This window comes from Mesorhizobium sp. M00.F.Ca.ET.216.01.1.1 (genome assembly GCF_004010325.2).
In the GTDB taxonomy this organism is placed as follows: domain Bacteria; phylum Pseudomonadota; class Alphaproteobacteria; order Rhizobiales; family Rhizobiaceae; genus Mesorhizobium.
In genome coordinates, this window is record NZ_SADR02000001.1 from 20,239 (window position 1) to 475,445 (window position 455,207).

436 protein-coding genes, 6 tRNA genes and 11 pseudogenes are annotated in these 455,207 nt (G+C 62.3%); 247 read left to right on the forward strand and 206 right to left on the reverse strand.

What is annotated here, in order from left to right; genetic code table 11:
* From tuf (EN859_RS00155) to EN859_RS00215, 13 genes and pseudogenes are all read left to right on the forward strand, one after another.
* Positions 1-1,176, forward strand: a 1,176-nt coding sequence (tuf, locus tag EN859_RS00155) for an elongation factor Tu (protein ID WP_127851844.1), incomplete at its 5' end; no start/stop codon positions are given.
* Between the two features lie 180 nt (positions 1,177-1,356).
* Positions 1,357-2,265 (forward strand): annotated as a pseudogene (locus tag EN859_RS00160) (hypothetical protein); the annotation flags it as partial.
* 333 nt (positions 2,266-2,598) lie between these two features.
* Entirely contained in the window at positions 2,599-3,081 is a 483-nt protein-coding gene (locus EN859_RS00165; protein WP_127851845.1) for a group II truncated hemoglobin, read from the forward strand.
* Positions 3,082-3,212: 131 nt separating this feature from the next.
* Positions 3,213-3,288: transfer RNA gene (locus EN859_RS00170), tRNA-Trp, on the forward strand.
* Between the two features lie 408 nt (positions 3,289-3,696).
* Complete coding sequence (gene secE, locus EN859_RS00175) at positions 3,697-3,900, forward strand: preprotein translocase subunit SecE (RefSeq protein WP_127852287.1); 204 nt, start codon at positions 3,697-3,699, stop codon at positions 3,898-3,900.
* A 27-nt stretch (positions 3,901-3,927) separates the two neighbouring features.
* Entirely contained in the window at positions 3,928-4,455 is a 528-nt protein-coding gene (nusG, locus tag EN859_RS00180) for a transcription termination/antitermination protein NusG (protein ID WP_126054423.1), read from the forward strand.
* A gap of 160 nt (positions 4,456-4,615) precedes the next feature.
* The gene (gene rplK, locus EN859_RS00185) at positions 4,616-5,044 is read left to right on the forward strand and encodes a 50S ribosomal protein L11 (protein ID WP_127851846.1); all 429 of its coding nucleotides are present in this window, start codon (positions 4,616-4,618) and stop codon (positions 5,042-5,044) included.
* A 4-nt stretch (positions 5,045-5,048) separates the two neighbouring features.
* Entirely contained in the window at positions 5,049-5,747 is a 699-nt protein-coding gene (gene rplA, locus EN859_RS00190) for a 50S ribosomal protein L1 (RefSeq protein ID WP_127851847.1), read from the forward strand.
* Positions 5,748-6,139: 392 nt separating this feature from the next.
* Positions 6,140-6,658, forward strand: coding sequence for a 50S ribosomal protein L10 (gene rplJ / locus EN859_RS00195; RefSeq protein ID WP_127851848.1), 519 nt, complete (start codon positions 6,140-6,142; stop codon positions 6,656-6,658).
* A 54-nt stretch (positions 6,659-6,712) separates the two neighbouring features.
* Complete coding sequence (rplL, locus tag EN859_RS00200) at positions 6,713-7,090, forward strand: 50S ribosomal protein L7/L12 (RefSeq protein ID WP_015317993.1); 378 nt, start codon at positions 6,713-6,715, stop codon at positions 7,088-7,090.
* A gap of 256 nt (positions 7,091-7,346) precedes the next feature.
* Positions 7,347-11,483, forward strand: coding sequence for a DNA-directed RNA polymerase subunit beta (gene rpoB, locus EN859_RS00205; protein WP_127851849.1), 4,137 nt, complete (start codon positions 7,347-7,349; stop codon positions 11,481-11,483).
* Positions 11,484-11,669: 186 nt separating this feature from the next.
* On the forward strand, positions 11,670-15,866 hold the full coding sequence (rpoC, locus tag EN859_RS00210; protein ID WP_127851850.1) for a DNA-directed RNA polymerase subunit beta': 4,197 nt from the start codon (positions 11,670-11,672) through the stop codon (positions 15,864-15,866).
* An 89-nt stretch (positions 15,867-15,955) separates the two neighbouring features.
* Positions 15,956-16,621, forward strand: a complete 666-nt coding sequence (locus tag EN859_RS00215) for an O-methyltransferase (protein WP_127851851.1) — start codon at positions 15,956-15,958, stop codon at positions 16,619-16,621.
* A 49-nt stretch (positions 16,622-16,670) separates the two neighbouring features.
* Here EN859_RS00215 and EN859_RS00220 read toward each other — a convergent pair whose 3' ends face one another.
* Complete coding sequence (locus EN859_RS00220) at positions 16,671-17,606, reverse strand: Gfo/Idh/MocA family oxidoreductase (RefSeq protein ID WP_127851852.1); 936 nt, start codon at positions 17,604-17,606, stop codon at positions 16,671-16,673.
* Between the two features lie 130 nt (positions 17,607-17,736).
* A complete protein-coding gene (locus tag EN859_RS00225) occupies positions 17,737-18,018 on the reverse strand; it encodes a transcriptional regulator (protein WP_127851853.1) in 282 nt (93 codons plus the stop codon).
* Positions 18,019-18,480: 462 nt separating this feature from the next.
* On the opposite strand from EN859_RS00225, the gene rpsL reads away from it, so the two are divergent.
* The 38 genes from rpsL to EN859_RS00415 all read left to right on the forward strand — a co-directional run bounded on the left by rpsL (position 18,481) and on the right by EN859_RS00415 (position 46,432).
* A complete protein-coding gene (gene rpsL / locus EN859_RS00230) occupies positions 18,481-18,852 on the forward strand; it encodes a 30S ribosomal protein S12 (protein WP_006333356.1) in 372 nt (123 codons plus the stop codon).
* An 85-nt stretch (positions 18,853-18,937) separates the two neighbouring features.
* Positions 18,938-19,408 (forward strand): 30S ribosomal protein S7, encoded by a 471-nt coding sequence (rpsG, locus tag EN859_RS00235; protein ID WP_008875664.1) that lies wholly within the window; start codon positions 18,938-18,940, stop codon positions 19,406-19,408.
* 29 nt (positions 19,409-19,437) lie between these two features.
* Complete coding sequence (gene fusA / locus EN859_RS00240; RefSeq protein WP_127851854.1) at positions 19,438-21,528, forward strand: elongation factor G; 2,091 nt, start codon at positions 19,438-19,440, stop codon at positions 21,526-21,528.
* A 66-nt stretch (positions 21,529-21,594) separates the two neighbouring features.
* Positions 21,595-22,770, forward strand: coding sequence for an elongation factor Tu (gene tuf, locus EN859_RS00245; protein ID WP_127851844.1), 1,176 nt, complete (start codon positions 21,595-21,597; stop codon positions 22,768-22,770).
* A 69-nt stretch (positions 22,771-22,839) separates the two neighbouring features.
* Positions 22,840-23,148, forward strand: coding sequence for a 30S ribosomal protein S10 (gene rpsJ / locus EN859_RS00250; protein WP_006205468.1), 309 nt, complete (start codon positions 22,840-22,842; stop codon positions 23,146-23,148).
* A 95-nt stretch (positions 23,149-23,243) separates the two neighbouring features.
* On the forward strand, positions 23,244-23,972 hold the full coding sequence (gene rplC, locus EN859_RS00255; protein WP_127851855.1) for a 50S ribosomal protein L3: 729 nt from the start codon (positions 23,244-23,246) through the stop codon (positions 23,970-23,972).
* Complete coding sequence (rplD, locus tag EN859_RS00260) at positions 23,972-24,592, forward strand: 50S ribosomal protein L4 (protein WP_127851856.1); 621 nt, start codon at positions 23,972-23,974, stop codon at positions 24,590-24,592. The genes rplC and rplD overlap by 1 nt, the downstream gene beginning before the upstream one ends.
* Entirely contained in the window at positions 24,589-24,882 is a 294-nt protein-coding gene (locus tag EN859_RS00265; RefSeq protein WP_023675139.1) for a 50S ribosomal protein L23, read from the forward strand. The genes rplD and EN859_RS00265 overlap by 4 nt, the downstream gene beginning before the upstream one ends.
* Before the next feature lie 22 nt (positions 24,883-24,904).
* Positions 24,905-25,738, forward strand: a complete 834-nt coding sequence (rplB, locus tag EN859_RS00270; protein WP_127851857.1) for a 50S ribosomal protein L2 — start codon at positions 24,905-24,907, stop codon at positions 25,736-25,738.
* A gap of 16 nt (positions 25,739-25,754) precedes the next feature.
* Complete coding sequence (gene rpsS / locus EN859_RS00275; protein WP_006205463.1) at positions 25,755-26,033, forward strand: 30S ribosomal protein S19; 279 nt, start codon at positions 25,755-25,757, stop codon at positions 26,031-26,033.
* Between the two features lie 2 nt (positions 26,034-26,035).
* Entirely contained in the window at positions 26,036-26,425 is a 390-nt protein-coding gene (gene rplV / locus EN859_RS00280) for a 50S ribosomal protein L22 (protein WP_006205462.1), read from the forward strand.
* Positions 26,425-27,147 carry a 30S ribosomal protein S3 gene (gene rpsC / locus EN859_RS00285; RefSeq protein ID WP_127851858.1) on the forward strand — a complete coding sequence of 241 codons (723 nt, stop codon included), beginning with the start codon at positions 26,425-26,427 and terminating at the stop codon, positions 27,145-27,147. Before rplV ends, rpsC begins: the two co-directional genes overlap by 1 nt.
* A 27-nt stretch (positions 27,148-27,174) precedes the next feature.
* The gene (rplP, locus tag EN859_RS00290) at positions 27,175-27,588 is read left to right on the forward strand and encodes a 50S ribosomal protein L16 (RefSeq protein ID WP_023799290.1); all 414 of its coding nucleotides are present in this window, start codon (positions 27,175-27,177) and stop codon (positions 27,586-27,588) included.
* A 13-nt stretch (positions 27,589-27,601) separates the two neighbouring features.
* Entirely contained in the window at positions 27,602-27,802 is a 201-nt protein-coding gene (gene rpmC, locus EN859_RS00295; RefSeq protein WP_006205459.1) for a 50S ribosomal protein L29, read from the forward strand.
* Between the two features lie 11 nt (positions 27,803-27,813).
* Positions 27,814-28,053 carry a 30S ribosomal protein S17 gene (gene rpsQ, locus EN859_RS00300; protein WP_010909280.1) on the forward strand — a complete coding sequence of 80 codons (240 nt, stop codon included), beginning with the start codon at positions 27,814-27,816 and terminating at the stop codon, positions 28,051-28,053.
* Positions 28,054-28,135: 82 nt separating this feature from the next.
* Complete coding sequence (rplN, locus tag EN859_RS00305; protein ID WP_006205457.1) at positions 28,136-28,504, forward strand: 50S ribosomal protein L14; 369 nt, start codon at positions 28,136-28,138, stop codon at positions 28,502-28,504.
* A 12-nt stretch (positions 28,505-28,516) separates the two neighbouring features.
* Complete coding sequence (gene rplX / locus EN859_RS00310; RefSeq protein WP_127851859.1) at positions 28,517-28,831, forward strand: 50S ribosomal protein L24; 315 nt, start codon at positions 28,517-28,519, stop codon at positions 28,829-28,831.
* The gene (gene rplE, locus EN859_RS00315) at positions 28,824-29,402 is read left to right on the forward strand and encodes a 50S ribosomal protein L5 (protein WP_127851860.1); all 579 of its coding nucleotides are present in this window, start codon (positions 28,824-28,826) and stop codon (positions 29,400-29,402) included. Before rplX ends, rplE begins: the two co-directional genes overlap by 8 nt.
* A gap of 27 nt (positions 29,403-29,429) precedes the next feature.
* Positions 29,430-29,735: a 30S ribosomal protein S14 gene (gene rpsN / locus EN859_RS00320; protein WP_127851861.1), complete on the forward strand. Its 306-nt coding sequence runs from the start codon at positions 29,430-29,432 to the stop codon at positions 29,733-29,735.
* A 12-nt stretch (positions 29,736-29,747) separates the two neighbouring features.
* A complete protein-coding gene (rpsH, locus tag EN859_RS00325) occupies positions 29,748-30,146 on the forward strand; it encodes a 30S ribosomal protein S8 (protein WP_006205453.1) in 399 nt (132 codons plus the stop codon).
* A gap of 96 nt (positions 30,147-30,242) precedes the next feature.
* The gene (gene rplF / locus EN859_RS00330) at positions 30,243-30,776 is read left to right on the forward strand and encodes a 50S ribosomal protein L6 (RefSeq protein ID WP_127851862.1); all 534 of its coding nucleotides are present in this window, start codon (positions 30,243-30,245) and stop codon (positions 30,774-30,776) included.
* Positions 30,777-30,868: 92 nt separating this feature from the next.
* A complete protein-coding gene (rplR, locus tag EN859_RS00335) occupies positions 30,869-31,228 on the forward strand; it encodes a 50S ribosomal protein L18 (protein ID WP_127851863.1) in 360 nt (119 codons plus the stop codon).
* A 76-nt stretch (positions 31,229-31,304) separates the two neighbouring features.
* Positions 31,305-31,868 (forward strand): 30S ribosomal protein S5, encoded by a 564-nt coding sequence (gene rpsE, locus EN859_RS00340; RefSeq protein ID WP_006333394.1) that lies wholly within the window; start codon positions 31,305-31,307, stop codon positions 31,866-31,868.
* A 25-nt stretch (positions 31,869-31,893) separates the two neighbouring features.
* Complete coding sequence (gene rpmD / locus EN859_RS00345) at positions 31,894-32,091, forward strand: 50S ribosomal protein L30 (protein WP_006205449.1); 198 nt, start codon at positions 31,894-31,896, stop codon at positions 32,089-32,091.
* A gap of 22 nt (positions 32,092-32,113) precedes the next feature.
* Complete coding sequence (gene rplO / locus EN859_RS00350; RefSeq protein ID WP_127851864.1) at positions 32,114-32,587, forward strand: 50S ribosomal protein L15; 474 nt, start codon at positions 32,114-32,116, stop codon at positions 32,585-32,587.
* 194 nt (positions 32,588-32,781) lie between these two features.
* Positions 32,782-34,122, forward strand: a complete 1,341-nt coding sequence (gene secY / locus EN859_RS00355) for a preprotein translocase subunit SecY (RefSeq protein ID WP_127851865.1) — start codon at positions 32,782-32,784, stop codon at positions 34,120-34,122.
* A complete protein-coding gene (locus EN859_RS00360; RefSeq protein WP_127851866.1) occupies positions 34,119-34,739 on the forward strand; it encodes an adenylate kinase in 621 nt (206 codons plus the stop codon). The genes secY and EN859_RS00360 overlap by 4 nt, the downstream gene beginning before the upstream one ends.
* Positions 34,740-34,915: 176 nt before the next feature.
* Positions 34,916-35,284, forward strand: a complete 369-nt coding sequence (gene rpsM, locus EN859_RS00365) for a 30S ribosomal protein S13 (protein WP_006205445.1) — start codon at positions 34,916-34,918, stop codon at positions 35,282-35,284.
* Positions 35,285-35,398: 114 nt separating this feature from the next.
* Entirely contained in the window at positions 35,399-35,788 is a 390-nt protein-coding gene (rpsK, locus tag EN859_RS00370; RefSeq protein WP_006205444.1) for a 30S ribosomal protein S11, read from the forward strand.
* Between the two features lie 101 nt (positions 35,789-35,889).
* Positions 35,890-36,900: a DNA-directed RNA polymerase subunit alpha gene (locus EN859_RS00375; protein WP_008875677.1), complete on the forward strand. Its 1,011-nt coding sequence runs from the start codon at positions 35,890-35,892 to the stop codon at positions 36,898-36,900.
* Positions 36,901-36,996: 96 nt separating this feature from the next.
* A complete protein-coding gene (rplQ, locus tag EN859_RS00380; protein ID WP_127851867.1) occupies positions 36,997-37,428 on the forward strand; it encodes a 50S ribosomal protein L17 in 432 nt (143 codons plus the stop codon).
* A gap of 186 nt (positions 37,429-37,614) precedes the next feature.
* On the forward strand, positions 37,615-39,102 hold the full coding sequence (locus EN859_RS00385; protein ID WP_127851868.1) for a DegQ family serine endoprotease: 1,488 nt from the start codon (positions 37,615-37,617) through the stop codon (positions 39,100-39,102).
* 45 nt (positions 39,103-39,147) lie between these two features.
* Positions 39,148-40,458 carry a replication-associated recombination protein A gene (locus tag EN859_RS00390; protein ID WP_127851869.1) on the forward strand — a complete coding sequence of 437 codons (1,311 nt, stop codon included), beginning with the start codon at positions 39,148-39,150 and terminating at the stop codon, positions 40,456-40,458.
* A gap of 258 nt (positions 40,459-40,716) precedes the next feature.
* On the forward strand, positions 40,717-41,547 hold the full coding sequence (locus tag EN859_RS00395; RefSeq protein WP_127851870.1) for an aspartyl/asparaginyl beta-hydroxylase domain-containing protein: 831 nt from the start codon (positions 40,717-40,719) through the stop codon (positions 41,545-41,547).
* A 102-nt stretch (positions 41,548-41,649) separates the two neighbouring features.
* Positions 41,650-42,630 carry an RluA family pseudouridine synthase gene (locus EN859_RS00400; RefSeq protein WP_127851871.1) on the forward strand — a complete coding sequence of 327 codons (981 nt, stop codon included), beginning with the start codon at positions 41,650-41,652 and terminating at the stop codon, positions 42,628-42,630.
* Positions 42,631-42,677: 47 nt separating this feature from the next.
* Entirely contained in the window at positions 42,678-43,553 is an 876-nt protein-coding gene (locus tag EN859_RS00405) for a DMT family transporter (protein WP_189501635.1), read from the forward strand.
* Positions 43,554-43,565: 12 nt separating this feature from the next.
* Positions 43,566-44,357, forward strand: coding sequence for an ATP12 family chaperone protein (locus EN859_RS00410; RefSeq protein WP_127851873.1), 792 nt, complete (start codon positions 43,566-43,568; stop codon positions 44,355-44,357).
* Positions 44,358-44,542: 185 nt separating this feature from the next.
* On the forward strand, positions 44,543-46,432 hold the full coding sequence (locus EN859_RS00415) for an MFS transporter (RefSeq protein WP_127851874.1): 1,890 nt from the start codon (positions 44,543-44,545) through the stop codon (positions 46,430-46,432).
* Positions 46,433-46,516: 84 nt separating this feature from the next.
* Here EN859_RS00415 and EN859_RS00420 read toward each other — a convergent pair whose 3' ends face one another.
* The gene (locus EN859_RS00420; protein WP_127851875.1) at positions 46,517-46,711 is read right to left on the reverse strand and encodes a DUF2735 domain-containing protein; all 195 of its coding nucleotides are present in this window, start codon (positions 46,709-46,711) and stop codon (positions 46,517-46,519) included.
* A 320-nt stretch (positions 46,712-47,031) separates the two neighbouring features.
* On the opposite strand from EN859_RS00420, the gene EN859_RS00425 reads away from it, so the two are divergent.
* A complete protein-coding gene (locus tag EN859_RS00425; protein ID WP_127851876.1) occupies positions 47,032-48,072 on the forward strand; it encodes a glutamine synthetase beta-grasp domain-containing protein in 1,041 nt (346 codons plus the stop codon).
* Positions 48,073-48,212: 140 nt separating this feature from the next.
* On the opposite strand, the gene glnA is transcribed toward EN859_RS00425, so the two are convergent.
* Together glnA and EN859_RS00435 are read right to left on the reverse strand one after the other, a co-directional pair.
* A complete protein-coding gene (glnA, locus tag EN859_RS00430) occupies positions 48,213-49,622 on the reverse strand; it encodes a type I glutamate--ammonia ligase (protein WP_127851877.1) in 1,410 nt (469 codons plus the stop codon).
* A gap of 55 nt (positions 49,623-49,677) precedes the next feature.
* Entirely contained in the window at positions 49,678-50,016 is a 339-nt protein-coding gene (locus EN859_RS00435) for a P-II family nitrogen regulator (protein ID WP_019857988.1), read from the reverse strand.
* Between the two features lie 425 nt (positions 50,017-50,441).
* Between EN859_RS00435 and EN859_RS00440 the strand changes: the two genes are divergently transcribed.
* Both EN859_RS00440 and EN859_RS00445 read left to right on the forward strand, forming a co-directional pair.
* Positions 50,442-51,968: an NAD(P)H-hydrate dehydratase gene (locus tag EN859_RS00440; protein WP_127852288.1), complete on the forward strand. Its 1,527-nt coding sequence runs from the start codon at positions 50,442-50,444 to the stop codon at positions 51,966-51,968.
* Complete coding sequence (locus EN859_RS00445; RefSeq protein ID WP_127851878.1) at positions 51,965-53,965, forward strand: hypothetical protein; 2,001 nt, start codon at positions 51,965-51,967, stop codon at positions 53,963-53,965. Before EN859_RS00440 ends, EN859_RS00445 begins: the two co-directional genes overlap by 4 nt.
* A 30-nt stretch (positions 53,966-53,995) precedes the next feature.
* On the opposite strand, the gene EN859_RS00450 is transcribed toward EN859_RS00445, so the two are convergent.
* From EN859_RS00450 to EN859_RS00460, 3 genes are all read right to left on the reverse strand, one after another.
* Positions 53,996-54,262, reverse strand: coding sequence for a protealysin inhibitor emfourin (locus EN859_RS00450; protein WP_127851879.1), 267 nt, complete (start codon positions 54,260-54,262; stop codon positions 53,996-53,998).
* A gap of 66 nt (positions 54,263-54,328) precedes the next feature.
* Positions 54,329-55,369 carry a M4 family metallopeptidase gene (locus EN859_RS00455; protein WP_127851880.1) on the reverse strand — a complete coding sequence of 347 codons (1,041 nt, stop codon included), beginning with the start codon at positions 55,367-55,369 and terminating at the stop codon, positions 54,329-54,331.
* An 81-nt stretch (positions 55,370-55,450) separates the two neighbouring features.
* Positions 55,451-56,983 carry an acyl-CoA carboxylase subunit beta gene (locus EN859_RS00460; protein WP_127852289.1) on the reverse strand — a complete coding sequence of 511 codons (1,533 nt, stop codon included), beginning with the start codon at positions 56,981-56,983 and terminating at the stop codon, positions 55,451-55,453.
* Between the two features lie 389 nt (positions 56,984-57,372).
* Between EN859_RS00460 and EN859_RS00465 the strand changes: the two genes are divergently transcribed.
* Positions 57,373-58,764 carry a DEAD/DEAH box helicase gene (locus EN859_RS00465; protein ID WP_127851881.1) on the forward strand — a complete coding sequence of 464 codons (1,392 nt, stop codon included), beginning with the start codon at positions 57,373-57,375 and terminating at the stop codon, positions 58,762-58,764.
* A 112-nt stretch (positions 58,765-58,876) separates the two neighbouring features.
* Here EN859_RS00465 and EN859_RS00470 read toward each other — a convergent pair whose 3' ends face one another.
* Together EN859_RS00470 and EN859_RS00475 are read right to left on the reverse strand one after the other, a co-directional pair.
* Complete coding sequence (locus tag EN859_RS00470) at positions 58,877-59,851, reverse strand: alpha/beta fold hydrolase (RefSeq protein WP_127851882.1); 975 nt, start codon at positions 59,849-59,851, stop codon at positions 58,877-58,879.
* An 89-nt stretch (positions 59,852-59,940) separates the two neighbouring features.
* Entirely contained in the window at positions 59,941-60,762 is an 822-nt protein-coding gene (locus EN859_RS00475) for an SDR family oxidoreductase (RefSeq protein ID WP_127851883.1), read from the reverse strand.
* A gap of 214 nt (positions 60,763-60,976) precedes the next feature.
* Between EN859_RS00475 and EN859_RS00480 the strand changes: the two genes are divergently transcribed.
* The 6 genes from EN859_RS00480 (at position 60,977) to EN859_RS00505 (ending at position 65,828) form a co-directional block, all read left to right on the forward strand.
* Positions 60,977-62,011, forward strand: coding sequence for a cysteine synthase A (locus EN859_RS00480; protein ID WP_127851884.1), 1,035 nt, complete (start codon positions 60,977-60,979; stop codon positions 62,009-62,011).
* A complete protein-coding gene (locus tag EN859_RS00485; protein WP_127851885.1) occupies positions 62,011-62,754 on the forward strand; it encodes an alanyl-tRNA editing protein in 744 nt (247 codons plus the stop codon). Before EN859_RS00480 ends, EN859_RS00485 begins: the two co-directional genes overlap by 1 nt.
* Positions 62,755-62,789: 35 nt before the next feature.
* The gene (gene sseA / locus EN859_RS00490; RefSeq protein WP_127851886.1) at positions 62,790-63,641 is read left to right on the forward strand and encodes a 3-mercaptopyruvate sulfurtransferase; all 852 of its coding nucleotides are present in this window, start codon (positions 62,790-62,792) and stop codon (positions 63,639-63,641) included.
* A gap of 5 nt (positions 63,642-63,646) precedes the next feature.
* Positions 63,647-64,210, forward strand: a complete 564-nt coding sequence (locus EN859_RS00495; RefSeq protein WP_127851887.1) for a GNAT family N-acetyltransferase — start codon at positions 63,647-63,649, stop codon at positions 64,208-64,210.
* Positions 64,211-64,334: 124 nt separating this feature from the next.
* Positions 64,335-65,141 (forward strand): 4-hydroxy-tetrahydrodipicolinate reductase, encoded by an 807-nt coding sequence (gene dapB, locus EN859_RS00500; protein WP_127851888.1) that lies wholly within the window; start codon positions 64,335-64,337, stop codon positions 65,139-65,141.
* Between the two features lie 219 nt (positions 65,142-65,360).
* Positions 65,361-65,828, forward strand: coding sequence for a DUF1203 domain-containing protein (locus tag EN859_RS00505; protein ID WP_127851889.1), 468 nt, complete (start codon positions 65,361-65,363; stop codon positions 65,826-65,828).
* A 235-nt stretch (positions 65,829-66,063) separates the two neighbouring features.
* On the opposite strand, the gene ald is transcribed toward EN859_RS00505, so the two are convergent.
* Positions 66,064-67,179, reverse strand: a complete 1,116-nt coding sequence (gene ald / locus EN859_RS00510) for an alanine dehydrogenase (RefSeq protein ID WP_127851890.1) — start codon at positions 67,177-67,179, stop codon at positions 66,064-66,066.
* A 157-nt stretch (positions 67,180-67,336) separates the two neighbouring features.
* Here ald and EN859_RS00515 point away from each other — a divergent pair, with 157 nt between their 5' ends.
* The gene (locus tag EN859_RS00515) at positions 67,337-67,810 is read left to right on the forward strand and encodes an Lrp/AsnC family transcriptional regulator (RefSeq protein ID WP_127851891.1); all 474 of its coding nucleotides are present in this window, start codon (positions 67,337-67,339) and stop codon (positions 67,808-67,810) included.
* Positions 67,811-67,878: 68 nt separating this feature from the next.
* Here the strand turns inward: EN859_RS00515 and EN859_RS00525 are convergent, their stop codons facing one another.
* Entirely contained in the window at positions 67,879-68,613 is a 735-nt protein-coding gene (locus tag EN859_RS00525) for a 5-formyltetrahydrofolate cyclo-ligase (RefSeq protein WP_127851893.1), read from the reverse strand.
* Between the two features lie 166 nt (positions 68,614-68,779).
* Between EN859_RS00525 and EN859_RS00530 the strand changes: the two genes are divergently transcribed.
* From EN859_RS00530 to EN859_RS00610, 18 genes are all read left to right on the forward strand, one after another.
* Positions 68,780-70,045: an NAD(P)/FAD-dependent oxidoreductase gene (locus tag EN859_RS00530; protein WP_127851894.1), complete on the forward strand. Its 1,266-nt coding sequence runs from the start codon at positions 68,780-68,782 to the stop codon at positions 70,043-70,045.
* Positions 70,046-70,186: 141 nt separating this feature from the next.
* Positions 70,187-72,166: a bifunctional 2',3'-cyclic-nucleotide 2'-phosphodiesterase/3'-nucleotidase gene (locus EN859_RS00535; RefSeq protein ID WP_127851895.1), complete on the forward strand. Its 1,980-nt coding sequence runs from the start codon at positions 70,187-70,189 to the stop codon at positions 72,164-72,166.
* A 261-nt stretch (positions 72,167-72,427) separates the two neighbouring features.
* On the forward strand, positions 72,428-72,562 hold the full coding sequence (locus EN859_RS40190; protein WP_281015592.1) for a hypothetical protein: 135 nt from the start codon (positions 72,428-72,430) through the stop codon (positions 72,560-72,562).
* A 100-nt stretch (positions 72,563-72,662) separates the two neighbouring features.
* On the forward strand, positions 72,663-72,950 hold the full coding sequence (locus EN859_RS00540; RefSeq protein WP_127851896.1) for a Dabb family protein: 288 nt from the start codon (positions 72,663-72,665) through the stop codon (positions 72,948-72,950).
* A gap of 432 nt (positions 72,951-73,382) precedes the next feature.
* On the forward strand, positions 73,383-74,264 hold the full coding sequence (locus tag EN859_RS00545) for a VOC family protein (RefSeq protein WP_127851897.1): 882 nt from the start codon (positions 73,383-73,385) through the stop codon (positions 74,262-74,264).
* Positions 74,261-75,112, forward strand: a complete 852-nt coding sequence (gene kdsA, locus EN859_RS00550; protein ID WP_127851898.1) for a 3-deoxy-8-phosphooctulonate synthase — start codon at positions 74,261-74,263, stop codon at positions 75,110-75,112. The genes EN859_RS00545 and kdsA overlap by 4 nt, the downstream gene beginning before the upstream one ends.
* A gap of 91 nt (positions 75,113-75,203) precedes the next feature.
* Positions 75,204-75,407, forward strand: a complete 204-nt coding sequence (locus EN859_RS00555) for a dodecin family protein (protein WP_127851899.1) — start codon at positions 75,204-75,206, stop codon at positions 75,405-75,407.
* An 85-nt stretch (positions 75,408-75,492) separates the two neighbouring features.
* Positions 75,493-75,858: a PRC-barrel domain-containing protein gene (locus tag EN859_RS00560; protein WP_127851900.1), complete on the forward strand. Its 366-nt coding sequence runs from the start codon at positions 75,493-75,495 to the stop codon at positions 75,856-75,858.
* 390 nt (positions 75,859-76,248) lie between these two features.
* The gene (gene eno, locus EN859_RS00565) at positions 76,249-77,523 is read left to right on the forward strand and encodes a phosphopyruvate hydratase (protein WP_127851901.1); all 1,275 of its coding nucleotides are present in this window, start codon (positions 76,249-76,251) and stop codon (positions 77,521-77,523) included.
* A gap of 130 nt (positions 77,524-77,653) precedes the next feature.
* A complete protein-coding gene (locus EN859_RS00570) occupies positions 77,654-77,977 on the forward strand; it encodes a septum formation initiator family protein (RefSeq protein ID WP_127851902.1) in 324 nt (107 codons plus the stop codon).
* A 173-nt stretch (positions 77,978-78,150) separates the two neighbouring features.
* Positions 78,151-79,191 (forward strand): pyruvate dehydrogenase (acetyl-transferring) E1 component subunit alpha, encoded by a 1,041-nt coding sequence (gene pdhA / locus EN859_RS00575; protein WP_127851903.1) that lies wholly within the window; start codon positions 78,151-78,153, stop codon positions 79,189-79,191.
* 15 nt (positions 79,192-79,206) lie between these two features.
* Positions 79,207-80,610, forward strand: coding sequence for a pyruvate dehydrogenase complex E1 component subunit beta (locus tag EN859_RS00580; RefSeq protein ID WP_127851904.1), 1,404 nt, complete (start codon positions 79,207-79,209; stop codon positions 80,608-80,610).
* An 18-nt stretch (positions 80,611-80,628) separates the two neighbouring features.
* Complete coding sequence (locus EN859_RS00585; protein WP_127851905.1) at positions 80,629-82,062, forward strand: pyruvate dehydrogenase complex dihydrolipoamide acetyltransferase; 1,434 nt, start codon at positions 80,629-80,631, stop codon at positions 82,060-82,062.
* 137 nt (positions 82,063-82,199) lie between these two features.
* Positions 82,200-82,838 carry an SGNH/GDSL hydrolase family protein gene (locus tag EN859_RS00590; protein WP_127851906.1) on the forward strand — a complete coding sequence of 213 codons (639 nt, stop codon included), beginning with the start codon at positions 82,200-82,202 and terminating at the stop codon, positions 82,836-82,838.
* Between the two features lie 19 nt (positions 82,839-82,857).
* Positions 82,858-84,321 (forward strand): dihydrolipoyl dehydrogenase, encoded by a 1,464-nt coding sequence (gene lpdA, locus EN859_RS00595; RefSeq protein ID WP_127851907.1) that lies wholly within the window; start codon positions 82,858-82,860, stop codon positions 84,319-84,321.
* Between the two features lie 120 nt (positions 84,322-84,441).
* Positions 84,442-84,699 (forward strand): GlsB/YeaQ/YmgE family stress response membrane protein, encoded by a 258-nt coding sequence (locus tag EN859_RS00600; protein ID WP_127851908.1) that lies wholly within the window; start codon positions 84,442-84,444, stop codon positions 84,697-84,699.
* Positions 84,700-84,838: 139 nt separating this feature from the next.
* Positions 84,839-85,804 (forward strand): lipoyl synthase, encoded by a 966-nt coding sequence (gene lipA / locus EN859_RS00605; protein WP_127851909.1) that lies wholly within the window; start codon positions 84,839-84,841, stop codon positions 85,802-85,804.
* A 12-nt stretch (positions 85,805-85,816) separates the two neighbouring features.
* Positions 85,817-86,275, forward strand: coding sequence for a type II toxin-antitoxin system RatA family toxin (locus EN859_RS00610; RefSeq protein ID WP_127851910.1), 459 nt, complete (start codon positions 85,817-85,819; stop codon positions 86,273-86,275).
* Here the strand turns inward: EN859_RS00610 and EN859_RS00615 are convergent.
* Positions 86,251-86,760 (reverse strand): CinA family protein, encoded by a 510-nt coding sequence (locus EN859_RS00615; protein ID WP_127851911.1) that lies wholly within the window; start codon positions 86,758-86,760, stop codon positions 86,251-86,253. The two genes, EN859_RS00610 and EN859_RS00615, sit on opposite strands and share 25 nt — an antisense overlap.
* A complete protein-coding gene (locus tag EN859_RS00620; protein ID WP_127852290.1) occupies positions 86,760-87,989 on the reverse strand; it encodes a bifunctional 2-C-methyl-D-erythritol 4-phosphate cytidylyltransferase/2-C-methyl-D-erythritol 2,4-cyclodiphosphate synthase in 1,230 nt (409 codons plus the stop codon). The genes EN859_RS00615 and EN859_RS00620 overlap by 1 nt, the downstream gene beginning before the upstream one ends.
* 217 nt (positions 87,990-88,206) lie before the next feature.
* Between EN859_RS00620 and dusB the strand changes: the two genes are divergently transcribed.
* The 8 genes from dusB (at position 88,207) to hflX (ending at position 98,338) form a co-directional block, all read left to right on the forward strand.
* Complete coding sequence (gene dusB / locus EN859_RS00625; protein WP_127851912.1) at positions 88,207-89,235, forward strand: tRNA dihydrouridine synthase DusB; 1,029 nt, start codon at positions 88,207-88,209, stop codon at positions 89,233-89,235.
* A complete protein-coding gene (locus tag EN859_RS00630) occupies positions 89,232-90,374 on the forward strand; it encodes a nitrogen regulation protein NR(II) (protein ID WP_127851913.1) in 1,143 nt (380 codons plus the stop codon). The genes dusB and EN859_RS00630 overlap by 4 nt, the downstream gene beginning before the upstream one ends.
* Positions 90,371-91,831, forward strand: coding sequence for a nitrogen regulation protein NR(I) (ntrC, locus tag EN859_RS00635; protein ID WP_127851914.1), 1,461 nt, complete (start codon positions 90,371-90,373; stop codon positions 91,829-91,831). Before EN859_RS00630 ends, ntrC begins: the two co-directional genes overlap by 4 nt.
* Positions 91,832-91,948: 117 nt before the next feature.
* A complete protein-coding gene (locus tag EN859_RS00640) occupies positions 91,949-94,237 on the forward strand; it encodes a PAS domain-containing sensor histidine kinase (protein WP_189501594.1) in 2,289 nt (762 codons plus the stop codon).
* The gene (locus EN859_RS00645; protein WP_127851916.1) at positions 94,227-95,588 is read left to right on the forward strand and encodes a sigma-54 dependent transcriptional regulator; all 1,362 of its coding nucleotides are present in this window, start codon (positions 94,227-94,229) and stop codon (positions 95,586-95,588) included. Before EN859_RS00640 ends, EN859_RS00645 begins: the two co-directional genes overlap by 11 nt.
* Before the next feature lie 103 nt (positions 95,589-95,691).
* A complete protein-coding gene (locus EN859_RS00650) occupies positions 95,692-96,555 on the forward strand; it encodes a D-amino-acid transaminase (RefSeq protein WP_127851917.1) in 864 nt (287 codons plus the stop codon).
* 145 nt (positions 96,556-96,700) lie between these two features.
* On the forward strand, positions 96,701-96,946 hold the full coding sequence (gene hfq / locus EN859_RS00655) for an RNA chaperone Hfq (protein WP_006202172.1): 246 nt from the start codon (positions 96,701-96,703) through the stop codon (positions 96,944-96,946).
* On the forward strand, positions 96,947-98,338 hold the full coding sequence (gene hflX / locus EN859_RS00660; protein ID WP_127851918.1) for a GTPase HflX: 1,392 nt from the start codon (positions 96,947-96,949) through the stop codon (positions 98,336-98,338). It abuts the gene before it with no gap.
* Positions 98,339-98,344: 6 nt separating this feature from the next.
* On the opposite strand, the gene mazG is transcribed toward hflX, so the two are convergent.
* Complete coding sequence (gene mazG, locus EN859_RS00665; protein ID WP_127851919.1) at positions 98,345-99,169, reverse strand: nucleoside triphosphate pyrophosphohydrolase; 825 nt, start codon at positions 99,167-99,169, stop codon at positions 98,345-98,347.
* An 83-nt stretch (positions 99,170-99,252) separates the two neighbouring features.
* Complete coding sequence (locus tag EN859_RS00670; RefSeq protein ID WP_127851920.1) at positions 99,253-100,437, reverse strand: amino acid aminotransferase; 1,185 nt, start codon at positions 100,435-100,437, stop codon at positions 99,253-99,255.
* 1,033 nt (positions 100,438-101,470) lie between these two features.
* Here EN859_RS00670 and EN859_RS00675 point away from each other — a divergent pair.
* The 3 genes from EN859_RS00675 to EN859_RS00685 all read left to right on the forward strand — a co-directional run bounded on the left by EN859_RS00675 (position 101,471) and on the right by EN859_RS00685 (position 104,298).
* Positions 101,471-102,211, forward strand: coding sequence for a metallophosphoesterase family protein (locus EN859_RS00675; RefSeq protein ID WP_127851921.1), 741 nt, complete (start codon positions 101,471-101,473; stop codon positions 102,209-102,211).
* A gap of 13 nt (positions 102,212-102,224) precedes the next feature.
* Positions 102,225-103,628 carry a bifunctional serine/threonine-protein kinase/universal stress protein gene (locus EN859_RS00680; protein ID WP_127851922.1) on the forward strand — a complete coding sequence of 468 codons (1,404 nt, stop codon included), beginning with the start codon at positions 102,225-102,227 and terminating at the stop codon, positions 103,626-103,628.
* Between the two features lie 481 nt (positions 103,629-104,109).
* Entirely contained in the window at positions 104,110-104,298 is a 189-nt protein-coding gene (locus EN859_RS00685) for a hypothetical protein (RefSeq protein ID WP_127851923.1), read from the forward strand.
* A 43-nt stretch (positions 104,299-104,341) separates the two neighbouring features.
* Here EN859_RS00685 and EN859_RS00690 read toward each other — a convergent pair whose 3' ends face one another.
* The 7 genes from EN859_RS00690 to EN859_RS00720 all read right to left on the reverse strand — a co-directional run bounded on the left by EN859_RS00690 (position 104,342) and on the right by EN859_RS00720 (position 112,007).
* On the reverse strand, positions 104,342-105,160 hold the full coding sequence (locus EN859_RS00690; protein ID WP_127851924.1) for an MBL fold metallo-hydrolase: 819 nt from the start codon (positions 105,158-105,160) through the stop codon (positions 104,342-104,344).
* A gap of 3 nt (positions 105,161-105,163) precedes the next feature.
* Positions 105,164-105,958: a TatD family hydrolase gene (locus EN859_RS00695; RefSeq protein ID WP_127851925.1), complete on the reverse strand. Its 795-nt coding sequence runs from the start codon at positions 105,956-105,958 to the stop codon at positions 105,164-105,166.
* Positions 105,958-107,511 (reverse strand): methionine--tRNA ligase, encoded by a 1,554-nt coding sequence (metG, locus tag EN859_RS00700; RefSeq protein WP_127851926.1) that lies wholly within the window; start codon positions 107,509-107,511, stop codon positions 105,958-105,960. Before metG ends, EN859_RS00695 begins: the two co-directional genes overlap by 1 nt.
* A 96-nt stretch (positions 107,512-107,607) precedes the next feature.
* On the reverse strand, positions 107,608-108,663 hold the full coding sequence (locus tag EN859_RS00705) for a DNA polymerase III subunit delta' (RefSeq protein WP_127851927.1): 1,056 nt from the start codon (positions 108,661-108,663) through the stop codon (positions 107,608-107,610).
* Entirely contained in the window at positions 108,660-109,334 is a 675-nt protein-coding gene (tmk, locus tag EN859_RS00710; protein WP_127851928.1) for a dTMP kinase, read from the reverse strand. The genes EN859_RS00705 and tmk overlap by 4 nt, the downstream gene beginning before the upstream one ends.
* 166 nt (positions 109,335-109,500) lie before the next feature.
* Positions 109,501-110,661, reverse strand: coding sequence for a D-alanyl-D-alanine carboxypeptidase family protein (locus tag EN859_RS00715; protein ID WP_127851929.1), 1,161 nt, complete (start codon positions 110,659-110,661; stop codon positions 109,501-109,503).
* A gap of 110 nt (positions 110,662-110,771) precedes the next feature.
* Positions 110,772-112,007, reverse strand: a complete 1,236-nt coding sequence (locus EN859_RS00720; RefSeq protein ID WP_127851930.1) for a septal ring lytic transglycosylase RlpA family protein — start codon at positions 112,005-112,007, stop codon at positions 110,772-110,774.
* 435 nt (positions 112,008-112,442) lie between these two features.
* On the opposite strand from EN859_RS00720, the gene EN859_RS00725 reads away from it, so the two are divergent.
* The 8 genes from EN859_RS00725 (at position 112,443) to EN859_RS00765 (ending at position 122,267) form a co-directional block, all read left to right on the forward strand.
* Positions 112,443-113,579 (forward strand): caspase domain-containing protein, encoded by a 1,137-nt coding sequence (locus tag EN859_RS00725; RefSeq protein ID WP_189501596.1) that lies wholly within the window; start codon positions 112,443-112,445, stop codon positions 113,577-113,579.
* A gap of 160 nt (positions 113,580-113,739) precedes the next feature.
* Positions 113,740-113,829: transfer RNA gene (locus EN859_RS00730), tRNA-Ser, on the forward strand.
* Positions 113,830-114,029: 200 nt separating this feature from the next.
* On the forward strand, positions 114,030-115,295 hold the full coding sequence (locus tag EN859_RS00735) for a glycosyltransferase family A protein (RefSeq protein ID WP_189501598.1): 1,266 nt from the start codon (positions 114,030-114,032) through the stop codon (positions 115,293-115,295).
* 96 nt (positions 115,296-115,391) lie between these two features.
* The gene (locus tag EN859_RS00740; protein ID WP_127851933.1) at positions 115,392-116,387 is read left to right on the forward strand and encodes a glycosyltransferase family A protein; all 996 of its coding nucleotides are present in this window, start codon (positions 115,392-115,394) and stop codon (positions 116,385-116,387) included.
* The gene (locus tag EN859_RS00745; RefSeq protein ID WP_245525433.1) at positions 116,384-118,186 is read left to right on the forward strand and encodes an ABC transporter ATP-binding protein; all 1,803 of its coding nucleotides are present in this window, start codon (positions 116,384-116,386) and stop codon (positions 118,184-118,186) included. The genes EN859_RS00740 and EN859_RS00745 overlap by 4 nt, the downstream gene beginning before the upstream one ends.
* A gap of 3 nt (positions 118,187-118,189) precedes the next feature.
* Complete coding sequence (locus tag EN859_RS00750; protein ID WP_127851934.1) at positions 118,190-119,416, forward strand: glycosyltransferase; 1,227 nt, start codon at positions 118,190-118,192, stop codon at positions 119,414-119,416.
* A complete protein-coding gene (locus EN859_RS00755; RefSeq protein WP_127851935.1) occupies positions 119,413-120,723 on the forward strand; it encodes a glycosyltransferase in 1,311 nt (436 codons plus the stop codon). Before EN859_RS00750 ends, EN859_RS00755 begins: the two co-directional genes overlap by 4 nt.
* Positions 120,724-121,034: 311 nt before the next feature.
* The gene (locus EN859_RS00765; protein WP_245525434.1) at positions 121,035-122,267 is read left to right on the forward strand and encodes a glycosyltransferase family 4 protein; all 1,233 of its coding nucleotides are present in this window, start codon (positions 121,035-121,037) and stop codon (positions 122,265-122,267) included.
* A gap of 21 nt (positions 122,268-122,288) precedes the next feature.
* Here the strand turns inward: EN859_RS00765 and galE are convergent, their stop codons facing one another.
* Positions 122,289-123,263: a UDP-glucose 4-epimerase GalE gene (gene galE, locus EN859_RS00770; RefSeq protein ID WP_127851936.1), complete on the reverse strand. Its 975-nt coding sequence runs from the start codon at positions 123,261-123,263 to the stop codon at positions 122,289-122,291.
* Entirely contained in the window at positions 123,260-124,231 is a 972-nt protein-coding gene (locus tag EN859_RS00775; RefSeq protein ID WP_135913517.1) for a UDP-glucuronic acid decarboxylase family protein, read from the reverse strand. The genes galE and EN859_RS00775 overlap by 4 nt, the downstream gene beginning before the upstream one ends.
* 265 nt (positions 124,232-124,496) lie before the next feature.
* Between EN859_RS00775 and EN859_RS00780 the strand changes: the two genes are divergently transcribed.
* From EN859_RS00780 to rimO, 3 genes are all read left to right on the forward strand, one after another.
* Positions 124,497-124,904 carry a DUF930 domain-containing protein gene (locus EN859_RS00780; RefSeq protein ID WP_127851938.1) on the forward strand — a complete coding sequence of 136 codons (408 nt, stop codon included), beginning with the start codon at positions 124,497-124,499 and terminating at the stop codon, positions 124,902-124,904.
* A gap of 147 nt (positions 124,905-125,051) precedes the next feature.
* The gene (locus EN859_RS00785) at positions 125,052-125,711 is read left to right on the forward strand and encodes a TerC family protein (protein ID WP_127851939.1); all 660 of its coding nucleotides are present in this window, start codon (positions 125,052-125,054) and stop codon (positions 125,709-125,711) included.
* A 146-nt stretch (positions 125,712-125,857) separates the two neighbouring features.
* The gene (gene rimO, locus EN859_RS00790) at positions 125,858-127,171 is read left to right on the forward strand and encodes a 30S ribosomal protein S12 methylthiotransferase RimO (protein WP_127851940.1); all 1,314 of its coding nucleotides are present in this window, start codon (positions 125,858-125,860) and stop codon (positions 127,169-127,171) included.
* A gap of 63 nt (positions 127,172-127,234) precedes the next feature.
* Here the strand turns inward: rimO and EN859_RS00795 are convergent, their stop codons facing one another.
* From EN859_RS00795 to EN859_RS00830, 8 genes are all read right to left on the reverse strand, one after another.
* Entirely contained in the window at positions 127,235-128,302 is a 1,068-nt protein-coding gene (locus EN859_RS00795; RefSeq protein ID WP_127851941.1) for a BMP family ABC transporter substrate-binding protein, read from the reverse strand.
* Positions 128,303-128,349: 47 nt separating this feature from the next.
* Positions 128,350-129,270, reverse strand: coding sequence for an ABC transporter permease (locus EN859_RS00800; RefSeq protein WP_127851942.1), 921 nt, complete (start codon positions 129,268-129,270; stop codon positions 128,350-128,352).
* The gene (locus EN859_RS00805) at positions 129,270-130,382 is read right to left on the reverse strand and encodes an ABC transporter permease (protein ID WP_127851943.1); all 1,113 of its coding nucleotides are present in this window, start codon (positions 130,380-130,382) and stop codon (positions 129,270-129,272) included. Before EN859_RS00805 ends, EN859_RS00800 begins: the two co-directional genes overlap by 1 nt.
* Complete coding sequence (locus EN859_RS00810; protein ID WP_189501601.1) at positions 130,379-131,956, reverse strand: ABC transporter ATP-binding protein; 1,578 nt, start codon at positions 131,954-131,956, stop codon at positions 130,379-130,381. The genes EN859_RS00805 and EN859_RS00810 overlap by 4 nt, the downstream gene beginning before the upstream one ends.
* Before the next feature lie 245 nt (positions 131,957-132,201).
* Complete coding sequence (locus tag EN859_RS00815) at positions 132,202-133,179, reverse strand: quinone oxidoreductase (protein WP_127851945.1); 978 nt, start codon at positions 133,177-133,179, stop codon at positions 132,202-132,204.
* A 3-nt stretch (positions 133,180-133,182) separates the two neighbouring features.
* Positions 133,183-134,019: a phosphatidylcholine synthase gene (pcsA, locus tag EN859_RS00820; RefSeq protein WP_189501603.1), complete on the reverse strand. Its 837-nt coding sequence runs from the start codon at positions 134,017-134,019 to the stop codon at positions 133,183-133,185.
* Positions 134,016-134,630 carry a DUF1326 domain-containing protein gene (locus EN859_RS00825; protein ID WP_127851947.1) on the reverse strand — a complete coding sequence of 205 codons (615 nt, stop codon included), beginning with the start codon at positions 134,628-134,630 and terminating at the stop codon, positions 134,016-134,018. The genes pcsA and EN859_RS00825 overlap by 4 nt, the downstream gene beginning before the upstream one ends.
* A 15-nt stretch (positions 134,631-134,645) precedes the next feature.
* The gene (locus tag EN859_RS00830; protein WP_127851948.1) at positions 134,646-135,542 is read right to left on the reverse strand and encodes a DUF2182 domain-containing protein; all 897 of its coding nucleotides are present in this window, start codon (positions 135,540-135,542) and stop codon (positions 134,646-134,648) included.
* Positions 135,543-135,655: 113 nt separating this feature from the next.
* On the opposite strand from EN859_RS00830, the gene EN859_RS00835 reads away from it, so the two are divergent.
* Together EN859_RS00835 and hspQ are read left to right on the forward strand one after the other, a co-directional pair.
* Entirely contained in the window at positions 135,656-136,867 is a 1,212-nt protein-coding gene (locus tag EN859_RS00835; protein WP_127851949.1) for a UbiH/UbiF family hydroxylase, read from the forward strand.
* A gap of 206 nt (positions 136,868-137,073) precedes the next feature.
* Positions 137,074-137,397: a heat shock protein HspQ gene (hspQ, locus tag EN859_RS00840; RefSeq protein WP_189501604.1), complete on the forward strand. Its 324-nt coding sequence runs from the start codon at positions 137,074-137,076 to the stop codon at positions 137,395-137,397.
* A gap of 157 nt (positions 137,398-137,554) precedes the next feature.
* On the opposite strand, the gene EN859_RS00845 is transcribed toward hspQ, so the two are convergent.
* On the reverse strand, positions 137,555-138,184 hold the full coding sequence (locus EN859_RS00845; protein ID WP_127851951.1) for an invasion associated locus B family protein: 630 nt from the start codon (positions 138,182-138,184) through the stop codon (positions 137,555-137,557).
* A gap of 234 nt (positions 138,185-138,418) precedes the next feature.
* Here EN859_RS00845 and EN859_RS00850 point away from each other — a divergent pair, with 234 nt between their 5' ends.
* The 4 genes from EN859_RS00850 (at position 138,419) to mgtE (ending at position 144,968) form a co-directional block, all read left to right on the forward strand.
* A complete protein-coding gene (locus tag EN859_RS00850) occupies positions 138,419-140,239 on the forward strand; it encodes an extracellular solute-binding protein (RefSeq protein ID WP_127851952.1) in 1,821 nt (606 codons plus the stop codon).
* Between the two features lie 24 nt (positions 140,240-140,263).
* On the forward strand, positions 140,264-140,944 hold the full coding sequence (locus tag EN859_RS00855) for a DsbA family protein (protein WP_127851953.1): 681 nt from the start codon (positions 140,264-140,266) through the stop codon (positions 140,942-140,944).
* A gap of 474 nt (positions 140,945-141,418) precedes the next feature.
* Complete coding sequence (locus EN859_RS00860; protein WP_189501607.1) at positions 141,419-143,308, forward strand: ABC transporter ATP-binding protein/permease; 1,890 nt, start codon at positions 141,419-141,421, stop codon at positions 143,306-143,308.
* 295 nt (positions 143,309-143,603) lie between these two features.
* Positions 143,604-144,968 (forward strand): magnesium transporter, encoded by a 1,365-nt coding sequence (gene mgtE / locus EN859_RS00865; protein ID WP_127851955.1) that lies wholly within the window; start codon positions 143,604-143,606, stop codon positions 144,966-144,968.
* A 26-nt stretch (positions 144,969-144,994) separates the two neighbouring features.
* On the opposite strand, the gene EN859_RS00870 is transcribed toward mgtE, so the two are convergent.
* From EN859_RS00870 to rpiA, 4 genes are all read right to left on the reverse strand, one after another.
* Complete coding sequence (locus tag EN859_RS00870) at positions 144,995-146,158, reverse strand: serine hydrolase domain-containing protein (RefSeq protein ID WP_127851956.1); 1,164 nt, start codon at positions 146,156-146,158, stop codon at positions 144,995-144,997.
* 36 nt (positions 146,159-146,194) lie between these two features.
* Complete coding sequence (gene gor / locus EN859_RS00875; RefSeq protein ID WP_127851957.1) at positions 146,195-147,583, reverse strand: glutathione-disulfide reductase; 1,389 nt, start codon at positions 147,581-147,583, stop codon at positions 146,195-146,197.
* A 151-nt stretch (positions 147,584-147,734) separates the two neighbouring features.
* Complete coding sequence (locus EN859_RS00880) at positions 147,735-148,313, reverse strand: DUF2059 domain-containing protein (RefSeq protein WP_127851958.1); 579 nt, start codon at positions 148,311-148,313, stop codon at positions 147,735-147,737.
* Positions 148,300-149,031 carry a ribose-5-phosphate isomerase RpiA gene (gene rpiA / locus EN859_RS00885; protein ID WP_127851959.1) on the reverse strand — a complete coding sequence of 244 codons (732 nt, stop codon included), beginning with the start codon at positions 149,029-149,031 and terminating at the stop codon, positions 148,300-148,302. The genes EN859_RS00880 and rpiA overlap by 14 nt, the downstream gene beginning before the upstream one ends.
* 150 nt (positions 149,032-149,181) lie before the next feature.
* Between rpiA and gph the strand changes: the two genes are divergently transcribed.
* Positions 149,182-149,865 (forward strand): phosphoglycolate phosphatase, encoded by a 684-nt coding sequence (gene gph / locus EN859_RS00890; RefSeq protein ID WP_127851960.1) that lies wholly within the window; start codon positions 149,182-149,184, stop codon positions 149,863-149,865.
* A 130-nt stretch (positions 149,866-149,995) separates the two neighbouring features.
* Positions 149,996-150,070 (forward strand) — tRNA-Val (locus tag EN859_RS00895).
* A 15-nt stretch (positions 150,071-150,085) separates the two neighbouring features.
* On the opposite strand, the gene EN859_RS00900 is transcribed toward EN859_RS00895, so the two are convergent.
* The 3 genes from EN859_RS00900 to EN859_RS00910 form a co-directional block, all read right to left on the reverse strand.
* Positions 150,086-151,540 carry an MBL fold metallo-hydrolase gene (locus tag EN859_RS00900; RefSeq protein WP_189501609.1) on the reverse strand — a complete coding sequence of 485 codons (1,455 nt, stop codon included), beginning with the start codon at positions 151,538-151,540 and terminating at the stop codon, positions 150,086-150,088.
* A 61-nt stretch (positions 151,541-151,601) separates the two neighbouring features.
* The gene (locus EN859_RS00905) at positions 151,602-155,279 is read right to left on the reverse strand and encodes a S8 family serine peptidase (protein ID WP_127851962.1); all 3,678 of its coding nucleotides are present in this window, start codon (positions 155,277-155,279) and stop codon (positions 151,602-151,604) included.
* A gap of 36 nt (positions 155,280-155,315) precedes the next feature.
* Positions 155,316-155,534, reverse strand: coding sequence for a hypothetical protein (locus tag EN859_RS00910; protein WP_127851963.1), 219 nt, complete (start codon positions 155,532-155,534; stop codon positions 155,316-155,318).
* A 235-nt stretch (positions 155,535-155,769) separates the two neighbouring features.
* Here EN859_RS00910 and EN859_RS00915 point away from each other — a divergent pair, with 235 nt between their 5' ends.
* Positions 155,770-156,456 carry a Crp/Fnr family transcriptional regulator gene (locus EN859_RS00915; protein ID WP_127851964.1) on the forward strand — a complete coding sequence of 229 codons (687 nt, stop codon included), beginning with the start codon at positions 155,770-155,772 and terminating at the stop codon, positions 156,454-156,456.
* Between the two features lie 32 nt (positions 156,457-156,488).
* On the opposite strand, the gene EN859_RS00920 is transcribed toward EN859_RS00915, so the two are convergent.
* Together EN859_RS00920 and EN859_RS00925 are read right to left on the reverse strand one after the other, a co-directional pair.
* Positions 156,489-160,718: a cytochrome P450 gene (locus EN859_RS00920; protein WP_127851965.1), complete on the reverse strand. Its 4,230-nt coding sequence runs from the start codon at positions 160,716-160,718 to the stop codon at positions 156,489-156,491.
* A 133-nt stretch (positions 160,719-160,851) separates the two neighbouring features.
* Positions 160,852-162,627, reverse strand: a complete 1,776-nt coding sequence (locus EN859_RS00925; protein WP_127851966.1) for a tetratricopeptide repeat protein — start codon at positions 162,625-162,627, stop codon at positions 160,852-160,854.
* 376 nt (positions 162,628-163,003) lie between these two features.
* Between EN859_RS00925 and EN859_RS00930 the strand changes: the two genes are divergently transcribed.
* Positions 163,004-163,261 (forward strand): PepSY domain-containing protein, encoded by a 258-nt coding sequence (locus EN859_RS00930; protein ID WP_127851967.1) that lies wholly within the window; start codon positions 163,004-163,006, stop codon positions 163,259-163,261.
* Between the two features lie 216 nt (positions 163,262-163,477).
* Entirely contained in the window at positions 163,478-163,948 is a 471-nt protein-coding gene (locus EN859_RS00935; RefSeq protein WP_127851968.1) for a hypothetical protein, read from the forward strand.
* On the opposite strand, the gene EN859_RS00940 is transcribed toward EN859_RS00935, so the two are convergent.
* Together EN859_RS00940 and EN859_RS00945 are read right to left on the reverse strand one after the other, a co-directional pair.
* Entirely contained in the window at positions 163,945-165,831 is a 1,887-nt protein-coding gene (locus EN859_RS00940) for a murein L,D-transpeptidase (RefSeq protein WP_127851969.1), read from the reverse strand. The genes EN859_RS00935 and EN859_RS00940 overlap by 4 nt on opposite strands.
* A 213-nt stretch (positions 165,832-166,044) precedes the next feature.
* Complete coding sequence (locus EN859_RS00945) at positions 166,045-166,773, reverse strand: SDR family oxidoreductase (protein WP_127851970.1); 729 nt, start codon at positions 166,771-166,773, stop codon at positions 166,045-166,047.
* 100 nt (positions 166,774-166,873) lie between these two features.
* On the opposite strand from EN859_RS00945, the gene EN859_RS00950 reads away from it, so the two are divergent.
* Complete coding sequence (locus EN859_RS00950; RefSeq protein ID WP_127851971.1) at positions 166,874-167,488, forward strand: TetR/AcrR family transcriptional regulator; 615 nt, start codon at positions 166,874-166,876, stop codon at positions 167,486-167,488.
* Between the two features lie 16 nt (positions 167,489-167,504).
* Here EN859_RS00950 and EN859_RS00955 read toward each other — a convergent pair whose 3' ends face one another.
* The gene (locus EN859_RS00955; RefSeq protein WP_127851972.1) at positions 167,505-168,416 is read right to left on the reverse strand and encodes an alpha/beta hydrolase; all 912 of its coding nucleotides are present in this window, start codon (positions 168,414-168,416) and stop codon (positions 167,505-167,507) included.
* A gap of 47 nt (positions 168,417-168,463) precedes the next feature.
* Here EN859_RS00955 and EN859_RS00960 point away from each other — a divergent pair, with 47 nt between their 5' ends.
* Complete coding sequence (locus EN859_RS00960) at positions 168,464-168,916, forward strand: MarR family transcriptional regulator (protein ID WP_127851973.1); 453 nt, start codon at positions 168,464-168,466, stop codon at positions 168,914-168,916.
* A gap of 9 nt (positions 168,917-168,925) precedes the next feature.
* Here EN859_RS00960 and EN859_RS00965 read toward each other — a convergent pair whose 3' ends face one another.
* Positions 168,926-169,537, reverse strand: a complete 612-nt coding sequence (locus EN859_RS00965; protein ID WP_127851974.1) for a pyridoxamine 5'-phosphate oxidase family protein — start codon at positions 169,535-169,537, stop codon at positions 168,926-168,928.
* 70 nt (positions 169,538-169,607) lie between these two features.
* On the reverse strand, positions 169,608-169,961 hold the full coding sequence (locus EN859_RS00970; protein ID WP_127851975.1) for a DUF971 domain-containing protein: 354 nt from the start codon (positions 169,959-169,961) through the stop codon (positions 169,608-169,610).
* A gap of 199 nt (positions 169,962-170,160) precedes the next feature.
* On the opposite strand from EN859_RS00970, the gene moaA reads away from it, so the two are divergent.
* Together moaA and EN859_RS00980 are read left to right on the forward strand one after the other, a co-directional pair.
* Positions 170,161-171,156, forward strand: a complete 996-nt coding sequence (moaA, locus tag EN859_RS00975) for a GTP 3',8-cyclase MoaA (protein WP_127851976.1) — start codon at positions 170,161-170,163, stop codon at positions 171,154-171,156.
* Positions 171,157-171,211: 55 nt separating this feature from the next.
* Positions 171,212-171,685, forward strand: coding sequence for a hypothetical protein (locus EN859_RS00980; RefSeq protein WP_127851977.1), 474 nt, complete (start codon positions 171,212-171,214; stop codon positions 171,683-171,685).
* A 52-nt stretch (positions 171,686-171,737) separates the two neighbouring features.
* Here EN859_RS00980 and EN859_RS00985 read toward each other — a convergent pair whose 3' ends face one another.
* Complete coding sequence (locus EN859_RS00985; protein WP_189501611.1) at positions 171,738-172,301, reverse strand: DUF1579 family protein; 564 nt, start codon at positions 172,299-172,301, stop codon at positions 171,738-171,740.
* A gap of 307 nt (positions 172,302-172,608) precedes the next feature.
* Here EN859_RS00985 and EN859_RS00990 point away from each other — a divergent pair, with 307 nt between their 5' ends.
* The 10 genes and pseudogenes from EN859_RS00990 (at position 172,609) to EN859_RS01035 (ending at position 180,283) form a co-directional block, all read left to right on the forward strand.
* The gene (locus tag EN859_RS00990) at positions 172,609-173,529 is read left to right on the forward strand and encodes a DMT family transporter (protein ID WP_127851979.1); all 921 of its coding nucleotides are present in this window, start codon (positions 172,609-172,611) and stop codon (positions 173,527-173,529) included.
* Positions 173,530-173,596: 67 nt separating this feature from the next.
* Positions 173,597-174,223 (forward strand): molybdenum cofactor guanylyltransferase MobA, encoded by a 627-nt coding sequence (mobA, locus tag EN859_RS00995; protein WP_127851980.1) that lies wholly within the window; start codon positions 173,597-173,599, stop codon positions 174,221-174,223.
* Positions 174,220-174,729, forward strand: a complete 510-nt coding sequence (gene mobB / locus EN859_RS01000; RefSeq protein ID WP_127851981.1) for a molybdopterin-guanine dinucleotide biosynthesis protein B — start codon at positions 174,220-174,222, stop codon at positions 174,727-174,729. The genes mobA and mobB overlap by 4 nt, the downstream gene beginning before the upstream one ends.
* A gap of 202 nt (positions 174,730-174,931) precedes the next feature.
* Positions 174,932-175,714, forward strand: a complete 783-nt coding sequence (locus tag EN859_RS01005; RefSeq protein ID WP_127851982.1) for an ABC transporter substrate-binding protein — start codon at positions 174,932-174,934, stop codon at positions 175,712-175,714.
* Between the two features lie 120 nt (positions 175,715-175,834).
* A complete protein-coding gene (locus EN859_RS01010) occupies positions 175,835-176,548 on the forward strand; it encodes an ABC transporter permease (protein WP_127851983.1) in 714 nt (237 codons plus the stop codon).
* Positions 176,545-177,474: an ABC transporter permease gene (locus EN859_RS01015; protein WP_127851984.1), complete on the forward strand. Its 930-nt coding sequence runs from the start codon at positions 176,545-176,547 to the stop codon at positions 177,472-177,474. Before EN859_RS01010 ends, EN859_RS01015 begins: the two co-directional genes overlap by 4 nt.
* 58 nt (positions 177,475-177,532) lie before the next feature.
* Positions 177,533-178,408: pseudogene (locus EN859_RS01020) on the forward strand (NAD(P)-dependent oxidoreductase); the annotation flags it as partial.
* A gap of 13 nt (positions 178,409-178,421) precedes the next feature.
* Positions 178,422-179,123 (forward strand): DNA alkylation repair protein, encoded by a 702-nt coding sequence (locus tag EN859_RS01025; RefSeq protein WP_127851986.1) that lies wholly within the window; start codon positions 178,422-178,424, stop codon positions 179,121-179,123.
* Positions 179,086-179,664, forward strand: coding sequence for a GNAT family N-acetyltransferase (locus tag EN859_RS01030; protein WP_127851987.1), 579 nt, complete (start codon positions 179,086-179,088; stop codon positions 179,662-179,664). The genes EN859_RS01025 and EN859_RS01030 overlap by 38 nt, the downstream gene beginning before the upstream one ends.
* Before the next feature lie 46 nt (positions 179,665-179,710).
* Positions 179,711-180,283, forward strand: coding sequence for a DUF3299 domain-containing protein (locus tag EN859_RS01035; protein ID WP_127851988.1), 573 nt, complete (start codon positions 179,711-179,713; stop codon positions 180,281-180,283).
* 11 nt (positions 180,284-180,294) lie between these two features.
* Here EN859_RS01035 and EN859_RS01040 read toward each other — a convergent pair whose 3' ends face one another.
* The 4 genes and pseudogenes from EN859_RS01040 to EN859_RS40400 all read right to left on the reverse strand — a co-directional run bounded on the left by EN859_RS01040 (position 180,295) and on the right by EN859_RS40400 (position 182,938).
* The gene (locus EN859_RS01040) at positions 180,295-180,786 is read right to left on the reverse strand and encodes an Lrp/AsnC family transcriptional regulator (protein ID WP_127851989.1); all 492 of its coding nucleotides are present in this window, start codon (positions 180,784-180,786) and stop codon (positions 180,295-180,297) included.
* 212 nt (positions 180,787-180,998) lie between these two features.
* Positions 180,999-181,616: a uracil-DNA glycosylase family protein gene (locus tag EN859_RS01045; RefSeq protein WP_127851990.1), complete on the reverse strand. Its 618-nt coding sequence runs from the start codon at positions 181,614-181,616 to the stop codon at positions 180,999-181,001.
* 29 nt (positions 181,617-181,645) lie between these two features.
* On the reverse strand, positions 181,646-182,257 hold the full coding sequence (locus EN859_RS01050) for a glutathione S-transferase (RefSeq protein ID WP_127851991.1): 612 nt from the start codon (positions 182,255-182,257) through the stop codon (positions 181,646-181,648).
* A gap of 40 nt (positions 182,258-182,297) precedes the next feature.
* Positions 182,298-182,938, reverse strand: a pseudogene (locus EN859_RS40400) (thermonuclease family protein).
* 74 nt (positions 182,939-183,012) lie between these two features.
* Here EN859_RS40400 and EN859_RS01060 point away from each other — a divergent pair.
* Positions 183,013-184,533: a HAMP domain-containing sensor histidine kinase gene (locus tag EN859_RS01060; RefSeq protein ID WP_127851992.1), complete on the forward strand. Its 1,521-nt coding sequence runs from the start codon at positions 183,013-183,015 to the stop codon at positions 184,531-184,533.
* Positions 184,534-184,545: 12 nt separating this feature from the next.
* On the opposite strand, the gene EN859_RS01065 is transcribed toward EN859_RS01060, so the two are convergent.
* Positions 184,546-185,544, reverse strand: a complete 999-nt coding sequence (locus tag EN859_RS01065; protein ID WP_127851993.1) for a nicotinate-nucleotide--dimethylbenzimidazole phosphoribosyltransferase — start codon at positions 185,542-185,544, stop codon at positions 184,546-184,548.
* A 205-nt stretch (positions 185,545-185,749) separates the two neighbouring features.
* On the opposite strand from EN859_RS01065, the gene EN859_RS01070 reads away from it, so the two are divergent.
* Both EN859_RS01070 and EN859_RS01075 read left to right on the forward strand, forming a co-directional pair.
* Positions 185,750-185,983, forward strand: a complete 234-nt coding sequence (locus EN859_RS01070; protein ID WP_127851994.1) for a DUF1289 domain-containing protein — start codon at positions 185,750-185,752, stop codon at positions 185,981-185,983.
* Between the two features lie 13 nt (positions 185,984-185,996).
* Positions 185,997-186,701: a TIGR02281 family clan AA aspartic protease gene (locus EN859_RS01075; protein ID WP_127851995.1), complete on the forward strand. Its 705-nt coding sequence runs from the start codon at positions 185,997-185,999 to the stop codon at positions 186,699-186,701.
* 7 nt (positions 186,702-186,708) lie between these two features.
* Here the strand turns inward: EN859_RS01075 and dusA are convergent, their stop codons facing one another.
* A complete protein-coding gene (gene dusA / locus EN859_RS01080; protein ID WP_127851996.1) occupies positions 186,709-187,746 on the reverse strand; it encodes a tRNA dihydrouridine(20/20a) synthase DusA in 1,038 nt (345 codons plus the stop codon).
* 137 nt (positions 187,747-187,883) lie between these two features.
* Complete coding sequence (locus EN859_RS38995; RefSeq protein WP_245525446.1) at positions 187,884-188,345, reverse strand: hypothetical protein; 462 nt, start codon at positions 188,343-188,345, stop codon at positions 187,884-187,886.
* Positions 188,346-188,354: 9 nt separating this feature from the next.
* Between EN859_RS38995 and EN859_RS39000 the strand changes: the two genes are divergently transcribed.
* Positions 188,355-188,801, forward strand: coding sequence for a hypothetical protein (locus EN859_RS39000; protein ID WP_245525448.1), 447 nt, complete (start codon positions 188,355-188,357; stop codon positions 188,799-188,801).
* Positions 188,802-188,926: 125 nt separating this feature from the next.
* A complete protein-coding gene (locus tag EN859_RS01090) occupies positions 188,927-189,739 on the forward strand; it encodes a helix-turn-helix transcriptional regulator (protein WP_127851997.1) in 813 nt (270 codons plus the stop codon).
* A gap of 434 nt (positions 189,740-190,173) precedes the next feature.
* On the opposite strand, the gene EN859_RS01095 is transcribed toward EN859_RS01090, so the two are convergent.
* From EN859_RS01095 to EN859_RS01105, 3 genes are read right to left on the reverse strand one after another with little or no spacing between them, the layout of a single operon-like run.
* Positions 190,174-190,845 (reverse strand): ABC transporter ATP-binding protein, encoded by a 672-nt coding sequence (locus EN859_RS01095; RefSeq protein WP_127851998.1) that lies wholly within the window; start codon positions 190,843-190,845, stop codon positions 190,174-190,176.
* Positions 190,842-192,083 carry an ABC transporter permease gene (locus EN859_RS01100; RefSeq protein ID WP_127851999.1) on the reverse strand — a complete coding sequence of 414 codons (1,242 nt, stop codon included), beginning with the start codon at positions 192,081-192,083 and terminating at the stop codon, positions 190,842-190,844. The genes EN859_RS01095 and EN859_RS01100 overlap by 4 nt, the downstream gene beginning before the upstream one ends.
* 7 nt (positions 192,084-192,090) lie before the next feature.
* Complete coding sequence (locus EN859_RS01105; RefSeq protein ID WP_127852000.1) at positions 192,091-193,098, reverse strand: efflux RND transporter periplasmic adaptor subunit; 1,008 nt, start codon at positions 193,096-193,098, stop codon at positions 192,091-192,093.
* A gap of 142 nt (positions 193,099-193,240) precedes the next feature.
* Between EN859_RS01105 and EN859_RS01110 the strand changes: the two genes are divergently transcribed.
* The gene (locus tag EN859_RS01110) at positions 193,241-193,933 is read left to right on the forward strand and encodes a TetR/AcrR family transcriptional regulator (RefSeq protein ID WP_127852001.1); all 693 of its coding nucleotides are present in this window, start codon (positions 193,241-193,243) and stop codon (positions 193,931-193,933) included.
* A gap of 75 nt (positions 193,934-194,008) precedes the next feature.
* On the opposite strand, the gene EN859_RS01115 is transcribed toward EN859_RS01110, so the two are convergent.
* Positions 194,009-194,311 carry a DUF982 domain-containing protein gene (locus tag EN859_RS01115; protein WP_127852002.1) on the reverse strand — a complete coding sequence of 101 codons (303 nt, stop codon included), beginning with the start codon at positions 194,309-194,311 and terminating at the stop codon, positions 194,009-194,011.
* 336 nt (positions 194,312-194,647) lie between these two features.
* On the opposite strand from EN859_RS01115, the gene EN859_RS01120 reads away from it, so the two are divergent.
* Positions 194,648-196,105 (forward strand): NCS1 family nucleobase:cation symporter-1, encoded by a 1,458-nt coding sequence (locus EN859_RS01120; RefSeq protein WP_127852003.1) that lies wholly within the window; start codon positions 194,648-194,650, stop codon positions 196,103-196,105.
* A gap of 34 nt (positions 196,106-196,139) precedes the next feature.
* Here EN859_RS01120 and EN859_RS01125 read toward each other — a convergent pair whose 3' ends face one another.
* From EN859_RS01125 to tpiA, 5 genes are all read right to left on the reverse strand, one after another.
* Positions 196,140-196,679, reverse strand: coding sequence for a DUF1697 domain-containing protein (locus EN859_RS01125; RefSeq protein WP_127852004.1), 540 nt, complete (start codon positions 196,677-196,679; stop codon positions 196,140-196,142).
* A gap of 18 nt (positions 196,680-196,697) precedes the next feature.
* Complete coding sequence (locus EN859_RS01130; protein ID WP_189501613.1) at positions 196,698-198,326, reverse strand: CTP synthase; 1,629 nt, start codon at positions 198,324-198,326, stop codon at positions 196,698-196,700.
* A 145-nt stretch (positions 198,327-198,471) separates the two neighbouring features.
* Positions 198,472-199,578, reverse strand: a complete 1,107-nt coding sequence (locus EN859_RS01135) for a L,D-transpeptidase family protein (protein ID WP_127852293.1) — start codon at positions 199,576-199,578, stop codon at positions 198,472-198,474.
* A 212-nt stretch (positions 199,579-199,790) separates the two neighbouring features.
* Positions 199,791-200,240: a preprotein translocase subunit SecG gene (secG, locus tag EN859_RS01140; RefSeq protein WP_127852006.1), complete on the reverse strand. Its 450-nt coding sequence runs from the start codon at positions 200,238-200,240 to the stop codon at positions 199,791-199,793.
* A 170-nt stretch (positions 200,241-200,410) separates the two neighbouring features.
* Positions 200,411-201,178 carry a triose-phosphate isomerase gene (gene tpiA, locus EN859_RS01145; protein WP_127852007.1) on the reverse strand — a complete coding sequence of 256 codons (768 nt, stop codon included), beginning with the start codon at positions 201,176-201,178 and terminating at the stop codon, positions 200,411-200,413.
* A gap of 157 nt (positions 201,179-201,335) precedes the next feature.
* Here tpiA and EN859_RS01150 point away from each other — a divergent pair, with 157 nt between their 5' ends.
* The 6 genes from EN859_RS01150 to lexA all read left to right on the forward strand — a co-directional run bounded on the left by EN859_RS01150 (position 201,336) and on the right by lexA (position 207,714).
* Entirely contained in the window at positions 201,336-203,228 is a 1,893-nt protein-coding gene (locus EN859_RS01150; protein WP_127852008.1) for a peptidyl-prolyl cis-trans isomerase, read from the forward strand.
* A complete protein-coding gene (gene trpD / locus EN859_RS01155) occupies positions 203,225-204,235 on the forward strand; it encodes an anthranilate phosphoribosyltransferase (RefSeq protein WP_127852009.1) in 1,011 nt (336 codons plus the stop codon). Before EN859_RS01150 ends, trpD begins: the two co-directional genes overlap by 4 nt.
* 4 nt (positions 204,236-204,239) lie before the next feature.
* Positions 204,240-205,091 (forward strand): indole-3-glycerol phosphate synthase TrpC, encoded by an 852-nt coding sequence (gene trpC, locus EN859_RS01160; protein ID WP_127852010.1) that lies wholly within the window; start codon positions 204,240-204,242, stop codon positions 205,089-205,091.
* Between the two features lie 66 nt (positions 205,092-205,157).
* Positions 205,158-205,655 carry a cyclic pyranopterin monophosphate synthase MoaC gene (moaC, locus tag EN859_RS01165; protein ID WP_127852011.1) on the forward strand — a complete coding sequence of 166 codons (498 nt, stop codon included), beginning with the start codon at positions 205,158-205,160 and terminating at the stop codon, positions 205,653-205,655.
* Positions 205,655-206,860 carry a gephyrin-like molybdotransferase Glp gene (gene glp, locus EN859_RS01170; RefSeq protein WP_127852012.1) on the forward strand — a complete coding sequence of 402 codons (1,206 nt, stop codon included), beginning with the start codon at positions 205,655-205,657 and terminating at the stop codon, positions 206,858-206,860. Before moaC ends, glp begins: the two co-directional genes overlap by 1 nt.
* Before the next feature lie 104 nt (positions 206,861-206,964).
* Positions 206,965-207,714: a transcriptional repressor LexA gene (gene lexA / locus EN859_RS01175; RefSeq protein WP_127852013.1), complete on the forward strand. Its 750-nt coding sequence runs from the start codon at positions 206,965-206,967 to the stop codon at positions 207,712-207,714.
* Here lexA and EN859_RS01180 read toward each other — a convergent pair.
* A pseudogene (locus tag EN859_RS01180) lies at positions 207,708-209,862 on the reverse strand (ComEC/Rec2 family competence protein). The gene lexA and the pseudogene EN859_RS01180 sit on opposite strands and share 7 nt — an antisense overlap.
* 102 nt (positions 209,863-209,964) lie before the next feature.
* Between EN859_RS01180 and gltX (EN859_RS01185) the strand changes: the two are divergent.
* On the forward strand, positions 209,965-211,389 hold the full coding sequence (gene gltX, locus EN859_RS01185) for a glutamate--tRNA ligase (protein WP_127852014.1): 1,425 nt from the start codon (positions 209,965-209,967) through the stop codon (positions 211,387-211,389).
* Between the two features lie 178 nt (positions 211,390-211,567).
* Positions 211,568-212,896, forward strand: a complete 1,329-nt coding sequence (gene gltA, locus EN859_RS01190; protein ID WP_127852015.1) for a citrate synthase — start codon at positions 211,568-211,570, stop codon at positions 212,894-212,896.
* A gap of 69 nt (positions 212,897-212,965) precedes the next feature.
* Here gltA and lpxB read toward each other — a convergent pair whose 3' ends face one another.
* The 13 genes and pseudogenes from lpxB to EN859_RS01255 form a co-directional block, all read right to left on the reverse strand.
* Positions 212,966-214,144, reverse strand: coding sequence for a lipid-A-disaccharide synthase (gene lpxB, locus EN859_RS01195; protein ID WP_127852016.1), 1,179 nt, complete (start codon positions 214,142-214,144; stop codon positions 212,966-212,968).
* On the reverse strand, positions 214,134-215,036 hold the full coding sequence (lpxI, locus tag EN859_RS01200) for a UDP-2,3-diacylglucosamine diphosphatase LpxI (RefSeq protein WP_127852017.1): 903 nt from the start codon (positions 215,034-215,036) through the stop codon (positions 214,134-214,136). Before lpxI ends, lpxB begins: the two co-directional genes overlap by 11 nt.
* On the reverse strand, positions 215,023-215,856 hold the full coding sequence (lpxA, locus tag EN859_RS01205; RefSeq protein WP_127852018.1) for an acyl-ACP--UDP-N-acetylglucosamine O-acyltransferase: 834 nt from the start codon (positions 215,854-215,856) through the stop codon (positions 215,023-215,025). The genes lpxI and lpxA overlap by 14 nt, the downstream gene beginning before the upstream one ends.
* 13 nt (positions 215,857-215,869) lie before the next feature.
* A complete protein-coding gene (gene fabZ / locus EN859_RS01210) occupies positions 215,870-216,334 on the reverse strand; it encodes a 3-hydroxyacyl-ACP dehydratase FabZ (protein ID WP_127852019.1) in 465 nt (154 codons plus the stop codon).
* Complete coding sequence (lpxD, locus tag EN859_RS01215) at positions 216,327-217,382, reverse strand: UDP-3-O-(3-hydroxymyristoyl)glucosamine N-acyltransferase (protein WP_127852020.1); 1,056 nt, start codon at positions 217,380-217,382, stop codon at positions 216,327-216,329. Before lpxD ends, fabZ begins: the two co-directional genes overlap by 8 nt.
* A gap of 75 nt (positions 217,383-217,457) precedes the next feature.
* Positions 217,458-219,815: an outer membrane protein assembly factor BamA gene (gene bamA / locus EN859_RS01220; RefSeq protein WP_127852021.1), complete on the reverse strand. Its 2,358-nt coding sequence runs from the start codon at positions 219,813-219,815 to the stop codon at positions 217,458-217,460.
* A gap of 217 nt (positions 219,816-220,032) precedes the next feature.
* Positions 220,033-221,175 carry an RIP metalloprotease RseP gene (gene rseP / locus EN859_RS01225; protein ID WP_127852022.1) on the reverse strand — a complete coding sequence of 381 codons (1,143 nt, stop codon included), beginning with the start codon at positions 221,173-221,175 and terminating at the stop codon, positions 220,033-220,035.
* A gap of 162 nt (positions 221,176-221,337) precedes the next feature.
* Complete coding sequence (locus tag EN859_RS01230) at positions 221,338-222,153, reverse strand: phosphatidate cytidylyltransferase (RefSeq protein WP_127852023.1); 816 nt, start codon at positions 222,151-222,153, stop codon at positions 221,338-221,340.
* Positions 222,154-222,164: 11 nt separating this feature from the next.
* Positions 222,165-222,896, reverse strand: a pseudogene (locus EN859_RS01235) (isoprenyl transferase); the annotation flags it as partial.
* 23 nt (positions 222,897-222,919) lie between these two features.
* Entirely contained in the window at positions 222,920-223,474 is a 555-nt protein-coding gene (gene frr / locus EN859_RS01240) for a ribosome recycling factor (RefSeq protein ID WP_127852025.1), read from the reverse strand.
* An 88-nt stretch (positions 223,475-223,562) separates the two neighbouring features.
* Positions 223,563-224,285: a UMP kinase gene (pyrH, locus tag EN859_RS01245; RefSeq protein WP_127852026.1), complete on the reverse strand. Its 723-nt coding sequence runs from the start codon at positions 224,283-224,285 to the stop codon at positions 223,563-223,565.
* A 157-nt stretch (positions 224,286-224,442) separates the two neighbouring features.
* Positions 224,443-225,552 carry an aldo/keto reductase gene (locus EN859_RS01250; RefSeq protein WP_127852027.1) on the reverse strand — a complete coding sequence of 370 codons (1,110 nt, stop codon included), beginning with the start codon at positions 225,550-225,552 and terminating at the stop codon, positions 224,443-224,445.
* A gap of 38 nt (positions 225,553-225,590) precedes the next feature.
* Positions 225,591-226,124 carry a nuclear transport factor 2 family protein gene (locus EN859_RS01255; RefSeq protein WP_127852028.1) on the reverse strand — a complete coding sequence of 178 codons (534 nt, stop codon included), beginning with the start codon at positions 226,122-226,124 and terminating at the stop codon, positions 225,591-225,593.
* A 113-nt stretch (positions 226,125-226,237) separates the two neighbouring features.
* Here EN859_RS01255 and EN859_RS01260 point away from each other — a divergent pair, with 113 nt between their 5' ends.
* Positions 226,238-227,164: a LysR family transcriptional regulator gene (locus EN859_RS01260; protein WP_127852029.1), complete on the forward strand. Its 927-nt coding sequence runs from the start codon at positions 226,238-226,240 to the stop codon at positions 227,162-227,164.
* 21 nt (positions 227,165-227,185) lie between these two features.
* Here EN859_RS01260 and EN859_RS01265 read toward each other — a convergent pair.
* Positions 227,186-227,353: pseudogene (locus EN859_RS01265) on the reverse strand (elongation factor Ts); the annotation flags it as partial.
* A 541-nt stretch (positions 227,354-227,894) separates the two neighbouring features.
* On the opposite strand from EN859_RS01265, the gene EN859_RS01270 reads away from it, so the two are divergent.
* From EN859_RS01270 to EN859_RS01285, 4 genes are read left to right on the forward strand one after another with little or no spacing between them, the layout of a single operon-like run.
* On the forward strand, positions 227,895-228,803 hold the full coding sequence (locus EN859_RS01270) for a hypothetical protein (RefSeq protein ID WP_127852030.1): 909 nt from the start codon (positions 227,895-227,897) through the stop codon (positions 228,801-228,803).
* A gap of 16 nt (positions 228,804-228,819) precedes the next feature.
* Positions 228,820-230,382, forward strand: coding sequence for an MBOAT family O-acyltransferase (locus EN859_RS01275; RefSeq protein ID WP_127852031.1), 1,563 nt, complete (start codon positions 228,820-228,822; stop codon positions 230,380-230,382).
* Between the two features lie 15 nt (positions 230,383-230,397).
* A complete protein-coding gene (locus tag EN859_RS01280; RefSeq protein ID WP_189501617.1) occupies positions 230,398-230,652 on the forward strand; it encodes a phosphopantetheine-binding protein in 255 nt (84 codons plus the stop codon).
* 2 nt (positions 230,653-230,654) lie between these two features.
* Complete coding sequence (locus tag EN859_RS01285) at positions 230,655-232,559, forward strand: HAD-IIIC family phosphatase (RefSeq protein WP_245525437.1); 1,905 nt, start codon at positions 230,655-230,657, stop codon at positions 232,557-232,559.
* A 232-nt stretch (positions 232,560-232,791) separates the two neighbouring features.
* Here EN859_RS01285 and tsf read toward each other — a convergent pair whose 3' ends face one another.
* From tsf to EN859_RS01315, 6 genes are all read right to left on the reverse strand, one after another.
* Entirely contained in the window at positions 232,792-233,715 is a 924-nt protein-coding gene (gene tsf, locus EN859_RS01290; RefSeq protein ID WP_127852033.1) for a translation elongation factor Ts, read from the reverse strand.
* A gap of 120 nt (positions 233,716-233,835) precedes the next feature.
* Entirely contained in the window at positions 233,836-234,618 is a 783-nt protein-coding gene (gene rpsB / locus EN859_RS01295) for a 30S ribosomal protein S2 (protein WP_127852034.1), read from the reverse strand.
* A 177-nt stretch (positions 234,619-234,795) separates the two neighbouring features.
* Positions 234,796-235,407, reverse strand: a complete 612-nt coding sequence (locus tag EN859_RS01300; protein ID WP_127852035.1) for a LysE family translocator — start codon at positions 235,405-235,407, stop codon at positions 234,796-234,798.
* A complete protein-coding gene (locus EN859_RS01305; RefSeq protein WP_127852036.1) occupies positions 235,404-235,682 on the reverse strand; it encodes a DUF4031 domain-containing protein in 279 nt (92 codons plus the stop codon). The genes EN859_RS01300 and EN859_RS01305 overlap by 4 nt, the downstream gene beginning before the upstream one ends.
* 84 nt (positions 235,683-235,766) lie before the next feature.
* Complete coding sequence (locus tag EN859_RS01310) at positions 235,767-237,065, reverse strand: hypothetical protein (RefSeq protein ID WP_127852037.1); 1,299 nt, start codon at positions 237,063-237,065, stop codon at positions 235,767-235,769.
* A 120-nt stretch (positions 237,066-237,185) separates the two neighbouring features.
* Positions 237,186-238,013 carry a cell envelope integrity EipB family protein gene (locus tag EN859_RS01315; RefSeq protein ID WP_127852038.1) on the reverse strand — a complete coding sequence of 276 codons (828 nt, stop codon included), beginning with the start codon at positions 238,011-238,013 and terminating at the stop codon, positions 237,186-237,188.
* 138 nt (positions 238,014-238,151) lie between these two features.
* Here EN859_RS01315 and EN859_RS01320 point away from each other — a divergent pair, with 138 nt between their 5' ends.
* The 5 genes from EN859_RS01320 (at position 238,152) to EN859_RS01340 (ending at position 242,610) form a co-directional block, all read left to right on the forward strand.
* A complete protein-coding gene (locus EN859_RS01320) occupies positions 238,152-238,616 on the forward strand; it encodes a RidA family protein (RefSeq protein ID WP_127852039.1) in 465 nt (154 codons plus the stop codon).
* A 7-nt stretch (positions 238,617-238,623) separates the two neighbouring features.
* The gene (locus EN859_RS01325) at positions 238,624-239,352 is read left to right on the forward strand and encodes a glycerophosphodiester phosphodiesterase (RefSeq protein ID WP_127852040.1); all 729 of its coding nucleotides are present in this window, start codon (positions 238,624-238,626) and stop codon (positions 239,350-239,352) included.
* A 43-nt stretch (positions 239,353-239,395) separates the two neighbouring features.
* Positions 239,396-240,610: a GNAT family N-acetyltransferase gene (locus tag EN859_RS01330; protein ID WP_127852041.1), complete on the forward strand. Its 1,215-nt coding sequence runs from the start codon at positions 239,396-239,398 to the stop codon at positions 240,608-240,610.
* Positions 240,611-240,843: 233 nt separating this feature from the next.
* Complete coding sequence (locus tag EN859_RS01335; RefSeq protein ID WP_127852042.1) at positions 240,844-241,269, forward strand: HIT family protein; 426 nt, start codon at positions 240,844-240,846, stop codon at positions 241,267-241,269.
* Between the two features lie 351 nt (positions 241,270-241,620).
* Complete coding sequence (locus EN859_RS01340; RefSeq protein WP_245525438.1) at positions 241,621-242,610, forward strand: phosphatase PAP2 family protein; 990 nt, start codon at positions 241,621-241,623, stop codon at positions 242,608-242,610.
* A gap of 86 nt (positions 242,611-242,696) precedes the next feature.
* On the opposite strand, the gene clpA is transcribed toward EN859_RS01340, so the two are convergent.
* The 3 genes from clpA to EN859_RS01355 all read right to left on the reverse strand — a co-directional run bounded on the left by clpA (position 242,697) and on the right by EN859_RS01355 (position 246,099).
* Positions 242,697-245,162: an ATP-dependent Clp protease ATP-binding subunit ClpA gene (clpA, locus tag EN859_RS01345; protein ID WP_127852043.1), complete on the reverse strand. Its 2,466-nt coding sequence runs from the start codon at positions 245,160-245,162 to the stop codon at positions 242,697-242,699.
* 6 nt (positions 245,163-245,168) lie between these two features.
* Positions 245,169-245,495: an ATP-dependent Clp protease adapter ClpS gene (gene clpS, locus EN859_RS01350; RefSeq protein WP_189501641.1), complete on the reverse strand. Its 327-nt coding sequence runs from the start codon at positions 245,493-245,495 to the stop codon at positions 245,169-245,171.
* Between the two features lie 274 nt (positions 245,496-245,769).
* Complete coding sequence (locus EN859_RS01355) at positions 245,770-246,099, reverse strand: phasin family protein (RefSeq protein WP_127852296.1); 330 nt, start codon at positions 246,097-246,099, stop codon at positions 245,770-245,772.
* Between the two features lie 287 nt (positions 246,100-246,386).
* Here EN859_RS01355 and EN859_RS01360 point away from each other — a divergent pair, with 287 nt between their 5' ends.
* Complete coding sequence (locus EN859_RS01360; protein WP_127852045.1) at positions 246,387-247,784, forward strand: D-alanyl-D-alanine carboxypeptidase; 1,398 nt, start codon at positions 246,387-246,389, stop codon at positions 247,782-247,784.
* A gap of 36 nt (positions 247,785-247,820) precedes the next feature.
* On the opposite strand, the gene EN859_RS01365 is transcribed toward EN859_RS01360, so the two are convergent.
* The 4 genes and pseudogenes from EN859_RS01365 to EN859_RS01380 form a co-directional block, all read right to left on the reverse strand.
* Positions 247,821-248,528, reverse strand: coding sequence for a DnaJ domain-containing protein (locus tag EN859_RS01365; RefSeq protein WP_127852046.1), 708 nt, complete (start codon positions 248,526-248,528; stop codon positions 247,821-247,823).
* Positions 248,528-249,243: pseudogene (locus EN859_RS01370) on the reverse strand (VWA domain-containing protein). The gene EN859_RS01365 and the pseudogene EN859_RS01370 overlap by 1 nt, the downstream one beginning before the upstream one ends.
* A 101-nt stretch (positions 249,244-249,344) precedes the next feature.
* Positions 249,345-249,782, reverse strand: coding sequence for a DUF1489 family protein (locus tag EN859_RS01375; RefSeq protein ID WP_127852047.1), 438 nt, complete (start codon positions 249,780-249,782; stop codon positions 249,345-249,347).
* Positions 249,783-249,866: 84 nt separating this feature from the next.
* Positions 249,867-251,270: an L-serine ammonia-lyase gene (locus EN859_RS01380; protein WP_127852048.1), complete on the reverse strand. Its 1,404-nt coding sequence runs from the start codon at positions 251,268-251,270 to the stop codon at positions 249,867-249,869.
* A gap of 169 nt (positions 251,271-251,439) precedes the next feature.
* Between EN859_RS01380 and EN859_RS01385 the strand changes: the two genes are divergently transcribed.
* Positions 251,440-252,183: a DUF599 domain-containing protein gene (locus tag EN859_RS01385; RefSeq protein WP_127852297.1), complete on the forward strand. Its 744-nt coding sequence runs from the start codon at positions 251,440-251,442 to the stop codon at positions 252,181-252,183.
* Here the strand turns inward: EN859_RS01385 and EN859_RS01390 are convergent.
* The 5 genes from EN859_RS01390 to EN859_RS01410 all read right to left on the reverse strand — a co-directional run bounded on the left by EN859_RS01390 (position 252,132) and on the right by EN859_RS01410 (position 256,103).
* Positions 252,132-252,929 carry a YdcF family protein gene (locus EN859_RS01390; protein ID WP_127852049.1) on the reverse strand — a complete coding sequence of 266 codons (798 nt, stop codon included), beginning with the start codon at positions 252,927-252,929 and terminating at the stop codon, positions 252,132-252,134. The two genes, EN859_RS01385 and EN859_RS01390, sit on opposite strands and share 52 nt — an antisense overlap.
* A gap of 31 nt (positions 252,930-252,960) precedes the next feature.
* Positions 252,961-254,526 carry an amidase family protein gene (locus EN859_RS01395; protein WP_127852050.1) on the reverse strand — a complete coding sequence of 522 codons (1,566 nt, stop codon included), beginning with the start codon at positions 254,524-254,526 and terminating at the stop codon, positions 252,961-252,963.
* The gene (locus EN859_RS01400) at positions 254,526-254,984 is read right to left on the reverse strand and encodes a GNAT family N-acetyltransferase (protein ID WP_127852051.1); all 459 of its coding nucleotides are present in this window, start codon (positions 254,982-254,984) and stop codon (positions 254,526-254,528) included. Before EN859_RS01400 ends, EN859_RS01395 begins: the two co-directional genes overlap by 1 nt.
* 6 nt (positions 254,985-254,990) lie before the next feature.
* A complete protein-coding gene (gene gatC / locus EN859_RS01405; RefSeq protein ID WP_127852052.1) occupies positions 254,991-255,278 on the reverse strand; it encodes an Asp-tRNA(Asn)/Glu-tRNA(Gln) amidotransferase subunit GatC in 288 nt (95 codons plus the stop codon).
* 117 nt (positions 255,279-255,395) lie between these two features.
* Complete coding sequence (locus EN859_RS01410) at positions 255,396-256,103, reverse strand: metal-dependent hydrolase (RefSeq protein ID WP_127852053.1); 708 nt, start codon at positions 256,101-256,103, stop codon at positions 255,396-255,398.
* Positions 256,104-256,225: 122 nt separating this feature from the next.
* Here EN859_RS01410 and ruvX point away from each other — a divergent pair, with 122 nt between their 5' ends.
* Positions 256,226-256,732, forward strand: coding sequence for a Holliday junction resolvase RuvX (ruvX, locus tag EN859_RS01415; protein ID WP_127852054.1), 507 nt, complete (start codon positions 256,226-256,228; stop codon positions 256,730-256,732).
* Here ruvX and EN859_RS01420 read toward each other — a convergent pair.
* The 3 genes from EN859_RS01420 to EN859_RS01430 all read right to left on the reverse strand — a co-directional run bounded on the left by EN859_RS01420 (position 256,650) and on the right by EN859_RS01430 (position 259,313).
* Complete coding sequence (locus EN859_RS01420; RefSeq protein ID WP_127852055.1) at positions 256,650-256,991, reverse strand: DUF6105 family protein; 342 nt, start codon at positions 256,989-256,991, stop codon at positions 256,650-256,652. The two genes, ruvX and EN859_RS01420, sit on opposite strands and share 83 nt — an antisense overlap.
* Entirely contained in the window at positions 256,991-257,551 is a 561-nt protein-coding gene (locus tag EN859_RS01425) for a hypothetical protein (RefSeq protein WP_127852056.1), read from the reverse strand. The genes EN859_RS01420 and EN859_RS01425 overlap by 1 nt, the downstream gene beginning before the upstream one ends.
* A 133-nt stretch (positions 257,552-257,684) precedes the next feature.
* Complete coding sequence (locus tag EN859_RS01430) at positions 257,685-259,313, reverse strand: DNA alkylation response protein (RefSeq protein WP_127852057.1); 1,629 nt, start codon at positions 259,311-259,313, stop codon at positions 257,685-257,687.
* 164 nt (positions 259,314-259,477) lie between these two features.
* Here EN859_RS01430 and EN859_RS01435 point away from each other — a divergent pair, with 164 nt between their 5' ends.
* The 4 genes and pseudogenes from EN859_RS01435 (at position 259,478) to dprA (ending at position 263,516) form a co-directional block, all read left to right on the forward strand.
* The gene (locus tag EN859_RS01435; RefSeq protein WP_127852058.1) at positions 259,478-260,443 is read left to right on the forward strand and encodes an aspartate carbamoyltransferase catalytic subunit; all 966 of its coding nucleotides are present in this window, start codon (positions 259,478-259,480) and stop codon (positions 260,441-260,443) included.
* On the forward strand, positions 260,440-261,726 hold the full coding sequence (locus EN859_RS01440; protein ID WP_127852059.1) for a dihydroorotase: 1,287 nt from the start codon (positions 260,440-260,442) through the stop codon (positions 261,724-261,726). Before EN859_RS01435 ends, EN859_RS01440 begins: the two co-directional genes overlap by 4 nt.
* A gap of 68 nt (positions 261,727-261,794) precedes the next feature.
* Positions 261,795-262,382, forward strand: coding sequence for a glycerol-3-phosphate 1-O-acyltransferase PlsY (gene plsY / locus EN859_RS01445; RefSeq protein ID WP_127852060.1), 588 nt, complete (start codon positions 261,795-261,797; stop codon positions 262,380-262,382).
* Positions 262,379-263,516, forward strand: a pseudogene (gene dprA, locus EN859_RS01450) (DNA-processing protein DprA). The gene plsY and the pseudogene dprA overlap by 4 nt, the downstream one beginning before the upstream one ends.
* 241 nt (positions 263,517-263,757) lie before the next feature.
* Here dprA and EN859_RS01455 read toward each other — a convergent pair.
* On the reverse strand, positions 263,758-264,261 hold the full coding sequence (locus EN859_RS01455) for a hypothetical protein (protein WP_127852061.1): 504 nt from the start codon (positions 264,259-264,261) through the stop codon (positions 263,758-263,760).
* 302 nt (positions 264,262-264,563) lie between these two features.
* Here EN859_RS01455 and EN859_RS01460 point away from each other — a divergent pair.
* Positions 264,564-264,728: pseudogene (locus EN859_RS01460) on the forward strand (helix-turn-helix domain-containing protein); the annotation flags it as partial.
* Positions 264,729-264,874: 146 nt separating this feature from the next.
* Positions 264,875-265,069: a DUF1059 domain-containing protein gene (locus tag EN859_RS01465; protein WP_127852062.1), complete on the forward strand. Its 195-nt coding sequence runs from the start codon at positions 264,875-264,877 to the stop codon at positions 265,067-265,069.
* Between the two features lie 286 nt (positions 265,070-265,355).
* Here the strand turns inward: EN859_RS01465 and EN859_RS01470 are convergent.
* Positions 265,356-265,431 (reverse strand) — tRNA-Lys (locus tag EN859_RS01470).
* A 323-nt stretch (positions 265,432-265,754) separates the two neighbouring features.
* Here EN859_RS01470 and EN859_RS01475 point away from each other — a divergent pair.
* On the forward strand, positions 265,755-266,192 hold the full coding sequence (locus EN859_RS01475) for a BA14K family protein (RefSeq protein WP_127852298.1): 438 nt from the start codon (positions 265,755-265,757) through the stop codon (positions 266,190-266,192).
* A gap of 69 nt (positions 266,193-266,261) precedes the next feature.
* On the opposite strand, the gene glpK is transcribed toward EN859_RS01475, so the two are convergent.
* The 15 genes from glpK to EN859_RS01550 form a co-directional block, all read right to left on the reverse strand.
* A complete protein-coding gene (glpK, locus tag EN859_RS01480) occupies positions 266,262-267,755 on the reverse strand; it encodes a glycerol kinase GlpK (protein WP_127852063.1) in 1,494 nt (497 codons plus the stop codon).
* Positions 267,756-267,852: 97 nt separating this feature from the next.
* Positions 267,853-269,580, reverse strand: a complete 1,728-nt coding sequence (locus EN859_RS01485; protein ID WP_127852064.1) for an ABC transporter substrate-binding protein — start codon at positions 269,578-269,580, stop codon at positions 267,853-267,855.
* Positions 269,581-269,658: 78 nt separating this feature from the next.
* Positions 269,659-269,952 (reverse strand): DUF2160 domain-containing protein, encoded by a 294-nt coding sequence (locus tag EN859_RS01490; protein ID WP_189501619.1) that lies wholly within the window; start codon positions 269,950-269,952, stop codon positions 269,659-269,661.
* Complete coding sequence (locus EN859_RS01495) at positions 269,949-270,863, reverse strand: carbohydrate ABC transporter permease (RefSeq protein ID WP_127852066.1); 915 nt, start codon at positions 270,861-270,863, stop codon at positions 269,949-269,951. Before EN859_RS01495 ends, EN859_RS01490 begins: the two co-directional genes overlap by 4 nt.
* A gap of 1 nt (position 270,864) precedes the next feature.
* A complete protein-coding gene (locus EN859_RS01500) occupies positions 270,865-271,731 on the reverse strand; it encodes a sugar ABC transporter permease (RefSeq protein ID WP_127852067.1) in 867 nt (288 codons plus the stop codon).
* Positions 271,732-272,799 (reverse strand): ABC transporter ATP-binding protein, encoded by a 1,068-nt coding sequence (locus tag EN859_RS01505; RefSeq protein WP_127852068.1) that lies wholly within the window; start codon positions 272,797-272,799, stop codon positions 271,732-271,734.
* A 9-nt stretch (positions 272,800-272,808) separates the two neighbouring features.
* Positions 272,809-273,888, reverse strand: coding sequence for an ABC transporter ATP-binding protein (locus EN859_RS01510; protein WP_127852069.1), 1,080 nt, complete (start codon positions 273,886-273,888; stop codon positions 272,809-272,811).
* Positions 273,889-273,921: 33 nt separating this feature from the next.
* Positions 273,922-275,448, reverse strand: a complete 1,527-nt coding sequence (gene glpD / locus EN859_RS01515; protein ID WP_127852070.1) for a glycerol-3-phosphate dehydrogenase — start codon at positions 275,446-275,448, stop codon at positions 273,922-273,924.
* Between the two features lie 128 nt (positions 275,449-275,576).
* Positions 275,577-276,344 (reverse strand): DeoR/GlpR family DNA-binding transcription regulator, encoded by a 768-nt coding sequence (locus EN859_RS01520; RefSeq protein ID WP_127852071.1) that lies wholly within the window; start codon positions 276,342-276,344, stop codon positions 275,577-275,579.
* 126 nt (positions 276,345-276,470) lie between these two features.
* Entirely contained in the window at positions 276,471-277,886 is a 1,416-nt protein-coding gene (locus EN859_RS01525) for an aspartate aminotransferase family protein (RefSeq protein ID WP_127852072.1), read from the reverse strand.
* 82 nt (positions 277,887-277,968) lie between these two features.
* Positions 277,969-278,700, reverse strand: a complete 732-nt coding sequence (locus tag EN859_RS01530; protein WP_127852073.1) for a peptidase — start codon at positions 278,698-278,700, stop codon at positions 277,969-277,971.
* A gap of 32 nt (positions 278,701-278,732) precedes the next feature.
* Positions 278,733-279,527, reverse strand: a complete 795-nt coding sequence (locus tag EN859_RS01535) for a transglutaminase family protein (RefSeq protein ID WP_127852074.1) — start codon at positions 279,525-279,527, stop codon at positions 278,733-278,735.
* Positions 279,528-279,534: 7 nt separating this feature from the next.
* Positions 279,535-280,476, reverse strand: coding sequence for an alpha-E domain-containing protein (locus EN859_RS01540; protein WP_127852075.1), 942 nt, complete (start codon positions 280,474-280,476; stop codon positions 279,535-279,537).
* A gap of 154 nt (positions 280,477-280,630) precedes the next feature.
* The gene (locus tag EN859_RS01545; RefSeq protein ID WP_189501621.1) at positions 280,631-282,043 is read right to left on the reverse strand and encodes a circularly permuted type 2 ATP-grasp protein; all 1,413 of its coding nucleotides are present in this window, start codon (positions 282,041-282,043) and stop codon (positions 280,631-280,633) included.
* A gap of 261 nt (positions 282,044-282,304) precedes the next feature.
* The gene (locus EN859_RS01550; RefSeq protein WP_127852077.1) at positions 282,305-282,541 is read right to left on the reverse strand and encodes an Lrp/AsnC family transcriptional regulator; all 237 of its coding nucleotides are present in this window, start codon (positions 282,539-282,541) and stop codon (positions 282,305-282,307) included.
* 353 nt (positions 282,542-282,894) lie between these two features.
* Here EN859_RS01550 and EN859_RS01555 point away from each other — a divergent pair, with 353 nt between their 5' ends.
* Entirely contained in the window at positions 282,895-283,314 is a 420-nt protein-coding gene (locus EN859_RS01555) for a DUF4864 domain-containing protein (protein WP_127852078.1), read from the forward strand.
* A 6-nt stretch (positions 283,315-283,320) separates the two neighbouring features.
* On the opposite strand, the gene tgt is transcribed toward EN859_RS01555, so the two are convergent.
* From tgt to coaD, 7 genes are read right to left on the reverse strand one after another with little or no spacing between them, the layout of a single operon-like run.
* Entirely contained in the window at positions 283,321-284,451 is a 1,131-nt protein-coding gene (tgt, locus tag EN859_RS01560) for a tRNA guanosine(34) transglycosylase Tgt (protein WP_127852079.1), read from the reverse strand.
* Positions 284,444-284,713 (reverse strand): hypothetical protein, encoded by a 270-nt coding sequence (locus EN859_RS01565; RefSeq protein WP_127852080.1) that lies wholly within the window; start codon positions 284,711-284,713, stop codon positions 284,444-284,446. The genes tgt and EN859_RS01565 overlap by 8 nt, the downstream gene beginning before the upstream one ends.
* Positions 284,703-285,788, reverse strand: coding sequence for a tRNA preQ1(34) S-adenosylmethionine ribosyltransferase-isomerase QueA (gene queA / locus EN859_RS01570; protein WP_127852081.1), 1,086 nt, complete (start codon positions 285,786-285,788; stop codon positions 284,703-284,705). Before queA ends, EN859_RS01565 begins: the two co-directional genes overlap by 11 nt.
* Before the next feature lie 6 nt (positions 285,789-285,794).
* Positions 285,795-286,244: a DMT family transporter gene (locus tag EN859_RS01575; protein ID WP_127852082.1), complete on the reverse strand. Its 450-nt coding sequence runs from the start codon at positions 286,242-286,244 to the stop codon at positions 285,795-285,797.
* Between the two features lie 14 nt (positions 286,245-286,258).
* On the reverse strand, positions 286,259-286,771 hold the full coding sequence (locus tag EN859_RS01580) for a peptidylprolyl isomerase (RefSeq protein WP_127852083.1): 513 nt from the start codon (positions 286,769-286,771) through the stop codon (positions 286,259-286,261).
* 29 nt (positions 286,772-286,800) lie between these two features.
* Positions 286,801-287,391 (reverse strand): peptidylprolyl isomerase, encoded by a 591-nt coding sequence (locus EN859_RS01585; protein WP_127852084.1) that lies wholly within the window; start codon positions 287,389-287,391, stop codon positions 286,801-286,803.
* Between the two features lie 19 nt (positions 287,392-287,410).
* Positions 287,411-287,911, reverse strand: coding sequence for a pantetheine-phosphate adenylyltransferase (gene coaD / locus EN859_RS01590; protein ID WP_127852085.1), 501 nt, complete (start codon positions 287,909-287,911; stop codon positions 287,411-287,413).
* A gap of 181 nt (positions 287,912-288,092) precedes the next feature.
* Here coaD and EN859_RS01595 point away from each other — a divergent pair, with 181 nt between their 5' ends.
* Entirely contained in the window at positions 288,093-288,245 is a 153-nt protein-coding gene (locus tag EN859_RS01595) for a hypothetical protein (RefSeq protein ID WP_127852086.1), read from the forward strand.
* Between the two features lie 90 nt (positions 288,246-288,335).
* On the opposite strand, the gene gyrA is transcribed toward EN859_RS01595, so the two are convergent.
* On the reverse strand, positions 288,336-291,143 hold the full coding sequence (gene gyrA / locus EN859_RS01600) for a DNA gyrase subunit A (RefSeq protein ID WP_127852087.1): 2,808 nt from the start codon (positions 291,141-291,143) through the stop codon (positions 288,336-288,338).
* A gap of 253 nt (positions 291,144-291,396) precedes the next feature.
* Positions 291,397-292,218, reverse strand: coding sequence for an AraC family transcriptional regulator (locus EN859_RS01605; protein WP_127852088.1), 822 nt, complete (start codon positions 292,216-292,218; stop codon positions 291,397-291,399).
* Positions 292,219-292,303: 85 nt separating this feature from the next.
* On the opposite strand from EN859_RS01605, the gene EN859_RS01610 reads away from it, so the two are divergent.
* The 3 genes from EN859_RS01610 to EN859_RS01620 all read left to right on the forward strand — a co-directional run bounded on the left by EN859_RS01610 (position 292,304) and on the right by EN859_RS01620 (position 293,997).
* On the forward strand, positions 292,304-292,843 hold the full coding sequence (locus EN859_RS01610; RefSeq protein WP_127852089.1) for a hypothetical protein: 540 nt from the start codon (positions 292,304-292,306) through the stop codon (positions 292,841-292,843).
* 31 nt (positions 292,844-292,874) lie between these two features.
* On the forward strand, positions 292,875-293,252 hold the full coding sequence (locus EN859_RS01615) for a VOC family protein (protein ID WP_127852090.1): 378 nt from the start codon (positions 292,875-292,877) through the stop codon (positions 293,250-293,252).
* Positions 293,253-293,367: 115 nt separating this feature from the next.
* Positions 293,368-293,997 carry a MarC family protein gene (locus EN859_RS01620; protein WP_127852091.1) on the forward strand — a complete coding sequence of 210 codons (630 nt, stop codon included), beginning with the start codon at positions 293,368-293,370 and terminating at the stop codon, positions 293,995-293,997.
* A 21-nt stretch (positions 293,998-294,018) separates the two neighbouring features.
* Here the strand turns inward: EN859_RS01620 and EN859_RS01625 are convergent, their stop codons facing one another.
* Both EN859_RS01625 and ssb read right to left on the reverse strand, forming a co-directional pair.
* Entirely contained in the window at positions 294,019-294,444 is a 426-nt protein-coding gene (locus EN859_RS01625) for an OsmC family protein (RefSeq protein WP_127852092.1), read from the reverse strand.
* A gap of 136 nt (positions 294,445-294,580) precedes the next feature.
* Entirely contained in the window at positions 294,581-295,090 is a 510-nt protein-coding gene (gene ssb / locus EN859_RS01630; protein ID WP_127852093.1) for a single-stranded DNA-binding protein, read from the reverse strand.
* Between the two features lie 236 nt (positions 295,091-295,326).
* Here ssb and EN859_RS01635 point away from each other — a divergent pair, with 236 nt between their 5' ends.
* The 9 genes and pseudogenes from EN859_RS01635 to EN859_RS01675 all read left to right on the forward strand — a co-directional run bounded on the left by EN859_RS01635 (position 295,327) and on the right by EN859_RS01675 (position 303,798).
* Positions 295,327-295,641 carry a metalloregulator ArsR/SmtB family transcription factor gene (locus tag EN859_RS01635; RefSeq protein ID WP_127852094.1) on the forward strand — a complete coding sequence of 105 codons (315 nt, stop codon included), beginning with the start codon at positions 295,327-295,329 and terminating at the stop codon, positions 295,639-295,641.
* A complete protein-coding gene (locus tag EN859_RS01640; RefSeq protein WP_127852095.1) occupies positions 295,638-296,123 on the forward strand; it encodes an SRPBCC domain-containing protein in 486 nt (161 codons plus the stop codon). Before EN859_RS01635 ends, EN859_RS01640 begins: the two co-directional genes overlap by 4 nt.
* An 18-nt stretch (positions 296,124-296,141) precedes the next feature.
* Positions 296,142-296,747, forward strand: coding sequence for an ATP-dependent Clp protease proteolytic subunit (locus EN859_RS01645; RefSeq protein ID WP_127852096.1), 606 nt, complete (start codon positions 296,142-296,144; stop codon positions 296,745-296,747).
* A 169-nt stretch (positions 296,748-296,916) separates the two neighbouring features.
* Entirely contained in the window at positions 296,917-297,156 is a 240-nt protein-coding gene (locus EN859_RS01650) for a hypothetical protein (protein WP_189501643.1), read from the forward strand.
* A 712-nt stretch (positions 297,157-297,868) separates the two neighbouring features.
* The gene (uvrA, locus tag EN859_RS01655; RefSeq protein ID WP_127852098.1) at positions 297,869-300,790 is read left to right on the forward strand and encodes an excinuclease ABC subunit UvrA; all 2,922 of its coding nucleotides are present in this window, start codon (positions 297,869-297,871) and stop codon (positions 300,788-300,790) included.
* The gene (locus EN859_RS01660; RefSeq protein ID WP_189501623.1) at positions 300,790-301,200 is read left to right on the forward strand and encodes a DUF302 domain-containing protein; all 411 of its coding nucleotides are present in this window, start codon (positions 300,790-300,792) and stop codon (positions 301,198-301,200) included. The genes uvrA and EN859_RS01660 overlap by 1 nt, the downstream gene beginning before the upstream one ends.
* The gene (locus EN859_RS01665) at positions 301,197-301,676 is read left to right on the forward strand and encodes a GNAT family N-acetyltransferase (protein ID WP_127852100.1); all 480 of its coding nucleotides are present in this window, start codon (positions 301,197-301,199) and stop codon (positions 301,674-301,676) included. Before EN859_RS01660 ends, EN859_RS01665 begins: the two co-directional genes overlap by 4 nt.
* Before the next feature lie 18 nt (positions 301,677-301,694).
* Positions 301,695-302,498, forward strand: a complete 804-nt coding sequence (locus EN859_RS01670) for a DUF72 domain-containing protein (protein ID WP_127852101.1) — start codon at positions 301,695-301,697, stop codon at positions 302,496-302,498.
* 143 nt (positions 302,499-302,641) lie between these two features.
* Positions 302,642-303,798, forward strand: a pseudogene (locus EN859_RS01675) (GGDEF domain-containing protein).
* Positions 303,799-303,821: 23 nt separating this feature from the next.
* Here the strand turns inward: EN859_RS01675 and EN859_RS01680 are convergent.
* From EN859_RS01680 to urtA, 6 genes are all read right to left on the reverse strand, one after another.
* Positions 303,822-303,998 carry a hypothetical protein gene (locus EN859_RS01680; protein ID WP_127852102.1) on the reverse strand — a complete coding sequence of 59 codons (177 nt, stop codon included), beginning with the start codon at positions 303,996-303,998 and terminating at the stop codon, positions 303,822-303,824.
* 455 nt (positions 303,999-304,453) lie between these two features.
* A complete protein-coding gene (gene urtE / locus EN859_RS01685) occupies positions 304,454-305,149 on the reverse strand; it encodes an urea ABC transporter ATP-binding subunit UrtE (RefSeq protein ID WP_127852103.1) in 696 nt (231 codons plus the stop codon).
* Between the two features lie 70 nt (positions 305,150-305,219).
* Complete coding sequence (gene urtD, locus EN859_RS01690) at positions 305,220-305,966, reverse strand: urea ABC transporter ATP-binding protein UrtD (RefSeq protein ID WP_127852104.1); 747 nt, start codon at positions 305,964-305,966, stop codon at positions 305,220-305,222.
* Positions 305,967-305,972: 6 nt separating this feature from the next.
* A complete protein-coding gene (urtC, locus tag EN859_RS01695) occupies positions 305,973-307,205 on the reverse strand; it encodes an urea ABC transporter permease subunit UrtC (RefSeq protein WP_127852105.1) in 1,233 nt (410 codons plus the stop codon).
* Complete coding sequence (urtB, locus tag EN859_RS01700; protein WP_127852106.1) at positions 307,202-308,818, reverse strand: urea ABC transporter permease subunit UrtB; 1,617 nt, start codon at positions 308,816-308,818, stop codon at positions 307,202-307,204. Before urtB ends, urtC begins: the two co-directional genes overlap by 4 nt.
* 99 nt (positions 308,819-308,917) lie before the next feature.
* Complete coding sequence (gene urtA, locus EN859_RS01705; protein WP_127852107.1) at positions 308,918-310,228, reverse strand: urea ABC transporter substrate-binding protein; 1,311 nt, start codon at positions 310,226-310,228, stop codon at positions 308,918-308,920.
* Between the two features lie 295 nt (positions 310,229-310,523).
* On the opposite strand from urtA, the gene EN859_RS01710 reads away from it, so the two are divergent.
* The gene (locus tag EN859_RS01710) at positions 310,524-310,916 is read left to right on the forward strand and encodes a hypothetical protein (RefSeq protein ID WP_127852108.1); all 393 of its coding nucleotides are present in this window, start codon (positions 310,524-310,526) and stop codon (positions 310,914-310,916) included.
* Between the two features lie 81 nt (positions 310,917-310,997).
* On the opposite strand, the gene EN859_RS01715 is transcribed toward EN859_RS01710, so the two are convergent.
* Entirely contained in the window at positions 310,998-311,708 is a 711-nt protein-coding gene (locus EN859_RS01715; protein ID WP_127852109.1) for a DeoD-type purine-nucleoside phosphorylase, read from the reverse strand.
* Positions 311,709-312,247: 539 nt separating this feature from the next.
* Positions 312,248-314,821: an ATP-binding protein gene (locus tag EN859_RS01720; protein WP_127852110.1), complete on the reverse strand. Its 2,574-nt coding sequence runs from the start codon at positions 314,819-314,821 to the stop codon at positions 312,248-312,250.
* Positions 314,822-315,139: 318 nt separating this feature from the next.
* Here EN859_RS01720 and EN859_RS01725 point away from each other — a divergent pair, with 318 nt between their 5' ends.
* A complete protein-coding gene (locus EN859_RS01725) occupies positions 315,140-315,844 on the forward strand; it encodes a flagellar biosynthetic protein FliO (RefSeq protein WP_189501625.1) in 705 nt (234 codons plus the stop codon).
* 110 nt (positions 315,845-315,954) lie between these two features.
* On the opposite strand, the gene dksA is transcribed toward EN859_RS01725, so the two are convergent.
* Positions 315,955-316,371: an RNA polymerase-binding protein DksA gene (dksA, locus tag EN859_RS01730; RefSeq protein WP_127852111.1), complete on the reverse strand. Its 417-nt coding sequence runs from the start codon at positions 316,369-316,371 to the stop codon at positions 315,955-315,957.
* Positions 316,372-316,616: 245 nt separating this feature from the next.
* On the opposite strand from dksA, the gene EN859_RS01735 reads away from it, so the two are divergent.
* The 4 genes from EN859_RS01735 to EN859_RS01750 all read left to right on the forward strand — a co-directional run bounded on the left by EN859_RS01735 (position 316,617) and on the right by EN859_RS01750 (position 320,399).
* Positions 316,617-317,120 (forward strand): histidine phosphatase family protein, encoded by a 504-nt coding sequence (locus tag EN859_RS01735; RefSeq protein ID WP_127852112.1) that lies wholly within the window; start codon positions 316,617-316,619, stop codon positions 317,118-317,120.
* Positions 317,121-317,184: 64 nt separating this feature from the next.
* A complete protein-coding gene (locus EN859_RS01740) occupies positions 317,185-318,663 on the forward strand; it encodes a YcjX family protein (protein WP_127852113.1) in 1,479 nt (492 codons plus the stop codon).
* On the forward strand, positions 318,660-319,754 hold the full coding sequence (locus tag EN859_RS01745; protein WP_127852114.1) for a YcjF family protein: 1,095 nt from the start codon (positions 318,660-318,662) through the stop codon (positions 319,752-319,754). The genes EN859_RS01740 and EN859_RS01745 overlap by 4 nt, the downstream gene beginning before the upstream one ends.
* Before the next feature lie 90 nt (positions 319,755-319,844).
* The gene (locus EN859_RS01750) at positions 319,845-320,399 is read left to right on the forward strand and encodes a hypothetical protein (RefSeq protein WP_127852115.1); all 555 of its coding nucleotides are present in this window, start codon (positions 319,845-319,847) and stop codon (positions 320,397-320,399) included.
* Between the two features lie 73 nt (positions 320,400-320,472).
* Here EN859_RS01750 and EN859_RS01755 read toward each other — a convergent pair whose 3' ends face one another.
* A complete protein-coding gene (locus EN859_RS01755) occupies positions 320,473-320,739 on the reverse strand; it encodes a hypothetical protein (protein WP_127852116.1) in 267 nt (88 codons plus the stop codon).
* Positions 320,740-320,989: 250 nt separating this feature from the next.
* Here EN859_RS01755 and EN859_RS01760 point away from each other — a divergent pair, with 250 nt between their 5' ends.
* On the forward strand, positions 320,990-322,828 hold the full coding sequence (locus tag EN859_RS01760) for a monovalent cation:proton antiporter-2 (CPA2) family protein (protein ID WP_127852117.1): 1,839 nt from the start codon (positions 320,990-320,992) through the stop codon (positions 322,826-322,828).
* A gap of 3 nt (positions 322,829-322,831) precedes the next feature.
* Positions 322,832-323,380 carry a DUF924 family protein gene (locus EN859_RS01765; RefSeq protein WP_127852118.1) on the forward strand — a complete coding sequence of 183 codons (549 nt, stop codon included), beginning with the start codon at positions 322,832-322,834 and terminating at the stop codon, positions 323,378-323,380.
* 12 nt (positions 323,381-323,392) lie between these two features.
* Here EN859_RS01765 and folK read toward each other — a convergent pair whose 3' ends face one another.
* The 3 genes from folK to folP form a co-directional block, all read right to left on the reverse strand.
* Complete coding sequence (gene folK / locus EN859_RS01770; RefSeq protein ID WP_127852119.1) at positions 323,393-323,905, reverse strand: 2-amino-4-hydroxy-6-hydroxymethyldihydropteridine diphosphokinase; 513 nt, start codon at positions 323,903-323,905, stop codon at positions 323,393-323,395.
* Complete coding sequence (folB, locus tag EN859_RS01775; protein WP_127852120.1) at positions 323,889-324,248, reverse strand: dihydroneopterin aldolase; 360 nt, start codon at positions 324,246-324,248, stop codon at positions 323,889-323,891. Before folB ends, folK begins: the two co-directional genes overlap by 17 nt.
* Before the next feature lie 73 nt (positions 324,249-324,321).
* On the reverse strand, positions 324,322-325,185 hold the full coding sequence (gene folP, locus EN859_RS01780; protein ID WP_127852121.1) for a dihydropteroate synthase: 864 nt from the start codon (positions 325,183-325,185) through the stop codon (positions 324,322-324,324).
* An 87-nt stretch (positions 325,186-325,272) separates the two neighbouring features.
* On the opposite strand from folP, the gene EN859_RS01785 reads away from it, so the two are divergent.
* Together EN859_RS01785 and EN859_RS01790 are read left to right on the forward strand one after the other, a co-directional pair.
* Complete coding sequence (locus EN859_RS01785) at positions 325,273-325,887, forward strand: DUF922 domain-containing protein (RefSeq protein WP_127852122.1); 615 nt, start codon at positions 325,273-325,275, stop codon at positions 325,885-325,887.
* Positions 325,888-326,168: 281 nt separating this feature from the next.
* Positions 326,169-327,653: an MDR family MFS transporter gene (locus tag EN859_RS01790; protein WP_127852123.1), complete on the forward strand. Its 1,485-nt coding sequence runs from the start codon at positions 326,169-326,171 to the stop codon at positions 327,651-327,653.
* Between the two features lie 15 nt (positions 327,654-327,668).
* Here the strand turns inward: EN859_RS01790 and EN859_RS01795 are convergent, their stop codons facing one another.
* The 3 genes from EN859_RS01795 to EN859_RS01805 form a co-directional block, all read right to left on the reverse strand.
* Positions 327,669-328,697 carry an NAD(P)/FAD-dependent oxidoreductase gene (locus EN859_RS01795; protein ID WP_127852124.1) on the reverse strand — a complete coding sequence of 343 codons (1,029 nt, stop codon included), beginning with the start codon at positions 328,695-328,697 and terminating at the stop codon, positions 327,669-327,671.
* Positions 328,698-328,841: 144 nt separating this feature from the next.
* Positions 328,842-329,162 carry a 2Fe-2S iron-sulfur cluster-binding protein gene (locus EN859_RS01800; RefSeq protein ID WP_127852125.1) on the reverse strand — a complete coding sequence of 107 codons (321 nt, stop codon included), beginning with the start codon at positions 329,160-329,162 and terminating at the stop codon, positions 328,842-328,844.
* A 98-nt stretch (positions 329,163-329,260) separates the two neighbouring features.
* On the reverse strand, positions 329,261-329,629 hold the full coding sequence (locus tag EN859_RS01805; protein WP_127852300.1) for an Hpt domain-containing protein: 369 nt from the start codon (positions 329,627-329,629) through the stop codon (positions 329,261-329,263).
* A gap of 303 nt (positions 329,630-329,932) precedes the next feature.
* Here EN859_RS01805 and EN859_RS01810 point away from each other — a divergent pair, with 303 nt between their 5' ends.
* Positions 329,933-335,893: a kinesin gene (locus EN859_RS01810; protein ID WP_127852126.1), complete on the forward strand. Its 5,961-nt coding sequence runs from the start codon at positions 329,933-329,935 to the stop codon at positions 335,891-335,893.
* A 132-nt stretch (positions 335,894-336,025) separates the two neighbouring features.
* Here the strand turns inward: EN859_RS01810 and EN859_RS01815 are convergent, their stop codons facing one another.
* The 4 genes from EN859_RS01815 to EN859_RS01830 are packed head-to-tail and all read right to left on the reverse strand — an operon-like array spanning position 336,026 to position 340,100.
* Positions 336,026-336,733 carry an ABC-type transport auxiliary lipoprotein family protein gene (locus tag EN859_RS01815; protein WP_127852301.1) on the reverse strand — a complete coding sequence of 236 codons (708 nt, stop codon included), beginning with the start codon at positions 336,731-336,733 and terminating at the stop codon, positions 336,026-336,028.
* Complete coding sequence (locus EN859_RS01820) at positions 336,714-338,087, reverse strand: MlaD family protein (RefSeq protein WP_127852127.1); 1,374 nt, start codon at positions 338,085-338,087, stop codon at positions 336,714-336,716. Before EN859_RS01820 ends, EN859_RS01815 begins: the two co-directional genes overlap by 20 nt.
* 14 nt (positions 338,088-338,101) lie before the next feature.
* A complete protein-coding gene (locus EN859_RS01825) occupies positions 338,102-338,911 on the reverse strand; it encodes an ABC transporter ATP-binding protein (protein WP_127852128.1) in 810 nt (269 codons plus the stop codon).
* Position 338,912: 1 nt separating this feature from the next.
* The gene (locus EN859_RS01830) at positions 338,913-340,100 is read right to left on the reverse strand and encodes an ABC transporter permease (protein WP_127852129.1); all 1,188 of its coding nucleotides are present in this window, start codon (positions 340,098-340,100) and stop codon (positions 338,913-338,915) included.
* Between the two features lie 78 nt (positions 340,101-340,178).
* On the opposite strand from EN859_RS01830, the gene dgcA reads away from it, so the two are divergent.
* Positions 340,179-341,162, forward strand: a complete 984-nt coding sequence (gene dgcA / locus EN859_RS01835) for an N-acetyl-D-Glu racemase DgcA (RefSeq protein ID WP_127852130.1) — start codon at positions 340,179-340,181, stop codon at positions 341,160-341,162.
* Here the strand turns inward: dgcA and EN859_RS01840 are convergent.
* Complete coding sequence (locus EN859_RS01840) at positions 341,133-342,350, reverse strand: MFS transporter (RefSeq protein WP_127852131.1); 1,218 nt, start codon at positions 342,348-342,350, stop codon at positions 341,133-341,135. The genes dgcA and EN859_RS01840 overlap by 30 nt on opposite strands.
* Positions 342,351-342,467: 117 nt before the next feature.
* A complete protein-coding gene (locus EN859_RS01845) occupies positions 342,468-343,289 on the reverse strand; it encodes a UDP-2,3-diacylglucosamine diphosphatase (protein ID WP_127852132.1) in 822 nt (273 codons plus the stop codon).
* A 121-nt stretch (positions 343,290-343,410) separates the two neighbouring features.
* On the opposite strand from EN859_RS01845, the gene EN859_RS01850 reads away from it, so the two are divergent.
* From EN859_RS01850 to EN859_RS01860, 3 genes are all read left to right on the forward strand, one after another.
* Positions 343,411-344,190: an SDR family oxidoreductase gene (locus EN859_RS01850; protein ID WP_127852133.1), complete on the forward strand. Its 780-nt coding sequence runs from the start codon at positions 343,411-343,413 to the stop codon at positions 344,188-344,190.
* 172 nt (positions 344,191-344,362) lie between these two features.
* Positions 344,363-346,687, forward strand: a complete 2,325-nt coding sequence (locus EN859_RS01855; protein ID WP_127852134.1) for an NADP-dependent malic enzyme — start codon at positions 344,363-344,365, stop codon at positions 346,685-346,687.
* Positions 346,688-346,795: 108 nt separating this feature from the next.
* Positions 346,796-347,998 (forward strand): DUF2865 domain-containing protein, encoded by a 1,203-nt coding sequence (locus EN859_RS01860; RefSeq protein ID WP_127852135.1) that lies wholly within the window; start codon positions 346,796-346,798, stop codon positions 347,996-347,998.
* Here EN859_RS01860 and gltX (EN859_RS01865) read toward each other — a convergent pair.
* Positions 347,916-349,289, reverse strand: a complete 1,374-nt coding sequence (gene gltX, locus EN859_RS01865; RefSeq protein ID WP_127852136.1) for a glutamate--tRNA ligase — start codon at positions 349,287-349,289, stop codon at positions 347,916-347,918. The two genes, EN859_RS01860 and gltX (EN859_RS01865), sit on opposite strands and share 83 nt — an antisense overlap.
* Before the next feature lie 721 nt (positions 349,290-350,010).
* Here gltX (EN859_RS01865) and EN859_RS01870 point away from each other — a divergent pair.
* Positions 350,011-353,778, forward strand: coding sequence for a vitamin B12-dependent ribonucleotide reductase (locus tag EN859_RS01870; RefSeq protein WP_127852137.1), 3,768 nt, complete (start codon positions 350,011-350,013; stop codon positions 353,776-353,778).
* Positions 353,779-354,135: 357 nt separating this feature from the next.
* Here EN859_RS01870 and EN859_RS01875 read toward each other — a convergent pair whose 3' ends face one another.
* The 6 genes from EN859_RS01875 to EN859_RS01905 all read right to left on the reverse strand — a co-directional run bounded on the left by EN859_RS01875 (position 354,136) and on the right by EN859_RS01905 (position 358,555).
* The gene (locus EN859_RS01875) at positions 354,136-355,203 is read right to left on the reverse strand and encodes a GH25 family lysozyme (RefSeq protein ID WP_127852138.1); all 1,068 of its coding nucleotides are present in this window, start codon (positions 355,201-355,203) and stop codon (positions 354,136-354,138) included.
* A gap of 594 nt (positions 355,204-355,797) precedes the next feature.
* On the reverse strand, positions 355,798-355,998 hold the full coding sequence (locus tag EN859_RS01885) for a hypothetical protein (RefSeq protein WP_127852139.1): 201 nt from the start codon (positions 355,996-355,998) through the stop codon (positions 355,798-355,800).
* A gap of 116 nt (positions 355,999-356,114) precedes the next feature.
* On the reverse strand, positions 356,115-356,513 hold the full coding sequence (locus EN859_RS01890; RefSeq protein ID WP_127852140.1) for a GFA family protein: 399 nt from the start codon (positions 356,511-356,513) through the stop codon (positions 356,115-356,117).
* Positions 356,514-356,711: 198 nt separating this feature from the next.
* Positions 356,712-357,668: an alpha/beta hydrolase gene (locus EN859_RS01895; protein ID WP_127852141.1), complete on the reverse strand. Its 957-nt coding sequence runs from the start codon at positions 357,666-357,668 to the stop codon at positions 356,712-356,714.
* A 26-nt stretch (positions 357,669-357,694) separates the two neighbouring features.
* Positions 357,695-358,180, reverse strand: a complete 486-nt coding sequence (locus EN859_RS01900; protein ID WP_127852142.1) for an SRPBCC family protein — start codon at positions 358,178-358,180, stop codon at positions 357,695-357,697.
* A 126-nt stretch (positions 358,181-358,306) separates the two neighbouring features.
* Positions 358,307-358,555 (reverse strand): ParB N-terminal domain-containing protein, encoded by a 249-nt coding sequence (locus EN859_RS01905; RefSeq protein ID WP_095490758.1) that lies wholly within the window; start codon positions 358,553-358,555, stop codon positions 358,307-358,309.
* Between the two features lie 154 nt (positions 358,556-358,709).
* Here EN859_RS01905 and EN859_RS01910 point away from each other — a divergent pair, with 154 nt between their 5' ends.
* From EN859_RS01910 to EN859_RS01930, 5 genes are all read left to right on the forward strand, one after another.
* Entirely contained in the window at positions 358,710-360,350 is a 1,641-nt protein-coding gene (locus EN859_RS01910; RefSeq protein WP_127852302.1) for a N,N-dimethylformamidase beta subunit family domain-containing protein, read from the forward strand.
* A gap of 10 nt (positions 360,351-360,360) precedes the next feature.
* A complete protein-coding gene (locus EN859_RS01915) occupies positions 360,361-361,728 on the forward strand; it encodes an aspartate aminotransferase family protein (RefSeq protein WP_127852143.1) in 1,368 nt (455 codons plus the stop codon).
* Between the two features lie 9 nt (positions 361,729-361,737).
* Complete coding sequence (locus tag EN859_RS01920; RefSeq protein WP_127852144.1) at positions 361,738-362,667, forward strand: 3-keto-5-aminohexanoate cleavage protein; 930 nt, start codon at positions 361,738-361,740, stop codon at positions 362,665-362,667.
* 211 nt (positions 362,668-362,878) lie between these two features.
* On the forward strand, positions 362,879-363,394 hold the full coding sequence (locus tag EN859_RS01925; RefSeq protein WP_127852145.1) for a GNAT family N-acetyltransferase: 516 nt from the start codon (positions 362,879-362,881) through the stop codon (positions 363,392-363,394).
* The gene (locus EN859_RS01930; protein ID WP_127852146.1) at positions 363,391-364,422 is read left to right on the forward strand and encodes a histone deacetylase family protein; all 1,032 of its coding nucleotides are present in this window, start codon (positions 363,391-363,393) and stop codon (positions 364,420-364,422) included. The genes EN859_RS01925 and EN859_RS01930 overlap by 4 nt, the downstream gene beginning before the upstream one ends.
* A gap of 18 nt (positions 364,423-364,440) precedes the next feature.
* Here EN859_RS01930 and EN859_RS01935 read toward each other — a convergent pair whose 3' ends face one another.
* The 3 genes from EN859_RS01935 to EN859_RS01945 all read right to left on the reverse strand — a co-directional run bounded on the left by EN859_RS01935 (position 364,441) and on the right by EN859_RS01945 (position 367,417).
* Positions 364,441-365,706: a cysteine desulfurase-like protein gene (locus EN859_RS01935; RefSeq protein WP_127852147.1), complete on the reverse strand. Its 1,266-nt coding sequence runs from the start codon at positions 365,704-365,706 to the stop codon at positions 364,441-364,443.
* 60 nt (positions 365,707-365,766) lie between these two features.
* Positions 365,767-366,834 carry an aldo/keto reductase gene (locus EN859_RS01940; RefSeq protein WP_127852148.1) on the reverse strand — a complete coding sequence of 356 codons (1,068 nt, stop codon included), beginning with the start codon at positions 366,832-366,834 and terminating at the stop codon, positions 365,767-365,769.
* 124 nt (positions 366,835-366,958) lie between these two features.
* Positions 366,959-367,417 (reverse strand): hypothetical protein, encoded by a 459-nt coding sequence (locus EN859_RS01945; protein ID WP_127852303.1) that lies wholly within the window; start codon positions 367,415-367,417, stop codon positions 366,959-366,961.
* Between the two features lie 402 nt (positions 367,418-367,819).
* On the opposite strand from EN859_RS01945, the gene EN859_RS01950 reads away from it, so the two are divergent.
* On the forward strand, positions 367,820-367,984 hold the full coding sequence (locus tag EN859_RS01950; protein ID WP_127852149.1) for a hypothetical protein: 165 nt from the start codon (positions 367,820-367,822) through the stop codon (positions 367,982-367,984).
* 62 nt (positions 367,985-368,046) lie between these two features.
* Here the strand turns inward: EN859_RS01950 and EN859_RS01955 are convergent, their stop codons facing one another.
* Positions 368,047-368,526 carry a DUF1993 family protein gene (locus EN859_RS01955; RefSeq protein ID WP_245525439.1) on the reverse strand — a complete coding sequence of 160 codons (480 nt, stop codon included), beginning with the start codon at positions 368,524-368,526 and terminating at the stop codon, positions 368,047-368,049.
* Between the two features lie 123 nt (positions 368,527-368,649).
* On the opposite strand from EN859_RS01955, the gene EN859_RS01960 reads away from it, so the two are divergent.
* The gene (locus EN859_RS01960) at positions 368,650-369,696 is read left to right on the forward strand and encodes a DUF1176 domain-containing protein (RefSeq protein ID WP_127852150.1); all 1,047 of its coding nucleotides are present in this window, start codon (positions 368,650-368,652) and stop codon (positions 369,694-369,696) included.
* A gap of 6 nt (positions 369,697-369,702) precedes the next feature.
* On the opposite strand, the gene EN859_RS01965 is transcribed toward EN859_RS01960, so the two are convergent.
* From EN859_RS01965 to EN859_RS01995, 7 genes are all read right to left on the reverse strand, one after another.
* Complete coding sequence (locus EN859_RS01965) at positions 369,703-370,551, reverse strand: alpha/beta hydrolase (RefSeq protein WP_127852304.1); 849 nt, start codon at positions 370,549-370,551, stop codon at positions 369,703-369,705.
* A gap of 121 nt (positions 370,552-370,672) precedes the next feature.
* Positions 370,673-372,283: a molybdopterin-binding/glycosyltransferase family 2 protein gene (locus EN859_RS01970; RefSeq protein WP_127852151.1), complete on the reverse strand. Its 1,611-nt coding sequence runs from the start codon at positions 372,281-372,283 to the stop codon at positions 370,673-370,675.
* A complete protein-coding gene (locus EN859_RS01975; RefSeq protein WP_127852152.1) occupies positions 372,280-372,984 on the reverse strand; it encodes an XdhC family protein in 705 nt (234 codons plus the stop codon). Before EN859_RS01975 ends, EN859_RS01970 begins: the two co-directional genes overlap by 4 nt.
* A 65-nt stretch (positions 372,985-373,049) precedes the next feature.
* On the reverse strand, positions 373,050-373,388 hold the full coding sequence (locus EN859_RS01980) for an XdhC family protein (protein WP_127852153.1): 339 nt from the start codon (positions 373,386-373,388) through the stop codon (positions 373,050-373,052).
* Between the two features lie 26 nt (positions 373,389-373,414).
* Entirely contained in the window at positions 373,415-374,665 is a 1,251-nt protein-coding gene (locus EN859_RS01985) for a VWA domain-containing protein (RefSeq protein ID WP_127852154.1), read from the reverse strand.
* Positions 374,666-374,669: 4 nt separating this feature from the next.
* Complete coding sequence (locus tag EN859_RS01990; protein ID WP_127852155.1) at positions 374,670-375,599, reverse strand: MoxR family ATPase; 930 nt, start codon at positions 375,597-375,599, stop codon at positions 374,670-374,672.
* 26 nt (positions 375,600-375,625) lie between these two features.
* Positions 375,626-376,120 (reverse strand): flavin reductase, encoded by a 495-nt coding sequence (locus EN859_RS01995; RefSeq protein WP_127852156.1) that lies wholly within the window; start codon positions 376,118-376,120, stop codon positions 375,626-375,628.
* 188 nt (positions 376,121-376,308) lie between these two features.
* On the opposite strand from EN859_RS01995, the gene EN859_RS02000 reads away from it, so the two are divergent.
* Both EN859_RS02000 and EN859_RS02005 read left to right on the forward strand, forming a co-directional pair.
* Positions 376,309-377,382: a branched-chain amino acid ABC transporter substrate-binding protein gene (locus tag EN859_RS02000; protein WP_127852157.1), complete on the forward strand. Its 1,074-nt coding sequence runs from the start codon at positions 376,309-376,311 to the stop codon at positions 377,380-377,382.
* Positions 377,382-378,383: a P1 family peptidase gene (locus EN859_RS02005; RefSeq protein WP_127852158.1), complete on the forward strand. Its 1,002-nt coding sequence runs from the start codon at positions 377,382-377,384 to the stop codon at positions 378,381-378,383. Before EN859_RS02000 ends, EN859_RS02005 begins: the two co-directional genes overlap by 1 nt.
* Positions 378,384-378,394: 11 nt before the next feature.
* On the opposite strand, the gene EN859_RS02010 is transcribed toward EN859_RS02005, so the two are convergent.
* Positions 378,395-378,649 (reverse strand): DUF2171 domain-containing protein, encoded by a 255-nt coding sequence (locus EN859_RS02010; protein ID WP_127852159.1) that lies wholly within the window; start codon positions 378,647-378,649, stop codon positions 378,395-378,397.
* 141 nt (positions 378,650-378,790) lie between these two features.
* Between EN859_RS02010 and EN859_RS02015 the strand changes: the two genes are divergently transcribed.
* Genes EN859_RS02015 through EN859_RS02030 form a run of 4 tightly spaced genes read left to right on the forward strand, consistent with a single transcriptional unit; the run spans position 378,791 to position 381,976 of the window.
* Positions 378,791-379,516, forward strand: a complete 726-nt coding sequence (locus tag EN859_RS02015) for a DUF2259 domain-containing protein (protein WP_127852160.1) — start codon at positions 378,791-378,793, stop codon at positions 379,514-379,516.
* Positions 379,513-380,037: a hypothetical protein gene (locus tag EN859_RS02020; protein ID WP_245525440.1), complete on the forward strand. Its 525-nt coding sequence runs from the start codon at positions 379,513-379,515 to the stop codon at positions 380,035-380,037. Before EN859_RS02015 ends, EN859_RS02020 begins: the two co-directional genes overlap by 4 nt.
* A 59-nt stretch (positions 380,038-380,096) precedes the next feature.
* Positions 380,097-381,407 (forward strand): adenylosuccinate lyase, encoded by a 1,311-nt coding sequence (gene purB / locus EN859_RS02025; protein ID WP_127852161.1) that lies wholly within the window; start codon positions 380,097-380,099, stop codon positions 381,405-381,407.
* The gene (locus tag EN859_RS02030) at positions 381,404-381,976 is read left to right on the forward strand and encodes an alpha/beta hydrolase (protein ID WP_127852162.1); all 573 of its coding nucleotides are present in this window, start codon (positions 381,404-381,406) and stop codon (positions 381,974-381,976) included. The genes purB and EN859_RS02030 overlap by 4 nt, the downstream gene beginning before the upstream one ends.
* A 6-nt stretch (positions 381,977-381,982) precedes the next feature.
* On the opposite strand, the gene EN859_RS02035 is transcribed toward EN859_RS02030, so the two are convergent.
* Positions 381,983-382,795 (reverse strand): VOC family protein, encoded by an 813-nt coding sequence (locus EN859_RS02035; protein ID WP_127852163.1) that lies wholly within the window; start codon positions 382,793-382,795, stop codon positions 381,983-381,985.
* Between the two features lie 296 nt (positions 382,796-383,091).
* Between EN859_RS02035 and EN859_RS02040 the strand changes: the two genes are divergently transcribed.
* The gene (locus EN859_RS02040; protein ID WP_127852306.1) at positions 383,092-383,640 is read left to right on the forward strand and encodes an alpha/beta hydrolase; all 549 of its coding nucleotides are present in this window, start codon (positions 383,092-383,094) and stop codon (positions 383,638-383,640) included.
* A 34-nt stretch (positions 383,641-383,674) separates the two neighbouring features.
* Here EN859_RS02040 and EN859_RS02045 read toward each other — a convergent pair whose 3' ends face one another.
* Both EN859_RS02045 and EN859_RS02050 read right to left on the reverse strand, forming a co-directional pair.
* The gene (locus EN859_RS02045; protein WP_127852164.1) at positions 383,675-384,448 is read right to left on the reverse strand and encodes an HpcH/HpaI aldolase/citrate lyase family protein; all 774 of its coding nucleotides are present in this window, start codon (positions 384,446-384,448) and stop codon (positions 383,675-383,677) included.
* A 223-nt stretch (positions 384,449-384,671) separates the two neighbouring features.
* On the reverse strand, positions 384,672-384,992 hold the full coding sequence (locus EN859_RS02050) for a DUF1476 domain-containing protein (protein WP_127852165.1): 321 nt from the start codon (positions 384,990-384,992) through the stop codon (positions 384,672-384,674).
* Between the two features lie 271 nt (positions 384,993-385,263).
* On the opposite strand from EN859_RS02050, the gene purC reads away from it, so the two are divergent.
* From purC to EN859_RS02080, 6 genes are read left to right on the forward strand one after another with little or no spacing between them, the layout of a single operon-like run.
* Positions 385,264-386,058 carry a phosphoribosylaminoimidazolesuccinocarboxamide synthase gene (gene purC / locus EN859_RS02055; protein WP_127852166.1) on the forward strand — a complete coding sequence of 265 codons (795 nt, stop codon included), beginning with the start codon at positions 385,264-385,266 and terminating at the stop codon, positions 386,056-386,058.
* Between the two features lie 42 nt (positions 386,059-386,100).
* Positions 386,101-386,343 carry a phosphoribosylformylglycinamidine synthase subunit PurS gene (purS, locus tag EN859_RS02060; protein WP_127852307.1) on the forward strand — a complete coding sequence of 81 codons (243 nt, stop codon included), beginning with the start codon at positions 386,101-386,103 and terminating at the stop codon, positions 386,341-386,343.
* Positions 386,344-386,361: 18 nt separating this feature from the next.
* Entirely contained in the window at positions 386,362-386,616 is a 255-nt protein-coding gene (locus tag EN859_RS02065) for a hypothetical protein (protein ID WP_127852167.1), read from the forward strand.
* Entirely contained in the window at positions 386,613-387,281 is a 669-nt protein-coding gene (purQ, locus tag EN859_RS02070; RefSeq protein WP_127852168.1) for a phosphoribosylformylglycinamidine synthase subunit PurQ, read from the forward strand. Before EN859_RS02065 ends, purQ begins: the two co-directional genes overlap by 4 nt.
* 57 nt (positions 387,282-387,338) lie before the next feature.
* On the forward strand, positions 387,339-387,749 hold the full coding sequence (locus EN859_RS02075) for a hypothetical protein (RefSeq protein ID WP_127852169.1): 411 nt from the start codon (positions 387,339-387,341) through the stop codon (positions 387,747-387,749).
* A 4-nt stretch (positions 387,750-387,753) separates the two neighbouring features.
* On the forward strand, positions 387,754-388,395 hold the full coding sequence (locus tag EN859_RS02080; RefSeq protein WP_127852170.1) for a Pr6Pr family membrane protein: 642 nt from the start codon (positions 387,754-387,756) through the stop codon (positions 388,393-388,395).
* A gap of 21 nt (positions 388,396-388,416) precedes the next feature.
* Here EN859_RS02080 and EN859_RS02085 read toward each other — a convergent pair whose 3' ends face one another.
* A complete protein-coding gene (locus EN859_RS02085; protein ID WP_127852171.1) occupies positions 388,417-388,662 on the reverse strand; it encodes a DUF1127 domain-containing protein in 246 nt (81 codons plus the stop codon).
* Positions 388,663-388,755: 93 nt separating this feature from the next.
* Here EN859_RS02085 and EN859_RS02090 point away from each other — a divergent pair, with 93 nt between their 5' ends.
* The 3 genes from EN859_RS02090 to EN859_RS02100 all read left to right on the forward strand — a co-directional run bounded on the left by EN859_RS02090 (position 388,756) and on the right by EN859_RS02100 (position 392,877).
* On the forward strand, positions 388,756-390,171 hold the full coding sequence (locus tag EN859_RS02090; protein WP_127852172.1) for a PLP-dependent aminotransferase family protein: 1,416 nt from the start codon (positions 388,756-388,758) through the stop codon (positions 390,169-390,171).
* 145 nt (positions 390,172-390,316) lie between these two features.
* Positions 390,317-392,557 (forward strand): phosphoribosylformylglycinamidine synthase subunit PurL, encoded by a 2,241-nt coding sequence (purL, locus tag EN859_RS02095; protein WP_127852308.1) that lies wholly within the window; start codon positions 390,317-390,319, stop codon positions 392,555-392,557.
* 86 nt (positions 392,558-392,643) lie between these two features.
* On the forward strand, positions 392,644-392,877 hold the full coding sequence (locus EN859_RS02100) for a BolA family transcriptional regulator (protein WP_127852173.1): 234 nt from the start codon (positions 392,644-392,646) through the stop codon (positions 392,875-392,877).
* A gap of 10 nt (positions 392,878-392,887) precedes the next feature.
* On the opposite strand, the gene EN859_RS02105 is transcribed toward EN859_RS02100, so the two are convergent.
* A complete protein-coding gene (locus EN859_RS02105; RefSeq protein WP_127852174.1) occupies positions 392,888-393,682 on the reverse strand; it encodes a phosphodiester glycosidase family protein in 795 nt (264 codons plus the stop codon).
* A 152-nt stretch (positions 393,683-393,834) separates the two neighbouring features.
* Here EN859_RS02105 and grxD point away from each other — a divergent pair, with 152 nt between their 5' ends.
* Together grxD and EN859_RS02115 are read left to right on the forward strand one after the other, a co-directional pair.
* Positions 393,835-394,170, forward strand: a complete 336-nt coding sequence (grxD, locus tag EN859_RS02110) for a Grx4 family monothiol glutaredoxin (RefSeq protein WP_127852175.1) — start codon at positions 393,835-393,837, stop codon at positions 394,168-394,170.
* Between the two features lie 315 nt (positions 394,171-394,485).
* Entirely contained in the window at positions 394,486-395,685 is a 1,200-nt protein-coding gene (locus EN859_RS02115; protein WP_189501647.1) for a multidrug effflux MFS transporter, read from the forward strand.
* A 34-nt stretch (positions 395,686-395,719) separates the two neighbouring features.
* Here the strand turns inward: EN859_RS02115 and EN859_RS02120 are convergent, their stop codons facing one another.
* From EN859_RS02120 to rpsD, 3 genes are all read right to left on the reverse strand, one after another.
* Entirely contained in the window at positions 395,720-396,547 is an 828-nt protein-coding gene (locus EN859_RS02120) for an inositol monophosphatase family protein (protein WP_127852177.1), read from the reverse strand.
* Positions 396,537-397,430 carry a tRNA 2-thiocytidine(32) synthetase TtcA gene (ttcA, locus tag EN859_RS02125; protein WP_127852178.1) on the reverse strand — a complete coding sequence of 298 codons (894 nt, stop codon included), beginning with the start codon at positions 397,428-397,430 and terminating at the stop codon, positions 396,537-396,539. The genes EN859_RS02120 and ttcA overlap by 11 nt, the downstream gene beginning before the upstream one ends.
* 137 nt (positions 397,431-397,567) lie before the next feature.
* Complete coding sequence (gene rpsD, locus EN859_RS02130) at positions 397,568-398,185, reverse strand: 30S ribosomal protein S4 (RefSeq protein WP_127852179.1); 618 nt, start codon at positions 398,183-398,185, stop codon at positions 397,568-397,570.
* Between the two features lie 479 nt (positions 398,186-398,664).
* Between rpsD and EN859_RS02135 the strand changes: the two genes are divergently transcribed.
* Positions 398,665-398,871: a hypothetical protein gene (locus tag EN859_RS02135; RefSeq protein WP_127852180.1), complete on the forward strand. Its 207-nt coding sequence runs from the start codon at positions 398,665-398,667 to the stop codon at positions 398,869-398,871.
* Positions 398,872-399,013: 142 nt separating this feature from the next.
* Here the strand turns inward: EN859_RS02135 and EN859_RS02140 are convergent, their stop codons facing one another.
* The 3 genes from EN859_RS02140 to EN859_RS02150 are packed head-to-tail and all read right to left on the reverse strand — an operon-like array spanning position 399,014 to position 400,920.
* Positions 399,014-399,202 carry a DUF3008 family protein gene (locus tag EN859_RS02140; protein ID WP_127852181.1) on the reverse strand — a complete coding sequence of 63 codons (189 nt, stop codon included), beginning with the start codon at positions 399,200-399,202 and terminating at the stop codon, positions 399,014-399,016.
* 58 nt (positions 399,203-399,260) lie between these two features.
* Entirely contained in the window at positions 399,261-400,049 is a 789-nt protein-coding gene (gene murI, locus EN859_RS02145; RefSeq protein WP_127852182.1) for a glutamate racemase, read from the reverse strand.
* A complete protein-coding gene (locus tag EN859_RS02150) occupies positions 400,042-400,920 on the reverse strand; it encodes an RNA methyltransferase (protein WP_127852183.1) in 879 nt (292 codons plus the stop codon). Before EN859_RS02150 ends, murI begins: the two co-directional genes overlap by 8 nt.
* 219 nt (positions 400,921-401,139) lie before the next feature.
* Here EN859_RS02150 and EN859_RS02155 point away from each other — a divergent pair, with 219 nt between their 5' ends.
* The 3 genes from EN859_RS02155 to EN859_RS02165 are packed head-to-tail and all read left to right on the forward strand — an operon-like array spanning position 401,140 to position 403,582.
* A complete protein-coding gene (locus tag EN859_RS02155) occupies positions 401,140-402,351 on the forward strand; it encodes an NADP-dependent isocitrate dehydrogenase (RefSeq protein WP_127852184.1) in 1,212 nt (403 codons plus the stop codon).
* A gap of 12 nt (positions 402,352-402,363) precedes the next feature.
* Positions 402,364-402,984 (forward strand): glutathione S-transferase family protein, encoded by a 621-nt coding sequence (locus EN859_RS02160; protein WP_127852185.1) that lies wholly within the window; start codon positions 402,364-402,366, stop codon positions 402,982-402,984.
* A gap of 16 nt (positions 402,985-403,000) precedes the next feature.
* Entirely contained in the window at positions 403,001-403,582 is a 582-nt protein-coding gene (locus EN859_RS02165; protein ID WP_127852186.1) for a demethoxyubiquinone hydroxylase family protein, read from the forward strand.
* A gap of 6 nt (positions 403,583-403,588) precedes the next feature.
* On the opposite strand, the gene alaS is transcribed toward EN859_RS02165, so the two are convergent.
* Together alaS and recA are read right to left on the reverse strand one after the other, a co-directional pair.
* Positions 403,589-406,255, reverse strand: coding sequence for an alanine--tRNA ligase (gene alaS / locus EN859_RS02170; RefSeq protein ID WP_127852187.1), 2,667 nt, complete (start codon positions 406,253-406,255; stop codon positions 403,589-403,591).
* A 285-nt stretch (positions 406,256-406,540) separates the two neighbouring features.
* Positions 406,541-407,638 (reverse strand): recombinase RecA, encoded by a 1,098-nt coding sequence (gene recA / locus EN859_RS02175; RefSeq protein WP_127852188.1) that lies wholly within the window; start codon positions 407,636-407,638, stop codon positions 406,541-406,543.
* A gap of 281 nt (positions 407,639-407,919) precedes the next feature.
* Here recA and EN859_RS02180 point away from each other — a divergent pair, with 281 nt between their 5' ends.
* Entirely contained in the window at positions 407,920-408,864 is a 945-nt protein-coding gene (locus EN859_RS02180) for a carbohydrate kinase family protein (RefSeq protein ID WP_127852189.1), read from the forward strand.
* Positions 408,865-408,913: 49 nt separating this feature from the next.
* A complete protein-coding gene (locus EN859_RS02185; RefSeq protein WP_127852190.1) occupies positions 408,914-409,831 on the forward strand; it encodes a pseudouridine-5'-phosphate glycosidase in 918 nt (305 codons plus the stop codon).
* Positions 409,832-409,837: 6 nt separating this feature from the next.
* Here the strand turns inward: EN859_RS02185 and EN859_RS02190 are convergent.
* Positions 409,838-410,160, reverse strand: a pseudogene (locus EN859_RS02190) (TfoX/Sxy family protein).
* A 94-nt stretch (positions 410,161-410,254) separates the two neighbouring features.
* Here EN859_RS02190 and EN859_RS02195 point away from each other — a divergent pair.
* Positions 410,255-410,752 carry a GFA family protein gene (locus EN859_RS02195; protein ID WP_127852191.1) on the forward strand — a complete coding sequence of 166 codons (498 nt, stop codon included), beginning with the start codon at positions 410,255-410,257 and terminating at the stop codon, positions 410,750-410,752.
* A 13-nt stretch (positions 410,753-410,765) separates the two neighbouring features.
* Here EN859_RS02195 and sufA read toward each other — a convergent pair whose 3' ends face one another.
* From sufA to EN859_RS02230, 7 genes are all read right to left on the reverse strand, one after another.
* On the reverse strand, positions 410,766-411,146 hold the full coding sequence (gene sufA, locus EN859_RS02200; protein WP_127852192.1) for a Fe-S cluster assembly scaffold SufA: 381 nt from the start codon (positions 411,144-411,146) through the stop codon (positions 410,766-410,768).
* Positions 411,147-411,252: 106 nt separating this feature from the next.
* Positions 411,253-411,645 (reverse strand): SUF system Fe-S cluster assembly protein, encoded by a 393-nt coding sequence (locus tag EN859_RS02205; RefSeq protein ID WP_127852193.1) that lies wholly within the window; start codon positions 411,643-411,645, stop codon positions 411,253-411,255.
* Positions 411,646-411,650: 5 nt separating this feature from the next.
* Positions 411,651-412,892, reverse strand: coding sequence for a cysteine desulfurase (locus EN859_RS02210; protein WP_127852194.1), 1,242 nt, complete (start codon positions 412,890-412,892; stop codon positions 411,651-411,653).
* A 187-nt stretch (positions 412,893-413,079) separates the two neighbouring features.
* Positions 413,080-414,354, reverse strand: a complete 1,275-nt coding sequence (gene sufD / locus EN859_RS02215; protein WP_127852195.1) for a Fe-S cluster assembly protein SufD — start codon at positions 414,352-414,354, stop codon at positions 413,080-413,082.
* Between the two features lie 25 nt (positions 414,355-414,379).
* Positions 414,380-415,135, reverse strand: coding sequence for a Fe-S cluster assembly ATPase SufC (gene sufC, locus EN859_RS02220; RefSeq protein WP_127852196.1), 756 nt, complete (start codon positions 415,133-415,135; stop codon positions 414,380-414,382).
* 30 nt (positions 415,136-415,165) lie between these two features.
* Complete coding sequence (sufB, locus tag EN859_RS02225; RefSeq protein WP_127852197.1) at positions 415,166-416,683, reverse strand: Fe-S cluster assembly protein SufB; 1,518 nt, start codon at positions 416,681-416,683, stop codon at positions 415,166-415,168.
* Positions 416,684-416,872: 189 nt separating this feature from the next.
* Entirely contained in the window at positions 416,873-418,036 is a 1,164-nt protein-coding gene (locus EN859_RS02230) for a cysteine desulfurase family protein (protein ID WP_127852198.1), read from the reverse strand.
* A gap of 238 nt (positions 418,037-418,274) precedes the next feature.
* Here EN859_RS02230 and EN859_RS02235 point away from each other — a divergent pair, with 238 nt between their 5' ends.
* Together EN859_RS02235 and EN859_RS02240 are read left to right on the forward strand one after the other, a co-directional pair.
* Entirely contained in the window at positions 418,275-418,949 is a 675-nt protein-coding gene (locus EN859_RS02235; protein WP_127852199.1) for an alpha/beta hydrolase, read from the forward strand.
* Positions 418,950-418,966: 17 nt separating this feature from the next.
* On the forward strand, positions 418,967-419,623 hold the full coding sequence (locus EN859_RS02240; RefSeq protein WP_127852200.1) for an FMN-binding negative transcriptional regulator: 657 nt from the start codon (positions 418,967-418,969) through the stop codon (positions 419,621-419,623).
* Positions 419,624-419,670: 47 nt separating this feature from the next.
* Here EN859_RS02240 and EN859_RS02245 read toward each other — a convergent pair whose 3' ends face one another.
* The 4 genes from EN859_RS02245 to EN859_RS02260 are packed head-to-tail and all read right to left on the reverse strand — an operon-like array spanning position 419,671 to position 423,335.
* The gene (locus EN859_RS02245) at positions 419,671-420,540 is read right to left on the reverse strand and encodes a phosphatase PAP2 family protein (RefSeq protein WP_189501627.1); all 870 of its coding nucleotides are present in this window, start codon (positions 420,538-420,540) and stop codon (positions 419,671-419,673) included.
* A gap of 51 nt (positions 420,541-420,591) precedes the next feature.
* Positions 420,592-422,235 carry a glycosyltransferase family 39 protein gene (locus EN859_RS02250; protein WP_127852201.1) on the reverse strand — a complete coding sequence of 548 codons (1,644 nt, stop codon included), beginning with the start codon at positions 422,233-422,235 and terminating at the stop codon, positions 420,592-420,594.
* A 40-nt stretch (positions 422,236-422,275) separates the two neighbouring features.
* On the reverse strand, positions 422,276-422,608 hold the full coding sequence (locus EN859_RS02255) for a lipid-A-disaccharide synthase N-terminal domain-containing protein (protein WP_127852202.1): 333 nt from the start codon (positions 422,606-422,608) through the stop codon (positions 422,276-422,278).
* A complete protein-coding gene (locus EN859_RS02260; RefSeq protein WP_127852203.1) occupies positions 422,601-423,335 on the reverse strand; it encodes a glycosyltransferase family 2 protein in 735 nt (244 codons plus the stop codon). The genes EN859_RS02255 and EN859_RS02260 overlap by 8 nt, the downstream gene beginning before the upstream one ends.
* Here EN859_RS02260 and EN859_RS02265 point away from each other — a divergent pair.
* Both EN859_RS02265 and tyrS read left to right on the forward strand, forming a co-directional pair.
* Positions 423,313-423,573: a hypothetical protein gene (locus EN859_RS02265; protein ID WP_127852204.1), complete on the forward strand. Its 261-nt coding sequence runs from the start codon at positions 423,313-423,315 to the stop codon at positions 423,571-423,573. The two genes, EN859_RS02260 and EN859_RS02265, sit on opposite strands and share 23 nt — an antisense overlap.
* Before the next feature lie 76 nt (positions 423,574-423,649).
* Positions 423,650-424,903 (forward strand): tyrosine--tRNA ligase, encoded by a 1,254-nt coding sequence (gene tyrS, locus EN859_RS02270; protein WP_127852205.1) that lies wholly within the window; start codon positions 423,650-423,652, stop codon positions 424,901-424,903.
* 56 nt (positions 424,904-424,959) lie between these two features.
* Here tyrS and EN859_RS02275 read toward each other — a convergent pair whose 3' ends face one another.
* From EN859_RS02275 to EN859_RS02295, 5 genes are all read right to left on the reverse strand, one after another.
* Positions 424,960-425,898: an amidohydrolase gene (locus EN859_RS02275; protein WP_245525441.1), complete on the reverse strand. Its 939-nt coding sequence runs from the start codon at positions 425,896-425,898 to the stop codon at positions 424,960-424,962.
* Positions 425,879-426,493, reverse strand: coding sequence for an NAD-dependent epimerase/dehydratase family protein (locus EN859_RS39005; protein ID WP_127852310.1), 615 nt, complete (start codon positions 426,491-426,493; stop codon positions 425,879-425,881). Before EN859_RS39005 ends, EN859_RS02275 begins: the two co-directional genes overlap by 20 nt.
* Before the next feature lie 180 nt (positions 426,494-426,673).
* Entirely contained in the window at positions 426,674-427,393 is a 720-nt protein-coding gene (locus EN859_RS02285; RefSeq protein ID WP_210237676.1) for an SDR family oxidoreductase, read from the reverse strand.
* A gap of 48 nt (positions 427,394-427,441) precedes the next feature.
* Entirely contained in the window at positions 427,442-427,900 is a 459-nt protein-coding gene (locus EN859_RS02290; RefSeq protein WP_127852208.1) for a VOC family protein, read from the reverse strand.
* A 25-nt stretch (positions 427,901-427,925) separates the two neighbouring features.
* A complete protein-coding gene (locus EN859_RS02295) occupies positions 427,926-428,183 on the reverse strand; it encodes a hypothetical protein (protein ID WP_245525442.1) in 258 nt (85 codons plus the stop codon).
* 142 nt (positions 428,184-428,325) lie between these two features.
* On the opposite strand from EN859_RS02295, the gene gcvA reads away from it, so the two are divergent.
* Positions 428,326-429,213 carry a transcriptional regulator GcvA gene (gene gcvA / locus EN859_RS02300; RefSeq protein WP_127852312.1) on the forward strand — a complete coding sequence of 296 codons (888 nt, stop codon included), beginning with the start codon at positions 428,326-428,328 and terminating at the stop codon, positions 429,211-429,213.
* 399 nt (positions 429,214-429,612) lie between these two features.
* Here the strand turns inward: gcvA and EN859_RS02305 are convergent, their stop codons facing one another.
* Complete coding sequence (locus EN859_RS02305; protein WP_127852209.1) at positions 429,613-432,993, reverse strand: DUF3971 domain-containing protein; 3,381 nt, start codon at positions 432,991-432,993, stop codon at positions 429,613-429,615.
* A 95-nt stretch (positions 432,994-433,088) separates the two neighbouring features.
* Here EN859_RS02305 and EN859_RS02310 point away from each other — a divergent pair, with 95 nt between their 5' ends.
* The 14 genes from EN859_RS02310 to EN859_RS02375 all read left to right on the forward strand — a co-directional run bounded on the left by EN859_RS02310 (position 433,089) and on the right by EN859_RS02375 (position 447,352).
* A complete protein-coding gene (locus EN859_RS02310; protein WP_127852210.1) occupies positions 433,089-433,556 on the forward strand; it encodes a peroxiredoxin in 468 nt (155 codons plus the stop codon).
* A gap of 184 nt (positions 433,557-433,740) precedes the next feature.
* Positions 433,741-435,078, forward strand: a complete 1,338-nt coding sequence (locus EN859_RS02315; protein WP_127852211.1) for a peptidoglycan DD-metalloendopeptidase family protein — start codon at positions 433,741-433,743, stop codon at positions 435,076-435,078.
* 117 nt (positions 435,079-435,195) lie between these two features.
* Positions 435,196-436,362, forward strand: a complete 1,167-nt coding sequence (locus EN859_RS02320; protein ID WP_127852212.1) for an ROK family transcriptional regulator — start codon at positions 435,196-435,198, stop codon at positions 436,360-436,362.
* Positions 436,359-437,123: an ATP-binding cassette domain-containing protein gene (locus EN859_RS02325; RefSeq protein WP_127852213.1), complete on the forward strand. Its 765-nt coding sequence runs from the start codon at positions 436,359-436,361 to the stop codon at positions 437,121-437,123. The genes EN859_RS02320 and EN859_RS02325 overlap by 4 nt, the downstream gene beginning before the upstream one ends.
* Before the next feature lie 39 nt (positions 437,124-437,162).
* Entirely contained in the window at positions 437,163-438,203 is a 1,041-nt protein-coding gene (locus EN859_RS02330; protein ID WP_127852214.1) for a sugar ABC transporter substrate-binding protein, read from the forward strand.
* A 163-nt stretch (positions 438,204-438,366) separates the two neighbouring features.
* Positions 438,367-439,362, forward strand: coding sequence for an ABC transporter permease (locus tag EN859_RS02335; RefSeq protein ID WP_127852215.1), 996 nt, complete (start codon positions 438,367-438,369; stop codon positions 439,360-439,362).
* Positions 439,359-440,129 carry an SDR family oxidoreductase gene (locus EN859_RS02340; protein ID WP_127852216.1) on the forward strand — a complete coding sequence of 257 codons (771 nt, stop codon included), beginning with the start codon at positions 439,359-439,361 and terminating at the stop codon, positions 440,127-440,129. Before EN859_RS02335 ends, EN859_RS02340 begins: the two co-directional genes overlap by 4 nt.
* Before the next feature lie 139 nt (positions 440,130-440,268).
* Positions 440,269-441,807, forward strand: coding sequence for an acid phosphatase (locus EN859_RS02345; protein WP_127852217.1), 1,539 nt, complete (start codon positions 440,269-440,271; stop codon positions 441,805-441,807).
* 285 nt (positions 441,808-442,092) lie between these two features.
* The gene (locus EN859_RS02350) at positions 442,093-443,529 is read left to right on the forward strand and encodes an FAD-binding oxidoreductase (RefSeq protein ID WP_127852313.1); all 1,437 of its coding nucleotides are present in this window, start codon (positions 442,093-442,095) and stop codon (positions 443,527-443,529) included.
* Complete coding sequence (locus tag EN859_RS02355) at positions 443,526-444,269, forward strand: FadR/GntR family transcriptional regulator (RefSeq protein WP_127852218.1); 744 nt, start codon at positions 443,526-443,528, stop codon at positions 444,267-444,269. Before EN859_RS02350 ends, EN859_RS02355 begins: the two co-directional genes overlap by 4 nt.
* A gap of 2 nt (positions 444,270-444,271) precedes the next feature.
* On the forward strand, positions 444,272-444,709 hold the full coding sequence (locus EN859_RS02360; protein WP_189501629.1) for a VOC family protein: 438 nt from the start codon (positions 444,272-444,274) through the stop codon (positions 444,707-444,709).
* 89 nt (positions 444,710-444,798) lie between these two features.
* Positions 444,799-445,827, forward strand: a complete 1,029-nt coding sequence (locus EN859_RS02365; RefSeq protein WP_127852315.1) for an ABC transporter substrate-binding protein — start codon at positions 444,799-444,801, stop codon at positions 445,825-445,827.
* Complete coding sequence (locus EN859_RS02370; RefSeq protein ID WP_127852219.1) at positions 445,827-446,600, forward strand: ABC transporter ATP-binding protein; 774 nt, start codon at positions 445,827-445,829, stop codon at positions 446,598-446,600. The genes EN859_RS02365 and EN859_RS02370 overlap by 1 nt, the downstream gene beginning before the upstream one ends.
* Positions 446,597-447,352: an ABC transporter permease gene (locus EN859_RS02375; protein ID WP_127852220.1), complete on the forward strand. Its 756-nt coding sequence runs from the start codon at positions 446,597-446,599 to the stop codon at positions 447,350-447,352. Before EN859_RS02370 ends, EN859_RS02375 begins: the two co-directional genes overlap by 4 nt.
* Positions 447,353-447,407: 55 nt before the next feature.
* Here EN859_RS02375 and EN859_RS02380 read toward each other — a convergent pair.
* Positions 447,408-447,483: transfer RNA gene (locus EN859_RS02380), tRNA-Val, on the reverse strand.
* A 216-nt stretch (positions 447,484-447,699) separates the two neighbouring features.
* On the opposite strand from EN859_RS02380, the gene EN859_RS02385 reads away from it, so the two are divergent.
* Positions 447,700-447,776: transfer RNA gene (locus EN859_RS02385), tRNA-Asp, on the forward strand.
* 181 nt (positions 447,777-447,957) lie between these two features.
* On the opposite strand, the gene EN859_RS02390 is transcribed toward EN859_RS02385, so the two are convergent.
* The 4 genes from EN859_RS02390 to ugpC form a co-directional block, all read right to left on the reverse strand.
* On the reverse strand, positions 447,958-448,209 hold the full coding sequence (locus tag EN859_RS02390; protein WP_245525447.1) for a hypothetical protein: 252 nt from the start codon (positions 448,207-448,209) through the stop codon (positions 447,958-447,960).
* Between the two features lie 317 nt (positions 448,210-448,526).
* Positions 448,527-449,453: a ribokinase gene (rbsK, locus tag EN859_RS02395; RefSeq protein ID WP_127852222.1), complete on the reverse strand. Its 927-nt coding sequence runs from the start codon at positions 449,451-449,453 to the stop codon at positions 448,527-448,529.
* A 4-nt stretch (positions 449,454-449,457) separates the two neighbouring features.
* The gene (locus tag EN859_RS02400) at positions 449,458-449,910 is read right to left on the reverse strand and encodes an RbsD/FucU family protein (RefSeq protein WP_127852223.1); all 453 of its coding nucleotides are present in this window, start codon (positions 449,908-449,910) and stop codon (positions 449,458-449,460) included.
* A gap of 37 nt (positions 449,911-449,947) precedes the next feature.
* Positions 449,948-451,006 carry a sn-glycerol-3-phosphate ABC transporter ATP-binding protein UgpC gene (gene ugpC, locus EN859_RS02405; RefSeq protein WP_127852224.1) on the reverse strand — a complete coding sequence of 353 codons (1,059 nt, stop codon included), beginning with the start codon at positions 451,004-451,006 and terminating at the stop codon, positions 449,948-449,950.
* A 295-nt stretch (positions 451,007-451,301) separates the two neighbouring features.
* Here ugpC and EN859_RS02410 point away from each other — a divergent pair, with 295 nt between their 5' ends.
* From EN859_RS02410 to EN859_RS02420, 3 genes are all read left to right on the forward strand, one after another.
* Positions 451,302-452,966 carry a sugar ABC transporter substrate-binding protein gene (locus EN859_RS02410; protein WP_127852225.1) on the forward strand — a complete coding sequence of 555 codons (1,665 nt, stop codon included), beginning with the start codon at positions 451,302-451,304 and terminating at the stop codon, positions 452,964-452,966.
* 101 nt (positions 452,967-453,067) lie between these two features.
* A complete protein-coding gene (locus tag EN859_RS02415) occupies positions 453,068-454,189 on the forward strand; it encodes a sugar ABC transporter permease (protein ID WP_127852226.1) in 1,122 nt (373 codons plus the stop codon).
* Between the two features lie 13 nt (positions 454,190-454,202).
* On the forward strand, positions 454,203-455,120 hold the full coding sequence (locus EN859_RS02420) for a carbohydrate ABC transporter permease (RefSeq protein ID WP_127852227.1): 918 nt from the start codon (positions 454,203-454,205) through the stop codon (positions 455,118-455,120).
* Positions 455,121-455,207: the final 87 nt, after the last annotated feature.

A 455,207-nucleotide genomic window follows, 5' to 3' on the forward strand; every position in this document is an offset into this window, starting at 1 on the left:
ATGGCAAAAGGTAAATTCGAGCGCACTAAGCCTCATGTGAACATCGGCACGATTGGTCACGTCGACCATGGCAAGACGTCGCTGACGGCGGCGATCACCAAGTATTTTGGCGAATACAAGCGCTACGACCAGATCGATGCGGCACCGGAAGAAAAGGCCCGCGGCATCACCATTTCGACGGCGCATGTCGAATACGAGACGGCCAACCGCCACTATGCCCATGTCGACTGTCCCGGTCACGCCGACTATGTGAAGAACATGATCACCGGTGCCGCGCAGATGGACGGCGCCATCCTGGTGGTGTCGGCCGCCGACGGCCCGATGCCGCAGACCCGCGAGCACATCCTGCTGGCCCGCCAGGTCGGCGTGCCGTCGATCGTGGTGTTTTTGAACAAGGTCGACCAGGTCGACGACGCCGAGCTTTTGGAGCTGGTCGAGCTCGAGGTGCGTGAGCTGTTGACCAAGAACGAGTTCCCCGGCGACGACATTCCGATCGTCAAGGGTTCGGCGCTTGCGGCTCTGGAAGATGGCGACAAGAAGATCGGCGAGGACGCGATCCGCGAGCTGATGGCGCAGGTCGACGCCTACATCCCGACGCCGGTGCGTCCGCTGGACAAGCCGTTCCTGATGCCGATCGAGGACGTGTTCTCGATCTCGGGCCGCGGCACGGTGGTGACCGGCCGCGTCGAGCGTGGCGTGGTCAAGGTCGGCGAGGAGCTGGAGATCGTCGGCATCCGCCCGACGACCAAGACGACCTGCACGGGTGTGGAGATGTTCCGCAAGCTGCTCGACCAGGGCCAGGCCGGCGACAACATCGGCGCGCTGCTGCGCGGCGTCGACCGTGAAGGCGTGGAGCGCGGCCAGGTGCTGGCCAAGCCGGGCACGGTCAAGCCGCACAAGAAGTTCGTGGCCGAAGCCTACATCCTGACCAAGGACGAGGGTGGCCGTCACACGCCGTTCTTCACCAACTACCGTCCGCAGTTCTACTTCCGCACCACCGACGTGACCGGTATCGTGTCGCTGCCGGCGGGCACCGAGATGGTGATGCCGGGCGACAACATCACCGTCGATGTCGAGCTGATCGTGCCGATCGCCATGGAAGAGAAGCTGCGCTTCGCCATCCGTGAAGGCGGCCGCACCGTCGGTGCCGGCATCGTCGTCACCATCAAAGAGTAATCGCGCCGGCGCTAGCCGGTCAGGATCGAATGCGAAAGGGCAGTCCTCGGGCTGCCCTTTTTGCATGTGCGCCTTTTCTTCATGTGTCGGACGCAAAGATTATCCGGGTCGTTGCTTCGAAGGCTGTTGCAAGCATCCCCGCCGCAACTAGTATAGGTTGCATCGAGGGGGCTTTTTCAAATGGCCGCATGGCGCCGTTTGCATGGTCAGGCATGGTGGCCGCTGGTGCTGGTCTGCCTGGTGTCGTCCCTTGTCATGGGCGGTGCCGCGCTCGCGGTGGAAGCAAAAAAATTCAAATCGGATCTTGGTCCGACGATGCGGTTTGTCATCGTCCGCAGCAATGCACCGGGCTGCGAGCCCACTTGCCCGGAATGGATATCGGCCGAAGGTACGATAGAGGCCGGAACGCCCGTGCTATTCAAGAGCACGCTGAAAGCGCTTGGCGGTCGAGAACTGCCTGTTGTCGTGGATTCTCCCGGCGGCAACGTCGATGCGGCGCTGATGCTCGGCCGGCTGATCCGCCAGAACAAGCTCGATATAGCGGTCGGCAAAACCTGGTTTGTCGGTTGTCAGCCAGATGTGGAGGACTGCAGGGAAAAAGACGGGAAGGACGCCCGTTATTTCGGCAATCCCTACGCCGGCGGCGCCATCTGCAATTCCGCCTGTCCGCTGATGTTTGCCGGCGGCATCCGGCGTGTGGTCGGGCAGTGGGCCTATCTCGGCGTCCATCAGATCACCACCACCTATATCCGGACGAAATTGCAGTACCGGACCACCTACCGCGTGGTAAGAGGCAAGAAGAAGATCCTCAACACGAAAATCATCAGCCGAAAGAATGCCGGCAGCTACAAGACCTACGAGATGAGCAAGGCGGTGGAGAAACGGCTGGCGGCCTATCTGAAGGAAATGGGCGTCGACCAGGGCGTGCTCGAAACGATGAAGGACACGCCGGCCAGCGACATTCGCCAGCTGGCCCCGGAAGACATGCTTCAGATGAAGCTCGTTACCAGCCTGGATGCCGTCGAGCTGCTGACTGCGGCAACCATATGCAAAGCAGATCCGCAGCCCGCGAATTGCAGGGAAATTCCGGTCCAGGCACAGAGAGCCACGACGCCTGTCAATGTCGCGACGGCAAGCGCCGAGGCTGTCACCGCCGCAGCGGTCGAGCCCATGCAGCGCGACGATAGCGGAGACATGCGCTGACGACCGGGCTTGAATCGGCCGACGAACTGACGGGTGCCACCATCTGCCGCGTGGTATCGGCGTCCAAAGCGCAGGCCAACACGCTTCCAAGTCGTAGGCACCGGAGCCGACCCAGACTGGCAATCGAGGCAGCAAGACTGGCCATCGAGGTAGGTTGAGCGACGCCCGATGTTTCCGCTATCGTCCACGGCCGCTGACAGCAAGGCTGGAGGATCGAGAATGAGCCAGGACGTCCCGACATTGTTCGAATGGGCTGGCGGAACCGAGGCACTGAGCCGCCTGACCCAGACTTTCTATGACAAGGTGGCTCAGGATCCGGTTGTGGGGCCGGTGTTCAAGAACATGTCGTCGGACCATCCCGCCCATGTCGCGGCCTTCATCGGCGAGGTCTTCGGCGGACCGAAGACCTATAGCGAACAGCATGGCGGCCACCGCGAGATGGTGATGCACCATCTGGGCAAGCACCTGACGGAGGAACAGCGCCGGCGCTGGATCAATCTTCTCGCCGATGCCGCCGACGCGGTCGGGCTGCCGGACGATCCCGAATTCCGCTCGGCCTTCATGGCCTACATCGAATGGGGATCGCGGCTGGCCAAGATGAATTCCAACCTCGGCGAGACCTGCGACCCTGAGACGGAACCGATGCCGGCCTGGGGCTGGGGCGTGCCCGGCGGACCGTACAAGCCGCCGGTGAGGGACTGAGGACAGCGGTGGTCATTGCCTATCCGGGCCTATCCGGATTTTTGGCGAAGGATATGAATGGACCTCAGACCACTCTTTACAGAGCGCGCGGAAGCTTTTAGGAAGCGCCTGCTGCGCCGATTTGCGCACATACGGGCATAGCTCAGTTGGTAGAGCGGCGGTCTCCAAAACCGCAGGTCGTAGGTTCGAGCCCTGCTGCCCGTGCCATTCTCAGAATGGTCAATCCGAACCAAGCACCGCAGCCAAGATCGTGCCGATTTTTCGGGGCCTTGCGTTGGTTTTTCTCGGCGCGGCCTTTGAAAAAAGGCAGGAGACTTGCCATATAGCGTTGGTTGAGGCATAAGAGCCCCTATAGCCGGGACGGGACGACTGGATGGTTCCGAGGCGGTGTTTGGCCATAAAGCGGACACTTGCCACTTGCGTGGATCAAGAATCGGTTTTATGTAGACGAAACAGACACGCGACGCGTGGAGCTGGGAAGCCGGCTTTACGCGTCCGATTTGCATGGGCGGAATGATTGCGCTGATTCAGCGCAGGCAAGCGCTCAGGCGGCACGTCCCGGTCAGCGGGATCATCCAGGAGATCCGGCCAACGGATCTCGAAGACAGGCGGCACATGGCTTCGAAAACCACAAATCCTTTCACCTTTCTCCAGCAGGTTCGCGCGGAGACTGCCAAGGTAACTTGGCCGTCGCGGCGCGAAACGATGATCTCGACGGTGATGGTGCTTGTGTTCGCGGTCATCGCGATGATCTTTTTCTTCACCGCGGATATAGCCATGGGCTTTGCGGTCGAGAAAATTCTGGGCCTTGGACAGTAAGTCCGGCGATTACGGAGAAGTCGTGAAATGACTGCGCGGTGGTACATCGTCCACGCCTATTCGAACTTTGAAAAAAAGGTCGCCGAGGACATCGAGAACAAGGCCAAGCAGAAGGGCCTGTCCGGCGACATCGAGCAGATCGTGGTGCCGACCGAGAAGGTCGTCGAGATACGCCGCGGCCGCAAGGTCGATGCCGAGCGCAAGTTCTTTCCGGGCTATGTGCTGTTGAAGGCCAACTTGACCGATGCGGTGTTCTCGCTGGTGAAGAACACGCCGAAGGTCACCGGCTTCCTGGGTGACTCGAAGCCGGTGCCGATCACGGAAACCGAGGCCCAGCGCATCCTGAACCAGGTTCAGGAAGGTGTCGAGCGGCCGAAGCCGTCGGTCACTTTCGAGATCGGTGAGGCGATCCGCGTTTCGGACGGTCCGTTCGCGTCGTTCAACGGTTTCGTCCAGGAAGTGGACGAGGAGCGGGCGCGGCTTAAGGTGGAAGTTTCGATCTTCGGGCGCGCGGTGCCTGTCGATCTGGAATTCGGACAAGTCGAAAAGGGCTGATCCGAAATCCCTGCGCCGGTCGGTTGCAGGGGAGGCGGTGCGGAAATCGCGCGGCCTGAAAAACGGGTGGGAGGCGAATGTGGCTTTAGCCGGCCGCAGGAACCGCACCACCAGACTGCAACCGCCGGCATGGCCGGCATGAGAAAAGGCAGGAAAAGAGATGGCTAAAAAAGTTGCGGGCCAGCTCAAGCTCCAGGTTTCCGCGGGCTCGGCTACGCCGTCGCCCCCGATCGGCCCGGCGCTTGGTCAGCGCGGCATCAACATCATGGAGTTCTGCAAGGCGTTCAACGCGCAGACCCAGGAAATGGAAAAGGGATCGCCGATTCCGGTCGTCATCACCTATTACCAGGACAAGTCGTTCACCTTCGTCATGAAGACGCCGCCGGTGAGCTACTTCCTGAAGAAGGCGGCGAACCTGAAGTCGGGCTCGAAGGAGCCGGGCAAGGTCAAGGCTGGCACGATCGGCCGCGACAAGGTGCGCGCCATCGCCGAGCAGAAGATGAAGGATCTGAACGCAAACGATGTCGAGGCGGCCATGCGCATGGTCGAGGGCTCCGCCCGCTCGATGGGTCTGGAAGTGGTGGGCTGAGATCATGGCAAAGATTGCAAAGCGTGTATCGAAGACCCGCGAAGGCCTCGACCCCAACAAGGCTTACGGCCTGGGTGAGGCGCTGAAGTTGCTCAAGGATCGTTCCTCGGTGAAGTTCGACGAGACCATCGAAGTGGCGATGAACCTTGGCGTCGACCCGCGCCATGCCGACCAGATGGTCCGCGGCGTGGTCAACCTGCCGAACGGCACCGGCCGCAGTGTCCGTGTCGCCGTCTTCGCGCGCGGCGACAAGGCAGAGGAAGCCAAGGCTGCCGGCGCCGATGTCGTCGGTGCCGAGGATCTGGTCGAGATCGTCCAGAAGGGCACGATCGACTTCGATCGCTGCATCGCCACGCCGGACATGATGCCGCTGGTCGGCCGTCTCGGCAAGGTGCTGGGCCCGCGCGGCATGATGCCGAACCCGAAGGTCGGCACCGTCACCACCGATGTCGCCGCCGCCGTCAAGGCATCGAAGGGCGGCGCGGTCGAGTTCCGCGTCGAGAAGGCCGGAATCGTCCAGGCTGGCGTCGGCAAGGTCTCGTTCGACGTCACGGCGCTGGAAGAGAACGTCCGCGCCTTCACTGACGCGGTGAACAGGGCGAAGCCGGCTGGTGCCAAGGGCAACTACGTCAAGAAGGTGTCGATCACCTCGACGATGGGCCCGGGCCTCAAGCTCGACGTCTCGACGCTTGCAGCGTCCTGATACGAACTGACTTGATCTGCCGCTAAACGGCTGATCCGCAAAAGAATTCCGGGCCTTCGACTTGTTGGCGGCCCGGTACCGGAAGTCGAAAGGCTTCCGGACATCCTGTCCGAGATTGCAGGCGGCCCTCAAGCCTAATTGAAGGGGCCTTAATTCATGTGGGCCTGCATGAGACGGGTGAAGACCGGACAAAGGAGCGACAGCTCCAATGAAAGGTTCGAACCGTGTTTGCCTTTTGTCTGCGCATCCGCCGGTTAGTCCGTCGGGTGTGGCGAAAGGGGGCAGGATCCTCGAGCGTCGTTCGGGAGATCCGTTACTGGATGGCCCGGCCGGCAAAAGGCAACCCGACGCCTGTCCTCGTGAATGGGGCAGGGGTCAACTGGAGATAGGCAGTGGACAGAGCGGAAAAACGCGAACTCGTCACGGGCCTGAATGATGCGTTTACGAACGCTGGTTCAGTCGTCGTGGCCCACTACGCCGGTATCACCGTCGCGCAAATGAACGACCTTCGGTCGAAAATGCGCGCCGCCGGTGGCACCGTCAAAGTCGCGAAGAACCGTCTCGCCAAAATCGCTCTTCAGGGCACGGACTCCGCATCGATCATCGACCTGTTCAAGGGACAGACGCTGATCGCTTATTCGGAGGATCCGATTGCGGCGCCGAAGGTCGCGTCCGATTTCGCCAAGGGAAATGACAGGCTCGTCATTCTCGGCGGCGCAATGGGCACCACCTCGCTCAATGCCGACGGTGTGAAGGCACTCGCCACACTTCCGTCGCTCGATGAGCTGCGCGCCAGGCTGGTTGGCATGATCGCCACGCCGGCAACCCGGATCGCCCAGATCGTCAATGCGCCTGCGGCTTCGGTCGCGCGCGTCATCGGCGCCTACGCCCGGAAGGACGAGGCGGCATGAGGCCGTTCCTCGCTATCACAAACACACGTTCGAACCTTACGAAGGAATATTGCAATGGCTGATCTGGCAAAGATCGTAGACGACCTTTCGAAGCTGACCGTCCTCGAGGCGGCCGAGCTGTCGAAGCTTCTGGAAGAAAAGTGGGGCGTTTCGGCTGCTGCTCCGGTGGCGGTTGCCGCTGCCGGCGGTGCTGCGGCTGCTGCTGCTCCGGTCGAGGAAAAGACGGAATTCGACGTCGTCCTCACCGAGGCAGGCGCTCAGAAGATCAACGTCATCAAGGAAGTCCGCGCGATCACCGGTCTTGGCCTCAAGGAAGCCAAGGACCTGGTCGAGGCGGCTCCGAAGCCGGTCAAGGAAGGCGTTTCCAAGGCCGACGCGGACAAGTTCAAGGCCCAGCTGGAAGCAGCCGGCGCCAAGGTCGATCTGAAGTAAGCGTTACAGTTCGGCGGGCGGCTTCGTGCCGTCCGCCATCCCCCTGGTATCGGGGGAGCCCAGCGTAACCGGGCAAGTCCACGAAAACCTCTTTCCTGAGGGCCGAAATCGGCCTTCAGGAAACGGGTTTTCTCCCGTTTCAGCCGGCCGCCAACAGGCGGCTGGGGAACAGATAAGAGGGCCGCCGCCGAGGCGGCCGTGAATGCAAGGCGAGCCGCGGCGAGGCTCGCCCCGAGAATCGAGCTAAGGAGCGACGATGGCCCAGACACAGACTTTCAATGGCCGCAGACGCGTACGCAAGTTCTTCGGAAAGATCCCGGAAGTTGCGGAGATGCCGAACCTGATCGAGGTTCAGAAGGCATCCTATGATCAGTTCCTGATGGTGGACGAGCCCAAGGGCGGGCGTCCGGACGAGGGACTGCAGGCTGTTTTCAAGTCGGTCTTTCCGATCTCAGATTTTTCCGGCTCATCGATGCTGGAATTCGTGAAGTACGAGTTCGAAGGACCGAAATTCGACGTTGACGAATGCCGTCAGCGCGACCTGACCTATGCCGCGCCACTGAAGGTGACGCTGCGCCTCATCGTGTTCGATATCGACGAGGATACCGGTGCGAAGTCGATCAAGGACATCAAGGAGCAGGACGTCTACATGGGCGACATGCCGCTCATGACCTCGAACGGCACCTTCATCGTCAATGGCACCGAGCGCGTCATCGTCTCGCAGATGCACCGTTCGCCGGGCGTCTTCTTCGACCATGACAAGGGCAAGTCGCACTCGTCCGGCAAGCTGCTGTTTGCCGCGCGCGTCATTCCCTATCGCGGCTCGTGGCTCGACATCGAGTTCGACTCCAAGGACGTCGTGCATGCCCGCATCGACCGCCGCCGCAAGATTCCGGTGACGTCGCTGCTGATGGCGCTCGGCATGGACGGCGAGGAGATCCTGTCGACCTTCTACAACAAGATCAGCTACAAGCGCGCCGGCGACCATTGGCGCATTCCATTCAACGTCGAGCGTTTCCGCGGCCTCAAGGCTGTCGGCGATCTGGTCGATGCCGACACCGGCGAGATCGTCGTCGAGGCCGGCAAGAAGATCACTGCCCGCCAGGCTCGCCAGCTCGGCGAAAAGGGTCTCAAGGCGATCAAGGCGACCGACGAGGACCTGCTCGGCAACTATCTTGCCGAGGACATCGTCAACTATGGAACCGGCGAGATTTTCCTCGAAGCCGGCGACGAGATCGACGAAAAGACGCTGAAAGTGCTTCTCGGTACGGGTGAGGACGAGATCAAGGTTCTCGACATCGACCACGTCAATGTCGGCGCCTACATCCGCAACACGCTCAACGTCGACAAGAACGAGAGCCGCCAGGACGCGCTGTTCGACATCTACCGCGTCATGCGCCCGGGCGAGCCGCCGACGCTCGAGACCGCAGAAGCCATGTTCAACTCGCTGTTCTTTGACAGCGAGCGCTATGACCTATCGGCTGTCGGCCGCGTCAAGATGAACATGCGCCTCGAGCTGAAGGCCGAGGACACCGTGCGCGTGCTGCGCAAGGAAGACATCCTGGCCGTGGTCAAGACGCTGGTCGAACTGCGCGACGGCAAGGGCGAGATCGACGACATCGACAATCTCGGCAACCGCCGCGTGCGCTCGGTCGGCGAGCTGATGGAGAACCAGTACCGCGTCGGCCTCTTGCGCATGGAGCGTGCGATCAAGGAACGCATGTCCTCGATCGAGATCGACACGGTGATGCCACAGGACCTGATCAACGCCAAGCCGGCGGCCGCCGCCGTGCGCGAGTTCTTCGGTTCCTCCCAGCTGTCGCAGTTCATGGACCAGACCAACCCGCTGTCGGAGATCACCCACAAGCGCCGGCTCTCGGCGCTTGGACCTGGTGGTCTGACCCGCGAGCGCGCTGGCTTCGAGGTGCGCGACGTGCACCCGACGCATTACGGCCGCATCTGCCCGATCGAGACGCCGGAAGGCCCGAACATCGGTCTGATCAACTCGCTGGCCACCTTCGCGCGCGTCAACAAGTACGGCTTCATCGAGAGCCCGTACCGCAAGATCGTCAACGGCAAGCTGACCAATGAGGTCGTCTACCTGTCGGCGATGGAAGAGGCCAAGCACCACGTCGCGCAGGCCAACGCCGAGCTCGACGAGAACGGTGGTTTCGTCGACGAGTTCGTCATTTGCCGCAACGCCGGCGAAGTGATGATGGCGCCGCGCGAAAACGTCGACCTGATGGACGTGTCGCCGAAGCAGATGGTGTCGGTGGCGGCGGCGCTGATCCCATTCCTCGAGAACGACGACGCCAACCGCGCTCTGATGGGCTCGAACATGCAGCGTCAGGCCGTGCCGCTGGTGCGCGCCGAAGCGCCGTTCGTCGGCACCGGCATGGAGCCGATCGTCGCCCGTGACTCGGGTGCGGCAATCGGCGCCCGCCGTGGCGGCGTCGTCGACCAGGTGGACGCCACGCGTATCGTCATCCGCGCCACCGAAGATCTCGATCCCGGCAAGTCCGGCGTCGACATCTACCGGCTGATGAAGTTCCAGCGTTCGAACCAGAACACCTGCATCAACCAGCGTCCGCTGGTGCGCATGGGTGACCGGGTCAACAAGGGCGACATCATCGCCGACGGTCCGTCGACCGAGCTTGGCGATCTGGCGCTTGGCCGTAACGTGCTGGTCGCGTTCATGCCGTGGAACGGCTACAACTACGAGGACTCGATCCTCTTGTCCGAGCGCATTGTCGCCGACGACGTCTTCACCTCGATCCACATCGAGGAGTTCGAGGTCATGGCCCGCGACACCAAGCTCGGGCCGGAGGAAATAACGCGCGACATTCCGAACGTCTCGGAAGAAGCGCTGAAGAACCTCGACGAGGCCGGTATCGTCTATATCGGTGCGGAAGTGCAGCCGGGCGATATCCTGGTCGGCAAGATCACGCCGAAGGGCGAAAGCCCGATGACGCCGGAAGAAAAGCTTCTGCGTGCCATCTTCGGTGAAAAGGCGTCGGACGTGCGTGACACGTCCATGCGCATGCCTCCGGGAACCTTCGGCACCGTCGTCGAAGTGCGCGTCTTCAATCGCCACGGCGTGGAGAAGGACGAGCGCGCCATGGCGATCGAGCGCGAGGAGATTGAACGCCTCGCCAAGGACCGCGACGACGAGCAGGCCATCCTCGACCGCAACGTCTATTCGCGCCTTTCCGACGTTCTCGTCGGCAAGGAAGCGATTGCCGGACCGAAGGGCTTCAAGAAGGGCTCGAAGCTGTCGAAGGACATGCTCGACGAGTATCCGCGTTCGCAGTGGTGGCAGTTTGCGGTGGAGAACGAAAAGCTCCAGAGCGAACTGGAAGCCCTGCGTGGCCAGTACGACGATTCCAAGAAGGCGCTCGAGCAGCGCTTCATGGACAAGGTCGAGAAGGTGCAGCGCGGTGACGAGATGCCTCCCGGCGTCATGAAGATGGTCAAGGTCTTCGTGGCCGTGAAGCGCAAGATGCAGCCCGGCGACAAGATGGCCGGCCGGCACGGCAACAAGGGTGTCGTGTCGCGGATCGTTCCAGTCGAGGACATGCCGTTCCTCGAGGACGGCACGCATGCCGACATCGTGCTCAACCCGCTGGGTGTGCCGAGCCGCATGAATGTCGGCCAGATCCTGGAGACGCATCTGGGCTGGGCTTGCGCCGGCATGGGCAGGAAGATCGGCGAGCTGATCGATGCGTACAAGGCGGGCGGCGACATCAAGCCGCTGCGCAAGACGCTCGAGAGCTTCATTCCGGCCAACGACCGCAACGAGCAGGTCCGCGACTATGATGACGACAGCATCGTTCGCCTCGGCGAGCAGATGCGCCGCGGCGTCTCCATCGCGACACCTGTGTTCGACGGCGCCCACGAAGCCGACATCAACGTCATGCTGGAGCAGGCGGGTCTGCACACCAGCGGTCAGTCGCAGCTCTATGACGGGCGCACGGGCGAGCCGTTCGATCGCAAAGTGACGATGGGCTACATATATATGCTGAAGCTCCATCATCTCGTGGACGACAAGATCCACGCGCGTTCGATCGGACCGTACTCACTCGTTACCCAGCAGCCGCTGGGCGGCAAGGCGCAGTTCGGTGGCCAGCGCTTCGGCGAGATGGAGGTCTGGGCGCTCGAAGCGTACGGCGCCGCCTACACGCTGCAGGAGATGCTGACGGTTAAATCGGACGACGTCGCCGGACGCACCAAGGTCTACGAGGCGATCGTCAGAGGCGACGACACGTTCGAGGCCGGCATCCCCGAGAGCTTCAACGTTCTCGTCAAGGAAATGCGGTCTCTCGGCCTCAATGTCGAGTTGGAGAACACCAAGCTCGACGAAGCCCCTGTCCGGCTGCCCGACGCAGCCGAGTAGGCAATACGCTCGGTCGCGGGAAAGGGTTCCTGCGACCGAGCGCCGAGCATGATCCCGAAAAGTGGCTACCGGCCAAGATCATGCTCAAACAAGAAAGTTTCTTCGGCCGATGGCCGATCAAGTCGGCGGGCGTCTGGCCCGCGCTAGATACAAGGGGTTTTCGAGGACCCCGAAAAGGAGAACGGCATGAACCAAGAGGTCATGAATCTCTTCAATCCACAGGCGCCGGCGCAGGTGTTCGATTCCATCCGGATTTCGCTCGCCAGCCCTGAGAAGATTCTGTCCTGGTCGTTCGGCGAGATCAAGAAGCCGGAGACCATCAACTACCGCACCTTCAAGCCGGAGCGCGACGGTCTGTTCTGCGCGCGCATCTTCGGCCCGATCAAGGACTATGAGTGCCTGTGCGGCAAATACAAGCGCATGAAGTACAAGGGCGTCATCTGCGAGAAGTGCGGCGTCGAAGTCACGCTGTCGCGGGTCCGCCGCGAGCGCATGGGCCATATCGAACTGGCCGCGCCCGTCGCCCATATCTGGTTCCTGAAGTCGCTGCCGTCGCGCATCGGCACGCTGCTCGACATGACGCTGAAGGACATCGAGCGCGTTCTCTACTTCGAGAACTACATCGTGACCGAGCCCGGCCTCACCGCGCTGAAGGAGCACCAGCTCCTCAGTGAGGAAGAGTACATGATGGCTGTCGACGAGTATGGCGAGGACAGCTTCACCGCCATGATCGGCGCCGAGGCCATCCACGACCTTCTGGCCGGCATGGATCTCGAGAAGATCGCCGGCGACCTGCGTTCGGAGCTGGCTTCGACCACTTCCGAGCTCAAGCAGAAGAAGTACCTGAAGCGGCTCAAGGTCGTCGAGAACTTCATGGAGTCCGGCAACCGTCCGGAATGGATGATCATGAAGGTGGTTCCGGTGATCCCGCCGGACCTGCGCCCGCTCGTCCCGCTGGACGGCGGCCGCTTCGCCACGTCCGATCTCAATGATCTCTATCGCCGCGTCATCAACCGCAACAACCGCCTGAAGCGGCTGATCGAGCTGCGTGCGCCTGGCATCATCGTGCGCAATGAAAAGCGCATGCTGCAGGAAGCCGTCGACGCATTGTTCGACAACGGCCGCCGCGGCCGCGTCATCACCGGCGCCAACAAGCGTCCGCTGAAGTCGCTGTCCGACATGCTCAAGGGCAAGCAGGGCCGGTTCCGCCAGAACCTGCTTGGCAAGCGCGTCGACTATTCGGGCCGCTCGGTTATCGTCACCGGTCCGGAGCTCAAGCTGCACCAATGCGGCCTGCCGAAGAAGATGGCGCTCGAACTGTTCAAGCCCTTCATCTACGCCCGCCTCGACGCCAAGGGGTTCTCCTCGACCGTCAAGCAAGCCAAGAAGCTGGTCGAGAAGGAGCGTCCGGAAGTCTGGGATATCCTCGACGAGGTCATCCGCGAGCATCCAGTGCTGCTGAACCGCGCGCCGACGCTGCACCGCCTCGGCATCCAGGCGTTCGAGCCGATCCTGATCGAAGGCAAGGCGATCCAGCTGCATCCGCTGGTCTGCACGGCCTTCAACGCCGACTTCGACGGCGACCAGATGGCCGTTCACGTGCCGCTGTCGCTGGAAGCGCAGCTTGAAGCCCGCGTGCTGATGATGTCGACCAACAACATCCTGCACCCGGCCTCCGGCGCGCCGATCATCGTGCCGTCGCAGGACATGGTTCTCGGTCTCTACTATCTCTCGATCGTCAACCAGAACGAGCCAGGCGAAGGCATGGTGTTTGCCGACATGGGCGAACTCCAGCATGCGCTGGAGACCAAGGCGGTGACGCTGCACGCCAAGATCAAGGGTCGCTTCCGCACGGTCGACGCCGACGGCAAGGTCGTGTCGAAGATCTACGACACCACGCCTGGCCGCATGATCATCGGCGAACTTCTGCCGAAAAACGTCAACGTGCCTTACGACATCGCCAACCAGGAGATGACCAAGAAGAACATCTCCAAGATGATCGACACCGTCTACCGGCATTGCGGTCAGAAGGAGACGGTCATTTTCTGCGACCGTATCATGGCCCTCGGCTTCAGCCACGCCTGCCGCGCCGGCATTTCGTTCGGCAAGGACGACATGCTGATCCCGGATGCCAAGATCAAGCTGGTCTCCGAGACCGAGGCTTTGGCCAAGGAATACGAGCAGCAGTACAATGACGGCCTGATCACGCAGGGCGAGAAGTACAACAAGGTCGTCGACGCCTGGGCCAAGTGCTCGGAAAAGGTCGCCGACGAGATGATGGCCCGCATCAAGGCGGTCGAGTTCGAGGACAACGGCCGTCAAAAGCCGATGAACTCGATCTACATGATGTCGCATTCGGGTGCGCGCGGTTCGCCCACCCAGATGCGCCAGCTTGCCGGTATGCGCGGCCTGATGGCCAAGCCGTCCGGTGAGATCATCGAGACACCGATCATCTCGAACTTCAAGGAAGGCCTCACCGTGCTCGAGTACTTCAACTCGACCCACGGCGCCCGCAAGGGCTTGGCCGACACCGCCTTGAAGACGGCGAACTCGGGCTACCTCACCCGTCGTCTGGTCGACGTGGCGCAGGACTGCATCGTCAACTCGGTCGACTGCGGCACCGACAAGGGCCTCACCATGCAGCCGATCGTCGATGCCGGTCAGGTCGTCGCTTCGGTTGGCCAGCGCGTTCTCGGCCGCACGTCGCTCGACGACATCACCCATCCGGTGTCGGGCGAGGTTTTGGTCAAGGCCGGAACGCTGATGGACGAGCGCGATGTGGAGCTGATCGAAAAGGCCGGCGTGCAGTCGGTCCGCATCCGCTCGGCGCTGACCTGCGAGGTCAGGACCGGCGTCTGCGCGGTCTGTTACGGACGCGATCTGGCCCGCGGCACCCCTGTCAACCAGGGCGAGGCTGTCGGCGTCATCGCGGCGCAGTCGATCGGCGAGCCGGGTACCCAGCTCACCATGCGTACCTTCCACATGGGTGGAACGGCGCAGGTGGTGGACAGCTCGTTCCTTGAAGCCTCGTATGAGGGCAAGGTCGAGATCCGCAACCGCAACGTGGTGCGCAACTCCGACGGCCAGCAGATGGTCATGGGCCGCAACATGGCGGTGCTGATCCTCGACGAAGCCGGCAAGGAACGCGCCACGCACCGCGTCACCTATGGTTCGCGCATCTTCGTGGACGATGGCGACAAGGTGAAGCGCGGCCAGCGTATCGCCGAGTGGGATCCTTATACCCGCCCGATCCTCACCGAAATCGAGGGCAGGGTTGCGTTCGAGGATCTGGTCGACGGCATTTCCGTCCAGGAAACGGCCGACGAATCGACTGGCATCACCAAGCGCGAGGTCATCGACTGGCGTTCGACGCCACGCGGCAACGACCTCAAGCCGGCGATCGTCGTCCAGGACGCCAAGGGCAAAGTCGGCAAGCTGTCGAAGGGCGGCGACGCCCGCTTCCTGCTCTCGGTCGAGGCCATTCTCTCGGTCGAGCCGGGTGCTCATGTTCGCCCCGGCGACGTGCTGGCGCGTATCCCGATGGAAAGCGCCAAGACCAAGGACATCACCGGCGGTCTGCCGCGTGTTGCCGAGCTGTTCGAGGCACGCCGTCCGAAGGATCACGCCATCATCGCAGAGATCGACGGCACGGTCCGCTTCGGCCGCGACTACAAGAACAAGCGTCGCATCATCATCGAGCCGCATGACTCGACGCTTGAGCCGGTCGAATACCTGATCCCGAAGGGCAAGCCGTTCCATCTCCAGGACGGCGACGTCATCGAGAAGGGCGACTACATCCTCGACGGCAATCCGGCGCCGCACGACATCCTGGCGATCAAGGGCGTGGAGGCGCTTGCCTCCTACCTTGTCAACGAGATCCAGGAGGTCTACCGCCTGCAGGGCGTGTCGATCAACGACAAGCACATCGAGGTGATCGTTCGCCAGATGCTGCAGAAGGTCGAGATCACCACGCAGGGCGACTCGACCTACATTCCGGGCGACCACGTCGACGTGATCGAGCTGGAAGAGGTCAACGAGCGGCTGATCGAGGACGGCAAGAAGCCGGCCGAAGGCCAGCCGGTGCTGCTCGGCATCACCAAGGCCTCGCTGCAGACGCCGTCCTTCATCTCGGCCGCCTCCTTCCAGGAGACGACCCGGGTGCTGACGGAAGCAGCGGTTGCTGGCAAGACCGACATGCTGCAGGGGCTGAAGGAAAACGTCATCGTCGGCCGGCTGATCCCGGCCGGCACTGGCGGCACGATGAGCCAAATCCGGCGCATCGCCACCTCGCGCGACGAGTTGATCATCGACGAGCGCCGCAAGGCGTCGGGCGCCGAGGCCGCTGGCCCGATGCTGACCGACATGGTCAACGCCGCGCAGTAAGGCGGCATGCAAGAAAGAATAAGGAAAGGGGCCCAAGTGGCCCCTTTTCGCGTTTTGGCTTCCTGCATTTGAAACGGAGAGGAAAGGCGATGAGTAAGAGGATATGGACGGCAGTAGACGACTACATTGTTGGCTCCCTGTTCGAGGCAGACCCCGTCCTTGATGCCGTTCTAGCGGCCAACCACGATCAGGGCCTGCCGCCGATCGACGTCTCGCCGGCGCAAGGCAAGCTGCTCTCACTTCTGGTGCGTATTCAGGGAGCGAGAAATGTTCTCGAAATCGGCACGCTGGGCGGGTACTCGACGATCTGGATGGCGCGCGGGCTGCCTTCGGATGGCAGGATCGTGACACTTGAACTCGATCCTCACCATGCCAGGGTCGCGCGGTCAAACTTCGAGCGGGCAGGGGTGTCGGAACGGGTGGAACTGCGGGTGGGAATGGCGCTTCAATCGCTGGCCGCGCTGAGTGCTGAGAATGCCGGGCCGTTCGATCTCATCTTCATCGACGCCGACAAGCCCAACAACCCGAACTACCTGTCCTGGACCATGCGCCTCTCGCGACCGGGAACCGTCGTCGTCTGCGACAACGTTATCCGTGACGGCGCCGTGCTGAATGAGGATGGCCACGACGCCTATGTCGAAGGGGCACGCGCAGCATTCTCGTTCATCGGCGGCGACAAGCGGTTGGATGGCACCGCCATCCAGACTGTCGGCGCCAAGGGCTATGACGGGTTCGCCATTGCGATCGTCAATTGAACTTGCGCGGTGAGCGGTCGGACGTGCAATCCGGTCGACGCCCGCAGTCTCAGTCGAAAAACGCTTCCACCACATTGCGCTTGCCGAGCATGAAGGCGTCGGCGACGTGTTGGAGGGGAGCGAGATCGACATCGGAAACGCCGGCGCGCACGATCTCGGCGAAGCGTTTATAGAGCATCGGGTATTCGGCTTCCGGCTCTTTATGAACGACGCGGCCATCGATGGCGAGCTTCGAGCCGCCGCCCGATAGCACCATCGAGCCCTTGTCCGTCTCGGCCACGATGTCCCAGCTTTGCGGGCCGGTCTGACGCCAGTCCAGTTCCATCATCACCGGCAATCCGTTCGAGGTGCGGAAGGCGACATGCGCGGCGATCGGGGCGGCGCGGTTTTCGGGAAAATCGAGGATCGCCGAGGTGATGAACATCGCCGGCAGGATGTGGGTGGCAATCGACAGCGCATTGATGCCGGGATCGAAGACGCCGAAGCCGCCCGGAGCCCAGATCCATTCCTGGTTCGGGTGCCAGCGGCGCACGTCTTCCTTCCAGTCGATGGCGGCGGAGCTGATCCGGGTCGAGCCGAGAAAGGCGCGCGCGGCCTCGACCGCCGGCGCATAGCGCGAGTGCCAGCTGGCGAACAGCGAGACGCCTTGTCGCTCCGCCAGCTTTTTCAGGTCCTCGACCTCGCTGACCGTGGCACCGGGCGGCTTTTCCAGGAAGACATGCTTTTTCGCCGCCAGCGCCATCCGCGCGGCATCGTAGCGGTATTGCGGCGGCATGCAGAGCGACACGGCCTCAATCTCGGGCACGGCGTCGAGCATCGCCTCGATGGTCGGGAAATTAGGGATGCCGTCCACCTTGCCGTGCCGGCTGGCGGCGGCGGCGAGGCGGTAGTCCTGGTCCTTCGCCAGAGCCGGAAGATGCTGATCGCGGACAATCTTTCCCACGCCGACGATGCCGAGCTTGATGGGACCGCTATTCAGGGACATGGGAGACTCCGCAAGTTTTGGAAACGCGCTTGGTTTTAGCCGAGACTGGTTCTTAGCAGAGAACCGATGCCGGGCAAGCCGCACGGGACCGACGCCACGGCCGGGGCCACGGCACCCGACAGCCTTCCGGTCAGGCCGGCACGTCGAAGGTGACGATCGAGACTTCGCCTTCGACCGCGCCCTGATAGGCGGACAGATGCGGCTCTTCGTCGGGCACGCCGTCCATGTCGCCGATCTGGTCGAGCTCGGCCTCGGCATAGCCTTCGGCGGCGAGCGATTCGAGCGCGCGGCGTACCGCCGAATCGTCGTCGGGCGCGACCAGCATCACGTGGACGCCTTCCGGTTTGCCGCCCTTCCTCTTCCACACCCGGCCGGTGATGATGGTGACCGGGCGCTCCTCATTGTCGTTCACGGGTAGAGTCCTCCGGGCGAGGGGATTTGCACTGTTCATGCCGCCTTTTCGCATGAAGCAGGCCCGCGCAACAGCCAAAAGCCGGTCACTTTCTTCCTTCCACTTGCAAAACGGCGAAAGAAAATTACATGCGCTTTTCGCATGGCTGCCAAGCCTCGGTTACGGCGCAATATTTGGCGCTCCGGGGTTGACGGGCAGCAGGCTTGCGAGTAGAAGCCGCCCAGTCAGAACCGATGTGAGGCTCTCACTTCCGAAGCGACACGCTTTGGAGTTTGCCTCAAACAGGGTTCGTTTTACGAGCGAAAAGACATTTCCGGCGTGCACGAAGCGGTTTCCGCTTCCTCTGCCATTTGTTCGGGCAAGACCGCGAGGCGCGGTTTGTGGCCCGAATTTGCGTATGGAAATGACGCTTTGAGCGGCCCTGACCGGGCAAGACACGGAATTGAGAGACAAGAGGGTTTAATGCCTACCGTCAACCAGCTGATCCGCAAGCCGCGCATTGCGCCGGTGAAGCGCAACAAGGTCCCGGCCATGCAGCAGAACCCGCAGAAGCGGGGTGTCTGCACGCGCGTCTATACAACAACGCCGAAGAAGCCGAACTCTGCGCTGCGCAAGGTGGCCAAGATCCGTCTGACCAATGGTTTTGAGGTGATCGGTTACATCCCCGGCGAAGGCCACAACCTTCAGGAACACTCCGTGGTCATGATCCGCGGCGGTCGCGTCAAGGATCTTCCGGGCGTCCGCTACCATATCATCCGCGGCGTGCTCGACACGCAGGGTGTGAAGAACCGCAAGCAGCGCCGTTCGAAATACGGCGCCAAGCGTCCGAAGTGACCGAAGCGTAGCGAAGGTCATCCCGGACGCAGCGAAGCGACGATCCGGGATCCAGGCCACCACGCAGAATTGAGGCAGAGAAAAAATGTCCCGTCGTCACAGTGCAGAAAAGCGTGAGATCAATCCGGACCCGAAGTTCGGCGATCTGATCGTCACCAAGTTCATGAACGCCGTCATGTATGACGGCAAGAAGTCGGTTGCTGAGACCATTGTCTACGGCGCGCTCGACCAGGTCCAGTCCAAGACCAAGCAGGAGCCGGTCACCGTCTTCCACCAGGCGCTCGACAATGTCGCGCCGCATGTGGAAGTGCGGTCGCGCCGCGTCGGCGGCGCCACCTATCAGGTTCCGGTCGACGTGCGTCCCGAGCGCCGTCAGGCGCTGGCCATCCGCTGGCTGATCGCTGCCGCCCGCAACCGCAACGAGACCACCATGGTCGACCGCCTCTCCGGTGAGCTGATGGACGCGGCCAACAACCGCGGCACTGCCGTCAAGAAGCGTGAAGACACCCACAAGATGGCAGAAGCCAACCGCGCCTTCGCGCACTACCGCTGGTAAAGCGCGAACGAGACTGAGAGGCACCTCCCATGGCCCGCGAATATAAAATCGAAGATTACCGCAATTTCGGTATCATGGCTCATATCGACGCCGGTAAGACGACGACCACCGAGCGTGTCCTTTACTACACGGGCAAGTCGCACAAGATCGGCGAAGTCCATGACGGCGCTGCCACCATGGACTGGATGGAGCAGGAGCAGGAACGCGGCATCACCATCACGTCGGCTGCGACCACGACCTTCTGGAAGGGCCGTGACGGCAAGATGCGTCGCTTCAACATCATCGACACGCCCGGCCACGTCGACTTCACCATCGAGGTCGAGCGTTCGCTGCGCGTGCTCGACGGCGCCATTGCGCTGCTCGACGCCAATGCCGGCGTGGAGCCGCAGACGGAAACCGTCTGGCGCCAGGCCGACAAGTATCGCGTGCCGCGCATGATCTTCTGCAACAAGATGGACAAGATCGGCGCTGACTTCTACCGCTCGGTCGAAATGATCGGCTCGCGCCTTGGTGCGCAGGCTGTCGTCATGCAGCTGCCGATCGGCGCCGAGACCGAGTTCAAGGGCGTCGTCGACCTCGTCGAGATGAACGCGCTGGTCTGGCGCGACGAGACGCTGGGCGCTGCCTGGGATGTCGTCGAGATCCCGGCCGACCTCAAGGCTCGTGCCGAAGAATACCGCGAGAAGATGATCGAGGCCGCTGTCGAAATGGATGAGACAGCGCTCGAAAACTACCTCGAAGGCAAGATGCCTGATAACGATGAGATTCGCTCGCTGATCCGCAAGGGCACCATCGCGGTGAAATTCTACCCGATGTTCTGCGGCTCGGCCTTCAAGAACAAGGGCGTGCAGCCGCTGCTCGACGCCGTCGTCGAATATCTGCCGTCGCCGGCCGACGTTCCCGCCATCAAGGGCGTCGACGCCAAGACCGACGCCGAGATCGAGCGTCACGCCGATGACAACGAGCCGCTGTCGATGCTCGCCTTCAAGATCATGAACGACCCGTTCGTCGGTTCGCTTACCTTTGCCCGCATCTATTCGGGCAAGCTCAGCAAGGGCGTCTCGGTCGACAACACGGTGAAGGGCAAGAAGGAACGCATCGGCCGCATGCTGCAGATGCATGCGAATTCGCGCGCCGACGTCGAAGAGGCTTACGCTGGCGACATCGTCGCCTTGGCCGGCCTCAAGGATACCACCACCGGCGACACGCTCTGTGACCCGCTGCATCCGGTTATCCTCGAGCGCATGGAATTCCCCGATCCGGTCATCCAGATCGCCATCGAGCCCAAAACCAAGAACGACCAGGAGAAGATGGGCCTCGCCCTTCATCGCCTGGCCGCCGAGGATCCGTCCTTCCGCGTCAAGACCGACGAGGAAAGCGGCCAGACAATCATTTCCGGCATGGGTGAACTGCACCTCGACATCATCGTCGACCGCATGCGCCGCGAGTTCAAGGTCGAGGCCAATGTCGGCGCGCCGCAGGTGGCCTATCGCGAGACAATCACCCGCAAGCACGAGCAGGACTACACGCACAAGAAGCAGACCGGCGGTACCGGTCAGTTCGCCCGCGTCAAGCTCCTGTTCGAGCCGAATCCGGAAAGCAGCGAATTCCTGTTCGAGTCCAAGATCGTCGGCGGCGCCGTGCCGAAGGAATACATCCCAGGTGTCGAAAAGGGCATCAACAGCGTCATGACGTCCGGCCCGTTCGCCGGCTTCCCGATGATCGGCGTCAAGGCGACGCTGATCGATGGCGCCTACCACGATGTCGACTCCTCGGTGCTCGCCTTCGAAATCGCCGGTCGTGCCTGCTTCCGTGAAGCGGCGCCCAAGCTTGGCGTGCAGCTGCTCGAGCCGATCATGAAGGTCGAAGTGGTGACGCCGGAAGATTACGTCGGCAGCGTCATCGGCGACCTCAATGGCCGTCGCGGCCAGATCCAGGGCCAGGAGGCCCGCGGTGTGGCGGTGGTTATCAACGCGATGGTGCCGCTCGCCAACATGTTCAAGTACGTCGACAACCTGCGCTCGATGAGCCAAGGCCGTGCGGCTTACACGATGCAGTTCGACCATTACGAGCCGGTGCCGACCGCGGTCGCCCAGGAAGTCCAGAAGAAATACGCGTAACTCGAACGGGTTGCAGCGATAACTTAATTCAAGGCCCTAACGGGCGAGCAGGAATGGAGACATCACATGGCAAAAGGTAAATTCGAGCGCACTAAGCCTCATGTGAACATCGGCACGATTGGTCACGTCGACCATGGCAAGACGTCGCTGACGGCGGCGATCACCAAGTATTTTGGCGAATACAAGCGCTACGACCAGATCGATGCGGCACCGGAAGAAAAGGCCCGCGGCATCACCATTTCGACGGCGCATGTCGAATACGAGACGGCCAACCGCCACTATGCCCATGTCGACTGTCCCGGTCACGCCGACTATGTGAAGAACATGATCACCGGTGCCGCGCAGATGGACGGCGCCATCCTGGTGGTGTCGGCCGCCGACGGCCCGATGCCGCAGACCCGCGAGCACATCCTGCTGGCCCGCCAGGTCGGCGTGCCGTCGATCGTGGTGTTTTTGAACAAGGTCGACCAGGTCGACGACGCCGAGCTTTTGGAGCTGGTCGAGCTCGAGGTGCGTGAGCTGTTGACCAAGAACGAGTTCCCCGGCGACGACATTCCGATCGTCAAGGGTTCGGCGCTTGCGGCTCTGGAAGATGGCGACAAGAAGATCGGCGAGGACGCGATCCGCGAGCTGATGGCGCAGGTCGACGCCTACATCCCGACGCCGGTGCGTCCGCTGGACAAGCCGTTCCTGATGCCGATCGAGGACGTGTTCTCGATCTCGGGCCGCGGCACGGTGGTGACCGGCCGCGTCGAGCGTGGCGTGGTCAAGGTCGGCGAGGAGCTGGAGATCGTCGGCATCCGCCCGACGACCAAGACGACCTGCACGGGTGTGGAGATGTTCCGTAAGCTGCTCGACCAGGGCCAGGCCGGCGACAACATCGGCGCGCTGCTGCGCGGCGTCGACCGTGAAGGCGTGGAGCGCGGCCAGGTGCTGGCCAAGCCGGGCACGGTCAAGCCGCACAAGAAGTTCGTGGCCGAAGCCTACATCCTGACCAAGGACGAGGGTGGCCGTCACACGCCGTTCTTCACCAACTACCGTCCGCAATTCTACTTCCGCACCACCGACGTGACCGGTATCGTGTCGCTGCCGGCGGGCACCGAGATGGTGATGCCGGGCGACAACATCACCGTCGATGTCGAGCTGATCGTGCCGATCGCCATGGAAGAGAAGCTGCGCTTCGCCATCCGTGAAGGCGGCCGCACCGTCGGTGCCGGCATCGTCGTCACCATCAAAGAGTAATTTGGACTTAAACCGATCTGTCGCGGGCGCTGGATATGCCCGCGCCGCGCCAGAACAAGGAAGTGACGCATGAACGGACAGAATATCCGCATCCGCCTGAAGGCGTTTGATCACCGAGTGCTCGACGCCTCGACGCGGGAGATCGTGTCGACGGCCAAGCGCACCGGCGCCAACGTCCGCGGCCCCATTCCGCTGCCGACGCGGATCGAAAAGTTCACGGTCAACCGGTCGCCTCACGTCGACAAGAAGAGCCGCGAGCAGTTCGAGATGCGCACGCACAAGCGTCTGCTCGACATTGTCGATCCGACCCCGCAGACGGTCGATGCTTTGATGAAGCTCGACCTTGCCGCCGGTGTCGACGTCGAGATCAAGCTCTAAGGGAACAAGAGGCGCGGGGCGACCCGGAACTCTGAAGGAACAAGAGGCGTGGAGGGGCGATAGCCCCGACAGGGAACTCTAAAGGAATTGAACCGATGCGTTCAGGTGTGATTGCAAAGAAGGTGGGAATGACCCGCATCTACAACGATGCCGGGGAACATGTTCCCGTCACGGTTCTCCAGATGGAGAACTGCCAGGTCGTGGCACAGCGCACGCAGGAGAAGAACGGCTATACTGCCGTCCAGCTCGGCGTTGGCCTTGCCAAGGTGAAGAACACGTCGAAGGCGATGCGCGGCCATTTCGCGACCGCTTCAGTCGAGCCGAAGGCGAAGGTTGCCGAGTTCCGCGTCTCTGCCGACAACATGATCGATGTCGGCGCCGAGATCACCGTCGAGCACTTCGTCGCCGGCCAGAAGGTCGATGTGACGGGCACGACGATCGGCAAGGGCTTCCAGGGCGTCATCAAGCGGCACCACATGGGTGGCGGCCGTGCGACCCACGGCAACTCGGTCTCGCACCGTACGCACGGCTCGACCGGCCAGCGCCAGGACCCGGGCAAGGTGTTCAAGGGCAAGCATATGGCCGGCCACATGGGCGACACCCGCGTCACCACACAGAATGTCGAGGTCGTCTCGACTGACGCCGATCGCGGCCTGATCCTGATCCGCGGTGCGGTTCCGGGTTCGAAGGGCGCCTGGATCCTGGTCCGCGACGCGGCCAAGGTGGCGCTGCCGGCCAATGCGCCGAAGCCTGCCGCGATCCGTGCCGTTGCGACCGATGGTGCCGCCAAGAACGAAGCCCCGGCCACAGAGGGAGCGGAATAATGGATCTCAAGATCACAACGCTTGGCGGCAAGGACGCCGGCAAGGTGAAGCTCTCCGAGGAGATTTTCGGCCTTGATCCGCGCGAGGACATCCTGCAGCGCGTCGTGCGCTGGCAGCTTGCCAAGAAGCAGCAGGGCACGCACAAGGCCAAGGGCCGCGCCGAGATCGCGCGCACTGGCGCCAAGATGTACAAGCAGAAGGGTACGGGCCGCGCTCGTCACCATTCGGCGCGCGCTCCGCAGTTCCGCGGCGGCGGCAAGGCCCACGGCCCGGTCGTTCGCAGCCACGAGCACGATTTGCCGAAGAAGGTGCGCGCCCTCGGCCTCAGGCATGCGCTTTCGGCCAAGGCCAAGAGTGCGTCGCTCATCATCGTCGACGAGCTGAAGCTGACCGAGGCCAAGACCAAGGCGCTGATCGCGAATTTCGCGACGCTGGGCCTGACCAACGCCCTGGTGATCGGCGGCGCCGAGCTTGACAAGAATTTCAAGCTGGCGGCGACGAACATCCCGAACATCGACGTGCTGCCCATCCAGGGCATCAACGTCTACGACATTCTGCGCCGCGGCACGCTGGTCCTTTCGAAGGCCGCCGTCGAGGCTCTCGAGGAGCGCTTCAAATGACCGACCTTCGTCACTACGACGTGATCGTCTCGCCGGCGATCACCGAAAAGTCGACCATGGCTTCCGAGCAGAACCAGGTCGTCTTCAACGTCGCCAAGAAGGCGTCGAAGCCGGAAATCAAGGCCGCAGTCGAGGCGCTGTTCGGCGTCAAGGTGATGGCCGTGAACACGCTTGTCCGCAAGGGCAAGATCAAGCGCTTCCGCGGCACGATCGGCCGCCAGAGCGACGTCAAGAAGGCGGTTGTGACGCTGGCCGAAGGCCAGTCGATCGACGTCGCGACGGGTCTCTGAGCAAGGCCGCGAGGACAGGACAATGGCACTTAAAAAATTCAACCCGGTAACGCCGAGCACCCGCCAGCTGGTCATCGTCGACCGCTCGGGCCTCTATAAGGGCAAGCCCGTCAAGGGCTTGACCGAAGGCCTGACCAAGTCCGGCGGCCGCAACAATTACGGCCGCATCACCGCCCGCTTCATCGGCGGTGGTCACAAGCGCACATACCGCATCATCGACTTCAAGCGCCGCAAGTTCGACGTCGTCGGCACGGTCGAGCGCATTGAATACGATCCGAACCGCACCGCCTTCATCGCGCTGATCAAGTATGACGATGGCGAGCTGTCCTACATCATCGCCCCGCAGCGCCTTGCCGCCGGCGACAAGATCGTGGCTGGCGAAGCGGTCGACGTGAAGCCGGGCAATGCAATGCCGCTGGCCTCGATGCCGGTCGGCACGATCGTCCACAACATCGAGCTGAAGCCGGGCAAGGGCGCCCAGGTTGCCCGTTCGGCGGGCGGATATGCCCAGCTCGTCGGCCGTGACCAGGGCATGGCGATCCTGCGCCTGAACTCGGGCGAGCAGCGTGTCGTTCACGGCTCCTGCATGGCCACTGTCGGTGCCGTGTCCAATCCGGACCACGGCAACATCAATGACGGCAAGGCAGGCCGCACCGTGTGGCGCGGCAAGCGCCCGCACAATCGCGGTGTGACCATGAACCCGGTCGACCATCCGCATGGCGGCGGCGAAGGCCGCACCTCGGGCGGCCGCCATCCGGTTTCGCCCTGGGGCAAGCCGACCAAGGGCAAGAAGACGCGGTCCAACAAGGCGACCGACAAGTTCATCCTGCGCTCGCGCCATCAGCGCAAGAGCTAAGAAGAGGTAACGCCAAGTGACTCGTTCGATTTGGAAAGGCCCCTTCATCGACGGCTACCTTCTCAAGAAGGTGGACAAGGTTCGTGAAGGTGGTCGCAATGAGGTGATCAAGATGTGGAGCCGTCGCTCCACCATCCTGCCGCAGTTCGTCGGCTTCACCTTCGGTGTCTACAACGGCCAGAAGCATGTTCCCGTTTCGGTGAACGAGGACATGGTCGGCCATAAGTTCGGTGAATTCGCTCCGACCCGGACCTATTACGGTCACGGCGCGGATAAGAAGGCGAAGAGGAAATAATCATGGGCAAGGCCAAAGCTCCGCGCAGGCTTGCTGACAACGAAGCGCGCGCCGTGTTGCGCACGATCCGTATCAGCCCGCAGAAGCTGAACCTGGTTGCCGCGCTGATCCGCGGCAAGAAGGTCGCGACAGCGCTTTCCGACCTCGAATTCTCGGCCAAGCGGATTTCCGGTACGGTCAAGAAGACGCTGGAATCGGCGATCGCCAACGCGGAAAACAACCACGATCTCGACGTCGATGCGCTGATCGTGGCGGAAGCCTATGTCGGCAAGTCGATCGTCATGAAGCGGTTCCATGCCCGTGGCCGTGGTCGCGCCAGCCGTATCGAGAAGCCGTTCTCGCACCTCACGATCGTCGTTCGTGAAGTCGAAGAAAAAGGGGAGGCCGCATAATGGGCCAGAAAGTCAATCCGATCGGTCTGCGTCTCGGCATCAACCGCACCTGGGATTCGCGCTGGTTCGCGAACACCGGCGAGTACGGCAAGCTGCTGCACGAGGACATCAAGATCCGCAAGTATCTTGAGAAGGAACTCAAGCAGGCTGCGATCTCGAAGGTCGTGATCGAGCGTCCGCACAAGAAGTGCCGCGTCACCATCCATGCGGCGCGCCCGGGCCTGATCATCGGCAAGAAGGGCGCCGACATCGAGAAGCTTCGCAAGAAGCTGATGGAGATGACGAAGTCGGAGACGCACCTCAACATCGTCGAAGTGCGCAAGCCCGAGATCGATGCGACGCTGGTCGCCCAGTCGATCGCCCAGCAGCTCGAGCGCCGCATCGCCTTCCGCCGCGCCATGAAGCGTGCCGTGCAGTCAGCGATGCGCCTCGGTGCCGAAGGCATCCGCATCAACTGCGGCGGTCGTCTCGGCGGCGCCGAGATCGCGCGTATGGAATGGTATCGCGAAGGCCGCGTGCCGCTGCATACGCTGCGCGCCGATGTCGACTACGGCACTGCCGAGGCGCATACGGCGTACGGCATCTGCGGCGTCAAGGTCTGGGTGTTCAAGGGCGAGATCCTCGAGCACGACCCGATGGCTTCGGAGCGCCGCGCCACCGAGGGCGATCATGCACATGGTGGTGGCGAGCGCGAACGCGGTCGCCGTCGCGAAAACGCCTGAGACATTTAGGAATTTGGAGTTAGAACGATGCTGCAGCCAAAGCGCACAAAGTTCCGCAAGCAGTTCAAGGGCCGTATCCACGGTGCCGCCAAGGGCGGCACCAACCTGGATTTCGGTGGTTTCGGGCTGAAGGCGCTTGAGCCGAACCGCGTCACCGCGCGCGAGATCGAGGCGGCCCGCCGCGCGATCACCCGTGAGATGAAGCGCGCCGGCCGCGTCTGGATCCGCATCTTCCCGGACGTGCCGGTGACGTCGAAGCCGACCGAAGTCCGCATGGGCAAGGGCAAGGGCGCGGTCGACTACTGGGCGGCGCGTGTCAAGCCGGGCCGCATCATGTTCGAGATCGACGGCGTCAACGAGGAAACCGCCCGCGAGGCGCTGCGTCTCGGCGCGGCCAAGCTCTCGGTCAGGACGCGCTTCGTACAGCGCATCGCAGAATAAGGACGGGCTGATCATGAAAGCCGAAGACATCCGGACCAAGACCCAGGACCAGCTGACCGACGACCTGGCCAGCCTGAAGAAGGAGCAGTTCAACCTGCGCTTCCAGAAGGCCACCGGCCAGCTCGAGAAGACCGCGCGCGTGAGGCAGGTTCGCAAGGACATTGCGCGTATCAAGACCATCGCTGCGGAAAAGTCCGCGGCCAAGAAGGCTTAAGGACGAAAACCATGCCAAAGCGCATTCTGCAGGGCACCGTCGTCAGCGACAAGAACGAGAAGACGGTTGTCGTCAAGGTCGAACGGCGCTTCACGCATCCCGTGATGAAGAAGACCGTGCGCATGACCAAGAAGTACAAGGCGCACGACGAGAACAACGCCCACAAGGTCGGCGATCAGGTGTTCATCCAGGAATCGAAGCCGATTTCCAAGGACAAGCGCTGGATCGTGGTGTCTTCGGACCAGGCCTGATCAGGGCGAACGAAACGAATTTTGGACAGACCGGGGAGGGGTGAAGAACCCGTCCCGTTAGAAAAGAAGAAGGCGGCCAGTCATGATTCAGATGCAAACAAACCTCGACGTCGCGGATAATTCCGGCGCCCGTCGTGTCATGTGCATCAAGGTGCTGGGCGGCTCGAAGCGGAAATACGCTTCCGTGGGCGACATCATCGTGGTGTCGATCAAGGAAGCCATCCCGCGCGGCCGCGTGAAGAAGGGCGATGTGATGAAGGCGGTCGTGGTTCGCACGGCCAAGGACATCCGCCGCCCGGACGGCAGCGTGATCCGTTTCGACAAGAACGCGGCCGTTCTCGTCGACAACAAGAAAGAGCCGATCGGCACGCGTATCTTCGGACCGGTTCCGCGCGAACTCCGCGCCAAGAACCACATGAAGATCATCTCGCTCGCGCCTGAAGTGCTGTAAGGAGCCGGACCAATGCAGAAGATTAGAAAAGGCGACAAGGTCGTCGTGCTGGCCGGCAAGGACAAGGGCCGTTCGGGCGAAGTCCTCTCGGTACAGCCGAAGGAAGACACCGCGCTGGTGCGCGGCGTCAACCTGATCCGCCGTCACCAGAAGCAGTCCCAGTCCCAGGAGGGCGGGATCATCACCAAGGAAGCGCCGATCCAGCTGTCGAACATCGCGCTGGCCGACCCCAAGGATGGCAAGCCGACCCGCGTCGGCTTCATCTTCCAGAAGGACGGCAAGAAGGTGCGCGTCGCCAAGCGCTCGGGAGAAGTCATCAATGGCTAAGGCTCAAACCAAGCAGGCGACTGCCCAGAACACGCCGCGCCTCAAGCAGGTCTACAACGAGACCATCCGCAAGGCGCTGCAGGAGCAGTTCGGCTACGACAACGAGATGCAGGTCCCCCGCATCGACAAGATCGTGCTCAACATGGGCGTCGGCGAGGCGACCGGCGATTCGAAGAAGCCTTCGATCGCGGCCGAAGACCTTGCGCTGATCGCCGGCCAGAAGGCCGTCGTCACCCGCGCCCGCAATTCGATCGCTGGCTTCAAGGTCCGCGAGAAGATGCCGATCGGCGCCAAGGTCACGCTGCGCAAGGAACGCATGTACGAGTTCCTCGACCGCCTCGTGAACATCGCGCTGCCGCGCGTCCGCGACTTCCGCGGACTCAATCCGAAGAGCTTCGATGGCCGTGGCAACTACGCCATGGGCATCAAGGAACACATCGTGTTCCCGGAGATCAACTACGACAAGGTTGATCAGATCTGGGGCATGGACGTCATCGTTTGTACGACTGCGAAGACGGACGACGAAGCCAGGGCATTGCTCAAGGCCTTCAACTTCCCCTTCCGCCAGTAACGGCAGCGAGAAAAGGAAAAATCTGAAATGGCAAAGACCAGCTCAGTCGAGAAGAACAACAGGCGCCGGAAGCTTGCGGACCAGTACGCTGCCAAGCGTAAGGCCCTCAAGGCGATCATCATGGATCAGTCCAAGCCGATGGAAGAGCGTTTCCGCGCCCAGTTGAAGCTTGCGGCGCTGCCGCGCAATTCGGCCAAGATCCGCATCCGCAACCGCTGCGAAGTCACGGGACGTCCGCGTGCCTACTATCGCAAGCTCAAGGTATCGCGCATCGCGCTTCGTGATCTCGGCAACAACGGCCAGATCCCGGGCCTGGTCAAGTCGAGCTGGTAAGGAGGACATAACATGTCATTGAGCGATCCTCTCGGCGATATGCTGACCCGCATCCGCAACGCCTATGGCCGCAAGAAGTCGAGCGTTTCGACGCCGGCCTCGCGGCTGCGTACCCGCGTCCTCGACGTGCTGAAGGCCGAAGGCTATATCCGCGACTACAGCCAGACCGACTTCGACAACGGCAAGTCCGAAATCGAGATTGAGCTGAAGTATTTCGACGGTGCGCCGGTCGTGCGCGAAATCGCACGTGTCTCGAAGCCGGGCCGCCGCGTCTACGTTTCGGCCAAGTCGATCCCGCACGTCGCCAACGGCCTCGGCATCGCCATCCTTTCGACGCCGAAGGGCGTGATGGCCGATCACGAAGCGCGCGAACAGAATGTCGGCGGGGAAATCCTCTGCCAGATCTTCTGATCTGGAGCGTGATCCCGAAAAGTGGAATCCGGTTTTCGGACAAGATCACGTCCGAAAACAGCGACCTGAAACAAGAGAAGTGACGAGGACAACAAAATGTCTCGTATTGGAAAGAAACCCGTTTCGCTGCCGCAGGGCGTGACCGCGACCGTCAACGGCCAGACCGTGACGGCGAAGGGCCCCAAGGGCGAGCTGAAGTTCGTGGTGAACGACGAAGTGCTGGTCAAGATGGAAGGCAGTGAGATCGCTGTGCAGCCGCGCGACCAGACCAAGACCGCTCGCTCCAAGTGGGGCATGTCGCGTACGCAGATCGTCAACATCCTGCAGGGCGTCAAGGACGGTTTCGAGAAGAAGCTCGAGATCACCGGCGTCGGCTATCGCGCCGCCATGCAGGGCAAGAACCTGCAGCTGGCGCTCGGCTTCAGCCACGACGTCGTCTATGAGACGCCGCAAGGCGTCACGATCTCGGTGCCGAAGCCGACGGAGATCACCGTGACCGGCATCGACAAGCAACAGGTTGGCCAGGTTGCCGCCGAGATCCGCGAGTATCGTGGTCCCGAGCCTTACAAGGGCAAGGGCGTGCGCTACGCCGGCGAGAAGATCGTCCGCAAGGAAGGCAAGAAGAAGTAAGTCATCGTAACGCCGCGGGGTGCGGCCGCGGGAGGCGCTTTCGCCTACCGCATATGGGTGCCCCCGTTTTTTGAAGGCAAGGAACAAAGACCATGGGCTCGAAAGAATCCACCCAACGCCGCGCTCAGCGCGTCCGCCGCCAGATCAAGAAGGTCGCTGGTGACCGTCCGCGCCTGTCGGTCCACCGCACGTCGAAGAACATCTACGTCCAGGTCATCGACGACAGCAAGGGCCACACCATCGCTGCCGCTTCGACGCTGGAGAAGGACCTCAAGGGGTCGCTCAAGACCGGTGCCGATACCGCAGCCGCCGCCGCGATCGGCAAGCTGATCGCCGAGCGCGCCTCGAAGGCCGGCGTCAAGGAAGTCGTCTTCGACCGCGGACCGTACATCTATCACGGCCGCGTCAAGGCGCTGGCCGAGGCTGCCCGTGAAGGTGGCTTGAGCTTCTGATTTTCACCGCCGGTGACCCAAATGAGGCATCGGCATCCAGCAACCCGTGCTTCCGGAAAAGAACAAGGAACAGGATATGGCACAGGAACGTAGGGATGGCGGCCGCGGCCGTGATCGCGAAGAGCGCGACGACGGCATGGTCGACAAGCTCGTCCACATCAACCGTGTCGCCAAGGTCGTCAAGGGCGGCCGGCGCTTCGGCTTTGCGGCACTCGTCGTCGTCGGCGACCAGAAGGGTCGCGTCGGCTTCGGCCACGGCAAGGCTCGCGAAGTGCCTGAGGCGATCCGCAAGGCAACCGAATCGGCCAAGCGTGACATGATTTTCGTGCCGCTGCGTTCGGGCCGCACGCTGCATCACGACGTCGAGGGACGCTGGGGCGCGGGGCGCGTTCTGCTGCGCGCCGCCAAACAGGGTACCGGCATCATCGCGGGCGGCCCGATGCGCGCTGTCTTCGAGACGCTCGGCATGCATGACGTGGTCGCCAAGTCGATGGGGTCGTCGAACCCGTACAACATGGTTCGCGCCACCTTCGACGCGCTGAAGAGCCAGATGCATCCGAAGGATGTGGCTGCCGCGCGCGGCATCAAGTATTCGACCCTTCAGGCCCGCCGCGGCACCGCCGTTGCGGCCGAAGAATAGTCGACGCTGACCAGGGATTTTGACCATGGCCAAGAAAGCAACCAAGACCATCACCGTCGAGCAGATCGGTTCGCCGATCCGCCGGCCGAAGGAGCAGCGTGCGACGCTGGTCGGCCTCGGCCTCAACAAGATGCACAAGCAGCGCACGCTGGAGGACACTCCCTCGGTGCGAGGCATGATCGCTGCCGTTCAGCATCTCGTCCGCGTCGTGGACGAGGGCTGAACCAGAGCGCAGGAGAACTCAGATGAAACTCAACGATCTGCGTGACAAGGACGGCGCGACGCATTCAAGGAAGCGTCTCGGCCGCGGCATCGGTTCCGGCTCGGGCAAGACCGCCGGTCGCGGCGTCAAGGGCCAGAAGGCGCGCTCCGGCGTTGCCGTCAACGGCTTCGAGGGTGGCCAGATGCCGCTCTACCGGCGCCTGCCGAAGCGTGGCTTCAACAACATCTTCGCCAAGAGCTTCACCGTCGTGTCGCTGGCCCGCATCCAGGCCGCGCTCGACGCCAAGAAGCTCGACGCGAAGGCCACCGTGACGGCCGACGTGCTGGTCGCGGCCGGCGTCATTCGCCGCGCCAAGGACGGTGTGCGCATCCTCTCGGACGGCGACATCAAGACGAAGCTCGCCTTCGACGTGGCCGGCGCCTCCAAGGCCGCTATCGAGAAGATCGAGAAGGCCGGGGGTTCGGTGAAGCTGCCCGAAAAGGCGGCCGCCGAGTAACGTCAATTTGAAGTGCGACCGGCAAAGGTGGAATCCGTTTTTTTGCCTTCGATTTACGCTTTGATCCGATCAATATGGCGGCCGCGTCGACGCGGCCGCTTGCATGTTTGCAGTCCGGAGCTTATCTCGTGAGCTTCGATGATACGCGCCGCCTGAGCTGCGGGCATCGAGCGTGACCAAGCGGAGAATCAGGCATGGCTTCGGCTGCTGAACAACTAGCCTCGAATCTGAATTTCTCGGCCTTCGCCAAGGCGGAGGATCTGAAGAAGCGTATCTGGTTCACCATCGGCGCGCTGCTCGTTTACCGCCTCGGCACCTACATCCCGCTTCCCGGCATCAATCCCGACGCTTTCGCCCAGGCCTTCTCCTCGCAGAGCAAGGGCGTGCTCGGCATGTTCAACATGTTCGCCGGCGGCGCCGTGCAGCGCATGGCGATCTTCGCCCTCGGCATCATGCCCTACATCTCCGCCTCGATCATCATGCAGCTGATGACCTCGGTCATCCCGTCGCTGGAATCGCTGAAGAAGGAAGGCGAGCAGGGCCGCAAGATCATCAACCAGTATACGCGCTACGGTACCGTGCTCTTGGCGCTGGTCCAGGCCTATGGCATTTCGGTCGGGCTGGAGGGCGGTAACGGCATCGTCAACGATCCCGGTATGTTCTTCCGCATTTCGACCGTCGTCACGCTGGTCGGCGGCACCATGTTCCTGATGTGGCTCGGCGAGCAAATCACCGCCCGCGGCATCGGCAACGGCATCTCGCTGATCATCTTTTCCGGCATCGTCGCCGGCCTGCCGCGCGCTATCTCGGGCACGCTGGAACTCGGCCGCACTGGCGCGCTGTCGACCGGACTGATCCTGGCGATCATCGTGCTCGCCATCGTCGTCATCGGCTTGATCGTGTTCTTCGAGCGCGCCCAGCGCCGCCTGCTGATCCAGTATCCGAAACGCCAGGTCGGCAACCGTATGTTCCAGGGCGACACCTCGCACCTGCCGTTGAAGCTCAACACCTCCGGCGTCATTCCGCCGATCTTCGCCTCGTCGCTGCTGTTGCTGCCAGCAACCGTCGCCGGCTTCTCGCAGACCACCAACATGCCCGCATGGGCCAGCACCATCCTGGCCTCCCTCGGCCATGGCCAGCCGCTCTATATGGCGTTCTATGCGGCGATGATTGTGTTCTTCGCCTTCTTCTACACGGCGATCGTCTTCAACCCGAAGGACACCGCCGACCAGCTCAAGAAGCATTCGGGGTTCATTCCGGGCTATCGTCCGGGCGAGCGCACCGCCGATTACATCGACTATGTTCTCACGCGCATCACCGTCGTCGGTGCCATCTATCTGGTGCTGGTGTGCCTGCTGCCCGAGTTCCTGATTTCAGCGACTGGCGTACCATTCTACCTTGGTGGCACTTCGCTCCTGATCGTGGTCAGTGTAACGCTCGATACGGTGGCGCAGATTCAGGGTCACCTGATCGCGCACCAGTATGAGGGCCTGATCAAGAAGTCGAAGCTGCGTGGGGGGAAGAAGGCCAGATGAGGTTGATTTTGCTTGGGCCGCCGGGGGCGGGCAAGGGGACACAAGCACAAAGACTGGTAGAAAAACACGGCATACCCCAGCTTTCCACTGGGGACATGCTGCGTGCCGCCGTCCAGGCCGGCACGGAAGTTGGCAAACGCGCCAAGGCTGTGATGGATGCTGGCGAACTGGTTTCCGACGCTATCGTCAACGCCATTGTGGCCGAGCGTATCGATCAGGCCGATTGCGCAGAGGGCTTCATTCTCGACGGCTACCCGCGCACGTTGGTGCAAGCCGACGCGGTTGAATCGATGCTCTCCGACCGCGGACTGGATCTCGACGCCGTCATCGAATTTGTCGTCGACGACAAGGTGCTGGTTGGTCGAATCGTCAAGCGAGCCGAAGAGGCAAAAGCTGCCGGTCTGCCGGTGCGTAAGGACGACAATCCGGCGGTCTTCGAAGATCGCCTGAAGGAGTACTACAAGAAAACGTCGCCGCTGATCGGCTACTACTATGCCAAAGGTAAGCTCAGGGGTGTCGACGGCATGGCCGACATCGACACGGTGACGAAAGAGGTCGAAGCGGTGCTCAGGGCGGCGACCCAAGGGGCTGCGCAGAGAAAGAACGATTACGCTTGACTGCAGCGGCCCGCTGGGGTATGGCGGCCCGTCTTCCTATCAGGCATGAGGCTTGCTTGTCCGCAAGGGCAAGGCAGCCGCTTTGAACTGGGAAACTCCCGCAAGGGCCGGCCTCCACCGGACGCGGGGCAACTTGAAGCGCCGGCTCGTCCGGCCCATATGGAGAAGAGAAGAATATGGCTCGTATAGCCGGCGTTAACATTCCGACGAATAAGCGCGTCGTCATCGCGCTTCAGTACATTCACGGCATTGGCAAGAAGTTCGCCCAGGAGATCGTCGACAAGGTCGGCATCCCGGCCGAGCGCCGCGTCAACCAACTCACCGACGCCGAAGTGCTGCAGATCCGCGAGACGATCGACCGCGACTACCAGGTCGAGGGCGACCTGCGCCGCGAAGTGTCGATGAACATCAAGCGGCTCATGGACCTCGGCTGCTACCGCGGCCTGCGTCACCGTCGCTCGCTGCCGGTTCGCGGCCAGCGCACGCATACCAATGCGCGCACCCGCAAGGGTCCGGCCAAGTCGATCGCCGGCAAGAAGAAGTAATTTGTGAATGGTGAAGTCGTGAAATGGTGAATGGCCCGACCATTCACTATTCACAATTTACGTGGTGGAGCCGCTGGCATTACGGCGGTGTAGAGATCAACTGAAAGGACTGTCATGGCCAAGGAAGCCGCTCGTGTTCGCCGTCGCGAACGCAAGAACATCTCGTCGGGCGTTGCCCACGTCAATTCGACCTTCAACAACACGATGATCACCATCACCGACGCACAGGGCAATTCCATTGCCTGGTCGTCAGCGGGAGCCCAGGGCTTCAAGGGTTCGCGTAAGTCGACCCCGTTCGCTGCCCAGATGGCTGCCGAGGACGTTGCCAAGAAGGCTCAGGAACACGGTATGCGCATGCTCGAAGTTGAGGTCTGCGGACCCGGCTCCGGTCGTGAATCCGCGTTGCGCGCCCTGCAGGCGGCTGGCTTCACCATCACCTCGATCCGTGATGTGACGCCGATCCCGCACAATGGCTGCCGCCCGCGCAAGAAGCGCCGCGTCTAAGAAATTACCGAACACCGCGAGAACGCCAGAGGCGTTCCGCCGCGGTATTCCAGGTCGCCCGCCACGATTGGATGGTGGCGGGGCAACGGAAGGAAAGCATCATGATCCAGAAAAATTGGCAGGAACTGATCAAGCCGAACAAGATCGAGTTCTCGTCGAAGAAGAAGACGCTGACCACGCTGGTCGCGGAACCGCTCGAGCGTGGCTTCGGCCTCACCCTCGGCAACGCGCTGCGTCGCGTGCTTCTGTCTTCGCTGCGCGGTGCGGCTGTGACCGCCGTGCAGATCGACGGCGTTCTGCATGAATTCTCGTCCATCGCCGGTGTGCGCGAGGACGTGACCGATATCGTGCTCAACATCAAGGAAATCGCCATCCGCATGGAAGGCGACGGCCCCAAGCGCATGGTCGTGCGCAAGCAGGGACCGGGCGCTGTTCTCGCCGGCGACATCCAGACGGTCGGCGACGTCGAGATCCTCAACCCCGACCACGTCATCTGCACGCTGGACGAGGGCGCTGAAATCCGCATGGAATTCACGGTCGACACCGGCAAGGGTTACGTGCCGGCCGAGCGCAATCGCGCCGAAGACGCGCCGATCGGCCTTATCCCGGTCGACAGCCTTTACTCGCCGGTCAAGAAGGTCTCCTACAAGGTCGAGAACACCCGCGAGGGCCAGGTTCTGGACTACGACAAGCTGACTATGACCATCGAGACCGACGGTTCGATCTCGGGCGAGGACGCGGTGGCTTTCGCCGCCCGCATCCTGCAGGACCAGCTTGGCCTGTTCGTCAATTTCGACGAGCCGCAGAAGGAAGTCGCTGCCGAGCAGGTGACCGAACTTGCCTTCAACCCGGCACTGCTCAAGAAAGTCGACGAGCTCGAGCTTTCGGTGCGTTCGGCCAACTGCCTGAAGAACGACAACATCGTCTATATCGGCGACCTGATCCAGAAGACCGAAGCCGAGATGCTGCGCACCCCGAACTTCGGCCGCAAGTCGCTGAACGAGATCAAGGAAGTCCTGGCGGCAATGGGCCTGCACCTCGGTATGGAAGTGCCGGACTGGCCGCCGGAAAACATCGAAGACCTCGCCAAGCGTTACGAAGATCAATATTGAGCATGATCCCGAAAAGTTGCAGACTTTTCGGACAAGATCATGCGGCTAACCAACTGAGGCTGTGGCCTCTTGAACCCGGAATGAAGGAGAAGGGCCATGCGCCACGGATTTAAAGGCCGCCGGTTCGCCCGCAGCATTAGCCATCGCAAGTCGATGTTTGCCAACCTTGCCGTGTCGCTGCTCGAGCATGAGCAGATCGTCACCACCCTGCCGAAGGCGAAGGATTTGCGTCCGATTGTCGAAAAGCTGGTGACGCTCGGCAAGCGCGGCGACCTGCATGCGCGCCGCCAGGTGATTGCCCAGATCGGCAATGAAGTCGTCGTCAAGCGCCTGTTCGATACCATCGCGCCGCGCTACGCCACCCGCAACGGCGGCTACCTGCGCATCATGAAAGCGGGCTTCCGCCATGGTGACAATGCCGCGATGGCGGTCATCGAATTCGTCGACCGCGACACCTCGGCCAAGGGCGCCGGCGACCGCGCCCGCATTGAGGCAGAAGGCACCGACGAGGAAGCCGCAGCAGCGTAAGCTTCGGCTTTCTCAAAAGCGTTTAAGGGGCCTGCGGGCCCCTTTTTCGTTCTGAAAAGCAACGAGGTGCAGTTACGCCGATTTTGTCTTGCCGAGCTTTTAGGCCAAATAATCGGATTTTCAGCGGCTTAGCCTTTCATTTTGCACAATCGTCGGGACAATGGCGCCCGATTTGGAGGATTCGGAATGCGCGTCAAACGGCTGTCCCTTGTTCTAATCTGCGCCTTGATGGCGCTGGCAGTCGTGCCGGCGGCCAGGCAGGCGCTGGCCGAAGACGCCAAGACCGATCCAGGCCTGTCCGATGTGCTGACCGACCTGCTGCATGGCGTCGAAGGCGAAAACGCCACCTCCGGTCCGGACAAGCGCGTGCCGTTCGGCCGCGAAGAAGTGCAGCTTTCCTTTGCGCCGCTGGTCAAGCAGACGGCGCCGGCCGTGGTCAATGTCTATGCCTCGCAAACGGCCAAGGTGACGTCGCCTTTCGAGGGCGATCCGTTTTTCGAGGAGTTCTTCGGCCGCTCGCAGCCGCGTGCGCAGTCCTCGCTCGGCTCCGGCGTGCTGGTCGATCCGACAGGCGTGATCGTCACCAATTTCCACGTCATCAAGGAGGCCGACCAGGTCAAGGTCGCGACCGCAGATGGGCGTGAATTCGACAGCAAGGTGCTGCTCAAGGACGAGACGCTCGATCTCGCTGTGCTCAAGATCTCGTCCGACAAGCCATTTCCGGTGATCGCCATCGGCGATTCCGACGCGCTCGAGGTCGGCGACCTGCTGCTGGCCATCGGCAACCCCTTTGGCGTCGGCCAGACTACCACCAGCGGCATCGTTTCGGCGCTGGCGCGCAGCCACATCGGCGTTTCCGATTCCAGTTTCTTCATCCAGACCGACGCCGCCATCAACCCTGGCAATTCCGGCGGCGCGCTGATCAACATGGGCGGCCAGCTGGTCGGCATCAACACGGCGATCTACAGCCGCAGCGGCGGCTCGATCGGCATCGGCTTTGCCATCCCTTCGAACATGGTTCGCGCTTTCGCCGATGCAGCCAAGGCAGGGCTCGAATTCTTCGAGCGGCCCTATATCGGCGCCGAATTCGAGGCGGTGACGCCGCAGATCGCCGAATCCCTCGCCATGGACAAGCCTGCCGGCGCACTGGTTTCGTCGGTCGAAGAGGCTGGGCCGGCCGCCAAGGCCGGTCTCAAGCCCGGTGATGTCGTGCTGTCGCTCAATGGCAAGGCGGTCGAGAGCATCGAGGCGCTGGATTACCGGATGGCGACGCTGTCGATCGGGACCAATGCCAGCTTCGGCGTGCTGAGCAAGGGTCAGCAGGCGACGATGGACATCGCCCTCGAGCGCGCGCCGGAAGGCGCCAGGGCCGCGGAAGTGACGCTGCATGGCCGCAGCCCGTTTTCCGGCGCCAAGGTTGCGGAGTTGTCGCCCCGGCTTGCCCAGCGGCTTGGCATCCGCACGGACGTCAAGGGCGTCACCGTGGTCGACATCAATCGCGATTCGCCGGCCGCGGATTTCGGCTTTCAGCCGGGCGACATTGTGCGTGAGGTCAACGGCATGACAATCGACACCGCAGCAACCCTGGAACAGGTCGCCAGGCAGGATACGCGCTGGTGGCGCTTTACCGTCGAGCGCGGCGGGCAGATACTGCGCCAGGTGTTGCGTTACTGAGTACTGTCCTGGAAAAGAGGTCGTGCTCCAACCAAATAGAAGTGCATGGCCGATCTGTTCAGCGTCGATGAACCGGAAAAGGCGCCGCCCGGCCGGCCGCTGGCCGACTGGTTGCGCCCGAAGAACCTTGGCGAGGTCGTCGGTCAGGAGCATCTGACCGGCTCCGACGGCGCGCTGACGAGGCTGATCGGCTCCGGTTCGCTCGGCTCGATGATCTTCTGGGGACCACCCGGCACGGGCAAGACCACGGTCGCGCGGCTGCTTGCCGGCGAAACCAGCCTTGCCTTCGAGCAGATCTCGGCGGTGTTTTCCGGTGTTGCCGACTTGAAGAAGGTGTTCGAGGCGGCGAAGCTGCGTCGCTCCAATGGCCGCCAGACGCTGCTGTTCGTCGACGAGATCCATCGCTTCAACCGTGCCCAGCAGGACGGTTTTCTGCCGGTTATGGAAGACGGCACCGTCGTGCTGGTTGGCGCCACCACCGAAAACCCGTCTTTCGAGCTCAACGCCGCGCTTTTATCCCGTGCGCGCGTGCTGGTCTTCCATTCGCTCGGTGAGGAGAGCATCGCCAAACTGCTGGAACGCGCAGAAGAGGCCGAGGGCAGGGCGTTGCCACTCGACGACGAGGCGAGGGCGATGCTCATCCGCATGAGTGATGGCGACGGCCGCGCGGCGCTGACGCTGGCCGAGGAAGTATGGCGCGCCGCAAAGTCCGGCGAAGTGTTCGGAGCCGAGGACCTGCAGCGCATCGTCCAGCGACGCGCGCCGATCTACGACAAAGGCCAGGACGGCCACTACAATCTTATCTCGGCGCTGCATAAGTCGGTGCGCGGTTCCGATCCCGATGCCGCACTTTATTATCTCGCTCGCATGTTCGACGCCGGTGAGGATCCGCTTTATCTCGGCCGCCGGCTGGTACGCATGGCGATGGAGGACATCGGATTGGCCGACCCGCATGCCTTGGTCGTCGCCAATGCCGCCAAGGATGCCTATGACTATCTAGGCTCGCCGGAGGGCGAACTCGCCTTCGCCGAGGCTACCGTCTATCTTGCGACGGCGCCGAAATCCAACGCCGTCTACACAGCGTTCAAGGCCGCCACACAGGCGGCAAAGGAGTTCGGCTCGCTGCTGCCGCCCAAGCACATTCTCAATGCGCCGACCAAGCTGATGAAAGAGGAAGACTACGGCGCGGGCTACCGCTACGACCATGACGAGCCGGACGCCTTTTCCGGCCAGGACTATTTTCCCGAAAAGATTGGCCGGCAGACATTTTATGACCCGCCCGAGCGCGGCTTCGAGCGCGATATCAGGAAGCGGCTGGACTATTGGGCGAAGCTGCGCGCCGAGCGGGAAAAATAGGCTTGCACGGCCGTGCGGTCCTTACCCTTTGGGACGCCGCCACGTTGGTTGCGGGGAGAAAATGGGACGAACTGGGCCTGCCGGCGGTCCACTGGACATCTGGTTTGGCGCGTCGGCAGTGTCTCATATCAGTCACAGTACTGTGATGTGTACGGCGGAACAAAAAAACCTTATCACAACGCGTGGCTCGGCTCGGGGACGTTGCCAAGTTTTGGCGAAAACATTTTCAGAACGGAATCGCGCACGGCGCGTAGAAACATGACAAAGAAACTTCGCAAATCCCTTCGGCAGTTCGCCATAGCGGTCCCGCTTCTTGCGCTTGGCTTCTATTTCATTCCGATCCTGACGACGCTTTTCATCGTCCTCGGCCTGATCGACGTGCTGCGCAACGACAGGAAGGATTGGGGGCTGTTCAGCCGTTATTTCCTCGGCAACGGCATCTTCACCTGGCTGCTTTCGCCGTTCAACCTGCTGGTCGACCTGCTGTGCTACAGGAACCGGGGTGTCTGGAAGCTGGAGCAGTTTCCGGCGGACTATCAGCGTGAAGTCAACGAGGTCCTCGACGTCTTCAAGGCACGCAAAGACGAGATCATCGCCGATATCGACGCCAATTTCGGCACCGGCCGGCGCGGCATGTATGTCTATCAGTGGTATGGCAAGCACAGAATAGACAACGTTGCCGAATTCAACAAGGATTTCAAATACGTAAAGACGATCGCCGTTTCAGTCTTCAGCAAGCGTGAATCGACCTCGTACCACTTTGGACCGCTACGGCTCAGCCTGCGGATCCTCTACAATCTCGTCCCGGTCAAATCGGAAATCTTCGTCGAATGCGGCAATGCCAAGAACTACTGGTACGACAATCCGCTGTTCATTTTCGACGACACGCTGCTGCACCGCTCGGTCAACGAGTATGACGGGCGCCGCTACTGCGTGTTCATGGACATAATCCGCCCATCGCCGTTTCCCGGCCTCATCTCGGCGCTTCTCGCCATTGTCTCGGTCAGCGTCGAGCGGATCAATTCGATGTTCTACAAGAATTGGAAGATGATCGGTTCCAGCAAGCCGAAAAAGGTCGGAACGACCTGAAAAGCATCATTGGCGCGATCATCGCCCTGTTTCTGGGTCTTTGGCTCGCAACAAGCCTGCCTTAATGCTATTGCCCCGCTTTGAAACGGATAAAGCGAGACAATGGCAGGCGTTGAACAGATCACAGTGGAGGCCGGCGAGGCGGGCATGCGGCTCGATCGCTGGTTCAAGACCCATTTCCCGGGTCTCGGCTTCGGCCACCTGCAGAAGCTGCTGCGCTCCGGCCAGATCCGCGTCGACGGCGGCAGGGTGAAGGCCGATACCCGCGTCGAGCCGGGCCAGATGGTCCGCGTGCCGCCGCTCGAAGTGGACAAGAAGGGCGAAAGCCCGCTCACCGGTCACTCGATCCGCAACCAGGGCGACGCCGACGTTCTGGCGAAGATGCTGATCCACGAGGATCCGAAGGTCTTCGTCTTCAACAAGCCGGCGGGTCTCGCCGTCCAGGGCGGCTCTGGCGTCACCCGCAACGTCGACGACATGCTGGAAGCCTGGCGCAACCAGAAGGGCGAGAAACCGCGCCTGGTGCACCGGCTCGACCGTGACACGTCCGGTGTGCTGGTCGTCGCCCGCACAAGGCTCGCAGCGATGAAGCTTGCCGAGGCATTCCGGGCGCGCGAGACCAAGAAGACCTACTGGGCGCTGGTCAAGGGTGTGCCGCCGAAGCGCGAGGACAAGATCTCGACCTGGCTGATCAAGGAGCCGACGCCCGACGGCGACCGCGTGCGCGTCGCCAAGCACGGCGAAAAGGGCGCCGATCACGCGGTATCATACTACCGGGTTGTCGAGCAGGCGGCACAGACCCTGTCGTGGCTGGAGATGGAACCCTATACCGGCCGCACGCATCAGCTTCGCGTGCATGCCGCTCATATCGGCTGCCCCATCATCGGCGACCCCAAATATTTCGAGGCCGACACCAATTGGGACTTTCCGGGCGGCATGCAGAACCGCCTACACTTGCATGCGCGCCGCATCGTTATCCCACACCCGGATAAGGGCTTCATCGATATCACCGCGCCAATGCCGCCGCATATGCGCCAAAGCTGGAACCTGCTTGGCTTCGACGAGCAGAGCGCGGAGGACTAGATTTGGGTATCGCCACCGATACGCTCGACCGCCGCGAAGCGGTCGATATGGCGGCAGCAGCGATCATGGTCGGGCTGACGTTTTCCTGGGGGCTGAACTACGTTGCCGCCAAGATATCCTATGCCGGCTACGATCCGGTTTTCCTGTCGATCGCACGATCGATCATAGGCGGCCTGTGCGTCCTTGGCTGGTGCCACTGGCGCGGCATTCAGCTATTCACGCCCGACAAGACCCTTGTTGTGGGTATTCTGGCGGGCGCGCTCTTCGGCGCCGAATTCCTGTTCCTCTATGTCGGGCTCGAACACACGACCGTCGCCCGCAACACGCTTCTGGTCAACACCATGCCGTTCTGGGTGCTGGTCGGCGGTCATTTCCTGCTGAAAGAGCGTATCACTGTGCGCAAGCTCGTGGGCCTTCTGCTTGCTTTCGCCGGCCTTGTCGCCGTGTTTTCCGACAAGGTGAGCGCAAGCGGTGGCGCGACGTTGACCGGTGACCTGCTCAGCCTCGGCGCCGGCATCCTGTGGGCGCTAACCAGCATCGTCATCAAGCGGACGAAACTGGCCGAGACAAGCGCCGAGAAGTTGCTGCTCTACCAACTGGTCGGCGCCGTCGTTGTCGGCATCCTGGTGTTGCCTTTCGCCGGACCACCCATCCGCAATTTTACCGCCTTGCCGACGTTGGCTCTGCTTTTCCAGGCTGTCTACGTCGTCGCCTTCACCTATGTTTTATGGTTCTGGTTGTTGCGGCGCTATCCGGCATCCGGCCTGTCGAGCTTCACCTTCCTGTCGCCGGTGTTCGGCGTGCTGTGTGGCGCCATATTCTTGAGCGAGCCGCTGAGCGTCCGCATTTTCCTGGCGCTCGGGCTTATCGCTGCGGGGCTGATCATCGTCAACCGACCGGCGCGGCGGCAGATTCCCGGATAAGAGGAGCCTGATATGCGCGATATCCTCAACGATCTCGAAGCCGGAAAGCAGCTCTCCGACCCGGATCCGGTGCGCCGCGCCCAGATCCAGATGAAGACGCAACTGCCGAAGCGCTTCTACAAGGCCGTCTCGGTCGCACGGGTCGAAGAGGGTTTTGCCATTCACCTTGACGGCAAGCCGGTGCGCACCCCGGGCAAAGCGCTGCTGGTGCTACCAACCGAGAGGGCCGCCGCCCTGGTCGCCGCGGAGTTCGCCGCGCAAGGCGAAACCATCGACCCGGTTACGATGCCGGTCATGCGCCTCGTCAACACGGCCATTGATGGCGTCGCCAGTGATCCGCAGGCGGTGCTGGAAGACATCCTGCGTTTCGCCTCGTCCGATCTGCTCTGCTACCGCGCCGACGGTCCGCAAGGGCTAGTCGACCGGCAGAACCAGCATTGGGACCCGGTCCTCGACTGGGCACGGGCAGCACTTGGCGCGCGGTTTCATCTCGCCGAAGGCGTGATCCACGTCGAGCAGCCGCGCGAGAGCATCGCCGTGCTCGGTGTCCATCTTGCCCAGCGCAAGGATCCGCTACGGCTGGCCGCCATCCACGTCATGACGTCGCTGACCGGTTCCGCGCTGCTGGCGCTGGCCGTCGATTCCGGCGAGCTCGACGGCGAGACGGCGTGGGCTGCCGGTCATGTCGACGAGGACTGGCAGGCCGAGCACTGGGGCCAGGATGCAGAAGCTGTCGCGCGCCGCTTGGCTCGCAAGCGCGACATGATGGCCGCCGTCAGCCTTCTCGATGCGCTCAAGGGCTGACAGCCTCAATCCATTTCGCACTGCACATTAGACCAAAGTCATAATCCCAAAGGCGGTCTGCCGCTGGACGGCGCTTTCTGTCATTTTTTGCGTCGATCGCTGCCCTGAGTCTGCGTTCGGAGGAGAATGCGGACGATGACGTGCAGCATCGAAGGACAGATGGGATCTCACGGGAGGATACATTCATGGTAATGGCATCGACCGCCAGCGGAAGAACAAGCCGCGGCATGACGCGGGAAGAGAAGAAAGTCATCTTCGCTTCCTCGCTCGGCACCGTTTTCGAGTGGTACGACTTCTACCTCTACGGCTCGCTGGCAGCCTTCATCGGCGCCACTTTCTTCTCGTCTGCGCCGGAGGCGACACGCAACATCTTCGCATTGCTCGCCTTCGCCGCCGGCTTCCTGGTGCGCCCGTTCGGGGCGCTGTTGTTCGGCCGCGTCGGCGATCTTGTCGGCCGCAAATACACCTTCCTCGTCACCATGACGATCATGGGCCTTTCGACCTTCCTGGTCGGCCTTCTTCCGGGCTATGCTAGCTGGGGCATTGCCGCGCCGATCATCCTGATCGGCCTGCGAATGCTGCAAGGCCTGGCGCTTGGCGGCGAATATGGCGGTGCCGCGACCTATGTCGCCGAACATGCACCGGATGACCGCCGCGGCTACTACACGTCCTGGATCCAGACGACGGCCACGCTTGGCCTGTTCCTGTCGCTGATCGTCATCCTGATCGTCCAAGGTTCGATGAGCAAGGACACCTATGCCGCCTGGGGCTGGCGTATTCCTTTCATCGTTTCCTTCCTGCTGCTCGGTATTTCGATCTGGATCCGGTTGTCGCTTGCCGAATCGCCGACGTTCCAGCGCATGAAGGATGAGGGCAAGGGCTCCAAGGCGCCGCTGTCCGAGGCCTTCGGCCAATGGAAGAACGCCAAGGTCGCATTGCTGGCGCTGCTCGGCCTAACCGCCGGCCAGGCCGTGGTCTGGTACAACGGCCAGTTCTACGCACTGTTCTTCCTGCAGAACGTGCTGAAGCTCGATCCGCAGTCGGTCAACATCATGATCGCCATTGCGCTGGCGTTTGGCTCGATCTTCTTCGTAGTGTTCGGCTGGCTATCCGACAAGATCGGCCGCAAGCCGATCATCATGGCCGGCCTGGCACTGGCTATCGTCTGCACCTTCCCGCTGTTCAAGGCGCTGACCAGGGCAGCCAACCCGGCGCTTGCCAACGCGCAGCAGACAACTCGCGCCACGGTGACTGCAGCACCGGGGGACTGCAAGTTCCAGTTCAACCCAGTGGGCACGGCGAAGTTCACGACGTCCTGTGATATCGCGACCTCGTTCCTGACCAAGAATTCGGTTCCCTACGACGTGCTGGCGACAGCAGCGCCTGGAACTGCTGCGTCGGTCAAGATCGGCAACGACACGGTGGACTCCTATGATGCCATCGCTGCCGGCGATCAGGCGAAAGCCAAGGACGCCGCCTTCGCCAAGGCGGTCAACATGGCGCTCCAGGACGGCGGCTATCCGCTGAAGCGAGCAGCGGCCAAGGTACCGGACCAGAAGCTCGAGGCGTTCGTTGCGGCCAACCCAGAGCTGAAGCTTGACGCCGCGGCTATCCGCGCCGGCGAGAAGATGACGGTTCCGACCGACCAGGCGATCAAGGACAAGTTGCTGACCGCCGACGAGGCTGCGGGCGCGCCTGAAGTCACCGTCTATAACATACCGGGAGGCGGCGTCTTCGCCATGTTTGCCGACCCGGCAGCGGTCAACTGGCCGATGACGATCGCCATCCTGTTCATCCTCATCGTTTTCGTGACCATGGTCTATGGTCCGATTGCCGCGATGCTGGTCGAGATGTTCCCGACCCGCATCCGCTACACAGGCATGTCGCTGCCTTATCACATCGGCAACGGCTGGTTCGGCGGCCTGCTACCGGCAACGGTGTTCGCGCTCAGCGCCTACAAGGGCGATATCTACTACGGCCTCTGGTATCCGGTGGTGATCGCGGCCATGTCGCTGGTCATCGGCATGATCTTCGTCAAGGATACGCTCGGGACCAACCTGCACACCAAGCAGTAGCCGCCCGTTCCGATCCAAGGACAAAAAAGCCCGGCGCGAGCGATCGCGCCGGGCTTTTTCAATTCATCAGAGACGAAGGAAGGTTTAGCTTTTCCGGCCCTGTTCCTCTTCCTCGATGGCTGCCTCGTGATACCAACCGCTTCCGAAGTCGGTGTAGTTGCGCAAAGAGGCAAGCTCTGCCGCGAACTTAGCCTTTCCGCTTAAATTTGAGGCAGAAGCGCGCGCTGCCACTGGGAACATCAGGATTTTGGCCGACTGACGAGTGGAAGTGATTTCCATTTGCCGGTCTCCTTTCTTCTGCAGAACCTTGTCGATTCAAGCTTTTCTCAAGATAGGTCCTGCAATCGCGTTAGGCAATATGCCTATGAAAAGAACAGTATTTGCCTATTATTTGTGCGAAATTCGCTTATGATTGATCCGAGCGCATTGCTGTTGAGGTGAGGTGACTTTGCCGAGACGAAAGGTCACTTTTGCCGCATCCTTTGCCGGCGTGAATGGCACACGAATTGCTTTTTAACGATCGGCAGGTCGGCTGCTGGTTGGGTCGACGTGTGTCGATGCCGCCCGGAGTTCGGTGATCAAAGCAACGAGAGGCTAGAATGACGAAATACAAGCTCGAGTACATTTGGCTCGATGGATACACCCCGGTCCCCAACCTTCGGGGCAAGACCCAGGTCAAGGACTATGCCGAGTTCCCGACGCTCGATCAGCTTCCGCTGTGGGGCTTCGATGGTTCTTCGACCATGCAGGCCGAGGGCCACAGCTCCGACTGTGTCTTGAAGCCGGTCGCCGTCTACCCGGATCCCGCCCGCACCAACGGCGTGCTTGTCATGTGCGAGGTCATGATGCCGGATGGCGTGACGCCGCATGTCTCGAACAAGCGCGCCACCATCCTCGATGACGAGGGCGCCTGGTTCGGCTTCGAACAGGAATATTTCTTCTACAAGGACGGCCGCCCGCTCGGCTTCCCCGAGAGCGGCTATCCCGCGCCACAGGGCCCGTATTACACCGGCGTCGGCTACAAGAACGTCGGCTCCGTCGCCAGGCAGATCGTCGAAGAGCATCTCGACCAGTGCCTTGCTGCCGGCATCAACCATGAAGGCATCAACGCCGAAGTGGCCAAGGGCCAGTGGGAATTCCAGATTTTCGGCAAGGGCTCCAAGAAGGCCGCCGACCAGATGTGGATGGCGCGCTACCTGATGCAGCGCCTCACCGAGAAATACGGCATCGACATCGAATACCATTGCAAGCCGCTCGGCGACACCGACTGGAATGGTTCCGGCATGCACGCCAACTTCTCGACCGCCTATATGCGCGAAGTCGGCGGCAAGGCCTATTTCGAGGCGCTTATGAAGGCGTTCGAACTGGCTCGCGAGGACCACATCGCGGTCTATGGTCCGGACAATCACATGCGCCTGACGGGCAAGCACGAGACGGCTTCGATCCATCAGTTCAGCTATGGCATCGCTGACCGCGGCGCCTCGATCCGTGTGCCGCATTCCTTCGTCAACAATGGCTACAAGGGTTATCTGGAAGACCGCCGCCCGAACTCGCAGGGCGACCCCTACCAGATCGCTTCCCAGATCCTGAAGACGATCGCATCGGTGCCAGCCAGCGCCCAGGTTTCGGCCGCAGCCTGAGCCTTCGTCACGGCGTAGACCATGTCTGCGCCGTGACCTAGTGTCGGCGTGTATAGACGACAACACCGAATGCCTGATGCACCCCAAACAAAAACCCCGGCGTTTCCGCCGGGGTTCTTTTTTGCAACGAGTTCTGTGCGTTAGATCGAATAGTACATGTCGTATTCGACCGGATGCGGGGTCATTTCGAAGCGCATCACCTCGGCCATCTTGAGCTCGATATAGCTGTCGATCTGGTCGTCATCGAAGACGCCGCCGGCCTTCAGGAAGCCGCGGTCCTTGTCGAGGCTCTGCAGGGCTTCGCGCAGCGAGCCGCAGACGGTCGGGATCTTCTTCAGTTCCTTCGGCGGCAGGTCGTAGAGATCCTTGTCCATCGGCTGGCCGGGGTGGATCTTGTTCTTGATGCCGTCGAGGCCGGCCATCAGCATGGCGGCGAAGGCGAGGTAGGGGTTCGCTCCCGGATCGGGGAAGCGGACCTCGACGCGCTTGGCCTTCGGCGACGAGCCGAACGGAATGCGGCAGGACGCCGAGCGGTTGCGCGCCGAGTAGGCGAGCAGAACCGGCGCTTCATAGCCGGGCACCAGGCGCTTGTAGGAATTGGTGAGAGGGTTGGTGAAGGCGTTGATCGCCTTGGCATGCTTGATGATGCCGCCGATGTAGAACAGGCAGCTTTCGGACAGGCCGGAATATTCGTTGCCGGCGAAGGTCGGCTTGCCGGCCTTCCAGATCGACTGGTGGACGTGCATGCCCGAACCGTTGTCGCCGAACACCGGCTTCGGCATGAAGGTGGCCGTCTTGCCGTAGGCGTTGGCGACCTGGTGCACGACATATTTGTAGATCAGCATCTTGTCGGCGTTGCGGACCAGCGTGTCGAACTTGATGCCGAGCTCGTGCTGGGCGGCGGCGACCTCGTGGTGATGCTTTTCGACGCGCACGCCCATTTCGGCGAGCACCGTCAGCATTTCCGAGCGCATGTCCTGGGAGGAATCGACCGGCGGCACCGGGAAATAGCCGCCCTTGGTGCGCGGACGATGGCCGAGGTTGCCGGTCTCGTAGTCGGTGTCGTCGTTGGACGGCAGTTCGGTGGAGTCGAGCCTGAAGCCGGTGTTGTAGGGATCGGCCTTGTACTTGACGTCGTCGAAGACAAAGAACTCGGCTTCCGGGCCGACGAAGATCTGGTCGCCGATGCCTTCAGCCTTCATGTAGGCCTCGGCCTTCTTGGCGGTGCCGCGCGGGTCGCGGTTGTAGGATTCTCCGGAGATCGGATCGAGGATGTCGCACAGGATGACCATGGTCGACTGCGCGAAGAACGGGTCCATATGCACCGTGTCGGTATCGGGCATCAGCACCATGTCGGACTCATTGATCGCCTTCCAGCCGGCGATTGAGGAACCGTCGAACATGACGCCATCGGCAAACATGTCTTCCTCGACCTCGACGACATCCATCGTTACGTGCTGCAGCTTGCCCTTCGGATCGGTGAAGCGCAGGTCAACGAACTTCACGTCGTTGTCCTTGATCTGCTTCATGATGTCTTTGGCTGTCGTCATGTCATGCTTCCCTCTGTGATGACGTGTTCGAAGAGATGATCTGAAACCACAAACGTCAAACGGCGTCCATACCGGTTTCGCCGGTGCGGATGCGCACCACTTCCTCGATGTTGGAGACGAAGATCTTGCCGTCGCCGATGCGGCCGGTCTGCGCCGCCTTGCGAATGGCCTCGATTGCGGCTTCGACCGCATCGTCGCCGAGCACGACTTCGATCTTCACCTTGGGCAGAAAATCGACCACATACTCTGCACCGCGATAAAGTTCGGTGTGGCCCTTCTGACGGCCAAAGCCCTTGGCCTCGGTCACGGTGATGCCTTGCAGTCCGGCCTCCTGAAGCGCTTCCTTCACTTCGTCGAGCTTGAACGGCTTGATGATCGCTTCGATCTTTTTCATTAAAAAGTGGCCTCCACTGCCAAAAAAGACGGGTTGTGAGCCCCGCTTGCGCCTCCTTCAAGCACGAACTGTGCCAATTTCAGCGGATTCGAAGCGGTAACACGTGATTTCAACGCCATGCCGCGCCGGGATGCAATTTCGCGTCATTCGCTGCATTGGAAGCGTCATGGATACTCAAAGCCTATACATTACCGATGCTCTCGTCCGCACAATAATTAGGCAGATAGTGCATTTTGCGGGCAGTTATGCCGGCTACATATCGCCGGGGGCGCTGTGTTTGCAGGCCGTACCATGTCTTCACCGTTTGCGTCGAACTGAAAAACTCGACAATGTTCGATCGGAACAAAGGGCGGGGTTCGACCGGAACAAAGGCGGGGTTCGACCGGAACAAGGCCGAGCTCGACTGGAATGCGAAACGGCAATCCATGAACAATGAACTTCTATCGCCAGCCGAAATGGGCGAGGCCGACCGGCTGGCAATCGCCGCAGGCCCGCTGGCCGGCATAGACCTGATGCGCAATGCCGGTGCTGCAGTCGCTTCGGTGGTGCTTAGGCGCTATCCGGCGGCGACGCGCGTCCACGTGCTTTGCGGTCCCGGCAACAATGGCGGCGATGGTTACGTGGTGGCCGGGTTGCTGCATGACAGCGGCGCCGATGTGACAGTGTGGGCATCCGGCTCGCCCAGAGAGGGCAGCGATGCGGCGCTCGCTGCCCTGGAATGCCTCGTCGAACCACGCCCGCTGTCGCAGTTTGCCGCCGAGGCGGGCTCGATCGTGGTCGATGCGCTTTATGGGGCAGGGCTGTCCAAGCCGCCGTCCGGTGATGCCGCCAGGGCGATCGACATTGCGACAGAATTGAACCTGCCTGTCGTCGCGGTCGATCTGCCCTCAGGCGTTTCCGGCGACAGCGGCGACGTTCTCGGCCAGGCGTTCCACGCCAGCACCACGGTGACGTTCGCGCGGAAAAAACCCGGTCATGTGCTGTTGCCGGGGCGTGAACGGTGCGGCGAGATCGTGCTCGCCGACATCGGCATTGGCGATGCGATCATCACCCAGCTCGAGCCGCAGACCTTCGAGAACACGCCGGCGCTTTGGCTCGGGGATTTTCCGGTGCCGGCCATCGATGCCCATAAATACAGGCGCGGCCATGTCGGCGTCTTTTCCGGCGGGCCGTCGGCGACAGGTGCTGCGCGGTTGGCAGCGCTTGCCGCGGCCAGAAGCGGGGCAGGGGCGGTGACCGTGCTTTCGCTGGCAAATGCGATGCAGGTGAATGCCGCGCACCTCACCTCGATCATGCTGCGCAAGACAGATACGATCGCTGACGTGGACGGGTTCGTCGGGGAACGGCGGCCGTCGGCCTTCGCTCTCGGCCCCGGATTCGGGGTCGGCGGAAAAACCCGGGATTTTGCCCTTGCCGTGCTGGGGCAGGGGCAAGAAGCCAGCGGCGCGATCGACGGGCTGGTGCTAGATGCCGATGGCATCACCTCGTTTCGGGATGACCCGAACGTTCTGTTCCAGGCCGCCCGCCGGCCGAATGCCCCAGCCCTGGTGATGACGCCGCATGAGGGCGAGTTCGGCCGGTTGTTCCCGGACATTGCCGGGGACAAGAGCCTGTCCAAGCTGGCCAGGGCGCGCAGTGCTGCCGAGCGCGCCAGTGCCATCGTCGTCTACAAGGGCGCTGACACTGTGATTGCAGCGCCCGATGGCCGGGCGGCGATCAACAGCAACGGCGCGCCATGGCTCGCCACTGCCGGATCGGGCGACGTGCTCTCGGGCATCGTCGCCGGGTTCCTGGCGCAGGGAATGCCGGCTTTCGAAGCGGCCGCGGCAGCGGTCTGGATTCATGCCGAGGCCGGCAGCCGTTTCGGCCCAGGGTTGATCGCCGAGGATCTGCCACTGGCACTGGTGCCGGTGCTGCGCGAACTTGTCGAAAGCCGCAGCGGGGCTGCATGAATCGCCGGTTTGCGCTGCTCGTGGCAATCTTTGTTGCTGTCTTCGCGGCAAATGCCGCGCGCGCCGACGGCCCGGTGACCATCATCGACGATCCGGCAGTTCTTGTCGCCCTCGATGCCAGGGGCTTCGGCTTCGCCGGCATTTTCGGTATCGAGGGCAAGGGCGACCTGAAGACGCTCTACGACAAGGCGCCGGCCTATCACGCGATCGTCGAAACGGTGGCCGCCGATGTTGCCGCGCTGCGGGTCGAGATCAAGACGGGCGGACGGCCGCTCTATGAAGTGACCGACGGCAATGTCGGCCGCATCATCGACATGCGCTGGTTGAAGACCGACGCGGCGCGTTTTCGCTTGGTCGGCATCGTGAACCGACTCGACCGGCGCGATTTCGCCGAGCTGAAAGGCGACAAGGTTTGCGGCGAAGTGCGTTTCATCAATCGCCTGGCCTACAGCTTCAAGAAAGACGGCAAGGTGCTGGCCTCGCGCCTGCCGTTCAATTTCAATGCCGTTTACAGCGCTTCGCAGGATGCCGATGGCGACTGCGTCGGCGTTGCCGGACGCTGGACGCCGCAGCTCGATGAGAGCGTCGATGCCGGCTGGCTGATCGGCGGGCCGCTGGAAAGAACAGGGCTCGCCTTCAAGCAGCTCGAGCTCAACGCACAGGTCGTGCGCTTTCCCTCCGGCCAGGAGACCGAGTTCGGCGGGCAGGCCGCTTATCTGATGCGGATTTTCGGCATCGATGGCGGAGCCGTCAGCGAGAAGCCGCTGGAAAACACGCCTGATACGAAGAGGCTTGCCGAAGACGCGGCGCTGAAGGCAAAACTTGCCGACTACATCGGCGCAAATGTCGCGGCGGTCGATCTTGGCGTCTATGAAATCCCGGACGAGTTCCTGGCGAAGAAGGTCATCTCGTGGTCGACCTTCGGCAGTGCCAGACAGGCCAACCATCCGTTCACGCCGCTGCTCCCGCCTGAGGATTTCGCCGGGCTCGATTATTCGGCATTGAAATTGGTACGCTCGCCGGAAGCGCTGGTCGAGCGGCTGGACAACGGCGCCTGCCAGGGCTGCCATCAGGCAGGCTCCACCGCCGGTTTCCACTTCATCGGCCGCGACGACAAGACGACCTCGCCGCTCAACCGCATCGAGGTCGGCATCTCGCCGCATCTCCATGCCGAAATTCCGCGACGCCAAGCCTGGTTGCGCGCTATCGCCGAAGGTAGGGAGCCGAACCGCTTTCATCCCCTATCCTTCGCGCCGCTGGCCGCGTGGAAGGATACGGGCGAAGTCGCTTACACGCCGGCCGAAATGGCGATGCCCTGCCTGATGCCGGAGGACGCAAAACGCTTCGGAGCGACCTGGCAGTGCAACGGCGGCACGGTCTGCATGCCGTTGGCCAACGCCTCGGGCGTGCGGACGCGTTTGGCACAATGCCTGCTGCCCGAGGATAGCGAAAAGATGTTCTTCGGCCATCCTTGCCTGACCGGTTCGATCGCCAGCAACCAGACGCAGCCTTTCAACGACCACTACTATGTCACTGGCCAGTTCGCGGCCTTCGCGCCGGGTATTTCGCGCACCGCCTATACCTGCCGTCCACCGAAGATCGGCGTGCCGGCAGGCATTGCCTATCGCGGCTGCGACGACAAGGATCGCAGCTTCTCCGCCTTCAAAGCGGGTAAGCCGATGCCGAACGAGATTTGCGGGCTGGTCGGCGGAAAGAAGTTCGACACCTGCGTGGCGACCAACAATTTCGACCGCCTCGGCGGCGCCGTCAACCGCGGCAATCGTCCGGCGTGTTCGGCCGACCATTTCTGCCGCGAGGACTATATGTGCCAGTCGCTGCCGGCCGACACGCCAGGTGCAGCCAAGGTGAAGGGAATCGGCTTCTGTTCACCGACCTACTTCATATTCCAGATGCGCATCGACAACCACGCGACGCCGTGGGCGAGCACCGCCCGCGCGACCATGGGGGCGGGGTTCGGGGCCGCGGAACAGGAGTGAATTCCTTGAGTAAGCGGACGACGCAGGCTCTTAAATTTGATCCTTCACGGCTCGAGCGACCGAACGAGGCAGCAAGGTTTCCGGCACTTCGAGGGTTTTGCTTCCAGCTTCGCTCTGGCGCGTGACGGTGAATATATACCGGTCCGCTCCAGCATCGCGGGGCAGCGGCTTCTTGCGCTCGAATAGTTCCTGAAGCGCCTCTCTGTCTTTCTCGTCAAGTGCGGCTGCATCGACGGTCCCCCGGCCTTTAAGCCCGGCCAGGCCACCCTGTCTCTCGATAATGAAACGTTCCGCCATTGCTACTTCCACTCCTCGGCCGAAGCAGCGCTGGGCCAGCGCGCATTTCTTCGCCCGTATGGATGTCTACGGCACACCCACGCTGCTCCAAGCACCGTCCACGGCAGCATATACGGCGGGATCAGCAGCAAACAAGGTGCTGGCGGCCGACCGCGTGAGCTTGGCAAACGACTTGAAGCTCATATTCTTCGTGGCCTTCTTGTCGGTCAACGCAGCATACCAAATCTTGCCAGTCCTATCCCAGGATTGTCCACCGATGCCTTTGGCTGCAAGATAGAAGGCATAGTTTGGGATGCCGCTGTTGTGGTGCGGGTCTCCTCCGGGAACATAGTTTGCATAGTTGTTTGGCTGTGGGGAAAGACAATGGGCCGCGCCTGGGTTTGACAAGTCGCGCAGACATGTAAAGCCCTTTGTCTTCGCTGCAGGGCCTATGATTCCCGCGCCGATGAGCCAGTCTGCCTTGGTAACGGATTGCTTGGCCTGCCATTGACGGAACATGGAGCCGAACACGTCGGACACGCTTTCATTGAGTGCTCCAGCCTCATTGGTATAGACTAGGCCTGCGGTGTACTGCGTGACGCCATGCGTCAGTTCATGGGCGATCACGTCGTTTGAGTTCGTGAAATCGATGAATATCTGACCATCTCCATCGCCGTAGGTCATCTGAGCGCCATTCCAGAAGGCGTTGTTGTAGTCCGTATCGAAATGAATGGACGACATCAGCGTCATTCCGAGGTCGTCAATCGAATTGCGCCCAAAGCAAGTTCTATAAAAATCCGCAACGGCGGTCGTCTCACCGAACGCTCGTTTTGCCGTTCCGTCGGCCGAACCGCCGGGATTAGCAACCGGGATTCCGGGCAACGAAGTTGTGTTCTGACAATCATAGATTGTGACTTTCGGTGCCGCTGCAAGCATCAGAGCTTTTGGGCGGGCAAGAAGGCTTGCCTGGATTGCCTGATTTTGCGCAACCCGCAGTTTCCGCCAGATCGGCTCCAGAGCTGCAGTCGCTTGAAAGGCGTCACGAGACCTCTTTGGCAGTGAACTGTCTCTTGCGAAACGTTCAATCACCTCTTTCGGAACAATAAAGCAACCGCAGCCGGAAAACATGACAAAGTCCTCCTTGAATCGGCTTCAGAAGATAACCCTGTATTTCTTATTGTATTAATCAGAATTGCACCTGATCGCGCCTTACAGCGGGATGTTGTCGTGCTTCTTCCAGGGGTTCTGCATGTCCTTGTTGCGCAGCATGCGGAGTGCGCGTGCAATGCGGCGGCGGGTCGAATGCGGCATGATCACCTCGTCGACATAGCCGCGCTCGGCGGCGACAAAGGGCGACAGGAAGCGATCCTCGTAAGCCTTTGTGTGCGCAGCGATCTTTTGCGCGTCGCCTATGTCCTTACGGTAAATGATCTCGACGGCGCCCCTGGCGCCCATCACCGCGATCTGCGCCGTCGGCCAGGCGTAGTTCATGTCGCCGCGCAGGTGCTTTGAGGCCATCACGTCATAGGCGCCGCCATAGGCCTTTCTGGTGATGACGGTGATCTTCGGAACGGTCGCCTCGGCATAGGCGAAGAGGAGTTTCGCGCCGTGCTTGATCAGCCCGCCATATTCCTGCGCGGTGCCGGGCAGGAAGCCAGGAACATCAACGAAGGTGACGATCGGGATCGAAAAGCAGTCGCAAAAGCGCACGAATCGCGCCGCCTTGCGGCTTGCATCCGAATCGAGCACGCCGGCAAGCACTATCGGCTGGTTGGCGACGAAGCCGACCGTGCGGCCTTCGACGCGGCCGAAGCCGGTGACGATGTTCTTGGCAAAGCTCTGCTGGATCTCGAAGAAATCGCCCTCGTCGGCAACTTTGAGGATCAGTTCCTTGATGTCGTAGGGCTTGTTGGCATTGTCGGGTATCAGCCGGTCTAGCGACAGGTCGTGATCGGTGACCGACTGGTAGCATTCGATCTCGGGAATTTCGGCGGTGTTGGAAGCAGGAAGCAGATCGATCAGCCGGCGCATCTGCAGCAGCGCTTCGACGTCGTTGTCATAGGCGCCGTCGGCGATGGACGACTTGGTCGTGTGGACACGGGCGCCGCCGAGGCTCTCGGCGGTCACCGTCTCGTTGGTGACGGTCTTCACCACGTCCGGACCGGTTACGAACATGTAGGAGGTGTGGCGCACCATGAAGATGAAGTCGGTCATGGCCGGCGAATAGACGTCGCCGCCGGCGCAAGGGCCCATGATGAGCGAAATCTGCGGGATGACACCGGAGGCCAGAACATTGCGCTGGAAGATCTCGGCGTAGCCGCCGAGTGCCGCGACGCCTTCCTGGATGCGGGCGCCGCCGGCATCGTAAAGGCCGATAATGGGCGCGCGGTTGCGCAGCGCCATCTCCTGCACCTTCACCACCTTCTCGGCATGGGCCTCGGACAGCGAGCCGCCGAATACGGTAAAGTCCTTGGCGAAGACATAGACCGGGCGGCCGTTGACGGTGCCCCAGCCGGTGACGACGCCGTCGCCGGCGATCTTGGTCTTCTCCATGCCGAAGTCGGTCGAGCGGTGCTCGACATACATGTCGAACTCCTCGAACGAACCCTCATCGAGGAAGACATCGATGCGCTCGCGGGCGGTGAGCTTGCCTTTCTTGTGCTGGGCATCGATGCGGGCCTGGCCGCCGCCCATGCGGGCGATCTCGCGGCGGCGCTCAAGTTCCTTCAGCACGTCCTTCATCGCTCGATCCCCAAAACGGAAAGCCGACTTGTGGTAATCATGCCGGCGGGGGAGCGCAAGCACCGCTGTTGCCGTCGACTTGTTGCGCTGCAACATGAAGCCTCTTGCATTTCCGAGCGAACTGGGCCATATGCGGCGGCATAGGCGCTTGAGCCGGGACTATCCGGCCTTCTCGACAAATGAGACTGGTTGCGTCTGTTTTCCCTCTTTCCGACATATCGGCAAGGCGGCGAAAAAGCCCCGTGGCATGACGCCTGCGGGCACGACAGCGCAGCCGTGCGGACGAAAGCGTCCGCCGCCTTGTCGTTTCATGACAATTTTTTCGACGGCAGGTTGCGCCCTGCCGCCATTGATGTTTGCGGCCAGGAGCCGCGTGAAAGAAGACTATTTTGACCAACGAAAACACAGCGGAACTGAACGGTTTCGCAGCACTTGGAATTACCGGCGCGCTGCTCAAGGCCACTCATGCCGCCGGCTTCACCGATCCGAAGCCGATCCAGACCCAGGCGATCCCGCCACAACTCGAAGGCCGTGACATTTTCGGCATAGCGCAGACCGGCTCGGGCAAGACCGCGGCCTTCGCGCTGCCGATCCTGTCGAAGATCATCGCTCTTGGCACCAAGCGCCGGCCGAAGACCACCCGAGCCCTGATCTTGGCGCCGACGCGCGAACTCGCGGTGCAGATCGAGGACACCATCAAGATACTCGCCAAAGGCGCGCATGTCTCGACCGCCCTGGTACTTGGCGGCGTCTCGCGCTTCAGCCAGGTGAAGAAGGTTGCCCCCGGCGTCGATATCCTGATCGCCACCCCCGGCCGCTTGACCGACCTGGTGCGCGAGGGCGACCTCGTGCTTGCCGACACCAAATGGCTGGTGCTCGACGAAGGCGACCGCATGCTCGACATGGGCTTCATCAACGACGTCAAGCGCATCGCCAAGGCGACTGCGCCGGACCGCCAGACGGCGCTGTTTTCGGCAACCATGCCGAATGAGATCGCCGAGCTGGCCAAGGGCCTGTTGAAGAACCCGGTTCGCGTCGAAGTCGCGCCGCAAAGCACGACGGCTGCGGAAATCGTGCAAGGCGTCGTCTTTGCCCGCACCAAGCAGAAGCGCCAGGTGCTGTCGAAGATGCTCGCCGACGATGCGATGCGCTCGGTGATCGTGTTCTCGCGCACCAAGCATGGTGCCGACCGCGTCACCAAGGACCTTGCGCGTGACGGCTTCGACGCCGCCGTCATCCATGGCAACAAGTCGCAGAATGCCCGCCAGAAGGCGTTGAACGATTTCCGCGCGGGTTCGGTGCGCATCCTCGTGGCGACCGATATCGCGGCGCGTGGCATCGACGTGCCCGGCATTAGCCATGTGGTGAATTTCGACCTGCCTGACGAGGCCGAGAGCTATGTCCATCGCATCGGCCGCACCGGCCGCAACGGCATGGACGGCATCGCCATCACGCTCTGCGATCCTTCCGAGAACAGCAAGCTGCGCCAGGTCGAACGCATCATCCGCAGCAAGCTGCCTGTTATCGCCGACCATCTTGGCAGCCCCGATCCTCTGCGCGATCCCAAGGAAAGGAACGAGCGCAGCTTCGAGCCGGCCAACGACCATAATGGCCGTCGCGACGGCAGGCGGCCCGGTGGCGCGAACAACGGCTTCGGCAAGAAGCGGTTCGGCGACAAGCCGGCGTTTGCAGGCGAGCGCAAGCCGGAAGGCGCCAAGCCTTTCAAGGGCAACAACAAGCGCCGCTTCGGCGGCAAGCGGCCGGCAGCGCGGGCTGCGTAGCCAGAGAGAGCTGCGTTCAGCCAAGCCTGTTGAGCTTGGCTTGATCGCTGACAACTGAAAAAGGGCGGCTGAAGCGATGCTTCGGTCGCCTTTTTTGCATGGCGTTCCAGGTTTACTTCACCACCGCCTCAATCCACACCGCGATCCGCTGCGCGAGGAAAGCCGTGGTCGATGGCGACAGCGCATCGCCGGCGATGACGTGGTTGTCCCGATCGCCGGTGTCGTCGACCGGCCCCAGTTCGTGCGCGGCGCCCCAGCGGCCGGCGATTTCGCGGGTCCGGTCGGGCCGCACCACTTGGTCCGAATTCGAAAAGATGAACAGGGCAGGGATGGTCGCCTTCTCCACCGGTGCGCCATAGGCAAGCTTTGTCAGCGCCGCCATCGGCAGCGTCGCGGCGATCGGGTAGCGGCAGGTCCAGAATTTCTGATGCAGCGCGTTGCGCGGCGCGAAGCTGTGCTCCCTGCCGGCGATAAGCTCGGCGATCTCTTTGCCCCACGGCATGGTCAGGATGTCGGCGCCGGAAGCCTTGACGCCGAAATTCGGCGAGATGAACGCGATCGCGGCGATGCCGTCGGAGGCCCCTGGCTGCGTTGCGGCCCATGCCGCCAGCGAGCCGCCGGTCGAGGTGGAGATGACGATCACCTTGTCGCCGATCGCCCGGCCGATGGCGAGCGCTTCCTCGTAATCGTTGATCCAGGCGTTGACGCTGCCTTCGGTCATCGCGGCGCCGTCCTGCCCATGGCCGGTGAGGCGCGTGTAGAAGAGGTTGGCGTCGAGCTGGTCGGCCACTTCATCAGGCAGCGGACGAACCTCGCCCTTCGATGCCGAAAAGCCGTGGATATAGGCGATCGACAGCGGCGTCCTGGCGTGGACCATCGGATCGGCCCAGATGATCTCCTTGTCCAGCCCGTCGCGGATATCAGGCACGGCAGCCTCTTCGCGCGCCAGATAGGCCTGCGGGTCGTCGTCGATCACCGAGGGATCGAAACGGATCGTGGTGTCGACGACGACGCGCGGGCCAAGAAGGAAGGCCAGGACAAGGAAGGCGACGAGACCCAGCACCGCAAGCACGATCCGTCGCCCCATCGCAGACTCCACCCAACAATTTTCAACCTATGGCCGCAGCCGCAAACAGGCAACGGGCATCCTGTGGGCAACGGTCGCCAAATCCGATCCTATTCGCTTGGCGGCTTGCGGTCGAAATTCAGCGGTCGCGCTTTCCAGCCGGTCGCCGTGCCGATGACCCAGCGGCAGAATGGCTGCGGCAGCAGGGCGAGCAGCTTCAGGCCCCAGCTCAGCCGGCGCGGAAAGGTGACTTCGAAGCCGCCGGACTTGATGCCCCGCGCCATGCGGCGCGAGGCGCGGTTGACGGGCATCAGCCCGGGCATCGGCAAGAAATTCTTTTCGGTGAGCGGCGTGTCGACGAAGCCCGGATTCATCACCTGGATGCGAATATTCATCTTGTCGAAATCGTACTTCAGCGACTCGGCCAGGATGTTGATCGCGGCCTTGGTGCCGCCATAGGCGGCCGTCGTCGGCCAGCCGAAGTAAGCGGTGACAGAACCGACGAGGACGATATGGCCGCGTGCACGGACGCGCATGCGCTCGATGACCGGCACCAGGCCGTTGATGATGCCGAAATAATTGACTTCGAAAGACTGGCGAAAGCCACGGACGGTGAGGTCTTCGCCGGGGGTCGCGATATAGTTCCCGGCGTTGAAGACGGCCAGGATGATCGGGCCGAGATCCTTCTCGATGGCCGCAACCGTCTTTGCCATGCGCTTCTCGTCGGTGACGTCGCAAGGATAGGCAGTGACATGGCCAGGCATCTGCGCCGTCTCGACAACAAGCGTGTCGATCGGATCGTCATCGAGCGCTGTCACCGCAACGGTAAAGCCCTGGGCGGCAAGGTCCTTGGCCAATGAGCGGCCGATACCGCTGCTGCCGCCTGTGATCCAGGCGACGCCGTGCTTCGGGTTGGCCCGATAGAGTGTCATGCTCTGCCCTGCAAATGTGATGCTAGTGCTCTAGCGGGCGGCAAATCGAATGAAAAGAGCGCTTTTCAGTTCCCAGGTTGAAATGAATGCGGAGACGCGGCATCTGGCTTCAAGAAATCGCAGTGCCCGAAATGCGACTGGACCAGACAAATTCTTGCCTTGAAACCGAAGCTTCGGGTTTCTAGGGTCTCGCCGCACGCACAAAGGAATCTCCATGCCCCGTTCTGTGATCGACGTGATCGGCAACACGCCCCTGATCCGCCTCAACAAGGCCTCGGAAGAAACCGGCTGCGAGATCCTGGGCAAGGCCGAATTCATGAATCCGGGCCAGTCGGTCAAGGATCGGGCCGCCCTGTTCATCATCCGCGACGCCGAACAGCGCGGGCTGTTGAGGCCGGGCGGCGTCATTATCGAAGGAACGGCCGGCAACACTGGCATCGGCTTGACGCTGGTCGCCAATGCACTCGGCTACCGCACCGTCATCGTCATCCCTGACACACAGAGCCAGGAGAAGAAGGACACGATCAGGGTGCTCGGCGCCGAGTTGATCGAAGTGCCCGCCGTGCCTTACAAGAACCCAAACAACTATGTGAAGCTGTCGGGGCGCCTCGCCGAGCAGATGGCGCGGTCCGAGCCGAACGGCGCCATCTGGGCCAACCAGTTCGACAACGTCGCCAATCGTGACGGCCATATCCGCACCACCGCCGAGGAAATCTGGACCCAGACCGGCGGCAAGGTCGATGGCTTTGTTTCAGCGGTCGGCACCGGCGGCACGCTGGCCGGCGTCGCCTTCGGGCTGAAGGCCAAGAACAGGCAAGTCAAGATTGCGCTCGCCGATCCGCTGGGCGCCGCACTTCACTCCTTCTACACCAGCGGCGAGCTGAAGGCCGAGGGCAGTTCGATCACCGAAGGCATCGGGCAGGGGCGGATCACCGCCAACCTCGACGGTTTCACGCCCGACTTCTCCTTCCAGATTCCGGATGAGGATGCGCTGCCAATCGTCTTCGACCTGGTCCAGCAGGAAGGCCTGTGCGTTGGCGGCTCGACCGGCATCAACATTGCCGGCGCGATCCGGCTGGCGCGCGAACTAGGCCCCGGCCACACTATCGTGACCATCCTTTGCGACTATGGCACGCGCTATCAGTCGAAGCTATTCAACCCGGAATTCCTGCGCGAAAAGAAGCTACCGGTGCCAGGCTGGATGGAACAGCAGAGCAGGATTTCGGTGCCGTTCGAAAAGGTTGCGTGATGGCCTACAAGACGGAAGCGCTGTTTCGCGACGATGCCTATCTGAAGACGGCTGACGCCACCATTGTCGCCGTCAACGATCGCGGTGGCTTCATTTTCGACCGGACGATCTTCTATGCCACATCGGGCGGGCAGCCGGGCGATACGGGCGTTCTTGAACGCGCCGACGGCAGCCGCGTCGCGATTGCCGCCACCATCACCGGCGAAACCAAGGACGAGATCATCCATGTGCCAGCGCCCGAGCATACGGCTCTCACCGTTGGCGAGCAGGTCAGGCTCGCCATCGACTGGGAGCGGCGGCACCTGCTGATGCGCATGCACGCTGCCTGTCACCTGCTCACTGTCGTCTGTCCATTCCCGATCACCGGCGCCTCGGTTTCCGAGGACGACAGCCGCGTCGACTTCGACATCCCCGATGCCGGCTTCACCAAGGAAGACGTGACGGCCAGGCTGATGGAAATGGTGCGGGCCGACCACCCTATCTTCACCCGGCTGATCACCGACGAGGAACTGGCGGCCAATCCCGGCCTGGTGAAATCCAAGAACGTGCGGCCGCCCGCCGGCACGGGCCAGATCCGGCTGGTCTGCATCGGCGAGAATGCCTCGATCGACAGCCAGCCCTGCGGCGGCACCCACGTGAAGAGCACCGGCGAAGTCGGCGAGATCTATATCGGCAAGATCGAGAAGAAGGGTCGCGAGAACCGGCGCTTCCGCATACGCTTTGGACCGATGCCGTCGACCTGAACGCCGCTAACGGCAGGCAAGGCAGGAGAAGAAGAATGGCTGAAGACAGTCCTTTCACCGTCGACGCGGATTGGCTGCAGAACCGTCTTGGCGAACCAGGCCTGACGATCGTTGATGCGTCCTGGTATCTGCCGGCGCAGAAGCGCGACGCGCGCGCCGAATATGACGCTGCACATATCCCCGGTGCGCGGTTTCTCGATCAGGACGCGGTCTCGGATCCGGATTCGCCACTGCCGCACACACTGGCGTCGCCACAGTATTTTGCGCAATATGTCGGCGCCATGGGCATTTCGGCTGACGACATCATCATCGTCTATGATGGTCCGGGTTTCTTCTCGGCGCCGCGCGCGTGGTGGATGTTCCGTGTTATGGGCGTCTTCCAGGTCTACATACTGGACGGCGGCTTCGATCGCTGGAAAGCGGCCGGCCGGCCGGTGGCGGCGGAGCCTACTAAGACAGCGCCTTGTGTATTTCATGCCGACTTCGATGCCGGCCGTGTCGCCAGCCTCGCTGACATGCGCCGGATCGTCGGAACGAGGGAGAGCCAGATCGCCGACGCCCGGTCTGCTGGCCGCTTTGCCGGCACGGAACCGGAGCCGCGCGCGGGCGTTCGCTCGGGTCATATGCCAGGTGCGCGCAACGTGCCGTCGTCGACGCTTGCCGAGAACGGCGAACTGCTGCCGAAGGACCGCTTGCGCAAGGTGATCGAAGACGCCGGCATCGACCTGTCGAAGCCTGTCGTCACCTCGTGCGGCTCCGGCATCACGGCCGCAGCGATCACGCTGGCGCTTGAGACGCTCGGCCATACCGACAACAGGCTTTACGACGGCTCATGGACGGAATGGGGCGGGCTAGGTGATACGCCCGTTGTGACGGGCAAGGAATGACGGCGATGGAAGACGGAGCGCTGGAAGACATCGAGGTTACGGTGACGTTCCTCGAAATGCATGTGCCGCCGGCTTATTTGCCGCCGTTGCCGTACAATCGCCAGATCGCCCTGCTGAAGACCAAAGACATCCCGCTGCATTTCTACCGCTACCTGATGGACCGGGTGGGGCGCAAATGGCATTGGGTCAACGTGCTGCGGCTTAGCGACGAGGAGCTTTCGGCAGGTATCCACCGCGAGGATCGCGACATCAGGGTGCTTTATCTCGACGGTGCGCCGGCCGGCTTTTTCGACCTCAAGCCGCACCTGCCTGAGGAGGTGGAACTCGCCTATTTCGGCATGATGGAGCACGCGACCGGGCAAGGCATCGGCCGCTGGTATCTGGGGGCGGCGATTGACGCTGCCTGGTCGCACGGGCCAAAGCGGGTGACGGTGCAGACCTGCACGCTGGATCATCCCGCGGCATTGCCGCTTTACCAGAAACTCGGTTTTACGCCGGTGGCGCAAAAGAAAGAGATCGTACATCCGATGTCTTTCGCCGAGCGCTCGGCCAGTGTCATGCAGCCGTGATTTCTCCTGGAACTGACTTTTTGTTGTTCCAGCAGGGCCGAAGCCTCTGGATCAACGCTCAAAGAGGAACTCGGCTTGAATGAGCCGGACAAGTCCAACGGTGATGGCGCGAAAGGATCGGACGATGGCAATACGGGTAGTGATGGCCGGCGCGACCGGCTGGGTCGGCAAGGCGCTGGTGCCGGCGATCGGGGCGCAAGCCGATATGGCGCTGGCCGGCGCGGTTTCACGCAGCGGCGCCGGGCAGGATTCCGGGCTGCTGGTCGGCATGCCGGCCAATGGCGTGACCGTTTCCGCCTCGCTGGCGGAGGCGCTGGAGGTGCCGTCCGATGTGCTGGTCGACTACACCAAGCCGCATGTGGTGAAAGACCATGCGCTGCACGCCATCTCGAAGGGACGGCATGTGGTGATCGGCACTTCGGGGCTTGGGGCCGCCGATTACGTCGATATCGATGCCGCGGCGCGTGCCAATAAGGTCGGTGTGATCGCGGCCGGCAATTTTTCGATCACCGCTACGTTGATGAAGCGTTTTGCCCTTATGGCGGCGAAATATGTGCCCGACGTCGAGGTCATCGACTATGCCAGCGCCAAGAAGCCCGACGCGCCGTCAGGCACCGCGCGCGAGCTTGCGGAAGCGCTGGCCGACGTCCGCAAGGCATCGACGGCGCGGCCAGTCGCGGAGGTCTCAGGTGTGCCGGGCACACGCGGCGCCGCGGTTGGTGCGGGCCAGGGGGTGCAGGTGCATGCGCTTCGCCTGCCTTCCTACATCCTCTCCTGTGAGGCGCTGTTCGGCCTGCCCGACGAGCGGTTGACCATCCGCCATGATGCCGGATCGTCCGCCGCTCCTTACGTAGCCGGCACGCTACTCGCCATCCGGCGGGTGCAGGAGGTCACCGGGCTGGTGCGTGGCCTTGATGCCCTCATGGACTAGGGCGCTGATATTCAGGTGATGCCGGCCTACGAACGGCGGTTTCCTGCACTTTCGGTGCCCGCGTACGCTCCGCTCCGGTTTTCGAAAATCACGATCCTCGGCTCGGCCTGACCTGAATCTCAACCTAACACAATCGCTAAAGATCGCTTGGCAGGAATCGGGTGGGAAGCGCTAAGGCAGGAGCGTAATTTCCAGGTTAGCGACACCGGAGATTTCACCATGACCATCCAGTTCAAAGCATTGCCGACCGAGGATGTGAGAGCCTTGCAGCGCGGCGGGCCGGACGCTTATGGCCGTACGCCCGAGCGGATGATTTCCGACGGCGACGGCATGCCGTGCCGGCATTGCCTCAGGAATGTCGCTGCCGGCGACGCCTATCTCATCCTGGCCTATCGGCCGTTTCCGGAACTGCAGCCCTACGCCGAGACCGGGCCGATCTTCCTGCATGCGGAGGAGTGCGCGCGTGCCGGCGAGACCGATGCGCTTCCCGAAATGCTCGAAAGCACCGACTATATCGTGCGCGGCTACGGGAAGGATGATCGCATCGTCTATGGCAGCGGCGGCGTCATTCCGACAGACGCCATAGCGGCGCGGGCGGAGACGTTGTTCGAGCGTGACGACATCGCCTACGTCCACGTCCGCTCGGCGCGCAACAATTGCTATCAGTGCCGCATCGAGCGGGCGTGAAAGGACGAACCGCGCCGATGGTGCTCGCGGCTGTCGTACTCCCGTCGCATTGCCGCGCTAAAAGATAACCGTCGATCGATTTTGCCGACCGCGGATGAACCGGCGGAAAATCTCGATATCAGAGGAAAGCGGGGCTTTGGCTCCGCTTTTTTGTTGCCCTTATTTTCCGCGGAAAGAAAAACCCGCCGGAACGAACCGGCGGTCGACAGGAGGAAGCTGTACTTTCGGACGGAGGTCAGGCCGCCAGGACTGCCTTCGGCTCGACTAGCTCGTAGCCGAGCGCCTCGGCCACGGCGCGATTGGTGATCTTGCCCTTGTGGACGTTGAGGCCATTGCGCAGGTGGTGGTCGTCGACCAGCGCCTTCAGCCCCTTGTCGGCGAGTTGCAGGCCGTAATGCAGCGTCGCGTTGTTGAGCGCATGCGCCGAGGTGACCGGCACCGCGCCCGGCATGTTGGCGACGCAGTAGTGGATGACGCCGTCGACCTCGTAGGTCGGCTCGGCATGAGTGGTGGCGTGCGAGGTCTCGAAGCAGCCGCCCTGGTCGATGGCGACGTCGACAAGCACAGCGCCTTTCTTCATGCCGGACAGCATTTCGCGAGTGACGAGCTTTGGCGCGGCTGCACCCGGGATCAGCACGGCGCCGATGACGATATCGGCGGAGAAACATTCCTCTTCCAGCGCCTCGACGGTTGAGTAGCGGGTGTGTACGCGGCCGCCAAAGATGTCGTCGAGCTGGCGCAGGCGCGGGATCGAGCGATCGATGATGGTGACGTCGGCGCCGAGGCCGACCGCCATCCTGGCCGCGTGGAGACCGACGACACCGCCACCGAGCACGGTAACCTTGCCGGGCAGCACGCCGGGCACGCCGCCGAGCAGCACGCCGCGGCCGCCATTGGCTTTCTGCAGCGCGGTGGCGCCAGCCTGGATCGACAAGCGACCAGCGACTTCCGACATCGGCGCCAGGAGCGGCAGGCCGCCGCGGTCATCGGTGACGGTCTCGTAGGCAATCGCGGTGACGCCGGAGGCCAGCAGGCCCTTGGTCTGGTCCGGATCCGGAGCGAGATGCAGATAGGTGTAGAGGATCTGGCCATCACGGAGCTGCACCCATTCGTTGGGCTGCGGCTCCTTGACCTTGACGATCATGTCGGACTTGGCAAACACGTCGGCGGCAGTCTTGGCAATGGTGGCGCCGGCGGCGCGATAAGCGTTGTCGTCGGCACCGATGCCGGCGCCGGCGCCGGTCTCGACCAGCACTTCATGACCATGCGCGACATATTCGCGGACCGAGCCCGGCGTCAGGCCGACGCGGTATTCGTGATTCTTGATTTCCCGAGGGCAACCGACGCGCATTTTTATTCTCCTGATCAGGCCCCTTTGGGCTCACTCCCTGTATTGGTGCAGTAGACCACGAATCGCTGCGCAAGTGTTTGCGAATGCGCTTGCGCTAATGGGCGCAGTTCGATAATCGTTGCGCAAAATAGACGAATTTTCGAAAGAACCACGAAAAATGCCGCTCGACAGGATCGATATCGCCATTCTCGAGACGTTGCAGAAGGATGGGCGGATACCCAATGCGGCACTCGCCGAGAAGGTCGGCCTGTCGCAGTCGGCCTGCTCGCGGCGGTTAGACAATCTGGAGAAATCCGGAACCATCCGCGGCTATCATGCGCGGCTGTCCAATGCCGCGCTCGGCCACCAGATGACGGCGATCGTGCATATATCGCTGTCGGGGCAATTCGAGAAGACGCTGTCGGATTTTGAGGCGGCGATAAAGCGCTGCCCGAACGTTCTGTCCTGCCACCTGATGTCGGGCGAATACGATTATATCCTGCGCATCGCGGCGAAGGACCTCGTCGACTATGAACGCATCCACAAGGAGTGGCTATCGGCGATGCCGCATGTGACGAAGATCAATTCATCCTTCGCCCTGCGCGAGATCGTCGACCGGACGGCGATGGGGATGAAGCCGGAACTGGCGTAGAGTCCATCTGCAAACTCTACTCTGCCGGACGCCTGACGCGGTTTTCTCCGCTTCCGTTGCTCACGGACTCAAAAGTCCGCTCCGCTCCGGTTCTCGAAAACCACCCCATCCGCCTCGGCAGAGCGAGTTTTCAGACAGACTCTGCTAGGATTTGAAAGCTCTGTCACCACCCGGTCCATCGGGATGTCGTGCGGTTGCGGGTAGATGGTAGCGATGCGCTGCAGTTCGTAGCCGACACCGATGACTAGCGGCTTGAAGGGCATCGCCGCCAGCGTCCGGTCGAAGAAGCCGCCGCCATAGCCGAGGCGATAATGCTGGGGATCGATGCCGACGATCGGCGAAATGACGATGTCGGGCAGCACCGGATCGCCTTCCGCCGGGATCGGGATGTTCCAGACACCCTTTTCCAGCCGGTCGCCTTGTGCATAGCCACGAAAGACCAGTGGCTGGCCCTTGTCGATGACAACCGGCAACGCGGTGCGGCCGCCGCGCGCGTTGATGGAGGCCATCCAGGGTCGCAGATCCGGCTCGCCGCGAAACGGCCAGTAGAGGCTGACCATGCGGCCGTCGATGTCACCGATGAGCGTGTCAAGACCTTCGGCGATGCGCTGCGACATTGCCGCCCGCGCGTCGGCGGCAACAGCCAGACGTGCCGCGATCAGGCGCTCGCGCTCGGCCTTGCGCCAGCGTTTGACCTCGCTCCAGTCGGATAGCGGCACCCGGAATTCCGGGTCAAGTTCGTGCATGAAGCAAGGCGGCGAGGAATACTGCGCCAGACCTTCATCGTCATGATCGCTAGGCAAGTTTAACCCCTGTTGTCCCGTTTCGACGAGGCTATACCCGGCAGCAAGATGCGACATGTGCATTCGCGACATCGAACGGCGAATCCCAAGCACTGGGAAGACCGCTCGTTGTTGCACTGCACAAAAACACCTACATCGAGCTTGATCTTACTCTAGGGTGAATGAGATGAGCGAAATCAGCCATCAGGTCGTCGTCGTCGGGGCAGGGTTCGGCGGCCTCGAATTCACCCGCACACTGGCGGGCGCGCCGGTACGAATCACCATGATCGACAAGCGCAACCACCACCTCTTTCAGCCGCTGCTCTACCAGGTCGCGACCACGGCGCTGGCGACCTCGGAAGTTGCCTGGCCGATCCGCCATCTCCTGCGCAAGCGCAAAGACGTTACGACACTACTTGCCACCGTCAGCGGCGTCGATCGCGCCGGCAAGCACGTGCTGCTCGATGACGGCAAGACGGTCGCCTACGACACGCTGCTGCTGGCCACCGGCGCCCGCCACGCCTATTTCGGCCATGACGAGTGGGAACCTTTTGCGCCAGGGCTGAAGACGCTGGAGGACGCCACCACTGTTCGCCGGCGCATCCTTCTGGCATTCGAGCAGGCCGAGCGGGAATCCGATCCCGGAAAGCGCCAGGCACTGCTGACGCTGGCGATCGTCGGAGGCGGACCGACCGGCGTGGAACTGGCCGGCACTATCGCCGAACTGGCGCACGACACGCTGCGCGGCGAATTCCGCAACATCGATACGCGAAAGACACGCGTGGTGCTGATCGAAGCCGGCGATCGAATACTTGCCAATTTCGCGCCGGAACTCTCCGACTACGCCAGGCAGGCGCTCGAGCGGCTCGGCGTGACGGTCGAACTCGGTCAAGCCGTTACACGCTGCGATGCCGAAGGTGTCGTCTTCGGCGACAAGCATTTGCCGGCAAGGACGATCCTGTGGGCAGCCGGCGTTGCCGCTTCGCCGGCCGCCGAATGGCTGGGGGCGGCGGCCGACAGGGCGGGCAGGGTGCTCGTCGAGCCCGACCTGACCGTGCCGGGGAGCCACGAGATCTTCGTCATTGGTGACGCAGCACGCGTCCCGCGGCCGGACGGCCGTCCGGTGCCCGGCGTTGCGCCGGCCGCCAAGCAGGCGGGCCGGCACGTCGCCGCGACAATCAAGGCCCGGCTTGCCGGCGACACCGCCCCGCGGCCGTTCCGCTACAGGCATGACGGCGATCTGGCGACGATCGGCAAGCGCGCCGCGGCGATCGATTTCGGCTGGATCAAGCTCACTGGCCGACCCGCCTGGTGGCTGTGGGGCCTAGCGCATATCTACTTCCTGATCGGTTTCCGCAACCGGCTTGCGGTTTCGCTGAGCTGGCTATGGATCTACTTCACCGGTCAACGCAGCGCGCGGCTGATCACGCAAGGCGATGACGACAAGGGCTGACGTTCTGCCTGCGGATGTTCATTCGCACGTCACCTCTTGCTGATCGATTGGACTTCCTGACCGGCCGGACTTCCCGATGGACATGGGAGGATTTCGGCGCGAAGCTTTGCAAACTCTCGCATTGTCGAAGAAGGAAAAACAGTGTCCCAGCCGCTCCATCACGTGTCCCGCCGTTCGTTGCTGGCGAGTGCCGCCGCTACGGGAGCGCTGATCATGCTGCATCCGTTCTCCGCTCGCGCACAGGCCAACCAGGCGCACCTCAGGATCATGGAGACGACCGACATCCATGTGAACGTACTGCCTTACGATTACTACGCCGACAAGGCGAACGACACGATGGGGTTGTCGCGGACGGCCTCGCTGATCGCGGCGGTGCGCAAGGAAGCCACCAACGCGATGCTGATCGACAATGGCGACCTTCTGCAGGGCAACCCGATGGGCGACTACATCGCCTATGAGAAGGGGATGAAAGAGGGCGACCTCCACCCGATCATGAAAGGCATGAACCTGCTCGGCTACGAATGCTCCACGCTCGGCAACCATGAGTTCAATTACGGCCTGTCTTTCATGGACAAGGTGCTGGCCGGCGCCAATTTTCCGTTCGTCTGCGCGAACCTGGTCCGCGGCACCGCACTCGCCGCGAATCCGCGCGACGACAAGCTCTATCTCACGCCCTATGTCATCCTCGACAAGAAGATCAGGGATGGGTCGGGTGCCGAGCAGCCGATCAGGATCGGCATCATCGGCTTCGTGCCGCCGCAGATCATGGTCTGGGACTTGAAGAATCTCGAGGGCAACGTCAAGACGCGCGACATCGTCGAGGCGGCCAGAGCGTGGGTGCCGCAAATGAAGGAGGAGGGCGCCGATATCGTCATCGCGCTTTCCCATTCCGGCATCGACATCAAGCAGGGCGAGATGATGGAGAACGCCTCGTTCTTCGTTGCCGGCGTGGAGGGTATCGACGCTGTCTTCACCGGCCACCAGCATCTTGTCTTCCCCGGCAAGAAGGACTTTCAGTCGCTCGAAGCCGTCGACACCGAAAAAGGCACGCTGCAAGGCAAGCCCGCCGTGATGGGTGGCTTCTGGGGCTCGCATATGGGGCTGATCGACTTGTTGCTGGAGCGCGATGGGTCGCAATGGCGGGTTGTTTCGGCCACCTCCGAGGCGCGGCCGATCTTTGAGCGGGTCGAAAAAAAGAACAAGGCGACGGTCGCCGACGACCAGCACATTGTCGATGCGCTCAAGCAGGACCACGAGGCGACGCTTGCCTATGTGCGCCGGCCCGTCGGCAAGACCTCGGCGCCACTCTATTCCTACTTCGCGCTGGTCGCCGACGACCCATCGGTACAGATCGTCAGCCAGGCGCAGAGCTGGTATCTGAAGGACATCCTCAAGAACACCAAATGGAAGGATGTGCCGCTGCTGTCGGCGGCGGCGCCATTCAAGGCAGGCGGACGCAACGGCGCCGACTACTACACCGACGTGCCGGTGGGCGATATCGCCATCAAGAACGTCGCTGATCTCTATCTCTATCCGAACACCGTCCGCGCGGTCGAAATCACCGGGGCGGAGGTGAAGGAATGGCTGGAAATGTCGGCCGGCATCTTCAACCGGATCGAGCCGGGCAAGGCCGACCAGGCGCTCATCAACACCGATTTTCCATCCTACAATTTCGACGTCATCGACGGCGTCACCTACAGGATCGACCTGTCGCAGCCGTCGAAATATGATCCGAAAGGCGGGCTGGCGAATGCCGGTTCAAACCGCATTGTCGACTTGAAGTTCGACGGAAAGCCAATTGATCTGGCACAGAAATTCGTCGTGGTGACCAACAATTACCGTGCCGGTGGCGGTGGCAATTTTCCGGAGATCAATGCCTCGAAGATCATCTACGAGGCGCCGGACACCAACCGCGACGTGATCGTGCGCTTCATCATCAATCAGGGCACGATCAACCCGTCGGCGGACTCCAACTGGTCGTTTGCGCCATTGCCTGGAACCAGCGTCGTGTTCGAGACAGGCGCCAAGGCGAAGGATTTTATCGCTGAGGTGAAATCGCTGAAGATCGAATCGGCGGGCGAGGGCGAAGCGGGGTTTGCGAAGTACCGCATCACCCTCTGAAAACCGCTACGCCTTGTGACCACCTGGGTGACCACCTGGCGGACATCTGATCGAACGCCGCTCCCAATAGCATTCGATTGGGAAACGGGCGGCCTCGAACGAAAACGCACAGCCCCGCCAGCCGGAGCTTCAGCGCTTTCCAGTGAGTTCTCCACGATTTTCCACGTCATCAATGGGAACTTCAAGCTGGCAGGAAGCCAACGTGGCCGCCAGCTTCGGAATCGCTATGGTTGCGGCAGCCCGTATGCGATAGTTTTAGCGATGCGTTATGTTATCGTCATCTGCGCCATCGCCTTCTTCCTGATCTGGGACGGCCTTTACAATCATGGCCACTATCTCGACGTCACGGTCAGGGAGATGTCGCGCGTCGTGCGTTATATAACCGGCACGGTCTAAGCTCTCCGCTGTCCAAGTGCCATCGGCGCGACATCGTTGCCGGTTGACGCGACGTTTTTGCTGACACAAAAGGTGCGCAAATCGATCGAGGAGGCTTGGCTTGATCCGGCATATCGTTTTCTTTAGCGCTCGGCGCAAGGAGGATGTGGAGGCCGTGCGCAAGGGCTTGCTGGCGCTGGCCAAGATCCCGCATTCCTGCATCTTCGAAGTGAGCCTCAACACCAAGGTCGATCCGCTGTCGGATGCGATCGATGTGGTCGTCTATGCCGAATTTGAGGACGATGCGGCTCTCGCCGCCTACAAGGCGCATCCGCTGTACGCCGAGACAACCAGCCAGGTCAAACCTTTGCGCGAACTGCGTTATTCGGCCGATGTCGTGGCGGCCTGACCGAGCGCCTGTGACAGAAGATGCCTTTTCCGACGTCCGGCGAAATAGCCGGGCGGGGAATTTGTCTGCCCCTCGCCGGCCGAGGCGGCGACCGAAAGAAACGGGCTCGATCTTCTGCCGCACGCCCGGCCGGCGCTCTCGCAATACACAAGATAAAGCGCTCCTATTCCGTCTGGACGGCAGACCGCTCTGCCGGGTCGACGCCTGGCTGCTTTGGGGCGTTCCAGATCAGCACTGCAATAACTGCAATCGCAACGATCACCGCGGCTACCAACAAGACATTTCTCATATGGGTGACGTAGGCCGGTATTCGACAGCGACAAGCATGCCGATTTTTCGCGCACTCTCGACCGGCGATCAGCCGCCTGGATTCTCGCGGCTTCAGGCGAAGCTCTTGAACCAATTTCCGGAATGATGCACATCGCGCCGGCAATGACCACAACACCGCCAAGCCCTCGTCCGCTCGATCACCTAGTGCTGCCGACTGCGAGCCTCGAGGTGGCGCGGGCGCGGTTGGGCTCGCTTGGCTTTATCGTGGCGCCGACCGGCCTTCATCCTTTCGGTACTGAGAACTGCTGCGTCTTCCTCGCCGACGGTACCTATCTCGAACCGCTTGCGGTCGGGAGCGAGCAAATCGCGGGAAATGCGATTGCCAAGGGCAATGTCTTCGTCGCGCGAGATCGCATCTATCGCGACAAATGCGGCAATGAAGGATTTTCCGCTGTGGCCCTGGGTACCCGCAATGCCGATCAGGATCATGCACGTTATGTCGAGGCCGACCTGTCGGCAGGAGATATGCTGAGCTTTTCGCGGGCCTTCACCGATGCGACGGGAAAGAGCGATACGGCATCGTTCAAACTGGCCTTCGCTTCCGGCAGCGGGGCAACGGACGCATTCCTGTTCGCCTGCGAGCGGATCAATGCGCCCAAGGGGGACCGCACGGCGTTGCAGGCCCATGCCAACGGCGCAACCGGCACAGCCGAAGTCGTGGCGGTTAGCGATGTGCCTTCAGAGCAGCACCGATTGATTTCGATCGCGGCAGGCATCGGGGAGGGAGACAGCGATGTGTTTGAGTTGCCGAATGCGACCCTGACCGTGCTCGATCCTGCAGCTATTGCGGAGCGCTTCGGCATGCCGGTAGGTGCGCCGTCAAAATTCCGATTTGCGGGGATCGTCTTTTCGGTCCAGCGCGCCGACGTCGTCGCAAGGCTGCTTGTAGCCAATTCCATCGAACACGACATACGCGGCAATGATATTGTCGTGCGGCCGGCACCCGGACAGGGCGCTGCCTTCATTTTCCGGGAGATCAAATGAGCAAGCCCAATTCCCTGGCGCCCAATTCGTTGGTGACCGTCGGCAAGGTCGTCTTCGGCAACACTTTGCCGCTCTCGCTGATTGCCGGCCCATGCCAACTGGAATCGCGCCAGCATGCCTTCGATATGGCCGGTGCGCTGAAGGAACTGACCGGGAGGCTCGGTATCGGGCTGGTCTACAAGACCAGCTACGACAAGGCCAACCGCACCTCGCTCGGTGGGACGCGCGGCGCCGGGCTCGAGGCGGCGCTGCCGGTGTTCGATGAGCTTCGCAGGGAATTCTCGCTGCCGGTCCTGACCGATATCCATACGGAAGAGCAGTGCGCGGTCGTGGCGCCGCATGTCGATATCCTGCAGATTCCGGCCTTCCTCAGCCGCCAGACCGATCTGCTGATCGCGGCAGCGAGGACCGGCAAGGCGGTCAATGTGAAGAAAGGCCAGTTCCTGGCGCCGTGGGACATGAAGAACGTCGTCGCCAAGATCACCGGTTCCGGCAATGCCAATGTGCTGGTCACCGAGCGCGGCGCGTCGTTCGGCTACAACACGCTGGTGTCCGACATGCGCGCCCTGCCGATCATGGCCGAGATCGGCGCGCCCGTGATTTTCGATGCAACCCATTCCGTTCAGCAGCCTGGCGGGCAAGGCGGCTCATCGGGCGGCGATCGGCGCTTCGTCGAAACGCTGGCGCGGGCGGCAGTTGCGGTCGGTGTCGCCGGCGTCTTCATCGAGACGCACCAGGATCCCGACAATGCACCCTCCGACGGCCCCAACATGGTGCCGTTCAAGGATCTTCCGGCACTGCTCGAACGGCTGATGGCGCTCGATCGCGTCGCCAAGAACGCAGGTTGACCTGGTTCAACTTGAACATCCTTTGCTCTAGCCGCCGGCAAGGGCCGGTTGTAGGCTCGCCCGGCAACTGAGCATCTGGCAGGAGGAAGCCATGTCCGTCGCCCGCGTCACCGAAATCACATCGTCTTCGGAAAAAAGCTTTCAGGACGCCATCGAACAGGGAATTGCGCGCGCCTCAAAAACCTTGAAGAATGTCGAAGGTGCCTGGATCCAGGACCAGAAGGTCGTCGTCGAGGAGGGCAAGATCGTTGCTTATCGCGTCAATATGAAGGTCACCTTCATTCTCGCGGAGTGATCGCCTGCGCCCTCAAAAGTCTGGAACCTTCGTCAGCGCCTCTCATTGTCAATGCATAGTGTCAGACGACAGAGAGGAATACACCATGACAACCCAGACAGGACACACCGAGGCCATTGCCGCCTCGCGGGTCATCGGCACAACGGTTTACAATACCGAAGGCAAGCACATCGGCAGCATCGAAGACGTCATGCTCGACAAGACTTCGAACGGCATCATGTTTGCGGTGATCGGTTTTGGCGGATTTCTCGGCATCGGCGAGAAATATCACGCCATTCCGTGGGCGAGCCTCGATTATGACGAGAACAAGGGCGGCTATGTCGTGCCGTTCTCCACGGAACAGCTGAAAGCTGCTCCCGCATATTCGATCAATGAACTGACCGGCGCCGACGGTGAGGCTGCGCGCGACGCGTCATACAACTATTACAAGGTCGATCCTTACTGGCATTAGCTGGACAGGCCGGAATCGAAAAGGCCCCCGCATCATGCGGGGGCCTTTGTGCGAGAGATCTACTCCGCCGCGTGAAGGACCGACAATTGCATCGCGCCCTGTTGAGGCTGCTGATTGTTGCAAGACGTCAGGAATGCAGCCGCGATCAGGAGCAAACTCACGATACCGCCTAACTGGGACATGGCGAAACTCCTCCTGTTTCGCCCCTCGCAGCCACAACCATAGACCAGAAACCATCATGCTGCGCATGACTTATGATAACAGCGATTTGCGCTTCGTGAATCGGCAGGACAGGGGGAGCGCCAATATTTGCGAGCGCCCCGATTGCGTTTTGCGGCGCTTTGGCTAAGAGGTGCGCGACGCTTCAATCGATCAATCGGGGACATCGCAATGACCGCCATCGTCGACATAGTCGGGCGTGAAATCCTGGATAGCCGTGGAAATCCGACCGTCGAGGTCGACGTGGTGCTGGAAGACGGTTCGATGGGCCGCGCCGCCGTGCCGTCCGGTGCTTCGACCGGCGCTCACGAGGCGGTCGAGCTGCGTGACGGCGGCGCCCGCTACCTCGGCAAGGGTGTGCTCGGGGCTGTCGAAGCCGTCAACGGCGAGCTGTTCGAGGCGATCGGCGGCATGGAGGCCGAAAATCAGATTCGCATCGACCAGACGATGATCGAGCTCGACGGCACGCCAAACAAGAGCCGGCTCGGCGCCAATGCCATCCTCGGCGTCTCGCTGGCAGTGGCCAAGGCTGCGGCGGAAGCGGCCAGCCTGCCGCTCTACCGCTATGTCGGAGGCACCAAGGCGCATGTGCTTCCGGTGCCGATGATGAACATCATCAACGGTGGTGCACACGCCGACAACCCGATCGATTTCCAGGAATTCATGATCCTGCCGATCGGCGCGCCGACGTTGCGCGACGGTGTGCGCTGGGGTTCGGAAATCTTCCATACGCTGAGGAAGAAGCTGAAGGACGCCGGCCACAACACCAATGTCGGCGACGAGGGTGGCTTCGCTCCTAACCTGAAGAGCGCGCCCGCTGCGCTCGACTTCATCATGGAATCGATCGAGAAGGCCGGCTTCAAACCGGGCGAGGAGGTCGCGCTCGGCCTCGACTGCGCGGCGACAGAGTTCTTCAAGAACGGCAATTACGTCTACGAAGGCGAGAAGAAGACCCGTGACCCAAAGGCCCAGGCAAAATACCTGGCCAAGCTCGCCGCCGACTATCCGATCATCACGATCGAGGACGGGCTGGCCGAGGACGACTGGGACGGCTGGAAGACGCTGACCGATCTCATCGGCAAGAAGACCCAGCTGGTCGGCGACGATTTGTTCGTTACCAATACGGCGCGGCTGCGCGATGGCATCCGCATGGGTGTCGCCAATTCGATCCTGGTCAAGGTCAACCAGATCGGTTCGCTGACCGAGACGCTCGATGCCGTCGAGACTGCGCACAAGGCTGGCTACACCGCTGTGATGTCGCACCGCTCGGGCGAAACCGAAGATTCGATCATTGCCGATCTCGCCGTTGCCACCAATTGCGGGCAGATCAAGACCGGCTCGCTGTCGCGCTCCGACCGCATGGCCAAGTACAACCAGCTCATCCGCATCGAGGAAGAGCTCGGCAAGCAGGCGCGCTACGCCGGCAAGTCGATCGTGAAAAGCTGATTCCAGCAAGATCCGGAATGACGAGGGCGGGGACATTCCCGCCCTTTTTGTTTTTCAGCGCCAATCCAGCCGCCCGTAACCGTCCATTAAGCACAATCGGGCGAGAACAGTACGACGAAGGATTTGGACCATGTGGACGCGCCAGCACAAGCAGAGAAACACCGGCCGGCTGATCATCCCCTCGCTCTGCGTGGCGTTCCTGGCCTATTTCGGTTTCCACGCTTATCACGGTGAGTTCGGCATCTATTCCAAATATCAGCTTGAAGCCGAAACCGTCGAATTGCAGGGCAAGCTCGATGCCGTCAAGGCGCGCCGGGTCGATCTTGAGCGGCGCGTCCAACTGATGCATGAGGGCACGCTGGAGAAGGACATGCTCGACGAGCAGGCGCGCAAGGCGCTCAATCTGTCCCAGGCCGACGAGATTACCATCATGCTGCCAGCCAAGGCAAAATAACTAGATTTAAGTTAATCGGTGATATTTGCAATGATTTTAACCGCTTAGATGCATGCCAGCCATGCGTTTTTCAGCATGGCGAAACGCTTTCTCGCATGTTAGCCTCCCTCAAATCGGTGGGGAGAACTGATCTCCCTCAGTGTCCACGAAGAGACGCCAACAGGGAGTGATGCATGGCCACCGCCGCCAGAAAAGCGCCTGCCAAATCCAAATCCGACGTTAAATCGTCGGGACTTTCCACCCCCAAACCTGTCGATTTCACCAAGGGCGAGGAGCTTGACGCCTACCGTCGCATGCTGCTCATCCGCCGCTTCGAGGAAAAGGCCGGGCAGCTTTACGGCATGGGCTTCATCGGCGGCTTCTGCCATCTCTATATCGGCCAGGAAGCGGTTGTCACCGGCATGAAGATGGCGCTGATCGATGGTGACCAGATGATCACCGCCTACCGCGACCACGGCCACATGCTGGCTATGGAACTGTCACCGCGCGGGGTCATGGCCGAACTGACAGGGCGCCGCGGCGGCCTGTCCAGGGGCAAGGGTGGCTCCATGCACATGTTCTCCAAGGAAAAGCATTTTTACGGCGGCCACGGCATTGTCGGCGCGCAGGTGTCGCTCGGTACCGGCCTCGCTTTTGCGAACCGCTATCGCGGCAACAACAACGTGACGCTGACCTATTTCGGTGACGGCGCTGCCAACCAGGGCCAGGTCTACGAGAGCTTCAACATGGCTTCGCTGTGGAAGCTGCCGGTGATCTACATCATCGAGAACAACCGCTACGCCATGGGCACCTCGGTCTCGCGCTCGTCGGCCGAGACGGATTTCTCGCACCGCGGCGCCTCGTTCAAGATTCCCGGCATCCAGGTCGACGGCATGGATGTGCGTGCGGTGAAGGCAGCCGGCGATCTCGCCACCGAATGGTGCCGCGCCGGCAAGGGCCCGCTGATCCTCGAAATGCAGACCTATCGCTACCGCGGCCACTCGATGTCCGATCCGGCCAAATACCGCTCCAAAGAAGAAGTGCAGAAGATGCGCTCCGAGCGTGACCCGATCGAGCAGGTCAAGGCGCGCCTGATCGGGAAGAAGTGGGCAAGCGAGGATGAGCTCAAGGCCATCGACAAGGAGGTCCGCGACGTCGTCGCCGATGCGGCCGAATTCGCCCAGAACGACGCGGAGCCGGATCCGTCCCAGCTCTGGACCGACATCGTATTGTAACGAGAGGGCAAGGACATGCCGATCGAAATTCTCATGCCCGCTCTCTCGCCGACCATGGAAGAGGGCAATCTTTCCAAGTGGTTGAAAAACGAAGGCGACAAGGTTGTTGCCGGCGACGTCATTGCCGAGATCGAGACCGACAAGGCGACGATGGAAGTCGAAGCCGTCGACGAAGGCACGTTGGGCAAGATCCTGATTGAGGCGGGCACCGAAGGCGTCAAGGTCAACACGCCGATTGCCGTGCTTCTGCAGGATGGTGAAAGTGTTGCTGATGTCGGCAAGGCTGCCTCACCCGCCAAAGCGGAGGCGCCGGCAAAGGCAGAAGCTCCAGCTGCAGCCGAAGAAAAGGCACCTGCGCAGACGCCGGCCGCAGCGCCTGTAGCTGCTGCACCAAAACTGGAAATCGCCGCCGATCCGGATATCCCGGCCGGCACCGAAATGGTCTCGACCACGGTGCGCGAGGCGCTGCGTGACGCGATGGCCGAGGAAATGCGGCGCGACGGCGATGTCTTCATCATGGGCGAGGAGGTCGCCGAGTACCAGGGCGCCTACAAGATCACGCAAGGGCTGCTGCAGGAATTCGGGGCGCGGCGCGTCGTCGACACGCCGATCACCGAGCATGGTTTTGCCGGCGTCGGTGTCGGAGCCGCGATGGCCGGCCTGAAGCCGATCGTCGAATTCATGACCTTCAACTTCGCCATGCAGGCGATTGACCAGATCATCAATTCCGCCGCCAAGACGCTCTATATGTCCGGCGGCCAGATGGGCGCGCCGATCGTGTTTCGCGGGCCGAACGGTGCGGCTGCCCGCGTCGCCGCCCAGCATTCGCAGTGTTACGCCGCCTGGTACAGCCACATCCCCGGCCTGAAGGTGGTGATGCCTTACACGGCGGCCGACGCGAAGGGCCTGCTCAAGGCTGCGATCCGCGATCCGAACCCGGTCATCTTCCTCGAGAACGAGATCCTCTACGGACATTCCTTCGACGTGCCGAAGATGGACGATTTCGTGCTGCCGATCGGCAAGGCGCGCATCCACAAATCTGGCAAGGATGTCACCATCGTCTCCTTTGGCATCGGCATGACCTATGCAGTCAAGGCCGAGGCCGAATTGCGCGGCATGGGTATCGATGCCGAGATCATCGACCTTAGAACCGTCCGTCCGCTCGACTTCGACACGATCATCGCCTCGGTCAAGAAGACCAATCGGCTGGTGGTGGTGGAGGAAGGCTATCCGCAGAACTCGGTCGGCGATCATATCGCCAACCAGGTGTCGCAGCGCGCCTTCGATTTCCTCGATGCGCCGGTCATCACCATTGCCGGCAAGGACGTTCCGATGCCCTATGCGGCGAACCTCGAGAAGCTGGCGTTGCCCAATGTCGGCGAGGTTGTCGAGGCGGTCAAAGCCGTCACATATCGCTGAGCAGGGCGGGAGGACAAAATGCCGATCAACATCACCATGCCGGCCCTCTCGCCCACGATGGAAGAGGGCAATCTCGCCAAGTGGCTGGTCAAGGAGGGCGATAAGGTTTCGCCGGGCGACGTGATCGCCGAGATTGAGACAGACAAGGCGACGATGGAAGTCGAAGCGGTCGACGAGGGCACGGTCGCTAGACTGGTCGTTCCGGCCGGCACCGAAGGTGTGAAGGTCAACGCGCTGATCGCGGTGTTGGCTGCCGAAGGCGAGGACCCTAGCGCCGCCGCAAAGGGCGGTGACGGCAGTGCCGCAAAAAGTGATGGCGCTGCCGCGCCAGCGAAGGCTGAGGCCAAGCAGGACAAGGCGCCAATCTCCCCACCCATGGGGGAGATGTCGACGAAGTCGACAGAGGGGGGCGCTGCCCCGCCAGCGTCCCAGCCTGTCTCGCCCCCCTCTGCCCTGCCGGGCATCTCCCTCACAAGGGGGGAGATCGGCCAATCGCCGGACGGCCGCATCTTCGCGTCGCCGCTGGCCCGCCGTATCGCCAAGGACGCCGGCGTCGACGTCTCGGCGGTGGCGGGCTCCGGCCCGCATGGCCGCGTCGTCAAGGCTGATGTCGAAGCGGCGATTGCTTCGGGTGGCGCTGCGCCGGCAGCAAAGGCAGCGCCCGCAGGCTCACCGGCAACGGCCGCTGCCGCGCCGAAGGCGATGTCGGACGAGCAGGTGCTGAAACTGTTTGCCGAGGGCTCCTACGAGCTTGTCCCGCACGACGGCATGCGCAAGACGATCGCGCGGCGGCTGGTCGAGGCCAAGACCACCATCCCGCACTTCTACCTGACGCTCGATTGCGAGCTCGATGCGCTTCTGGCTTTGCGCACGCAGATCAATGCGGCAGCCCCGGTGAAGAAGACCAACGGGGGCGAGGCACCCGCCTACAAGCTCTCAGTCAACGACATGGTGATCAAAGCGATGGCGATGGCGCTGATGGCGGTGCCGGATGCCAATGCATCGTGGACCGAAAGCGCCATGATCAAGCACAAGCATGCCGATGTCGGCGTTGCGGTGTCGATCCCTGGCGGTCTGATCACGCCGATCATCCGGCGCGCCGACGAAAAGACGCTTTCCGTCATCTCCAACGAGATGAAGGATCTTGCCAGCCGTGCCCGCAGCCGAAAGCTCAAGCCTGAGGAATACCAGGGCGGCACCACGGCGGTGTCCAATCTCGGTATGTTCGGCGTCAAGGACTTTGCCGCTGTCATCAACCCCCCGCATGCGACGATCCTGGCGGTCGGCGCCGGCGAGCAGCGCGCGGTGGTGAAGAACGGCGAGATCAAGGTCGCCACTATCATGTCGGTGACGCTGTCGACCGATCACCGCGCCGTCGACGGCGCGCTCGGCGCCGAACTGCTCGTCGCCTTCAAGCGCATGATCGAAAATCCGATGGGCATGCTGGTCTAGGAGCGACGAAGGCGGTGCGGAAATCCTTCACCAGCCTTTTCGCCTTCATTTTTCCGGGTGTCGTTACGATCATCGTTCAACGGCTGTCCGGGTGCTGGCGGCGCTCGCAGACAAGTTTCGGCTGAGGTGGGGCAAACATGAAAACTATTCTCAGCTACGGCGATTCGCTGACCTGGGGCTATGACGCGGCAAGCCTTGGCCGCCATCCGCTGGAAGATCGCTGGCCGAGCGTTTTGCGGGCCGCATTGGGCGGCAGCGTGGAAGTGATTGCGGAAGGCTTGAACGGCCGCACCACGGCCTTCGACGACCATCTGGCCGGGGCAGACCGCAATGGCGCAAGAGTGCTGCCGACGATCCTGATGACGCATGCGCCGATCGACCTGATTATCTTCATGCTCGGCGCCAATGACATGAAGCCGTGGATCCACGGCAATCCGGTCGCGGCCAAGCAAGGCATGCAGCGCCTGATCGATATCGTGCGCGGTCACGACTATCCGTTCGACTGGCCAGCACCGCAGATCCTGATTGTCGCGCCGCCCGCCGTTAGCCGCACGGACAACGCCGAATTCAAGGAAATGTTCGCCGGCGGCGATGAAGCATCCAGGCGGCTTGCGCCGCAATATTCCGCCCTTGCCGACGAGGCCGGCTGCGGCTTCTTCGACGCCGGCACGGTGGCCAGCACGACGCCGCTCGACGGCGTTCATCTCGACACGGAAAACACGCGAAGAATCGGCCAGGCACTGGCTCCGGTCGTGCGCGTCATGCTGGAACTTTAGAGACTCAGGGAGAAAATCCGTGGCTGAATCCTACGACGTCATCATCATCGGCTCCGGCCCCGGCGGCTATGTCACGGCGGTGCGTTCTGCCCAGCTCGGCTTCAAGACGGCTATCGTCGAGCGCGAGCATCTCGGCGGCATCTGCCTCAACTGGGGCTGTATCCCGACCAAGGCGCTGCTGCGTTCGGCCGAGATTATGCACTATTCGGATCACCTGAAGGACTATGGGCTGAAGATCGACGGCAAGGTCAGCGTCGATACCGCCGCCGTTGTCGACCGCTCGCGGAAGGTCTCGCTGCGGCTCAACGGCGGTGTCGCCTTCCTGATGAAGAAGAACAAGGTCGACGTCATCTGGGGCGAAGCCAAGCTCTCCAAGCCGGCTTCCGGCGATAAACCAGGCGAAATCGTCGTTTCGAAATCTTCCAAGAAGCCGATGGAGCCGCAGCCGCCGGCGCCGAAGGGTGTCAAGGGCGAGGGCACCTACACTGCCAAGCACATCATCCTGGCGACCGGCGCCAGGCCGCGCGCGCTGCCCGGCATCGAGCCCGACGGCAAGCTGATCTGGACCTACTTCGAGGCGATGGTGCCCAAGGAGATGCCGAAATCGCTGCTGGTGATGGGCTCGGGCGCCATCGGCATCGAATTCGCCTCGTTCTACCGAACCATGGGGGCGGACGTGACGGTGGTCGAGCTGCTGCCGGCGGTGATGCCGGTCGAGGACGCCGAGGTCTCGAAATTCGCGCAGAAGCAGTTCGAGAAGCAAGGCATGAATATCATCCTAGAAGCCAAGGTGACCAAGGTCGAGAAGGGTGCCAACTCGGTGACGGCGCATGTCGAGATGAAGGACGGCAAGGTCGAGAAGATCACGGCCGACCGCATGATCTCGGCTGTGGGCGTACAGGGCAACATTGAGAATCTTGGCCTCGAGGCGCTCGGCGTGAAGACCGAGCGCGGCTGCGTCATCGTCGATGGCTACGGCAAGACCAATGTGCCCGGCATCTATGCAATCGGCGACGTCGCCGGACCGCCGATGCTCGCCCACAAGGCTGAGCATGAGGGTGTAGTGTGCGTTGAGAAGATCGCCAATTTCCCCGGCGTACACGCCACCGACAAGCTGAAAATTCCGGGCTGCACCTATTGCAACCCGCAGGTCGCCTCCGTCGGCTTGACCGAGGCCAAGGCAAAGGCCGAGGGCAAGGACATCCGCGTCGGCCGCTTCCAGTTCGGCGCCAACGGCAAGGCGATCGCGCTCGGCGAGGATCAGGGCTTCATCAAGACCATCTTCGACAAGAAGACCGGCCAGCTGCTTGGCGCGCATATGGTCGGCGCCGAAGTGACCGAGCTGATCCAGGGGTTCGTCGTGGCGATGAACCTGGAGACCACCGAGGAAGAGCTGATGCACACGATCTTCCCGCACCCGACGCTGTCGGAGATGATGAAGGAGAGCGTGCTCGACGCCTATGGCCGGGCGTTGAATGCATGACAGATTGGGAACGCATGATAAATTGGCCGCGCGAGACTCACACGCAGGAGCCGGGGGAACTCGACGGCAAGGTAACCCGTTTCCGGATGTATCATCACCCATCACCAGAGGAGTGGGCATATGGACGTGAACGGCGTGGGCTGGGTGGCAGCCATCATCATCGGAGGTCTGGCAGGCTGGCTCGCCGAGATGTTCATGAAGAGCAACATCGGCATCATGATGAACATCATCCTCGGCATTGCCGGCGCGGTCGTACTGAATGCCATTCTGCAGGCCCTGAACATCGGCGCCTTCGGCGTCGGCTGGATCGCCTATCTGATCACCGGTTTCATCGGCGCCTGCCTGCTGATAGCGGTCGGACGCTTGGTGCGCCGTTAGCCTGTGTCGATATCTGCTATGCGAAAAAGGCTGTAGCGACATGCGCCGCCGTGGCCTTTTTCTTTGCGCCGAAAAGCCTTAGATGACGTTGAAAAGGCGAACGCCGGGGCAGGCGGTCGCGAAATGAACCGGGGTTCAAATGGTCACTGTCCTCGACACGATTGCCAATGTGCCGCGACTGCGGCACCCCGAAAAGGCGCACAGGCCCGATCAGGAGGTGCTGCGCAAACCCGACTGGATCCGCGTCAAGGCGCCGGTGTCGAAAGGCTATGCCGAGACGCGCGAGATCGTGAAGTCGCACAAACTGGTGACGGTGTGCGAGGAGGCCGGCTGCCCCAATATCGGCGAGTGCTGGGAGAAGAAGCACGCGACCTTCATGATCATGGGCGAGATCTGCACGCGCGCCTGCGCCTTCTGCAACGTCGCCACCGGCATTCCGACTGCGCTCGATCCCGATGAGCCGGCGCGTGTCGCGCATGCGGTCAAGCAGATGGGCCTGAGCCATGTCGTCATCACCTCCGTTGACCGTGACGATCTCCCGGACGGTGGAGCGCAGCATTTCGCCGAAGTCATCCGCGCCATCAGGGCAGCGACGCCGTCGACGACGATCGAGGTCCTGACGCCCGACTTCCTGCGCAAGGATGGCGCTTTGGAGATCGTGGTGGCGGCGAAGCCCGACGTCTTCAACCACAATCTCGAGACGGTGCCTTCGAACTATCTGACGGTGCGGCCGGGTGCCCGCTACTTCCACTCGATCAGGCTTTTGCAGCGGGTGAAGGAGCTCGATCCGTCGATCTTCACCAAGTCCGGCATCATGGTTGGCCTGGGTGAGGAGCGAAACGAGATCCTGCAATTGATGGACGATCTGCGCTCGGCCAATGTCGACTTCATGACCATCGGCCAGTACCTGCAGCCGTCGAAGAAACACCACCCGGTGATCCGCTTCGTCACGCCGGAGGAGTTCAAGGCCTTCGAGACGATCGGCAAGACCAAGGGCTTCCTGCTGGTGTCGTCGAGCCCGCTGACGCGCTCGTCGCACCATGCCGGCGACGATTTCGCCAGGCTGCGCGCAGCGCGCGAAGCGCTTCTCAAGAAATCTGCCTAACACGCTGTTTTCATGCCGAAATTTGAAGCCACTCGCCGGGTCGCCCATACGCCGGAACAGATGTTCGCGCTGGTCTCCGATATCGAATCCTATCCGCAATTCCTGCCGCTTTGCGAGGCGCTGACGGTTCGCTCGCGCAAGGAGCGCGACGGACGCACCTTGCTCGTCGCCGACATGAGTGTCGGCTACAAGGCGATCCGCGAAACCTTTACGACGCAAGTATTTCTGAAACCCGACGAGAAGGCCATCGACGTCAAATACATCAATGGTCCGTTCAAATATCTGAGCAATGTCTGGCGCTTCGAGCCGGCGGATGGTGGTTGCGATGTCCGCTTCTTTATCGACTATGAGTTCAAGAGCCGCGTTTTGGGCGCGCTGATGGGAACAATGTTCGATCGCGCTTTCCGCATGTTCTCCGAGGCTTTTGAGAAGCGGGCCAGCATCATCTACGGCGCAACAACACCAAGCTGATCCTCACCGAGCGCGCGCAAGCCCAGTTCAAGCGCATGCCTGACCGTCTCCCGGCGGATGAAATCGCGGCCCTTGTCGGCAAACAGCTGGCGTTCGGCGACCGCTGGCCGACCTCTCACTGCGATACCGAACCAGACAAGGCCGACGGGTTTTTCCGCCGAGCCGCCGCCCGGACCGGCAATGCCGGTGACGGCAAGCGTCAATCCGGCATGCGAACGGGCCAGGGCTCCTGCTGCCATCTCGATCGCCGTTTCGCGGGAGACAGCACCATGAGCGTCAAGCATGACGGCGGAGACTCCAAGCATCTCGGTCTTGGCTTCGTTGGAATAGGTGATGAACCCTCGGTCGACCACTGTGGATGAGCCGGCGATGTCGGTCAGCGCGGCGATGATCATGCCGCCAGTACAGCTTTCAGCCGTCGCCAGCATGATGCCGCGTCGTTGGCATGCCTGAAGCAGGGCGTTTGCAATCTCGCTGTTGCTCATTATTCGGGCACGTCACCAGGAAACACGACACTGGCAGTGGCGATGGCGGCAATGCCTTCCTCGCGACCGACAAAGCCGAGCTTTTCATTGGTTGTCGCCTTGATCGAGACGCGGTCGGCGGAAATTCCCAGCATCGCCGAAAGGATTTTGGTCATGGCGTCGCGATGCGGGCCGACGCGCGGCGCCTCGCAGATCAGCGTGATGTCGGCATTGGCGATGCGGCCGCCGCGCTCGCGCACTAGTTTCGCCGCATGTTCAACGAATATCCGCGATGCCGCGCCTTTCCATTGCGGATCGGAAGGCGGGAAATGCGTGCCGATGTCGCCGGCACCACAAGTGGCGAGCAACGCATCGGTCAGCGCGTGGAGAGCGACATCGGCATCGGAATGGCCAGACAGCTTCTTGCCGTGCGGGATCGAGATGCCGCACAGAGTGACATGGTCGCCGGGCTCGAACGCGTGGACATCGTAGCCATTGCCGGTGCGGATGTCCGGAAACCGCGGCCGCTCTCCGGAAAGCCGCTGATCTGCCATCGCAATATCCCTTGCCCAGGTCAGTTTGACATTGTCCGGCGAGCCGGGAACGATCTTCACCGGAATATGCGCCCATTCAGCGATCGCGGCGTCGTCGGTGAAATCCACCTTGCCCAGATGATGGGCCTTTTCGTGGGCCGCCAGGATCGGCCAGAACGGAAAACCTTGCGGCGTCTGGGCGGCATGAAGCCCATCTCTGGAAACCGTCTCGCCGATCATGCCGGCTGCCGACTCACGCTTCAGCGTGTCGGCGACGGGCAGGGCAGGCAGCGCTCCCTGTCGCTCGCCGATGGCCTCGATCGTGCGGTCTATCAAGCCTGCATCGACGAATGGACGCACAGCGTCATGGACCAGAACCCGGCTCGGCGCATGAGCTCTCAGCGCCAACAGCCCGAGCCGGACGGAGTCCTGTCTGGTCGATCCGCCAACGATGGCAGTGACCCGATCGGCGCTGGCGCCCGCCGCCCGCCGAAAAAGCTCGCGGTCGTCGGCATGGATGGCGACGACGACCGGGCCTGTCCTCGGGTGCTCCAGAAACATGTCCAGCGTGCGTGCGATGATGGCGCGGCCGCCGATGCTCTGGTACTGTTTCGGTCCATCGGCCTGTCCGGCGCGCGCTCCGCGGCCGGCTGCGACGATGACCACGGCAACCTTGTCGTCCGTGGCCGGGGCCTGCATTTCACTTGCGTCTGTCATTGTCATGCGAGACGCTTAGCGCACGATGCCGAAAAGTGGAATCGGTTTTCGGAAAGATACAAAGCTCCAAAGCGTCCCCAGAGACGCGCAGCGCTTTTGGAGGCGGGAAGGCCGACATTTTCCTAAATGCACCTTGATGCGACATCATTGTGCGTTGCACATTGCCGCTGTTCTGGCTAGAGAATGGGCAGCAATCGAAGATGCTTGGTTTTTGTGCATGCCTGACCTGACCAAATTGGCTTCCCTGCTGGATGTGGGCGGCGTGAAAATCCGCAATCGCGCCTTTCTGGCACCTATGTCGGGAATAACCGACGAACCGTTCCGACGGCGCGCCTACGCGCATGGCGCCGGACTGGTCGTGTCAGAGATGGTGGCGAGCGGCGAGCTTGCCAAGGGCAGGGTCGGCTGCGACCTGCGTATCCGTCACTCCGGGCTGCCCGTCCACATGGTCCAGCTTGCCGGCCGCGAGGCGGCGCACATGGCCGAAGGCGCGCGAATCGCTGCCGGCGAGGGCGCCGATATTATCGACATCAATATGGGCTGCCCGGCCAAGAAGGTGACAGGCGGCTATGCCGGCTCGGCGCTGATGCGCGGTCTCGACCACGCGCTGTCGCTGATCGAGGCGGTGATCGGTGCTGTCGAGGTGCCGGTCACGGTCAAGATGCGGCTCGGCTGGGACGAAAGCGCGCTCAACGCGCCTGTTCTGGCGCGCCGCGCCGAGCAGGCCGGCGTCAGGATGGTGACGGTGCATGGACGCACGCGCTGCCAGTTCTACCGAGGCAAGGCCGATTGGCGCGCCATCGCCCGCATAAAGCAGGCGGTGTCGATCCCGGTCGTTGCCAATGGCGATGTCGGCTCGCCAGCAGAGGCGGTGATGATCCTCGACCAGTCGGGGGCGGATGCGGTGATGATCGGCCGCGCGCACTATGGCGCGCCGTGGATGGCGGGCAGCATCGCGGCGGCTGCGGCGGGTGAAACGACCCCCCAGATCCCCGGAAGCCAGGAAGCACTGGCCGATTATATCGTTGCCCATTACGAGGACATGCTGACGCTCTATGGCATCGAAAGCGGCCTGCGCCAGGCGCGCAAGCATCTTGGCTGGTATCTCGACAGCCACGCCGCCGGCGCCGTCGATGAGCAGCGAAAGACCATCCTCACCTCCTTCGAGCCCGTCCGCGTCATTGCCGCGTTGCGCGAGGTGTTTTCAAGCGCTCACGAGGCGGTGAACCTGCGGAGCGCGGCATGAATGCCACCGTTGTACGAAGCACAGACATGGCGGACGCCGCCCACATCGTACTCAACACGATCCGCCGCCCAGTGATCATGGTCGATCCGGAGGGGTTCATCACCTTCGCCAATGCCGACGCCGAGGATTTCTTCCGCTCGAGCGCGACCATGCTCGCCCGCAACACGCTGTCCAAGCTCATTCCTTTCGGCAGCCCGCTGCTGACGCTTGTCGACCAGGTGCGCGAGCGCCGGGCGCCGGTCAACGAATACCGGGTCGACGTCTCGTCGCCGCGTCTCGGAATCGAGAAGGTCGTCGACCTTTATGTCGCGCCGGTGCCGGAATTTCCGGGCTCTGTCGTGGTGATGTTCCAGGAACGGTCGATGGCCGACAAGATCGACCGGCAAATGACGCATCGCGGTGCGGCGCGCTCGGTCACCGGCCTTGCCGCGATGCTCGCCCACGAGATCAAGAACCCGCTCTCCGGTATACGCGGTGCAGCGCAACTGCTCGAACTGTCGGCCTCCGACGAGGATCGCGCGCTGACGCGCCTGATAACCGACGAGACCGACCGCATCGTGTCGCTGGTCGATCGCATGGAGGTGTTTTCCGACGAGCGGCCGATCGACCGCTATCCGGTCAACATCCATGTGATCCTCGATCATGTGAAGGCGATTGCCAAGAACGGTTTTGCAAAGAGAATCAAGATATTGGAGGATTATGATCCATCATTGCCTCCGGTTTACGCCAACCGCGACCAACTCATCCAGGTGTTCCTGAACCTGGTCAAGAATGCCGCCGAGGCGATCGGCGGCGACCCGCAAGGCGAGATCATGCTGTCGACCGCCTTCCGACCGGGCATTCGTGTTTCCGTGCCGGGAACGCAGGACCGCGTATCGCTGCCGCTGGAATTCTGCGTGCGCGACAACGGCTCGGGCGTTTCCGAGGATATCCTGCCGATCCTGTTCGATCCATTCATCACCACCAAGCCGAACGGCTCAGGGCTCGGCCTGGCGCTGGTGGCGAAGATCGTCGGTGAGCATGGCGGCATCATCGAATGCGATTCGACGCCGCGCGGAACCACATTCCGCATCCTGATGCCGGCCTGGAAGGAAACGCCGTTCGGCGCCGATGACGATGGTGAAGGAGACCGCAAATGACGGTTCGCGGCAATATTCTCGTCGCCGACGACGATGCGGCCATCCGCACTGTCCTCAACCAGGCGCTTTCGCGCGTCGGCCATGAGGTGCGCGTTACATCGAACGCCTCGACGCTGTGGCGTTGGGTAGCGGCGGGCGAGGGCGACCTGGTCATCACCGATGTGGTGATGCCGGACGAGAACGCCTTCGACATGCTGCCGCGCATCAAGAAGGCGCGGCCGGAACTGCCCGTCATCGTCATGAGCGCCCAGAATACGTTCATGACCGCGATCCGCGCTTCCGAGACCGGCGCCTATGAATATCTGCCTAAGCCGTTCGACCTGACCGAACTTCTCAACATCGTCAACCGTGCGCTTTCCGAGCCGAGGCGACCGAAGATCGACTCGCGTGCGGACGAGCAGCCGGAAACGATGCCGCTGGTCGGCCGCTCGGCTGCCATGCAGGACATCTACCGCATGCTGGCGCGCATGATGCAGACCGACCTGACGGTAATGATCAGCGGCGAATCCGGAACGGGCAAGGAATTGGTGGCCCGTGCACTGCACGAATACGGCCGTCGTCGCGGCGGGCCTTTCGTGGCGATCAACATGGCGGCGATCCCGCGCGACCTGATCGAATCGGAACTGTTCGGGCACGAAAAGGGCGCCTTCACCGGCGCGCAGAACCGCTCTACCGGTCGCTTCGAACAGGCTGAAGGCGGCACGCTGTTCCTCGACGAGATCGGCGACATGCCGATGGAAGCGCAGACGCGCCTGCTGCGCGTGCTGCAGCAGGGCGAATACACCACGGTCGGCGGACGCACGCCGATCAAGACGGATGTGCGCATTGTCGCCGCCACCAACAAGGATTTGCGGACGCTGATCAATCAGGGGCTTTTCCGTGAAGACCTGTTCTACCGCCTGAATGTCGTGCCGCTGCGGCTGCCGGCGTTGCGCGAGCGATCCGAGGACATTCCGGATCTCGTGCGCCACTTCTTCAAGCTCGGCGCCAGCGAAGGCCTGCAAACCAAGCGCATTTCCACCGGCGGCATCGAGTTGATGAAGCGCTATCCATGGCCGGGCAACGTGCGCGAACTCGAAAACCTCATCCGCAGGCTTGCCGCGCTCTACTCTCAGGACGAAATCTCCGCCGAGATCATCGAGGCCGAACTGAAGACCGGCGAGCGGCCGGTCGTTCCGGGTGGTGGCACCCTCATTCCGGACGATCTGTCCATCGGCCAGGCGGTAGAGCATTTCCTGCAGCGCTATTTCGCATCGTTCGCCGGCGAATTGCCGCCGTCCGGCCTTTACCAGCGCATTTTGTCAGAGGTTGAGTATCCGCTGGTGCTGGCGTCGATGACGGCGACGCGCGGCAACCAGATCAAGGCCGCAGAACTGCTGGGGCTCAACCGCAACACGCTGCGCAAGAAAATCCGCGAACTCGGCGTCAACGTCTACAAATCGTCTAGGCAAGTGTAAGCCAGGTCGTTTTTCGCGGGGATCGATCGTCGAAAGATTTCCGTCTCGGTCACACTTGTTGCATAATCGCCACAATGCGTTGCATAGATCAACGCATCATTGGCTCCACGCGGCGACATGGCTCTGCAGGCTCCGACACTGAACGAACCGCTTTTCAGCAAACCCGGCGCAAGGGAAGGACGACGGCTGCTTGCGCTGCCCGGCGTGGTCGCGATCGCCGGTGCGCTGGTCACGGCGGCGATCTCCTTCGCCATCCTCGTCGGCGCGACGCCGATCACACCCAACGAGAGGACGACGCTGGCGCTCATTGCGCTTAACGCCGCGTTCGTCCTGTTCCTGATCGCGCTGGTCGGGCGCGAGGTGCATCGCATCGTCATGGCGCGCCGGCACGGCAAGGCGGCGTCGCGGCTGCATGTGCGCATCGTGGCGATGTTTGCGCTTGTCGCCGCAATTCCCGCCATCATGGTGGCGATCATCGCGTCGATCACGCTCGATATCGGCCTCGACCGCTGGTTCGAGATACGCACCAAGACGATCGTCAATTCGTCACTGTCGATTGCCGACGCCTATGTGCAGGAAAATGCGCGCAACCTCCAGGGCACGACGCTGTCGATGGCCTACGATCTCGACGCATCGCGCACGCTTTATGGCCTCGATCGAACCGGTTTCCTCGATCTCATGAACAAGGAGGCCGTGGGCCGGTCGCTGGCCCATGCCGCCTTGATCAAGCCTGACGGTTCGTTCGTCATGAGCGCCAAGACCGATGCGGACTTTGCCATGCCGGAGCCGCCGGAAGGCGCGGTGGCGAGTGCCGCCGACGGCAAGCCGGTGCTGATCGAGCCGCGAACCCGCAACATCATGGGCGCCATCGTCAAGCTGCGGGCGATCGAAGGGCTCTATCTCTACACCATCCGCCTCGTCGATCCCGAGGTGATCAAGGCGCGGCAGATCGTCAAATCCAACACCGACGAATATCGCGGCCTCGAAGACAATCGCCGAACCTCGCAGGTGGCCTTCGCGCTTCCCTATCTGTCGCTGACGCTTATCATCATTCTTTCCGCCATCTGGACCGGCATTGCGGTGGCCGACCGCCTGGTGCGGCCGATCCGCCAGCTGATCGGCGCGGCCGACGAGGTGGCGACCGGCAATCTCGACGTTGCCGTGCCCGTGCGGCCGTCCGACGGCGACGTCGCGTCGCTTGGCGATACCTTCAACAAGATGCTGCTGGAGCTGAAATCGCAGCGCAACGAGATCCTTTCCGCCAAGGACCTGATCGACGAGCGGCGGCGGTTTTCCGAAGCGGTGCTTGCGGGCGTTACCGCCGGCGTCATCGGCGTCGATCCCTACGGCATCGTCACCATCGTCAACCGGTCGGCCGAAACGATGCTGGCCATATCGGCCACGGCAGCGCTCGGGCAGAACCTGTCCGCCGTACTGCCGCATGTCGGCCGCGTCTTCGAGATCGGCCGCAAGTCGGGCAAGCCGGTCTATCGCGAGCAGGTGACCTTCTATCGCGCCGGCACCGAGCGCACCTTCAACGTGCAGATCACCATCGAGGCCGGCAACGATGGCTCAGAGGAAAAGTCATATGTCGTAACTGTCGACGACATCACCGACCTGGTCCAGGCGCAACGCTCCTCGGCGTGGGCCGACGTGGCGCGGCGCATCGCCCACGAGATCAAGAACCCGCTGACGCCGATCCAGCTTTCCGCCGAGCGTATCAAACGCCGTTACGGCAAGGTCATCACCGAAGACCGCGAAGTTTTCGATCAATGCACCGACACGATCATCCGGCAGGTCGAGGATATCGGCCGGATGGTCGACGAATTCTCTGCCTTCGCACGCATGCCCAAGCCCGAGATGAAGGCCATCGACCTGCGCGAATCGCTGCGCGAGGCCTCGTTCCTGGTCGAAGTAAGCCGTGCCGACATCACCTTCGAGCGCGTGTTCGGCAACGAACCGCTCAAGGGTACCTTCGACAACCGCCTGATGGCGCAGGCCTTCGGCAACGTCATCAAGAACGCAGCCGAGGCTATTGACGGACTTGATCAGAAAGACCGTTCGCACGGCACAATCCGGATTCAAGCCGGGCGCCAGAATGGCGCGATTCGAATCGACGTGATCGACAACGGCAGGGGTTTGCCACGCGAGAATCGGCAGCGGCTGCTCGAGCCTTACATGACAACGCGCGAGAAAGGGACCGGGCTTGGCCTCGCTATCGTCAAGAAGATCGTGGAGGACCATGGCGGGCGACTCGAATTGCACGACGCGCCGGCGGATTTCCACGGAGGGCGAGGTGCGATGATCAGCATCATCCTGCCGCCAGCGGCCATAGTCGCCCCGCCGCGCGGCGAAGGCAGGACGGAACACGAAAAAGAAACTGAAAAGGTCGGTAATGGCGTCTGACATTCTCATCGTCGATGACGAGGAAGACATCCGTGAACTTGTCGCCGGTATCCTGAGCGACGAAGGTCATGAAACCCGCACGGCATTCGATGCCGACAGTGCGCTGGCGGCGATCGCCGACCGGGCGCCGAGGCTGATTTTCCTCGACATCTGGCTGCAGGGCTCGCGCCTGGACGGTCTGGCATTGCTGGACGAGATCAAGACGATGCATCCGAGCCTGCCTGTGGTGATGATCTCCGGCCACGGCAATATCGAAACGGCGGTGTCCGCCATCCGCCGCGGCGCCTATGACTTCATCGAGAAGCCGTTCAAGGCCGACAGGCTGATCCTTATCGCCGAGCGGGCGCTCGAAACCTCGAAGCTGAGACGCGAGGTTTCGGATCTCAAGCTGCGCAGCGGCGAAACCTTCGACCTGATCGGCATGTCGTCGGCGATGAGCCAATTGCGCCAGACCATCGAGCGTGTCGCGCCGACCAACAGCCGCGTCATGATCATCGGCCCCTCGGGGTCGGGCAAGGAACTGGCGGCGCGCGCCATTCACGCGCTGTCGGCGCGCAAGAACGGACCGTTCGTTACGCTAAGCGCCGCCAACATCACCCCCGAGCGCATGGAGGTCGAGCTGTTCGGTACCGAATCCAACGGTGTCGAGCGCAAGGTCGGTGCGCTGGAGGAAGCCCATCGCGGCATTCTCTACATCGATGAAGTGGCCGACATGCCGCGCGAGACGCAGAACAAGATCCTGCGCGTGCTGGTCGAACAGCAGTTCGAGCGGGTAGGGGGCACCAAGCGGGTCAAGGTCGATGTCCGCATCATCTCGTCGACGGCGCAGAACCTCGAGGCGATGATCGCCGACGGTCGCTTCCGCGAAGATCTCTATCATCGCCTGGCGGTGGTTCCGGTGATGGTGCCGGGCTTGGCCGAGCGGCGGGAGGACATCCCCTATCTGGTCGATAATTTCATGAAGCAGATTGCGCGCCAGGCCGGCATCCGACCGCGCCGCATCGGCGACGACGCGCTGGCGGTGCTGCAGGCGCACAACTGGCCGGGCAACGTCCGCCAATTGCGCAACAACGTCGAGCGACTGATGATCCTGGCACGCGGCGACAATATCGATACGCCGATCACCGCCGATCTTCTGCCCGCAGAGATCGGCGACGTCATGCCGCGCACGCCAAATCAGTCCGACCAGCACATCATGGCGCTGCCGCTGCGCGAGGCGCGCGAGCAGTTCGAGAAGGACTATCTGATCGCCCAGATCAACCGTTTCGGCGGCAATATCTCGAAGACGGCCGAGTTCATCGGCATGGAGCGCTCCGCGCTTCACCGCAAGCTGAAATCGCTGGGCGTCTGACGGACGGACTGTTGTTGGTCCGACCGGTCCTGGCCCACGCGATTACCGGTTACGGCGGCCGCGGAATCGCATAAGAAAGCCGGGACTTCTCCAGGGGTAATCCATGCCGCGCATTGCCTATGTGAACGGGCGCTATGTCGCTCATGCCGACGCTTCCGTGCATATCGAGGATCGCGGCTACCAATTCGCCGACGGCGTCTACGAGGTCTGCGAGGTGGCGCGCGGCTTCGTCGTCGACATGCCGCGCCATCTGGGGCGGTTGAACCGTTCGCTGACCGAGTTGTCGATCGACTGGCCGGTGACGCGCGGCGTGTTGCCGCTCATCATGCGCGAGGTGGTGCGCCGCAACCATGTCCTCAACGGCCTGGTCTATCTCCAGGTGACGCGCGGCGTCGCTAGCCGCGACTTTTTTTTCCCGGCAGCTGGCACGAAGCCCTCGTTGGTGGTGACCGCGAGGAAGGCCGACCCCGCTGCTGCCGCAAAGAGGGCCGAGACCGGGATCAAGGTCATCACCGTGCCGGAGAATCGTTGGGATCGGGTCGACATCAAGAGCGTCGGACTGCTGCCCAATGTGCTCGCCAAGCAGAAGGCCAAGGAAGCCGGCGCCCAGGAAGCGTGGTTCGTCGATGCCGACGGCACCGTCAAGGAAGGTGGATCGTCGAACGCTTGGATCGTCACCAGGGACGGCGTGCTGGTGACCCGGCCGGCCGAGCACGGCATCCTGCGCGGCATCACCCGCACGACCCTGTTCGAGGTTGCGGCCAAGCTTGGCCTGAAGATCGAGGAGCGAGGGTTTTCGGTTGCCGAGGCCAAGGCGGCACGCGAGGCTTTTATCAGCTCCGCGACGACGATTGCCATGCCGATCGTGGCAATCGACGGGGTTCCCGTCGCCAATGGCCACCCGGGCTCGATAACACTTTCGTTGCGGCAAGCCTTTTTTGACGTTGCGGAAAAAAGTCCAGCCTGATAACCGCACAGGTGGAATGAACATCAATATATCTCGTTCTGCTTGTCGTTACTGACGACAAGAGGGTGTTTGCGCGCTTGACAGGTGCCGATTAATTTGGCGCATTGGCCTGCAAACCGAAGGGGATCGGCGAAAGACAAGAACAATGGCGGAACGATCGCAAAACCTTCAGGACCTGTTCCTGAATTCAGTTCGCAAGAGCAAGAACCCACTCACCATCTTCCTCATCAACGGCGTGAAGCTGACCGGCGTGGTCACCTCGTTCGACAATTTCTGTGTTCTGCTGCGGCGTGACGGCCATTCCCAGCTTGTCTACAAGCACGCCATTTCCACGATCATGCCGAGCCAGCCGGTTCAGATGTTCGATGGCGAGGAAAGCCAGGGCGCCTGATTGGCACGTGAGAAAGACGCGGACCGTCGCGTTCGTGGAAAACCAGTACACCAACCGGGGACCGAAGCCGAAGGTCCGACCCGGGCCGTCGTCATCGTGCCCGTGCTTACCCGCCAGCCGCGCGGCGACGACGACACCAGCCGTCCGCGCCTGACGCGTTCGGCCGAGGCCCGCCATGACGAGGCGGTTGGACTTGCCAGCGCCATCGACCTTGACCCGATCCATACGGCGGTGGTGACCGTCAATGATCCGCGCCCGGCGACGTTGCTCGGCAGCGGCAAGGTCGCCGAATTTGCCGAGATCGTCAGGGAACGCCAGGCGGAACTGGTGATTGTCGATCACCCGCTGACGCCGGTGCAGCAGCGCAATCTCGAAAAGGAGTTGAACGCCAAGGTGCTAGACCGCACCGGGCTGATCCTGGAGATCTTCGGCGAGCGCGCCCGGACCAAGGAAGGCACGCTGCAGGTCGATCTTGCGCACCTCAACTACCAGAAGGGCCGGCTCGTGCGGAGCTGGACCCACCTCGAGCGCCAGCGCGGCGGCGCCGGCTTCCTCGGCGGCCCCGGCGAAACGCAGATCGAATCGGACCGGCGTATTCTGCAGGACAAGATCAATAAGCTGAAGCACGAGCTGGAAACGGTGCGCCGCACCCGCGACCTGCACCGCGCCAAGCGCAAGAAGGTGCCGTTCCCGGTGGTGGCCATCGTCGGCTACACCAATGCGGGCAAGTCGACGCTGTTCAACAAGCTGACCGGAGCAGGCGTGCTGGCAGAGGACATGCTGTTTGCCACGCTCGATCCGACGCTGCGCCGCGTGCGCCTGCCGCACGGCACGCCGATCATCCTTTCGGACACGGTCGGCTTCATTTCGGACCTGCCGACGCATCTGGTCGCGGCCTTCCGGGCGACGCTGGAAGAGGTGGTCGAGGCCGACCTCGTCATCCATCTGCGCGATATCTCCGATCCCGATACGGCCGCGCAGGCCGAGGATGTCGAGCGCATCCTCGCTGACCTTGGCGTTGATGCCGGCGACAGCAAGCGCGTCATCGAAGTCTGGAACAAGATCGACCTGCTCGACGAAGGCAACAGGGCTCGGCTTCTTGCCGATGGCGCGGATGGCAACAAGACGCCGCCGATCGCCATATCCGCCGTCACCGGCGAAGGCATCGATGTGCTGAAGGCGGTCATCGAGACCAGGATGTCGGGCGAGCTGGAGGCGCTGACAGTGACGCTCAAGCCGGCTCAGCTCGGCCTCGTCGACTGGCTCTATCGCAATGGCGACGTCACCTCGCGCGCCGACAACGACGATGGTAGCGTGACCATCTCACTCAAGGCCACGCACAGCGCCCGAGAAGAGATCGAGAGCCGATTGCACCGTAAAAACAACGAGTAAGCCGGTTTACTTCGCGCCCTTGGCTTGCTCCCAGAGCGCTTCCATCTCGTCCAGCGTCGCCTTTTCGAGCGTGTTTCCGGACGCTTCCAGCGCCCGCTCGACATAGTGGAAGCGCGACCGGAATTTCTCGTTGGTGCCGCTGAGCGCCGCTTCGGAATCGAGCTTGAGGTGACGGCCGAGATTGACGACGGCAAACAGCATGTCGCCGAACTCGTCCTTGATCGGCGCGGTGTCGCCGTTGGCAAGGGCCTCGCGCAATTCGCCGATCTCTTCCTCGATCTTGTCGAGGATAGGTGCAGCCTCGCTCCAGTCGAAGCCGACCCGCGCAGCCTTCTCCTGAAGCTTGAGCGCCCGGGTCAGCGCGGGCAGGGCGACCGGCACGCTGTCGAGAAAACCTTTGCCGTGGTCCTCAGGGTCGTGGCCGCGGGCGAGGCGGGCGCTTCGCTTTTCCGCCTTCTCCTCTGCCTTGATCTTTTCCCACATGCCCTTGGCCATGCCGGCGCTACGCGCTTCTTCGTCGCCGAAGACGTGCGGATGACGGCGGATCATTTTTGTGGTGATGGCCTGGACCACGTCGCCGAAGGCAAATTCGCCGGCTTCCTCGGCCATTTGCGCATGGTAGACGACCTGCAGCAGGAGGTCGCCGAGCTCGTCGCGAAGATCGTCCAGATCGCCGCGCGCAATGGCGTCCGCCACCTCGTAGGCTTCCTCGATCGTGTAGGGCGCGATGGTCGAAAAGTCCTGCTCGATGTCCCACGGGCAGCCGGTTTCCGGCGCCCTCAGCGCTGCCATGATCTCGATCAGCCGGGAAATGTCTCTCGAAGGTTTCATCGGGCGAATGCTATCGTGCGTGCCACTACGCGGCCAATGCCGTCAGCTGGCGAGGGCGCATTGTCCACAGTTGCGCGGCCGTATCAGTCGAGCACGGAGACAATCGCCTTGGCGAGCGCGTCCATCCCGTCTTCCGGCAAGCCTGCGACATTGATGCGGCTGTCACCGACCATATAGACGCCGTGCTCGGCGCGCAGCCGCTCGACCTGCGCCTCAGACAGACCGAGGCGGGAAAACATGCCGCGATGGCTGGCGACGAAGTCGAAACGGTCGGAATTGGACTGCCGCCGCAGCGCCTCGGCGAACTGCACGCGAAGCCTGAGCATGCGTAGCCGCATCTCCTCGAGCTCTGATTCCCAGTCGGCGCGCAGAGTGGCATCTTCAAGCACGATGCGCACCGCGGCCGCGCCATGATCCGGCGGCATCGAATACATGGCGCGTGCAGCCGAGAGCATCTGGCTCATCGCCACATCCGCCTGGGCGCCGTCCTTGGCCAGGATCATCGCCGCGCCGACCCGGTCGCGATAGACGGCAAAGTTTTTCGAGCAGCTCGACGCAACCACCATTTCCGGAACCTTTGCGGCCAGCAGACGCAAGCCGGCAGCGTCGGCGTCGAGGCCTTCGCCAAAACCCTGATAGGCAATGTCGACAAAGGGCAGCAGGCCGCGCTCGACGACAAGATCGGCGACCGCTGCCCATTGCGCGGCATCCAGATTGGCGCCGGTCGGATTGTGGCAGCAGCCATGCAGCAGCACCACATCGCCGCTCTTTGCGGTTCGCAGCGCTACCAGCATGTCTTCGAATCGCACCGCGCCGGAGGCGGCATCGAAATAGGGATATTCACGTATCTGCAGACCGGCGGCGCGCATCACCGGCATATGGTTCGGCCATGTCGGGTCCGACAGCCAGATCGTGGCGTCGGAGCGTGTCCTTTTCAGCAGTTCGCCCACCAGCCGCAGCGCACCGGAGCCGCCAGGCGCCTGCGCCGCGCGAATGCGCGAGAGCTCTGCTTTTGGCCCGAAGACGAGCTTTGTTATCGCGGCATTGAAGGCAGTGTCGCCGGCAAGGCCGAGATAGGTCTTGGTATCCTGGCCTTGCAGCAGACGCTTTTCTGCTTCGCGCATGGCGCGCATGACCGGCGTCGTGCCGTCGCGATCCTTGTAGACGCCAACGCCGAGATCGACCTTGTCGGGCCGCGGATCGGCGCGATAGAGGCCGATCAGAGCGAGGATCTTGTCGGCGGGGGCAGGCTGAAGGGTTTCGAACATCGATATGGTTCCGTTGGCGGCGGAGTGATACGCAAATCAGCCGTGCAGCGCCAGCGGTTTCATCTGCATCAGGCCGAAAGCCATTAGCATGGCGACGGCTCCCAACCCAATTTGAACCGAGCCTGATCGACGTTCCGCGCTTTCAGGATGGCCCTGCGTCGCAGACAGGCAAGGTTTTGTTACATAAATACAGTGCCGAGCCGACCTGCGTACTCATTGAGATGCTCAGCAACTCGTGCGTTTCCCATCGAAGATAACGCTGGTTCCGCCCAACTGATTGTAATCAATGAAATCCGCCCCGGGACGGCTAGCTTGGATCAGGTTTTCCGTGCCATTCGCCCGACTGGAATCCGAAGCCAATAGATGGAGGCGAAAAATTCTTGAAACCAAGGCGTGGCTCATCGCACATCTCATCGAATTCGCCGAGCGACACGGTCCGGCGGCAGTCAGCCTCCGTCGCATATGGATGACCCGAAACGTTGATCAGTTTGCCACTTTGCGAACACCCAGTTATCGTGATGGATGCGGCCATCGCGAGTATTAACACGTTCTGTTTAAGTACTCCATTTCCAACCTGCATCTCACTGACCCTTCTTGGCGGCGCTGAAGTGCCGAACACAAACACCTATTTGATTTCATAGACTTACTTGCTATTTTCCACTAGCGATGCGAAACTTGCTAATTGTATTTTGGTTGTTGTCCAAAATGTCGGTGCGCATATCATTTTTATAGCCCGACGGACGCTAACAACGCATTATTAACCATCATCATCCTGAAATTCATTGACTAGGATCAATGGATTCATTGTTGAACGCGGGTAGGTGCCGACAACGGCTGAGATCGCTCGATCTGCCGCAACTGTCAGAAAGCAAAGCTAGTTAGGATAGACAAGGATGGTGTGATGAACCACGAATTGCAGCAGGAGACGATCGGCATCCTTGCCGGAACCCTGGATAGCATGCGACACCATTGGCTCGTTCGCACGACCGTCGACGCGTGACGCCACGCCACAAAAGGTCCACGATGAAACAGAATGCGCATCGCGATCCTGTCTGACGTCCATGCCAATCGCGAGGCGTTCGACGTCGTTTTGGAGGCTGCTCGCGAGCGCGGAACGGACCAGCTGGTATTGCTCGGCGATCTGGTCGGCTATGGGCCTGATCCTGTCTATGTGGTCGAGAAGGCCGCCGATCTGGTAGATCAGGGCGCGCTTTGCATCATGGGCAACCACGACGAGGCGGTAGCGCTGAACCGGGGCGACATGACGGAGAATGCGCGGGTCGCTTCACGGTGGACCCGCGAACGCCTCGCCCCGGTGCATGTCGATTTCCTGGCGCGGCTGCCGCTTTCGCTCCAATCAGAGGACCGGCTGTACGTGCATGCCAGTGCGGAGCGGCCGGGAAAATGGTTGTACATACGCGACGTGGACGCGGCAGATCGCTGCCTGTCTTCAAGCAAGTCTCGCTTCATTTTCTGCGGCCATACCCACATCCCGGCTCTCTACTACGCCTTGCCGGGTCGCCGACCGATCTACTTTAAGCCGCTGGACAATGTGGCGGTGCCCTTTTCCATATTGAGCCGGCATCTTGTTATCGTCGGCGCGGTTGGCCAGCCGCGTGACGGCAATCCAGCAGCCTGCTTCGCCCTTGTCGACACGGAGCGGCACGAGGTCTCGATGATCCGTGTGCCTTATGACCACGAGGAGACGGCGCGCAAGATCGCAGCCTTTGGCCTGCCCGCGTGGCTAGGAATGCGATTGAAAATCGGCCGCTAAGGAGACGCGATCAGTGCAACGCTTTGAGCCAGGGGCAATCATTGACGGTTTCGAGTTGGTCGAAAAGCTGCCGTCAGGGGGCATGGCCGAACTCTGGCGCGCAACCAGCCAGCAGTTCGATTTCCCGCTTGTGCTGAAATTTCCTTTTCTCGATCCGGGTGGGGATGTTTCCGTCATTCTCGGCTTTGAGATGGAAGAGCTGATCCTCAAGCGCCTGTCGGGACCACATGTCCCGCGTTTCGCGGCGTCCGGCAGCCTGGCGAGGATTCCCTACATAGCGATGGAGTTCGTTGCTGGTCGGAGCTTGGCGGGTGTGATCCGCGATGCGCCGCAGGCGCCTGACGAGGTAGCAAGGATCGGAGCCGAAATCGCGAAGGCACTCGCCGCCCTGCATCGTCAAAAGGTGGTCCACCTCGATCTCAAGCCCGAGAATGTCATTCTTGCCGAGCGGGCCGCCGTGCTCCTCGATTTCGGACTCGCCCGGCACGCGGAGCTTCCTGATCTTCTCGGCGCGGAAAGCTCGGTGCCGATGGGTAGCGCCGCCTATATCTCGCCGGAACAGGTGCTTGGGGAAAGGGGCGATCCCGCAAGCGATCTGTTTGCGCTGGGTTGCATCCTTTACAAGTTGGCAACGGGAGAAGAGCCGTTCGGGCGGCCAGCGACTTTCGCGGGGATGAAGCGGAGGCTCTATCATGCTCCCAAGGCGCCGCGAGAGATAAACGGCGCCATTCCGCGGTGGCTGGAGGCGATCATTCTGCGGTGCATGGAAGTGGACAGGTCTGATCGATATGTCGACGCTGCACACGTTCTCTCCGATCTAAGGAATCCCGATCAGGTCGTGGTGACCAGGCGGCACCGGGTAGGGCACACGGGAGCGTGGGCCGCGATCAGGAATCTGTTCCGCAAGCCGGATGACAAGTCGCTTGTGGGAAGATCGAAAAGTTCAAAGCTTGAGGCCGGGCCATCGATCGTTCTTGCGGCTGTCGACCTGGCCAACGGAAGTGATGCGCTGGCAAGCGAGGTTCTGAATGAAACCGCGCATGTCCTTGCGTCGCGGGAAGATTCCTGGCTAGCCTGCGTGACCGTTCTGAAGACCGAGATCATTGGCGATGCTCCGACGGCGGATGAATCGGGACGCTCGGCCTATCTGAAGCGGCTCGTTGCGCTCAAGGACTGGGCGCGTCCGCTTCACCTCCCGGAGGACCGCATCAGCTATCATGTGCTGGAGGCTGTCAGCCCCGCCGACGCGATCCTCAACTATGCGGAGCACAACGATGTCGGACACATCGTCGTCGGCGCTCGAGCGTCTTCGGCCATTCGCCGGCACCTCGGCAGTGTCTCAACCAAAGTCGTGGCGCGGGCCCTTTGCTCGGTTTCGGTCGTGCGATTGAAAGCGATCGAGGAACAAAAGCGATAGCGAACCGGAATTGACTGTCGGCTTGGTCTCAGCCGTCCGCGGATTCATATGAGAGAGGCAGGGATTCAGATGGGAGAGGAATCGTCAGCTGCTGACATTTCCGCCCATCCGAAAGTCGCATAACCGATGGAACCAGATCGCAGCCTTGCCATGGAGCTGGCGCGGAAGGCGGTAGCGCTCGATCCCAACGATGCCGGCTGCCGCTGGGCCCTGGCTAACCTGCTTGCATATGAGCATCTGTGGAGCGAAACGCGCATTTCTATATAGCTGCTACGTCAGAAAGTCGCATAAGATAGATTATGGAACTGATGGATACTGTAGCTGGGCGGAATTCCATAACGCTGTCAGAGGCTTGCCTCTATTGCCAGCAAGCGCCGACACCGACGTAAGGCTGGCGTACCGGACTTCAGGCCGCGAGCTTTGCCACGACAGCCTGCGCTGCCTTGGCCCTGCATGTGGCGGTTGCGGCGAATACAGCGTCATGTGCGCCGGCTGCCGCCCGGACGGGGTCGAAGCCGAGCAGCGTTTCGTCGGCAAGACCGGGATCGCGATCAGATGGCCAATCAGTAACGCCACCAATGGCGAAGCCGTTCTCGTCGCGGATCTGCCGCGAGTCGGCGCGCTTCAGCGGCTCACCGGTCAGTGCGGCAGCCCAGGCGAAATCGGCTGATTGGAGCCGGAAGCCAGCTTCCAGCCACGATAAACTGTGTCTATCATGCTAACCCATAAGGGATTTCTATCGTCATGCCGTCATAGGCCGGTTCGACGTTGGCCGGCGTCTCGGCCATCACCGTAGCGTAGTCGAGCGGCACATGCATATGCGTCAGCACGGCGTTTTTCGGCGCCAGTTTTTCGATCCAGCCGAGGGCCTGGCCGAGTGACAGGTGGCTCGGATGCGTCCTGTATTGCAAGGCATCGATAACCAGCACCTCCAGTCCACGCAGGCGCTCGGCGGTGGCGCTTGGGAAATCGCTTATGTCAGGACAGTAGGCGAGCCCGCCGATACGAAAACCAAGCGATATAATGTCGCCATGGATCTGCGGCAGCGGCTCGAGGGCGAGGGCACCGCCCTCGCCCTCGATCACCACCGGTCTAGCATGGTCGATGATATGCGGCTCGACGATGGGCGGATAAGAACTGCCTTGCGGCGTCTCGAAACAATAGCCGAATGCCTCTCGCAGCCGCAGCATGGTGGGCCGGTCGGCATGGATATCGATCAGCTGACGCTGTTCGAGCACGAAGCCGCGCAAATCGTCGATGCCGTGGATATGATCGGCATGCGGATGCGTATAGACGACCGCATCGACATGCCTGACCGATGCCAGCAGCATCTGCTCGCGGAAATCCGGCCCGGTGTCGATGACGACGGTGGTCCGGGCGCCGTTCGCCGCGATCCGTTCGACGAGCGCGGCGGTGCGCATGCGCCGGTTCCGCGGATTGGCCGGATCACAATTGCCCCAGTCGCCGGTGATGCGCGGCGTGCCGGGCGATGAGCCGCAGCCGAGAATGGTGAGGCGCAGCCGGTCGCTCATGCTTCAGGCGCCCGGCGCGCTCGGGCGCGGCATTTTCCTGAACAATCTGAAGAAATTGTCGGTGGTGATCGCCGCAACCTCGGCCTCGCTAACGCCGATCGTCTCAGCCAGCACCTTGGCGGTATGCGCGACATAGGCGGGCTCGTTGCGCTTGCCGCGAAACGGGATCGGCGCCAGGTACGGCGCGTCGGTTTCGACCAGCAGGCGGTCGTGCGGCACATCGGTCGCGATGGCGCGCAGCTCGGCCGAATTCTTGAAGGTCAGGATGCCAGAGAAGGAAACGTAGCCGCCAAGCGCCACGCCCACTTCGGCCAGCCTGCGTCCCGACGAAAAACAGTGCAGGATGAAGGGGAAGGCGCCCTTCCCTGTTTCGTCCTTAAGGATATCGGCCATGTCGTCGTCGGCGTCGCGCGAATGAATGACCAGCGGCAAGCCGGTTTCGCGGGCAGCGGTGATGTGGGTGCGAAAGCCTTGCGCCTGCGCATCGCGCGGTGCGTGATCATAGAAATAATCGAGTCCGGCCTCACCGATCGCCACCACTTTCGGATGAGCGGCCAGCCGGACAAGATCGTCAGCCGTCACATCAAGCTCTTCGGCCGCGTTGTGCGGATGGGTGCCGACAGAGCAATAGACTTCGTCGAAAGCCTCTGCGATCTCAAGCACTTGTGGAAACCGCTTCACACGTGTCGAGATGGTCACCATGCGGCCAATTCCAGCCGCCGTTGCGCGGGCAACGATCGCCGCCCGCTCCTCGGCGAAATCCGGAAAGTCGAGATGGCAGTGACTGTCGACCAGCATCAGGCGATTGTATCCGTTGGCTCGACATAGCGCGGAAACACCGGTTGCGGTGTCGGCAGTTCCGTGCCTGAAACCATCGCGTGGCTTTCGGCGACATGCGCGAAATCGCGGCTGTCAGCCGGCACCGCCAACAGGTCGAGCAGCTTCGCCGCCGAGGTCGGGACGACGGGCTGGCAAAGGATCGCCACACGCCGGATTGTTTCGGCCGTGGTCCACAGCACGGTTTCCATGCGCGCCGGATCGGTCTTCTTCAGCGCCCACGGCTCCTGCCCCGCGAAATAGCGGTTGGCTTCCGCCACCACGCCAAAGATCGCCGCCAACGCCAGATGGATGCCCTGCTCCGCCATCGCCTTGCGCGCGGTGACCAGGGCAGCACTTGCCTGGTCGAGGATCGCCTTGTCGGCATCGCTCAATTCGCCGCGCCTGGGCACCACGCCGTCGCAGTTCTTGGCGATCATCGACAGCGAGCGTTGCGCCAAATTGCCGAGGTCGTTGGCGAGATCGGCATTGGTGCGGTTGACGATCGCTTCATGGCTGTAGCTGCCATCCTGCCCGAACGGCACTTCGCGCATGAAGAAATAGCGCACCTGGTCGAGGCCGTAGTGCTCGATCATCACGAACGGGTCGACGACATTGCCGACCGATTTCGACATTTTCTCGCCGCGGTTGAACAGGAAGCCGTGGCCGAAGACGCGGCCCGGCAATTCGATTCCTGCCGACATCAGGAAGGCAGGCCAGTAGATGGCGTGGAAGCGCACAATGTCCTTGCCAATGATGTGCGCGTTCGCTGGCCAGAAGCGCCAATTGTCAGCGTTCTCATCGGGATATCCGGCAGCGGTGATGTAGTTGGTCAAAGCGTCGACCCAGACATACATCACATGCTTCTCGTCGCCCGGCACTGGAACACCCCAGTCGAACGTGGTGCGCGAGATCGACAGATCCTTCAGTCCCGATTTGACGAAGCTGACCACCTCGTTGCGCCGTTCGGCCGGGCCGATGAAGTCGGGCTGGCTTTCATAAAGTGCCAGGAGCTTGTCCTGATAGGCCGACAGCCGGAAGAAATAGCTTTCTTCCTCAACCCATTCGACCGGCGTTCCCTGCGGACCGTAACGGAGATTGTCGGCGCGGAGCTCAGTCTCCTCTTCGCCGTAATAGGCTTCGTCGCGTACCGAATACCAGCCGGCATAACCGCCCTTGTAGATGTCGCCATTGGCAGCCATCGCCTTCCAGATCGCCTGAGAGGCTGCGTAGTGCCGCTTTTCGGTGGTGCGGATGAAATCGTCATTGGAAGCATTAAGCGCAACGGCCATCCGCTGGAAGTCGGCTGAATTGCGGTCCGCCAGTTCACGCGGCGAAACGCCTTCCTTCTTCGCCGTCTGCAGCATCTTGATGCCGTGCTCATCGGTGCCAGTGAGAAAGAAGACGTCCTTGCCGTCCAGCCGCTGGAAGCGGGCGAGGACGTCGGTCGCGATCAGCTCATAGGCATGGCCGATATGCGGCTTGCCGTTCGGATAGGAAATCGCGGTCGTAATGTAGAATTTGTCGCGTGACATGGATGAACCGTCATGAATGTCTGAATGGAAGGCGTGGCGGTGGATATCGCATCGAGGCGGCGATTGCCATCCCGAGGCTGAAGCCCGTTACACACGTTACATTCGCATTGCAGAATTCAAGCGGTCGATCATGGTCAAGGCGTGCTGCTTCTTGTCGAGATTGTAGATATCGGTCTCAGATATAGCGTTCAGCGCCTCGTGCCAAGTATCGGACAGTGTTTTCGCCCGCGCCAGATCGCCGGCCAGCGCGGCTCGGCTCGCACCCGTCGATAGCAGGTCGAGGGCGCGGCGATTAAAAATGTCGAACTGGATCGCCTGGTCGCGACCGGCGACCGCCTCCGCAAGCCGGTAAGCGCCCGCGACATCGGCCTTTCTTGCCGCCACCAGGGCGTCGAGCGTTTCAGCGATCTCCAGCCCGCCATATTGCGTCAACAGGATCGCATTGCGTGCGCTGCCCCCTGCCCGCTCGGCCAGCGCCGCACGCGCCGCGGGATCCTCCGGCGGCGGCGGCTCGATGCTTCCCAGCACGGCCATCAGGCTTTCGGCATCGAGCGGCGTCAGCCGTATCATTTGGCAGCGCGACCGGATCGTCGGCAGCAGGCTGCCCGGGGCGTGAACGATAAGGATGAACAGAGACCGTGCTGGCGGTTCTTCAAGATTCTTCAGCAAAGCATTGGCGGCATTGATGTTCATGTCGTCGGCCGGGTCGACGATCACGACGCGGTAGCTGCCGTCGTGCGAGGTCAGCGATAGGAAACGGCTGACCCTGCGGATCTCATCGACGGTGACGACTGTCTTGAAGCTCTTCGTCTTGTCGTTCGCTGGGCGCGTCAGATGCAGCACCGACGGATGCGCCCCGCTGGCGATCTGGCGAAATAGCGACGAGGCGGGATCGGGAACGGCAAGGGCGTCCGGCGCCTGCTCGAAGGCCGGATGTTTCAACAGGTGATGCGCCAGGTGAAAGGCAAGTGTTGCCTTGCCGATACCAACCGGTCCGGCAAAGATCAGCGCGTGCGGCAACTTGCCGGAGCGATAGGCCGCGGCGAGCGTCTTCGCTGCCTGCGCATGGCCGATAAGACGCGGGGTCTCGGACGGCTCCGGCACGCCGTCCAGCGTGTCGTGCTGTTCGGGGGCTATGCGTTCGAAGATCATACCGGCGCTGCCTGCCGCTTGGGCGCCGGCGCCCTTGCTTCCAAAGCCGCGAACACGGCCGCGGTGACGACATTCTCCACAGTATTCGGATCGGCGGAGGCATCGACGACAACGCAGCGTTCCGGCTCTGCGGCGGCGATCGCCAGATACGCTTCGCGGCGGCGCTGGTGGATTGACAGCGTTTCCTTTTCGAAGCGGTCCGGGTCATCGTTGATGCCGCGCCGTGCGGTGGCGCGCCTCAGGCCTTCGGCCGGATCGATATCGAAGATCAGCGTCAGGTTGGGCACCATGCCGTTGATGGCGACCTGCTCAAGTGCGTCCATGAACGCGGGATCAAGCCCGCCGGTGACGCCCTGGTAGACGCGCGAGGAATCCATGAAGCGATCACAAAGCACGATGGAGCCGCGCTCGACCGCCGGCCGGATGACCTGCTCGACATGGTCGGAGCGCGCGGCGGCGAAAAGCAGCGCCTCCATCTTGGGGCCGAACGGTTCGGCAGCGCCGGAAAGCAACACGTGCCTGACCGCTTCCGCGCCCGGCGAGCCGCCCGGCTCACGCGTGACGAAGACGTCGTATTTCTTGGCGCTCATCTTCCTTGCCAGCCGCTCGATCTGCGTCGACTTGCCTGCTCCTTCGCCGCCTTCGAAGGTGATGAAAAATCCGCTCGCCAATCGAAATGCCTCTGCCCATGCCCGCGGTAACCGTAACGCATGATCCCGAAAATCGGGACTCGGTTTGAGGGGGATCATGCGCATATTCAGAATGTTAGCGCATCCTTTGCGCTTTCAGCTGGCGTTCTCATAACCCCGGCTTGTGAAAAGGTCCACGCTGTCGATGCTAACGCAGCCAGCCGACTGCCAGTTCCTTGGCGGCGTCGAGCGCACGTTGCCGCAGCGTGCCCACACCGACCGACTCGGCCGCAAAAAGCGGCGTCTCCTGGCTCAGCGTGTCGCCGATCCAGACGCGCAGTGCGCCCACCGGTTGCCCCTCTTCTACCGGCGCGACCACCGGTCCGTCATAGACGATCTTGGCGGTCAGCTTGTCGCGGTTGGCGACGGGCAGGAAGATGTCCACCGGTCCCTTTGCTTTCAGGGCCACGCCGGATTTCGCGCCGCCAAAAACCTCTGCCTCACCCACGACTTCGTCCTTGGCGAAGATCTCGGTCTTCTCGAAGGAGCGAACGCCCCAGTCGAGCAGCTTTCGCGCCTCCTCGGCGCGCTCGCGATCGCTTGCCAGTCCGCTCATTGCCGCGATCACCCGCGTGCCGTTGTGACTGACCGAGCCAACGATGCCGAAGCCGGATGCCTCGTTCGCGCCGACCGCCAGGCCGTCGGCGCCGATATCCATCGCCAGCAGTGGGTTGCGGTTTCTCTGGGTAATCTTGTTCCAGGTGAAATCTGCCTGGCTGTAATAGCGGTAGAAATCGGGATAATCGCGCCAGATATGCAGCGCCAGAAGGGCGAGCTCGCGAACGGTCGTTTGCTGTCCATCGGCCGGCAGACCGGTGGAATTGATGAATGTCGATTTCGCGAGGCCGATCTGCCTTGCGCGTTCAGTCATCTGCACGGCGAAATTCGCCTCGGATCCGGCGAAGCCTTCGGCGATGACGATGCAGCCGTCATTGGCGGCCTGGACGGTTACGCCCCGGATCAGGTCTTCGAGCCGGACCGCCGACTTGAGCTTGGCAAACATGGTCGACGTTCCAGATGGCGCGCCACCCGTGCGCCAGGCATTTTCGCTGACCACGTAGGTATCATCGAGCGTCATGCGTCCTGACTTGATGGCGTTGAAAACGACTTCCATCGTCATCAGCTTGGCCAGCGATGCCGGCGGGATCAGCCTGTCGGCGTCCTTGGAAAACAGCACCGTGCCGGTTTCGGCATCGATCATGAAAGCCTGCGCGGCCCTGGTCTCGAAAAGCTGTGCGTTGGCCGGCGCCAATGGGAACAGCAGGAGGCCAAAGCCCAGGAGCAGCCCGGAGAAAAAACGAAAACGCATGAGAGGTCGACCCATTAGCCGGCGTGCAGCTCGACAAAGGCTATCAGGCTTTTTCCCGCCGGATCAATCGCGCGATGGAAAAAACAAGCCAGATTTCAGTGGTTTATTGGTCAGTTCCGAACGACGAGCGCATCCGGCGCACCGTGCGACCACGCCGCCTGCAGCAGCTCATCGACGCTGCCATGGCCGTCAGGATAGAGATTGACCGAATACCAGTCCTTGCCGTCGAGTTCAGAACGCTGGATCTCGATCTTGCCGAAGCCGGCAAGCTGTGCCGCCACCCGTTTCGCCTGGGCGGCATCGTCGAACGAGCCCGCCGCCACGTAGTCCGCGGGCGGGCCGGCCGACGGGGCTTGCCGCTTCCACGACTGGAAGACGTCGGCTGGCGACATGCCGCCGTCCAGCGCGGCAAAGACGTTGGAAGCACGCAGCACACGCTCGTCTGCATAAGACATTGACGCGACTGCGAACGGCGACTGCGCCGGCAGAATGATCTCCGGGCGCTCCGGTATGATCGGGCCGAAATCGGGTAGCGTTATATCGCCAAAGGCCGCGGCCTGCGCCGATATGACGGGCTGTGCCTCGGATGCCTGGCCGGAACTCGTCAGCTGACCGGGAAACGGCACGGCGGCAGCTACGACGGGCAGGCTCGGCGATGGTCCGTTCATGGCAACCATGACGCCGGTGGGCAGGCCGTCCGACGGATCCGGCGCCCTATTGCCGGGATGATAGGAGGCCATCAGATACTGGTCGTCATTGCCGTCAAGCGGCGCGCGGCCGACATATTCGACCTTCACTTCTGCCGTACCGATATTGGCATAGTCGAGCATTTCGGCAGCGCGCTTCGACACATCGATGATGCGCCCGTCGTGATAGGGACCGCGATCGTTGACCCGCACGATGACCGAACTGCCGGTTTCCATATTGGTGACCCGCGCGTAGCTCGGCAGCGGCATGGTCGGATGCGCCGCGGTCAGATGCGTCATGTCGTAGACTTCGCCGTTGGCGGTCAAACGGCCGTGGAAGGCATCGCCATACCAGGAGGCGAGACCCTTCTTGGCGTAATGCTTGTCTTCCTTTGGATAATACCACTTGCCGCGCACCTGATAGGGCTTGCCGAGCTGGTCGCGTCCGCCGCCACGCTGCAGGCCCGCCGTCTTGAAGGTGACACGAGGACTTGCCTTCACGCCGTATTCGGATTCGGAGAAATATTCCTTGGAGCGGTGTTTCCTATCGACCATCGCCTTCGGCTGCGGCGCCGCGCAAGCCGCCAGCAAGACAGCCGACAGAGCGGACAATGCGAAAGCGGAAGCGCGACGAAGACGCGGGCGCGCCGTGGTCTGCATTTTTCGATTGTCCCCTACAGTCTCACCACAGGCGCCGCGATTTGAAACCTCGGCAGAGCCAAAGCACTCACTCGACAATGCCAGCGACGCCCGATCCCCAATCCCTTTTGTGCGCAGGAATTGTTTATCACGGTATTAACCGATTGTGGCCGGAACCGGGCGAGATTATGGCGTGACCATTGCGGCGGGCGTGTGAAAATCAAACCGTTTCGACCATCGGCTTGTGGCCGAGGCCAACTGAGCCGGATGCCGCCGGACCGTCTCTTTCCAAGCATCAGCTAAAAAGTTAATCTACAAGCTGTCGATTGTGGAAGGCGGGCGGACTTGTTCAAGCTTCGCATCTTCTGTCTGTTCTTGTTGCTTGCCGTGGGTGGCTTGTGGGGGCAGGCCAATGGCTAGCAGATAGTCACGGATGATCTGGCCGCACGACGAACAGTGGCAATTCCGTCTAGCGGCAGATTTGCGCTCGTCATAGGCAACTCAGCCTATCAGTACGCTCCTCCACTTCCGAATGGCAGGAACGATGCCGTCGCCATTGCTCGCGCGTTGGAAAATCTGGGCTTCGACGTTTCGCTCAATCTTGATGTCAACCATGATGAAATGCGTGAGGCCATCGAGCAATTCAGCCGCCGGCTGCGGTCAGGTGATGTGTCATTGTTCTACTATCCCGGTCACGGCCTGCAGGCGAATGGCACAAATTACCTGATACCCGTGGACGCGAGCCTGAGCCGACCGTCGGACCTGGCCATTGAAGCGCAGCGTCTTGACGACATCATCGACGCCATGACGGTTGAAAACAACACTGCGATTGTTCTTCTGGACGCCTGCCGCAACAATCCTTTTGCTCAAAATCTGGCGCTCGCAAAAAAGAGCCGAGCCATCAGTGTCGGGCTCGGTCTGGCGCCAGTTGATGCAGGAAGAGGAGTATATATCGGCTTTGCAACGCAGCCAGGCAACGTCGCGCTCGACGGAGGTGGCGACCATAGCCCGTTTGCCGCCGCGCTCTTGAGGCATATTGCAACATCGGAGATCGATATCGAGATTTTGATGCGACGGGTTCGAGCCGACGTCATGGAGGCTACCGAACAGCAGCAGGTACCCTGGAGCAACTCGTCGCTGATTGAGCCAGGATTTGCGTTCCGGCCGGACCCCGAGAAAGAGAAATCAACAACTCAGAACTCGAAACCGGCCATGGAATCCGATGCGGCCGACCTCGAATTTTGGCGCTCGATCAAGAATACTTCAGACATAAAGATGTTCCGTGCCTATCTGGCAGCTTTCCCGGCAGGCACCTTTAGCGAGATCGCCAAAGACCGAATCTCGAAGCTCAGGAAACCAAATGTTCCCAGAACGAAAACTCCCTCAATGTCGACCAAGAAGGCGAAGCCTGTCGTTGAGCCCGTGCTGGCGCCTAAACCGGCTGAGCCGAAACGGTCGAGTGTGTCAAAACCGGTGACGACCACAACCACCTCGGAGGGCCGGTGTCGGGATGGCAACATAAAACGCTGTCGGCAGAATTGCAGCGAAGGCAGGAGGGGGGCATGCCGGATGTTGCGGAGGTTGGGAGGATAGCCCCGGCAAGTTCATTCTTTTGGGAAGGCTGCAGCGGTAGGTTGACTTGGCCCTCGGCAGCGCCCTAGAGGAATGAAGCACGAACGATCTCAAGGCCTCTGGTACCAACGACAAATCTCAGAGATCGGAAATGTCAGCCTAGTGGCTGAAAAATCACCTTGGAGGGATGGCCGAGCGGTTTAAGGCACCGGTCTTGAAAACCGGCGTGGGTGCAAGCCCACCGTGGGTTCGAATCCCACTCCCTCCGCCAAGGGCCACCTCCATCCGGCGAAGCCGCCGCGTTGTGAACCGCAGCGCCCACTATTTTATATGATCCCGTAGCTCTCGTCAGGTCTTTGCGAACTTCAGGGGCGCTTGATTCTCGTAGTAACGTATCGTCCGAAAATCATTTCCGACCAATCTGGGACGACCATAGTTCTCTTCGTCCAAGACGGATCAAGGGATGAAGGTTTGACGGTCGAAGCACAACCCTCTGCCCCAGTGCTTGTGGCTGTCATCATCCCTGTCTATAACGCAGAGGCATTCATCGAGCGCACCTTGTCGTCCGTGCTCGCCCAGACACATAAAAATCTTGAAATAGTAGTCGTTGACGATGGTTCGACTGACGGAACAGCATCGATCGTCCGACGGTTGGCTGATCGCGACAGGCGCATCAAGTTGCTCCAGCAGAAGAATGGTGGCGTCGCGTCGGCTCGCAATGCAGGGGTGCGTGCAAGCAAAGCCATCTATATAGCGCCCACAGACGCCGACGACCTCTGGCACCCGACCAAGCTCGAAAAGCAACTGCGTGTTTTCGCTGCGGCTGGCAATGATCTCGGGCTTGTCTACACGCTTTACCGAACGATCGACGCCAATGACATGGCGATCATCACGTCGAGAAGGACGCACCCGGATGGATGGGTGTTCATGCGGCATCTCGGCCAGAATTTCATAGGTAACGGCAGTTCCGCAATGTTCCGGCGTGATGTGCTCCTCGAAATGGGTGGCTACTCCTCGCGGCTGCGCGAGAGTGGTGCGGAGGGCTGTGAGGACTTCTTCCTCCAACTGAGCATTGCCTCGAAATACCGCTTCGGCGTCGTCGAGGAGCACCTGGTCGGATACCGCCGAACGCCCGGAAATATGTCGCGAGATTTCGTGCGAATGCTCCTCTCACGACGGATGATCCTCGAGAGCTTCCTTGCTCGCTGCGCAGAGGATGTGAAACCGGTCTTGCTTGACCTTATGTTTAGTAACGATGTCGAGATTGCCAGGCTCGGGCTGAAGACGCACCGATATGCTGCAGTCGCGATGAACTGCGCCAAAATGCTCTGGCTTTCGCCCGTGCAGTTGCCGAAGCTTGTCAATAGATTCGTTGCCATTTTCCTGCGCAACGTGAGGCAAGCGGCCCGCCAACCGGGAAGCGACGACGGCAGCTCGGGGATCGGAAAGAAATTTTGGGACTACGCTACCGATGAGTTTGTCGATTCCGGCGAGAATGCCAACTACCGCGTGGTGCTCGACAATCTTGCAGCAATGGACGACAGACTTGGACCAAATGCAGCCTATCTGACGCAGCTTCCCGAACAAGGCGCGCTTGCAATGTTTGACGAAGGCACAAGCAGCCCTATCGACGAGTACTGGCTGGAGGGGCAGGCATCGACAGGTCTAGTCGAATTTCAAATCCACCACGTTGGTGGCAATCCATCTCGGATCAGGCCGACAGCGGCGACCACCTGACGCCTCGAATTCGCCCCGATCATCGACGAGCAGTACTAATTGTAGTGGTTGCGTCACCCATGTGTCACCAACACGGCGGAGAAAACGAAGGCCCTGATGATTGATGACAATGCGGCGGTAGGCGTCGTGGTACCGATGTTCAATGCCGAGAAAACCATCAGTGCCACCCTGACCAGCATCTGCCGGCAGAGCCACCGGGCACTGGACATCATCGTGGTCGATGACGGGTCGACGGACCAGTCAGCATCAATCGTGGCCTCCCATGCCGGAAAAGATCGGCGCATACGCCTGATAAAGCAGTCGAACGCGGGTGTTGCGCAGGCGCGCAACAGCGGCGCGGCTTGCACCGAAGCGGAGTTCCTGGCGTTTGTCGACGCGGATGACCTGTGGGCCCCATCCAAAATCGCACTGCAGCTGCGCGCCTTGCAGGAAGGCGGCCCCTCGGCAGGCCTGGCTTATTGCTGGTTTGCACATATCGATGAGGACGGGCGGGTCTTCTCATTGTACAACCAGCCCGACGCCGAGGGGCACGTGCTGCAACGCATGTGCCGAAAGAATTTTGTCGGTAATGGAAGCTCCATGCTTGTACGCCGCTCCGCATTCGAGCGGGCGGGACAATTCGATCCTTCCTTGCGGGCCAGGAACGCGCAAGGCTGCGAGGACCTTCTCATGTGCCTTAGAATAGCGGAAAGTCACGAGTTCCGCGTCGTGCCGCAGCACCTGGTTGGCTACCGGATGACGAACGTCAACATGTCAAGCGATGTCATGCAGATGCTTCGTTCATGTGAAATCGTCATTGCTGAGTTTCGCGAGAAATATCCGCAATTCGGCAGGGATCTCGATGCGCACCTAGTCGACATGATCCATTGGCTTGCCGTGAGAGCCTTGCTTGGCGGACGGCTATTCGCGGCCGGCGACCTATTGAAGAGATTCTTCGTCCTGGACCCGCGTACTGCGATTTCCCGCCTACCCGCCACGATCGACATGTACTGCCGGGCCAGGCTGGTTCCCAACTGGGTCAAAGTTCGAGTGAAGCGGATGCGAAACAACAACGCCGAGTTTCGGCCTCTTTATGAAGAGACTATCTGGTGATTGTCAGTGTGTCCCTGTTCGCGCGCCTGCAGCGGCTCTTCCGCCTGGCGGCAGCGCCTGCATGGGCGGGACCGACCGTCGTCGGACTTGGTCTGGCTGCGGCGGTTCTCGAGGGCGCCGGGCTCTTCCTGTTCATTCCTCTGCTTCAGAGTCTCGGAGCGTCGCCATCTCAATCCGGCAGATGGCAGCCGATATTTGACCGGCTCCTGGCGCCCGTCCCGGAACACCTGGTGACCGCGTTCCTGGTCGGAGCGCTGTGCGTCAGCATCGTTCTCAAGAATGCGGTCCTTCTCGTCAATACCTGGGTGACCCGATATGTCGACGGCCTCGTTGCGCATCAATTGCGATCCAGGGTTTTTGACCAGACGATAAGTTCATGCATCGATTACCGCGTCGAAAACAAACGCTCGGACATTATTACGACGATCGCCAACAATACCTGGAAGGTCAGCCAAGGGCTGGCCCTGGCTTATCGGTTGATGGTCTGCGCTTGCACCTTCGTCGTGTTTGTTCTTCTGATGCTCCTGATCTCCATCCGCCTGACCTTCTTTTCGATGGCGTTTCTGTTCATCGGAGCAATGGCCATTCGTTTGGCCACGCGCCGCGCCGACGAAACCGGCAAGGCAGTGGTTGAAGAAAACAAGCAATTCGGTCTCAGGATGTGGGAGAGCATCAACTCGCTGCAGCTGATCCGTGCCTTCGCGCAGGAAGACTACGAGCGTCGCCGGTTCCTGCAGGTATCGGACCGGGTGCGGCAGCGTCTGCTCAGGCTTGATATGCTTTGGGCGACTCCAGGACCGGTCTCGGAAATCTCGATCACCGTCCTGATCGGCGCGCTCGTTCTCATCGCGGAATCGGCAAGCATCGGAATTGCCGCGCTGGCTGCTTTTCTGTCACTCCTATACCGTCTCCAGGGTCCGACACGAGAATTGCTGCAATCGAAAATCGCACTGGACGGGCTTGCCGGCGCAATAGACGACGTCGAAGACTTCCTGCGCCGGACCGAGACGCCCTTTCTCAGCCAAGGAAGCCTGTCGGCGCCTGCGCTCAGCACGGCGGTCGAGTTCCGCAACGTTTGCTTCCGCTATGCCCCCGATCAGCCGCTGGCGCTGCAGGACGTCTCTTTCAGCATTCCCGCGGGCAAGACGACGGCTATCGTTGGCGAGTCGGGTGCCGGCAAGTCGACCGTCATGGCACTGCTGTTTCGCTTCCTGGACCCGACGTCAGGGGAGATCGTCGCCGATGGCACGCCGCTTGCTGCATTCGACCTTCGCAGCTGGCGCAAGCGGCTGTCGTTGATGTCGCAGGAGGTCTATCTCTTCAACGACACGATAGCGGCCAACATTGCCTATGGCGATTTCGATACAAGTCCAGACGATCTGCGCCAGGCGGCCCACATAGCCAAGGCGGACGATTTCATCCGCTCGCTTCCGGATGGCTATGAAACGCAGATCGGCGACCAGGGAATGCGCCTGTCGGGCGGCCAGCGGCAGCGGATCGCGCTTGCCCGCACGATCCTTCGCAACCCCGACATTCTCTTGCTGGACGAGGCTACGAACGCGCTCGACGTCGAAACGGAGCAGGCGTTTCAGCTGGCGCTCGAGCAGTATTCGCACAACCGCACCGTGGTCGTCATCGCCCACCGGCTTTCGACGGTCCAGGCAGCCGACCAGATCATCGTGATGGCCAAGGGACGGGTGATCGAGGTCGGTTCACCGGAGCAACTGTTGAAGCGGCCGGGTCAGTTTTCGAGGCTCCACGAATTTCAGCACGGACGTGCCGCCATTGGGGCGACCTAGGCGATGGGGTACAGACTTGTCGAGATCGAACTGTCAAAACCCCTGGCTCCGATCGAACTTGCGCCACAGCACGACGGCGTCGGTCTTATCGGCCGCTGGCAGGACCGGCTCGTCGGGTTCGAGATGATCGCGCTGCCGGCCTCTTCCGTCTTGTCGGCGGAGAGACTGAGGGCGCTTGCCGACGAACGCTTCTCTGGCCGCATTCTCATTGCAAAAGTGGAAGAGGAATTATTGCGGCAGCGAAGGTTTGCGGTGGAACCGCCGTTGCCAAGCCTTTCCATCGCGATCTGCACCAAGGATCGCGCAAAGCGCCTTTCCCGGTTGCTGGCGTCGCTTGACCTCATCCGTTGGAAATCCGCGTTTCAATCCGTCGAAATTGTCGTTGTCGACAACGCTTCGGTCGATTCAGCCACACGCGAAGCCGTCGGGGGCTTCAAGGATGTCCGCTACGTTTTCGAATCGAAAGCGGGGCTGGATTTTGCCCGCAACGCGGCTCTTGGCGCGGCCACGGGAAACCTGATCGCCTATCTGGACGATGATGTGGTCGTCGACCGCAACTGGCTTGTGGGACTTGCCAAGGCGTGCCGGGACCATCCCGGCGCCGGCGGCTTTACGGGTTTGGTGCTGCCGTTTCGCCTCGACACGGAGGCCCAGATCATTTTCGAGCAACGCGGCGGATTTGGCCGCGGCTTCGTCCACAATGAATTCCACAACAACCGCTTCGACAATCCGCTGCATCCGGTAGGGTCCGGCATTCTCGGCGCCGGCTGCAACATGGCGTTTGACCGTGCACTGCTGCTCGAACTTGGCGGTTTCGACGAGGCGCTCGACACCGGAGCCCCGCTGCCCGGCGGTGGCGATCTCGACATCTTCTATCGCGTGCTGCGTTCGGGCCGGCCCATGATCTATGAGCCGGAATATGCTGTTTACCACGAGCATCGCGAGACGATCGAGCAGTTGAGGCGGCAATATTGGACATGGGGCCTCGGCATGATGGCCTTTCTCGTCAAAAGCCGCCGAACGGATCAAGCACTCCACGCAAGACACCGGGCCATGGTTCGCTGGTGGTTCTTCGATCAGCTAAAGGCGCTGGTGCGTGCGGCGCGCAGGTTTCGGGGCCGCGATCTCGGTTTCGGCGTCGCGGAACTATGGGGCGGAATCTACGGCCTCGCGGGCGAGTACGATCGCTCGCGTGCCCGCGTGCAGGCGATCCGGGAGCAGAACCAGTGAACGGCGACGCCTTCCGCATCAGGCATATCGATCTCGAGGCTACTGATGCCGACGCCGATACGAACGGCACAGCTTCGCTATCGATCTTCTGGTGGAAGGATTTGCCGCTGGGGATGAAGGCGTCCCTGCCTGACGAACTGCCGTATACGAGGGCACGTTTGCGGCAGTTCGCAGCCGAATTTTCGGCGGCGCAACTGGCTGCGCGCAGTACTTCCCTGGGCGCTCCCCTGCGGGCGACTTATGAGGGGTGGCCAAAATCCGCGCTCTCGTTGACTGCCGCACTGGGTGCCAAGGGCCTGATCGACAGACTTGATGAGCTTGCAACAGCCTCTTACGCATCCGCGCAAGACATCTCGGTCGTGATCTGCACCCGGGATCGCGGCCCTGCGCTGGCCGAATGTCTTCGTAGCGTTGCAAGACAACGCAGTGCCCCAGGCGAAGTCATCATCGTCGACAATTCCCGCGACGGCAATGCGCGGCGGGTGTGTGCGCAATTCCCAGAGGTCCGTTATGTTCATGAAGCCCGCCCCGGACTGAGCGTTGCCCGAACCGCCGGCGTTCACGCAAGCCGTCGAGCCATCATCGCCTTCACCGACGACGATGTCGAAGTCCACGCCGGCTGGACTGCCGAAATTGCGCGCGCCTTTGCGGAGCGGGACGTCGAGGCGCTGACAGGTCTGGTGCTGCCGGCTCGGCTCGATACGCTCGCACAACGCCGCTTCCAGTTCGACATGGGCGGCTTTGGCAGCACCTTCGTGCCGCTTGTCTTCGATCGGCGCTTCTTCGAGGAGACCCGGCCAAATGGTGCACATGTCTGGAAAATCGGCGCCGGCGCCAACATGGCCTTTCGCCGATCCGTGTTCGCCCGGGTAGGCTTGTTTGACGAGCGCCTTGGCGCCGGCGCCGCTGGCTGTTCCGAGGATTCAGAACTCTGGTATCGGTTGCTGGCAGCCGGAGGCGCCTGCCTCTACGAACCCCGGGCTGTCGTCTTTCACCATCATCGCAGCGACTGGCCGGGTTTGAGACGGCAGATGAGGGCCTACATGAAGGGCCATGTCGCGGCCCTTGTCGTGCAGTATGATAATTTCGGCGACCGCGGAAATATCGTTCGGATCTGGAAACAGCTGCCGGCTTACTTCTTGAGGACATTCCTGAGAGCACTTTTCGAAGGCCCGCCCGGCAGGATCAGGATTCTGGCGGCGGAGGTGGAAGGATGGCTGGCCGGTCTTCAATTTCTCCTGCGTTTCGGCTGGCGAAAACGGCGAGCCTTGCGCCCCCAAATATTGGTTGAGGAAAGAGCCGGATGATCCGCAAGGCGCCGCTCGGCCAGTTTCTTTCCCGCAACCCTTTTCCCAACGGCTGACCGACGGCCTGTTTTACCGTGAGAAGATGCGAGCCATTCACCGTGTTGCTCCGGCGGCAATCGAGGGGCCGATATTGGAAATTGGCGGTGCCACACGACGTCGCATTTTGTCATCTTGGAAAGCGCCGTCGCAAGATTCTCTACGCGTTGGCGGCGCCCATTACGGCGGCTGGCTATGCGCTGCACCGGCCCTCGACATGGGGTACGGAAACGGCGTTTTGCTGGCGCAAATGACTTCGTGGCGCAGATGACTCCATGGCGCGAATGACTGGCCGTAAAACCTCCCTCGTCGTTGCCCTCTTCCCATGGGGCGACGTCATGGAGGAATTTCTCGACCCGATAGGATTGCGGCTGGAGGAATTCGTCGGTGAGATGACCGGCGGCTGGCTATTCGGCTACGCGGCCGCCCTGCAGTTGGCTGGGCACAGGCCGATCATAGTCTGCGCATCCGAGCATGCCTCGCGCACAGAGTGCTATCTTCATGCGGGCACAGGCACGCCGATCTGGGTCGTCCCCGGGAAACGCGCGCGCCAAGGCCACTCTGCCGCCGCTTACAGTCTGCGACGCTGGTCCGCAACGCCATCGTCAGCCTTCCGAAAGGTCCTCGCCCAATCGCAATGCGACGTGATCCTCGCCCAGGAATATGAATACACCCGGTTTGACGCGCTCACCTGGCTGGCGTGGCGTATGCGCGTTCCCCTCTATGCCACGTTCCAGGGCGGAGACCGCACGCTCTCCTGGATCGAGGCCATCGCCCGGCAGGCGTCGCTTCGCGCCTGCAGCGGCCTGATCGTCGCATCGGCAGCCGAGCGCGAACGCCTCGCCAAGGTCTACCCGCGCATCGCGCTTGACATCGCCAATATCGCCAACCCGATCGACACCAAGGAATGGAAGGCGATCGGGCGAAAGGAGGCGCGGCAAGGCCTTGGTTTGCCGGGGGAGGCCTTTGTCGTAGTCAATCACGGCCGCATCGACATCCGCCGGAAGGGGCTCGACGTACTGCTGAAAGCCTGGTCCCTGTTTTCCAGGGATGCATCATCGGAACTGGTGATCATCGGCTCGGGGCAGGATCGAGACGAATTTACCAGGCTCTTGCGCGAGGCCGGACTGGCGAATGTGAGATGGCTTTCCAGCTATACCACGGACCGGCCGCTGATCCGTCGCTGGCTTTCGGCGGCTGATGCCTACATCACGGCGTCCCGCATCGAAGGCATGCCGGTCGCACCGCTGGAGGCGATGGCTTGCAGCCTTCCTGTCGTCGCTACCGATGCACAGGGACTTCCCGACATTTTGGCAAACGGCGAAGCGTCGGGTGGCCTGATGGTGCGAAAGGACCAGCCGGAAGAAATTGCGCATGCCCTGCAAAGACTGAAGGACAATCCCGGCCTGCGGGAACGCCTCGGTCAGGCATCGCGAAAACGAATAGAGGAAAATTTCTCACTCGCCGCCGTCGCTGCCGCTCTCGATGGCTTGTTGACCAAACGATAAGGCTCCTCCGCAAAGCACCGGTCACAACCGGCTGCGATACCAGGCCAGCGCCGTCTCGACGATCCGGTCGATGCCGGATTGCCCAGGCACCCAGCCGAGCTCCCGGCTCGCCTTGCCGGCGGCGGCCACAAGTGCCGGCGGGTCACCTGCCCTGCGCGGACCGTAAACCACCGGAAGATGCGTTCCCGAAGCCCGGCTCACTGCATCGACCAGCTCCTTCACTGTGGTTCCGGTTCCGGTCCCCAGATTGTAGGTGTGGACTCCCTTCTCGCGGAGAAGCTTCTCCCCGGCAAGAACGTGGGCACGCGCGAGATTGGCAACATGAACATAGTCTCGCACAGCGGTTCCGTCGCGAGTATCGAAGTCGGTGCCGTTGATGGTAAAAGTCCTGCCCGGCTGGAGCGCCGCCTCGATGGCGAGCGGGATGACATGTGTTTCGGGATCATGCCGTTCACCGATCTCGCCGTCGGGATCGCAACCGGCGGCGTTGAAATACCGCAGCACGACCGCGTTGAGGCCATGGGCAGAGGAGAGATCGTCCACCATGCGTTCTATGATGAATTTCGACCATCCATAGGGATTGATGGGTGACTGCGGGTGCATTTCGTCGATCGGAGAACGAACTGGAACGCCGTAGGATGCGCAAGTGCTCGAAAAGATCAGCTTGTCGACGCCGGCTTTGAGCATTTCCTCGAGCAGGACCAGCGTCCCGAAACTGTTGTTTCGGTAATAGAGTTCCGGTCTTTCGACGGACTCGCCGACATAGGCATAGGCGGCGAAATGCGCCACCACATCTGGCCGATATTGATGCAGCGCCGCGGCCACGGCTGCGGCATCGGAAATATCGCCCTCGACAAGCGGTCCCCATTTGACCGCGTCGCGCCAGCCGCGCGAGAGATTGTCGTAGGTAACAACCGACCAACCGGATTGGGTGAATGCCTTGCAACAGTGCGACCCGATATAGCCGGCCCCGCCGGTGACCAAGACTGTCTTCATTCGGCAGCGGCGGGAACATGCCCCGATGAAACCAGGTCTTCGAAATAGGCAATCGTCTTGGCAAGACCATTGCGCAGCGCGATTCTTGGCCTCCAATTGAGCTCGCGCAAGGCACGGCCGATGTCAGGCTGCCGCTGCTTCGGGTCGTCAACGGGCAAAGGCAAAAATCTGATCTTCGACCGGCTTCCGGTAAGTTCGATGACAAGCTCGGCAAGTTCGAGCATCGTGAATTCAACCGGATTGCCGAGATTGATCGGACCAGTGACATCATCAGCCGTTTGCATCATGCGGACCAGGCCGTCGATGAGATCGTCGACATAACAAAATGAACGCGACTGCTCGCCGGTGCCGTACACGGTTATCGGTTGGTTTTGCAACGCCTGCACGATGAAGTTGGAAATGACGCGGCCGTCATCGGGACGCATTCTCGGACCGTATGTGTTGAAGATGCGCGCCACCTTGATCCGCAGCTTGTGCTGTCGCCAATAGTCGAAAAACAGGGTTTCGGCACATCGCTTGCCTTCGTCGTAACAGGAACGGGGGCCTATTGGATTCACCCTGCCCCAATAGTCCTCAGTCTGCGGATGAATTTCGGGATCGCCGTAAACTTCGGACGTGGACGCCTGAAGGATCTTTGCGCGGACCCGCTTGGCGAGCCCCAGCATGTTGATTGCACCATGGACGCTGGTCTTGGTCGTCTGGACCGGATCGAACTGATAGTGGACAGGGCTTGCCGGACAGGCAAGGTTGTATATCTCGTCAACCTCCACGTAGAGCGGGAACGTCACGTCGTGGCGAATGATCTCGAAGGATCTGTTGTCGAGCAAGTGCGCGACGTTTCTTCGACTCCCCGTAAAGAAATTGTCGACGCATGCGACCTCATGGCCTTCACGAAGCAGTCGTTCGCACAGGAACGATCCTAGGAAACCTGCGCCTCCAGTCACCAGGACTCGTTTTGCCTGCTGCATTTTCAGAGCCTCCAGGCTAGTTAAGCCAAGCTTAATAAACTAGCCCGACGACAGGGTGATTTACCAGCGGCTCGCTTTCACTTTGCGTTAACGACAAGCAATCGTTACCGAACGCGACCGGCAGCGACGTCTTCCAGAGCACTGAAAGGCTGTATCCCTTCCCGTCCCTCAGCCATTTGAATTGCGACCCGTAACGCCATGTTTCCAGGCCGTGCGTCATGATGATCGGGTGAACGTTTCATCAGATTGATTTTTCCACGAGGATATGGTGCTTCTCCCGCCCATGAGAAAGCTCTGTCTTATGGTCCTGGCGTCCGTAACGCTTAATTGGCCTGCCAACGCAATGGATAGCGCGCTGCGAGCCGGCCTGCTGAAACTCGACCCCGAAACCCGGCTCGAACAGCGATGCGACGCCGAGGTGCTCGACCGGATCACCAAGGACGATCACAAATACAAGGCGGATCGTGTGGTCGCCTACGCTTTTGCCACACCGGAAATGAGCGCTGATGCAATCAGAAGCCCGGGCGCTGCCTTTCGCAGCAAGGGGCAATGGTACCGGTTGAAATTCAAGTGCCAGACGGCACCGGACCATATGGAGGTCCTGCAATTCCGTTATCGGATCGGTGACGAGATTCCGCAGACTGACTGGCCGAAATACAATCTCTACAATTAGAGTTAGGCGTGCTGGCGACCATGGCGCGCATTTGGCCGCTCGCTGACGTTGTCCCAGGCAGTCTCTTGACGCGCAGGAAGCATACACGTTAGGGCGTCGGGATATCCGACGACCAACTCGCGGCGAACAAACAAGGGCCTTCAGTCGATGGACATTTTCAGCGCCGCAAGTCTGACGGCCCTTCTCCAGGTCATTGCCATCGATCTTGTGCTTGCCGGCGACAACGCCATCGTCATTGGTCTCGCCGCCGCCGGTCTGCCGATCGAACAGCGCAAAAAGGCCATCCTCATCGGCGTGCTGGCAGCAACGGTGCTGCGCATCTGTTTTGCCGCGGTCACCGTCCAGCTGCTGGCTATCGTCGGCCTGTTGCTCGCCGGCGGTATCCTGCTGTTGTGGGTTTGCTGGAAGATGTACCGCGAACTGCGCACCTCGCATGCCGACGAGCAGAAGGCGACAGAGGCACTGTCCGACTCTGATCTCAACAATGACAGCACAGTGGCTGGCAAGGCGCCGCGCAAGACGCTCGGCCAGGCAGCACTGCAGATCGTCATCGCCGATGTGTCGATGTCGCTCGACAATGTGCTGGCGGTCGCCGGTGCGGCACGCGATCATTTTTCGGTGCTTGTCATCGGCCTCGTGCTGTCGATCGCGTTGATGGGCCTTGCGGCGAGCTTCATCGCCAGGTTGCTGCACCGCTATCGCTGGATTGCCTATATCGGCCTGCTGATCATCCTCTATGTCGCGCTCGACATGGTTTATCGTGGCGCCATGGAAGTCTGGCCACATGTGAATAACGCGGTGAGCTGACGCGGCCTTCTGCATTGCCGTGATCTGGATAAATGTGTTTCGAACGCAATCACCATGCGCTTCGCCGCAGCCTTTGCCCGACCATACCAATGCCGCAATAAGTGTGGTACTGCGCCGCCAATCCTGAAATTCCGGAAAACGCTTCTATGTCCGCCCCTCGCGTCAGTTTCGTCAGCCTTGGATGCCCGAAGGCCCTTGTGGATTCGGAGCGCATCATCACGCGCCTGCGCGCCGAAGGCTACGAGATCGCCCGCAAGCATGACGGCGCCGATCTGGTCGTCGTCAACACCTGCGGGTTCCTCGATTCGGCCCGCGACGAGTCGCTTAACGCCATCGGTTCCGCGCTTTCGGAGAACGGGAGGGTGATCGTCACCGGCTGCCTCGGCGCCGAACCGGACATTATCCGCCAAAAGCACCCCAACGTGCTCGCGATCACCGGGCCGCAAGCCTATGAAAGCGTGATGGCGGCGGTGCATGAGGCGGCACCCCCAAGCCACGACCCCTATATCGACCTGCTGCCGCCGCAGGGCGTCAAGCTCACCCCGCGCCACTATGCCTATCTCAAGATTTCGGAAGGCTGCAACAACCGCTGCACCTTCTGCATCATCCCGGCGCTGCGCGGCGACCTCGTCTCGCGGCCGGCGGCCGACGTGCTGCGCGAGGCCGAGAAGCTGGCCAAGGCCGGCGTCAAGGAAATCCTGGTCATCTCGCAGGATACCAGCGCCTACGGCATCGACATCAAATACCGGACCAGCATGTTCGGCGAGCGCGAAGTGCGGGCAAAGTTCCTCGACCTCTCTGAAGAACTGGGCAAGCTCGGCATCTGGGTGCGCATGCACTATGTCTATCCCTACCCGCATGTCGCGGACGTCATCCCGCTGATGGCAGAGGGGAAGATCCTTCCCTATCTGGACATCCCGTTCCAACACGCCTCGCCGCAAGTGCTGAAGAACATGCGCCGGCCTGCCCATGGCGAAAAGACACTCGACCGCATCCGCGGCTGGCGCGAGATCTGCCCGGATCTGGCTATCCGTTCCACTTTCATCGTCGGCTTTCCCGGCGAGACGGACGACGATTTCGAGATGCTGCTCGATTGGCTGGACGAGGCGAAGATCGACCGCGCCGGCTGTTTCAAATACGAGCCGGTCAGGGGCGCCCGCTCAAATGATCTCGGCCTCGAACAGGTACCGCAGGAGATCAAGGAGGCACGCTGGCACCGCTTCATGCAGCGCCAGCAGAAGATTTCGGCAACGCAGCTCGCCAGGAAGGTCGGCAAGCGCCTGCCGGTGCTGATCGACGAGGCGCATGGCACTTCGGCGAAAGGCCGCACCAAATACGACGCGCCCGAAATCGACGGCTCGGTGCACATCCAGTCGCGGCGGCCGCTGCGCGCCGGCGACATCGTCACTGTCAAGATCGACCGTGCCGACGCCTACGATCTCTATGGCTCGGCCGTCTAAGCGCTACATCAAATAGAAAGAGCGCCTCGCGGCGCCCTCCCTGTTCGATGTTGCTGCCGGTGCTTACTGCGGCAGCTTGTCGTCGACGCCTTTGACATAGAAATTCATGCCGAGCAGCGTGCCGTCGTCGGCGACTTCGCCGTCCTTGAGCCACGGTGTGCCGTCCTGCTTGGCGATCGGCCCGGTGAAGGGGTTCCAGCCGTCGGCTATCTTCTTGGTGGTTGCCTCGGCCATTGCCTTCACATCGTCGGGCATGTTGGTGAACGGAGCCAGCTTGACGGCGCCGTCCTTGATGCCGAGCCAGACATTGTCGGGCTTCCAGGTGCCGTCGAGCGCGGCCTTGACCCGGCTGACATAATACGGACCCCACTCGTCGGTGAGCGAGGTCAGCTGCGCGTGCGGCGCGAACTTGATCATGTCGGAGGACTGGCCAAAGCCGTGCAGCTTACGCTCTTCCGCCACCTGCAGGGCAGCCGTCGAATCGGTATGCTGGACAATGATGTCGGCGCCCTGGTCGAACAGTGCCTTGGCGGCGTCGGCTTCCTTGCCTGGATCGAACCAGGAGTTCACCCAAACGATCTTTGCCTTGAAATTCGGATTGATCGATTGCGCGCCGAGCATGAAGGAATTGATGCCCATCACCACTTCGGGGATCGGGAAGGAAACGATGTAGCCGGCAACGCCGGACTTCGATTCCTTGGCAGCGATCTGACCAAGCACGTAGCGGCCTTCATAGAAACGCGCATTGTAGATGCCGAGATTGTCGGCCGTCTTGTAGCCGGTCGCATGCTCGAACATCACCTTGGGGAACTTCTTGGCGATCTTCACTTCAGGATCCATGAAGCCGAAGGACGTGCCGAAGATGATCTTGCATCCCTCGCGCGCCAGACGTTCGAAAGCGCGATCGGCGTCGGGACCCTCGGAGACATTCTCGAGGTAGGCGGTCTCGACCTTGTCGCCAAGTTCCTTTTCCACCTGCAGGCGGCCCTGATCGTGCTGGTAGGAGTAGCCGAAGTCGCCGATCGGGCCGGTGTAGACCCAGCAGGCCTTCAGTTTGTCCGCCGCCTCGGCGGTCACTGCCACTGACAACGCGGCCGTCGTGGTCATCAGGGCAATAAGCAGTTTTTTCATTGTGTTACCTCTCTGTGTTAGCCTCGGAGCTTCCCATCTTTTTATCGTCAACGATCCGGAACAAATGGCTGCCCCAACGAGGCCGGCGTGTTCATCATCGTCAGACGCTTATTGCGCGAGATTAGAACGAGAACCACAATGGTTGCCAGATAGGGCAGCGAAGAAAGCATCTGCGAGGGGACCGGAATGCCAAATGCCTGTGCATGAAGCTGGCCGATCCAGACCGCGCCGAAGATATAGGCGCCGGCCAGCACTCGCCACGGCCGCCAGGAGGCGAACACGACCAATGCCAGCGCGATCCAGCCGCGGCCGGCGGTCATGTTCTCCACCCATTGCGGTGTGTAGACCAGCGACAGGTGACCGCCGGCGAGACCGGCGCAGGCGCCGCCGAAGACAACCGAGAGATAGCGATAGCGGATGACCTGGATGCCAAGCGCATGGGCGGAACTGTGGCTGTCGCCTATTGAGCGCAAGGTGAGTCCTTTGCGGGTCTTGAATAGGAACCACATGACGGCGGCGGTCAGCGCGATCGAGATATAGAAGATCGGGTCCTGACCGAACAGCAGCCTGCCGACGACCGGGATCGAGGTCAGACCGGGAATGTCGAGGTTGGGCAGTCTTTGGCCGGGCTGACCGACAAAGTTGGTTCCCATCATGCCGGACAGGCCGAGGCCGAGTAGCGTCAGCGACAGGCCGGTCGCCACCTGGTTGGTGGCCAGCGATAGCGTCATGATGGCAAACAGCAGCGAGAACAGTGCGCCCATGGCGATCGCCGCCAGGAGGCCGATCCAGGGCGATCCCGTGAGGTAGCCAGCGCCGAAGCCGCCGACCGCGCCCATGATCATCATACCTTCGACGCCGAGATTGAGCACGCCGGAACGCTCGACCACCAGTTCGCCGATCGCCGCAATGAGCAGCGGCGTTGCTGCCGTTGCGACGGTCAAAAGGATGTTGACGGTGATGTCCATCAGCGAGCCTCCTCCAGCTTCGGCGCGGTTTCAAGTTTCGGTGCAGCTAAACCGATCAGGCGAATGCGGTAATGAATGAGCGTGTCGCAGCCAAGCACGAAGAACAGCAGCATGCCCTGGAACACGCGCGCCACCTTGTCGGAGATGCCGAGTGCGCTTTGCACCGCCTCACCGCCGAGATAGGTCAGTGCCAACACCAGGCCGGCGGCGACGATGCCAAGCGGGTTGAGCCGGCCGAGGAACGCCACGATGATGGCGGTGAAACCATAACCGGGCGAAATCACCGGCTGCAGTTGCCCGATAGCGCCAGAGACTTCGGAGATGCCGGCAAGCCCGGCCAACGCACCGGACAGCAGGAAGGCGAAGAAAACCATGCGGTTGAGGCCGAAGCCCGCGAAGCGCCCTGCCCTCGGGCTCGAACCGAGGACACGGACCTCGAAACCCTTCAGCATGCGGCTCATCAGAATCCAGATCAGCACCGCGGCGACCAATGCGAAAACGAAACCCCAGTTGGCACGGCCGGATTCCGGCATCAGTTCCGGCAGTATGGCGGACTCGTTGAACTGAATCGTTTGCGGGAAATTGAAGCCCTTGGGATCGCGCCAAGGCCCGCGCACCAGCCAGTCGAGGAAGAGTTGAGCGACATAGACCAGCATCAGGCTGGTCAGGATCTCGTTGGTGTTGAAACGCGTCTTGAGCAAGGCCGGAATGGCGGCATAGGCAGCGCCGCCGACCATGCCGAGCAGCAGCATCAGCGGCAGCACCAGCGGACCTTCGAACTGCGGAAACAGCACCGGGATAATCGAGCCGACGATGCCGCCGAGGATGAACTGGCCTTCGGCGCCGATGTTCCAGATATTGGCCTTGTAGCAGACCGACAGGCCGACCGCGATCAGGATGAGTGGTGCTGCCTTGATCGCCAGCTCATGCAGCTGCCAGACCTGGCTGATCGGCTCGATGAAGTAAATCTGGAATGCATTCAACGGGTTGACGCCAAGCAGCGCGAACATGATGGCGCCCGCAATCATCGTCAAGACGAATGCAATGAAAGGCGACAGCGCTGAGAAAAGCATCGAGCGCTGTGGGCGTTTGACGAGTTCGAGGCGCATCATGCCGTCTCCAGAGTGTGTTCGGCGTGGCCGGGCTCGGCACCGCCCATCAGCAGTCCGATCCTTTCAAAGGTGGCTTCGGCGATGGGCAGAGGCTTGGACAATTCGCCATTGTGCATCACGGCGATCGCATCCGATATCTCGAACAGTTCGTCGAGGTCCTGGCTGATGACCAGAACTGCCGAGCCGCTGCGCGCCAGTTCGATCAGCGCCTGGCGGATGTGGGCGGCGGCGCCGGCGTCGACGCCCCAGGTCGGCTGGTTGACCACCATGACATCAGGCCTGCGGTCGAGCTCGCGGCCGACGATGAATTTCTGCAGATTGCCGCCCGAAAGCGCGGCGGCTTCCGGGTCGGGCGCACTTTTGCGCACGTCCATGGCATTGATGATGCGCTGGGCAGCACTGTAGATCGCGCCGCCTTTGACCATTCCGCCGGCGCCGACGAAGACCTTGCCGTCGGTGGCGTGGCGCGACAAAAGCAGGTTTTCGGAAAGCTTCATGCGCGGCGCGGCACCGTGGCCGAGCCGTTCTTCCGGCACGAAGGCAGCACCCATCAGCCGCCTGCCGGTGATGGTGAGGCCACCGGCGTCCTTGCCGCGGATGCGCACCGAGGCTGCATCGTGCTGCAGCACCTCGCCAGAAACGGATTCGAAGAACTCGCCCTGGCCGTTGCCGGCGACGCCTGCAATGCCGATCACCTCGCCGGCGCGCACATTCAGATTGATGTTCCTGAGCGGGATCGAGAACGGCGTTGCCGGCTTGCGGGTGAGCGCGCGGATTTCAAGCAGCGACGGCGCGGTCTCGATACCCTCGGCCGGCGCGCGCACCACGGCCTGCACCTCGTTGCCAACCATCATGCGCGCCAGCGATGCAGCCGTTTCCTTGCGTGGATTGCAATGGCCGACCACCTTGCCGTGGCGCAGTACGGTGGCGCGGTCGCAGATGCGCTTGACCTCTTCCAGCCGGTGCGAAATGTAGAGAATGGATTTGCCTTCCGCCCGCAACCGTTCGAGCGTCTCGAAAAGCTTGTCGGCTTCCTGCGGCGTCAGCACCGAAGTCGGCTCGTCGAGGATGACGAGCTGCGGCGTCTGCAACAGGCAGCGGATGATCTCGATGCGCTGGCGTTCGCCGACCGACAGGTCGCCAACCAATGACTCCGGATCGAGCGGCAGGCCGTAGCTGTAGGAAAGCGCCCTCGCCTTGGCGGCAATGGTGCCAATCGGCGAGCCGTCGTCCAGCGACAGCGCGATGTTCTCGGCCGCCGTCAGCGCCTCGAACAGCGAAAAATGCTGGAAGACCATGCCGATGCCGAGTTTCTTCGCGACACCCGGGCTGGTGATCCTGACCGCCTGACCGTTCCAGAAAATCTCGCCTGAATTGGGCTCCAGCGATCCGAACAGCATTTTGACGAGCGTCGACTTGCCGGCGCCGTTCTCGCCGAGCAGCGCGTGAATCTCGCCCCTGGCGATGTTGAGATCGACATGGTCGCACGCCGTTAGCGTGCCGAATACCTTGGTTAGACCACGAACCTCAAGCAGGTTCGCACCGTCCTGATTTGCACTCACAGTGCCTCCCATCTGGTTTGCCAGATATGTTCTGTGTTCCCGCAAGCATGCTATGCGCGGCCGGCTCTCGTCGGAAAGCGGCACACGACTTGAAAGAGCTTCAAGAATTTCAGCGGAAACCTAACGCATCGGCCCGAAAATCGAAATCGATTTTCGGAAAGCACGATGCGTAGATTCAAAATTTAGAGCGTACTTTTATCCATCCAACTGGACGCACGTCGCTCTAAGGGATAGCAGGGCTCAAGTAGTGGCAAGGGTCAGGGGACAAGAATGGTTGTCCCGGTTGTCCTGCGGCCTTCGAGGTCGGAATGAGCTCTGCCGGCCTCCTTGAGCGCATAGCGCTGATTGATCTTGATCTTGACGGCACCGCTGAGCACGACATCGAACAGTGCTGCGGCGGAAGCTTCGAGGTCTTCACGTTTGGCGTTGTAAACGAACAGGGTCGGCCGCGTGGCGAACAACGAGCCCTTTTGCGCCAGCAACGACATGCTGAATGGCGGGACCGGCCCTGACGATTGACCGAAGCTGACGAACATGCCGAGCGATTTCAGGCAGTCGAGCGAGGCCGGGAAGGTGTCGTTGCCGACTGAATCATAGACGACGTCGCACTTCTTGCCGCCGGTAATGGCGGCGACGCCGGCGACGAAATCCTGTTCGCGATAGTTGATGACGTGGTCGAAGCCGTGCGCCTTGGCGAGCTCGATCTTGTCGGTGGAACCCGCGGTGCCGATCACCGTCGCGCCGAGATGCTTGGCCCATTGGCCGAGGATCAGCCCGACGCCGCCGGCGGCGGCGTGGAACAGGATCGTGTCGCCAGCCTTCACCTTGAAGGTGCGGCGCAGCAGATACTCCGCCGTGGTGCCCTTCAGCATCATGGCCGCCGCCTGCTCATCGCTGATGCCGTCCGGCACCTTCACCACGCGGTCGGCGGCGATCACGCGCTGTTCGGCATAGGCGCCGGTCGTCACCGCATAGGCGATGCGATCCCCCGGCTTCAGCCAGTCGATGTCCGCGCCCACTTCCATGATTACCCCGGCCGCCTCGCCGCCGGGGATCAGCGGGAACCCACCCGGCGGCGGATAAACGCCCGAGCGATAGTAGATATCGATGAAGTTGAGGCCGATCGCGCTATGTCTGACCAGGATTTGCCCCGAGCCGGGTTGTCCCGGCTCGGCGTCCTCATAGGTCAGAACCTCCGGACCGCCATGGGCGTGGATACGGATCGCTTTGGACATTGATCAATTTCTCTTCGGGTCAGGCTTTTTCTTGGAATCTGGCTTGGCGCCGAGATTTGGAAAGAACTGCATGATACCGCCGATGCAAGCGAGGTAAAGTCCGGTGACTGTGATGCCGATCTTGGTGAAGATACTCACCTGCTCGCCCAACACGCCGATCTGGTCATAGAAAGCGGCAAGAGCTGCCTGCGCCAGCGCCAGCGCGCCGAAGGCGCACCAGAGCAATGTCACCGCAAGGTTGATGCGGCGCAGCCGCACCACCCGCACCGGATGGATGAAATTGATCGGCACGAACGTCAGAATGGCGGCCGCTACGACGACGGCGAAGGAAACCCATTGACCCGGTTCGATAACGAACAGGGTGAACACCACCATATTCCAGACCACAGGGAAGCCCTTGAAGAAGTTCTCCTTCGTCTTCATGCCGGTGTCGGCGTAATAGATCGCACTCGATACGACGATGATGGCCGCTGACAGGAACGACAGTCGCTCGCCCATGAAGCCGCGCTGATAGAGCGCGAAGGCCGGGATCAGCACATAGGTGACATAGTCGATGATGTTGTCGAGCAGTTCGCCCGACCATGTCGGCAGGATCTCCTTGACCTCGAGCTTTCTGGCGATTGGGCCGTCGATGCCGTCAACGAACAGCGCCAGCCCCAGCCACCAGAACATCGCCGTCCAGCGCTGCTCGCTCGCTGCTACCAGCGACAGGAACGCCAGGAACGAACCCGACGCAGTCAGGAGATGGACCGAAAACGCGCGCGCCTGCGGCCAGGTGACTTTCTTCTTCGGCCTCGGAATCCGGTCGGCGATCTTCCTGGCCGTTGTCTTCTTGCTCACGGGCCTCGCCAGTCCAGCTTGCAGATTTCGGCCGAGCGGCCGGCAAAGTTCCAGTTGCGGCCGAAAGCCCGCATTTTGCTCTTGTCGGACCTGGCCACGATGATTTCCGGTGCGATCCAGTATTCCGAATTGCTGATCACCGTATCCTTCTCGCGATCCTTGCCGGGGATGGGCGTCACCGCCCCATCGATGATCTTCGGTATCTGAAAGATACGCGTCTTGTCGCGCGTCTCATAGGTGACCGGCACCTGCTCGACGCCGAGGAATTTGCCGACGAGGATGGAGAGCAGCGAAGTGGTTCCGCCGGCCTTGCCGGAGAAGATCTTCGTCAGTCCCTTCACCGCATAGATAGAGGCACGGTTGTCGATGAACAGGCCGGCGGTCCAGTTGCCGCGGCTCATGTAACCGGGGATTTCCATGACCAGCCCCAGATTGAGACCAGACAGGTCGACCTCGCCGAAATGGCCGGCGTCGATGCGGAATCCCGCCCAGGTCTGGCAATAGCCCTCGGTCGGCGGATGACTACCGAGCGACAGCACGCACGGGCAAAAAACCGTGCAATTGCAGGAGAGTACGAGCTCCCCTTTCATTGCCCAGCCTTGATCCATCATCGAATTCTCTCCCCCTCATGCCGAGACTACTAGCAGGGCGGTTGCCCATACAAGCAGTATCGCACCGGCGAGCCGGGTTGGCAGCCTGCCCGCCGTTTGTTTTTCGATCAGGGCGAACAGTCCGATCAACGCCATCCAGAAGACGTTCATTGCACCAACGGCGAACATCACCAGCATCAACGCCCAGCAACAGCCGAGGCACCAGACGCCTAGCTCCAGGCCAAGCCGGAAAATGCGGACCGGCCTGGCGCTCCAGTTCGAGAACAGGATCGAAAACGGATTTCTGCACTTTGTCAGGCAGGCCTCCTTCAGACTGCTGAACTGGTAAAGGCCGGCAACCAACAGCGCGGCTGCTCCCGAAAATCCAACCGCCGGATCGAGCATCTGCCCGGAAGGGGCGACTGCATGGATGCCAAGTGTCAGCGTCGCGAACAGCGTCGAGGCGGCCAACCATACGCCGAGGTAGCCAGCGACCAGAATGAGCGGATGGACGACGGGCTCGCCCTTGATCCTGGCTGTATCGGCAATCTCGCAATAGGCGCGGATCATCGGCGCCGCGGAAGGCAGCATTGTCGCGACCGCCATCAGGAACCACATCGCGATGAGCGCCAGGGCCTGTGCGCCGATAGCTCCGTCGAGCGACGCTGGCGCTAGGCACAGAGCGAAGAATCGGTCGAGAAAATCCGGCAGCGGCAAATGCGGCAGATATCTGAGCATCGGATCGCCCGGCGCATCGACGCCGGGAATGCGGCTTTCAGCGCCGCGAACTGCCATCGCGCCGAGAATGAGCCAGGCAAGCAGGATGCCCGTGCCCAAGGTGACGTTCATCGCCAGTCGAGGGCGGTGTGCGATGCCTGCCATGACACGGCCGGCTCGATCGAGGTGGCTGAAGTCATGTGCGTTGCCGGTCATGGCAATCGAGATGGGCCGAATCTCTGCGTTGATCAAGCCGCATGATCTGACCTATATGCTTATATACTGGCAGGTCGGACGGACCGCCCTGCCTAGGAAGCCGGAAGCTGACGTTGGAGCATCAGGAGACAGCGCGGATATTGGTTGCCGGCAGCGGCCCGGCAGGGCTGATCTCGGCGCTCGATTTTGCTGATGCCGGCTTTGCCGTGACGCTGGTCGGACCTGAGGCAAATGACCAGGACGGGCGCACTACCGCGGTGATGAACCCTGCGCTCAAAATCCTCGAGCGCCTGGGCGTGCTTGACGACCTCAAGCCCAAGGCCGCGCCGCTGAAGGTGATGCGCATCGTCGACGCAACCAGCAGGCTGATCCGCAGCCCGGTGGTTACCTTTCGCGCCACAGAAATCGGCGAGGAGCAGTTCGGGCTGAATCTGCCCAACAGCGCCCTTAATCCGACGCTTGCCAAGGCTGTTGCCGCGCGTTCCGGAATCGAATGGCGAAAGTCGATGGTGGAGAACTGGCGGCTCGACGCCGACCACGCCCATGCCACCCTCGCCGATGGCAGCGAGGTCACCGCGTCGCTGGCGGTCGCTGCCGACGGCCGCCTGTCGCCGGCGCGTGCGGCGGCGGGTATACCGGCATCCGTGCGATCGTATCCGCAGTCGGCGCTTGTTCTCAACTTCAGCCACCGCCGCGATCATAGCTTCACCTCGACCGAATTCCACACCGAGACTGGTCCGTTCACTCAGGTCCCACTGCCCGGCAACCGCTCCAGCCTTGTCTGGGTGGTAAAGCCGGAGACGGCCAGGGAACTCGCTGCGCTCGACGATGCCACGCTTTCGATGCGGGTCGAACAACAGATGCAATCGATGCTGGGCCGGGTATCCGTCGAACCCGGCAGGCAGATCTACCCGCTTTCGGCGGCGTCGCCCGGGCGCTTCGCACTGAACCGGGTGGCGCTTGTCGGCGAAGCCGCGCATGTGTTTCCACCGATCGGCGCCCAAGGTCTCAACCTTGGCATCAGGGATATCGACGATCTGATTGGAATCGCTAGCGAAAACCGTTCTGATCCGGGCTCCAGGAAGAGCCTTGCGGCTTACGACATCAGGCGGCGGCCCGACATATTGGCGCGCAGCAGCGCCGTCAATCTGCTCAACATGTCGCTGCTGTCCGACATGCTGCCGGCACAGATGGCGCGCAGCGCAGGCCTTAGCGTGCTCGGCAGTTTCGCGCCGCTGCGCGCTTTCTTCATGCGCGAGGGGCTTCGACCCGGCAGCGGCTTTGAAGCGCTTGCCGGCGGTCTGCGAAGATCCGCCCGGCGGTAGAAGTTCCACACCAAAACTGCCCCTTGCGCAACTTGACGAGGCGTCAAGTGCTTCGGCATTGAATTGACGTGCCGTCTGCGCCAAATAGTCACCAACCCTAAAGTCGGGCTCGATTTTCGATTGCAGGACGCATAAATTTGAAGTCTTGGAGCGTTCGCATATCCCAAAGACTTGCGGCGCTCTGAGAACTTAAGTTGGTGAGTACTATGAAAACAGCCAAATTCTCGATCGGACAGGTGGTCCGCCACCGGCTGTTTCCATTCCGCGGTGTCATCTTCGATGTCGACCCGCAATTCGCCAACAGCGAAGAATGGTACGAGGCGATACCCGCGGATGTGCGGCCGCGCAAGGACCAGCCCTTCTACCACCTGCTCGCCGAGAATTCGGAAACCGAATATATCGCCTATGTATCCGAGCAGAACCTGCTCGAGGATCAGTCGGGCGAACCGGTCCGGCATCCGCAGATCGGCGAGATGTTCGACAAGCGGCCTGACGGGCGCTACGAGCCGAAACGTCATTCCAAACACTGACCAACGCGTCGCATCTGAAAACCGTTGCGCACCCTCGGATCAGGCGCGAGGGCAGGCTCTTTGGGCGACATACACTGCAGAGACGAGACACGACCGGAACGAAAAAAGCGGGGCATGACCCCGCTTTTTTCTCAAGTCTGGAAATTGCCTCGGCCGATTAGTTGGCGGTCTTGGCCTTATCCTGCTCTTCCTTGAGCTTTTTGGCGAAGTCCTGATTGTTCTTGGCAACAAAGTCCTGAAGCTTCTTCTGCCGGTCCTCGATGTCCGACTGCTGCAGCGGCGGGCCGTCGAAGGCGCCGCTGAAGCCGGTCAAGGCAACCTTGATCGGGTTCGGCTGATTCTGGAAATTGACCGAGGTGAGCGTCAGCGACGAACCCTTCTTGAAGGACGCGACGAGCTGATCGGTCAACGGCACTTCGGCAACACAGCGGTCGGGGAAGCAGATCACGTAGTCGAGCTTCTGCGCCTTGCCGGCGTCGATCTGGAGGCCGATGCCGGGAGGAACCAGTCGGCCGGTCGGAACCGTCACCTGGAATACCTTGCGGTTCACTTTGCCCTTCAACTCGATCAGGCTGATGCCGGTGATGAGCTGGCCGTTGCCGGCTGTGGTGATGTTCTGGACATTGCAGATGTCGACATCTTCCTGCTTGGTGCAAGCCTTGAACCAGCCCTGCGGAATCTGCTGTTGCTGCTGCGCAGAAGCAGCGGGAAGCCCGGCGCCCAGAAAGCCGACCACGCCAGCGGCCATGACCGAAAGGCGGTACGCGTTGCTGTTCAGGCTCGTCATATCGTGCATTTCCTCTCAAATGATCCGGGGAACCGGCTTCTTCGTGCCGTAAGGTACAGCTACCTGTTGCCGAAATGAGGCAACAGAATGACTTCGGACGGCGTGTTACACTGCTAACGAAGCCGAATCCAGCCCGGTGGGCGCAATTCTTAAGTGGCTGAACGCCTGATCAAAGCACGACCGCATGCTACGGTGCGCCCCGAATCATCAAGCCGACCCAATAAGGAGACGGTCATGGGCCGCGTGCTTGTTTGGCTGATCGCCGCGATTTCGTTTTTTGCCTTTTCGCTGCAGCCGGCCGTGTCGGAACCGAAGCACGCGATCGCCATGCAGGGCGAGCCGGCGCTGCCGGCCGGCTATACGCATTTCAACTACGTCAATCCCGACGCGCCGAAGGGTGGCAGCATCACCTATTGCGTTGTCGGCAGTTTCGACAATCTCAACCCGTTCATCCTGAAAAGCCTGCGCACCACGGCACGCGGGATGATGGATACGATCTTCGGCAACCTCGTCTTCGAGCCCTTGATGCAGCGCAACGCCGACGAGGCCTTCAGCCTCTACGGCCTGCTTGCCGACACTGCCGACATGGATCCCGAAGGCAAGAGCATCGAATTCCACCTCGATCCAAAGGCAAAGTGGTCGGACGGCGAGCCGGTGACGCCGGAGGATGTGCTGTTCACCTACGACGTATACACCGAGAAGGGCCGCCCTCCCTACAGCGACCGCATGGCCAAGATCGCCAAGATCGAGAAGACCGGCGACCACAGCGTGCGCTTCACCTTCAACAACAGGGCCGACCGCGAGTTTCCGCTGATCATCGCGCTGACGCCGATCATCCCAAAGCACGCCTTCGACAAGCAGACGTTCGACAGGACCACGCTGAAGCCGTTGATCGGCAGCGGACCTTATACTGTGGCGCAAGTGGCGCCGGGCCAGCGCATCGTCTTCAAGCGCAACCCAAATTACTGGGGCAAGGACATCCCCTCCAAGCGCGGCTTCGACAATTACGACCAGATCACTATCGAATATTTCCTCAACGCCAACGCCAAGCTCGAGGCGTTCAAGAAGGGCATCTGCGCCATCGACGAGGAAAGCGATCCGGTCAAGCGCGAGCGCGATCTCAACTTTCCCGCCTTCCACAGGGGTGACGTGGTGGCCGAGACCTTCAACACCGGCATTCCGCCTGTTGTGACCGGGTTCCTGTTCAACACACGGCTGCCGAAGTTTTCCAACCCGGTCGTGCGGCGTGCGCTCGGCATGCTCTACGACTTCGAATGGGCCAACAAGAACCTGTTTGGCGGCAAATACACGCGCACCATGAGTTATTGGCAGGATTCCGAGCTTTCCGCGCTCGGCCATCCCGCCGACGACAGGGAGGAGGCCTTGCTGGCGCCCTACCCCGGCCGTGTGCCGGCCGATGTCATGGACGGCACCTGGCGACCGCCGGTCACCGATGGCTCGGGCCAGGACCGCAAGGTGCTGAAGGCCGCCTTCGAACTGCTGAAGAGCGCAGGCTATACGGTGCAGGACGGTGCGATGCTCGATCCCGAGGGAAAACCCTTCGGTTTCGAGATCCTGACGTCCTCGCAGGACGAGGAGCGGCTTTCCGCCATCTATCAACGCACGCTGGAAAAGATCGGCATCAACGTCACTATCCGCAGCCTCGACGGCGACCAGATCCAGTCGCGCAAACAGCGTTTCGATTTCGAGGTGCTGATCGGTTCGAGCGGCTTCAACAACTCGCTTTCACCCGGCATCGAGCAGATCGGGCGCTGGGGATCCGCTTCAGCCAAGGCTGAAGGCTCCTTCAACCTTGCAGGCGTTGCCGATCCGGCGGTGGATGCAGCGCTCAAGGCGATGCTCAACGCGCGCACGCGCGAAGATTATGTCGCTGCCGTACGCGTTCTCGACCGGCTGCTGATCTCTGGCAGCTACATGGTGCCATTGCAGCACAACAACCAGCAATGGATTGCCTACTGGAATTATTTGGAACATCCGCAAAAGACGCCCATATTCGGCTATCAGTTGCCGACCTGGTGGCGCAAGGCGAACTGAACCTTTTCCGGACAGGAGACGAAGATGAGCGATCAGAACTCCATCACGGTCGACGTGGTGTCCGATGTCGTCTGCCCGTGGTGCTTTATCGGCCAGAAGCGGCTCGACACCGCGATTGCCGCTGCGGGCGAGGTTGAGGTGCATGTGCGCTGGCGGCCGTTCCAGCTCGATCCCACCATCCCGCCCGAAGGCAAGGATCGCCGCGAATACATGATAGCCAAGTTCGGCAGTGAACAGCGCATCCGTGAGATCCATGCCCGCATCGAGCCGCTGGGCGAGGCAGAAGGCATTTCCTTCGCCTTCGACGCCATCAAGGTCGCGCCCAACACGCTGAATGCACACCGGGTCATCCGCTGGGCCGGTGCCGCCGGTGAGGCCGTGCAGAACCGGCTGGTGCGCCGCCTGTTTCAACTCAATTTCGAGGAAGGTGCCAATCTCGGCGACCACGCAGTGCTGATCGAAGCCGGTCGCGAGGCGGGCATGGATGTGTCCGTGGTCGAAACGCTTTTGCCGACCGACGCCGATGTCGAGGCGGTGCGCACCGAAATCGCCACCGCTTCGCGCATGGGCATCACCGGTGTGCCGTGCTTCTTGCTTGAAGGTAAATATGCGGTGATGGGTGCGCAGGACGCCGACACGCTCGCCGATGCCATCCGCCAGGTTGCGGCGGCAAAGGCGCGTGGGGAGTTGGAGACGGCAAACTGATCCTTGGGCGGGCGAAAGCAGTTCGTGGCGGCAGTACCGCGCTGACAAGCGTTGGCGAGGCGAAATACGGCAAGTTTCGGGCATTCGCGTCGGCCCCGGAGTAAGGAATCGGCCGATCGGCTGAGTTTCAGTGTTCACAAAACCGTTAGAAGAGCTTCCCCTAGGGAAGACGAATGCGCTCGCGCCGCCGACGTCTCAACTCTTTGAAATCAATATCGATAATTCGCTTTTGAGGTCGCTCCAAATTGTGCGGCCGCCATGCAATCTGTTGCCTTATGGCAACGGCGAGTGAGCCAATTCGCATACGCCGGTATAAAAATTAATGGAAAATGATCAATTGGTGTTACTCTCCGTAACAAAACTAAAAAAGGTTTGGGCGGAATAGTGATTCGGGTCAGTCGACCGCGACGTTCAATATCGGAAAAATCGCACCGCGAGGCCGCAAGGCCGGCGCCCCTGACGCCGGTTTCGTCGATGCGCAGCTTCTGGGGGCTGATGAGGGCCTACTGGTTCTCGGACCGCTGGAAGGAAGCCTGGACGCTGACGCTGGTGATTGCGCTGCTCACGGCGCTGTCCAGCAAGGCCGGCGTCTGGTTCGCAATGGCGTCCGGAGAACTGGTCAACTCAATCGCCTTTTTCCACGATGCCGCAAACACCACGCCGCTTGGGTCGCTGCTGACCAACGCCGGCATACTTGTCCTTTTGGTCGTGCTCAAGGATGCAGGCTTTACCGGCATCCGCAGTTTTGTGTCCGCAACCTTGCATCGCAAATGGCGCGGCTGGCTGGATAGCCGCTTCAACGAAGCACTGCTCGACACCAACCACACGCATTTCCATGCCCAGAATGGCTCGTCCGACGCTGCCGCTCCCGACAACATTGACCAGCGCGTCCAGGAATCGATCAAGGACATGACTGGTGGAGCCATCGGCCTGGCCATGGGAGTGCTGGGTGTCGCCACCTCGCTCTACTTCGTCGGCCAGAAACTGCTTGAAACCTCGGCTGAAGTGAGAGGGCTGGAGTTCCTCGGCAGCTATGGCAGCGCGGTTCTCGCCTTCCTGGCGGTCGCCATCTACGTGCCGCTGAACACCTGGATCGCGGTCAAACTGGGCAGACTGCTGGAGCGGCTCAACGTCAGGATGCAGCAGGCTGAAGGCAGCTATCGCGGCGAGCTGATCACATTCCTGCGGCGCAGTTTCCATGTCGCAGCCTCGCAGGGCGAGACTGTGCAGAAGACGATGCACAACCGGCTTTATGGCGACATCGACCGCACCTGGGCGCGGCTGAACATCGTCAACACCGGCTACAATTCATTCGAACTGCTCTACAATTTCATTGGCGCTCGCATTGTCGCCTATGGGCCGGGCCTGGTGCCATTCATCCATAACGGCTTCGACCTCAAGGGCTATATAACCGGCTCCGAAATGGTCAACTCGCTGATCAGCCAATGCTCGTGGTTCATCCATGTCATGCCTGCCATCGCGGCGCTGCGAGCCAATAGCCAGCGCGTGACCGAGCTGGCCAATGCGATCGAAAACGTCCAGCACCCGCAGGAATTCTACAGGCTGACCGGCCGCTCCGATTTCCGCTACGATCGCCAGAATCCGGTTTTCGGCCTGACCATCCAGAAACTCGAACTGGCACATCAAGGTGAAGACGCAACGCCGTTCCTCGGTGCCGCGAATTTGCGTTTCCGGCGCGGCGAGTGGACGTTCCTCAAGGGCGAATCCGGCTGTGGCAAGACCTCACTGATCAAGGCGATCAACGGACTGTGGCCCTACGGCCGCGGCACCATCGTCTTCCCGGAAGGCGTCAAGAGTTTCTATGCCGCCCAGGAGGTCAAGCTGCAGCAGGTCTCGCTGAAGCAACTGGTCTGCCTGCCCGGCTCCGAGCACGATCATACCGACGCGCAGGTCGCGTCCGCCTTGCACAAGGCGGGCCTTGGCGACTTCATCGAGCACATGGCCGATGAAAGCCGCGAGGGCAAGATCTGGGACCAGGTGCTTTCGGGCGGCCAGAAACAGAAGCTGGTGGTCGCACGCATCGTGCTGCAGCAGCCCGGACTGCTGTTCCTCGACGAGGCGACGGGTGCCCTCGACCCCGACGGCAAGATCGCTTTCCATCAGGCGATCAAGGATAATTGTCCTGATGTCACAGTGATCAGCGTTATGCATGAAGCCGCGCCGCCGAGATCGCTCTCAGGGGTCGAATTTTACCACAGTGTGGTCTCGATTGCGGATGGCGTCGCGACCAAGAAGCCGCTGGTTCCAAGTCTGCCTCGCGAACTCACCACCATCCTTGTGCAGCCAACGCGAGCGGTCGAGGATAAGTGGCTGCGCTTCCCCCGCCGGCTGAAGCAGAGATAGCCGCGACGCACTGGTTGCCCGCGCCTTTCTGGCGTCCGGCGTGGATTGCGATGCAGTCGCGACAGCCATCACAGTCTTGCGATCTGACCGCTTCGCTGCGGTTTTCATCCGTCACTACGATTGACTCGGCAAAGCCCTCTCCTATGTTGCGCCGGCTCGCAGAATTTCAAACCCGAACCCGCGAGCAGAAAGGTCACCGCGCCATGCCTGGCGACAGTCACAGTCGAACGCAACCGCCGTCCGCCCGGGCGTGACCTGAACGGCTCACGTCCTGCCGGATGGCAAGGAGTGAGCCATGAACGAATTTTCCCCCGTAGCGGGCGGCGATGCCATCACGATCGCCCGTGTCCTTGCAAACGATCACGTCGCCGACATCGTCGAGGCCCTGAACCGGGAGCCTCGCGAGACGGCATCGGAGCTGCTTAGTGAGGTGACTTTCGAGCGGCTGGTCGAGATCTTCGACCAGCCCGAGCTCGACGGCGCGTCCGAGCTCGTCGAGGCGCTGCCGCATATCAAGGCGGGCAAGCTACTCGCCGCCATGTCGGTCGACCGTGCCGCAGACATCCTGCGCGATCTGGAGGAGCCGGCGCGTTCCGAGTTGCTCGGCGGCCTCGCACCGCCGCTGCGCGTTACGCTGCTTGCCATTCTCGGCTATCCCGAAGGCAGCGCCGCTTCGATCATGACGACGGAGTTTGTCAGCGTGCCCTCGAACTGGACCGTGGGCCGTACGCTGGACTACATCCGCAAGGTGGAGCGCACGCGCGAGACCGTCTACGCGATCTACATCGTAGAGCCGCAGACGCAGGTCCTCGTGCGCTCGATCGGCCTGCGCCGGCTGATCACCGGCGAGCCGGACGACCTGATCATGGCGGTCGCGCAAGACCGCGTGCCGGTCACGGTCTCGCCGCTGACCGACGGTGAAAAGGTGGCGCAGCTGATCTCCAAATACGATCTGCTTGCCATTCCGGTCGTGGAGAACGGAAAGATCCTCGGCATCGTCACCATCGACGACATCATCGACACCATGATCGAGGAGACGACGGAGGACGTGCATCGTTTCGGCGGCATGGAGGCTCTTGACGAGCCCTACATGAAGATGAGTTTTCTCACCATGATCCGGAAACGCGGGGGCTGGCTCTGCGCGCTGTTCATCAGCGAGATGCTGACCGCCAACGCAATGCAAAGCTACGAAGGCGAACTGGAAAAGGCTGTAGTGCTCACCTTGTTCATTCCGCTGATCATGAGCTCCGGCGGCAATTCCGGCTCGCAAGCGACCTCGCTCGTCATTCGGGCGCTGGCACTGCGCGAGATCGGCCTTAGCGACTGGTGGCGAGTGGCCTTACGCGAACTGCCGACCGGGCTCGCGCTCGGAGCGGTCCTCGGCGTCGTCGGCGTCTGCCGCATCGCGCTGTGGCAGTATCTGGGCTTGTACGACTACGGCCCGCACTGGCCGCTGATCGCCACCACGGTTGGCGCGGCGCTGGTCGGCATCGTCACCTTCGGCTCGCTGTCGGGATCGATGCTGCCGTTCGTGCTGAAACGCATCGGCTTCGATCCCGCCAGTGCCTCGGCCCCATTCGTCGCCACTCTGGTCGATGTCACCGGCCTGGTGATCTATTTCTCGGTGGCGCTGGTGATCCTGCGGGGGACGCTGCTGTAAGCCGGCGTCGACCAACGGCTGGCAAGTCAGTGCTGCCAGCCGTAGATCGCGTCGCGCAGGGCGTCGGGGAAAGCACCCATCATGCCGGCGATCGCGGTGTTGGTCAGCGCCACTACCGTCAGATCGAGAGTCGGGTCGACGAACCAGGAATGTCCGTAAACGCCGCCCCAGCGCCACGTCCCAGTGGCTTGCGGCGTGAGCGCGGCGGCCGGATCGCGCAGGATGGCAAATCCCTGCCCCCAGCCCCAGCCGGGCATGGTGGTTTCGAGGCCCGGGATCGCATCGGTTGTCATCGCCGCGGCAGTCTCGGGGCGGATGACCGTTCCGCCTCCCGTCCGCAGCGTTTCGAGCAGCCTGAGGATATCGCTGGCAGTACCGTTCATGCCGGTGCCGCCGGAGGCGAAGGAAGCAGGATCGAAGCTGCGCCCAGGCGAGAACGAGATGGCGCCGCCTTCGCCGAAGGGCACGAGATGATGCTCGCCCATGGCGACTGGTTCTGCCGGTCCGTCGCCATAAGGCGTCACCAGCCGTGCCCGATCGCGCACGACGAATGCGGTATCGTGCATGCCGAGCGGCCGTGTGACCAGGCGGTCGACCAGATCCGGCAGCGTGGCGCCGCCTGCCCTAGCCATGACCTCGCCGAGCACATCCATGGCAACCGAATAACCCCAGCTCGTTCCCGGGGCATAGGACAGCGGCACCGAGGTGATACGTGCAAGGTTTTCGGCCATCGACAGTCCGGGCTGATCGAGACCGTCGGAGACGCGGGCGCGGTGGTAAGGGTCGTTGGCCGGCTGGCGGAAGCCGTAGTCCAGCCCCGCTGTATGGGTTATCAGATGGCGGATGGTGATGACCGGTTCGCTGCCATCCGTCAGTTTCGGCCGGAACTCCGGGATGAATTTCGCTGTGGGATCGTCGAGGCTGATCACGCCGGCCTCGACCAGCGCAAGTGCGGCGGTGGCGACGATGGGCTTGGTGACCGACGCCAGCCGAAAGACCGCGTCCGGTATCATCGACTTCTCAGACTCGCGATCGGCAAAACCGGCGGCGCGGCTATGCAGGATTTCGCCGCGCCGGGCGACTAGGATCACGGCGCCGACGATACGCCCCTCCTCGACAGCCCGATCGACGACCTGATCGAGGCGCCGGCCAAAGTTGCGGTCGAGCGGTGCGATACCGGCGGCGGGCATGGAATACTCCTCGATATCCTTTGGTAAGAGAAGCCGTCAGACGCGCTCGCCGTTCTTCACCCGGTAGGTCGGCTTGTACATGGTGACGAGTTCTTCCGCCGCCGTGGGATGCACGGCCATGGTGCGGTCGAAATCATCCTTGGTGAGTCCGACTTTGAGCGGGATACCGAGAAGCTGCGCCATCTCGCCGGCATCCGGCCCGAGGATATGGGCGCCGAGCACTTTCTTTGAGGCGCCGTCGACCACCAGCTTCATCAACATCTTCTCATCGCGGCCGGACAGCGTGTGCCGCATCGGCCGGAATGTGGCGCTGTAGATTTCGATGTCGGCAAAGCGCTTGACGGCGTCGTCCTCCGACAGGCCAACGGTGCCGATCTCTGGCTGCGAAAAGACCGCGGTCGCGATCGTGTCGTGGTCGGGCGCGGTTGGATTGCCCTTGAAGGCGGTCTCGACGAAACACATCGCCTCGTGGATCGCCACCGGCGTCAATTGCACGCGATGGGTGACGTCGCCGATCGCCCAGATGTTGTCGATGTTGGTACGGGAGTATGCGTCCACCTTGATCGCGCCGGTCTTGGTGAGCTCGATGCCGACGCCCTCCAGGCCCATGTTCTCGGTGTTGGGGATACGGCCGATGGCAAGCATGACCTGGTCGACCGTCAGCACCGTGCCGCCGGTGAGAAGCGCATCGAGCCGGCCGTCCGGCCGCTTGCGGACCCACTCCGACACGGCGTGGCAGAGGATCTTGATCCCCTTCTTCTCCATGGTTTCGTGCAGCATTCGCCGCAGGTCCATGTCGAAGCGTGAGAGTATCTCCTTGCCGCGGTAGACCAGCGCGGTGTCGACACCCAAGCCGTGGAAGATATTGGCGAATTCGACGGCGATGTAGCCGCCACCCTCGATCATGATCGCCTTCGGCAGTTGCTTGAGGTCGAAGGCCTCGTTGGAAAAGATGCAATGCTCATGGCCGACCAGTGCGGGATGTGGCGCCGGGCGGCCGCCGGTGGCGATGAGGACCTGGTCGGCGGTGACGGTGCGGTCCTCGCCGAGAAGATGCACCACATGCGGGTCGACCAGCATGGCGCGCGAATGAAAGGTCTCGCCGCCGGCGCCTTGCACGTTCTTCTGGTAGATCGCTTCCAGCCGGCTGATCTCGCGATCCTTGTTGGCGACCAGCGTCGGCCAGTCGAAACTGGCCTCGGGCACGCTCCAGCCATAGCCGGCGGCGTCGGCAAAATGCTCGGGAAACTGCGAGGCATAGACATAGAGCTTTTTCGGCACGCAGCCGCGGATGACGCAGGTGCCGCCATAGCGGTATTCCTCGGCGATACCGACGCGCTTGCCGAGTGCCGCCGCTACGCGAGCCGCCCTCACCCCGCCGGAGCCGCCGCCGATGACGAAAAGGTCGTAGTCATAAGCGGCCATATGCAGCTCCTTGCCCTTGAAAATGTCTCAGACAGGTAGGCTGCAAAACGCCAAAAGAAAAGCCCGGACTACTGCGGCGCGCGTCTTACGGACGCGCAACGGAGGCCGGGCCTTTGGTCCAGCGGCGAGACGCCACCGGGAAATAGGAAACTCAGTTCTTCGGTGCTTCCGGCTGCGCGCCGTCAGCGGTAGGAGCCGGGCCATCGGTGACCGCTGCCGGCGCCTTGGCTTTGGCTGCTGCGGCCAGCGTTTCGCCGACCTGCTGGGCGAGATCGCGGGCGAGGCCGTTCTGCCAGATGTCGGCGGCCTTGACCAGTTCACGCGTTACGGTCGGGCCACTGTCGAGCAGCTTCTTGCCCGAATCGGAATTGTAGAAGGCGGCGATATCGGTGAGCTCCTTTTCCGAGAACACCTTGGCATAGGCGAGCGCCGCTTCCTTTTCCAGATCGGCGCGGCGCGAGGCCAGCGCCATGGCCTTCTCGTTGATGGTCTTGCTGATCAGTTCCTGCATATCAGGGTTCTTCTGGATAAGCTGCTGCTGGAGCGCGGCAGCCGCCTGCGGCAGGATGTTATCGAACGGGTCCGTCGCGTGGATCGCCGTGACAGCAGCGCGCGCTGCCTTCAGATGCGTATCGCTGACGTCCTGCGAAAACGCCGGCGAAGAAAACGCAAAGACGGCCGAAGTCGCCAGAACGGCGGAAAGGCGGCGAACGCGGTTATGCAACATCATGGTCGGTAGAACTCCCTGGTTTTCGGGCGGCATGGACGGTTTGGATGCCGTCGCCGCCGGCGATAATGGCCGCTGACGCCAGCCCGATGAAAAGACCATGCTCGACCACGCCAGGAATGGCGTGAAGAGCATTCGAAAGCGCTCTTGTATCCGGAATGCGGCCAAAAGATGCATCGAGGATAAAATGGCCGCCGTCTGTAACAAATGGCTGGCTCCCCGTCATCCTCAATGTAACCGGGCCGGAAAGACCGAGGGTTTTGGCCGCTGCGCCGACCGCGATTTCGGTGGCGCGCAGGCCGAATTGATTGACTTCGATCGGCAGTGGAAAGCGGCCGAGGGTCTCGACCATTTTCGAGCGGTCGGCGATGACGATCATGCGCTGGGAAGCCGCCGCGACGATCTTCTCGCGCAGCAGCGCGCCGCCGCCGCCCTTGATCAGGGTCAGCGCCGGGTCGACCTCGTCGGCGCCGTCGATGGTGAGATCGAGCTCTGGTGTTTCCTCCAGCGTCGACAGCGGTACGCCAAGCTCGCGGCAGAGAATGGTGGTGCGCTCCGAAGTCGGCACGCCGACGATGGTGAGGCCGGTGGCTACCTTCTCGGCGAGCAGCCGCACGAATTCCTCGGCCGTCGAGCCGGTGCCGATGCCGAGCCGCATGCCATCAGTCACATGGGCAAGTGCTGCCCGCGCGGCCTCGACCTTCAGTTGCCTCGCATCCATGCCTGCCCCGGATCTCGCTTGTTTCGGCGCTCCTAGCATCTTTGCCCGTCCGGTCAAAGGCTTTGGCCTGTGGATTGACCAAGCACTGCTTGCCTGGTTGGGCTGCAGCGGTTATCGCCTGCCGGCAGCGCAATCGTCACAGGACAGGCCATGACCCGACCGATCATCGTGTTCGACCTCGACGGGACGCTGGTCGACACAGCGCCGGACCTGCTCGACAGCCTCAACCACAGCCTTGCCGCCAGCGAACTGGCGGCCGTCGATGAGGCCGGCTTTAGGCGCTTCGTCGGTCATGGCGGCCGGGTGATGATCGAGCGCGCGCACGCGGCACAGCAAAGATCGCTGGCGGTGGAGGAACACGACCGGTTGCTAAAACTGTTTCTCGATCATTACACCGACAACATCCCCGGCAAGTCGCGCCCCTACCCCGGCGTCATCGATGCGATCACCCGGTTCGAGGCGGCCGGTTATGTCTTGGCCATCTGCACCAACAAATACGAGACCAACTCAGTGGCGCTGATCGAGGCGCTCGGCCTGGCGCAACATTTCGCGGCGATCTGCGGCCAGGACACGTTTGCGTTCCGCAAGCCCGACCCGCGCCACCTCACCGAAACCATCGCGCTGGCCGGCGGCGACCCGCATCGCGCCCTGATGGTCGGTGATTCGCAAACCGATATCGATACCGCCAAGGCCGCCGGCATTCCGGTGGTCGCAGTGGATTTTGGCTATACCGACCGGCATGTGCGCGAATTCGAGCCATCGGCGGTGATCTCGCATTTCGATGCGCTGACACTCGACCTGGCACAAAGGCTGATTGCCGCGGCGGGACACTGAGCGGCAAAGCAATCGCACCGCTCGCTGCGGGTTTGTAAAATCTGCTCCTTTAGGAACGCCGGCAGATCGCCTTGACTTCACAAGCCAGCCTCCCTTATATCGCGGCGCGCTTGGCCTTCGGGCAACGAGCGGGCGATTAGCTCAGCGGGAGAGCACACCCTTCACACGGGTGGGGTCGCAGGTTCAATCCCTGCATCGCCCACCATTCCCCATGATCACTTCAGGCTAGATCAAGCTCGACCCAGAGGCCACCTTTGCCACGGGCGGCATCGCGCGGTGCGTTGCGGACCGCCAGGATCGAGCCGGTGGGCGGTGCAAATGCCGGCTTTCCGTTCTTGTTTCCGATCCACTCGTCGTCGGCGCGGATGACGCGGCCTTTCGTCCTGGCGGCTAGTGCGGTCAGGATGGCATCGTAGGGCATCTCGCCCCAATGCACGTTCTTGGCGTCAAGCTGGTTGGTGGGGATGAAGGCGGAAAGATCGCTGCTCGTCATCAATTCGAGGCCCTGCTTTTGCGGCGTCGCGTTCTGGCTGCCGTGATGGGCGACTTTCAGGTAGACTGTGCGCGCCATCAGGTCGGTCGCCGTGACAGTCGCCTCCCCCACCGGCCACCTCAAATCTTTCCAGCTCAGCCAGTTGCCGATCTGGGCATCGCCCGGGAAGAGGAAGACTCTGCCGGTGTCGATGAATTCGAACGCCAGCACCAGGCTGGTGTTGTTGACGCCGCGATCGAGCTGCAGGGCAAGGTCGGCGGCAATCGCCAGCCAGTCGGCATCGATGCTGCGCCAGGATTGGTCGGGGTCCTCGTTGGCCCCGGCGCCGGAAACCGGTCCGGAATAATGCGTCCTGACAAAGGCACCGATATCACCTTGCGCATAACCGGCCGCGCCGCTGTTCAACACTGACGACAGTTCCGTGCCGACACTGCGCTCGAAGGGGCTGAGTTCATCGAGGTAGGTTCCGTCGCCTGCCTCGTTCACGGCCAGGCCGGCACTGAGCGCCCGCGTGAATGGGCCGCCGGCGGCGAGCGGATACATTTCGCTCACCTTTTCCTCCAGCCGCAGCGCTGCCTTGTCGCGCGGCGGGCCGAGCACATAGATGCGCAGATTGGGCAGCGTGGGGATCGACAGCGGCGGCCCGCTTGGCTCGAAATAGGCAGGAGGCTGTTTCGCCGAAAGCCTGGCGGCAGCGTCACGCGCGGCGCGCACCCTTTCGCCCTTGGCGCCGAAGTGGAAGCCGAGGACCGATTGCAGCCCGTCGCGAATACCCGACATGTAGGTGCTCAACCCGTGCTCGGCGTCGAGCCGCCGACTTGCACCCTGCAGGGCGGTCAAAGCCTGCGCCTTGAATTTGTCGAGCTCGAGCGCTTCCGGATCCCCAAGATTTTCGGTCCACGCCATCCACACTTCGCCGACGGAAAAATCCTTGAACAAATCGTCCGAGGTCAGGAAGCCGGAAACATGGTCCCAGTGCTCGTGAGTGACGACCAAAACGTCGATCTTGCCGCCCGTCTCGGCCTTGAGGTCGGCGACGATGTCGGCGATGAGAGCCGGACCGCCCTTGATCGAAACGTGGATGCCGCAATCGATGAGCATCCAGAACGGCGAGCCGTCCGCCCTGGGGAAGCTCAAAAGGTGGCAATCGCCGATATCCTGGCAATAGTGCCTTACGGTCACGGCTGGCTTGCGAGCCGCAGCGCTAGCGGCAGGTTGCGGCGCTCTGCGGGTCGCAGGCCTTCTAGACATCGTCGTCTCCATGGCTGGCATGCAGCATGGCGAAGGGTTCTGAAATCTCGCTGCCGAAATAGAGCGCCCGCAGCGGTGACAGATAATTCATGGCCGTGGCCTGCGACTGGCGTTTCTGCCGGTCCGCGCTGCCGGTGTTCTTGATGATCGAATAGCGGATTTCTTCCTGCCGCTCGCGCGGATCGATGATGACTGTCGCGCCCCCGCGAAACCAGAAGAAGCGCTCGCCGGCCTTCACACCCTCCAGTGCGGGCGTGCCGTCGGGACGGACCGGTATACGCTGCTGGATGACAGCGATCACTTCGGTGCGGAACGAGCCGTCAGGCTCAACGCGGCGGGTCGGGCGCACGCTGAAGATGTCGAAAGTGGTCTCGCCCTTGCGTGCCTTGCGCAACAGCGTGCCGTCGTCCTTGTAGCGCGGCAAATGAGGCAGCAGCCCGAACTGCTTGTAGAGATCGGGATTGGCGATAAAGGCCCGCCGCATCGCTTTCCACAGCGTGTAGCGGTTCTTCTCGTTGAGAGCGAAGATCTCGGAACGCTCGAGCTTCTGGTTCCACCTCAGGTCGATGTCGCGCAACAAACCGATCAGCCAGCCGGGCGAAGGATCGTCGGGCGCGCTCCAGGCGAGCGTCTCTTCCGACACCGTGCGCACATCGCGCGGCAACAGCTTCCATTTGCGGAAGGATTCCATGAAGGCCAGGCGGTAGTGGAGCGGGTCGTCGGGGAAAGCGTCGATGTCGGCAGTAATCAGCGCGCGCAGGTACTCGCCGAAGGTGATGTCGACGGCCGGGCAATAATCGAGCGCGCGAATGCACATGGTGAGCATCTGCTGCGCGATCTTGGTGGTCTCGTCGGTGAGGCGCTCGACCAGACTGGGGTGCAAGGTGCCGGCGGGCAGTACGCCAGTTCCGCCGGTGGCCAGTCGTATCAGGTCGTCGGTGCGGCGATCGGCGATCGCCAGAAACGCTTGGTAGACGGCAAAGACCAGGATCGAGCCGCGGTCGTGCGGCTCGAACATCTTGTCGTAGTCGAGCTCTGCCATGCCGGCGCCACCGTAATCGCGCAACGGCCCGGTGCGGCCGCTGCCTTCGCCGAACTGCTTGCCGATGCCGGACAACAGCGTGGCCGCCGATACATCGCCCCTCGCCTTGGCGATCTCGAAGCTGACCAGCTCCTTGAGGGTGAAATGCTGGAACAGGGCGACAATGTCGGCAAAGGCTTCGTGGAAGGCCGGTACGTCCGGATTAGATGCCTCCTGGAAACGCCGGTGCAGCCCGTCGAGCAGAGCGTGCGACATCTCATGAGCGATGATATCGCTCGACAGACAGGAAAACACCGTGGTGCCCGGCGTGGTGACGTCACCTTCCTTGCTTTCGGCGGGGAAATAGCCGAACAGCAATGCCTTCTTTTCCGGGCTGTAGTAGGCATTCTCGGCGCGCAGTGCGTGCGGATAGATGCGCAACCGCGGCACTTCATGGGCTTTCATCGCCATGTCGCCGGCGCGCCCGGCATTCTCGGCATAGTGCGGAGCCCACAACGCGCGGCGGCCCAGCGCGCGCTCGAAATGCCCGATCGTGGTCATGGCGACGGCATAGACCATTTGTTGGTGGAATTGCGGATTGCCTTCCGATGGCAGCAAGCCGTCCTGGGCGAGCAAGGTCTTGTCGTTGAGGTCGACCGGATCGTAGACGCGGTTGGATGCCGGATCGATATCGACGACCTCGAGATATTCGCCGACCGGACCGGGCTGCAAGGCGTTGGCCGTCGATGGTTTGTCGTCCCAGGGAACGGCAAGGGTCGCCTTAAAGATGGAAACGGAATCGAGCCGTTTGGCCACCGATGGATCGAGTGCATAGATGCGCAGCCTGCGCTTCGGCGGCGGCAGTGGGCGTGGCCTGCGCTTGATCGGCGGCGCAGGTTTCGTCTCCACGGCGGCAGCGGGTTTGGCGCCCTGCCTCCCCAGCACGCCTTCGAGAAAGGCGCGCAGCGGCTTCGACGGATTGCCTTCATCGAGCGCAGCTTCCAGATAGCGGTTGCGCGCGGCGGCCGAGATCGAACCTGGATCACCATCCGGGTCGGCAATCGCCTGATCGACCGAAGCGACGCGCTGCGCCATCTGGGTCAACTCCAGCGCCAGCATCTTTCGGTGCTGACGTCCAGCGGGCGACAGGGACGCTGCGGAGTTGCCGCCGCCGGTGATGAAATCGAGCCAGCCCCAGGAATATTCTGCCGGCGGCAGCTTATGCAGCCGGTTCTCAGCTAGCGGCATGACCGAGAGCGCGGCATCCGCCTGCACCACGCCCTGGCCGATCTTCTGGAATGTCTCGGCGGCGTCCATCCTGGCCGTGGACTTTGCCGCCGTGGAAAACAGTGCGAAGCGGACAGCTTCGACGCGCATCCAGCCTTGCGAATAATTCTTCACCACGTCCCAGTGCTCGGCCAGCCAAAGCGCTGCGGCGGCAGCGATCTGCGGCGTTGCGGCGGAGGTGCCGCTGCCGTCCATGTCGACGATCTTGGCGCAGTCGATCTCTGCCCATGGCACGTTCGGCGTGTAGGCGCCAAGTGCGGTCTTCATTTTCGACTGCGGCCCGTAATTGCCCTGCATGGTGCCGAAGCTGAGCCCGAAATAGGCGCGGCCATCGCCCATGACGCCGCAGGCCGCCAGCACGCGGTTGTAGCGCGCCGGAAACACGATGCTTCGCGGCGTGATCGTAAAATTGTTGCCGGCGGCGGTGACCATCACGACGCCGTTGTCGTAGGCAAGGTTGACCGCGGCGACCAGCGCTTCGGAGGTGAGCCCGCCCATGCTCATCGACAGCACCTGTGCGCCTTTCGAGCGGGCATATTCGATCCCTTGCACCAACGTGCCGGTGGTCAGGCGCACCACCCAGTCGGCAATGCGCACCGGGATGATTTTCGCCTGCGGGGCACCGCCAATGAAATCGGTGAACCCCGGCCAGTGTGGCGACGTGCCGTCCAGCTTGTTGCCGGCAAGCAGGCTGAGCGTGCCGGTGCCGTGGCCGCGATTGCTGGTCAGCGTCCCTGCCGGAGCATGATCGGTGGCGTTGTTGGGCCCGTTGCCGTCGTTGACGAAATTGCGCTGCAGCGCTGTGACGAGCCCTGCCGGCAAGGTGCGGTGCGCTGGATCGAAGCCGGTATCGAGATGGGCGATCGTGATCTTGGCCTGCTTGGCGCCGACCTTGGCGCGGGCGGCCGCGAACTGGCTGAAGGCGGGGCCGGCATTCCAGGCAACGGCACCTGGCACGGTGGCTTGCCCGCCGCTCGGGTCCTGGTCGTCGAAGGCACACACAGGACTGGCGCTCGCCGCCATGCCGCGGTCGCCGTTCGCGTCCTTGTAGTCCCATTGCTGAACGAAGTCCGGCTCCACTGCCAGAACCTCCGGCCCGCCGGCCGCCGCGAGAGCCTCGCCTCGACCGACAAGATCGTGAGCGTCGTCCCAGGGGTTCTCCGAGCGGGCAGTTTTGGTGCCGAGCTTGAGCCAGGTTGCGCCGCGATCGGCGCCAGCGCCGAAGTCGTCGCCGGTTGTGCCGGGCGGTACGGTCAGGATCGGCTCGATGTCGATTGCTCCGAGGCGGAGCGATCGGATGCTTGCGGCAAAACCGGCGCCGTCGCCGCGAACCTTGACAAGAAGTCCCCTCGCTGCCGTCATGGCAAGCCCCGCTTCTCCAGTCCGTCAAAGTAGAAATCAGGCCAGCAAATCGGAACGGTGAACGAGCAACAACTGAAGTGCACCAGTCCATACTCTAGCACGAAGTTGTTTTTGGTCTGAAATCACAGGCGCGCCAAGTTGCGAGCTGTTCGACGATGACGCTTTTTGACTGCCGTCACTGTGACCTCCTTCACAGACGGTGAAGAGGTTTCCGCACAGAGAGGTGAAGTCGACATCGGCAATTTTTTCGATCACCTAGTCATTTTCACAGCTGCCGTCTGCGCTGCCGGCCGACCTCCCGCCGCACGCGCAGACGGCTCATCACAAATCGTCCTGGTCGAAAACAACGACTGCACGGTGCTGATTTCGTCCGAATGCAGCCATCCAACCTGCCTGTCTCGGCGCAAGCGGTTGCGTGGACGAGTGCCGGGCTTTGATGTCGCCCTCTCTTGCCGTAAACTCAGGCGATTGCGGTAATCGGGAAATCAGCATGCCTTTCGCCAGCGCGAACGACAGAAATGATCTGCCGCGCCTGGCGCGCATCGATCCGCGCCAGTTCGATATTCTTTTCAGCGGCTGCAAGGTCGAGCGCTACGCCGCCGGCCAGCATCTCTTCGTCCAAGAAGATGCCGCCGACCGCATCTACGGCGTGATGAGCGGGACGGTGGAGATCTCGATCTATTCGCCGGGCGGCCAGAAGCTGGTGGCCAATATCGAGCTGTCGCGCAGCCTGGTCGGAGAGATCGGTGCGCTCGACGGGCGACCGCGCACCGCCACCGCCATCTGCCTGACAAAATGCGAGCTAGTCTCGCTCAGCAGAACGCAACTATTTGATCGTATTGAGAAAAACCCGTCGCTGGCGCGCGCGATGATCGAATTGCTCTGCGCCAGGCTGCGCTGGATCAGCGGCGAACTCGGGGATCAGGCTTTTTTCGGCATCGAGGCCAGGCTGGCGAAGCGGCTGGTCTTCCTGGCCGGCGTCATGGCGGACGCTGCAGGCTGGATTCCGATCTCGCAGTCGGAACTCGGGGAGTTCCTCGGCGCGACGCGCGAATCGGTCAACAAGACGCTCAACGACTGGCGCAATCGCTCGATCATCGCCATCAAGCGCGGTGGTCTGCGCATCACCGACCCCCGCGCGCTGCGCCACATTGCCGAGTCACAGGACGACGACTGACGGGGTAGATACACAGGAAGCGCCGACCCGAATCAGAGTCGCGAAATCAGGTAGTTCAGCGCAGACCGGCTCGGCATGAAGAAATAGCCCCCTCCCCGGGTGGTGACGAATTGCGGGATACCTTTCAGCACCGTGACGTGTTCCCAGGACGGAATCGTGAACCTGCCGTCGCCGTCGCGCGAACCGATCGTTGGGTCCTTTTCGGCAACGAGGCCCTGGAACGAGGTCGACGAAACCCAGGTCTGCTGGATGAATTCATATTGGCGCTCGATATCGGCGTTGAGGCACATGAAGAGCAGCCCCCTTTCGACCGTCGCGCCCTTCCTGCCCCGCTTCTCATAGGTGCGACCGACCCGGACGATCCGGTGACGCTTGCCGATCGTGATCTGGGTTTCGCGATCTTCGCCAAGCGAGTCGCGCGGATTCGACCGGCGTATATGGGCGCCAAGCGGACAGCGATGCCCCTGGGGATCCTCGACGCCGAACGCGAAATCATTGTCGGCGCTGCGTCCTGGCCGGCCATCGGGATTGCGCACCAGCGAGGTACCGTCGGGCCAGCGGCCGAGCATCTTTGCGGCGATCCAGCGCGGAGTGATGGCGGGATCGTGTGCTTCTCGCGCCGCCTGTTCGGCCGCGGCCTTGCAATAATCGTGGAAGGTTTCGACGTGCTGCTGGAACTGGCGCACGACGAGGAAGGAGCCGTTGCGGCCGAAATCGTGCGGAGGCGGCGGCTGGCCTGATATCTGCCGGTTGCGGCGCACCGCCGACAGGATGCCGGCCCGGTCAAGCGACGCCTGGACGGAAGGCGACGCCGGATAGAAACCATGTTCGTCGCGATAGCCGAACAGGAACTCGCCCGGCGCCACAAGATGCATCGGGGCATCGCCGCTGTTGGCACGAGCGGTGCCCCTGACGACCGGTTGCGAGACCCCATCGACGAAGCCGAAATGCTCGACCGCACGCCTGCCTTCACGCTTTACCGCCAAGGGCAGTTCAGCGACGAGCTTCATGCCGGCGGCCGTCGCCTTTCTCTTCATAGTGCCGATCTCGGCCTTCAGGATCTCCGGGCTTTCGGCGTAGCAGACAATCACGGCATCGACCGGTTTCTGCGGCGAGCCCCATTGCCATTTGTCGGGTTTGCTCTCGCCTAGATCATCCAGGATGCGGCTTCGCTCGGGGTTGCCCATGCCGTGGCGAAAGGCGACGGGGAACGTGTTCAGGGGATCGCCATCGACACCGCCGTCCAGACCGAGGCGCCGCAGGCCATCGGGACCGAACGCCACGGTCATCGCACGCGCCGGCGGCACGCCGTCACCGAAGCTGGTTCGCTCGGCGATGAATTCCAGCCACGCCTTGCGCCTGGTCCTGGAAAGGTTCTCCGGCACCGCGATCGCCAGCATATGCGCATGGCCCAGTGAACCGAACGGGCCGAAGAACACGGACTGGATCTCGCCGGTCTCCAACTGTTCGACAGTTGATGCAGCAGGTGCTGCGAGGCTGGTCGCGGCCGCCGCCGTTGCTCGCGGGCGCGGCAAGGACCCGAACAGGCTCAGCCAGTCGCGCGCTTCATTGCCCGTCGCGGTGGCGATGCCGCGCCTGATCCTGGAATTGGCCCGAATGCGCAGCGTGTTGAGGCCGGGATAGGCCGAATACCAGAACAGGGTCGGTATCTGCTGCCGGCGCGCCCAGCGCTTGAAGCGATCGCCGTCGCGCGCGCCGTCAAGAAACAGCCAGCGCGTTCTGGGATAGCCCTCGGTGTTGCTCCAGACACCGGTCAAGCCGGCGGAGGCCTTGGCGATGAAATCCTCGAGGTAGCTCTCCCAACTACCGCCGTAGTTGGAAAAGAACATCAGCTTGTTGGTGCCGGGCAGCAGCACCCAGCGGGCGAAGTGGATTGTGTTGATGGTGGCGAGAAAGCCTGGCTTGAACATCTGCTGCGCCGAGATCGAAATCAGGTAGAAAGAAAGCCTGAGCGCAAGCCGCCTCAGGGTTCCAACCTTCATCGTCGAGACCGCCGTCAGATGGTTCTGCGCGGCGCGGTCCTCATGGGCAAGGATCTTGTCCAGGGCACCGAGATCGACAGGTGTGTTGTGAGGACGGTCGACGTCCTCAAGCCGCCGCAAGGCCAGAAAGCATAGGCCAAGGAACAGCGCCGCCAGCGCCAGAAGTCCGAGCACGCTCAACAGGAGTGCCGTACCGGCAATGGCGATGTTGCCGAAAGTGACACCGGCCGGATTGCCGAACACAAGCACGTACGTCATCCGCCAGCAGGCGAGCACGAGCACGGCAACGCCAACAAGCATAGGCGGGGCCAGCAGGGTCGCCGTTATGGCTCGCCACCACTTTCCCGGCGGTCTTTCGAGCAGGCTTTCGGCGGGCTCGAATGCCCACCCGAACTTTCCCGACGACTGGACATGCTGCCGGGCTTCGTCAAGCACCTTGGCAGCCCCGACATTGGCGGCGCGCGGCCGTTCGACCTCGGCGCGTACAGCTTCGGCGAGCTCGGCCTCGGCCAGGATGCGCTGGACCGAATGGCCCGGCGTGCCCGAAAACACCAACCCGGCGTTGCTGCCGAAAGAGGGCGAGATGTCGACATTGTGCGTGCGCAGGAAGTCATCCAGCGCGCCGCGGTCACGCAGGCCGCAGACGTCCTTGAAAATCGGCCGCAGCCTGTGTCCGATAGCATGCGTGACGGCATTGATGACGTCATCGGTGCTGCCGTCGCCGGAGATTTCGAGGACAAGCGCGCCTCTTTCATGACCTGACGCGTCATCCATCTCGCCTGTGGCGACAACGGCCAGGCTGGCGAAATGGATGGTGCCGGCAGCGTCGAGCGCGGTGCAAATCTCCTCGCTGGCCGGGTTGCCGAGCCCGGCGATCTTGTCGCGGATGGCGTCCAGCGATGCGGCCTGGGTGACCGGGCAGACAACCGTCACCATGGAATGGGTGACCGTCCGGCAAAGAATGTGTCGCTCGAAATCGACTTTGAGGCTGTCCGGGTAGGCGCCGATGTGTGTCATCCGCCCTGCCTTGCCGCGAGCGCGGCGTACGCCTTGCTTCTGGAACAGGGCGCGCAGGCTTTCTCCGATCTGGACCCTGGCGATTTCGGCGCCGATACACAGATGGATACCATGGCCGAACACCAGATAATCGCGATGCGGGCGCAACGTATCGAATTCGTTCGGCCTTTGCACGGCTTCGGCATCGAACATCGCCGAAAGCGTTGCCGGCATCACCACGGTTCCCGCTTTCACCAGGCGCTCACGCGGGGTGCCCCTAGCGATGGTCGCGTCGCGCGCGGTGTAGCGCCACGGGCCGACCCAGATCGGCTTGAAGCGCATGGCTTCCAGTATGGCCCTGTCCAGCTTTTCGGTGTCGTTGCCGGCCAAGGCCGCGTCGATGGCCTGTCGCGCTTCGGGCCGTGACAGGATCACGTCGAGGCAATTGCCGCCGGCAAGCACATTGGTCGGAACAAAGCCGGCGATCATGCCGAGCATGACCGAATGGATGTCGGGCAGTGACAGGCGGCCCTGATCCATAAGGGAGACCAGCCTGGCCAGCGGGCGCTCATCCTTCGTCCCCCTGTCCCTGATCGCTGCAATGGAGCGGTCGATGACCTTGATCAGCCGATCGCCGGCCACCACAGCAAGTTCGCGCGTAGTGGCATTCGCCGTCGGATCCGAAAAGAACAACGCGCTCAATGCTATCGACCAGTCGGCGAATTCGGATTCGTCGTCGATCTCGATGCCGAAATAGTCGCGACAGATGCGTACCGGAACAATCTTCATCAGATCGGCGATCGCGTTGAAGCCTGGGCTGGCGCGGGTCATGATCTCCTGTGAATGACGCGCGGCGATCAGCCTGACGACCGCTTCGACCTCTGCTGGCGGAAAGGCGCTCAGCACCGATGATTTCATGCGCCGGTAGTCGGCGCCGTCCTGCATGCCGAGAATGAAGTTCGAACCCCGCGCCAGCTCGGCCATCTCCGGGCCGTAGGGCGTCTCGAATTCGTCACCGCGTTCTAGTATGTCGCGAACGTCGGCGTTCCTGGTGACGAGCAGGAAATTTCCTATGGCGAGGTTCGGCCAAAACCGGCGCAGCAGAGCCAGCAGCCAGCGAGGATCTTCGAGAAAGAAGCCGGCGATGCGCGCCGCAAAACCTTTGGAACGGAGTCGTCCGAGATCGAATGGCGGCATTTCCGATAGCGGACGCTGGCTTTTCTGGGCCTTGCGAAGGGCATCGAAATACTTGATCCTGATCATGCGCGTTCAAGCCCCCCGGCTGTCCACGTCATTGCGATGCCGGCTAGATATGGCCTAGGTTTGCATCGGTTCCGCGTATGTGAGTTTTTTCACAGTTATCGGTGTTCGGCCATCTCGATCATGCTGCGATCGCTCATTTGGCCAACTCGAAATTGGCGATGAGGAATTCGTTTGCCGCCTTGTCTACGAAGGGTATCCAGCGAACCCGCTGTTCGGAGAAATCCGGGTGCCTGGTCGCAAAAATGGCCAGCTCCCGCTCGGCTTCGTCCTTCCGGCCGCTCCTCATCAACGCGCCGATCTTCAAGAACCTGGCGTAGAAATAGCCAGGGGACAGGTTGAGCGAACGGTCAGCGGCGGCGATTACGGATGACCAGTCCTCGACGAAATTGTAGGCCGCCGCCAATTCCCCCAGATTGTGGAACCGGTAGAGGTCGAAGGGGCTCAAGCGCTCGGTATCGAGAAAAAACGGTATCGCAGCAGCGGCATTGCCAAGCAACAGGTGCGCGCTGCCCATCGCCGAGCGTGCAAAGGCAAAGCTCGGATTGATGTGGATCGCTTCCTCAAGATGTTCGACCGCGGATCTCGGCTCTCCCCGCATGATATCGACAACGCCGAGATGGGCGTGCGGGCGCGCATCCAGACTGTCCATCAGCAGCGCCTTGCACGCGAACTGCTCGACCTTGTTCAAATCGTCGCTGTCGCCGAAACGCAGCCACGCTCGCCAGAAATACCACCATGCCAGTTCGTTCAGCACCGCGCTCGAATTCGGATCTTCGCGGTAGGCCTTTTCGAAGAATTCGAGCGCAGTCTCGGTGTCGCCGCGCGTGCGACGGTTCATGTGCCAGCGCCCGCGCCGCACCAATTGCCAAGTTTCAAGGCTTTCCCACGGCACCTGGAAGGTCCGCGCCTGCTCGGCCCGGTCGACCTCCTTGTCGAGCATCGAAACGATCTCGCTGCCGATCTGGTCGCGCAGATTGAATATGTCGACCAGGTCGCGGTCAAACCGCTGCGACCAGACCAGCCGCCCGTTGGACGCATCGGCAAGCGACGTGTTCAGACGGATTTTTCCACCGTTACGCATCAACGTACCGCTGACGAGATATCGCGCACCAAGTGCGTTGCCGATCACCCGCGTGCCGAGGGTATCGTCGCGAAACTGGAAGCTCGAGCTCTTGGCGATCACCGAGAGCCATCGGGTATTGGAAAGGCCGTAGATGATGTCCTCGGCGATGCCGTCCGCCATGTAGCCGACGTCGCGCTCGCCTCCGTCGCCCCCGAACGGCAGCACGGCGATCGCAGGCGGACCTTTGGGGGATGGCTTCTGCTGACCATGGATTTGTGGAATGGCCGCCAGCGATGCCGTCGGCGACGAAGAACCATTGCTGCTGCGGCCGGCGATCAGAACGCGCACCGGCAGAGCGATGTTCTTCAGCATGAATTCGCCAAGGTCAGTGAATTCAGCGGTCGTCTTGTCCTTCACATGGTGCCATGTCGTCTCCGAAATGGCCAAACCATCGTGCGGGGCAAATTCTTGGATCCTGGCGGCGATATTGACGTCATCGCCATAAAGCCGGCCTCCGCGAACGATGACGTCGCCGGTGTTGATGCCGGCGCGAAAGGGCATGCGCATATCCTCGGCGACCGATTGATTGAGCGCGAGGATGCGGCCCTGGAAATCGAAGGCCGCACGCAGTGCTTCGATCGGATTGCCGAATTCGGCCATGATGCTGTCGCCGGCATCGCCGAAAGTCCGGCCGCCGAATGCGCCACAGCTATCGACGATAATATCACGCCGCTCTTCGAATGCGGCCACGGCGGATTCGTCGTCGATACCCATAAACCGCGAAAATCCAGCGGCATCGATGGAAATGATTGTCGCCAGCTGACGGGTGTAGTTCCGTTCAGCCATGTTCAAGCCCTAGCCCCTTCTGGTTCTGGTCCAGCACAGGCGACTACCCGTTCTTGAACACTTCGCCGCTTTGCTGACAGAAAACTCCCGTCAGGTTGGCACCCCGCCAGAACGCGAAGTTTAGCAGGGTCTTGGAGAAACCTCTACCACGATCAATCGGTCCAGCCGATTACTCGGAGGTCGTCGCAACGGCCACACTAGCTGCTGGTTAGAGGAGGTGCCGAAGACGCGTTTGCTATTGGAATTCAATGATTTTTGCGCAGTTCTGTCGAAACGCCTGGAAGTAAGGAACAGGCTGCGCCTTGGCGCAGTGGAACAAACGCGCATGGAAGCGAGTTTTTACCCAGTCCACGCCGACATCGGATGAGGAACAGGTATGCGTACTGTTGTTTTGGCGGCCAGTGTTGCAGCGTTTCTCATCGGCGGATCAGCTTTTGCCGCTGATGAAGAGCCGCCGCCGGTGCCAAATGCCAAGAAGCTGTCTGAGATCATCGCCAAGGTCGAGCAACGCCCCGACTTTCGCTACGTGAAAGAGGTCGATTGGGATAGCGGCGCCTACACCGTGACCTACTACACGACCGACAAGGCGAAAGTCGAAATCACCTACGACCCGGTGAAGGCCGAGCCGAAATAACAGCGCTGCCACCGCATCGATCCCGCCCGTCAAGACACTGGCCGCCTGATATCGCAAGGCTTCGGCTTCCAGGTGCATTTCCACATACCTTGCGTGATACAGCTTTGATGGCTGACTGCGGTTGTAGCGCCGCGCTTTTGCGCGTAATCCCAAGCGAAAATCGGAATCGATTTTCGCGGGTCATGCGCGATGGTTGCGAGGCATGGGTGCACGACGATGGCAAGGCACGTATTGAAACGCGTCCTGATGATGCTCACCGGCTATCTGGTTGCCGTGCTGGTCGGGCTGATCGCGGTGGTGGCGATCTATGCGGCACTCAGTGCGCTGCCCGGCGCACCGGGATATTTCGACGTGATGGGCGTTACTCCGATCGCGGCGCTGGTGGTGCCGCCGCTCGGCATGTTCATCTATTTCCTGACGATCGTGCTGACCGGCCTGCAAACGCTCGTCTTCGCACTGATTGCCGAATTCTTTTCGCTGCGCAATTTCCTGCTGCACATGCTTTTCAGCGCCGCGGCGTTAGCTGCCGGCTTTGCCCTGATCTGGCCGGCTGCGCCGGAGGATCCCGAACGCTGGCCCGATATCGGCATCATCGCCGCCGCCGGTCTCATCGCGGGTCTGGTCTATTGGCTGATCGCGGGGCGGGACGCCGGATTCCGGCGTCCGCTTCTCATTGCTAGAATTTAGGTCGATGGCGAGCGCATCGCCTCGGTCGCGGCAAGCGCCTGCTGAAGCTTTGTGTCCCGATCGTAGACGTCGTCGAAGTATTCGACCTTGCCGGACATGTCAGGCCAGGCCGTGAAATAGGCGACATAGACCGGGATCGTACGCGTCACATTCTCGGTCGAATGTCCATGCTTCAACTTTTCCGCGATATAATCGACCGAGGTGCCGAGCACGGCCGCTGCCATGCCGCGCGGATCCTGCAGGCGAACGCAGCCGTGGCTGAGAGCTCGCATGTCACGCTCGAAAAACGACTTCTGCGGCGTGTCATGCATGTAGATGGCGTGCTTGTTGGGGAACAGGATCTTCAGTTCGCCCAGCGCATTGGCCTCGCTCGGCTGCTGGCGCACGCTATAGGGTATCTTCGCACCGTAAGCACCCCAGTCGACCGCCGACGAGGGAATGCGCTTGCCGCGCGAATCGGTCACCTCGTAGCCGGCGCGGTCGAGATAGCCCGGATCGCTGCGCAGCCGGGGCAGCATCTCATTGACGATGATCGATTGCGGCACGCCCCAATAGGGGTGGAAATCGACCTGCTCGATTTGGTCATAGAAGAAGGCGGTCTGGTTGGTGGTTCTGCCGATGACGGCGCGGGTCTTCAACTTCTCCTCGCCATTGTCGATATAGCTTGCCGTGAACGCCGGCTGGTTGATGAAGACGCGCGGACTGCCGAGATCGGATGGCAACCAGCGCAGCTCTTCAAGCGCGACCTGCACTTTCTGAATCTTGTCGGCTTTGGACGTGCCGGCCAGCGATGCAACCGTGCGTGGCCCGATGACGCCGTCGCCTTTCATGCCGGCCCTCTTCTGCACCGCCTTGATCACAGGCAACAGCTCCGGATCATAGACCTCGCTGGTACCGAGCCTGGCCAGGGTTTCGCCATAGTCGCCGCCCGTTTCGTCGTCGAGATTGCGTGCGATAAGCGTCAAAAGCTTCGGCAGTTCAGGACTGGTCTCGCCGGGCTTCAGCAACAGCTTGGGATCGACGACGATTTCGTTTTCCGCGCTGGCCTGGAGCGCTTCCAGTTCGACGCGCAGCGCCTGGTATTCCGGGTTCTGCGGATGCCGCGATTCGAGATAGGTGCGCACTTGCTGGGTGTGCGCCAGCGTTTTTAGAGCGCCTTCCATGTCGAGCGGCTTGGGCGGAAAATCATAGTAGCCGGTCATGCGATTGGGATCGACGCGGCCGCTCTGTGCGTCGTGGGCGTAGCGCAGGACGCGCGCCGACAGCGCCATTTCAAAGCGGACGAGCTCTTTCAGACGTTCGTCGGGACTGGCGGTCGATACGCCGGCGACCGGCACTTCGACCGTATAGTCGGCCGGCGCCAGCCCATAGCTTGCCGCTTCGCCGAGCACCCGCACCGCATCCTGCGCGCGAATGTTGGGGCCGGTCCCGGTCACCCAGATGAAATCCGGATTGGCCGAGTAATAGGCGATCAACGCCTTGGCAATGTTAGGTTCGGCATAGAACTCATAGTCGCCGAGCCCGGCAATCGCTTCGCGGAAGGCGTTGCTGGTGAGCGACGGCACAAAGGCAGCGTCCTGCGGGGTCGCCGGCTGTGGTGCTGCCATCAGCGCCGTGAAATCGACGCGCACCAGCCGGTCGGCCTTGTACGTGTAATAAGATGGGCCGCTGATCCTGGCACCGCCGCCGCCATTGGCCGGCACATCTGGTCTCGCCCTGTACTTCGGCGGCGGGGGGAAGTCGCCTTGCGGCGCGTGCCTGATACCGCCGCCGAAAAGCATCTCGAACAGCCCCTGCGCGCCTGCCTGCGGCACACCGAAGGCCAGCGTTGCCGCGACCGCAGCAAGCGGCAGCAGAGTTGCTCTGTTTCCGAGGAACTTCATGAATCACCCGCTCCGGTTGCAACCGGTTCCCGTTCCGCGCCGCTAGACGGTCTTGCCCACCACATGGCGGATGTAAGGCGCGACCATACTGATTCATACCGATTTCGTTAAGCTTCCATAAATTTCGCGGGGGTCTGTTGCAGAACGGTTTCACAAGACCGTTACGGCCGGGGCGAATTTTGGTCCGCTCCGCCCGTAAAAGGGAGCGACGTGTCAGGCGTTGGCGCCACCATCGATTGTCAGCGCGGCGCCGGTCACGAATCGCCCTTCGGGACCGGCAAGCCAAGCGACCATGCCGGCGATCTCTTCGGCCTTGCCGAAGCGAGGCGTCGCCATCTTCTGGCGCTGGTGTTCGGCATGCGGGCCGGTTGCCGGGTTCATATCGGTATCGGTCGAGCCGGGATGAACGACGTTGGCGGTGATGCCGCGCGAACCGAGATCGCGCGCCAATGCCTTGGTCAAGCCGACCAGCGCCGCCTTGCTGGTCGAATAGGCGCTGAGGCTGGTGTCGGTGACACGCTCCGCCAGATTGCTGCCGATCGAGATGATCCTGCCGCCCTCGCCCATATGCGCTGCGGCCGCCTTCGAAGCAACGAACGGGGCTCGGAGATTGACCTCCATGGTTCCATCGAAGTCGGCGAGCGACAGAGTATCAATCGGCGCGGCGCGCCAGATGCCGGCGCTGTTGACGAGGATGTCGAGCCGCCCGAAGGCCCTCACTGCGTCAGCGACAGCCCTTTCGATGGCGGTGGCGTGGCGGTTGTCGGCCTTGATGGCAATGGCATGGCCCCCAGTTGCCTCGATTTCCCCGCCGACCATGCGGGCCTGGTGCTCACTGCTGCTGGTGCCATCGGCCGCGAGCCTTCGTGCAATCGCCGCACCAATGCCGCGGCTGCCGCCGGTGACCAGCGCGGCCTTGCCGTTCAAACTGTTGGATGACATTCATTTCTCCGTTTTTGTAACGATCAATACATAAATATCTGCCAGCCTTGCCCGAGGGCGTCAACTGATTTATGTATCAATCAACACAGAAATGGATGCCATGCCGGAACGAGGCCGCCCCCGCACCTTCGATCGAGCCGCCGCCTTGCGGCGCGCGATGGAGGTGTTTTGGGTCAAGGGCTATGAAGGTGCGTCGATTAGCGAGCTGACGGCCGCAATGGGCATCAACTCACCCAGCCTCTATGCCGCCTTCGGCAGCAAGGAAGCGCTCTTCCTCGAGGCGACCGAGCTCTACACGCGGGTCGAGGGCACCGACATCTGGTCCGCGCTGGAGAAGGCACCGACGGCATGCCAGGCGATCGAGCGCTTCCTGCGCCAGACGGCCAAAGCCTATTCGCAGAAAGATCGTCCGCACGGTTGCCTGATCGCGCTCGGCGCACTGCATGAGGACTCGAGCCGCGGCGTCATCTGCGATGATCTGCGCCGCCGCCGCGCCGAAAACCGCACCGCCCTGCTGAGACGGCTTGAACATGGCGTGGCGAAAGGCGAATTGCCGACGGATTTCGACTGCGGCACGGCCGCGACTTTCTTTGCAACCGTCCAGCACGGCATGTCGATCCAGGCGCGCGATGGCGCGTCGCGCGCGGCGCTCCTGGCGACCGTGACCGGGGCGATGGCGGCCTGGAAGGCGATGGCCGGAGCTGACGCGGCGTGACGAAGGCCGGCTGCGCTTAATGCAGCGATACCGGTTCCCGGTGGCCGGCAACAAAACCGACGGCGCATTCGATCACGCCCTTGTCGGCGAGAATGCGGCGGTGGCCAAGCCCCTCGGCCCAGTAAAGCCGGACGTGATCGCCGGCGCCGGCATAGAGCCTTGCGTGGTCGGCGGAGACCTCGCGGTCGTCCGGCGCATGGATGACCAGCGTTGGCACCGGCGTATGGGCAAGCTGACGGTCGCCGGTGAATTCGCGAAGCGGCCGGCCGGCGATGCGTTCGACCCGATCGGCCATGGCGACCTGCGAGCGCGGGCCGACATTGAGCATGCGGCTGAAGTCGGCAAAGATCGCCGGCAAGGAACTCGGCGCCGCGATCAGCACCAGCCGCCCGGCCGCCAGCGGCGGGATGTTCCCAATCGAACCGGCGATGGCATTGGCGGCGACGGCACCACCGAAGGAATGGCCGACGACCGCCACAAATGGGCCGAACCATTCGCCGGCAATCCGCGCCGCATCGACCGCGTTGACCATTGTCAGACGGCGTCCTTGCGACTGGCCGTGCCCCGGCAGGTCGAGCGAGACAACTCTGTAGCCGGCGTCGCGATAGCCTTCGATCAGCGCGCGCATATATTCGGTTCGCGAACGCCAGCCATGGATGACGAGCACGGTGCCGGCAGCCCGCCTGCCCGGCTCGGGCCGGAATTCATGCACCATGACGCAGCCGGTTTTTGTCTTCAGCCGATGGTGGCGCGCCTCAACCATGAAATCGGCGGCGCGCTCGACGGCGCGACGCTCACCTTCGCTCAGTGCCTTCACGTTCGGCGTGCGGCAGAACAATTCGAACGCCGCGCGCCCGCTGAGACGCGGGGCCACATGTTCGGCCGCCGCAAACACGCCCCGGATGACCTTCAGTCCAAATGATGCCATAGTGGCGATCCATCCATTCGTTCAAGCATGAACATAATAGTTCAAACATGAACATTAAGCAAGAGCTGCCCTGGGACAACCCGCGTTTTCGCAACTGGGTCGCGGTGGCGCGCGCCTGCCATGTGCTGGAACGCACGCTGGCGGTGAAGCTCGCGCCGCTGGATCTGAAGCCGGCGCAGCTTGACGTGCTGATGAACCTTTATCGCCATCCCGGCATGTCTCAGCACGATCTCGCCCGCCGGCTGCTGGTCGGCCGCTCTAACATCACCATGCTTTTGCCGCAGCTCGAAGCGCGCGGCCTGCTGCGGCGTGAAGGCGACGAAAAGGACAAGCGAGTGCTGCGCCTGACCTTGACCGAAGCCGGCACGGAACTGCTGATGCAGGCGCTGAAGGTCCACATGGCGCTTATCGAAAAGGCGATGAGTCAGTCGACGCCGGAAGAGTGCGACATGATCGGCGAGCAGATGCGTAAGGTCGCCGACGTGCTGAAGACTGTCTGACGCGCGTCTTTACCACATCGACTTTTTTGCGCGCTCCGGCCATTCCTTGTCATAGGCCTCGCCGTCGATATTCTTGCGGCTGGTGATTTCCAGTATCTGCCCGGGTGTCGGCAGCGACTTCGGATCGACATGCCTGGCTGGGTTCCATAGTTCCGAGCGGTGGATGGCGCGGGCACACTGGAAATAGACCGAATCGACTGAAATGACGGTGACCGAACGGGCCGGCTTGCCGTCGACACTGAACGAGGCGCACAGCTCGGGGTCGGTGGTGATCCGGGCGCGGCCATTGATGCGCAGCGTCGTGCCGGAGCCGGGTACCAGGAACAGAAGACCAACCCGCGGATCGCGAAGGATATTTCGGAGCGAATCGGCACGGTTGTTGCCGCGCCGGTCCGGCATCATCAGGGTTTTCGGATCATGGATGCGGACGAAGCCGGCAAGATCGCCGCGCGGCGAGCAGTCCAGACCTTCCGGTCCGCTGGTCGCCAACGCCACGAAAGGCGAAGCTTCGATGAAGGCAGCGTATTCAGGAATGACGTGGTCGAGTTCCTTGACCAGCGAGGTTTCGCCGGGCAGGCCGTAGAGGGCTTCGAGCTGTTCGACCGTGGTGATAGCGGACATTTTCGTCTCCGAATGCCCGCCGCCGTTACTCCTGGTCCATAATGCTTTCGCGACAATGGATGACTGGGAGCTAGCGATCGCGGCTTAGGCCTTTTTCCTCGAGCTCGGCGAGATAGGCGGCCCAGCGCGCCTCCTTCTCGTGACCCAGCGTATGCAGGTAGTTCCAGGTGAAGATGCCAGTGTCGTGGAAATCGTCGAAGGTGATGCGGACGGCATAGTTGCCGACCGGTTCGATCTTCAGGATCGCAACGTCGCGCTTGCCAGGGACGGTGACCCGCTGTTCGGGCGAATGGCCCTGCACTTCGGCCGAAGGCGAGGCAACGCGTAAAAGCTCAGCCGGCAGCTCGAACGGTTGATGATCCGGGAACGTCACGGTGAGCAGCTTGCGGTCCTTCGAGACCCTTAGTTCTTTCGGCGCTGGCATGGTGGTGGATCCCGCATCAATCCGCCCTTCCCTACGCCGCTTCGCCCAACGGGAAAAGGCTATTTAGCGCCGGCCGACAAGAGATGTCGGCCAGGAAATGTTACCAAAGATCGAGAACGGCTATCTTGAATGGCAGGTTGGATCGTATCACATAGCCATATATAACGAAGTCGTTCGCGGCCAACGGGAAACACATAGCATGGACATGATCGATCCTTTCGGTCGCACGATCAGCTATCTGCGGGTGTCGGTCACCGACCGTTGCGATTTCCGCTGCACCTATTGCATGGCAGAGGACATGACGTTCCTGCCCAAGAAGGATCTGCTGTCGCTGGAGGAACTCGACCGGCTCTGCACCGTCTTCATCGAAAAGGGCGTCAGGAAGCTGCGCCTCACCGGCGGCGAACCGCTGGTGCGCAAGAACATCATGCATCTGGTGCGCCAGCTTTCGCGGCACCTGAAAAGCGGAGCGCTGGAAGAACTAACGCTGACCACCAACGGCTCGCAGCTTTCGCGCTTCGCCGCGGAACTCGCCGATTGCGGGGTCAAGCGCATCAATGTCTCGCTGGATACGCTCGACGCCGACAAGTTCCACCAGATCACCCGCTGGGGCAATCTCGGCAAGGTCATGGAGGGCATCGACGCGGCGCAGGCTGCGGGCCTGAAGGTGAAGCTCAACGCAGTCGCGTTGAAGGACTTCAATGATGCCGAGCTACCAGAAATGCTGCGCTGGGCGCACGGCCGAGGCATGGACCTCACCGTCATCGAAACCATGCCGATGGGCGAGATCGACGCCGACCGCACCGACCAGTATCTGCCGCTGTCGCTGCTGCGCGCCACATTGGAGCGCCAGTTCACGCTGACCGACATCCCCTACAAGACCGGCGGCCCGGCCCGCTACGTCCATGTCACCGAGACCGGCGGCAGGCTCGGCTTCATCACGCCGATGACGCATAATTTCTGCGAGAGCTGCAACCGCGTCCGGCTGACCTGCACCGGCACGCTCTATATGTGCCTCGGCCAGGAAGACGCCGCCGACCTGCGCGCACCGTTGCGTGCCTCGGAAGGCAACGAACTGGTCGCCAGCGCCATCGATGAGGCCATCAGCCGCAAGCCGAAGGGCCATGATTTCATCATCGACCGGCGCACCAACCGCCCCTCGGTGTCGCGGCATATGAGCGTCACCGGCGGCTGATTTTTTCGCCGATTTCATGCAAGATCGCCTCCAGTCATTGGCTGGGGGTGATGGCATGAAGCATTTCTTCTCGATTCTGGCATCTTTGGCCGCGATTGCTACGTCCGACGCAACTGCCGCGCCGTTCACTTATACCAATGCACGCTTCGGCACCGTCTGCACCTTTCCGGATGAGATCTTCACTCTTCGCCAGCCTGAGCCGGACAATGGCGATGGACAAAAGTGGCTCGCGACCGATGGCGCCGGCCTGATCTGTTCGGGCATCCTCAATATCGATGACGACACCCCGGAAGGCTTCGTCGCCGCCGAGAAGGCCAGCAAGGAACCTGGCTACAAGATCACCTACAGCAAGACCGGCAAGGACTGGGCGGTGCTGTCGGGCATCAGAGGCGAGAACATCTTCTACGAACGCCGTCTGTTCGGGAAAGACGGTGTCATCCGCACGGTCTGGATCGACTATCCGCCAGCCCTGAAATCGAAATACGACCCGCTCGTCGGTGCCATCGCCGGCAGCCTCAGGGGGCCGTGAGCATCCGGCCACCTCTGGAGCTTATTCGCAGCCGGTTGTTTTTCCTGACGAATCAAGGCTGACGCGTATAGTCGTATTGCACGGCGAGCCATTTCTTACCGCTGCCATTGGCCTGAAGGAAATGCTGCTCGGCCACTTCGTGGTTGTCGCCATCCTTGGTAATGACGAAATCCGAGGCCGTGAACCGCCCTTCGACCTCGGGCCCGAAGCCGACAAAGCCAAGCGGCTCGAACAGCAGCGAAATCTTGCCGTGCTCTTCGCCTCCAAAACTCCAGGCGGGCATGATCCCGGCCGGGAACCGGGTATCCATGGAAACATATTTCCAGCGGCCTTCCACCCGGTCATAGCTCAGATAGGCAATGCGCTGGAAATCGGGGATTTTGGAGCCAGGAGCCGGGCGCATCACCTCCTGCATGAAAGGGCCGATCATCGTGCGCTCGGCCACAAGCCCGGTCATCACGATCGGCTGGGCGCCGGGCGTGGGCCAGATCGTATTGACGACATTCCATTTGCCGAGACGACGCGCGAGCTGATCGGCCTCGGGACCCGGCGCCGACATTTTTTCGACAGCCGACGCCGAAGTGCCGTTGTCGGCGAACGCCGGCGCCGCCAACATGAGGACAGCCGCAAGAGCGGAAGAAAACCGAAATGTCGACGAAACATGCCGCTTGCGGCTTGTGCCAAGCCGGGTTGTATTGCCTCGCTTTTTCACCATGATGGATCACCTCGCAGGATAGGGTCAGAAGCCTATAAATAGCGATTCTGACAGATTTTACGGGCCAAATTAGATGTCGTCGAAAAATCCTTTTTGAGCTGCGGGCCTTTCGATTTACCCGGCGCTCCGGTCGTGGCCCAGTCCTTTGACGTTGCTGTTTTGTGACCGGCTGCTACAGGCTTGGCGAAAAGCAGAACCGGTAATCGCCTTGCCCTTTTCCCCAAATATTCGTGGCGCGCTGTTCATGGTTGTGGCCATGGTCGGCTTCACCCTCAACGACGCCATCACCAAGGTCTCGTCGGAATCGATGAACATGGCGCAAGTCATGCTGATCCGCGGCGCCTTCGCTTCGCTTTTCGTTGGCCTGCTGGCATGGCAGCGTGGCGCACTTGCCTTGCCGGGCTCGATGCTGCAGCCAATGGTGGCGATACGCGTGCTCGGCGAAGCTGGCGCCACCGTAAGCTTCCTCGTCGCTCTTGCGCATTTGCCGATCGCCAATGTCTCGGCCGTTCTGCAGGCGCTGCCGCTGGCGGTGACGATGGGTGCAGCCCTTGTGTTTAACGAGGGCGTCGGGTGGCGGCGCTGGCTGGCCATCGCCGTCGGTTTTGCCGGCGTGCTGATCATCGTTCGGCCAGGCTTCGAAGGGTTCAGCGTCTTTTCGCTGCTCGCGCTAACCAGCGTCGCCTGTTGTGCGGTCCGCGATCTCGCCACCAAGCGGATACCGCAAGCCATTCCGACGCTGCTCGTGTCGACTGCCACGGCGCTTGCCATGACAGTCCTGGGCGCGGCACTGCTTTCGCCGATGGGTGGCTGGACACCAATGACGGGAGAAAGCACGGCCTTCCTGGCGCTGGCGGCGGTGCTGGTGCTCATCGGCTATCAATTCATCATCATGGCCATGCGGGCGGGCGATATCTCCTTCATCGCGCCGTTCCGCTACACGGCCCTGCTCTGGTCGATCCTGCTCGGCCTCACCATCTTCGGCGACGTTCCCGACCTGCCGATGATCCTCGGCGCCACCGTGATCATCGGCTCTGGCCTCTACGCACTCTACCGCGAAAGGGTTGTTGGCCGGCGAAAAACCGCCGCTGAAAGTGCTGGACCGGACATGGCTCCGGACGGCATATAAGTCCGATTTGAAGGCAGCCCGATTTGAAACGCTCTGATTTCGAGGGCTGGCGCATAGGCGGCGAGCGATGAGCCAAGACGTTGCGGGGATCATACTGGCTGGCGGCCAGTCGCGACGAATGGGTGGCGGCGACAAGACGCTGCTTTCATTCGGCGATGGCAGCCTGCTGAGCCGCATCGTTTCGCGCCTTGCCCCACAGGTGGGGCCACTGGCACTCAGCGCCAACGGCGATCCGGCGCGGTTTGCTGGATTCGGACTGCCGGTGCTTGCCGATACCGTGGAGGGCTTTGCCGGACCGCTTGCCGGGATTCTGACCGGCCTCGAATGGGCGTCCATGGCCTGCGATGCGGTGGTGACGGTTGCCGGCGACACGCCTTTCCTGCCAAAGAATCTCGTTGAGCGGCTGGTTGCGGCGGCCGACGAGCGCCCGGGCTCGATCGCAGTCGCCTGTTCCGGCGGCAAGCGGCATCCGACCTTTGCGCTGTGGCCGGCAGAACTTCACGATGCCTTGCGGCGTTTCCTGGTCGATGAGGGCAACCGGCGGGTTTCCGCCTTCATCGACCGGCATGGCTTTGTCGAAGTGGAATTTCCGATGCTGAAATCCGGCGGGCGCGAGATCGATCCGTTCTTCAACATCAACACGCCCGACGATCTTGCAGTAGCCGGGCGTCTGCTGCAGAGCGTGGAGCCATGACCAAGCGCGTTTTCGGCATCACCGGCTGGAAGAATTCCGGCAAGACGACACTGACCGAAAGGCTGGTCAGCGAACTTGTCCGGCGCGGCTGGAAGGTGTCGACGGTGAAACATGCCCATCACGATTTCGACATCGACAAGCCGGGTGCGGACAGCTTTCGCCACCGCCAGGCCGGCGCCGTGGAGGTTGCGGTCGTGTCGGGCCGACGCTGGGCGCTGATGCATGAATTGCGCGGCGAGGACGAGCCGACGCTGGATGCGATCCTGTCGCGGCTCGCGCCGTCCGACATCGTCCTGGTCGAGGGCTACAAGCGCGAGGGACACAGCAAGATCGAGACGCGGCGGATGGAGGCGAAGGACCGGACGCCGCTTTCGGCAAATGACCCGCATATCGTCGCCATTGCCGCCGACTTTGCGATCGACGGAGAAGGCCTGCCGGTGTTCGATCTCGACGACACCAAATCGATAGCCGACTTTATTGAGCGCGTCACGGGCCTGACGCGCTGACGGCATCGCTCGACCGCCCTCCCTGCCGGTTCCAGCGTCTCACCCAGCGTCACCTTTGGTTGGCGATGCAAATCTCGCAAGCAACGGTTTTACAGTTGCTTTTTTTGGGGAAAGAGTGGGAGTATCGCTGTAGCGGGCGGTCAAAAGCACCGCCCACAGAGCCGTTTGGAACGACGGCCGGGACAATAAAGAGAGGATCATCATGCGTATTGCATTGCGTATCGCGCTTGCCGCTTCGGCAGCGCTACTGACACTTGGCGTTGCCCAGGCGCAGGAAAAAACCTTGCGGATCGGCACGGAGGGAGCCTATCCGCCCTTCAACAATCTGACCGCCGACGGCCAGCTCGTTGGCTTCGATATCGACATCGCCAAGGCACTCTGCGACGAGATGAAGGTGAAGTGCACCTTCGTCGCGCAGGATTGGGACGGCATCATCCCGGCGCTTCAGGCCGGCAAGTTCGACGCCATCGTCGCGTCGATGTCGATCACGCCGGAGCGCGCCGAGAAGGTCGACTTCACCCACAAATACTACAACACGCCGCCAGCGATCGTCGCGCCGAAAGACAGCGACATCAAGGGCGTGAGCAAGGAAGACCTAGCCGGTAAGACGATCGGCGTACAGGGTTCGACCACGCACTTCAACTATTCGACCGCAACCTACACCGACAGCACCATCAAGCCCTACCCGACCGCGCAGGAATACCAACTCGACCTCGCCAACGGCCGCCTCGATGCCGCCAATGACGACATCGTCGTGCTGCAGCAGTGGCTGGATTCGCCTGATGGCGCCTGCTGCAAGCTGATCGGTACGATCAAGCCCGACGAGAAGATCCACGGCCCGGGCGCCGGCATCGCGGTGCGCAAGGGCGAGACCGACCTGGTCAACCAGTTCAATGCGGCGATCGACGCCATTCGCGCCAACGGAAAGTACAAGGAAATCAACGACAAGTACTTCAAGTTCGACGTCTACGGCGGCGAATCCTGATCCTCAGGATCGACCTGAGAACGGCGGGGACAGTCCCGCCGTTCTCATAAAGACGCCGCGCAGGACGGGTGACGCAGGCGCGGCTCTCAAAAGAGCAGATGCGGGAGAACAGGCAGGCGGATGCAGAGCGTATGGACGCTTCTCAGTTGGGGCCCTGAGGGCTGGCTCGACGACATCGGCTATGGCGTTTTCATCACCGTTTTGCTTGCCGCCGCGACCCTGCCGGTCGGTCTGATAATCGGCTTTATGGTCTCACTGGCCAAGCAATCCAATGAACCGTCGCTGCGGTTGGCTGGCAATATCTACACCACGATCTTCCGTGGACTGCCTGAACTGCTGACCCTGTTCATGATCTTTTTCGGTGCCCAGATCGGCATCCAGCGAGTGATGCGCCTCTATGACCCGGCCGCCACGGTCGAAGTGAACGCTTTTGTTTCCGGCATGATCGCGCTCGGCGTCGTCTTCTCGTCCTACGCCAGCGAGGTCTTCCTGTCGGCATTCCGTGCCATCCCGAAGGGACAGTACGAGGGAGGGTATTCGATCGGGCTGTCCAGCGGCCAGACGATGCGCCTCGTGGTGCTGCCGCAGCTTATCCGCATCGCCTTGCCCGGCCTTGCCAATTTGTGGCTGATCTTGCTCAAGGACACCGCACTGGTGTCTGCCGTTGGCCTCACCGACATATTGCGGCAGGCGGGCGTCGCCGCCCGCGTCACCAAGCATGCGTTCCTGTTTTTCAGTGTCGCCGGCCTGATCTATCTGCTTCTCGCCATCGTATCCTCCTTCGGCATTCATGCGATCGAACGTGCGGTAGGGCGGCAGGAGGTGCAACGATGAGCGTTGTCGCCACCGACGCCGCCGAGGTCGAGCGGCCGCCGGCGCTGCCTCGCGGCTGGCCGCGGCACCGTATCCTCGGCTATGCGCTGGTCTGCCTGTGGGGTGCTTTTCTCGCCGGGATCGTCGCCTATCTCGTTCTCGCTTGGAACGGCGAGCTTTTCGCGAAATACGCACCGTCCTATATGACGGGCCTTGGCGTAACGCTTCTTCTGGTTTCCATCTCGATCGTGCTCGGCGCGATCCTGTCGGTACCGATAGCCTATGCCCGCATGTCGAAGAACCGGGTCCTGTCCGGGCTCGCCTATGCCTATGTCTATTTTTTCCGCGGCACGCCGCTGCTTGCCCAGACTTTCCTCGTCTACTACGGCGTCGGCTCGTTCCGGCCGCAGCTTCAGGCCGTTGCGTTGTATCTCCCTGTTGTCAGTAACTGGCTTGCAGTTCCCTTAGGAGACTACTTACCTCAACTGGATATTCCCCTTGGGATTACGATCGCAAGATTGACCCTTTGGGATTTCTTCCGCGAAGCGTTCAACTGCGCAATTTTCGCCTTCTCGCTCAACACCGCCGCCTATCAGGCCGAAATCCTGCGCGGTGCGATCCAGAGCGTGCCGAGGGGCCAGTGGGAAGGTGCAGCCTCGCTCGGTCTGCACAAACTGCAGACATTGTGGAAGATCGTCCTGCCGCAAGCGCTGATCGTCGCCTTGCGACCCTATGGCAACGAGATCATCCTGATGATCAAGGGCTCGGCGATCGTCGCCATCATCACCGTCTACGACCTGATGGGTATCACGCGGCTCACCTATTCGCGCACGTTCGACTTCCAGTCCTATTTGTGGGCGGCGATTATCTATCTGGTCATTGTCGAAACGCTGCGCCATGGGATCGAATGGATCGAACGGCGCATCACGATACACTTGCACCGCTGACTCCCATCACCCTGCCTGATCCGGTAAGAAGGCCGGAAAGCAGGCTTCTAAGGGATTCGAAAACATGGCATCGGTGGCATTTCTCGGTCTTGGCGTCATGGGTTATCCGATGGCCGGGCACCTCAGGAACAAGGGCGGCCACGACGTCACCGTCTACAACCGCACCAGGGCGAAGGCCGAGCAATGGGTTGGCCAGCATGGCGGCAGCGTCGCTGCAACTCCAGCCGAAGCCGCAGACGGCAAGGATTTCGTCTTCTCCTGCGTCGGCAATGACGACGACGTGCGCGCGGTGACTACAGGTGCCGAAGGCGCCTTCAAGTCGATGAAGAAGGGCGCGGTCTATATCGACAACACCACGGCGTCGGCCGAAGTCGCCCGCGAACTGGCCGAGAAGGCTGAAGCGCAAGGGTTTTCTTTCCTCGACGCGCCGGTTTCCGGCGGCCAGGCCGGCGCGGAAAACGGCGCGCTGACCGTCATGGTCGGCGGTGAGCAAAAAGCCTTCGGTAAAGCCAAACCCGTGATTGACGCCTATGCTCGCATGGTCGGGCTGATGGGGCCGGCAGGTGCCGGCCAACTCACCAAGATGATCAACCAGATCGTTATTGCCGGCCTCGTCCAGGGACTGGCCGAGGGCATCCATTTCGGCAAGAAGGCCGGGCTCGACATCGAAAAGGTCATCGAGGTGATTTCGAAAGGTGCTGCCGGTTCGTGGCAGATGGAGAACCGGTACAAGACGATGAATGCCGGCAAGTATGATTTCGGCTTTGCCGTCGACTGGATGCGCAAGGATCTCGGCATCTGCCTCGCCGAGGCCGACCGCAATGGCGCGAAACTGCCGGTGGCGGCGCTTGTCGACCAGTTCTACAAGGATGTGCAGGAGATGGGCGGCAGGCGCTGGGATACCTCTTCTCTGCTGGCGCGGCTGGAAAGATAAGGCTTTTGCGGCGATGCCCCTGCCCGATCCAAGCTGGACCGCAGATGCGATCGTCGCCCATCTGAGGGCAATCGGCACTGCGGAGAACCGTGCCGGCATGGCGCGGTTCGGCATCAACACAGCAACCGCGCTCGGCGTCGGCAATTCCGACCTGCGCCCGCTGGCGCGCAAGGTGAAATGCAACCACGAGCGCGCGCTGGTGCTGTGGGACAGCGGCATACGCGAGGCGCGGCTTATGGCAGCGTTCACCGGCGAGCCCAAGAAAGTCACCATCGATCAATGCCGGCGCTGGGCCGGCAACTTCGATTCCTGGGAGATCGTCGACAGCGTCTCGGACCTGTTTGCTGATACGCCGTTCTGGCGCGAGTTGGTCGACGAATTCGCCGCCGACGAGCGCGAATTCGTGCGCCGCACCGCTTTTGCCATGCTGGCGTGGGCAGCGGTGCACCTGAAGAAGGAGCCGGACGCGACTTTCGTCTCCTATCTGCCATTGGTCGAAGCGCATGCAGGCGATCCACGCAATTTCGTCAGGAAGGCGGTCAACTGGGCGCTCCGTCAAATCGGCAAGCGATCGATGGGCTTGCACGGCCCTGCCCTTGCTGTTGCCGAAAGGCTGGCGCAATCGACTGACAAGACAGCGCGCTGGATCGGCAAGGATGCAGTCAAGGAACTTTCCGATGTCAAAACGCTCGAGCGGCTCGCTAGGAAAGCTTGACGGAGCCGACATCGGTTTCACTGAGGTGACACGATCGACGCGCGCCGATTTCGAGAACCTGTTCGAGCAGCCAGGTGCGCCGAAATATTGCTGGTGCATGGCCTGGCGCCTTCTCTCCAGCCGCGAGCACGTGCCCAACGACGAGAAGAAACGCGCGATGATGGCGCTCATCGAGGCCGGCACACCGGTCGGGATTGTCGCCCATCTCGAAGGCAGGACCGTCGGCTGGTGCTCGGTCGCGCCGCGTGAAACCTACCGCAAGCTGTCGCGGCAGCAGGACGACACCGAGACAGATGTCTGGTCGATCGTCTGCTTCTATGTACCGAGAGCCTTGCGCGGCGGCGGATTGGCGGCAGCGCTGCTCGATGCTGCCATCGATCACGCATTCGCCAAAGGCGCGAGCACGATCGAGGCCTACCCGGTCGATCAGGCATCACCCAGCTACAGCTTCATGGGGTTTCGCAACATGTTCGTCGCCCGCGGGTTCCGCGAGATCGGCATGACCGGCTCGCGCCGGCATGTGATGCGGTTGGAACGTTGACGCTGCCGGCGACCGCGGCTTTACTCGATGTCAAAAGGAACTGCCGATGCGTAATCGTCTCAAATCAGGCTTGGCCCTGGCAGCCGCGTTGTTCGTGTCCATTGCCCCTGCTAACGCCTCGGCTGAAACCGCGCGCATATTCTGGAAGGATCTGCGCCCGGCGACCCAGGCCGCCGCCGAAAGCGTCGGCCTGCCGATGATCGCGGCAAAAATGCCCGACCACGGCGAGACGCTGTCGCTCAACCTGCAGGACAAGACCGTCCAACTGGCAGGCTACGCGCTGCCGGTCGATCGCGACGGTGATCTTGTCTACCAGTTCCTGCTGGTGCCGTGGACAGGTGCGTGCAGCCACATGCCGACGCCGCCGCCCAACCAGATCGTTCTCGTCACGCCGGCCCATCCCTACAGGATGTCGGAGGCATATGAGCCCGTTTCGGTCACCGGCGCGCTGAAGCCGGGCATGGAGAAAAGCCAGCTTTTCATCCTCGACGGGGTCAGCGTCATCCAGTCGGGTTATACGGTGCGCAAGGCAGAGGTGGCGCGCGTCGACACGGTTCCCGACACGATCACGCTGCCGGTGATCTCGCCCTGGAGTTTCCTCAACAAAAAGAAGAGCTAACGAAGTAAGTCTCAGGCGGCGTTGGCGCCTGTTTCCTTATCCAGCACCATGTAATCCAGCGGTATTTCGGTGGTGTATTTGATCTGCTCCATGGCGAAGGAAGACGACACGTCGCGGATCTCGATCTTGGCGATCAGCCGCTTGTAGAAGGCGTCGTAGGCGGCGATGTCGGGCACGACCACGCGCAGGAGGTAGTCGACGTCGCCACTCATGCGGTAGAACTCGACCACTTCCGGGAATTCCTGGATGACCTCCGAAAAGCGCCGCAGCCACTCGTGGCTGTGCGAATTGGTGCGGATCGAGACGAAGACGGTGACGCGCACATTGACCTTTTCATGGTCGAGGATGGCAACGCGCCGCTTGATGACGCCTTCTTCCTCGAGCTTCTGGATGCGCCGCCAGCATGGCGTGGTCGACAGACCGACTTTTTTGGCGACATCGGCGACCGCAAGCGTCGCGTCCTCCTGTAGGAGGCGGAGAATTTTTCTGTCAAGGCGGTCCATTGGATGCTCCCCTGGTGCATGTCGCCCAAAACGCGCAAAGCGGTTTTGAGACAACGACATGCATAAGAACAAGAGTTAATGCGCGTCACGTGATTCCCCTCAACGCGACGCGCATTAGGGAATAGATTGGCTATACTCCCTCTTATCTTGGCCTTCCACAAGAAAGAAATTCTGCCAGATGGCGCGAAAGCGGGTGATTTCTTGCTGAAAGCTCAGCCGATGCGATAGCGGATTTCCGACCTCAGAAAGGGCAGCAAATCAATTTCGAACCATGGATTCCGCTTCAGCCAGCCGGTGTTGCGCCATGATGGATGTGGCAGCGGCAGCACTTTCGGGCTGGCCGGCGCGTCCCATATGGCGCGCCAATCCATCACTGTCTGCGTCAGCGAGGGCCGCCGTACGGCACCCATATGCCAGGACTGCGCGTAGCCGCCGATCGTCAGCACGAGATCGATCTGCGGCATCAGTGCCATCAACTGCGCACGCCATGCCGGCGCACATTCGCGGCGCGGCGGCAGGTCGCTGCCTTTGGCATTCTGGCCGGGAAAGCAGAAGCCCATCGGCACGATGGCGAATTTTGTCGTGTCGTAGAATTCCTCGCTGCTGACACCCAGCCAGCTTCGCAGCCGATCACCGGAGGCATCGGTGAACGGCATGCCAGTCATGTGGACCTTGGTGCCCGGCGCCTGGCTGGCGATCAGGATGCGAGCGCTCGACGACGGCCTGAGCACCGGCCTCGGCTCGTGCGGCAGCGGCCGGTCGATCGGGTTCTCGACGCAGATGCGACAGCCGCGGACCCTCGCTGTGAAGCTTTCTAACTGTTCGTTCATTCTCCAGGGCTCATTCTCGAGAACTGTTCTCAGGCGGCGGCGCTCGGCCGGCTGGAGATTGCCTTGTGCCAACGCAGCACGTTGGTGCACTCTTCCGGTACCCTGATGCGAGCCGGCTTCATGAAATCGATGGCGACCAGGCCGGTGATATCGGCGATCGAGTAGGCGTCGCCGGCAGCGAACTCCCTTTGCGCCAGTTCCCCGTCGAGGAGCTTCAGGAATTCGACCGCTTTCGGCTTGTTGGCCTCGCCCCATTCGAGGATTTGCGGGATTTCCCATTCCTTCATCGCTGGATGGATGTGGCGGAACGCAGCGGCAACGCAGCCGAACAGGTTGAACTCCATACGCCTTTGCCACATCTCGACCTTCGCCTTGCCAAGCGCACCCTTGCCAAACAGAGCGGGCTCGGGATGCATTTCCTCGAAATAGCGGCAGATGGCGACGGATTCGGTGATGATGGTGCCGTCGTCGAGCTCGAGCACCGGCAAGCGTTGCAGCGGGTTGCGCGAACTGACCGGCTGCTGCTTGTGCTCCAGCGCACCCATGTCGACGGGCACCAGCGGAACCTCGATCCCCTTCTCAGCGAGGAAGACGCGAACCCGTCGCGGATTGGGCGCGCGGCCGCCGTCGAACAGCTTCATTCCATCCCTCCTGGTTTGCTCCAACAAACTATAGTGCTCTTCACCAGAAGCGAAAAATTTCTCGCAAGACATCGCCGATCGAGGCCAGGGTGCCGTGCTTTTTCTCGACCAACTCGTGGCCGTGGCTGTCGCGCCAGTCCTGCGGCTCGTCGAACGTACCGGCCCAGACACCGATCTTGCCGGCGCGCGCAGCCGCCTCCTCGGTCTCGAAATCGCCATAGGCGACCGCCCAGCCGGCCTCGACCTGAGCCTGGTTGAGATCCTTGCCGCCGGCCTTGCAGTCGCCGAGCAGCCGGCCATAGCGGTCGCGCTGCCAACCTGCACACGCTGCCAACCTGTACAGATGACTGGCTTGCCGGCGATCAGCCGCACCAGCGACTGTCGCGCGAGCCTGCCGCAAGGGTAATCGGCGCCGTCCTTGCGGCAGGTCTGCGCATATTCCGGGGCGTCGATGCCGCGCATACGAATGCGTTCGGTGCCGAGCGTGATCGAATCGCCATCGTTGACGATTGCCGCGCCTTCCGTCTTGCGCGTCTCGAACCGGTCAAGGCGCGCCGCCAGAAGGATCAGCAGTCCAAGGACGATGACCGTCAATGCGTAATCCACCAGCCTGCGCCACAGGCTTCGCGGACGCGGCGGCATGTATCGCCGGCGCGGTCTTCGCGACCAGGAACGGCTCATATGGCAAACAGTCTCTTAATCATTCGAACGTAGCTTAACGATTGAAATCGTTGCGCGCATAAATTGAAGTTTCCATGCCTTTGCTACGCTCGAACACAGCGGACAAATTTATTGTGGACCGCAGGAAACCACACCGCAACAGCGATGTGGCGCGCGCGGTGCGCAAGACGCGCGACCGTCTTTCACAGCAGGTCGGCAATCTCGACTTCGACCGCGAACTGCTGAAGCTGCACGCTCGCGCTATGGTGGGCGGCGCAACCGCCGTCCCGCTTCTCGTGCTGGCGATCGCGGCGACAGGGCTGTTTGCCGGCATGGGCAAGGAGATTGGCGTCTGGGCGCTGTTCACGCTCATTTGCTATACCATCGTTGCATTCATGGCGAGGCGCGTCGAACGCACTGAAGCTTCCGAACTCAACCCGTTGCAAACGCGACGTGATTTCCTGATCGGCCACTCGTTGTGCGGCCTCGGCTGGGCCTGGTTTGCCTGGCTCGGCTGTCCTGCCTGCCAGGTCGATCAGTTCCCGGTGATCAAGGCAATGGTGCTGCTAGTTGCGATGGGGGCGACCGCCATCATGGCGTCGTCGCTGGGCGGCGCCCTGCTGGCCACCTTCGCCATCCCGGTGGCGGTCTATGCCTATGCCGGAGCAAGATTGTGGATGCCGGTCGAGACGATCATGGTCGGGTTGCTGGTCGCCGCCTTGCCTTTCTTCGCCTATGTCGCGCGTCATCTCAACCGGTCGTCGCTCATGCTTCTGTCGTTCCGCTCCGAAAAGGATGCGCTGATCGCCGAGGTGGAGACGGCGAAATCCATGTCGGACGAAGCGCGGCGGCGCGCCGAAGATGCCAATCTTGCAAAGTCGCGTTTCCTGGCATCGATGAGCCACGAACTGCGGACGCCCCTCAACGCCATTCTCGGTTTTTCCGAGGTGATGGCCAACGAGGTGCTCGGGCCGATGAGCAACCCTACCTATCGTGACTACGCCCATGACGTGCACGAATCCGGCCAGCATCTGCTCGACCTGATCAACGAGATTCTCGACCTTTCGCGCATCGAGGCTGGCCGCTACCAGCTCAACGAGGAGCCGGTGATGCTGCTCACCGTCGTCGAGGATTGCTGCCACATGATGGAGCTGAAGGCGCGCAACAAGGACATCCGCGTCGTCCAGGATTTCGAAACCACGCTGCCGCGCCTGTTCGCCGACGAACGCGCGGTGCGGCAGATCACGCTCAACCTCCTGTCCAACGCCATCAAATTCACCGCGTCCGGCGGCGAAATCCGCGTGCGCGTCGGCTGGACGGCCGGTGGCGGGCAATACATCTCGGTCCGGGATAATGGGCCAGGCATACCGGAAGAGGAGATCCCGGTGGTGCTCTCCGCCTTCGGCCAGGGCTCGATCGCCATCAAGAGCGCCGAACAGGGCACCGGGCTTGGCCTGCCGATCGTGCAAGGCCTGCTTGCCATGCATGGCGGCGAATTCGAACTCCACTCCAAGCTGCGCGAAGGTACCGAAGCGATCGCCATCTTCCCGCTGAGCCGGGTGATGGAGGAGTTGCCGGCACTGCCGACCAAAGCGGTTGTCGCGCGTCGGCGCTGACTGGCGATGGTTCTAGGCTTTGACTGCAGCGGCCATGCCTGAACTGGTGATTGCCGCTGCCTTGACAAGGCCGGCGGCAAGAGCCGCCCCTACGCCCTCGCCATGGCTTACGCCCAGATCGAGCAGCGGGTGAAGGCCGAGTTGTTCGATCGCGCGGGCATGCCCAGGTTCCGGCGAGAGGCCGGCAAGGAGGCAATGGTCGAGCGCGGTGGGGTTGGCGGCATGCAGCACCGCGCCGGCGGCGGTCGCCACAAACCCATCGAGCAACACCGGGACCTTCTGCATGCGGGCGGCGAGGATGGCGCCGGCGATCGCCGCGAATTCGCGACCGCCGACCCGGCGCAACGCCTCAAAAGGATCTTTGAGGTTGGTGCCGTGCAAGGCAAGTGCTGCGTCGACCACTTCGGTCTTGCGCGCCAGCATCGCCGCATCGGCGCCCGATCCCGGTCCGACCCAATCGGCACCGCTGCCGCCGAGCAGCGCCGCGCACAGGGCGGCCGCAACGGTGGAATTGCCGACGCCGAGATCGCCCAGGCAAAGCAGGTCGGTACCGCCGGCGATGGCTTCCATGCCGAAGGCCATGGTGGCGGCACAGCCGCGCTCGTCCAGCGCCGCATCCTCGGTGATGTCGCCAGTTGGGATGTGCAAAGCGAGATCGAAGACTTTCAGTCCGAGATCGTTGGCGATGCAGACCTGGTTGATCGCGGCACCGCCTGCCGCGCAAAGCTCGACCGCGTTGGCTGTCGCCGCCACTGGCCATGGCGAAATGCCGTGGCGGGAGACGCCGTGGTTGCCAGCAAAGATCGCCACCAACGGCCGGTTCACCAAGGGCGGTGCACGCCCGCTCCAGGCGGCGAGCCAGGCGGCGATGTCCTCGATACGGCCAAGCGACCTTCTTGGCTTGTCGGCCTTGTCAAACAGCGTGCGAACGCGGGCCCCGGCGACTGTGTCGGCTGGCGGCAGGTTCGCCAGAAGGTGGCGAAAATCGTCGAAGGGCAGTGCGCTGGTCATATCGTTTCCGATTGCTCCGGGAATTGATGGGCGGCATAGCCGCCTTGTCCGGTCGGCACAACTACCGGCATTGATGCGCTCCCAAATGATACGAACTTCGGTTTCGCCACACTGGCTGGCGGATTCCGGAGGGCTTGCATTGGCTTTGCCGTTGCACCATGTGGTGGCAGGACAAGGGAATCCTAAGGAGACCCAAGAGAACAACATGATGGCCATCGAGTCCCCGTGCATCCTGGTCTGTTCGATCGACATGAAAACCGGCTTCTGCTTCGGTTGCGGCCGCACGCGCGACGAAATCGCCGCCTGGATCGATATGACCCCGGAAGTCCGCCGCGGCGTCATGGCCGAACTGCCGGCCCGGCTGGAAACGGTCGAGCGGCGGCCGCGCCGGGAAACGCGACGCAGCCGCATGGCCCGCGAACGCGACGCGCTCTCATGAATCGGCAACGCCAATGAACCGGCTGTTCTGGCTAACAATGGTGGTGATCGGCGCCGGGTTGCTGCTGCTCATGCTCAACGATTCCGCCGGCAGCACATTCGGCGTCGAGAACTACGATTTCAGCCGGCTAGTCTGGCTTGGTGCGTTCGCCATGCTCATCGGCGCCGGCTTGCTCCGGTCAGGTAGACCGTTGGGCGCCATGGCCCGCAATCTCGGCCTCTGGGTCGCCATCGTGCTGGCACTGATCGCCGGTTACCAATACCGCTACGAGTTGCAGGATTTTGCCAGCCGGGTGACGGCGGGCCTTGTTCCCGGCAGCCCGCTGGCACTGGGCGTGGAAGACGGCCATGCCACCGTCACCCTGGACAAGGCCGACAATGGCCATTTCGAAGCGCGGATCACGGTCAACGGCGCGCCTGTCCGGACCGTGGTCGATACCGGCGCGACAAGCACCGTATTGACCGCGGAGGACGCGCTGGCGGCCGGGTTCAATTCAGCCGCACTCAACTTCACCATACCGGTCTCGACCGCCAACGGCATGACGCGAGCCGCTGCCGTGAAAACCAACCAGGTGGCGATCGGCGGTATCGTGCGCAAGGACATGCCCATCATGATCGCGGCACCGGGCACGCTCGGCCAGAGCCTGCTCGGCATGAATTTCATCGGCTCGCTATCGGGCTTCGACGTGCGCGGCGATCGGATGGTCTTGCGGGACTAGAGTTTTGTCACGCCGCTTCGGCGGCAGTCCCACCTAAATCGACTGCCGCGAAAGCCGCCTTCAGCACATCCGGTCCGGCGCCGGGCCTTGCGGCGTCGGTCGACAGGATCTGCCGGTAGCGGCGAGCGCCGGGCAGGCCGTGGAACAGGCCGACCATGTGGCGGGTAACATGACCGAGCCGCCCGCCGCTCTCGATATGGTGTGCCGCGTAATCCGCCATCGTATCGATCAGCGCGGCAAAATCGAACGCGCCGGGTTCGTCGCCAAAGAATGCAGCGTCGACACCAGCCAGGATGCCCGGCGTGTGGTAGGCAACGCGGCCGAGCATGGCGCCGTCGACATATTCGAGGTGCAGGAGTGCTTCTTTGAGAGATTGAATGCCGCCGTTGATGCCAATGAATTCATTTGGTTTTCTGGCTTTAAGCCGATAGACCCTGCTATGGTCGAGCGGTGGGACGTCCCGGTTTTCCTTCGGGCTCAGCCCTTCAAGCCACGCCTTGCGGGCGTGCACCCAGAGCGCGTCGGCGCCGGCCGCGAAAACACCGTCTGCCAGCGCGTCGAGCGCAGGTTCCGGATCCTGTTCGTCGACACCAATGCGGCATTTGACGGTGACGGGAATTTTCACCGAGGCCTTCATCGCGGCAACGCAGTCGGCGACGAGAACCGGCGCCTTCATCAAGCAGGCGCCGAACGTACCCGATTGGACGCGGTCCGACGGGCAGCCGACATTGAGGTTGATCTCGTCGTAGCCGAAGGCCTCGCCGATGCGCGCTGCCTCTGCAAGTTTTTGCGGATCGGAGCCGCCGAGCTGCAGTGCGACCGGATGCTCCGCATCATCGAAGCCGAGCAAGCGCTCGCGCGCGCCCTGGATGACCGCGTCGGCCACCACCATCTCAGTGTAGAGCAGCGCCCGGCGGGTCAGCTGGCGATGGAAGAACCGGCAATGCCGGTCCGTCCAGTCCATCATCGGTGCAATGGCAAGAACGCGCCCGTCGTAGAGGCCGCGCTTTCCGGCAAAGCCGCTATATCCGCCGTTCGGTTCCATCTTCCTGTTTCGTACCTTCGCAGAGCCCGAGCCCCGGCGCCTTCCGCTTCTGCCAACCATATGGTGGCGAAGAGGCGCTAACGGAACCGCCGCATATACAGCGCAAATCAGGATTAGGCGAGACGTGGAAGCGGCCTTCACAACGTCTTCGTGCTCATTCTGTCACCGTGAGAACAGCCTTGCCGCTGATGCTGCGCTGCCGAAGTGCATTCAGGGCTTGAGCAACGTCCCGCCACGAAACAGTCAGGGCAACACGAGCTTCTAGCCGACCGCCAGCGAGCAACGCGAGCAGTGAACCCGATGTCAGCGCCGACATCCGGACCGGAGGTGTAGTACGCGAAGCTTTGAAGCCGAGCTCCTTCATGGCCCGGGACGAATTGACGGAACCCAACGGGCGTCAGCTCGCCGCTGCTTGTGCCGAACATGACGATGGTTCCACCGGGCGCAATGCGCTCGATCGCATGTGCGAGGCTTTCGCCGCCGACCGATTCGGTGATCAGCGAGAATGGCCCTTCGGCCAGCTCGATCGACGCGACGACCTCATCGGCTCCAAGATCACGCAGATCGCTGACGTACCGGTCAGCCGCGACAGCAGTCACTGATGCTCCTTGCTGGCGGGCTATCTGAATTTGGAAGCGACCGACCGCGCCGCTTGCGCCCGCGATCAAGATCCGCTGGTCGGCCAGGTCGCCGCCGTGGCGAAGCGTCCGCAACGCGGTCGTACCTGCGACCGGGAGCGTGGCGGCGGCAACGAAACTGACGTCGTCCGGAAGAATGGCGAGATGATCGGTTGGAATCGCCACACGCTCTGCCCATCCGGCCTCGTCGACCAAACCTACAACCCGAGCGCCGACGGCTGGACCGGACCCATTAGCTGCCGCCTGCTCGACCACGCCGGCGACGTCCTGCCCCGGAATCCAACCATTCGGCCGGATAGCAACCAGCCGCAGTTCGCCTCGGTTCAACGAGGTTGCGCGAACCGCTATCAGGGCCTCGTTTGGGGCCGGATGGGGCTCGCCGACCTCGATGATCTTCAACCTGGTCGTGCTGTCTGAAGAGATTGCCAGGGCAAGCAAAGGACGGTCTCCTTGCTGCGAGTGGGTGCATACAAGAAGTCTAAGCCTTTTGCTGATCGAAGAATTCAGATATTATGTCGTCTGATCACTGAAAACAGTCAATCATGCGACAGCCTCTCCGCTACCCATGGTTCAATTTCGATGTGGACGACGTGCTGGCGCCGGTAGTTGCCGTCCGCATCGACGTCCCCGATACCAAAGTGGAGGCGCCCGATCATCATCACCGCAAGGGGCAGCTCGTCTTCGCGCTGGCGGGTGGCGTCATTTGTCGAGTTTCGAGCGGTCTGTGGATGGTACCGCCACATTGCGCAGTGTGGATCCCGGGCGGCATGAAGCACAGCAATATCGCGACCGCTAATGCCCAAATGTTCTTCGTCTACATCGAGCCGGGAGCCGCCGAACTTCCGAACCGGTGCTGCACGCTCTTGATCTCACCATTGCTGCGCGAATTGATCGTCGAGCTATCCGATCGCGTAGAGGATCACGACGGAAGGGGTGACCTGTTGACGAGGTTGCTGCTGGTCGAAGTGCTGCGCATGCCCGTCCAGCAGCTTCATCTGCCGATGTCGTCCGAGCCGCGCTTGAGGCGGATCGCCGATGCATTGGCTAAAGACCCTGCCGACCGGAGCACCCTCGCGCAATGGTCCAATCGCGTCGCGCTCAGCGAAAGCAGTCTCGCACGCCTCGTGGTGAAGGAGACAGGGCTGACCTTTGGCCGCTGGCGCCAGCAACTGCACCTGATCGTCGCCATACGAGAGCTGGCCACAGGTGCAAGCGTCCAGCAGGTTTCGGCCGATCTCGGTTATGAATCCGTCACGGCCTTCATTACCATGTTCAAGAAAGCGCTTGGGAAGTCCCCCGGAAAGTATCTCAGCGATGTTTCGCGAAATAGCGGCTTTGGATTCGTCGTTGATTGATGCACGGCTCGCCGAGAAAGCGGCAAATCAAGTTTCCAATAATGTCACTTAACGTTCACCAACCATCCAAATGAGAAGTTGCAGTGGACGCCCCGTTTCGCGTTCGTGTTTTGCCGCCTGTTAGCGTTGATTAGCGGGAAACCAACGCTATGCCCTCAATAGCGCTCGCGTAGTAGGGTTTCACGAGAATGTCTCCGTCGAATGCGTATCTGCAAGAAGCAGAATTGCCGAACGATCGCGAATTTCACGGCCTCGCCGCCATCACACGGACGGACATCCCAGCTCGCCTTGACCGGTAGTTCGTACTGAACCTCAGCACAGGTGGTATTGTCAGCGGACGGATTCTCGACGCGCGAATGCGCTGGCGTGGACTTTCGCAGTGCCGACGATCGCCGGCGGGAAAGTCCGCTTCGAGGTGGAACACTACGCTGTTGTCACTCGATCTTCCCGTCGACGATATGAATGCGGCGGTCCATGCGCGCCGCCATGTCGAGGTCATGCGTAACCGCAACGACCGTCTTGCCGCGCTCGTGCACCAGGCTCTTCAGGATTGTGAAGACCTGTTCGGAACTCTTGCTGTCGAGATTTCCCGTCGGCTCGTCGGCTAGGATAAGCGGCGGGTCGTTGGCGAGCGAACGTGCCACGGCGACGCGCTGACGCTGGCCGCCCGAGAGCTGGTCGGGCCGCTTGTCGAGATGTTCGCCGAGCCCGAGCGATGAAAGCAGCTCACCGGCACGCTCGCGCATTTCAGGCCGCGCCAGCCGGCCAAGCTTGCGCATCGGTATTTCGACATTTTCGCGCGCCGTGAACTCCGGCAGCAGAAAATGAAACTGGAACACAAAGCCCAGCGTCGAAAGCCTGGTCTGCGCCCGCTCCCTTTCATTCATCGGCGCGGCGTCGCGGCCACCTATTCTCAACGTGCCACTGGTCGGCCGGTCGAGCAGCCCGAGCAGATAGAGCAGCGAGGACTTGCCGGAGCCGGAGGGACCGGTGACGGCGACGAATTCCTTCTCGTCGATCGTCAGCGTGATGTCCTTGACCAGCGTGACTGGAACCGTTTCGGGCAACACGCGCGTCAGTTTCTCGGTCTCGATGAGCACGCTCATGTCGCGCCTCTGATGATGTCGACGGGATTGAGGCGCGCTGCACGGCGCGCCGGCAGGTAGCCGGCCACCGCCGCCGAGCCGAGGGCAAAAGCCGAGGCGACGATGTAGTGGATCAGGCTCCAGGCGATCGGCAACCGGGTCATCTCCTGGCCGGTGGCGGCGATCTCGAATCGCACCAGCGACAGCGCATAGACCATGGAGAAGCCGAGCAGCCAGCCGAGCGCGGAGCCGGCGGCGCCGATCGCCACGCCTTCCAGCAGGAACAGCTGGCGCATGTCGGCCTCCGGGAAGCCAAGCGACTTCATGATTGCGATGTCGCGCGCCTTCTCGTGGGTGATGGTGGAGACGATGTTGTAGATGCCGAAGCCGGCGACCAGCATGATCGCGCCGACGACGGTGTACATGATGACGTTGCGCACCACGAGCGCTTCGAGGATCGATTCATTCGCCTCTTGCCACGCCACGGCCTTGTAGCCGAGCTCGGCCTCGGCGCGGTGCGCCACCGCGGGAGCGCGGTTCGGATCGTCGAGCTTGATGCGGATCTCATTGATGGCATTCGGCCGCGCGGAGAGGATTTGCGCGTTCTTCAAAAGCACATAGGCTTCGCCTTCGTCGCGCGCGGTGGTCCCGGTGTGGAACAGGCCGGCGATCTTGAAGTTGCGCGTCAACCCTTGCGAGGAGACCGCCGTTATGGTGTCGCCGAACCCGGCACCAAGCCGGTTCGCCATTGTGTCGCCGATGAGCACGTTGTTGCCGCCGGCGGCAAGCGCCGAAAAGCTGCCCTTGACGAAGTTTCCGACAACAGGCGAAACGCCCGGCTCGTGCTGCGGATCGACCCCGATGATCGCAGCGCTCACTTCGCGGCTGGAGTAGCGTACCACCCCTTGCGTCTTGAGGCTTGCCGCGAACCGGCCGGGAATCCAGCCCTCGAGCCAGGAGGTCGCGGCAGTCGGGTTGATGATGCCGCGGCGATCATCGCGCGGCCTGAGCCCGGAGATCGCGACGGTCTCGAAGGCATTCTCAGCCGGCTGGTGGCGGGCGGTGCGCTGCTCGTCAGTGATGTCGACATGCGGCATCGTATCGACGAGCTGCCTGACGAAATCGTCCTGCCCGCCCTGCATAAGCGCCGCCATGGCGATGGAGAAGCCGACACCGACCGCAACGCCGATCACGGCGACGAGCGTCTGGCGGCCACGGCCAGCAATGTGGGTGACGGCGATGTCGAAGATGAGCGGCATCGTTTGCTTATCGCTCCTGGGCGGCGGCGACGCTCACGCGCCCCTCGTCGGCGAGGTCGGCGGGATAGGGCGAGATGATGCGAGCTTTCTCGTCGACGCCTGACAGGACCTCGACGCCGTTGGTGCCGCGAATGCCCGTCCGGATTTCACGCCGCAAGGCCTTGCCGCCCTCGACTGTGAACACCTTGTTGCCTTGGATTGCAACGGATGGGACCAGCAGTGCATTTTTCGAGACGCGGATGATGATATTCACGTCGGTCGACATGCCGATCCGCAGCGGCGTGTTGTCCGGCAGCCGGAAGCGGACACGATAGGTCTTCGTCACCGGATCGCCCTTGGGGGTGATGCTGTCGACCACCGCCTCAAGATTCTCCTGAAGGAACGCATCAGCCTTGAGCAGCGCGCGCTGGCCGACCTCGACCCGGGGTATGTCCTCCTCGTTGACCTCGGCGACGACCAGTAGCGGCTTCGGCTCGCCGACCCAAAACAACATCGTGCCGAGCTCGGCGACCTCGCCCACCTCGCCGTCCTGTCTGAGCACGACACCGGCGCTCGGCGCACGCAGAATGTAGGTTTCGAGCCGTGCCTTCTGTCCGACGACCAGCGCTTCGATCTGGCCAAGCTCGCTCTGCGCACGATCGAGCGCCTGCTGGCTCGCCGCATTCCTTTCCGCAAGCACACTCAGCCGCCGAAATTCCTCGCTGGCAAGCGACTGACGCGCCTCGAGCTCGCCAAGCGCCGCCCGTGCCTCACTGTCGTCGAGCCTGGCGAGTACGTCGCCCTGTGCAACCCTCGCCCCTTCGCAATTGCATTGCCAGACGATCCTCTCGCGGACCACGGGGGCCACCTTGGCCCAGGTTCGCGGCTCGACCGAGCCGCTGGCGTAAACGATTTCCGCCGCGTCGCCGTGCCGTAGCGTCACGACCGAAACCTTGGCCGGCTGCCATAGATACCAGGCGATGAAGCCGGCTGCCGCGACAAGCGCGATGCCGATGATCCAGCGTGTCAGCCGCAAGAAACTCTCCCAGCATGATCGAATCCGAACGTCGCGGGACTAGAGATATAGCATTAGACCGACCGTCGGTCTATAAAAGTTGCACAAAGAAACGGTTCGTGCTCCTCTTACCCGACCTAAGCCATGCTCAGTGAGGATCGATTTGCCTCGAGTGATAAAGCAGCCTGAGATACGATCCGCCGAGCTTCTCGACTGTGCCCAGCGGCTGTTCTTCGAGCGTGGCTACGACAATACGACGGTGAACGACATCATTCGCGAGGCTGGTCTGTCGAAGGGCGCGTTCTATCACTACTTCGCATCGAAGGAGGCCCTGCTGGAGGCGCTCGCCGCACGCCTCGCACGTGACAGCCTTGCCGAACTGCAGCCTGTGCTCAACGACCCGTCACTTGATGGGATTGGCCGGCTCAATGCGCTCTTTGCCGGCTCGCGACGGTTGAACGTCGAGCTTGCGCCGCAATTGCGCAAGACGTTCTTCGTCCTGTTCCGGCCCGAGAACCTTGCCCTCTTCCACAGGGTCGACCAGGCGGCCAGGGAACTGGCCGTGCCGATAATCACCGATCTGCTCAGGAAAGGAAGCGAGGAAGGCATTCTCGATGTGCCCGACCCTGAGGCTTTCGCCGAGATGTTCCTGCAGCTGCGGCTGATCTTTCGGGATGTAATGTACCGCGCCTTGCTGAAGGCCGAACAAGGCAATATCGACGAAGCAGTGCGGCTGCTCGACGACCGGTTGCGGCTCTACGGCATCGCGATCGACCGGCTCTTGAAGTTGCCCGATGGAACGATAGAAGCGGTGCAACCGGGTTTTTCCCGGGCCTTCCTCAAAGCAGGTCCGTGACCCAAACAATCACCATCGTCGGCGGCGTCCCGCTATGACGCAACCGTCAAAATGCAGAAACAACCGGATCGGCGTTTATCGCCTCAGCGCGTATACGTTATCCCTAGCGTCGCCGCCTATCGGCAGTGCCATGTCGTCGTCAAGCAGACGAGTGATGCGAGCAAAGCCCGTAAAGGCCTTCCTCGCTTCCTCGGCCGACATCCGGCCAGCCATGGCCGCGGAGCAGCAATTCAGGGCGCATTGATAGACAGGCCCGCGCCGTCCTGTTGGCCATTTCCGCAAGAACGCCATCGCTTCGGCAACACTGTCCACTTCTTCCACAGGCTGATCCGCCCCGTGCGAAATCCGCACCGGCGTAAAGAATTGCAAGCGGTCCATCGTTTACCTCCCGGTCGATCGCCTCCGCTCGATCGAACCGCATTAAACTCCCAATTGGCCATTTTGTGCCAGAGAAAAATCGCCCACTGCTAAAAAGTGACCAAACGGAAAGCCATCCGGGCTTTAGGTCTCTCTGCGATATCGGCCGATACTCGAATCATCGACATGTCAAAACGTCAACGGCAATCCATTTGGCCGCGCCGATAAGCGTGGTTCTCGTTGAATGTCTTTAAGGCCAAAGCCGGCGAGTGGATCGCTTGCCGGTTCCCTTGCGTCAGGCCTAACCTGCACTGCCAACGTGTGGGGCACGTGCGGCAATCAAGGGGAGGACTTAGCATGACCATACAAGGTGCATCACCTGACCTGTATAACGAGGATCTTGCTCCGGCGAAGGTTCGAAACTGGGGACCATTCTCGATCTTCAACGTCTGGACATCGGACGTCCACAGCCTCTGGGGCTACTATCTGGCGGCCAGCCTGTTTCTGTTCTGCGGCGGCTTCGTCAATTTCATCATCGCCATCGGCATCGGTTCGCTGATCATCTATGCGCTGATGAACATGGTCGGCTATGCCGGCGTGAAGACCGGAGTGCCCTACCCCGTGCTTGCCCGCGCATCCTTCGGCATCTGGGGCGCCAACATACCGGCGCTGGTGCGCGCCATCGTCGCCTGCTTCTGGTACGGTGCGCAGACAGCTGCAGCGTCGGGCGCGATCGTGGCGTTGCTGATCCGCTCGCAATGGTTTGCCGACTTCAACCAGAATACGCATTTCCTAGGCCATACGGGCCTCGAAGTGATCTGCTTCGCGGTCATCTGGGCGCTGCAACTGCTGATCATCCAGAAAGGCATGGAAACGGTGCGCCGCTTCCAGGACTGGGCCGGCCCCGCTGTGTGGGTGATGATGCTGATCCTGGCGATCTATCTCTGCGTCAAGTCCGGCACCTTCGCCTTCTCCAGCGACATCCCGATGGACGTGCTGCTCGTCAAGACCAAGGATGCGGGCGTGCCGGGCACACCGGGCTCGTGGACTTCACTGTTTGCGGTGGCGGCGATCTGGGTGACCTATTTCTCGGCGCTCTATCTCAACTTCTGCGATTTCGCCCGTTATGCGCCGGACAAGGCATCGCTGCGCAAGGGCAACATCTGGGGCCTGCCGGTCAACCTCATCCTGTTTTCGCTGGTCGCCGGGGTCACCACCATTGCCGCCTTCGACGTTTATGGCGAAGTGCTGCTGCATCCCGACCAGATCTCGGCGAAATTCGACAGCTGGTTCCTGGCGGCGCTCGCGGCCCTGACGTTTGCCGTGGCAACGCTCGGCATCAATGTGGTGGCGAACTTCGTGTCGCCGGCGTTCGATTTCTCCAACGTCTTTCCGCGGCAGATCGACTTCAAGAAGGGCGGCTATATCGCGGCGCTGATCGCACTGGTGCTCTATCCCTTCGCGCCGTGGGAAGGCAGCGCCGCCTCCTTCGTCAACACCATCGGCGCGACGATGGGACCGATCTTCGGCGTGATGATGGTCGACTATTACCTGATCCGGAAGGGCGAGGTCGACGTCGATGCGCTCTACCGGGAAGACGGCGAGTTCCGCTTCCAGGGCGGCTGGCATGTCAACGCCTTCATCGCCGCGGGGATTGGTGCGATCTTTTCCTCGATCCTGCCGAACTTCACCAACTGGCTGCCGTCGTGGTGGGGCGTCTACGGCTGGTTCTTCGGCGTGGCCATCGCCGGCGCGATCTACTACGTGCTGCGTACCATGGAACTGGGTGCCAGAGCCAAGACGGCGAAGGCCTGACGCTTCGGTCGGGGCGGCGCGAGCCGCCCCACCTCTATCCGGCGACCATCTCGGCCAATTTGCGTACCGTATTCCAGTTGCGCGAGGTGCCGATGCCGAGACGTTTGTGGCTTGTCGCCGCGAGCAGCCGGGAATTCGGGGGCTCGCGCGAAAAGAAGATCCAGATGTCGCCGCCGACGGCTAACATCTTTTCGTCCCTGCCGACATAGGCCTGCAGCGCCGCGATCGCTTCGGCGGCAACGGGCTTGCGCATCACGCGCACCGCCACCTGGTCCGCGGCAGCAAGCGACTCGGTGGGAAATGGATTGCCGGCAGCAAGCGTCAACCAGTCGCCCGCACGGCGCACGATGATGTCGACATGGCGGCCGAAGGTTTTCACGAATGCCGCCTCGAGCCGTTGTTCCAGCGCGGCGATTTCTGTTTCTTGCGTCTCGAAGACCAGATTGCCGGTCGCCACCAGCGTGCGCGGGTTGTTCAGCCCCAGGCCTTCCGCCATGGCCTTGAGATCGGACATGACGACCCGCCGCCCCTCGCCCAGGATGATGCTGTAGAGCAGCGCGACATAGGTTTGCATGGCAATTGAGCCGTGGGACTAGACCAGCCGGCTCTGCTCCACAGCCGCCTCGATGAAGCTGGCAAACAGCGGGTGCGGGTCGAGTGGCCGGCTTTTCAGCTCCGGATGGTACTGCACGCCGATGAACCAGGGGTGGTCGGGATATTCCACCGTCTCCGGCAGCACGCCGTCGGGCGACATGCCGGCAAAGACCAGGCCGCAATCCTCGAGCCGCTCCTTGTAGTCGACGTTGACCTCGTAGCGGTGGCGGTGGCGTTCGGAAATCTGGGTATCGCCGTAGATCTCGGCGATCTTCGAGCCCTTGGCGAGTTCCGCCTGATAGGCGCCGAGCCGCATGGTGCCGCCGAGGTCGCCGGTCTCCCTGCGCCTCTCCAGCATGTTGCCCTTCAGCCATTCGGTCATTAGGCCGACAACCGGCTCCGTGGTCGGGCCGAACTCGGTCGATGACGCATTCTCGACACCGGCCAGCGAGCGTGCCGCCTCGATGCAGGCCATCTGCATGCCGAAGCAGATGCCGAAATACGGCACTTTCCGCTCGCGCGCGAACTTCGCCGCAAGGATCTTGCCTTCGGAGCCGCGCTCGCCAAAGCCGCCGGGAACAAGGATGCCATGCACCTTTTCCAACCATGGCGCCGGATCTTCCTTCTCGAATATCTCGCTTTCGATCCAGTCCAGCTTGACCTTGACGTGGTTGGCGAGGCCACCATGCGACAGCGCCTCGATCAGCGATTTGTAGGCGTCCTTGAGGCCGGTGTATTTGCCAACGACGGCAATGGTCACCTCGCCTTCCGGATTGTGGATGCGGTTGGAGACCGCCTGCCAGCGCTCCATGCGCGGTTTTGGCGCCGGATCGATGCCGAAGGCGGCCAGCACTTCGGAATCCAGCCCTTCATTGTGATAGGCCATCGGCACGTCGTAGATGTGCGGCACATCGAGCGCCTGGATGACCGCGCTCTCGCGCACGTTGCAGAACAGCGACAGCTTTCGCCGCTCTTCCTTGGGGATAGGCCGGTCAGCGCGGACCAGCAGGATATTGGGCGCGATGCCGATGCCGCGCAGTTCCTTGACCGAATGCTGGGTCGGCTTGGTCTTCAGTTCACCGGCCGTCGGGATGTAGGGCATCAACGTCAGGTGGACGTAGACGGCGTTGTTGCGCGGCAGGTCGTTGCCGAGCTGGCGAATCGCCTCCAGGAACGGCATTGCCTCGATATCACCGACGGTGCCGCCGATCTCGCACAGCACGAAATCATAGTCGTCATTGCCGTCAAGGACGAAATTCTTGATCTCATCGGTAACGTGCGGAATGACCTGCACCGTTGCGCCGAGATAGTCGCCGCGTCGCTCGCGCTCGATGATGTTCTTGTAGATACGACCGGTGGTGATGTTGTCCTGCTGGTTGGCCGAGCGGCCGGTGAAGCGCTCGTAATGGCCGAGATCGAGATCGGTCTCGGCGCCGTCATCGGTGACGAAGACTTCGCCATGCTGGTACGGCGACATCGTGCCGGGATCGACATTGAGATAGGGATCGAGCTTTTTGATGCGTGCGCGATAGCCTCGCGCCTGCAAGAGAGCCCCAAGGGCCGCCGCAGCGATGCCTTTTCCGAGTGAGGAAACCACGCCGCCTGTGATGAATACATATCGCGCCATGGGAGTCATCGCTTAACGCGGCCGAATTGATTCCGCCAGAGAAAAAACCGCCGCGAAGGTTTTTTCCCAAGAAGGCGCTGATGGTGAACGAGCCAAAACAAAAAGGCCGGCTGAGCCGGCCCTTTCGGCAGTATCTGTTAAAACGTCAGATAATGACGACCTTGGTGCCTATTTTCACCCGGCGGTAAAGGTCCATGACGTGCTCGTTGATCATGCGGAAGCAGCCATTGGAAGCGCTGGTTCCGATCGACTGCGGCGCGATGGTGCCGTGGATGCGCAGGTGAGTGTCCTTCTTGCCGTCGTAAAGGTAGATGGCGCGCGCTCCGAGCGGATTTTCGCCCCCGCCGGGCATGCCGTCCTTGTACTGGCCGTAATGCTTCGGCTCGCGCTTCTGCATATCGAGCGTCGGAATCCAGCGCGGCCATTCCTGCTTGTCGCCGACTGCAACGGTACCCTTGAACTGCAGGCCCTCGCGGCCGACTGCAATGGCGTAGCGGCGCGCCGTCGACGAGGATTCGACGAGGTAGAGGCGCCGCGCGCTGGTATCGATGACGATGGTGCCGGGATTGTAGCCCGAGAATTCCACTTCCTGTGGCACGAACTCCGGCTTCACCCTGAATTGCCGCTTGGCTTCCTTCTGTTCGAGCGCGGCGTCAAGCGCGCGCGTCTCGGGAAGCAACGACATCGAGGAGGAGGACGTGCCGCCGAACAGGCCGGCGAAAAGCCCGACATTCTGCTTCTGCCCGATAGCCTCGCTGCGCAATTCGCCATTGTTGCCGGTCAGCGCGACGTTCATGGCCTCGGCCGGGAGCAGCTCTGCCGACAGGATCGGCGCGAGCGGTTCGATAGGTTCGATGATCTTGACGGTCTTCTTGGCGGGTTTGGCCTCGACCGCCGCAACCGACTGTCCCTTCCTGGCAAGGAATGCCTGCCGTCCCGCGTCGGCCTTGGCCTTCGCTGCCTCGCGCATCGCCAGCTTGCGGGCCTCGAGTGCGTTGGCGCGAGCGGCTTCCTTGTCGGCCGCGATCTTGGTTTCGAGCTTGCTGATCTGGGCAAGGTCGTCCGAGGTCGGGTTTTTCTTCTTCTTGAGGAGCCTCAGCTGCGCCGCATCGCTCTTGGCGGCGATGTTGACAATGTCGGTTGTTACTGCGGCCTTGGGAGCCGAATTGCCCGCCGGCATGGCCGCATAAGCGGGCGCACTCAGGCTGAGCGCGGCACAAAGGCCGGCGAAAATGAAGCTGCGAAGCTGCATGGCGAAGATCCGATCGTTCAATGCTTGTTGCCCACGGCGTCGCTCGGCGTCCCCCAAGGACGCCGAAAGTGCCGCGCGCAATCTATAATCGATTAGGCTGAGACGCCTCAAGCGCGCCAAGGCGCTGTGCGGGGTCGAATCTTCGTAATCTTGCGGCATTTGCCGCGACTGTGTTCAAACAACAACAGGTCGCGGCAAGAGACGCCAGCCGATTACTGGTTCGGAACCTGTGGCGTTACCGGCAAGGTGGCGCCGTTCGTCGACGGCGGTGTCGCCGGATTCGTTGCCGGCGGCGTCGCGGGAGCGGTCGCCGGCGGCTTCGTCGCAGCATCGTTGCCGGAGGGCGGCGTCGGTGCCGTCGTGCCGGGCAACTGGTTGAGCACGCCCTTGCCGGCGCCATCCGAGGTGGCGGGGGCGCGGTCGAGGATGTCGATGGGCTTCTCGCCATAGCGGGCAACAATGGACAGTGTCAGCGAGGTGGCGAAGAAGGCTGCCGCCAGGATCGCCGTCGCCCGCGTCAATGCATTGGCTGCACCGCGCGCAGTCATGAAACCCGAGCCGCCGCCGATGCCGAGACCGCCACCTTCGGAGCGCTGCAGAAGCACCACGCCGACAAGGGCAAGCACGACCATGAGGTGAACGACGATCAGTACGGTTTCCATAATTTATCCTGGCAAGGCCTTGCGCGGCCGCGGATACGACCGGTGATTTGGAGGCGGCTCAATACAATGCTTTGATGGCATTTCCAAGCCCGTGGCCGGAATATGGGAAGCAACGCAGCCTTTGCAACGATTCCGGCCCGCGTGCGACCTGATAACAGGCGCGGGAAAAGTTACGAGATATTCAAATAGGCTTCGGCGATGCCGAGAAAATCGGCCGCCTTCAGGCTGGCGCCGCCGACCAGCGCGCCGTCGACATTTTTCACGCCAAGCAGCTCGATCGCATTGGACGGCTTGACCGAGCCGCCATAGAGGATGCGCATCTTTGCCGACGCGCCTCCGAGTTGCTCCGATAGTTTTTGGCGGATGTGCGCATGCGCCTCGGCGACGTCGGCGGCGGTCGGCGTCAAGCCGGTGCCGATCGCCCACACCGGCTCGTAGGCAATGATGGTGTTGGCGGCAGTCGCGTTTGGCGGCACCGAGCCGGCGACCTGGCGCGACAGCACGTCGAGTGTGGCGCCAGCTTCGCGCTCAGCTCTCGTCTCGCCGACGCAGATGATGGCCACAAGCCCGGCGCGCCATGCGGCGGCAGCCTTGGCCTGAATTGTCGCATCGTCCTCGCTCAGGTCGGCGCGGCATTCGGAATGGCCGACAATGACGTGGCTGGCACCGGCGTCCTTCAGCATCTCAGCCGAAATGCGCCCGGTATAGGCGCCGCTTTCCTTGGGGTGGCAATCCTCGCCGCCGGCCCGGACCGGCGTGCGCGAGAGGATTTCGGCTGCGTGCGCAAGCAGGGTCGCAGGAACGCAGACCACTGCCTCCGTCTCTGCGTCGAGCCCACTCATGAAACCGTTGCCGATCATCCTGAGTTCGTTGAGCGAGGCGCTGGTGCCGTTCATTTTCCAATTGCCGGCGACGAGGGGGCGGATTCCAGGCGTCATGGGGTTTGTTTCTCCTGGCGACATTCGGGGCTGATGACACTAGAGCCCTCACTATCAAAAACAGGCCACAAAGCAATCGACAGTGGGCCGGAAGGGCGCTATTGCGCTTGTTTCAGACTCGGCGCATGCGAAAAAGCGTTAAAAATCGGAAGTAAGTATGCTTGGTACATTGAGAAGCGCGGCGGGAACATGGGTCGCAAAGTTACTGCTGTCCTTGCTGGTGTTGAGCTTTGCCGTCTGGGGCATCTCCGGGCGCCTGATGGGTGGCCTGGGCGGCCATAGTTCGGTGATCACTGCCGGAGGTACGACGGTTTCGATCAACGAATACCGTCTTGCCTACGATCGCCAAATCAACATGATGGCGCAGCAATTCGGCCAACGCATCAGCCGCGAGCAAGCGACGGCACTGGGCATCGACAATCAGGTGTTGGCGCAGCTTGTTTCGGGCGCCATCCTCGACGAGCAGGCCCGCAAGCTCGGCCTTGGGCTCTCCAAGGACAGGCTGGCCGAACTGACGCGTGAGGACCCGGCTTTCAAGGGCCCCGGCGGCCAGTTTGACCGTAGGGCATTCGAATACGTGTTGCGCCAGGTCGGCATGCGACCGGAGGATTATCTGAAGAATCGCGCCCAGGTGGCGGTGCGCCAGCAGATCGTGGAGGCGATTTCGGACGGCCTCAAGGCTCCCGAGACCTTCCTCAAGGCTGTAGCGCTCTACCGCGGCGAAGACCGCACCATCGACTACCTGAGCTTGCCGAAAAAGCTGGTCGAGCCGATCGAGGCGCCGTCCGATAGCGCGCTGTCGGCTCATTTCGAGGCCAACAAGAAGAGCTACGCGGCGCCCGAATACCGCAAATTCTCCTATGTCAGGCTCGAGCCGGAAGACATCATGGACGTGAGCGCCGTGACCGACCAGCAAATCCGCGATGATTACAACAAGAACAAGGCGCGCTACACCACGCCCGAGATGCGCACCATCGAGCAGTTGGTGTTCAAGACACCGGATGCAGCAAAGGCGGCGCTCGATTCACTCAAGACTGGCGCCACCTTCGACAAGATCGTTGCCGCCGAGGGCAAGACGCAAGCCGACGCGCTGCTCGGCACTCTGGCCAAGGACAAGATCGCTGACAAGGCGGTGGCCGACGCCGCCTTCGCGCTCAACGTCAACGAGGTCAGCCCGGTCGTTCAGGGGACTTTTGGTCCGGTGCTGCTGCGCGTCACCGAGATCAAACCCGAAGTGGTGAAGCCGCTGGCAGAGGTATCCGACCAGATCCGCAAGGATCTGGCGCTGGGCGAGGCAAGCCGCATCCTGCTGGACGTGCATGACAATTACGAAGACACCCGCGCTTCTGGCAGCACGCTGCCGGAAGCAGCCGCCAAGCTGAAGCTGAAGGTCATCACCATCGAGGCGATCGATCGCACCGGCCAGAGGCCGGACGGCAGCATCGTCAAGGACCTGCCGGAATCACCGGAGCTCATCAAGGCAGTGTTCAGCGCCGAGCCCGGTATCGAGAACGAGGCCCTGACCACCGCCGACAACGGCTTTGTATTCTACGAGGTGGCGTCGATTACGCCGGCGCGCGATCGCACGCTGGACGAGGTTCGCCAGAAGGTGGTTGCCGACTGGACGGCGACCGAAACCAGCAAACGGCTTGTCGCCAAGGCGAACGAGCTCGAAAAGCGTCTCAAGGCCGGAGCCACGCTCGACGTGATCGCCGGTGAGCTCAAGCTCGAGAAGCAGACCAAGCGCGGCCTGAAGCGCGAAGCAGACGACGCCGATTTCGGCAAGGAGGGTGCAGCCGCAATGTTCGGCGTCGGCGAAGGCGGCACCGGACTGATCCCCTCGCCGACCAGCGACGGACAAATTCTGTTCAAGGTCGCCGAAGTCTTCGAACCGGCAGGCGCCGATGCCAGCTCGGTGCCGGACGATGCGCAAAAATCCTTCACTTCAGGCATGTCGGACGATCTGCTCGACCAGTTGGTAGCGCAGTTGCAGACGCAGTACGACGTTCGCATCGACCAGACTGCCGTTGCCCAAGCCGGAACCAGATGAGCGCGCTGAAGATCCATATCGCCAAGGTCGCGACCGGCGCCGCTCTCTCCTTCGAAGAAGCGCGCGAGGCCTTCGACATCATTATGTCGGGCGATGCGACACCCGGCCAGATCGGTGGCTTCCTGATGGCGCTGCGCGTGCGCGGCGAGACGGTGAGCGAGATTTCCGGCGCCGTCGCCACCATGCGTGCCAAGATGCTGCGCGTCGATGCCCCTGTTGGCGCCATCGACATCGTCGGCACCGGCGGCGACAATTCGCACAGCGTCAACATCTCGACGGCATCCGCCTTCGTCATCGCCGCCAGCGGCGTCCCGGTGGCCAAGCACGGCAATCGCGGCCTGTCCTCGCTGACTGGTTCCGCCGATGTGCTGACCGCGCTTGGCGTCAAGATCGACATCCCTCCGGAAACGATCGGCCGCTGCATCCACGAAGCCGGGGTCGGCTTCATGTTCGCACCGGCGCATCATCCGGCGATGAAGCATGTCGGCCCAACACGTGTCGAGCTCGGCACCCGCACCATCTTCAACCTGCTTGGCCCGCTCTCAAACCCGGCCGGCGTCAGCAGACAGATGGTCGGCGTGTTCCTGCCGGAATGGATCATTCCGGTGGCCGAGACGTTGAAGGCACTGGGTGCTGACCATGCCTGGGTCGTCCATGGCGACGGCTACGACGAGATCACCACCACCGGCGAGACTGAGGTGGCGGAGCTGGCCGGCGGCGAGATCCGCAGCTTCACGCTGACCCCGGAAGCGGTCGGACTGAAGCGCCACACGAAAGACGAGTTGCGCGGTGGCGACGCCGCCTACAACGCCAAGGCGTTGCGCGATATGCTGGGCGGTGCTGCCGGCGCCTATCGCGACACGGTGCTGATGAATGCCGGCGCCGGGCTGGTGGTGGCGGGCAAGGCGACGACGCTAGCCGACGGCATGGCGACGGCGGCGCAAGCCATCGACAGCGGCCGGGCACTCGCCGTGCTCGACAGACTGATCGAGATATCCAACGGATAATGCGATGTCCGATATCCTGCGCAAGATCGAGGCTTACAAGCGCGACGAGATCGCGGCGGCGAAGGCGCGCGTGTCATTTGCCGAGATCAAGGCGAAGGCAAAGGACGCCGACGCGCCGCGCGGCTTTCTCGCTACCCTCGAGGCCAAGCGCAAATCCGGCAGTTTCGCGCTGATCGCCGAGATCAAGAAGGCGAGCCCGTCCAAGGGTTTGATCCGCGCCGATTTCGACCCACCGGCATTGGCCAAGGCCTATGCCAACGGCGGCGCGACCTGCCTTTCCGTGCTGACTGACGCGCCGTCCTTCCAGGGTGCGCCCGAATTCCTCACCACCGCGCGCAGCGCCGTGGCGCTGCCAGCCCTGCGCAAGGATTTCCTGTTCGATCCGTATCAGGTCTACGAAGCTCGCGCCTGGGGAGCGGACGCCATCCTGATCATCATGGCGAGCGTCGACGACGCGATGGCCAGGCAGCTCGAATCGACAGCTTTCGATCTCGGCATGGATGCGCTGGTCGAAGTGCATGACGAGGCCGAGATGGAGCGCGCTCTGACCTTGTCATCGCGGCTGATCGGCATCAACAACCGCAATCTGCGGACATTCGAAACGAAGCTCGAGACTTCCGAGCGGCTGGCGGCGATGGTGCCGGCCGACCGGCTGCTGGTCAGCGAAAGTGGTATTTTCTCGCATGACGACTGCCGCAGACTGGAAAAAAGCGGCATCGGCACCTTCCTCGTCGGCGAGAGCCTGATGCGGCAACAGGATGTGGCCGCGGCAACGCGCCTGCTTTTGACGGGCAAGGCGCCCGTTCATGCATCGGCCCGAAAATCGGAATCGATTTTCGGAGAGCACGATGCATAGATTCAAAGTGTTAGAGCGTACTATGTGCGTCCAAATGGACGCACGTCGCTCTAAGGTAACCTGACGATGACGGCTGCCCTCACCCATCTTGGCGCCAAAGGCGAAGCCAATATGGTCGATGTCGGCGACAAGGCGGAGACGACCCGCACGGCGATCGCCGAAGGTCTTGTCTCGATGCGGCCCGAAACGCTGAAAATGATCCTCGACGGCGATGCCAAGAAAGGCGACGTGCTCGGAACGGCGCGCATCGCCGGCATCATGGCGGCCAAGAGGACGCATGAGCTGATCCCGCTCTGCCACCCGCTGCTCCTGACCAAGGTCTCCGTCGACATCGAACCGGACGCGACGCTGCCCGGCCTGAAGGTTACCACGCTGGCCCGCGTCACCGGCAAGACCGGCGTCGAGATGGAGGCGTTGACCGCCGCCTCGGTCGCTTGCCTGACCATCTACGACATGGCCAAGGCGGTCGATCGCGCCATGGTAATCTCGGGCATCAGGCTGGTGGAAAAGACTGGCGGCAAATCCGGCGACTACAAATCCCCAGGACATGGGGCAGGCCAATAATGGCGTTGGTTCCGGTCGCTGAGGCGCTCGAGCGCCTGCTGGAAGGCGCACAGCCGACAGGCAGCGAAAGTGTCGCGTTGATGGACGCCGCCGACCGCGTCCTGGCCGAACCTGTCGTCGCACTCCGCACCCAGCCGCCGTTCAACGCTTCCGCCATGGACGGCTATGCCACGCGGGCCGCGGATGTGGCGTCAGTGCCGGCGCGGCTTTCGGTGATCGGCATGGCGCCGGCTGGGCAGGGTTTTGCCGGGACTGTCGAACAGGGGCAGGCCGTGCGCATCTTCACCGGCGCGCCGCTGCCAGAAGGCGCCGATACCATCGTCATCCAGGAGAACGTGCGCGATCTCGGTGGCGGAGGCGTCGAGGTGATCGCGCCAACGGTTGAAGGGCGCCACATCCGCCGCCTTGGGCTCGATTTTTCGACGGGCGACGTCTTGCTGGAGAAGGGCCGCCTGCTCGATCCGGCGGCGCTGTCGCTGGCGGCTTCGGCCAACCATCCACGGGTCAGCGTGGTCAAAAGGCCGCTTGTCGCCATCATCGCCACTGGCGATGAATTGCTGCCGCCGGGAAGCAATCTCGGCCCCGACCAGATCATCTCGTCCAACGCCTATGGTGTCGCCGCCGTCGCGCAGTCGGTCGGCGCGCGCGCTCTTGACCTCGGCATCGCTCCTGACCGCAAGGAGGCGATTGCCGTGCTCGTGAAAAGGGCGGTTGGGGCCGGCGCGGACGTCATCGTCACGCTCGGCGGCGCCTCGGTCGGCGACCACGACCTCGTCCATGACGTGCTGACCGGCGAAGGCATGACGCTCGATTTCTGGAAGATCGCCATGCGGCCTGGCAAGCCGCTAATGTTCGGACGGCTGGGCGACATCCGCTGTATCGGCCTGCCCGGCAACCCGGTGGCAAGCCTTGTGTGCTCGCAGCTGTTCCTGAAACCGCTTCTGGCGCGTCTCGGCGGCCGCTTCTACCGGCCAGACCTGCGCCAGGCACGGCTCGGCGCTGCGATGCCGGCGAACGATATCAGGCAGGACTACGTGCGCGCCGTGGTCAAGGAGGACGCCGGCGTGCTGGTGGCAACGCCGTTCGGCATCCAGGATTCCTCGATGCTGAAAATGCTGGCCGACGCCAACGGGTTGATCGTGCGCGAACCGTTCGCCCCTGCCGCCGCCGCAGGCGCTGCCTGCAGCGTGCAGATGTTACGCTGAACAAAACGTCAACGCATTCATTAAACTTTAAACGGTTGCGGAACACAACTGGAACAGATAGTGTTTGTTCTGGGTTTGTTTTTCTGATTCTGTCGGGGGTTGCGATGCTGACGCGCAAACAACACGAACTGCTGATGTTCATCCACGAGCGGTTGAAGGAGAGCGGCATTCCGCCTTCGTTCGACGAGATGAAGGAAGCGCTCGACCTCGCCTCCAAGTCGGGAATCCACCGGCTGATCACGGCGCTGGAGGAACGCGGCTTCATTCGCCGGCTACCCAACCGGGCGCGAGCGCTGGAGGTGCTTCGGCTGCCGGACTCGATCGCACCCGGCCTCAACGCGGCGCGCAAGTTCTCGCCGAGCGTCATTCAGGGCAGTCTTGGGCAGGGGAGTCTCGGACAAGGCAGCCTCGGGCGTCAAATCAAGCCGGCGTCGTCACGCATGTCTGCCGGCAATGACGATGATGCGGTGCCCTCGGTATCGATCCCTGTCATGGGCCGCATTGCCGCCGGTGTCCCGATCGACGCCATCCAGCACCAGACGCATTCGATCTCGGTGCCACCGGACATGATCACAGGCGGCGAACACTATGCGCTGGAGGTCAAGGGCGATTCAATGATCGAAGCCGGCATCTTCGATGGTGACACCGTCATCATCCGCAATGCCGACACCGCCAGCCCGGGCGAGATCATCGTGGCACTGGTCGACGAGGAAGAAGCGACGCTGAAGCGGTTCCGCCGCAAGGGCGCCTCGATCGCCCTGGAGGCCGCCAATCCAGCCTATGAAACGCGCATTTTCGGACCGGACCGGGTCAAGGTGCAAGGCAAGCTCGTCGGCCTGATCCGGCGCTACTGAGCGGGCTTGCTGCTCTTCCTGTCGCGCCTGCTGTATGGCGGCATGCCCCTGGCTTCGCGCGAAAATCTCCGCTGCTCATGCCAGTGCCGGTACGGTTGCTCTACGGCGAAGCGGATTGTTGCCGGTGTCGTCGCCGATTGCGGGTCGAAGAAGACGGCTGCACTGCCGGCGCGGGCCAGTTGCCGCTTGGTGACGACCAGCACCAACGGGTTGCGGCAAGGGTTGTAGGCGGTCGCATCGTCGATGACGATCAGGTCCGCGAAGGCGCGGGCTGGCCGCGCTGCCTTGCGGTCTTGGGCGAGCGCAACGATCGCACCGGACGGATGCGGGCAAGGCACAGACCGGCGGTGCAATAGAACGGCGCGTCGGTGGGCAGGTCCGCGGGGTCTGCGATATCGAACCGCACGTCGCCTTTGTCGATTGTCTCGGGTTCGACAATGGTCTCGGACTTTAGCGCGCGTTTCCAATTGTCGGTGGCGAATTCGTTCGAACGCACCCGGTTGAGGGCGAGTTCGCCGCCGCCGATCGGCAAAGCAACCAGATGTGCGTCCTCCGAGATCAGCACGTCGGGCGCGCGCGTCTCGGTAATCGTCGGCAGGCCGGCGAGCACGAAGGGCAGCGCCGCGAGCCGCAGCCATGTCGTCGCCATGGTGGCGATGACCAGCGCGATCGTCACCAGCAGGACCGACTGCAGCGAAATCAACCCGACCGCGTCGATCGGTGATCGCTCCGATATCCATCCCGACAGAGCGATCATCGCGGTCAGCCCCTTGCCCACCACATAGAGGAAAGGTCCGTCGGCGCCGAACGGCATCGCCAGCGCGCTGAGGACGGCGGCCGGAATGACAACCAGCGAAACGATCGGCATGACGGCCAGGTTGGCAAACAGGCTGAGCGGCGACACACGCTGGAAATGCCAGATGGCGAACAGCGCCGTGGCGCTGCCGGCAATGATCGAAGTCATGGCAAGACCACCCGTTGCCAGCAGGAACTTTCGCGTGATGAAGGCAAGCGGCGATCGCCGTGGCGGCGGCGCGGTGGCCTTGCCGGCGCGGTAGTCGGACCAGCCGGCATAGGCGCCGCGCAGCAATCCCATGATGGTGCCTGCGACCAGCGCCATATGCAGGCCGGAGATGGAGATGATGTGATAGATGCCGGTGCGCCTCATCGCCTCGTTGATCTCTTCGGGGATACCGGCGCGCACGCCGACGATCAGCGCGGCGATTTCGCCTTCGGCGCCGCCGATGCTGCCGCTGATATGGTCGGCGATCGCTTCGCGTGCCTTTTCGATCGCGGAGGAAAGCGGTGCTGCTGGCGGCGCGCCTCCGGAAGCGACAATTTTCGGATTGCCGAGAAAAAAGCCGCTGGCGCCGATGCCGGCGAAATAGCTGTCGAAGGAGAAGTCGTAGCTGTCCGGCCGCACCGGGCCGGTCGGCGGCAAAAGCCTGACATAGCCGGTCGCTATCGAACCGGCGGTCATGGAATCTTGCGCGCCGAAACCCTGATACGCTCAGGCGCATAGCGCAGCGTTGGGTGCGCGGTCGAATTCACGTCGATGGTCAGCCTGATGCGATTGTTCGCCATCAGGTCGAGACTGGCGACACGGCCGGTCAAGCGCGTCTGGATTTCCGAACCGAGCATCTGCGTCCCCGCGCGCCAGGTCTCGACCTTGGCGGCAAGCACGCCAAGCGCGCACAGCAGCGCTGCCGTGAAGCACAGATGCGGATTGCGCCATGACCGCGAGACGACCGCGCAAAGTGCCATCAGGAGCACGACCGCGATGGGTTTCGCAAAATCCGGCTCGCTCGCCAGCGAAAAGTAGAAGATCACCCCAAGCGCCAGGAAGACCGGCACCAGCAGAAAGGCGATGCCGCGGTCGAGTTCCAAGCCGGCAGCCGTGGCGATGCTCCGGCGGATGCCGGGCAGCGAAGGGCGGCGAATCCGACTGCGGGAGCGGATGACAGGTTTGGTTGCTGGGATGGGTATCGGCGCGACACCATCAGGTGGCAAAGGCTGGAGGCCGGGGCGAGCCGCAGGCAGCGAAACTGGCATTGGTTCGGCGTATGGAATTTCGGCAAACAGCAACCGCTCGCTGACGCTTCCTGTCGCGCCCTCGCCCTCATCCGCGCCCCGGCCTCGTCTAGCCATTGGGTCTGCCCCTTGCGCCCTCGACCTCCTATGCTACATGAACGCGCAACGCGCGAAAGTCCGCGACACCACACCCGCTTCACACGTCTGCCTGAGAGCTCCATGTCCGACAAGGTCGTCACCCGTTTTGCCCCCTCGCCCACCGGCTTCCTGCACATTGGCGGCGCGCGCACCGCGCTGTTCAATTGGCTGTATGCGAAACACACCGGCGGTACGATGCTGCTTCGCATCGAGGACACCGATCGCGAGCGCTCCACCGACGCCGCAACCGCGGCCATTCTCGACGGGCTTTCCTGGCTCGGCCTGACCTGGGACGGCGAGCCGGTTTCACAGTTCGAGCGCGCACCGCGCCATCGCGAGGTGGCCGAGGAGCTGGTGCGCATGGGCAAGGCCTATTACTGCTACGCTACGCCGGCAGAGCTCGAGGCGATGCGCGAGAGCGCGCGCGCCAAAGGGCAGCCGCCCCGCTATGACGGCCGCTGGCGCGACCGCGACCCATCGGAGGCGCCGGCAGGCGCCAAGGGCGCGATCCGCATCAAGGCGCCGACCGAGGGCGAGACTGTCGTGCACGACCGCGTGCAGGGCGAGGTGCGCTTCCCCAACAAGGATCTCGACGACTTCATCATCCTGCGCTCGGACGGCAACCCGACCTACATGCATGCTGTCGTCATCGACGACCACGACATGGGCGTCACCCACATCATCCGCGGTGACGATCATCTGACCAATGCTGCACGCCAGACGGTGATCTACCGCGCCATGGGTTGGGAGGTGCCGTCGATGTCGCATATCCCGCTGATCCATGGCGCCGACGGCGCCAAGCTGTCGAAACGGCACGGTGCGCTCGGCGTCGAGGCCTATCGCGCCATGGGCTATCTGCCCGAGGCCCTGCTCAACTATCTGGCGCGGCTCGGCTGGAGCCATGGCGATGACGAAGTGATGTCGATCAAGGACATGATTGCCTGGTTCGATATCGACGATGTCAACAAGGGTGCCGCCCGCTTCGACTTCGCCAAGCTCGAGGCGCTGAACGGCGTGCATATGCGCCGAATGAACGATGCTCAATTGCTCGATATATTCATCGCTACGTTGCCCTATCTCGAAGGCGGTCCGGCGATTGCCGCGCGGCTCGACGACAAACGCAAGGCAAAGTTGCTTGCCGCCCTGCCCGGCCTGAAGGAGCGTGCAAAGACGCTGGTGGAACTTGTCGATGGCGCCGCCTACCTGTTCGTCGAGGGGCCATTACCGATCGACGAAAAGGCGGCGGCACTGCTTGGTGGCGACGCACGGGCGATCCTACGCGGCGCTCACGAAGCGTTGAAGGCGGTTTCAGGCGACTGGACGGCCGCTGCGGCGGAGGCCGCGATCCGCGACTACGCACTGGCCGGCGGCCACAAGCTTGGCGCCGTGGCCCAACCGCTGCGGGCTGCGCTCACCGGCAGGAGCACATCGCCCGGCGTGTTCGACGTGCTTGCCGTGCTTGGCCGCGAGGAAAGCCTGGCGCGCATCGCGGATCAAATCGATTAGGGCTCTGGCCTAAGAAGATTGGCATTGAAAGGTGTGTTTCGCAGTGCAACATTAGGGTTCTGGCCCAATCTGACACAGAAATCCAATTTGTGGGCGCATCCGCGCATTCCGGTGCCCTCGACGTGTTGCGTTGCAGATATTTGCCTTGCCGGCATGAGGAAACAAAAAGGAGTTTGCAATGACCGAATCTGCGACGAAACTGGAATTTGGCGGCAAAACCCACGCGTCGACTGCAAAGCTGGAACTCGACGGCAAGAACTATGAGTTCAAGGTCCGAAGCGGCTCGGTGGGGCCGGATGTCATAGACATCGGCTCGCTCTACAACACCACTGGGGCCTTCACCTACGATCCCGGGTTCACCTCGACGGCAAGCTGCGAGTCGGCAATCACCTTCATCGACGGCGACGCCGGTATCCTCTTGCACCGCGGCTACCCGATCGACCAGCTAGCCGAACACGGCGACTTCCTCGAAGTCTGCTATCTGCTGCTTTATGGCGAACTGCCGACCAAGGCGCAGAAGGACGATTTCGACTATCGGGTGACGCGCCACACGATGGTGCATGAGCAGATGTCACGCTTTTTCACTGGCTTCCGCCGCGACGCGCACCCGATGGCGGTGATGTGCGGCGTGGTCGGTGCGCTGTCGGCCTTCTATCACGACTCCACCGATATTTCGGATCCGTACCAACGCATGGTCGCGTCGATGCGGCTGATCGCCAAGATGCCGACGATCGCGGCGATGGCCTACAAGTACCATATCGGCCAGCCCTTCATTTATCCGAAGAACGAGCTGAATTTCGCGGCCAACTTCCTGCATATGTGCTTTGCGGTGCCTTGCGAGGAATACAAGATCAATCCGGTGTTGGCGCGCGCGATGGAGCGCATCTTCATTCTGCACGCCGATCATGAGCAGAATGCCTCGACCTCGACCGTCCGCCTTGCTGGCTCGTCGGGCGCCAACCCGTTCGCCTGCATCGCCGCCGGCATCGCTTGCCTGTGGGGCCCGGCCCATGGCGGCGCCAACGAAGCGGCCCTGAACATGCTGGGCGAGATCGGCCATGTCGACAACATCCCGGAATACATCGCCCGCGCCAAGGACAAGAACGATCCGTTCCGGCTGATGGGCTTTGGCCACCGCGTCTACAAGAACTACGATCCGCGTGCCAAGATCATGCAGAAGACCGCGCATGAGGTGCTGGGCGAACTCGGCATCAAGGACGATCCGCTGCTCGATATCGCGATGGAGCTGGAAAAGATCGCGCTGACCGACTCCTATTTCATCGAGAAGAAGCTTTATCCAAACGTCGACTTCTACTCCGGCATCACGTTGAAGGCGCTGGGCTTCCCCACCACCATGTTCACCGTGCTGTTCGCGGTCGCCCGCACCGTCGGCTGGATCGCACAGTGGAAGGAGATGATCGAGGATCCGCACCAGAAGATCGGCCGCCCGCGCCAGCTCTACACCGGCGCACCGGAGCGGGATTATGTACCGATTGCTAAAAGGTGAAAATGAGCGAGTAGCGAATAGTGGGCAGTGAAAAGCTGCAGTTGCCTTCTATTCCCTATTCCCTATTCCCTACTCACTACTCGCTTTCTTGATATATCCCATCACAACCTCCGCAGCGATGTCGCCCGACGACTTGTCGGTGGCCATGCGTTTCACGACCTCGGCAAAACCGTCCTTTTGCCAGGCGCGGTAGGCGGTGTCGGAAAACAGTGCCTCGAGCTGCCGCGCCAGATAGCGCGGCCGCACATACTGGTTGTAGTGTTCCGGCACGACCGCCTGGTCCGCGATCAGGTTGGGCAAGGCCGCACTCCACACCGTGATCAGGCTCTGGGCCATCCGCATGACCGGATCAAGCCGGTAACAGGAGATCATCGGCACGCCCGACAGCGCCAGTTCCAGCGACACTGTCCCCGACGCGATCAGCGCCGCATCGGCCTTGCCGAAGGCCTGCCATTTGCGTTCGGGATCGAGGATGATCTCCGGCTTCTCGTCCCAGCTTGCAACCGAAGCCCTGACCAAGTCGGCGACATGCGGCACCGTCGGCAGCAGCAGGCGCAAGCGGTGTCCGCGGGCGCTCAGGATCGACACCGTCTCGCCGAATGGGCCGCTCTGCCGCCGCACCTCGCCGCGCCGCGAGCCGGGCAGCACAAGCAGCGTCTTCACGCGATCGGTGGAGAGGTCGCGCGGCTGGCTCTGTGCCTTGGCGGCACCGAGCACACCCGGATCATGCGTCAGGCGATGCCCGACATAGGTGCCGGGCGGGCCGTCCAGGCGGGCGAGTTCCTTCACCTCGAAGGGCAAGATGCAAAGGATGTGGTCGACATAGGGCTTCATCGCCGCCGCCCTGCCCGGCCGCCACGCCCAGACGCTCGGGCAGACATAGTGAACGATCGGGATTGCCGGATCAGCGGCGCGGACCTTCTTTGCCACGCGCAGCGAAAAATCCGGACTGTCGATTGTGATGAGGCAGTCGGGTTTTTCACTGGCGACCGCGCTTGCCGTCTGGCTGATCCGCCGCATCAGGCGCGGCAGGTCGCGCAGGACGGCGCTGAGCCCCATCAGCGCGATCTCCCCTCCATCGAATAGCGGAACCAGTCCGAGCGCCTGCAGATGCCTACCGCCAATGCCGACAAGCCGGACTTCGCGGCCGGTCATGCGCTTGAGCGCCTGCACGATGTCGGCGCCAAGCAGGTCGCCGGACTCTTCGCCGGCGACTATGGCGATCTTCAGCGGCTTTTCAGTGGCCATGCTGCGGCCCCGTGCCCGGCAGGCCGATCACAAACAGACCGAGCGCATTGGCGCGTGCTATGGTGGCAGGGCCTTCGAGGACCAGCGAGCGCCCGGCTTCGACAGCGATGCCGGCAAGTCCGGCGGCATGCGCCGCCTCGACGGTAAACGGGCCGATGGAGGGCAGATCCGCGCGTAATTCCTGACCGGGCTTGGCGCATTTGACCAGGACACCGCGTGTCCTACCGGCCAGCCTGCCGTGGCCACGCAACTGCCGTGTTCGCTCCAGCAATCCGTGCGTGCCCTCGATGCCTTCCAGCGCGATGGCCCGGCCACCGATCGCAACCGCTGCCTGGCCGATGTCCAGCGCGCCGATGGCCTTTGCTGCTGCATGGGCGGCCCTGATGTCACGCCAGTCCGATTTCCGTGGTGCGGCCTTGGTCAGCGAGCCCTCGGCCGCGACCAGTTCCGGCACGATCTCATGGGCGCCGACGACTCTCACTCCGCGCGCCTCCAGCCCGCGCGTCAAGACCTTCAGCAGGCCGTCATCGCCGCTGGCAAGCGCCATTATCATAGAAGGGACCACAGCCAGCAGGCCAAGGCTCAGACGCAGGTCGATCAATCTCGGCCTGCGTCTGACCTCGCCGGCAAGGACCAGATGGCTGATCTTTCGGCGCCTCAACAATGAAACCAGCGAACCGATGTCTTCCAGAGCGAGGTTCGCATGCTCGTAGCCGGCGAGGTCGGACTTACGGTCGACTTCGCCTTCGATCATGATGACAACGGGAGAATGCCCTCGTCCTGCCAAGCCGGCCGCGACTTCCACCGGGAGGCTGCCGCCGCCGGCGATTATGCCAACCCTGGCGCCTGGCGCGAGATCAAGCTTGGTTCCGGCGATCTCAGTCTTCGTCATCGGCATCGTCGCCGTCGCCACCCCTAAGCGACGGGACGGCGTAGTGCCGCTTGCCGCGACTGGCGATGAAATCGATGATTTTCATGGCGGTCGGCGACGAGGCGAATTCCGCCTTGGCGAATTCGATGTTCTCGCCGACGGTGCGAGAGCGATCGAAGATCGTCCTGTAGGCCTTGCGCAGCTGATGGATCTCGGACCGCGGCAGGCCGGCGCGCTTCAGGCCGATGATGTTCAAGCCGCGGAGGCTGGCGCGATTGCCGACAGCGATGGCGTATGGAATGACATCGCCGACGATTGCCGAGCAGCCGCCAAGAAAGGCATTGTCGCCGACGCGGACAAATTGATGAACAGCGGTGAGGCCGCCGATATAGACGTTGTTGCCTATTTCGCAATGGCCTCCCAGCGTCGCCCCATTGGCGAAAGTGGCGTTCTTGCCGACGACGCAGTCATGAGCGATGTGGGCGTAAGCGAGGAAATTGCCGTTGTCGCCTATCGTGGTTTCACCGCGGCTGGAATCGGTGCCGACATGCATGGTAACGCCTTCGCGGATCGTGCAGTTCTCACCGATGACAAGCGTGGTGCGGCCACCCTTGTGCTTGGTGTTCTGCGGCGGCCCGCCCAGTATCGCCATCGGATAGACCTTGGTCGAAGCGCCGATGGTGGTGGCGCCCATCACCGAAACGTGGCTGACCAGCTCGACTCGGTCGTCGACCACGGCGTCGGCGCTGATATGGCAGAAAGGCCCGATGTGGACGCCTTGGCCGATTTGAGCGCCTTCCTCGACGACCGAGGAAGGATGGATTGATGTCTGGATTTTCATAAGCATTCGATCGTCAGTCGCTGGTGACCATCATCGCCGAAATCTCGGCTTCAGCGACCTTGGAGCCGTCGACCAGAGCTTCACAAGCGAATTTGAGCAGGTTGCCGCGTTTCTTGATTTTCTTGACATGGATCTTCAACTGGTCGCCGGGAACGACCGGCTTGCGGAACTTGGCGTTGTCGATGGTCAAGAAATAGACCAGCGAAGGCTTTTCGGCGGCAAGGCTGCGAATGCAGATGGCGCCGGCAGTCTGCGCCATTGCCTCGACGATCAATACTCCCGGCATGACCGGCTGCTCCGGGAAATGGCCCTGGAAATGCGGCTCGTTTATGGTCACGTTCTTGATGCCGACAGCAGACTCGTCGCCGTCGATCTCGACGATACGGTCGATCATCAGGAACGGATAGCGGTGCGGCAGGAGCTTCATCAGCCCCAATATGTCGACCGCTTCGAGCGTCGTCGTCGCCAAATCAGCCATTTCCGTCGCCCTGCTTGCGCGTCCTGGCCAGCTTGCGCAGCATGGCAATCTCGCGCATGGCTTCCGCCATCGGCTGTGCCGGATAGCCTCCCCAGATCTCGCCCGCAGGGACGTTGCTCATGAATCCACTTCTCGCAGCAAGCTTGGCACCCGGTCCTATGGTCAAGTGATCGGCAAGGCCGACACCGCCGCCCATGGTTACGTTGTCGCCGACAACGACCGAACCGGAAATACCGGAAAGCCCGGCCACGATGCAATTGCGGCCGATGCGGACGTTATGGGCGATCTGCACCAGATTGTCGATCTTGGTGCCTTGGCCGATGATCGTGTCGGACATGGCGCCACGGTCGACCGTCGTATTCGAGCCGATCTCGACGTCGTCCTGGATAATGACACGGCCGATCTGCGGGACACGCTCGGGACCCTTGGCGCCGGCCACAAAGCCAAAGCCATCCTGTCCGATCCGGGCGCCGCCATGGATGATGACGCGGTTGCCGATCAGCGCATACTGGATGCTAGAGCTCGGGCCGATGTAGCCGTCGCGGCCGATCTGGCAGGAGGGACCGATGACGGCATGGGGGGCAATGACGGTTCCGCTGCCGATAGAAGCGCGAGGACCGATGACGGCACCGGCCTCGACGATCGCACCGGCCTCGACATGCGCCGTCGGATCGATATGGGCATGCGGCGAGACACCGGTTTCGCTGGTCATCGGCCCCGGCGTCGCGGCCGCAGGGAAAAGCAGCCTTCCGACCATTGCGAAAGCCTGCTGCGGGCGCGGATGCACCAGAACAGCGACGCCTTCCGGCGCCTTGCCGGCGAATTCGGCGGGACAGAGAACCGCGGCGGCGTTCAGCGACTGCATCAGCGCGAAGTTGCGCTTGCCGTCGACGAAGACGAGCGCATTGTCGCCACCTTCGTTGGCGGGCGCCAGCGCCTCGATCGATATGTGGGCATGGCCGGAATCGACCAGCACCGCGCCGGTCAGATTCGCGACTTCGCCGGCCGTATACCGGCGTGATGGCGCGAAGAACACCGGATCGGTCATTCCAGAAGCAATATCCAGCTAGGTCGGATCACTCTCTTCCGGGCCCCATGGCCCGGAAGCATCATTACCCGCGGATCAGAAGCGGGTCGAGATGCCGAAGTTGAATTCCTGCACGTCGTCAGTCTTTTCCTTTTTGACCGGAACCGCATAGTCGATGCGGATTGGACCAAAGGGGGATGCCCACATCAGGCCGACACCGACCGAAGCGCGCCACTCCATGTCGGCGCTCGATTGCTCCACCAGAGATTGATCGGCAATCTTGCTGCCATAGAGCGTCGCAGCATCGGCGAAGACCGCCCCGCGCAAACCGAAGCTCTCCGGAATGACCGGCAGCGGGAACTGGGCTTCCGCCGAGGCGTTGAAGTACGTAGTGCCGCCGAGATGGTCACTGTTGTTGTCGGAGGCAACCGGGCCAATGCCGCCATAGGCAAAGCCGCGGATCATGCGGTCGCTGCTCCGGAAATGGTCAAAAATACGCAGACCGTCAGAGCCGTAGCTCTCGACGTGGCCGGCGCCGCCGGAGATCAGGCCGACCAGATCCAGTTGCTCCGACAGCGTTTGGTAGACGCTGCCGCGGCCCGTAACCTTGACGAATTTGGCGTCACCGCCAAGGCCGGCCACTTCTGTGCTGACGTTGGCGTAGATGCCTTCATGCGGGTTCTTCATGTCGTCGATGGTGTTGTAGACCAGACCGAGGCTGACCGACGACTTGAGCCACGGGCTCTCGTCAATACCCTGAAGGATCGCTGTGGAGATGTCGCAGCCCGCGGCGGGATCGCAATCGTCATCGAGTTTATATTTCTCCTGAGCGATATTGTATGCCAGCTGCGTGGAGATGTTATCGGTGATCGGCAAGCCGAAGCGAACTGTCGCTCCTACCGTCTCGCTATCGTAGTCGTCGTAGTTCCTAGTCTGCTGGTAGACATCGAAGCCGGCAGCGATGCGGCGCCCGAGGAAATACGGCTCGGTGAAGGAGAAGCTGTAGTCGCGCGAATCCTTGCCGCCGCCCGCCGCGATCTTGATGAACTGGCCACGGCCGAGGAAGTTGCGCTCGGTGATCGATCCTTCGACGGACGGCCCGGGTGTGTCGCCGCCGGTTGAATAGCCGGCGCCGACCGAGAACTCGCCGGTCGATTTTTCGACCACGTCAACCACCAGCACGACCTGGTCGGGCTGGGAGCCGGGTACCGTGGAGATGTCGACTTTTTCAAAATAGTCGAGCGCTTCCAGCCGCTTCTTCGCGCGCTGGATGAGAACTTGGTTGAAAGCGTCGCCTTCGCTGACATCGAATTCGCGGCGAATGACATAGTCGCGCGTCCGGTCGTTGCCGCGAATCTCGATGCGCTCGACATAGGCCTTGGTGCCCTGGTCGATCGTATAGACAACCGAAATGGTGTGGTTCTCGAAATTGCGGTCGCCCCGCGGCGTCACCTGGGCAAAGGCATAGCCGGAACCGGCGACCTTCTCGGTCAGCGCGATGATGGTGTCCTCGACATCCTTGGCGTTGTAGACGTCGCCCTTGTGGGTCTCGACCGCCGACTCCAGCGATTTGCTGTCGACCTCTGGGATGGTGCTCTCGACGCTGACGTCGCCGAAGGTGTAGCGCTCGCCTTCCTGCACGGTGATGGTGACGGTGTATTTGTTCGTGGCATCGTCGAGCTCGCCGACCGCGGAGACGACCTGGAAGTCGGCATAACCGTGATTGTAATAGAAGCGGCGCAGCAGTTCCTGGTCGGCGCGCAGCTTGTCCTCGTCATAGACGTCGTCACGCAGCACGAACGACAGGATGGACGAGCGCTTGGTGGAGATGACATCGGCCAGGCGACGGCTCGAATAGGCGCTGTTGCCGACGAAATTGATCGCCGCGATCTGGGTGCGGCCGCCTTCGTTGATGTTGAAGACCACGTTCACGCGGTTGTCGCCGAGGTCCATGATCTGGGTGGTCACGGCGGCGTCGTCGCGGCCGATACGCCTGTAGGCGGCCTTGACCGCCTCGACGTCGGCATCGAGCGCCTGCTGCGAGAAGGTGCCGCGCGGCTTCAATTGGACCGCCGCCGCCAGCGCATTGTCCTTGAGCTTCTTGTTGCCCTGGAACAGGACCTGGTTCACGACCTGATATTCGGAAACCTTGACGACCAGCGTCGAGCCGACCTGGTTGATCTGAACGTCCGAAAACAGCCCGGTGCCGAACAGCGCCTTGACCGCATCGTCGATATCGGAACTGGAAAAGGCCTTGCCGGGCTTGATCGTGATATAGTTGCGGATGGTGTCGGCATCGACACGCTGATTGCCGCTCACCTCGACCCTTGAAACGACAGCGGCCTCGGCTGCTGATGTGGCAACGAACTGCACTGCGAGCGCGCCTGGTACAACCAGAGCGGCAGACATAGCCACCGCAGACGCGGCGCTCAGAAACTTGGATGTTGCCTTCATCGGGCTTTTGTACCTTTTCTCGAAGTCCCCACGGCGAGAAAACCGGACGTGCGGTAATTTCTCGTACCGTATTAACCGGATTTTCCCTACACGCAAGGCTTCTGGTTAATTTGTATTTACTTAACCCTGGTGCGTGGCTTTCGCGTCACGCATATCCCCACGCATGGTAAACGGCGTCTCAACATTGGTCGTGCCGAAGCCAAATTCCTTCATGATTTCAGCACCCAAACAGATCGTTCCAGAAAACGAAGCCCATAAATCCCAGCACCAGAATCAAGCCGGCCCGGTAGCCCATCTCCATCATCCGTTCAGACACCGGACGCCGGATGACCGCCTCGATGCCGTAGAACAACAGGTGACCGCCGTCGAGTGGGGGAATCGGCAGAAGGTTGAGAATCCCTATACCGACCGACAGCAAGGCAACAAGTTGCACCAGCCACTCGAAGCCCAGTTTCGCCGCCTTGCCGGCCATGTCGGCGATCTTCACGGGACCACCAAGCTGGCACTTGTCTTCGCGGCCGACGACGAACCGCTTCAGGAACTGGCCGGTGCGCTGAATGATGTGGCCGGTTTCCTCGACGGCGGCCCCTACCGCCCCGACCGGACTGTAGGTGATCTGCCTGGGTTGGCCGAGTTCCTTGTTGTTGACGACGCCGATCACGGCCACCTTGACCTTGTTGCCCAGCGCGTCCTGCTGTTCCATCAGCCGCGGCGTTGCGGTTACGGTGATCTCCTTGCCGCCACGCAGCATGGTGAAGGTGATGGTGTCACCGGCCCGACCTGAAACCAGGCGCTGCACATCGCCGAACGTCTCGACCTTGCTGCCGTCCACGGCGACGAACCGGTCGCCTGGCAGGATGCCGGCCGCCGCCGCCGGGCTGTCGGCAGTGACTGCGGCCACCGTCGGCTCCAGGACAGGGCGGCCATAGACGGAAAACAAAACGGCAAAGACCGCGATCGTCAGCAGGAAATTGAACAGCGGCCCGGCAGCCACGGTCGCCGCGCGTTTCCAGATCGGTTGCGTGTGGAACGCAACCTTGCGTTCGGCATCTGTCAGCGTTTCGATGTCTTCGGCACTGGGCTGGCTCGACGTGGCATTCATGTCGCCGACGAACTTGACATAGCCGCCGAGCGGAATGGCGCAGAGCTTCCAGCGCGTGCCGTGGCTGTCATTGAAGCCGAACAGCTCGGGGCCGAAGCCGATCGAAAAGGCCTTCACGCCAATGCCGCACCAGCGGCCAACGAGGTAGTGGCCCATTTCGTGGACGAAGACGACCACGGTCAGCACGAACAGGAAAGGCACCAGCGTACCGAGGACAAAGCCCTCAGTGCCGAAAGCCGCGTGAAGAATGTCGTTCAATTCAAGCCCTCAAATTCATCCACGGCCCACGTCTTCATCCACGGCCCAGGCCTTCATATATGGCCCAGTCACGCCGCGACTGTGACATCAATCCAGGCGAATCCGTGGCACACCCGGTTCTTCGCCTTCCAACCCGGTTCTTCGCCTTCCAACAATGTTCATTCAAGCCGGAAACAGCCCCTGCGCCGGATGGTCGGCGGTCGCCGAGATCCAGCCAATGACGTATAGGGCGAAAGCCGCCGCGACAAGCCCATCCACCCTGTCCATGACGCCGCCGTGGCCTGGGATCAGCGCGCTGGAATCCTTGCAGCCGTGGCGGCGCTTGACCCATGATTCGAAAAGGTCGCCGGCCTGCGCGACGATCGACAGCACAAGCGCGATCAGGCCAAGGACGGCAAGATTGCCGGCGCTGGCCGCGGCCGCCAAAAGCAGCCCGGCGATCACGCCGCCAACGGCGCCGCCGAGCGCTCCGCTCCGCGTCTTGCCGGGTGATATCGCCGGCGCCAGCCGCGGGCCGCCGACAGCGCGACCGACGAAATAGGCAAAGATGTCGGTTGCCCATACCACCGCGAACAGGAACAGGATCGCAAGCAAGCCGGAGTGGTCGCCATCGCGCAGCAGCGCCAGCGAGAGGCCGGAAACAACCGCATAGGCAAGGCCGGATGCATCCCACTGCGATGCCCCGCGCAGTCGAGAAGCGACAGCGGTGGTCACAACCACGGTTATGGCAAGCAACAGCAGCCAGGACGCCGGCAGGCCGGCAATCAAGGCGCCGAAGAAGACCAGAAACAATGCTTCTGGCAGGAATCCGAGGCTCCCGCCGGCGGCCGGGCGGGACATACGCATCCATTCATAGAAGATCGCTGCCGACATGCCGGCGCAAAGCAAGCGGAACCACAACCCGCCAAGCCAGGTCAGCACGAGGGCGACGGCGGCCAGCACGACAGCCGAGACAACGCGAAGCTGGAGATTGCTCATCCCGGCGCCGATCACGAAGCGACGTCTTGGGCGGCAAGTCCGCCAAAACGACGTTCGCGGCCGGCGAAATCGCGCAGCGCGTCGGCGAGGTGCTCGCGGCTGAAATCGGGCCAGTAGCAAGGCAGGAAGACGAGTTCGCTATAGGCTGCCTGCCACAAAAGGAAGTTCGACAGCCGAAGCTCGCCGCTGGTGCGGATGACCAGTTCCGGGTCGGGAATGCCTTCGGAGTCGAGAGAGCCGGCAAAAGATTCGGCCGTGATCGCCTCGCTGTCGATCTCGCCGCGCGCCACCGCTGCAGCGAGCTTGCGCGCTGTGCGCACAATCTCGTCGCGTCCGCCATAGTTGAAGGCGATGATCAGGGTCAGCGCCGTGTTGAGGGCGGTCAGCGATTCGGCCTCTTCCAGCAGGCCCCTGATATCGGGCTGCAGCCCTGCCCTGTCGCCGATGGTCCTGACCCGCACCCCATTCTGGTGCAGCTCGGCAAGATCGCGGCGGATGAACAGTTTTAGCAGGCCCATAAGGTCGCTGACCTCGGATTTCGGTCGCGACCAGTTTTCCGAGGAGAAGGCGTAGACGGTCAGGAACGAGATGCCGAGGGCGGGAGCGGCGCGCACCGTCTTGCGCAGCGCCTCGACGCCGGCGCGATGGCCAGCAAGCCGCGGCAGACCGCGCGCCTTGGCCCAGCGTCCATTTCCATCCATGATAATCGCGACATGCGCGGGCGTTGCCATATTTTCGCTTTCGGGCCGGCCGGTGAGGACCGACCCTAAACCTGCATGATTTCAGCTTCCTTATCGGAAAGCAGGTGGTCGATGGTACTGATCATCTCGTCGGTAAGCTTCTGGACTTGATCGGCGCGCTTGCGATGATCGTCCTCGCTGATGTCACCGTCCTTTTCCGCCTTCTTGAGAAAGTCCATGCCGTCACGGCGGACGTGGCGCACGGCGACGCGGGCATTCTCGGCATAGCCGTGCGAGATCTTGACCAGCTCCTTGCGGCGCTGTTCGTTGAGCTCGGGCAGCGGAATCCTCAGGTTGGTGCCATCTACAATCGGATTGAAGCCGAGGTTGGACTCGCGGATGGCGCGATCGACTGCGCCGACCATCGACTTGTCCCAAACCGAAACCGAAATCATGCGCGGCTCCGGGACCGACACGTTCGCCACTTGGTTGATCGGCATGGTCGTGCCATAGGCCTGGACCTGTATCGCATCGAGCAGGTTGCTGGAGGCGCGGCCGGTGCGCAGCGACGCCAGGTCGTGCCGGAATGCAGCGATCGCCCCATCCATGCGCCGCTTGAGATCGTCATGCTCACCACTCATCGTCATCTCCTCGACCCGTTTGCCGGGTTCACTGTTGTCTTCGAGACTTGCTCCGAAACCGGCTCACCCTTCGGGGGCGAGTTCCGGATCAATCGTCCGCGACGACCGTACAACGGCCGCCGCCCCGCAGGATATCGCCGAAACCACCCTTCTCGTGGATCGAATAGACGATTATCGGAATGTTATTTTCGCGCGCAAGTGCAATCGCGGCCGTATCCATGATCGAAAGGCCGCGTTTTATGACTTCGGCATGGGTGATGCGCTCGAAACGGGTCGCAGTCGGGTCCTTCTTGGGATCGGCCGAATAGACACCGTCGACTTGGGTGCCCTTGAACAGAGCGTCGGCGCCGATTTCCGCGGCGCGGAGCGCTGCCGCCGAATCGGTGGTGAAGAACGGGTTGCCGGTGCCGCCGGCGAAGATGACGACCTTGCCCTGGTTCATATAGGCGGTCGCCTGGCGCTGGGAAAAGCTCTCGCAAAGCTCGGGCATGGCGATGGCCGACAGGACCACCGCGTCGACGCCGATCTTGTTCAGCGAAGTGCGCAGCGCCAGTGAATTGATGACCGTGGCAAGCATGCCCATGTGGTCGCCGGTGACGCGGTCGCCGCCCTTGGATGCAACAGCCACACCGCGAAAGATGTTACCGCCGCCGATGACGACGCCGACCTCGATGCCCAACGCACGGGCCTCGGCGATGTCGGCGGCGATGCGGTCGACGACAGACACATCGATGCCGAAATGCTGTTCGCCCATCAGCGCTTCGCCCGACGCTTTCAGCAAGACACGTCGGTAGAGGGGCTTCACCGTCATCTGGTCCTCGTCATTGTGCGTGTAACGCGCTCGGGGTGGCAGCCTCGCGCCGGCGCCGAAGGAAACACTGGCGCGATGCCGCGTTCCGATACACGAAGGCCGCCGCGATGTCACGCGGCGGCCTGCTGCAATTTCCGGCTATCGCCCTTGCGGCCGATCAGCTGCCGTTGATGCTGACGGCTTCGCCCTCGACAAGCACGGGCGGCGCATACCCGGAAGGCTTGTCGCCGGTCACGGCCCCGCCGGTGACCCGGACCTGTATCTCGGAGCCGAAATACGAATGGGGAAATGGGACTGAAGGCTTGCTGACCGCATCCAGCCTGGCGCGAAGATCGACGGGGATCGAGAAGTCCAGCGCCCCGAGATTGTCCTGCATCTGCCCCCGCTTGGTGGCTCCGAGGATCACGCTAGCGATCCCTGGCTGCGTCGCCACCCAGTTCAAGGCGACCTGGGCCATGCTGCGGCCAAGTTCGGCGGCGACGCTTTCGAGTTCGGCCACGATTTCCCAGTTGCGTTGCGTGAATCTCTGGAAGCCCGGATGGGTGGTATTGCGGAAACCATCGAGGCGCCCGGCATTTCCGGCCTGCGTGGGACGATATTTGCCGCTGAGCAGCCCGCTGGCCAGCGGACTCCAAACCATGATGCCCGCCCCGTGACGTGTGCCGAAGGGTACAAATTCGTGCTCGATCGTGCGCTCGGCGAGCGAATATTCGAGCTGCAGGGCCGAAACCGGCTCGTAGCCGCGCAATTCGGCGATCGCCTGCACGCGGCCCGCATACCATCCCGGCACGTCGGACAGGCCGACATGACGCACCTTGCCTGCGCGGACGAGATCATCCAGCGTGCGCAGGACCTCTTCGGCCGGTGTCAGCCTGTCCCAGACATGCAAGAGATAGAGGTCGATATAGTCGGTGCCCAACCGGTTAAGCGAAGCCTCGACCGCGCGCATGATGTTCTTGCGCCCGTTGCCGCCCGCATTCGGATTGCCCGGCTCCGTATTCATGGTGAACTTGGTGGCGATCACCGCCTTGTCACGCAACCCGCGCTCGGCGACGAATTCCCCCAGCCAGGTCTCGCTGGTGCCGCCGGTATAAAGGTCTGCGGTATCGAAGAAATTACCGCCTGCCTCGACATATGCGTCGAACATTGCGCGGGCAGTTTCCTTGTCCGCTCCCCAGCCCAATTCGGTACCGAAGGTCATCGTACCCAGCGCCAGCCGGCTTACCCTGAGGCCGCTGTTGCCGAGATTGTAATAATTCATTGTCATGACATCGTCCTTTCCTGATCTTTGACGCTAGCTGGCGCTCAATGGCCTGGAGTGGCCTTGACCCATGGGTTGCCGCGCTCATGCGTCATGCGGAATGTGAAGCCGTCGACTTTCCAGCCCGCGCTGGAACGGATCAGATGGTGCTCGTAGGTGCCCCAGACTTCCCAGAGCGGGTCGCCATTGCCTTCCATCCGGTTCCAGGCGTAGCCGTTCGACAGAAGAGTAGCGCTGTCGCCGTCGATGGCGACCTGGTGGTTGGTGCGCAGGTGCAGGCTTGTCTTGTTGCCCTTCAGGTTCGCCGCCCAGGTCCCGATCAGATCGTCCGAGGCAATGGTGGCTGAAGGCTGTCCGCTCAAGCTGCTGAAGTCGACCGTGACGCGGTCGGCGAAATAGCTACGGGCGAGTGGCCAATCCTGCGCGTCGACGGCGCGGTCGATGGCGTCGGCGATGCGGATGACGGCGCGCTCATCGGCGAAAGCTTCCAGCCGGGAGAGAGCCGGCTCCGCCCCGCCGGCATCGAATGGCGCGAGGGCAACGCCCGCCGCGAGGGCAATGTGTTTCAATGCATTCATGTCTCTTCTCCATTGCGCGCCTGCGCAACGGCAGGCTGGGAATACAAATGGACCCGTTTGCCCTCATCGATAAGATTGCATTGTTTGCATGGACTATGCGATATTACTCATGAATGGATCGCGACCTGCTCAGCCACCTACCGGTCGTCGTCGCCGTTGCCCGGCGCGGCGGTTTTGCGCTGGCCGCGGCCGAACTCGGCATGAGCCCATCGGCGGTCAGCCATGCGGTGCGACTGGTCGAGGAGCGGATCGGTCAACCCCTGTTCGCGCGCACGACGCGCAGCGTCTCGCTGACGGAAGCCGGCAAGGCACTGGTGGAGACGGCGGCCCCTGCCCTGCAGGACATTGCCGAGCGGATGGACCGCATCCGCGGGATCCGTGGCCGCCCGGCTGGCCTGCTCAGGATCAACGTCTCCCACATCGCGATCCCTATGGCGGTGACGCCTGTAGTGGCGGCAATGGCTGAACGCTATCCCGACGTGACTGTCGAGCTGTTCGCCGATCAGGGGCTCGTCGATATAGTCGGGGAAGGTTTCGACGCCGGCATCAGGCTGGGCGAAATGATCGCGCGGGACATGGTCGCGGTCCGGCTTACGCCAGCGTTCAGCGTCATGATCGTCGCTTCACCCGCCTATATCGGGCGCAATGGCCGCCCTGCCAGCGTGGCCGATCTCGCAAACCACAACTGTATCGGCTACCGGCTCGTGCGCAGCGGAGCACTCTATCGCTGGGACCTACGGGAGGACGGCAAGGACGTCGTCGTCGAGACGGGCGGGACGGCCATCGTCACGGATTCGCTCGCAGCAATCGATCTCGCGCTCGCCGGAGTGGGACTTGCCTATGTGTTCGAGCCGCTGGCGCGCGCCCATGTCGCCGCCGGCCGCCTCGTGCAGGTTCTGCCGCAATCGGCGATCGAGGAGCCCGGACTGTTCCTCTATTTCCCCAGACGGTCCGCGATGGCGCCGAAGCTTCGGGCCTTCATCGACACCGCACAAGAAATCGGCCGGGCATCCTCGCGGACACCCGGCCGAGCTGCCTGAGCAGAGAAGCCCCGTTGCGGGCTATTTCTTGACCGCCGCGGCGACTTCCGCCGCGAAGTCGGTCTCTTCCTTCTCGATGCCCACGACCATCTTCTCGATGATCGCTTCCGGCTTGCCGGACTGGCGCGCCTGGTCGGCGAAGATCGCCTTCTCGTGCTCGACCGCAGCAGGGTCGAGTTGTTCGGTGGTCCGCCGCTCCGGCGCGTCGGCTTGACGTTGGACATGCTACATCGCCTGCGCTGCGGTGACGGCGATGGCCGCCGGTGCCGCCTATCCTCTCGCTCTCGTAGCCTTCTATTAGAGCCTGCTGCGACAGTCGCGGCCTGCTCCCGGCAACCAGGGATTTGCACGCGGAGGACCGCCCCGTGACCGTGCACGACATCGAATTTCAAGTTAGCCGGTGACAAAAAAGAATGCAGCAGGCTAGCCGCCTCAACGCCGTATGCGCGTCGTCCGCTGACGCCGGAACACGCGCGTGTTTGATAAGGAACTAGAGATCCGTATTGGGGAAAAACCTGTCGTCACGATCAATTCGTCAACGGGTACCTTCCATGGGTGATGACCACGTACCGATCTATTCCGGCAGGTAGTGACGAAACATTGTCGCGCCCTTCGGTTTGAGTCGCCTGGCATGCTGATGAGACAGCTTTCGATTCTGCGGTGGTCGGCCGCTCAGGCGCGTCGGCTTGACAGTTGGACATGCTACATCGCCTGCGCTGCGGTGACGGCGATGGCCGCCGGTGCCGCCTATCTTCTCGCTCTCGTGGCCTTAGAGAGGGGCGGTTGGCTACCACCACCAGCGTTCACCAACAACCTCTGTGCCGATGCGAAGCTCGCTTTTCTGCGCGATCACCCACCGAAAGCGCCGACGGAGCTCATCCTCGGATCGTCGGCCGCCTGGCGTGGTATCGCGAGCGAGGAAATCGTCCGACGGCATCCGACCGCCAGGCCGCTCAACGGTAGCTTCTGCGGGCTGCAGGTCAATCAGACCGCGTTCGTCGCCGACTATCTGCTGCGCCGGTACCCGAGTGTGCAGAGCGTTCTACTCCTGCTCAGCCCGATCGACATGGACACGTGCAGCGGCACCGATGCGCGCTTGTTCGACAGGCGCGACGTCGATGCCTATTTGGCAAGCAAAGGTCCGGTCTGGAGCTATTACTTCCGCTATTTCGATCCTGTCTCGCTGGTCCGCAACGCGAGCCTCGTCAAGGCCGCGCGCGAAGACAGGCTCCCCTTCTATTCGCTGATCTTCACGCCCTACGGCGACGGTCCGCAGACCACCGATGCCAGCCGCAAGCTCGACATCGGACTCTTCGACACCATCGATCCGGCCTGCGTGCCGTCGCTGCGGAGACTGGCGCGGACGATCGCCGATGGTGGGCGGCGGCTGACCGTGGCGTCCCTCCCGCTGCTATCGGCCGGGGTCGAGCGCTCCGACCCGACGGGTGCGATCCACGACCACATGGTGCGAGAGGTCAAGAGCGCCGTCGTCGGAACGAACGCCGTTTTCTGGGACGGCGAGCGCTTCGCGCAGGTGGACCCCGGCGACTTCGTCGATCCCATCCATCTGCGCTGGACGGGTGCTCGACGCTTCACGAGACAGCTCGTCGCAGCCACCGGCTTCGGTGCTGTGAAGTGATGGCGGAATAACCGACATGCTGTTCAACTCCGCCATCTTCCTTCTTGGCCTGTTGCCGATTGCTCTAGCCGGGTTTTTTGCCCTTGGGCTCGCGGGTCGGCGCAAGCTCGCGATCGTCTGGCTTACGCTTATCTCGCTAGTCTTCTATGGTTGGTGGAACGTGGCTTACGTGCCGCTGCTGCTGGCCTCCATTGTCGTCAACTATGCGGTCGGCGCCATACTCACGCGGCGGAAGGTGAAGAGCCTCCTGATCGCCGGCATCACTCTCAACCTGCTTCTCCTCGGCTACTACAAATATGCCGGTTTTCTTGTGGTCACGGTCAGCGACGTGCTCGATCTGGGCCTCCCCGTTCCGACGATCCTCCTTCCCTTGGCGATCTCGTTTTTCACGTTTCAACAGATTGCGTATCTTGCCGATGCGTACGAGGACGTTGCGGCGGAGCGTAGCTTTGCCAATTACTGCCTGTTCATCACTTTCTTTCCGCACCTGATTGCCGGGCCCATCACGCATCACAAGGAGATGATGCCGCAGTTCGACGACGCGCGGATTTTCAAGCCGCAACCGCAGATGTTGGCACTCGGCGGCACGGTCTTTGTCGTCGGCCTCTTCAAGAAGGTGATCATCGCCGACACCATCGCCTTGTGGGCAAACCCGGTATTCGCCGCCGCCGGCAAGGGCGACGCATTGCAGATGTTCGAGGCCTGGGGCGGCGCGCTCTCGTATATGCTGCAGATCTATTTCGACTTTTCCGGATACTCGGACATGGCGATCGGCCTCGGTATGCTGTTCGGCATCCGTTTGCCGTTCAACTTCAATTCGCCGCTCAAGGCGCGCAACATCATCGACTTCTGGTCGCGTTGGCACATGACCTTGACTCGATTCGTGACCGCCTACATCTACAATCCCTTGAGTTTGAGCCTGACACGCCGCTGGCTCGCGAGCGGCACTCCGGGCCTGCGGCGCGGCAAGACCAGCCCTGCTGCCTTCGCCGTTCTTCTCGCCCTGCCGACGATCCTGGCGATGGTGATCATTGGCTTGTGGCATGGCGCCGGCTGGCAGTTCGCCGCCTTCGGCCTAGTGCACGGGCTCTTTCTCACCATCAACCATGGCTGGCGGATGCTCAAGATGCGCTGGCAGTGGCGCGTCGACAGCGACCGGCCGATCCACTTCGTCCCGTCGGTTCTGATGACGATGGGTTGCGTCATGGTCGGGCTCGTGTTCTTCCGTTCTCCGGACCTCGCGACGGCGTTTCACCTCTTGCGCTGCATGGCCGGCTTCAACGGGCTCGGCTTCCACTCCTCGGAACTCCTGGATTGGGACACGGTGCAGCTACAGCTCCTGCTGTTGACGATCGTCTGGTTCCTGCCGAACGTCCAGGAATGGTTGCGCCGCTACGAGACCGGTCTCGGACAGGTAGACCCGGCGACGTGGCTCGATCGCAAGTTGCGCCTGGACAGTCGGATGTTTGCCTTGCAGCCGACGCCGGCGTTTGCCGTCGTCACCGGCCTGATCGGTTTTCTGGCGGTCACGCGGACGCTGTCGGCCGCACCCACCATGTTCCTCTATTTTCAATTCTAAGGGGCTATCGACACGGTGGACGAGATCTATGAGCGGTTGGAGCCGATCTTCCGGGAACTCTTCGACGACGACGACCTGATCGTCACCCCGCAGCACACGGCGAAGGATGTCGAAGGATGGGACAGTATGATGAACGTGCAGCTCATGCTGAGCATCGAGCGGGCGTTCAAGGTGCACTTCTCGGCCAGCCAGATCGCCTCCTTGGGCAGTGTTGGTGAGCTCGCTGCGCTGATCCAACGCATGCTTGATCAAGCTGCACCCGGGAGCTGAACGTGAGTTGCGACCTTTTTCTAGACCTCGCTTGGCTGCCGAGGCCACCAGCCGAGTTCAAGGACATGTGCCGTCGCCTCACGGGTAGCGCGTCCGGTGCTGCGATCCAGCTCCTCGCGTCGTTCGCCCTCGATGCGACCCAGTCGACGCGCCTGGCCCGCATCATCCGTGCGCTGCAGGAGCCGGGCCGGCCGCTGCCACCGTTGACGCCGATGAAGCTCGGCGTCCTCGCCAACGGCACGATCGATCTCGTGATACCTGCCCTCGTCGCCGGTGCCGCCCGGCACGGGATCCTGCTGGAGTGTGTCACCGCCGATTACGGGCTGTTCGCCCAGGAAGCGCTCGACCCCCGTTCCAGGGTCAGGACGGCACGGTGCGATGCCGTGCTGCTCGCCCTCGACTATCGCGCCTTTCCCTTCGCGCCCTCGCCTGGGGATGCAACGGCCGCGGCCACCAATGTCGAGGAGGCGATCGCCTTCCTAAACCGGATCCGCGAGGGAATCGCCGCCTGCGGGGCGGTCTGCATCCTGCAGACCTTGGCACCGCCGGCCGAGGCGCTGTTCGGCAGCATGGATCGCTCCCTGCCCGGCGCGCTGCGCCATCTCATCGAAGGGTTCAACCGCCGTCTTACAGCAGGGCTCGAAGGCACGGCCGACGTGCTGCTCGACGTCGCCGCCATCGCCGAAACCGTCGGTCTCGCCCACTGGCATTCGCCGAGCCAATGGAATCTCGCGAAGTTGCCCTTCGCCGACAGTTGCGTTCCGCTCTATGCCGACCATGTCGGACGGCTCTTGGGGGCGATGCGGGGCAAGGCCCGCCGCTGCCTCGTCCTCGACCTCGACAATACGCTCTGGGGCGGCGTCATCGGCGACGACGGCCTGCACGGGATCATGCTCGCCGAGGGCGACGCCGTAGGCGAGGCGTATCGAAGCGTGCAGCGCCTGGCACTCGCCTTGCGCGAGCGCGGCATCGTACTCGCCATATCGTCCAAGAATACCGAGGAGGTGGCGAGGCGCGTCTTTCGCGAGCACCCGGAAATGCTGATCCGTGAGGAGCAGATCACCGTCTTCCAGGCGAATTGGGACGACAAGGCGACGAACATCAAGGCGATTGCCGGCGCCCTCTCGCTCGGGCTCGACTCGATGGTGTTCCTGGATGACAATCCGGTCGAGCGGGGGCTAGTGCGGCAGATCCTGCCCCAAGTGGCGGTGCCCGAACTGCCTCATGATCCGGCCTTGTACGCACGCACGCTGGCGGCCGCGGGATATTTCGAAGCAACGGCCTTCTCGGACGAAGACCGCAGGCGCGTCGCGTACTATGAGCGCAATGCGCGTCGTGTGGCGCTGCAGGAGCGGGCGGGCGATATCGATTCCTATCTCACCTCGCTCGATATGGAGATCACCTTCAGACCGTTCGATCTCACCGGCCGGTCGCGGATAGCCCAGTTGATCAACAAGTCCAATCAGTTCAATCTGACCACCCGGCGCTATACGGAGGCCGACGTGGCGGCGGTCGCGCGCGATCCGACATGCGCGACGCTCCAGGTCCGTCTCGCCGACAGGTTCGGCGACAACGGCATGATCAGCGTGATCATTTGCCGTACGCTGCCGGGCTCGACCTGGGAGATCGATACCTGGTTGATGAGCTGCCGGGTGCTGGGACGACGGGTCGAGCAAATGGTGCTGCGCGAGATCCTGCAGCAAGCGCGCGAGGCCGGGATCAGTAAGGTCGTCGGTGTCTACCGGCCGACGGACCGCAACGCCATGGTGCGCGACCACTATGCGAAGCTGGGCTTCACGCAGATCGAGGACGACGGCACTAGCCGGTGGATGCTCGATACGGCGACGGAGATCGAGCCTGCGCCGATGCGGGTTCATCGGACGTCGCCGGCAGACCTCCATGCTTGAAGGGCATTGCACTCACCATGGTGCCCAAAGGCTGCGATGAGGACGATTTCAAATTCTCGATGGAGTGGCGGCCATGGCGCCGAAGCTCAGGGCCTTCATCGACACCGCACAAGAAATCGGCCGGGCATCTTGCGGACACCCGGCCGAGCTGCCTGAGCAGAGAAGCCCGTTTTGTTTTTTGCAATTCCCAGGGAAAACCGCGGCGCACTTTTCCTGGAATTGCCCCAGGGGGCTATTTCTTGACTGCGGCGGCGACTTCCGCCGCGAAGTCGCTCTCTTCCTTCTCGATACCCTCGCCGAGCGCGAAGCGCAGGTAGGCCGATATCTTGGCCGGCGCGCCGATCTCCTTCTCGGCATCCTTCAGTGCCTTCTCGACGGTGATGTCAGGATTGAGCACGAACGCCTGCTTGAGCAGCACGACCTCTTCGTAGAATTTGCGCAGACGGCCCTCGACCATCTTCTCGATGATCGCTTCCGGCTTGCCGGACTGACGCGCCTGGTCGGCGAAGATCGCCTTCTCGCGCTCGACCGCAGCTGGGTCGAGCTGTTCGGTGGTTAGCGCCATTGGGTTGGTGGCGGCGACATGCATGGCGACCTGACGGGCGAAGGCGTTAGCGACTTGCGCATTGCCGGTGGTTTCGATCGCAACCAGCACGCCGAGCTTGCCGAGACCGTCGGCAACGGCATTGTGGACGTAGGTGGCGACAGCGCCGTGCTCGACGGTGAGCTTGGCCGAGCGGCGGAAGCCCAGATTCTCGCCGATGGTGCCGACGGCGTCCTTGATGGTCTCGGCGACCGACTTGTCAGAACCCGGATACGGGGCCGCAGCGACGATCTCGGTCTTGCCGCCATAGGCGAGTGCGACCTTGGCGACGTTGGCGACGATCTCCTGAAAGGCAGCGTTGCGGGCGACAAAGTCGGTCTCGGAATTGACCTCGACGATCGCTGCCTCGCGGACGCCGGAATCGACGCCGATCAGGCCCTCGGCCGCAGTGCGGCCGGCCTTCTTGTCGGCCTTGGAGATGCCCTTCTTGCGCAGCCAGTCGACGGCCTCTTCCATGTTGCCGTTGGTCTCGTTCAACGCCGCCTTGCAATCCATCATGCCCGCGCCGGTCAAGTCGCGGAGTTCTTTGACCTGTGCAGCCGAAATGCTCATTGTCGCCTCTTTGTTTAAATGCACCGACGCACCATCGATTCTCGATGATGCGCCCGGCGTCGGTAGCGCTTAGCGCGCCAAGATATTGGAAAGATGAAGGCCGACTGTCGGCCTTCGTTATTATGCTTCCGGGGTCTCGGCCGCCGGGGTCGGATCGAGCACCGGCTCGACTGGAGCCTCGACCGCAGCGCCGATGTCGACGCCGAGCGCGCCCTGCTGGCGAGCGATGCCGTCGATCGCAGCCTTGGCGATCAGATCGCAATAGAGCTGGATGGCGCGGGCCGCGTCGTCATTGCCCGGGATCGGGAAGTCGATCTTGTCCGGGTCGCAGTTGGAATCGATGATGGCGACGACCGGGATGCCAAGACGCTTGGCCTCGAGGATGGCGATCGCTTCCTTGTTGGTGTCGATGACGAACATCAGGTCGGGCGTCGAGCCCATGTCCTTGATGCCACCCAGTGCCTTGTCGAGCTTCTCACGCTCGCGATCGAGGTTGAGGCGCTCCTTCTTGGTGAGGCCCTGGGCCTCGCCGGCCAGCATCTCGTCGAGTTTGCGCAGGCGCTGGATGGAATTCGAGATCGTCTTCCAGTTGGTCAGCATGCCGCCGAGCCAGCGGGAGTTGACATAGTACTGAGCCGAACGCTGTGCGGCATCGGCGACGATGTCGGACGCCTGGCGCTTGGTGCCGACGAACAGCACGCGGCCGCCCTTGGCGACGGTGTCGGAAACCTGCTTCAGCGCCTGGTGCAGCAGCGGCACCGTTTGGCTGAGGTCGATGATGTGGATGTTGTTGCGGGCGCCATAGATGTAAGGCGCCATCTTCGGGTTCCAGCGGTGGGTCTGGTGGCCGAAGTGAATGCCAGCTTCCAAAAGCTGGCGCATGCTGAAATCAGGCAGAGCCATTCTTAGTTCCTTTCCGGTTAGCCTCCACGGACACAGGCATTTTTGGACTCTTGTCCTCAAACGCCACCGGAGGTTTCAGCCGGATTTCTCCCGGGCAGACACCAAAGTCCGTGTGTGGAATGAGCGCGCATATAGAGGGGATGCGCGACAAACGCAAGCGCTGTGGCGGCTCGTCGCTCAGCGTGCGGCGATCAGCGCACCGGTGCCGATCATCGCGCCGCCGGCAAACCTGTTCATCAGGCGCCTGCGCTTCGGCGTCCTGAACCAGCCCGAGGCCCGTCCGGAAAGTGCTGCATAGACGCCCATGGTGACGATATTGACGCTGATCACCACCGCAACCACGAGCAGCCCGTCGGCGAAGGTCATCGTGTCGAGGTCGAGGATCAGCGGCATGATGGAGGCGTGGAACAGGATTGCCTTGGGGTTGCCCAGCGCGATCGAGGCGCCCAGCAAAAATGACCGGGATAGCCTCGGCTGCACCGCCTGCAGCCCATTGGATTGCGCGGCAGCCGACCGCCACATCCTGATGCCGAGATAGACCAGATATGCGGCACCTGCATATTTCAGGGCGAGAAAAACCCATTCGAAGGTCTGTGCCAACGCGACGAGACCGAGCAGCGCCAAGGTGACCAGCACCGCGTCGCCGGCGGCGACGCCGACACCGGCGATGAAGGCGCGAACGAAGCCGCGCGAGACGCCGTTGGTGATGACCGCAAACATCGCCGGGCCGGGCGTGGCGGCGGCAAGCGTGATCGCGGCGCAGTAGGCCAGAAATGCCGTCAATGTCATGGCCGTATCTTCCCTTTCGGTACCCGGACGCGCCGGAAAATCGCGACGATCTCCTCGCGGCTGCATTCGATCGCGCCGAGCCGCACGGCGCGGTCGCGTTCGAAGCCGGTTATGTCATAGTGCGGCGCCGATGTCTTGGGCGGTCCCTGATAGGACGAGCGCTTGATGCCGAGTTGTGCTGCAAAACGATGCAACTCGTCGGCGTCGTCGGCCATCAGATGACACCAGCGGTGGCCGACCCATTTCCAGATCGCCGCGTCGACATAGACCGCCATGAAGCTTGCAGCACTCCTTCACCCATCTTGCGCCGATGAACGAGGCGCAGCCGGCTACGTGGCCGGGAGCCGAGGTCCCCGGGGTCAGCGATGATAGAAGGGATTCGGATAGAAAATGAAGCCGCCCCCGGCCTCGAGCTCGGCAACGGTTCTGGTCACAGCCTCCTGCATGCGAAATTGCAATGCAGCAAGCGCGTCGTCGATCGAGCCTTCATAGGCATGCAACCCCAGCGGTTCCGGCACGCGGATATGAGCGCGGCGCGGCCCGGTCGACTGCGGCACGAAGCGGTTGATGGTGTCGCGCAGCGTGCCCTTGCAGTAATCGTTGCGGATACGCTTCAAATGCTCGGCGATCTCCTCCTGCGTGATGCGCGCATTGGCCCAGGCCCACGGCCCGAGGCGCAGAAGACGCTGGATCGTGTTCGCCAGCGTCCGGACCTGCTTCTGGCTTTCGGCGTCGCCGACGTTTTCCCGCAGCCAGCGGCGCGACCGGCGCAGAAGCTCGGTGATGTCGATGGCGTCGCAATCGACCGAAACACGCTCCCCCAGGCGCCGCTTCAATTCGAGCAACAGGTCCTTCTGGCGCGCCGCATACAAAGCACACTCGCTAGGTACCAATCCGTAGGCAGCCTCGTCGCGTGACAGCAGCGTTGCATAGATGTGATGGACACGTTCTGGCAGTGAAGCGGCGATGTTGCGTTCGATCTTCAGGTTTTTCTCGACATAGGTGCATTCCTTTGCCAGCGCCGGCTCGACGTTCCCGGTGAACGCGAGCTTCCAGACAACCGGTGCGACCCAGGCCTTGAAATCCCGATCCGTCGCGCGGCCGCGCTTCAGCGCCTCAAGCCCCATCTCGACGGCACCCGGGAGCAGCGGACCGACAACATTGGCATGCCAGCCGACGCCACCTTCGGGATGCAGGAGCACACCGTGCCCTTTGAGCGCCCAGATGACCGAATGTTCCTTTGCCCCCGCGCTGTTGCCGGGAATTTGGGCGATCAGGTTGTTGGCCAGCCAGAATTTCTGCATCATCCGGCCAAGGCCGTTGACGACGCCATGCGTGGCCCAGGAGGCGGCCAGCGGGCTCACCTGCGAGACGATCTCCTTGTCGATCATCCAGTCGGTAAAGAACTCCGGATGGTTGGGCGTGATGAAAGTTGCCTGCCCCTCACCACAACAGGCCTTCAGCCGTTGCCGGTCGTCGTCGGGAAAGTCGATATGGCGGACATTGGCGACGCCGCGCAATCCGGCCAGGCGGTTGAACGGCAACAGGTCGCGAAACCCGGGAATGCCGCGCAGCATGACGATCCGGTTGACGAATGTCATGGCCTTGATCAGCGCCGGCTTGGGCCGCGGCGCCACGAACACATCGATCCTGCTCAACCTGCTCCCCCCAAGCCGAATGGCGCCGAGGCAAGTTGAGAGGCAATTGCGGCGTGTTCAAGTCCGCGTATGACCCCGATGGGAATCGATCGCGGTTAACTCAAACCGAACTCGGGATCACTATTTCGACGGGCAAGGCTTCGACTGGTCGAACAACGACAGATTGACCAGCTTGCCGGTCATCGAGAAGTCGCCATAGTCCATCATTAGGTCGCGGGTGATGCCGTTCTCATGCAGTTTGAAGCTGATCCGGTATTCCGGCACCTCCTCGCCGTTTTTGTCGGTATCGTCGAAATAGGCGATGTCGACCGGCCAGTACTTGTCGGTCGCCAGTTTTGCCAGCGCCGGTGCCTCCGGGTCGGACGTGTCGGCATCGCTCTTCTTGCCGACGACGACGGTGGTGGTCATCACCTTGTTGGCGTCTTCCGAGCCGTCGAAGAGATTGGTTTCGTAAAAGCTCTCGCCCTTTTCGGCCTTGCCGATCAGCTCGGCCAGATGCTGGGTCGGGAACTGGGTAGCGGCCAGTTCGAGGCTGTTCTTCTCGGGCTTGTCGATGTCGACCTTGAGCTTGTTGGCCTCCTTCGTCGCGGTGCCCTTGACCTCCTTGTCGAGGTTCTGGTCGACGAAGGATTTCGTCACGAACGAGAAGGTCTTGCCTTCGGCGTCCTCGAAAGTGGTCGTCTGCTGATCGGTCAGCCTGGTGTTGTCATTGGTAACGATCTGGGTGACGAAGCGGAATTTCACCGTGTAGCCTTCGCAGGGCGAGCCGTTGAACTCGTAGACCATGCGGCCGGAGATGCCTGTTATACCGGAGCGATCCGACGCCTTGTCCAGGGTAAGGTCATAGACGGCGCGATGCGCCTGCAGCGCCGGCACGGCAAAAGCCGGCGCGATCGAGAAGACCGCTGGCAGCAGGGCGGCGTAGAATGCAGGGCGCGTAGCGCGCATGTGGTGCTCCGATCATCGCGGCTGATGGCAGGCCGCAGGGAAAGATGGTCCAGCTTAAAAAAAGTCATGGCGGAAGCGAGGCAAAAATAGCAATTTCGGCCCGGCCGGCGCGGCGTTATCAAGCAATAGGGAAATACGATGAGTGAAACAATCGAAAAGCGGCTAAGCGACCTCGGCGTGACGCTTCCGGTCGCCGCCGCGCCCGCCGCCAACTACGTGCCCTATTGCAGGTCAGGCAATCTTCTGTTCACCGCGGGCCAGCTGCCGCTTAGGGAAGGCAAGCTCCAAGCGAGCGGCCTGCTCGGCCGCGGCGTCGACACGGCAGCCGGTAAGGAAGCGGCAAAATACTGCGCGATCAACATATTGGCGCAGGTCAAGGCAGCCCTCGGCGATCTCGAGAAAATCCGCCGGCTCGTGAAGATCACCGTCTTCGTCGCCTCGGCGCCGGATTTCGTCGAGCAGCATCTGGTCGCCAACGGCGCCTCCGATTTTCTGGTCGCCGTGCTCGGCGAGCGCGGCAAACATGCGCGCTCCGCTGTCGGCACCGCCTCGCTGCCGCTTAATGCCGCAGTGGAAATCGAAGCAATCCTCGAAGTCGAATGAGCCTGACATGACCGATCTTTCCTGGCTGACCGCGCGGCCTGTTGCCCATCGCGGTTTTCACGACATGAACAAGACGCGCTGGGAGAATACGCTTCCCGCTTTTGCCGCGGCAGCCGAACGCGGCTATGCGATCGAATGCGACGTGCACCTGTCGTCGGACCGCATCCCCATCATCATCCACGATGGCGATCTGAAGCGGCTGACCGGTCAGGACGGTTTCGTCTGGCAGCGCACGGCAGCCGAGCTGACGGCGCTGAAGGTCGGAGGCACTGCCGATCATCTGCCGACGCTGCAGCGGGCGCTCGACCTGGTCGACGGGCGCGTGCCGATGGTGGTCGAGCTGAAAGGCGTTCCCGGCCACGATCAAGGCCTGGTGGAAAGCGTCGGCAAGATGCTCAAGCGCTACAAGGGCAAGGCGGCGATCATGTCGTTCGACCATTGGCTGATCCGCGATTTCCCGAAACATGCGCCCGGCATTCCGGGCGGACTGACCGGCTATGGCAAGGACAATCAGCTGATCGAGGCGCATTTCGCCATGCTGGCGCATGACATCGCCTTCGCCTCCTACGCCGCCGGTGACCTGCCGAACCGGTTCGTCAGCTTCGTGCGCGAAAAGCTCAAGATGCCGGTAATCACCTGGACTGTGCTCGACCAGCCAGCGGTCGACCTGACCTTTAAATATGCCGACCAGATGACGTTCGAAGGGTTCGAGCCCGATCTTGTGCAGGTCGCTTGAAAACCATGCTTGCATGGACCGGCACAGGGCTTAAATAAGCCCTATGGATCAAGGCGATGAAGGCGACAGGCAAACGGCGAGTGGAGAGTATTCGATCCGGGTCGCCGCCGGCATCGGCGCCTTCACTTGCGATGAATGGAACGGCTTCGGCGGTACCACTCGCGGCGATAAAGAAAACGGCTACAACCCTATTGTTTCATTCGCTTTTCTAAGCGCGCTCGAGGATTCCGGCTGCGCCGTGCGGCGCACCGGCTGGCAGGGCCATCACCTCAGGCTGGAGACGGCGCAAGGAAAACTACTCGGCGCTATTCCCTGCTACCTGAAATCGCACAGCCAGGGTGAGTATGTGTTCGACCATGGCTGGTCGGATGCCTTCGAGCGCGCCGGCGGACGCTACTATCCAAAGCTGCAATGCGCAGTTCCGTTTACGCCTGTCACCGGCCCTCGCCTGCTGGTCAGCAAGGGCGAAGACGGAAGCACCGTGAGGGCGGGCCTTGCGGAAGGCCTGAAGGTGGTGACGGAAAAGCTCGGCGTGTCTTCCGCGCATGTCACCTTCGCACCGGAGCAAGATGTCGAAATGCTGGAAGCAGCGGGTTTCCTGCATCGCACCGACCAGCAATTTCATTTCTTCAACGAGGGGTTTTCGAGCTACGACGATTTTCTCGCCACGCTGGCTTCGCGCAAGCGCAAGGCGATGAAAAAGGAGCGGCGCGAGGCGCTTGCCGACGGTATTTCGATCGACTGGCTGACCGGCAACGATCTGACCGAGAGGGCCTGGGACGACTTCTTTTCATTCTACATGGACACGGGCAGCCGCAAATGGGGCCGGCCCTACCTCAACCGCGAATTCTTCTCGATGATCGGTGAGCGCATGGCCGACGACATCCTGTTGGTGATGGCCAAGCGCAACGGGCGCTATATCGCCGGCGCCATCAACTTCATCGGCTCCGACGCGCTCTATGGGCGCAACTGGGGCTGCATCGAGGACCACCCCTTCCTGCATTTCGAGGTCTGCTACCATCAGGCGATCGACTTCGCCATCGACCGCAAGCTGAAGGTGGTCGAGGCGGGCGCACAGGGCGAGCACAAGCTGGCGCGCGGCTACCGGCCGGTGACCATGCATTCGGCGCACTACATCGCGCATCCAGGCTTGCGCAACGCGGTGGCCGATTATCTCAGGCGAGAGCGCCGCGAGGTCGAGCGGATGGCCGAATATCTGGAAGAACATACTCCGTTCCGCAAGGATCTGTCGGAGTAGCGACCCTTCCCTATCTCTCCGGTTGGCCGCTCTTGCGGAATCCGCTAAATGACCCTGGAGAGTGCGTCCGTGCTTAAAGACGCTTCCATCGCACGCTGGTCGAGGCTTGGTCGACCTTGCCTGACCGGCGACGAACGACAGCCAACCGGCTGCGATCCATTTCATGGCGGCTGCATCTTGACGCCTGCCCGTCATGCGACAAACATCCCCGATCTACCGAACAGCGAGGGATCATGACCGTCTACGACCCCAACAACATTTTCGCCAAGATCCTGCGCGGCGAAATCCCGTCGCACCGCATCTATGAAGATGATGCGGTTGTCGCCTTCATGGACGTGATGCCGCAAGGGCCAGGCCACACGCTGGTGGTGCCGAAGGTGCCGTCCCGCAACCTGCTCGACGCCGATCCCGCAACATTCGGCCCGCTCTTTGTAGTCGTCCAGAAGGTGGCGCGGGCGGTTAAACAAGTCTTCGACGCCGATGGCGTCACCGTGCTGCAATTCAACGAGCCAGCTTCCGGACAGACTGTCTTTCATCTCCATGTGCACGTCATTCCGCGCTTCGAGGGCATCCCGTTGAAGCCGCATACGGGGCAAATGGAAAAGCCCGAGGTGCTGGCCGAAAACGCCGACAAGATACGGACGGCGCTCGGAAATTGAGCTCGGGAGTCCGCCGGCGTGCAGGGCCGATCGATAACATCGAACCGACGAGCCCGTTCGGTTCGCTTGGAGAATCTCCGCGCAGCGCAACGTTCCAGAATACGATTTTTGGGCCCGGCCGGGGCATCGGGTCGCGTGCACCGCCAGATGCGACCGTTTGCACTCGAATCGTCTGGTTAGGGAATATCGAACGATCTCATGGTAAAACGCTGAGGCGGTGGCGAGCCATTGGGGTTTCAAACCTTGGAAAATTCGATTGCGGCGTCGAGACGCCTGGCGAAGGCAGCTGTCGGGCGTGCTTTTCTGGGCACTCTGGCGGGTGCCTTTCGGCGGCACCGGCTGCTGCACGCCATGGCCGTCACGGCCCTGCTTCTGGCAACAGCGGTCGGCATGCATACCGGAAACACGCCGGATTTCGGCATACTGAAGGAATACACTCAGTACCTTTTCATCGCTTTCTGGATCTGCGGCTCCGTCTTTGCACTTGGGATATTTTTCCACCTTGCGCTGGTCAAGCGGGATACCGAACCGCTCGGCACCTTCCTCAAATCGCTGGGCAGATTCTTCGGCGACGCCGAACGCACTGCCAACAGCCTGAATGGCCTGGTCGCGAGCATCGCCATCATATCCGCCGTCGGGGTGCTGAAGGGAGCCATCGCAATCCTCTCCCCATTTGCATGGGACAAGCCACTAGCTCACGCCGATCGGATCCTTCACTTTGGTCGAGCCCCAGATGAATGGCTATGGTTCATCGTCCAGTCGCCACTTGCATTGAGAATGCTCAACATCGCGTACAATTTCTGGTTCGTCGTGCTCATCACCACGGTTTTCACCGCCTGCATCACACGCGAAGATACGAAGCTGCGTCACCAGTTCCTGATGAGTTTCATGCTGGTGTGGACGCTTGGCGGCTTCTTCCTGGCGATGGGTGTGTCGTCGGCAGGGCCGTGCTTTTACGAGCGGCTGGGGCTCGGCAGCGACTTTCATCCCCTCATGCAGGCACTCGCCGCCGCCGATCGCATCTATCCAATCTGGGCGCTCAGCACGCAAGACATGCTGTGGAACGGCTATACCGGCGCGACCAACGGCAGTATCGGGATATCCGCCTTCCCATCCATGCACGTTGCGATGGCGGTGCTTTTCTCTCTCTACGCAACGCGCCGTTCCCGGCTGGCCGGTCTCCTGATGTGGGCATTCGCCTGCACGATCATGGTCAGCTCGGTCGTGCTTGGCTGGCACTATGCCCTGGACGGCTACGCGGGTGCGCTCTTATCGATCACGATCTGGAAGGCGTGCGGATATTTCCTGATCCGTTTCGCGCCGGACGGCGTTGCTGCTTGATCTGACAACGCGGTCGCCCTTTCCTGCGAAACCAATAGACAATGAAAAGGCCCCGAAACCGGGGCCTTTTTTGACTTGCGAACCGATCAATTCTTGCGCGGCAGTTGCGGCACCAGGCTGCGCTTGCCGCCATCCTTGCCCTTGGGCTCCGGCTTTTGCGCCACAGCTTTTTTCGCGGCAGGCTTCTTCGCCGCCGCCTTCTTGGCCTTCGGCATGTCGTCCGGCTCTTCCTTCTTCGGCTTGACCGGCGCCTCGTCGGCGAGCGAGTCGAGCTTCAGGCCGGTTTCGCCGGTTTCCTTCTTCTCGACGGTGACGCGCACCGTGCCACCCTTCCTCAGCTTGCCGAACAGCACCTCGTCGGCCAGCGGCTTCTTGATGTGCTCCTGGATAACGCGGCCGAGCGGACGCGCACCCATGCGCTCGTCATAGCCCTTGTCTGCCAGCCAGGCGATCGCCTCCGGCGACAGGTCGAAGGTAACGCCACGCTCGGAAAGCTGGGCCTCGAGCTGCATGACGAACTTCTGCACCACCTGGTGGATGACCGGAATCGGCAGCGAGCTGAACGGTATGATCGCATCGAGACGGTTGCGGAACTCCGGCGTGAACAGCCGGTTGATCGCCTCGATATCGTCGCCTTCACGCTTGGTCGAGCCAAAACCGATCGCCGCGCGCTGCGCATCGGATGCGCCCGCATTGGTGGTCATGATCAGGATGACATTGCGGAAGTCGATCTGCTTGCCGTTATGGTCGGTCAGCTTGCCGTGGTCCATGACCTGCAACAGGATGTTGAACAGGTCCGGATGCGCCTTCTCGACTTCGTCCAGCAACAGCACGCAATGCGGATGCTGGTCGACGCCGTCGGTCAACAGGCCGCCCTGGTCGAAGCCGACATAGCCGGGAGGCGCGCCGATCAGCCGCGAGACGGTGTGGCGTTCCATATATTCCGACATGTCGAAGCGGATCAGCTCGACGCCGAGCGAAGCGGCGAGCTGCTTTGCCACTTCGGTCTTGCCGACGCCGGTCGGACCAGAGAACAGGTACGACCCGATCGGCTTTTCCGGCTCGCGCAGGCCGGCACGCGCCAGCTTGATCGCTGAGGTCAGCGCGCTGATCGCGGTATCCTGGCCATAGACGACGCGCTTCAGCTCGACATCGAGGCCGGCCAGCACCTTCTCGTCGTCGGCCGAAACCGTCTTCGGCGGGATGCGGGCCATGGTGGCGATCGTCGCTTCGATCTCCTTGATGCCGATGGTCTTCTTGCGCTTGGCTTCCGGCACCAACATCTGCGAGGCGCCGGTCTCGTCGATCACATCGATCGCCTTGTCCGGCAGCTTGCGGTCGTTGATGTAGCGGGCCGACAATTCGACAGAAGCCTTGATCGCTTCGGTCGTGTAGCGGACCTTGTGGAACTCCTCGAAATAGGGCTTCAGGCCCTTCATGATCTCGATGGCGTCCGCAATGGTCGGCTCGTTGACGTCGATCTTCTGGAAGCGCCGCACCAGGGCGCGGTCCTTTTCGAAGAACTGGCGGAACTCCTTATAGGTGGTCGAGCCGATGCAGCGGATGGCGCCGGACGATAGCGCAGGCTTGAGAAGGTTCGACGCATCCATGGCGCCGCCAGACGTCGCCCCTGCCCCGATCACGGTGTGGATCTCGTCAATGAACAGCACCGCGCCCGGATAGTCCTCGAGCTCCTTGACGACCTGCTTCAGCCGCTCTTCGAAATCGCCGCGGTAGCGGGTGCCGGCCAGCAGCGTGCCCATGTCGAGCGCGAAGATGGTGGCATCATGCAGCACTTTCGGCACGTCGCCCTCGACAATGCGCTTGGCGAGGCCTTCGGCGATCGCGGTCTTGCCGACGCCGGGATCACCGACATAGAGCGGATTGTTCTTCGAGCGGCGGCACAGCACCTGGATGGTGCGGTTGATCTCGCTCTCACGGCCGATCAGCGGATCGATCTTGCCGGCCTTGGCCTTGTTGTTCAGGTTGATGCAATAGGCCGTCAGCGCATCCTGCTGCTTCTTCTTGCCGCCGTCCTCTTGCGGCTCCGTACCATTCTGGCCGCCTTGCTCCTCCTCGGCGCCACGCGCTGTGCGCGTTTCCGACGCACCGGGGCGCTTGGCGATGCCGTGCGAAATGTAGTTGACCGCGTCGTAGCGGGTCATCTGCTGTTCCTGCAGGAAATAAGCGGCATGGCTCTCGCGTTCGGCGAAGATGGCGACGAGCACATTGGCGCCGGACACTTCCTCGCGGCCGGACGACTGCACGTGGATCACGGCGCGCTGAATGACGCGCTGGAAACCGGCCGTCGGCTTGGAGTCCTCGTCGTAGCCGGTGACGAGGTTGTCGAGCTCGGTGTCGATATAGGTGAGAACCGTATGCTTCAGCTCATCGAGATCGACGTTACAGGCGCGCATGACGGCGGCCGCCTCGGTGTCGTCGATCAGGGCGAGCAGCAAGTGTTCAAGGGTTGCATATTCATGGTGCCGCTCGTTGGCGAGCGTCAGCGCCTGGTGAAGCGCCTTTTCCAGGCCTTGGGAGAAAGCCGGCATGTTACCTCACTTCTTCTCCATCACGCATTGCAGCGGATGCTGGTTCTGTCGGGCAAAATCCATGACCTGGGACACTTTGGTCTCGGCCACCTCGAATGTATAGACCCCGCACTCGCCCACTCCATGATTGTGAACATGAAGCATGATGCGTGTGGCGGCTTCACGGTCCTTCTGGAAAAAACGCTCCAGCACGTGAACCACGAACTCCATGGGTGTGTAGTCGTCGTTGAGAATGAGGACCCGATAGAGGCTGGGCTTCTTGGTCTTGGTTTTCGTGCGCGTGATGACAGCCGTGCCGCGCCCGGCCTCATTGCCGTCGCCACCGTTCTGCATGCGCACCGCGCGCTTCGTGGCAGTCAAACCGATCGTCACGTCCTGCCTCTTTTCGAATCCTCATGCGAGTTCAACATGTAGGTCTTCGATGGACGATTTTAAGCCCTTCTGTTTAGCTGACAATATGGCTAGGTGGTCAAACTGGGCTGATTTTCAAAATCGTGAAGGCGGCAAGGCCCTGGAATTCAACCCGGCATGAAAAAACCCGGCCGCGCATCCGCGACCGGGTCTGTTTCGCAGCCCGAAAGGCCGCCCTTAGCAGGACAAGGCTAAATTACTTCGCCTTGGCGACGATCGATTCGAACGGCTTGTAGGCTTCCTTGGCGAGCTCAGCATAAAGATCGCCGATCTTGGTAGCCTCGGCGACGAAGCTCTCGTAGGACTGCTTGGCAAAGTCGGACTGGATCTCGATCGCCTTCTCAAACGACTTGGCGGAAAAGATTTTCTCGACCGCGGCGCTGCCGGCTTCGAAGCTCTTCTTGGTGTATTCACCTGCTTCGGCGGCGATCGCCTGCGCGCCCTTCGAAAGGGAAGCGAAGCTCTTCAATCCGGTGTCGGCTAAGTCCTTGCCGTATTTGCTGAAGTCCTCATAAGTCTGGGTCATTTCACGTTTCCCTTTGGTTGAAACGCCCCTTTTTGCCCGGGCGCCCTTGTGCAATGCACGTAAATATATTGTGCGCTGCACAAAAGTCAAGATTTCGCCGACATGCGATGCCTCGGCCAGGCCAGCAATGGCTAGGATTCGAATAAAGAGAGGCTCAAACCCGAAGAAAATGGTGAACACGGCGGTTACCATAAACGGATTGGTAACGCTGGCCGCGATACTTTGGCCGGAAGTGAGGCAGGACCCTTTGCCGCCTCCGGGGCTGCTAAAATTCAAGGGAAGTATCAGTGCGTCAGGCGTCGTCGGGCTTCGTTTCCAAATCTGCGTCCACCCTCAAAACGATCATGATTATCGCCTTGGCGATGACCTTCGTCGTCGCGGATGCTGCTTCGTCGCTGGCGGCCAAGTCGGCGGCCATCGTCATCGATGCCAAGACGGGCAAGGTGCTTTATTCGTCGGATGCCAACGGCCGGCGCTACCCTGCCTCGCTGACCAAGATGATGACGCTCTACCTGACCTTCGAAGCAATGGCGAAGGGCAGGGTCAGCAAGAACACGCCAGTGGTTTTTTCGGCCAGTGCGGCCGCTGAGCCGCCGACCAAGCTCGGTGTCAGACCCGGCGGCGCAGTCTCTGTGGAGACGGCCATCCTGTCGATGGTGACGAAGTCGGCCAACGATTCGGCGACGGCGCTCGGCGAACTCCTCGGCGGCAATGAAACCAATTTCGCGCGGATGATGACGGCCAAGGCGCGGGCGCTCGGCATGAACGGCACCGTCTTCCGCAACGCCAACGGCCTGCCCAACCCCGGCCAGTTCACCACCGCGCACGACATGGCTGTCCTCGGCATAGCACTCAGGGAACACTTTCCCCAATACTACGGCTATTTCTCGCAACGTTCCTTCCTTTATGGACGCAAGCGCATCAACGGCCACAACCGTCTGCTCGGCCGCATCAAGGGCGTCGACGGCATCAAAACCGGTTACACCCGCGCGTCAGGCTACAATCTCGTCTCGTCGGTTGCCGACGGCGACCGCCGTATTGTCGCGGTCGTCATGGGGGGAAGCTCGGGCCGCAGCCGTGACAGCCAGATGGCTGCGCTGATCAACACCTACATGCCGAGGGCATCGACTCGCGGTGGCGGCGCCTTGGTCGCCAAGGCTGGCGGCGGCGATCCGGTCACAGCACTGGCCAGAGTTTTCCTGCCGAAGCATGACGCGCCGACGCCGGACGAGAAGCCGGCGCTCGATGACGATGCCACCGTCGCCGCAGATGAAACCGCGCCTATCGCTGAGGAAACCACGCCCATCGTCCAGATCAGGAAGGTCAAAACGGTGGCCGTGGCTGCCGCGACCGAGGTTTCGACGCCACAAGTCGTTGCCGCTTACGCCGAACCGGCGCCGGCTGAGGCGGTCGATCCGGTCAACACGGCCTCGGTGCCGTCCGGCTGGGCAGTGCAGGTCGCGTCTTCGCCAAAGCAATCCGAAGCGCAGGCTTTGCTCGACAAGACGAGTAAGCAGGCGCCGTCGATCGTGGCCGATGCATCGGGCTTCACCGTCCCTTTCGAGAAGGACGGGGTGACCTACTACCGCGCCCGGTTCGGCGGCTTCGGTTCGAAGACCGCCGCCTGGAGCGCCTGCAATGCTTTGAAGAAGAAAAAAATCGCGTGCTACGCCGTCCAGCAGTAGGGCGACGTAGAAAATATCTCCCGGAAAAGTTCTGCGTTAAGGAGACGAGTTGTGGTTGGAGAGCAAGACGTCCTTGGCTTCATTGATCCGCGCCGCCAGGAAAGACGTGCCGCCGATATCGGGGTGCAGGCGCTGCATCAGGCGGCGGTGCGCCTTGCGGACATCCGCCGCGGCGGCCCCCGCTTCAAGACCAAGGATCTTGTAGGCCTCCTCCTTAGTCATGGCGCCCGAACCTGGCGCAACACCCAGCCCTTCGTCACCGTTCGTCTCCGCGTCTTTGCGCCAAACGGGAAACCGGCCGTCAAGATACGTCTCTAGAAGTTGGCGGCTCTCCGGATCGCCGGGGAGCTCGCGGTAAAGCTGCAGCAGTTCGGCCAAGCCCATCGCACCCAGCATCTTGCCCTCCTGGCGGCCGGCCAGAACCAGCCCCTCCAACCTGCCGGTGTCGTGGTCAAGCTCCATTTCGAGTGCCGCGGTGCGCACCGTGGAACGCTTGCCCGCCGCCGGTTTTGCTGTTGGGCGTTTCATCCGCACGGAACCATACCAGGCGAGCGCCGCGGCCAGGATCATGCCGCCGATGCCTTCGCGCCCGACTGCAAGCACGGCAATGCCGACCAGCCCCAGAACGACAGGCCCGAGCGTCCTCATGCCGCTGGCCAATTTTGCCGGGTCGGCGCGGAGAAAGATCGCGGCCGCGCCGAGAAGCACCAGAAGCAACGCAACAAGTGCGATAATTGCGCCCATCAGTTTCCGCCGCCCCGCATATGCTCGATCATCAGCCGGTCTTCCGGCCTGCCCTGGCCTCAAGCGCCTTCAGCCCGCCGGTCGCAAACACGGCAACCGCCGAAAGCAGTCCGGCCAAGGTCGCGGCAGCACTCCGATCAAAACGGAACCAAGCCCCTTTGGACAGCCGCGCTATTTCCTTGAACGCTTTTTCTGCGCCGGAATCATGACCTTCCTGAAAGACGAAGACAGGAACGCCATGCAGGCCGAGGCTGCCGGCCTTTTCGGCGAGATCGTCGATGTTTTCTTCCATTGCGTCGCCGATATAGACGAGCGCATTGACCTTGGCCGCCGCCGTCTCTTTCAGCGCACGGACGAGTACCTTGCCGATCTGGGTGTGGCCGGCGCGGCAGTCGATCCGCGTCATCAGCTTCTTCAAGGCATTGGTGTCGGTAACGAAGCCCGACGAACGACACTCACCGAGGCCGCGAAAATAAACCAGCTGGACACTGAGACTTCCGACCTTGCCGACGGCGTCGAACATCTCGCCCTGCAGCGTGCTGGCCAGGTCCCAGGTGGGCTGGCGGCTCATCGTCGCGTCGAGGGACAGGATCAGCCTGCCGGCGCCGGTCGCGGCCTTCGCCTGACGAATGAAGGCTTCGATCTCGCCGGTGCTTGACTGCTTGACCGGCGCAGGATCGGCCCTTGCGGGCACCGGCTGCTTGTTGTCGCTCATGCAAATCAAGATGTGGCGTTGCCGGGCTGCTTGCAAGCCCCACGCCAAGTGACATGAAGGGCCACCGGCCGGTTGCGCAAAGCAGTTAGATGCTGCGCAACTCAGAGCAAGCCCAGATCGGCAAGCTCGCGCCTGAGTTTCGGCGGCATCTCGACCAGCCCCGCCTTGCCCTTGCCGAGATCGGCCGGCGCATCGGAAGGTTTCAGGTAGCGCCAGCCCTGGAAGGCTCGCCGTGGCTGCCAGTCCGTTCGCACGACCAGAGGGTCGAGGATCAAATGGCAGCGGCCGATGCCGTCATTGTCGGTGAAGGGCCGGATTTCGGTGATCGACTGGCGACATTGCACGTTGCCCTTGATCACCCAGTAGAGCGAGCCGCCGTCGGTGATTTCGGCGCCGCGCGTCGGCACCATGCGGGTGGTGTGGTAGTGCTCGGCCGGCTCACCGGCGCGCCGCCGTTCGTCGAGGCGAAAGGCGATCCACTCCTCCAGATCCTCGACGCTGTCGCAGCCGACGCAAAGCTTTATGAGATTGAGAGCCATGGAATAAGGTTTAGTTCGGCACGCGAAGGCGTCAACGGCCTGATCGACTTCTCCACAGTGCCAGCGCGCTGTGCCAGGTTTGGCTCAGCACTCCACGACATTGACGGCCAGCCCGCCGAGGCTGGTCTCCTTGTATTTCTCGTTCATGTCGAGGCCGGTCTGGCGCATGGTCTCGATTGCTGCGTCGAGCGGCACGAAATGGACGCCGTCGCCCTTGATGGCGAGCGAAGCCGCGGTCACCGCCTTGACGGCGCCAAGTGCGTTGCGCTCGATGCACGGTACCTGCACCAATCCGCCGACGGGATCGCAGGTCATGCCGAGATGATGTTCCAACGCGATCTCGGCGGCATTCTCGACCTGTTCGGGCGTGCCGCCCATGACTGCGCACAGGCCCGCGGCCGCCATTGCCGAAGCCGACCCGACCTCGCCCTGGCAGCCGACTTCGGCGCCCGAAATCGAGGCGTTGGTCTTGATGATGCCGCCGACGGCCGCCGCCGTCAGCAGGAAGTCGCGGATGCTTGGCTGGTCGGCTTCGGGATGGAAATGCAACCAGTAGCGCAGCACGGCCGGCAGCGTGCCGGCAGCACCGTTGGTCGGCGCTGTGACGACGCGTCCGCCGCCGGCGTTCTCCTCGTTGACCGCCATGGCGTAGATCGACAGCCAGTCATTGGCGAGCAACGGGTTGGGCCGGTTCTGCTGCCACTGTTCCTGCAGCTTGTCGTGCAATTGCCGCGCGCGGCGGCGCACCTTCAGCCCGCCCGGCATGATGCCGTCCTGCGACAGGCCGCGATCGATGCAGCCCTTCATGGCGGCCCAGATGGCGTCGAGGCCGGCATCGAGGTCCTCGCGCGACATCTGCGTCTCCTCGTTGACGCGCTTCATGTCGGCAATGGAAAGCCCGCTCCTTGCCGCCATCGCCAGCATCTCGACGGCGTTCTTGAAGGGATAGGGCACCTTCTTGCCTTCGGTCGTCGCCGATCCCTTGGCTTTCATCCGCTGCAGCTCTTCGTCCGAAACCACGAAGCCGCCACCGATCGAATAATAGATGCGCTTCAGCAACAGGCGATCGCCGGCATCATAGGCGTAGAAGGCCATGCCGTTGGCGTGGCCGGGCAGCGGCGTCTTGCGGTCCAGCACCAGGTCCGTAGCCGGATCGAAGCGATAGGATGGATGGCCGGGCGGAGAAATCCGCTTGTCGGCCGCAATGCGGGCAACGATGCCGTCGGCCTGATCCGGATCGACCGTCTGCGGCGTCTGACCGGCGAGGCCAAGGACGACGGCACGGTCCGAGCCATGGCCGATGCCGGTGTAGGCGAGCGAACCGTGCAGGCTGGCGGCGATGCGGTCGACCTTTGCGCCGACCGGCCGTGGCCAGTCGTCTCCCGCGACCTCACCAAGGAAACGCTGCGCCGCCGTCATCGGTCCCATCGTGTGCGAACTCGACGGTCCGATGCCGATCTTGAACAGGTCGAAAACCGAAAGGAACACGCGCGGCTGTCTCCTAGGACCCTATTGGAAACCTACATATAGGAATTCCCGTGATGTTTCCGCTGTTTTGGAGGTTGCGGCGCAGCACCTGCCGACCTTGTTTGCTCCGGCAGCGACATCATTGCGTTCGGCCATCGAAGCGGCGGCTGCGCTTGTGGTAAAAGGGCGCATGGGCGATTCCTTCCATCTCTCGACAGCCGATCTCGCGGCGCTGGCCTTCTTCCTCGTCGTATGGGTGCTGCATACGCTTGCCTCCGACGGAAAACTGGTCAGCCGGACATCGCTGACAACGGCGATGAACGCGCAGCGCGAAGCCTGGATGCGGACCATGGCCGAGCGCGAGATCCGCATCGTTGACACCGCCATCATGAGCGGCCTGCAGCAGGGAACCGCCTTCTTCGCCTCCAGCTCGCTGATCGCGATCGGCGGCTGTTTTGCCCTGCTCGGCGCTTCCGATCAGGTCCTTTCCGTGCTGAGCGACCTGCCGTTAGGTGCGACATCATCCCGCCCGGCCTTCCAGATGAAGGTGTTCGGATTGGTGCTGATCCTTGCCTATTCCTTCTTCAAGTTCGGCTGGGCTTATCGCCTTTTCAACTATTGCTCGATCCTGATCGGTGCGGTGCCGATCCTGCATGGCGAGGCCTCACGCAACCCGGTCACCGAAACGGCGGTGTGGCGCGCTGCGAGCATGAACATGCTGGCCGGAAGGCATTTCAATTCAGGCCTGCGCGGCGTGTTCTTCTCCATCGGCTATCTCGGCTGGTTCGTCGACCCGATTGTGTTCGTGCTGTCGACGCTGCTGCTGCTGGCGGTGCTGGTGCGGCGCCAGTTCTTCTCGGCGGCCAGACAGGCCGTGATCGGTCAGCCGCCCGGCCCGGGGAAAGGCTGGTCGATCCGGCCCGACAGCCAGTAGGCGAAAAGCCCGATCCATTCGCGGGCTGCCATGGCTGTGATCTGCAGGGAATCGACGGCATTGTCGCGGAACATGCCAATGCCTTCCTTGCCTGAGGTGCGGTAGTCGACCGGCCACGCAATGGTCGCAAAGCCGGCCTTGTCGAACAGCGCCTTGGCGCGCGGCATGTGGAAGGCCGAGGTGACCAGCAGCCAAGTTTCGCCCGGTTTCGGCGTCACCAGTTGCTTGGTGAAGACGGCATTTTCGTAAGTGTTGCGGGATTTCTTCTCCAGGATCAGGCGATCGGCTGACACGCCAAGGGCGGTGAGCAAACGCGGTGCAGTGGTGCCATCGCCCTCGGCGTCCTGGAACAGTTCGCCGTTGCCGCCGGAGACGACCACTTTCGTCAACGGAAACCGCCGGGCGAGGATCGCGGTTTCGACCATTCGATCGCCGCCGGAGTTCAGCTCGTAGCCGCCGCGCACCAGATTGATGGCGCCCTCGAGACCACCGCCGAGCACGACGATGCCGTCGACCCTTTCCGGTAGCGGCGGTCGCGGAAAACGCTCCTCCAGCGGATTGAGCATCATGGCGCCGAGCGAGGTCCAGGCCGAAAGCACCAGGATCAGGAGGACCAGCACGCTGCCGGTAGCAAACAGCCGCCGCCGGCCGAACACCGCCGCGAGCAGGCCCGCCAATAGCAAGAAAATCGCCAAATTGAGCGGCTGGACGAAGGCCCAAAGGATCTTGGAAAGATAGTAGAACATCCCTCACCCGCCCCCTAGACGAGAAATGATCCTACCACCACTTCTCCGGCTGGAATGTGCCGGCCGCCTGTTCAATGACATGGGCAGTCTGGAACAGCGTTTCTTCGTCGAAGGGCCGACCGATGAGCTGCAGGCCGAGCGGCAGGCCCTTGGCATCGAGGCCCGCCGGCACTGCGATACCCGGCAGGCCAGCCATGTTCACGGTGACCGTAAAGATATCGTTGAGGTACATCTTGACCGGGTCGGCGGCCATGTCCTCGTCGGCGACGCCGAAGGCCGCGGACGGTGTCGCCGGGGTCAGGATGACATCGACACCAGCGGCAAAGACATTCTCGAAGTCGCGCTTGATGAGGGTGCGCACCTTCTGCGCCTGCAGATAGTAGGCATCGTAGTAGCCGGCCGACAGCACATACGTACCGATCATGATGCGGCGCTTGACCTCGCGGCCGAAACCGGCGGCGCGGGTCTTCTCGTACATCTCGACGATGTCCTTGCCCGGTACTCGCAGGCCGTAGCGGACGCCGTCATAGCGCGCGAGGTTGGACGAAGCTTCGGCGGGCGCGACGATGTAATAGGCCGGCAAGGCATATTTCGTGTGCGGCAGCGAAATGTCGACGATCTCGGCGCCGGCATCCTTCAGCCAGGCAATGCCCTTCTGCCACAGCGCCTCGATATCCTCGGGCATGCCGTCGACGCGGTATTCCTTGGGGATGCCCACCTTCATGCCCCTGATCGGGCGGCCGATCGCTGCCTCGTAGTCCGGCACTGGTCGGTCGACCGAGGTGGTGTCCTTCGGATCGACCGAGGCCATCGACTTCAAAAGGATCGCTGCATCGCGCACGTCGCGGGCGATTGGTCCTGCCTGGTCGAGCGACGAGGCGAAAGCGACGATGCCCCAGCGCGAGCAGCGGCCATAGGTGGGCTTGATGCCGACCGTGCCGGTGAATGCGGCGGGCTGGCGGATCGAGCCGCCGGTGTCGGTCGCGGTGGCGCCGGCGCACAGGAAGGCCGAGACGGCGGTGGCCGATCCGCCCGACGAGCCGCCCGGCACCAGCTGGGCGTTGTCCAGCGTGCGGGCGGTCCTGGTGCCGCCGGCGGAGACAAAGCCGCCATCGCCCTGATGCGTCGTCGGCATCACCACCGTATCGAGGCGCGAACGCCGCCACGGGTTGATGACCGGGCCATAATAGGAGGTCTCATTGGACGAGCCCATGGCGAACTCGTCCATGTTGAGCTTACCCAGCATGACGGCGCCGTCAGCCCAGAGATTGGTAGTGACGGTCGATTCGTAGTGCGGCTTGAAACCGTCCAGCACATGGCTGCAGGCTTGGGTGTGGACGCCTTCGGTGCCGAACAGATCCTTGATGCCGATCGGGATGCCTTCCAGCGCTCCGCCCTCGCCTTTCGCCAGCCTGGCATCGGAGGCCCTGGCCATGTCGCGCGCCTTGTCGTCGGTGACGGCGACATAGGCATTGAGCGCCGGGTTGGCGCGCTCGATCGCCTGGAGATAGGCCTGGGTGATCTCGGCTGCGGTGATCTCCTTGGCGCGCAGCTTGGCGCGGGCCTGCGAAATCGTCAGTCGGGTCAGGTCGCTCATCAGGCAAGGCTCTTTTCGTAAAATACCGACCATTCGGAATCGGGATAATCCAGTACCGGGCCGCAGCGCGAAAACCCGGCACGCTCGTAGACGGTCCAGGCGGCGGGATGACGGTCGCCGGTTTCCAGCACCAGACGTTTCAGCCCTTCGCTGCGCGCCAGCGCCTCGACCTGATCGACGATCTTGGCGCCGATCTTTTGTCCGCGATGCGAAGGCCGCGTATACATGCGCTTGACCTCGCCGACCGCGCCATCGTGGCGTTTCAATGCGCCGCAGCCGATGGCAAGGCCATTGTCGCGGGCGACGAAGACGGTCGTCTGCTTGTCGGCCATCTGTTCGACGGTCATGTGATAGCAGTGCTCCGGCGGCGTCAGTTCGAGCAGCGTGGCGTTGAGCTCCTTGACCAGTCCGCGCACGTCGTCCTGCAGCGGCGTCTCAATGGCGATTTCGATTGCCATCGCCGCCTACTCCACGACCTTCGGGACGAGGAAGAAATTCTCTTCGGTTGCCGGAGCGTTGGCGACGATATCGGCGGCCTTGCTGCCGTCGGTGACGACGTCCTGGCGCTTCTTCATCTCCATCGGTATGACCGAAGTCATCGGCTCGACGCCTGAGACATCAACCTCGTTCAATTGCTCGACGAAGCCAAGGATGGCGTTCAATTCGCCGGTCATGCGCTCGGCATCTTCCTCGCTCACCGCGATGCGGGCGAGATGCGCAACACGCTTCACTGTCAGAAGATCAACGGACATGTTTTTTGCCTTCGGGAAAACCAGGTCGCGCTATAGCGGCGCGGCGCGTGCCGCGCAACCTGCATCATTCCGCAACCAGGCCAGATGCCTATGGCGGTCCTACAGAGTGACCGTGTTTTATAGATCGATCGTCTCGCCGATCTCCGGCAATGCGACCTTCACACCGGATCCCTCCAGCCCCGCCACGAACTTGTCGGCTGTCTGGTCGATGATCGGAAACGTGCCGAAGTGACAAGGGACGACCGTGTCGAAACGGAAGAAGCGCCGGCAGGCGAGTGCGGCCACCGCGCCACCCATCGTGAAGCGGTCGCCGATCGGCACGATGCCGATCCTCGGCTCGTGCAGTTCATTGATCAGCGCCATGTCGGAAAAGATGTCGGTGTCGCCCATATGGTAGAGCGTCTTGTCCTCCTGGAAATGCAGGATGAGCCCGCCCGGATTGCCGAGGTAGGTGTTCTGGCCGTTGTCGCCCGGGAACGACGACGAGTGCAGCGCCTGGACGAAAGTGGTGGTGAAAGGGCCGCAATCAACTGTACCGCCGATATTGCCGGGATTGATCTTCTTGTCGCTGGCGCCCTTGCCGACCAGGTACATGCAGACCTCGAAATTGGCGACCAGCATGGCGCCACTTTTGTTGAGCACTTCCAGCGCGCCGCTGATGTGATCGCTGTGGCCATGGGTCAAAAGCACGTGCGTGACGCCTTCCGCCGGTCCCTCCCAGCCACCTGTCCATGACGGATTGCCGATCAGATAGGGGTCGATGAGGATGTTCGCGCCCGCGGTTTCGATGCGGAATGCCGAATGTCCGTACCAGGTCAATTTCATCAATGCGTTCCTCGATTTCTGGTCCGTCAAAGGATAGAACGCCGGGGGTAAAATTAAAGTGCTACAGCGTCGGTTTGCGCGTCCAAATGGTCACGCGACGCTTGCGGGTCAAAGGAAAGCTGTTGAGTATCATCACCATCGAGGAGGTGCCGGCACGGCTCGAAGGCGGCAAGACGCTGGCCGGGCTCGACCTCGGCGACAAAACGATCGGCGTAGCGGTTTCCGACCGTGGCCTTTCCTTTGCCCATCCGCGCCCGGTCATCATGCGCAGGAAATTCTCGCTGGACGCTGCCTTGCTGCTTGCCCAGTTGCAGAAGGACAATGTCGGCGTGGTGGTGCTCGGCCTGCCGGTCAACATGGACGGCTCGGAAGGTCCGCGTGCCCAGAAATCCCGCGCCTTCGTGCGCAACATGGCTACCGTATCCGACCTGCCCTTCGTGCTCTGGGACGAGAGGCTGTCGACGGTTGCTGCCGAGCGGACGCTGATCGAGATGGACTTTTCACGCAAGAAACGCGCCGGCAAGATCGATTCGGCGGCGGCGGCCTTTATTCTGCAGGGAGTTCTGGACCGGCTTCAGTCGCTTGCTGGAAGCGCTCGGACGGAACCGGGTTCATCCAACGGCGCCTGATCCAGGCGGCAATGTTGCGGCGGCGGCGGAATGCCCATAGTGCCGTCAGCAGGAACCCGTCGAAGACGCAGGCCCTTGCCACCATGCCTGGAATGATTGCCGGATCGATGCCCAGCATCTGCCCGTAGAGCTGGAACACCAGGTCGTGCAGTTGCCGGCTTAACATCACGTAGCCGAAATTCATGTCGTTGAGTGACAGGAAGAACCACCCCCAGAACAGTAGGAGTGGCGCCAGCCACAGCGCGAACAGCGTGCGCATCAGCGGCCATCCCCCAGGTTTGTGTCCGATCGGCCGGAGATGCGTGACAGCAAGGAGCTATGTGCGGCTCCCTTTGCCATGACAATGGCGGCGGCGCGGATGTCGCCGTCGACCGAAACCGCGGTAGCAGTTTCCGACCGTCGCTCGGCAAGCATGGCGACATAGGACGCCAGCAGTGCCGCCAGTTGCACGGCGACTACCATGAACAGGCCGTTGATGCCTTGCGCTGCGCCGCCGACCAGGATCAGCGACAACACGGCGGATGCGGAAATGAAGGCAATCCGCACGACGCCGTCGCCGGCGTCCGGGTTTGCCACGACATTGATCAATGTCTCGACGAAGGCCCAGCAGAACAGCACCGCCACGACCAGCAGTGCTATGGCGAGCGGCGCGACGACGATGGCGTTTTCGAGATCGGCGAAGCGTGTGTTCTGGACGGCTACGCCCAGCACGCCGAGGGCTGCTGCAACACCGCGATTGCCGTCGATGCAGATGAACGCCAGCAGGGCGAAAACGACCGCCCAGTGCAAGGCCAGAAATGAGGTCAATACGTGCCGCATGGCGTTCCTGCTTCGGTAGTCAGGACAGTGGGCCTTGCGGTGGGTCATCGCAACGGAAACCATTTGTTAAGGTTAACGGCCATCCACAGACTGGCGAGGTCAGCCGGAAGGCAAAAAATCCCTCGCAGTGATTTCAGTTGGTCGGCGGATACAGCGTATCGATGATCATGCGCGCATCATGGCGCGAATCGAGCATGCCGTAGGTGGTGCGCCACTGGCCGGCGAGGCGCGTCTCGACGAAGGCGTCGGCAATCCGCCCTGCCCCCAGCCGGCGAAGCTCAGCCGCTGCCGCCGACAGCGCCAGTTGCTCGGTGAGCAGGCGGGCCGAACCCTCGTCGGTCGCGGCAACCTGCATCGCCGCCTTGAGCACACCGATGGTGCCGCGTCCGCCAGCGCCGAGGTCGCGGTCGATGCCGGCAAGCACGTCTTCGAACAGGCCTGGTGCGCGGCCAAGCACGCGCAGCACGTCGAGCGCCATGACATTGCCCGACCCCTCCCAGATCGCGTTGACCGGCGCTTCGCGATAGTAGCGGGCGAGCGGCGCTTCCTCGACATAGCCATTGCCGCCGAGGCATTCCATCGCTTCATAGAGAAGCGGCGGCGCGATCTTGCAGACCCAGTATTTGACGACCGGCGTCATGGCGCGGGCGAATGCCGCCTCACCGCGGTCGCTGGCCGCCTCGTCAAAGGACCGCGCCAGCCGGAACGACAGCGCGGTGGCAGCGGCGACATCGAGCGCCATGTCGGCCAGCACGCGCTGCATCAGCGGCTGTTCGATCAGATTGGTGCCGAACACCTGGCGGTGACGGGTGTGGTGGGCGGCCTCGGCCAGTCCGGCGCGCATGATCGCCGATGAGGCGACGGCGCAGTCGAGCCGGGTCAGCGTCACCATGTCCATGATCGTCTTCACGCCGGCACCCGGCTCGCCGACCATCTCGCCGATGGCGTTGACGAATTCCACCTCCGATGAAGCATTGGAGCGGTTGCCGAGCTTGTCCTTCAGCCGCTGGAAGCGGAAGCCGTTGCCGGACCCGTCGCCGAGTATGCGGGGAACGAGGAAGCATGAGAGCCCTTCCGGCGCCTGCCCGAGCACGAGGAAGGCGTCCGACATCGGCGCCGACATGAACCATTTGTGGCCGGTCAGGCGATAGAAACCATTGCCGGCGCGCTCGGCCCTGGTGACGTTGGCGCGCACATCGGTGCCGCCCTGCTTCTCGGTCATGCCCATGCCGAGCGTCAGCCCGGTCTTTTCGACCGGCGGCTTTTGGCTCTGGTCGTATTTGCGCGTCGTCACCCTGGGCGCCCATTCGCGGAACAGCTTTGGGCTTGCCATCAGCGCCGCTAGCGAAGCGCTGGTCATGGTGATGGGACAGAGGTGCCCGGTCTCGAGCCCGGCAGTCAGATAGAAGCGGGCGGCGCGCACCTGATGGCGGCGGCCGATCTCGGCGTCGCCATTTTCCCACACCGAGGAATGCAGCCCATTCGCCACCGAACGGCGCATCAGCGCGTGGTAGGCAGGATGGAACTCTACGAGGTCGATGCGCCGGCCCTGGCGGTCGTGGGTCCTCAGCTTCGGCGTTTCGACATTGGCGAGACGCGCCAGTTCCTGCGCCTCGTGCGTCAACACGAAACGGCCGAGCCCGTCGAGATCCCTGCGCACCGGATCGGAAAAGCGCTCGGCAAGCTGGATCAGCAACGGATCGCCCCGCCAGGCGTTGCCCCCTGCCAGCGGCGGCGGCTGGTTCGTCACGTCGTCGGTCACGCCCTGTCCTTATCATTCGAAGGCCGCGGTCGCGAATCCGAGGCCATCGGCGGTTTATAGCCGAACCTGGGCAATGCGCGCGACGAAAATACCGGGGAGAACCAGCCCAATCCAAAGCAGGTGCTTGCAGCCGCGGAATCTCCACCCTATAGCAGCGCCTTGAGATGACCGACGCTTCGTCCCTGCCGCTCTATCCCCACCGCCATCTTCTGGGCATCCGCGACCTTTCCCCCGCCGACATCGAGCTGCTGCTCGACCGGGCGGACCAGGCCGTTGCGATCTCGCGACAGTCGGAGAAGAAGACCTCGACGCTGCGCGGCCGCACCCAGATCAACCTCTTCTACGAAGCCTCGACCCGCACGCAGTCGTCGTTCGAGCTTGCCGGCAAGCGGCTCGGCGCCGACGTCATGAACATGTCGGTGGCGAGCTCCTCGGTGAAGAAGGGCGAGACGCTGATCGACACGGCGATGACGCTGAACGCCATGCGCCCCGACATCCTGATCATCCGCCACCAGTCGGCGGGCGCGGCGGCGCTGCTGGCGCAAAAGGTTGGTTGCTCGGTGGTCAATGCAGGTGACGGCGCCCATGAGCACCCGACGCAGGCGCTGCTCGACGCGCTGACCATCCGCCGTGCCAAGGGGTCGCTGTCGAAGCTGATCGTGGCGATCTGCGGCGACATCCTGCATTCGCGCGTCGCACGCTCCAACATCATGCTGCTCAACGCGCTCGGCGCGCAGGTGCGCGTCGTAGCACCCTCGACGCTTCTGCCCGCCGGCATCGAGAAGATGGGTGTGATCGTCGCCCGCTCGATGGCCGAAGGCCTCAAGGACGCCGACGTGGTGATGATGCTGCGCCTGCAGCGCGAGCGCATGGAGGGCGCCTTCGTACCTTCGGTACGCGAATATTTCCGCTATTTCGGCCTCGATGCCGAGAAGCTGAAGGCGGCCAAGGGCGACGCGCTGGTGATGCATCCCGGCCCAATGAACCGCGGCGTCGAGATCGCCTCGGAAATCGCCGATGGCCCGCAGAGCGTCATCCAGGAACAGGTGGAGATGGGCGTTGCCGTGCGCATGGCGGTGATGGAGGCGCTGCTCGATCCGCGCCGCAACCAGGAGGGCCGTGGCGCGTGAATACGACGGTCTTCAGCAAAGCCCATGTCATCGACCCGTCACGCGGCGTCGACGAGATCGGCACGGTCATCATCGAGGGCCGCAAGATTGTCGCCGCCGGCAAGGCGGCCTTGAACCAGGGCGTCCCCGAGGGCGCCATCGTCATCGATTGCGCCGGCAAGGCGATCATACCCGGCCTGATCGACGCCCGCGTCTTCATCGGCGAACCAGGTGGCGAACATCGCGAAACCATTGCCTCGGCCAGCGTCGCAGCAGCGGCCGGCGGCGTCACCTCCATCGTCATGATGCCCGACACCGACCCGGTGATCGACAATGTCGCGCTGGTCGAATTCGTGCTGCGCACTGCCAAGGATACGGCGAGCGTCAACATCTTTCCGGCGGCGGCGATCACCAAGGGCCTCGACGGTCGCGAGATGACCGAGTTCGGGCTGCTGCGAGAGGCCGGCGCGGTCGCCTTCACCGACGGGCGCAACACCATCGCCAGCGCGCTGGTGATGCGCCGCGCTCTGACCTATGCGCGCGATTTCGGCGGCGTGGTCGCGCACGAGACCCAGGATGCCGACCTCGCCTCATCAGGCGTGATGAATGAAGGCCTCTATGCAAGCTGGCTCGGCCTTGCCGGCATTCCGCGCGAGGCCGAGTTCATTCCGCTGGAGCGCGATCTTGCGCTGGCGCGGCTGACCGGCGGCGCCTATCACGCGGCAAAGATCTCGACGGCGATGGCGGCAGACGCGGTGACGCGGGCGAAATCGGACGGCGCGAATGTCACATCAGGCGTGTCGATCCACAATCTGTCGCTCAACGAGAACGATGTCGGCGAATACCGCACCTTCTTTCGCCTGACGCCGCCGCTGCGTGCCGAGGAAGACCGGTTGGCGATGATCGAGGCGATCAAGGACGGCACGATCGACATCATCGTCTCCTCGCACGATCCGCAGGACGTCGACACCAAGCGCCTGCCCTTTGCCGACGCGGCGGCCGGCGCCATCGGGCTCGAAACACTTTTGAGCGTGGCGCTGCGGCTTTATCACAATGGCGATGTGACGCTGCTCCGGCTGGTCGAGACGCTATCCACCGCGCCAGCCAGGCTGTTCGGCCTGCCCGGCGGCACGTTGAAGCCGGGTGCGATAGCCGACCTTGCGCTGGTCGATCTGGACGAGCCATGGATCGTCAGCGAGGACGGTATCCGCTCGCGCTCGAAGAACACCTGTTTCGAGGGCGCGCGGCTGCAAGGCAAGGTCTTGCAAACGATGGTTGCGGGTCGCACAGTGTTTTCGGTCTAAGGCCGGAAACCAGCGCTGCCGATGCAGCGCCCTGATCTGGTCGATCAAAGAAAATACCGGGGGAAACAATGGCTTATGGTCCCGTCTTGGCATTGGTGTTCGGCTATCTGCTCGGCTCGATCCCGTTCGGGCTGCTGATCACCCGTGCCGCCGGACTTGGCGACGTGCGCAACATCGGCTCCGGCAATATCGGCGCCACCAATGTGCTGCGCACCGGCAATAAGGGCCTGGCCGCGGCGACGCTGCTACTCGACGCGTTGAAGGGCACGGCAGCCGTACTCATTGCCGGTCGCTTTGCGCCCGAGCTCGGGCTTTTGGCCGGCTTCGGCGCCTTTCTCGGCCATCTTTATCCGGTCTGGCTCGGCTTCAAGGGCGGCAAGGGCGTGGCCACCTATCTCGGCGTCTTGATCGGCCTTGCCTGGCAGGTGGCGCTGATCTTCGCCGTTGTCTGGCTGGCCGTTGCCTTCCTGTTCCGCTACTCCTCGCTGGCGGCGCTGACGGCAGCGGTCGCTGTGCCCATAGCCCTCTATTTCCTCAGCACGCCTGAGATTGCCGGGCTGTTCGCACTGATGAGCCTGATCGTCTTCGTAAAGCACAGGGCAAATATCTCGCGGCTGCTTGCCGGCACCGAGAGCAAGATCGAGACCAAGGAGTGAGCGAGCGTGGCGCCGGGCCGCGCCTCAGCGACCGGCAGCGGCTGAGCTGGCTTCGCCTGATCCGCACGCAGAATGTCGGCCCGGCCTCGTTTCGCGACCTGATCAACCGCTTCGGCTCGGCCGAGACGGCGCTGGAGATCCTGCCCGAGCTGATGATTTCGGGCGGCGCCAGAAAGATGGTCCGCATCCCTTTCCGTTGCCGAGGCCGAGGCGGAGCTGGGAGCTGCCACGCGGGCCGGCGCCCGCTTCGTCGGCATCGGCGAGGCCGACTATCCTGCCTTGCTGAAAAACATGGACCATCCGCCGCCGCTGCTCGCAGTCAAGGGCGAAGGCGCGGTGTTCCGTTTGCCGGCGATCGCGATCGTCGGCGCCCGCAACGCCTCGCTGGCCGCCATCAAGATGGCGCGGATGCTCGCGGCGGATCTCGGCCGCGACGGCTACGGCATCGTCTCCGGCCTTGCGCGCGGTATCGACACGGCGGCGCATCAGGGCAGCCTTCCGACCGGCACGATCGGCGTGCTCGCCGGCGGCATCGACCTGCCCTACCCGCCCGAGAATGCCGGACTGTGCGACGAGATTGCCGAGCGCGGCGGCGCCATCGTTTCGGAAATGCCGTTCGGCTGGCAGCCGCGCGCGCAAGACTTTCCGCGCCGCAACCGCCTCGTCGCCGGTATGGCGCTGGGACTGGTCGTGGTGGAGGCAGCGCAACGCTCCGGCTCGCTGATCAGCGCCAGGCTAGCCGGCGAGATGGGACGGCTGGTCTTCGCTGTCCCCGGCTCGCCGCTCGATCCGCGCGCCTCTGGCGCCAACGGCCTGCTGAAGGACGGCGCCACGCTGGTCACCGAAGCGGCCGATGTTTCAGCCGCAATCGCACCACTGGCCGGAGCACGGACGCCAAGGACGGCACCGCTTGAAGAGCCGCACGACTTTTCGGCAATGCCGCCGCCCGGCGAGAACGACCGCGCCCGCGTCGTCGAGGCGCTCGGTCCGACGCCGGTGGCCGTAGACGACATCATCCGTCACACCGGCCTGCACGCCGCCCAGGTTTCCATGGTGCTTTTGGAACTCGACCTCGCCGGCCGGCTCGAGCGTCACGCAGGCGGGAATGTCTCGGTGGTTTTCGGGGGTTCTTGAGATTTGGCGAGCGATGAGGATGCGTCGGCTCACCAGCTTTCTAGTGCCGTTGGGCTGGATCAATTGAAAGCGGCCGTCGACACGCCAGCGCAGCGGAGTGGCACGTGCGAAATCGATGACGAGCGCGAGCGCACAGCCGACCTTGCGATTGAGCCGCTGAGTCGCTCGCGTCCAGACGGCCTAACCTTTCATCGGGCTCCTCATCTACCCGATGCCTATCGATGGCGGGCCTTGCCACTCGTCAGATCGGTGCCGGATTGATGCCTGCGGCCCTTAACTGCGCCCCAAGCTTTGCTCTCGTGCTGCACGCAGGCTTGTTGCCGGCGATGCACTGTTTGTTCGCGGCCGACCAATCGAGAAGGGCTGCATTGATCCAACTTCCCGGCGGTCTCATCAGACCGGATCCGGCTGTCACCACCGCAGGGTTCGACGAAACCGCCGTCGGCGAGGTCTTCTGGCCACGCGGAGCAAGTTTCCACCCGTTTATGATGAGGCAGTTTTTCATGAACTGGTCTTCCGCCACGGCATTGCCAATCGCGTTGCCAAGCCCGGCGCCCGCGACGAATGCGGGTGATCCAATGGCAATGTACCCCTGGTCGACCGAGCCTGATCTTAATTCACATTGAGCATGCGCGACTTCGAAGCTTGGCCCGTAGCCAATCTGTATATAGTCGGCCTGATTGCTGGTCTGGCAGCCACAAAGCGCGGCGATGGCGCACAGCGCCATCAATACTTTGATTTTCATCCCCGAGCCCTCCCAAGGCAGGGAATGACAATTGCGCAACTTGTCAGATACGGCAAGCGGGAAGTCGTTTCCTGCCTTGTGCAACGTCACCGGCGAAGATGGCACGTGCTAAGATCAAGATGTTGCTTTGTGCGACTGCTGAAGTCGCACAGATTCAGACTCTGTTCCCGACCAAAAAAGCTAAGCAGTTGAAATCTCACGTGTGAGCGACCCGAGCATAGGTGACGTTTTGTACCGGACACATGGGTAACACTTTTGGCTTTTGGCCGGAGGTGTTGATGCCGTAGAGAGAGTGTTCGGTGATGGAGGAACGTCTTCGTTTTGTGGCACGTCTTCTGGACGGGGAAGGCATGAGCGATGTGTGCCGGGAATTCGGGATTTCCCGCAAGACCGGCTACAAGATCTTCAACCGCTACAAGGACGATGGGCTGGAGGCGCTGACGGACCGGTCGCGGCGGCCGGTACGCGCGCTGGCGAGCTCTGTTCGACTCGCCAGCAGCATGGGCGAAAGGCTGACATCTGCGCCCCCGATGGACGTAGATTGTTGTTTGCGTCAGCGTGCAGGAGTATTCTGTTTTGCCGCCGAAAACGGCAAGATTTCCGGGAGGAACCGATGGCACGCAAATACATAGACTGCCGAGAATTCCCGAGTGAAATGAAATGCACCGTTGCAATCTCCGCAGATCGGGAGGACGAACTAATCGAGGCTGCGGTACAACACGCTGTGTCTGTTCATGGGGAACAGGATACGCCTGAGTTCCGTTCCGAGATCAAGAAAGCTATCCATGAAGGTGCACCTGCTGCCTGAAGCCAGGTGGCTCTTGGCGAGCAGCCGAACGCAAACGCAAGGTTCTGCGGGCGCTTAGCCACCGCCTTCTTGATTCGCACTCCGGCGCCGCCGTTTTCGGGGATGAATTCGACGCGGCCGTTTCGAGGGCGCTTGATCACTGGCAAAGAATGGCCTGGTGCCGTCGCTTCAGGCCGCGAACGGGTGGTGCGAGAAAACTATCTCGCACGGCCGTTTTTTCTCGCACAAGTTCCGAGTCTGTTCCTGAGGTCGAAAACCTAAATTATTGATATTTCTTGTGAAATTATGGTGAGCGCGATGGGATTCGAACCCATGACCTACTGATTAAAAGTCAGTTGCTCTACCGGCTGAGCTACGCGCTCCCGCGGGCTCAGAAAGGCCGCCCTCGAAATTGCGCGGAACATAGGGAGAGTGCTGCGGCCGGTCAACCGGAAAAAGATGGCTCGCAAGCTTGGCTTTGCAGCAGTCCGGCAAGGCCTCGCGAGCCGCTTCAGCAAAGGCGAAGTGGACTTCGCCAACGGGGGTCGAAGGTAGGACATTTTGCGCCAAAAAACACGCCCGGGAAAACGCCACGGCGCACCAGAAAACCGTTACAAAACAGCGGCTTGCCATTTGGCCGGAACAATTGCATCTCCCTGCCCGTTTTTTCTTCCAAAGGGACTTCACCCTTTCAAGGAGGAAGACCATGAACAAGGTTGCATCGGGTCTGCTGGCGACCGTAGTGTCAGTTTCATTCGCAGCTTCGGAAATCGTACCGGTAAACGCTGCGCCGGTCTATGCGCCGCAAGGTCAGGTGATTTCGTCGGATGTTCAGACTGTCGATCACCGGCGGTGGATGAGGCATCGCAATTTTTCCCGCGATGATGGCATGTATTGGCGCGGCCATCGCGGCTATCGGCACTACCGTCATGGCTATCGCCGCCACGGCGACTTCTGGTTCCCGCTGGCTGCCTTCGCCACCGGCGCGCTGATCACCGGCGCGATCCTCAACAACCAGAATCGTGTCTATCGAGGCGACGCCCATGTGCGGTGGTGCTATAACCACTACCGGAGTTATCGTGCTTTCGACAACACGTTCCAGCCCAACTATGGTCCGCGCCGGCAGTGCATCTCGCCCTATTGATCTGGTGAGCTGAGATCTTGATAGAGCCCGTGCCGGCAACGGCGCGGGCTTTTTATTCTGTCCGCAAATTTACTGTGTGCTCAGCGTTCTGCGCACGGCATTCCGCCAGCCTGCAAGCTTGGCCGAACGGGCGGCAGCATCCATGTCCGGCTTGAACCGTCGGTCGAGTGCCCAGGTCTTGGCGAACTCCCCGGCATTCGGCCAGACACCTGCCTTTGAGCCGGCCAGCCAGGCGGCGCCGAGTGCGGTCGTCTCGAGAATGTTCGGACGGTCGACCGGCGCGTCGAGGATGTCGGCCAGCCGCTGCATGGTCCAGTCCGATGCCACCATGCCGCCGTCGACCCTGAGCACGGTTTTCGCTGAGCCGCTCCTCCAGTCCTTGCGCATCGCGTCGAGCAGGTCGCGGGTCTGGAAGGCGACGGATTCCAACGCGGCGCGGGCAAATTCCGCCGGGCCTGAATTGCGGGTCAGCCCGAAGATGGCGCCGCGCGCCCCGGCGTCCCAATGCGGCGCGCCGAGCCCGACGAAAGCAGGCACCAGATAGACTTCTTGAGTGGGGTCGGCGGTCGCCGCCAGGGTGCCGCTCTGCTCGGCCTTGCCGATCACCTTGATGCCGTCGCGCAGCCATTGCACGGCCGCACCGGCGATAAAGATCGACCCTTCCAGCGCATAGGTGGTCTTGCCGTTCAGCCTGTAGGCGATGGTGGTCAAAAGCCGGTTCTTCGAGCGCACCAGATCGCTGCCGGTGTTGAGCAGGGCGAAGCAGCCGGTGCCATAGGTGGATTTCATCATGCCCGGCTCGAAACAGGCCTGGCCGATGGTCGCCGCGTGTTGGTCGCCGGCCACGCCAAGAATTCTTATCTCGGCGCCGAACAGACTTTTCTCAGTGATTCCATAATCATCGGCACAATCCTTCACCTCCGGCAGCATTCTTGCCGGTATGCCGAGAATAGCCAGCAGCTCATCGTCCCAGCTATTGTTTTCGATGTTGTAGACCAGTGTGCGCGAGGCGTTGGTGGCGTCGGTGGCGTGAACCTTTCCGCCAGTCAGCCGCCAGATCAAAAAACTGTCGATGGTGCCGGCCAGCAATTCGCCTTTCTCGGCGCGTTTTCTGGCACCCTTCACCTTGCCCAGCATCCAGGCGATCTTGGTGCCGGAGAAATAGGGGTCAAGCAGCAGGCCGGTCTTGCGGGTGAACTTCTTCTCCAGGCCTTGGCTTTTCAGCTTCTGGCATAGCGGCGCGGTGCGCCGGTCCTGCCAGACAATTGCGTTATGGATCGGCTTGCCGGTCGCCCTGTCCCAGATGACGACAGTCTCGCGCTGGTTGGTAATGCCGATCGCAGCGACATCAGGTGCGTTGCGGCCGGCCGTCTTCAGCGCAGCCTTCACCGTTGCCACGACGCTCGACCAGATTTCCTCGGGATCATGCTCGACCCAGCCGGAGGCCGGATAATGCTGGGCGAATTCCTTCTGCCCGCTGCCCACGACCTTCATCTTGCCATCGAACAGGATCGCCCGGCTCGATGTCGTTCCCTGGTCGATGGCTAGGATGTATCCGGTCATTCTCCCTCCCCGTCAGTCGTTTACACAAACAGGGGAGACGGCAACATGCCGCCTCCCCAAAGTTGCTACGCGGGCTCGGACGCCCGCATCAACAGTCTTACTTCTGCCAGCTCTTCACCAGTTCGTCGTAGTTGATGGTGATCGGCTTTTCCTTCTCGTTCTCGATCTTGAGCTGAGGAGCGAGATTGCCCTTCTTGACCGCGTCGGCGTTCCAGTAGGCGAGGTCATGCTCTTCGGCCATCTTCGGACCGATATCGCCCTGGACGCCCGACTTCTCGAGACGGCTCATGACCTTTTCCTGCTCGGCGCAGAGCGAGTCCATCGCTTCCTGTGCGGTCTTGGCGCCGGACGACGCATCGCCGATCGCCTGCCACCAGAGCTGCGCCAGCTTCGGATAGTCCGGCACGTTGGTGCCGGTCGGCGACCACTGGACACGCGCCGGCGAGCGGTAGAACTCGATCAAGCCGCCGAGCTTCGGAGCCCGCTCGGTGAAGCTCTTGTCGTGGATCGTGCTCTCGCGGATGAAGGTCAAGCCGACATGGCTCTTCTTCACGTCGACGGTCTTCGAGGTGACGAACTGCGCGTAAAGCCAGGCGGCCTTGGCGCGGTCGGTCGGCGTCGACTTCATCAGCGTCCAGGAACCGACGTCCTGATAGCCGAGCTTCATGCCGTCCTTCCAGTAGACGCCGTGCGGCGACGGCGCCATGCGCCACTTCGGCGTGCCGTCGTCGTTCAGCACCGCCTTGGCGCTGGCGTCGACCATGCTGGCGGTGAAGGCGGTATACCAGAACATTTGCTGGGCAACCGCGCCCTGCGCCGGCACTGGTCCCGATTCGGAGAAGGTCATGCCCTGCGCTTCCGCCGGTGCGTAAGCCTTCAGCCAGTCGAGATACTTCTGGATCGAGTAGACGGCGGCTGGGCCGTTGGTGTCGCCGCCACGCGCGGTGCAGGAGCCCACGGGCCGCGAATTCTCGTCGACCTTGATGCCCCATTCGTCGACGGGCAGGCCGTTCGGGATGCCCTTGTCGCCGTTGCCGGCCATGGACAGCCAGGCGTCGGTGAACCGCCAGCCGAGTGACGGGTCCTTCTTGCCGTAGTCCATATGGCCGTAGACCTTCTTGCCGTCGATCTCACGGCCGGTGAAGAACTCGGCAATGTCCTCATAGGCCGACCAGTTGACCGGCACGCCGAGGTCGTAGCCGTACTTGGCCTTGAAGTCCGCCTTGTTCTTCTCGTCGTTGAACCAGTCGTAACGGAACCAGTAGAGGTTGGCGAACTGCTGATCGGGAAGCTGATAGAGCTTCTTGTCGGGCGCGGTCGTGAACGAGGTGCCGATAAAGTCCTTCAGGTCGAGGTTCGGGTTGGTAACATCCTTGCCGTCGCCCGTCATCCAGTCGGTCAGGTTGCGCACTTGCTGGTAACGCCAGTGCGTGCCGATCAGATCGGAGTCGTTGACCCAGCCGTCATAGAGATTCTGGCCGGTCTGCATCTGGGTCTGAATCTTCTCGACGACGTCGCCCTCCTGGATGGTGTCGTGCGTGACCTTGATGCCGGTGATGGCGCTAAAGGCCGGCGCCAGCACCTGCGATTCATACTGATGCGTGGCGATGGTTTCGGATACGACCTTGATCTCCATGCCGGCGAAAGGTTTCGCGGCATCGATGAACCATTGCATTTCGGCTTCCTGGCCGGCGCGGTCGAGCGTCGAAAGCTCGCCGATTTCCTTGTCCAGGAAAGCTTTGGCCTCGTCCATTCCGGCATAGGCGTTGCCTGCCCCGAGCAATAGGACAAGCGCAGTTGTCGATGTTAAAAATTGCCGTCGCATGTGTTTCCTCCACTTTAACAGGTTTAAGTGCGATCTGGGGCGGCCGCCGGCACGCGGCCGCTCCAACAGTTTCCCCCTCTATACGTAGCGGAACACGCCGACGGCGTAGACTACGGAGAGAGCGAGAGCCCACCACAGGTTGGGTCCGACAAGACCCAGCCAAGCGAGATGGATAAAGGCGCTGCCAAGCAGCGAAAGGAAGAGGCGGTCGCCGCGCGTCGTCTCGAAGCGCAGGACGCCGATGCGCGGATTGCCGCCCGGCGAGGCATATTCCCACGCCGCCATGCCGCAAAGCAGCAGAAAGATCGTTGCAAAGAAGGCAGCAGTCGGCCACGTCCATGCCATCCAGGAGAAGTCGAGATTCACTGTCACACCCTCCCCAGGGCAAAGCCCTTGGCGATGTAGTTGCGGACAAACCAGATGACGAGCGCACCGGGGATCAGCGTCAACACGCCGGCGGCGGCGAGAAGTCCCCAATCCATGCCGGCAGCCGAAACCGTGCGGGTCATGGTAGCGGCGATCGGCTTGGCATCGGTGGTCGTCAGCGTGCGGGCGATCAGCAGCTCAACCCACGAGAACATGAAGCAGAAGAAACACGCCACGCCGATACCGCTGGCGATCAGCGGCATGAATATCCTGACGAAGAAGCGCGGGAACGAATAGCCGTCGATATAGGCCGTCTCGTCGATTTCCTTCGGCACGCCCGACATGAAGCCTTCGAGGATCCACACCGCCAGCGGCACGTTGAACAGGCAATGCGCCAGCGCCACGGCGATATGGGTGTCGATCAGGCCGAAGGCGGAGTAGAGCTGGAAGAACGGCAGTGCGAACACCGCCGGCGGCGCCATGCGGTTTGTCAGCAGCCAGAAGAACAGGTGCTTGTCGCCGAGGAAGCGGTAGCGCGAAAAGGCGTAAGCCGCCGGCAGTGCCGCGGCCACCGAAATCACCATGTTCATAACGACATAGGTGATCGAGTTGATGTAACCCGAGTACCAGGACGCATCGGTGAAGATGGTGACGTAGTTAGCGAGCGTCGGCTGGTGCGGGTAGAGCGTCAGCGAGGAGACGATCTCGGCATTGGTCTTGAAGCTCATGTTGATGAGCCAGTAGATCGGTAGCAGCAGAACGATGATGTAGATCGTCGGCACGACCCACCACCAGCGCGATTCCTCGCCGCGGCGCCGCATCAGCTTTGCGATCTCGTCCTGCGACAGCGCGCTGGTGAGCCCATCCGAAACTGCCGTCTCGCTCACTCTGTCGGTTCTTTCGTTGGCGCGGCTCATTTCAGCGCTCCGCGTCGTAGCTGGTCATCACGGTGTAGAACACCCAGGACAACAGCAGGATGATAAGGAAGTAGACGAGCGACATGGCCGCGGCCGGACCGAGATCGAACTGGCCGAGTGCCGTCTTGACCAGATCGATCGACAGGAACGTCGTCGAGTTGCCGGGACCGCCGCCGGTGACGACGAAGGGCTCGGTGTAGATCATGAAACTATCCATGAAGCGCAGGAGCACGGCGATCAGCAGCACGCGTTTCATCTTGGGCAGTTGGATGTAGCGGAACACCGCCCAGCGCGAGGCGCCGTCGATCTTCGCCGCCTGATAGAAGGCATCGGGAATGGAGACCAGGCCGGCATAGCAGAGCAGCACGACCAGGCTGGTCCAATGCCAGACGTCCATGACGATGACGGTGACCCAGGCGTCATACTTATCCTGCACATAGTTGTAGTGAATGCCGAGCGCATTGACGTAGTAGCCGAGCAGACCGATGTCGTTGCGCCCGAACACCTGCCAGATGGTGCCGACGACGTTCCACGGGATCAGCAGCGGCAGCGCCATCAGCACCAGACAGACCGGCACACCCCAGCCCTTCTTCGGCATGTTGAGCGCGATGAAGATGCCCAGCGGCACCTCGATGGCCAGGATGATGAAAGAGAAGATCAGGTTGCGGGCCATCGCTTCCCAGAAGCGGCTTGAGGAAAGCAGTTCCTCGAACCATTCCGTGCCTGCCCAGAAGAAGACGTTGTTGCCGAACGTGTCCTGCACCGAATAGTTGACGACCGTCATCAGCGGGATGATCGCCGAAAAGGCCACCAGCACCAGCACCGGCAGCACCAGGAACCAGGCCTTGTTGTTCCAGGTCTTTTCCATCTATGCCCCCATCTCAACGCGCCAGGAATCGGCATAGATGTTGATGCCGGCCGGATCGAAGCGCACCTTGGGATCGGCCGGCACGGTCTCGTCCTCGCCGATCACTGCTGCGATCTCGCGGCCTTCGAGATTGGCGCGGACCACCTTGTGGCGGCCGACATCCTCCACCTTGCTGACCTTGACAGCCATGCCGTCGTGGCCGAGCCGCACATATTCGGGACGGATGCCGAGCTCGATGGCGCCGCCGTCGGCCTTGGGCACGCCGGGCAGTTCGATACGCTGCGAGCCGATCCTGGCCGTCTTGCCATCGATCGCCACCGGCATGACGTTCATGCCCGGCGAGCCGATGAAATAGCCGACGAAGGTGTGGCGCGGGCGCTCGAATAGTTCGGCCGGCGAGCCAATCTGCACGATCTCGCCGTCATACATGACGACCACCCGGTCGGCGAAGGTCAGCGCCTCGGTCTGGTCATGTGTGACATAGACCATGGTGTAGCCGAAACGGCGGTGAAGCTGCTTCAACTGCGAGCGCAGCACCCACTTCATGTGCGGGTCGATGACGGTCAGCGGCTCGTCGAACAGGATGGCGTTGACATCCGAACGCACCAGACCGCGGCCGAGCGATATCTTCTGCTTCTGGTCGGCGGTCAGCCCGCGCGCCTTCCTCTTCGCCCACGAGGCGAGATCGATCATCTCCAGCGTCTCGCGCACCTTGCGGTCGACATCGGCTTCCGGCACGCCGCGGTTGCGCAAGGGGAAAGCCAGATTGTCGTAGACGGTCATGGTGTCGTAGATGACCGGAAACTGGAACACCTGGGCGATGTTGCGCTCCTGCGTCGACAGTTTTGTCACGTCCCTGCCGTTGAACAGCAAGCGGCCGTGCGAGGGATGCAGCAGTCCCGAAATGATGTTGAGCAGCGTGGTCTTGCCGCAGCCCGACGGGCCGAGCAACGCATAGGCGCCGCCGTCCTCGAAGATGTGGTGCACTTCCTTTAGCGCGAAATCGGCGTCCGTGCGCGGGTTCGGCAGATAGGAGTGGCGGATGTGGTTGACGTCGATGCGCGCCATCGTTTCCTCCTAAGCCGCCAGCTTCGGCGCGGCCACGGCGCGGCCGTGCTCGTCGAAGACCATAATGTGGCGCGGGTCAATGAACACCTCGACCTCGTCGTCAGGTTCGAAATCGCGGATGCCGTGGGTCAGCATGACCCAGCGGGCGTCGGCGAAATCGAGATGGATGAAGCTCTCCGACCCGGTGATCTCGGTGATCGTCACCTTGGCGCGCACCGGCACGGCGGCGACGTTTGGCCGCTCGAGCGAAAGATGATGCGGCTGGAAGCCGATCGTATAGCTTGCATCGGCGATGCCGATGAGCTCGGCAGGCACCGGTAGTTTCACCCCACCCTCGAGCAGGAAATCCGCACCTTTCTTGGCGAGCACGATGGTATTGAGCGGCGGATCGGCAAACGTCCTGGCTGTCACCAGATCGACCGGCTTGCGGAACACCTCGATGGTCGGCCCGAACTGGGTGATCTTGCCTTCGCAAAGCGTCGCCGTGTTGCCGCCGAGCAGCAATGCCTCGTGCGGCTCGGTCGTGGCATAGACGAAGATGGTGCCGGACGCGGCGAAAATCTTCGGCAGTTCTGCCCGCAACTCCTCGCGCAACTTGTAGTCGAGATTGGCGAGCGGCTCGTCGAGCAGCACGAGGCTGGCGTTCTTGACGATGGCACGCGCCAGCGCGGTGCGCTGCTGCTGACCGCCGGACAGGCTGAGCGGCGTGCGGTCGAGATAGGGCGTCAGCTTGAGAAGGGCGGCGGCATTGCGCACCTCCTTGTCGACCTTTGCCTGCTCGGTGCCGGCCACTCTCAGCGGCGAGGCGATGTTCTCGTAGACGGTCATCGCCGGATAGTTGATGAACTGCTGGTAGACCATGGCGACGTTGCGCTTCTGCACCGGCATGCCGGTAACATCCTTGCCGTCGAACAGAACCGAACCTGATGTTGGCACGTCGAGGCCGGCCATCAGCCGCATCAGGCTGGTCTTGCCGGAGAGCGTCGGCCCGAGGAGAACGTTGAGCGAGCCGTGCTGAAGCGTCAGCGACACGTCGCGTATATGCTCCGCAGCACCGACCGTCTTCGTCACGTTTCTCAGTTCCAGCATGATGCCTCCTCCCAGGCTTTCTGCATCAGTCGGCTATTCGGCAGCCGCGACGTGGCGGCGGCTTATGCCGCGCATGAACTCGTCCAGCGCTGCGGCCTGCTCGCGGCTGAGATGCAGGCCGCGCTTGGTCCGGCGCCACAATACATCTTCGGCGGTGACAGCCCATTCGTTTTGAACGAGGTAGCGCACCTCGGCCTCGTAGAGATCGGCGCCGAAGTTGCGGCCAAGATCGGCATTCGATCTGGCGAGACCCAGCAGCATCCTTGCGCGAGTGCCGTAAAGCCGGGTCAGCCGGCGGGCGAGACGCGCGTCGAGAAATGGATAGGCCGTCTTCAGCTTCGCCACTTCCGCGTCAAAACCGGTGGCCGGAAAATCACCGCCCGGCAACGGTGCGGTGGCAGTCCACGGTTTGCCGCGCTTGCCAAGGAAACCTTCGATCTTCTCCAGCATCGATTCAGCCAGCCGGCGATAGGTAGTGATCTTGCCGCCAAAGGCGTTGACGATCGGGGCAGCGCCCTCGCCTCCGTCGGTCTTCAGCACATAATCACGGGTCGCCTCCTGCGCCTTCGAAGCGCCGTCGTCATAGAGCGGGCGCACGGCCGAGTAGGTCCAGACGATGTCCGAACGCTTGACCGGTTGCGCGAAATATTCGCTTGCCGCCGCACAGAGATAGTCGATCTCGGCATCGCTGATCTTCACCTCATGCGGATCGCCGGGATAATCCCGATCGGTGGTGCCGATCAGCGTGAATTCTTCCTCATAGGGGATAGCGAAAATGATGCGACCGTCCTTGTTCTGGAAGAAATAGGCGCGCGGGTCGTCGAATTTCTTGCCAATGACGATGTGGCTGCCCTGCACCAGCCGGACATTGTGCACATCGTTCAAGCCGACCGTAGCGGACAAAACGTGATCGACCCACGGACCGGCGGCATTGACCAAAAGCCGCGCCTTGACCTCCTCGGTGTCACCGGACAGCACGCTCTCCAGCCTGACCCTCCAAAGATTACCTTCTCTGCGCGCGCCGACGACTTTCGTGCGGGTTCGAATCGTCGCACCACGATCGGCGGCGTCACGGGCATTCAGCGTCACCAGCCGCGCATCGTTGACCCAGCCGTCGGAATATTCGAAGGCCTTCCGAAACAACGGCTTCAACGGCTTGCCGGCAGGATCCTTTGTCATGTCCAGCGTCCGGGTCGCCGGCAGCAATTTGCGTCCGCCGATGTGGTCGTAGAGGAAAAGGCCGAGCCTGATCAGCCAAGCCGGACGCAGGCCCTTGGCGTAAGGCAGCACGAAGCGCATCGGCCAGACGATGTGCGGCGCGTTCTTCCACAGAACCTCGCGCTCCATCAGCGCTTCGCGCACCAGGCGAAACTCGTAGAATTCGAGGTAGCGCAGGCCGCCATGGATCAGCTTGGTCGAGCCGGAAGAGGTCCCGCTGGCCAAATCGTTCATCTCGGCGAGAAAAACCGAAAAGCCGCGCCCAACTGCATCGCGGGCAATGCCGCAGCCGTTGATGCCGCCACCGATGACGAAAATGTCATGGATCGGGGATGCGTCCACAAAGTCCTCCAGCGATTTCGCATTGCAGCATTTTTGGTCTTTTGCGAAACCATGTCGGAATTATTTCGAAATAGGAACGAATGTCAAACGAAAAATCGCTGGCTTTCGATGGGTGCGCTCGACAGCGTCTAGCCGAGCGCTGTCTCAATCAGTTGAACCTCCGCTTCCTCACAGATCTTGCGCACCGACGGGATGTCGCAGCGGTCGGTGATGAAGGTGTTGACCTGCGACAGATGGCCGATGCGAACCGGAGCGGTGCGCTCGAATTTGGTCTGGTCGGAAACCAGGATGACGTGCCGGGCATTGGCGATGATGGCTTGCGCCACCTTGACCTCGCGGAAATCGAAATCGAGCAGCGCACCGTCATGGTCGATGGCCGAGGCGCCGATCACCGCATAGTCGACCTTGAACTGCCTGATAAAGTCGACCGCCGCCTCGCCGACCACGCCGCCGTCGGAGCCGCGAACGACGCCGCCGGCAATCACCACCTCGATCGTAGGATATATGCGCATCCTATTGGCAACGTTGATGTTATTGGTAATGACCATCAGGCCGTTGTGGTCGAGTAGCGCCTTACTGACGGACTCCGTCGTAGTGCCGATGTTGATGAATAGCGAGGCATTGTCCGGGATCAGCTTCGCTGCTGCGCGACCGATCGCTTCCTTCTCCTCGGCGGCGATCTTGCGCCGCGCCTCATACTCCATGTTCTCGATGCCGGACGGGAACAGCGCCCCACCGTGGATGCGGGAGAGCAGCCGCTGATCGCACAAATCGTTGAGATCCTTGCGGATGGTCTGCGGCGTCACGCTGAAATGCGTTGCCAGGTCTTCGACCAGCACGCGGCCATGGTCCTTGGCCATCTGGATGATTTCGGCATGACGCGGCGACAGATACATGGACGACCCTCCCGTTTTCGTTTTTCTTGTCTATATCTGAAAACGAAAGTGATGAAAAGGCATAAGCCGGCTAATGAAAATCTCATAGCTGCAAACGCAAACCTGGCGCAAGCTCGACAAGTCAAATCAAGCCAGTCCACGCGCGATTTCGGTGACCACGTCGAAAGCCGCGTCGACGTCCGCCGCCGTCGTCTCGAACTGGCCGGCCTGGAAGCGAATCGCGACCCGCCCATCCACCCGCGTCTGCGTCAGGTAGATGCGGCCGTCGTCGTTGATTGCGTTGACGAGGCGAAGGTTATGTTCGTCGGGATCGACCCCGGATGATGCAGCCAGATGCCGGAACGAGAACAGCGACAGCATCGGTTCGCTGACGATCTCGAAATCCGGCTCCATGGCCAGCCGCGCGGCAAGGCTTTCGCTCCAGGCGACATGATTGCGAATCATGTTCCGCAGATTTTCCAACCCGTGGGCGCGCAGCAGGAACCAGAGTTTCAGCGCTCGAAAGCGCCGGCCGAGCGGCACCGACCATTCGGAATAGTTGATGATGCCGTCATGACCGTGGGTCTTCAGATAGTCCGGCTTGATGGCGAGCGTCTTCACGTGGCTTTCCGGATCGCGCAGGAACTGGATGGAGCAATCGAACTGAGCGCCCAGCCATTTGTGCGGGTTGAAGACGATAGAATCGGCCTTTTCGACGCCCGCCCAGAAATGCCGGTATTCCGGGCAGATCATCGCCGATCCGGCCCAGGCAGCGTCGACATGCAGATAGAGCCCGTGCCGCTCAGCCACTGCGGCAACTCCAGTGATGTCATCGGTGCCGCCGGTGCTGGTGCCGCCGACGCAAGCGACGATGCCTGCCGGCAGCATACCGGCTTGCCGGTCGGCGACGATCGCCGCTTCGAGGGCTGCCGTATCCATGGTGCGAAAGCGGCCGGCAACCGGGATACGGACTAGATTGTCCTCGCCGATGCCGGACACCCAGATCGCCCGGTCGATCGAGGTGTGAACCTGGTCGGATGAGTAGATGCGCAGCCTCGGCTGCCCGGCCAGGCCTTTCTTGTTTCCCTGCCAGTTGAGTGCGCGCTCGCGCATGGTCAGTACGGCGGCGAGCGTCGCCGACGAGGCCGAATCCTGGATGACGCCGGAAAATCCGTCCGGCAGGCCGAGCGCCTGGCGCATCCAGTCGACGGTTCGCGTTTCGAGCTCGGTCGCCGCCGGCGAGGTCTGCCAGAGCATGCATTGCGCAGCCATCGCCGAGACCAGATATTCGGCCACCACCGAAACGGGTGCCGCGTTGGCAGGGAAATAAGCGAAGAAGCGCGGATGCTGCCAGTGCGTCATGCCCGGCACGATCTTTTGCTCGAAGTCGGCGAAGATTGCGTCCATCGGTTCCGCTGCTTCGGGTGGCGAAGCCTCTATGCTCCCAAGGATGTCACCCGGCTTGACCCGCGGCCGCACCGGCCTGCCCCGCAGCGTGTTGCGGTAGTCGGCGCCCCAATCAGCGGCGCGCCGCGACCATTGCCGGAAGTCATCGTTGTTCATTGCATTTCCCTGGAATCCATCAGGCACCGTCGATCGCTGCGGCAAGCACCATCAGCAGTTGGCGGCGAAACCGAAGCCCTGTCTATCCCGGAAAATCGGGCAGGCTGGCAAAGGCCGCCTTCAGCGCGCTCGACCAGCCGTCTGAAATGGTGCGATAGTATTGATCGTCCTGGCCTATCCGCTTCTTCAGGCTGACCTTGAAGGCATCCTTCTCATAGAAAAGCAGGTCGAGCGGCAGGCCCACCGACAGGTTCGACTTCAGCGTCGAATCGAACGACACCAGTAGCAATTTCACAGTCTCGGCCAGGCTCATTGTCTTTTCATAGGCCCGGATGATGATCGGCTTGCCGTATTTGGTTTCGCCGATCTGGAAGAACGGCGTGTCGTCGGTCGATTCGATGAAATTGCCTTCCGGGTAGATCATGAACAGGCGCGGTGCGCTGCCCTTGATCTGGCCGCCGAGGATGAAGGAGGCGTTGAAATAGGAATCCGCCTTGTCGCCGGACGGGGACGAGCTGGCGATGACTTCCTTGACTGTGTCGCCGACCAGCCGCACCGTCTGATACATCGAGGGCGTTTCGAGCAGCGTGGCATGGCGATCCTCGACCGCCTTGGTGCGCTCGTCGAGCAGGCTGACCACGGCCTGCGTCGTCGCCAGGTTACCGGCCGACATCAGCACGATGACGCGTTCGCCCGGCTCTTCCCAAACATGCATCTTCTTGAAGGTCGAGATCGAATCCATGCCGGCATTGGTGCGCGTGTCCGACATGAACACGAGCCCGCGATCGATCTTCAGGCCGACGCAATAGGTCATCGAATCTGTTCCGGCAGCAATCTTGCCGGAAATTACTGCTCTACCGTGACGGTGACCGCAAGCTGTTCTTCCGCCTGTCCCAGCCGAATCCCCGATACCGGCGTGGCGTCGCGGTAATCGCGGCCGGTCGCCACTTTCACATAGCGTTCGTCGGGAGAAATACCGTTGGCAACATCGAAGGCGACCCAGCCGAGGCCCGAGACATGTGCCTCGGCCCAGGCGTGGCTCGCCGCCTGCTCGACGCTCGCATCCAGCATCAGATAGCCGCTGAGGTAGCGGGCCGGAATACCCATAGCGCGCGCGGCTGCCGTAAAGATATGGCTGTGGTCCTGGCAGACGCCGGTCTTGAGCGCCAGCGCCTCCTCGGCGGGCGTCGCCGCATTGGTGGTGCCGGGCGTGTAGGCGACGCGTTCGCCAATTATGGCCATCAGCCGGTGCAATCTTTCGATATCTGTGCCCTTGCCGACCGATGCCGCAAGGTCGCGAATGCCATCGCCGATCATGGTCAACGGTGTTTCGTGGCCAAACAGCCACAGCGGCGCGAAGCCCCGATGCGGGCCGGAGATGCCTGATGTGTCGTGCGTCACCACTTCGCCTGATGCTTCGACGGTAATGAAATCGCGCTCGCCTTCGACGCTCAGAAGCCGCGTGTCGTTGCCGAAATGGTCGGTGAAGCGCACTTCCTCGCGCGCGCCTTCGATCTTCAATGCCCAGGACAGCACAGTCTGCGTCTGCCCGCTGACCGGCAGCAGCCGCAGCCGCTGCAAGAGATAATGCACCGGCGCGTCGTAGCGGTATTCGGTCCGGTGGGTGATCTTCAGCCGCATGGCTTCCTCAATAGAACCTGTAGTCCTGCGCGATCTCGTCGCCGAGTCTGGTGTTGTCACGAATGAAATTGGCCAGGAATTCGTGCAGGCCGGCGTCGAATATGTCCTTGATCGACCCGGCCCGCAGCATCGCCTGCGTCTTTTCGACCGTCTGATGGCAGGCATGACGCGCGCCGTAGTCGTCGCCGAGGAATTTCAGATGCTCGGCCAGGAAGCGATAGCAAAAGGTCAGCGAGCGCGGCATGCGGACATTGAGGATCAGATAGTCGGCGATGTTGGTCGGCTTGTAGTCGGCCTCGTAGACCCAGCGATAGGAGCGATGCGCCGACACCGAGCGCAAGATCGATTCCCACTGGTAGTTGTCGAGCGTCGAACCGACCCAGGAGATCGACGGCAACAGCACGTAGTATTTCACGTCGAGGATGCGCGCCGTGTTGTCGGCGCGTTCGACATAGGTGCCGAGCTGCGAGAAATCGAAGATTTCGTTGCGCAGCATGGTGCCGTAGAACGAGCCCCGGATCAGCGCCGTCTCGCGCTTGATCGCGTCGAGCACGGTGGGCAGGTCGCGCTCGTCGATCGGCCTGGCCAGCATCCGCTTCAGCGACATCCAGGCTTCGTTGATGCTTTCCCAGGTTTCGCGCGTCAGCGCGGTGCGCACCATGCGGGCATTGTTGCGGGCCGTCTCGATGGCCGACATCGTGCTCGACGGGTTCGACGTATCGCGTAGCAGGAAGTCGGCGACGTTGGCGGCGGTGTAGTCCGAGTATTTCTGCGTGAAGGCAACGTCCGAACCGGCGCTGAGCAGCACCGAATTCCACTCCTCCGAGGCATTCTGCGTCCGTGTCAGCGCCATGCGCAGACCGGCATCGACCAGCCGGGCCATGTTTTCGGCCCGCTCGATATAGCGGTTCATCCAATAGAGCCCATTGGCGGTGCGGCCGAGAAGCATGTCAGGCGGTCCTGTGGCGAATAGTGAATGGTGAATGGTGAATGGTGAATGACCAAATTGCGCCTGGACACGACATTGCGTTTTTCTCTTCAGGACGTTTCACCAAGACCAACGACACACCATCCTTACCTATTCACTATTCACTATTCGCCCTCTAATCATCCAGCACCCACGTATCCTTGGTGCCGCCGCCTTGCGAGGAATTGACTACCAGCGAGCCTTCCTTGAGAGCGACCCGCGTCAGCCCGCCGGGCACGATCTGGATGCGGTCGGAAACCAGTACATAAGGCCTGAGATCGACATGGCGTGGCGACAGCCCCTTGTCGGTTAGGATCGGGCAGGTCGACAGCGCCAGCGTTGGCTGGGCGATGTAGTTCGACGGCTTTGCCTGGAGTTTCCTGGAGAAATCCTGGCATTCCTTCTTGGTCGCCGCCGGCCCAACCAGCATGCCGTAGCCGCCGGAGCCATGCACCTCCTTCACCACCAGCTCATGGATGTGCTCGAGCACGTATTTCAGGCTGTCCGGCTCCGAGCAGCGCCAGGTCGGGATGTTGCCGAGGATCGCCTTGCGGCCGGTGTAGAATTCGACGATCTCGGGCATGTAGGAATAGATCGCCTTGTCGTCGGCGATGCCGGTTCCCGGCGCGTTGGCGATGGTGATGTTGCCGGCGCGGTAGACATCCATGATGCCCGGCACGCCGAGTGCGGAGTCCGGCCGGAAGGTCAGCGGATCGAGGAAAGAGTCATCGACACGCCGATAGAGCACGTCGATCTGCTTGTAGCCTTCGGTCGTGCGCATCGCGACATGGCCGTCGACGACGCGCAGATCCTGTCCTTCGACAAGCTGCACGCCCATCTGATCGGCAAGGAAGGCATGTTCGAAATAGGCGGAATTGAAGCTGCCTGGCGTCAGCACGGCAATGGTCGGCGCGCCCTTGGTGCTCTGCGGCCGCACCGCGGCCAGCGACTGGCGCAACAGCTGCGGATAGTTTTCGACCGGCCGCACCTTGATCTGCTGGAACAGCTCGGGGAAGAGCTGCATCATCGTCTCGCGGTTCTCCAGCATGTAGGAGACGCCGGACGGCGTGCGCGCATTATCCTCCAGCACATAGAATTCGTTCTCGCTGATGCGCACGATATCGACGCCGATAATGTGGGTGTAGACGCCGGCCGGCGGCCTCACGCCGATCATCTCAGGCAGGAACGCCTCGTTGCGGGCGATCAGCTCCTTCGGGATGCGGCCGGCGCGCAAGATCTCCTGGCGGTGGTAGATGTCGTCGAGGAAGGCGTTCAGCGCCTGCACGCGCTGCTCGATGCCTTGCGTCAGCCTGCGCCATTCATTGCCTGAGATGATGCGGGGAACGATGTCGAAGGGGATCAGCCGTTCGGAGGCTTCCTGCTCGCCATAAACGGCGAAGGTGATGCCGGTCTTGCGGAAGACGCGTTCGGCGTCCTGCATTTTCTCGGTAAGCCTGGCCGGGTCCTGTTCCTTCAGCCAGCGATCGTAAGCCGAATACGGTTTTCTCAATCCGGAAACTTCCGGAAGCATTTCGTCGAACGCTGCCAATCGCATACTCCCTGTGGCGCCATTTCACTGGCCCCGTCGGAGAAAATCAAGCGCAATCGGTGATTTGGAGGCATGCCGGCGATCAGTATGTTGCAGCTGCCTAAAATTAGGGCAGCGCCGATATGGCTGGGTCAGGCTTTGCCTCGTGCCCGGGCACTCTACAGCGCCGCGCGTCTTTTCAGACGCGCAAAGCACGCTGTAGCACTTTGACTTTGCGCATGATCCTTTCCGAAAATCGATTCCGATTTTCGGGTCATGCGCTCAGAAGGCGCGGAAGGTGACGACCGTAAACGTATCCTTGATGCCGGGGAGAATCTGCACCTTCTCGTTGACGAAATGGCCGATGTCTACCTCGTCGTCGACATAGAATTTGGCGAGCAGGTCATAATTGCCGGCGGTCGAGTAGATTTCCGAGGCGATCTCGGCATCGGCCAGAGCGCTGGCGACGTCATAGGCCTTGCCCAGATCGCACTTTATCTGCACGAAAAACGTCTTCATTGCCCAGTCCTGCTCAGCTCGTACCTACAGCGCCGCGCGTCCTTTGGGACGCGCAAAGGACGCTGTAGTACTTTGATTTGCGCATGATCCTTTCCGAAAATCGATTCCGATTTTCGGGGTCATGCGCAGAAGCGGCCCTTGTGGCAGACTGCCGCCCGGCTTTCAAGCATCAGGACAGCGCTCAGGCGGAACGCGCCTTGGCAACGGCGGCTTCTCTCAATTCAACCACCGGCATGCCGCGCCGGCATGGCGACCAAGAGAATGTTTGCCGTCGTTGAAACCGCGAAGTGCCACGAACCGTATGGTATGATGTGTCTTCGGACAGCGATCTCTCGGGACAACGGAGACGGGCTATGCGCCGCACGTTATTCGCGTTCGCAGTCGTTCCACTCGTTTTCGCGTCTTCGGCATTTGCCGGCGATGCCGAAGTCAAGGCAGCGCAGACGGTCATCGACAGCCAGCTGAAAGCCTTCATCGCCAATGACGGTGCTGCGGCCTACAGCTTCGCCGCCCCGAATGTGAAGCGCATCTTTCCGACCGTCGACACCTTCATGAACATGGTGACCAACGGCTACGCGCCTGTGCGCAAACCGCAGACCTATTCCTTCGGCAAGGTTCAGCAGACGAGCCCGACCTCGATCATCCAGCAAGTGCTGATCGTCGGACCCGACGGCAAGGACTACGAGGCGGTCTACACGCTCGAGCAGCAGCCCGACGGCAGCTTCCAGATCACTGGCTGCAGCCTGCGCGCGTCCAATTCGCTGAGCACTTGAGTTCTGTCAACGCGCTGGAATATCGCCTCGCGCCCAGCCCTCGGCAATTTCCGCCGCCCGTTCCTCGAAGGCACCGACCTTGATGGCAGCGCGAATATCCTGCATCAGCTTTTGATAGTAGGAAAGATTGTTCCAGCTCAGAAGCATCGCCCCAAGTGCCTCCTGCGAGCGCACCAGATGGTGCAGATAGGCGCGCGAATAATCGCGTGCGGCCGGGCAGTCGCTCTCTTCGTCCAGCGGGCGCGGATCGTCGGCATGGCGGGCGTTGCGCAAATTGACCTTGCCGCGCCGCGTATAGGCGAGGCCGTGGCGGCCGGCGCGTGTCGGCATCACGCAGTCGAACATGTCGATGCCGCGCGCCACCGATTTCAGGATGTCATCCGGCGTGCCGACGCCCATCAGGTAGCGCGGTCTGTCCGCCGGCAGTTCAGCACAGGTGATGTCGAGCATGTCGAGCATCACCGCTTGCGGTTCGCCGACGGCCAGCCCACCGATCGCATAGCCCTTCAGCCCCATCGCCTTAAGCGCCTGCGCAGAGCGCTCGCGCAAGACGGGTATGTCGCCGCCCTGCACGATGCCGAACATCGCCTTCCCAGCCTGGTCGCCGAACGCCGTCTTGCAGCGCTCGGCCCAGCGCAGCGACAATTCCATGGCGCGCTCGATCTCTTTCTCTTTGGCCGGGAGCGCGGTGCATTCGTCGAGCTGCATCTGGATGTCGGAGCCAAGCAACCCCTGGATCTCGATCGAGCGCTCCGGCGACATCTCATAGGCGGCGCCGTCGATATGCGATCGGAAGGTCACGCCTTTTTCCGTGAGTTTTCTCAGCTTCGACAGCGACATCACCTGGAAGCCGCCGCTGTCGGTGAGGATCGGATGCGGCCAGCGGGCGAATTCATGCAGGCCGCCGAGCCGTGCCACACGTTCGGCGCCGGGCCTCAGCATCAGATGATAGGTATTGCCGAGGATGATGTCGGCGCCGACGCCGCGGACCTGGTCCATATACATCGTCTTGACGGTGCCGCCGGTGCCGACCGGCATGAAGGCCGGCGTGCGGATTTCTCCACGCGGCATGGTAATCGCGCCGCGCCGCGCCTTGCCGTCGGTGGCCAGAACCTCGAAGGTGAACGCCTCAGTCATCGAATTCCTTGTCGTGCACCGGCGCTCCTGGAGCCTGCCTGTCCAGCGACTGCCGGTAACGGATGCAGCCGCGCATGAATTTTGGCCAGGGCGGCACGGCGATCGCCGGCTCGGTCTTTTCCGGCAAAAGGTTCCACAGATCGGGGTGGTGCCAGCAGAGATCATGGCCGGTGGCGTCACGATGCGCGCGAATGCCGGCCCGCAATTTCTTCACCTCCGCGATCAGCGCTTCGCGGTCAAACGTTTTCAGGTCATCGTCCATCGTTCATCTCCCGGAACAGAAGACTTGAATCTCCGTAGGAGTAGAACCTGTAGCGGCTGTCGATGGCATGCGCATAGGCCGCACGCATCGTTTCCAGGCCGCAAAAGGCCGAAACCAGCATGAACAGCGTCGAGCGCGGCAGATGGAAATTGGTCATCAGCATGTCGACGGTCTTGAAACGGTAGCCGGGCGTGATGAAGATATCGGTTGGGCCTGACCACGCAGCCAGCCTGCCATCCTCGCGCGCCGCGCTCTCCAACAGGCGTAGCGAGGTCGTGCCGACGCTGATAATGCGTCCGCCTCTCGCCTTCGCCGCGTTCAGTGCGTCGGCGGTTTCATGGCTGACCGAGCCGGTCTCGGCATGCATCTTGTGGTCGGCGGTGTCATCGACTTTCACCGGCAGGAAGGTGCCGGCGCCAACATGCAAGGTGACGAATCGGCGCTCGACGCCCTTTGCATCGAGCGCGGCGAAAAGCTCCGGCGTAAAGTGCAGGCCGGCGGTGGGCGCGGCAACGGCGCCCTCCTCCCGCGCATAGATGGTCTGGTAATCACTGCGGTCGCGTTCGTCATCGTCGCGCTTCGAGGCGATGTAGGGCGGCAGCGGAACGTGGCCGACAGCGTGCAGCGCCTCGTCGAGAAACGCACCCGACAGGTCGAAGCCGAGCAGTGCCTCGCCAGCCTCGCCCTTTTCGATCACCGTGGCGTCGAGCTGGCCGAGAAAGCAGGAATTGGCGTCATGGCCGAAATGGATGCGATCGCCAGCAGCGATGCGCTTGCCCGGCCGCATGAAAGCCAGCCACCGGTCCGGCGCCACCCGCATATGCAGCGTGGCTTCGACCTGAGCCTCTGCCCCGCCGCGCCGCCTGATGCCCTTGAGCTGCGCCGGAATGACCTTCGTGTCGTTGAAGACCAGCACATCGCTGGCCCGGATCAGGGTTGGCAGATCGCGCACCGTGCGGTCCTCAAGCCCTTCACCCGGCCTGACCACCAGCATCCTGGCACTGTCGCGCGGTTCGGCCGGGCGAAGCGCAATGCGCTCCTCCGGCAGGTCAAAGTCAAAGAGGTCGACGCGCATCGGAAATCAAAAGAGCCGGACCAACAACGCTCCGGCCAACAGCAGCACCGCGCCGGCGACGCGGCCAAGCGAAATCTCACGCACCGCAACGCCAAGGAAGCCGACACGGTCGATAAGCATGCCGGCCAGCAACTGGCCCGCGACCAGGAACGCCATCAGCGCCGCAGCGCCGATGCGCGGCGTCAAGACTGTCGAAAGCGTGACGTAGAACCCGCCGAGCACGCCACCAGCGATGAACAGCCACGGCGCAGGCGCCTTCCAGTCGAGTGAGATGTCTTGCAGCTTCACCACTGAAAGGGCGATGATGCCGAGCACGATCGCGCCCGATAGAAACGAAAACGCCGCTGCCGCGACCGGAAGGCCCAGGCCGCGCGCCAGCTGCGAATTGATCGGCGCCTGAAAGGCGATGAAGGCGCCGGACAGAATGCCGAGCAGGGACCAGACAACGCCCATCATCGTCGTTTCACCGGTTACTTGACGTCGGCCGCGACCTTCAGCGACACGATCTTGTCGGGATCCTGCACCGGCTCGCCGCGCTTGATCTTGTCGACATTGTCCATGCCTTCGATGACCTGCCCCCAGACGGTGTACTGACGATTGAGGAAGGCAGCGTCGTCGAAGCAGATGAAGAACTGCGAATTGGCAGAGTTCGGGTTCTGCGAGCGCGCCATCGAGCAGGTGCCGCGGCCATGATTGGCGTTGGAGAACTCGGCCTTCAGGTCGGGCTTGTCGGAGCCGCCCATGCCGGCGCGCGACGGTGCGAAAGACGGCTTGCTGGAATTGCCGAACTTCACATCGCCGGTCTGCGCCATGAAGCCGTCGATGACGCGGTGGAACACCACCCCGTCATAGGCGCCTTCGCGCGCCAGTTCCTTGATGCGGCCGACATGGCCGGGCGCCAAGTCGGGCAACATTTCGATGACGACCTTTCCCTTGGTCGTTTCCATGATGAGCGCGTTCTCGCGGTCCTTGATCTCAGCCATGTCAGAAAATCCTTTGAAAACAGAGAGGTCTACTTGCCGTCGGCGGCGATGCGCACCTTGATCATGCGATCGGGATCGGTCACGGTCCCGTTCTGCGCCTCGTCGCCCTTCTTTATGTGGTCCACCAGTTCCATGCCGCTGACGACGTTGCCGACGATGGTGTACTGGCCATCGAGCGGCGGCGCCGGCGCAAACATGATGAAGAACTGCGAATTGGCGGAATTCGGATCCTGCGAGCGGGCCATGCCGACCACGCCGCGCTGGTAATGTTCGGTCTGCGAGAATTCGGCCGGCAGGTCGGGAAGGTCGGAACCGCCGGTGCCGACCGCGTCGGCGTTGAAGCCTTTCTTCGTGTTGCCGAACTTGACATCGCCGGTCTGCGCCATGAAGCCATCGATGACGCGGTGGAAGGCGACGTTGTCGTAAGCGCCCTGGCGGACCAGCTTCTTGATCTGGGCGACATGCTTTGGCGCGAGATCGGGCCGAAGCGCGACGGTGACGTCACCGTCTTTCAGCGTGATGATCATGGTGTTTTCCGGGTCGGCGGCGAAGGCCGAAACGGACGCGGTCACAAGACCGGCAAGCACGACAAGGAACGAGGCAAGCCTTTTCAGCTGCATGGATCTTTCTCCGAAATCTTTACTTCGCAAATTTGGCCGTGAGCGCACCGGCCACGGCCGCCGGCACGAAGGCGCGGATGTCGCCACCCATCGAGGCTATCTGGCGGACAAGTGTGGCGGTAATAGTTCGCACCGAGGGGCTGGCAGGCAGAAACACCGTCTGCAGTTCCGGCGCCATGGTTTCGTTCATGCCGGCCATCTGCATCTCGTAGTCGAGGTCGGTGCCGTCACGCAGGCCGCGGATCATGATCGAGGCGCCATGCTTCCTGGCGGATTCAATGACCAGCCCATCGAAGGCAACGACCTTGATGCGGGCGCCGTCGCGGCCGAGTTCCGCTTTCGCTGCAGTCTCGATCAGTTCCACCCGTTCCTCAAAGGAAAACAGCGGCTTCTTGCCGGGATGGACGCCGATCGCCGCATAGACAATATCCGCCACGGCCAGCGACGCCTTCAGCACGTCGAGATGGCCGTTGGTCAGCGGGTCGAAGGAGCCGGCATAGAGGGCGATGCGTTCGGTCATGGCAGGTGCTTCTAGCGAGCCTCACTCGCAAAGGCAAATCCGCTCGTGAACCTTTCGGCCGACATGAACGACAGATGAACGGGCCAATCACGAAGGCTTCACGCAGCGTTCACTAGTTTGCAGCTTCAGGGGATGAAACCAAAACCCCGTTTAATCGTTGTTAGGCGCAGGAGACACGCACATGCTGATCTACATGCTCGCCAGCGCAATGACCGTCGCCATGCTGATCGCCACCGCATTCGGGCTGCATCAGGAAGCAGGACGCGTGCGCGCCAAGGCCAACACCAAGCGGCTCGAAGGTTTCGGCGTCCGCAAGCCTTTCCGCCACTTCTGAATTCTCGCCGTTTCCGAATTCATTGGCTTTGAATTCATCGGCACTTTTTGATTGCGCCGGCCCATAAGGCCGGCGTTGCCATTTCAAGGCTTATTCGGCGCTGTCCGGCGCAGCGCCTTCGGCGCCGGTATCCGGTTCGACAGCATCCTCGACACTCTCTTCGGCTTCCTCGTCCGACTGCGGCTCCGAAATCCGCTCCACCGAAACGACCTTCTCGCCTTCTGCGGTGTTGAAGATGGTCACGCCCTTGGTGGCGCGGCTGGCGAAGCGAATGCCGTTGACGGGCACGCGAATGACGGTGCCGCCGTCCGAAACCAGCATGATCTGGTCGTCATTGCCGACCGGGAAGGTCGCGACCAACCTGCCGATCTCGGCCGTCTTCGACACGTCGGTGGCGCGGATGCCCTTGCCGCCCCGCCCGGTCAGGCGGAAGTCGTAGGAAGACGAGCGTTTGCCGTAGCCATATTCGGTCACCGTCAGCACGAACTGCTCGTGTGCCTTGAGGAACTCGTAGCGCTCGTCGGAAAGCTCCGCTTCCTCGCCGACCTCCTCATTGGTCAGTGCGATTTCCTCTTCCTCGCCGGCGGCAATGCCGGCGGCAAGCCGCCGCTCTGCGACTACCCGCCTCAGATAGGCGGCACGTTCGGCGGGCGATGCATCGACATGCTCGATCACCGCCATGGAGATGACACGGTCGGTGTCGGCCATGGCGATGCCGCGCACGCCAACCGAGTTGCGGCTCTGGAAGACACGCACGTCACCGACCGGGAAGCGAATGCACTGGCCGGAGCTAGCAGTCAAAAGCACGTCGTCATTGTCGGTGCAGGTCTCGACGCCGAGGATTTCGTCGCCCTCCTCCTCCAGCTTCATGGCGATCTTGCCATTGCGGTTGACCTGGATGAAGTCGGAAAGCTTGTTGCGGCGCACGGTGCCGCGCGTGGTGGCGAACATCACGTCGAGCTCGCCCCAGCTGGTCTCGTCCTCGGGCAGCGGCATAATGGTGGTTATGCGCTCGCCCTGCTCAAGCGGCAGCATGTTGATCAGCGCCTTGCCGCGCGATTGCGGGTTGCCGATCGGCAGGCGCCAGACCTTTTCCTTGTAGACGATGCCGCGCGAGGAGAAGAACAGCACCGGCGTGTGCGTGTTGGCGACGAACAGCCGGGTGACGAAATCCTCTTCCTTGGTCGACATGCCGGAGCGGCCCTTGCCGCCGCGGCGCTGCGCCCGGTAAAGCGATAGCGGCACGCGCTTGATGTAGCCGGAATGGCTCACCGTGACGACCATATCCTCGCGCTGGATCAGGTCCTCGTCTTCCATATCCGCCCCGCCCTCGGAGAGTTCGGTGCGGCGCGGTGTGCCGAACTCATCGCGCACGGCGATAAGCTCGTCCTTGACGATCTGCTGGATGCGGGCGCGGGAAGACAGGATATCGAGATAGTCGACGATTTCCGCGCCAATGGTGTTCAATTCCCCGGCGATCTCGTCGCGGCCGAGCGCGGTCAGGCGCTGCAGGCGCAGGTCAAGGATGGCGCGGGCCTGTTCCTCGGACAGATTGTAGGTGCCGTCCTCGTTGATGCGGTGGCGCGGATCGTCGATCAAAAGGATCAGCGATTCGACGTCGCTGGACGGCCAGCGCCGTTCCATCAACTGCTCGCGCGCCGTCTGCGGGTCCGGCGCGGTGCGGATCAGCTTTATCACCTCATCGATATTGGCGACGGCGATGGCAAGGCCAACCAGCACATGGGCGCGGTCGCGTGCCTTGCGCAGCAGGAATTTCGTCCGCCGGCTGATTACCTCCTCGCGGAAGCCGACGAATGCCTTCAGCATGTCGGTCAGCGTCATCACTTCCGGCTTGCCGCCGTTCAGCGCCACCATGTTGGCGCCGAATGAGGTCTGCAGCGGTGTGAAGCGGTAGAGCTGGTTGAGGATGACGTCTGCCACCGCCTCGCGCTTCAGTTCGATGACGACGCGGTAGCCTTGGCGATCGCTCTCGTCGCGGATGTCGGAAATGCCCTCGATGCGCTTGTCGCGTACCAGTTCGGCCATCTTCTCGATCATCGATGCCTTGTTCACCTGATAGGGAACCTCGGTGATGACGATCGATTCACGGTCGTTGCCGCGCGCCTCGACGTTGACGCGGCCGCGCATGACGATGGAGCCGCGGCCGGTCGCATAGGCGCTGTAGATGCCGGAACGGCCAAGCACTATACCGCCGGTCGGAAAATCGGGCCCGGGAATGATCTCCATCAGCGTCGGCAGATCGATCGCCGGATTGTCGATGATGGCAATCGCGCCGTTGCAGACCTCACCCAGATTGTGCGGCGGGATGTTGGTGGCCATGCCGACGGCGATGCCGCCAGAGCCGTTGACCAGGAGGTTGGGGAAGCGCGCCGGCAGAACCTTCGGCTCGCTGCCCGAGGCATCGTAAGTGTCCTGGAAATCGACGGTTTCCTTGTCGATGTCCTCCAGCAATTCGTGTGCGACCTTAGTCAGCCGCGACTCGGTGTAGCGCATCGCCGCCGGCGGATCGCCGTCGATGGATCCGAAATTGCCCTGCCCGTCGATCAGCGGCACGCGCAGCGACCAGTCCTGCGCCATGCGCACCAGGGCGTCGTAGATCGAGGCGTCACCATGCGGATGGTATTTACCCATCACGTCGGCGACCGGGCGCGCCGACTTCACATATTTGCGGTTCCAGTGGTAGCCGCTCTCATAGGCAGCGTAGAGAATGCGGCGATGCACCGGCTTCAGGCCGTCGCGCACATCGGGCAGCGCACGGCTGACGATCACGCTCATGGCGTAATCGAGATAGGAACGCTGCATCTCCTCGATGATGGATATCGGCTCGATGCCGTTGGGGCCGCCGTCGGCGCCGCGCGGTGTCTTCTGGTCGGTCAAATCGGATCACAATCTAATCAGGAATCACTTGCGCCTTATATAGGAAGCCGGGCCGAAACTCCAATGTGTACGGCAGTTTTCCAATGTCCTTTTTTGTGGCAATTTCAAAAGGATACCGCTGATTGCGACGATATGGCCAAGGGGCTTTTTCGACCCGCCGAAACAAAGCCTGCGCTGAAACGCATTTTTCCGAGCGAAAGCAACGAACGCCATGGAGTTGGACCGCGCCATTGCGTTTGTTGAGCGGTGGAATCTAGATGATCCGCCGGGCGCGATAGGCACTGGGTGCCTGCCCCATCACGCGCCGGAAACGCCGATTGAAGGTCGACAGATCGTTGAATCCCGCCTCGAAGGCGATCGCCGAGATCGGCTCATCCGACATGCACAGTCGCACCGCCGCCCTGTGCAGCCGGGTTTTCAGCAGGAACTGGTAGGGCGTCATGCCCGCAACCTGCCGGAACGAGCGCAGGAAATGGTAGGGACTGGTTGCCGTCCCGCTGGCAAGCTCGGCAAGCGAGACCGGCCGGTCGGCATTAAGCTCGATGCGCCGCACCGCTTCGGCAACACGTTTCTGGTCGCGGCGGCTCGGCGCACGGCCGGCATGCGCGCCGCCGGAGGTCGCGGCCACCGCAGCGCCGGCAATCCGCAGGCCGAGCTCCTCGAAGGCATCGATATCGGCCGTCTCGCGCGCGGCTTCCGCCTCGGCCAGCAACGGCGCCAGCGCGGACAAAGGCGGCAGGCGCGGCGTCTCGAAGGCCAGCTTGTTCGCGCCCGGCACGTCGGCGACAATCCGCTCCATATAGGCCGATCCGAAATGGAAGGAGAGGCAACGGTCGCCGGCGGCATGCTCGTGCCCGCACTCGTAGCATGTGCCGGGATTGCCGAGCAGGAGCGCGCCCGGGGCCAGCATCGCCGTGCCCTGGCGGGCGCGGTAGCGGAAGGTGCCACCGGTCACTGCGGCGACGCAAAAGCTTCGATGCTGTTCCTCGAACGGGCGGTCGGCGGCACTGGCAGTGCAAACCACGTCCAACACTTCCCAATCGGGTCCAGATACCAAAGTCCGCGCGGTCGTCATGGCCGAAAGATAGCAATTTTTCCCAAGCGCAGAACCCCTGCCAGCGCCTAGCCTGTTGGTCTACTGACAAGACGAGGCTAGAGCCATGTTCAGTTCATCATCTTCCTTTGCCGAAGCCCTGCACAGCGGCGGACCTGCGGAAAACCTTGCCGAGAAACTGAAGCTTTACGGCCGTTTCGTCGGCGCATGGGCATTCGACGCCACGCGTCATCTCGAAGACGGCTCGGTGCTGATCGGGCGCGGCGAGGTGCATTTCGGTTGGGTTCTGGAAGGCAAGGCTATCCAAGACGTGTGGATCTTGCCAGCGCGCGATGCCGGCCCCTCGCCGTCGCTCGGCAAATGGACTTTCTATGGCACGACGCTGCGCGTCTATGACCCCGGCGTCGACGCCTGGCATATTTTCTGGAGCGATCCGCGCAGCCAGTATTACAGCCGCCAGCTCGGCCGCGCCGAGGGCGACACGATCGTCCAGCAAGGCGTTGATGGCACCGGCTCTACGGTGCGCTGGAGCTTCTCACGGATCACCGAAAATTCATTCCGGTGGCTGGGCGAACGCTCGCAGGACGAGGGTGCGAGCTGGAGGCTGGAGGTTGAGTTCCTGGCCCGCCGCACAGCTGGAACTTGACGGCACACACAATGTAAAAACGGAGAAAACAATGCTTGACCATGTCTCGATAGGCGTCCGCGACACCGATGCCTCGAAGCGCTTCTACGACGCCGCGCTGGAGCCGCTTGGCTACAGCTGTCTCAGCCAGTCGCCCGGCTCGCTCGGCTATGGCGCCGGGACGGTATCGTTGTGGGTGAACGAAGCGGCGCGCCCGGTTGCGGCCGACAAGGACTCCGGCCTGCATTTTTGCTTCGCCGCGCCGACGCGCGAGAGCGTCGATACCTTCCAGGCAAATGCCTTGCGTACAGGCGGCCGCGACAATGGCGCACCCGGCCCGCGCGCCGACTATGGTGAGAACTACTATGCCGCCTTTGTCATCGACCCGGACGGCTACCGCATCGAGGCCTACTGTGGAGCCGCCGGTTAAGTTCGCACTCTGACCCTTGAGGTCTTCGAACTCCCGCAGTTCATGGAGTTTCCACTGAACCGGCTTTGCTCTACCAATGCCAGGGCTAGGGCGCGGCCCGGCGGGAGGGTCAGAGATGCCGAGCTTCGACAGCCTGTTCAACGCCTTCGTCACCATTCTGGTGACCATCGACCCGCCCGGACTGGCGCCGCTTTTCCTGGCCGTGACACGCGGCATGAACCGCGAGGAGCGCAACCAGGTCTCCGTCCGCGCCTCGGTCATCGGTTTCCTGGTGATGGCGCTGTTTGCCCTCGCCGGCGCGTCGATCCTGTCGGTGTTCGGCATCACGCTGCCGGCCTTCCGCGTCGCCGGCGGCTTCCTGCTGTTCTTCATCGCCTTTGAAATGGTGTTCGAGCGCCGGCAGGACCGCAAGGAGAAGATCGGCGACGTCGCCATCACCAAGGACATGATCCACAACATCGCCGCCTTCCCGCTGGCGATCCCGCTGATCGCCGGCCCCGGCGCGATTTCGGCGACCGTCCTGCTCTCCGGCTCGTTTCAAGGCTTTGGCGCGCAGGCGGCACTGGCCGGCATCATCGCGATCTGCCTGGTCATCACCTACCTGGTGTTCGTGCTTTCCGAGCGCATCGACCGCATCCTCGGCCAGACCGGCCGCTCGATCCTGACCCGGCTGCTCGGCGTCATCCTGGCAGCACTTGCCGTGCAGTTCGTCGCCGACGGCATCAAGGCGCTGGCGGCGGCGTAGGCAAACCGCTGAAGCCGGATGCTACTTCGCCATCGTGTCGATGACCTCGAAGGTGTGGGTGATCGCGGCGGTCTTGGCCATCATCGCAGAGGCCGAGCAGTATTTTTCGATCGACAGGTCGATCGCCCGTTTCACCTTGTCGTGCGAGAGCGTCCGGCCCTTGACGACGAAATGCATATGGATGCGGGTGAAAACCCTGGGATCGGTTTCCGCACGGTCGGCATCGAGTTCTACCACGCAGTCTTCGACCGCCTCGCGCCCCTTTTCGAGGATGTGGACCACATCATAGGCCGAGCAGCCGCCAGTGCCGATCAGCACCAGTTCCATCGGGCTCGGCCCCGGCGTCCTGCCTTCCGGTCCGAATGCGGTTCCGAGCACCACTTTATGGCCGCTGTCGGACTCACCGACGAAGGTGCGCTCCTCGACCCATTTGACCCGTGCTTTCACCGAATTCGTCTTTCAACCGCGTACTGTTCAACGCGCTGGCGCAACGTCCCGAAAATCCAAGCCAGATTTTCGGGACACCATGGGCGGCTTCAAATAGCTGACGTTCTTCGCCCGCTCGGGGCCATCTGCCCATGGCTCAGAACGGGATTTCATCGTCCAGTTCACGCGACGAACCGCCACCACCGCCCTTGTTGCCGCCGCCGCGGCTGAAGTTCTCGTTCGGACCTGACTGGCCGAAATCGGAGCCGCGGCTCGCGCCACCGCCGGCATAGTTGCCGACCTGACCGCCCTCGCCGCGTGAATCCAGCATCTGCAGCTCGCCGCGGAATTTCTGCAGCACGACTTCGGTCGTATAGCGGTCATTGCCGGTCTGGTCCTGCCACTTGCGCGTCTGCAGCTGGCCCTCGACATAGACCTTCATGCCCTTCTTCAGATACTGCTCGGCCACCTTGGCGATCTGGTCGTTGAAGATGACGACATTGTGCCACTCGGTCTTTTCCTTGCGCTCGCCGGAATTCTTGTCGCGCCAGCTTTCCGACGTGGCGATGCGGATGTTGACGACCGGGTCGCCCGAATTCAGGCGGCGGATTTCAGGGTCCGCCCCGAGGTTGCCCACCAGAATGACCTTGTTGACGCTACCCGCCATCGTACTTCTCCGCGCTCATCCGAAACAAATTTGTCGCTCTCACCTTACAGGCTGCGGACAATCCCCGCCTGCCGTGGCTGCCTTTTCCCACAAGGTTTTTGTTCTCTTTTCGTTCTATGCCGCATCGACCTCAGTTGTCAAGGAATGTCAGCAATCGCCGGGACCCGCTACGTCGTTTCATATGGGCGTGAAAAGAGCGCTTGCCAAACCGATAAGTATCGACTTATGCTTTCGTCATGATCGAAGCAGAGATTTTTCGTGCCTTGGCCGACCCGACGCGACGCGCCGTCTACGAGCGGCTCGCCGCCGGCGAGATGACCGTATCGGAACTGCGCGGCGGCATGACGGTGTCGCAGCCAGCTGTCTCGCAGCATCTGGCAGTGCTGCGCGGCGCCGGGCTGGTGGTCGAGCGGCGGGCCGGCCGCAACGCCTATTACCGCGCCGATCCCGAGGGGCTTGCTCCCCTGCTGGGCTGGATCGAGCGCTACCGTGCATTCTGGCCCGAGCGCATCGAAAGGCTGAAGGCGGTTTTGAAGGATATGGACCAATGACGAGCGACAAACACGCAAGGGCAGCGGCTGATTCGATCGAATTCCAATGCGAGCTTCCGGACCCACCGGAAAAAGTGTGGCGGGCGCTGACGGTGTCGGACCTGGTCGCGGCCTGGATGATGCCGAACGACATCAAGCCCGAAATTGGCAGCCGCTTTGCCTTCACCGGGCCGAATGCGCCGATTGAGTGCGAGATCCTCGATGCGGAGCCGGAACGCCTGCTGCGCTATTCCTGGCGGGAGCGGCCGCAGCCCGGCGATGCACACCAGCAGGATGCGCTCGACAGCATCGTCACCTTCACGCTCGACCGCACCGTTTCCGGCGGCACGCATCTGCGCATCGTCCATGATGGATTTGGCCGCGCCGCAATGCCTGCGGTTGCGATTGCCAGCGCCGGCTGCCGGCTCTCGCTGGGGATAGGCAGCCCGTCCAAACAGCCCATCGCGGCAAACACGCCTCGCCTCTTCCTGCGCGCGGCCTAAGAGCAAAGGAAAGAGATGATGAGCGGTCTTGCCAATCTGGTGCCGATGGTGATCGAGCAGTCGAGCCGTGGCGAACGCGCCTTCGATATTTTTTCGCGGCTGCTGCGCGAGCGCATTGTCTTCATCAACGGTCCGATCGACGACGGCACGTCGGCGCTGGTCTGCGCCCAGCTTCTGTCGCTGGAATCGGACAATCCCGACAAGGAGATCTCGCTCTACATCAACTCGCCGGGCGGCGTGGTGACCAGCGGCTTCGCCATCTACGACACGATGCAATATGTCAGTTGCCCGGTATCGACCGTATGCATGGGCTTTGCCGCCTCGATGGCCTCGTTCCTTTTGATGGCGGGCACGCCGGGGCGACGGATCGCGCTGCCCAACACCAGCATCGTGCTGCATCAGCCCCTCGGCGGCTTCCAGGGCCAGGCATCCGACATCCAGCGCCACGCCGAAGGCATCCTTCGCACCAAGCGGCGCATGACTGACCTTTATGCACACCATTGCGGCCGCACTTACGAAGAGGTCGAGCGCACGCTCGACCGGGACTATTTCATGACTGCGCAGGAAGCCAGGGAATGGGGCCTTGTCGACCATGTTTTTGACACGCGCAAACAAGCGGCGTGAGGTCAAACCGGCGAACTGAGGGGGCAGTCGGCCGCCGGCAATTTCGACGCGGCCGGTCTTTTTCGACGCCAACAGTCTGGCCGCGCCTGCATCGCGGCACTATAGTTCGCCGATGCCTATCAAGGATTCACGCACGCGTCTAAGCTGGCTGATTGTCGGCGCCGTCGCCATGGTCATGAGTTCCGGCACGGTACTCGCCGAAGACAGTCCGGCGCCTGCGCGGAAAGGCGCCCTGCCCGGCGTAACCAGCGACTATCGTATTGCCGAGCCGGCTCCGGAGCCGGCGCCGGATGACGTAGTTCCCGGCAATGGTGCTGGCCAGTTCAAGATCGGCGATACCGATGTGCGGATTTCCGGCAGCATAACCATCGATATCGGCGCCGGCTCGATCAAATCTTCCCACCGGTAAGCTCGCCACGATCCTTGACAGGATCTCCGCGCGACTTGGTATGGCGCCGCCTGAAATAAACAGCCCCGCCGTTGCTTCAGCAAAACGGTCGGGGCTTTCCTGGATCTAAAATCCAACTTGCCGGGAATATACTGCCGGCGTTCGATTTCGGATGCTTCGCGGTGTTCAGCCGCTGATCCGACTAGCAGTCTCTGATTTTGTGGGATCGACAGGTCACGGTCTGTCGGGTGGCGCAAACGCCTGACCCTGGCACTTATGCCTGCCGTGGCTCCAGCGTTACCTGGAGCCTCAAGGGACTGTCCGGTGGAGTCATGCCTCAACTCTCCTGTGTCCGTTGTGACTGGTGTCATCCGAAGCTCTATCGCATATGCCTGCGGCGTCTCGCAGGCCGCCTTTGGCGGCGAGGCCATCGATAGACAGCCCGCTTCGGTGACTTGCAGAGTCTGCCTCCCTGACACGGAGACGTCAACCTTTGGATGGAAGTTCGTGAAAAATGTGATCTGAATGGCATCCCTCTCGCGTGGTACACAGGTTTTGTCAGGAGCGCGTTCGGCCTTTGTTCTTTCTGCTTGCCCGTTCGCGCGAAAGGCGGTTAAACGCTTTGGTGGAGAGTTGTGGCGTCTCTCGAAGTGGCGGCGAAATTACCTACATAGGGGATGGCCGGGAAATCCCGCCAATCCTACGGATTCCAGACCTGAGGCGGCAACCGGCGATGGCCGAGCATAAATATCTTTCCATTCGCGGAGCACGCGAACACAATCTGAAGAATATCGATCTCGACCTGCCGCGTGACAGCCTGATCGTCATGACCGGCCTGTCGGGGTCCGGCAAGTCGTCCCTCGCCTTCGATACCATCTATGCCGAGGGCCAGCGCCGCTATGTTGAGAGCCTGTCGGCCTACGCGCGGCAATTCCTCGAGATGATGCAGAAGCCGGACGTCGACCAGATCGACGGCCTGTCGCCGGCCATTTCCATCGAGCAAAAGACAACCTCCAAGAACCCGCGCTCGACGGTGGGCACAGTCACCGAGATCTACGACTACATGCGGCTGCTGTTTGCGCGCGTCGGCATCCCCTATTCGCCGGCCACCGACCTGCCGATCGAGAGCCAGACGGTTTCGCAGATGGTCGACCGCGTGTTGGCTATCGAGGAAGGCACACGGCTGTTCATCCTGGCGCCGATGGTGCGCGGCCGCAAAGGCGAGTACCGCAAGGAATTGCTGGAACTGCAGAAGAAGGGTTTTCAGCGCGTCAAGGTCGACGGCGTCTTCTACGAGATCGCTGATGTACCGGCGCTGGACAAGAAGTACAAGCACGACATCGATGTCGTCGTCGATCGTATCGTCGTGCGCGGCGATCTGGCGACGCGGCTTGCCGATTCCATCGAAACCGCGCTGAAGCTGGCCGACGGGCTGGCGGTGGCCGAGTTCGCCGACAGGCCGCTCGATGCCAGCCAGACCGGTGAGGATTCGGTCAACAAGTCGAAGAACGAGACACACGAACGCATCCTGTTCTCGGAAAAATTTGCCTGCCCGGTGTCCGGCTTCACCATTCCGGAGATCGAGCCGAGGCTGTTCTCCTTCAACAATCCGTTCGGCGCCTGCCCGACCTGCGACGGCCTCGGCAGCCAGCGCGCCATCGACGCCAACCTGGTCGTGCCCGACCAGAATCTGTCCCTGCGTGACGGCGCCGTCAGCCCGTGGGCGAAGTCGACCTCGCCCTATTACGCGCAGACGCTAGATGCGCTCGGCAAGGCGTACGGCTTCAAGCTCGGCGACAAGTTCAGGGATCTAAGCGAGGAGGCGAAGCAAGCCATCCTGCACGGCACCGGCGAGCGCGAGATCACCTTCCAGTATGATGACGGCCTGCGCTCTTACAAGACCACCAAGACCTTCGAAGGTGTCATCCCCAATCTCGAACGGCGCTGGAAGGAAACCGAATCCGCCTGGATGCGCGAGGAGATCGAGCGCTTCATGTCGGCCACGCCTTGCCCGACCTGCCGCGGTTACCGGCTGAAGCCGGAGGCACTAGCGGTGAAGATCGCCGGCAAGCACATCGGCGAGGTCACGGAACAGTCGATCCTCAAGGCCGACCAGTGGTTCACCGAACTGCCCCGCCTGCTCAACGACAAGCAGAACGAGATCGCGGTGCGCGTGCTCAAGGAGATCCGCGAGCGGCTGCGCTTCCTCAACGATGTCGGGCTCGACTATTTGACGCTGTCGCGCAACTCCGGCACGCTGTCGGGTGGTGAGAGCCAGCGCATACGGCTGGCCTCGCAGATCGGCTCCGGCCTCACCGGCGTGCTCTACGTGCTCGACGAGCCGTCGATCGGCCTGCACCAGCGCGACAATGCCCGCCTGCTCGACACGCTGAAACATCTGCGCGACATCGGCAATACGGTGATCGTCGTCGAGCATGACGAGGACGCCATCCTGCATGCCGACTATGTCGTCGACATCGGCCCCGCCGCCGGCATCCATGGCGGCGAGATCATCGCACAGGGAACGCCGCAGCAGATCATGGCGAGCCCCGCCTCGATCACCGGCAAATATCTGTCGGGTGAGCTCGAAGTGGCGACGCCGGCGGTGCGGCGCGAGGCGAAGAAGAGCCGGCGCCTGAAGATCGTCGGCGCGCGCGGCAACAATCTGAAGAACGTCACGGCCGAAATCCCGCTCGGCACCTTCACCGCCGTTACCGGCGTGTCGGGCGGCGGCAAATCGACCTTCCTGATCGAGACGCTGTTCAAGGCAGCGTCGCGCCGCATCATGGGCTCGCGCGAGCACCCGGCCGATCATGACCGCATCGAGGGCCTCGAATTCCTCGACAAGGTCATCGACATCGACCAGTCGCCGATCGGCCGCACGCCGCGCTCCAACCCCGCCACCTATACCGGCGCCTTCACGCCGATCCGCGACTGGTTCGCCGGGCTGCCCGAGGCCAAGGCGCGCGGCTACCAGCCGGGCCGCTTCTCGTTCAACGTCAAGGGTGGGCGCTGCGAGGCCTGCCAGGGCGACGGCGTCATCAAGATCGAGATGCACTTTCTGCCCGACGTCTATGTCACCTGCGACGTCTGCCACGGCAAGCGCTACAACCGCGAGACGCTCGATGTCTTGTTCAAGGGCAAGTCGATCGCCGATGTGCTCGACATGACGGTCGAGGAAGGCGTCGATTTCTTCGCCGCCGTGCCCGGCGTGCGCGACAAGCTGGAGACGCTGAAGCAGGTTGGGCTCGGCTATATCCATATCGGCCAGCAGGCGACGACGCTGTCGGGCGGCGAGGCGCAGCGCATCAAGCTGGCCAAGGAACTGTCGCGCAAAGCAACCGGCAAGACACTCTATATCCTCGACGAGCCGACAACCGGCCTGCATTTCCACGATGTCGCCAAGCTGCTCGAAGTGCTGCACGAGCTGGTCGACCAGGGCAACACGGTGGTCGTCATCGAGCACAATCTGGAAGTGATAAAAACCGCCGACTGGGTGCTCGACCTCGGCCCAGAAGGTGGTGACGGCGGTGGCGAGCTGGTCGCCTCCGGCACGCCGGAGGACATCGTGCGCGAGAAGCGCAGCTACACCGGGCATTTCCTCAAGGAATTGCTGGAGCGGCGGCCTGGAGGCAAGCGCGAAGCGGCGGAGTGATGGCGAAAAACGGCCTCATCACGGTCGAAAGCTGTTTTGGCGTGACCGAAACCATCGATCGCCTGACTGAGGTGGTAACGCGCGCGGGATTGCTCGTCTTTGCCCGCATCGATCACGCCGCCGGCGCGCGCGATGTCGGGGCATCGTTGCGTCCGACCGAACTGCTGATTTTCGGTAATCCGAAAGGCGGCACACCGCTGATGCAGGACCGGCAGCTTGCCGGCATCGATCTGCCGGTAAAGGCATTGGCCTGGGAAGACGCGCAAGGCAAGGTTTGGTTTTCCTACAACGACGCGCACTGGCTGGCTGAGCGCCATGGCCTGGGCGACGCCAGCCGCGAAGCCGTCGCCGCGATCGCCGCCGGCATGGACAAGGTGGTTACCACCGCCGCCGGCGCGAGCCTGTCGTGACCATGAGAATCGCCCGTCCCGACGATCTCGCCACGATCGTCTCGCTGACCGAAGCCGCCTATGCGCCTTACACCGCGTTGCTCGGAGTGCCGCCAATCCCGGTCACAGAGGACTATGCGCCGCGCATCGCGCGCAGCGAAGTCTGGCTGCTGGAGAGCGGCAAGGAGTCGGCAGGACTGGTCGTGCTCGAACGCCACGCGGACCACAGCATGATTTTCAGCGTCGCGGTTTCCCCTGCCTTTCAAGGCAAGGGCTTCGGCATCGCATTGCTCAAATGGGCCGACGAGCAGACGCCCCTATGGGGTTTGCCAGAAGTGCGGCTCTACACCAACGCGAAAATGGATCGGAACATCGCGCTCTACACAGCCTATGGCTTTCGCGAAACGGGTCGCCGGCCCAATCCTTATCGGCCAGGATGGACGCTCGTCGACATGGCCAGGAGCGCCGACAGGGCTACGGCGGCCTGGTCTTTTTGAGCAGTTGGGAGGACGACAATGACTCAATCTGGAAAAATCCGCGCCGGCATGGGCGGCTGGACTTTCGAGCCGTGGGATACGTCGTTCTACCCTGAGAAGCTGTCGAAAGCCAAGCAGCTGCACTATGCCAGCCGCCAAGTGCCGAGCATCGAGGTCAACGGCACCTACTATTCGAGCTTCAAGGAGCCGACCTTCGTCAAATGGGCAAGCGAGGCACCGGACGGTTTCGTCTATTCGCTGAAGGGCAATCGCTTCGTCACCAACCGCCGCGTGCTCGGCGAGGCCGGTGAATCGATGATGCGCTTCCTGGGGTCGGGCGTGGCGGCGCTTGGCGACAAGCTCGGGCCGATCCTGTGGCAGTTCGCGCCAACGAAAAAGTTCGATCCGGACGATTTCGAAGCCTTCCTCAAGCTGTTGCCGGAAAAGCAGGGTGGCGTTGCGCTGCGCCACGCAGTCGAGGTGCGCAACGACAGCTTCATCGTGCCGGATTTCGCCGCCCTGGCGCGCAAATACAAGGTCGCCATCGTCTATGCCGACCATGCCAAATATCCGGCGATCGCCGATGTCACCGGCGATTTCATCTATGCGCGGCTGCAGACCGGCAGCGACGACAATACCGACTGCTATACGCCGAAAGCGCTCGACGAATGGGCGGCGCGCGCCAGAACCTGGGCGGAAGGTAAGGTACCGGCCGACCTGCCGCGCGCCGATCCCACAACCGACGCGCCGGTCAAGCCGCGCGACGTGTTCGTCTACTTTATCACCGAAGGCAAGGTCCGCGCACCGTTCGGCGCCATGGCGCTGATGAGACGGGTCAGTTAGGCACGATGAACCGAGTGACAGGTTGACGCTGCGGAATCGCGGCATCTTCGCCACCGTCGTAACCTTATCGATACCTCCTTGCTGCATGAATCCCAGCCAGGCTAAGTCGCAGACGTGGGGCCGCCGCGGGCAAGGACGAGGGCATGTCGCTCGACTACAACTCACTTTTGCTGGCTGTCGGGTTGCTCGGCAGCCTGCCTGAGCCTGACCTTGTTCGGCATCTGGCTCACCGCCCGTTCCGAGAAGTTTCTGCTGACCTGGGCGGTCAGCGTGTTACTGGTCGTCGCCGACGTCTTCACCTACAAGGCTTATATCGACGCGCCCGGCCGCATGCTCGGCCTCGCCACCTTCGCCCTGCTTCTGCTCGGCTTCTCGACAATGCTGGGCGCCGCCCACCAGTTTACGTCAGGCCGCTCGCCATTGCCGCGCATTGCTCTCGGCGCCGGCATCTCGCTTGCCACGACGCTGCCGCCGATAGCGCTTGGATATGACGGGCTCGGCTTCATGCTCGAGAATTCCTTTGCTGCCCTGCTGCTGTTTGCGACCGCTTATGAATACTGGAAGGGGCGCGCCGAATCCCCTGTCCCGATCATCGGCGTTGCGGCGCTCTACTCTGCCACCGCCGTATCCTTCGTGCTGTGCGCCATGGTTCTGGCGTTGGACGGCAAGCTGATCTTCGGCCATGCGCCGAGCAACTGGGCCGAGGATCTGAGCCTCGTCACCGTCATCGCCTGCATGACCGGCATCGGCGCCCTTTCGCTGGCGCTCAACCAGGGGCGGCTGGCGCAACATCACCGCCGGAATGCCCTGACCGATGCGCTGACCGGCCTGCTCAACCGCCGAGCTTTGTTCGATCTGCATGGCGGCACGCCGGTTGGCGCTTTCACGGCGGTGGTCGTGTTCGACCTCGACGGCTTCAAGGTCATCAATGACGAATTCGGCCATGCCACCGGCGATGAGGTACTGAAGCTGTTCGCCGAGGACCTTGCCGCCAATCTACGCCCGACCGACGTCGCCGTGCGCATGGGGCGGGGAAGAGTTCGCGCTGGTCCTCAAGCGAACCCTGCCTGAAACTGTGGAGTTCACCGCCGAGCGCATCCGCACCGCCTTTGCCGCGCGCCGCATCGAAACCGAGACCCGTCCGCTGTCATGCACGGTCAGCGCCGGATACGCCTTCGGCAGCAAGGAAGGCATGAGTTTCGACAAGGTGCTCAGTGCAGCCGACAAGGCGCTCTATGCCGCCAAGCGCGGCGGCCGTAACCGCGTGACTGCCGCCTCGGCATTCCGGCGTGCGGGTTAATCTAATAAGCCACCGCGCGGCCCTCACGCCGCCATGACGATCTCGTTGAAGGCATCGAGATCGACATAGAAGACCTTGGTGATTTCCGCGATCAGTTCGTCGTAGTCGTAACCCTGTGATCTCAGAATGTTGATGGCGGTGATGATGTCGACGCGCTCCGTGAGCCGCCGTTTCTGATAGTCCTCGACATAACGTTCCATCGGCTGTTCCCCTAGCCCGAGTGCCCAAACGCGTTGAACAACAATCAGATCGCGGGAGGAAAGTTAGGAAGGCTTGCTTGCGCGGAACTTGCCGCTTCAGCCTGCGCCTTCCTCTCGATCTGTGACATACCAGACTGGTACGGAAAACGGCCGACTCAACAGGGCCAAGCAAAGACTAGCATGCCATGGTTGGGGTGACAGGGTCGCGCGTGGGGTCGTCGATTAAAGGCCGAGTAGACCTTCTCAGCTTCGTCATCCCAGGGCGTAGCGAATGCGAAGCGGAGCGAAGACCCAAGGATCCATGCCGCAACTTCAGAGCGTCACGACGGTGCGGAACTAAGAACGGGGAACGCGCTGGAGAACGGCCATTCTGCGCCGCTGCACACTTCGGGGGATGTAACGGCATGGATCCTGGGGTCTGCGCTGCGTCGCTCCAGAATGACGACGGGAAGAACCTAAACCGTCAGGAACTTCCGCACATCCGCCCGGTCGAGATCCTTGGCTGGACCAGTATGGACGATCTGGCCACGGTCCATGATGTTGACCTCGTCGGCGAGCTCGCGGCAGAAGTCGAGATATTGCTCGACCAGCAGCACGGCAATGCCTGCCTGGTCGCGCAGATAGCGGATGGCGCGGCCGATATCCTTGATGATCGACGGCTGGATGCCTTCGGTCGGCTCATCGAGTACCAAGAGCTTCGGCCGCATCACCAGCGCCCTGCCGATGGCAAGCTGCTGCTGCTGGCCGCCGGAAAGATCGCCGCCGCGGCGGCCAAGCATCTGCTTGAGCACCGGGAACAACTCGAAGACATGGCCGGGAATGTTGCGGTCGGCGCGCTTCAGCGGCGCAAAGCCCGATTCGAGGTTTTCCCGCACGGTAAGCAGAGGAAAGATCTCCCTGCCCTGCGGCACGAATGCGATGCCCGACCGGGCGCGGTCATACGCCGCGCTCCGGTCGAGCGCCTTCCCCTCGAAGGCGACGCTTCCGCTCGTCAGCCGGTGATGGCCGACGATCGATCTCATCAAACTGGTTTTGCCGACGCCGTTGCGGCCGAGCACGCAGGTGATCTTGCCGGCGCCGGCTTTCAGCGAGACGCCGCGCAGCGCCTGGGCGGCGCCGTAGTGCAAGGTCGCTTTGGAGACTTCGAGCATGGTCAGCGCCTTCTCCACCGCCTGAAGAACAAAAGGTCGAAACGATGGAACGGAACCCGCCAGACCATGCTCATCTCCCCAGATAGACTTCGACGACGCGTTCGTCGGCCGAAACGAAATCGAGCGTACCCTCGGAAAGCACCGAGCCTTCGTGCAGGCAGGTGACCTTGACGCCGAGCTCACGCACGAAATGCATGTCGTGCTCGACGACGATGACCGAATGGTCGCGCGCAATGTCCTTGAGCAGCCGTGCGGTTTCCTCGGTCTCGGCATCGGTCATGCCGGCGACCGGCTCGTCGACCAGCAGCAGCTTCGGGTCCTGCGCCAGCAGCATGCCGATCTCGAGCCATTGCTTTTGCCCGTGGCTGAGATTGGCGGCGAGTCCGTCGCGCTTGTCGCCAAGCCGGATGATGCCGAGGATGTCGTCGATTTGCCGTGCCTCGGCCACTGATCGGCGATGGAACAGCGCCGGGAAGATCGAACGCGGGCCTTTCAGCGCCAGCATCAGATTCTCCTCGATCGTGTGGTTCTCGAAAACAGTCGGCTTCTGGAATTTCCTGCCGATGCCCATCATGGCGATCTCGGCTTCGTCGTGCTTGGTCAGGTCGACCTGGCCGTTGAAGTAGACTTCGCCCTCGTCGGGCCGCGTCTTGCCGGTGACGATATCCATCATCGTCGTCTTGCCGGCACCGTTGGGACCGATGATCGCCCGCATCTCGCCCTTGTCGAGCACCAGCGACAGATTGTTGATGGCGCGGAAGCCATCGAAGGAAACCGAGACGCCGTCGAGATAGAGGATGGTGTTCGACTTGCTCATGGTCGCTCACTCCGCCGGCTGCGGTTCGGGGCCGGACGCGGACCAGTCGCCCGGCATCCTGGCGGCCGAGCGAACGATCTTCGGCTGCGGCGGTGCGATGGGATCGGTGCCGGCTTCTTCGGCTAGCGAGGCGGCGCGGAGCGCCCTGGCGTTGCCGCGCCAACTGTCCCACATGCCGACGATCCCCTTGGGCAGGAACAGGGTGACGGCGACAAACAGCCCGCCTAGCGCAAACAGCCAGAACTCCGGCAGCGCGCCGGTGAACCAGGACTTGCCGGCGTTGACGAGCAGCGCGCCGATGATCGGCCCGACGATGGTGCCGCGCCCGCCGACGGCCGCCCAGACGACGACCTCGATCGAATTGGATGGCTCGAACTCGCCTGGATTGATGATGCCGACCTGTGGCACGTAAAGCGCGCCGGCAATGCCGGCCATCACCGCCGACACGGTGAAGGCAAACAGCTTTACGTTTTCGGCTCGCCAGCCGAGGAAGCGCGTGCGGCTTTCGGCGTCGCGCACCGCCATCAACAGCTTGCCGTATTTGGAACCGACGATCGCCCAGGTGACGAAGACGGCGAGCGCCAGCGTGACGGCACTGGCCGCAAAAAGTGCCGAGCGCGTCGCGTCGGCCTGGACGTTGAAGCCAAGAATATCCTTGAAATCGGTCAGGCCGTTGTTGCCGCCGAAACCCATGTCGTTGCGGAAAAAGGCAAGCAGAAGTGCATAGGTCATCGCCTGGGTGATGATCGACAGATAGACGCCGGTCACGCGGCTGCGGAAGGCGAACCAGCCGAAGACGAAAGCGAGCAGGCCGGGCACGGCCAGCACCATGATCGCCGCGAACCAGAAATGGTCGAAACCGTACCAGAACCACGGCAATTGCTTGTAGTTCAGGAACACCATGAAGTCCGGCAGTACCGGGTTGCCGTAGACGCCGCGCGAGCCGATCTGGCGCATCAGGTACATGCCCATCGCATAGCCGCCGAGCGCGAAGAAGGCACCGTGGCCGAGCGAGAGGATGCCGCAATAGCCCCAGACGAGATCGAGCGCCAAAGCGAGCAGGGCATAGCAGAGGTACTTGCCGGCGAGCGCGACGATATAGGACGGCACGTAGAACGCACTGGCCGGCGAAACCGCAAGATTGAGCAGCGGCACGACGATGGCGACCGCAGGCAGTATGAAAATGGTGACGGCGATGCGGCGGTCGGCGCCGGCTGCGAAGAAGCGTCCTGTGATCATGCTTCGATCGCCCTGCCCTTCAGCGCGAACAGGCCGCGCGGGCGCTTCTGGATGAACAGGATGATGAGGACCAGGACGACGATCTTGCCGAGGACAGCCCCGGCATAGGGCTCGAGGAACTTGTTGACGATGCCCAGCGAGAAAGCGCCGACCAGCGTGCCCCAGAGGTTGCCGACGCCGCCGAAGACGACGACCATGAAGCTGTCGATGATGTAGCCGCGGCCAAGATTGGGCGAGACGTTGTCGATCTGGCTGAGCGCGACGCCGGCAATGCCGGCAATGCCGGACCCCAGTGCAAAGGTCAGGGCATCTACCCAGGGTGTCCTGATGCCCATCGATGCTGCCATGCGGCGGTTGGCGGTGACGGCGCGCATCTGCAGGCCCCAGGGCGTGCGCTTCATGACATAGAGCAAAACGGCAAACACGCCGAGCGCGAAAACCAGGATCCAGAGGCGGTTCCAGGTCACGGCAAGCTGGCCGATGTCGAACGATCCGGACATCCATGACGGGTTGCCGACTTCCTGGTTGGTCGGCCCGAAGATGGTGCGCACGGCCTGCTGCAGGATCAACGAGACACCCCAGGTCGCCAGCAGCGTTTCCAGCGGCCGGCCATAGAGGAAGCGGATGACGCCGCGCTCGATGGCAAGGCCGACGAGCGCCGCCACGAGGAAGGCGAGCGGCAGCGCGATCACCAGCGACCAGTCGAACAGGCCGGGAAAGGACGTGCGGATCACCTGCTGGACGACGAAGGTCGTGTAGGCGCCGAGCATGACCATCTCGCCATGCGCCATGTTGATGACGCCCATGACGCCGAAGGTGATGGCGAGGCCGATCGCCGCCAGCAGCAGCACCGATCCCAGCGAAATGCCGTACCAGATGTTCTGACCCGCATCCCAGAGTGCCAGCGTCGAATTGATGTTGCCAATCGCAGCCGTCGCTGCGTCCTTGACTGCGCCTTCGGAATTGGTCTCGACGGAGGTGAGCAGCGACAGCGCGTCGCGGTCGCCGCGCGCGCCGATCAGGGCGATGGCCGCCAGCTTGTCGGCCTCTGGCCTGTCGGAAACGAGAACCGAGGCGGCTCGGGCCTGTTCGAACAGAGCCTTGACGGTTGCCACCGTTTCGTTGGCGACCGCAGCATCGAGTGGCTCGATGTTTGCGGCATCGGGCGTCTTGAACATGGTGTCGGCGGCAGCGATGCGTACGGCCGGATCCTTGGCGCGAAGCGTCAGCGTGCCCAACGCATCGCGGATGACGCGGCGCAGCGTGTTGTTGACCTTGATCTTGGTGATGCCGACCTTGACGGCCTCGCCGGATTTCTCACCGCTCAGCGGGTCGAGCAGCTCGACGCTGTCGCCGCCCCCCTTGCCGACGAAGACGAGGGAATCGGCCTTGCGGACGTAGAGATCGCCGTCGGCAAGTGCTGCAAGCGGACGCTCGACCAGGGGATCACCGGTGGCGGCAAGCTCACGCACGACGGCCTCGGTGGCCGAAAAATTCGTGGCCGTCGCGAATTTGGCGATGATGGCGCGAAGATCGGCTTCCGCGGCGTTTGACGGCAACAGGCTTGCCATCAGGAACAGCAGCGTCAGGCCAATCGCGCGGATCAAGATCATCGGTCTCAGGTCTCTCCTAGAGTTGAATTTTGCGTCCGGGCGAACTGGAGGAGAGAAGCTCGCCCGGACGCGCGGTCTGACAGGTCAGACCCGGGAGGATCAGTTGGTTCCCTTGCCGCCGCACTTGCCGGTGGCGACATTGAAGTTGCCGCAAGACAAAGGCGCGCGCCAATCGGAGATCAGGTCCTTGGAATCAGGCAGATAGTCGGACCACTCGTCGCCCATCACCAGGCCGGGCGTCTGCGAGACGGTCTCGAACTGGCCGTCGGCCTGGATTTCGCCGATCAGCACCGGCTTGGTGATATGATGGTTCGGCATCATGGTCGAATAGCCGCCGGTCAGGTTCGGCACCGAGACGCCGACCATGGCGTCGATGACCTTGTCCGGATCGGTAGTGCCGGCCTTTTCGACCGCCTTCACCCACATGTTGAAGCCGATATAGTGGGCCTCCATCGGGTCGTTGGTGGTGCGCTTGTCGTTCTTGATGAACTTGTGCCAGTCGGCGATGAACTTCTGGTTCTCGGGCGTATCGACGCTCTCGAAATAGTTCCAGGCGGCGAGATGGCCGACCAGCGGAGCGGTGTCGAGGCCGGCAAGCTCTTCCTCGCCGACCGAGAAGGCCATGACCGGGATGTCCTCGGCCTTGATGCCCTGGTTGCCGAGCTCCTTGTAGAACGGCACGTTGGCGTCGCCATTGACGGTCGAGACGACGGCGGTCTTCTTGCCGGCCGAGCCAAACTTCTTGATCGCCGAAACCTCGGTCTGCCAATCGGAGAAACCGAACGGCGTGTAGTTGACCATGATGTCTTCGGCGGCGACGCCTTTCGCCTTCAAATAGGCCTCGAGGATCTTGTTGGTGGTGCGCGGATAGACGTAGTCGGTGCCTTCAAGCACCCAGCGCTTCACCGAACCGCCATCCTCGCTCATCAGGTAGTCAACGGCCGGAATGGCTTGCTGGTTCGGCGCTGCACCGGTGTAGAACACGTTGCGCTCGCTCTCCTCGCCCTCATACTGGACGGGATAGAAGAGGATGTTGTCGAGTTCGCTGAACACCGGCAGCACCGACTTGCGCGACACCGAGGTCCAGCAGCCGAACACGGCCGCGACCTTGTCCTTCGAGATCAACTCGCGCGCCTTTTCGGCGAAGAGCGGCCAGTTGGAAGCCGGATCGACGACGACCGCCTCGAGTTTCTTGCCGAGCAGGCCGCCCTTTGCATTCTGCTCGTCGATGAGCATCAGCATGGCGTCCTTCAGCGTGGTCTCAGAGATCGCCATGGTCCCCGACAGCGAATGGAGAATACCGACCTTGATGGTGTCGTCAGCCGCTCTGGCGGGAGCGGACATCAACAGGCCGGCAGCGACCACGCTGGCCGAAAGCATTTTTGTTATTGTCAAGAAGTTACCCCTCATATTGCACACTCCCAAGGTGGTTGATTGCACCGCAACCATGCCATGCAACCACCGTGCCAACCGACTGAGGGAGGTCGATATCCCAGCTTTATCAGCCGGTTAATATATTAGCCGTCAAAGATGAAGGGCGCGGGTTAAAGCCTGATTGAGAAAAAATTACGCACAGCTGCCTAGATTTTGCCCAAATCTGTTTAGTGCCTAAATTTTGAGCCTCCGCGAACTAAAGATGGCAGGCAACAACCATTGCGGCACGGCAGGAAAATAGGGCAAGTTCGGTTCTTAAATGAGCAGCGTCATGGCCTCCAGGATTTCTTGCATTTTCAGCATCTTGCTGCTGGTTGCGACGACCAGCGGCGCGCGCGCCGACTTCACCGACGGCAAGTTGCCGGACGGTGACTATCATTGCGAAGTCTACCTGCTCGGCATGTTCCTCAGCCTTGGCGACATTACCATCAAAGGCAACGTCTATAGCGGTCCGGTGACGTTCGGGACCGCCCAGCAGGCCTACAACTACCAGATGGATGCAAACGGCGTGATCAGCTGGCTCGGCCCGCTGGGCGGCTACACGGCCGGCGGCAACACGATCTCGCTGACGCAAGCGACACTGGAGGGCGCAGAAGCGTCTTTCGATATCATCATGCGTCAGCCGGACGGCGCCTTTACCGCCTCGACCTGCACCAAGCGTTGAGATACGCCATGAAAAATGCCGCGAACCACAAGGTTCCGCGCCAGCACGGTGCCGAAGCAGGAGGCTGCCTGAGGTCCTGACCTAGCTCTCCGTTGCAATATCGAGCGCCAGCCTGGTCATGTCGGTGAACAGCGCCTGGCGTTCGGCATAGTCGGTTTGCTCGTCGGTCACCACATTGTCGACGACGGTCAGGAGCGACAGGGCGCGGGCGCCGAAATGCGCAGCGATGCGGTAGAGCGCGCTGGTCTCCATATCCACGGCGAGCGCCCCGAGGGTCTGGGCTTCGGCAAAGCGGGCGCGTCCCTCGGGGTGATAGAATATGTCGCTGCAGGTTGTCAGCCCTGCGTGATGCTCCATGCCGAGCTCGTCAGCCCGCTGCAAGGCACGGGCCAGCAGCCCGGGATCTGGGCCGGCGGCAGCATCGTACAGCCCGAAGACTTGGCCGCTGCGAGCACTTTCGCCGCGCACCGATTGCGAGATCACCAGGCTGCGCAGCCTGACGGCGGCGGTCAGGCTGCCACAGGTGCCGGTGCGGATCAGCGTTTTGGCGCCGTGGAAATTCAGCAATTCGTGCGCGTAGATCAGGAAGGATGGCACGCCGATGCCGGTCGCCTGGATGCTGACGGGCTTGCCGCGAAACAGTCCCGTGAAGCCCAGCGCGCCCCTGCGGCGATTGACGCAACGCGGCGCCTCCAGAAAGGTCTCAGCCATCCATTCGGCGCGCTGCGGATCGCCCGGCAGCAGCACCGTTTCGGCATAATCGCCTTTGCCTGCCTCGCTATGCGGCGTCACGGCATGCTCCCCAAACCTGCCGCCTTTGTCAGCCCGCAATCATGGCAGGCTCGCGTCGATGCGCAAGCGGCGATTGCGATGCTCCAGTGGCCGGACTCACTGGCTATCATCGAACGGCTCGCACTCCGGCACCGCCAAGCTTAAATTGCGGATCATGGAAGTCTGTGTGCTCGGTCACATTCGGCGCGAACAAAATCAGCCTGCAGGACGCCTTGACGTCACCCGGCATCGGACGCGACACCGTCCCAGGCATCGGCAACTTTTGGTGTTGACGCAAACGCCCGATGACGAAGTTGTCGCCCATCTCAAGCGGGCCATCTCAAGCGGGAAGGGATAAAGATCGTCGAGGTCCTGCCCCGACGGGCCGGTGCGACGCGATCCTCCCGGTCTATTTCCGGGATCCGGATGGCAACCTCGTGGAGGTAAGCACCAGTAGCGAAAGGCGGCCCCTAAAACATTCGCAACCAGATGGGATTTTTTGGCGTTCGCATTGATACGGCAAACAAATAGCCAAGCGAGTTGCCGGTCCCGGGACCGCTCTAAGATTCCAGCATGTCCTTGACGATCGTGGCCAATTGCTTGAGCGAAAACGGCTTTGGCAAGAAGCCGAACTGCGCGTCCGCGGGCAGATTTCGGGCAAAGGCGTCCTCGGCGTAACCGGATACGAAGACGAACTTGATATCCGGTTGCCGCTTGCGCAATTCGCCAAGCAGCGTCGGTCCGTCCATTTCCGGCATAACCACGTCGGAAACGACGATGTCGACCTTGCCGCCGAGCGCCTCGAATACTTCCAGCGCTTCGACGCCCGATGACGCTTCGTGGACGGTATAGCCGCGCGACGTCAGCGCCCTCATGCCGCCCATGCGCACGGCGTCTTCGTCCTCGACAAGCAGAACCGTGGCCGAGCCTGACAAGTCCTTAGCGCTGTCGGCCGCCTTTGCGGGCGCCGCCGGCGTATCGCCGAGCTCGCTTGCCTTCTTCACCTCTGCAATGTGGCGCGGCAGGAAGATGCGGAACACGGTTCCCTTGCCGACCTCGGAATCACAGAAAATGAAGCCGCCCGTCTGCTTGATGATGCCGTAGACCATCGATAGGCCGAGGCCGGTGCCCTTGCCGATCTCCTTGGTGGTGAAGAAGGGTTCGAATATCTTCTTCAGCACGTCGGGCGCGATGCCGCTGCCGGTATCCTCGACCTCGACGACCACGTAATCGGCCGGGGTTAGCTCGCGGTAGGAAAAGGTGTTGGACGCCTCGGCCGTGACGTTGCGGGTGCGCACGGTGAGGTCTCCGCCGGCCGGCATCGCATCGCGCGCATTGACGGCCAGGTTGACCACCACCTGTTCGAATTGCCCGATATCGACCTTGACCGGCCACAGGTCGCGACCATGGTCGACCTTCAGCTTGATGTCGTTGCCGACCAGGCGGGCAAGCAGCATCCTGAGATCGGCGAGCACGTCGGTCAGGTTGAGCACCTCCGGCCGCAGCGTCTGTTTGCGCGAGAAGGCCAGCAACTGGCGCACCAGCGAGGCCGCCCGGTTGGCGTTCTGCTTGATGTTCATGATGTCCGGGAAGGACGGGTCCGATGGGCGGTGATTGGTCAACAGCAGGTCGGACGCCATGATAATGGCGGTCAGCACATTGTTGAAGTCATGTGCGATGCCGCCGGCAAGCTGGCCAACCGCCTGCATCTTCTGGCTCTGCGCCATCTGGCCCTCAAGCGCCTTCTGCTCGGTGGTCTCGACCGCATAGACGATGGCCGATTCCTCGGCGCCCTCGCCGCCGGTGCCGTCGGCAACCGCATTGACGTAGAAGCGTATGTGACGCTCCTCGTTGCCCGGCAGCACGGTATCGATCGGATCGATGTCGGCCTGCCGCTGCCGCGCCTTTTCGAATGCCGCGGCAAAAGCCGGCCGGTCGCGTTCGTGGATCACCGTGTCGAGCCTGACGCGGCGGTCGACCGCGTCGCGATCGACGACGGAGGAAAACAGCGACAGGAACGGCGCGTTGGTGCGCAGGATGCGGCCGTTGTGGTCGACGCCGGCTATCGCCATCGGCGTCGAATTGAAGAAACGGGTGAAGCGGACCTCGGAGGCGCGAAGATCCGAGGAAGCATCCTCGCCCTGGGTGCGGTTGAGCACGATGGTGCGGGTCGGACCGTTGATGCCCTCGCGGCTGGCCGAAACACGATGCATGAAACGCACGGGCAGCGCCTGGCCGGCCATTGTCGTCAGATCGAGATCGATGACCGCATTGCGGGTGGTGCCGGGATCGGCCTTGACCGAGCGGACCAGCGCCATGCCGTCGCCGGCGACGATCTCCGGCAGCGTGACGGCGCCGGGCGTGAAGCTGGCCAGATCGATGCCCAGCCACTCCGCAAGCGTGGCGTTGATATAGGTGACGCGACCGTCCTGGTCGGCGGAGAAGAAGCCGGCCGGTGCATGGTCGAGGTGATCGATGGCCTTTTGCAGATCGAGGAAAAAGCGCTCCTGCTCGGCCCGTTCCTGCGAGATGTCGGCAAGCTGCCAGGCAAGCATGGGCAGCCGCTGGCCCGGAACATTGAAGGCGCGGGCGCGGGCGCGGTACCAGCGCGCGCCAGGCTCGGCACCGGGCCGGATCGATTGCGCAAGCCTGAACTCGCCGTCCCCCGGCTGGCCGTCGCGCAGGCCGGATGCCAGCCGGTATATGGTCACCGAAGCTTCGGGAACATCGGAAAGCAGTCCTTCGACAGTCTTCAGATCCGCCGCCGACGCTGCCCCCGTCATATCGGCATAGGCCCGATTAGCGTAGACGACACGGCCCTTGGTGTCGGTGACGATAAGGCCCTGCGACATCGAATCGACAAAGGCTTTCGACAACTCGTCGTTGCTCGAGCGCGGCGCGATCTGCACGAAGCCGATCGCAGTGGCGAACAAGAAGCCGACGCCGATCATCGCCAGCACGCCGAGCATTCCAAGCAGGAAGGGGTCGCCAAGGCGCTCGCGGAAAAGGCCGAAGATGATCGCTGCACCGGTCAGGACGACGATGAAGATGATGAGCCGGGTGACCGCACCCGGCCGGGTGTTCTGGTCGATGATAGGTACCGGATAGAAATCGCCGCGCGTTTCCTTGGCCATGTGCCCCCTGCTCGTGAATTCCGGTGCCTAGGTCTTGGACTCATAAACATGGTCAAAATGATGTGAGGCCATCGCGATCCTCCATCATCATCCTGCCGTTTCGGGCAGCATTTCGACCAGATTTATGAGTCCACGACCTACCGGTTGAATCACATTCTCCTAGTCCGGAAAAGGCCCCGGCCGCAAATGTCCGCTAAAAATGGCGCTGTTCGGCCCTCGGTGTTTCAAGCTGTTCACTAAGCGTGAAAGGCAACTTGCAGTGGCCCGCCGCAACAGTCTAGTGTCGCGTCTCTTCGAAAGCCAATTTTGGGGGCACCGATGCTGCAATGGCTGGATAGTGTGGCGGGTCCTGGATATGCCGCAGCAATCCTGTGGACGTTTGCTGCGCTCGTCCTGCTGGTCATCGTTCTCGTCATCATCAGGCTTGTCCGCAGTCTGACCTTCGGCACATTCGTTGCTGGCGGCAGAAACCGCAAGACACGGCTGGCCGTCATGGACGCCACCGCTGTCGATAGCCACCGCCGGCTGGTGCTGGTGCGCCGCGACGACATCGAGCACCTGTTGCTGATCGGCGGCCCCACCGACGTCGTCGTCGAGCGCGACATCAGACTGGCAGCACTGCGCCGCCCGGCGCTGACCGGAGACAGCGGCCAGCAGCAGGCACCGAGGTCGCGCGCGACCCAGCCCGCGGCGGCGCCGGCAAGGCAGGCGCCACCTCCGCAGCCGGTGAGAGCTGCCCCAGCCCCTGTTCGGCAGACAACGCCGGCGCCGAAACCAGCCACGCAAAGCTACCCGTCGGCCAACATTACCCCGTTGCCTGCCTATGGGTCAGCGAACACCAATGCCGCTCGACCGGCGCCGAGGCAGGACTCCGTCGACGATACGCTGATGAAGGAACTCGAGGTCTCGTTCGACGAACCGCGCGCCAATGCGCCAGCGGATAAGCCGGCGGCAAAGGCGCAGCCATCCCTCGACGATGAAATGACGAAGCTTCTCGGCGAGCTCGCCAGTCAGAAACGCTAGAGCCCAAAAGCGGAAATCGGTTTTGGGAAAATCCGATGCTCAATGGCGCGGGCAAAAAAATGGCCGGGAAACCGGCCATCGATGAACATTCCTGACTGGGTGGCTATGCTTCAATCGTCGCGGTAGACTTTTTCGCGGCGCTCATGGCGCTCCTGCGCTTCGATCGACAAAGTCGCAATCGGGCGTGCATCGAGCCGCTTCAGCGCGATAGGCTCACCGGTTTCCTCGCAGTAGCCGTAAGTGCCTTCATCAATGCGCTGGAGCGCGGAATCGATTTTTGAAATGAGCTTTCGCTGGCGGTCGCGGGCGCGAAGTTCAATGGCGCGGTCGGTTTCAGAAGAGGCGCGATCTGCCAGATCGGGGTGGTTTGCGTTTTCCTGCTGCAGGATTTCGAGTGTTTCGCGCGCTTCGCGCAAGATGTCGTTCTTCCAAGTGACGAGCTTCATGCGAAAGTAGGATTTCTGCCGCTCGTTCATAAACGGCTCGTCTTCGGAGGGTACGTAATCGGCGGTAACGATGTCGTTCATTCGACTCACCCAACAACCCCTAAATTTGGCGCCTATATATTCGCGGACCGATTGCTGCACAAGCGTAATCAGCGACAGCTTCACGCAATTGTTAATGTCGGACAAAGCGGCATCGGCGCCCTCTTTTGCACGATGGGCGCGAGTGAATTCGCGTATGATTCGCTGCGCTTGGCCGGCACAGCCATTGTGCGCACGCCTTTCTCATGGCTAATCCTGTAGCGCCATTTCGCGGATGCGGGGGACCGGTGAGCAGACTTTACCTGTTGAGGCATGCGAAGGCGGGATGGGCCTTGCCAGGCGTCCGCGACTTCGATCGTCCACTCGATGCATCGGGCATCGCCGATGCCGAAACGATGGGCGCAGCCATGCGGGCCCGCGACTACATCCCGGACCTCACCCTTTGCTCCAACGCAAAGCGCGCACGCCAGACGCTGGAAGGTTTGGCCGGCCACACCGATACGGGCCGGGTGCTATTTTTCGACGCGCTCTACAGCGAAGATGCCGCCAGGTACCTGGCCATCATCCGGGAGAATGGCGGACCGGGCTCGCTGCTCGTCATCGGCCACAACCCGATGACCGAAGACCTTGCCATTGCGGTTTCCGGCGACGGCGACGAGGCTGCCCGCGGAATGCTGAATCACGGTTTCCCTACCTCCGGCCTTGCTGTCGTTCGGTTCAACGGCAGTCTTGCCGGTGCAGCGCAAGGCACCGGCTATCTCGAAGCCTTCCTGGCACCCGCCAATCTCTAAGACCATTTCAAACCTGACTTCCAGGGCCTATATCGGGGATCGCTGGAGCCCGAGAGAACGCATTTTGGCATCATCGCTGACCACTTTCACCGACGAGGCCAGGATTGCACTCGATACGTTGTCGGGGCGTGCGGCCGGGCTTTTTTCCCCGTCGCTACGCCTGGGCGTGACCGGCTTGTCGCGCGCAGGCAAGACGGTGTTCATTTCGGCCCTTGTCCACAATCTGATCCATGGCGGACGCTTGCCGCTGTTCGAGGCGCAGAAGTCGGGACGCATCGCCCGGGCCTTCCTCGAGGAACAGCCGGATGACGCCGTGCCTCGCTTCCAGTACGAGGATCACATCGCCGCACTGGTCGACGACCGCATCTGGCCGGATTCGACGCGTGCGATTTCCGAGCTGAGGCTCACCATCGAATTTGAATCGGCTTCCGGCTGGAACCGTATGTTTTCCGCCGGGAAATTGTCGCTCGATATCGTCGACTATCCCGGCGAATGGCTGCTCGACCTGCCACTGCTCGGCAAGTCCTTCGCCGACTTTTCACGCGAAGCTTTCGAGATGGCGAGCCTGCCGGTGCGCGTCGACCTTTCGCAGGCGTGGCGAGCGCTCTCCGCAACAGTCAACCCGAACGCGGACGCCGACGAGATGATCGCGCGCGGCCTCGCCGAGAGCTTTGCCGCCTATCTCAAGGCCTGCAAGCTCGACGAGCGGGCGCTTTCGACCTTGCCGCCCGGCCGCTTCCTGATGCCAGGCGACCTCGAAGGCTCACCCGCCTTGACCTTTGCGCCCTTGCTGCTCCAAGGCGATCGGCGGTCACGTTCCGGATCGCTGCAGGCGATGATGGAGCGTCGCTACGAGGCCTACAAGACGCATGTCGTGAAGCCGTTTTTCCGGGAGCACATCACGCGCCTCGACCGCCAGATCGTGCTGATCGATGCGATGCAGGCATTGAATGCCGGCCCTGGAGCACTGGCCGACCTGGAGCGCGCCGTGACCGAAATCCTCTCCTGCTTCCGTCCCGGCCGGGGCAATCTCCTCACCGGCCTGTTTTCAAGGCGCATCGACCGCATACTGGTCGCTGCGACGAAAGCAGACCATCTGCACCATGAAAGCCACGACCGGCTGCAGGCAATCGTGCGGCGGCTGGCCGACCGCGCCGTGGCACGGGCGAATTTAAGCGGCGCGGATGTCGACGTAGTCGCCATGGCGGCCGTGCGCGCAACACGCGAAGGCATGGTCAAGCAAGGCCGCGAGACGCTGCCGGTGATTATCGGCATGCCATTGAGCGGTGAACGGATCAACGGCGAGACATTTGACGGGAAAACAGAAACAGCCATATTTCCCGGTGATTTGCCGGAGAAAGTTAATGCGGTCTTCGACGTTTCCGGGCCAGATCACCGGCAGAGCAATGACGACCCGGCGATCCGTTTCGTCCGCTTTCGTCCGCCCAAACTCGAACGCACCGCTGAAGGCGTCACGCTGTCGCTGCCGCATATCAGGCTCGACCGCGCATTGCAGTTCCTGATCGGAGATCATCTGGCATGACCGCGCCCCGCAAGCCGGCGGCATTTCGCATCGAGCCGGAAGCCGCGACGAAGCATGATACGGCGAACGTGCACACCCAGCACGAGGCCCCGTCGGAGCGAAAACCGCGCGCTGTGAAAGCCCAGGCCGCCATTGTTGTGCCTGCGGAGGTCGACGTCTTCGACGAGCCGGACATCGTCGCCGCCGAACCGCCGCCGGCCACCGCGCCGCGAAAACGTTCGCTGCTCGGCAGCATATTCTTCGGCGCAATGGGCGTTCTGGTTTCGCTCGCCGTCGGCCTGTGGACCGACCAGCTGATTCGCGACCTGTTCGAGCGTGCCGAATGGCTGGGCTGGTTGGCTGCCGGCATGGCTGCGATCGCCGTGCTCGCCCTTGTGGTCATCCTTGTGCGTGAATTCCTGGCGATCGCTCGCCTTGCCGAGGTCGAAAAACTGCAGAAGCGGGCGCTTGATGCCGTCGCGCGTGATGATCCGAAGGCCGCGCGGGCGGTCGTCGACGAGCTTTCGGCCTTTGTCGCGGCGAAACCCGAAACCGCGGCCGGCCGGCGCTCGCTGGCCGACCTGCGCGGCGAGATCATCGACGGCGGCAATCTGGTGCGCTTGGCCGAGACCGAGATCCTCGGGCCGCTCGATGCACGCGCCAAGGTGATGGTGCTCGAAGCGGCAAAGCGCGTATCGCTGGTCACCGCAGTCAGCCCCCGCGCCCTCGTCGATATCGCCTATGTCGTGTTCGAAGCAGGCCGGCTGATTCGCCGTCTGGCGGAGCTTTATGGCGGCCGCCCGGGCACGCTGGGATTCTTCCGGCTGGCGCGCAGCGTTCTCGCCCATCTGGCGGTGACGGGCTCGATCGCCGTCGGCGACAGCTTCGTGCAGCAGATCGTCGGCCACGGCCTTGCCGCCCGGCTGTCGGCGAAGCTTGGCGAAGGCGTCGTCAACGGCATGATGACGGCGCGCATCGGCATTGCGGCAATGGAGACCGCACGGCCCCTGCCCTTCATCGCCGTCAGGCGTCCCGGCATGGGCGATTTCCTGTCCGCGCTGACATCGTTTGCGACGAAGAAACAAAGTCACGCATCAGCTCGCGGCAAGTGAACAAACGACTTACAGTGACGAAGCATTAACCAATCTTGTTCATGGTCAGACGAGTTCCAAGAGCAGTTTCTTTGTTGCCAGGTGTCGTCGATGAAAAGCGTAATTTTGTCCAGCGTGCTGCCTTTGACAGTCGCGGTTGCAGTACCTTTGGGCATGGCTGGAAAAGCTTTTGCAGCAGAACCCGACAAGCAGTTCTTCCATTCGGTCGAGGGCAAGTGGGTCGGCCCAGGGGAAATCGTCGCCGGCAAGTACAAGGGCACGAAATTCACCTGCAACTTCAACGGCTCGACACCTGACGGCAAGATCGGCATGACGCTCGACGGCGACTGCCGGGTCGGCATGTTCACCCAGAAGATGTCGGCAACCGTCGAGCACAAGGGCCGTGATGGCTATAAGGGCAACTTCATGGGCGGCGCCTCAGGTTCGGGCCTCGACATCATCGGCGGCAACGTCATCGATAACCGCAAGGTCGTGTTCACCATCAATCGCAAACAGTTGCGCGGCGTGATGCAGGCCCGCATCCCCGACGACAATTCGATGACGGTGACGGTCGCGGTGCGCGTCGACCAGCAGTTGGTGCCGGTCATCGGCATGAGCCTGAAGCGGGTCGATGCCGTCGAAGTCGGCTCAATCGCGCCGAACTGAGTAATCCCGACTTTGCCCGCAAAAAGAGGCGGCAGCCAATGGCCCCCGCCTCCTTCGAACACTCGAGCAGGGCTCAGCCCTTGATGGCGGCAAGTACCTCGTCATAAGCCTTGCAGGCTTCGGTTGCGGTCGTGGTGCCCTGATACTTTGTGGTGACCGCCTGGACCTTGGCGGTGAGATCGGCGGCCTTGGCCGGATCCTTGGTGATCGCCTCCTGCAGCGCAGAAGTCATGTCCTGGGCTTTCTTGGTCAGCATCTCGGTCGTGCACTCCGGTGCCTTCGAACAGGCAGAACCGGCAAGTGCCGCGATGCCAACGGCAACAAGCAAAAACGTCTTCATGTCAGTCATCTCCCTCAAAAGGGGCAGCGACTCGATCGACGCTCGCCCTCAAATAGCCGAAGCCGAGCGTCCTTAGCTCCCGATTGCCGCAATAAGCAACGCGGCGGTCGCATAAACTTGTGTAACGCGCCTGCAACCCGCCGGCGCCACGTCCAGATTGGGATTCGCACTATTCGATCCTTGCCGAAGCCCCTATCTTGGCGGCCATACTGGGATCCGCAGAATCTTCAAAAGGAACGGAACGGCAGGCATGGCGGCAGAGGCATCGGGCAGCGAACTGTTTCAAGTGGTGGCGTTGCTCGCCGCTGGCGTCATCTCCGTACCGATCTTCAAGCGCATGGGCCTCGGCTCCATCCTCGGCTACCTCGCCGCGGGCGTGGTCATCGGCCCGTTCGGCATCGGCATCTTTTCCGAGTCGGAAGCCATTCTTCATGTCGCCGAACTCGGCGTCGTCATGTTCCTGTTCATCATCGGCCTGGAGATGCAGCCGTCACGGCTTTGGGGGCTGCGCCGGGAAATCTTCGGCCTTGGTGCGCTGCAGGTCGGCGTCTGCGCGCTTTTGCTGACCAGTGTTGGGCTAGCGGGAGGTTTTCCGATCGCGCAATCCTTCGTCGCCGGCGCCGGCTTTGTGCTGACCTCGACCGCGATCGTCATGCAGCTTTTGGAAGAACGCGGCGAGATCGCCTCGCCCAAGGGCCAGCGCATCGTCTCCATCCTGCTGCTGGAGGACCTGGCAATCGTGCCGCTGCTGGCGCTGATCGCCTTTCTGGCGCCTGGCGGCGCTGATATGAGCCTGTCGCAACGACTGACGGAGGTTGCCATCGGCCTCGCCGCGATCGTCGGACTGGTGGTGGCCGGGCGCTATCTGCTCAACCCGTTCTTCCGCATCCTGGCGGATGCCCGTGCCCGCGAGGTGATGACCGCTGCGGCACTGCTGGTCGTTTTGGGTTCCGCGCTTGCCATGCAGCTCTCCGGCCTGTCGATGGCGATGGGCGCCTTCCTGGCAGGCGTGCTTCTGTCGGAATCGACTTTCCGCCATCAATTGGAGGCGGACATCGAACCGTTCCGCGGCATCCTGCTCGGATTGTTCTTCCTTGCCGTCGGCATGTCGCTCGATCTTAACGTGGTAGTCGAGAACTGGCGCCTCGTCGCCATCTACGTTGTCGCCTACATGGTGATGAAGACGGTCGGCATCTATCTCGTTGCCCGCATCCTCAAGACCGGCCACCGGGAGGCACTCGAGCGCGGGGTGTTCATGGCGCAAGGCGGCGAATTCGCCTTCGTTCTCTATTCCGCGGCAGCGACCGTCGGCATCATCGACAATCAGGCCAATGCGACGCTGACTGCGATCGTCATAATCTCGATGGTGCTGACGCCTCTGGCCATCACGGCGTTGCGCTATGTCACGCCGCGCGATGAGCAGTCGCTCGAAGGGGTCGATATTGCCGACGGCCTTACCGGCAGCGTGCTGATCATCGGCTTTGGCCGCTTCGGCCAGATTGCCAGCCAACCGCTCTTGTTGCGCGGGATCGATGTGTCGATCATCGACAATGAGGTTGAAATGATCCAGGCGGCCGCCGATTTCGGCTTCAAGGTCTATTATGGCGACGGCACGCGGCTGGACATCCTGCGTGCCGCGGGTGCTGGACGGGCGCGCGCCGTGCTGATCTGCGTCGACAAGCCCGATGCCGCCGTTCGCATCGCCGAGCTCATCAAGGCGGAGTTTCCGCTGCTGACGGTGCTGGCACGCGCCTTCGATCGCGGAACCGCGCTGCAGCTCATTCGTGCCGACGTCGACTTCCAGCTTCGCGAAACCTTTGAATCAGCACTTGTCTTCGGCGGCTCGACGCTGGAAGCGCTGGGTGTCGACCCGGCGGAGGTCGCCGAGGTGATCGAGGATGTCCGCCGCCGCGATGCCGCCCGTTTCGAAATGCAGCTCGCCGAAGGCATTCGAGCCGGACGACGCTTCCTCAAAGGCAATATCGGCACGCCCATTCCGACGCCGCTCAGCACCCCGCGCCGCCCCGGCCAGGCGCTCAATGAAGAAACCGCCGGCGTGCTGCATAAATCAGAGCCTGCCGAGGAGTAGCAGATGACCGAATTGGACGAGCGCGCGCGCTTAGTCACCAAATTCTGGCGTGAGGCCGGAGAGGATGCATGGTTCGAGAACAACGATGCTTTCGATGTAGGCTTCCGCAACCGGTTCCTCGACCTGCATTACGCCGCCGCGCGGCGCGAATGCGACGACTGGTCGGAGCATGCCGAAGGTTCGCTGGCACTGATGATCCTGCTCGACCAGTTTCCACGAAACTGCTTTCGCGGCACCGGCCATATGTATGCCACCGATCCGCTTGCACGCTATTTTACCGGGATAGCGATCGCCTCTGGGCAGGACCTGTTGCTGGACGAAGAGCTCCGCGTTTTCCTCTATTTGCCGTATGAGCATTCGGAGCTTCCTGCTGACCAGCTCAAATCGGTGGAGCTTACTGCCGCCAAAGCCGAGGCCTATCTGAAATATGCCATCGAGCACCGCGACATCATTCAACGCTTCGGCCGCTTTCCGCATCGAAACAGGGCGCTTGGCCGCGCGACGACGCCGGAGGAACAGGCCTTCCTCGATGGCGGCGGATTTTCCGGCTGACTTCGGGCCGCTTCAGGCCAGCCACCAGTCCCGGCCTGACGGCAGTCGCTCTATGCCTGAGGTGTCGACGGCGCCCAGCCGCTCGGACACGCTCCTGCCGGCAACGGCAAGGTCCGGCGCGATCTCGGCCAGCGGTGCCAGGACAAAGGCGCGCTCCAGCATCCTGGGATGCGGTACCTCCAGCCCCGCCTCATGGATGATCCGGTCGCCGAAAACCAGGATATCGATATCGATCAGGCGCGGCCCCCAGCGCGCCTCGCGCACGCGCTTCAGCTTGTGTTCGGCGTCGAGGCAAAGCTCGAGCAGTGCCCGTGGCGCAAGCACAGTCGAGATTTCGGCCGCCGCATTGAGAAAATCCGGCTGGTCGAGCTTGCCCCAGGGCGGCGTGCGGTAAAGCGAGGAAACGGCAACGACGCGTGTGTCGGCATCGGCGTCGAGCAGGCGCAGCGCCGCGCCCATCGACTTTGCCGGATCGCCGAGATTGCCGCCAAGGCTGAGATAGACAGTGTTATTCGGGCCAGACAACGGTCACCTCGACGTGATCAAGTACCCCGGGCACCGGCGCGTTTGGCTTGCGCACGGTGATCTCGGCTTTTCTGATCTGTGGAAACCGCGCTGTCAGCGCCCGCGCTACTTCCAGCGCCAGCGCTTCGATCAGAAAGCGCCGCTCCCCGGTTATGATCTTTTCGATCACTCCAAAGGCGGTGCCATAGTGGACGGTGTCCTCGATGGAATCGTCGACCAGCGCCCGGCCGGGTTCGACGGTGAGGGCTGCATCGACATAAAAACGCTGGCCGAGCGTCTCCTCCTCGTCCAGCACGCCGTGCCGGGCAAAGAAGGCGCAGTTCTTCATGCGGATGACATACATCGCTCAGCCTCCCGCTCGATTAGAGCGACGTGCGTCCACTTGGACGCACAAAGTACGCTCTAACGTTTTAAATCTACGCATCGGGCTTTCCGAAAATCGATCCCGATTTTCGCGCCAGCATAGCATCGGCAAAGGCCAGCGCATCCACGTTGATTGCGACATCGTGGACGCGAAACAGATGGGCCCCCTTGAGCCTCAGAATGACGCTGGTGGCAGCCGTTCCAGCGCCTCTCGCCGTGGCGTCGCGGCCGGTGACAGCGCCGATGAAGCGTTTTCGCGATGTGCCCGCCATCAGCGGAAAGCCGAGCGCATCGAGCTCTGAAAACCGCGCCATCAGGTCGAGGTTTTCCTCCGCCGCTTCCTTGGCGAAGCCGAAGCCCGGGTCGAGCACGATCTGGTCGTCGGCAACACCGCTCGCGTGCGCGATCTCCAGTGATTTCCTGAGGAAGAGAAACTGGTCGGCGATCACATCAGGCAGTTTCTGCCTGTCACGCCCGGTATGCATGATGATCAGCCCGGCGCCGGTCTCGGCGGCGACGCGCGCGATGCCCGGTTCGCGCTGCAAACCCCAGACGTCATTGACAATGTGCGCGCCGGCCGCGACGGCAAGCCGGGCCGTATCCTCGCGATAGGTATCGACCGAAATCAGGGCTTCTCCAAGCCTGGCGAGCGCCTTGACGACAGGCAGTATGCGGCTCTGCTCTTCCTCGGCGGTTACCGGAGATGCACCGGGGCGTGTCGATTCTCCCCCGACGTCGATGACGGAGGCCCCCTCCTCCAGCATGCGGCGCGCCTGGGCCACGGCCTGGTCGGGTGCAACGAACAGCCCGCCGTCGGAAAAGCTGTCCGGCGTGACGTTGAGGATGCCGACGACGATGGCCTTGCCGCCAAGGTCGAGATGGCGTCCATGCGCCAGCTGCCATCGCTTTGTCGTCATTGTCCATCAACCATGTATGATCCGCCGACGATCATTTCCGTTGCACCGGGGACGGCCGTAACGCAAGGTGGGTGAAGAGGCAACACGATGAAACGATCCCTGCTCTGCGCCCTGATGCTTGCCTTGACCGCCCTGCCGGCGGCCGCGGCTAACCTGGTAAAGACATACAGCTACTTCAGCGTCGGCGGCCGGACGCTCGACGACATCGAAGCACAGCTCTCGAAAAACGGGCCCCAGGTGAAAAGCACCGGGATGAGGCATCCGGGCGCCACGCAAATGGCGTTCACCACCCGTGTCAGCTATGCGCAAAAATCGGACTCCTGCCGGATCGTCGATGCAATTGTGACCCTCAAGGTCAAGGTTATCCTTCCCGAGTGGCGTCGCCCGCGCAAGGCCGATCGGGATGTGAGGCTGTTCTGGGATACATTGTCCGCCGACATCAAGCGCCATGAGGAACGCCATGTCGAGATCGCCAAGAACCATGCGCGCGCGCTCGAGGACGCGCTGAAGGCGACCTACCCGCAGAAGACCTGCGATGCGGCAAAGGCGAAGGCCGCGGAGATCACCGCGGCCATGCTTGCAAAGCACGACCGCGCCCAGGTCCAGTTCGACCGCGTCGAAGGCGTCAATTTCGAAAGCCGCATCCTGCGGCTGCTGCGCTACCGTATCGAGCGCACCGAGAGTGGCCGGTTGCCGGGTTAGCTTGGGCCAGACGGTAACGATTTAGGGATCAGCGAGCGCCTTTGCCTCGACACGTTCCGGATCGTCTGTTATTTCCGCCCCGCTGTTTCAGGAAACGCGTGCCGGTCGGTAGTCCGGCGATCCCGTCCCCCTGGGATTCGAAGCCCCGTTGCCTCAACGAGGTCCACAGCCGAATTCAGAAGGTCCGATCTACGGCCTGCCGCCGCCACCGGCGCATAGACGGCCGGGCTCGGCTCCGCCTCTGGAAATGGTCTCGCCAGCGGGGCGAACGGAGTGGATCGATGAACAAAGCTGTCAGCGAAGCGGCCATTGCGCCGGCCGAGGCGCTTCCGCTAAGCGAAAGCGAGAAGAACGCCATCATCGGCGGCGTGCTGTTGTCGATGCTGTTGGCCGCGCTCGACCAGACCATTGTCGCGCCGGCCCTGCCGACCATCGCGCGCTCGCTCGGCCATGCCGAATATTTGCCGTGGATCGTGACCGGCTACCTTTTGACGGCAACCGCGATGGCGCCGCTCTACGGCAAGATCTCCGACGTCTACGGGCGTCGCCCGACAGTCTATGCGGCCGTGCTTATCTTCCTTGCTGGATCACTGGTCAGCGCACTGGCTCCCAACATGCTCGTGCTCGTCGCTGGCCGGGCGATCCAGGGCGCTGGCGGCGGCGGTCTGTTCGCCCTGACGCAGACCGTCATCGGCGACCTTGTTCCGCCGCGCGAGCGTGCGCGTTACGCGGCCTGGATATCGGGCACATGGGCAGTCGCCAGCATCGCCGGGCCGCTGCTCGGCGGCACCTTCGCCGAACATCTGCATTGGTCGTTGATCTTCTGGATCAACATCCCGCTCGGCCTGCTGGCCATGGCAATCATCAACATGCCGCTCAAGAAGCTGCCGATAACCGCGAAGCATCACCGGATCGACGGCCTCGGCGCGCTGCTTCTTATCGTGGCGACGTCGTTGCTGCTGCTGGCGCTGAACTGGGGCGGCAGCGCCTACCCCTGGATGTCGCGCGAGATCCTCGGGCTGCTCGCCTGTTCGGCGGTTTTCTGGGGCGGCTTCGCGCTGCGTCTCATGCGGGCGGCCGAACCGCTGGTCTCGCTCGAGGTCCTTGGCAATCCGATCGTTCTGGCCGGCACACTTTCGATGTTCCTGTTGCAGGCCGCCAGTGTCGGCTTGTCGGTTTATTTGCCGGTCTACCTGCAGTCGATCGTCGGCCTCTCGGTCAGCCAGTCGGGAACCGCGTTGCTTGGACTGATGCTTGGCACGGTCGCTGGCGCAACGTTCAGCGGGCGCACGATACCGCGCTTTTTCCACTACAAGCGCATCGCCATGGTAGGCACGGCCTTCGCCATCCTGTGCCTCGGCGTGCTCAGCCTGGTCGCAGGGCATGCCTCGCTTTTGCTCGTCGAGGTGTTGACGACCTGCGTAGGCCTGGGGACAGGCACGACGTTTCCGGTCGCCACCGTGTCGGTCCAGAACGCCGTCGACCGAGCACATCTCGGCGTCGCAACCGGCGTGCTGACATTCCTGCGTTCGCTGGGCGCCGCGCTCGGCGTCGCGATGCTTGGCGCCGTTGCCCTCGGCTACGGCCTGCCGCTCGCCGGCGAAGGCACACCCGACGCTGGACAGATCACATCGACGGCGCCATTCGTCATGATCTTTCTCGCAACAGCCGCAATGCTGCTTTTGTCGCTTGTCATGCTTGGGCTGATGCCGGAGAAGCCGCTGCGCGGCCATCCCGAGACCGCGGCGCCGGTTCTCGCGGAGTAAAGCCGGAAACCTGCTTCAGTCCACGACGCCGAGCTTCTTTTGCAAGCTGGTCGACGATGTCGTGTACTGGAAGACGATGCGCTCGCCGGGGCTGACGACGCGCTTTGCCGCCTGCGCCATCAGGGCGACCTCATGGAAACCCGACAGGATCAGCTTCAGCTTGCCTGGATACCAATTGATGTCGCCGACAGCGAAGATGCCGGGCACCGAGGTCTGGAATTTCTCGGTGTCGACCGGGATCAGGTTCTCGTGAAGGTTAATCCCCCATTCGGCGATCGGCCCAAGCTTCATGGTCAGGCCGAAGAACGGCAGCATCCGCGTGCAGGGCACCTCGATATCTCCGTCGGGGCCCTTGATGATCGCCGATGAAAGCTGGCCGTCGGCGCCGTTCAGTCCGGTCACCTGACCGACCTGGAAATCCAGCTGCTTCAACTCCTGCAAGGCATACATTTTGTTGACGCTGTCGGGCGCGGCGCGAAATTCGGGACGCCGGTGGACGAGCGTCACGCTTTTGGCCACCGGCTGCAGGTTCAGCGTCCAGTCGAGCGCCGAATCGCCGCCGCCGACGATGACGAGGTCGTGGCCGCGAAACTCCTCCATCCGGCGAACCGAGTAGAAAACGCTTTTGCCTTCATAGGGCTCGATGCCCGGAATGGGCGGCCGCTTCGGCTGGAACGAGCCGCCACCGGCGGCGATCACCACCACCTTGGCCTCGAACACCTCGTTCTCGTCGGTGGTGACGCGGAAGCCACCGTCCTCAAGCTTTTCGAGGCTCGACACCATGCGGTTGAAAGTGAATTCCGGCTTGAACGGGTGGACCTGCTCAAGCAGCTTGTCGACAAGGCCCTGTGCGGTGATCAAAGGCCAGCCGGGAATGTCGTAGATCGGCTTTTCCGGGTAGAGTTCGGCGCATTGCCCGCCCGGCCGGTCGAGGATGTCGATCAGATGGCACTTCATGTCGAAGAGGCCGAGTTCGAACACGGCAAACAAGCCGATAGGTCCTGCGCCGACAATGAGTACGTCCGTTCTGGTTATATCGGTCATGCGCCACTCAAATTGCTACAGCGTCCTTTGCGCGTCCAAGAGGACGCGCGGCACTGTAGGGAAACGGCGCGACACTGCATGACCATTGGTCCGCTGCCAAGACGCCGCGGGAAAAATCGCCAAAAGGGCTTAGAGCAAACGATGTCAGCCCTGGCGGGCGGGCACGCGGACGACCAAGCCATCAAGAGCGTCGCGCACCTTGATCTGGCATGACAGCCGTGAGTTCGGCTGAACGTCGTAGGCGAAGTCCAGCATGTCCTCCTCCATCGCTTCCGGCTCGCCGACTTCCCCCGCCCACGCCTCGTCGACATAGACATGGCAGGTCGCGCAAGCGCAGGCGCCGCCGCATTCGGCCTCGATCCCCGGCACGGCGTTGCGGATCGCATTTTCCATGACGGTCGAGCCGTTTTCGGCATCCACGTCAAAATGTGTGCCATCATGGGCAATGAAGGTCAGCTTGGTCATTTGTCACCTGAGAGGGAGTCCCAGCCGAGATAATCACTCCGCCGGACAAGTCAACTGCGGCGCGAAAGCGCCGCTCGGTGACGTTTTTCGGAAGTTGTCTAGCGACTGATGGCGGCGATGAAATCGCGCACTTCCTCGATCAAGGTGCCGAGCCGCTTGAGCGCGCTGACATTTTCGGGCTGACGTTCGATGGCGGTGGCGCAATCGGCAATGGCGAAGGCGCCAATCCCTCGCGCCGAGCCTTTGAGCCCATGCGCCAGAAGCAGCCGTTCATTGATGTCGGCGTCGACTATCCGGTCGCGGACGGAAAGCGCCTGCTGCACGAAGAGCGCCAGCACCTCCTGCTCGAGAGCGCGGTCACCCATGGTCTGACGCGCAAGATGCGCCATGTCCACAGGCCGCGACCCAGCCGTTCCCGACACATCGCCGCCTGGCATTGAAAAGGCAATGCCGCTTTCGCCGCGTATCAATTTGGCACTCCCCGTCTTTGATCGCCCGAATTGTCTTTGATCGCCCCGAATTCGATCGCTCAACCTAGGCTCTTCCCGTAGCCAACGGGTTAATGGATGGCCCGAAAAAATGTTGACGAAGAGGCAGCGGAATCACGGTTCCGTTAACCTTATATTTAAAGTTTTACGTATCCCGCGGAATGCATGTTTTCTTTACCCCGGTGTGTCATTACGATACGAAGGTCCACTTTCAGCCTCCTGCGTGGGATACGAAAAATCAGATCATAAATCCCTTGGCAGCTAGTACAGGGTAGCGACGGCATGGCGAAGAAACCAACGACAACAAGAACTCTCGACAGCGACGTAGCCAGGGAACTCGAAAAGGCGCTCGACCTGGATTTGAGCGGAAATGGCAGCGGCGACCTCGACATTGCGGCGTCGATGGAAGACCTGGAAGCGCAGATATCGCAAGCCGCCGACGAATTGGCGCGCGAAGGCCGCAATCAGAACGCGGAGCCTGCCGCCAACCTGAGCCAGGAAGCAAAGCCCACGGCCAAGCCGGCCGAACTGCGTCCAGTGGAAACGCGCAATGGCTCGCAGCCGACCGGTCTCACGCCGGCCAACGACGATCGCCAAAAAGATTACCGTACGTTGCTGCACGGCCTCAACCGGCGTGCGTCGAGCACGATCTATTGGGTCGTGGCGTTCATTTCGCTGGCCTGGGTCGCAGGCGCCGGCGGTTTGGCCAATCTGCTGTTCGGACCAAGCATCTGGAAAATCCGCACGTTTGACCAGTTCTTCGCCCGTCCCGAACTGATCGGCCTGGCTGTCGCCGCGATCGTTCCCATCATCTTGTTCTGGGCCTTCGCGGCGATGGTTCGTCGTGCCCAGGAAATGCGCATTGCTGCCCAGTCGATGACAGAAGTGGCTTTCCGCCTGGCGGAGCCGGAAAATCTTGCCCAGGATCGTGTCATGATGATCGGACAGGCCGTTCGCCGCGAGGTGGCGGCGATGGGCGAAGGCATCGAACGCACGCTTGCGCGCGCCGTCGAGCTCGAAACGCTGGTCCACAGCGAAGTGAACCAGATCGAGCGCTCCTATTCGGAGAACGAAGCCCGCATCCGCTCGCTCGTCGACGGGCTCGGCAGTGAGCGCGAGGCCGTGGTCAGCCATGCCGAGCGCGTGCGTGCGTCGATCGCCGGCGCCCACGAGACGCTGAAGGACGAGATCGGCGCTGCCAGCGACATCATCCGCGACAGTATCCTCAATGCATCGACCAAGCTGTCGATGACGATCAACAATTCCGGCGACACGCTGATCGACAGGATCAACGAGAGCTCGATGTCGATCTTCGATTCGGTGGAGGGCCGGCTCGATACGATCACCGACCGGCTGTCGACATCAGGCGAAGCCTTCGCCAGCCTTCTCGACACACGCATTGCCAAGCTGACGGACACGACCGACGGTCTCACCCGTTCGCTGACCGATCTGCTCGACGACCGGACCAACGGCATGGTTTCGCTGCTCGGTGGCGCCGCACGCACGCTCAATTCCGAGTTCGAAGCCAGCCTGAGCGGCATCGAGCGCACGCTGGCCGAGCGTGGCCAGGCGCTGATCAGCGAATTCCAGACCCGCGCCGAGGCGCTGGACACCGGCACGCAGAAGCTCAATGCTGCACTTGAGGCCCGTGCACGCCAGATCAACGAGACGTTGGTCGAGCGCGCACGCGAAATCGCACACACATTCTCGGAGAGCAAGGACACGCTGTCGGCGATGATCGATCAGGGCAAAACCCAGATCGGTGCCGACATGGCCGACATCATCTCGTCGACCTCTTCGATGCTCGAAGCGCGCGCCAGCGATTTCGCCGGGCGCATGGAAGCGGCCCGTCATGTCGTGTCCCGCTCCTTCGACACCGACATCCAGCGGCTTGCCGATGCCCGCGCCGGTATCGAGGAAGCCGTCGAAACCCACAGCCGCAAGCTTTCCGAAAGCCGCGATCGCATGGCTGCTGCAATGCAGGCCGACCTGGCTAAATTCGCGGAAAGCCGCGCCGGCATCGATGACGCCGTGGCCAACCAGGTCCAGAAGCTTGCCGAAGGCCGCAACCTGATCTCGCGGGCGCTCGAGGAGGATCTGCGCAAAGTCAACGAATCGCGCGCCGCCATCGACGCGTCGCTCGGCAGTCATCTCGAGCAACTCGAAGAGGGCCGCAACAGGCTTGCCCACGCCTTGAATGAGGACTCTGGGAAACTCGTGCAAGCTCGCACGATCATTGATGAAATGGTTGCCGGGCATGTCGGGAAACTTGCCGAAGGCCGCAGCATCCTTTCACGCGCCCTCGAGACCGATCTCGGCAAGCTGGCCGACAGCCGCGCCAGCATCGACGGCCTGGTCGCCGGCCAGGTCGAGAAGATCGCCGAAGGCCGCGCCATCCTGGCCAAGGCTCTGGAAACCGACATCATCGGCATTAAAGGCCTGATGGAGAACCATTCCGCGAAGCTGGCGGAAGACCGGTCCGAGCTTTCCCGTTCGCTCGAGAACGATCTGTCGGGCATAAGGAACCTGGTCGAGGATCATTCGGCCAGGCTCGCCGACGATCGCAGCCTGCTGTCGCAAACGCTCGAAGCCGACCTTGCCAAGCTGGCTGAAAGCCGGTCGAGCATCGACGGGCTGGTCGCCGGCCAGGTCGAGAAGCTCGCCGAAGGCCGTGACATTCTCAAGCGGGCGCTGGAAGCCGATCTCAACACGATCAAGGACGTTGTTGCCGGCCAATCGGAGAAGCTGGCGGTGGACCGCAGCCAACTTTCACAGGCGTTGGAAGCCGACCTGCAGAATGTGAACGGCGTTGTTTCCGAGCACATGAACAGGCTTGTTGAGGACCGTTCGACCCTGTCCAAGGCGCTCGAAGACGATCTCGCCAAACTGGCGGAAAGCCGGTCGAGCATCGATGGGCTGGTCGCCGGCCAGGTCGAGAAGCTCGCCGAAGGCCGCGACATCCTCAAGCGGGCGCTGGAAGCCGATCTCAACACGATCAAGGGCACCATTGCCGAGCAGCAGCAGCAGCTGACCGAAAATCGCGCAGAGTTCGCGCGGGCGCTGGAAGCCGATCTCGACAGCGTCAATGGCCTCGTCCAGGGTCACACCGAAAGGCTCGTCCAGGATCGCTCGACATTGTCGAAGGCGCTCGAGGACGATCTCGCCAAGCTGGCGGAAAGCCGGTCGAGCATCGACGGGCTGGTCGCGGGCCAGGTCGAGAAGCTCGCCGAGGGCCGCGATATCCTCAAGCGGGCGCTCGAAGACGATCTTGCCAAACTGGCGGAGAGCCGGTCGAGCATCGACGGGCTGGTCGCCGGCCAGGTCGAGAAATTGGCCGAGGGCCGGGATATCCTCAAGCGGGCGCTGGAAGCCGATCTGGCCAAGCTGGCAGATACGCGCGACGACGTCGACCGTTCGCTGTCCGGTCACATCGACCAGATCGCCGCCAGAAGCACGGACATCTCCGCTGCCATCGCCGCGGATGTCGAAAAGATCGAGCAGGCGTTCAGCCGGCAGACAGGCGTCATCGAGGAGCGTGCCGCGACCATGGAGCGTGCGCTGTCGACCGGCGTCGACAATGTCCGCAACGTGCTCGAAAAGAGTGCTGTCTTCGTCGCCGGCCAGTTGCGCGAAAAGGTCATGGAAGTCACCAGCGCCATGCGCCAGCAGGCCGGTATGGCCTTCAGCGATGCCGACCGCAAGATCGCCGAACGCGCCGAGCAGACCTCGGCCGCCCTGCTTGTCAGAGCCGAGGACATCGCTCGCGCCTTCGAGGAGGCGGATAGCCGCATCGCCGCGCGTGCCGAAGACAGGTCGAGCGCTCTCATTGCCCGCGCCGACGATGCGTCTAACTCCTTGCTGGCCCGAGCCCAGGAAACGGCGGACCAGTTGGCGGCGCGTGCCGGCGAGATCGTCGGCACATTCGATGCGGCGGACCAGAAGCTGGTTGCCCGTGCGGTCGAGACGGCCCAGTCACTGGCGGCACGCGCCGGTGATATCCTGCGCAACTTCGAGGGCGCCGACGAACAGATGAGCCTGCGCATCGGCGAATCGGCCCAAGCACTGGCGGCGCGGGCCGCGGACCTCGGCCGCATTTTCGATGCCGCCGACCAGCATTTGATGTCGCGCATCGCCGAAGGTTCGGAAGCGCTGTCGACGCGCGCATCCGAGATCGGCCGCATCTTCGACGAGGCGGACCAGCGCCTGGTGTCGCGTATCGCCGATACCAGCAACACGATCGGCGGGCACGCCGAGACCATTATCGGGGCCTTCGCCAGCACCGAGCAAAGGGTTGCCGAACGTACCCGGCAGACGGGTCAGGAGCTTGCAGTCCACGCCCGCGAAATCGAGCAGGCGCTGGCCGGCGCCGACGAACGCTTTGCATCCAGCGCCGCGGCAGCAGCCGCCCGTGTCGAGGAGCAGGTCGCCAACGTCGAGAACCGTCTCGCCTCCACTGCCGAAACAATGGGCCAGAAACTCAACGAGCAGGTTTCGAACGCTGAGTCGCAGCTCATCTCACGCGCCAACACAATCGCGGAAACCTTCACCGCGGTTGGCCAGCATATCGGCCAGAGCACCAACGATGCGGCCAAGACCATCGGCGCCAACACCCGCGAGCTCAACACCATGCTTGCGGCACGCTCGGCCGAGATGTCGAGGATCCTCGACGAAACGGCACGGCCTTTGGTCGAACGCTTCGCCCAGGGTGGCTCGGAACTGCAAAAAAGCATGGAAGAGGTCACCGAACGGGCGACCGAGAAGCTGCGCAGCGAAAACGCAGCCCTCGTCAACGCTCTCGCAAGCCGGACGGCCGAGACATTGTCGGCCGTCGAAGGCGCGCGCTCGACGCTCGCCGACAGCGTTGCCGATCTCATCGGCCGCATGAGCACCTCCAGCTCGCAGCTCGGTCAGCTGATCGAGCAGGCAGCGGCCAACCTCGGCCAGGTCGACGAACGGCTGAGCGGCAGCACGCAAAGCTTCGCGGCGACCACGGAAAAAGCCGCGCAGACCTTCGCCAGCTCGGCGCGTCTGGTCGATTCGAATACGACGCGGCTCACCGAATTGTCGTCGTCCACCTTGCGCGAGGTTGCCTCGATCGCCACCAAGTTCGACGAGCACAGCAGGCTGCTGCACAGTGCCTCGGATCTGTTGAGCTCGGCGCAGAGCAACCTCGAACACACGCTGGAAAGACAGTCGTCGCTGGAAGACCTTGCCGTCGGCCTGGTCAAGAAGTCGGAAGATCTCGAAAGAGTGATGCGTTCGTTCGAAAACCTCGTCGGGCAGACGCTGCAGAATGCCGAGGGCAAGACGCTGCAGTCGGCCGACAAGATCCGCTTGGCCATTTCCGAGGTCGTCGATTCGGCAACGCAGCGCTTCGCCGACGCGACCGAGGAGATGCGGCGCACCGCGGGTTCGATCAAGAGCGAGCTCGACCTCACCCGTGCCGAGCTCAAGAAGGGCGTCATCGAGATGCCGGAAGAGGCAAAGGAATCGACCACGGCCATCCGCCGCGCCGTTTCCGAGCAGATCAACGCGCTCAAGGAACTGTCTGACATCGTTGCAAAATCGGGCCGGAGCGGAGACATTTCGGAGCCGCGCAACCTGCGTCCGGCACCGTCAGCGCCTGCTGCGCGCGCACCCGAGCCGCAGCGTCGTCCGCCGGCGCCGCAGCCGGAGCGTCGTGCGCCTCAGGCACCCCTGGGCGAAACCAGCTTGCGCGGCACGCTCGACCTGGAGCGCCCCGCCGACACGGCGCCTCGCCAGCGCGATCCCAACGGACGCTCGCCGCAGGGCGGTTGGGTGCGCGATCTCCTGACCGGGGCATCGCGTGAGGAAGACGCCAGGCCGGCAGTGCCCGCGGAAGCGCCGCGCCCGGCTCCTGCCCAGCGTTCGCCGCTTCACGTCATGGAATCGCTCAACTCGCTTTCCGTCGATATCGCCCGCGCCATCGACCACGACGCCTCGATCGAGTTGTGGAACCGCTACCGGCGCGGCGAACGTGACGTGTTCACGCGGCGCCTCTACACGCTGAAGGGTCAGCAGACCTTCGACGAAATCCGCCGCAAATATCAGGCCGAGGCGGAGTTCCGTGCCGCGGTCGACCGCTACTGCGACGATTTCGAGAAGCTGCTCAAGGATGTCTCGCGCAACGACCGCGACAACATCATGGCGCAGACCTACCTGACCTCGGACACCGGCAAAGTCTATACGATGCTGGCCCATGCCAGCGGCCGCCTGCAATGACCGAACGATAGAAGACAGCAAAAAGGCGGGAAGCTTCCCGCCTTTTTCGTTTTCATCTCGATTTCTGTGCTCGCCGACCATCGAGGAGGCGAGCTATCTGGAGAGAACCGCGCCCCGGCAGTGCCGGCTGCGTCAGATCACCGAATCCGTCCAGTGCACGATGTCCTTCGCCGCCTGGCCGAAGGCGGCGTCCAGCGCATTGACATAGGCTGGGTTGCCGCCGCTGGAAACGGGCGCTGCTGCGGTGAAGCTCTTCGAAGCGAGCACCTCGCCGTTGCGGTCGTTCAATATCCGAACGAACAGCTCGACTTCGGCGTGTTCGCCGCCGTCAACCCGGACTTCGAAGGAACGAATCTCGACGATGACCTGATAGTCGATCGCCAGGCCCTCACCCGGCTTGCCGACACCGGCGAAGCTGCCGGAGCGCTGGAATGTCTCGGCGAGCCGCGCCTGCACGACAAGCGGCAGCCGGTCGGCCCATTGCGCACCTTTGAGATATTGGATCGACCGGTCGGACAGCTTGATGACGATGTTTTGGCTGTCTAGCGCCTTGAGCGCGGAAGGCTGGGCAATCAGGATCTGGCGGCGACTGTGGGCGCGCGCCTCGAGCGATGGTGCCGAAAGCTCGAACGTGTCCAGCGGTGCAGGCTTGGCACCCAGCGCCGCGCAACCAGCAAGCGTAAGGGAAAGCAACACCAAACCCGATTTGAACCCGCCCGAATTGACCCCCACCAACTTCACGCGTGATCCCCGTTGTCCCCAGATGGTAAGATCAACCTGCACTTGCAGCTCATTTTCTTGGGGCGGGCGGACGCCGAAGTCAACGCCGCACCCTGCCATCGAATTGTCGAACCTCGCCTTCACCACCGGAAAGGATCCGCTGCGGATTGCGACTGAGGTCCGTTACTGCCTCTTCAATGCGGTTGATCGAACGGCGACTGTCCTGGACCAGCGCCTCGACATTCTGCAGGCCAGACCCGGAGAATCGGGCCAGATTGTCGGTGATTGTGCCGAGGCGGGCATTCAGCGTGTCGGCGACCTGCTTGAACGATCTCAGCGTATTCCTGGCATCGGCCATCACGCCGTCGGCTTGGCCCGAGCCGAGCAGCTTATCGACCTTGGCGAGGATGCCGTCGACGCGCTCCGAAGCATCGTTGAGGCGCCCGGCTAGCTGGTGTGCGTCCTTGATGGTCTGGTCGATGTCGTCGGCCCGATTGGCGAACTTGTTGGTCACCTGGGCGATATCGGCGGCGGCCTTGTTGGCATTTTCACTGGCTTTCTGGATGTTGGCCAGCGCGCTGCGAACCTCAGCCGGATCGATACCGTCGAGGACGTTGTCGACCTTGGCTAGCGTGCCTTGCGTCTTCTGGGCGAAGTCGTTGATCGACCCAACCGCCGTGTCGACATTCCTGATGACCGTGTCGAACTGCTTGCTGGTTTCCTTCAGGTTCGACGTAACCGTGTCGACATTAGCGACGATGCTCTTGATCTGGTCCTTGTCGACAGCATTGAGCAGTTCTTCCGCTGCCTTGAGCGTGCTGTCGAGCTTGCCTGAAACGCCCTGCAACGAATCCGACAGCGAACTGACGCTGGCGAGGAACTTGTCCACCCCGTCGGAATTCTTGGCCAGCGCATCGGAGAACGTCTGCACGTTCTTGACGGTTTGCGTCAGCGGTCCGCGCACGTCCCTGGTGAAGCCTTCGAGGTCGGACAGGACCTTGTCGGCGCGGGTGAAGATGTTCTGCGCCGTCTGCAGAAGGTTGGTGACGGCGGAGGGGTTGGCGACAATCTCGGCAACGCGGCCTTCCTTTTCAGCCTCATCAAGCAGCTTTGCTTCCTTGGGATTGGCGCCCCTGAGCTCGATATTGGCCTGGCCGGTAAGGCCGGCAAGCCCGATATCGGCCTGCGTCGACTTGGTGATCGGCGTCATGCGGTCGATTTCAGTGTCTGCTATGGCTGCGGTCGGGTTGTCGACGTCGATATAGACGCGCCTGACATCACCAACCCTGACGCCGTTGAACAGCACGAAACTGCCGCGGCCAAGGCCGGAGGCCGAGCCCGGAATGCGCACGCGCAGCACGGCCGTCTCACCCCTTTCGCCGATCGCGGCCGTCCAATAGACGAAAGCGAAGGCCGCAAGGATCGCAGCCAGCGTGAAAATGCCGACGATGACGTAGTTTGCTCTGGTTTCCATTTCCCCACTTATGGCTATGCGCGCGTCGCAAGATCAAGCTGACGGGCACGTTTTCCGCGGAAATAGGATTTTACCCACGGTTCTTCGCTTTTGAGCATGTCGTCGATCGTGCCTTCGACCAGCACTTTCTTGTTGCCGAGCACCGCCACGCGGTCGCACGCCGTGAACAGCGTGTCGAGGTCATGCGTGACCATATAGACGGTCAGGTCCATGGTATCGCGCAGCTTGACGACCAGTTCGTCGAACTCCGCCGCGCTGATCGGATCGAGGCCGGATGTCGGCTCGTCGAGGAAGACGATGTCCGGATCGAGCGCCAGCGCGCGCGCCAGCGCCGCACGCTTGATCATGCCGCCGGAAAGCTCAGAGGGGAATTTCTGCGCCGCATCCGCCGGCAGCCCGACCAGCTCGACCTTGAGCATCGCCAGCTCGTCCATCAGCTTTTTCGGCAGATCGAGATATTCGCGCATCGGCACCTGGACGTTTTCGAGAACCGTAAGCGCCGAAAACAGCGCGCCATGCTGGAAGAGGACGCCAAGGCGCATGTCCAGGCGTAGGCGTTCCATGTCGCTCGCCTTGTCAACGTCGACGCCGAACAGCTTGATCGTTCCCGATTGTTTGCGCACCAGGCCAAGGATTGCGCGCAAAAGGACTGATTTACCGGCGCCCGACGCGCCGACAAAGCCCAGGATCTCGCCGCGCCTGATGTCGAGCGACAATTTGTCGAGAACGACATTGTCGTCGAAGGACACGGTGATGTCGTGCGCGGAAAGCACGACTTCGTCCTTGTCGGTCCTCGTCGCCTGTGTACTGCCGGACATCGCCATGTCAGAACTCGATTGCCGCATAGAACATGGCGAAAAGCCCGTCGAGGATGATGACCACAAAGATCGATTTCACCACCGACGCGGTGACATGCCGTCCGAGCGATTCGGCGCTGCCGCCAACCTTCAAGCCTTCGACGGAGGCAATCGTGCCGATGATCATGGCCATGAACGGCGCCTTGATCAGGCCGGCAAAAATGGTGCTGAGATCGATGGCGACGCGCAACCGGTCGAGGAAGGCGGCGGGCGCAATATCGGAGTAGAGCCAGGCGGCGGCGATGCCGCCGCCAAGTGCGGCGAAATTGGCGATGATCGTCAGGCAAGGCAAGGCGATCACCAGGGCGACCAGCCGCGGGAAGACCAGCACGCCGATCGGATTGAGCCCGATGACCTTCAGCGCATCGACCTCCTCGCGCATCTTCATCGAGCCGATTTCGGCGGTGATTGCACTGCCGGAGCGACCGGCGATCATGATCGCGGTCATCAGCACGCCGAGCTCGCGCAGGATCAGCACGCCGACCAGGTCGACGACGAAGATGTCGGCGCCGAAATAGCTGAGCTGATAGGCGCCTTGCTGGGCGACGATGGCGCCGACGATGGCCGACATCAGCACGACCACAGGGATGGCGCCGACGCCCATGCGGTCGATCTGGTTGAAGATCGCGGCCGGATTGACCGCGTGGCCGCGGCCGAGCTTCATCTGAGCGCCACGGATCGTGGCGCCAAGGATGTTCATCGAGGAGAGGAAATCGTCGCGCATCTCATAGACGCGCCGGCCAACGGCCTCGAGCGCGCGGATGATGATGTTGGGCGGCCGGATTCTGCCGTAATCGCGCTCGCGCCGAACGGCATCACCGACGGCACCGAGCAGGATCGAGGCGATCTCGCTCTCTCCCTGCAGCCTGATTTCGACGCCCTTCTTTTCGAAGGCGCTGACCAGGCGATCGATCAGCCAGGCTCCGGCGGTATCCATCTTGTCGATATGGGAAAGGTCGAGCTCCAGCGTCTTGAAGCCGCTGCGCTTTTCGATCTTGCGCATGTCGGCATCGACCGGCGCCACGGTACGCGTCGTCCAGCTTCCGGAGAACGCGCAGCTAAGAACCCCGCCCTCCTCGCCGACCGCGATATGCGGCTGGCGGTTGGGCTCCGTGGCGGTCGAGCCGCTTGCGTCGCGTTTGCCGTTGGTCAACATGGCGTCCTGTTTAGCCTGACCGGGCCGGCCTGTCGATTTGCCGGCAGGTCCGTTGTCGCACAGCCGGAGAAGAAAAATATGGCGCGTGTCATTTCGGTCGAGGCCGAGTGCTTTCCCATCGCCGGGACCTTCACCATTTCACGCGGTTCGAAGACGGAAGCCGAAGTGATCACATGCACGATCAGCGAAGACGGCCATCGCGGGCGTGGCGAATGCGTTCCCTACAAGCGCTATGGCGAGACCATGGACGGCGTCCGCGATGCGATCGAAGCCATGCGCAAGCAGATTGCGGACGGTATCAGCCGCACCGCCCTGCTCGATGCCATGCCGGCGGGCGCTGCGCGCAACGCCATCGACTGCGCGCTGTGGGACCTGGAAGGCAAGACCGGTGGCAAGCCGGTGGCTGCCAGGATCTGCCCTGCCCCGCCGCACGCACTCGAGACAGCCTACACGTTGTCGCTGGGCGAGCCCGAGGCGATGGCGGCGCAGGCCCGCGCTAACGCCGCCCGGCCATTGCTCAAGGTCAAGATCGGCGGCGACAACGATATTGCCCGTATCCGCGCGGTCAGGGATGCAGCACGCGACAGCCGCATCATCCTGGACGCCAATGAGGGCTGGAACGACGACACCATTGTCGCAAACCTCGCTTTTGCAGCCGAGCACGGCATCGCGCTGATCGAGCAGCCGCTTCCGGCAGGCCGTGACGGCATCTTGCGCCACATTGCGCATCCGGTGCCGATCTGCGCTGACGAAAGCGTGCATGAAGCCGGGGATCTCGCCTCGCTTGTCGGCCTCTACGATGCCGTCAACATCAAGCTCGACAAGGCGGGCGGCTTGACCTCAGCACTCGTCCTTCGTGACCGCGCCCGGGAACTCGGCTTCGGCGTGATGGTCGGCTGCATGGTCGGCACATCGCTGGCGATGGCGCCGGCCGTGCTGTTGGCGCAGGATGCCGATTTCGTCGACCTCGACGGTCCGCTACTGCTCGCTGGCGACCGCGAGCCCGGTCTTGTCTATCAGGGATCGCTGGTATCACCGCCCGATACGGCGCTGTGGGGCTGAGCGCGCGGCAAGTCCGATCAGGGTCAATCCAATCAAGGCGATCGGGATCATCGCAAAAAAACCATCGACACCGAAGCGGTCGTAAAGCGGGCCGGAAGCCAGCGTCACCACAGCCATGAAGAAACCGTTGGAGAAATAGGCGATGCCTTGCGCGGCCCCGGTGCGCTCTTCGGAAACCGTTTCGCCGATCATCTTCTGCAGGCCGATCAGGACCAGCGCCACCGAAACCGCGTGCAGCGTCTGAACGCCGAAAAATCCGGCAACGCCGAGGCCAAGCGGCCAGATCAGTGGAAAGGCGATCCAGCGCACGATGGCGCCAAGCCCAGCCATGACCATGATCGAGACGACGGAAAAAGCCCCGAAAGCGCGGGTGAAGATCATGAACATGCAGACCTCGGCCACGACGCCCCACGCCCACAGCAGCCCGACGACCGAATCGCTGATGCCGATCGATTTCCAGTAGATCGATACAAAGCCATAGAGAAAGGCATGGCTGGCGGAGATGACGCCGACACCGATGGAGAAATACAGGAAATACGCGTTGAGAAGTTTTGGCGCCGAGTGCTGGATATCGGTGGCGGAAAGCGGCGAGGCACGCCGGGGGCGGCCAAGGCGCGGTGCGAGCAGTCCGGCGGCAAGCGCTGCGCCAAGCGCCGCGAAGATGATCACCGGCACAGCCTGAGGGCTTGTCACCGACAGGATAAGACCGCCCGCGACATTGGCGCACAGATAGGAGATTGATCCCCATTTGCGCATGCCTGTGTAATTGGAACCGAAGCGGCGGACGCCCGACAACGCCAGCGAATCGGCGATCGGCGAGTGCGGCGTCCAGACAATCGCCAGAACCAGCGATACGGCAAGCACCATGGCGTAGGTTGGGGTGAGGAAATAACCTGCGGACAGAACAAGCGCCGCGGCCACCAGTGCGACATAGACATCGGCGCGGTCCTTCGCCCTGTCGGCCAGTGCGGTAAGCAACGGCGTCGTCACCACGCGCAGGAACATCGGCGCGGCCAGGATGACGGCTATCTGCTCGGCATGAAAACCCTTCGCCTGCAGCCACAGCGGGAAGTAGGGCAGATGCGTGCCCAGCGGCACGAACAGCGTGAAGAAGATCAGGCTCATGCGCAGCTCGAAATGGCGTGGCTTGACGAGTTGTTCAGGCGAAAGCGGCGGCAGGGAGGACATCAGCAGGCGATCCGTCGGCGCAGCATTCGGGCCGGATCGGCCAGCCACACCTGTCGCTGCTTAACACGGCAAAAAAGCCGATGAAACCGCTGGACTAATCGATTAGCAGCCCGGGCCTCACGCCGCCTGGACTGCCCTGCCCCTGATGTCGACCGGCACGAGCACTTCGCTGCCGACCGGGGCTTCAGGCAGGACATGCGCCCAGTGCAGGATCTCCATCTGGCCGTTAAAATGCTCGACCACGGCCGTACAGCTTTCCACCCAGTCGCCGGTATTGATGTATTGCACGTCCTCGTAGGTTTCGATCGCCGCATGGTGGATATGGCCGCAGATCACGCCGTCGACATGCGAGCGGCGCGCTTCCTCCGTCAGCACGGTCTGGAACGAACCGATGAAGTTCACCGCCTTCTTGACCTTCACCTTGGCCCAGGACGAAAACGACCAGTAAGGCAGGCCAAGCAACTGGCGTAGACGCGTCACCACCCGATTGACCTGCATGGCGGCGTCATAGGCATGATCGCCGAGGTAGGCGAGCCAGCGCGCGTTGTGAACGACAGTGTCGAACTGGTCGCCATGGATGACCAGCAAACGCCTGCCGTCGGCGGTTTCGTGGATGGCACGGTCGGCGACGACGATGCCGCCGAAATGCACGCCCTGGAACTGGCGCGCGAACTCGTCGTGATTGCCGGCGATGTAGGTGATGCTGGCGCCCTTGCGCGCCTTGCGCAGCAGTTTCTGGACGACGTCGTTGTGACTCTGCGGCCAGTGCCAGCTTCTTCTCAAACGCCAGCCGTCGACGATGTCGCCGACGAGATAGATGATATCGGCATCGTGATGGCGCAGGAAGTCGATCAGGAAGTCGGCCTTGGCTGCCTTCGAGCCGAGATGGACGTCGGAGATAAACATGCTGCGGAAAGTGCGGGGTTCTGCGCCAGACATGAGATCGTCACCGTTGCTTTCGCGCAGGCTATGCCCCGATTCATGCAACAACCGTATGACGGTTGCGATTGGGCCAGCCAAAAGGCTAGCTTGCCGGCCGGTTTAAAAGAAGGATTTCGTCATGGATCTCGGCATTCGCGGCAAGAAGGCTATCGTCTGTGCTTCGAGTAAGGGCCTTGGGCGCGGTTGCGCCATGGCGCTGGCCGAGGCCGGCTGCGATCTGGTCATCAACGGACGCAATGCCGAGTTGCTGGCCAGAACCGCCATCGAACTGCGCGAGAGATTCGGCGTGAAGGTGACGAAGGTCGTCGGCGACGTGTCGAAACCCGACGTGCAGAAGGCGCTGCTTGCCGCCTGTCCCGATCCAGACATCCTCGTCAACAACAATGGCGGCCCGCCGCTTCGCGATTTCCGCGCGCTCGACCGGGAAAAGATCCTCGAAGGCGTCACTCAGAACATGGTGACGCCGCTCGAGCTGGTGCAGGCTGTGATCGACGGCATGGCGGCGCGCGGCTTCGGCCGCATCGTCAACATCACCTCGCTGTCGGTCTATGTTCCAATCCCAGGACTCGACCTATCGTCCGGCGCGCGTGCGGGCCTGACCTCGTTCCTGGCCGGCGTGGCGCGCACGGTGATCGACCGCGACGTGACGATCAACAACATGCTGCCGGGCAAGCTCGACACCGACCGGCTGCGCGGTCCGCATGAGGCCGGTACCCCAGAGGATCCGGCGGCTGCCGCCGCACGCAAGGCCCGCATCAGCGCCGACGTTCCAGCCAAGCGGCTTGGCACGCCGGAGGAGTTCGGCCAGATCTGCGCGTTCCTGTGCTCGGTCCACGCCGGCTATCTGACCGGACAGAACATACCGGTGGACGGCGGCCTCTATGTCAGCGCGTTCTGATCGGGCAGCCCAGGTAACCTGATCCGCATAGCAGGATTTCAGCACAAAGGCCTGAGATAGCTTGATTTTTGATGTTCCGTCGATCTAAACGGCGGTTGCGTCATTTGGCGTCGCGAAAAACCGTCGCCGCATGCTAAAAGGCGGCAAGGCAGGATCGCAGGGAGGGGCCGGCATGGACGGCGAGAGTAAGAAGACGGCCCGGTCGGACCTCGACGAAGCGGCCCTCTACTTCCACAAGCACCCGACGCCTGGAAAGCTTGAAATCCAGGCGACGAAACCGCTCGGCAACCAGCGCGACTTGGCGCTCGCCTACTCGCCCGGCGTCGCTGCCCCTTGCCTCGAAATCCGCGACGATCCGGCGACCGCCGCCGACTACACGGCGCGGGCCAACCTGGTCGGCGTCGTCTCCAACGGGTCGGCGGTTCTCGGCCTCGGCAATATCGGCCCGCTCGCCTCCAAGCCGGTGATGGAAGGCAAGGCGGTGCTGTTCAAGAAATTCGCCGGCATCGACGTATTCGACATCGAGATCGACGCGCCCGGGATCGAACGCATGGTCGAGACCATCTCGGCGCTGGAGCCGACCTTCGGCGGCATCAACCTCGAGGACATCAAGGCACCCGAATGTTTCGAGGTGGAGGAGCGGCTGAAGGCCCGCATGGGCATACCGGTCTTCCATGACGACCAGCATGGCACCGCGATCATCGTTGCCGCTGCCGTGCTCAACGGGCTGGAATTTGCCGGCAAGACCATCTCCGACATCAAGATCGTCACGTCCGGCGCGGGGGCCGCGGCGCTTGCCTGCCTCAATCTCTTGGTCTTGCTCGGCGCACGTATCGAAAACATCTGGGTCACCGACCGGTTCGGCGTCGCCTACAAGGGCCGCGTCGAGGAAATGGACCGCTGGAAGGACCCCTATGTCAAGGACACCGAGGCACGTACGCTGGCCGATGTGCTGCCCGGCGCCGATGTGTTTCTCGGCCTTTCGGCAGCCGGCGTGCTGAAGCCGGAGCTGCTCCAGCATATGGCGCCAAAACCGCTGATCCTGGCGCTGGCCAATCCCAATCCTGAGATCATGCCGGAAGCGGCACGGGCAGCGCGGCCCGACGCGATGATCTGCACCGGCCGTTCCGATTTTCCCAATCAAGTCAACAACGTACTCTGCTTTCCCTATATTTTCCGCGGCGCGCTGGATTGCGGCGCCAGCGCCATCAACGAGGAGATGAAGATGGCTGCGGTGCGGGCGATCGCAGCGCTTGCCCGCGAGGAACCGTCCGATGTCGCCGCCCGTGCCTATTCCGGCGAGACGCCGATCTTCGGGCCTGATTTCCTGATCCCCTCGCCCTTCGATCCGCGGCTGATCCTGCGCATCGCGCCGGCGGTCGCCAGGGCGGCCTGCGACACCGGTGTCGCGACAAGGCCGATCACCGACTTTGCCGCCTACATCGACAAGCTGAACCGCTTTGTCTTCCGCTCCGGCCTGGTGATGAAGCCGGTGTTCTCAACCGCCAAGACATCGAGCGCCAAGCGCGTCATCTACGCCGACGGCGAGGACGAGCGCGTGCTTCGCGCCGCCCAGGTGGTGCTGGAGGAAGGCATCGCCGAGCCAATCCTGATCGGCCGCCCGCATGTCATCGAGGTGCGGCTGAAACGCTACGGGCTGCGCATCAAGCCGGGCGTCGATTTCGGCCTGATCAACCCGGAGGACGATCCACGCTATCGCCACTATGTCGACCTTCTGATCGAGCTCGCCGGCCGGCGCGGCGTGACGACGGAGGCGGCGCGCACCATGGTGCGCACCGACAACACGGTGATCGCGGCGCTTGCCCTGAAACGCGGCGACGCCGACGCCATGGTCTGCGGCCTGGAGGGACGCTTTGCCCGCCATCTCCGCAATGTCACGCTGATCATCGGCCCGCGCCCTGGCGTCAAGGATCATGACCTGTCGACGCTCTCCATGCTGATCTCGCAGCGCGGCATCATTTTCCTGACCGACACCCACGTCTCCGTCGACCCGACGGCGGAGGAGATCGCCGAGATGACCATTCTGGCGGCCGAGGAGATCAATCGCTTTGGCTTGGAACCGAAGGCTGCGCTGCTCTCCTTCTCGGATTTCGGCTCACGCGATGCGCCGAGCGCGCTGAAGATGCGGCAGGCTGCGGCGATCCTGGCGCGGATCGCACCCGACCTGCAGTGCGACGGCGAGATGCATGCCGACTCGGCGCTGTCGGAGCAGTTGCGCCAACGTGTCTATCCGCATTCGCGCCTGAAAGGCGAAGCCAACCTGCTGGTGTTTCCGAATCTCGATTCGGCAAATATCACGCTCACCGCTCTGCGCGCGATGACGGATGCGCTGCATGTCGGGCCGATCCTGCTCGGCACCGACAAGCCGGCGCATATACTGACGCAATCTGTGACCTCGCGCGGCGTGGTCAACATGACGGCGCTGGCCGTAGCCGAAGCCGCCCACAAGGCACAGGCGATCGTAAGCCTGGGCTGAGGCCGTCTTTGGTCTGAATCTGAGGCCGCGTTTGGTTGTAAACGAAAGAGACAGTTAACCACGAACACGGTAGCTTCGCGGCAGGCGGGCAAGCGGGGTTTCAGGAGAATGACAGGCGGAGGGTGGAAGCTGACGCACCTTGCTGCGCTGCTCGGCGCCTTGGCGGTATCGGCTATTGCCGTCACCCAGCCGCAGGCCGCCTCCCGCGTCTGCCGTCAGCTCGAAGCCGATCTCGCAGCTGCCTCGAACGGTGGCGGCGGCAAGCCCGCTTTGCTCAGAAAATATGACGACGCTATCGTCCGGCAACGCCAACAGCTTTCGAAGGCTCGCAGCAGGTCGGGCAGCGCCGGCTGCGGTTTTTCGCTGTTCAGCCGCAATGTCAACGAATGCGCCGCACTCAACGCCACCATCGAACGCATGAATACCAATCTCGATGCCTTGCAAGGCAAGCGCGAGCAGCTGGCCGGCGGCGGGTCGCGGCGCGATCGCGGTCGCATCTTGGCGGCGCTCGATGCCAATGGCTGTCGTGAGGACGACGTTGCCCCGAGGCGCGCTCCGGCGCAGGAGGCAGCCCGTGGAAACGGCGATGGAAACCTGTTCGACCAGCTTTTCGGCGGCGGCAGCCGGCAACTCGGCACGCTCGACGAACCTGACGATCCCGGCGAGGAGCGCAACATCCGTCGGGTGATCAACCAGCCCGACGGCATGGACTTGCCAGGGCTTGGCGACGAATTCCGCACGGTGTGCGTGCGCACCTGCGATGGCTATTTCTTCCCGATGTCGAACGCCGCCACGCTCGGCGATTTCGAGCGCGACCAGAAGAATTGCGAATCGAGCTGTCCGGCTACCGAGATGCAGGTTTTCTATACACGCGGCATGGATGACGATTCGGCGTCGATGACGTCGTCGGTGACCGGCAGGCCGTATGGCGAGCTGCCGACGGCCTATCTCTACAAGCGGTTCGACATGTCACGCCCACCGGCCTGCGGCTGCAACGCCGCACGGAACTTCGAGATCATCGCCGGCAATCCGCCGAGCCCGGAACGGTCACAGCCCGATACGCAGACCACGCCGTTCACTCCGGTGCCTGTCGCCAAGCCCGATCCGGGAGCCGACCCGGAAACCCTGGCCAATAGCGAAGGTTGGCTCGACCGCGAAGCCATCAAGCGTCTGGCCACCAAGCCCGTCACCTCACCGGTGTCGGCCCTGCCGCCGGAACAGCGCAAGGTCAGGGTCGTCGGGCCAACGTTCCTTCCCGACCCAGCAGCGGCAGTAGATCTGCAAGCTCCGGCCCGGAAGACAGTCCAGTAAGCGCCAGCCTGAGCGGCATGAACAGCGCCTTGCCCTTGCGGCCGGTCGCCTCCCTGACTTTGCCGGTCCACTCCTTCCAGATCGTGCCGTTCCACGGCTCTTCCGGCAGCAGATCGAATGCCTGGCGAAGAAAGTCGCGGTCCTCGCCGGAAAACTCCGGCGGCTCCTTCGGACCCTCGCCGAGGATACGCCACCAGTTTGCCGCGTCGGCCAGCCTGTCGAGATTGCCGCGCACCGCCAGCCAGAACGGCTCGGCCTTGTCGCCGGAGATGCCGAGCACGATCAGCCGGTCCCGTGCCTCGGAAAACGGCATATGGTGCAGCAGCGTGCGGTTGAGCACGAGCAGTTCATCCGGATCGAATTTGGCAGCGGATTTCGAGGTGGCGGCCGGATCGAAGCGCGCGGCGAGTTCGCTCATCGTCGACACCGCCGCAACATTTTCCGATGTGCCGACCAGCACGGCCAGCGAGGCGACCGCCATCGGCTCGATGCCAGTCTCGCGCAGGCTCTCGATGGACAGTGCGCCGGTGCGCTTCGACAGCCCCTCGCCCGAGGCCGTGGTCAGGAGATTGTGGTGGCCGAACACCGGCGGCTGGTCACCAAGCGCCTGGAACAGGGCTATCTGCACGCCGCTGTTGGTGACGTGGTCGTCGCCGCGGATGACGTGAGTGACGCCCATCTCGATGTCGTCAACTACCGAGGGCAGCGTGTAGAGGTAGGTACCGTCCTCGCGCAGCAGGACAGGGTCGGAAAGCGAGGCGAGATCGACGGTCTCCTCGCCGCGCACCAGATCGTTCCAGTGGATCTCGGTGCGCTCCGGCTGCAGCGGATCACTGGTGAAATTCGGCAGCAGGAAGCGCCAGTGCGGCCGGCGGCCATCGGCCTGGTATTCGGCGACCTGCTGGGGCGTCAGCGTCAGCGCCTCGCGGCCGTAGACCGGCGGCAGGCTGCGTGTGCGGCGCACCTTGCGCCGGAGATCAAGCTCTTCCGGCGTTTCGTAACAGGCATAAAGGACACTGGCCGCCTTCAGCCTCTCGACCGCGGCATCGTAAACCTCGAAGCGCCGCGACTGGTATTCGGTAGCGTCCGGAAAGATTCCCAGCCAATGCAAATCGTAAAGGATGGCGTCGGAGAATTCCTGCGTCGAGCGCGCGACATCGGTGTCGTCGAAACGCTGGATGAAGCGGCCCTTGTTGTTCATGGCAAACAGCCAGTTGAACAGGGCGGTGCGCGCATTGCCGATATGGATGCGGCCGGTCGGCGACGGGGCGAAACGGACGGTAACTGTCATGAGCGGGGCGTAGCGGATGCTTTTGCGGTTGACAAGACGCGCCCCCGCGCGACGCGCCAGAGATAGAACATGGCAGGCGAAATGAAAAGGCTGCGGGCCGGAGCTGAACAGATACGCGGCTCATCATCCGCGATGGCCGGCCAACCTGGGATTTCAGGGGCGGCTTTCTATCCCCGTTATCCACATATATGACACACAAGATGTTGGGGTCATAAAAGCTACAAAAACGAATCCTTGACGGCGCAAAACGAGTCGCCTTTTATAGGCCATGCGCTCCTGTTGAGAGTGCGACCGGAAAGTTTCGAGCCCGGTCTTTTTTCCCGGACTATGTGCGTTTTTCCCACATTTCCGCCCGTTTACGAGGCCGGCGGAAGCGTTGGGATTGTTGGGGGCTTGGGTGGCAAAAGGGAGAATTATCGGACTGGAATAAATTGTCTGTTAACACTATATTTAGTGTTTGCAGGTAGGTTCGATGCTAGATAGTGTGAATTTCCCTCGATCGAGGGAATCGCAAAAAAACTTCAGTTTGAGGGACCCGCAGAGGTTCGTCGGCGGGTTGGACATATGCTCCGCAAGGAGTTTGACCAACGGGCGGCGGAGACTGCGACATGGAGAGCCGGCTGTTTTCGAACGCCGGCAAACGGCGGACTTGCGCGTTTCGCAATGGGGAGCAGAATTCCCCCGGGAAAAGCGCTATATGTAGACAAAAGGGACCGGACCAATGCGCATCGAGCGTCGTTTCACCAAGCAAGGACAGTCAGCTTACGCGGAGATCGAATTCCGCAAGGCGCTTTCCGAGATCAAGAATCCGGATGGCTCGGTGGTCTTCCGTCTCGACAACATCGATGTGCCGGCTCAGTTCAGCCAGGTCGCCGCAGACATCCTGGCGCAGAAATATTTCCGCAAGGCCGGTGTTCCCGCGCGCCTGAAGAAGGTCGAGGAGAATGACGTTCCCTCCTTCCTGTGGCGCTCGGTCGCCGACGAGGCGGAGCTGGCAAAGCTGCCCGAGGCCGAGCGTTACGGCTCCGAGATCGACGCCCGCCAGGTCTTCGACCGCCTCTCCGGCACCTGGACCTACTGGGGCTGGAAGGGCGGCTATTTCAAGTCCGAGGAAGACGCCCGCGCCTTCCGCGACGAGCTTGCCTATATGCTGGCCACCCAGCGCGTCGCGCCGAACTCGCCGCAATGGTTCAACACCGGCCTGCACTGGGCCTATGGCATCGACGGGCCGAGCCAGGGCCACTTCTATGTCGACCCGTTCACCGGCAAGCTGACCAAGTCGAAGTCTTCCTACGAGCATCCGCAGCCGCATGCCTGCTTCATCCAGGGCGTGCAGGACGATCTCGTCAACGAAGGCGGCATCATGGACCTCTGGGTGCGTGAAGCGCGCTTGTTCAAATACGGCTCCGGCACCGGCTCCAACTTCTCGTTTTTGCGCGGCGAAGGCGAAAAGCTGTCCGGCGGCGGCCGCTCGTCCGGCCTGATGAGCTTCCTCAAGATCGGCGACCGCGCCGCCGGCGCCATCAAGTCGGGCGGTACGACGCGCCGCGCCGCCAAGATGGTCATCGTCGACGCCGACCACCCCGATATCGAGGAATTCATCGACTGGAAGGTCAATGAGGAGCAGAAGGTCGCCTCGCTGGTCACCGGCTCCAAGATCGTGAAGAAGCACCTCGAAGCGATCATGAAGGCCTGCATCAACTGCGAAGGCCATGACGACGATTGCTTCGACCCGGCGATCAACACCGCGCTGAAGCGCGAGATCAAGCTGGCCAAGAAGGACGCTGTTCCGGAGAACTACATCTACCGCGTCATCCAGTTCGCCAGGCAGGGCTACACGTCGATGTCGTTCAAGACCTACGACACCGACTGGGATTCGGATGCCTACCTCACGGTTTCCGGCCAGAATTCCAACAATTCGGTGTCGCTGAAGGACGATTTCCTGCGCGCCGTCGAGCAGGATGCCGACTGGCACCTCACCGCCCGCAAGGACGGCAAGGTGCTGAAGACACTGAAGGCCAGGGATCTCTGGGAAAAGATCGGCTATGCCGCCTGGGCCTCGGCCGATCCCGGCCTGCATTTCAACACGACGATGAACGACTGGCACACCTGCGCCTCGGCCGGTGCGATCCGGGCGTCCAACCCGTGCTCGGAATACATGTTCCTCGACGACACGGCCTGCAACCTGGCCTCGATCAACCTGCTGCCCTATCGCAACGCCGACGGCACCATCGACATCGCCGCCTACGAGCACACCGTTCGGCTGTGGACCATCGTGCTGGAAATCTCCGTCATGATGGCGCAGTTCCCGTCGAAGGAGATCGCCAAGCTCTCCTACGAATACCGCACGCTCGGCCTCGGCTACGCCAATATCGGCGGCCTGCTGATGACATCAGGCATTCCCTATGATTCCAGCGAGGGCCGCGCCATCTGCGCCGCACTCACCGCGATCATGACCGGCATCGCCTATGCTACCTCGGCCGAAATGGCCTCCGAGCTCGGCGCCTTCCCGGACTACGACCGCAATGCGCAGAACATGCTGCGCGTCATGCGCAACCATCGTCGTGCCGCTTATGGCGACAAAGGCGGCTACGAGAAGCTCGCCGTAAACCCGGTGCCGCTGGTAGCCTCCGACCTGAAGAAGCCGGAACTTGCCGCGCACGCCAAGGCCGCCTGGGACCGCGCCATCGAGCTCGGCGAGGAGCATGGCTACCGCAATGCGCAGGCAACGGTGATCGCGCCGACCGGCACGATCGGCCTGGTCATGGATTGCGACACCACCGGCATCGAGCCCGACTTCGCACTGGTGAAGTTCAAGAAGCTGGCCGGCGGCGGCTATTTCAAGATCATCAACCGCGCCGTGCCCGAGGCACTGCGCACGCTCGGCTATTCGGAAAGCCAGATCGCCGAGATCGAGGCCTATGCGGTCGGCCATGGCAACCTCAACCAGGCGCCTGGCATCAACCCGGGCTCGCTCAAGGCAAAGGGTTTTACCGACGAAAAGATCGCGGCGCTGAATGCAGCGCTGAAGTCAGCCTTCGATATCAAGTTCGTCTTCAACCAATGGACGCTGGGCGCCGACTGGGTGAAGGAGACCTTTGGCTTCACCGACGAGCAGCTCAACGATTTCTCGTTCGAGATGCTGCCGGCGCTGGGCTTCTCCAGGAAGGACATCGAGGCCGCCAACATCCACGTCTGCGGTGCGATGACGCTGGAGGGAGCACCATTTCTCAAAGACGAGCACTTGCCGGTATTCGACTGCGCCAGCCCGTGCGGTAAGATCGGCAAGCGTTCGCTGTCGATCAACAGCCACATCCAGATGATGGCGGCGGCGCAGCCCTTCGTCTCCGGTGCCATCTCCAAGACCATCAACATGCCGAACGAGGCGACGGTTGAGGACGCCAAGAACGCCTACATGCTGTCATGGAAGCTGGCGCTGAAGGCCAACGCGCTCTATCGCGACGGCTCGAAGCTCAGCCAGCCGCTCAATGCCTCGCTGCTGGCCGACGTCGAAGACGACGAGGATGAAGCCATCGAGCAACTGATCGCGGCGCCCTCAGCACAGCGCGCCGTTCAGGTGACCGAAAAGATTGTCGAGCGCGTCGTGGAACGTCTCTATCGCGACCGCGAAAAGCTGCCGAACCGTCGCAAAGGCTATACCCAGAAGGCGGTCGTCGGCGGTCACAAGGTCTATCTGCGCACCGGTGAGTTCGACGACGGCCGTCTCGGCGAGATCTTCATCGACATGCACAAGGAAGGTGCGGCCTTCCGGGCGATGATGAACAACTTCGCCATCGCCATCTCGCTCGGCCTGCAATACGGCGTGCCGCTCGAGGAATTTGTCGAGGCCTTCACCTTCACCAAGTTCGAACCGGCCGGCATGGTGCAGGGCAACGACGCCATCAAGAACGCCACGTCGATCCTCGATTACGTGTTCCGCGAACTCGCCGTGTCCTATCTCGGCCGCCACGACCTCGCCCATGTCGACCAGTCGGATTTCGACAAGACTGCACTCGGGCGCGGCATAACTGAAGGCAAGGCGACGCCATTCTCCAAGGGTCTGACCCGCGGCGTCTCGCCGGTCAAGCTTGTGTCGGGCATGGGCGCTGAGCCCAAGGGCTTTGCCGGTTCCGGTTCGAGCGGAACCCCTGCCCGCTCCGCGCCGACCGCCTTCGCCGGCTCCAACGTGCTGGCGCTGAAACCGGCCAGCGACGAAGCCCTCGCCTACAAGCGTGACTATGAAGAGCGGGCCAAGGAACTGGTCGAGGACATCGTTCGCGAGGAGGTCGGCGACCCGACCGAGCTGTTTACCGACGAAGCAGCGAAGGAAGCGGCTGAGGCGAAGGCGCTTGCCGCCAACCGGCGTCAGCAGTCACTGATGCAGGGCTACACGGGCAACGAATGCTCGGAATGCCACAACTTCACCATGGTGCGGAACGGCACGTGCGAAAAGTGCGACACGTGTGGCGCGACGAGCGGGTGCAGCTGAGAATAATCTAACCGCTGCTGCTGCTAATAAAAAAAACGTAACCTCATCGGCCCGGTCGCAAGATCGGGCCGATGTGTTTAGGCGATCAACTGCGAGCGCTGTCCCTGGACGCCTTTACGCAACGAACTCAAATCTGTGAGGTTGCCGATCCTGGTTTGAGATCGGAGATGGCAGCTTATTTATCCAAGCAGCAAAGCCATCGTCGAAACCTCCAGAATCAACAACGGCAGCTACACAATCACATACGATTCTACCCCTTCAACCCCTTTTCGCAGCCGCCCACCTTCCCGCTTGACAGCCCCAAGACGCAAATGTGTGCGCACGCTAGCCCACAAGGGGAGAAGGAAAGACCTGCCCCTACTCAGCCTCAGCCACTTCCTCCCGCCCCCCAACCCAATCCCGCCAGGCGTTGTCGTCGCCGTGAAAGACGTTGAGGTCGATGCGGCCCCTTACACCGTGCGAAAGGCCGGAACCGGAATATTGCCAAAACAGCCATTTGCGGCCGGGATAGACTTTTGACGGGTGCGCCGCCACGGCGCGCAGCCAGAAGGGGTAATCGGGGAAGGCGCCACGCAGATTGTCGCGGTAGAAGTCGGGGCTGGTGTAGATGATGGGCCGCTGGCCGTAATGGCGCTCAAGCTTGTCCATGAACACCTGCATTTTCTCCAGCACCTTTTCGCGCGAAGGCCGCCGCCTGCAGCTCGATTCGCCGTTCCACTCGACATCGATCACCGGCGGCAGCGCCCCCTCGACCCTCGGCACGTTGCGGATGAACCAGTCGGCCTGCTCGCCGGCGGTGCGGCACCAGTAGAAGAAATGATAGGCGCCGCGTTTCAGACCGGCAGCGTCGGCATTGCGCCAGTTCGTCCTGAACATTGGATCGAGGTGATCGCCGCCGTCGGTCGCCTTGATGTAGGCGAAGTTCGCGCCCTGGCCGCGCAGCTTTTCCCAGTTCACATTGCCCTGCCAGCGCGAAACGTCGACGCCGTGAACGGCGAGGCGCCTGGGCGACGACGCCCTGCCGAAATTGATCGGCTTGGCGTCGCGAAAGCCGTAGCGCGTGACCGGGGAGGCAAGCATCGAGGGCGCCGCGCGAGAAAGCCGCTTCGGCGGCGACACCAGCGCAACCGGCTCAACCGGCGGCTCTATACTTTCCTCCGGCTCGGGCGCCACCATCGCCGCAGGCTCTTCCGGTGCCTCAGCGAAGGGAGGAGCGGTGTCGTCCACGGGTGCCGATTCGGCGTCCATGGGAGCGACTTCCGGTGCTGCCCTCACCGGGGCCGATGTCACAGGCGCGCTCGGCCGTACGACGGAGCTGGTCGTCTCGTTCGACGGCACTTGCAGGGCATCGACGCCGGATGTCGACGTGCAGCCGGCCAGCCACAGGGGTGCGAGCACAAAAATGACGACGCCTGGTAACCGCATCTGGACCTGTACGCAAAACACAACAGACCGAAGGCAAGCAGACGCCGCCGGCAAGCCGGATTCCTAACAAGAAATTACCAACAAAGTTTGAATCAAATTGTCTGGGGGTGAGGCTGGCGTCTTCCGAGTGCGTCAGCGGTGCAATCTTTTGACCCCGGCGGGACAGCGCCCCCTCTGCCCTGCCGGGCATCTCCCCCACTTGTGGGGAGATCGGACGTCATCTCCGCTTTCGCTAATCTCCAACGTCGCAAGAGTGACCGGAGCGCCAAAGCTGCCAATCTCCCCCTTGTGGGGGAGATGCCAAGTTTCGGCAAAGAGGGCAGGGCAGAGGGGGGCGCGAAGGATCGCCAGCGCTCGTCCTGCATCGCTCCCCCATCGATGCCCGGCATCATGGCGCCGAACCTTCGATCTCGACGCGATGCTGGGCGAGGCAATGGTTCGCGACAGGATTGCGGCTGACGCAAGATGTTCGTGGCAGATATCGAGGTGCAGAGCGCGCGACGGGCCGTCCTATCGCAACTATGCGCACCTTGGCTTCAAGCTTTGCCTATTTCCGCTGTCATTACAGTTATTTGCCGGCCAATTCCGGCGGACTTATCCGCGCAACCATTGCTGCAGGCAAGTCTTGGCCACCACATGTGCCGGCGGTAGTTGTGGTTCCTCCGCCGCCCGGTCGCGGACCTTTTCTTCGAGAAGCGTGCGAAGCTCCGCCGGCTGCACGCGGTCACGCTCCATCACGAGCCGGATCATCGGGTCGTTCAAAAGCTCCTCCAGGGTATTGATTTTGTCGTTCATCCGTCGCCTCCTCGACTGCCTGCCCGCCACCGATAGATAAGCAGGAATGATGGCTCGCCAATGACGCTTTGCCGGCTATCTCGTGTCTCTGGATTAAATTTGTTCAGGCTTCGCCCTTAACCCGGCGGTGGCGCGCCTTCATATTGCGGCAGGCCGTCGTCGAGCTGCACCCAGGGCTGTTTCGAGGCGGTCCACATGTGCATCTGCGGCTTGAACGCGGAAGGATCGTCGAGCGAGCCGGAGGTGATACCGATAATACCGGCGGAATCGCGCCGTGAAAACATCGTCGTGCCGCAGCGCGGGCAGAAGCCGCGCTTGAGATCGGGCGAGGAATTCACCGTTGCCGCCGGTCCGTCGATCGTCACGTCGTCGATGCGGAACAGCACGCGCGCGTTGAAGGCCGCGCCCAGCGCCTTCTGGCAGAGCCGGCAATGGCAGACGCGCTCGTTGATCGGCTCGGCCTCGGCATGGTAGCGCACCGCCCCGCACAGGCAGCCGCCCTGATATTTCGCCATCGTCTGAATTCCCTTGTCTCTGAAGATGATGGCATACCTACCGACAGGCGCGGCAGCGTCAAATGAAAAGCCTTGATGACGACTGTCTGTTGCCGTGATGCGACCGCGCGGCATCAAGCATCTCAGGCAACCGCGCCGCGCCAAGACTTCATAACCCGCCTGCCATCTCGCGAGAGACGGCCGGCAGTTGTCAGGCGGTCATTTCGTCTCGCTGACGACCTCGTCCCAGCTCTTCACCTTGATCTCGCCATTGAGGAAGGGCAGCGCGGTGGCTGGCAATTCCGGCGCGAAGAAGATGTCGTAGTGGGTGCGGTTGGGCAGGATGGCCAGCCGGTTCTGTGACAGGTTCTCGCGCATCCAGCCGGCATCCTTCAACCCGCCGCCGAGCATCTGGAAGAATTTGATCTCATGCTCCGGCCGGTACATGTCGCTGTCGCCGAACACCAGCATGACCGGCATCTTCAGCTTGGCCACGTCGGCGGAGTAATCGTAGTCCTTGCGCATATGGGCGCCGAGTTGGTCGAGCAATTTCGGAAAATCCTGCGGGCGTGGCGCGACGGCCATGTAGGATTTGTACATCGGCGTGTCCTTCATTATGTCGGCCGCCGCCGCGCCGACCTGCGCCTGCTGAGCGCGCATTTCGGCATAGAAGCCGTCCGCGGCATAGCCGGTCGAGACCAGGACCAGCCGGCGCACGGCCTCGGGATGCTGGACGGCCATGCGGAAGGCGACGCCGCCGCCCAGCGAATAGCCCATGACGTCGACCTTGTTGTAGCCGAGCGCCTTGACGATCACCGCCATGTCGTCGCCCATCGCTTCCAGGCTAAGCGGCCGCTCGCCGAGCGCAGTGCGGCCATGGCCCTGCAGGTCGACGCCGATGACGGTGCGGTTCTCGGCAAGCTTGGGCAGGATCGGCGCGAACATGTCGGTCGTGCCGAGGCCACCATGCAGCAGAAGCAGCGGCTCGCCTTTGCCGTAGATCGCGTAATAGTAGTTCAGGCCGTTGATCGGCAGCAGGCCGAATTTCTCAGGCTTCAGCAGGGCGTTCGTTTCGGTCTTCTTGGCGGGCTTGGCCTCCTCTGCCCCGGTGGAGCCCGGTACGGCGAACAGTGCGGCGGCCGAAGCAAGAATGGCGAAAAGCATCGATCTGGACATATCAGCCTCCTCCCGTCCTCTCAGCGTCAAAGGCCCTTGGCGAGTTCTTCGAGCTGGTCGGTGCATTGGCCCCAACCCTCGTGGAAACCCATCTTCTCGTGCTGTTCGCGGTCGGCGACGCTCCAATGCCTGACCCGTGCGATGTAACGGGTTTTGCCGTTGCCCTCGTCTTCGAAGGTCAGCACACCGGTCATGAACGGCTTTTCGAACGGCTCCCACGCGCTAGTGTAGGCGTCGGTGAAGACGATCTTCTTGCCGGGGACGACTTCAAGGAAGACGCCGGGATTGGGGAATTCGTTGCCGTTGGGACCGGCCATGACGACCAGGCTGGAGCCGCCGGTGCGCACATCCATTTCGGCGCGCGGCGTCGTCCACGGCTTTGGCGCGAACCATTGCGTCACGAGCTTCGGCTCGGTCCAGCAGCGATAGACGTTCTCGCGCGGCGCATCGAGGATGCGGGCGAGAACCAGTTCGCGGTCGTTGGCAGGGGCGATGTCAAGCTTGATGGTCATGGCGGTCTCCTCACTTGTTGCAAAAAGAGTTGGCTTTCCGTCTCAAGGACGAGCGGGCAGAGTCCAAGCCGACACGGCCCAGCGAAAATCTCGCCAGGCCGATGCATGATGTCCGGATGAAGAGGTTCAGTGACGCTTGGCTTGCACGAGATAGGCGTCGATTTCAGTCTCGCCGAGCCACTTTGCCGCTTCCAGCCGGTGCAGTCCTTCGACAAGAATATGTCGCTTGCCGTCATGGCGCACCTGGATCGGTGTCTTCATGCCGTTTTCCAGAATGTCCTCGGCCAGATGCCGGACCGTCTCGGGATGCAGCGTCTTCCTGCGCGCGGTCGGCACATAGATGTCGTCGACCTTGACCTTCTGCACTCTGAGCATGGGACATCCTTCAGGCGGAAAACGCGCTTGCAATGGATAGTCTTTTTGACGGGTGTGGCCAAGGCCGGCTGCCGGCAACGGCTGGCCCGATCGTTTCCAATTGACGCTTGACCGGCAGATGGCCGAAATGGCGGTCTACGACCTTACCGGTGCCATGAACAATCTGCCCACCGAATTTCCCGATTTCGGACTGACGCCAGACCAGCGCCGGCAGGCGGTCCGCGGCCACTATTACGAATGGCCCGGTATGGACGGCGAGCACGGCGAGATCTGGTGCTACAGCGACCGTTTTTCGTACCGCCCGGGCGAGGTGGTGGCGCTGCATGTCAGCTCGACCGCCGCCAACTTCCGTATTGCGGTCGTCCGGGACGGCGGGACCGAGACTAAGGTGTTCGAGAGGGCCGGCATCGCGGCGCGCTGGCAGGACACACTCGACCAATGCTCGGTCGAGGGCTGCGGCTGGGAGGTGTCGTTCGAATTCCCTGTCGGTGACGATTGGCCGTCCGGAGCCTATCGGGTGACGCTGACGGCCGACGGCCGCGACGGCAACCCAATCCATTGCCAGCATCTTTTCATCGTCAGTCCACGGCCCGGCAAGAAACCCGGCCGTGTGCTGCAGGTGGCGGCCACGGGCACCTGGCTTGCCTACAACACCTGGGGCGGCTCCAACCATTATCAGGGCATCACCGGCCCGCACCGCGACCAGTATGCGCGCATGGTGTCGACACAGCGGCCATGGTGCCGTGGTTTCGTAGTGTTGCCGAAGGAGGCGCCGCGCGTGCCGCTGGAAGTCGCCGTGCCGCCAAAGACCGTGCCGCGCTATCCCCACATGGAATGGGCCTTCGCCACCGGCCATTCGAAGAAATACGCCTCGTCCGGCTGGGCAAGCTACGACAGCCATTTCTTCCGCTTTGCCGAGCGCGCCGGCTATGCCGTCGATCTCGCCAGCCAGCACGAACTGCATTTTTCGCCTGATATTCTCGACGGCTACGACTGCGTCGCCTTCGTCGGCCATGACGAATACTGGACCTGGGAGATGCGCGATGCGGTCGACGCCTATGTCGAACGCGGCGGCCATGCGGCGCGCTTCGCCGGCAATTTCATGTGGCAGACCAGGCTGGAGGACGAGGGCCGCCGGCAGGTCTGCTACAAATACCGCGCCCGCGCCGAGGATCCGGCCTATCGAGGGGACGACGTAATCCGCGCCACCAATTCCTGGGAAGCACCGGAAATCGGCCGGCCGGGTGCCGCGACCTTCGGGCTCAATGCGACCAGGGGCGTCTATGCTGGCTGGGGCGGCTGCGCGCCGCGCGGCGTGCGCGGTTTTCCGGTCTACCGGCCGGAGCACTGGGCGTTCGCCGGCACCGGCGTCTACTACGGCGACCTGCTCGGCGCCGACAGCCATGTCTATGGCTACGAGGTCGACGGGCTCGACCACGAAATCCGCGGCGGCCTGCCCTACCCCACAGCCGACAGCGGAGCGCCTGACGGGCTGCAGATCCTCGCGGTCGGCATGGCGAGCCAGGTCGAGGAAAGCGCCGATATCCCGTTCGAGGACCAGTTCCTCGGTGACGAGGACGGCCGCTTCACCGCCGAGACGCTGTTCGGCGAAGCCAGCGACGCCAATCTCGAAAAGGTCAAACGCGGCAACGGCATGATCGTGAACTTCCCGCGCGGCAAGGGCGAGGTCTTCCACGCCGGAAGCTGCGAATGGGTCGCGGGACTGCTGAGGCAGGATGCGATGGTCGAACGCATGACCAAAAATGTTCTCGACCGTTATCTCGGCCGGAAATAAGAGGGATTGAATGATCGCCGTACAGTCCGTCGAAGCCGAAAAGCAACCGAACCTTTTCCATTTCACCCGCCTGCCACGACCAATGGTGGACCGCGCCGATGGCATCTACCTGTGGGACAAAAGCGGCCGCCGCTACATCGACGGATCGAGTGGCGCAGTCAATGTCAATGTGGGTCATGGCAACCGCAACGTCATCGACGCGATGAAGCGGCAGCTGGATCGCGTGAGCTTCGCCTATATCTTTCAATTCGAGAACGAACAGGCCGTCGAGCTTGCGCGGGGGCTGGTCGAGCGACTGCCTAATGGGCTCGACCGCATCTATTTCGTATCGGGCGGCTCTGAGGCGATCGAGGCCTGCGTCAAGCTCGCGCGGCAATGGGCGGTAGCGACAGGTCAGGACAAACGCTGGAAAATCATCGGACGTATGCCCTCCTATCATGGCGTCACCATCGGCACGCTTGCCGTCACTGGCGACGACATACTCACTAAGACCTTCGACGCAATCGGCCGGCCAATGCCCTTGGTGCCGGCCCCGTTTGTTCATCGCGATCACGACAATCTGTCGATGGAACAGCGGGGCATCCGCTACGCGAATATGCTGGAGGAAAAGATCTTGGAGGAAGGGGCGGAAAGTGTGCTCGCCTTTGTCGTTGAGCCGATCGGCGGTGCCGCGACCGCAGCGCTGGTCCCGCCCGATAGCTATTTTCCGCGTATCCGCGAAATCTGCGACAGGCACGGCATCCTGCTCATCCACGACGAAGTGATGACTGGCATCGGGCGCACCGGTAGATTCCTGGGCGGTGACCACTGGTCCTGCCGGCCGGATATCGTCGCGCTGTCCAAGGGTCTTTCATCTGGCTATGCGCCGCTCGGCGCACTTGCCGCGACACAGAGGATCGTCGGGCCGGTTGTCGAGATGGGTGGCTTCCTGCATGGCCATACATATGGCGGCAACCCTGTCGCTTGCGCAGCGGGCGTTGCCGTTCTTGGTGAGATCGACCGCCTTGGCTTGGTCGAGAATGCCGCCGCCATGGGCGAGTTGCTGAGAGGCGAGCTTGAAGCCCTGTCCGGCCGCTTTCCTTTCATAGCCGACGTGCGGGGCAAGGGCCTGCTCATGGGAGCGGAACTCTACGCAGATCCCCTGGCTAAGAAGCCATTGGCGCAGGGTCTCAACGCCAATTTGCGGCTCATCGATCTGGCTTTCGAGCGCGGACTGATCATCTATTCGCGGCGCGTACGTGGCGGGCCGGTGAGCGACAATTTCATGGTCTGCCCGCCGCTGATCGTGACCCACGATCAGATCGGTGAGATCATCTCGGTTCTTGGCGACACGTTGGAGGCGCTTGCCGCCGAACTCAACCTGCCTGTCAACCGCTGAGGGTGCAACATGGCGCCGAGAAAGGTCATCATCACCTGCGCCGTCACCGGCTCGGTGCATACGCCATCGATGTCGCCACATCTGCCGGTGACGCCGGACCAGATAGCCGCTGAGGCGATCGCCGCGGCGGAAGCCGGCGCCTCAATCCTGCATCTGCATGCCCGCGACCCAAAGGACGGGCGGCCGACCGCCGATCCCGGGGTATTCATGCAGTTCCTGCCGCGCATCAAGCAGGCAACCGATGCAGTGATTAACATCACCACCGGCGGCTCGTCGCTGATGACGCTCGACCAGCGGCTGGCAGCGCCGCTGCGGGCCGAGCCGGAAATGTGCTCGCTCAACATGGGCTCGATGAATTTCGCGCTGTTCCCGATGCTCGAGCGGCCGAAGGAATGGCAGCACGAATGGGAGCCGAAGCTGCTTGAAGCCACGCGCGACACGATCTTCAAGAACACGTTTGCCGACATGGAGACCGTGTTGGAAAGACTGGGCAAGGGCTGCAGCACGCGCTTCGAATTCGAATGCTACGATGTCGGCCATCTCTACTCGCTGGCACATCTCCGCGACCGCGGGCTGGTGTCGGGACCGCTGTTCATCCAGTTCGTCTTCGGCATTCTCGGGGGCATCGGCGCCGATCCCGACAACCTGGTCCATATGAAGCGCATCGCCGACAAATTGTTCGGCGACAGCTACCAGTTCTCGGTGCTGGCCGCCGGACGCCACCAGATGCCGATGATCTCGATTGCCGCCGCGATGGGCGGCAATGTCCGCGTCGGGCTGGAGGACAGTCTTTACGACGGCCGGCAGCTGGCGAGGTCCAATGCCGACCAGGTGCGCCGTATCCGCAGCGTGCTTGACGGGCTGTCGCTGGAAGTCGCCACGCCTGTCGAGGCGCGCGAGATGCTGGCGCTCAAGGGCGGCGACCGGGTGGCGTTCTGAGATGATTGCGGCCTGAGATGTTTGCGATCCGTCCCGCCCCCCTCTGGCCTGCCGGCCATCTCCCCCTCAAGGGGGGAGATCGGCAGCTTCAACCCCACCGCCCATCTTGCAAGCTTGGAGATTGGCGAAAGCCGAAGCGACATCCGATCTCCCCCCTTGAGGGGGAGATGGCCGGCAGGCCAGAGGGGGGTGCCTGGGCGCCCGGCCTGTCGTGAACAAGCCATCAACAAACGTCCTTATCCGCCCCGGCACCGTCGAGGATGTCGAGACCATCTACGCCGCACTCCTACGGCTCGGCGCACATATCGGCGCACATCAGGAGATCACCTCAACAGCCGACGATCTCCGCACCTACGGCTTTGGCGAAAAACCGGCCTTCTCGACCTTGATCGCTGAAGTCGGCGGCGAATTCGCCGGGCTCTGCCTCTACTTCCCGATCTTCTCGACCTGGATGGGCCGGCCGGGCGTCTATGTGCAGGACCTCTATGTCGAGGATCGGTTTCGCGGTCGCAGGATCGGCGAACGCCTGCTGCGGCGCATCGCGCGAGAATGCCGCAAGGCTGGCGGCGCCTATCTCCGGCTGTCCGTCGACACCGACAACGAAACCGCTAAGGCCTTTTATGAAAGGCTGGGCATTGCCTGGTCGAGGTACGAGCAGGTGCAGAAGATCGTCGGCGACGCCTTTTACGCCTTCGCCGATGCGCAGGAGGATGGGGAGCCGAAATGAAAGCCTTCTATGCCCAGGAACAGAAGCGCCACGATCCGAAGGCGTTTCTCTCCAGCGGTGCTCCACAGCCCAATCCGGAAAAGCCGGAACGCGTTGAACGATTGTTAGCCGGCGCGAGGGCCGCTGGCTGCACCATCGAGCGGCCGAAGGATCATGGGCTCGGTCCGGTGGCAGCCGTGCACACACCAGAATATCTCGATTTCCTCGAATACATCTTCGCGCGCTGGCAGCGCATCGAGGGCGCCTCGGCGGAAGTGATCCCCAACATCCACCCGATCGCACGGAACGGCGCCTATCCGGCCTCGGCGGTCGGCCAGGCCGGATACCACATGGCCGATACGGCTTGCCCGATCTCGGGTGAGACATGGCAGAGCGCGCTGTGGAGCGCCTGGAGCGCCGTCGAGGCCACTGAGGCGGTAGTGGCGGGCGCGCCTGCAGCCTATGCACTCTGCCGGCCGCCCGGCCATCATGCCTTCGCTGACGTCGCCGGCGGCTTCTGCTTCATCAACAATTCGGCGGTCGCCGCACAGGCGTTGCGCAAAGCCGCGGCGCGGGTGGCGATCCTCGACGTCGACCTGCACCACGGCAACGGCACGCAAGGCATTTTCTACGCGCGGCCCGACGTGCTCACCGTCTCGCTGCATGCCGATCCGGTGCGCTTCTATCCGTTCTTCTGGGGTTATGCCGACGAACGCGGCGAAGACGCCGGCCTCGGCTACAATCTCAACCTGCCGCTGCCGCGCAAGTCCGGCGATGCTGATTTTCTCGAGGCGCTGGCGACGGCGTTCCAGCGCATCCGCGCTTTCTCGCCCGATGCGCTTGTCGTGGCGCTGGGGCTCGACGCCTTCGAGGGCGATCCGTTCGGCGGGCTGTCGGTGACGACATCAGGCTTCTCGCGCATCGGCGAGGCCATCGCCAGGCTCGGCCTGCCGACAGTCATCGTCCAGGAAGGCGGCTATCTCTGCGACGAGCTCGGCGACAATCTTACCGCGTTTCTCACCGGCTTCGGCGGCACCCACAAACGGTGATTCGCGCGTGGGACTGCGTCAGGACCGCTCCTGTCGCAGCATGGCGATGACGCGATGCACGCTCTCCAGCGTCTCGTCGATCTCGGCTGCAGTGTTGTAATGAGCAATGCCGATGCGCACGACGCCATGCTCGGCCGGAATGCCGAGCTGGTGGACGATCTCCCAGGCGTAGTTGTGGCCGGACCACAGGAAGATGTTTTCCGCATTCATCTGGCGGACGATCGTTTCCGGCACGATGCCGTCGACGGTGAAGGAAACCGTCGGCACGCGCTGGCTAATCCGTGCAGGATCGGTGATGCCGTGGATGGTCAAGCCCGCGATATCCGACAGCCCGTCGATCAGCCTCTGCGCCAGCGGATTCTCGTAGGCGATCGAAGCGCTGAAAGCAGCCGCTATTTTGTCCCGCCGCGAACCACCCTCGCCCGCTACCGCGCCCAATTCCTCGAAATGGCCAACGGCAGCCGACAGGCCGGCCAGCAGCTCGATCTGCGGCGTGCCGAGCTCGAACCGTTCGGGCAGGCCGTTGGACGAGCAGCGGCATTTATACGGCTTCAGCGCATCGATGACATCAAGCCTGCCCCACAATATGCCCATATGCGGCCCGAAGAACTTGTAGGCCGAGCAGATCAGGAAATCGCAGCCGAGATCCCTGACGTTGATCAGTCCATGCGGCGCGAACTGCACGGCGTCGACATAGACCAGGGCGCCGGCCTGTCTGGCGATGCGGGTCAATGCCTTCACCCGGTTGATCGAACCGGTGAGGTTGCTGGCGTAGTTCAGCGCCAAGAGCCGCGTCCTGTCGGTGAGCAACGCGCTGAGCGCCGCCTCCTCGACCTGCCAACTCTGCTCATCGAAAGCCAGCCAGCGCACGACCAAGCCAAGGTCCTCGGCCAGTTGGAGCCAGGGCGAGACGTTGCCCTCATGGTCCATGCGGGTGAGGATGACCTCGTCGCCGGGCTTCATCGTGCGGCCGAGGGTTCGCGACATGTGATAGGTCAGCGTCGTCATGTTGGCGCCGATGATGATTTCCTGCGGGCTTGCCGCGCCGAGGAAATCGGCCATCGCGGCATGAGCGTCGTCGACGACCTGTTGCGCCGCAACCGTGGTCTCGAAGAAGCCGCCAAGATTGGCATTGGTGGTCAGCAGGCAGCGCGACACCGCATCTGCGACCGCCTGCGGCACCTGCGTGCCGGCGGGATTGTCCAGATAGATGCGGCGGCGGCCCTTGTCGGTCAGAGACAGCGCCGGAAATTTTTCACGCACGGCCCCGATCGGAAAATTCATTGCTGCTCCCTCCCCCTTGTAATTATTTAGATTTCCGCTCTCCAGCGCCGGCAGGCCCGCTCACGGACACGGATTGCCGACGCGCTGGTGGATCGCATCGACCGCCTTCTGCATGTCCTCGGTCCAGGTCACGTCGACGGAAGACAGCGCCATCTCGAGTTGCGAGATGGTCGTGGCGCCGATGATGTTCGAGGTGACGAAGGGCCGGCTCGCGACATAGGCATTGGCAAACAGCGCCGGCTCCAGGCCGAAAGAGCGCGCCAGCTCGTTGTACTCGAGCTGCACCTCGGCGGCATTCGGCGTCTCGTAGCGCTGGCCGCGGTTGAAGAGCTGCGAGCGCGAGCCCTGCGGGCGCGCACCATGGTCGTATTTGCCGGTCAGGTAGCCTTGGCCCAACGGCGAATAGGCGAGCATAGCGACCTGCTCGCGGTCGCAGACCTCGGCGAGGTTCACCTCGAAGGTGCGGTTGACGAAATTATAGGCGTTTTGCAGCGAAGCAACGCGCGGTCCCACGCCCTTGTCGGATTCGGCGACGAAGCGCATGACGCCCCAGGAATTCTCGTTCGACAGGCCGAAACAGCGGATCTTGCCGGCCTTCACCAGTTCGTCGAAGACGGCGAGCGTCTCGGCGATCGGCGTCTCGCCGGCCGGTGCACCAACGGAATCGGAACGCGGCGGCACCGCGCCGATGCGGTTCGGGTTGGCGCCCCACGGCACATCGCGTTCCGGCCAATGGATCTGATAGAGGTCCACATAATCGGTGTTCAGCCTGGTCAGCGATTTGTCGATGGCATCGAATATGTCGGCACGCACCAGCCTCGACGGGCGGTTGCCACGAAACCACATATTGGCGGTGCGGCCAACCACTTTCGAGGCGAGGATCACCTGGTCGCGGTTGCGCTTCGCCTTCATCCAGCTGCCGATGATTGTCTCGGTGCGCCCTTGCGTCTCCGCCTTGGGCGGGATCGGGTAGAGCTCGGCGGTGTCGATGAAATTGACGCCGCGCGAAAAGGCCAGATCCATCTGCGAGTGGCCATCAGCCTCGGTGTTCTGCTGGCCCCAGGTCATCGATCCCAGGCAGATCTGGGAAACAAGAAGATCGGTCCGACCGAGACGGCGTTTGTGCATGGAATTTTTCTCCGGCGGGGAAAGCTTTTGCGCGACAGCGCGGGGAGGAAAACCCAGCATAATCGAAAGCCTGGATATTCTCCAAGCCTGGGCCCCCTCGAGGATTATTTGATTTCCTAGGAGATTAGCGCCTTGCGCCGGCCAGAGCGAGCCGCTTGGCCTCGTCGATCAGCATGTTGGCCACCTGCATGCGGATCATGGCACGCTGGCGCAGATGCGGGGCGACACGGTCGGGATGGTTGGCGAAGGCGAAACTGCGGCGCATGCGGCCGAAATCGGCGACTTGCTTCGGCTGGTCGAGGCCAAGTTCGACGGCAATCGATTCGGGATCGATCGGCGGCAGCTTTTCCTCCGGCTTGAGCTCTTCGCCGGCGAGCGCCAGCTTTGCCTGGTCGAGCAGAGCAACGAACTCGCTCGCCAGATCGGCGCCCGCTTCGCGATATTCTGCGGCAAACGTTTCCCCCGAAAGCTTGATGCGGCCGGAATGAAGCTCGTCGGCCACCGACAGATAGTCGAACGGTATCGACGACCGGGCGCCAGCCTCCTCGCCCTTGTCGGGGGCGACGAAGAGATCATCGAGCAACGAAGCGAAATCCCTCTTGCCCCTGGTGCCGATGTCAGCCTCCCCTGTCGTAAGCGCGTGTATCCAGGCGCTCAGCATAGAGCCGGCTCGTTAAAAATGAATGCGGCCGATCCTGACCAATTTAGACGCTCGCCAGGCTGACGGTCCAGGGTGCTCGGACTGACATACGAAAAGCCGGACTGCACCTTCATGCAGTCCGGAAATCCGCCAGGAGTGGCGAGGAAAAGCCGGCCATGTGCCAGCGTCGAAGCCTACGGTTCGCGCCCAGAAAAAGTTTCACGAGAAAGTCGATTGTGGTCGAAAAAGGCTGCGTGGCATAGCTGCCATGCAAATGCTGCACTGCACAATTTTAATAATTTGGCTATATTGACGCTTGTGGAGGTCCAATAAGGGGCATGAATCATGGGGTTCTTCACTGAAATGTTTGCTCGTCCGCGTCCGCAGGAACATGTGCGTTATCGCGCAGCGCTGGCGCTGCTTCACTCGATGAGCAGTGCCGACCGCGCCGATATCGGCATCAAGCCGGCCGATTTCCCGCGCATTGCTCGCGAAATGTCGCTGCGCTGATTTAGCCACATCTCAACATGAGGTTCCTGGCGGCTTTCAACGTCCAAGGAAAGTTGCCTTGCTCAGCGGCACGCCATTGTGGCGCAGGATGTCGTAGGCGCCGTGGTCACATGGAAATAGAAATTGGGCATGGCGGCGTGCAGCAGATACTGCAGGCCCCGCAGCGAAACCTCGCGTCCCGCGAGCCTGAGTTCGATCATCCGTTCCTCCGAGCCATCCAGGTCGGCTGCCGAGAACGTCGCCAGATGATCGACGGTCTTGGCGATGCGCGCCTGCAGATCGGCGAAGCTCACCTCGTTGTCTTCGTATCTCGGCACCTCGCGGCCGGCCAGCCGCGAAGGCGCGCCCTTGGCATGATCGGTGGCGATCTGCACCTGCCTGGTTAGCGCGAACATGTCGGGCGCCAGCCTCGAGGTCAAAAACACCTGCGGGTCGATTTTGCGGTCCAGCGCGTTCTGCTCGGCTATCGACAGGACGTTGGACAGCGCCTTTAGCCTAGCCGTAAACACCGGCACGGATGCCTCGTACATCGATATGGTCACGTAAATCTCCTATCCAGTTGGAACGCTGAAGGCTGGACGTAGCGCCTCCCCAAGCGATTCTTCAAGCGTCACCACGTCGCCGCAATCGGCATGGTAGGGTTCCCCATCGAGTGGAGGTTCCCGATGAGAAGCGCCCTTTTCGCAGCGACTGCTTTCTCCCTTGCCGTAACCGGCCAATCGGCGTTGTCCGCCGAAGCGCCCTATGTCGACGACAGGTCGGACGCAGCCGCGGTCATCCGCTCGTTCTACAGCGCCATCAACCGGCACGAATTCGCGCGCGCCTGGGATTATTTCGGCGATACCAAGCCGGCAAAGGATTTCGGCAGCTTCGTCAAGGGCTATGACGGCACCGACGAGGTCGAAGTCAAAACCGGCGGCGTCTCGGATGAAGGTGCGGCCGGCAGCATCTATTTCAATGTCCCGGTCGCCATCCGTGCGACAGCCAAGGACGGCAGCGAAGCGGTCTTCGCCGGCTGCTACACGCTGCGCCAGGTCAACGCCCAGATCCAGGAACCGCCGTTCCGGCCGATCTTCATCGACAAGGGGGCGCTGAAGCCGGCAAAGGCCGGTTTCGAGGATGCGGTACCAGAAAGCTGCGGCGACGGTCCGCGGCCGCCCAAGAAAGATGAGGCGCTGGAGCAGGCCAAGAAGGCCTTCGCTGCGACCTATGGCGACCAGTGCGACAAGAAAACGCCGGACGGCAAGGCGGTGGGCGAGCCGGACGCCTACTCTATCCACTACAAGGAGGCGGATTCGGCGAGTGACGAGCCGGAGCGCGAGACGCGTCTGTTCCGCTTCTTCTGCTCGATGGGTGCCTACAATGAGGGTGCCGTCTACTACATCCATGACGCCATAACGGGGGTTCGGCAGTTGCAGTTCGCTTCGCCGGAACTCGACATCCGCTACGAAAACAACAACAGCGAAGGCAAGGTCCAGGCGGTCAACATCATCGGCTTCCAGACCGACGACCAGTTGGTCAATTCCGAATATGACGATGCCACCAAGACGATCTCGTTCTTCAACAAGTGGCGCGGCATCGGCGATGCATCGTCGACCGGTACCTACCTGTTCCGCAACGGCAATTTCTCCCTGGTGCAATATGACGTCGACGCGTCCTATGACGACGAGAGCAATCCGCAGACCGTGCTCGACTACAACACCGCGCCTTGACGAGCTTCAAGGTTTCGACAGCATCCAGTTGAGCGTGCCGCGCCAGTCGGCCATGCGGATCGGCGTGCCGTGGGTGCCGGTCTCGAAACGGACGAAGCGGGTCGGGTAAGCTTTCGCCTTGGCAAGGATCGAGCGGAAGAAGGCTTCCTGCTTCTCGACCGGAAACACCGGATCCTTGCTGCCCTGGCCGAAGAAAACCGGCACATGGCGCTTGAACGCCGGGCTCGAGAAAAAACTCTCGTCCCACAGCGAACCGAGCAGCAGCAGCCCGTCGATGCGGCCGCCCGTGTCCTTGCGGGCGGCAAGCTTCCAGCACAGCGCACCGCCCATCGAGCCACAGGCGACGAATATCTTCGCGCCGGGCGAACGTTCGGCGTAATGATCGATCAGCGCTGCGACCTCGGCCGCGCCCTTGTCGCCGAAATCGGAAAAATCCGGCGACAGATAGAGGCCGCCATTACCAGCCATCAGGTTCTTGATGCGATTGAAATTGCCGCCGAAGGTGAAGTCGTCGGCGCCCTGCTTGCGGCTGCCGCCCTGCCCGTGCAGGTAGAGCACGATGATTTCAGCGCCCTCTGTCCTGCCGACGGCGATGTGTCTGATGTCGCCGGCATCGGTCTTCAGCAGCAGATCCTGCTGCACCTTGCGCACGCTCGTATCGGTATATTGCGCGTGCACACGACGCTCGGGCACTTCGTCGCGAGCGTTGATGTCGCGCAGTTCGCGATAGTCGATGATCGTATAAGCGCCGTTGCCTGAGGACGAGAGCGTGGCCGGATAGGCGAAGAGGTCGTCCTTGAAGGGCTTTAATTCGAGAGCGTCTGCGTGAGCGGTATAAGAAAACAAGAAAAATATCGAGATCAGAAGGGCGCAGGGCCCCCTCTGGCCTGGCAGGCCAAAGGGGGGTGAAGACGCGGAGGAGAGTGAAAGGAAACGGAAAGCCATGCCCAGGCATGCGTTTTTCGGCTTTGGTTTGTCAATCCTGCAGCACGCCGCCGGCACCTTCCAGCGCCTCGCGGGTGTCGACATCGACGGCTGCCCCCTCGCCGATCTCGACATCGATCACATCGAGCCCTTCGGCCTCGACCAGATGGCGCGCGCCGGTATCGCCTTCGAGATGTGCGATCGCTGGAAACAGCGAACGCGGCAACAGCACCGGGTTGCCGCGGCGGCCATCATGCGAGGCGCGTACGACCGACCGGCCGCCGGACTTGCGGAACGCGTCGATAAGCCTGTCGAGATCGGCCGACGAGACACCCGGCATGTCGCCGAGAACGATCATGGCGCCGGCGGCGTCGTTCGCGACCCGGGCGATGCCGGCCTTCAGCGACGATGACAGGCCGTCGGCAAAATCGGAATTGTCGGCGAAGGTTATATCCAGGCCGGACAATGCCGAGCGCACACGCTCGCGTTGGTGGCCGGTGACGACGACGGTGCGCGAGGCTTTCGAGCCGAGCGCGCGTTCGGCGGTGCGGCGCACCAGCGGATTGCCGTCGAACAGCGCCAGAAGCTTGTTCGGCCCACCCATGCGGCTGGAGCGTCCGGCGGCCAGAAGCACGACGTCGACCTTCAGCTCGGCTCTGGTCGGCAGCGGCTCGCGCGGCTGCGGCCGCGTCGGGATTTCCATCAACAGCCCGCCGACACCCATGCCGGCGATGTCCCTGGCGGTCACGTCGAGCCCGGCGATCAGGCGGTCGAGAATCCAATCGAAGCCATTCTCCTTGGGGCTGCGGGCGCAGCCCGGCGCGCCGATGACGCGCTTGCCAGCAAGCGTGCCGAGCACCAGAAGATTGCCGGGATCGACCGGCATGCCGGCGCGGATAACCGTGCCGCCGGCTTTCTCGATCGCAGCCGGAACGACATCACCGAAATCACTCATCGCCGAGGCGCCGAAGATCACCACCATGTCGTTGTCGCGCGCCAGCGAGACCGCTGCCTCGGCAACGGGGGTCACTTCATGCGGCGTGCGGCGCTCCGCCGTCAGCCGGCCGCCCGAGCGCGCAAGGCGCGCCTCGGTGACGCGCAGCGTCTTGTCGAGCATGCTTGGCTTGAGGCCGGGCAGAACCGTCTGGATCACACCGACGCGCACCGGCTGATAGGGATTGACGGCAAAGATCTCGCCGCCGGCGCAGATCCTTGCCACCGCATCGACCAGAGCGGAGGCAACGGCGAAGGGAATGATCTTGACCGTCGCGACCATCTGACCTTTTTCGACCGGCGCGTGCTGCGCCAGCGTGGCGATGGTGATGGTCGGATCGACGGCGTTGATGGCGTCGATCACCGCCGCATCGACGGTGAATATGCCGGCCGCGGCGGCATGGAGGTTAACCCTGCCGGTCGCCGCCGGCTTGGTCTCGACATTCCGGTGGATCATGCTTTTGGCAATTTTTTCGGCGGCGGCGTCCTCGCTGAGATCATCTGGAGCCAAAACCGCCGCGACGACCTCCTTAACCCCGGCCGCCTTCAACACCGACACATCGTCGGAGCTCAGCCTGTGCGCCTTGCGGAAGCGGCGTTCTCCGGCCGTGGTGGCGTGTGCCAGTACCGCGCCTTCAGCCATCTCGACTGGAATCGGCCCAAACTTCACGCCGCCGCTTCCTTCGCTTCCAGGCCGCGCGAACGAAACGCCTCGATCGCCTGCGCCAGCACCGCAACCGCAATCTCGGCCGGGCTCGCCGCACCGATGTCGAGGCCGATCGGCGCATGGATACGGGCGATCTGGTCGGCGGTTGCGCCTAGTGCCAGCAGGCGCTCGACGCGCTTTGCATGGGTCTTGCGGCTGCCGAGCGCCCCGACATAGAAGCAGTTGGTATCGAGCGCCGCCTTCAGCGCGAAATCGTCGATCTTCGGATCATGGGTGATGGCGGCCAGCGCGGTATAGCTGTCGAGCGGCTGGCGCTTCAGGACGTCCTCAGGCCATTCGGCATGCAGCACGACATCGGGAAAGCGATCTGATGTGGCAAAGGCCGTGCGCGGGTCGATGATTTCCACGGGATAGCCGGCGATCTTGGCCATCGGCGCCAATGCCTGGCTGATATGGACGGCTCCGATAACAATCAGCCGCGGCTGCGGCAGGTACGCGTTGAGGAAGAAGGTTCGCCCCTCCGCCTCTACTGACCCGGAATTGCCGGTGCGGAATGCCCTTGCGACCGCAGCTCCCAATTCGCCGGCGACCTGGTCGCCCTCGCGCACGATGCGGTCGCGGCCGTCGCCAAGGTCGGTGACAAGGATCGCGGCGCGGCGGGCGCGGCGTTCGGCGTTGAGGGTTTTTAAAGCGTACGGATCCATCCGAATATCTCTTCTTTGAGCATGATCTTATCCGAAAACCGGCATCCACATTTCGGGATCATGCTCTAACCCAACCTTTCGACATAGACCTTGATGCGGCCGCCGCAGGACAGGCCGACCTGCCAGGCGGTCTCGTCGGCGACGCCGAATTCCAGCATCTTCGCCTGGCCGCTGTCGATGACGTCGATCGCCTCGGCGACCACCGCGCCCTCGACGCAGCCGCCCGAGACGGAGCCATGGAAATTGCCTTCGGCGTCGATGACCAGATGGCTGCCGGCAGGCCTCGGCGCCGAGCCCCAGGTCTCGACAACGGTGGCAACGGCGACGTCCTTGCCATCCTTCATCCAGGCTTCGGCGATAATCAGCGGATCGCGGGCTTCATCCAGGTATATGCTGTGTTCCATGATCCTTCTCCTCGGCAGACATGTGGTTATGCGGCGCGCTTCGTGCCAGCCTCGATCCACCGGCGCGGATCGACTGACCGCGCCGACTTCTTGTCCAGCGACGCGCAGAGATCGGCGAGCGCATCGAGATTGTGCACCGAACGGAACTCGTCGACATGCGGCAGCATCGCCTTGACGCCTCGAGCACGAGCCTCGAAACCATCAAAGCGCAGCAGAGGATTGAGCCAGATCAGCCGCCGGCAGGATTTGTGCAGGCGCTCCATTTCCTCCGACAGGCCGGCGACATCGTCGCGCTCCAGCCCGTCGGTGATCAGAAGCACCACGGCGCCCTGCCCCAGCACGCGCCGCGACCACAGCCGGTTGAATTCGGCCAGCGTGTCGCCGATGCGGGTGCCGCCAGACCAGTCCTTGACTGCCGCCGAGCAGTCGGCAAGGGCCGCATCGGGGTCGCGATGGCGCATCTGCCGCGTCAGATTGGTGAGCCTGGTGCCGAAGACGAAGGCATGCACGCGCCGGCGCTGTTCCGTTAGGGCATGCAGGAAATGCAGGAAGATGCGCGTGTACTGGCTCATCGACCCGGAAATGTCGGCAAGCACCACCAGCGGCGGATGAACCTCGCGGGCTGAGCGGAATTTTGGCAGGATCAACTCGCCGCCGGTGCGCGCGGCAGAGCGCATCATGGCGCGCGGATCGATGCGGCGGCCCTGCGCATCGGATTTGAAACGCCGTGTCCTAACCATGTCGAAGGGAAGCCGCAGCTGAGCGATCGCCTTCTTGGCGTCAGCGATCTCGGCGGCATTCATCTGGGCAAAATCCTTGCCCCTCAGCACCTCGTTGCCGGAGAAGGTGAAGCGGGCGTCGACCTCGATCTCGGGGATTTCCTGAACTGGCTGGTTCTTCCGGTGGCCCTCGAACATCGCCTGGCTGACGCGGCTTTCCGCGGCGCGCGGCTTCTGCTTCTCGCGGTTGTCGGGCGCCACCGGCGAAAACATCGCCAGCATCTTTTCGATCAGCTCGTGCGATTTCCAGAACAGTCGGAAGGCCTCGTCGTAGGTGGCGTGATCCTCATGCCGCGACACCAGCACGGCGTGCAGCGTCCAGTAGAAATCGTCGCGGGAACCGATGCCGGCGGCGAGCACCGCCTCGATCGCATCCTTGACCGAGGCCGGCCCGACCCGCATGCCGGCCTTGCGCAAGGTGCGGGCGAAATAGACGATGTTGTCGGCAATCCGCCCGTCCGCCGTCGCCTCTTTTGGTTCGACAGGCGGCGCTTGCATAACCCTACTCCGCCGCCGAAAGCTCGGCTTTCACCTCGTTGAGGATGCGCCGGCCTTCGCCCTGCTCGATGCGGGCAATGTCGTCCTGGTATTTCAACAGCACGCCGATCGTGTCGGAAACCGTTTCCGGGTCCAGCGCCACTTTGTCGAGTTCGGTCAACGCTCCGGCCCAATCGATGGTCTCGGCGACACCCGGAACCTTGAACAGCTCGATCTGGCGCAGCTTCTGGATGAACGAGACAACCTCGGCCGACAGCCGGCTGTTGGCCTGCGGCACCTTTCTGTGCACGATTTCCAATTCGCGCTCGGCGTTCGGATAGTCGACCCAGTGATAGAGGCAGCGCCGCTTCAGCGCATCGTGGATCTCGCGGGTGCGGTTGGTGGTGATGATGACGATCGGCGACTCTTCCGCCTTGATCGTACCGAGCTCGGGCACCGTCACCTGGAAGTCGGAGAGGATTTCCAGCAGGAACGCCTCGAAGGCCTCGTCAGTGCGATCGAGCTCATCGATCAGGAAAACCGGGGCAGCCCCGCCCTTGCCGGTCAGCGCGTCGAGCACCGGGCGGCGGATCAGGTATTTCTCGGAAAAGACGTTGCGCTCCATGGCCGAGCGGTCGACCTTGCCGGCCGCTTCTTCCATGCGGATCTCGATCATCTGCGCAGCGTAATTCCACTCGTAGACAGCGGAGGAAACATCGAGGCCTTCGTAGCATTGCAGGCGGATCAGCCGGCGGCCGAGCGCCTCCGCCAGCACCTTGGCGATCTCGGTCTTTCCGACGCCGGCCTCGCCCTCGAGAAAGAGCGGCCGCTTCATGCGCAGCGACAGAAACAACACGGTCGCCAGCGACCGGTCCGCCACATAGTCCGCACCGGTCAGGAGATCGAGCGTCTCGTCGATCGTCCGCGGCGCGGGGCGCGGTTTTAACTCGGTCATTCTTTCTCCGCAGCCATTGAGAGCCTCTACAGAGCGTGGTAGCCGCGGTCGTGATAGATCAGCGGCCGCAAATTATCGCCGATACGCAGGCCTGTCACCTTGCCAAAAAGCACACGATGGGTGGCCAGGTCCTTGGTGTCGATCAGTTCGCAGTCGAACACCGCTAGCGCGCCCTTCAATGTTGGCGCGCCGGTCGAGATGACATCCCATTCGGCGAGCGCGAAACGGTCCTCGATCGGCAGGCCGGTGATGCCGGAAAAACCGATCGACAGCGGCTCCTGGTGCGAAGCCAGCGTGTTCAAGGCGAAATTGCCGTTTATCACAAACGGCTCGTTCTTGGGATTTTCGCGGTTGAGGCAAACCAGAATGGTCGGCGGCGTGTCCGATACCGAACAGGCCGCGATCACCGTGGCGCCGCGCTTGCCGGCGAGGCCATCGGTGGTGACCACATGGACGTGGCCGGCAAAATGCGCCATCGCGTCGCGATAGGCCTGCGGCCCTATGTCGTTCTTCTTCAGCACCGGCGATTTCCATGGTTTGGAACTAGACGAACCCAACCGCTATATATGGCGGGATATTGCATGCCACAAGCGAAGTACTTGGCACATATCCCGAAATTCGCGTGTTGCACCAGGGCCGGCCAGCCTTTAGGTCTTGGCGGGAAGAGGCGCCGACAAACACTGCCGGCGCGGAGGAATTCTTCGCTCGAATGGGCCCCAGGATAACGACGATAGCTGCATTGCTCTGGCTGTTTCTTGCCAGCGGTGCAAGCGCCCAGACGCTGCTGGTCGGCGTCGCAGCCCCCTTGTCGGGACCGTCGGCCATTCTGGGCAAGCAGATCGAGGCCGGGGCCAGCCTTGCTGCCGAGGCGAACGGTGCCGAGATCAAGACGGTCGACGACGCCTGCACGGCCGACGGCGGTGCGGCCGCCGCAAGGGAGTTCGCCACGGCGAAAGTCAACGTCGTCGTCGGCTTTCTCTGCACCGAGGCAATCGAGGCGGCATTGCCGATCCTGAAGGACGCCGGCATACCGGTCATCACCGTCGGCGTACGCACTGAAAGCCTGACCGACCAGCGCGCCAAGACCGGCTGGCCGGTCTACCGGTTCGCGCCGCGTGGCGACGACGAGCGCAACGCCGTCGCCACCATCCTGACCAGCCTGTGGCAGAACGAGCTGTTCGCCATCGTCGACGACGGCACGATCTATGGCCGCGAGATCGCCGAGACGCTGCGGGCAGCCGCCGAGCAGGCGGCGCTGAAACCGGTGTTCGTCGACACGTTCCGGCCACAGCTCGACAATCAGATCGGCCTGATCGGACGGCTGAAGAAAGCCGGCGCGACGCACGTCTTTGCCGGCGGCGACGGCAGCGACATCGCGATCATGGGCCGCGACGGCGGCCAGCTCGATGCCGGCATTGTATTTGCCGGCGGCGAAACGCTGCGCGCGCCGCCCGGCGACGTGCCTTATGCCGTGGGCACGCTGATGATCGCGCCGCCGGAATGGGCTGAAGTCGCCGACCCCAAGGTGCTGGGGGCCTTTGCCGCACAAAAGGTCGTGCCGGACGGCTACGCGCTGCCGGCCTATGCGGCGGTCGAGATCGCCAAGGCGGCCGCTGCGGCGTCCGAGACCTCCGGCAAGAGCCTGGCCGACCTGCTCAGCGGGCATGATTTCAGCACGGCGATCGGTCCTGTTCGTTTCGACGAAAAGGGCGATCTCAGTCAAAATCCGTTCCGCGCCTTCCGTTTCGACGGCGCCCGCTTCGTGCCGGCAAAGGACAAGTGATGTTCCGTACAGGTCCGCGCAACCTGGTCACCGATGTCGCCGGCCTGCGTGTCGGCAACGCCGCCGATGCCAGGCTGAAATCCGGTGTGACCACGGTGCTTTGCGACGAACCGGCGGTGGCTGGTGTCCAGGTCCTGGGCGGCGCGCCGGGCACCCGCGAAACCGACCTGCTCGAACCGCACAATGCGATCGAGGCAATCCATGCCGTGGTGCTCTCGGGCGGCTCGGCCTTTGGCCTCGACGCCGCTTCCGGCGTGCAGGCGGCATTGCGTGAAAGAGGCATCGGCGTCGAGGTTGGCGGCTTTCGGGTGCCGATCGTGCCCGCGGCGATCCTGTTCGACCTGCGCAATGGCGGCGACAAGGACTGGGGCCGGTTCCCGCCCTACCGCGACCTCGGCTACAAGGCGGCACAGACTGCCGGCGTCGACTTTCCGCTCGGCACCGTCGGCGCCGGCACCGGCGCGCTGACGTCCGGCCTGAAGGGCGGGCTCGGCTCGGCCTCGACCGTGCTCGACAGCGGCGTCACCATCGGCGCGCTCGCCGCCGTCAATCCGACCGGCTCGGTGACGATTGCCCGAACCCGCCATTTCTGGGCAGCACCCTTCGAGATCGGCGACGAGTTTGGTGGGCTTGGCTATCCGTCGCCAATGCCGGACGATGCAAGAGAAATCCTGCTGAAGTTTCGTGACAGGCACGTCGGCGCCAACACCACCATCGCCGTCATCGCCACCGACGCGATCCTCACCAAGGCCGCGGCCAAACGCCTGGCGATTGCCGCACATGACGGCTTCGTGCGCGCCATCTGGCCGACCCATACGCCGGCTGACGGCGATCTGGTCTTCGCATTGGCGACAGGCAAGAGCGGCATTCAGCTCGCGGCCGACGACGCGATGGACCTCTACGCCGCCGCCGGCGCTACCATGGCGCGCGCCATCAGCCGCGGCGTCTATGCCGCGACGCCCGCCGACGGCGATCTGTTTCCGGTGTGGTCGTCGCGCTAGATGCGCTGAGATCAGGTTGGGTCGGACTTTTCTTCCTCGAAGGTGACCGCGACGTCCGAATTTGCCGACAGCCGTACTTTCTGACCCTCGATTTCGGCAACCAGACTGAGAGGCACGTAGTGGTGATGCCCCTTGTGACGCCCCTGACCGCTGTCGCGTTTAGTTAGTTTGATTCTTTGCCCGTCGACCTTATCGACGGTGCCGATGTGGACGCCGTCGGCGCCGATCACTTCCATATGTTCGCGAATCCTGGCTGCATCGGTCATGGTGGGTCTCCATTGAAGCTGCCGACAATAACAACCGACGGCCGGATTGGATGCATCGCTTTTGCGTTTCAGACGGCACGACGTTTTGACCGCGTCGTGATAGGGGACTGAAACGACTTAGGCCGCCGGAGCGAAAACCCCATGCGAATCCTTTTGCTGCTTGCTGTTTCCCTCCTTACCCAATTTGCAGCCTCCTTCTCCGCCCATGCCGGCGATGTCGCCGAGCTTGAGATCCTCGGCTTCACTGGGGATGGCGGCGTCTTCGCCTTCGAGGAATATGGCGTCCAGGACGGATCAGGTTTTCCCTATGCCAACCGCTACTACATCGACACGACCGACGACACGTTCCTGAAGGGCACGCCGATCAGGGTCCGGCTTGACGACGAGACCGCGACGCTCGACGCGGCGCGCCTTCAGGCCCGGCAGAAGGGCGAAGCCGTCATCAAGCAGGCGGAACTCACTGCCAATCGCGGCATCACCGCCGGCTTCAATCCGGTGACTGAACTTTCGGCCGATCCGTTCCGGATGGTGGTCAACCCGCGCCCGATCTTTTCGCCGGTCGACGATGTGCTTGAGTTCCGGCTCGACCAGATTGGCATGAACGACACCGAACGCTGCCAGAGCCAAGGCGAGATCAATGGCTTTCGCCTGCTGCGAATCGAGGCGAAAGGCGATGGCCAGACAAAGATCCTGCATGAGGACAAATCGATTCCGCAAAGTCGCGGCTGCCCGAACGGCTACCGGATCGGCGCTGTGCAGACGTTTTCTCTGGACAGCCTCAGCGCCTATGCGGTGCTGATCGCAGTGCGCCAATACGGCTTCGAGGGCCCGGATTTCCGCTGGATCGCGGTGACCGGCCGCCTGTGACACCGCTTCCTCAATCCACCGCGCGCAATCGCGCCCGAGATCGTGTCCGCCGCGCCTTGCCGTCACTGGGCGTGGCACTTTCCGGTACGCTGCTTTGGGGTGTCGCGATGGGCGCCAGTGCGCTCCTCAATCTGCTGCTGGACGATTGGGAGACCGCGGCGAAAATCCGCTTCGTCTCCCTGCTCTATGCCGCCGGCGGTGCGCTCGCCTTTCCGGTTGGCTTGTTCCTGGCGCGGATCGTCTCGCTCGGTCGGCACTGGGAACTCGCCCTTGCAGCGGCCTTTGTCTGCCTTCTCGTAGCGACGATTGGCTTCACCGGCGGGCTGTTCGCGCTGCAATACCGTTCCTACTACGCGGGGTGGCATGCGCCGGCACTCACCATCACCTGGGCCTTCGAGTTCGTGTACACCGTGGCGACGGCGTTCTATCAGTTCGTCGTCCTGGGCATCCGACTGTATTTTCCGCTCGGTTTCATCGCGCTCGCTGTCGCCAGTGTCTGGTTTGCGCGGAAGCAGCGTTGAGGATTTTGTCTGCCTCTGTTAGGACGCGGGCGAACGCTCCCACAAATCAGGACTGACCGATGATCCCTCGCTATTCCCGGCCGGAAATGGTTGCCATCTGGTCGCCTGAAACCCGGTTCCGCATCTGGTTCGAGATCGAGGCTTACGCTTGCGACGCGCTGGCCGAACTCGGGGTCATCCCGAAAGAGGCCGCGAAAACCATCTGGGAAAAAGGCGGCGCGGCGAAATTCGACGTCGAGGCGATCGACGAGATCGAGCGGGTCACCAAGCACGACGTCATCGCCTTCCTCACCCATCTTGCCGAATTCGTCGGGCCGGACGCCCGCTTCATCCATCAGGGCATGACGTCATCGGATGTTCTCGACACCTGTTTCGCGGTGCAGCTTAGCCGCGCCAGCGACATCCTTCTTGCCGATATCGACGCGCTGCTCGCAGCGCTCAAGCGCCGTGCCTTCGAGCACAAAGACACGGTCACCATCGGCCGCAGCCACGGCATCCACGCCGAGCCGACGACCTTCGGCGTCAAGCTGGCGCAGGCCTATGCTGAATTCTCGCGCTGCCGCGAGCGGCTGGTGCGCGCGCGTGAAGATATCGCCACCTGCGCCATCTCAGGTGCGGTCGGCACCTTCGCCAATATCGATCCATATGTCGAAGAGCACGTGGCCAAGAAACTCGGGCTGAAGCCGGAGCCGGTGTCGACGCAGGTGATCCCGCGCGACCGCCATGCGATGTTCTTCGCAACGCTCGGCGTCATCGCCTCGTCGATCGAGCGGCTGGCGATCGAAATCCGCCATCTGCAGCGCACCGAGGTGCTGGAAGCGGAAGAGTATTTTTCGCCCGGACAAAAGGGCTCGTCGGCAATGCCGCACAAGCGCAACCCGGTGCTGACCGAAAACCTCACCGGCCTTGCCCGTATGGTGCGCTCCTTCGCGCTGCCGGCGATGGAGAACGTGGCGCTCTGGCACGAGCGCGACATTTCGCACTCGTCGGTCGAGCGCATGATCGGACCGGATGCTACGGTGACGCTCGACTTCGCGCTGTCGCGGCTAACAACCGTCGTCGACAAGCTGCTCGTCTACCCCGACAACATGCTGAAGAACATGAATAAGTTCCGCGGCCTCGTGCATTCGCAGCGCGTGCTGCTGGCGCTGACCCAGGCCGGCGTTTCGCGCGAGGACGCTTACCGGCTGGTGCAGCGCAACGCCATGAAAGTGTGGGAGCAAGGCGCTGATTTTCTTGACGAACTTCTCGCCGACAAGGAAGTCACGGCGGCGCTGCCCGAAGCCGAGATCCGCGAGAAATTCGACCTTGGCTACCACACCAAGCATGTCGACACGATCTTCAAGCGCGTGTTCGGGAAAGCCTCATGATTTCCGCGGCCGGCGATTTTGACTTTCTCGCCCTGCCGGGCCGCGGCAATTCCAGGCCCGATCACTGGATATCGCACTGGTGCCAGGCGTTTCCCAATTCCAGCCGTGTGCTGCAGGCCGAATGGGACCGGCCAAACCCCGAGGACTGGATTGGCCGGATGGACGCCGCGATCGCCGCTGCACCGCGCCGCGTCGTGTTGCTTGCGCATTCGCTGGCGGTAGCGACGACAGTGAAATGGGCGGCCAGCGTCAGCGAAAGCCAACTCAAGAAAGTCGCGGCGGCGTTGCTGGTTGCCCCGAGCAATGTCGAGGATACCGATCCGTCCTTCGACACAGTGCGTCCTTTCGCGCCGATACCGCTGAAGCGCTTGCCCTTCCCGACACTGGTCGTGGCCAGCCGCACCGACCCGCGCGTAAACTTCGACCAGGCGACAGCTTTCGCCGCTGCCTGGGGTGCCGACCTTGCCGATGCCGGCGACCTCGGCCACATGGGAAACGAGGCCCACCTCGGCCTTTGGCCGGCGGGCCTGCTGATGCTTGGCCGGCTGCTGGAAAAGGCCCGCCTCTAAGAGAGCTTAAGCCTTACCGGGAACGGTCCTGATCACCGTGCCCCAAGGATCCTCGCGGGTCGTGGCGTTCGCCACATTGTCCGAGCGCATCTCGACCCAGGCCAGGCCGGAGCGGGCGGGATCGCGACGGCCGGCGCCGGAACTCTGCCAGGCATTGGCGCCGATATGGTGGTGATAGCCGCCGGACGACAGGAACACCGCCGCGCCACCATATTTCGCCACCGTGTCGAAACCAAACTCCTGGTGCCACCAGGCCTCGGCATCTTCCGGCCGGCCGACGCGCAGATGGACGTGACCAACAATGCTGTTTTCAGGCGCGCCCTGCCAGCCGGCATCGCCGGCCGGCACCTCGGCGACGACAGCGGGAATGTTCAGCCGTTCGGTCGCCATCGCTATCTTCTCGCCATTCCACTTCCAGTCCTGCGGCCGGCGGTCGGCATAGATCTCGATGCCGTTGCCTTCGGGGTCGGTCAGGTAAAGCGCCTCGCTGACCAGATGGTCGGACGCGCCCTCGATGGCGATCTTGTTGGCGATGGCATGGTTGATCCAGCGGCCAAGGTCGGCCCGACTCGGCAGCAGGAAGGCGGTATGGAAAAGGCCCGCGCTGTGCGGATCGTCGGGCTTTGCCGCCGCGTCCGCCTCGATGTCCAGCAAGGGGCGATTGGCGGCGCCCAGCGTGATCGTGCCGCCGGCGCGGCTCAGTTCCTGCAGGCCGACGACCTTGCGATAATACGCGGCGAGATTTTCGGCATCGCGCGCCCGCAACCCGACGCGGGCAACGCTGACCGGCGTCGTGGCGGCAAAAGGCAGTTCACTCATCTGGTGCTCCGTTCGGGCGGCGTTCGACGAGTTTCCCAAAGCCAGGAGCCCGGCGCCACAATCATTGTACCCCGTGCCCGTCCCGGAATCCCGGTCGTCCACGGCTGGTTCTTTCCTGACGACAGATCGTCGATCCCGATCGTTCACACAAGATGGCAAGAAGCGAACATGGTGTTCACTATTACGATTGCTGATGCCGTCCAGAGCCGGTTTGCGCATGAACCTGTCCAAAACCGCTCCCCTTTTTGCGATCATGCGCGGTTGCACGAAACGGCGGCGCTCGCTAAATGCGCGCGATGAAAGTTAGGGACGCAGATATTCTCATCGTGCCGGGCTACACCAATTCTGGCCCGGACCATTGGCAGAGCCGCTGGCAATCGAAATTGTCGACCGCGCGCCGCGTCGAGCAGGCGGAATGGTCAAAGCCGGTGCGCGAGGACTGGACGGCGAGCGTGGCGAAAGCGGTCAACGAGGCCGAGCGGCCGGTCGTCATCGTCGCGCATTCACTCGGCGTCGCAACGACGGTCCAGGCGCTGCCGCGATTCCAGCGGCCGGTCGCCGGCGCCTTCTTCGTGGCGCCGCCCGATGTCGCCAATCCCGAGATCAGGCCGAGGCACCTGATGACCTTCGGCCCCTATCCGCGCGAGCCGCTGGCCTTTCCCTCGGTGGTGATCGCCAGCCGCAACGACCCGTTCTGCGCGTTCGACGTTGCCGAAGACATTGCTGCGGCCTGGGGTTCGCTGTTCATCGATGCCGGCGATGCCGGTCATCTCAATGCCCATTCAGGCTTCGGCCCGTGGCCCGAAGGCTCGATGACCTTCGCCAAGTTCCTGACCGATCTCTAGCCTCTTTTGAGGAGTCCGCTCTCGTCCGCGGTCCTCAGGATCCGATCGAATCCCTCATGCTCTTCAGCAGGGTTTTTGCGCCAAGCGAAATCAGCGTGTGATCCGAACCCAAGGCCAGCAGCCGATAGCCCATCGACACGACGCGGCCGGCAATGGCCGGCTCTACGACATAGATCGCGGCATGCTTGCCGGCCTTGCGTGTCCGCTCGGCGATCGAGGCCACGGTCTCCATCATGCTTTCCAGCGTCGAATTGACGGCGGTGCCGTTCGACCAGGCAATCGAGAAATCCGATGGCCCGACGAAGATGCCGTCGACGCCCGGTGTATCGAGGATGCCGTCGAGCGAGTCGAGCGCGGCGCGCGTCTCGACCATGGCGAAGGCCATCGTGCGCTGGTTGCTGTCGCGCAGCCACTCGGCAAAATCGCCCTTGCCGTGGCGCGGAAAGGCATAGGTCGGGCCCCAGGAGCGCTCGCCGAGCGGCGGGTATTTCATCGCCGCTGCAAAAAGTTTTGCGTCCGCCACCGAATTCACCATCGGCGCGATCACCGCCTCGGCACCGAAATCAAGCGCGCGGCTGGCCATGTCGAATCGGCCGACGGGAATGCGTACCAGCGCCGGCTTGTTGGCGGCCAGCACCGGCGCGAGGCCGCGCAGCACGCTGTCTTCGTGATGGCCGCCATGCTGCATGTCGAGCGTGACGGCATCGAAAGCCTGTCTGGCGATGATTTCCACCGTCAAGGCATCCGGCACGCCGGACCATGCTGTGAACAGCGTTTCATCCGCCGCCAGGCGTGACTTCAGGGACATTGGCACTTTCCTTGTTGGCTATCGCATCGCCCAAAAATCGGAATCGATTTTCGGAAAGCACAATGCGAAGACTCAAATTGTTAGAGCGTACTCTGTGCGTCCTGGAGGCCACACGTCGCTCCAATGCAATTTCAGCTGGAAACAGCTGCAAAGGCAAAGAAAAACCGCCCGGATGTGCCGGGCGGTCGATTGGTCCAGAAGGTCGATCTAATCCTGCGGAAAGTCAGGTGTTCTTGATCTGCTCGATCGCCTGCGCCATCAGTTCATCCATGGTGCGGCGGATCTGGTGGTCCGACTGGGCAACGCCGGCTTCATCGAAATCCTTGCGTATCTTGCGGAAAACGTCGTGATCGCCAGCTTCTTCGATGTCGGAGACGACCACCTGCTTGGCATAGGCTTCGGCATCGGCGCCGGCCTTGCCCAGTTTTTCAGCCGCCCATAGGCCGAGCGCCCGATTGCGACGCGCCGCTGCCTTGAAGCGGAGTTCCTCGTCGAAGACGAATTTGCGCTCGAAGCCCTCTTCGCGGTCTTTCATGCTGGCCATGGCGTCCCTCCGGTCAATCCGATTCGCTGGTGGTGAATATGTGTTGGCGAAGCACAAACCAAAAGGTCGCCGGCCGGTCAATACGCTACATCACTGCTGCGCTGCGGCATTTCATTCCCGAAAGCGGTTGATTGAAAGGATTTGCCGATTGAGCAAACAGTGTGATTGGGATAGACAGCGGCATTGAACCCTACCGTCACCGGCTTATTTTAGGTAGACGGGCAGGAAATGGTTGCTTGCCGCCTGCCCGGAAATCCAGAGAAAAAATCAGATGAAAAATCGCCGCCGCATTTATGAAGGCAAGGCCAAGATCCTGTATGAGGGGCCTGAGCCGGGAACGCTGATCCAGTTCTTCAAGGACGATGCGACCGCGTTCAACAAGAAGAAGCACGAGGTCGTCGACGGCAAGGGCGTGCTCAACAACCGCATCTCCGAGCACATCTTCAACCATCTCAACCGCATGGGCATACCGACCCACTTCATCCGCCGGCTCAACATGCGCGAGCAGCTGATCAAGGAAGTTGAGATCATCCCGCTCGAGGTGGTCGTGCGCAATGTCGCGGCCGGCTCGCTGGCCAAGCGGCTCGGTATCGAGGAAGGCACCGTGCTGCCGCGCTCGATCATCGAATTCTATTACAAGGCTGACGCGCTCGACGATCCGATGGTGTCGGAAGAGCACATCACCGCTTTCGGCTGGGCGAGCCCGCAGGAGATCGACGACGTCATGGCGCTCGCCATCCGCGTCAACGACTTCCTCTCCGGCCTGTTCATGGGCGTCGGCATCCAGCTCGTCGACTTCAAGATCGAGTGCGGCCGCCTGTTCGAGGGTGACATGATGCGCATCGTCGTCGCCGACGAGATATCGCCCGACTCCTGCCGGCTGTGGGACGTGGCGACGCAGGACAAGCTCGACAAGGACCGCTTCCGCCGCGACATGGGCGGGCTGGTCGAAGCCTATCAGGAAGTTGCCCGCCGCCTCGGCATCATGAACGAGAACGAGCCGCCGCGCCCCACCGGGCCGGTGCTTGTCGCCTCGACCGACGGCGTCAAAGGCAAGCCGCACTGATATTTTTTGCCGCTCGATATTTGGAACAGGAGCATGTCCAGCGTGATCAAGGCCCGTATAACCGTAACCCTCAAGAACGGCGTGCTCGACCCGCAAGGCAAGGCGATCGAACATGCGCTGTCAGGACTGGGTTTCGGCGGCGTCGGACAGGTGCGGCAGGGCAAGGTCTTCGACGTCGAGCTTGCCGAGAGCGACAAGGCCAAGGCAGAGGCTGATCTCAAAGCCATGTGTGACAAGCTTCTGGCGAATACGGTGATTGAGAACTATAGTGTGGCGATTACCTGAGGTTGTGCCGTAGGGTATATGACTGAAGCCACGAGTGAAACGATGTATGAGCTGCTAAAGCGTGTGCATCACGAAGTTGCTGAACTTCACCAAGATGTTTCCGAAGTGAAGCGGGAGTTGAATGTAGTTCGGGGTCACATGGTCGCAACGCAAGGCGACGTCCACAACATCTACTGCATTCTTGGCCGTCAGGACGACCGCCTTGAACGTATCGAACGCCGCCTAGACCTGCGCGAACTAGCCGAAGCCCAGAGGCCTTACGAACCGAAATGAAATCAGCCGTCGTTCTTCTCCCTGGCCTCAACCGTGACCGCGACATGATCGCGGCGCTGACCAAGATTTCCGGGACGCCGCCGGTCACCGTCTGGCAGACCGACACCGAAATCCCGGACGTCGACCTGATCACCATTCCCGGCGGCTTTTCCTTCGGCGATTATCTGCGCTGCGGCGCCATTGCCGCGCGCATGCCTGTCATGCGGGCGGTTGCCGAGAAGGCGGCCAAGGGCGTCATGGTCATCGGTGTCTGCAACGGTTTCCAGATCCTGGTCGAGGCCGGCCTGCTGCCGGGGGCGCTTATGCGCAACACCTCGCTGAAATTCGTCTGCCGTCAGGTGAAGCTGCAGATCGCCAACGCCAACACGATGTTCACCCGCCGCTATCAGCCGGGCCAGATCATCCGCTCGCCGGTGGCGCATCACGACGGCAACTACTTTGCCGACACAGAGACGCTTGCCCGTCTCGAAGGCGAAGGCCAAGTGGTGTTCCGCTATGCCGAAGGCACCAATCCCAACGGCTCGATCAACGACATTGCCGGCATCATCAATAGCCAGGGCAATGTGCTCGGCCTGATGCCGCACCCCGAGAACCTGATCGAAGCGGCGCATGGCGGCAGCGACGGCCGGGCATTGTTCGAAAGCGCCCTCGGCATCGCCGCTTGATATTTTTCACCCTTTGAAGATCTTCCTTTCCGAACTCGAGATGGGCGCCGCCTGACCATGAGACTGACGATCGTCCGCCTTGCCCTGATCGCCACCGCCGGTTTTGCCCTCGCCTCCTGCCAATCGGGCCCGAAGAGCGCGCCTGCTCCTGCCGGCAAAAGTGCTGCGCTGCTTGCCATGGAACAAGTGGCGATCGCCGCTCACAAATGCTGGATCGCCAGCAAGGATCCCGCCTTCAAGTCCTATCAGATGGCCAACGAACTGAATTCGTTCAGCGGCACGCCGCGCTTCCTGCTGGTTCCGGCCAAGCACTATGGCGGAAAGCCGTTGCTGGTGGTGCAGGCGCAAGGCAATTCGAGCCGCATCGACGTGTTCGGTCCGCTGATGGCCGAACCGCTCGGCGCACGCATCGGGTCGGACATTGCCCGCTGGCAGACGGGCAATCCAGCCTGCGGCGCTGCCGCATAGCCCAATGGGCCGCTTTCTGCAGGTCGCCGGTCTGGTCATAGGTCTGGCCGGGCTTGTCTTGCAATTCTGCATCACCATCCCGGCGTCGATGGCAGCCGGCCGCAGTTTTTTCGGCTCCATCGTCTTCTATTTCAGCTTCTTCACCATCCTGACCAACATCGGAGCGGTGCTGGTGCATGCCTCGCTGCTGTCACCCAGCGGCTATGCGTGGTTCCCGGCCTTTGCCGGGCCGCGGATGCGAGCGGGCGTCGGGGTTGCGATAACCATGGTCTTCATCATCTATGCGACGGTTCTGGCGCAGCTTTGGCAGCCGCAAGGGCTGTTCCTGCTCTGTGACGTTCTCTTGCACTATGTAACGCCGGCGCTGTTCGTGCTGTGGTGGCTTGTGGCAGGCGCCGACGGTTCGACGCGATGGCGCGACATTTCCTGGTGGATGGTCTATCCGATCGCCTACCTGGTCTATGCGCTGGCGCGGGCGCCGATATCAGGCGACGTACCCTACTCGTTCCTCGATGTCGCCAGGAACGGCGTGGCCAGCGTCGCCATCGCTGCGCTGACCACTACGGGGCTTTTTCTTGTGCTGTGCATTGTTGCCGTCCTTGTCGATCGCGGTGTCACGCGCATCAGGGCGCCGGGCGTCCGTTAGAACAGGTTTCCGGCGCGGCGCTCAATCCCAGAACGGCCTGAGACCTTCGCGGTGAGCGTCGCAGCGAGAGATGCCGATATCTCTGAGCTGATCGTCCGTCATCTCCAGCAATACCAGCCGGCTCCGCCGGCGATTGACCATAGTGTCGATCCACATGAAAAGCGATCTGACGACGCGGACGAGACGATTGACATAGGTCCTCCGACCTGATGGCCGCGCAGTCCGCAATTCGGCTTCTGCATAGTGAATTGTGTCGATTGTATCCATTGTCTTTCCGCCAAATCTGCGATTGTACCCTTTTTCACCACCCGGCTCATATGTATTGACTCACATTCCGGCGCAATATAGAAAATTGTCACCATGACAAATTGGCTTCCAGATCTCACCACAGGCACCGGCCCGCTCTATCAGCGGCTGGCGGACTCCATTGAAACGGACATCGACCGGGGCGTGATCGATGCAGGGACAAAACTGCCGCCGCAACGGGATCTGGCATACGATATCGGCACGACCGTCGGCACGGTCGGCAGGGCCTACCAATTGTTGCGCGAGCGTGGGCTGGTGAGCGGCGAGGTCGGGCGCGGAACCTATGTTCTGGCCCAAAATTCGGATGATGCGAAGCCGGATTTCCTGGAGCCCGCCGAGCAAGGCACGCGCTACCACTTCGATGCGCCTCGCGACAAACTGCGCCTCGACAGCACCGCCGCGCCCGACATTGGCCAGGGCGCCATTGTCGCCGATGTGCTTTCGCGCACAACGCAGGACCATCCTCACGAGATTTCAAGCTACACGCGCGATTTCCCCGACCGCTGGTTCGAGGCCGGCAGAAGCTGGCTGTCGCGCAACTCCTTTCGCCCGGCCCCGGATACCATCGTCCCGACGCTCGGCACCCATGCCGCGGTGATGGCAGCAATTGCAGGGCTCACCACTCCCGGCGACTATGTTGTCTTCGAGCACCTCACCTATTCGCAGATTTCCCGCAGCGCCGGCCTGATCGGGCGCCGGACCGCACTGGTAGCGGCGGACGAGGAAGGCATCGATCCGGACGATTTCGAGCGCGTATGTGCGCAAAAACATCCGAAGATAATGTTCCTGATGCCGACGGCCAAGAACCCGACGCTGGTGACGCTGTCGGCAACGCGCCGCGAGGCCGTCGCGCGCGTCGCCCGTCAATACAATGTCGTCCTGATTGAGGACGATCTCTATGGCGGGATGACAGACGACCCGACACCGTTGCTCGCCGAATATGCGCCGGAACGGACGATCGTTGCCGGCGGCCTGTCGAAATCGGTCGCGGCGGGTGTTCGTAGCGGTTGGCTAGCCTGCCCGCCGGCCTATCGCCACCGCATCAGGATCGCCCACAAGATGATGACAGGCGGCCTCGCCTTCCTGCTGGCAGAGGTGGGCAGCCGGCTGGTGCTGTCCGGCCAGGCCAGCGAGATGCGCAAACGCAGCATTGCCGAAATCAGCGCGCGCATAGCGATCGTTCGCGCGACACTCGACGGCTTCGCCTTCAAGGCGTTGGATAACGTGCCCTTCGTCTGGCTCACTTTGCCCGATCCATGGCTTTCCGGCACCTTCAAGAAAGCCTGCCTCGAGCATGGCGTGCTGATCGACGACGAGGACGAGTTCAAGGCAGGGCGCTCCGAACAGGTTTTCCATGGCGTCCGCTTTGGCGTGTCACAGCCGGGACGGCGAGAGGACTTGGCGCATGGCCTCGCGGTGATCAGGCGGCTTCTCGACGAAGGCCGTGCCGGCTACGACAGTTTCTCCTGAGCCCGATCCCGACCGTTTGAAGGTCTTTTTGGGCGGCGTATCGCCCCGCTGTGGCTTTCCATTGTTTTTCATCCATCGATGGGTGTATCGGCTGCAAAGCTTGCGATAAGACGGGACTCGATCCCAAGGATACAAATTGCCGCTCATGACCATTTCCAATTCCGTGCCGATCACTCCCGAACTGATTGCCGCGCACGGGCTGAAGCCCGACGAATATCAGCGCATCCTCGACCTGGTCGGGCGCGAGCCGAGCTTTACCGAGCTTGGTATCTTCTCGGCGATGTGGAACGAGCATTGTTCGTACAAATCCTCGAAGAAGTGGCTGCGCACGCTGCCGACCACCGGACCGCAGGTCATCCAGGGCCCGGGCGAGAATGCCGGCGTCGTCGACATCGGCGACGGTGACTGCGTCGTCTTCAAGATGGAGAGCCATAACCACCCCTCCTACATCGAGCCCTATCAGGGGGCCGCGACCGGTGTCGGCGGCATCCTGCGCGATGTCTTCACCATGGGGGCGCGGCCGATCGCGGCGATGAACGCTCTGCGCTTCGGTGCGCCCGACCACCCCAAGACCAGGCATCTCGTTGCCGGCGTCGTCTCCGGCGTCGGCGGCTACGGCAATTCCTTCGGCGTGCCGACGGTCGGCGGCGAGGTCAATTTCGACGCCCGCTACAACGGCAACATCCTGGTCAATGCCTTTGCGGCTGGGCTCGCCAGGACCGATGCGATCTTCCTGTCCGAAGCCAAGGGCGTCGGCCTGCCGGTCGTCTATCTCGGCGCCAAGACCGGCCGCGACGGCGTCGGCGGCGCCACCATGGCCTCGGCCGAATTCGACGACAAGATCGACGAGAAGCGGCCGACGGTCCAGGTCGGCGACCCCTTCACCGAAAAATGCCTGCTCGAAGCCTGCCTCGAACTGATGGCCTCCGGCGCCGTCATCGCCATCCAGGACATGGGTGCCGCCGGCCTCACCTGCTCGGCCGTCGAGATGGGCGCCAAGGGCGACCTCGGCATCGAGCTCGATCTCGACAAGGTGCCGGTGCGCGAAGAGCGCATGAGCGCCTACGAGATGATGCTGTCGGAGAGCCAGGAGCGCATGCTTATGGTGCTGCGCCCCGAAAAGGAAAAGCAGGCCGAGGCTATCTTCCACAAATGGGGCCTCGACTTCGCCATCGTCGGCAAGACCACCGACGATCTGCGTTTTCGCGTCCTGCATCAGGGCGACGAGGTCGCCAACCTGCCGATCAAGGACCTTGGCGACCAGGCGCCGGAATATGACCGCCCCTGGGTCGAGCCGAAGAAACCGGCGCCGCTGGCAGCCAGCGATGCACCACAAGCGGATGTTGCTGAGGCCTTGTTGAGACTGCTTGGCGGACCGGACCTGTGCTCGCGCCGCTGGGTGTGGGAGCAGTACGACACGCTGATCCAGGGCAATTCGCTGCAGCTTCCCGGCGGCGATGCCGGCGTCGTGCGTGTCGACGGCCATCCGACCAAGGCGCTGGCTTTCTCCTCCGACGTGACGCCGCGCTATTGCGAGGCCGACCCTTACGAAGGCGGCAAGCAGGCGGTGGCCGAATGCTGGCGCAATCTCACCGCCACCGGCGCCCTGCCGCTCGCCGCCACCGACAACCTCAATTTCGGCAATCCGGAGCGGCCCGAGATCATGGGCCAGCTGGTCGGCGCCGTAAAAGGCATCGGCGAGGCCTGCCGCGCGCTCGGCTTCCCGATCGTCTCCGGCAACGTCTCGCTCTACAATGAAACCAATGGACAAGGCATCTTGCCGACGCCGACCATCGGCGGCGTCGGACTGATTGCCGACTGGTCGAAGATGGTGCGGGTCGGCTTTGCCGCGGAGGGCCAGATGATCGTGCTGGTCGGTGCGCCGCCTATGTGGGGAACGCATCTCGGCCAGTCGGTCTATATGCGCGACATTCATGGCCGCAGCGATGGCCCGCCGCCGCTGGTCGACCTCGACCACGAAAAGCGCGTCGGCGATCACGTGCGCGCCCTGATCGCGTCGGGCGTCGTTACCGCAGCGCACGATGTTTCCGATGGCGGCATCGCCGTGGCGCTGGCCGAGATGGCGATGGCATCCGGCATCGGCGCGATCGTCCCCGGCCTGGTCGGGACCGATCCGATCCCGGTCTGGTTCGGCGAGGATCAGGGACGCTACCTCTTGACGCTGTCGATCGATCCGCAGAGCGACGAATGGGACGCCATTCGCGAACAGCAAAGCAAGCTCGGTATCTTCGCGCCGTGGATCGGCTCGACCGGCGGTAGTGACCTGAAACTCGGCGAGGCACGGGCGATCCCCGTCGGCAAATTGACCGCTGCCCACGAATCCTGGTTTCCTCGCTTCATGGCAAATGAGGTCGTAGACCCGTGATTTAATTGAAGTGGCGCGTTTTGGTGTGGTTCATCCGCCATTTCGACCATATCTATGAAATCATGGGCTGAACAAGGAATCTTCGCATGGCAATGGACGCACGCGACATCGAACGGCTGATCAAGGAAGGCATTCCGGACGCCAAGGTGACGATTCGCGACCTGGCCGGCGACGGCGACCATTTTGCCGCCGAGGTGGTGGCCGAAAGCTTTCGCGGGAAAAGCCGGGTCCAGCAGCACCAGATGGTCTACGACGCACTGAAGGGCAATATGGGCGGCGTGCTGCACGCGCTCGCCCTGCAGACCAGCGTGCCTGACTGAGCTTTCGTCCTCACCTCTTCGCCGAAACGGCGATGATCGGCCCTGCCGCATAGTTTCCGCCGACGATCATCCTCTCGCCATCGGACAGCGCCGAAACCACGCCGTCGAGGAAAAGAGCGTTCGGGCAATTGAGCGCGTCGCGAAACAGCCGCGCGAAGCTGCCGAGACTGACTTGCGAGCGTGAGATCGCCAGCACGACCGTGTTGGCATCACGCACGCCGACGCCGTTGCGGATGTAGCGCGAGGTGCCGTTCGCCTCGAAGCGAGGATGAAGCCGGCCGCCGATCACCAGCATCGGGCCGGACTGCGTGGCGAATGCCGCATCGGGCCTGGCGGCGGCGTAGGCGTTCGTCTCCATGATCGCCGCCTTGCCGTCCTTGCCGACCAGGAATAGGCCGTTCGGTTTCAGGAAGAAATTGCCTTCGCCATCGGCGAGGTTGAGCGGTGCCCTCTCCTGGCCGCCCTCGACCAGAAGGCCGACCGGCGTCAGGTCCTCATGATACATGCCGGCGTTCATGGCGAGCAGCACCGGACGGCCCTCGCCCGACATCGCCTTGTCGAATTTTTCCAGCGAGCCGAAGGTCTTGCCGTCGGCGCCGGAGTGGAAGACACCGATGTCGTAGCTGTGAAGATCGATCTCGCAGACGACATAGGCGACCGCCTCGAAGCTTGCATTCCTGCATGGTGCCGGCAGTTCGCCGCCGACGGCGATGGGCGGACGCGCCGGCTGCCTGAACCACCAGGTCAAGGACAGCGCACCGAGCAGAATGGCGATCAGGAACCCAGCGAGATATCGTCTTTTCATCGCTTCCCGGGCCAATACATTTGGCCCAACACCACACGATGCTTTGCGCCATTTCGGCGGCGTGTCGGCAAACATCTTGTTTCGAGCAACCTATGGGTTTATTTGAAGGACAGGTTTCGAGCCTGACTCCCACGGGCGTGAAAGGATTCTCCATGAGCGGTATCAACGACTACATCGACAGTGAAGTGAAGGGCAACGACGTCGTCCTTTTCATGAAGGGCACGCCCGGTTTCCCGCAATGCGGATTTTCCGGCCAGGTGGTCCAGATCCTCGATTACATCGGCGCCGACTACAAGGGCGTGGACGTACTGACCTCGGCCGAGTTGCGGCAAGGCATCAAGGAATACTCGAACTGGCCGACGATCCCGCAGCTTTACGTCAAGGGCGAATTCGTCGGCGGCTGCGACATCGTGCGCGAGATGTTTCAGGCCGGCGAACTGCAGACGTTCCTCGTCGAAAAGGGCGTTAGCGTCAAAGGCGCCGCCTGACCTCTTTTTTGTGCATGTCGTTGTCCCAAAACCGCTGCGCACTTTTGGGCGACTACAGCGCGGCGCGTCCTTTGGACGCAAATGACGCTGTAGCACTTTGATTTTTGTGCATGATCCTTTCCGAAAATCTATTCGATTTTCGGGGTCATGCAGTAAGGCGCCGGGGCTGCCCCCACCTCGGCTAACTGTCTATGTCCCCGGCGTCGGGGCAAAGGACGAATCAATGCGCCGGCCTGCCGGCGCATATTCGTTTGAAAGATCGGACCTGCCGTGGATCAGCCTGCACAAGCGCCGCAACAGGCAAGTACCTTGCCGATTCCGCGCTGGGAATTCATTGCGCTGTGCGCGGCGCTGATGGCGCTCAACTCACTCGCCATCGACATCATGCTGCCAGCACTGCAGCAGATCGGCGCCTCGCTCGGCGTCGAAAATGAAAACCACCGCCAGTATGTCATTACCGCCTATATTCTGGGCTTTGGCGGCGGACAGCTATTCTTCGGGCCGATCTCGGACCGCTTCGGACGCCGAGCGCCACTGGTCGCCGGGCTGGTGATCTATGTCGCAGCGGCTGCTGCGGCTGCCATCGCCCCGTCATTCGCCACCCTTCTCCTGTGCCGGGCGGTGCAAGGCATAGGTGCTGCCGCCACGCGCGTCATCGCCGTCTCGATCGTGCGCGATACGTTCGACGGCCGGCGCATGGCCGAGGTCATGTCGCTGATCTTTATGGTGTTCATGGCCATTCCGGTGGTGGCGCCCGGCATCGGCCAATTCATCATGCTGTTCGCGACATGGCATGTGATCTTCATCACCATGGCGGCCGGCGCGCTGATCGTATCCGCATGGTCGCTGCTGCGCCTGCCCGAGACGCTGCATCCCGAATATCGCCGGCCGCTGACCGCCGAATCGGTCGTCGGCGGCTTCCGCATCGTGCTGACCAACCGCATTGCGCTCTGCTATGCCTTCGCCAGCACCTGCATTTTCGGCGCGATGTTCGGCTTCATCAACTCGGCGCAGCAGATCTATCTCAACGTCTTCAACGTCGGCGAGATGTTCCCGGTCATCTTCGCCGGGATTGCCGGTGTGCTGGCCTTCTCCAACTACCTCAACTCGCGTCTCGTCGGCGGTATCGGCATGCGCCGTCTGTCACAGAGCGCGCTGCTCTTGTTTCTGGCCATCAGCCTCGCCTGGCTGGTCGTGTCGCTGGAAATGAAGATGCCGCTCTGGCTGTTCATCGCCTTCTTTGCTTGCGCCATGGTCCCATTCGGCGCGCTGGGTGCGAATTTCAACGCGCTCGCCATGGAGCCGCTCGGGCAACTGGCCGGCACAGCGTCGTCCATCCTGGGGTTCATGCAGACCTTCCTCGGCGGCCTGCTCGGCACGCTGATCGGCCAAGCCTTCAACGGCACGGTGACGCCGCTTGCCGCCGGTTTCTGCAGCGTGTCGGTTGCGGCGCTGCTGATGATCCTGGTCGCCGAGCGCGGCAAACTGTTCCAGCCGCATAACCCGCCGGTTTAGAGCCTCAACCGATCAGGCGTCAGGTGACGGCAGCCTATTGCGCCCAGAGCTCGCGGCGCAGGTCGTGCCAGCTTTGTTCGTCCGGCGCGACCAGCAGGCCGCCTCCAACATGCGAAGGCAGATAGGCGCTGCCGTCGAAGCGCGCCGCATGCCCGCCGGCCTCGGCGTGGATCAGCACGCCGGCCAGATGATCCCACGGCATCAGCTTGTTGTAGACGACGAAATGGCCGTGGCCGCTCGCCAGCAGCCGGTATTCGTGGGCTGCACAGCGGTAGTTGAACTGCGACAGGGTCTTGGTCTGGTTGCGTGCCAGCCGCGACCGTTCCGGCTCGGGCATGTAGTTCCAGGAGACCGCGCCGGTCATTTGCGAAACCGCAACCGGCTCGGCGACATGCACCTTCTCGATGCTGCCAGGCGCATGCCGGATGTGGCTGCCGGCACCCTTGACGCCTATCAGCCAGTCCTTGCCGACGGGATCGTGAATGATACCGGCGACGGTCTCGCCCCTCACCACGACGCCCAGCATGACGCCGAACAGCGGCACGCCGGAGGCGAAGTTGAACGTGCCGTCGACCGGATCGATGACGAAGGCGAGATCGGCATCGCCCAAACCATGCAGCAGCGCCGGATCGTCGGAGCAGGCTTCTTCGCCGACGATCATCGCCGACGGATAGCGCTCGCGCAGCCTCGCGGTGATCAGCCGCTCGGCATTGACGTCAGCCTCCGTCACCAGGTCGGCGGCCGAGGTCTTCTGGCGGATGTCGCCCTCACCCAGCCGGCGGAAGCGCGGCATGATTTCGGCGATGGCTGCATCGGCCAGAAGGTCGGCGAGCCAGTCGATCGCGTTATCATCAAATGTCATCGGGACCGTCTTGCCGGGTGTTAAGAGCATCGTTGAGGGCGGCGAAATCGAACAGTTTTCCGTCGAGCAGATGCGAGGGCCGCACGTTGGTCATGGCGCGGATCATCGTATCCTTGCGGCCGGGCATGCGCTTTTCGATGTCGTCGAGCATCGCCTTCATGGCGTTGCGCTGCAGGCCTTCCTGGCTGCCGCACAGATCACACGGGATGATCGGGAACTTCATGGCGCCGGCGAATCTTTCGAGATCGGCCTCGGCGCAGTAGGCGAGCGGCCGCAGCACCATGACATCGCCTTCGTCGTTGAGCAGCTTTGGCGGCATGGCGGCGAGACGTCCGCCATGGAACAGGTTCATGAAGAAGGTTTCCAGAATGTCCTCGCGGTGGTGGCCGAGCACCAGCGCCGAGCAGCCCTCCTCCCGCGCGATGCGGTAGAGATGGCCGCGCCTGAGCCGCGAGCATAGCGAACAGTAAGTGCTGCCCTCGGGCAGCTTGTCGGTGACCACCGAATAAGTGTCCTGACATTCGATACGGTGCGCAATGGCGTGGCTATCGAGATAATCGGGCAATATGTGTTTCGGGAAATTCGGTTGACCCTGGTCGAGATTGCAAGCCAAAAGCTCGACCGGCAGCAGGCCGCGCCATTTGAGATCGAGCAGCAGGGCGAGCAGGCCGTAGGAATCCTTGCCGCCGGACAGGGCCACCAGCCAGCGATCGCCGGGCCTCACCATCGAAAACTCGTCGATGGCCTGGCGGGTGAGCCGCAGCAGGCGCTTGCGCAGCTTGTTGAACTCGACGGAGGACGGCACATCGGCAAACAGCGGATGAAAGCCGCCTTCAGTGTCGGCGATCGGTTCAAGTGATTCGACGTCTGGCAACATGTTCATGACGCGTTGGCCCAAATTCCTTGTTGGCGCCCCGGATTAACGTATCGGCCCGAAAATCGAAATCGATTTTCGGAACAGCGGACAAAGAAAAGGCCGCCTCGACGGGCGGCCTTCGATGGTGTGGCAAATGGGTGCGATCAGCGCGAATAGAATTCGACGACCAGGTTCGGTTCCATCTGCACGGCAAACGGAACGTCCGCCAGGCCGGGGATGCGCGAGAAGGTCGCGGTCATCTTGTTGTGGTCGGCCTCGATGTAATCAGGCACGTCGCGCTCGGCGAGTCCGACCGATTCGAGGACGATCACCAGCTGCTTCGACTTCTCGCGGACTTCGATGACGTCGCCCGGCTTGCAACGGTACGAGCCGATGTTGACGCGCTTGCCGTTGACGTTGACGTGGCCGTGATTGACGAACTGGCGGGCGGCGAAAATGGTCGGCACGAACTTGGCGCGGTAGATCACGGCATCGAGACGCGATTCCAGCAGGCCGATCAGGTTCTCCGAGGTGTCGCCCTTGCGGCGGTCCGCCTCTTCATAGACCTTGCGGAACTGCTTTTCCGAAACGTCGCCATAGTGACCCTTCAGCTTCTGCTTGGCGCGCAGCTGCAGGCCGAAATCGGAAAGCTTGCCCTTGCGGCGCTGGCCGTGCTGGCCGGGGCCGTATTCACGCTTGTTGACCGGGGACTTCGGGCGGCCCCAGATGTTTTCGCCGAGACGGCGGTCGATCTTGTACTTCGCGGATTCGCGCTTGCTCATCGCATTCCCTTTCAAAACAACACACCCGGAACCTCATGGTCCGGGTGAAGGAAACGCGCCCTCCTCTGGCCCCCGTTTTCGAGACCTGACAGGGTTTTCCACGCAACGCGACGGAAAACCCACGGGACACGTCATTCTAGACAAGACCGAGGAAAGTACAGGAACCAGTCCAGGATCTTGCGTATGCAAAATAAACCACCGGGCATTGCGGCCCGGTGTTGGTGGGCTCGTTAAACGGAGATTTAACCGCTGTCAAGCTTCTGAATAGCATCTGGCATGGCAACCGGATACGGTCCGCGACGCCGAATACGATGCCGGAAGTGGCGAGAGGTTCCGCCAACGGCATTTGAGTGACGTGCGTCCATTTGGAAAGTACGCTCAAAGACTTTTAGAGTTTCGCATCGTGCTTTCCGAAAATCGATCGATTTTCGGGCCGATGCGAAAGGAAGGAACTGGAGCTAGAGGAACCCGAAATTCACATGAAGAAGTTCTTCCTTACGGTGGTGGGTGCAGCGGTTCTGGCAGGATCGATGGCGGTGGCGCCGGAGCCCGCGATGGCCCGGCATTGGCACGGACACCGGCACCATCAGGTCTGCCGCATCGTGGTCAAGAAACGGGTTGTCTGGCGCCATGGCCATCGGCAAGTCATCCGCTACAAGGTGCGGCGCTGCCGCTGGGTCTGGTAAGTCTGGCTTCGACCTGCTGGGAGAAACGACCTCAACATTTCAATCAAAGCCCGCGGTCTCGGCCGCGAGTTTGTTTTTGGCCGGCACCTGATTGAACGAGACCAGTCCGCCTTGCCAGTGCGTCCAGTCGAACATAGGTCGGTTAGTGTTTCGTCTTCTTCTCGGGCAGGCCCTTGCGCCTGGTCTCGGCAAACTCCTCGAGCTGCTCTTCGCTCATCGATTCGTACATCGACTTCGATGCGCCTTTGAGTTCGCTCTTTTTTATTTCACCACGCTTGGCGGAGAGCGCCGCACCGGCTGCTTTCTGCTGTGCCTTTGATGTGGCTGGCATGGTCATTTCTCCCTTTGCAATGGGAACAAAACGCAACGGCCGTGCCTATGTTCCGGTCTTAAGGGATCCTCAGTCCAAAACCCTGCATCAGCCGGCTGGTGGCAAAATCCACCCTGCCCGAGGTGAAGACAGCAATGTCCGGCTCGCCTTCCGGCAGTGGCCCGTCGACAGGCGCGAGCAGCGACATGGCCCGACGGGCGATCGCCTCCGCTGGGTCGATCCAGTCCACCGGCCAGGGCGCCGTCTTGCGCATGCGATTGGCGAGGAATGGATAGTGCGTGCATCCCAGCACGATGATGTCGGTGCGGGCGCCGTCTTTTTCGACGAAGCATGGCGCGATCTCCTCGCGGACGATCTCCTCGTCGATAAAACCCTCGCGCATGTAGATTTCGGCCAACGGCGCCAGCCGGTCCGAGCCGACTAGCCGGACGTGGCATTTCTGCGCCCATTTGCTGATCAGGTCGCGCGTGTATTGACGCTTCACCGTGCCGGGCGTCGCCAGCACGGAAACCAGGCCTGAATGCGTACGCTCTGCCGCCGGCTTGATTGCCGGCACTGTGCCGACAAAGGGATGGCCGGGAAATTTCTGGCGCAGCGCATCGATCACCAGCGTCGAAGCGGTGTTGCACGGAATGACCGAAATCTCCGGACGGAATTTTTCCAGGAGCGCGCCGAACAGGCCAAGTATGTGGGCGCTGAGAGCCGGCTCCTCCCAGGCGCCATAGGGAAAGGCGGCGTCGTCGGCGACATAGACGAAGCGACGGTCGGGCATCAAAACGCGCGCTTCGCGCAGCACCGTCAGGCCGCCAATGCCGGAATCGAACATCAGGATCGGCCGGTCAGTCATTGTCGGTGCCCTTGCCGCCCAGCGGTATGTCGCCATCATCGTCATCGACCTTGTGCAGCTTGCGATCCACTTCGGCCTTGCGCTCGGGATAACCGGCGCCACGCGGTTCCTTCGGCGAGAAATAATCGAGCGAGGCGACGACGCCGCGCAGCACCTTGAGCTCGGGCTCGGCAAAGCCGGCGCGTGTCAGCACGGCGCGCAGATTGTCGACCATCTTCGGTTTCTTCGCCGCCGGGCGGAAATAGCCGCGCGCTTCGAGCGCGGCTTCCAGATGAGCAAACAGGCCGTGCAGTTGCTCTTTGGTCGCGGGCGGCATATCGGGACCGGAAAAATTGGTCTTTGTCTCGTCCTCCAGCCCGGACTTCATCCATTCATAGGACATCAGCAGTGCGGCCTGAGCGATGTTGAGCGAGGAGAAGGCAGGATCGACCGGAAAGGTGACGATCTCGTCGGCAAGGCCAACCTCGTCATTGTAAAGGCCAAAACGCTCGCGGCCGAACAGGATGCCGGTGCGCTGCCCGGCTCGCTGCCGCGCCCTCAGCGCCCTGCCCGCCTCGACCGGGCCGCGCACAGGCTTGAAGCTGTCGCGCTCGCGCGCCGTGGTGGCGAAGACGAAGTTGAGATCAGCGACCGCCGAGGCCAGATCGCCGAATACCGTGACGGCGTCGATGACATGGTCGGCACGGCTTGCGGCGGCACGCGCCTTCTCGCTCGGCCAGCCGTCGCGCGGGTTGACGAGGCGCAGCTCGGACAGACCGAAATTCGCCATGGCGCGCGCGACCATGCCGATATTCTCGCCGAGCTGCGGCTCGACCAGGATGATCGCCGGGCCTGCAGCAATCGCGTTATCAGAATCTTTGTCGGCGGGCATCAATGTCTATGAACTGCTGTTTGCGGCATTTCGGCGTCCCCTGCCATATTCGGCCGGGAAAATGAAGCTATAGCAAAGAACGCCCTCCGCCACGGTCGAGCCGACCGGCGCGGATCGCCGTTTGCGCGGCCAAAAATGCTTTGATATACGGGCCGCATCCCCGGCCGAAAACCATGCGGGCAAGGCCGTTCCCATCCCCAACAACGAGGCATTCTTTCCATGGCGAAGATCAAGGTGGCGAACCCGGTCGTCGAACTCGACGGCGACGAGATGACCCGCATCATCTGGCAGTTCATCAAGGACAAGCTGATCCACCCCTATCTCGACCTCAAGCTCGAATATTTCGACCTTAGCATCGAGCACCGCGACGCCACCAACGACCAGGTGACCATCGACTCGGCCAATGCCATCAAGAAATACGGCGTCGGCGTGAAATGCGCGACGATCACGCCCGATGAGCAGCGCGTCGAGGAATTCAAGCTGAAGAAGATGTGGAAGTCGCCGAACGGCACCATCCGCAACATCCTCGGCGGCACCATCTTTCGCGAGCCGATCATCATGAAGAACGTGCCGCGGCTGGTGCCGGGCTGGACCAAACCGATCATCGTCGGCCGTCACGCTTTCGGCGACCAGTACCGCGCCACCGATTTCCGCTTCCCAGGCAAGGGCAAGCTGACGATCAAGTTCGTCGGCGAGGACGGCCAGGCGATCGAGCACGACGTGTTCGATGCGCCGGCCGCCGGCGTCGCCATGGCCATGTACAATCTTGACGAATCGATCCGCGAGTTTGCCCGCGCCTCGCTGAATTACGGCCTGCTGCGCAACTATCCGGTCTACCTGTCGACCAAGAACACCATCCTCAAGGCCTATGACGGCCGCTTCAAGGATATTTTCCAGGAAGTCTACGAGGCGGAGTTCGAGGCCGAGTTCAAGGCGAAGAAGCTGTGGTACGAGCACCGGCTGATCGACGACATGGTCGCCTCCAGCCTGAAATGGTCGGGCGGCTATGTCTGGGCCTGCAAGAATTACGACGGCGACGTGCAGTCCGACACGGTGGCGCAAGGTTTCGGCTCGCTCGGCCTGATGACCTCGGTGCTGATGACACCGGACGGCAAGACGGTGGAAGCCGAAGCCGCACATGGCACTGTCACCCGCCACTATCGCCAGCACCAGAAGGGCGAGGAAACCTCGACCAATTCGATCGCCTCGATCTTCGCCTGGACGCGCGGCCTCGCCCACCGCGCCAAGCTCGACGACAATGCCGAACTGAAGCGCTTTGCCGAGACGATGGAAAAGGTCTGCATACAGACGGTCGAATCCGGCTTCATGACCAAGGACCTGTCGCTGCTGATCGGCCCCGACCAGCCGTGGCTTTCGACCACCGGCTTCCTCGACAAGATCGACGAGAACCTGCAGAAGGCGATGGCCTGACAGGCGAATTGCATGGGCAAGCCCGTCGTCTACGGAGCGGACTACAGCGTCTATGTGCGCATCGTCCGCCTCGTGCTCGAGGAAAAGGGCATCGACTACGAGCTTGTACCGGTCGATGTGTTTGCGGCGGACGGCATCCCCGGCTGGTATTTCGAGCATCACCCGTTCGATCGCATCCCCGCCTTCGAGCATGACGGGTTTCGGCTCTTCGAGGCCAGTGCAATTGCCCGCTATGTCGACGAGGCTTTCGACGGCCCGGCGCTGCAGCCGGCCGAGGCCCGGCCGCGAGCGCGGATGAACCAGATCACCGGCATGCTCGACGCCTATGCCTATCGGGCGATGGTCTGGGATGTCGCCGTAGAGCGGTTGGAGAAAACACCGCCCGACGAAGCCCGGATCGGCGGCGGGCTGCGGCAGGCTGGCACGGTGTTGACGGCGCTCTCCTCGCTGAAAGCGCCCGGGCCATGGCTGCTCGGAAACGAGCTGACGCTGGCCGACCTGCACGCCGCGCCGATCATAGGCTATTTCGTCAAGGTGGCCGAGGGGCGAAGCCTGCTGGCCGAATTTCGCGACATCCAGGAGTGGTGGACCCGGATCGCAGCGCGTGCGAGCTTTGCCAACAGTTCGCCCTGACAATCTGGCCCCTGTCATGCCTGATCTTTCTAACCAAGACGCGCTGACCGTGGCCAGAATAGTCAGGGTCAACCATGCCGGCGAATTCGGTGCGATCAGGATTTATTCGGCGCAAATTTTCGTCGCCGAGCGGCTTTGGCCGAAATGTGTACCGTCTCTGTCAGAGATGCTTGGACACGAGCGCAACCATTGCACAGCCTTTCGTGCGGCCATGCCGTCGCGAAATTCGCGACCGTGCCGGGTGATGCAATTCTGGAGCTGGGGCGGCTGGCTGCTGGGCTTCCTCACTGCCCTACTCGGCCCGCAAGGCATCTGGGCTTGCACCGCCGCCGTCGAAGCGGCGGTACACCGCCATCTCGACGATCAGCTCTTCTTTCTGACCAGCCGCGATCGCGAATTGCACGACATCATCCTATCCATCCGCGAGGAGGAGCTTGCCCATCTCCATCACGCCGAGCAGCAGTTGGTCTCGTCCGGATCATTGCTGAACCTGCTACGGGCGATGATTTCAGTCGCTACGGACGGCCTGATCTGGTTGTCCACTTGGGGAGACTCCAGCAGAATGGCGCGCACGTTGAAGGCAGTAAAGCAACGCTGACGGGTGCTAGGCGGCTTCCAGCGCCGCCTTCACCGCAGCAATCGCATCCTCGGCCCTGGAGGCATCCGGGCCGCCGGCCTGGGCCATGTCTGGGCGGCCGCCGCCGCCCTGCCCGCCCAATGCCGCGGACGCCACGCGCACCAGATCGACGGCGCTGAAGCGGCCGGTCAGGTCGTCGGTGACACCGACAACGACGCTTGCCTTGTTGTCCTCTCCGGCGCCAACGAAGACGACGACGCCGGAGCCGAGCGACTTCTTGCCGGCATCGGCGAGAGGCTTCAGATCCTTCGGTGCGACGCCGGAAACCGCCTTGCCGAGAAATCCGACACCGGCAATGGTCTCGTTTTCGGCGGGCGCACCGGCTGGCGAGCGGTCGCCCAGCGCCAGCTTCTTGCGCGCCTCGGTCAGCTCCTTCTCGAGCCTCTTGCGCTCGTCGAGCAAAGCTTCGACGCGAGCCGGCACGTCGGCAGGCGAGATCTTCAGCACAGATGCAGCTGCCTTGAGCCGCTTGTCCTGCTCGTCGAGATGCTTTCTGGCCGCCTCGCCGGTCAGTGCCTCAAGGCGGCGCACGCCAGCCGCGACGGCCCCCTCCGAGACCAGCCGGACCAGGCCGATATCGCCGGTGGCCCCGACATGGGTGCCGCCGCACAATTCAACCGAATAAGGCTTGCCGGCCTTGTCGCCGGCAATCGCCGTGCCCATCGACACGACGCGGACCTCGTCGCCATACTTCTCGCCGAACAGCGCCATGGCGCCCTCGGCGATGGCGTCGTCGACGCTCATCAGCCGCGTTGTCACCGGGCTGTTCTGGACGACGATCTCGTTGGCCATGGCCTCGACGCGCTCCAGCTCCTCAGCCGAGATCGGCTTCGGATGGGAGAAGTCGAAGCGCAACCGCTCCGGCGCGACCAGCGAACCTTTTTGCGCTACGTGGGTGCCGAGCACCTCGCGCAGTGCCTCATGGACGAGATGGGTCGCCGAATGGTTGGAGCGCAGCCGCGTGCGCCTGATATGGTCGACCTTCAATTCGACCGCTTCGCCCGTCTTGACCGTGCCGTTGGTGACCTTGCCGAAATGCACCAGCAGGCCGTCGCCCTTCTTCTGCGTGTCGGTGACGTTAATTGCAAAGCCTTCGCCCGAAATCACGCCGGTGTCGCCCACCTGGCCGCCGGACTCGCCGTAGAACGGCGTCTGGTTGACCACGACTGCGACGGTTTCACCGGCAACGGCGCTCTCCACCGCGACGCCGTCCCTGACCAGCGCCTGCACGATGCCTTCCGCTTGCTCGGTGTCGTAGCCTAGGAACTCTGTGGCGCCGGCCTTCTCGCGCACCGCGAACCAGACGGTCTCGGTGGCCGCATCACCCGAGCCAGCCCAGCTCTTTCGCGCCTCGGCCTTCTGGCGCTCCATCGCCGCGTTGAAGCCGTCGAGGTCGACCGAAACGCCGCGCTGGCGCAAGGCATCCTGGGTGAGGTCGAGCGGGAAGCCGTAGGTATCGTAGAGCTTGAACGCCGTCTCGCCGTCGAGCCGGTCGCCACTGCCGAGCGTCTCGGTCGCGTCGGCGAGAAGGCCAAGGCCGCGCGCCAGCGTCTTGCGGAAGCGCGTTTCCTCAAGCTTCAGCGTCTCGGTGATCAGCGGCTGGCCGCGCACCAGTTCGGGATAGGCCTGGCCCATCTCGCGCACCAGCGCCGGCACCAGGCGCCACATCAGTGGATCGCGGGCGCCGAGCAGCTGCGCATGGCGCATGGCGCGGCGCATAATGCGGCGCAGCACGTAGCCGCGGCCTTCGTTCGACGGCAGCACGCCGTCGGCGATGAGGAAGCTCGTAGCGCGCAGATGATCGGCGATGACCCGGTGGCTCGCCCGGTTCTTGCCTTCCGCCTTGACGCCGGTCGCCTCTTCCGAAGCGCGAATCAGCGCCTTGAACAGGTCGATGTCGTAATTGTCATGCTCGCCCTGCAAGACGGCCGCGATGCGCTCCAGCCCCATGCCGGTGTCGATCGACGGGCGCGGCAGCTCGACGCGCTCGGCCTTCGTCACCTGCTCGTACTGCATGAAGACGAGGTTCCAGATCTCGATGAAGCGATCGCCGTCCTCGTCCGGGCTGCCGGGAGGGCCGCCCGGAATGTCGTCGCCGTGGTCGTAGAAAATCTCCGAACACGGACCGCAGGGGCCGGTATCGCCCATAGCCCAGAAATTGTCGCTGGTGGCGATGCGGATGATCCTGTCCTCGGGCAGGCCGGCGATCTTCTTCCAAAAACCCGCGGCCGCCTCATCGGTATGGTAGACGGTGACCAGCAGCCGATCCTTGGCGAGGCCGAATTCGCTGGTGATCAGGTTCCAGGCAAGCTCGATGGCGCGCTCCTTGAAATAGTCGCCGAAGGAGAAATTGCCGAGCATCTCGAAGAAGGTGTGATGGCGGGCGGTGTAGCCGACATTGTCGAGGTCGTTGTGCTTGCCGCCGGCGCGCACGCATTTCTGCGAGGTGGTGGCGCGCGAATAGGGCCGGGTCTCGAGCCCGGTGAAGACGTTCTTGAACTGCACCATGCCGGCGTTGGTGAACATCAGCGTCGGGTCGTTGCGCGGCACCAGCGGGCTCGAGGCTACGACCTCATGACCCTCTTTCCGGAAATAGTCGAGAAATGCCGACCGGATCTCGTTCACGCCACTCATGAATACTGCCTTTTCGAGAGAACCGCCGGTTGCCGGCGGGAAAACAGACATGGCCTTTTAGCGGTCGCGCTGCACCCTGTCCAGAAACACGGAACTGGTCCAAACCGTAGCCCTGCCGGCTGCCCGAACTGGCCTGTGCCGTCATCAAAAACGCAAACCGCCGGCACGGGCCGGCGGTTCGAAACGCATTGATATGCAAACTCAAATCGGGATACGCAAACTCAAATCGGGATACGCGCATCCAAGCCAGCTATCAGGCGGACCCAAGCGGGCACTGCCCGCATCCTACATTGCGCCGGATTCGTCCTCGAAACCGTCGTCGCTGCTTTCGGAGCCGCCATTCTCGAGGAATTTCTCGGCGATCAGCCCGGCATTCTGCCGCAGCGCCAATTCGATCTCGCGTGCCGTGTCGGGATTGTCGCGCAGGAACAGTTTTGCATTCTCGCGGCCTTGGCCGAGACGCTGCGAATTATAGGAGAACCATGCCCCGGACTTCTCGACCACGCCGGCCTTGACGCCGAGGTCGACCAGCTCGCCGGTCTTGGACACGCCCTCGCCATACATGATGTCGAACTCGACCACCTTGAAGGGCGGCGCCAGCTTGTTCTTGACCACCTTGACGCGGGTCTGGTTGCCGACGACCTCGTCGCGGTCCTTGACCGAGCCGATACGGCGGATGTCGAGGCGGACCGAGGCATAGAATTTCAGCGCGTTGCCGCCGGTCGTGGTCTCGGGCGAACCGAACATGACGCCGATCTTCATACGGATCTGGTTGATGAAGATGACCATGGTGTTGGAGCGCGAAATCGAGGCGGTCAGCTTGCGCAGCGCCTGGCTCATCAATCGCGCCTGCAGGCCGGGCAGCGAATCGCCCATCTCGCCTTCGATTTCGGCGCGCGGCGTCAGCGCCGCAACCGAATCGACCACCAGCACGTCGATGGCGCCGGAGCGCACCAGTGTGTCGCAGATCTCCAGCGCTTGCTCGCCGGTGTCGGGCTGCGAGATCAGCAGGTTTTCGAGGTCGACGCCGAGCTTGCGGGCATAGACCGGGTCGAGCGCGTGCTCGGCATCGACGAAGGCGCAGATGCCGCCCTTCTTCTGGGCTTCCGCCACCGTGTGCAGCGCCAGCGTCGTCTTGCCCGAGCTTTCCGGCCCATAGATCTCGATGATGCGGCCGCGCGGCAGGCCACCGACGCCAAGCGCGATGTCGAGGCCAAGCGAACCCGTCGGCACCGTTTCGATCTCGACGACCTGCTCGTTCGCGCCGAGCCGCATGATCGAGCCTTTGCCGAAGGCACGCTCGATCTGCGACAGCGCCGCATCCAGAGCCTTTGATTTGTCCACTGCTTTGTCCTCTACAAGCCGCAAAGTATTCTGAGCCATGATACATCACCCCTTGGTCGTCAATGAAGGCCGGACCATCCGTAATCCTTGCTAATTTGTACCTTTTTTGTTCTCGTTTGGCAAGGGACGTCAAATATCTGAAAAATAATAAATATCCTGATTTGTTCTTTTTTTGTCCCGTGATTTGCATCGCAACTGCGTACTGCGTTGACGGGCGCAGGCCGATTGTTTCGGCCAGCCGAATCGCTGCTTTGCTTGCGAGGCTCCGGCGACCACCCTAGGATTTTTCCGCGCCAATCAGCAAAGGTTACAACGCCAGCATGGTGAAATCAGCGAAGATCCTGGCCGTCGGCGGCGCCCATATCGACCGGCGCGGCCAGGTCTCGGGGCCTTATGTCCCGGCCGCATCCAATCCCGGCACGATGCGCGAGGATGTCGGCGGCGGGGTCTTCAACGCGTTGCGCAGCGCGGTGCGGCGCGGCGTCGCGGCCTCGCTGCTTTCGGTGCGTGGCGGCGATGCCGCCGCCGACACGGTTTCGCGCGCCATCGCCGCATCAGGCATTGCCGACCTGTCGGCGGTGTTCCTTGACCGCACGACGCCGAGCTACACGGCGCTGATCGACCGCGACGGCGAGCTGATCGTCGGCTTTGCCGACATGGCGCTCTACGATCTGGCTTTCCCCAAGCAGATCCGCCGCTCCAAGGTGCGCGAGGTGATCGCTGCCGCCGACGCGATCCTGTGCGACGCCAACCTGCCGTCGGCCGCCCTTGAGCGGCTGGTGCCGCTCGCCGCCGGCAAGCCAGTGTTCGCCATCGCCATTTCGCCGGCCAAGGTGGTGCGGCTGACGCCGGTGCTCAGCAGCCTGGCGCTGGTCTTCATGAACCGGCGCGAAGCCATCGCGCTCGCTGGCGTGGGAGCCGATACCGCGGGCCAAGACCTGGTCGACGGCCTGAGGCGCGCAGGCCTGAAAGGCGGCGTGGTGACGGCCGGTGATGGTCCGGTGCTGGGTTTCGATGAAGACGGTCTGTTCTCGATCGTGCCGCCTGCGCCAAAGATAATCGCCGACGTCACCGGTGCTGGCGATGCGCTGGCGGGAGCAACCGTCGCCGCCTTGCTGCGCGGCCTCAACCTGCGCGCCGCGCTGCGCGAAGGTGTCGCGGCGGCGACGCTCGCCATCGAAAGCACCGATGCCGTGCCAAATTTTGACGCGACCAGCTTCTCCGAGGTGCTGGCCCTTGTGCCGGATGCGCAGGAAGTGTCATGAGACCGGCCAATTGCTGGAGCGTCAGTCGCGCTCCGGACAGGAGAAGAAAATGACCCCGGAAACCGCCCACCCCTTTATCGACATCCACCCGCCAGTGGCGCAGGCACTGGCCGCCGGCAGGCCAGTAGTGGCGTTGGAAAGCACCATCATCACGCATGGCATGCCCTACCCCGACAATGGCGCTATGGCGGCCGATGTCGAAAAGATCATCGCCGACGAGGGTGCTGTGCCGGCGACGATCGCCGTGGTCGCGGGCCGCATCAAGATCGGGCTTGCCGACGGCGAGCGCGAATCGCTGGCGATGACCGGCGATGCGATGAAGCTGTCGCGGGCCGATCTGGGGTTCGCAGTCGCCGAGGGCCGCACCGGCGGCACCACAGTCGCCGCGACGATGATCGCGGCGCATATGGTGGGTATAAAAGTGTTTGCAACCGGCGGCATCGGCGGCGTGCACAAGGGCGCCGAAAAGAGCTTTGATATTTCCGCCGATCTCGACGAATTGGCGCGCACGCCGGTCATCGTCGTGTCGGCCGGCGCCAAGGCGATCCTCGACATCGAGAAGACGCTGGAAGTGTTGGAGACGCGCGGCGTGCCGGTGGTCGGTTATGGCTGCGAAGCGATGCCGGCCTTCTGGTCGCGGCATTCGCCGTTCAGAGCCCCGTTGACCCTGCATGGACCAGAAGAGATCGCCCATCTCTACCGGACGCGGCGGGCACTCGGGCTCGACGGCGGCATGCTGATCGCCAATCCGGTGCCTGAAAACCACGAGATCCCGGCCGACGAAATGGCCGGCTATATCGACGCTGCGCAGAAGGCGGCCGAAGCGCTTGGTGTGACCGGCAAGGCGGTGACGCCGTTCCTGCTGTCGAAGATCCTCGAGCTGACCGGCGGCAGAAGCCTGAAGACCAACATCGCGCTGGTCGAGAACAATGCCCGGCTGGCGGCGAGGATCGCCAAGGCCTTGTAGGATAGTTTATTTCCCAGCCCGCCTTCCCGCTTCATAGGCCCGGCGCGCCCAGATCGCCATCTCGTCCGGGTCGTCGAAGGCGCTGTCGGGAATGCTCCAATAGGGCATGGCGACCTGCTTGCCGTGCCGCGAGCCGGTATAGGTCCATTGCCGGCAGCCGGCGGCTGTGAAATCCGGTGCGCTTTCCGCGTCGGCCTTCAGCATCAGTTCGCCACGGATGACGATGGCGACAATGACGCCGTCGAAATAGATGCTTTGCCGCCGAACAGCTTGCGAATGCTGACCGGACCGAGGCCTTCGAAAAGTTCGGCGATGCGTTCGTTGTCCATGTCGTGATCATGTCATCCGTATCCGGCCTTGTCATCGCCGCAACCAACGCCATGCTGACAAGTTGAGAACCAACCATTCGTTGGAGTTTTTGCCATGCCGCTACTGCTCAAAGGATCCTGCCGGTGCAATGCCGTCCGCTTCGAGGTGGAAAGCCACACCCCGGTGCCGTTCATGCTGTGCTACTGCTCGATCTGCCGCAAACAGCAGGGCGGCGGCGGCTTCGCCATCAATCTCGGCGCCGACTACCAGACGCTGAAAATCACCGGCAAGCGCAGCCTCGGCGTCTACCGGGCCGAGATCGAGGACGACGAGCATCCGCGGCGCGAGATCTCGTCAGGCGAACGGAATTTCTGCCGAAAATGCGGAACAGCACTCTGGCTCTACGATCCAACCTGGCCGGAGCTGGTCCACCCCTTCGCGTCGGCGATCGACAGCGACCTGCCGAAACCGCCGGAGAAGGTGCATCTGATGCTGAAATACAAGGCGAACTGGGTCGAGCCGGTGATCGGCGAGGGCGACAAGGTCTTCGACCTCTATCCCGAGGAGTCGATCGCCGGATGGCACAAGCGAACCGGGATGTGGGTGGATTGAGGGTCCGAGACGGTCAGGCCGAGGCGCGGGCCTCGGCCAAAGCCTTGAGGTCAGCCGGCTTCAGTTCGACGGATTCGCCGCAGCCGCAGGCCGAGCTCTGGTTCGGATTGCGGAACGTGAAGCCGGTGCGCAGCGTCGTCTGCTCAAAATCCATCTCGGTGCCGAACAGGAAAAGCGCTGCTTCCGGCGCGACATAGACGTGGGCACCGTCGCGCTCGATGTGATCGTCCTTAGGGTTGGGCTCGGTCACCAGGTCGACCGTATATTCCATGCCGGCGCAGCCGCCCTTCTTGATGCCAAGGCGAATGCCGTGCGCATTCTCTCGGGTCGCGACGATCTCGCGCACCCGGTCGGCGGCCTTTTCGGTCATCGTGATGACGGCGAAGCGTCCCATGTCATTCTCCACTTTCGCGCAGGTTCAAGGCCTGCGGAATGAGTCTGCACCTAAAATGGTGAAGTTTTCTGCCTGGCGCAAGTACGCCAATCCTGTCCGTCCGACGCTAATACCAACCCACGGCCACCTGCGCCTCTTCCGACATGCGGTCGGGCGACCAGGGCGGGTCGAAGGTCATATTGACCTCGACGCCGGAAACGCCTTCGACGGCGCCGACGGCATTTTCCACCCAGCCCGGCATCTCACCGGCAACCGGGCAGCCGGGCGCGGTCAGCGTCATATCGATCTTGACCGAACGGTCGTCCTCGATGTCGATCTTGTAGACGAGGCCGAGCTCGTAGATGTCGGCCGGGATTTCCGGGTCATAAACCGTCTTCAGCGCCGAGACGATGTCGTCGGTCAGCCGCGCCAGTTCGTCGGCGGGAATGGCCGAGGCGGAAACCAGGCCGTTGGCGGCCGTTTCCGCAGAGGTCTCAGCGGTGTGGCTGGCATCTTCCATGGTCGTCACCCGAAGAACTTGCGCGCTTTTTCCAGCGCATCGGCCAAAGCATCGACTTCGGCCCTGGTGTTATACATGCCGAACGATGCCCTGCATGTGGAGGTTACGCCGAAGCGTTTCAACAGCGGCTGGGCGCAATGCGTGCCGGCGCGGACAGCAACGCCTTGCCTGTCGATCACCATCGAAACGTCATGGGGATGGATGCCCTGCAGGTCGAAAGCGATGATAGCGCCCTTATCAGGCGCATCGCCGAAGATGCGCAGCGAATTGATGGCGCGCAGCCGCTGATGGGCATAGTCCTTCAGATCGGCCTCGTGGGCGGCAATACGCTCGCGGCCGACCTTTTCCATATAGTCGAGCGCAGCACCCAGCCCGATCGCCTGGACGATCGGCGGCGTGCCGGCCTCGAAACGGTGCGGCGGCTCGTTGTAGGTGACGATGTCCTGCGTCACCTCCTCGATCATCTCGCCGCCACCCTGGAACGGTCGCATGCGCTCCAGCATGTCCTTCTTGCCGTAGAGCACGCCGATGCCTGAGGGACCGTAGACCTTGTGGCCGGTGAAGACGAAGAAATCGCAGTCGAGGTCCTGCACGTCGATCGGCATGTGCACGGCGCTCTGGCTGCCGTCGACCAGCACCGGTATGCCGCGGGCATGCGCGATGCGGGCGATCTCCTTGATCGGCGTCACCGTGCCCAGCACATTCGACATGTGGGTGATGGCGACCAGCCTGGTCCGATCGGTCAGCCGCTTTTCGAATTCCTCGATATGGAAGACGCCGAGATCGTCGACCGGCACCCAGACCAGCTTGGCACCCTGCCGCTCGCGGATGAAATGCCACGGCACGATGTTGGAGTGGTGCTCCATGATCGACAGCACGATCTCGTCGCCCTCGCCGATGTTGGGCATACCGAAACCGTAGGCGACGGTGTTGATCGCCGACGTCGTGTTGGAGGTGAAGACGATGTTGTCGGTGCTCGGCGCGTTGAGGAAACGGCGCACCGTCTCGCGCGCCTTCTCATAGGCGTCGGTCGCCGCATTCGACAGGAAATGCAGGCCGCGATGGACGTTGGCGTATTCCTGGCCATAGGCGTGCTGGACGGCATCGAGCACGGCCTGCGGCTTCTGCGCCGAGGCACCGTTGTCGAGATAGACGAGAGGTTTGCCGTAAACTTCCCGTGACAGGATCGGGAAGTCGCGGCGGATCGCCTCGACGTCATAGGGGATGTTTTCGACTTTCTGGTCCATCACAAGCTCTCTCGAGGCATCGCCTCATTCGTCCAACACCCCTCATCCGACCGAGCTTAGCTCGGCCACCTTCTCCCACAAGGGGAGAAGGTTGAGCGCTTTACCTTCTCCCCAAGGGGAGAAGGTGGATTGACGCGTAGCGCCAAGACGGATGAGGAGCGCTGGCTTGGGCCAGGCCTCAACCGCTTTACCCGTGCGTCACGAACCAGCCGTCGAGCCTTGCCTCCAGCGCATCGACGATCGCCTCGTCTTCCAGTTCCTCGATCACTTCGGCGACGAAGGCCTTGACCAGCAACCCGCGTGCAGTCTTCTCATCGACGCCGCGCGCCATCAGGTAGAACAGATGGTCGTGGTCGATCTCGGTGACGGTCGCGCCATGGCCGCAGACGACGTCGTCGGCGAATATCTCGAGTTCCGGCTTGGTCGAGAACTCGCCATCATCAGACAGCAGCAGCGTGTTGCAGGCCATCTTGGCGTTGGTCTTCTGCGCGTATTGGTGGACGTTGATGCGTCCCTGGAAAACGCCGCGCGCCTTGCCCGTCACCACATTGCGGATCACTTCCGTCGACGCCGTGTGCGGCACGGTATGGTCGAGCACCATGGTCACGTCGGTATGGGTATCGCCGGCCAACAGGTTGATGCCGCGCAGTGTGAAGTCGGCGCCTTCGCCGGTCGTCTTCACCACGACCTCCTGGCGTACCAACTTGCCGCCTGCATTCATGACGAACAGCGTCAGTTTCGCGCCCTTGCCGAGATGCGCCTTGAACTGGGCAAGATGCGTGGCCGTATCCGGCTGCTCCTGCACGATCAGCCACGTCACTTGCGCCCCCTCGCCAAGCAGAAGCTGGCTGACTGAGCTCACCAGCGCCGCGCCATCGCCGGTCTGGCGTTCGACGACAGTCGCCTTGGCGCCGGCGCCGACGCGGACGGACAAGCGCACATGCGTCTGGCCACCGGACTGCAGGTTCTGCAGTTCGACCGGCTTTTCCAGTTCAGTGCCGTCGGCGATGTCGACGAAATAGCCGTCGGCGACGAAGGCGGTGTTCAACGCGCCGATCGCATCGTCGGCGCCATAGGAATCGAGCCCCGGCGCAATGCTGCCGTCGGTCAGCTTCTCAGACAGGCGCTGCACCGCAACACCGTCGATGTCAGGCACCTTGGCACTCGACACGCCGTTCAGGACCGGCAGGACAGCCGAACCATCGACGACCGGCGCGATGGCTTTGGGGCTGGCGGCGGGGTCGAAGTCCGGCACCGGATTCAAATTCAGCAGCCGGCGCAGGTCGGTATAGTGCCAGGATTCCACGCGCCGCGTCGGCAGGCCGTTCTTGATTGCCTCGATGGCATCGTCGCGCTTCAACATCACCGCGCCGTCGCCGGGCAGCAGCGACAGCCGCTCGCCGAAGGCATCGATCAGCGCCGTCTCGGCCGGTGTTCGCTGGGGTGTCGTGTGTATGTTCATCAGTTTCGCCCTGCCTTCTGGCATCTCACGCGGCTTCGCCGATCACGCCGGCATAGCCGTTGGCTTCGAGGTCGAGCGCCAGCGACTTGTCGCCCGACTTGACCACCTGGCCCCTGTAGAGCACGTGCACCGTATCAGGTACGATGTACTGAAGCAGGCGCTGATAGTGCGTGATGATGACGATGGCGCGGTGCGGCGAGCGCAAGGCGTTGACGCCTTCCGCGACGATCTTCAGCGCATCGATATCGAGGCCGGAATCGGTCTCGTCGAGCACGCACAGCTTCGGCTCCAGCAGCTTCATCTGCAGGATCTCGGCGCGCTTCTTCTCGCCGCCGGAGAAGCCGACATTGAGCGGACGCTTCAGCATCGCCATGTCCATGTTGAGCAAGGTTGCGGCGTCCTTCACGCGCTTCAAGAATTCCGGGATCTTCAGCGGTTCCTCACCGCGCGCCTTGCGCTGCTCATTCATCGCCACCTTCAGGAATTCCATCGTCGCCACGCCCGGTATCTCCATCGGATACTGGAAGGCGAGGAAGATGCCTGATGTGGCGCGTTCGGCCGGGTCCATCTCAAGGATCGACTGGCCGTTGTAGAGGATGTCGCCTTCGGTGACCTCATAATCCTCGCGGCCGGCGAGGATATAGGACAGCGTCGACTTTCCCGAGCCGTTCGGGCCCATGATGGCGGCGACCTCGCCGGCCTTCACCGTCAGGTCCAGGCCACGGATGATCTCGGTGCCGTCATCGACGATGCGGGCATGCAGGTTCTTGATCTCAAGCATTTTTTCTTTTTCCTGAAAATTTTTGTCCGGTCAGCCGACCGAGCCCTCGAGGCTGATGCCGATAAGCTTCTGCGCCTCGACCGCGAATTCCATCGGCAGCTGCTGGATGACATCCTTGACGAAGCCGTTGACGATCAGCGCGATCGCCTCTTCTTCCGGGATGCCGCGCTGCATGACGTAGAACTTCTGGTCCTCGGAAATCTTCGAGGTGGTCGCCTCGTGCTCGAACTGCGCCGTCGCGTTCTTGGCCTCCATGTAGGGCACGGTGTGCGCGCCGCACTGGTCGCCGATCAGCAGCGAGTCGCAGTTGGTGAAGTTGCGGGCATTGCTCGCCTTGCGGTGCGCCGAAACCTGGCCGCGATAGGTGTTCTGCGAATAGCCGGCAGCAATGCCCTTGGAGATGATGCGGCTCGACGTGTTCTTGCCGAGATGGATCATCTTGGTGCCCGAATCGACCTGCTGATAGCCGTTCGACACGGCGATCGAATAGAACTCACCGCTGGAGTCGTCGCCGCGCAGGATGCAGCTCGGATATTTCCAGGTGATCGCCGAGCCGGTCTCGACCTGCGTCCACGAGATCTTCGAACGGTCGCCACGGCAATCGCCGCGCTTGGTGACGAAATTGTAGATGCCGCCCTTGCCCTCGGCATCGCCGGGGTACCAGTTCTGCACCGTCGAATATTTGATCTCGGCATCGTCGAGCGCCACCAGTTCGACCACCGCGGCGTGAAGCTGGTTCTCGTCGCGCTGCGGCGCCGTGCAGCCTTCGAGGTAGGAGACGTAAGCCCCCTCCTCGGCGATGATCAGCGTGCGCTCGAATTGGCCGGTGTTCTTCTCGTTCATGCGGAAATAGGTCGACAGCTCCATCGGACAGCGCACGCCCTTGGGCACGAAGACGAAGGAGCCGTCGGTGAACACGGCGGAATTCAGCGTGGCGTAGAAATTGTCGGAGGTCGGCACGACCGAGCCGAGATATTTCTGCACCAGTTCCGGGTGCTCGCGGATCGCTTCCGAGATCGAGCAGAAGATGACGCCGGCCTGAGCCAGCTCCTTCTTGAAGGTGGTGACGACCGACACGGAATCGAACACTGCGTCGACGGCGACACGGCCCGACTTGTAGACGTTGTCGCTGGCTTCCTCGAGTTCCGACGCATCGAACTTCTGCACTCCAGCGAGGATTTCCTGTTCCCTCAGCGGGATGCCGAGCTTTTCATAGACCTTCAAGAGTTCGGGATCGACGTCGCTCAGCGATGTCGGCCCAGGCGTGCTCTTGGGTGCCGCGTAGTAGTGGATATCCTGGAAATCGATCTTCGGATAATTGACGCGCGCCCAGGTCGGCACCTCCAGCGTCAGCCAGCGCCGATAGGCCCCCAGACGCCATTCGAGCATCCAGGATGGCTCACCCTTCTTCGCCGAAATGAGGCGGATAATCTCTTCGCTCAGGCCCTTCGGGGCCTTATCCATCGCGATTTCGGTCTGGAATCCGTATTTATACTGATCGACGTCGATCTTTCGAACTCGATCGATCGTCTCCTGCACAGCAGGCATAGGCGTTCTCCATCCACGCCGGGGTCAAGGCCCGGCAGTTTTCAAACTATGGCACCGCAAAAGCCGGGTCCTCATGAGAGCCCGTAGCGGAGTAAGTTTCATATAGTGCGTTTCCGCCGGAAATTCACCCGGCCAATTTGAAACGCACGGTTCTACCAAGCCCAAGGGCCTGTATTCCGTTTGCCGCGCTTAGGCGGCCTTTTCCCTGCTCGCCCGCCGAGCGGCGATGGCTGCCAGCGCAGAGCGGAACAATTCGATATCCGCCGTGCTCGTTGCGTGGCCAATCGACACGCGCAAAGCACCAAGGCTGTCACTATGCCCCATGGCTTTCAGCACATGGCTCGGGCCGACCTTGCCGGACGAACAGGCCGATCCGGCCGACAGCGCCACACCGGCCAGATCAAAGGCGATCTGCGCCGTCTCGGCCTTGACGCCGGGAATAGCGAAGAATGTCGTATTGGCCAGCCTTTGCGCACCGGTTCCAAAGATTTCCGCATCCGGGACCAGCGTTTTCACGATGGCCTCGACCTCGTCGCGGCGCTGCCGCACCGCATCGATGGTCTTCAGTCCTATCAGGGCTTCCTGAGCGGCAGCGCCAAAGCCGGAGATGCCGGCCAGGTTCTCGGTACCGCTGCGATGGCCCTTTTCCTGGCCGCCGCCATTGATCAGGGGATTCGGCATCATCAGGTCAGCGGCGGCGACGATGGCGCCAACCCCCTTTGGGCCACCGATCTTGTGCGAGGACAGAATCAGATAGTCGGCGTAACCCGCTGACATATCGAGTAGAACGCGGCCGGCCGCCTGGACCGCATCGACGACCAGGATGCCGCCCGCCGCCTTGACGATTTCGGCGATGCGCTCGACGGGCTGGATCACGCCGGTCTCGTTGTTGGCGGCATGAATCGCCACCAGCGGCAGGCCGTCGGCCTTGTCGTGCGCGGCAAGTGCGGCCGCCAAGGCATCGAGATCGGCGATGCCGCTGGCATCGACGCCGATCCGCGTCACCAGCGCTGCCGGGAAGCGGCCGCCATTCAGCAGGCAAGGATGATCGGCCTCCGACACGTAAAGCCGGCTTATGCGGACAGAGCCGCGGCCCATCTGCCAGTCCGGCGTCAGCAGCGTCGAGGCGGCTTCCGTAGCGCCAGAAGTGAAGACGACATGCTCCGGCTTGGAGTTGACCAGCGCCGCCATGTCGCGCCTTGCTTCCTCGATCAGCCGGCGTGCGGCGCGGCCCTCGGCATGGACCGAAGACGGATTGGCGCCGACATCGAGCGCGGCAACCATCGCCGCCCGCGCCGCGGCAAGCAGCGGCGCGCTGGCATTGTAGTCGAGATAGGCACGTGGTCCGGCCATTTTCGTTTCAACTGGTCCCGTCAAAAGCCATATCGGGAGGATAGCGCGTTATTTCCTTGAAATTGCAAGGCAAGACGTCCTATTTACGCGGCGTGCGGCGTGGGTAGCCGAGCCATTACGCTTGGCCACCTAGTTTTGAACAATTCTAAACTAGCTTCTAGAAAGACGCTCGCCCTGCGTCAAGGCCAGAGGAAGAGTTGTTCCGGGCGCCGCGCATTCGTACACATTGGAGTTTTTTATGCCTGAGGTCATTTTCACCGGTCCGGCCGGCCGCCTGGAGGGTCGCTACCAGCCCTCCAAGGAAAAGAGCGCGCCGATTGCCATCGTCCTGCATCCGCACCCACAGTTCGGCGGCACGATGAACAACAAGATCGTCTACGACCTCTTCTACATGTTCCAGAAGCGGGATTTCACCACGCTTCGCTTCAATTTCCGCGGCATCGGCCGCAGCCAGGGCGAATTCGACCACGGCACCGGCGAATTGTCGGACGCTGCCGCCGCGCTCGACTGGGTGCAATCGCTGCATCCGGATTCAAAGAGCTGCTGGGTCGCCGGCTATTCGTTCGGCTCATGGATCGGCATGCAACTTCTGATGCGCCGGCCGGAGATCGAAGGCTTCATCTCGATCGCGCCGCAGCCCAACACCTATGACTTCTCCTTCCTGGCGCCCTGCCCGTCATCCGGCCTGATCATCCACGGCGATGCCGACAAGGTGGCGCCACCGAAGGACGTGCAGGCGCTGGTCGACAAGCTGCACACGCAAAAGGGCATCACCATCACCCAGAAGACCTTGCCCGGCGCCAACCATTTCTTCGCCAACGACGCCGACCTCCTGCTCCAGGAGTGTGCTGACTACCTCGATCGCCGGCTGGCCGGCGAACTGGCCGACCCGCGGCCGAAGCGGCTGCGCTAGGCGGATCGGCGGACAGCATGTACCAGCCCCCTCATTTCCAGGAAACGCGGCAGGACATCCTGCATGGGCTGATACGAGCACATCCGCTTGGCCTGCTGATCTCAAATGGGGCGGAGGGACCGGTCGCCAACGCGATCCCCTTCCTGCTCGACGACGACGTGGCGCCCAACGGCAGGCTGCGCGCCCATCTGGCGAAGGCCAATCCGCAATGGCGCCTGCTGGCCGATAGTCCCGCTTCGCCGGTGCTGGTCGTCTTCCAGGGCGCCGACGCCTATGTGACGCCGTCCTGGTATGAGACCAAGCGCGAGACCGGCAAAGTGGTGCCGACCTGGAACTACGCCATCGTCCAGGTGCGCGGCACCGTCCGGGTGATCGAGGACCAGGACTGGCTGGCGCAGCAGATTTCCGATCTGACCTTGTCCCAAGAAGGCAGCCGCGAGACGCCCTGGGCGGTGACCGACGCGCCGCCGGCCTTCATCCAGTCGCAGATCAAGGGCATCGTCGGGCTGGAGATCGAAATCACCGACATCAACGGCAAGTGGAAGGTCAGCCAGAACCGCCCCACCGCCGACCGCGCCGGTGTCGCCGAAGGACTCGAGAGTGAGGCCCGGACTACCAACTCGCCCGATATGGCCCGGCTGGTACGGTCTTGGGGCGGACTGGACAGCAAGTAGGTCCGATCTCCCGGGAACTGCAAGCTGCAGCTTCGGGTCGGGGCCTCTCAGGGATTGGCTGTTTCCAGAAAACGTATTGGTGGCGGGCTTGCCCGCTTGCGCCATGTCGCGCGAAGCCTGAACGTCTTCTTGCGGACCGGCAATCCTGCCGCCGTCCGGCGGAAGATAAAACCGAGCCGAGCAAAGATCAGCGCTGTCGCGACCGTGCAAGCGACGCCGAGGCCGAAGCCGGCGATCGTATCGCTCGGATAGTGCATGCCGACCACGACACGCGTCACGGCTATCCAGACGGTGACAGGCAGAACCACATATTTCCCCCAAGACGGCGAAAGCAGCATCACCATCGCCGCGACTGCGCCCACATTCGTTGCATGGCCGGACGGGAAACTGGCGAAACGTGCCTCGAACGCGAAGGGGTGGAGCGACAGCAACTCTACCCCCGCAAGGTTTGGCCGCTGCCGGCCGATGACGTGCTTCAGGACGGTCACAGCCAGCCCTGACAATCCGGCCGCGCCCAGCATGAAGAAGGCCAGGCAGGTCCAGTTGCAGGCAACCATGTGCCAGCGCTTCGAAAGGGTGCGCCAGTCCAGCAGATTGGCCAACAGGAGCAGGACTGCGGGTGGGATGAGATACCAGCCGCCCAGGCCGAAATCGGTGAAAGTCCTTGCGGTTGCGACGAACCCGGCCGGCAATTGAGCGCGCCAGTCCGCGGCGGCGCCATCCAGGAAAATCATTGCGGCAGCCGTCAGCAGCAGACAGGCACCTGCCCAGACTGGCCACGAAATCCTGGAATAGCTGGCCGGCCGCCGCGCCAGCCGGGCACGAATGATCGACATCGTTTTCCGGAAATTGGCGCTCGAGCGCCCCGGCATCGGTCGAAGCAACGCGGAAACCGGAATGGCCTGATCGATGCTCATGCCGCACCACGCGCGCCGGCTGATGCGTGGCTATTCGCCGCGAGGCAGAGATCAGTCGGCCATCCGGTAAAGGCCAAGCGACAGTTTTTCCCCTGACGAATAGTTGATGCCGTCGATCCGGGCGACGCGGCTCGCCGACTTGCCCTGCCCTGCCAGCAGGCCATCCAGCCTTTTCTCTTCTGCGACCGGCGCCAGCGCCAGCGCGCAGGCCGGATCGGCAAGCAGATGTTGCGCGACGCCATCGACATTGGTCAGGATCGTGTTTGTACCCACCAAAAATACCAGGCTCGGTTCGTGATACCCCGCCGAGGCGAGAACCGTCGTCTCGCAGGGTCGATTCGCGCGAACCGCAGCCTCGATCTCGGGGCTCATCCAAATAGGTTTCAATGACGGGGCGATGACACCGAACAGCAAAGCAAAACTAATGCCGGCACAAATCGCGATTGCGGCGACGCGGCCGAGCGGAACTTGCAGTTGGCGCGGGAAGGCAAGGTAGCCGGCCGCCAGTGCAGCGGCGGCGGCCGGAACGCTCCACCAAGAGAATGTGCCGGAAAGATAGAGCGGCGCGGCGATGCAAAGCACTGCAAGACCTGTTGTGACCAGGACGAAGCCGAATGCGGTCGCCCACCATAGCCACGCCTGCCAGCGCCTGAGCGGCGCATTCGCCTCCTCTGGTTTCAAGGTCAGAAGCCAGCCGACCATCAGTGCCAGGCCGGGATAGGCCGGCAGGACGTAGTGCGGCAGTTTTGTCGGGATCAGTTCGAACAGCAGCCAGAACGGAATGTACCAGGCGACGCAGAAGCGGATGCTAGGATCGTCGCGCAGGCGATTGAGCGCCTGGAGCCCGGCGCCGACCGCGACCAGTCCGAAGGGCCACATGAACAGCGAATAAGTCAACGCATAGAAGCCGGGCGGAAGGCCATGTGATTCCTCGCCCTGCGCGACCTTGCCGAGCATATCCTTGCCGACGGCTTGCTGCAGGAAAGCGCCACCGCTTTTCCAGGTGATGAGGACAAGCCAGGGCAGCACGATCAGCAGCACGATGGCGAGACCGCGTGTCGCCTTGAGCTTCGACAGCCAGCGCCAGTCCCGCTCGAACGCCAACAGCACCGCGACGGTCAGCGCCGACAACAGTGGCGCGATCGGTCCCTTGATGAGGATTGCCGCGCCCTGGGCGGCCCAGAAAATCCACGCCAAATAGCCGGCGACCGCCTGGTTCCTGCGCGACGCCACATAGATCTGCGCCAGCGCGCCTTGCGCCGTCACGCAGCAGGCCAAAAGCACTGCGTCGGTCTTGGCATCACGGCCTTCGAAAGCTGTCGCGAAAATCGCCGCCATGACCAGGCCGGCGGCCAGACCGGCGTCGGGCCTGAAAAGATTTGCGCCCGTCCAGGCGACAGCCACCACGGCGATGGCGATGCCGAGGGCCGACACCAGGCGATACACCCAGATCGGCGCTTCGGCTCCCTCGCCGCTCAGCGCCACGGCGGCCGACTGCAGCCAGTAGATCCCGATCGGCTTCTGGTAGCGCGAGGCCTGCTGGAAGCGAATGTCGACATAGTCGCCGGTCTCGGCCATCTGCTTGGTGGCCTGGACGAAGCGCGGCTCATCGCGATCGAGCGGCGGCATGGCCGCCAGCCCGGAAACCATCATCAGCAGGCTGAACAGGAAAAGAAGGAGATAATTCCTGTTCATTGCGGCCCCTCTGATTACTTGCTTCCGATGGGGCAGATGCTCAATCGACCTTGGTCATCGCCGCCTTGCGCTCGTTGGCGATCAGCCAGAGATTGCGGATGTAGATGAACATGCCCATCGCCTGGCCGGCGATGAACACCGGATCCTCGCGCTGGATCGCATAGATCAGCAGCAGGCCGCCGCCGAACAGCGAAAAGAACCAGAAGGCGATCGGCACCACGCTGCGTTTGGCTTTTTCCGATGCGACCCACTGCACCAGGAAGCGCATGGTGAAGAAGAACTGGGCGACGAAGCCGAGCAGAACCCACGCATCGAATTGCTTGACGAAAACCTGGTGAAGCCAGGTCGCCAATTCCTGAAGCACGTTAGCCATGCCTGATTTCCTTTACTTTTGGCATTCTCCGGCGCCGGCGACGAAGCCACCAGACGCCGGCGAGATCGAGCACACCTTGCAGGCCACGATCGAAAATGCCGTAATTCGACTTGCCGTAACGGCGGGAGCGGTCAACGACATCACAGTGGACGACGCCGTATCCCTCCTGGATGACGAGGGCCGGAACAAAGCGATGAGTGCCGTCGAAAAACGGCAATTTCCTGAGGATGTCGGTGTGGACAGCCTTCAGGCCGCAGCCGGTGTCGCGGGTTTCATCATGCAGGATCGCGCTTCTCAGCCAGTTGGCGAAGCGGGAGGCCAGTTGTTTGATCTTGCTGTCGCGGCGCTTCAGGCGCTGCCCTTGGGCAGCACCGGCATCGGGCCCGGCCTGCCGCAGCGCATCGACGAGCAGCGGAATATATTTGGGGTCGTTCTGGCCATCGCCGTCGATGGTGGCGACAATATCGCCCCGCGCCGCCCATGCGCCCGAACGCACGGAGAGGGACTGGCCGGCGGATTTCTCGTGCCTGACGTGACGAAGCGGAAATGGCTGAAGCGTCGCCTGTGCCGCAAGCACCGCAGCGGTGTCGTCGGTCGAACCGTCATCGACGACGATCACTTCGAAGTTGCGCCCGGCCATCGCCGCCCCGATCTCGTCGAGCAAAAGCGGCAGGTTTTTCGCCTCGTTCCGGCAAGGAATGACGATGGATATCAATGCGTCCGGCATGTCGCGTCGGGCTCTGTCATGGGATATTGCATTCGATGGATGCTCTGCGGTGCCGTTCCAGCGGATCGAAGACTGCAAGGGTCCGCCGGCGCGGCGCCTCATTACGCCAGCCGAAACGATGAAGCAAGCATACTGGACGTCATCCGAGCAGGCCGCAAAACCGGATTCCACTTTTGCTGATCGCTGGACCTTTATCCGGCGCGCAATCGGCCGCAAAATCGGATTCCACTTTTGCTGATCGCGCGCTGATGTTAAACGCCCGCGTTCATGCACGCCCCAAGCCGCAGCGGCCGGGCGCTTTCGGGAAAGAAACAATGTCTGCCTTCAAATCCGATTTCCTGCGCATAATGAGCGAGCGCGGTTTCATCCATCAGACTTCGGATGACGCCGGCCTCGACCAGCTTTTCGCCAGGGAGACGGTGAGCGCCTATATCGGCTTCGACGCAACCGCCAGGAGCCTGCATGCCGGTTCACTGATCCAGATCATGATGCTGCACTGGCTGCAGCAGACCGGCCACCGGCCGATCGCGCTGATGGGCGGCGGCACCTCGATGATCGGCGACCCGTCGTTCAAGGACGAGGCCCGCAAGCTGCTGACGCCGCAGGATATTGAGGACAATCTGGCCGGCATCCGCCGCAACTTCATGCCCTACCTCAAATTCGGCAGCGGCCCGAACGACGCCATCATGATCAACAACGCCGACTGGCTGATGGAGATCAACTACGTCAACTTCCTGCGCGATGTCGGGCGGCACTTCTCCGTCAACCGCATGCTGGCCTTCGATTCGGTCAAGCTCAGGCTCGACCGCGAGCAATCGCTGTCGTTCCTCGAGTTCAACTACATGATCCTGCAGGCCTACGACTTCGTCGAGCTTTACAAGCGTCTCGGCTGCCGGCTGCAGATGGGCGGCTCTGACCAGTGGGGCAACATTGTCAACGGCATCGATCTCGGCCATCGCATGGAAAACGCGCAGCTCTACGCGCTGACCACGCCGCTGCTCACCACCTCGTCCGGGGCCAAGATGGGCAAGTCGGCGTCAGGGGCGGTCTGGCTCGATGCGAAGATGCTGTCGCCTTACGAGTTCTGGCAGTACTGGCGCAACACCGAGGACGCCGATGTCGGCCGCTTCCTGAAACTCTACACGACGCTCTCCCTCGACGAGATTGCGCGCCTCGAACAGCTCGGCGGCTCGGAGATCAACGAGGCGAAGAAGATCCTCGCCACCGAGATCACCGCAATGCTGCATAGCCGCGAGGCCGCGGAAAAGGCCAGCGAAACGGCTCGCAAGACCTTCGAGGAAGGCGCGCTCGCCGAAACGCTGCCGACCGTCGAGGTGGACAAGGCTGACCTGGAAGTCGGCGTCGGCATATTGTCGCTGTTCGTCACCGCTGGATTGGCAGCGTCCAACGGCGAGGCGCGGCGGCATATCCAGGGCGGTGCCGTGCGCCTGAACGACGAGCCTGTCACCGACGATCGCAGGATGGTGACGCTTCAAGACGTCGGTCCGGAAACCATCCTGAAGCTGTCGCTCGGCAAGAAGAAGCACATTCTGGTGCGGCCGGTCTGACTGGATGCTTACTCTGCGTCGTTTGCGAACGTGAAAGAGAACGACGCGAAATGCGCTCAATGGAAGGTGCTTGGCATTGCCGTCTCAACCAGACGCATCCAGTACGAGACGCCATAGGGGATTGCCGCGTCATTGAAATCGTACGACGCTTCATGCAGGCCAGCGGTGTTGCCATTGCCGATGAGCGCTATGTTGCCGGGCCGCTCCTGAAGCATGAACGCGAAGTCTTCGGACCCCATGAGTTGGGGATGGTCGGAATTGACAGCGTCGGCTCCCATGACATTGCGAGCGACATCCACCGCCAGCGCCGTCTCGGCTGGATGGTTCACGACCACTGGGTATAGGCTCTTGTAGTCGACTGTCGCGGTCGCCCCGTAGGACGCAGCTATTCCCTCCGAGATCTCGGTGATGCGCCGCTGCATCATGTCCCTGACCTCTGGCTCGAACCAGCGAGCGGTGCCGTGCATCAGCGTCGTTTGAGGGACCACCGCTCCCGACTGGCCGCCGCTGAATGACCCGATGTTTATGACCCCACTCTTCAGCGGATCGACGTTTCGCGAGATGACCGTTTGCAAGGCGATCAGGATGTTCGCCGCAGGAAGCAGCGTATCGACACCTGCCTGCGGACTGGCTCCGTGAGCGCTCTTTCCTTCGATCGTGATCCGAAAGCTGGCCACAGCAGCACCGAACGGCCCCGTGCGCGTGGCGAAATGGCCGATCGGCAGGCCGGGCTCGTTGTGCAGGGCGAACACCTTCTCGACGTTCCAGCGGGTCATCAGCCCGTCATCGCACATGGCTTTTGCACCAGCGCCGCCTTCTTCGGCGGGCTGAAAAATCAGCACTGCCGTGCCGTCGAAGTTGCGCGTCTCAGCCAGGCCCTTTGCGGCACCCAGCAACATCGCCGTGTGCCCATCGTGCCCACACGCGTGCATCCTGCCGGGAACCCGCGACGCGTAGGAAAGGCCCGTTGTTTCTTCAACTGGAAGGGCATCCATATCGGCGCGTAACCCGATTACCTTGCCCGAGGACTGGCTTCGTCCCTTGATGACGCCGCAGGCCGAGGGGTCCCCAGATGGTGCCGATCCGCAGATTGACCACGTCGAACCCGGCACTGTCACCGATCAGCGTTGTGAACAGCTCCCCGGTCTTCTTGAACGCATGAATCTGGTGCGGCGCCAGGACTGGCAACGGAGCATCCTCGCGCCATGGCACTTCGTCCACTCCGACATACACGCCGATAGAGCCGGCTACGGAGAACCGCCGTACACGCCACGCCGTTGCCGCCTTGAGTGCGTTGAGCAGAGCGGCGGATTCGGCGCGGAGATACTCGACCGGATCGGGCAGATTGAACTGCGCCGCAGCGAGGTGCACGATACCGGTGATCTCATGCCGCTTTCCGATATCGAGGAAGGCCGCGTCATCTGTGGTATCCAGGGGCTCGACGACGACCCGGCCGCCGGGTTCATCGGCCAAGAACTCAGGGAGCTGAGTGGATCGGCGCCCGGTGAGCACGACTGCCTCGCCCATGTCGAGGAGCGCCCGTGCCGTGTGCGACCCGATCGATCCCAAACCGCCGGTAATAAGTATCATCTTTTTATCCCTTCTTATCCCTTCGCGTTTTTGTCCGCTGTATCTTCCAGGCAAGGTCCCGGGCCAGCCATCCGGCCAGCGCCGTTCCACCAACCATTCCTTGGTGTCCTGAAAGGAATTGATGGCGATCGAGCCGGATCGCGCTGCTGACGGACCTTTCGTGACCTGAAGAAAGGGCGGCTAGATGAGCCTCTGGCCGCCGTCGATGTGAATGGTCTCGCCCGTCGTGAAGTCGCTTTCCATGGCGTAGATGTAGGCAGGGGCGATGTCCGCAGGTGTCGCAATCTTTCCCGCCGGCAGGCGAGCGGCCATGCTCTCAAAGAAGCCGGATTTGGCTTCTCCGACGAGTTCGTCGAACATTGGCGTGTCGACCCATCCGGGCGACACGATGTTCACACGCGTCGGAGCCAATTCCAGCGACAGGGCGCGGGCAAAATAGCTGAATGAGCCGGCAATCGCGGATACAACCGAGCCTCCGGGAACCGGCGGTCGATCCTTGTTGATCCCCGAAGTCAAGGTCATTGAGCCCCCGGTCTTCAGGGTGCGTACTGCATGTTTCGCCAGCAGGACGGCGCCAATCAGCTTGTTGTCGACGAAGCGGCGCACGACATCCATGTCGGTACGATCGATGGGATCGCCCGGAGGCGGTGTTCCGGCCGTCGAGACGAGATGATCGAATGCCCCGACTTCGTCGAACAGCCATGCAATTTTCGCCTCCTTCGTCATGTCCGCGGCAAAAGTTCTCACACGACTATCTGCACCAAGCGTGCGTTCTGCGGCCTGTAACTTCTCTGGTGACCGGCCGACGATCACCAGTTCCGCGCCGCTCTTGAGGGCAGACGCTGCGACACCGAGACCGATGCCGGAGCTGCCTCCAACGACGACAACTTTCTTGCCCATAAGCGTTGCCATGGGAGCCTCCTACGTTCGAGATTGTAAGGGGGTGAATTACGCCTTGCCGGCGTAAGCCGCTTCGAGATCCGCGATGATGATCTTCTTCATCTTGTACATGGCCTGCATCACCCGACCGGCCTTCTCCCGGTCAGGGTCCGCGATCATTTGCAGCAGGATTGTGGGCGTGACCTGCCAGTAGACGCCGAATTTGTCCGTCAGCCATCCACATGGCTGCTCCTTGCCGCCCCCGGCCGTCAGTGCATTCCAGTAGTAGTCGGTTTCCGCCTGGTCCCCGGTTTCCACAAGGAAGGAGAACGCCTCGTTGTATGGCGCGTGCGCATGGGCATTGAGGGCCGCTATCGGCAGGCCGGCCAGTTCGAACCGGACAACCGACAACTCGGGATCAGGGAGGTCGGTGCGTTCGAGGACCTTCGACTCCTTGAACACGGACATGTAGAATTCCATGGCCTCTTCGGCCTGGGATTCGAACCAGAGATGGGGATAGACCTTCATATCGTTTCTCCTTCAGTACTCGGAATTATCGGCGCCGCCCCGGCTGTCGCTGCCTGCGGATGATTGACCCGTCCCAGTCGCGCTCGAAGCCCATGTCCTGGAGGCGACGATCCGAGAAGCGCGCAATGCGCTGCATCGTCCAGCGGCGCTGCAACCCGGCGAAAAGGCGGGTGGCAAGGTCCGCCGCCGAGCGGAACAGGGATACGACTGCGTCCATGGGGGTGCGCTGAGACGCCGGTACCATGCGATCGCATGCGTCCATGTAAGCATGAATGGTGCTCACAGCGTGTTTCCTTTCATCTGTTGCGTCGTTGTCGAAAGAAAGCTGAAGATGATGCTTCCACAGGCCTCACGTTGCTTGGATCCAGGCTGGACGACAAGCGAATGTTTGTGCACGATATGTGACTATCGCTCACAGGTTGGCCATGCCGCACAGACTTCCTCCTTTGACCGCTCTCCCCGCCTTCGACGCGGCGGCTCGTCACCTGAGCTTCACGAAAGCGGCGGCCGAGTTGAACCTGACGCATGGGGCGATCAGTCGCGCCGTCCGCAACCTAGAGGAAAGGCTCGGCATTCGGCTCTTCGAACGAGGAACGCGCTCCGTGCGCCTCACACCCGCAGGCGCCGCATATGCAGCGGAAGTCGGCGCAGCCCTGGACCGGATCGGGGCCGCGACGATCGTCGCCACGGCGTCAAGATCGGCAGGTGTCCTCAATGTCAGCACGTCGGACGGCTTTGCCGGCCGGTGGCTTGTCCCGAGGCTGTATCGTTTCCATCGGGAGAACCGCGACATCGATGTGCGTCTCTCCACGTCGGGCGTGCACGCGGATTTCATCAGGGACGGAATCGACATCGCGATACGCTACGGCGAGGGCGGCTATGAAGGGGTGGTGTCGGAGTTCCTTGCCGAGGAGGACGTCTCTCCTGTCTGCAGTCCGGAGTTGCTGCAGGGAGAACATCCGCTGCGCCAGCCCAGCGACCTTAGACACCACAGGCTTATCCACCATGACTTCCGCATCGACTGGGCTACATGGCTGCGGTGCGCCGGCCTGGACGATATCGATCCCAATAGTGGAGTGAGGTTCGACTCCGCCGCCTATGCTGTCGAGGCGGCCGTGCAGGGCGAAGGTGTGCTGTTGGGCAGGAGCGCACTCGTCTCTGTCGATCTGGCGGCCGGGCGACTGGTGCGTCCCTTTGATCTGGCGCTGAAGTCGAGGTGGAAATACTACGTCGTCTATCCGGATGGCGCGCTGCGGCAGAGGAAGGTCAAGGCCTTCCGCGATTGGCTGTTTAACGAAATGGCGGCTGGCTAGAAGGACGCAGTAAGCGTCATCTGACGGATGGGCACGCGGCACTCGGTCGCATCAGGCCGTAGCGCGAACGGCGGGTCTTCGGAATGCCCGAAGGTCAGCAAAGCCGCACTAGAGCCGTTCGACGCGGCATCTCGAATGACCGCTCCGGGCTGATATTTGTTGAAAAAGTCTGACGCACCGCAAAGTCGGCATCGACAATAGAATCCCGTTCCACGGCAGCGCATCGTGTGGAATCAGGATTCACTTTTAGATTTGCGGAACGCCATTCTATGCAAATGCCATGGGCAGCCGCGACGCGGACTTTTTCAACGATACGGCTCAATCCGGTCATCCATCGTGCGTGTCATTGACGACAGGAACGGGTCGAACTCGGTCGCTCAAAGTGATTGAAGTTTGACCTCACCGGTACTCGAAGATCGACCTGAATATTCCGGGCGCGATCACCGACAGCGGATTGATGTCCAGGTTCGGCTTGTTGGCATTGCCCTTCAGCCGATAGGTCACGCCGATCAGGCCGCGATCGCGGCCATTGCCGAGAAGCGGGCCGAACAGCGGCAGTTCGCCGAAGATGCGGTTGAGGCCATAGACCGGCATGAACGTTCCGGTCACGTCCATATTGTTGTTCTGGTCGTAGAGCGTGCCCTGGAAGGTAGTGCCGATGCGCGGGCCGCGCAGCACGCCATTGGCGAGCTTCAGATAGCCGGCGCCCTTGTCGATCTCAGCGAAGCCGCGTTCGAACTTCACCCTAGAGGTGTCGATGTCGGCCCTGACCGCCTGGCTCAGGCTGCGGCTGTCGCCGGCCGGCGTGGTCGATACGATCGAGGCGAGTTTCGGCTCGTTGACCACGAAGAAGTTGCGGGTGTCGACCTGGCCCGTCATCGGTCCGTCGCTCGCTCCCGTCAGCGCCAGCGTGATCGATCCGCCCTCCATGTGCTCGTAAACGTTGAGAAACCGCAATATGGCGCCGGCATCGGCCGACTTCACGTTGAGCGTGCGCCGGCCGTCGCCGGTCATGTTGCTGATGGTTATGGCCGCGCCGGAACTTGCCGTGGCACTGACATCGAGGCCATTCACCCTGGAGCCGGCGGCGCTGTAGTTCAGCTTCAGGTTCGACAGGACCTCGTCGTGGAAGCCGGTCAGAGAATTGACGTCGGCGCTGACGGAAATTGCGTTGGAGCCGGCGGTCTTGGTGGCGGTGTCGACATCGGAGGTGAACTGCTTGACCAGCGAGCGTGCGTCCAGCGCATCGCCGCGGACATCGACCGCATAGCCCTTGCCCGATCGCTTTACTGACACGGCAACGTCGTCGCCCCTGTTCAATGTGACCTTGCTGAACCGGGCCGACGACAAGGCGCCTTTGACCAGCACCACATTGCCATCGATGGAGAAGGTCTTTCCGTCGAGGTTGAAATCAGACAGCGTCGTGGTGTCGTCGGACTTGGTCATGACGAATGTGGCGTTGGCGGGGATGCCCGGCCCCTTGCTCCAGCCTGCCCAGGGGATGTCCAGCCGGGCATTGGTCAGGTCTGCCGAGACATTCTGGTTGCCGCTGCCGCTCTTGTCGATCGCCACCTTCACCGTTCCGGAAAGCAGCGTCGACAGGCCGGGCATGGTGGCCGCGCGCGTCTTGTCGTCGAGCACGAGCGCGACCTTGCGGCTGCGCGGCGGTCCATCGTCTTTGAGCGGCTCGACCAGGTCGAGCTCGGCCGGGATGCCGTTCAGCAGCGCCTTGGCAGATATCACGGCCTGATCGGGCCCGACCGTGATCGAACCGTCGGCGTCGGTCACCGTCTGGTCCTCGAACGGCTTGGCCAGCGACAGGTCCTTATAGTCCAGCGCCACCAGCCAACCGAGCTTGGAGGAGTCGACCCCCGACTGCAGCGGAATGTCAGCCTTGACGTGGCCGGTCACCGTGCCGGTCAGGTCTTCAGGCAGCAGGCCGACATGGCGCATGGCGTTGATTGGCTCATAGGACGCCAGTTCGGCGATCGCGGGCGCCTCGCCGGCGACATCGATGTCGAGCGCGCCGATCACCGGCGGGCGGTTCGCCGCCTTGACCGTAAGCGTGCCGTTGCTGGCCGCCACCGTACGCCCGCCCGGCATGTAGACGTTGCCCGACGACAGCGCGATGTCGACATCATTACCATGAAACCCGACAACACCCACGGCATCGCGGATCGGCGGAATGCGGCCGGCCGTGTCGAAGCGCGAGCCTTCGATCTGAAAACGGCCGAACACTTCATCGGCCGAAAGCGGGACGCCGTTGCCGAGACGCCCCGGCACGACCTGGAACTGCAGGCTGGCATCGACGACGCGGCCGCCGAACAGGTTCTGCAGCACCCACAGGCGGGCGTTGCGGGCGGAAAACCACGGCCACAATTGCTTGACATGCGAGACCGGCATATCGTGCACGTTGAAGGCCACGGATATACCCGGCGCCTTTCCTTCGACAAACTCGACCGAAGCCGTGCCCAGTGCCTCGCTCGTCGAGCCGGACCTGATGCCGATCTGCTCGGCGACGAGCTTGTGGCTCCTGGTCTGGTAGACGCCGGCGATGCGGGCGAAAAAGGTGAGCGCCGGCTCCGGCGACTCTGAAGGCGCCAGCGTCGAGCCGTCGCTGGTCAGATCGTAGCGATAGGCTGGCTCCTCGCCAGCCGCGGTTACCGGCTTCGGCCCGATCGAACCGGCGAAATCGAAGGTCGAGCGGCCGGTCTTCAGCAGCAGCCTGTCCACCTGGATCTTGTTGCTGCCGGCGACAAGCGTGGCATCGGCATTGACGTCTCCTGGCAGCAGCCCGCGCGGGCCGAGATCGACCACCGAGCCCGCGAGCGACAAGGAAGCCGTCAGCCGCGACCTGGTATCGCCGGCTCCTTCCGATCCGGCGAGCTTCAACGCTATCGTGCCCAGCTTGCCACCCGCAGACGCTGCGGCCTCGTCGGCGCCCGCTATCTTGACGCTGGCGTCCAGTGCCGTGATACGTCGCGTCGTCGTGTCGCGGGTGGCCGAAGCATCGATGGTGAGCGCCCTGCCGTCGACATCGGCGTCGGATGAAAATTCCATGCTGCCCGGCCCGCTTTGCAGAACCGTGGCATCGGCGACCTTGACCAGCCTGACCGAGCCGGCCTCGGGCAGCTCGAACTCGACATTGCGCAGGTCGATCTGGCGCATCGAATCCTCGCGCACCGCATCGAGTGCGTGGTTGACGTTGCCGAAGACCGCAGCGGCTAGTTTCTCCGGATCGATGAGACCGTCTTCATTGCGCAGCGCTGCCATCCAGTCGCCACCCGACGGCATCGCCGCGGCCACGATGTGGGCGTCGGAGATTCTGGCGCTGGTGAGCCGCACCTCGCCAGAAAGCAGCGGTATCAGCCGGATGCCGAAGCGGACGCGCCCGGCATCGGCCATCGGCTTGCCGTCGGCGGTCTTGAGGCTCACGTCGCTCACCTGCAGCGCAATGAAACTCGATCCGTCAAGCGTGAGCTGGGCCGGCCCGACCGTGACGTTGACCTCGACGCCGGCCAGTTTTTCGATTGCGGTTTCGGCTTCCGCGCGCAGCCGCTCGGTGCCGAAGCCGGATGCGCCGACCAGATAGACTGCGGCGGCGGCTAGCAGCATGAGCGCCGAAAAGCCGGCGACCAGCCGCGCTAGAATGCGAAAGCCGCGACCGATCCGCGCCTGGCCGAGCGGCGGCACACGGCACGCCGACGGGAAAGCGCCCAGGTCGGTGATTTCATCACGCCTGAATCGGATCTTCTCGTGCTGCGGGTGCTCCTGATCCACGCAATTTTCCGTTGTACGAACTCTATCGTGGACGAATCCCCGCTCGACACTATATCGATGCAGCTTCGCGCGTAACCTCAAACAAGGGCATCGATATGGCTGATCTCGACGTTGGCGAGCCTGCGCCGCAATTCGACCTTCCGCGCGACGGCGGCGGGTCGCTCAGACTCGCCGCATTCCTGGGAAAGCCGATCGTACTTTATTTCTACCCGCAAGACGACACCACAAGCTGCACCACCGAGGCGATCAGCTTTTCGCAGTTGAAGCCGGAATTCGAGAAGGCCGGCGCCGTTGTGATCGGACTCTCGCCGGATAGCGTCAGGAAACACGACAAATTCAAGGCGAAATACGATCTCACGGTCGACCTCGTCGCCGACGAGGAGCGCAAGGTGATCGAGGCCTATCGTCTTTGGGTCGAGAAGACGATGTATGGCCGCAAGTATATGGGCGTCGAGCGCGCGACATTCCTGATCGGGCGGGACGGACGGATCGCCAGGATCTGGCGGCAGGTCCGGGTCAAGGGCCATGCCGAAGAGGTGCTGGAAGCCGTGCGCGCGCTTTGACGATGGCGCCGGCGGCTGCCTGAACTCCCTCGCGAGGCGTCAAAATCCACGCCGCTCGTTCGCTTCTCATCCCAAATTCTGCTGCAACCCGTGGGTGTGGGCGATTGCGGCAAAGAAACCGGCCGTTAACCTTAATGATGTGTAATCAGGCTGGTCGTTGGTGTCGTAACGAAAGCTTGGTCCCGTGAACGTAACCGGTCAGTCAGCGGTCTTCGGCAGGCGCAAGGAGCCCCATACGGTCATCATCGCCCGGGGCAACGAAATAAGGCACTTCACCATCCGCCCCTGGGTTGCCGCCTTTGTCGGCTCGGCGCTGGCAGCGGTCGCCATAGGCTACCTGCTGGCAACCTCCTACCTCGTGCTGCGCGACGACCTGATCGGCGCCACGACGGCGCGGCAGGCACGCATGCAGCAGGCCTATGAGGATCGCATCTCGGCACTTCGCGCCCAGGTCGACCGCATCACCAGCCGCCAGCTTCTCGACCAGCAGCTCATGGAAACCAAGGTGAGTGAGCTTTTGGAACGGCAAAGCCAGCTCAGCCAGCGTCATGGCCGCCTCAGCCCGATCCTCGAACGCGCCGAAAGCGAAGTCGGAACCGAGCCAGCCCTGGGGGACGCCGCACCCGCAAAGCCGGACGAACATGCCGACGCGACCGGCAGCATCGCCCAGCCGATGGCCTATTCGGTTGCCGGTCTTGGCGCCAGCCTTGGCTCCAATCTTGGTGCCAGCAGCCTTGGCACCAGCAGCGTTGGCGACGGCGATACCAGGCCGTTCTCGCTATGGTCGACTCGCTCCGATCCGCTGCCAAGCGAGACGGCGGCCGACCGCGCCGACAGGCTGTTCGTGTCGATCAATGAATCGCTCAAGGCCATAGAGAGCCAGCAGCTGACCCGCATCGCCACGCTTGCCGACAACGCCTACAAGAGCGCCGATGCGATCTCGCAGGCGCTCGAGACGGCCGGCCTGCCGGTCGACAGCGATTTCGGCAAGAGTGATGTCGGCGGCCCGCTGATACCGCTCGACAGCTCGATGATCTTCGATAGCAAGGTCAAGGAACTCGACGAGGCGCTGGATGCGCTCGACCACCTGAAAAAGGAGGCGCGGCGGCTGCCGCTTGCCAATCCCGCTCCCGGCCACTCCGTCACCAGCCCGTTCGGCGTGCGCACCGATCCTCTCCTCGGCACCGCCGCGCTGCATTCGGGAATGGATTTCCGGGCGCCCGTCGGCATGCCCGCCAAGGTCACCGCGCCGGGCATCGTCGTCAAGGCAGGGTGGAACGGCGGTTACGGCCGCATGGTCGAGGTCGACCATGGCAACGGCTTTGCCACGCGCTATGGGCATCTTAGCGAAATCGACGTCAATGTCGGCCAGAAGCTCGCGGCCGGCGACATCATCGGCAAGACCGGCAGCAGCGGCCGCTCGACCGGCCCGCATTTGCACTATGAGGTCCGCCACAATGGCGAAGCGATCGACCCGCTGCGCTTCCTGACGGTCGGCAAGAAGGTCGCGCCGTATCTTTGATCCAATTTCCTGGTGGTTGCAGCCTAGCGTAACCGTGAAAGCGCGAAATTATTTTTGAATTCCATTTGACTGAATAAATCTTCGATGCCAACTTAGCCTCTCTTGAGGGCGTAAGGCATGGCACTGCGCGGGACCAATCAGGAGTTCGGGCGGCCGTACAACAGGCGCATCGTGCTCGAGTCCATCCGTCTTCATGGCCCCATTGCCCGCGGCGACATTGCGAGGCGGGTCGGACTCACCGTACAGACCGTATCGACCATCGTTCGCGAACTGGAAGAGCACGGCTACGTTCTGTCGCTGCGCGAAGAGCCGCGGGGACGAGGGCTTCCTCCGGCAACCCTGCGGATCAATCCTGAGGGCGGCTATGCCGTCGGCATCCACGTCACCCCGCTGGGAATCGATGCCGCTCTGATCAATCTGAGCGGCGACGTCATCGAGAGCACGCACCGGGAAGCCCCGCATGCGACGCCCGACCATGCCTTCGAGCTGATCGGCGCGATGGTGCATGAATTGACTGGGCTGCGGCCCGGAGGCCGCGTTCTCGGCATCGGCATGGCGCTGCCCGGCCCGTTCGGGGTCGAGTCCATGAGCTTTGTCGGTCCGACGACCATGAGCGGCTGGAAGGACGTGGCGCTGCGGGAACGGCTGGCGGCCTCAACGGGGCTTCCGGCCTTTTTCGAGAACGACATGGCGGCCGCTGCCATGGGGGAGCGCCTTTACGGCCTTGGGGCCGGATATTCCGAATATTACTACCTCTACTTCGGTGTCGGCCTTGGCGGTACCATGGTGCACGACGGCAGCGCGTTGCGCGGTGCCTGGGGAAACGCCGGCGAGATTGGGCATATTCCTGCCGTGCCCGGCGGCGAGCCTTGCCCCTGCGGCAATCGCGGCTGCCTCGAAAGATACCTCTCGCTCGAAGCTCTCCGGCGCCGCAACGTCAGCGACGCCGATTGGGTGGCCGAAGTCGGCCCCATCTTCCACAATGCCATCGCCATCATCGAAAATCTGTTCGATCCTGAAACCATCATTCTCGGCGGCCTGGCGTCCACCGAATTGCTTGAACGGTTGGCCGGTTCGGCTGCCGGCCTGCACAACTCGGTCTCGGCACGAAGAGACCGCACGACGCCCCGCATCACCGTCGCGCGTGGCGGGCAACATGCGGTGTTGCGCGGCGCCGCAGCACTTGCCGTTTCCGGCGTGCTTTCGCCGCGCTTCGGCCAGATATTCACGTCCGAGCGCGAACGCGGGCGTGACCTCCTGAAAGGCCGGGAGATCGCAGCATGACCGAACCCCTGCTGGTGCTCGACAACATCGCCAAGAACTACGGCGCGATCGAAGCGCTCAAGGGCGTCAGTTTCTCGATCGACCGGGGCGAGGTGGTGGCGCTTCTGGGTGACAACGGCGCCGGCAAATCCACGCTGGTCAACATTATCGCGGGCGGACTGGAGCCGACCTCCGGCCGGATGCTGTTCGAAGGCAAGGAATTCCTGGCCAAGACTCCCGCCGAAGCCAAGGCCGCCGGGATCGAAACCGTCTACCAGGATCTCTCGCTCTGCACCAATGTCGACGTGGTGGCCAATTTCTTCATGGGCCGCGAGATCACCAGGAAGGTTCTCGGCGTTCCCGTGCTTGACGAGCGCGCCATGGAGCAAGTGGTCGAAAGGGCGCTCGCCAGCGCCGGCACTCGCATCCCTTCGCTGCGCACCAATGTCGAGCACCTTTCGGGCGGTCAGCGGCAGGCCATCGAGCTCAACCGTTTCGTGCACTGGGGCGGCAAGCTGGTTCTTCTCGACGAGCCGTTCGCCGCGCTCGGCGTCGAGCAGACGCGGCGCGGCCTCGACATGATCCGCCAGGTGGCGAGCCAGGGCATCGGCGTCATCGTCATCACCCACATCATGCAGCAGGCCTTCCAGGTAGCCGACCGGATCGTGGTGATCCGGCAAGGCGTAGTGGCGGGCGATATCGCACGCAGCAAAACCAGTCCCGACGCGGTGGTCAAGATGATCACCGGCGAGACGCTTGTCGGTGCCGGACCGGCAGGCTGAGGGACACAAGAGGGGTCCGGCGCAACAGGAGCGAACGACATGAAACGAATACTTCTTTCTGTCTTCGGTATCCTGGCACTGGCCGTTGCCATGCTCACGCCGGCATTCGCCCAGTCCAAGGGCACCGTCTATTATTTGGTGCCGACATTGCTCGATGAGTTCCAGACCGGCTCGGTGAGTGCTCTGGGACAGTTCCTGAAGCAGGTCGGCTATGAGATGAAGACGCTGAACGCCGACAACAAGACCGACGCCCAGCAATCGCAGATGAACGATGTCATCGCGCTGAAGCCGACGGCGATCATTCTCGCCGCGGTCGATTTCAATGCACTGAAGCCTTCGATCGAGTCCGCCCGCGCCGCCGGCATCCCGGTGGTCGAGTTCGACCGCCAGATCACCTCGACCCCCTCCGATTTCACCTCGGTGGCGGGAACCGTCGAGATCGGCCACATAGCCGCCGAACAGGCCGAGAAGCTTTTGAAAACGAAGAACGGATCGGTGAAAGGCAAGATCCTCCAGGTGCTCGGCGATCCTGGCGACCCCTACACGCTCGATATCCAGAAGGGTTTCGAGGAGAAGATGAAGGCGTTCCCGGACGTCAAGATCATCTCGCTTCCAGCCATGCAGTGGGCGGCGGATGCCGCCGGGACCATCGTCAACGACCAGATACTTGCCAATCCGGATATCGACCTCATCTTCAGCCATGCCGCTCACCTCTCGGTCGCCGCCGTCGCCTCGCTCGAGGCCGCCGGCAAGAAGCCGGGCGACGTCATGCTGATGAGCTCGAACGGTGCTCCGGTCGGTCTCGACCTGATCCGCAAGGGCTGGCTCAACGTCGAAGTCGAGCAACCGCTCTACGCACAGGCGGCCGCCGTCGCCATGTTCATGGACAAGGTCGCCAACAAGCGGGAAATCAAGCCTGGCGAATACGATGTGCTCGGCCTCAAATCGACTGTGACCAAGGAAGCCTGGGGACCCAACATCAAGATTCCTGGCGCCGCGATCACCAAGGAAAATGTCGACAACCCTGCCTTCTGGGGCAACCAGAAGCCACCGACGGAAACGGTGAAGTCCGTCGAATAGCAGGAGCCGTGTGAATGCTCCGGGCCACACCGGCCCGGAGCCTGTTCTCTGCAGCGCCGCGCATCCGAACGGACGCGCAAGGACGGTAGCAATTTTTAATCCGCGCAATTCCTTTCCGAAAATCGATTTGATTTTCGGGGTCATGCGCCAACCGGATCAACACATGAACCCTCGCACACGCCACGCCCTCGAGTTCATCCTCGACAACCTCGTTTGGTTCATGCTGATCTTCGTGCTGCTGGTCTTCTCGGCGGTCATCCCGAACTATTTGCAGCTCGGCATATTCGCCAACATCATCGAGGCTTCGAGCGTGCTCGGCGTCATGTCGATCGGCCTGGCGCTGGTCATCATCGCCGGCCACATGGATCTGTCGGTCGAATCCGTGGCGGCGCTCAGCGCCATGGCGGTCGGCATCCTTTTCTGCTCGTCAGGCATCGGCATTGGTGTGCAACTCCATCCCGAGTGGCTGATGGTTCCGGCCTCGCTGCTGCTCGCCCTTGCCGTCGGCGGCATCATCGGCGCGCTCAACGGTTTTCTGGTCGTGAAGGTGCGGATGAGCGCCTTCATCATCACGCTCGCGTCCTACATCTGGGTGCGCGGCCTGGTGCTCGTCATTTCGGGCGGCCGCTCGGCACAGGATCTCGCCCCGGCAATTCGCTGGTTCGCCATTCAGCGCCTCGCCGGCCTGCCGCTCACCGCCTGGATCGCCATTGCATGTTTCGTCGTCTTCTCGCTGATCATGGCCAAGACACCCTTTGGCAGGCACCTCGTCATGATCGGCGGCAACGAGACCGCAACCTTCCGCGCCGGCATCCGCGTCAACCGCAACCTGGTCATTGCCTTCGTCCTTGCCGGAGCCATTGCCGGCCTTGCCGGCTGGCTGCTGGCGATCCGCACCTCCGGCGCCACCGCCAATCTCGGCGTCGGCCTGCTTTTCAACGCCTTCGCCGCCGTCGTGATCGGCGGCGTCAGCCTGAAAGGCGGCGTCGGCACCCTGCCCGGCGTCTATGCCGGCGTGCTGCTGCTGTCGGCCATCAACACGGCAATCAACCTCATGGGCCTTCCGGCCAATTTCACCCAAGTAATCCACGGCCTGCTGGTGCTTGCCGCCGTGCTGCTCGATGCATTCAAGCAAACCATTCGCCAGAGGCTCGCATGACCGGCCGGCTCCAAGACAAGGTTGCGCTGATCGTCGGCGGCGCGCGCGGCATCGGCAAGGGCATCGCACAACGCTTTGCCGAAGAGGGCGCGAGGCTTGTGCTCGCCGATACCGAGGTCGAGGCCGGGCAGGCAAGCGCCGATGAACTCGGTGCTCGCTTCATCAGCACCGATATCTCGCAAATGACTGACGCCGAGGCTGCGGTCGCTCTCGCGCTGGAGCATCACGGCCGCCTCGACATCATCGTCCAGAATGCCGGCATCTATCCCTGGCAGCTCATCGAGAACACCAGCCCGCAGGATTGGGATCGCGTCATGGCGGTCAATTTGCGCGGCAGCTTCAATGCCGCCCGCGCCGCAGTGGTGCCGATGAAGGCACAGCGTTACGGCCGCATGCTGTTCACCTCGTCCATCACCGGCCCGCATGTCAGCAGCCCCGGTCACGGCCACTACTCGGCCAGCAAGGCCGGCATCAACGGCTTCATCCGTTCCGCAGCGCTCGAGTTCTCTGGTTATGGCATCACCGTCAACGGCGTCGAGCCCGGCAATATCCTGACCGAAGCCATCCAGTTGCATCGCGGCCCGGTCTTTATCAAAAGCATGGAAGACGCCATACCGCTGGGGCGGCTCGGCAGCCCTCGCGACGTGGCCAATGCCTTCCTGTTCCTCGCCTCGGACGATGCGAGCTACATCACCGGGACAACCATAGTTGTCGACGGCGGACAGCTGCTGCCCGAGGGCAACGACTTCCGGCTGCTGCCGCCGTGATGGTAGGGCTTTCTCCTTTCGCTGTTGAGTAGTACGGGTTCGGCTAATTGCCTCGCTGTACGAGTCACAAAACTGACAAGGCGCCGCACTAGCGTTTCCGTGGTCCCCTCTAGCCACTCCCAAGCCATGAGGTCTTTTCATGACCAGGCTAAAACTCCTCATTTCCTTTTGTCTGGCCGGTTCAGCCCTGGCTTCATTCGCTGCGGCGGCCACCGCCGCGCCTGCCGGCTACGACAAGATCGACACGGTCGTCGTCATCTATGCCGAGAACCGCAGCTTCGATAACCTTTATGGCGGCTTTCCGGGCGCCAACGGCCTGTCGAACGTGACAGCCGACCAGATGCGGCAGCTCGACCGCGACGGCCGGCCGCTTGCCGAATTGCCGCCGGCCTGGGGCGGCCTGACCGGGAAGGGCGTGACGCCGCCGGTGACCGAAGCCCAGACGGCGCATCTGGCGAATGCGAGCTTCTCGATCGACGATCCGAACGGCTTCAACAAACCGGTCTCGATGATCACGCGCGATCTCTGGCACCGCTTCTATCAGGAGCAGATGCAGATCAATGGCGGCAGGAACGACAAGTTCGTTGCATGGGCTGATTCCGGCGGCTTCGTCATGGGCCATTATGACGGCTCCGTATTGCCGATGTGGACGGTGGCCAGGAAATATGTTCTCGCCGACAACTTCTTCCAGGGCGCCTTTGGTGGTTCATTCCTCAATCACTTCCAGCTCATCTGCGCTTGCACGCCGCGATATCCCAACGCCGACACCAGCCCGGCAAAAGGCCAGATCGCGGCCGTGGAACCCGGTGGCGTAACGCTGAAGGTGTCCGACAACTCTCCGGCATCGGCGCTTGCCGGCGCGCCGAAATTCGTCAATGACGGCGCCATCACGCCCGATTTCTATGTCGTCAACACGATGCAGCCGCCCTATCAGCCGAGCGCCAACAAGCCGGCCGAAGGCGGCGATCCGGCCTTGGCCGATCCGTCTGCGCCGAGCACGCTGCCGCCACAGCACGACATCACCATCGGCGACCTGCTGTCGCTGAAAGGCATCGACTGGGCTTGGTATGCCGGCGCATGGCAGGTGGCGCTTGATGGCAAGAACGCGATGCCGGTGCCGAACTTCCAGGCCCACCACCAGCCGTTCAATTATTTCGCCGCCTATGCGCCCGGCACTCCGACTCGTGCCGAACACCTCAGGGATGGCGGCATGGACGGCACGGCGTTTATTAGGGATATCGACGACGGCAAACTGCCTGCCGTCAGCTTCTACAAGCCGCAAGGCAATCTCAATGAGCACGGCGGATATGCCGATGTTGCGAGCGGCGACCAGCATCTCGCCGATGTCGTTTCCCACCTCGAGAAAAGCCCGCAGTGGAGCCATATGCTAGTCGTCGTCACCTATGATGAGAACGGCGGGTTCTGGGATCATGTCGCGCCGCCGAAAGCCGACCGCTGGGGGCCGGGCAATCGCGTGCCGACGCTGATCATCTCGCCTTTCGCCAAGATGGGAACGGTCGATCACACCCAGTACGATACCACCTCGGTCTTGCGTTTCATCACCGCGCGTTACGATCTGCCGGTTCTTCCCGGCCCGATTGCCCGCGACAAGGCGCTTCGCAACAACGACCAGCCGCCGATGGGTGACCTGACAGCCGCGCTTGATCTCAGTCGCTAGGACTTCGGCTCGAAATGCGTCACCGCGAATGCCATTGAAGCGCCCGAAAACTGTCGTTTGCGGGCGCTAGCTGGGTGCAGATTTAGCTGGGTGCGGACGCTAGCATCCGCCTGTTAGCCAGCGAGCAGACTTCCGCTGCGATAGCGGCACGTTCGAATGCCGTCGGGACCAAACTCCCTCACCGTTACATGATGATATCTGATCAGCCTGTGCTCCAAGCAGCCGGTCGTTGACGTCCAGTTGTAGGATGATATATATGACCCTATGTCTCAGTCGGGCCAAATGATGACCGTTCACGGTATTCCGTCAGAAGTTCTCGCTGCCCTTGCGGGTGCCGTCGGGCCAATGGGCGTGACGGTCGACGCCGCCGGCATGACGAAATATCTGGGGGACTGGTCCGGTGATCATCACGGCGGCGCCGTTGCCGTGCTGAAGCCGGCTTCGGTCACTGAGGTTCAGGCCGTCGTGAAGCTATGCGGCGCGCTCGGACTTAGGATTATCCCGCAAGGCGGCAACACCGGGCTGGTGGCGGGCGCGGTCGACATCGAGGCCCGCGGCGCGGTGGTCGTCAGCCTGGAGCGGTTGAATGCCATCCGTCTTGTCGACGCAGGCAATTTCATCCTGCAGGCTGACGCCGGTTGTATCCTGCAGCATATCAAGGATGCAGCCGAAGAGCAGGATTGCCTGTTTCCGCTGGCGCTCGGCGCCCAGGGGAGCTGCCAGATCGGCGGCAATGCAGCAAGCAACGCCGGCGGCGTCAACGTGCTGCGCTACGGCATGGCGCGCGATCTGATCCTCGGCCTTGAAGTCGTGCTTGCGGACGGCGAATTGTGGAACGGCCTCTCCGGCCTGCGCAAGGACAATTGCGGCTATGATCTGAAGCAGCTTTTCATAGGCAGCGAAGGAACGCTAGGCATCATTACCGGCGTCGAGGTCAAGCTGTTTCCGAAGCCTGCCCGGGTCGAGACCGCGTATCTTGGCGTTGCCTCATTCGAAGCGGCCGTCGCGCTGTTCCGGGAAGCTCGCCGGGGTTGTTCCGATCTGATATCGGCCTTCGAGATCATCGGCTCGGAATGCATCGATCTAGCGCGGCTGATCGACGCCAACATCGTTGCGCCGGTCGATGCTCCCGTTCACGTGTTGATCGAGCTGTCCTCCGGCGGCGCGGTCGATCTGCGCGCGATGCTGGTCGAATTCCTTGCCGACGCCATGGAGAAAGGCCTCATCACAGCTGCCCTGTTTGCCGAAAGTGGCGCGCAGGCCAAGGCCTTCTGGGCGATCCGCGAAGGGCTGGTCGAAGGCCAGGCAAAGCGAGGCTACCATGTGCGCACCGATCTTGCCGTGCGGATCTTGGACATCCCTGCCCTCATCGATCAGGCCCGCCGCTTCGTTGCGCTCGAACATCCGGGCTGGCTGCCGCAGGCCTACGGCCATGCCGGCGATGGCAACATCCATTTCAACGTCCTGCCGCCACTCGGCCTTGCGGAGCGCGATGCCCGTACTGCGGGCGCGGACATCACGGCCGGGCTCTACCAGATCGTCAACTCGCTGGGCGGCTCGATCAGCGCCGAGCACGGCATCGGTCGCACCCGCCATAGCGCTTTCTGGGCCGGATTGGCTCCGCCCCATCGCCGGCTGATTACCGCGCTGAAAAATGCGCTCGATCCCGCTGGGTTGATGAACCCCGGTTGCCTCTTTCCTTCGATGGAGACTTTTTCATGAAACAACGACTGGCTGCCATCGGCACCGTTGAAGCGCTGCCGCATCGCGTCGCCACCTTCCTCAGCCGCGAGATCGAGTCCGGGGAGCTCAATCCGGGCACGCGGCTGCCGACCGAGCAGCAGCTTTCGGAGAAATTCGGCGTCAGCCGCAATGTGGTGCGTGAGGCGATCGCACAGCTCAGAGCCGACGGCATGATCGAGGCGCGGCAAGGCATCGGCGCCTTTGTGCTGGCGCCAGAGCAGCGCGCATCGATCCGCATCGACGGCGAAGCGCTCAAGGAGATGCAGAACATGGAGCGGCTGTTCGAGCTGCGCTGCATCCTTGAAGCCGAGTCAGCCGCGCTTGCCGCCGAACGGCGCAACCAGGAGCACCTCGATGCAATCAAGGCTGCGCTCGACCGCATGAGCGGCGAGGAGCGCTGGGAAGAAGGCAGCATCGATGCTGACCTTTTGTTTCATCGCGAGATCGCGCGCGCCACCGGCAACAATTACATCCACACCTTCATTTCCTTCGTCTGCGAGCAAATCCGCCGCTCGATCCACTATGCCCGTCTCACCAACCCGCTGCACGACCTCGTGGAGATCAATGTCGGGGAGCATGTGTGCATCTACGAAGCACTGGTCGCCGGCAATCCGAAAACCGCCGAAGCGGCGATGCGCGCCCATATCATCGGCGCCGCCGACCGCGTCGGCGTCAAGCTGCCGGCCTCGCGCCCGAAACGCAGTGGCGAAGGGAAATAGCCATGCCGATCGGCGGTGTGAACCGGATTTCAGACGTCTGCCTGCTCGTCGAGGATATCCAGCGCACGGTGGATTTCTACGTCGAGAAACTCGGCTTCCGGCTACGCCGCCGTGCCGAAGGTTTTGCGGATTTCCATGGCGAGGGCGTCACACTCGCCGCGTGGGAGATTGATCACATCAACAGACACACCGGCGTGTCGAACCTGCGGTCGCCGCGCCACACACACAAGGTCTGCGTCGCGGTCAGGCTTGACGCACCCGGCGACATCGACCGGCTCCATAGCGAGCTGACGGCCAAGGGCGTGCCATTCCATGGCCTGCCCCAGGACTACGGCTGGAATGCGCGCTGCGCCTATTTCACCGACCCTGACGACACACTTTGGGAGCTATACGCCTGGCTCGACGGCGGCCCAGGCGACTACCACGACGAACAGCCGTAGACGAGCCGCGCCGGCGGGAGCGGCGCGGCCAAGAGACGAAACAAGTCTTGCAACAGGAGCGAAAAATGAGTGGGAACCAACAATACGACATGAACCGCCGCACCTTCGTAAAGACCGGTTTTTCCGGCCTGGTGGCCGCATCTTCCGGCATGCAGCTTTTGCTCACTCCAGGCGCCAAAGCGGCTGGAAAGGTCGTCATCCAGTATGACTGGCTGATGTCGAACGGGCAGATCGGTGACATCGCTGCCGTCGCCAATGGCTATTTCAGGGATGCCGGGCTCGAGGTGGAATTCAGTCCCGGCGGGCCCAATGCCTCGACGGTGCCGCCTGTCATCTCCGGCGCGGCGCAGCTCGGCCAATTCTCGGAAACGCCGCAGCTTTATGCCGCGCGGGCCAGCGGCGTACCGGTAAGGATCATCGCCTGCGGCTTTCGCACCGGCCCCTATGCGTTCACCTCGAAGGCCGCGAATCCGATCCGAGGCGTGTCGGACCTCAAGGGCAAGAAGATCGGCATTCAGCCGACGGCGCGTTTCGTTATCGACGAGATCCTTTCGAAGAACGGCATCGACCCCTCCGAGGTCACTGTCGTCAATGTCGGTTTCGACAAGGCGCCACTGGTGCGCGGCGACGTCGATGCCATCGGCGGCTGGATCACCAACACGCAGGCGCTGAGCGTCGTCGGAGATGACCGCATCGATCTTCTGGTACGCGATCTCGGGCTGAACTCTTACGCCGACGTCTACTTCGCCACCGACACGGCGATAGAGCAGGACCCGGACACGCTGGCGAAATTCATCGGCGCTGTCGCGAAGGGCTGGGGCTGGGTGCACGCCAATCCGCAGGAGGCGGTGAAGAAGATGGTCGCGGCCTATCCGGAAATGGATCTCGGCTGGGAACAGAAAACCGTCAATCTTGTGCTGAAGCTCTCCTTCGACGCGGCGACCGCCAAGGACGGATGGGGAACATTCGATCCAGCCTCCATCGAGGAGCAGTTGGCGCTGCTGGACAAGGTCGGCCAGTATCCGAACGGCCGGCCGGCGGCGGCGGACGTCTACACCGCCAAGATCCTCGAATTGTCGGCTGCCGACCGGCCCAAGCTCGACGCGCCCGCCGCTTGATGGCGAACGCGATCGAGGCCCGCAAGCTGGATGTCGGTTATGGCAGCCGACGGCAAGCGGTGAAAGTGCTCTCCGGCCTCGACCTCACGGTCCAGGCCGGCTCCTTTCTATCGATCCTCGGACCGTCGGGATGCGGCAAGTCGACCTTGCTTCGGGTGGTCGCCGACCTGCTCGAGCCGCTCGGCGGAACGATCAGCGTGCTTGGAGAGACGCCGCATGCGGTTCGTTCGCGCCGTGATGTCGGCTTCGTCTTCCAGGACTCGACACTGCTGCCCTGGCGCACGGTGCGCGACAACGTCCGCCTGCCGCTCGATGTCGGGCAAGGCCGGCTTACCCGAACAATCGACGACCGCACCGACCAGTTGCTGGCGCTGATGGGCCTTGCCGGCTTCGGCGAGCGTCTCCCGCACCAGCTGTCGGGTGGCCAGCGGCAGCGGGTGGCGATCGCCCGCGCCCTGCTTGGACAGCCCCAGCTACTGCTGATGGACGAACCTTTCGGCGCGCTGGACGAGATCACGCGCGACCGCCTCAACGACGAGCTTCTGGCCTTGTGGCGACGCTCGCGCGCGACAATCCTTTTCGTCACCCATTCGATCGCCGAAGCCGCCTATCTCGGCGAGCGGGTCATCGTTCTCGCCGCCAATCCGGGGCGCCTGGTCAAGGATATGGACATGCGGCCGTTCAAGCAGGAAGCAAACCGCTGCTCGCGCGAGGATCCGGCAATCATCTCCGCCATGGCTGAATTGCGCAGCGCGCTGGAGCAGGCCTCATGAGACAGGCACCTTTGCTGCCGGCACTGGCGATCGCCCTGCCCGTTTTCGGCGCCGCGTCGATCCTGCTCGCCTGGCAGTTCCTGCTGCCTTGGCTCGGCGTGCCGGCCTATATCGTGCCGACGCCGACGGCTATATTCGGCGTCTTCGAGAAGAACCTGGCGCTTCTGTTCGGCAATCTCAGGCCAACGCTGGTCGAGGCCTTGGCGGGGTTCGTCATCGGCAATCTTGCCGGCGTGCTGCTTGCGGTGCTGTTCGTGCACAGCCGCATGCTGCAAGCCGCCTATTTTCCGATCGTGCTGTTCTTCAACACGATCCCGGTGCTTGCGCTGTCGCCGATCATCATCCTGATCTTCGGTCTCGGCATGACACCGAAGATCGTCATCGCGGCAGTCATCTGCTTCTTCCCGACGCTGGTGAACATGATCCGCGGGCTGGATTCGGCAAGCGACAGCGAGCACGAGCTGTTTCGGGTGCTGTCGGCGACGCGCTGGGAGATATTCTGGAGCCTGCGTCTGCCAAGAGCCCTGCCAATGCTGTTTTCCTCCTTGAGGATCGCGTCCGCGACCGCCGTCATTGGCGCCATCGTCGGCGAGTGGATCGGCTCAGACAAGGGTCTCGGTGCGCTGATCATCCAGGCGACCTTCAACTACCAGTCGGACCGGCTTTATGCGGCGATCGTGCTGTCGTCGTCGTTGTCGATCGTGCTGTTTTGCGCGGTAGTCCTGCTGGAGCGGCGCGCCATCCGGTACTGAACAGGTGCCAATCCGATCGATCAGCCGAAGCATCCTGACGACACTGTGGGGAAACTGGTGGGCGATGACGGGCTCGAACCGCCGACATCTTCGGTGTAAACGAAGCGCTCTACCAACTGAGCTAATCGCCCGCTCCGGGCCGGACCTTTAAGCAGTTAAGGCAGGCTTCGCAAGGCCAAATGAGCAGGCAGGGTCCCGGCCATCAATGTTTTGGCTAGCAAAGGCCGCTTGTCAAAAAACCTTCTCCTGTTTGCTGTTATGCTGTCACGGCGCGCTTGACACCCAGTGGCGAACCCCTTATCCACCGCCCCAACGACAAACACGGCTGACACGTGTTCGTCTTGTGCGCGGGTGTAGCTCAGTCGGTTAGAGTGCCGGCCTGTCACGCCGGAGGTCGCGGGTTCGAGCCCCGTCACTCGCGCCATTTATTTCAAGGGCTTAGGCCCTGCTCTCAAAAAAGTTTCAACTTTCATTTTCCGGAGAGTTTCAACTTTTTCGTTGCGTTCCTGTCGGAGCAGCCCGCGCCCCTTGCAGCGGAAGCTCGATCATCAGCATTTCAGGCCAAAGCAACTGCTCAGGTGCTGGCCGCAAACGGCTCGAACCAGCTACCGCAGACGCGCTCGATGCCATCGCTGCCGAGATTTCCGCAAATCTCCACCAAGCGGCGGCGTGGAATTTGCCGATGCCTGGCTTGCCTCGGCGCCTCTCCATGCCCGACTGTGGATCAAGCTGACGACCAGACCGATATAGCCAACCTGAAGAATGATCATCGCGAGAATAGCCCAACCGAGCGCCGTCCAGACGGAACCGGTTTCTACTTCAGCCCTGATCGCCACGATGAACGACGTCGCGAACATGCCCACCAAAAATTGCCGAAAATACATAGTTGCCCAGCACCCAATGTTTGGCGATTTAGGCGTTCAAATCGGTCGTTAAAGAGCCCGTCGCCCCATTTGCGAAGCGGCGGGGCCCCCCAGATTGCCCCCGACTGCCGGTGATGGTCGACCCCGGCATTGCTGACAGTGCAATTGCGGTGCCAGACACAGTGATCCATTACGGGACACCTATGCCGATGGCGCAAGATGGGATTGCCGATTAATATTAACTGTTGCTAATGTGCAACCCGTGGTCGGAACGGACCAAATTGGAGAGCGCCGGTGAGGTTGCGCGAGCCTCACCCCCTAGCGAGCAGCGCTTCAACCTCTTGCAGCGTCGGCATTGACGGCGCGGTGCCGTGCCTGGTCACCGAAATGCCAGCGACGGCGCAGGCGAAGCGCACCGCCTGCAACGGTTCCACTCCTCTCGCCAAAGCCGCGGCCAGGCCGCCGTTGAAGGCATCGCCTGCGCCGGTGGTCTCGACCACCGGGCCGGCATTGACAGCATCGACATGGTCGGAGCGATCAGCCGTATGCAGGAGCGCACCCTTGTCGCCGAGCGTCACTATGACGGCGCTGACGCCCTTTTTGAGCAGACTGTCGGCGGCGCGGCGGGCATCGTCGATCGACGAAACCTTGATGCCGGTCAGTTCCTCTGCCTCGGTCTCGTTGGGCGTGACAAAGTCGCAGAGCGTGTAGATGCGGGCAGGCAGGCTTGCCGCCGGGGCCGGGTTGAGGATAGTCGTGACCCCTGCCCCGCGCGCAATCTCGAGCGCCCGCAGCGCCGCTTCGATCGGCTGTTCGAGCTGGGTGACGAAGACGCCGGCCGAGCGGATCAGCCCGGCATGGGCGTCGATATCGGCAGGCGAAATCAGCATGGCGGCACCGGGGCTGACGATGATGGCGTTGTTGCCGCTCGTCTCCTCGACGAAGATGTAGGCCGCACCGGTGTAACTCTCAGGCGTATCGATAACGGCGCTCTTCACGCCGGCCTGTGTCCAGGTCTGCCTGGCCATGTCGGCAAAGGGGTCGACGCCAAGCCGCGTCAGGAAGGTGATGTCGGCCCCAAGCCGGCCGGCCGCCACCGCCTGGTTGGAACCCTTGCCGCCCGGGCCAAGGGTGAAGGATGTGCCAAGCAGCGTCTCGCCCATGCGCGGCTGGCGGGCGGCGCGGTAGGCGGTGTCGGCGACGAAGACGCCGAGTATGACGACGGGCTTGCCTGGCATCTACCTACTCCGCGTCCGGCGGCACAACGCCCTTGCGGAAGGCAAAGCAGCCGTAGAAGCGGCGCTCGCCGGTCTGGATGACGCAATAGGCCTTCTTGGCGCGTTCGTAGAATGCATAGCGCTCGACAGAAATCATCGGCCATGGCTTGCCCTCCGCCGCATCGATCTCCTTTTGCACTTGCCTCTGCACGGGCGGGATCTCGTCCGGCTGCCCGACGATCTCCATGCGGGCGGCCGCGTCGTCAACGAAGCTGTCCAGCGGATAGAGCGACAGCACCGCCTTGACCACGTCCGCCGCCGGCGCATCTATGCGCAGCAGCCGGCCAAGCACGGTCTGGCGCGCCACCGAATCGGAGGGGAAATTGGTGTCGGCGATGATCAGGTCGTCGCCGTGCCCCATTGCCCGCAGCGCCTGAAGCACATCGGCATTGAGCAACGGGTTGATCCCTTTGAGCATGATGTTCCTCCCGGACGGGTTTTTTTGGATGTGAAAATCAGAGCCGTTGACCGGTCTCTGCGTCGAAGAGGTGGACCTGGTCAAGCCGAGGTTTCAGGCGAAGCGTGTCGCCGGGCTTGAAGTCGTGGCGCTCGCGGAACAGCGCCACCATCTCGCCCTCGCCGAAACGCAGGAATACCAACGTTTCGGAACCGGTCGGCTCAACCACGGAAATTTTCGCAGGCACGCCGTCGGGATGGATTTCGAGATGCTCTGGCCGCACGCCGTAGACGACGTTGCGTCCGTTCTCTACCGTGTTGTTCGCAGCAATCGGGAACGGCGTGCCGGCGATCTCGACGACAGGCTTGTCGCCCTTGCGCACGACGCCCTTGAGCAGGTTCATCGACGGCGAGCCGATGAAGCCGGCGACGAAGAGATTGGCCGGCCGGTCGAACAGTTCCAGTGGCGCGCCGACCTGCTCGATGCGGCCATCGCGCATGACGACGATCTTGTCGGCCATGGTCATGGCCTCGATCTGGTCGTGCGTGACATAGATGGTGGTGGTCTTCAGCCGCTGGTGCAGTTCCTTGATCTCGGTGCGCATCTGGACGCGCAGCTTTGCGTCGAGATTGGAGAGCGGCTCGTCGAACAGGAACACCTGCGGGTTGCGCACGATGGCGCGCCCCATGGCGACGCGCTGGCGCTGGCCGCCGGAAAGCTGCCGCGGATAGCGCTTGAGATAGGGATTGAGGTCGAGGATGTCGGCCGCGCGCTTGACCCGTTCGGCGACAACCGCCGGGTCGGTCTTCCTCAGCTTCAGCGCAAAGGCCATGTTCTGCTCCACCGTCTTGTGCGGATAGAGCGCGTAGTTCTGGAACACCATGGCAATGTCGCGCTTGGCCGGCGGCAAATGATTGACGACACGGTCGCCGATGGCGATCGTGCCACCCGAAACGGTTTCGAGCCCGGCCACCATCCTGAGCAGCGTGGACTTGCCGCAACCCGAAGGGCCGACCAGCACCACGAACTGACCATCGGCGATGTCGACACTGACTTCGTGCAGGACCTTGACGGTTCCGAACGCCTTGGCCACATTGCTGATCGCGACTTGAGCCATCGGGCCCCCTTTCGTTGCGGTGAAGCTAACCAACGCAAACGGCAAGGGCAAGTCAGTCTTTTATAGATAAAAAACCCCATTCTCGTTGACACGGCACTTGGTTGTGAGAATAGTGAAAGGGCTCGGGTTATGACCCTGTTCCGGGCGCGCCGGCACGCTTGTCCGGACCACGGAAATCGAAGCGTCGCGGGAGGAAAACTTGGGCCGCTATTTCCAGGAGTCGCTGTTGTTGGGGAACACGTCCAGGGCTCCAAGCATTTGAAACGATCACCATTGAAATTCTGGGAGGAATGAGATGAAAGTCAGCCTTTACAACCAACTTGTCCGTGCGGGAGCCACCCGCCGCGATGTCCTCAAGGGAGCGGCCAGCGTGGCCGCGCTAGCAGCCGCATCCGGTGCCGGGCTCGGCGCGCTGACGCGTCCGGCTGCCGCCGCCGATGATCTGCGCGCAAAAATCCTGCAAATCCCCGGTGTCGGCAAGGGTCAGCCGACCGATGCCGACTTCCAGCAGGTCGGCGAGCTTTGCCTGGAAGCGACCAAGGCCAACGTCAAGGAAGGCGAATTCGCCGGCGTCCAGCTCACCTTCATGGGCCTCAACAACCAGAACCTGCACAATGTGCTGTTTCGCGGCTTCCTGAAGCCGTGGGAGACCTACACCGGCGCCAAGATCAACTGGATCGACCTGGCGCAGGCCGACTATAATGCCCGTCTGCAGCAGTCGATCGCCACCGGCACCGTCGATTTCGACATCATCGAGATGGGCGCGCCGTTCGAAGGCGATGTCTGCGGCAAGGGCCTCACCTCCGAGATGCCGGACTGGGTCAAGGACCAGATCGACATGAAGGACGTCGTCGCCTATCTGCAGCCGCCGGTCGGCACTTGGGATGGCAAGCAGTATCGCGTGACCGTCGATGGCGACGCGCACAACTTCAACTACCGCACCGACGTGTTCGCCGATGCCGACCTCGCCAAGGCGTGGAAGGACGGCGGCGGCGAAGGTGAATGGGGCGTGCCGAAGACCTGGCAGCAGGTGCAGGCGGTGACCAAGTTCCTCAAGGGCAAGCAGGTGAACGGCCAGGATATCTTTGGCTACCTCGACGCACCCAAGCCCTGGGGCGGTTTCGGCTTCTACTTCCTCGGCAGCCGCGCCAGCGCTTATGCCAAGCATCCCGACGACAAGGCCTGGCTGTTCGACGCCGACACGATGAAGCCGCGCGTCAACAATCCGGCCTGGGTGCGGGCGATCCAGGACGTGATCGACGCGCTGCCCTCCGAGCCCGCCGACCAGATCAATGCCGACCCCAACACCACCGCCTTCCAGCAGTTCCTGGCCGGCACCGGTTCGATGGTCACCTGGTGGGGCGACGTCGGCTCGAACGTCAAGACCAACGACTCGTCGGTCGTCGGCGACATCACGGGCTTCTCGATCCTGCCGGGCTCGGATGATGTCTACAACTCCAAGACCGGCCAGTGGGACAAGCTCGCCAGCGGGCCGAACTACGCGCCGAACTGCGCTTATCTCGGCTGGGGCGTCTATGTCATGGCCCGCGTCGATACCGACGAGAAGAAGAAGAAGGCGGCGTGGTCTGCCGCGGCTCATCTCGGCGGCAAGGACCTGTCGCTCTGGTGCGCGGCCTATCCGTCGGGCTTCCAGCCCTACCGCAATAGCCATTTCAACATTCCGGAATGGGTGGCGGCGGGCTATGACGAGGCCTTCATCACCTCGTATCTGAAGTCCGAAGCCGACAGCTACAATCATCCGAACGCGGCGATCGAGCCGCGCATCCCCGGCATCTTCCAGTATTACAGCGCCGCCGAGGATATCCTGGCCAACACTTTCGCCGGCAAGATGAAGGCGCAGGAAGGCGCCGACGCCATCGCAGCCGCCTGGGAGAAGCTGACCGACCAGATTGGCCGCGAAAACCAGATCAAGCTCTACAAGGCCTCGCTCGGCATGTAAGCTGATACTACAATGAATCGTGATCCGGCGACGCAAAGCCGCCGGATCGCAGCTTGACTGGCCCGGCCGGTCATGAAGCCTTCTGTCAACGGACGAGATGCGTGGCTGACCAGACTTTGTCCACCAATGCGTGGCCGGCAAACGCCGCTCCATCCGATCTGATATCGCCGGGCCGCAAGCGGCTCGGCTGGGCGTTGATGGCTGTTGCTACGCTCGGCCTTTTGGCAACGATCGCAGTTCAGATCCTCTATAAGACTGAGGTCGACACCATCGGCTTCGAGACCTGGCGGCCGGTCGTCTACGCCTATGTCTTGTGGGGCATTGCACTCGGCATCGGCCAGGTGCTGACGCGCGGCGAAGACGGCCAACGCGCGCTGTTCCTGCTGCCGGCGCTGCTGTTCACCATCGCCATGGTGATCTTCCCGACGCTTTTCGGTTTCTACATCGCGCTGACCGACTGGAACCTCAGTTCCTTTTCCGGCCGCAAGTTCAACGGGCTCGATAATTTCTGGCAGATGCTGAGCGATTCCTATTATCGCAACGCGCTGTTCAACATGGTGCTTTACGTGCTGGCGGTATTCGTCGAGTACGTCATCGCCTTCGGCCTAGCGCTGCTTCTCAACGCGCAGATACGCGCGCGAAAATTCTTCCGCGTCGTCTTCCTCATGCCGCTGATGTTGTCGCCGGTCGCGGTGTCGTGGATGATCGGCAAATCGCTGATGGAATACCGGTTCGGGCCGGCGGCGACGCTGGCACGTCATCTCGGTTGGGAAAATCCTGCCTTCTTCTCGAACCCGATCACCGCCCGCATCTCGATCATGGTGCTTGATGCCTGGACCTTCATCCCGTTCATGATGATCATGCTGCTCGCCGGCCTGCAGGCGATGTCGCGCGAGGTGCTTGAGGCAGCTAGGGTGGACGGCGCCAGCGCCTGGCAAACCTTCTGGCAGGTGACCTTCCCGCTCATGCTGCCGGTGTCGGTGACGGCGGTCATCCTGCGCATCATCTTCAAGCTGAAGCTTGCCGACATCATCATCACCGTCACTTCCGGCGGGCCGGGCGGCGCGACCGATTCCGTCTCCAGCTTCATCTACCGCGAGTACCGTGACCGCTCAAATGTCGGCTACGGCACCATGCTGGCGATGGCCTACCTGATCCTCATCGTGGTGTTCGTGACGTGGCTGTTGAAATTCGCCAGCCGCTTCGTGCGCAACGTCAATTGATCGGACCGGCCACATGAGCGTTCAGACCACCGATTATGCCGCTTCCGAAATCCGCTCGCCGGCAAGCCTCGTCGCTAATCGCGTCTTCATCTACGGCGCGCTGATGTTCTGGGCCTTCATCTGCCTGTTCCCGATCTATTGGACGATCACCACCTCGTTCAAGACCGCGGTCGACGTCACCCAGGGCCACCTCATTCCGTTCATCGACTTCCAGCCGGACTGGAAAGGCTGGCGCTCGCTCGGCCTGTCGCCGGACTCGATCTTCCGGACCTCGACGGTGCGCGACGAGTTCATCAAGCGCTTCATGAATTCGGTCATCACCTCGGTCGGCGCGTCGAGCCTGGCGATCATCATCGGCAGCCTCGCCGCGTATGGGCTGACCCGCTACCGTTACAAATTTGCCTGGTTCAGGAACGAGGACATTTCCTTCTTCTTCCTGTCGCAGCTGATCCTGCCGCCGGTCGTACTGGCGCTACCCTTCCTCGTGCTCTACCGGGAAGTCGCCCTGCTCGACACCCGCGTCGGGCTGATCCTGCTCTACACGCTGATGGTGCTGCCGATCGTTATCTGGATCATGCGCGACCAGTTCAATTCGATACCGGTCGAGCTCGAGGAAGCCGCGCTGGTCGACGGCCTGTCGATTTGGGGTGCCTTCTTCCGCATTGTCATGCCGATCGCGCTGCCGGGCATGGTCGCCGCCTTTATCCTGGCGATGGTGCTGTGCTGGAACGAGTATTTCTTCGCAGCGCTGCTGACCTCGACCGACGCCAAGACCATTCCGGTGATGGTGGCGAGCCAGACCGGCTCGCAAGGCATCAACTGGTGGTCAATGGCCGCTCTTGCCACCGCCGCAATCACGCCGCTCGCCGTTATCGGCATCGCGCTGGAACGCTACCTGATCATGGGCATGACAGCGGGCGCGGTGAAGTAGGCGATTGCTGACTGGCCACCAGCCGTCGATCTCCAACATCTGCGAATGGCGTAGGCCTTTATGCTGGCGCGACGGATCGCTACGGCT

Coding starts and splice junctions, on each gene's coding strand:
- EN859_RS00165 (WP_127851845.1), top strand. CDS start 2,599: ATGAGCCAGGACGTCCCGACATTGTTCGAATGGGCTGGCGGAACCGAG.
- secE (WP_127852287.1), top strand. CDS start 3,697: ATGGCTTCGAAAACCACAAATCCTTTCACCTTTCTCCAGCAGGTTCGC.
- nusG (WP_126054423.1), top strand. CDS start 3,928: ATGACTGCGCGGTGGTACATCGTCCACGCCTATTCGAACTTTGAAAAA.
- rplK (WP_127851846.1), top strand. CDS start 4,616: ATGGCTAAAAAAGTTGCGGGCCAGCTCAAGCTCCAGGTTTCCGCGGGC.
- rplA (WP_127851847.1), top strand. CDS start 5,049: ATGGCAAAGATTGCAAAGCGTGTATCGAAGACCCGCGAAGGCCTCGAC.
- rplL (WP_015317993.1), top strand. CDS start 6,713: ATGGCTGATCTGGCAAAGATCGTAGACGACCTTTCGAAGCTGACCGTC.
- rpoB (WP_127851849.1), top strand. CDS start 7,347: ATGGCCCAGACACAGACTTTCAATGGCCGCAGACGCGTACGCAAGTTC.
- rpoC (WP_127851850.1), top strand. CDS start 11,670: ATGAACCAAGAGGTCATGAATCTCTTCAATCCACAGGCGCCGGCGCAG.
- EN859_RS00215 (WP_127851851.1), top strand. CDS start 15,956: ATGAGTAAGAGGATATGGACGGCAGTAGACGACTACATTGTTGGCTCC.
- EN859_RS00220 (WP_127851852.1), bottom strand. CDS start 17,606: ATGTCCCTGAATAGCGGTCCCATCAAGCTCGGCATCGTCGGCGTGGGA.
- rpsL (WP_006333356.1), top strand. CDS start 18,481: ATGCCTACCGTCAACCAGCTGATCCGCAAGCCGCGCATTGCGCCGGTG.
- rpsG (WP_008875664.1), top strand. CDS start 18,938: ATGTCCCGTCGTCACAGTGCAGAAAAGCGTGAGATCAATCCGGACCCG.
- fusA (WP_127851854.1), top strand. CDS start 19,438: ATGGCCCGCGAATATAAAATCGAAGATTACCGCAATTTCGGTATCATG.
- tuf (WP_127851844.1), top strand. CDS start 21,595: ATGGCAAAAGGTAAATTCGAGCGCACTAAGCCTCATGTGAACATCGGC.
- rpsJ (WP_006205468.1), top strand. CDS start 22,840: ATGAACGGACAGAATATCCGCATCCGCCTGAAGGCGTTTGATCACCGA.
- rplC (WP_127851855.1), top strand. CDS start 23,244: ATGCGTTCAGGTGTGATTGCAAAGAAGGTGGGAATGACCCGCATCTAC.
- rplD (WP_127851856.1), top strand. CDS start 23,972: ATGGATCTCAAGATCACAACGCTTGGCGGCAAGGACGCCGGCAAGGTG.
- EN859_RS00265 (WP_023675139.1), top strand. CDS start 24,589: ATGACCGACCTTCGTCACTACGACGTGATCGTCTCGCCGGCGATCACC.
- rplB (WP_127851857.1), top strand. CDS start 24,905: ATGGCACTTAAAAAATTCAACCCGGTAACGCCGAGCACCCGCCAGCTG.
- rplV (WP_006205462.1), top strand. CDS start 26,036: ATGGGCAAGGCCAAAGCTCCGCGCAGGCTTGCTGACAACGAAGCGCGC.
- rpsC (WP_127851858.1), top strand. CDS start 26,425: ATGGGCCAGAAAGTCAATCCGATCGGTCTGCGTCTCGGCATCAACCGC.
- rplP (WP_023799290.1), top strand. CDS start 27,175: ATGCTGCAGCCAAAGCGCACAAAGTTCCGCAAGCAGTTCAAGGGCCGT.
- rpmC (WP_006205459.1), top strand. CDS start 27,602: ATGAAAGCCGAAGACATCCGGACCAAGACCCAGGACCAGCTGACCGAC.
- rpsQ (WP_010909280.1), top strand. CDS start 27,814: ATGCCAAAGCGCATTCTGCAGGGCACCGTCGTCAGCGACAAGAACGAG.
- rplN (WP_006205457.1), top strand. CDS start 28,136: ATGATTCAGATGCAAACAAACCTCGACGTCGCGGATAATTCCGGCGCC.
- rplX (WP_127851859.1), top strand. CDS start 28,517: ATGCAGAAGATTAGAAAAGGCGACAAGGTCGTCGTGCTGGCCGGCAAG.
- rplE (WP_127851860.1), top strand. CDS start 28,824: ATGGCTAAGGCTCAAACCAAGCAGGCGACTGCCCAGAACACGCCGCGC.
- rpsN (WP_127851861.1), top strand. CDS start 29,430: ATGGCAAAGACCAGCTCAGTCGAGAAGAACAACAGGCGCCGGAAGCTT.
- rpsH (WP_006205453.1), top strand. CDS start 29,748: ATGTCATTGAGCGATCCTCTCGGCGATATGCTGACCCGCATCCGCAAC.
- rplF (WP_127851862.1), top strand. CDS start 30,243: ATGTCTCGTATTGGAAAGAAACCCGTTTCGCTGCCGCAGGGCGTGACC.
- rplR (WP_127851863.1), top strand. CDS start 30,869: ATGGGCTCGAAAGAATCCACCCAACGCCGCGCTCAGCGCGTCCGCCGC.
- rpsE (WP_006333394.1), top strand. CDS start 31,305: ATGGCACAGGAACGTAGGGATGGCGGCCGCGGCCGTGATCGCGAAGAG.
- rpmD (WP_006205449.1), top strand. CDS start 31,894: ATGGCCAAGAAAGCAACCAAGACCATCACCGTCGAGCAGATCGGTTCG.
- rplO (WP_127851864.1), top strand. CDS start 32,114: ATGAAACTCAACGATCTGCGTGACAAGGACGGCGCGACGCATTCAAGG.
- secY (WP_127851865.1), top strand. CDS start 32,782: ATGGCTTCGGCTGCTGAACAACTAGCCTCGAATCTGAATTTCTCGGCC.
- EN859_RS00360 (WP_127851866.1), top strand. CDS start 34,119: ATGAGGTTGATTTTGCTTGGGCCGCCGGGGGCGGGCAAGGGGACACAA.
- rpsM (WP_006205445.1), top strand. CDS start 34,916: ATGGCTCGTATAGCCGGCGTTAACATTCCGACGAATAAGCGCGTCGTC.
- rpsK (WP_006205444.1), top strand. CDS start 35,399: ATGGCCAAGGAAGCCGCTCGTGTTCGCCGTCGCGAACGCAAGAACATC.
- EN859_RS00375 (WP_008875677.1), top strand. CDS start 35,890: ATGATCCAGAAAAATTGGCAGGAACTGATCAAGCCGAACAAGATCGAG.
- rplQ (WP_127851867.1), top strand. CDS start 36,997: ATGCGCCACGGATTTAAAGGCCGCCGGTTCGCCCGCAGCATTAGCCAT.
- EN859_RS00385 (WP_127851868.1), top strand. CDS start 37,615: ATGCGCGTCAAACGGCTGTCCCTTGTTCTAATCTGCGCCTTGATGGCG.
- EN859_RS00390 (WP_127851869.1), top strand. CDS start 39,148: ATGGCCGATCTGTTCAGCGTCGATGAACCGGAAAAGGCGCCGCCCGGC.
- EN859_RS00395 (WP_127851870.1), top strand. CDS start 40,717: ATGACAAAGAAACTTCGCAAATCCCTTCGGCAGTTCGCCATAGCGGTC.
- EN859_RS00400 (WP_127851871.1), top strand. CDS start 41,650: ATGGCAGGCGTTGAACAGATCACAGTGGAGGCCGGCGAGGCGGGCATG.
- EN859_RS00405 (WP_189501635.1), top strand. CDS start 42,678: ATGGCGGCAGCAGCGATCATGGTCGGGCTGACGTTTTCCTGGGGGCTG.
- EN859_RS00410 (WP_127851873.1), top strand. CDS start 43,566: ATGCGCGATATCCTCAACGATCTCGAAGCCGGAAAGCAGCTCTCCGAC.
- EN859_RS00415 (WP_127851874.1), top strand. CDS start 44,543: ATGGTAATGGCATCGACCGCCAGCGGAAGAACAAGCCGCGGCATGACG.
- EN859_RS00420 (WP_127851875.1), bottom strand. CDS start 46,711: ATGGAAATCACTTCCACTCGTCAGTCGGCCAAAATCCTGATGTTCCCA.
- EN859_RS00425 (WP_127851876.1), top strand. CDS start 47,032: ATGACGAAATACAAGCTCGAGTACATTTGGCTCGATGGATACACCCCG.
- glnA (WP_127851877.1), bottom strand. CDS start 49,622: ATGACGACAGCCAAAGACATCATGAAGCAGATCAAGGACAACGACGTG.
- EN859_RS00435 (WP_019857988.1), bottom strand. CDS start 50,016: ATGAAAAAGATCGAAGCGATCATCAAGCCGTTCAAGCTCGACGAAGTG.
- EN859_RS00440 (WP_127852288.1), top strand. CDS start 50,442: ATGAACAATGAACTTCTATCGCCAGCCGAAATGGGCGAGGCCGACCGG.
- EN859_RS00445 (WP_127851878.1), top strand. CDS start 51,965: ATGAATCGCCGGTTTGCGCTGCTCGTGGCAATCTTTGTTGCTGTCTTC.
- EN859_RS00450 (WP_127851879.1), bottom strand. CDS start 54,262: ATGGCGGAACGTTTCATTATCGAGAGACAGGGTGGCCTGGCCGGGCTT.
- EN859_RS00455 (WP_127851880.1), bottom strand. CDS start 55,369: ATGTTTTCCGGCTGCGGTTGCTTTATTGTTCCGAAAGAGGTGATTGAA.
- EN859_RS00460 (WP_127852289.1), bottom strand. CDS start 56,983: ATGAAGGACGTGCTGAAGGAACTTGAGCGCCGCCGCGAGATCGCCCGC.
- EN859_RS00470 (WP_127851882.1), bottom strand. CDS start 59,851: ATGGGGCGACGGATCGTGCTTGCGGTGCTGGGTCTCGTCGCCTTCCTT.
- EN859_RS00475 (WP_127851883.1), bottom strand. CDS start 60,762: ATGACACTCTATCGGGCCAACCCGAAGCACGGCGTCGCCTGGATCACA.
- EN859_RS00480 (WP_127851884.1), top strand. CDS start 60,977: ATGCCCCGTTCTGTGATCGACGTGATCGGCAACACGCCCCTGATCCGC.
- EN859_RS00485 (WP_127851885.1), top strand. CDS start 62,011: ATGGCCTACAAGACGGAAGCGCTGTTTCGCGACGATGCCTATCTGAAG.
- sseA (WP_127851886.1), top strand. CDS start 62,790: ATGGCTGAAGACAGTCCTTTCACCGTCGACGCGGATTGGCTGCAGAAC.
- EN859_RS00495 (WP_127851887.1), top strand. CDS start 63,647: ATGGAAGACGGAGCGCTGGAAGACATCGAGGTTACGGTGACGTTCCTC.
- dapB (WP_127851888.1), top strand. CDS start 64,335: ATGGCAATACGGGTAGTGATGGCCGGCGCGACCGGCTGGGTCGGCAAG.
- EN859_RS00505 (WP_127851889.1), top strand. CDS start 65,361: ATGACCATCCAGTTCAAAGCATTGCCGACCGAGGATGTGAGAGCCTTG.
- ald (WP_127851890.1), bottom strand. CDS start 67,179: ATGCGCGTCGGTTGCCCTCGGGAAATCAAGAATCACGAATACCGCGTC.
- EN859_RS00515 (WP_127851891.1), top strand. CDS start 67,337: ATGCCGCTCGACAGGATCGATATCGCCATTCTCGAGACGTTGCAGAAG.
- EN859_RS00530 (WP_127851894.1), top strand. CDS start 68,780: ATGAGCGAAATCAGCCATCAGGTCGTCGTCGTCGGGGCAGGGTTCGGC.
- EN859_RS40190 (WP_281015592.1), top strand. CDS start 72,428: ATGCGTTATGTTATCGTCATCTGCGCCATCGCCTTCTTCCTGATCTGG.
- EN859_RS00545 (WP_127851897.1), top strand. CDS start 73,383: ATGACCACAACACCGCCAAGCCCTCGTCCGCTCGATCACCTAGTGCTG.
- kdsA (WP_127851898.1), top strand. CDS start 74,261: ATGAGCAAGCCCAATTCCCTGGCGCCCAATTCGTTGGTGACCGTCGGC.
- EN859_RS00555 (WP_127851899.1), top strand. CDS start 75,204: ATGTCCGTCGCCCGCGTCACCGAAATCACATCGTCTTCGGAAAAAAGC.
- EN859_RS00560 (WP_127851900.1), top strand. CDS start 75,493: ATGACAACCCAGACAGGACACACCGAGGCCATTGCCGCCTCGCGGGTC.
- eno (WP_127851901.1), top strand. CDS start 76,249: ATGACCGCCATCGTCGACATAGTCGGGCGTGAAATCCTGGATAGCCGT.
- EN859_RS00570 (WP_127851902.1), top strand. CDS start 77,654: ATGTGGACGCGCCAGCACAAGCAGAGAAACACCGGCCGGCTGATCATC.
- pdhA (WP_127851903.1), top strand. CDS start 78,151: ATGGCCACCGCCGCCAGAAAAGCGCCTGCCAAATCCAAATCCGACGTT.
- EN859_RS00580 (WP_127851904.1), top strand. CDS start 79,207: ATGCCGATCGAAATTCTCATGCCCGCTCTCTCGCCGACCATGGAAGAG.
- EN859_RS00585 (WP_127851905.1), top strand. CDS start 80,629: ATGCCGATCAACATCACCATGCCGGCCCTCTCGCCCACGATGGAAGAG.
- EN859_RS00590 (WP_127851906.1), top strand. CDS start 82,200: ATGAAAACTATTCTCAGCTACGGCGATTCGCTGACCTGGGGCTATGAC.
- EN859_RS00600 (WP_127851908.1), top strand. CDS start 84,442: ATGGACGTGAACGGCGTGGGCTGGGTGGCAGCCATCATCATCGGAGGT.
- lipA (WP_127851909.1), top strand. CDS start 84,839: ATGGTCACTGTCCTCGACACGATTGCCAATGTGCCGCGACTGCGGCAC.
- EN859_RS00610 (WP_127851910.1), top strand. CDS start 85,817: ATGCCGAAATTTGAAGCCACTCGCCGGGTCGCCCATACGCCGGAACAG.
- EN859_RS00615 (WP_127851911.1), bottom strand. CDS start 86,760: ATGAGCAACAGCGAGATTGCAAACGCCCTGCTTCAGGCATGCCAACGA.
- EN859_RS00620 (WP_127852290.1), bottom strand. CDS start 87,989: ATGACAGACGCAAGTGAAATGCAGGCCCCGGCCACGGACGACAAGGTT.
- dusB (WP_127851912.1), top strand. CDS start 88,207: ATGCCTGACCTGACCAAATTGGCTTCCCTGCTGGATGTGGGCGGCGTG.
- EN859_RS00630 (WP_127851913.1), top strand. CDS start 89,232: ATGAATGCCACCGTTGTACGAAGCACAGACATGGCGGACGCCGCCCAC.
- ntrC (WP_127851914.1), top strand. CDS start 90,371: ATGACGGTTCGCGGCAATATTCTCGTCGCCGACGACGATGCGGCCATC.
- EN859_RS00640 (WP_189501594.1), top strand. CDS start 91,949: ATGGCTCTGCAGGCTCCGACACTGAACGAACCGCTTTTCAGCAAACCC.
- EN859_RS00645 (WP_127851916.1), top strand. CDS start 94,227: ATGGCGTCTGACATTCTCATCGTCGATGACGAGGAAGACATCCGTGAA.
- EN859_RS00650 (WP_127851917.1), top strand. CDS start 95,692: ATGCCGCGCATTGCCTATGTGAACGGGCGCTATGTCGCTCATGCCGAC.
- hfq (WP_006202172.1), top strand. CDS start 96,701: ATGGCGGAACGATCGCAAAACCTTCAGGACCTGTTCCTGAATTCAGTT.
- mazG (WP_127851919.1), bottom strand. CDS start 99,169: ATGAAACCTTCGAGAGACATTTCCCGGCTGATCGAGATCATGGCAGCG.
- EN859_RS00670 (WP_127851920.1), bottom strand. CDS start 100,437: ATGTTCGAAACCCTTCAGCCTGCCCCCGCCGACAAGATCCTCGCTCTG.
- EN859_RS00675 (WP_127851921.1), top strand. CDS start 101,471: ATGCGCATCGCGATCCTGTCTGACGTCCATGCCAATCGCGAGGCGTTC.
- EN859_RS00685 (WP_127851923.1), top strand. CDS start 104,110: ATGTGCGCCGGCTGCCGCCCGGACGGGGTCGAAGCCGAGCAGCGTTTC.
- EN859_RS00690 (WP_127851924.1), bottom strand. CDS start 105,160: ATGAGCGACCGGCTGCGCCTCACCATTCTCGGCTGCGGCTCATCGCCC.
- EN859_RS00695 (WP_127851925.1), bottom strand. CDS start 105,958: ATGCTGGTCGACAGTCACTGCCATCTCGACTTTCCGGATTTCGCCGAG.
- metG (WP_127851926.1), bottom strand. CDS start 107,511: ATGTCACGCGACAAATTCTACATTACGACCGCGATTTCCTATCCGAAC.
- EN859_RS00705 (WP_127851927.1), bottom strand. CDS start 108,663: ATGATCTTCGAACGCATAGCCCCCGAACAGCACGACACGCTGGACGGC.
- EN859_RS00715 (WP_127851929.1), bottom strand. CDS start 110,661: ATGCGTTTTCGTTTTTTCTCCGGGCTGCTCCTGGGCTTTGGCCTCCTG.
- EN859_RS00720 (WP_127851930.1), bottom strand. CDS start 112,007: ATGCAGACCACGGCGCGCCCGCGTCTTCGTCGCGCTTCCGCTTTCGCA.
- EN859_RS00740 (WP_127851933.1), top strand. CDS start 115,392: ATGATTGATGACAATGCGGCGGTAGGCGTCGTGGTACCGATGTTCAAT.
- EN859_RS00750 (WP_127851934.1), top strand. CDS start 118,190: ATGGGGTACAGACTTGTCGAGATCGAACTGTCAAAACCCCTGGCTCCG.
- EN859_RS00765 (WP_245525434.1), top strand. CDS start 121,035: ATGGCGCGAATGACTGGCCGTAAAACCTCCCTCGTCGTTGCCCTCTTC.
- galE (WP_127851936.1), bottom strand. CDS start 123,263: ATGAAGACAGTCTTGGTCACCGGCGGGGCCGGCTATATCGGGTCGCAC.
- EN859_RS00775 (WP_135913517.1), bottom strand. CDS start 124,231: ATGCAGCAGGCAAAACGAGTCCTGGTGACTGGAGGCGCAGGTTTCCTA.
- EN859_RS00780 (WP_127851938.1), top strand. CDS start 124,497: ATGGTGCTTCTCCCGCCCATGAGAAAGCTCTGTCTTATGGTCCTGGCG.
- EN859_RS00785 (WP_127851939.1), top strand. CDS start 125,052: ATGGACATTTTCAGCGCCGCAAGTCTGACGGCCCTTCTCCAGGTCATT.
- rimO (WP_127851940.1), top strand. CDS start 125,858: ATGTCCGCCCCTCGCGTCAGTTTCGTCAGCCTTGGATGCCCGAAGGCC.
- EN859_RS00795 (WP_127851941.1), bottom strand. CDS start 128,302: ATGAAAAAACTGCTTATTGCCCTGATGACCACGACGGCCGCGTTGTCA.
- EN859_RS00800 (WP_127851942.1), bottom strand. CDS start 129,270: ATGGACATCACCGTCAACATCCTTTTGACCGTCGCAACGGCAGCAACG.
- EN859_RS00805 (WP_127851943.1), bottom strand. CDS start 130,382: ATGATGCGCCTCGAACTCGTCAAACGCCCACAGCGCTCGATGCTTTTC.
- EN859_RS00810 (WP_189501601.1), bottom strand. CDS start 131,956: ATGGGAGGCACTGTGAGTGCAAATCAGGACGGTGCGAACCTGCTTGAG.
- EN859_RS00815 (WP_127851945.1), bottom strand. CDS start 133,179: ATGTCCAAAGCGATCCGTATCCACGCCCATGGCGGTCCGGAGGTTCTG.
- EN859_RS00825 (WP_127851947.1), bottom strand. CDS start 134,630: ATGATGGATCAAGGCTGGGCAATGAAAGGGGAGCTCGTACTCTCCTGC.
- EN859_RS00830 (WP_127851948.1), bottom strand. CDS start 135,542: ATGACCGGCAACGCACATGACTTCAGCCACCTCGATCGAGCCGGCCGT.
- hspQ (WP_189501604.1), top strand. CDS start 137,074: ATGAAAACAGCCAAATTCTCGATCGGACAGGTGGTCCGCCACCGGCTG.
- EN859_RS00845 (WP_127851951.1), bottom strand. CDS start 138,184: ATGACGAGCCTGAACAGCAACGCGTACCGCCTTTCGGTCATGGCCGCT.
- EN859_RS00850 (WP_127851952.1), top strand. CDS start 138,419: ATGGGCCGCGTGCTTGTTTGGCTGATCGCCGCGATTTCGTTTTTTGCC.
- EN859_RS00855 (WP_127851953.1), top strand. CDS start 140,264: ATGAGCGATCAGAACTCCATCACGGTCGACGTGGTGTCCGATGTCGTC.
- EN859_RS00860 (WP_189501607.1), top strand. CDS start 141,419: ATGCGCAGCTTCTGGGGGCTGATGAGGGCCTACTGGTTCTCGGACCGC.
- mgtE (WP_127851955.1), top strand. CDS start 143,604: ATGAACGAATTTTCCCCCGTAGCGGGCGGCGATGCCATCACGATCGCC.
- EN859_RS00870 (WP_127851956.1), bottom strand. CDS start 146,158: ATGCCCGCCGCCGGTATCGCACCGCTCGACCGCAACTTTGGCCGGCGC.
- gor (WP_127851957.1), bottom strand. CDS start 147,583: ATGGCCGCTTATGACTACGACCTTTTCGTCATCGGCGGCGGCTCCGGC.
- EN859_RS00880 (WP_127851958.1), bottom strand. CDS start 148,313: ATGATGTTGCATAACCGCGTTCGCCGCCTTTCCGCCGTTCTGGCGACT.
- rpiA (WP_127851959.1), bottom strand. CDS start 149,031: ATGGATGCGAGGCAACTGAAGGTCGAGGCCGCGCGGGCAGCACTTGCC.
- gph (WP_127851960.1), top strand. CDS start 149,182: ATGACCCGACCGATCATCGTGTTCGACCTCGACGGGACGCTGGTCGAC.
- EN859_RS00905 (WP_127851962.1), bottom strand. CDS start 155,279: ATGACGGCAGCGAGGGGACTTCTTGTCAAGGTTCGCGGCGACGGCGCC.
- EN859_RS00915 (WP_127851964.1), top strand. CDS start 155,770: ATGCCTTTCGCCAGCGCGAACGACAGAAATGATCTGCCGCGCCTGGCG.
- EN859_RS00920 (WP_127851965.1), bottom strand. CDS start 160,718: ATGATCAGGATCAAGTATTTCGATGCCCTTCGCAAGGCCCAGAAAAGC.
- EN859_RS00925 (WP_127851966.1), bottom strand. CDS start 162,627: ATGGCTGAACGGAACTACACCCGTCAGCTGGCGACAATCATTTCCATC.
- EN859_RS00930 (WP_127851967.1), top strand. CDS start 163,004: ATGCGTACTGTTGTTTTGGCGGCCAGTGTTGCAGCGTTTCTCATCGGC.
- EN859_RS00935 (WP_127851968.1), top strand. CDS start 163,478: ATGGCAAGGCACGTATTGAAACGCGTCCTGATGATGCTCACCGGCTAT.
- EN859_RS00940 (WP_127851969.1), bottom strand. CDS start 165,831: ATGAAGTTCCTCGGAAACAGAGCAACTCTGCTGCCGCTTGCTGCGGTC.
- EN859_RS00945 (WP_127851970.1), bottom strand. CDS start 166,773: ATGTCATCCAACAGTTTGAACGGCAAGGCCGCGCTGGTCACCGGCGGC.
- EN859_RS00950 (WP_127851971.1), top strand. CDS start 166,874: ATGCCGGAACGAGGCCGCCCCCGCACCTTCGATCGAGCCGCCGCCTTG.
- EN859_RS00955 (WP_127851972.1), bottom strand. CDS start 168,416: ATGGCATCATTTGGACTGAAGGTCATCCGGGGCGTGTTTGCGGCGGCC.
- EN859_RS00960 (WP_127851973.1), top strand. CDS start 168,464: ATGAACATTAAGCAAGAGCTGCCCTGGGACAACCCGCGTTTTCGCAAC.
- EN859_RS00965 (WP_127851974.1), bottom strand. CDS start 169,537: ATGTCCGCTATCACCACGGTCGAACAGCTCGAAGCCCTCTACGGCCTG.
- EN859_RS00970 (WP_127851975.1), bottom strand. CDS start 169,961: ATGCCAGCGCCGAAAGAACTAAGGGTCTCGAAGGACCGCAAGCTGCTC.
- moaA (WP_127851976.1), top strand. CDS start 170,161: ATGGACATGATCGATCCTTTCGGTCGCACGATCAGCTATCTGCGGGTG.
- EN859_RS00980 (WP_127851977.1), top strand. CDS start 171,212: ATGAAGCATTTCTTCTCGATTCTGGCATCTTTGGCCGCGATTGCTACG.
- EN859_RS00985 (WP_189501611.1), bottom strand. CDS start 172,301: ATGTTGGCGGCGCCGGCGTTCGCCGACAACGGCACTTCGGCGTCGGCT.
- mobA (WP_127851980.1), top strand. CDS start 173,597: ATGAGCCAAGACGTTGCGGGGATCATACTGGCTGGCGGCCAGTCGCGA.
- mobB (WP_127851981.1), top strand. CDS start 174,220: ATGACCAAGCGCGTTTTCGGCATCACCGGCTGGAAGAATTCCGGCAAG.
- EN859_RS01005 (WP_127851982.1), top strand. CDS start 174,932: ATGCGTATTGCATTGCGTATCGCGCTTGCCGCTTCGGCAGCGCTACTG.
- EN859_RS01010 (WP_127851983.1), top strand. CDS start 175,835: ATGCAGAGCGTATGGACGCTTCTCAGTTGGGGCCCTGAGGGCTGGCTC.
- EN859_RS01015 (WP_127851984.1), top strand. CDS start 176,545: ATGAGCGTTGTCGCCACCGACGCCGCCGAGGTCGAGCGGCCGCCGGCG.
- EN859_RS01025 (WP_127851986.1), top strand. CDS start 178,422: ATGCCCCTGCCCGATCCAAGCTGGACCGCAGATGCGATCGTCGCCCAT.
- EN859_RS01030 (WP_127851987.1), top strand. CDS start 179,086: ATGTCAAAACGCTCGAGCGGCTCGCTAGGAAAGCTTGACGGAGCCGAC.
- EN859_RS01035 (WP_127851988.1), top strand. CDS start 179,711: ATGCGTAATCGTCTCAAATCAGGCTTGGCCCTGGCAGCCGCGTTGTTC.
- EN859_RS01040 (WP_127851989.1), bottom strand. CDS start 180,786: ATGGACCGCCTTGACAGAAAAATTCTCCGCCTCCTACAGGAGGACGCG.
- EN859_RS01045 (WP_127851990.1), bottom strand. CDS start 181,616: ATGAACGAACAGTTAGAAAGCTTCACAGCGAGGGTCCGCGGCTGTCGC.
- EN859_RS01050 (WP_127851991.1), bottom strand. CDS start 182,257: ATGAAGCTGTTCGACGGCGGCCGCGCGCCCAATCCGCGACGGGTTCGC.
- EN859_RS01060 (WP_127851992.1), top strand. CDS start 183,013: ATGCCTTTGCTACGCTCGAACACAGCGGACAAATTTATTGTGGACCGC.
- EN859_RS01065 (WP_127851993.1), bottom strand. CDS start 185,544: ATGACCAGCGCACTGCCCTTCGACGATTTTCGCCACCTTCTGGCGAAC.
- EN859_RS01070 (WP_127851994.1), top strand. CDS start 185,750: ATGATGGCCATCGAGTCCCCGTGCATCCTGGTCTGTTCGATCGACATG.
- EN859_RS01075 (WP_127851995.1), top strand. CDS start 185,997: ATGAACCGGCTGTTCTGGCTAACAATGGTGGTGATCGGCGCCGGGTTG.
- dusA (WP_127851996.1), bottom strand. CDS start 187,746: ATGGAACCGAACGGCGGATATAGCGGCTTTGCCGGAAAGCGCGGCCTC.
- EN859_RS01090 (WP_127851997.1), top strand. CDS start 188,927: ATGCGACAGCCTCTCCGCTACCCATGGTTCAATTTCGATGTGGACGAC.
- EN859_RS01095 (WP_127851998.1), bottom strand. CDS start 190,845: ATGAGCGTGCTCATCGAGACCGAGAAACTGACGCGCGTGTTGCCCGAA.
- EN859_RS01100 (WP_127851999.1), bottom strand. CDS start 192,083: ATGCCGCTCATCTTCGACATCGCCGTCACCCACATTGCTGGCCGTGGC.
- EN859_RS01115 (WP_127852002.1), bottom strand. CDS start 194,311: ATGGACCGCTTGCAATTCTTTACGCCGGTGCGGATTTCGCACGGGGCG.
- EN859_RS01120 (WP_127852003.1), top strand. CDS start 194,648: ATGACCATACAAGGTGCATCACCTGACCTGTATAACGAGGATCTTGCT.
- EN859_RS01125 (WP_127852004.1), bottom strand. CDS start 196,679: ATGCAAACCTATGTCGCGCTGCTCTACAGCATCATCCTGGGCGAGGGG.
- EN859_RS01130 (WP_189501613.1), bottom strand. CDS start 198,326: ATGGCGCGATATGTATTCATCACAGGCGGCGTGGTTTCCTCACTCGGA.
- EN859_RS01135 (WP_127852293.1), bottom strand. CDS start 199,578: ATGCAGCTTCGCAGCTTCATTTTCGCCGGCCTTTGTGCCGCGCTCAGC.
- secG (WP_127852006.1), bottom strand. CDS start 200,240: ATGGAAACCGTACTGATCGTCGTTCACCTCATGGTCGTGCTTGCCCTT.
- tpiA (WP_127852007.1), bottom strand. CDS start 201,178: ATGACGCCTGGAATCCGCCCCCTCGTCGCCGGCAATTGGAAAATGAAC.
- EN859_RS01150 (WP_127852008.1), top strand. CDS start 201,336: ATGCTTGGTACATTGAGAAGCGCGGCGGGAACATGGGTCGCAAAGTTA.
- trpD (WP_127852009.1), top strand. CDS start 203,225: ATGAGCGCGCTGAAGATCCATATCGCCAAGGTCGCGACCGGCGCCGCT.
- trpC (WP_127852010.1), top strand. CDS start 204,240: ATGTCCGATATCCTGCGCAAGATCGAGGCTTACAAGCGCGACGAGATC.
- moaC (WP_127852011.1), top strand. CDS start 205,158: ATGACGGCTGCCCTCACCCATCTTGGCGCCAAAGGCGAAGCCAATATG.
- glp (WP_127852012.1), top strand. CDS start 205,655: ATGGCGTTGGTTCCGGTCGCTGAGGCGCTCGAGCGCCTGCTGGAAGGC.
- lexA (WP_127852013.1), top strand. CDS start 206,965: ATGCTGACGCGCAAACAACACGAACTGCTGATGTTCATCCACGAGCGG.
- gltX (WP_127852014.1), top strand. CDS start 209,965: ATGTCCGACAAGGTCGTCACCCGTTTTGCCCCCTCGCCCACCGGCTTC.
- gltA (WP_127852015.1), top strand. CDS start 211,568: ATGACCGAATCTGCGACGAAACTGGAATTTGGCGGCAAAACCCACGCG.
- lpxB (WP_127852016.1), bottom strand. CDS start 214,144: ATGGCCACTGAAAAGCCGCTGAAGATCGCCATAGTCGCCGGCGAAGAG.
- lpxI (WP_127852017.1), bottom strand. CDS start 215,036: ATGACGAAGACTGAGATCGCCGGAACCAAGCTTGATCTCGCGCCAGGC.
- lpxA (WP_127852018.1), bottom strand. CDS start 215,856: ATGAAAATCCAGACATCAATCCATCCTTCCTCGGTCGTCGAGGAAGGC.
- fabZ (WP_127852019.1), bottom strand. CDS start 216,334: ATGGCTGATTTGGCGACGACGACGCTCGAAGCGGTCGACATATTGGGG.
- lpxD (WP_127852020.1), bottom strand. CDS start 217,382: ATGACCGATCCGGTGTTCTTCGCGCCATCACGCCGGTATACGGCCGGC.
- bamA (WP_127852021.1), bottom strand. CDS start 219,815: ATGAAGGCAACATCCAAGTTTCTGAGCGCCGCGTCTGCGGTGGCTATG.
- EN859_RS01230 (WP_127852023.1), bottom strand. CDS start 222,153: ATGAGCAATCTCCAGCTTCGCGTTGTCTCGGCTGTCGTGCTGGCCGCC.
- frr (WP_127852025.1), bottom strand. CDS start 223,474: ATGAGTGGTGAGCATGACGATCTCAAGCGGCGCATGGATGGGGCGATC.
- pyrH (WP_127852026.1), bottom strand. CDS start 224,285: ATGACGGTGAAGCCCCTCTACCGACGTGTCTTGCTGAAAGCGTCGGGC.
- EN859_RS01250 (WP_127852027.1), bottom strand. CDS start 225,552: ATGACAATGAATTATTACAATCTCGGCAACAGCGGCCTCAGGGTAAGC.
- EN859_RS01255 (WP_127852028.1), bottom strand. CDS start 226,124: ATGAATGCATTGAAACACATTGCCCTCGCGGCGGGCGTTGCCCTCGCG.
- EN859_RS01260 (WP_127852029.1), top strand. CDS start 226,238: ATGGATCGCGACCTGCTCAGCCACCTACCGGTCGTCGTCGCCGTTGCC.
- EN859_RS01270 (WP_127852030.1), top strand. CDS start 227,895: ATGGCCGCCGGTGCCGCCTATCTTCTCGCTCTCGTGGCCTTAGAGAGG.
- EN859_RS01275 (WP_127852031.1), top strand. CDS start 228,820: ATGCTGTTCAACTCCGCCATCTTCCTTCTTGGCCTGTTGCCGATTGCT.
- tsf (WP_127852033.1), bottom strand. CDS start 233,715: ATGAGCATTTCGGCTGCACAGGTCAAAGAACTCCGCGACTTGACCGGC.
- rpsB (WP_127852034.1), bottom strand. CDS start 234,618: ATGGCTCTGCCTGATTTCAGCATGCGCCAGCTTTTGGAAGCTGGCATT.
- EN859_RS01300 (WP_127852035.1), bottom strand. CDS start 235,407: ATGACATTGACGGCATTTCTGGCCTACTGCGCCGCGATCACGCTTGCC.
- EN859_RS01305 (WP_127852036.1), bottom strand. CDS start 235,682: ATGGCGGTCTATGTCGACGCGGCGATCTGGAAATGGGTCGGCCACCGC.
- EN859_RS01315 (WP_127852038.1), bottom strand. CDS start 238,013: ATGCGCGCTACGCGCCCTGCATTCTACGCCGCCCTGCTGCCAGCGGTC.
- EN859_RS01320 (WP_127852039.1), top strand. CDS start 238,152: ATGAGTGAAACAATCGAAAAGCGGCTAAGCGACCTCGGCGTGACGCTT.
- EN859_RS01325 (WP_127852040.1), top strand. CDS start 238,624: ATGACCGATCTTTCCTGGCTGACCGCGCGGCCTGTTGCCCATCGCGGT.
- EN859_RS01330 (WP_127852041.1), top strand. CDS start 239,396: ATGGATCAAGGCGATGAAGGCGACAGGCAAACGGCGAGTGGAGAGTAT.
- EN859_RS01335 (WP_127852042.1), top strand. CDS start 240,844: ATGACCGTCTACGACCCCAACAACATTTTCGCCAAGATCCTGCGCGGC.
- EN859_RS01340 (WP_245525438.1), top strand. CDS start 241,621: ATGGCCGTCACGGCCCTGCTTCTGGCAACAGCGGTCGGCATGCATACC.
- clpA (WP_127852043.1), bottom strand. CDS start 245,162: ATGCCGGCTTTCTCCCAAGGCCTGGAAAAGGCGCTTCACCAGGCGCTG.
- clpS (WP_189501641.1), bottom strand. CDS start 245,495: ATGCAGAACGGTGGCGACGGCAATGAGGCCGGGCGCGGCACGGCTGTC.
- EN859_RS01355 (WP_127852296.1), bottom strand. CDS start 246,099: ATGACCCAGACTTATGAGGACTTCAGCAAATACGGCAAGGACTTAGCC.
- EN859_RS01365 (WP_127852046.1), bottom strand. CDS start 248,528: ATGGGCGCAATTATCGCACTTGTTGCGTTGCTTCTGGTGCTTCTCGGC.
- EN859_RS01375 (WP_127852047.1), bottom strand. CDS start 249,782: ATGGCTCTCAATCTCATAAAGCTTTGCGTCGGCTGCGACAGCGTCGAG.
- EN859_RS01385 (WP_127852297.1), top strand. CDS start 251,440: ATGGGCGATTCCTTCCATCTCTCGACAGCCGATCTCGCGGCGCTGGCC.
- EN859_RS01390 (WP_127852049.1), bottom strand. CDS start 252,929: ATGTTCTACTATCTTTCCAAGATCCTTTGGGCCTTCGTCCAGCCGCTC.
- EN859_RS01395 (WP_127852050.1), bottom strand. CDS start 254,526: ATGAGCGACCTGACCCGACTGACGATTTCGCAGGCCCGCGCCAAGCTG.
- EN859_RS01400 (WP_127852051.1), bottom strand. CDS start 254,984: ATGGCAATCGAAATCGCCATTGAGACGCCGCTGCAGGACGACGTGCGC.
- gatC (WP_127852052.1), bottom strand. CDS start 255,278: ATGTCCGTTGATCTTCTGACAGTGAAGCGTGTTGCGCATCTCGCCCGC.
- EN859_RS01410 (WP_127852053.1), bottom strand. CDS start 256,103: ATGAAATTGACCTGGTACGGACATTCGGCATTCCGCATCGAAACCGCG.
- EN859_RS01420 (WP_127852055.1), bottom strand. CDS start 256,991: ATGCGCACGCTGTTCGCGCTGTGGCTGGCGCCACTCCTACTGTTCTGG.
- EN859_RS01425 (WP_127852056.1), bottom strand. CDS start 257,551: ATGCGGCACGTATTGACCTCATTTCTGGCCTTGCACTGGGCGGTCGTT.
- EN859_RS01435 (WP_127852058.1), top strand. CDS start 259,478: ATGACCGACGCTTCGTCCCTGCCGCTCTATCCCCACCGCCATCTTCTG.
- plsY (WP_127852060.1), top strand. CDS start 261,795: ATGGCTTATGGTCCCGTCTTGGCATTGGTGTTCGGCTATCTGCTCGGC.
- EN859_RS01455 (WP_127852061.1), bottom strand. CDS start 264,261: ATGAAAATCAAAGTATTGATGGCGCTGTGCGCCATCGCCGCGCTTTGT.
- EN859_RS01465 (WP_127852062.1), top strand. CDS start 264,875: ATGGCACGCAAATACATAGACTGCCGAGAATTCCCGAGTGAAATGAAA.
- EN859_RS01475 (WP_127852298.1), top strand. CDS start 265,755: ATGAACAAGGTTGCATCGGGTCTGCTGGCGACCGTAGTGTCAGTTTCA.
- glpK (WP_127852063.1), bottom strand. CDS start 267,755: ATGACCGGATACATCCTAGCCATCGACCAGGGAACGACATCGAGCCGG.
- EN859_RS01485 (WP_127852064.1), bottom strand. CDS start 269,580: ATGCGACGGCAATTTTTAACATCGACAACTGCGCTTGTCCTATTGCTC.
- EN859_RS01495 (WP_127852066.1), bottom strand. CDS start 270,863: ATGAGCCGCGCCAACGAAAGAACCGACAGAGTGAGCGAGACGGCAGTT.
- EN859_RS01500 (WP_127852067.1), bottom strand. CDS start 271,731: ATGGAAAAGACCTGGAACAACAAGGCCTGGTTCCTGGTGCTGCCGGTG.
- EN859_RS01505 (WP_127852068.1), bottom strand. CDS start 272,799: ATGGCGCGCATCGACGTCAACCACATCCGCCACTCCTATCTGCCGAAC.
- EN859_RS01510 (WP_127852069.1), bottom strand. CDS start 273,888: ATGCTGGAACTGAGAAACGTGACGAAGACGGTCGGTGCTGCGGAGCAT.
- EN859_RS01520 (WP_127852071.1), bottom strand. CDS start 276,344: ATGTATCTGTCGCCGCGTCATGCCGAAATCATCCAGATGGCCAAGGAC.
- EN859_RS01525 (WP_127852072.1), bottom strand. CDS start 277,886: ATGAACAACGATGACTTCCGGCAATGGTCGCGGCGCGCCGCTGATTGG.
- EN859_RS01530 (WP_127852073.1), bottom strand. CDS start 278,700: ATGACCTATTGCGTCGGCCTGAAGATCGATCGCGGGCTCGTGTTCATG.
- EN859_RS01535 (WP_127852074.1), bottom strand. CDS start 279,527: ATGCGGCTGAAGATCACCCACCGGACCGAATACCGCTACGACGCGCCG.
- EN859_RS01540 (WP_127852075.1), bottom strand. CDS start 280,476: ATGCTTCTCGGCCGCACCGCCAATGGGCTCTATTGGATGAACCGCTAT.
- EN859_RS01550 (WP_127852077.1), bottom strand. CDS start 282,541: ATGAAGACGTTTTTCGTGCAGATAAAGTGCGATCTGGGCAAGGCCTAT.
- EN859_RS01555 (WP_127852078.1), top strand. CDS start 282,895: ATGCGCCGCACGTTATTCGCGTTCGCAGTCGTTCCACTCGTTTTCGCG.
- tgt (WP_127852079.1), bottom strand. CDS start 284,451: ATGACTGAGGCGTTCACCTTCGAGGTTCTGGCCACCGACGGCAAGGCG.
- EN859_RS01565 (WP_127852080.1), bottom strand. CDS start 284,713: ATGGACGATGACCTGAAAACGTTTGACCGCGAAGCGCTGATCGCGGAG.
- queA (WP_127852081.1), bottom strand. CDS start 285,788: ATGCGCGTCGACCTCTTTGACTTTGACCTGCCGGAGGAGCGCATTGCG.
- EN859_RS01575 (WP_127852082.1), bottom strand. CDS start 286,244: ATGATGGGCGTTGTCTGGTCCCTGCTCGGCATTCTGTCCGGCGCCTTC.
- EN859_RS01580 (WP_127852083.1), bottom strand. CDS start 286,771: ATGGCTGAGATCAAGGACCGCGAGAACGCGCTCATCATGGAAACGACC.
- EN859_RS01585 (WP_127852084.1), bottom strand. CDS start 287,391: ATGCAGCTGAAAAGGCTTGCCTCGTTCCTTGTCGTGCTTGCCGGTCTT.
- coaD (WP_127852085.1), bottom strand. CDS start 287,911: ATGACCGAACGCATCGCCCTCTATGCCGGCTCCTTCGACCCGCTGACC.
- EN859_RS01595 (WP_127852086.1), top strand. CDS start 288,093: ATGCTGATCTACATGCTCGCCAGCGCAATGACCGTCGCCATGCTGATC.
- EN859_RS01605 (WP_127852088.1), bottom strand. CDS start 292,218: ATGACGACCGCGCGGACTTTGGTATCTGGACCCGATTGGGAAGTGTTG.
- EN859_RS01610 (WP_127852089.1), top strand. CDS start 292,304: ATGTTCAGTTCATCATCTTCCTTTGCCGAAGCCCTGCACAGCGGCGGA.
- EN859_RS01615 (WP_127852090.1), top strand. CDS start 292,875: ATGCTTGACCATGTCTCGATAGGCGTCCGCGACACCGATGCCTCGAAG.
- EN859_RS01620 (WP_127852091.1), top strand. CDS start 293,368: ATGCCGAGCTTCGACAGCCTGTTCAACGCCTTCGTCACCATTCTGGTG.
- ssb (WP_127852093.1), bottom strand. CDS start 295,090: ATGGCGGGTAGCGTCAACAAGGTCATTCTGGTGGGCAACCTCGGGGCG.
- EN859_RS01635 (WP_127852094.1), top strand. CDS start 295,327: ATGATCGAAGCAGAGATTTTTCGTGCCTTGGCCGACCCGACGCGACGC.
- EN859_RS01640 (WP_127852095.1), top strand. CDS start 295,638: ATGACGAGCGACAAACACGCAAGGGCAGCGGCTGATTCGATCGAATTC.
- EN859_RS01645 (WP_127852096.1), top strand. CDS start 296,142: ATGAGCGGTCTTGCCAATCTGGTGCCGATGGTGATCGAGCAGTCGAGC.
- EN859_RS01650 (WP_189501643.1), top strand. CDS start 296,917: ATGGTCATGAGTTCCGGCACGGTACTCGCCGAAGACAGTCCGGCGCCT.
- uvrA (WP_127852098.1), top strand. CDS start 297,869: ATGGCCGAGCATAAATATCTTTCCATTCGCGGAGCACGCGAACACAAT.
- EN859_RS01660 (WP_189501623.1), top strand. CDS start 300,790: ATGGCGAAAAACGGCCTCATCACGGTCGAAAGCTGTTTTGGCGTGACC.
- EN859_RS01670 (WP_127852101.1), top strand. CDS start 301,695: ATGACTCAATCTGGAAAAATCCGCGCCGGCATGGGCGGCTGGACTTTC.
- EN859_RS01680 (WP_127852102.1), bottom strand. CDS start 303,998: ATGGAACGTTATGTCGAGGACTATCAGAAACGGCGGCTCACGGAGCGC.
- urtE (WP_127852103.1), bottom strand. CDS start 305,149: ATGCTCGAAGTCTCCAAAGCGACCTTGCACTACGGCGCCGCCCAGGCG.
- urtD (WP_127852104.1), bottom strand. CDS start 305,966: ATGAGCAAGTCGAACACCATCCTCTATCTCGACGGCGTCTCGGTTTCC.
- urtC (WP_127852105.1), bottom strand. CDS start 307,205: ATGATCACAGGACGCTTCTTCGCAGCCGGCGCCGACCGCCGCATCGCC.
- urtB (WP_127852106.1), bottom strand. CDS start 308,818: ATGATCTTGATCCGCGCGATTGGCCTGACGCTGCTGTTCCTGATGGCA.
- urtA (WP_127852107.1), bottom strand. CDS start 310,228: ATGAGGGGTAACTTCTTGACAATAACAAAAATGCTTTCGGCCAGCGTG.
- EN859_RS01710 (WP_127852108.1), top strand. CDS start 310,524: ATGGCCTCCAGGATTTCTTGCATTTTCAGCATCTTGCTGCTGGTTGCG.
- EN859_RS01720 (WP_127852110.1), bottom strand. CDS start 314,821: ATGGCCAAGGAAACGCGCGGCGATTTCTATCCGGTACCTATCATCGAC.
- EN859_RS01725 (WP_189501625.1), top strand. CDS start 315,140: ATGCTGCAATGGCTGGATAGTGTGGCGGGTCCTGGATATGCCGCAGCA.
- dksA (WP_127852111.1), bottom strand. CDS start 316,371: ATGAACGACATCGTTACCGCCGATTACGTACCCTCCGAAGACGAGCCG.
- EN859_RS01745 (WP_127852114.1), top strand. CDS start 318,660: ATGACCGCGCCCCGCAAGCCGGCGGCATTTCGCATCGAGCCGGAAGCC.
- EN859_RS01750 (WP_127852115.1), top strand. CDS start 319,845: ATGAAAAGCGTAATTTTGTCCAGCGTGCTGCCTTTGACAGTCGCGGTT.
- EN859_RS01755 (WP_127852116.1), bottom strand. CDS start 320,739: ATGAAGACGTTTTTGCTTGTTGCCGTTGGCATCGCGGCACTTGCCGGT.
- EN859_RS01760 (WP_127852117.1), top strand. CDS start 320,990: ATGGCGGCAGAGGCATCGGGCAGCGAACTGTTTCAAGTGGTGGCGTTG.
- EN859_RS01765 (WP_127852118.1), top strand. CDS start 322,832: ATGACCGAATTGGACGAGCGCGCGCGCTTAGTCACCAAATTCTGGCGT.
- folB (WP_127852120.1), bottom strand. CDS start 324,248: ATGTATGTCATCCGCATGAAGAACTGCGCCTTCTTTGCCCGGCACGGC.
- folP (WP_127852121.1), bottom strand. CDS start 325,185: ATGACGACAAAGCGATGGCAGCTGGCGCATGGACGCCATCTCGACCTT.
- EN859_RS01785 (WP_127852122.1), top strand. CDS start 325,273: ATGAAACGATCCCTGCTCTGCGCCCTGATGCTTGCCTTGACCGCCCTG.
- EN859_RS01790 (WP_127852123.1), top strand. CDS start 326,169: ATGAACAAAGCTGTCAGCGAAGCGGCCATTGCGCCGGCCGAGGCGCTT.
- EN859_RS01795 (WP_127852124.1), bottom strand. CDS start 328,697: ATGACCGATATAACCAGAACGGACGTACTCATTGTCGGCGCAGGACCT.
- EN859_RS01800 (WP_127852125.1), bottom strand. CDS start 329,162: ATGACCAAGCTGACCTTCATTGCCCATGATGGCACACATTTTGACGTG.
- EN859_RS01810 (WP_127852126.1), top strand. CDS start 329,933: ATGGCGAAGAAACCAACGACAACAAGAACTCTCGACAGCGACGTAGCC.
- EN859_RS01815 (WP_127852301.1), bottom strand. CDS start 336,733: ATGGCAGGGTGCGGCGTTGACTTCGGCGTCCGCCCGCCCCAAGAAAAT.
- EN859_RS01820 (WP_127852127.1), bottom strand. CDS start 338,087: ATGGAAACCAGAGCAAACTACGTCATCGTCGGCATTTTCACGCTGGCT.
- EN859_RS01825 (WP_127852128.1), bottom strand. CDS start 338,911: ATGGCGATGTCCGGCAGTACACAGGCGACGAGGACCGACAAGGACGAA.
- EN859_RS01830 (WP_127852129.1), bottom strand. CDS start 340,100: ATGTTGACCAACGGCAAACGCGACGCAAGCGGCTCGACCGCCACGGAG.
- dgcA (WP_127852130.1), top strand. CDS start 340,179: ATGGCGCGTGTCATTTCGGTCGAGGCCGAGTGCTTTCCCATCGCCGGG.
- EN859_RS01840 (WP_127852131.1), bottom strand. CDS start 342,350: ATGTCCTCCCTGCCGCCGCTTTCGCCTGAACAACTCGTCAAGCCACGC.
- EN859_RS01845 (WP_127852132.1), bottom strand. CDS start 343,289: ATGTCTGGCGCAGAACCCCGCACTTTCCGCAGCATGTTTATCTCCGAC.
- EN859_RS01850 (WP_127852133.1), top strand. CDS start 343,411: ATGGATCTCGGCATTCGCGGCAAGAAGGCTATCGTCTGTGCTTCGAGT.
- EN859_RS01855 (WP_127852134.1), top strand. CDS start 344,363: ATGGACGGCGAGAGTAAGAAGACGGCCCGGTCGGACCTCGACGAAGCG.
- EN859_RS01860 (WP_127852135.1), top strand. CDS start 346,796: ATGACAGGCGGAGGGTGGAAGCTGACGCACCTTGCTGCGCTGCTCGGC.
- gltX (WP_127852136.1), bottom strand. CDS start 349,289: ATGACAGTTACCGTCCGTTTCGCCCCGTCGCCGACCGGCCGCATCCAT.
- EN859_RS01870 (WP_127852137.1), top strand. CDS start 350,011: ATGCGCATCGAGCGTCGTTTCACCAAGCAAGGACAGTCAGCTTACGCG.
- EN859_RS01875 (WP_127852138.1), bottom strand. CDS start 355,203: ATGCGGTTACCAGGCGTCGTCATTTTTGTGCTCGCACCCCTGTGGCTG.
- EN859_RS01885 (WP_127852139.1), bottom strand. CDS start 355,998: ATGAACGACAAAATCAATACCCTGGAGGAGCTTTTGAACGACCCGATG.
- EN859_RS01890 (WP_127852140.1), bottom strand. CDS start 356,513: ATGGCGAAATATCAGGGCGGCTGCCTGTGCGGGGCGGTGCGCTACCAT.
- EN859_RS01895 (WP_127852141.1), bottom strand. CDS start 357,668: ATGTCCAGATCGATGCTTTTCGCCATTCTTGCTTCGGCCGCCGCACTG.
- EN859_RS01900 (WP_127852142.1), bottom strand. CDS start 358,180: ATGACCATCAAGCTTGACATCGCCCCTGCCAACGACCGCGAACTGGTT.
- EN859_RS01905 (WP_095490758.1), bottom strand. CDS start 358,555: ATGCTCAGAGTGCAGAAGGTCAAGGTCGACGACATCTATGTGCCGACC.
- EN859_RS01910 (WP_127852302.1), top strand. CDS start 358,710: ATGAACAATCTGCCCACCGAATTTCCCGATTTCGGACTGACGCCAGAC.
- EN859_RS01915 (WP_127852143.1), top strand. CDS start 360,361: ATGATCGCCGTACAGTCCGTCGAAGCCGAAAAGCAACCGAACCTTTTC.
- EN859_RS01920 (WP_127852144.1), top strand. CDS start 361,738: ATGGCGCCGAGAAAGGTCATCATCACCTGCGCCGTCACCGGCTCGGTG.
- EN859_RS01930 (WP_127852146.1), top strand. CDS start 363,391: ATGAAAGCCTTCTATGCCCAGGAACAGAAGCGCCACGATCCGAAGGCG.
- EN859_RS01935 (WP_127852147.1), bottom strand. CDS start 365,706: ATGAATTTTCCGATCGGGGCCGTGCGTGAAAAATTTCCGGCGCTGTCT.
- EN859_RS01940 (WP_127852148.1), bottom strand. CDS start 366,834: ATGCACAAACGCCGTCTCGGTCGGACCGATCTTCTTGTTTCCCAGATC.
- EN859_RS01950 (WP_127852149.1), top strand. CDS start 367,820: ATGGGGTTCTTCACTGAAATGTTTGCTCGTCCGCGTCCGCAGGAACAT.
- EN859_RS01960 (WP_127852150.1), top strand. CDS start 368,650: ATGAGAAGCGCCCTTTTCGCAGCGACTGCTTTCTCCCTTGCCGTAACC.
- EN859_RS01975 (WP_127852152.1), bottom strand. CDS start 372,984: ATGGATCCGTACGCTTTAAAAACCCTCAACGCCGAACGCCGCGCCCGC.
- EN859_RS01980 (WP_127852153.1), bottom strand. CDS start 373,388: ATGGAACACAGCATATACCTGGATGAAGCCCGCGATCCGCTGATTATC.
- EN859_RS01985 (WP_127852154.1), bottom strand. CDS start 374,665: ATGCAAGCGCCGCCTGTCGAACCAAAAGAGGCGACGGCGGACGGGCGG.
- EN859_RS01990 (WP_127852155.1), bottom strand. CDS start 375,599: ATGACCGAGTTAAAACCGCGCCCCGCGCCGCGGACGATCGACGAGACG.
- EN859_RS02000 (WP_127852157.1), top strand. CDS start 376,309: ATGGGCCCCAGGATAACGACGATAGCTGCATTGCTCTGGCTGTTTCTT.
- EN859_RS02005 (WP_127852158.1), top strand. CDS start 377,382: ATGTTCCGTACAGGTCCGCGCAACCTGGTCACCGATGTCGCCGGCCTG.
- EN859_RS02010 (WP_127852159.1), bottom strand. CDS start 378,649: ATGACCGATGCAGCCAGGATTCGCGAACATATGGAAGTGATCGGCGCC.
- EN859_RS02015 (WP_127852160.1), top strand. CDS start 378,791: ATGCGAATCCTTTTGCTGCTTGCTGTTTCCCTCCTTACCCAATTTGCA.
- purB (WP_127852161.1), top strand. CDS start 380,097: ATGATCCCTCGCTATTCCCGGCCGGAAATGGTTGCCATCTGGTCGCCT.
- EN859_RS02030 (WP_127852162.1), top strand. CDS start 381,404: ATGATTTCCGCGGCCGGCGATTTTGACTTTCTCGCCCTGCCGGGCCGC.
- EN859_RS02035 (WP_127852163.1), bottom strand. CDS start 382,795: ATGAGTGAACTGCCTTTTGCCGCCACGACGCCGGTCAGCGTTGCCCGC.
- EN859_RS02040 (WP_127852306.1), top strand. CDS start 383,092: ATGAAAGTTAGGGACGCAGATATTCTCATCGTGCCGGGCTACACCAAT.
- EN859_RS02045 (WP_127852164.1), bottom strand. CDS start 384,448: ATGTCCCTGAAGTCACGCCTGGCGGCGGATGAAACGCTGTTCACAGCA.
- EN859_RS02050 (WP_127852165.1), bottom strand. CDS start 384,992: ATGGCCAGCATGAAAGACCGCGAAGAGGGCTTCGAGCGCAAATTCGTC.
- purC (WP_127852166.1), top strand. CDS start 385,264: ATGAAAAATCGCCGCCGCATTTATGAAGGCAAGGCCAAGATCCTGTAT.
- EN859_RS02065 (WP_127852167.1), top strand. CDS start 386,362: ATGACTGAAGCCACGAGTGAAACGATGTATGAGCTGCTAAAGCGTGTG.
- purQ (WP_127852168.1), top strand. CDS start 386,613: ATGAAATCAGCCGTCGTTCTTCTCCCTGGCCTCAACCGTGACCGCGAC.
- EN859_RS02075 (WP_127852169.1), top strand. CDS start 387,339: ATGAGACTGACGATCGTCCGCCTTGCCCTGATCGCCACCGCCGGTTTT.
- EN859_RS02080 (WP_127852170.1), top strand. CDS start 387,754: ATGGGCCGCTTTCTGCAGGTCGCCGGTCTGGTCATAGGTCTGGCCGGG.
- EN859_RS02085 (WP_127852171.1), bottom strand. CDS start 388,662: ATGGATACAATCGACACAATTCACTATGCAGAAGCCGAATTGCGGACT.
- EN859_RS02090 (WP_127852172.1), top strand. CDS start 388,756: ATGACAAATTGGCTTCCAGATCTCACCACAGGCACCGGCCCGCTCTAT.
- purL (WP_127852308.1), top strand. CDS start 390,317: ATGACCATTTCCAATTCCGTGCCGATCACTCCCGAACTGATTGCCGCG.
- EN859_RS02100 (WP_127852173.1), top strand. CDS start 392,644: ATGGCAATGGACGCACGCGACATCGAACGGCTGATCAAGGAAGGCATT.
- EN859_RS02105 (WP_127852174.1), bottom strand. CDS start 393,682: ATGAAAAGACGATATCTCGCTGGGTTCCTGATCGCCATTCTGCTCGGT.
- grxD (WP_127852175.1), top strand. CDS start 393,835: ATGAGCGGTATCAACGACTACATCGACAGTGAAGTGAAGGGCAACGAC.
- EN859_RS02120 (WP_127852177.1), bottom strand. CDS start 396,547: ATGACATTTGATGATAACGCGATCGACTGGCTCGCCGACCTTCTGGCC.
- ttcA (WP_127852178.1), bottom strand. CDS start 397,430: ATGAACATGTTGCCAGACGTCGAATCACTTGAACCGATCGCCGACACT.
- rpsD (WP_127852179.1), bottom strand. CDS start 398,185: ATGAGCAAGCGCGAATCCGCGAAGTACAAGATCGACCGCCGTCTCGGC.
- EN859_RS02135 (WP_127852180.1), top strand. CDS start 398,665: ATGAAGAAGTTCTTCCTTACGGTGGTGGGTGCAGCGGTTCTGGCAGGA.
- EN859_RS02140 (WP_127852181.1), bottom strand. CDS start 399,202: ATGCCAGCCACATCAAAGGCACAGCAGAAAGCAGCCGGTGCGGCGCTC.
- murI (WP_127852182.1), bottom strand. CDS start 400,049: ATGACTGACCGGCCGATCCTGATGTTCGATTCCGGCATTGGCGGCCTG.
- EN859_RS02150 (WP_127852183.1), bottom strand. CDS start 400,920: ATGCCCGCCGACAAAGATTCTGATAACGCGATTGCTGCAGGCCCGGCG.
- EN859_RS02155 (WP_127852184.1), top strand. CDS start 401,140: ATGGCGAAGATCAAGGTGGCGAACCCGGTCGTCGAACTCGACGGCGAC.
- EN859_RS02160 (WP_127852185.1), top strand. CDS start 402,364: ATGGGCAAGCCCGTCGTCTACGGAGCGGACTACAGCGTCTATGTGCGC.
- EN859_RS02165 (WP_127852186.1), top strand. CDS start 403,001: ATGCCTGATCTTTCTAACCAAGACGCGCTGACCGTGGCCAGAATAGTC.
- alaS (WP_127852187.1), bottom strand. CDS start 406,255: ATGAGTGGCGTGAACGAGATCCGGTCGGCATTTCTCGACTATTTCCGG.
- recA (WP_127852188.1), bottom strand. CDS start 407,638: ATGGCTCAGAATACTTTGCGGCTTGTAGAGGACAAAGCAGTGGACAAA.
- EN859_RS02180 (WP_127852189.1), top strand. CDS start 407,920: ATGGTGAAATCAGCGAAGATCCTGGCCGTCGGCGGCGCCCATATCGAC.
- EN859_RS02185 (WP_127852190.1), top strand. CDS start 408,914: ATGACCCCGGAAACCGCCCACCCCTTTATCGACATCCACCCGCCAGTG.
- EN859_RS02195 (WP_127852191.1), top strand. CDS start 410,255: ATGCCGCTACTGCTCAAAGGATCCTGCCGGTGCAATGCCGTCCGCTTC.
- sufA (WP_127852192.1), bottom strand. CDS start 411,146: ATGGGACGCTTCGCCGTCATCACGATGACCGAAAAGGCCGCCGACCGG.
- EN859_RS02205 (WP_127852193.1), bottom strand. CDS start 411,645: ATGGAAGATGCCAGCCACACCGCTGAGACCTCTGCGGAAACGGCCGCC.
- EN859_RS02210 (WP_127852194.1), bottom strand. CDS start 412,892: ATGGACCAGAAAGTCGAAAACATCCCCTATGACGTCGAGGCGATCCGC.
- sufD (WP_127852195.1), bottom strand. CDS start 414,354: ATGAACATACACACGACACCCCAGCGAACACCGGCCGAGACGGCGCTG.
- sufC (WP_127852196.1), bottom strand. CDS start 415,135: ATGCTTGAGATCAAGAACCTGCATGCCCGCATCGTCGATGACGGCACC.
- sufB (WP_127852197.1), bottom strand. CDS start 416,683: ATGCCTGCTGTGCAGGAGACGATCGATCGAGTTCGAAAGATCGACGTC.
- EN859_RS02230 (WP_127852198.1), bottom strand. CDS start 418,036: ATGGCCGGACCACGTGCCTATCTCGACTACAATGCCAGCGCGCCGCTG.
- EN859_RS02235 (WP_127852199.1), top strand. CDS start 418,275: ATGCCTGAGGTCATTTTCACCGGTCCGGCCGGCCGCCTGGAGGGTCGC.
- EN859_RS02240 (WP_127852200.1), top strand. CDS start 418,967: ATGTACCAGCCCCCTCATTTCCAGGAAACGCGGCAGGACATCCTGCAT.
- EN859_RS02245 (WP_189501627.1), bottom strand. CDS start 420,540: ATGAGCATCGATCAGGCCATTCCGGTTTCCGCGTTGCTTCGACCGATG.
- EN859_RS02250 (WP_127852201.1), bottom strand. CDS start 422,235: ATGAACAGGAATTATCTCCTTCTTTTCCTGTTCAGCCTGCTGATGATG.
- EN859_RS02255 (WP_127852202.1), bottom strand. CDS start 422,608: ATGGCTAACGTGCTTCAGGAATTGGCGACCTGGCTTCACCAGGTTTTC.
- EN859_RS02265 (WP_127852204.1), top strand. CDS start 423,313: ATGGATATCAATGCGTCCGGCATGTCGCGTCGGGCTCTGTCATGGGAT.
- EN859_RS02260 (WP_127852203.1), bottom strand. CDS start 423,335: ATGCCGGACGCATTGATATCCATCGTCATTCCTTGCCGGAACGAGGCG.
- tyrS (WP_127852205.1), top strand. CDS start 423,650: ATGTCTGCCTTCAAATCCGATTTCCTGCGCATAATGAGCGAGCGCGGT.
- EN859_RS02275 (WP_245525441.1), bottom strand. CDS start 425,898: ATGGATGCCCTTCCAGTTGAAGAAACAACGGGCCTTTCCTACGCGTCG.
- EN859_RS39005 (WP_127852310.1), bottom strand. CDS start 426,493: ATGATACTTATTACCGGCGGTTTGGGATCGATCGGGTCGCACACGGCA.
- EN859_RS02285 (WP_210237676.1), bottom strand. CDS start 427,393: ATGGGCAAGAAAGTTGTCGTCGTTGGAGGCAGCTCCGGCATCGGTCTC.
- EN859_RS02290 (WP_127852208.1), bottom strand. CDS start 427,900: ATGAAGGTCTATCCCCATCTCTGGTTCGAATCCCAGGCCGAAGAGGCC.
- gcvA (WP_127852312.1), top strand. CDS start 428,326: ATGCCGCACAGACTTCCTCCTTTGACCGCTCTCCCCGCCTTCGACGCG.
- EN859_RS02310 (WP_127852210.1), top strand. CDS start 433,089: ATGGCTGATCTCGACGTTGGCGAGCCTGCGCCGCAATTCGACCTTCCG.
- EN859_RS02320 (WP_127852212.1), top strand. CDS start 435,196: ATGGCACTGCGCGGGACCAATCAGGAGTTCGGGCGGCCGTACAACAGG.
- EN859_RS02325 (WP_127852213.1), top strand. CDS start 436,359: ATGACCGAACCCCTGCTGGTGCTCGACAACATCGCCAAGAACTACGGC.
- EN859_RS02330 (WP_127852214.1), top strand. CDS start 437,163: ATGAAACGAATACTTCTTTCTGTCTTCGGTATCCTGGCACTGGCCGTT.
- EN859_RS02335 (WP_127852215.1), top strand. CDS start 438,367: ATGAACCCTCGCACACGCCACGCCCTCGAGTTCATCCTCGACAACCTC.
- EN859_RS02340 (WP_127852216.1), top strand. CDS start 439,359: ATGACCGGCCGGCTCCAAGACAAGGTTGCGCTGATCGTCGGCGGCGCG.
- EN859_RS02345 (WP_127852217.1), top strand. CDS start 440,269: ATGACCAGGCTAAAACTCCTCATTTCCTTTTGTCTGGCCGGTTCAGCC.
- EN859_RS02350 (WP_127852313.1), top strand. CDS start 442,093: ATGACCGTTCACGGTATTCCGTCAGAAGTTCTCGCTGCCCTTGCGGGT.
- EN859_RS02355 (WP_127852218.1), top strand. CDS start 443,526: ATGAAACAACGACTGGCTGCCATCGGCACCGTTGAAGCGCTGCCGCAT.
- EN859_RS02360 (WP_189501629.1), top strand. CDS start 444,272: ATGCCGATCGGCGGTGTGAACCGGATTTCAGACGTCTGCCTGCTCGTC.
- EN859_RS02365 (WP_127852315.1), top strand. CDS start 444,799: ATGAACCGCCGCACCTTCGTAAAGACCGGTTTTTCCGGCCTGGTGGCC.
- EN859_RS02370 (WP_127852219.1), top strand. CDS start 445,827: ATGGCGAACGCGATCGAGGCCCGCAAGCTGGATGTCGGTTATGGCAGC.
- EN859_RS02375 (WP_127852220.1), top strand. CDS start 446,597: ATGAGACAGGCACCTTTGCTGCCGGCACTGGCGATCGCCCTGCCCGTT.
- EN859_RS02390 (WP_245525447.1), bottom strand. CDS start 448,209: ATGTTCGCGACGTCGTTCATCGTGGCGATCAGGGCTGAAGTAGAAACC.
- rbsK (WP_127852222.1), bottom strand. CDS start 449,453: ATGCCAGGCAAGCCCGTCGTCATACTCGGCGTCTTCGTCGCCGACACC.
- EN859_RS02400 (WP_127852223.1), bottom strand. CDS start 449,910: ATGCTCAAAGGGATCAACCCGTTGCTCAATGCCGATGTGCTTCAGGCG.
- ugpC (WP_127852224.1), bottom strand. CDS start 451,006: ATGGCTCAAGTCGCGATCAGCAATGTGGCCAAGGCGTTCGGAACCGTC.
- EN859_RS02410 (WP_127852225.1), top strand. CDS start 451,302: ATGAAAGTCAGCCTTTACAACCAACTTGTCCGTGCGGGAGCCACCCGC.
- EN859_RS02420 (WP_127852227.1), top strand. CDS start 454,203: ATGAGCGTTCAGACCACCGATTATGCCGCTTCCGAAATCCGCTCGCCG.